Source organism: Mucilaginibacter myungsuensis, from assembly GCF_015222005.1.
GTDB classification, from domain to species: Bacteria; Bacteroidota; Bacteroidia; order Sphingobacteriales; family Sphingobacteriaceae; genus Mucilaginibacter; species Mucilaginibacter myungsuensis.
The window spans coordinates 345,888-807,260 of the sequence record NZ_JADFFL010000002.1; the positions used below are offsets into that span (position 1 = coordinate 345,888).

Annotated in this window: 407 protein-coding genes, 1 tRNA gene, 1 pseudogene and 1 riboswitch (1 of these 410 cut by a window edge); of the genes and pseudogenes, 204 read left to right on the forward strand and 205 right to left on the reverse strand. The window is 47.4% G+C overall.

What is annotated here, in order from left to right; all coding sequences use genetic code 11:
* Positions 1-15 precede the first annotated feature (15 nt).
* Positions 16-435 carry a hypothetical protein gene (locus tag IRJ16_RS05355; RefSeq protein WP_194110501.1) on the forward strand — a complete coding sequence of 140 codons (420 nt, stop codon included), beginning with the start codon at positions 16-18 and terminating at the stop codon, positions 433-435.
* Positions 436-580: 145 nt separating this feature from the next.
* Here IRJ16_RS05355 and IRJ16_RS05360 read toward each other — a convergent pair whose 3' ends face one another.
* Genes IRJ16_RS05360 through tilS form a run of 3 tightly spaced genes read right to left on the reverse strand, consistent with a single transcriptional unit; the run spans position 581 to position 2,754 of the window.
* Positions 581-904, reverse strand: coding sequence for an SHOCT domain-containing protein (locus IRJ16_RS05360; protein ID WP_194110502.1), 324 nt, complete (start codon positions 902-904; stop codon positions 581-583).
* A gap of 33 nt (positions 905-937) precedes the next feature.
* Positions 938-1,423 carry a hypothetical protein gene (locus tag IRJ16_RS05365; RefSeq protein ID WP_194110503.1) on the reverse strand — a complete coding sequence of 162 codons (486 nt, stop codon included), beginning with the start codon at positions 1,421-1,423 and terminating at the stop codon, positions 938-940.
* On the reverse strand, positions 1,420-2,754 hold the full coding sequence (gene tilS, locus IRJ16_RS05370) for a tRNA lysidine(34) synthetase TilS (protein ID WP_194110504.1): 1,335 nt from the start codon (positions 2,752-2,754) through the stop codon (positions 1,420-1,422). The genes IRJ16_RS05365 and tilS overlap by 4 nt, the downstream gene beginning before the upstream one ends.
* Before the next feature lie 76 nt (positions 2,755-2,830).
* Between tilS and IRJ16_RS05375 the strand changes: the two genes are divergently transcribed.
* On the forward strand, positions 2,831-5,632 hold the full coding sequence (locus tag IRJ16_RS05375; RefSeq protein ID WP_228079874.1) for an OstA-like protein: 2,802 nt from the start codon (positions 2,831-2,833) through the stop codon (positions 5,630-5,632).
* Positions 5,633-6,030: 398 nt separating this feature from the next.
* Here the strand turns inward: IRJ16_RS05375 and IRJ16_RS05380 are convergent, their stop codons facing one another.
* Together IRJ16_RS05380 and IRJ16_RS05385 are read right to left on the reverse strand one after the other, a co-directional pair.
* On the reverse strand, positions 6,031-8,520 hold the full coding sequence (locus IRJ16_RS05380; RefSeq protein ID WP_228079876.1) for a M1 family metallopeptidase: 2,490 nt from the start codon (positions 8,518-8,520) through the stop codon (positions 6,031-6,033).
* A 306-nt stretch (positions 8,521-8,826) separates the two neighbouring features.
* Positions 8,827-9,237, reverse strand: coding sequence for a BrxA/BrxB family bacilliredoxin (locus IRJ16_RS05385; protein WP_194110911.1), 411 nt, complete (start codon positions 9,235-9,237; stop codon positions 8,827-8,829).
* Positions 9,238-9,415: 178 nt separating this feature from the next.
* Here IRJ16_RS05385 and IRJ16_RS23110 point away from each other — a divergent pair, with 178 nt between their 5' ends.
* The 3 genes from IRJ16_RS23110 (at position 9,416) to IRJ16_RS05400 (ending at position 11,648) form a co-directional block, all read left to right on the forward strand.
* Positions 9,416-10,294, forward strand: coding sequence for a M23 family metallopeptidase (locus IRJ16_RS23110; RefSeq protein WP_290246067.1), 879 nt, complete (start codon positions 9,416-9,418; stop codon positions 10,292-10,294).
* A gap of 128 nt (positions 10,295-10,422) precedes the next feature.
* Positions 10,423-11,292, forward strand: coding sequence for a M23 family metallopeptidase (locus IRJ16_RS05395; protein ID WP_194110505.1), 870 nt, complete (start codon positions 10,423-10,425; stop codon positions 11,290-11,292).
* Entirely contained in the window at positions 11,292-11,648 is a 357-nt protein-coding gene (locus tag IRJ16_RS05400) for a bactofilin family protein (RefSeq protein WP_194110506.1), read from the forward strand. The genes IRJ16_RS05395 and IRJ16_RS05400 overlap by 1 nt, the downstream gene beginning before the upstream one ends.
* A 168-nt stretch (positions 11,649-11,816) precedes the next feature.
* On the opposite strand, the gene IRJ16_RS05405 is transcribed toward IRJ16_RS05400, so the two are convergent.
* From IRJ16_RS05405 to IRJ16_RS05475, 15 genes are all read right to left on the reverse strand, one after another.
* Entirely contained in the window at positions 11,817-12,392 is a 576-nt protein-coding gene (locus tag IRJ16_RS05405) for an AAA family ATPase (RefSeq protein WP_194110507.1), read from the reverse strand.
* Positions 12,393-12,561: 169 nt separating this feature from the next.
* Positions 12,562-13,695 (reverse strand): NAD(P)/FAD-dependent oxidoreductase, encoded by a 1,134-nt coding sequence (locus IRJ16_RS05410; protein WP_194110508.1) that lies wholly within the window; start codon positions 13,693-13,695, stop codon positions 12,562-12,564.
* A 33-nt stretch (positions 13,696-13,728) separates the two neighbouring features.
* A complete protein-coding gene (locus IRJ16_RS05415) occupies positions 13,729-15,129 on the reverse strand; it encodes a hypothetical protein (protein ID WP_194110509.1) in 1,401 nt (466 codons plus the stop codon).
* Between the two features lie 11 nt (positions 15,130-15,140).
* Entirely contained in the window at positions 15,141-15,950 is an 810-nt protein-coding gene (locus IRJ16_RS05420) for a hypothetical protein (protein WP_194110510.1), read from the reverse strand.
* An 11-nt stretch (positions 15,951-15,961) separates the two neighbouring features.
* Positions 15,962-16,456 (reverse strand): heavy-metal-associated domain-containing protein, encoded by a 495-nt coding sequence (locus IRJ16_RS05425; RefSeq protein ID WP_194110511.1) that lies wholly within the window; start codon positions 16,454-16,456, stop codon positions 15,962-15,964.
* A gap of 86 nt (positions 16,457-16,542) precedes the next feature.
* Positions 16,543-16,920 carry an HYC_CC_PP family protein gene (locus tag IRJ16_RS05430; protein WP_194110512.1) on the reverse strand — a complete coding sequence of 126 codons (378 nt, stop codon included), beginning with the start codon at positions 16,918-16,920 and terminating at the stop codon, positions 16,543-16,545.
* A 73-nt stretch (positions 16,921-16,993) separates the two neighbouring features.
* Positions 16,994-17,623 (reverse strand): nicotinamide riboside transporter PnuC, encoded by a 630-nt coding sequence (pnuC, locus tag IRJ16_RS05435; RefSeq protein WP_194110513.1) that lies wholly within the window; start codon positions 17,621-17,623, stop codon positions 16,994-16,996.
* Between the two features lie 207 nt (positions 17,624-17,830).
* A complete protein-coding gene (locus tag IRJ16_RS05440; protein WP_194110514.1) occupies positions 17,831-18,658 on the reverse strand; it encodes an anti-sigma factor in 828 nt (275 codons plus the stop codon).
* A gap of 1 nt (position 18,659) precedes the next feature.
* Positions 18,660-19,211, reverse strand: a complete 552-nt coding sequence (locus IRJ16_RS05445; RefSeq protein WP_194110515.1) for an RNA polymerase sigma factor — start codon at positions 19,209-19,211, stop codon at positions 18,660-18,662.
* A 42-nt stretch (positions 19,212-19,253) separates the two neighbouring features.
* Positions 19,254-20,132 (reverse strand): lipoyl synthase, encoded by an 879-nt coding sequence (gene lipA / locus IRJ16_RS05450; protein WP_194110516.1) that lies wholly within the window; start codon positions 20,130-20,132, stop codon positions 19,254-19,256.
* A gap of 188 nt (positions 20,133-20,320) precedes the next feature.
* Positions 20,321-21,436 (reverse strand): GAF domain-containing protein, encoded by a 1,116-nt coding sequence (locus IRJ16_RS05455; protein WP_194110517.1) that lies wholly within the window; start codon positions 21,434-21,436, stop codon positions 20,321-20,323.
* Positions 21,437-21,557: 121 nt separating this feature from the next.
* Positions 21,558-22,220 (reverse strand): hypothetical protein, encoded by a 663-nt coding sequence (locus tag IRJ16_RS05460; RefSeq protein ID WP_194110518.1) that lies wholly within the window; start codon positions 22,218-22,220, stop codon positions 21,558-21,560.
* Positions 22,221-22,262: 42 nt separating this feature from the next.
* Complete coding sequence (locus tag IRJ16_RS05465) at positions 22,263-23,834, reverse strand: ATP-binding protein (protein WP_194110519.1); 1,572 nt, start codon at positions 23,832-23,834, stop codon at positions 22,263-22,265.
* Positions 23,835-24,027: 193 nt separating this feature from the next.
* Positions 24,028-26,388 (reverse strand): ABC transporter permease, encoded by a 2,361-nt coding sequence (locus tag IRJ16_RS05470; protein ID WP_194110520.1) that lies wholly within the window; start codon positions 26,386-26,388, stop codon positions 24,028-24,030.
* A 169-nt stretch (positions 26,389-26,557) separates the two neighbouring features.
* Complete coding sequence (locus IRJ16_RS05475; RefSeq protein ID WP_194110521.1) at positions 26,558-26,920, reverse strand: DUF3127 domain-containing protein; 363 nt, start codon at positions 26,918-26,920, stop codon at positions 26,558-26,560.
* 82 nt (positions 26,921-27,002) lie between these two features.
* Here IRJ16_RS05475 and IRJ16_RS05480 point away from each other — a divergent pair, with 82 nt between their 5' ends.
* The 4 genes from IRJ16_RS05480 (at position 27,003) to IRJ16_RS05495 (ending at position 29,945) form a co-directional block, all read left to right on the forward strand.
* The gene (locus tag IRJ16_RS05480; protein WP_194110522.1) at positions 27,003-28,178 is read left to right on the forward strand and encodes a THUMP domain-containing class I SAM-dependent RNA methyltransferase; all 1,176 of its coding nucleotides are present in this window, start codon (positions 27,003-27,005) and stop codon (positions 28,176-28,178) included.
* Positions 28,179-28,182: 4 nt separating this feature from the next.
* The gene (locus IRJ16_RS05485; protein ID WP_194110523.1) at positions 28,183-28,818 is read left to right on the forward strand and encodes a hypothetical protein; all 636 of its coding nucleotides are present in this window, start codon (positions 28,183-28,185) and stop codon (positions 28,816-28,818) included.
* 175 nt (positions 28,819-28,993) lie between these two features.
* Positions 28,994-29,251: a helix-turn-helix domain-containing protein gene (locus tag IRJ16_RS05490; protein WP_194110524.1), complete on the forward strand. Its 258-nt coding sequence runs from the start codon at positions 28,994-28,996 to the stop codon at positions 29,249-29,251.
* Positions 29,252-29,297: 46 nt separating this feature from the next.
* The gene (locus IRJ16_RS05495) at positions 29,298-29,945 is read left to right on the forward strand and encodes an HD domain-containing protein (protein ID WP_394355213.1); all 648 of its coding nucleotides are present in this window, start codon (positions 29,298-29,300) and stop codon (positions 29,943-29,945) included.
* Positions 29,946-29,975: 30 nt separating this feature from the next.
* Here IRJ16_RS05495 and IRJ16_RS05500 read toward each other — a convergent pair whose 3' ends face one another.
* Positions 29,976-31,139, reverse strand: coding sequence for an aspartyl protease family protein (locus tag IRJ16_RS05500; protein WP_194110526.1), 1,164 nt, complete (start codon positions 31,137-31,139; stop codon positions 29,976-29,978).
* Between the two features lie 60 nt (positions 31,140-31,199).
* Entirely contained in the window at positions 31,200-33,083 is a 1,884-nt protein-coding gene (locus tag IRJ16_RS05505; RefSeq protein ID WP_194110527.1) for a GxGYxYP domain-containing protein, read from the reverse strand.
* A 177-nt stretch (positions 33,084-33,260) separates the two neighbouring features.
* Between IRJ16_RS05505 and IRJ16_RS05510 the strand changes: the two genes are divergently transcribed.
* The 5 genes from IRJ16_RS05510 (at position 33,261) to IRJ16_RS05530 (ending at position 38,946) form a co-directional block, all read left to right on the forward strand.
* Entirely contained in the window at positions 33,261-34,805 is a 1,545-nt protein-coding gene (locus IRJ16_RS05510) for an HAL/PAL/TAL family ammonia-lyase (RefSeq protein WP_194110528.1), read from the forward strand.
* A 12-nt stretch (positions 34,806-34,817) separates the two neighbouring features.
* A complete protein-coding gene (locus IRJ16_RS05515; protein WP_228079878.1) occupies positions 34,818-35,966 on the forward strand; it encodes a beta-ketoacyl-[acyl-carrier-protein] synthase family protein in 1,149 nt (382 codons plus the stop codon).
* Between the two features lies 1 nt (position 35,967).
* Positions 35,968-36,567 carry a beta-ketoacyl-[acyl-carrier-protein] synthase family protein gene (locus IRJ16_RS05520; RefSeq protein WP_194110529.1) on the forward strand — a complete coding sequence of 200 codons (600 nt, stop codon included), beginning with the start codon at positions 35,968-35,970 and terminating at the stop codon, positions 36,565-36,567.
* 118 nt (positions 36,568-36,685) lie between these two features.
* Positions 36,686-37,885: a beta-ketoacyl-[acyl-carrier-protein] synthase family protein gene (locus IRJ16_RS05525; RefSeq protein ID WP_194110530.1), complete on the forward strand. Its 1,200-nt coding sequence runs from the start codon at positions 36,686-36,688 to the stop codon at positions 37,883-37,885.
* Positions 37,885-38,946 carry a beta-ketoacyl synthase chain length factor gene (locus IRJ16_RS05530; RefSeq protein ID WP_194110531.1) on the forward strand — a complete coding sequence of 354 codons (1,062 nt, stop codon included), beginning with the start codon at positions 37,885-37,887 and terminating at the stop codon, positions 38,944-38,946. The genes IRJ16_RS05525 and IRJ16_RS05530 overlap by 1 nt, the downstream gene beginning before the upstream one ends.
* 22 nt (positions 38,947-38,968) lie before the next feature.
* On the opposite strand, the gene purD is transcribed toward IRJ16_RS05530, so the two are convergent.
* Both purD and pepT read right to left on the reverse strand, forming a co-directional pair.
* Complete coding sequence (gene purD, locus IRJ16_RS05535) at positions 38,969-40,243, reverse strand: phosphoribosylamine--glycine ligase (RefSeq protein ID WP_194110532.1); 1,275 nt, start codon at positions 40,241-40,243, stop codon at positions 38,969-38,971.
* 128 nt (positions 40,244-40,371) lie between these two features.
* A complete protein-coding gene (pepT, locus tag IRJ16_RS05540) occupies positions 40,372-41,619 on the reverse strand; it encodes a peptidase T (protein WP_194110533.1) in 1,248 nt (415 codons plus the stop codon).
* Positions 41,620-41,711: 92 nt separating this feature from the next.
* Here pepT and IRJ16_RS05545 point away from each other — a divergent pair, with 92 nt between their 5' ends.
* The 4 genes from IRJ16_RS05545 to IRJ16_RS05560 are packed head-to-tail and all read left to right on the forward strand — an operon-like array spanning position 41,712 to position 45,149.
* Positions 41,712-42,419, forward strand: coding sequence for a porin family protein (locus tag IRJ16_RS05545; protein ID WP_194110534.1), 708 nt, complete (start codon positions 41,712-41,714; stop codon positions 42,417-42,419).
* A 5-nt stretch (positions 42,420-42,424) separates the two neighbouring features.
* Complete coding sequence (locus IRJ16_RS05550) at positions 42,425-42,781, forward strand: MmcQ/YjbR family DNA-binding protein (RefSeq protein WP_194110535.1); 357 nt, start codon at positions 42,425-42,427, stop codon at positions 42,779-42,781.
* Between the two features lie 14 nt (positions 42,782-42,795).
* On the forward strand, positions 42,796-44,538 hold the full coding sequence (locus tag IRJ16_RS05555; RefSeq protein ID WP_194110536.1) for a M14 family zinc carboxypeptidase: 1,743 nt from the start codon (positions 42,796-42,798) through the stop codon (positions 44,536-44,538).
* On the forward strand, positions 44,535-45,149 hold the full coding sequence (locus IRJ16_RS05560; protein WP_194110537.1) for a rhomboid family intramembrane serine protease: 615 nt from the start codon (positions 44,535-44,537) through the stop codon (positions 45,147-45,149). The genes IRJ16_RS05555 and IRJ16_RS05560 overlap by 4 nt, the downstream gene beginning before the upstream one ends.
* A 54-nt stretch (positions 45,150-45,203) precedes the next feature.
* Here the strand turns inward: IRJ16_RS05560 and IRJ16_RS05565 are convergent, their stop codons facing one another.
* Positions 45,204-47,159, reverse strand: coding sequence for an SGNH/GDSL hydrolase family protein (locus tag IRJ16_RS05565; protein WP_194110538.1), 1,956 nt, complete (start codon positions 47,157-47,159; stop codon positions 45,204-45,206).
* Between the two features lie 183 nt (positions 47,160-47,342).
* Here IRJ16_RS05565 and IRJ16_RS05570 point away from each other — a divergent pair, with 183 nt between their 5' ends.
* Both IRJ16_RS05570 and IRJ16_RS05575 read left to right on the forward strand, forming a co-directional pair.
* Positions 47,343-47,762 carry a hypothetical protein gene (locus IRJ16_RS05570; protein ID WP_194110539.1) on the forward strand — a complete coding sequence of 140 codons (420 nt, stop codon included), beginning with the start codon at positions 47,343-47,345 and terminating at the stop codon, positions 47,760-47,762.
* Between the two features lie 80 nt (positions 47,763-47,842).
* Positions 47,843-49,468, forward strand: coding sequence for a gliding motility protein RemB (locus IRJ16_RS05575; RefSeq protein WP_194110540.1), 1,626 nt, complete (start codon positions 47,843-47,845; stop codon positions 49,466-49,468).
* A 78-nt stretch (positions 49,469-49,546) separates the two neighbouring features.
* Here the strand turns inward: IRJ16_RS05575 and hflX are convergent, their stop codons facing one another.
* Complete coding sequence (hflX, locus tag IRJ16_RS05580; protein ID WP_194110541.1) at positions 49,547-50,731, reverse strand: GTPase HflX; 1,185 nt, start codon at positions 50,729-50,731, stop codon at positions 49,547-49,549.
* Between the two features lie 193 nt (positions 50,732-50,924).
* On the opposite strand from hflX, the gene IRJ16_RS05585 reads away from it, so the two are divergent.
* The 3 genes from IRJ16_RS05585 to feoB all read left to right on the forward strand — a co-directional run bounded on the left by IRJ16_RS05585 (position 50,925) and on the right by feoB (position 54,771).
* On the forward strand, positions 50,925-52,280 hold the full coding sequence (locus IRJ16_RS05585) for a glycosyl hydrolase (RefSeq protein ID WP_194110542.1): 1,356 nt from the start codon (positions 50,925-50,927) through the stop codon (positions 52,278-52,280).
* A gap of 158 nt (positions 52,281-52,438) precedes the next feature.
* Complete coding sequence (locus IRJ16_RS05590) at positions 52,439-52,657, forward strand: FeoA family protein (protein ID WP_194110543.1); 219 nt, start codon at positions 52,439-52,441, stop codon at positions 52,655-52,657.
* Between the two features lie 2 nt (positions 52,658-52,659).
* The gene (feoB, locus tag IRJ16_RS05595; RefSeq protein WP_194110544.1) at positions 52,660-54,771 is read left to right on the forward strand and encodes a ferrous iron transport protein B; all 2,112 of its coding nucleotides are present in this window, start codon (positions 52,660-52,662) and stop codon (positions 54,769-54,771) included.
* Positions 54,772-54,950: 179 nt separating this feature from the next.
* Here feoB and IRJ16_RS05600 read toward each other — a convergent pair whose 3' ends face one another.
* Positions 54,951-57,461 carry a prolyl oligopeptidase family serine peptidase gene (locus tag IRJ16_RS05600; protein WP_228079880.1) on the reverse strand — a complete coding sequence of 837 codons (2,511 nt, stop codon included), beginning with the start codon at positions 57,459-57,461 and terminating at the stop codon, positions 54,951-54,953.
* A 229-nt stretch (positions 57,462-57,690) separates the two neighbouring features.
* Between IRJ16_RS05600 and IRJ16_RS05605 the strand changes: the two genes are divergently transcribed.
* Complete coding sequence (locus tag IRJ16_RS05605) at positions 57,691-58,206, forward strand: GNAT family N-acetyltransferase (protein ID WP_194110545.1); 516 nt, start codon at positions 57,691-57,693, stop codon at positions 58,204-58,206.
* A gap of 13 nt (positions 58,207-58,219) precedes the next feature.
* Here the strand turns inward: IRJ16_RS05605 and IRJ16_RS05610 are convergent, their stop codons facing one another.
* A complete protein-coding gene (locus IRJ16_RS05610; protein WP_194110546.1) occupies positions 58,220-59,170 on the reverse strand; it encodes an SPFH domain-containing protein in 951 nt (316 codons plus the stop codon).
* Positions 59,171-59,262: 92 nt separating this feature from the next.
* Here IRJ16_RS05610 and IRJ16_RS05615 point away from each other — a divergent pair, with 92 nt between their 5' ends.
* Positions 59,263-60,321, forward strand: a complete 1,059-nt coding sequence (locus IRJ16_RS05615; protein ID WP_228079882.1) for a glycoside hydrolase family 43 protein — start codon at positions 59,263-59,265, stop codon at positions 60,319-60,321.
* 6 nt (positions 60,322-60,327) lie between these two features.
* Here IRJ16_RS05615 and IRJ16_RS05620 read toward each other — a convergent pair whose 3' ends face one another.
* Entirely contained in the window at positions 60,328-64,254 is a 3,927-nt protein-coding gene (locus IRJ16_RS05620) for a PAS domain S-box protein (protein ID WP_290246069.1), read from the reverse strand.
* Between the two features lie 230 nt (positions 64,255-64,484).
* Between IRJ16_RS05620 and IRJ16_RS05625 the strand changes: the two genes are divergently transcribed.
* Positions 64,485-64,943: a VOC family protein gene (locus IRJ16_RS05625; RefSeq protein WP_194110547.1), complete on the forward strand. Its 459-nt coding sequence runs from the start codon at positions 64,485-64,487 to the stop codon at positions 64,941-64,943.
* 9 nt (positions 64,944-64,952) lie between these two features.
* Entirely contained in the window at positions 64,953-65,522 is a 570-nt protein-coding gene (locus IRJ16_RS05630) for a Crp/Fnr family transcriptional regulator (protein WP_194110548.1), read from the forward strand.
* A gap of 7 nt (positions 65,523-65,529) precedes the next feature.
* Here the strand turns inward: IRJ16_RS05630 and IRJ16_RS05635 are convergent, their stop codons facing one another.
* A complete protein-coding gene (locus tag IRJ16_RS05635) occupies positions 65,530-66,270 on the reverse strand; it encodes a hypothetical protein (protein WP_194110549.1) in 741 nt (246 codons plus the stop codon).
* 137 nt (positions 66,271-66,407) lie between these two features.
* On the opposite strand from IRJ16_RS05635, the gene IRJ16_RS05640 reads away from it, so the two are divergent.
* Positions 66,408-67,127 (forward strand): sterol desaturase family protein, encoded by a 720-nt coding sequence (locus tag IRJ16_RS05640; protein ID WP_194110550.1) that lies wholly within the window; start codon positions 66,408-66,410, stop codon positions 67,125-67,127.
* A gap of 93 nt (positions 67,128-67,220) precedes the next feature.
* Here IRJ16_RS05640 and IRJ16_RS05645 read toward each other — a convergent pair whose 3' ends face one another.
* Entirely contained in the window at positions 67,221-68,048 is an 828-nt protein-coding gene (locus IRJ16_RS05645; RefSeq protein ID WP_194110551.1) for a pre-peptidase C-terminal domain-containing protein, read from the reverse strand.
* Positions 68,049-68,367: 319 nt separating this feature from the next.
* On the opposite strand from IRJ16_RS05645, the gene carB reads away from it, so the two are divergent.
* Positions 68,368-71,187 carry a carbamoyl-phosphate synthase large subunit gene (gene carB / locus IRJ16_RS05650; protein WP_194110552.1) on the forward strand — a complete coding sequence of 940 codons (2,820 nt, stop codon included), beginning with the start codon at positions 68,368-68,370 and terminating at the stop codon, positions 71,185-71,187.
* A 459-nt stretch (positions 71,188-71,646) separates the two neighbouring features.
* On the opposite strand, the gene IRJ16_RS05655 is transcribed toward carB, so the two are convergent.
* The 3 genes from IRJ16_RS05655 to IRJ16_RS05665 form a co-directional block, all read right to left on the reverse strand.
* The gene (locus IRJ16_RS05655; RefSeq protein ID WP_194110553.1) at positions 71,647-72,990 is read right to left on the reverse strand and encodes a deoxyguanosinetriphosphate triphosphohydrolase; all 1,344 of its coding nucleotides are present in this window, start codon (positions 72,988-72,990) and stop codon (positions 71,647-71,649) included.
* 122 nt (positions 72,991-73,112) lie between these two features.
* Positions 73,113-73,724, reverse strand: a complete 612-nt coding sequence (locus IRJ16_RS05660; RefSeq protein WP_194110554.1) for an HAD family hydrolase — start codon at positions 73,722-73,724, stop codon at positions 73,113-73,115.
* Between the two features lie 12 nt (positions 73,725-73,736).
* Positions 73,737-74,099 (reverse strand): cupin domain-containing protein, encoded by a 363-nt coding sequence (locus IRJ16_RS05665; protein WP_194110555.1) that lies wholly within the window; start codon positions 74,097-74,099, stop codon positions 73,737-73,739.
* Between the two features lie 185 nt (positions 74,100-74,284).
* Between IRJ16_RS05665 and IRJ16_RS05670 the strand changes: the two genes are divergently transcribed.
* The 4 genes from IRJ16_RS05670 (at position 74,285) to IRJ16_RS05685 (ending at position 79,723) form a co-directional block, all read left to right on the forward strand.
* Positions 74,285-75,442, forward strand: a complete 1,158-nt coding sequence (locus tag IRJ16_RS05670) for a TlpA family protein disulfide reductase (protein WP_194110556.1) — start codon at positions 74,285-74,287, stop codon at positions 75,440-75,442.
* A 97-nt stretch (positions 75,443-75,539) separates the two neighbouring features.
* Positions 75,540-77,294 (forward strand): sensor histidine kinase, encoded by a 1,755-nt coding sequence (locus IRJ16_RS05675; RefSeq protein ID WP_194110557.1) that lies wholly within the window; start codon positions 75,540-75,542, stop codon positions 77,292-77,294.
* Positions 77,291-78,034 (forward strand): LytR/AlgR family response regulator transcription factor, encoded by a 744-nt coding sequence (locus tag IRJ16_RS05680; RefSeq protein ID WP_228079884.1) that lies wholly within the window; start codon positions 77,291-77,293, stop codon positions 78,032-78,034. The genes IRJ16_RS05675 and IRJ16_RS05680 overlap by 4 nt, the downstream gene beginning before the upstream one ends.
* Positions 78,035-78,181: 147 nt before the next feature.
* Positions 78,182-79,723 carry an IPT/TIG domain-containing protein gene (locus tag IRJ16_RS05685; protein WP_228079886.1) on the forward strand — a complete coding sequence of 514 codons (1,542 nt, stop codon included), beginning with the start codon at positions 78,182-78,184 and terminating at the stop codon, positions 79,721-79,723.
* Between the two features lie 71 nt (positions 79,724-79,794).
* On the opposite strand, the gene IRJ16_RS05690 is transcribed toward IRJ16_RS05685, so the two are convergent.
* A complete protein-coding gene (locus IRJ16_RS05690; RefSeq protein WP_194110560.1) occupies positions 79,795-80,259 on the reverse strand; it encodes a hypothetical protein in 465 nt (154 codons plus the stop codon).
* A 237-nt stretch (positions 80,260-80,496) separates the two neighbouring features.
* Between IRJ16_RS05690 and IRJ16_RS05695 the strand changes: the two genes are divergently transcribed.
* A complete protein-coding gene (locus tag IRJ16_RS05695) occupies positions 80,497-82,113 on the forward strand; it encodes a PAS domain-containing protein (protein WP_194110561.1) in 1,617 nt (538 codons plus the stop codon).
* A 61-nt stretch (positions 82,114-82,174) separates the two neighbouring features.
* Here IRJ16_RS05695 and IRJ16_RS05700 read toward each other — a convergent pair whose 3' ends face one another.
* Entirely contained in the window at positions 82,175-82,639 is a 465-nt protein-coding gene (locus tag IRJ16_RS05700; protein ID WP_228079888.1) for a DUF892 family protein, read from the reverse strand.
* Positions 82,640-82,982: 343 nt separating this feature from the next.
* Here IRJ16_RS05700 and IRJ16_RS05705 point away from each other — a divergent pair, with 343 nt between their 5' ends.
* The 5 genes from IRJ16_RS05705 to IRJ16_RS05725 all read left to right on the forward strand — a co-directional run bounded on the left by IRJ16_RS05705 (position 82,983) and on the right by IRJ16_RS05725 (position 89,755).
* Positions 82,983-83,456, forward strand: coding sequence for a ferritin-like domain-containing protein (locus tag IRJ16_RS05705; RefSeq protein ID WP_228079890.1), 474 nt, complete (start codon positions 82,983-82,985; stop codon positions 83,454-83,456).
* Between the two features lie 166 nt (positions 83,457-83,622).
* A riboswitch (cobalamin riboswitch) is annotated at positions 83,623-83,821 on the forward strand.
* Positions 83,822-83,982: 161 nt separating this feature from the next.
* Positions 83,983-86,025: a TonB-dependent receptor gene (locus IRJ16_RS05710; protein WP_194110563.1), complete on the forward strand. Its 2,043-nt coding sequence runs from the start codon at positions 83,983-83,985 to the stop codon at positions 86,023-86,025.
* A gap of 4 nt (positions 86,026-86,029) precedes the next feature.
* Positions 86,030-87,157, forward strand: coding sequence for a YncE family protein (locus tag IRJ16_RS05715; protein WP_194110564.1), 1,128 nt, complete (start codon positions 86,030-86,032; stop codon positions 87,155-87,157).
* Between the two features lie 35 nt (positions 87,158-87,192).
* A complete protein-coding gene (locus IRJ16_RS05720; RefSeq protein WP_194110565.1) occupies positions 87,193-88,182 on the forward strand; it encodes a PKD domain-containing protein in 990 nt (329 codons plus the stop codon).
* Positions 88,183-88,195: 13 nt separating this feature from the next.
* Positions 88,196-89,755 carry a PL29 family lyase N-terminal domain-containing protein gene (locus tag IRJ16_RS05725; RefSeq protein WP_194110566.1) on the forward strand — a complete coding sequence of 520 codons (1,560 nt, stop codon included), beginning with the start codon at positions 88,196-88,198 and terminating at the stop codon, positions 89,753-89,755.
* 58 nt (positions 89,756-89,813) lie between these two features.
* Here the strand turns inward: IRJ16_RS05725 and IRJ16_RS05730 are convergent, their stop codons facing one another.
* Complete coding sequence (locus IRJ16_RS05730) at positions 89,814-90,149, reverse strand: DUF4180 domain-containing protein (RefSeq protein ID WP_194110567.1); 336 nt, start codon at positions 90,147-90,149, stop codon at positions 89,814-89,816.
* 200 nt (positions 90,150-90,349) lie between these two features.
* Here IRJ16_RS05730 and IRJ16_RS05735 point away from each other — a divergent pair, with 200 nt between their 5' ends.
* The 5 genes from IRJ16_RS05735 to IRJ16_RS05755 all read left to right on the forward strand — a co-directional run bounded on the left by IRJ16_RS05735 (position 90,350) and on the right by IRJ16_RS05755 (position 94,341).
* Positions 90,350-90,730, forward strand: coding sequence for a PH domain-containing protein (locus IRJ16_RS05735; protein ID WP_194110568.1), 381 nt, complete (start codon positions 90,350-90,352; stop codon positions 90,728-90,730).
* 200 nt (positions 90,731-90,930) lie between these two features.
* Entirely contained in the window at positions 90,931-91,305 is a 375-nt protein-coding gene (locus IRJ16_RS05740) for a hypothetical protein (RefSeq protein WP_194110569.1), read from the forward strand.
* 213 nt (positions 91,306-91,518) lie between these two features.
* Positions 91,519-92,355: an MbnP family protein gene (locus tag IRJ16_RS05745; RefSeq protein ID WP_194110570.1), complete on the forward strand. Its 837-nt coding sequence runs from the start codon at positions 91,519-91,521 to the stop codon at positions 92,353-92,355.
* Positions 92,356-92,361: 6 nt separating this feature from the next.
* The gene (locus tag IRJ16_RS05750) at positions 92,362-93,411 is read left to right on the forward strand and encodes a cytochrome-c peroxidase (RefSeq protein WP_194110571.1); all 1,050 of its coding nucleotides are present in this window, start codon (positions 92,362-92,364) and stop codon (positions 93,409-93,411) included.
* Between the two features lie 9 nt (positions 93,412-93,420).
* Complete coding sequence (locus IRJ16_RS05755; RefSeq protein WP_194110572.1) at positions 93,421-94,341, forward strand: transporter family protein; 921 nt, start codon at positions 93,421-93,423, stop codon at positions 94,339-94,341.
* Positions 94,342-94,415: 74 nt separating this feature from the next.
* Here IRJ16_RS05755 and IRJ16_RS05760 read toward each other — a convergent pair whose 3' ends face one another.
* A complete protein-coding gene (locus IRJ16_RS05760; RefSeq protein ID WP_194110573.1) occupies positions 94,416-95,081 on the reverse strand; it encodes an HAD family hydrolase in 666 nt (221 codons plus the stop codon).
* Positions 95,082-95,275: 194 nt separating this feature from the next.
* Here IRJ16_RS05760 and IRJ16_RS05765 point away from each other — a divergent pair, with 194 nt between their 5' ends.
* Entirely contained in the window at positions 95,276-95,860 is a 585-nt protein-coding gene (locus IRJ16_RS05765; RefSeq protein ID WP_194110574.1) for a Crp/Fnr family transcriptional regulator, read from the forward strand.
* Positions 95,861-95,877: 17 nt separating this feature from the next.
* On the opposite strand, the gene IRJ16_RS05770 is transcribed toward IRJ16_RS05765, so the two are convergent.
* Positions 95,878-96,666, reverse strand: a complete 789-nt coding sequence (locus IRJ16_RS05770; protein WP_194110575.1) for a M15 family metallopeptidase — start codon at positions 96,664-96,666, stop codon at positions 95,878-95,880.
* 220 nt (positions 96,667-96,886) lie between these two features.
* On the opposite strand from IRJ16_RS05770, the gene IRJ16_RS05775 reads away from it, so the two are divergent.
* Together IRJ16_RS05775 and IRJ16_RS05780 are read left to right on the forward strand one after the other, a co-directional pair.
* A complete protein-coding gene (locus IRJ16_RS05775; protein WP_228079892.1) occupies positions 96,887-97,255 on the forward strand; it encodes a DUF6249 domain-containing protein in 369 nt (122 codons plus the stop codon).
* A gap of 137 nt (positions 97,256-97,392) precedes the next feature.
* Complete coding sequence (locus IRJ16_RS05780; RefSeq protein ID WP_194110576.1) at positions 97,393-98,088, forward strand: hypothetical protein; 696 nt, start codon at positions 97,393-97,395, stop codon at positions 98,086-98,088.
* A 55-nt stretch (positions 98,089-98,143) separates the two neighbouring features.
* On the opposite strand, the gene IRJ16_RS05785 is transcribed toward IRJ16_RS05780, so the two are convergent.
* Both IRJ16_RS05785 and IRJ16_RS05790 read right to left on the reverse strand, forming a co-directional pair.
* Entirely contained in the window at positions 98,144-98,659 is a 516-nt protein-coding gene (locus tag IRJ16_RS05785) for a DinB family protein (RefSeq protein WP_194110577.1), read from the reverse strand.
* Positions 98,649-99,869: a sensor histidine kinase gene (locus IRJ16_RS05790; RefSeq protein ID WP_194110578.1), complete on the reverse strand. Its 1,221-nt coding sequence runs from the start codon at positions 99,867-99,869 to the stop codon at positions 98,649-98,651. The genes IRJ16_RS05785 and IRJ16_RS05790 overlap by 11 nt, the downstream gene beginning before the upstream one ends.
* Positions 99,870-100,054: 185 nt before the next feature.
* On the opposite strand from IRJ16_RS05790, the gene IRJ16_RS05795 reads away from it, so the two are divergent.
* Together IRJ16_RS05795 and gltX are read left to right on the forward strand one after the other, a co-directional pair.
* On the forward strand, positions 100,055-100,888 hold the full coding sequence (locus tag IRJ16_RS05795; protein ID WP_194110579.1) for a hypothetical protein: 834 nt from the start codon (positions 100,055-100,057) through the stop codon (positions 100,886-100,888).
* Between the two features lie 105 nt (positions 100,889-100,993).
* On the forward strand, positions 100,994-102,514 hold the full coding sequence (gltX, locus tag IRJ16_RS05800) for a glutamate--tRNA ligase (RefSeq protein WP_194110580.1): 1,521 nt from the start codon (positions 100,994-100,996) through the stop codon (positions 102,512-102,514).
* A gap of 159 nt (positions 102,515-102,673) precedes the next feature.
* Here the strand turns inward: gltX and ytxJ are convergent, their stop codons facing one another.
* The 3 genes from ytxJ to IRJ16_RS05815 all read right to left on the reverse strand — a co-directional run bounded on the left by ytxJ (position 102,674) and on the right by IRJ16_RS05815 (position 104,665).
* On the reverse strand, positions 102,674-103,003 hold the full coding sequence (ytxJ, locus tag IRJ16_RS05805; RefSeq protein ID WP_194110581.1) for a bacillithiol system redox-active protein YtxJ: 330 nt from the start codon (positions 103,001-103,003) through the stop codon (positions 102,674-102,676).
* A 224-nt stretch (positions 103,004-103,227) separates the two neighbouring features.
* The gene (gene ribH, locus IRJ16_RS05810; RefSeq protein WP_194110582.1) at positions 103,228-103,725 is read right to left on the reverse strand and encodes a 6,7-dimethyl-8-ribityllumazine synthase; all 498 of its coding nucleotides are present in this window, start codon (positions 103,723-103,725) and stop codon (positions 103,228-103,230) included.
* A 262-nt stretch (positions 103,726-103,987) separates the two neighbouring features.
* A complete protein-coding gene (locus IRJ16_RS05815; RefSeq protein ID WP_194110583.1) occupies positions 103,988-104,665 on the reverse strand; it encodes a tetratricopeptide repeat protein in 678 nt (225 codons plus the stop codon).
* A gap of 114 nt (positions 104,666-104,779) precedes the next feature.
* Between IRJ16_RS05815 and recF the strand changes: the two genes are divergently transcribed.
* Together recF and IRJ16_RS05825 are read left to right on the forward strand one after the other, a co-directional pair.
* On the forward strand, positions 104,780-105,880 hold the full coding sequence (recF, locus tag IRJ16_RS05820) for a DNA replication/repair protein RecF (RefSeq protein ID WP_194110584.1): 1,101 nt from the start codon (positions 104,780-104,782) through the stop codon (positions 105,878-105,880).
* The gene (locus IRJ16_RS05825) at positions 105,873-106,163 is read left to right on the forward strand and encodes a DUF721 domain-containing protein (RefSeq protein WP_194110585.1); all 291 of its coding nucleotides are present in this window, start codon (positions 105,873-105,875) and stop codon (positions 106,161-106,163) included. The genes recF and IRJ16_RS05825 overlap by 8 nt, the downstream gene beginning before the upstream one ends.
* On the opposite strand, the gene IRJ16_RS05830 is transcribed toward IRJ16_RS05825, so the two are convergent.
* Positions 106,150-106,377: a hypothetical protein gene (locus IRJ16_RS05830; RefSeq protein WP_194110586.1), complete on the reverse strand. Its 228-nt coding sequence runs from the start codon at positions 106,375-106,377 to the stop codon at positions 106,150-106,152. The two genes, IRJ16_RS05825 and IRJ16_RS05830, sit on opposite strands and share 14 nt — an antisense overlap.
* 172 nt (positions 106,378-106,549) lie before the next feature.
* Entirely contained in the window at positions 106,550-106,969 is a 420-nt protein-coding gene (locus tag IRJ16_RS05835; RefSeq protein ID WP_194110587.1) for a nucleoside-diphosphate kinase, read from the reverse strand.
* Positions 106,970-107,083: 114 nt separating this feature from the next.
* Here IRJ16_RS05835 and IRJ16_RS05840 point away from each other — a divergent pair, with 114 nt between their 5' ends.
* Genes IRJ16_RS05840 through IRJ16_RS05850 form a run of 3 tightly spaced genes read left to right on the forward strand, consistent with a single transcriptional unit; the run spans position 107,084 to position 110,154 of the window.
* Positions 107,084-108,094 (forward strand): DHH family phosphoesterase, encoded by a 1,011-nt coding sequence (locus IRJ16_RS05840; protein ID WP_194110588.1) that lies wholly within the window; start codon positions 107,084-107,086, stop codon positions 108,092-108,094.
* Between the two features lie 8 nt (positions 108,095-108,102).
* Positions 108,103-109,065, forward strand: a complete 963-nt coding sequence (locus IRJ16_RS05845; RefSeq protein ID WP_194110589.1) for an FKBP-type peptidyl-prolyl cis-trans isomerase — start codon at positions 108,103-108,105, stop codon at positions 109,063-109,065.
* Positions 109,066-109,122: 57 nt separating this feature from the next.
* On the forward strand, positions 109,123-110,154 hold the full coding sequence (locus IRJ16_RS05850) for an FKBP-type peptidyl-prolyl cis-trans isomerase (protein ID WP_194110590.1): 1,032 nt from the start codon (positions 109,123-109,125) through the stop codon (positions 110,152-110,154).
* Positions 110,155-110,336: 182 nt separating this feature from the next.
* On the opposite strand, the gene IRJ16_RS05855 is transcribed toward IRJ16_RS05850, so the two are convergent.
* Positions 110,337-111,101, reverse strand: a complete 765-nt coding sequence (locus IRJ16_RS05855) for a response regulator transcription factor (RefSeq protein WP_194110591.1) — start codon at positions 111,099-111,101, stop codon at positions 110,337-110,339.
* Between the two features lie 108 nt (positions 111,102-111,209).
* Here IRJ16_RS05855 and IRJ16_RS05860 point away from each other — a divergent pair, with 108 nt between their 5' ends.
* On the forward strand, positions 111,210-111,857 hold the full coding sequence (locus IRJ16_RS05860; protein ID WP_194110592.1) for a DUF1349 domain-containing protein: 648 nt from the start codon (positions 111,210-111,212) through the stop codon (positions 111,855-111,857).
* A 104-nt stretch (positions 111,858-111,961) separates the two neighbouring features.
* On the opposite strand, the gene IRJ16_RS05865 is transcribed toward IRJ16_RS05860, so the two are convergent.
* Together IRJ16_RS05865 and IRJ16_RS05870 are read right to left on the reverse strand one after the other, a co-directional pair.
* Positions 111,962-113,560 (reverse strand): GxGYxYP domain-containing protein, encoded by a 1,599-nt coding sequence (locus tag IRJ16_RS05865; protein ID WP_228079894.1) that lies wholly within the window; start codon positions 113,558-113,560, stop codon positions 111,962-111,964.
* A gap of 160 nt (positions 113,561-113,720) precedes the next feature.
* Positions 113,721-114,161: a hypothetical protein gene (locus IRJ16_RS05870; protein ID WP_194110593.1), complete on the reverse strand. Its 441-nt coding sequence runs from the start codon at positions 114,159-114,161 to the stop codon at positions 113,721-113,723.
* Between the two features lie 835 nt (positions 114,162-114,996).
* Between IRJ16_RS05870 and IRJ16_RS05875 the strand changes: the two genes are divergently transcribed.
* Both IRJ16_RS05875 and IRJ16_RS05880 read left to right on the forward strand, forming a co-directional pair.
* On the forward strand, positions 114,997-115,212 hold the full coding sequence (locus tag IRJ16_RS05875) for a hypothetical protein (RefSeq protein ID WP_194110594.1): 216 nt from the start codon (positions 114,997-114,999) through the stop codon (positions 115,210-115,212).
* Between the two features lie 844 nt (positions 115,213-116,056).
* Positions 116,057-116,509, forward strand: a complete 453-nt coding sequence (locus IRJ16_RS05880; protein WP_194110595.1) for a pyridoxamine 5'-phosphate oxidase family protein — start codon at positions 116,057-116,059, stop codon at positions 116,507-116,509.
* 83 nt (positions 116,510-116,592) lie between these two features.
* Here IRJ16_RS05880 and IRJ16_RS05885 read toward each other — a convergent pair whose 3' ends face one another.
* Both IRJ16_RS05885 and IRJ16_RS05890 read right to left on the reverse strand, forming a co-directional pair.
* Complete coding sequence (locus tag IRJ16_RS05885) at positions 116,593-117,486, reverse strand: universal stress protein (protein ID WP_194110596.1); 894 nt, start codon at positions 117,484-117,486, stop codon at positions 116,593-116,595.
* 20 nt (positions 117,487-117,506) lie between these two features.
* A complete protein-coding gene (locus IRJ16_RS05890; RefSeq protein WP_194110597.1) occupies positions 117,507-118,829 on the reverse strand; it encodes a L,D-transpeptidase scaffold domain-containing protein in 1,323 nt (440 codons plus the stop codon).
* A 244-nt stretch (positions 118,830-119,073) separates the two neighbouring features.
* Here IRJ16_RS05890 and IRJ16_RS05895 point away from each other — a divergent pair, with 244 nt between their 5' ends.
* Positions 119,074-122,007 (forward strand): PAS domain S-box protein, encoded by a 2,934-nt coding sequence (locus tag IRJ16_RS05895; protein ID WP_194110598.1) that lies wholly within the window; start codon positions 119,074-119,076, stop codon positions 122,005-122,007.
* Positions 122,008-122,088: 81 nt separating this feature from the next.
* Positions 122,089-123,114 carry an alcohol dehydrogenase AdhP gene (adhP, locus tag IRJ16_RS05900; RefSeq protein WP_194110599.1) on the forward strand — a complete coding sequence of 342 codons (1,026 nt, stop codon included), beginning with the start codon at positions 122,089-122,091 and terminating at the stop codon, positions 123,112-123,114.
* 285 nt (positions 123,115-123,399) lie between these two features.
* Here adhP and IRJ16_RS05905 read toward each other — a convergent pair whose 3' ends face one another.
* From IRJ16_RS05905 to IRJ16_RS05940, 8 genes are all read right to left on the reverse strand, one after another.
* The gene (locus IRJ16_RS05905; protein WP_194110600.1) at positions 123,400-125,670 is read right to left on the reverse strand and encodes a peptidase domain-containing ABC transporter; all 2,271 of its coding nucleotides are present in this window, start codon (positions 125,668-125,670) and stop codon (positions 123,400-123,402) included.
* Positions 125,671-125,679: 9 nt separating this feature from the next.
* A complete protein-coding gene (locus tag IRJ16_RS05910) occupies positions 125,680-126,876 on the reverse strand; it encodes an HlyD family secretion protein (protein WP_194110601.1) in 1,197 nt (398 codons plus the stop codon).
* A 102-nt stretch (positions 126,877-126,978) separates the two neighbouring features.
* Positions 126,979-127,200: a hypothetical protein gene (locus IRJ16_RS05915; RefSeq protein ID WP_194110602.1), complete on the reverse strand. Its 222-nt coding sequence runs from the start codon at positions 127,198-127,200 to the stop codon at positions 126,979-126,981.
* Positions 127,201-127,255: 55 nt separating this feature from the next.
* Positions 127,256-127,483 (reverse strand): hypothetical protein, encoded by a 228-nt coding sequence (locus IRJ16_RS05920; protein WP_194110603.1) that lies wholly within the window; start codon positions 127,481-127,483, stop codon positions 127,256-127,258.
* A gap of 109 nt (positions 127,484-127,592) precedes the next feature.
* Complete coding sequence (locus tag IRJ16_RS05925; protein ID WP_194110604.1) at positions 127,593-127,820, reverse strand: hypothetical protein; 228 nt, start codon at positions 127,818-127,820, stop codon at positions 127,593-127,595.
* Between the two features lie 108 nt (positions 127,821-127,928).
* Complete coding sequence (locus tag IRJ16_RS05930) at positions 127,929-128,156, reverse strand: hypothetical protein (RefSeq protein WP_194110605.1); 228 nt, start codon at positions 128,154-128,156, stop codon at positions 127,929-127,931.
* 548 nt (positions 128,157-128,704) lie between these two features.
* Positions 128,705-130,123, reverse strand: a complete 1,419-nt coding sequence (locus IRJ16_RS05935) for a TolC family protein (RefSeq protein ID WP_194110606.1) — start codon at positions 130,121-130,123, stop codon at positions 128,705-128,707.
* A gap of 435 nt (positions 130,124-130,558) precedes the next feature.
* Positions 130,559-130,630 (reverse strand) — tRNA-Glu (locus IRJ16_RS05940).
* Between the two features lie 248 nt (positions 130,631-130,878).
* On the opposite strand from IRJ16_RS05940, the gene IRJ16_RS05945 reads away from it, so the two are divergent.
* The 5 genes from IRJ16_RS05945 (at position 130,879) to IRJ16_RS05965 (ending at position 137,055) form a co-directional block, all read left to right on the forward strand.
* A complete protein-coding gene (locus tag IRJ16_RS05945) occupies positions 130,879-132,273 on the forward strand; it encodes a mercuric reductase (RefSeq protein ID WP_194110607.1) in 1,395 nt (464 codons plus the stop codon).
* Positions 132,273-133,172 (forward strand): ABC transporter ATP-binding protein, encoded by a 900-nt coding sequence (locus IRJ16_RS05950; protein WP_194110608.1) that lies wholly within the window; start codon positions 132,273-132,275, stop codon positions 133,170-133,172. Before IRJ16_RS05945 ends, IRJ16_RS05950 begins: the two co-directional genes overlap by 1 nt.
* On the forward strand, positions 133,169-134,737 hold the full coding sequence (locus IRJ16_RS05955; RefSeq protein ID WP_194110609.1) for an ABC transporter permease/substrate-binding protein: 1,569 nt from the start codon (positions 133,169-133,171) through the stop codon (positions 134,735-134,737). Before IRJ16_RS05950 ends, IRJ16_RS05955 begins: the two co-directional genes overlap by 4 nt.
* Before the next feature lie 157 nt (positions 134,738-134,894).
* A complete protein-coding gene (gene egtB / locus IRJ16_RS05960; protein WP_194110610.1) occupies positions 134,895-136,052 on the forward strand; it encodes an ergothioneine biosynthesis protein EgtB in 1,158 nt (385 codons plus the stop codon).
* A 16-nt stretch (positions 136,053-136,068) separates the two neighbouring features.
* Complete coding sequence (locus IRJ16_RS05965) at positions 136,069-137,055, forward strand: L-histidine N(alpha)-methyltransferase (RefSeq protein ID WP_194110611.1); 987 nt, start codon at positions 136,069-136,071, stop codon at positions 137,053-137,055.
* Between the two features lie 369 nt (positions 137,056-137,424).
* On the opposite strand, the gene mltG is transcribed toward IRJ16_RS05965, so the two are convergent.
* The 4 genes from mltG to IRJ16_RS05985 all read right to left on the reverse strand — a co-directional run bounded on the left by mltG (position 137,425) and on the right by IRJ16_RS05985 (position 142,981).
* Positions 137,425-138,462 carry an endolytic transglycosylase MltG gene (gene mltG / locus IRJ16_RS05970; RefSeq protein ID WP_194110612.1) on the reverse strand — a complete coding sequence of 346 codons (1,038 nt, stop codon included), beginning with the start codon at positions 138,460-138,462 and terminating at the stop codon, positions 137,425-137,427.
* A 115-nt stretch (positions 138,463-138,577) separates the two neighbouring features.
* Positions 138,578-139,378, reverse strand: coding sequence for a hypothetical protein (locus IRJ16_RS05975; protein WP_194110613.1), 801 nt, complete (start codon positions 139,376-139,378; stop codon positions 138,578-138,580).
* A gap of 219 nt (positions 139,379-139,597) precedes the next feature.
* Positions 139,598-140,404, reverse strand: coding sequence for a hypothetical protein (locus IRJ16_RS05980; RefSeq protein ID WP_194110614.1), 807 nt, complete (start codon positions 140,402-140,404; stop codon positions 139,598-139,600).
* A 192-nt stretch (positions 140,405-140,596) separates the two neighbouring features.
* Positions 140,597-142,981, reverse strand: a complete 2,385-nt coding sequence (locus IRJ16_RS05985; protein ID WP_194110615.1) for an ABC transporter permease — start codon at positions 142,979-142,981, stop codon at positions 140,597-140,599.
* Positions 142,982-143,187: 206 nt separating this feature from the next.
* Here IRJ16_RS05985 and IRJ16_RS05990 point away from each other — a divergent pair, with 206 nt between their 5' ends.
* A complete protein-coding gene (locus IRJ16_RS05990; RefSeq protein ID WP_194110616.1) occupies positions 143,188-144,528 on the forward strand; it encodes a glycoside hydrolase family 140 protein in 1,341 nt (446 codons plus the stop codon).
* Positions 144,529-144,548: 20 nt separating this feature from the next.
* Here IRJ16_RS05990 and IRJ16_RS05995 read toward each other — a convergent pair whose 3' ends face one another.
* From IRJ16_RS05995 to IRJ16_RS06005, 3 genes are all read right to left on the reverse strand, one after another.
* Positions 144,549-145,421 (reverse strand): PfkB family carbohydrate kinase, encoded by an 873-nt coding sequence (locus tag IRJ16_RS05995; RefSeq protein ID WP_194110617.1) that lies wholly within the window; start codon positions 145,419-145,421, stop codon positions 144,549-144,551.
* Positions 145,422-145,525: 104 nt separating this feature from the next.
* A complete protein-coding gene (gene porN, locus IRJ16_RS06000; protein ID WP_228079897.1) occupies positions 145,526-146,878 on the reverse strand; it encodes a type IX secretion system ring subunit PorN/GldN in 1,353 nt (450 codons plus the stop codon).
* An 81-nt stretch (positions 146,879-146,959) separates the two neighbouring features.
* On the reverse strand, positions 146,960-147,496 hold the full coding sequence (locus tag IRJ16_RS06005; RefSeq protein WP_194110618.1) for a lipocalin family protein: 537 nt from the start codon (positions 147,494-147,496) through the stop codon (positions 146,960-146,962).
* A 118-nt stretch (positions 147,497-147,614) separates the two neighbouring features.
* On the opposite strand from IRJ16_RS06005, the gene IRJ16_RS06010 reads away from it, so the two are divergent.
* The gene (locus IRJ16_RS06010) at positions 147,615-147,842 is read left to right on the forward strand and encodes a hypothetical protein (RefSeq protein WP_194110619.1); all 228 of its coding nucleotides are present in this window, start codon (positions 147,615-147,617) and stop codon (positions 147,840-147,842) included.
* A 155-nt stretch (positions 147,843-147,997) separates the two neighbouring features.
* Here IRJ16_RS06010 and IRJ16_RS06015 read toward each other — a convergent pair whose 3' ends face one another.
* Complete coding sequence (locus IRJ16_RS06015; protein ID WP_194110620.1) at positions 147,998-149,401, reverse strand: MBL fold metallo-hydrolase RNA specificity domain-containing protein; 1,404 nt, start codon at positions 149,399-149,401, stop codon at positions 147,998-148,000.
* 136 nt (positions 149,402-149,537) lie between these two features.
* Between IRJ16_RS06015 and IRJ16_RS06020 the strand changes: the two genes are divergently transcribed.
* Together IRJ16_RS06020 and IRJ16_RS06025 are read left to right on the forward strand one after the other, a co-directional pair.
* Positions 149,538-149,906, forward strand: a complete 369-nt coding sequence (locus IRJ16_RS06020) for a BlaI/MecI/CopY family transcriptional regulator (protein ID WP_194110621.1) — start codon at positions 149,538-149,540, stop codon at positions 149,904-149,906.
* Positions 149,907-149,912: 6 nt separating this feature from the next.
* The gene (locus IRJ16_RS06025; RefSeq protein WP_194110622.1) at positions 149,913-151,535 is read left to right on the forward strand and encodes a TonB family protein; all 1,623 of its coding nucleotides are present in this window, start codon (positions 149,913-149,915) and stop codon (positions 151,533-151,535) included.
* Positions 151,536-151,672: 137 nt separating this feature from the next.
* On the opposite strand, the gene IRJ16_RS06030 is transcribed toward IRJ16_RS06025, so the two are convergent.
* From IRJ16_RS06030 to pdhA, 3 genes are all read right to left on the reverse strand, one after another.
* The gene (locus tag IRJ16_RS06030; RefSeq protein WP_194110623.1) at positions 151,673-152,635 is read right to left on the reverse strand and encodes an isopenicillin N synthase family dioxygenase; all 963 of its coding nucleotides are present in this window, start codon (positions 152,633-152,635) and stop codon (positions 151,673-151,675) included.
* 196 nt (positions 152,636-152,831) lie between these two features.
* Positions 152,832-154,490, reverse strand: a complete 1,659-nt coding sequence (locus IRJ16_RS06035) for a dihydrolipoamide acetyltransferase family protein (RefSeq protein WP_194110624.1) — start codon at positions 154,488-154,490, stop codon at positions 152,832-152,834.
* Positions 154,491-154,534: 44 nt separating this feature from the next.
* Positions 154,535-155,530, reverse strand: a complete 996-nt coding sequence (pdhA, locus tag IRJ16_RS06040; RefSeq protein WP_194110625.1) for a pyruvate dehydrogenase (acetyl-transferring) E1 component subunit alpha — start codon at positions 155,528-155,530, stop codon at positions 154,535-154,537.
* A gap of 622 nt (positions 155,531-156,152) precedes the next feature.
* On the opposite strand from pdhA, the gene IRJ16_RS06045 reads away from it, so the two are divergent.
* Both IRJ16_RS06045 and IRJ16_RS06050 read left to right on the forward strand, forming a co-directional pair.
* On the forward strand, positions 156,153-156,731 hold the full coding sequence (locus tag IRJ16_RS06045) for a C40 family peptidase (RefSeq protein ID WP_194110626.1): 579 nt from the start codon (positions 156,153-156,155) through the stop codon (positions 156,729-156,731).
* A 62-nt stretch (positions 156,732-156,793) separates the two neighbouring features.
* Positions 156,794-157,936 (forward strand): CapA family protein, encoded by a 1,143-nt coding sequence (locus IRJ16_RS06050; RefSeq protein ID WP_194110627.1) that lies wholly within the window; start codon positions 156,794-156,796, stop codon positions 157,934-157,936.
* On the opposite strand, the gene IRJ16_RS06055 is transcribed toward IRJ16_RS06050, so the two are convergent.
* The 12 genes from IRJ16_RS06055 to IRJ16_RS06110 all read right to left on the reverse strand — a co-directional run bounded on the left by IRJ16_RS06055 (position 157,937) and on the right by IRJ16_RS06110 (position 171,024).
* Positions 157,937-158,125, reverse strand: a complete 189-nt coding sequence (locus IRJ16_RS06055; protein WP_194110628.1) for a hypothetical protein — start codon at positions 158,123-158,125, stop codon at positions 157,937-157,939.
* Positions 158,126-158,378: 253 nt separating this feature from the next.
* Entirely contained in the window at positions 158,379-159,533 is a 1,155-nt protein-coding gene (locus IRJ16_RS06060) for a PepSY-associated TM helix domain-containing protein (RefSeq protein WP_194110629.1), read from the reverse strand.
* Positions 159,534-159,541: 8 nt separating this feature from the next.
* Positions 159,542-162,094, reverse strand: a complete 2,553-nt coding sequence (locus tag IRJ16_RS06065; RefSeq protein ID WP_194110630.1) for a TonB-dependent receptor — start codon at positions 162,092-162,094, stop codon at positions 159,542-159,544.
* 347 nt (positions 162,095-162,441) lie between these two features.
* A complete protein-coding gene (locus tag IRJ16_RS06070) occupies positions 162,442-163,005 on the reverse strand; it encodes a DUF3109 family protein (protein ID WP_194110631.1) in 564 nt (187 codons plus the stop codon).
* On the reverse strand, positions 163,005-163,781 hold the full coding sequence (locus IRJ16_RS06075; RefSeq protein WP_194110632.1) for a DUF3108 domain-containing protein: 777 nt from the start codon (positions 163,779-163,781) through the stop codon (positions 163,005-163,007). The genes IRJ16_RS06070 and IRJ16_RS06075 overlap by 1 nt, the downstream gene beginning before the upstream one ends.
* A gap of 11 nt (positions 163,782-163,792) precedes the next feature.
* Positions 163,793-164,308 carry a DUF2480 family protein gene (locus IRJ16_RS06080; RefSeq protein ID WP_194110633.1) on the reverse strand — a complete coding sequence of 172 codons (516 nt, stop codon included), beginning with the start codon at positions 164,306-164,308 and terminating at the stop codon, positions 163,793-163,795.
* Between the two features lie 124 nt (positions 164,309-164,432).
* Positions 164,433-166,541: a peptidylprolyl isomerase gene (locus IRJ16_RS06085; protein ID WP_194110634.1), complete on the reverse strand. Its 2,109-nt coding sequence runs from the start codon at positions 166,539-166,541 to the stop codon at positions 164,433-164,435.
* 96 nt (positions 166,542-166,637) lie between these two features.
* Positions 166,638-167,228 (reverse strand): LPS export ABC transporter periplasmic protein LptC, encoded by a 591-nt coding sequence (lptC, locus tag IRJ16_RS06090; RefSeq protein ID WP_194110635.1) that lies wholly within the window; start codon positions 167,226-167,228, stop codon positions 166,638-166,640.
* 8 nt (positions 167,229-167,236) lie between these two features.
* On the reverse strand, positions 167,237-168,562 hold the full coding sequence (locus IRJ16_RS06095) for a hypothetical protein (protein WP_194110636.1): 1,326 nt from the start codon (positions 168,560-168,562) through the stop codon (positions 167,237-167,239).
* A complete protein-coding gene (locus tag IRJ16_RS06100; RefSeq protein ID WP_194110637.1) occupies positions 168,562-169,299 on the reverse strand; it encodes a type III pantothenate kinase in 738 nt (245 codons plus the stop codon). The genes IRJ16_RS06095 and IRJ16_RS06100 overlap by 1 nt, the downstream gene beginning before the upstream one ends.
* Positions 169,300-169,992, reverse strand: coding sequence for a phosphoribosylformylglycinamidine synthase subunit PurQ (gene purQ, locus IRJ16_RS06105; protein WP_194110638.1), 693 nt, complete (start codon positions 169,990-169,992; stop codon positions 169,300-169,302). It lies immediately after the preceding gene.
* 45 nt (positions 169,993-170,037) lie between these two features.
* Positions 170,038-171,024: a DUF6427 family protein gene (locus tag IRJ16_RS06110; RefSeq protein ID WP_194110639.1), complete on the reverse strand. Its 987-nt coding sequence runs from the start codon at positions 171,022-171,024 to the stop codon at positions 170,038-170,040.
* Positions 171,025-171,326: 302 nt separating this feature from the next.
* On the opposite strand from IRJ16_RS06110, the gene IRJ16_RS06115 reads away from it, so the two are divergent.
* Positions 171,327-172,133, forward strand: coding sequence for a hypothetical protein (locus IRJ16_RS06115; protein ID WP_194110640.1), 807 nt, complete (start codon positions 171,327-171,329; stop codon positions 172,131-172,133).
* Positions 172,134-172,215: 82 nt separating this feature from the next.
* Here IRJ16_RS06115 and IRJ16_RS06120 read toward each other — a convergent pair whose 3' ends face one another.
* The 8 genes from IRJ16_RS06120 to IRJ16_RS06155 all read right to left on the reverse strand — a co-directional run bounded on the left by IRJ16_RS06120 (position 172,216) and on the right by IRJ16_RS06155 (position 178,517).
* Positions 172,216-173,034 carry a hypothetical protein gene (locus tag IRJ16_RS06120; protein ID WP_194110641.1) on the reverse strand — a complete coding sequence of 273 codons (819 nt, stop codon included), beginning with the start codon at positions 173,032-173,034 and terminating at the stop codon, positions 172,216-172,218.
* Positions 173,035-173,065: 31 nt separating this feature from the next.
* Positions 173,066-173,875, reverse strand: a complete 810-nt coding sequence (locus IRJ16_RS06125; RefSeq protein WP_194110642.1) for a hypothetical protein — start codon at positions 173,873-173,875, stop codon at positions 173,066-173,068.
* A 146-nt stretch (positions 173,876-174,021) separates the two neighbouring features.
* A complete protein-coding gene (locus tag IRJ16_RS06130) occupies positions 174,022-174,510 on the reverse strand; it encodes a hypothetical protein (protein ID WP_194110643.1) in 489 nt (162 codons plus the stop codon).
* Positions 174,511-174,587: 77 nt separating this feature from the next.
* Positions 174,588-175,571: a glycosyltransferase family protein gene (locus tag IRJ16_RS06135; protein ID WP_194110644.1), complete on the reverse strand. Its 984-nt coding sequence runs from the start codon at positions 175,569-175,571 to the stop codon at positions 174,588-174,590.
* A 59-nt stretch (positions 175,572-175,630) separates the two neighbouring features.
* Complete coding sequence (locus IRJ16_RS06140) at positions 175,631-176,266, reverse strand: porin family protein (protein ID WP_194110645.1); 636 nt, start codon at positions 176,264-176,266, stop codon at positions 175,631-175,633.
* Positions 176,267-176,392: 126 nt separating this feature from the next.
* Complete coding sequence (locus tag IRJ16_RS06145; protein WP_194110646.1) at positions 176,393-176,815, reverse strand: DUF5990 family protein; 423 nt, start codon at positions 176,813-176,815, stop codon at positions 176,393-176,395.
* Between the two features lie 62 nt (positions 176,816-176,877).
* A complete protein-coding gene (locus tag IRJ16_RS06150) occupies positions 176,878-177,732 on the reverse strand; it encodes a UDP-2,3-diacylglucosamine diphosphatase (protein WP_194110647.1) in 855 nt (284 codons plus the stop codon).
* A 260-nt stretch (positions 177,733-177,992) separates the two neighbouring features.
* Entirely contained in the window at positions 177,993-178,517 is a 525-nt protein-coding gene (locus tag IRJ16_RS06155; protein WP_194110648.1) for a DinB family protein, read from the reverse strand.
* 97 nt (positions 178,518-178,614) lie between these two features.
* Between IRJ16_RS06155 and IRJ16_RS06160 the strand changes: the two genes are divergently transcribed.
* Together IRJ16_RS06160 and IRJ16_RS06165 are read left to right on the forward strand one after the other, a co-directional pair.
* Positions 178,615-179,862 carry an NHL domain-containing protein gene (locus IRJ16_RS06160; protein WP_194110649.1) on the forward strand — a complete coding sequence of 416 codons (1,248 nt, stop codon included), beginning with the start codon at positions 178,615-178,617 and terminating at the stop codon, positions 179,860-179,862.
* A gap of 77 nt (positions 179,863-179,939) precedes the next feature.
* The gene (locus IRJ16_RS06165; RefSeq protein WP_194110650.1) at positions 179,940-181,226 is read left to right on the forward strand and encodes an IPT/TIG domain-containing protein; all 1,287 of its coding nucleotides are present in this window, start codon (positions 179,940-179,942) and stop codon (positions 181,224-181,226) included.
* Here IRJ16_RS06165 and IRJ16_RS06170 read toward each other — a convergent pair whose 3' ends face one another.
* Positions 181,227-181,946: a YjjG family noncanonical pyrimidine nucleotidase gene (locus IRJ16_RS06170; RefSeq protein WP_194110651.1), complete on the reverse strand. Its 720-nt coding sequence runs from the start codon at positions 181,944-181,946 to the stop codon at positions 181,227-181,229.
* 143 nt (positions 181,947-182,089) lie between these two features.
* Between IRJ16_RS06170 and IRJ16_RS06175 the strand changes: the two genes are divergently transcribed.
* From IRJ16_RS06175 to IRJ16_RS06205, 7 genes are all read left to right on the forward strand, one after another.
* Positions 182,090-183,760: an ArnT family glycosyltransferase gene (locus tag IRJ16_RS06175; RefSeq protein ID WP_194110652.1), complete on the forward strand. Its 1,671-nt coding sequence runs from the start codon at positions 182,090-182,092 to the stop codon at positions 183,758-183,760.
* A 25-nt stretch (positions 183,761-183,785) separates the two neighbouring features.
* The gene (locus tag IRJ16_RS06180; RefSeq protein WP_194110653.1) at positions 183,786-184,286 is read left to right on the forward strand and encodes a GNAT family N-acetyltransferase; all 501 of its coding nucleotides are present in this window, start codon (positions 183,786-183,788) and stop codon (positions 184,284-184,286) included.
* A 51-nt stretch (positions 184,287-184,337) separates the two neighbouring features.
* The gene (locus IRJ16_RS06185) at positions 184,338-187,934 is read left to right on the forward strand and encodes a T9SS type B sorting domain-containing protein (protein ID WP_194110654.1); all 3,597 of its coding nucleotides are present in this window, start codon (positions 184,338-184,340) and stop codon (positions 187,932-187,934) included.
* A 69-nt stretch (positions 187,935-188,003) separates the two neighbouring features.
* A complete protein-coding gene (locus IRJ16_RS06190; protein WP_194110655.1) occupies positions 188,004-188,687 on the forward strand; it encodes an HAD family hydrolase in 684 nt (227 codons plus the stop codon).
* Positions 188,688-188,785: 98 nt separating this feature from the next.
* Positions 188,786-190,756, forward strand: coding sequence for a beta-N-acetylhexosaminidase (locus IRJ16_RS06195; protein ID WP_194110656.1), 1,971 nt, complete (start codon positions 188,786-188,788; stop codon positions 190,754-190,756).
* 319 nt (positions 190,757-191,075) lie between these two features.
* Entirely contained in the window at positions 191,076-191,720 is a 645-nt protein-coding gene (locus tag IRJ16_RS06200; protein ID WP_194110657.1) for a class I SAM-dependent methyltransferase, read from the forward strand.
* Positions 191,721-191,757: 37 nt separating this feature from the next.
* Positions 191,758-192,807, forward strand: coding sequence for a phosphotriesterase family protein (locus IRJ16_RS06205; protein WP_194110658.1), 1,050 nt, complete (start codon positions 191,758-191,760; stop codon positions 192,805-192,807).
* Positions 192,808-192,810: 3 nt separating this feature from the next.
* Here IRJ16_RS06205 and IRJ16_RS06210 read toward each other — a convergent pair whose 3' ends face one another.
* From IRJ16_RS06210 to rsgA, 4 genes are all read right to left on the reverse strand, one after another.
* Positions 192,811-193,716, reverse strand: a complete 906-nt coding sequence (locus tag IRJ16_RS06210) for a DUF4349 domain-containing protein (protein WP_194110659.1) — start codon at positions 193,714-193,716, stop codon at positions 192,811-192,813.
* Positions 193,713-194,051, reverse strand: a complete 339-nt coding sequence (locus IRJ16_RS06215) for a nucleotide pyrophosphohydrolase (RefSeq protein WP_194110660.1) — start codon at positions 194,049-194,051, stop codon at positions 193,713-193,715. The genes IRJ16_RS06210 and IRJ16_RS06215 overlap by 4 nt, the downstream gene beginning before the upstream one ends.
* 189 nt (positions 194,052-194,240) lie before the next feature.
* Positions 194,241-194,699, reverse strand: a complete 459-nt coding sequence (gene dtd, locus IRJ16_RS06220) for a D-aminoacyl-tRNA deacylase (protein WP_194110661.1) — start codon at positions 194,697-194,699, stop codon at positions 194,241-194,243.
* Positions 194,700-194,834: 135 nt separating this feature from the next.
* Positions 194,835-195,755: a ribosome small subunit-dependent GTPase A gene (gene rsgA, locus IRJ16_RS06225; protein WP_194110662.1), complete on the reverse strand. Its 921-nt coding sequence runs from the start codon at positions 195,753-195,755 to the stop codon at positions 194,835-194,837.
* 391 nt (positions 195,756-196,146) lie between these two features.
* Between rsgA and thrA the strand changes: the two genes are divergently transcribed.
* The 3 genes from thrA (at position 196,147) to thrC (ending at position 201,331) form a co-directional block, all read left to right on the forward strand.
* Positions 196,147-198,597: a bifunctional aspartate kinase/homoserine dehydrogenase I gene (gene thrA / locus IRJ16_RS06230; protein ID WP_194110663.1), complete on the forward strand. Its 2,451-nt coding sequence runs from the start codon at positions 196,147-196,149 to the stop codon at positions 198,595-198,597.
* A gap of 194 nt (positions 198,598-198,791) precedes the next feature.
* The gene (locus IRJ16_RS06235; RefSeq protein WP_194110664.1) at positions 198,792-199,787 is read left to right on the forward strand and encodes a homoserine kinase; all 996 of its coding nucleotides are present in this window, start codon (positions 198,792-198,794) and stop codon (positions 199,785-199,787) included.
* Positions 199,788-200,023: 236 nt separating this feature from the next.
* On the forward strand, positions 200,024-201,331 hold the full coding sequence (thrC, locus tag IRJ16_RS06240; protein WP_194110665.1) for a threonine synthase: 1,308 nt from the start codon (positions 200,024-200,026) through the stop codon (positions 201,329-201,331).
* Between the two features lie 60 nt (positions 201,332-201,391).
* Here the strand turns inward: thrC and IRJ16_RS06245 are convergent, their stop codons facing one another.
* Positions 201,392-202,558, reverse strand: coding sequence for an amidohydrolase family protein (locus IRJ16_RS06245; protein ID WP_194110666.1), 1,167 nt, complete (start codon positions 202,556-202,558; stop codon positions 201,392-201,394).
* Positions 202,559-202,724: 166 nt separating this feature from the next.
* On the opposite strand from IRJ16_RS06245, the gene rlmN reads away from it, so the two are divergent.
* A complete protein-coding gene (gene rlmN, locus IRJ16_RS06250) occupies positions 202,725-203,774 on the forward strand; it encodes a 23S rRNA (adenine(2503)-C(2))-methyltransferase RlmN (protein WP_194110667.1) in 1,050 nt (349 codons plus the stop codon).
* Between the two features lie 176 nt (positions 203,775-203,950).
* Positions 203,951-204,643 (forward strand): hypothetical protein, encoded by a 693-nt coding sequence (locus tag IRJ16_RS06255; protein ID WP_194110668.1) that lies wholly within the window; start codon positions 203,951-203,953, stop codon positions 204,641-204,643.
* Positions 204,644-204,837: 194 nt separating this feature from the next.
* Here the strand turns inward: IRJ16_RS06255 and IRJ16_RS06260 are convergent, their stop codons facing one another.
* The 9 genes from IRJ16_RS06260 to IRJ16_RS06300 all read right to left on the reverse strand — a co-directional run bounded on the left by IRJ16_RS06260 (position 204,838) and on the right by IRJ16_RS06300 (position 212,951).
* On the reverse strand, positions 204,838-206,412 hold the full coding sequence (locus IRJ16_RS06260; RefSeq protein ID WP_194110669.1) for a M28 family peptidase: 1,575 nt from the start codon (positions 206,410-206,412) through the stop codon (positions 204,838-204,840).
* A 122-nt stretch (positions 206,413-206,534) separates the two neighbouring features.
* Complete coding sequence (gene rpiB, locus IRJ16_RS06265; RefSeq protein ID WP_194110670.1) at positions 206,535-206,969, reverse strand: ribose 5-phosphate isomerase B; 435 nt, start codon at positions 206,967-206,969, stop codon at positions 206,535-206,537.
* 148 nt (positions 206,970-207,117) lie between these two features.
* Complete coding sequence (gene tatC / locus IRJ16_RS06270; RefSeq protein WP_194110671.1) at positions 207,118-207,987, reverse strand: twin-arginine translocase subunit TatC; 870 nt, start codon at positions 207,985-207,987, stop codon at positions 207,118-207,120.
* A gap of 75 nt (positions 207,988-208,062) precedes the next feature.
* Positions 208,063-209,397, reverse strand: a complete 1,335-nt coding sequence (gene accC, locus IRJ16_RS06275) for an acetyl-CoA carboxylase biotin carboxylase subunit (RefSeq protein ID WP_194110672.1) — start codon at positions 209,395-209,397, stop codon at positions 208,063-208,065.
* 161 nt (positions 209,398-209,558) lie between these two features.
* Positions 209,559-210,032: an acetyl-CoA carboxylase biotin carboxyl carrier protein gene (accB, locus tag IRJ16_RS06280; protein ID WP_194110673.1), complete on the reverse strand. Its 474-nt coding sequence runs from the start codon at positions 210,030-210,032 to the stop codon at positions 209,559-209,561.
* A gap of 228 nt (positions 210,033-210,260) precedes the next feature.
* Positions 210,261-211,250 (reverse strand): beta-ketoacyl-ACP synthase III, encoded by a 990-nt coding sequence (locus IRJ16_RS06285; RefSeq protein ID WP_194110674.1) that lies wholly within the window; start codon positions 211,248-211,250, stop codon positions 210,261-210,263.
* A gap of 11 nt (positions 211,251-211,261) precedes the next feature.
* Complete coding sequence (gene plsX / locus IRJ16_RS06290) at positions 211,262-212,200, reverse strand: phosphate acyltransferase PlsX (protein WP_194110675.1); 939 nt, start codon at positions 212,198-212,200, stop codon at positions 211,262-211,264.
* A 14-nt stretch (positions 212,201-212,214) separates the two neighbouring features.
* A complete protein-coding gene (gene rpmF / locus IRJ16_RS06295; protein ID WP_194110676.1) occupies positions 212,215-212,406 on the reverse strand; it encodes a 50S ribosomal protein L32 in 192 nt (63 codons plus the stop codon).
* Between the two features lie 20 nt (positions 212,407-212,426).
* Positions 212,427-212,951 carry a YceD family protein gene (locus IRJ16_RS06300; RefSeq protein WP_194110677.1) on the reverse strand — a complete coding sequence of 175 codons (525 nt, stop codon included), beginning with the start codon at positions 212,949-212,951 and terminating at the stop codon, positions 212,427-212,429.
* A gap of 402 nt (positions 212,952-213,353) precedes the next feature.
* On the opposite strand from IRJ16_RS06300, the gene IRJ16_RS06305 reads away from it, so the two are divergent.
* The 3 genes from IRJ16_RS06305 (at position 213,354) to IRJ16_RS06315 (ending at position 215,147) form a co-directional block, all read left to right on the forward strand.
* A complete protein-coding gene (locus IRJ16_RS06305) occupies positions 213,354-213,941 on the forward strand; it encodes a hypothetical protein (RefSeq protein ID WP_194110678.1) in 588 nt (195 codons plus the stop codon).
* Positions 213,942-214,145: 204 nt separating this feature from the next.
* Positions 214,146-214,697: a hypothetical protein gene (locus IRJ16_RS06310; RefSeq protein WP_194110679.1), complete on the forward strand. Its 552-nt coding sequence runs from the start codon at positions 214,146-214,148 to the stop codon at positions 214,695-214,697.
* 3 nt (positions 214,698-214,700) lie between these two features.
* A complete protein-coding gene (locus IRJ16_RS06315) occupies positions 214,701-215,147 on the forward strand; it encodes a hypothetical protein (protein ID WP_194110680.1) in 447 nt (148 codons plus the stop codon).
* A gap of 58 nt (positions 215,148-215,205) precedes the next feature.
* Here the strand turns inward: IRJ16_RS06315 and uvrA are convergent, their stop codons facing one another.
* Both uvrA and IRJ16_RS06325 read right to left on the reverse strand, forming a co-directional pair.
* Positions 215,206-218,052, reverse strand: a complete 2,847-nt coding sequence (uvrA, locus tag IRJ16_RS06320; RefSeq protein ID WP_194110681.1) for an excinuclease ABC subunit UvrA — start codon at positions 218,050-218,052, stop codon at positions 215,206-215,208.
* 249 nt (positions 218,053-218,301) lie between these two features.
* The gene (locus IRJ16_RS06325; RefSeq protein ID WP_194110682.1) at positions 218,302-220,035 is read right to left on the reverse strand and encodes a phospho-sugar mutase; all 1,734 of its coding nucleotides are present in this window, start codon (positions 220,033-220,035) and stop codon (positions 218,302-218,304) included.
* 188 nt (positions 220,036-220,223) lie between these two features.
* Here IRJ16_RS06325 and IRJ16_RS06330 point away from each other — a divergent pair, with 188 nt between their 5' ends.
* Positions 220,224-220,991: a TatD family hydrolase gene (locus IRJ16_RS06330; RefSeq protein ID WP_194110683.1), complete on the forward strand. Its 768-nt coding sequence runs from the start codon at positions 220,224-220,226 to the stop codon at positions 220,989-220,991.
* 50 nt (positions 220,992-221,041) lie between these two features.
* Entirely contained in the window at positions 221,042-222,061 is a 1,020-nt protein-coding gene (locus IRJ16_RS06335; protein ID WP_194110921.1) for an asparaginase, read from the forward strand.
* 88 nt (positions 222,062-222,149) lie between these two features.
* Here the strand turns inward: IRJ16_RS06335 and IRJ16_RS06340 are convergent, their stop codons facing one another.
* The 7 genes from IRJ16_RS06340 to gcvP all read right to left on the reverse strand — a co-directional run bounded on the left by IRJ16_RS06340 (position 222,150) and on the right by gcvP (position 230,572).
* The gene (locus IRJ16_RS06340; protein WP_194110684.1) at positions 222,150-222,548 is read right to left on the reverse strand and encodes a T9SS type A sorting domain-containing protein; all 399 of its coding nucleotides are present in this window, start codon (positions 222,546-222,548) and stop codon (positions 222,150-222,152) included.
* A 443-nt stretch (positions 222,549-222,991) separates the two neighbouring features.
* On the reverse strand, positions 222,992-224,002 hold the full coding sequence (locus IRJ16_RS06345) for a ferredoxin--NADP reductase (protein WP_194110685.1): 1,011 nt from the start codon (positions 224,000-224,002) through the stop codon (positions 222,992-222,994).
* Positions 224,002-224,997: a zinc-binding dehydrogenase gene (locus IRJ16_RS06350; RefSeq protein ID WP_194110686.1), complete on the reverse strand. Its 996-nt coding sequence runs from the start codon at positions 224,995-224,997 to the stop codon at positions 224,002-224,004. Before IRJ16_RS06350 ends, IRJ16_RS06345 begins: the two co-directional genes overlap by 1 nt.
* A gap of 383 nt (positions 224,998-225,380) precedes the next feature.
* Complete coding sequence (locus tag IRJ16_RS06355; RefSeq protein WP_194110687.1) at positions 225,381-225,992, reverse strand: superoxide dismutase; 612 nt, start codon at positions 225,990-225,992, stop codon at positions 225,381-225,383.
* A gap of 577 nt (positions 225,993-226,569) precedes the next feature.
* The gene (locus IRJ16_RS06360) at positions 226,570-226,992 is read right to left on the reverse strand and encodes a hypothetical protein (protein ID WP_194110688.1); all 423 of its coding nucleotides are present in this window, start codon (positions 226,990-226,992) and stop codon (positions 226,570-226,572) included.
* A 130-nt stretch (positions 226,993-227,122) separates the two neighbouring features.
* Entirely contained in the window at positions 227,123-227,569 is a 447-nt protein-coding gene (locus IRJ16_RS06365) for a DUF4304 domain-containing protein (protein WP_194110689.1), read from the reverse strand.
* A 93-nt stretch (positions 227,570-227,662) separates the two neighbouring features.
* Complete coding sequence (gcvP, locus tag IRJ16_RS06370) at positions 227,663-230,572, reverse strand: aminomethyl-transferring glycine dehydrogenase (RefSeq protein ID WP_194110690.1); 2,910 nt, start codon at positions 230,570-230,572, stop codon at positions 227,663-227,665.
* A gap of 132 nt (positions 230,573-230,704) precedes the next feature.
* Here gcvP and IRJ16_RS06375 point away from each other — a divergent pair, with 132 nt between their 5' ends.
* Positions 230,705-232,639, forward strand: coding sequence for a gliding motility-associated C-terminal domain-containing protein (locus IRJ16_RS06375; protein WP_194110691.1), 1,935 nt, complete (start codon positions 230,705-230,707; stop codon positions 232,637-232,639).
* Here the strand turns inward: IRJ16_RS06375 and IRJ16_RS06380 are convergent.
* Positions 232,636-233,352, reverse strand: coding sequence for a pyridoxine 5'-phosphate synthase (locus IRJ16_RS06380; RefSeq protein ID WP_194110692.1), 717 nt, complete (start codon positions 233,350-233,352; stop codon positions 232,636-232,638). The two genes, IRJ16_RS06375 and IRJ16_RS06380, sit on opposite strands and share 4 nt — an antisense overlap.
* Before the next feature lie 345 nt (positions 233,353-233,697).
* On the opposite strand from IRJ16_RS06380, the gene hisS reads away from it, so the two are divergent.
* The gene (hisS, locus tag IRJ16_RS06385; protein ID WP_194110693.1) at positions 233,698-235,206 is read left to right on the forward strand and encodes a histidine--tRNA ligase; all 1,509 of its coding nucleotides are present in this window, start codon (positions 233,698-233,700) and stop codon (positions 235,204-235,206) included.
* Between the two features lie 701 nt (positions 235,207-235,907).
* Entirely contained in the window at positions 235,908-237,206 is a 1,299-nt protein-coding gene (gene eno, locus IRJ16_RS06390; protein WP_194110694.1) for a phosphopyruvate hydratase, read from the forward strand.
* A gap of 120 nt (positions 237,207-237,326) precedes the next feature.
* On the opposite strand, the gene xth is transcribed toward eno, so the two are convergent.
* The gene (gene xth / locus IRJ16_RS06395; RefSeq protein WP_194110695.1) at positions 237,327-238,097 is read right to left on the reverse strand and encodes an exodeoxyribonuclease III; all 771 of its coding nucleotides are present in this window, start codon (positions 238,095-238,097) and stop codon (positions 237,327-237,329) included.
* Positions 238,098-238,219: 122 nt separating this feature from the next.
* Here xth and IRJ16_RS06400 point away from each other — a divergent pair, with 122 nt between their 5' ends.
* A complete protein-coding gene (locus IRJ16_RS06400; RefSeq protein WP_194110696.1) occupies positions 238,220-238,480 on the forward strand; it encodes a hypothetical protein in 261 nt (86 codons plus the stop codon).
* Positions 238,481-238,529: 49 nt separating this feature from the next.
* Here the strand turns inward: IRJ16_RS06400 and IRJ16_RS06405 are convergent, their stop codons facing one another.
* Entirely contained in the window at positions 238,530-239,225 is a 696-nt protein-coding gene (locus tag IRJ16_RS06405) for a lytic transglycosylase domain-containing protein (RefSeq protein WP_194110697.1), read from the reverse strand.
* Between the two features lie 327 nt (positions 239,226-239,552).
* Between IRJ16_RS06405 and IRJ16_RS06410 the strand changes: the two genes are divergently transcribed.
* The gene (locus tag IRJ16_RS06410; RefSeq protein ID WP_194110698.1) at positions 239,553-240,923 is read left to right on the forward strand and encodes a pseudouridine synthase; all 1,371 of its coding nucleotides are present in this window, start codon (positions 239,553-239,555) and stop codon (positions 240,921-240,923) included.
* A 297-nt stretch (positions 240,924-241,220) separates the two neighbouring features.
* Here the strand turns inward: IRJ16_RS06410 and IRJ16_RS06415 are convergent, their stop codons facing one another.
* From IRJ16_RS06415 to IRJ16_RS06425, 3 genes are all read right to left on the reverse strand, one after another.
* Positions 241,221-242,993: an ABC transporter ATP-binding protein gene (locus tag IRJ16_RS06415; RefSeq protein ID WP_194110699.1), complete on the reverse strand. Its 1,773-nt coding sequence runs from the start codon at positions 242,991-242,993 to the stop codon at positions 241,221-241,223.
* An 84-nt stretch (positions 242,994-243,077) separates the two neighbouring features.
* Positions 243,078-243,641: a ribosome recycling factor gene (gene frr, locus IRJ16_RS06420; protein ID WP_194110700.1), complete on the reverse strand. Its 564-nt coding sequence runs from the start codon at positions 243,639-243,641 to the stop codon at positions 243,078-243,080.
* A gap of 240 nt (positions 243,642-243,881) precedes the next feature.
* Positions 243,882-244,391, reverse strand: a complete 510-nt coding sequence (locus tag IRJ16_RS06425; protein WP_228079901.1) for a lipocalin family protein — start codon at positions 244,389-244,391, stop codon at positions 243,882-243,884.
* A 218-nt stretch (positions 244,392-244,609) separates the two neighbouring features.
* Here IRJ16_RS06425 and apaG point away from each other — a divergent pair, with 218 nt between their 5' ends.
* Positions 244,610-244,996: a Co2+/Mg2+ efflux protein ApaG gene (gene apaG, locus IRJ16_RS06430; protein WP_194110701.1), complete on the forward strand. Its 387-nt coding sequence runs from the start codon at positions 244,610-244,612 to the stop codon at positions 244,994-244,996.
* Positions 244,997-245,128: 132 nt separating this feature from the next.
* On the opposite strand, the gene IRJ16_RS06435 is transcribed toward apaG, so the two are convergent.
* From IRJ16_RS06435 to IRJ16_RS06455, 5 genes are read right to left on the reverse strand one after another with little or no spacing between them, the layout of a single operon-like run.
* Complete coding sequence (locus IRJ16_RS06435) at positions 245,129-246,421, reverse strand: FGGY-family carbohydrate kinase (protein ID WP_194110702.1); 1,293 nt, start codon at positions 246,419-246,421, stop codon at positions 245,129-245,131.
* An 8-nt stretch (positions 246,422-246,429) separates the two neighbouring features.
* Positions 246,430-247,704 (reverse strand): TIM barrel protein, encoded by a 1,275-nt coding sequence (locus IRJ16_RS06440; protein ID WP_194110923.1) that lies wholly within the window; start codon positions 247,702-247,704, stop codon positions 246,430-246,432.
* Positions 247,705-247,712: 8 nt separating this feature from the next.
* Positions 247,713-249,833, reverse strand: coding sequence for a bifunctional aldolase/short-chain dehydrogenase (locus IRJ16_RS06445; protein ID WP_194110703.1), 2,121 nt, complete (start codon positions 249,831-249,833; stop codon positions 247,713-247,715).
* Between the two features lie 29 nt (positions 249,834-249,862).
* Positions 249,863-250,996: an L-rhamnose/proton symporter RhaT gene (gene rhaT, locus IRJ16_RS06450; protein ID WP_194110704.1), complete on the reverse strand. Its 1,134-nt coding sequence runs from the start codon at positions 250,994-250,996 to the stop codon at positions 249,863-249,865.
* A gap of 11 nt (positions 250,997-251,007) precedes the next feature.
* Positions 251,008-253,707, reverse strand: coding sequence for a glycoside hydrolase family 78 protein (locus tag IRJ16_RS06455; protein WP_194110705.1), 2,700 nt, complete (start codon positions 253,705-253,707; stop codon positions 251,008-251,010).
* A gap of 88 nt (positions 253,708-253,795) precedes the next feature.
* Between IRJ16_RS06455 and IRJ16_RS06460 the strand changes: the two genes are divergently transcribed.
* The gene (locus tag IRJ16_RS06460) at positions 253,796-254,821 is read left to right on the forward strand and encodes a GntR family transcriptional regulator (RefSeq protein WP_194110706.1); all 1,026 of its coding nucleotides are present in this window, start codon (positions 253,796-253,798) and stop codon (positions 254,819-254,821) included.
* Here the strand turns inward: IRJ16_RS06460 and IRJ16_RS06465 are convergent.
* The 5 genes from IRJ16_RS06465 to IRJ16_RS06485 form a co-directional block, all read right to left on the reverse strand.
* A complete protein-coding gene (locus IRJ16_RS06465) occupies positions 254,793-255,464 on the reverse strand; it encodes a hypothetical protein (protein WP_194110707.1) in 672 nt (223 codons plus the stop codon). The genes IRJ16_RS06460 and IRJ16_RS06465 overlap by 29 nt on opposite strands.
* Positions 255,448-256,413 (reverse strand): MvdC/MvdD family ATP grasp protein, encoded by a 966-nt coding sequence (locus IRJ16_RS06470; protein WP_194110708.1) that lies wholly within the window; start codon positions 256,411-256,413, stop codon positions 255,448-255,450. The genes IRJ16_RS06465 and IRJ16_RS06470 overlap by 17 nt, the downstream gene beginning before the upstream one ends.
* Positions 256,406-256,717, reverse strand: coding sequence for a hypothetical protein (locus IRJ16_RS06475; protein ID WP_194110709.1), 312 nt, complete (start codon positions 256,715-256,717; stop codon positions 256,406-256,408). The genes IRJ16_RS06470 and IRJ16_RS06475 overlap by 8 nt, the downstream gene beginning before the upstream one ends.
* A 125-nt stretch (positions 256,718-256,842) precedes the next feature.
* Positions 256,843-257,877: a formylglycine-generating enzyme family protein gene (locus IRJ16_RS06480; RefSeq protein WP_228079905.1), complete on the reverse strand. Its 1,035-nt coding sequence runs from the start codon at positions 257,875-257,877 to the stop codon at positions 256,843-256,845.
* 2 nt (positions 257,878-257,879) lie between these two features.
* The gene (locus IRJ16_RS06485) at positions 257,880-259,592 is read right to left on the reverse strand and encodes an arylsulfatase (protein WP_194110710.1); all 1,713 of its coding nucleotides are present in this window, start codon (positions 259,590-259,592) and stop codon (positions 257,880-257,882) included.
* A 264-nt stretch (positions 259,593-259,856) separates the two neighbouring features.
* On the opposite strand from IRJ16_RS06485, the gene IRJ16_RS06490 reads away from it, so the two are divergent.
* The 3 genes from IRJ16_RS06490 to IRJ16_RS06500 all read left to right on the forward strand — a co-directional run bounded on the left by IRJ16_RS06490 (position 259,857) and on the right by IRJ16_RS06500 (position 264,936).
* A complete protein-coding gene (locus IRJ16_RS06490; protein ID WP_194110711.1) occupies positions 259,857-261,620 on the forward strand; it encodes a glycoside hydrolase family 71/99 protein in 1,764 nt (587 codons plus the stop codon).
* A 376-nt stretch (positions 261,621-261,996) separates the two neighbouring features.
* The gene (locus IRJ16_RS06495; RefSeq protein ID WP_194110712.1) at positions 261,997-262,398 is read left to right on the forward strand and encodes a hypothetical protein; all 402 of its coding nucleotides are present in this window, start codon (positions 261,997-261,999) and stop codon (positions 262,396-262,398) included.
* A 9-nt stretch (positions 262,399-262,407) separates the two neighbouring features.
* Entirely contained in the window at positions 262,408-264,936 is a 2,529-nt protein-coding gene (locus IRJ16_RS06500) for a DUF4132 domain-containing protein (protein ID WP_194110713.1), read from the forward strand.
* 738 nt (positions 264,937-265,674) lie between these two features.
* Here IRJ16_RS06500 and IRJ16_RS06505 read toward each other — a convergent pair.
* From IRJ16_RS06505 to IRJ16_RS06515, 3 genes are all read right to left on the reverse strand, one after another.
* Positions 265,675-266,088 carry a hypothetical protein gene (locus IRJ16_RS06505; RefSeq protein ID WP_194110714.1) on the reverse strand — a complete coding sequence of 138 codons (414 nt, stop codon included), beginning with the start codon at positions 266,086-266,088 and terminating at the stop codon, positions 265,675-265,677.
* On the reverse strand, positions 266,085-266,480 hold the full coding sequence (locus tag IRJ16_RS06510) for a hypothetical protein (protein WP_194110715.1): 396 nt from the start codon (positions 266,478-266,480) through the stop codon (positions 266,085-266,087). Before IRJ16_RS06510 ends, IRJ16_RS06505 begins: the two co-directional genes overlap by 4 nt.
* A 343-nt stretch (positions 266,481-266,823) precedes the next feature.
* The gene (locus tag IRJ16_RS06515) at positions 266,824-267,834 is read right to left on the reverse strand and encodes a glycoside hydrolase family 43 protein (RefSeq protein WP_194110716.1); all 1,011 of its coding nucleotides are present in this window, start codon (positions 267,832-267,834) and stop codon (positions 266,824-266,826) included.
* Between the two features lie 165 nt (positions 267,835-267,999).
* On the opposite strand from IRJ16_RS06515, the gene IRJ16_RS06520 reads away from it, so the two are divergent.
* The 18 genes from IRJ16_RS06520 (at position 268,000) to IRJ16_RS06605 (ending at position 290,015) form a co-directional block, all read left to right on the forward strand.
* Positions 268,000-268,794: an SDR family NAD(P)-dependent oxidoreductase gene (locus tag IRJ16_RS06520; protein ID WP_194110717.1), complete on the forward strand. Its 795-nt coding sequence runs from the start codon at positions 268,000-268,002 to the stop codon at positions 268,792-268,794.
* 497 nt (positions 268,795-269,291) lie between these two features.
* Entirely contained in the window at positions 269,292-270,902 is a 1,611-nt protein-coding gene (locus tag IRJ16_RS06525) for a glycerol-3-phosphate dehydrogenase/oxidase (protein WP_194110718.1), read from the forward strand.
* A gap of 134 nt (positions 270,903-271,036) precedes the next feature.
* On the forward strand, positions 271,037-274,282 hold the full coding sequence (locus IRJ16_RS06530) for a SusC/RagA family TonB-linked outer membrane protein (RefSeq protein ID WP_194110719.1): 3,246 nt from the start codon (positions 271,037-271,039) through the stop codon (positions 274,280-274,282).
* Between the two features lie 12 nt (positions 274,283-274,294).
* Positions 274,295-275,779 (forward strand): SusD/RagB family nutrient-binding outer membrane lipoprotein, encoded by a 1,485-nt coding sequence (locus IRJ16_RS06535; protein WP_194110720.1) that lies wholly within the window; start codon positions 274,295-274,297, stop codon positions 275,777-275,779.
* Positions 275,780-275,793: 14 nt separating this feature from the next.
* Complete coding sequence (locus IRJ16_RS06540; protein ID WP_194110721.1) at positions 275,794-277,086, forward strand: DUF5689 domain-containing protein; 1,293 nt, start codon at positions 275,794-275,796, stop codon at positions 277,084-277,086.
* Between the two features lie 87 nt (positions 277,087-277,173).
* Complete coding sequence (locus tag IRJ16_RS06545) at positions 277,174-278,589, forward strand: calcineurin-like phosphoesterase C-terminal domain-containing protein (protein WP_194110722.1); 1,416 nt, start codon at positions 277,174-277,176, stop codon at positions 278,587-278,589.
* A gap of 29 nt (positions 278,590-278,618) precedes the next feature.
* Positions 278,619-279,521 carry a glycerophosphodiester phosphodiesterase family protein gene (locus IRJ16_RS06550; RefSeq protein WP_194110723.1) on the forward strand — a complete coding sequence of 301 codons (903 nt, stop codon included), beginning with the start codon at positions 278,619-278,621 and terminating at the stop codon, positions 279,519-279,521.
* A gap of 35 nt (positions 279,522-279,556) precedes the next feature.
* Complete coding sequence (glpT, locus tag IRJ16_RS06555) at positions 279,557-280,900, forward strand: glycerol-3-phosphate transporter (RefSeq protein ID WP_194110724.1); 1,344 nt, start codon at positions 279,557-279,559, stop codon at positions 280,898-280,900.
* Between the two features lie 4 nt (positions 280,901-280,904).
* Positions 280,905-281,618, forward strand: coding sequence for a GDSL-type esterase/lipase family protein (locus IRJ16_RS06560; protein ID WP_194110725.1), 714 nt, complete (start codon positions 280,905-280,907; stop codon positions 281,616-281,618).
* A 288-nt stretch (positions 281,619-281,906) separates the two neighbouring features.
* On the forward strand, positions 281,907-283,313 hold the full coding sequence (gene rlmD / locus IRJ16_RS06565) for a 23S rRNA (uracil(1939)-C(5))-methyltransferase RlmD (protein WP_194110726.1): 1,407 nt from the start codon (positions 281,907-281,909) through the stop codon (positions 283,311-283,313).
* A 173-nt stretch (positions 283,314-283,486) separates the two neighbouring features.
* Positions 283,487-283,876: a hypothetical protein gene (locus IRJ16_RS06570; protein WP_194110727.1), complete on the forward strand. Its 390-nt coding sequence runs from the start codon at positions 283,487-283,489 to the stop codon at positions 283,874-283,876.
* 10 nt (positions 283,877-283,886) lie between these two features.
* A complete protein-coding gene (locus IRJ16_RS06575) occupies positions 283,887-284,423 on the forward strand; it encodes a hypothetical protein (RefSeq protein WP_194110728.1) in 537 nt (178 codons plus the stop codon).
* Between the two features lie 75 nt (positions 284,424-284,498).
* A complete protein-coding gene (locus IRJ16_RS06580) occupies positions 284,499-285,011 on the forward strand; it encodes a phosphoribosyltransferase family protein (RefSeq protein ID WP_194110729.1) in 513 nt (170 codons plus the stop codon).
* 168 nt (positions 285,012-285,179) lie between these two features.
* On the forward strand, positions 285,180-286,343 hold the full coding sequence (locus IRJ16_RS06585) for an MFS transporter (protein ID WP_194110730.1): 1,164 nt from the start codon (positions 285,180-285,182) through the stop codon (positions 286,341-286,343).
* Positions 286,344-286,372: 29 nt separating this feature from the next.
* Complete coding sequence (locus IRJ16_RS06590) at positions 286,373-287,203, forward strand: maleylpyruvate isomerase N-terminal domain-containing protein (RefSeq protein WP_194110731.1); 831 nt, start codon at positions 286,373-286,375, stop codon at positions 287,201-287,203.
* A 136-nt stretch (positions 287,204-287,339) separates the two neighbouring features.
* Positions 287,340-287,816 (forward strand): cyclic pyranopterin monophosphate synthase MoaC, encoded by a 477-nt coding sequence (moaC, locus tag IRJ16_RS06595; protein WP_194110732.1) that lies wholly within the window; start codon positions 287,340-287,342, stop codon positions 287,814-287,816.
* Complete coding sequence (locus IRJ16_RS23115) at positions 287,797-288,960, forward strand: NTP transferase domain-containing protein (protein WP_194110733.1); 1,164 nt, start codon at positions 287,797-287,799, stop codon at positions 288,958-288,960. The genes moaC and IRJ16_RS23115 overlap by 20 nt, the downstream gene beginning before the upstream one ends.
* On the forward strand, positions 288,960-290,015 hold the full coding sequence (locus tag IRJ16_RS06605) for a HesA/MoeB/ThiF family protein (RefSeq protein ID WP_194110734.1): 1,056 nt from the start codon (positions 288,960-288,962) through the stop codon (positions 290,013-290,015). Before IRJ16_RS23115 ends, IRJ16_RS06605 begins: the two co-directional genes overlap by 1 nt.
* Before the next feature lie 9 nt (positions 290,016-290,024).
* Here IRJ16_RS06605 and IRJ16_RS06610 read toward each other — a convergent pair whose 3' ends face one another.
* Entirely contained in the window at positions 290,025-290,414 is a 390-nt protein-coding gene (locus IRJ16_RS06610; protein WP_194110735.1) for a hypothetical protein, read from the reverse strand.
* 183 nt (positions 290,415-290,597) lie between these two features.
* On the opposite strand from IRJ16_RS06610, the gene IRJ16_RS06615 reads away from it, so the two are divergent.
* A complete protein-coding gene (locus IRJ16_RS06615; RefSeq protein WP_194110736.1) occupies positions 290,598-291,905 on the forward strand; it encodes a carbohydrate porin in 1,308 nt (435 codons plus the stop codon).
* 41 nt (positions 291,906-291,946) lie between these two features.
* Here the strand turns inward: IRJ16_RS06615 and IRJ16_RS06620 are convergent, their stop codons facing one another.
* Positions 291,947-292,390 carry a hypothetical protein gene (locus IRJ16_RS06620; protein WP_194110737.1) on the reverse strand — a complete coding sequence of 148 codons (444 nt, stop codon included), beginning with the start codon at positions 292,388-292,390 and terminating at the stop codon, positions 291,947-291,949.
* A 24-nt stretch (positions 292,391-292,414) separates the two neighbouring features.
* Complete coding sequence (locus IRJ16_RS06625) at positions 292,415-293,299, reverse strand: UbiA family prenyltransferase (RefSeq protein ID WP_194110738.1); 885 nt, start codon at positions 293,297-293,299, stop codon at positions 292,415-292,417.
* A gap of 63 nt (positions 293,300-293,362) precedes the next feature.
* Here IRJ16_RS06625 and IRJ16_RS06630 point away from each other — a divergent pair, with 63 nt between their 5' ends.
* The 7 genes from IRJ16_RS06630 (at position 293,363) to IRJ16_RS06660 (ending at position 299,877) form a co-directional block, all read left to right on the forward strand.
* Positions 293,363-293,899 carry a YceI family protein gene (locus IRJ16_RS06630; protein WP_194110739.1) on the forward strand — a complete coding sequence of 179 codons (537 nt, stop codon included), beginning with the start codon at positions 293,363-293,365 and terminating at the stop codon, positions 293,897-293,899.
* Between the two features lie 9 nt (positions 293,900-293,908).
* Positions 293,909-295,030, forward strand: coding sequence for a type III polyketide synthase (locus IRJ16_RS06635; protein WP_194110740.1), 1,122 nt, complete (start codon positions 293,909-293,911; stop codon positions 295,028-295,030).
* On the forward strand, positions 295,027-296,154 hold the full coding sequence (locus tag IRJ16_RS06640) for an NAD(P)/FAD-dependent oxidoreductase (protein WP_194110741.1): 1,128 nt from the start codon (positions 295,027-295,029) through the stop codon (positions 296,152-296,154). The genes IRJ16_RS06635 and IRJ16_RS06640 overlap by 4 nt, the downstream gene beginning before the upstream one ends.
* A gap of 200 nt (positions 296,155-296,354) precedes the next feature.
* Entirely contained in the window at positions 296,355-297,047 is a 693-nt protein-coding gene (locus tag IRJ16_RS06645) for a methyltransferase domain-containing protein (RefSeq protein ID WP_194110742.1), read from the forward strand.
* 12 nt (positions 297,048-297,059) lie between these two features.
* Complete coding sequence (locus IRJ16_RS06650) at positions 297,060-298,136, forward strand: sensor histidine kinase (RefSeq protein WP_194110743.1); 1,077 nt, start codon at positions 297,060-297,062, stop codon at positions 298,134-298,136.
* Between the two features lie 48 nt (positions 298,137-298,184).
* Complete coding sequence (locus IRJ16_RS06655) at positions 298,185-298,835, forward strand: DUF47 domain-containing protein (protein ID WP_194110744.1); 651 nt, start codon at positions 298,185-298,187, stop codon at positions 298,833-298,835.
* 22 nt (positions 298,836-298,857) lie between these two features.
* Complete coding sequence (locus IRJ16_RS06660) at positions 298,858-299,877, forward strand: inorganic phosphate transporter (RefSeq protein ID WP_194110745.1); 1,020 nt, start codon at positions 298,858-298,860, stop codon at positions 299,875-299,877.
* A 501-nt stretch (positions 299,878-300,378) separates the two neighbouring features.
* Here the strand turns inward: IRJ16_RS06660 and serS are convergent.
* On the reverse strand, positions 300,379-301,650 hold the full coding sequence (serS, locus tag IRJ16_RS06665) for a serine--tRNA ligase (RefSeq protein ID WP_194110746.1): 1,272 nt from the start codon (positions 301,648-301,650) through the stop codon (positions 300,379-300,381).
* Between the two features lie 125 nt (positions 301,651-301,775).
* Here serS and rsmI point away from each other — a divergent pair, with 125 nt between their 5' ends.
* From rsmI to IRJ16_RS06685, 4 genes are all read left to right on the forward strand, one after another.
* Positions 301,776-302,504, forward strand: coding sequence for a 16S rRNA (cytidine(1402)-2'-O)-methyltransferase (gene rsmI / locus IRJ16_RS06670; protein ID WP_194110747.1), 729 nt, complete (start codon positions 301,776-301,778; stop codon positions 302,502-302,504).
* 15 nt (positions 302,505-302,519) lie between these two features.
* On the forward strand, positions 302,520-304,148 hold the full coding sequence (gene lnt / locus IRJ16_RS06675) for an apolipoprotein N-acyltransferase (RefSeq protein ID WP_194110749.1): 1,629 nt from the start codon (positions 302,520-302,522) through the stop codon (positions 304,146-304,148).
* Between the two features lie 387 nt (positions 304,149-304,535).
* The gene (locus IRJ16_RS06680) at positions 304,536-305,564 is read left to right on the forward strand and encodes a patatin-like phospholipase family protein (RefSeq protein ID WP_194110750.1); all 1,029 of its coding nucleotides are present in this window, start codon (positions 304,536-304,538) and stop codon (positions 305,562-305,564) included.
* A gap of 84 nt (positions 305,565-305,648) precedes the next feature.
* Positions 305,649-306,668, forward strand: coding sequence for an LLM class flavin-dependent oxidoreductase (locus tag IRJ16_RS06685; RefSeq protein ID WP_194110751.1), 1,020 nt, complete (start codon positions 305,649-305,651; stop codon positions 306,666-306,668).
* Positions 306,669-306,727: 59 nt separating this feature from the next.
* On the opposite strand, the gene IRJ16_RS06690 is transcribed toward IRJ16_RS06685, so the two are convergent.
* The 5 genes from IRJ16_RS06690 to IRJ16_RS06710 form a co-directional block, all read right to left on the reverse strand.
* Positions 306,728-307,018 (reverse strand): hypothetical protein, encoded by a 291-nt coding sequence (locus tag IRJ16_RS06690; RefSeq protein WP_194110752.1) that lies wholly within the window; start codon positions 307,016-307,018, stop codon positions 306,728-306,730.
* Between the two features lie 19 nt (positions 307,019-307,037).
* Complete coding sequence (locus IRJ16_RS06695; RefSeq protein ID WP_194110753.1) at positions 307,038-308,474, reverse strand: N-acetylmuramoyl-L-alanine amidase; 1,437 nt, start codon at positions 308,472-308,474, stop codon at positions 307,038-307,040.
* Positions 308,471-308,845 (reverse strand): BlaI/MecI/CopY family transcriptional regulator, encoded by a 375-nt coding sequence (locus IRJ16_RS06700; RefSeq protein ID WP_194110754.1) that lies wholly within the window; start codon positions 308,843-308,845, stop codon positions 308,471-308,473. Before IRJ16_RS06700 ends, IRJ16_RS06695 begins: the two co-directional genes overlap by 4 nt.
* A 132-nt stretch (positions 308,846-308,977) precedes the next feature.
* A complete protein-coding gene (locus tag IRJ16_RS06705) occupies positions 308,978-309,316 on the reverse strand; it encodes a DUF5615 family PIN-like protein (RefSeq protein WP_194110755.1) in 339 nt (112 codons plus the stop codon).
* Positions 309,313-309,534 (reverse strand): DUF433 domain-containing protein, encoded by a 222-nt coding sequence (locus IRJ16_RS06710; RefSeq protein WP_194110756.1) that lies wholly within the window; start codon positions 309,532-309,534, stop codon positions 309,313-309,315. Before IRJ16_RS06710 ends, IRJ16_RS06705 begins: the two co-directional genes overlap by 4 nt.
* 153 nt (positions 309,535-309,687) lie before the next feature.
* Here IRJ16_RS06710 and IRJ16_RS06715 point away from each other — a divergent pair, with 153 nt between their 5' ends.
* Positions 309,688-311,556: a M1 family metallopeptidase gene (locus IRJ16_RS06715; protein WP_228079908.1), complete on the forward strand. Its 1,869-nt coding sequence runs from the start codon at positions 309,688-309,690 to the stop codon at positions 311,554-311,556.
* A gap of 136 nt (positions 311,557-311,692) precedes the next feature.
* Here IRJ16_RS06715 and IRJ16_RS06720 read toward each other — a convergent pair whose 3' ends face one another.
* On the reverse strand, positions 311,693-312,883 hold the full coding sequence (locus IRJ16_RS06720; RefSeq protein ID WP_194110757.1) for an aspartate aminotransferase family protein: 1,191 nt from the start codon (positions 312,881-312,883) through the stop codon (positions 311,693-311,695).
* A gap of 139 nt (positions 312,884-313,022) precedes the next feature.
* Here IRJ16_RS06720 and fucP point away from each other — a divergent pair, with 139 nt between their 5' ends.
* Complete coding sequence (fucP, locus tag IRJ16_RS06725; protein ID WP_194110758.1) at positions 313,023-314,300, forward strand: L-fucose:H+ symporter permease; 1,278 nt, start codon at positions 313,023-313,025, stop codon at positions 314,298-314,300.
* Position 314,301: 1 nt separating this feature from the next.
* Positions 314,302-314,631 (forward strand): L-rhamnose mutarotase, encoded by a 330-nt coding sequence (locus tag IRJ16_RS06730; RefSeq protein ID WP_194110759.1) that lies wholly within the window; start codon positions 314,302-314,304, stop codon positions 314,629-314,631.
* A 72-nt stretch (positions 314,632-314,703) separates the two neighbouring features.
* Here the strand turns inward: IRJ16_RS06730 and IRJ16_RS06735 are convergent, their stop codons facing one another.
* From IRJ16_RS06735 to glpK, 3 genes are all read right to left on the reverse strand, one after another.
* Positions 314,704-315,228 (reverse strand): hypothetical protein, encoded by a 525-nt coding sequence (locus tag IRJ16_RS06735; protein WP_194110760.1) that lies wholly within the window; start codon positions 315,226-315,228, stop codon positions 314,704-314,706.
* Between the two features lie 74 nt (positions 315,229-315,302).
* Entirely contained in the window at positions 315,303-316,034 is a 732-nt protein-coding gene (locus IRJ16_RS06740) for an MIP/aquaporin family protein (RefSeq protein ID WP_194110761.1), read from the reverse strand.
* 23 nt (positions 316,035-316,057) lie between these two features.
* Positions 316,058-317,548, reverse strand: a complete 1,491-nt coding sequence (gene glpK / locus IRJ16_RS06745; protein WP_194110762.1) for a glycerol kinase GlpK — start codon at positions 317,546-317,548, stop codon at positions 316,058-316,060.
* Positions 317,549-317,731: 183 nt separating this feature from the next.
* On the opposite strand from glpK, the gene IRJ16_RS06750 reads away from it, so the two are divergent.
* The 5 genes from IRJ16_RS06750 to IRJ16_RS06770 all read left to right on the forward strand — a co-directional run bounded on the left by IRJ16_RS06750 (position 317,732) and on the right by IRJ16_RS06770 (position 323,684).
* Positions 317,732-318,496 carry a DeoR/GlpR family DNA-binding transcription regulator gene (locus IRJ16_RS06750; RefSeq protein WP_194110763.1) on the forward strand — a complete coding sequence of 255 codons (765 nt, stop codon included), beginning with the start codon at positions 317,732-317,734 and terminating at the stop codon, positions 318,494-318,496.
* 17 nt (positions 318,497-318,513) lie between these two features.
* Positions 318,514-319,428, forward strand: coding sequence for a hypothetical protein (locus IRJ16_RS06755; RefSeq protein ID WP_194110764.1), 915 nt, complete (start codon positions 318,514-318,516; stop codon positions 319,426-319,428).
* 126 nt (positions 319,429-319,554) lie between these two features.
* The gene (locus IRJ16_RS06760; protein ID WP_194110765.1) at positions 319,555-321,201 is read left to right on the forward strand and encodes a DUF6377 domain-containing protein; all 1,647 of its coding nucleotides are present in this window, start codon (positions 319,555-319,557) and stop codon (positions 321,199-321,201) included.
* A gap of 41 nt (positions 321,202-321,242) precedes the next feature.
* Positions 321,243-321,413 (forward strand): hypothetical protein, encoded by a 171-nt coding sequence (locus IRJ16_RS06765; protein WP_194110766.1) that lies wholly within the window; start codon positions 321,243-321,245, stop codon positions 321,411-321,413.
* Between the two features lie 6 nt (positions 321,414-321,419).
* Positions 321,420-323,684 carry a GH92 family glycosyl hydrolase gene (locus IRJ16_RS06770; protein ID WP_194110767.1) on the forward strand — a complete coding sequence of 755 codons (2,265 nt, stop codon included), beginning with the start codon at positions 321,420-321,422 and terminating at the stop codon, positions 323,682-323,684.
* A 99-nt stretch (positions 323,685-323,783) separates the two neighbouring features.
* On the opposite strand, the gene IRJ16_RS22840 is transcribed toward IRJ16_RS06770, so the two are convergent.
* The 5 genes from IRJ16_RS22840 to IRJ16_RS06790 all read right to left on the reverse strand — a co-directional run bounded on the left by IRJ16_RS22840 (position 323,784) and on the right by IRJ16_RS06790 (position 329,399).
* The gene (locus IRJ16_RS22840) at positions 323,784-324,638 is read right to left on the reverse strand and encodes a hypothetical protein (RefSeq protein WP_228079910.1); all 855 of its coding nucleotides are present in this window, start codon (positions 324,636-324,638) and stop codon (positions 323,784-323,786) included.
* Complete coding sequence (locus IRJ16_RS22845; RefSeq protein ID WP_228079912.1) at positions 324,607-326,058, reverse strand: hypothetical protein; 1,452 nt, start codon at positions 326,056-326,058, stop codon at positions 324,607-324,609. Before IRJ16_RS22845 ends, IRJ16_RS22840 begins: the two co-directional genes overlap by 32 nt.
* A gap of 178 nt (positions 326,059-326,236) precedes the next feature.
* Positions 326,237-327,370 (reverse strand): glycoside hydrolase family 76 protein, encoded by a 1,134-nt coding sequence (locus tag IRJ16_RS06780; RefSeq protein WP_194110768.1) that lies wholly within the window; start codon positions 327,368-327,370, stop codon positions 326,237-326,239.
* A gap of 115 nt (positions 327,371-327,485) precedes the next feature.
* Positions 327,486-328,217 (reverse strand): hypothetical protein, encoded by a 732-nt coding sequence (locus IRJ16_RS06785; protein ID WP_194110769.1) that lies wholly within the window; start codon positions 328,215-328,217, stop codon positions 327,486-327,488.
* A gap of 45 nt (positions 328,218-328,262) precedes the next feature.
* The gene (locus IRJ16_RS06790; protein WP_194110770.1) at positions 328,263-329,399 is read right to left on the reverse strand and encodes an aldose epimerase family protein; all 1,137 of its coding nucleotides are present in this window, start codon (positions 329,397-329,399) and stop codon (positions 328,263-328,265) included.
* A gap of 302 nt (positions 329,400-329,701) precedes the next feature.
* On the opposite strand from IRJ16_RS06790, the gene IRJ16_RS06795 reads away from it, so the two are divergent.
* From IRJ16_RS06795 to IRJ16_RS06805, 3 genes are all read left to right on the forward strand, one after another.
* Positions 329,702-331,786: a CehA/McbA family metallohydrolase domain-containing protein gene (locus IRJ16_RS06795; protein ID WP_194110771.1), complete on the forward strand. Its 2,085-nt coding sequence runs from the start codon at positions 329,702-329,704 to the stop codon at positions 331,784-331,786.
* A gap of 226 nt (positions 331,787-332,012) precedes the next feature.
* Complete coding sequence (locus IRJ16_RS06800; protein ID WP_194110772.1) at positions 332,013-332,777, forward strand: hypothetical protein; 765 nt, start codon at positions 332,013-332,015, stop codon at positions 332,775-332,777.
* A 20-nt stretch (positions 332,778-332,797) separates the two neighbouring features.
* Entirely contained in the window at positions 332,798-333,553 is a 756-nt protein-coding gene (locus IRJ16_RS06805) for a hypothetical protein (RefSeq protein WP_194110773.1), read from the forward strand.
* A gap of 59 nt (positions 333,554-333,612) precedes the next feature.
* Here IRJ16_RS06805 and IRJ16_RS06810 read toward each other — a convergent pair whose 3' ends face one another.
* The 5 genes and pseudogenes from IRJ16_RS06810 to IRJ16_RS06830 form a co-directional block, all read right to left on the reverse strand.
* Positions 333,613-333,816, reverse strand: coding sequence for a hypothetical protein (locus IRJ16_RS06810; RefSeq protein WP_194110774.1), 204 nt, complete (start codon positions 333,814-333,816; stop codon positions 333,613-333,615).
* Between the two features lie 212 nt (positions 333,817-334,028).
* Positions 334,029-334,682, reverse strand: a pseudogene (locus IRJ16_RS06815) (phosphatidylserine decarboxylase family protein); the annotation flags it as partial.
* A gap of 34 nt (positions 334,683-334,716) precedes the next feature.
* Complete coding sequence (locus tag IRJ16_RS06820; protein ID WP_194110775.1) at positions 334,717-335,520, reverse strand: phosphatidate cytidylyltransferase; 804 nt, start codon at positions 335,518-335,520, stop codon at positions 334,717-334,719.
* A 93-nt stretch (positions 335,521-335,613) separates the two neighbouring features.
* Entirely contained in the window at positions 335,614-335,826 is a 213-nt protein-coding gene (locus IRJ16_RS06825) for a putative signal transducing protein (protein ID WP_194110776.1), read from the reverse strand.
* Positions 335,789-336,760, reverse strand: a complete 972-nt coding sequence (locus IRJ16_RS06830) for a CPBP family intramembrane glutamic endopeptidase (RefSeq protein ID WP_194110777.1) — start codon at positions 336,758-336,760, stop codon at positions 335,789-335,791. Before IRJ16_RS06830 ends, IRJ16_RS06825 begins: the two co-directional genes overlap by 38 nt.
* A 44-nt stretch (positions 336,761-336,804) precedes the next feature.
* Between IRJ16_RS06830 and dusB the strand changes: the two genes are divergently transcribed.
* Together dusB and trxA are read left to right on the forward strand one after the other, a co-directional pair.
* Positions 336,805-337,800 carry a tRNA dihydrouridine synthase DusB gene (gene dusB, locus IRJ16_RS06835; RefSeq protein ID WP_194110778.1) on the forward strand — a complete coding sequence of 332 codons (996 nt, stop codon included), beginning with the start codon at positions 336,805-336,807 and terminating at the stop codon, positions 337,798-337,800.
* A 170-nt stretch (positions 337,801-337,970) separates the two neighbouring features.
* The gene (trxA, locus tag IRJ16_RS06840; RefSeq protein ID WP_194110779.1) at positions 337,971-338,291 is read left to right on the forward strand and encodes a thioredoxin; all 321 of its coding nucleotides are present in this window, start codon (positions 337,971-337,973) and stop codon (positions 338,289-338,291) included.
* A gap of 184 nt (positions 338,292-338,475) precedes the next feature.
* Here the strand turns inward: trxA and IRJ16_RS06845 are convergent, their stop codons facing one another.
* Positions 338,476-339,117: a DUF47 domain-containing protein gene (locus tag IRJ16_RS06845; protein ID WP_194110780.1), complete on the reverse strand. Its 642-nt coding sequence runs from the start codon at positions 339,115-339,117 to the stop codon at positions 338,476-338,478.
* Positions 339,118-339,262: 145 nt separating this feature from the next.
* On the opposite strand from IRJ16_RS06845, the gene IRJ16_RS06850 reads away from it, so the two are divergent.
* The gene (locus tag IRJ16_RS06850) at positions 339,263-340,153 is read left to right on the forward strand and encodes a flavin reductase family protein (RefSeq protein WP_194110781.1); all 891 of its coding nucleotides are present in this window, start codon (positions 339,263-339,265) and stop codon (positions 340,151-340,153) included.
* Between the two features lie 12 nt (positions 340,154-340,165).
* Here IRJ16_RS06850 and IRJ16_RS06855 read toward each other — a convergent pair whose 3' ends face one another.
* From IRJ16_RS06855 to IRJ16_RS06875, 5 genes are all read right to left on the reverse strand, one after another.
* Complete coding sequence (locus IRJ16_RS06855; RefSeq protein WP_194110782.1) at positions 340,166-343,429, reverse strand: glycosyl hydrolase; 3,264 nt, start codon at positions 343,427-343,429, stop codon at positions 340,166-340,168.
* A 386-nt stretch (positions 343,430-343,815) separates the two neighbouring features.
* The gene (locus IRJ16_RS06860) at positions 343,816-344,706 is read right to left on the reverse strand and encodes a DUF808 domain-containing protein (RefSeq protein WP_194110783.1); all 891 of its coding nucleotides are present in this window, start codon (positions 344,704-344,706) and stop codon (positions 343,816-343,818) included.
* Positions 344,707-344,845: 139 nt separating this feature from the next.
* Complete coding sequence (locus IRJ16_RS06865; RefSeq protein ID WP_194110784.1) at positions 344,846-346,045, reverse strand: molybdopterin molybdotransferase MoeA; 1,200 nt, start codon at positions 346,043-346,045, stop codon at positions 344,846-344,848.
* A gap of 6 nt (positions 346,046-346,051) precedes the next feature.
* The gene (moaA, locus tag IRJ16_RS06870) at positions 346,052-347,041 is read right to left on the reverse strand and encodes a GTP 3',8-cyclase MoaA (protein WP_194110785.1); all 990 of its coding nucleotides are present in this window, start codon (positions 347,039-347,041) and stop codon (positions 346,052-346,054) included.
* Positions 347,042-347,145: 104 nt separating this feature from the next.
* Positions 347,146-348,744 carry a S41 family peptidase gene (locus IRJ16_RS06875; RefSeq protein ID WP_194110786.1) on the reverse strand — a complete coding sequence of 533 codons (1,599 nt, stop codon included), beginning with the start codon at positions 348,742-348,744 and terminating at the stop codon, positions 347,146-347,148.
* A gap of 113 nt (positions 348,745-348,857) precedes the next feature.
* Here IRJ16_RS06875 and murQ point away from each other — a divergent pair, with 113 nt between their 5' ends.
* The 4 genes from murQ (at position 348,858) to IRJ16_RS06895 (ending at position 352,080) form a co-directional block, all read left to right on the forward strand.
* On the forward strand, positions 348,858-349,670 hold the full coding sequence (murQ, locus tag IRJ16_RS06880) for an N-acetylmuramic acid 6-phosphate etherase (RefSeq protein WP_194110787.1): 813 nt from the start codon (positions 348,858-348,860) through the stop codon (positions 349,668-349,670).
* 165 nt (positions 349,671-349,835) lie between these two features.
* A complete protein-coding gene (locus IRJ16_RS06885) occupies positions 349,836-350,402 on the forward strand; it encodes a hypothetical protein (RefSeq protein WP_194110788.1) in 567 nt (188 codons plus the stop codon).
* A 57-nt stretch (positions 350,403-350,459) separates the two neighbouring features.
* Positions 350,460-351,194 carry a Bax inhibitor-1/YccA family protein gene (locus IRJ16_RS06890; protein ID WP_194110789.1) on the forward strand — a complete coding sequence of 245 codons (735 nt, stop codon included), beginning with the start codon at positions 350,460-350,462 and terminating at the stop codon, positions 351,192-351,194.
* Between the two features lie 319 nt (positions 351,195-351,513).
* Complete coding sequence (locus tag IRJ16_RS06895; RefSeq protein WP_194110790.1) at positions 351,514-352,080, forward strand: thiamine pyrophosphokinase; 567 nt, start codon at positions 351,514-351,516, stop codon at positions 352,078-352,080.
* Between the two features lie 254 nt (positions 352,081-352,334).
* Here IRJ16_RS06895 and IRJ16_RS06900 read toward each other — a convergent pair whose 3' ends face one another.
* Together IRJ16_RS06900 and IRJ16_RS06905 are read right to left on the reverse strand one after the other, a co-directional pair.
* Positions 352,335-352,853 (reverse strand): anti-sigma factor family protein, encoded by a 519-nt coding sequence (locus IRJ16_RS06900; RefSeq protein WP_194110791.1) that lies wholly within the window; start codon positions 352,851-352,853, stop codon positions 352,335-352,337.
* A complete protein-coding gene (locus IRJ16_RS06905) occupies positions 352,850-353,431 on the reverse strand; it encodes an RNA polymerase sigma factor (RefSeq protein ID WP_194110792.1) in 582 nt (193 codons plus the stop codon). Before IRJ16_RS06905 ends, IRJ16_RS06900 begins: the two co-directional genes overlap by 4 nt.
* 271 nt (positions 353,432-353,702) lie before the next feature.
* Here IRJ16_RS06905 and IRJ16_RS06910 point away from each other — a divergent pair, with 271 nt between their 5' ends.
* Positions 353,703-354,758 carry an endo-1,4-beta-xylanase gene (locus IRJ16_RS06910; RefSeq protein WP_194110793.1) on the forward strand — a complete coding sequence of 352 codons (1,056 nt, stop codon included), beginning with the start codon at positions 353,703-353,705 and terminating at the stop codon, positions 354,756-354,758.
* A gap of 116 nt (positions 354,759-354,874) precedes the next feature.
* On the opposite strand, the gene IRJ16_RS06915 is transcribed toward IRJ16_RS06910, so the two are convergent.
* On the reverse strand, positions 354,875-357,169 hold the full coding sequence (locus tag IRJ16_RS06915) for a GH92 family glycosyl hydrolase (RefSeq protein WP_194110794.1): 2,295 nt from the start codon (positions 357,167-357,169) through the stop codon (positions 354,875-354,877).
* 159 nt (positions 357,170-357,328) lie between these two features.
* Complete coding sequence (locus IRJ16_RS06920) at positions 357,329-359,545, reverse strand: putative Ig domain-containing protein (RefSeq protein WP_194110795.1); 2,217 nt, start codon at positions 359,543-359,545, stop codon at positions 357,329-357,331.
* Positions 359,546-359,703: 158 nt separating this feature from the next.
* Between IRJ16_RS06920 and IRJ16_RS06925 the strand changes: the two genes are divergently transcribed.
* Positions 359,704-359,946, forward strand: a complete 243-nt coding sequence (locus IRJ16_RS06925) for a hypothetical protein (RefSeq protein WP_194110796.1) — start codon at positions 359,704-359,706, stop codon at positions 359,944-359,946.
* Between the two features lie 90 nt (positions 359,947-360,036).
* The gene (locus tag IRJ16_RS06930) at positions 360,037-362,394 is read left to right on the forward strand and encodes a TlpA family protein disulfide reductase (RefSeq protein ID WP_194110797.1); all 2,358 of its coding nucleotides are present in this window, start codon (positions 360,037-360,039) and stop codon (positions 362,392-362,394) included.
* A 71-nt stretch (positions 362,395-362,465) separates the two neighbouring features.
* Here IRJ16_RS06930 and IRJ16_RS06935 read toward each other — a convergent pair whose 3' ends face one another.
* From IRJ16_RS06935 to IRJ16_RS06945, 3 genes are read right to left on the reverse strand one after another with little or no spacing between them, the layout of a single operon-like run.
* On the reverse strand, positions 362,466-364,502 hold the full coding sequence (locus IRJ16_RS06935) for an OmpA family protein (RefSeq protein ID WP_194110798.1): 2,037 nt from the start codon (positions 364,500-364,502) through the stop codon (positions 362,466-362,468).
* Between the two features lie 9 nt (positions 364,503-364,511).
* Positions 364,512-365,489: a PorP/SprF family type IX secretion system membrane protein gene (locus IRJ16_RS06940; protein WP_194110926.1), complete on the reverse strand. Its 978-nt coding sequence runs from the start codon at positions 365,487-365,489 to the stop codon at positions 364,512-364,514.
* 9 nt (positions 365,490-365,498) lie between these two features.
* On the reverse strand, positions 365,499-367,976 hold the full coding sequence (locus IRJ16_RS06945) for a T9SS type B sorting domain-containing protein (RefSeq protein WP_194110799.1): 2,478 nt from the start codon (positions 367,974-367,976) through the stop codon (positions 365,499-365,501).
* Between the two features lie 82 nt (positions 367,977-368,058).
* On the opposite strand from IRJ16_RS06945, the gene IRJ16_RS06950 reads away from it, so the two are divergent.
* Complete coding sequence (locus IRJ16_RS06950) at positions 368,059-368,562, forward strand: GNAT family N-acetyltransferase (protein ID WP_194110800.1); 504 nt, start codon at positions 368,059-368,061, stop codon at positions 368,560-368,562.
* Between the two features lie 75 nt (positions 368,563-368,637).
* On the forward strand, positions 368,638-369,612 hold the full coding sequence (locus tag IRJ16_RS06955; RefSeq protein ID WP_194110801.1) for a DUF6607 family protein: 975 nt from the start codon (positions 368,638-368,640) through the stop codon (positions 369,610-369,612).
* Positions 369,613-369,683: 71 nt separating this feature from the next.
* Here IRJ16_RS06955 and IRJ16_RS06960 read toward each other — a convergent pair whose 3' ends face one another.
* The 3 genes from IRJ16_RS06960 to rsfS all read right to left on the reverse strand — a co-directional run bounded on the left by IRJ16_RS06960 (position 369,684) and on the right by rsfS (position 373,074).
* Positions 369,684-370,340, reverse strand: coding sequence for a LutC/YkgG family protein (locus IRJ16_RS06960; protein WP_194110802.1), 657 nt, complete (start codon positions 370,338-370,340; stop codon positions 369,684-369,686).
* 196 nt (positions 370,341-370,536) lie between these two features.
* Entirely contained in the window at positions 370,537-372,633 is a 2,097-nt protein-coding gene (gene ftsH, locus IRJ16_RS06965) for an ATP-dependent zinc metalloprotease FtsH (protein ID WP_194110803.1), read from the reverse strand.
* 66 nt (positions 372,634-372,699) lie between these two features.
* Complete coding sequence (gene rsfS, locus IRJ16_RS06970; protein ID WP_194110804.1) at positions 372,700-373,074, reverse strand: ribosome silencing factor; 375 nt, start codon at positions 373,072-373,074, stop codon at positions 372,700-372,702.
* A gap of 90 nt (positions 373,075-373,164) precedes the next feature.
* Here rsfS and IRJ16_RS06975 point away from each other — a divergent pair, with 90 nt between their 5' ends.
* The 5 genes from IRJ16_RS06975 (at position 373,165) to pfkA (ending at position 377,730) form a co-directional block, all read left to right on the forward strand.
* On the forward strand, positions 373,165-373,890 hold the full coding sequence (locus tag IRJ16_RS06975) for a biotin--[acetyl-CoA-carboxylase] ligase (RefSeq protein WP_290246078.1): 726 nt from the start codon (positions 373,165-373,167) through the stop codon (positions 373,888-373,890).
* Between the two features lie 6 nt (positions 373,891-373,896).
* Positions 373,897-374,346: a protein-disulfide reductase DsbD N-terminal domain-containing protein gene (locus tag IRJ16_RS06980; protein WP_194110806.1), complete on the forward strand. Its 450-nt coding sequence runs from the start codon at positions 373,897-373,899 to the stop codon at positions 374,344-374,346.
* An 18-nt stretch (positions 374,347-374,364) separates the two neighbouring features.
* On the forward strand, positions 374,365-374,814 hold the full coding sequence (locus IRJ16_RS06985) for a protein-disulfide reductase DsbD domain-containing protein (RefSeq protein ID WP_194110807.1): 450 nt from the start codon (positions 374,365-374,367) through the stop codon (positions 374,812-374,814).
* A gap of 8 nt (positions 374,815-374,822) precedes the next feature.
* Positions 374,823-376,526, forward strand: a complete 1,704-nt coding sequence (locus IRJ16_RS06990; RefSeq protein WP_228079914.1) for a protein-disulfide reductase DsbD family protein — start codon at positions 374,823-374,825, stop codon at positions 376,524-376,526.
* 226 nt (positions 376,527-376,752) lie between these two features.
* Positions 376,753-377,730, forward strand: coding sequence for a 6-phosphofructokinase (gene pfkA / locus IRJ16_RS06995; RefSeq protein ID WP_194110808.1), 978 nt, complete (start codon positions 376,753-376,755; stop codon positions 377,728-377,730).
* Positions 377,731-377,842: 112 nt separating this feature from the next.
* Here pfkA and IRJ16_RS07000 read toward each other — a convergent pair whose 3' ends face one another.
* From IRJ16_RS07000 to IRJ16_RS07025, 6 genes are all read right to left on the reverse strand, one after another.
* Positions 377,843-378,370: a 5' nucleotidase, NT5C type gene (locus tag IRJ16_RS07000; RefSeq protein ID WP_228079917.1), complete on the reverse strand. Its 528-nt coding sequence runs from the start codon at positions 378,368-378,370 to the stop codon at positions 377,843-377,845.
* A gap of 222 nt (positions 378,371-378,592) precedes the next feature.
* On the reverse strand, positions 378,593-379,120 hold the full coding sequence (locus tag IRJ16_RS07005) for a hypothetical protein (protein WP_194110809.1): 528 nt from the start codon (positions 379,118-379,120) through the stop codon (positions 378,593-378,595).
* Positions 379,117-379,356, reverse strand: a complete 240-nt coding sequence (locus IRJ16_RS07010; protein WP_194110810.1) for a hypothetical protein — start codon at positions 379,354-379,356, stop codon at positions 379,117-379,119. The genes IRJ16_RS07005 and IRJ16_RS07010 overlap by 4 nt, the downstream gene beginning before the upstream one ends.
* 103 nt (positions 379,357-379,459) lie before the next feature.
* A complete protein-coding gene (locus tag IRJ16_RS07015) occupies positions 379,460-380,218 on the reverse strand; it encodes a peptidoglycan recognition protein family protein (protein WP_194110811.1) in 759 nt (252 codons plus the stop codon).
* Positions 380,218-380,382, reverse strand: a complete 165-nt coding sequence (locus IRJ16_RS07020) for a hypothetical protein (protein ID WP_194110812.1) — start codon at positions 380,380-380,382, stop codon at positions 380,218-380,220. The genes IRJ16_RS07015 and IRJ16_RS07020 overlap by 1 nt, the downstream gene beginning before the upstream one ends.
* Before the next feature lie 274 nt (positions 380,383-380,656).
* Positions 380,657-381,118 carry a MaoC family dehydratase gene (locus IRJ16_RS07025; protein ID WP_194110813.1) on the reverse strand — a complete coding sequence of 154 codons (462 nt, stop codon included), beginning with the start codon at positions 381,116-381,118 and terminating at the stop codon, positions 380,657-380,659.
* Positions 381,119-381,274: 156 nt separating this feature from the next.
* Between IRJ16_RS07025 and IRJ16_RS07030 the strand changes: the two genes are divergently transcribed.
* A complete protein-coding gene (locus tag IRJ16_RS07030) occupies positions 381,275-381,907 on the forward strand; it encodes a DUF4142 domain-containing protein (protein WP_194110814.1) in 633 nt (210 codons plus the stop codon).
* A 110-nt stretch (positions 381,908-382,017) separates the two neighbouring features.
* On the opposite strand, the gene IRJ16_RS07035 is transcribed toward IRJ16_RS07030, so the two are convergent.
* From IRJ16_RS07035 to IRJ16_RS07045, 3 genes are all read right to left on the reverse strand, one after another.
* Positions 382,018-382,731, reverse strand: coding sequence for a DUF2490 domain-containing protein (locus IRJ16_RS07035; protein ID WP_194110815.1), 714 nt, complete (start codon positions 382,729-382,731; stop codon positions 382,018-382,020).
* Between the two features lie 110 nt (positions 382,732-382,841).
* A complete protein-coding gene (locus tag IRJ16_RS07040) occupies positions 382,842-383,870 on the reverse strand; it encodes a hypothetical protein (RefSeq protein ID WP_194110816.1) in 1,029 nt (342 codons plus the stop codon).
* Positions 383,871-383,882: 12 nt separating this feature from the next.
* Positions 383,883-385,601 (reverse strand): ArnT family glycosyltransferase, encoded by a 1,719-nt coding sequence (locus IRJ16_RS07045; protein ID WP_194110817.1) that lies wholly within the window; start codon positions 385,599-385,601, stop codon positions 383,883-383,885.
* Positions 385,602-385,677: 76 nt separating this feature from the next.
* On the opposite strand from IRJ16_RS07045, the gene IRJ16_RS07050 reads away from it, so the two are divergent.
* Together IRJ16_RS07050 and IRJ16_RS07055 are read left to right on the forward strand one after the other, a co-directional pair.
* Positions 385,678-386,136, forward strand: a complete 459-nt coding sequence (locus IRJ16_RS07050; protein WP_194110818.1) for a DinB family protein — start codon at positions 385,678-385,680, stop codon at positions 386,134-386,136.
* Positions 386,137-386,176: 40 nt separating this feature from the next.
* Positions 386,177-386,992, forward strand: a complete 816-nt coding sequence (locus IRJ16_RS07055) for a hypothetical protein (protein WP_194110819.1) — start codon at positions 386,177-386,179, stop codon at positions 386,990-386,992.
* Positions 386,993-387,037: 45 nt separating this feature from the next.
* Here IRJ16_RS07055 and IRJ16_RS07060 read toward each other — a convergent pair whose 3' ends face one another.
* The 6 genes from IRJ16_RS07060 to IRJ16_RS07085 form a co-directional block, all read right to left on the reverse strand.
* Positions 387,038-387,889: an alpha/beta fold hydrolase gene (locus IRJ16_RS07060; protein WP_194110820.1), complete on the reverse strand. Its 852-nt coding sequence runs from the start codon at positions 387,887-387,889 to the stop codon at positions 387,038-387,040.
* Between the two features lie 12 nt (positions 387,890-387,901).
* The gene (locus IRJ16_RS07065) at positions 387,902-388,771 is read right to left on the reverse strand and encodes a beta-1,6-N-acetylglucosaminyltransferase (RefSeq protein WP_194110821.1); all 870 of its coding nucleotides are present in this window, start codon (positions 388,769-388,771) and stop codon (positions 387,902-387,904) included.
* Between the two features lie 22 nt (positions 388,772-388,793).
* Positions 388,794-391,382, reverse strand: coding sequence for a non-ribosomal peptide synthetase (locus tag IRJ16_RS07070; protein WP_194110822.1), 2,589 nt, complete (start codon positions 391,380-391,382; stop codon positions 388,794-388,796).
* A gap of 147 nt (positions 391,383-391,529) precedes the next feature.
* Positions 391,530-393,119, reverse strand: coding sequence for a ribosomal protection-like ABC-F family protein (gene abc-f, locus IRJ16_RS07075; protein WP_194110823.1), 1,590 nt, complete (start codon positions 393,117-393,119; stop codon positions 391,530-391,532).
* 192 nt (positions 393,120-393,311) lie between these two features.
* A complete protein-coding gene (locus IRJ16_RS07080; protein WP_194110824.1) occupies positions 393,312-395,384 on the reverse strand; it encodes a M56 family metallopeptidase in 2,073 nt (690 codons plus the stop codon).
* The gene (locus tag IRJ16_RS07085) at positions 395,381-395,743 is read right to left on the reverse strand and encodes a BlaI/MecI/CopY family transcriptional regulator (protein ID WP_194110825.1); all 363 of its coding nucleotides are present in this window, start codon (positions 395,741-395,743) and stop codon (positions 395,381-395,383) included. Before IRJ16_RS07085 ends, IRJ16_RS07080 begins: the two co-directional genes overlap by 4 nt.
* A gap of 546 nt (positions 395,744-396,289) precedes the next feature.
* Between IRJ16_RS07085 and IRJ16_RS07090 the strand changes: the two genes are divergently transcribed.
* Positions 396,290-397,111 (forward strand): reverse transcriptase family protein, encoded by an 822-nt coding sequence (locus tag IRJ16_RS07090; RefSeq protein WP_194110826.1) that lies wholly within the window; start codon positions 396,290-396,292, stop codon positions 397,109-397,111.
* A 3-nt stretch (positions 397,112-397,114) separates the two neighbouring features.
* On the opposite strand, the gene IRJ16_RS07095 is transcribed toward IRJ16_RS07090, so the two are convergent.
* Together IRJ16_RS07095 and IRJ16_RS07100 are read right to left on the reverse strand one after the other, a co-directional pair.
* Complete coding sequence (locus IRJ16_RS07095) at positions 397,115-398,650, reverse strand: glycoside hydrolase (RefSeq protein ID WP_228079919.1); 1,536 nt, start codon at positions 398,648-398,650, stop codon at positions 397,115-397,117.
* A gap of 425 nt (positions 398,651-399,075) precedes the next feature.
* The gene (locus IRJ16_RS07100) at positions 399,076-400,704 is read right to left on the reverse strand and encodes an alpha-L-fucosidase (RefSeq protein WP_194110827.1); all 1,629 of its coding nucleotides are present in this window, start codon (positions 400,702-400,704) and stop codon (positions 399,076-399,078) included.
* 121 nt (positions 400,705-400,825) lie between these two features.
* Between IRJ16_RS07100 and IRJ16_RS07105 the strand changes: the two genes are divergently transcribed.
* The gene (locus IRJ16_RS07105; RefSeq protein ID WP_194110828.1) at positions 400,826-401,689 is read left to right on the forward strand and encodes a helix-turn-helix domain-containing protein; all 864 of its coding nucleotides are present in this window, start codon (positions 400,826-400,828) and stop codon (positions 401,687-401,689) included.
* Here IRJ16_RS07105 and IRJ16_RS07110 read toward each other — a convergent pair whose 3' ends face one another.
* Positions 401,690-402,703 carry a zinc-binding alcohol dehydrogenase family protein gene (locus tag IRJ16_RS07110; RefSeq protein ID WP_194110829.1) on the reverse strand — a complete coding sequence of 338 codons (1,014 nt, stop codon included), beginning with the start codon at positions 402,701-402,703 and terminating at the stop codon, positions 401,690-401,692.
* Between the two features lie 191 nt (positions 402,704-402,894).
* On the opposite strand from IRJ16_RS07110, the gene IRJ16_RS07115 reads away from it, so the two are divergent.
* Complete coding sequence (locus IRJ16_RS07115) at positions 402,895-404,919, forward strand: CHASE3 domain-containing protein (RefSeq protein WP_194110830.1); 2,025 nt, start codon at positions 402,895-402,897, stop codon at positions 404,917-404,919.
* Here IRJ16_RS07115 and IRJ16_RS07120 read toward each other — a convergent pair.
* The gene (locus IRJ16_RS07120) at positions 404,916-405,281 is read right to left on the reverse strand and encodes a response regulator (protein WP_194110831.1); all 366 of its coding nucleotides are present in this window, start codon (positions 405,279-405,281) and stop codon (positions 404,916-404,918) included. The two genes, IRJ16_RS07115 and IRJ16_RS07120, sit on opposite strands and share 4 nt — an antisense overlap.
* 325 nt (positions 405,282-405,606) lie before the next feature.
* On the opposite strand from IRJ16_RS07120, the gene IRJ16_RS07125 reads away from it, so the two are divergent.
* From IRJ16_RS07125 to IRJ16_RS07135, 3 genes are all read left to right on the forward strand, one after another.
* Positions 405,607-406,386 (forward strand): succinate dehydrogenase cytochrome b subunit, encoded by a 780-nt coding sequence (locus IRJ16_RS07125; protein WP_194110832.1) that lies wholly within the window; start codon positions 405,607-405,609, stop codon positions 406,384-406,386.
* A gap of 35 nt (positions 406,387-406,421) precedes the next feature.
* Positions 406,422-408,356 (forward strand): fumarate reductase/succinate dehydrogenase flavoprotein subunit, encoded by a 1,935-nt coding sequence (locus IRJ16_RS07130; protein ID WP_194110833.1) that lies wholly within the window; start codon positions 406,422-406,424, stop codon positions 408,354-408,356.
* Between the two features lie 139 nt (positions 408,357-408,495).
* On the forward strand, positions 408,496-409,278 hold the full coding sequence (locus tag IRJ16_RS07135; RefSeq protein ID WP_194110834.1) for a succinate dehydrogenase/fumarate reductase iron-sulfur subunit: 783 nt from the start codon (positions 408,496-408,498) through the stop codon (positions 409,276-409,278).
* Positions 409,279-409,403: 125 nt separating this feature from the next.
* Here the strand turns inward: IRJ16_RS07135 and IRJ16_RS07140 are convergent, their stop codons facing one another.
* Both IRJ16_RS07140 and mqnB read right to left on the reverse strand, forming a co-directional pair.
* Positions 409,404-410,246, reverse strand: a complete 843-nt coding sequence (locus tag IRJ16_RS07140) for a menaquinone biosynthesis family protein (protein WP_194110835.1) — start codon at positions 410,244-410,246, stop codon at positions 409,404-409,406.
* Between the two features lie 55 nt (positions 410,247-410,301).
* The gene (gene mqnB, locus IRJ16_RS07145) at positions 410,302-410,979 is read right to left on the reverse strand and encodes a futalosine hydrolase (RefSeq protein WP_194110836.1); all 678 of its coding nucleotides are present in this window, start codon (positions 410,977-410,979) and stop codon (positions 410,302-410,304) included.
* 80 nt (positions 410,980-411,059) lie between these two features.
* Between mqnB and IRJ16_RS07150 the strand changes: the two genes are divergently transcribed.
* The 8 genes from IRJ16_RS07150 to IRJ16_RS07185 all read left to right on the forward strand — a co-directional run bounded on the left by IRJ16_RS07150 (position 411,060) and on the right by IRJ16_RS07185 (position 420,955).
* Positions 411,060-411,476 (forward strand): 6-pyruvoyl trahydropterin synthase family protein, encoded by a 417-nt coding sequence (locus IRJ16_RS07150; RefSeq protein WP_194110930.1) that lies wholly within the window; start codon positions 411,060-411,062, stop codon positions 411,474-411,476.
* A gap of 6 nt (positions 411,477-411,482) precedes the next feature.
* Positions 411,483-412,124, forward strand: a complete 642-nt coding sequence (folE, locus tag IRJ16_RS07155; RefSeq protein ID WP_194110837.1) for a GTP cyclohydrolase I FolE — start codon at positions 411,483-411,485, stop codon at positions 412,122-412,124.
* A gap of 137 nt (positions 412,125-412,261) precedes the next feature.
* Positions 412,262-413,149, forward strand: a complete 888-nt coding sequence (gene fabD, locus IRJ16_RS07160) for an ACP S-malonyltransferase (RefSeq protein ID WP_194110838.1) — start codon at positions 412,262-412,264, stop codon at positions 413,147-413,149.
* Positions 413,150-413,244: 95 nt separating this feature from the next.
* The gene (locus IRJ16_RS07165) at positions 413,245-416,973 is read left to right on the forward strand and encodes a sensor histidine kinase (RefSeq protein ID WP_194110839.1); all 3,729 of its coding nucleotides are present in this window, start codon (positions 413,245-413,247) and stop codon (positions 416,971-416,973) included.
* A gap of 111 nt (positions 416,974-417,084) precedes the next feature.
* Positions 417,085-417,906 (forward strand): alpha/beta fold hydrolase, encoded by an 822-nt coding sequence (locus tag IRJ16_RS07170; RefSeq protein ID WP_194110840.1) that lies wholly within the window; start codon positions 417,085-417,087, stop codon positions 417,904-417,906.
* A 552-nt stretch (positions 417,907-418,458) separates the two neighbouring features.
* A complete protein-coding gene (gene dinB / locus IRJ16_RS07175) occupies positions 418,459-419,565 on the forward strand; it encodes a DNA polymerase IV (protein WP_194110841.1) in 1,107 nt (368 codons plus the stop codon).
* A 38-nt stretch (positions 419,566-419,603) separates the two neighbouring features.
* Complete coding sequence (locus IRJ16_RS07180; protein ID WP_194110842.1) at positions 419,604-419,822, forward strand: DUF2442 domain-containing protein; 219 nt, start codon at positions 419,604-419,606, stop codon at positions 419,820-419,822.
* Between the two features lie 17 nt (positions 419,823-419,839).
* The gene (locus IRJ16_RS07185) at positions 419,840-420,955 is read left to right on the forward strand and encodes a hypothetical protein (protein WP_194110843.1); all 1,116 of its coding nucleotides are present in this window, start codon (positions 419,840-419,842) and stop codon (positions 420,953-420,955) included.
* A 2-nt stretch (positions 420,956-420,957) separates the two neighbouring features.
* Here the strand turns inward: IRJ16_RS07185 and IRJ16_RS07190 are convergent, their stop codons facing one another.
* From IRJ16_RS07190 to IRJ16_RS07200, 3 genes are all read right to left on the reverse strand, one after another.
* On the reverse strand, positions 420,958-421,518 hold the full coding sequence (locus IRJ16_RS07190; RefSeq protein WP_194110844.1) for an RNA polymerase sigma factor: 561 nt from the start codon (positions 421,516-421,518) through the stop codon (positions 420,958-420,960).
* Between the two features lie 171 nt (positions 421,519-421,689).
* Positions 421,690-421,884 (reverse strand): hypothetical protein, encoded by a 195-nt coding sequence (locus IRJ16_RS07195; RefSeq protein WP_194110845.1) that lies wholly within the window; start codon positions 421,882-421,884, stop codon positions 421,690-421,692.
* A gap of 2 nt (positions 421,885-421,886) precedes the next feature.
* The gene (locus IRJ16_RS07200) at positions 421,887-423,323 is read right to left on the reverse strand and encodes a sigma-54-dependent transcriptional regulator (protein WP_194110846.1); all 1,437 of its coding nucleotides are present in this window, start codon (positions 423,321-423,323) and stop codon (positions 421,887-421,889) included.
* A 285-nt stretch (positions 423,324-423,608) separates the two neighbouring features.
* Here IRJ16_RS07200 and IRJ16_RS07205 point away from each other — a divergent pair, with 285 nt between their 5' ends.
* The 16 genes from IRJ16_RS07205 (at position 423,609) to IRJ16_RS07280 (ending at position 440,796) form a co-directional block, all read left to right on the forward strand.
* Positions 423,609-424,115: a GNAT family N-acetyltransferase gene (locus tag IRJ16_RS07205; RefSeq protein ID WP_194110847.1), complete on the forward strand. Its 507-nt coding sequence runs from the start codon at positions 423,609-423,611 to the stop codon at positions 424,113-424,115.
* A gap of 357 nt (positions 424,116-424,472) precedes the next feature.
* A complete protein-coding gene (locus IRJ16_RS07210) occupies positions 424,473-426,866 on the forward strand; it encodes a TonB-dependent receptor (protein ID WP_317174002.1) in 2,394 nt (797 codons plus the stop codon).
* A 240-nt stretch (positions 426,867-427,106) separates the two neighbouring features.
* A complete protein-coding gene (gene pnuC / locus IRJ16_RS07215) occupies positions 427,107-427,760 on the forward strand; it encodes a nicotinamide riboside transporter PnuC (RefSeq protein WP_194110848.1) in 654 nt (217 codons plus the stop codon).
* Positions 427,757-428,854: an acyl-CoA dehydrogenase family protein gene (locus tag IRJ16_RS07220; protein ID WP_194110849.1), complete on the forward strand. Its 1,098-nt coding sequence runs from the start codon at positions 427,757-427,759 to the stop codon at positions 428,852-428,854. The genes pnuC (IRJ16_RS07215) and IRJ16_RS07220 overlap by 4 nt, the downstream gene beginning before the upstream one ends.
* A 288-nt stretch (positions 428,855-429,142) precedes the next feature.
* Positions 429,143-429,964 (forward strand): FAD:protein FMN transferase, encoded by an 822-nt coding sequence (locus IRJ16_RS07225; protein ID WP_194110850.1) that lies wholly within the window; start codon positions 429,143-429,145, stop codon positions 429,962-429,964.
* 202 nt (positions 429,965-430,166) lie between these two features.
* The gene (locus IRJ16_RS07230; protein WP_194110851.1) at positions 430,167-430,496 is read left to right on the forward strand and encodes a hypothetical protein; all 330 of its coding nucleotides are present in this window, start codon (positions 430,167-430,169) and stop codon (positions 430,494-430,496) included.
* 25 nt (positions 430,497-430,521) lie between these two features.
* The gene (locus IRJ16_RS07235) at positions 430,522-431,409 is read left to right on the forward strand and encodes a hypothetical protein (protein ID WP_194110852.1); all 888 of its coding nucleotides are present in this window, start codon (positions 430,522-430,524) and stop codon (positions 431,407-431,409) included.
* A 3-nt stretch (positions 431,410-431,412) separates the two neighbouring features.
* Positions 431,413-432,090, forward strand: coding sequence for a response regulator transcription factor (locus IRJ16_RS07240; protein ID WP_194110853.1), 678 nt, complete (start codon positions 431,413-431,415; stop codon positions 432,088-432,090).
* A 6-nt stretch (positions 432,091-432,096) separates the two neighbouring features.
* Complete coding sequence (locus IRJ16_RS07245; RefSeq protein WP_194110854.1) at positions 432,097-433,422, forward strand: sensor histidine kinase; 1,326 nt, start codon at positions 432,097-432,099, stop codon at positions 433,420-433,422.
* Positions 433,423-433,525: 103 nt separating this feature from the next.
* Positions 433,526-433,906, forward strand: a complete 381-nt coding sequence (gene gcvH / locus IRJ16_RS07250; RefSeq protein ID WP_194110855.1) for a glycine cleavage system protein GcvH — start codon at positions 433,526-433,528, stop codon at positions 433,904-433,906.
* Positions 433,907-433,912: 6 nt separating this feature from the next.
* The gene (locus tag IRJ16_RS07255) at positions 433,913-434,311 is read left to right on the forward strand and encodes a VanZ family protein (RefSeq protein ID WP_194110856.1); all 399 of its coding nucleotides are present in this window, start codon (positions 433,913-433,915) and stop codon (positions 434,309-434,311) included.
* A gap of 193 nt (positions 434,312-434,504) precedes the next feature.
* Entirely contained in the window at positions 434,505-437,327 is a 2,823-nt protein-coding gene (locus IRJ16_RS07260) for a TonB-dependent receptor (RefSeq protein ID WP_194110857.1), read from the forward strand.
* Positions 437,328-437,472: 145 nt separating this feature from the next.
* On the forward strand, positions 437,473-438,936 hold the full coding sequence (gene radA / locus IRJ16_RS07265; protein WP_194110858.1) for a DNA repair protein RadA: 1,464 nt from the start codon (positions 437,473-437,475) through the stop codon (positions 438,934-438,936).
* 135 nt (positions 438,937-439,071) lie between these two features.
* Positions 439,072-439,305: a hypothetical protein gene (locus IRJ16_RS07270; protein WP_194110859.1), complete on the forward strand. Its 234-nt coding sequence runs from the start codon at positions 439,072-439,074 to the stop codon at positions 439,303-439,305.
* 268 nt (positions 439,306-439,573) lie between these two features.
* Entirely contained in the window at positions 439,574-440,425 is an 852-nt protein-coding gene (locus IRJ16_RS07275) for a hypothetical protein (protein ID WP_194110860.1), read from the forward strand.
* A complete protein-coding gene (locus IRJ16_RS07280) occupies positions 440,425-440,796 on the forward strand; it encodes a hypothetical protein (protein ID WP_194110861.1) in 372 nt (123 codons plus the stop codon). Before IRJ16_RS07275 ends, IRJ16_RS07280 begins: the two co-directional genes overlap by 1 nt.
* 112 nt (positions 440,797-440,908) lie before the next feature.
* Here IRJ16_RS07280 and IRJ16_RS07285 read toward each other — a convergent pair whose 3' ends face one another.
* Entirely contained in the window at positions 440,909-443,194 is a 2,286-nt protein-coding gene (locus IRJ16_RS07285) for a GH92 family glycosyl hydrolase (RefSeq protein WP_194110862.1), read from the reverse strand.
* A 166-nt stretch (positions 443,195-443,360) separates the two neighbouring features.
* On the opposite strand from IRJ16_RS07285, the gene IRJ16_RS07290 reads away from it, so the two are divergent.
* From IRJ16_RS07290 to IRJ16_RS07310, 5 genes are all read left to right on the forward strand, one after another.
* Positions 443,361-443,939 carry a LemA family protein gene (locus IRJ16_RS07290; protein ID WP_194110863.1) on the forward strand — a complete coding sequence of 193 codons (579 nt, stop codon included), beginning with the start codon at positions 443,361-443,363 and terminating at the stop codon, positions 443,937-443,939.
* Positions 443,940-444,031: 92 nt separating this feature from the next.
* The gene (locus IRJ16_RS07295; RefSeq protein ID WP_194110864.1) at positions 444,032-444,466 is read left to right on the forward strand and encodes a TPM domain-containing protein; all 435 of its coding nucleotides are present in this window, start codon (positions 444,032-444,034) and stop codon (positions 444,464-444,466) included.
* A gap of 9 nt (positions 444,467-444,475) precedes the next feature.
* A complete protein-coding gene (locus IRJ16_RS07300) occupies positions 444,476-445,282 on the forward strand; it encodes a TPM domain-containing protein (RefSeq protein WP_194110865.1) in 807 nt (268 codons plus the stop codon).
* A 100-nt stretch (positions 445,283-445,382) separates the two neighbouring features.
* Entirely contained in the window at positions 445,383-445,787 is a 405-nt protein-coding gene (locus IRJ16_RS07305; protein ID WP_194110866.1) for a hypothetical protein, read from the forward strand.
* Positions 445,784-446,332: an NUDIX hydrolase gene (locus IRJ16_RS07310; protein ID WP_194110867.1), complete on the forward strand. Its 549-nt coding sequence runs from the start codon at positions 445,784-445,786 to the stop codon at positions 446,330-446,332. The genes IRJ16_RS07305 and IRJ16_RS07310 overlap by 4 nt, the downstream gene beginning before the upstream one ends.
* 51 nt (positions 446,333-446,383) lie before the next feature.
* On the opposite strand, the gene IRJ16_RS07315 is transcribed toward IRJ16_RS07310, so the two are convergent.
* A complete protein-coding gene (locus IRJ16_RS07315) occupies positions 446,384-447,439 on the reverse strand; it encodes a DUF4932 domain-containing protein (RefSeq protein ID WP_194110868.1) in 1,056 nt (351 codons plus the stop codon).
* Positions 447,440-447,900: 461 nt separating this feature from the next.
* Between IRJ16_RS07315 and IRJ16_RS07320 the strand changes: the two genes are divergently transcribed.
* From IRJ16_RS07320 to IRJ16_RS07330, 3 genes are all read left to right on the forward strand, one after another.
* Positions 447,901-448,959 carry a sensor histidine kinase gene (locus IRJ16_RS07320; protein ID WP_194110869.1) on the forward strand — a complete coding sequence of 353 codons (1,059 nt, stop codon included), beginning with the start codon at positions 447,901-447,903 and terminating at the stop codon, positions 448,957-448,959.
* A complete protein-coding gene (locus IRJ16_RS07325) occupies positions 448,956-449,669 on the forward strand; it encodes a LytR/AlgR family response regulator transcription factor (protein ID WP_194110870.1) in 714 nt (237 codons plus the stop codon). Before IRJ16_RS07320 ends, IRJ16_RS07325 begins: the two co-directional genes overlap by 4 nt.
* A 245-nt stretch (positions 449,670-449,914) precedes the next feature.
* Entirely contained in the window at positions 449,915-450,265 is a 351-nt protein-coding gene (locus tag IRJ16_RS07330; protein ID WP_194110871.1) for a Uma2 family endonuclease, read from the forward strand.
* Positions 450,266-450,269: 4 nt separating this feature from the next.
* On the opposite strand, the gene IRJ16_RS07335 is transcribed toward IRJ16_RS07330, so the two are convergent.
* On the reverse strand, positions 450,270-450,725 hold the full coding sequence (locus tag IRJ16_RS07335; protein WP_194110872.1) for a nuclear transport factor 2 family protein: 456 nt from the start codon (positions 450,723-450,725) through the stop codon (positions 450,270-450,272).
* Positions 450,726-450,868: 143 nt separating this feature from the next.
* On the opposite strand from IRJ16_RS07335, the gene IRJ16_RS07340 reads away from it, so the two are divergent.
* Positions 450,869-451,498, forward strand: coding sequence for an NAD(P)H-dependent oxidoreductase (locus tag IRJ16_RS07340; protein ID WP_194110873.1), 630 nt, complete (start codon positions 450,869-450,871; stop codon positions 451,496-451,498).
* Between the two features lie 123 nt (positions 451,499-451,621).
* Here IRJ16_RS07340 and lysS read toward each other — a convergent pair whose 3' ends face one another.
* Positions 451,622-453,343, reverse strand: coding sequence for a lysine--tRNA ligase (gene lysS, locus IRJ16_RS07345; protein WP_194110874.1), 1,722 nt, complete (start codon positions 453,341-453,343; stop codon positions 451,622-451,624).
* A gap of 174 nt (positions 453,344-453,517) precedes the next feature.
* Complete coding sequence (locus IRJ16_RS07350; RefSeq protein ID WP_194110875.1) at positions 453,518-454,975, reverse strand: ligand-binding sensor domain-containing protein; 1,458 nt, start codon at positions 454,973-454,975, stop codon at positions 453,518-453,520.
* 297 nt (positions 454,976-455,272) lie between these two features.
* On the opposite strand from IRJ16_RS07350, the gene IRJ16_RS23185 reads away from it, so the two are divergent.
* Positions 455,273-455,452 carry a winged helix-turn-helix domain-containing protein gene (locus tag IRJ16_RS23185; RefSeq protein ID WP_194110932.1) on the forward strand — a complete coding sequence of 60 codons (180 nt, stop codon included), beginning with the start codon at positions 455,273-455,275 and terminating at the stop codon, positions 455,450-455,452.
* A 43-nt stretch (positions 455,453-455,495) separates the two neighbouring features.
* Here IRJ16_RS23185 and IRJ16_RS07360 read toward each other — a convergent pair whose 3' ends face one another.
* Positions 455,496-455,858 (reverse strand): methionine-R-sulfoxide reductase, encoded by a 363-nt coding sequence (locus IRJ16_RS07360; RefSeq protein ID WP_194110876.1) that lies wholly within the window; start codon positions 455,856-455,858, stop codon positions 455,496-455,498.
* Between the two features lie 267 nt (positions 455,859-456,125).
* Here IRJ16_RS07360 and IRJ16_RS07365 point away from each other — a divergent pair, with 267 nt between their 5' ends.
* The 3 genes from IRJ16_RS07365 (at position 456,126) to IRJ16_RS07375 (ending at position 458,893) form a co-directional block, all read left to right on the forward strand.
* A complete protein-coding gene (locus IRJ16_RS07365) occupies positions 456,126-456,890 on the forward strand; it encodes an ABC transporter ATP-binding protein (protein WP_194110877.1) in 765 nt (254 codons plus the stop codon).
* Positions 456,891-456,978: 88 nt separating this feature from the next.
* Entirely contained in the window at positions 456,979-458,097 is a 1,119-nt protein-coding gene (locus tag IRJ16_RS07370; protein WP_194110878.1) for an ABC transporter permease, read from the forward strand.
* A gap of 73 nt (positions 458,098-458,170) precedes the next feature.
* A complete protein-coding gene (locus IRJ16_RS07375; protein ID WP_194110879.1) occupies positions 458,171-458,893 on the forward strand; it encodes a DUF2490 domain-containing protein in 723 nt (240 codons plus the stop codon).
* Between the two features lie 19 nt (positions 458,894-458,912).
* Here IRJ16_RS07375 and IRJ16_RS07380 read toward each other — a convergent pair whose 3' ends face one another.
* From IRJ16_RS07380 to IRJ16_RS07390, 3 genes are all read right to left on the reverse strand, one after another.
* The gene (locus tag IRJ16_RS07380) at positions 458,913-459,833 is read right to left on the reverse strand and encodes a DUF58 domain-containing protein (protein ID WP_194110880.1); all 921 of its coding nucleotides are present in this window, start codon (positions 459,831-459,833) and stop codon (positions 458,913-458,915) included.
* Between the two features lie 73 nt (positions 459,834-459,906).
* Entirely contained in the window at positions 459,907-460,503 is a 597-nt protein-coding gene (locus tag IRJ16_RS07385; RefSeq protein WP_194110881.1) for a hypothetical protein, read from the reverse strand.
* Positions 460,504-460,582: 79 nt separating this feature from the next.
* Positions 460,583-461,373 carry the 3' portion of an acyltransferase family protein gene (locus tag IRJ16_RS07390; RefSeq protein ID WP_194110882.1) on the reverse strand. Its footprint extends 259 nt past the window's final position, so the window shows 791 of its 1,050 coding nt (coding positions 260-1,050); its start codon lies off the right edge, out of view; its stop codon occupies positions 460,583-460,585.

Consider the following 461,373-nt stretch of genomic DNA (forward strand, 5'->3'; position numbering starts at 1 on the left):
ATCAACCTATCTGTCATGAAAACCATTCTTAAAACTTTTATCCTGTTTTCTTTCCTGTATATCTCTAACATCGCATCTGCACAGGTCAGCAAAAAAGACTTTGTAGGCATTTGGGAATTTGTACAATTTGGGGCCGATCCCAATAACCTTGGTCCATCTGCCCGAGGCGTACTTACTATCCGTACCGACACTTCGTTTACCATTGTAAGGCAGTCAGGCCAAGGGGCTGTGATCACCCAAAGCGGAACATATAAAGTAGCCGACGATAAATTCTTCGTCCAAAAGAAAACCTACCAAATGCCGGCCCTTGGTAACGAAGGCGTTGGTCAGGAAGATAAATTAACTTACTGGTTCAGCGAGGATAAAAAGGCTTTAAGGTATTCGTACGCCCTGGCATCGGGCGAGGTTTATTACGAGGTTTGGCGGAGGTTGTAGAAGAGATCAAGAGATCAACAGCAAGTCCCGTATCTGGTCGAAGTTGAAAACTTCAACCTAAAATTAAGCAAGCATTCTGCTTGTGGAAGCTGAAAGCTTCCAACAATTCCGGACGAAGCTGGATGCTTTGTACAGGAGGCAGATCTTAATATTGCCCCAATATCCTCGCCTTCTGACGCTTAAACTCCTCTTCGGATATCGTGCCGTTATCCAGCAGGGTTTTATACTTGGTCAACTCATCGGCCGATGATGTTGGTGTGTTGAAATTGTAGAAAACCGGTTGTTGTTTGCGGCTGCTCAATAAAACAATGATCACGCCCAGGTAACTTAAGAAAAAGCCCAGGATGAGTCCAACGCCGCCGCCAATGGTCCTGTCTTTACCTAAGGAGTAGCCTAAAAATATCGGTGCGATCCAAATGCCGACGCCGACGATCAAGATCAAAATGATCTCGCTCATGCCAATGCCCATTTTGTGTGTTGTTTAAGGTTTATAAATTGTGGTTTATTTAAGTTTCATTTCATCCTTTATCGCCCGCAAAAACTCGTTGGCATGTTGCGATCCAATGATGTATAAAAGGCCGTCGCGATCGGTAAGGTGGATGGCATCGTTACCGGCTGTATAAAAACGGATGGTGCCGCTTTTGTGCAAATTATAAACAGGGTTGTTGAACAGGTAGCGGCTGTAGCTGCCCTTCTCTACCTTAACAATGCTGTTCAGGTCTATCTTGACCAGTTTACTGCTCCACAGGCCGTCTACCATAATGCTTTTGTTGATGACACGGGTACGGAAATGCAACAAGAAACCCAGGATGATGGATATAGTGATAATGCCAAAACCGACCACTAATAGCAGGTCGCCGTTACGCTCGCGCTCGTCGGTAAAAAAGTAAGCGGCAAAGCAAAACATAGCCAAAACCAGGCGTATAGTTATCGGGATCCACTCGCGCCCCAGGTATTGCTTCTCGGTAAAAGCCGTATTATCTGTCATAGGGTATTATTCAGTTCGAATATAGTAACTTTTTTAGTCTTTGCACTCACTTTGTACCGGTCATCCAACCGGTATCCGCCCAGCCAAATAATGTCGCCGTTGCCATTGATCAGCACGGGCACTTGTTCTTTTTGATGCAGCGGTAATTTTTGCTGTATAAAAAAGTCGCTCAGCAATTGCCGCCCTTTCATCCCCAGTGGCTGAAACGTATCGCCTTGTTGCCAGGGGCGCATTAGCAAGGGGTAGATCAGCCGGTCCGTATCAACCGATGTCGCCATCGGGTTATCGCGGATCACCAACGGACTATCATCGTGCAAAACAGACAAACGGAACGCGCCATAGTTTAACAAGTGCGCATCGGCAGCAATCGTTAAAGAGGCATGTTCTTTTATACGGTTTTCCGTCAGGATGAGTTTATCCCTGTCCAGCAATAAATTGTGCGTAGCCGAATTAAACGTGCGGCCCGAATGTTTATCTAATGATGTGATGATGCGGTCGACGTTCTCGCGGTTGAACCCGTAAGGCTGCAACAAGCTGAACAGCAACAGGTGTTGCGGCGAAAGCTGACGGATCACAGCCAAAGGCAAATGCAATTCATCGCCATGGATGATCAATTGTTGACGGTATTTGTCCGTCTCTTGCTCCAGCAGTTGCTCCAACTGGCGAAAGTGTTGCAGGTTATGCTCAAAAGTGCGTTCTAATGATGGATTGAGTGTTTTGAGTTTAGGGATCACCTCGTGCCGGATGAGGTTGCGGGCATATTTGGTGGATGAATTGCTGCTATCCTCGCGGTAGGGGATGTTGTTTTTGGACACGATCGACTCGATCTCGTCGCGGCCTAAAAATAGTAATGGCCTGGTTAGGTGGCCGTTTTGGGGTAAAATACCGTGCAGGCCGGTAATACCGGTGCCGCGGGTAAGGTTCAACAATATTGTTTCGATGGCATCGTTTTGGTGGTGTGCTAAAGCGATGGTGCAGTAATGGTTTTGCAGGCGCAATTCATCGAACCATTGGTAACGCAATTGCCGGGCGGCCATTTGTATAGATAGCTTGTGGCGGGCGGCAAAAGCGGTAGTATCAAAGTTGATGGTATGGAAGGGGGCGTTCATTTCGGTTGCAAGGTCCCGGCAAAATGCCTGATCAGCATCGGCCTCGGCACCCCTAAGCTGAAAGTTACAATGGGCAATGGCGAAAGCCTGACCACTGGCGGCCAGCAAACGCGCCATCAATACCGAATCCATACCGCCGCTAACGGCAGCCAAAACAACGCTGCCGCTATTGAACAAGCGGTTTTGGGTAACAAACTCGGAGAACTGGCTAACAGGCAGCATCCATCAAAATTATTAATTTAATAAGCGCAACCAAAAAACTAATTTTGCCAACGTGATAAAAAGGCTCTTAACGTTTTTGCTATTAACCCTATCTGTGCAGGCTATAGCGCAGAAGAACACCCTGAATATAACCAGGTCCAGCAGTTCGGTAATGGCATCGCCGGATCTGTTGAAGGTTTATAATGGCACATTCACGCAAAAATATTCGGTGCTTACCTGCGATAGCGCCTACGTGTACACCAAGCTGAACACCTTTGATGCTTTTGGCCACGTGGTGATCACCCAGGGCGATACCCTGCACGTGTACTCGGACAAGCTGAATTATAACGACAACACCAAAATAGCGCTGCTGACCGAGAACGTGAAAATGGTGGAGAAGGACGCGGTGCTGACCACAAACTGGCTCAACTATAATACGGCTACCAAGGTGGGTACTTATATTGACGGCGGGAAGATCGTTAATAAAGAGAACACCCTCACCAGTCGCAATGGGTATTATTATGCCAACACCCGCGATGTTTATTTCCGTTACGATGTAGTGACCAACGGCCCCGACGCGTTGATCCGAACCGATACTATGCGTTATAACTCGGGTACCAAGATCACTTACTTTTACGGCCCTACCCGCATTTTTGGTAAAAAAGACAAGGATACCCTGTACACCGAGAACGGCACCTATAACACCAAGACCGAGCAGGCCTTTTTTGGCAAGCGCAACCGCTACTCGCAAGGCACTAAATCGCTTAAAGGGGACAGTCTTTTTTACGATAAGCTGAAAGGCTACGGTAAGGCCATCCGCAATATCACTTTTGAGGATACCGAACAGCGTATGGTTTTGAAGGGGCATTTGGGCGAATATTTCCGCAAGGAGGAAAAGGCCGTAGTGACTCAAAACCCTTATGTGGTATTGATATCCGAAGAGAAAGATACTACTAAGAAAGTTGCTACGGTAGACCCGGCAAAAACGCCTAAGATAACCGATGGGGTATCGTCGGCCATCAGCACCGCTACTACCTTATTGCCGGGAGGTAAATTATTAGATAACCCCGCGAGTATTGCCGGGGTGCTGCCATTGAACAAGGTAGACTCGTTAACTAAGGCCATGGGCGCGCAACCCGGACTAAAAAACGCGCTCACTCCGGCTAACATCAAAACGGCCGACTCTTTAGCAAAATTAAAGTCGACACAAGCGGCTATAAAAGCGGCTATGCCATTGGCGAGCAGCAAAATGGCCGACTCGATAAAACGGGCAGCGACCAAAGCTTTGGTTACCGGGAAAGCCCCGACGGTTACGTCCGCGCAAAAGAAAGCGGTAACGCAAGTGGTGGGTAATTTTGGCGTGGCCGTTCCAGCACCTAAGCCGGCAACTGTTAAACCTGCGCCGGCTAAAGCCCCTGCGATAGTAAAATACGTAACGCCCAAAGCCCCGCCAAGGATCCCGGACCCGGTATACACCGGGCCCGACCTGCATTTGAACGATCCCAAACCAAAAAATACGCCCGGCATTAAGCGCGATACCATGTTTATTGGGGCAGACACTTTAGAGACCCGCATGGTCACTTTTAAAACGTTGAAAGAATTACAGGAGAAACGCAGGCTGGCAGGTATAGTGGACCCTAATCGTAAGATCGTTCCGCCGGTAGTTCCGTACACGTTAAAGAACTTGCCTAAGGTGCTGGAAACTATCCCGCCAAAATTTCCTTATTTAGCTTATCCGCCGTTCAAGGAAAGGCCGCTGCCTTACCTGCCTAAAAAGGATACGGTGGCTAAAGTTGAACCGGCCAAAAAACCGGACCTTAAACCGAAGCCTAAACCAGATCCTAAAAAGATAGCGGCCGATTCGGTTTTAAAAGCGAAGCGCCTGGCCGATTCTATAAAGCTGGCCAAAATGCAGCTGCCCGATACCGCCCGTGTACGGATCTTGAGCGCACACCACAACGTGCGGATCTTTAGGGCCGACCTGCAGGGACGTGCCGATTCGTTGTTCTACAGCTCGAGCGATTCGATCATCCGCAACTATGTTAAACCGATGTATTGGACGCAGGGCGCGCAATTATCGGGCGATACCATCAACTTGCAGCTGAAGAACAAGAAGGCCGATTATATGGATGTGTTCCCTAAAAGCTTTGTGGTCTACATAGAGAAAAAGGATTCGACACATTTTAACCAGATCGGCGGTAAGCGCATTCAGTTCTGGTTTAAAGAGAATAAGATATCGCGCGTGTTCGTGACCGGCAATGCCGAGACCATTTACAATAAACGATCTGATAAGACCGATGCCGTGACCGATCTGTACCGCTCCATCAGCAGTACGCTCAATTTTAATTTCAAAAATAACGAGATGGCCAATATGATGGCCAGCACCAAGGTTGACGAAAAGATCACCCCGATAAAGGAGGTGACCGAGGAGGATAAAACGTTGAAGAACTTTATCTGGAAGCCCAAGGACCGCCCGGCATCAAAAGAAGAGATCATCAACCCGCCAAAAAAACCTGTCGAACCTAAAAAAGTAGCCCCTAAAAAAGGCACCGACCCGGCAGCAAAGCCCGGAGCAAAACCAACCACGGATGGTAAGCCAACAGGCAAAGCAGCATCGGCAACTGATAAGGCAGGTTCGGCCACCACGGCAGGAAAGGATTCGATCAAAACAATATCCGAAAAGTTGGTACCTCCTAAAGCGTTAGTTGATTCATTGAATAAGGCCAAGGGTAAGCCGATTACCGCTCCCGCCCGCAAAGACTCGTCTAAGAATATTTTGGGCGATAAGACAGCTACGCCGAAAGCGTACGTAGATTCTTTAAATAAAGAGAAAGCCAAAGAAGAAGCTGCAAAGAAAGCTGCCCCGCCGGTTAAGGACACTACGGTTAGGAAGCCGTAACATTGAGCGAAGCAAAGCGGTCTTGCCTATTTGTTTAGGCCGTCATGGTGAGCGCGTCGAACCATGGTGCGTTGGGCTGGACAGGCTCAGGGTGACAGCCCTTGTCATTTACTTCAAAATCAAACAGATCTAATAACTCAGGCCGTCATGGTGAGCTTGTCGAACCATGGTGCGGTGGACTTGACACTATGCAAAGGCGACCATGCATATCGGCCATGCCCCGCGCACGTTGCCCTTCGACAAGCTCAGGGTGACTGCCCCGCTCCCCGTCGTTTGTGTCCTCGCAAACGACCAAAGGAAAAAACGTTAAGCTCACGTTGATGCCCGGCACAATGCCATAAAAGCGAAAAGCCACCCTTTTGGGATGGCTTTTCGCTTCATCAATTATCGATCAGACCTTAATTCCCGATCTCTTTAATAGCTGCATCAATGGCGGCTACCGAAGCATTATCATTCTTTGTAGCACGGGCAGCCTTCAACGTGGTCAGTAAGTTGATCACAAGTGGACCAGCTCCTTGCGACTTGAATTGCACACCAATATTTTTTAGTATCGCGACGCCTTCTTGCACGTAAGTTGCATTATCGATACGGCCAAGGTAGCCCGGCAACTGACGGAAAAATGGAAGCGCATTTTGCACATCGCCACTGATCTTGCTTTTGATCATCGGCCACTCGGCTGATGTGCCCGTCTCTAAGTAAAGACCGATCAGCGGGGTTTGTAAAGCTTCCTGACTTTCTTTGTCCATGGTTTTTAATGCGGCGGTAGCCTCATCTTTAGCGATAGGCAACATGGCCACAAACGCAGCACCCTGCACCGACAATGATTGGCTGCCCAATGCCGTTTTAAATAACGGCAGGTTGGTCTGGTCTTTCAATTTACCCAAAGCAGCAATAGCTGCAGCCTTAACCAAATTGTTAGCATCGCTTTGCGCCAATTGTTTAAGGACAGGCAGCGCAGTTGCACGGATATCGGCATTGGTAGGGTCTAAGGCCGAGATGGCACGTTGCTGCAAACCAAAGTATTTATCCTTTAAAGCCGCGATCAGCACGCGCTGCGCGCCTTTGTCGTTCTTGTTGGCAATAGCAGCGGTCAATGCCTCGTTACGGTCCAAAAACAACGGCGCGTTGAAATATTGAAATACGTATTCTTCCAGCGACTTGTTGTCGGTTTTAGCCCATAGGATCTTTTTGTCGCCGTCCACATTAACCAACTCCGGTTTAGCATCCAGTTTGTAGCTGATGGTATCCGACGCGTCTTTCATCCAGTAAGCATGGCGTGTTTTTTTTCCGCCTGAGTAGATATCCACGAACATTGGCAAGGTAAAGATCTGTCCGGTCTGCGTTTGTTTCAGGTAGATGCTTTGGGTTTTGGTTGCGGCATCCCATTTGTAGTCGATAGTAACTACCGGGTGACCCGCGCCAAAGTACCATTGGTTAAAGAACCAGTTCAGGTCCTTACCGCTGGCTTCTTCTAATGCCAAACGTAATTGGTGAGCTTCGCCGTTCTTAAAGGCATTGGTCTTCAAGTAGATGTTCAAACCTTTGTAGAAAGTCTCGCGGCCTAAATAGGTGCGCAGCATATTTAGGATGGTACCACCTTTTTGGTAGGTAACACCATCGAAAACATCCTCTTTATCGTTGTAATAGAAACGCACCAGGTCCTTTTTATCATTACCTCTGCCGCCCATGTAGTTACGCATGTCCTGGTAAGAATGCGCGTCGCCGGCATCCTGACCGTATTTGTGTTCGGCCCAAAGGGTCTCACTCAAGTCGGCGAAAGATTCGTTAACGGTAAGGTTGCTCCAGCTCTCGGCCGTAACATAATCACCGAACCACTGGTGGAATAACTCGTGCGCGATGGTGCTTTGGCCCTGGCTAAAGTAAGCGTCCAGCAATTCGCGTTTGGTGGCTTGTACATACTCGCCGTGCAGCGTAGCGCTCGTATTCTCCATAGCACCGCTCACGTAATCACGGCAAACGATCTGGGCATATTTGTCCCAAGGGTAATCAACACCCAAGATCTTTGAGTAAAAGTCGATTATCTCCGGGGTGTCGCCAAAGATCTCTTTAGCATATGGGGCATATTTTGCTTCCAGATAGTAATCAACCGGAACGGTTTTCCATTTATCGCGATAGATCTTAAAATCGCCCACGGCCATCATAAATAAGTATGGCGAGTGCGGTTTTAGCTGCTGCCAGGTATCGGTACGGGTACCGTCGGCATTTTTCTTTTGCGATATCAGTTTACCGTTAGATAGCGTAACGTACTTAGACTGTACGGTCATGCTGATCTCTTCGGTAGTTTTCTGATTAGGCTTGTCAATGGTCGGGAACCAGCAAGATGAACTTTCGGTCTCGCCCTGTGTCCAGATCTGGGTCGGCTTGTCCTTTTCGGTACCGTCAGGGTTAATAAAGTACAACCCTTTGGCATCGCTGATGGCCGCGCTGCCTTTAGCCTTTAACTCGTTAGGTTTAGAGGTGTAATCGATGTAAACGATATAGCTTTCGTTATTACGGTAAACCTTATCCAGCTTAATGTTCAGTTGCAGGCTATCCTCGTAAACGTATTTAAGCGGCGTAGCTCTCCCGGCTTTGATCACCGAGATGCTCTTAATGTCCATCCCTTTAGCGTCCAGACGCAAGGTATCGGTAGGATACTGGTGCGGTTTTAGGGTGATCCAGGCCTTACCATACAGGTAACGCTTTTTGTAATCGAATTTAACATCCAGTTTGGTATGCACCAGATCGTTGATCTTATCTACCGTGGCGCGGTACACCTTACTGGTAGTAGGCACCGCCGGAGGGGCTTGTGCAAAAGCCGGCGCGCCGATAGTAGCAACGCCCGCCACCGCCATAAAAGCGGCGGCTATCGTGTTCAGTTTTGTCATCTGTGTTTTGTAAAACGCTAAAGTAGGGCTTTTGCGCTAAAAGGCTGAATATTCACATCGATATGTGATGTGCGGGAATCACCCGGGGGGATTCAATCCCTCCTTGGGGAGGGGTGTGCAGGGAATGAGCGGGAGCAGGGAGGGGTTTTGCCACAATGCATAGCTGATCTCCCCTCCCTGCCATTTCAACACGAGCCAACCGCACCCCTCCCCAGGGAGGGACTTAACAAAAAAACGCCCCGCAAATGCGGAGCGTTCAATATCATAACCGGTCACTGATCAACCAGTCACCGATCACCGACCTGATTAGCAATACTGCTCAAACGCATCGATCAAATTATCAGCGATCATTTGGGCAGGGCGGCCTTCAATTTGGTAACGCTCGATGATGTGTACCAATTTACCATCTTTGAACAGCGCCATTGACGGAGATGATGGCGGGTAAGGGGCCATATAACCACGGGCTTTATCAACCGCTTCTTTTTCCATACCGGCAAAAACGGTCACCAATCTATCCGGGTGTTTACCGTGTGCCGATGCCATTTTAGCGGCAGGGCGGGCGTTAGCGGCGGCGCAACCGCAAACCGAGTTCACCATTACAAAAACGGTACCTTCGCTTTCAATAGCGGCAGTTACAGCTTCGGCATCTTTTAATTCGGTGAAACCAACTTTGGTCAGGTCCTCGCGCATTGGGGCAACTAAATATTCTGGATACATCATAGTGTTTGTTCTTTTTAAATTTACAAGTGCAAAAATATCAAAACATTAACACATTTTATTTTCGGCGATAAATAATAACAATGGGTTGACTTTCGTTAAAATTATCTTTTACAGTAACTTGTTAACCAACACTTACGTAGAAAGCGTACTACCCTAATTTTTATTAAACTAAAGGATGAACTTGAAGCAAACGCTATTGAGCAAAAATTTATTTATAAAAAAATCACGCTCCACTTCTGAAACCGTCGCCATTAAGGCAAAGAATTTTAGGAGGTTCAAAACTTTCGCTATTACGTCGTCGTTAGCGCTGGCTGTAATGGTATGGATCATTGCCGACCTGTCGCAAAAGAACAAGGTACAAGAGGCCGAAAAGGCGCAGCTGATGGCCCAGATCAGTGTGTTAAATCAGCAAATGAATAAAACCAGCTCGGCGCTTGACTCTGTCACCAACAAACAACTCAGCAGCGACGAAAAGGCTATGACCTACATTGGCGCGATCGAGAAAAAGCTGACCACCATTAATAATTACTTATCTAAACGCGGCTTGCGCGGTTTCTCTTTCAAAAAAGTGAAGACCGGCGGAGACAGCAAAGTAGCGGCCGAGAAGATATTTTCTAAGTACGATAGCTACCTCTCTCGCCTGGTGAGTAATGTGAGTTTGATGCCGATGGGTTACCCAAGGATCAGCGCTTTCACCTCGCTGTTCGGTCACCGTGGCAACCCGTTCGGGTTCGGTAATAAGGAATTCCATCCGGGGATAGATTTTAAGGGCAAGACAGGTGACCCGGTAAAATGCACCGCTGCCGGTACGGTAGAGTTTGCCGGAAAGGCAGGTGGTTACGGTAACTGTGTCCGCATTAAACATATCAACGGCATCATGACCTTGTATGGTCACCTCTCTAAGATAAATGTTCGCGAGGGTCAACAGGTAAGTGTTGGGCAACTGATCGGTAAGGTCGGTTCAACCGGGCGCTCTACCGCGGCACACTTGCATTATGAGGTGCGCCGGAACGGAAAAGCCGTAAACCCTAAGGAATATCTAAGCCTGAATTAACCAATAGGTTAAGTGCTTTAACCTCAGCAATAAACGGCATGTGTAAGGCTATTTTTACGCAGATTAATTAGGAATATTGGCTCGGCAAGCCCTATATTGCACGTCCTAAACGTTGCAATTTTGAAATAATGAAGTCGAAAAAGAAAGATATTAGTACCATCATGATCTTGAATAAAGATCGGGTTGGCGCTAAAACCATACAGGTAAACACCAAGCATATCAGCCGTTTTTGGCATTACGTTACAGGCATCCTGTTATTGGTGGTCTCTCTTACGTTGAGCATTTTTTATCTGCACGGACAAAACCAACAAAAGGACGCGGAAAAGCAACAGCTGATCGCCCAGATCACCAAACTGAAAGGCCACATGGCCACCGTTGAAAGCAACGCCAAAGAGACCCAGAGTGCCCAAACCTACATCCAGGCGATCGAAAATAAACTGCAGACCATCAACTCTTATTTACGTAAACGCGGCCTGCCGGGCTTCAGCAACAAAAAAGTTGGCGGCAGCGGCGGCAAACACGAAGAAGAGGACCTGACCGATAAAGAAAAATACACCTTATATGACGAATACTTAGGCCGCCTGGCAAAAACCATTGCCTACACCCCAATGGGTTACCCGCGTTTAAGTTCTTTCAACTCCATTTTTGGTTACCGTAGCGATCCGTTTAACGGGGCGCGTGCCGAGTATCATCCCGGTATCGATTTTAAAGGCAACCATGGCGATCCGGTTAAGGCAACAGCTACAGGTACTATTGTACACGCGGGCTGGTTCGGTGGTTATGGTAACTGTGTGCGTATCCGTCATGCTAACAACCTCGAGACGCTGTATGGACATTTGTCAAAGATCACCGTACGCGAGGGTCAAAAAGTGACCGTAGGCGATGTGGTAGGTAAAGTAGGTTCGACAGGTCATAGCACCGGCAGCCACTTGCATTACGAGGTACGCCGCGATGGTAAGCCCATCAACCCGGTAAAATTCCTTTCTATCAGCAACTAATGGCCCTGTTTAAAAATCAACAGCATAAGGGCATAGATGAGCAGCCCATATCCAGCATCATCAGCGAGGGTTCGGTCATCGACGGTACATTTAAAGCCCCCGGCTTTGTACGTGTAGACGGCCAGATAAACGGTAACGTAACCATAGAAGGCGGCATGATCCTGGGTGAAAAGGGCAGCGTTAAAGGCAACGTGAATACCAAACAAATAGTAGTTTACGGCATCGTGGACGGCGACGTGACCGCCGAAGCCTTAGAGATACGCAGCACCGGCAAGATCAAAGGCAATATCAAAACCAACAGCATCCAAATGGACTCAGGCGCGGTGTACAACGGTACGCTGAGTATGAGTGTTTAGAAGTCACACAAACATTTTCGGATATTTTCACATCCCTCCTTGGAGAGGGGTGCAATGGCTTGTGATGAAAAAGGCAGGGAGGGGTTTCGCCGCTTTGCATTGTGTTTAACCCCTCCCTACTCACGCTCTTACCTCCCACGCCCCTCCCCAAGGAGGGATTAAAAAAACTTACTGTCCCTTCTGCTCCAAAAACTCATCTATCGCCGCTACCGCGCTATCGTACCGTTCCTGCCCCGTTCCGGATATCACTACGTAGTTTGCGTTAAGCGCCTGCAATTCCTTGTGCCAAACATTCATAAAATGCTCGCGCTGGTCGGGGAAATCGCGTAGCGGGTCGTCCTGCCAGGGCAGGTCGATATCTAAAAGCAAGTAAAGATCATAATGATGTTTGGGCAACTCGTCCAATACCTCTTGCGGGGTATAGCCAAAAAAAGCGTCGCTCCAGATCTTTACGGTGATGAATGTGGTATCGCATATCAGTATCCCGTTGGTCTTCGGCGCCATTTCTTTTTCCAGTGCGATCTGTCCACGGAACATGGCAACCTCATCCTCAATGGTCGGCGGGGCGGTTAGCGCGGCACAGTAATCGCGTGCGAATTCCGGCACCCAAATGGTGTGGTAATGCTCAGCCAAATAAGCCGACATAGTAGATTTACCGGTAGATTCCGGACCTACGATGGCGATCTTTGCCCGCTCGCCCCCTGAAGGAGGAGTAGAATTTTTTATATTGTTGAGTTGACTCATTGTTCTTTTTTTAGATCTCTCCTTGGGGAATATAGCCGTCGACTAAAGCTCTATTTACCACCTTGTCATCCTGAGGAACGAAGGACCTTCACCACTTGGTTTAACGGATATGCATGGTCCGTTTAGCATGGTAGCGAAGGTCCTTCGTTCCTCAGGATGACATTTTCGTTTAAGGTTGCATCGCCAACATTGCCACCTCTTCCCCCACCAAACTACCCATTGCAACACCCATACCATTGCACCGGACCGCGCAATACACATTCGGCCTAACCTCTTTAATGAGCGGCGACAGCTGCTCGCCAAAACCCATGATCCCGCTCCACCAAATGTCCGGTTCGGTCGGCTGCCCGGGCGCGATCACTTCGCGAAGATAAGTAAGCAATTGTTGCTGTACAGCTTCGGTATGACCGAAGTCCGTCGTTTCTTCTGCCGCAAAGTCGATATTACGGCCGCCACCGAAAAGAATGCGATCGTCGATGTTCCTAAAATAGTAATAGCCCTCGTTAAAGTGATAGGTGCCTTTCAGTTTCAACCCTGGGATCGGTTTGGTGACCAGCACTTGCCCGCGACCGGGGATGACATCCAGTTCTGGATAAAGATCTTTGGCGAAAGCGTTGGTGGCTAAGATCACTTTCCCGGCCTGGAATACGCCCTGATCTGTTTCGATCTGCACGCCTTTGTCTTCAGTTTTGATATCTGTCACCGTACAATTATTCAGTACGATGGTGCCGGTCTGATAAACCTTATGCAACAGCGTCCGCATCATGTAACCGGTGTGTATCTGTCCCTCGAAAAGGTTGTATATCATACGCTTAACACTTTTGAAGCCAAAGTGGCCGACTGTTTGGTCGGCTGCTTGATAAACGTCGGTTTTGAATAGCGGCCTGAGCAGGTCATTCAGATAAGGCAGTTGTTCGATGATTGAGTCGGCTTCGGCCTGTTCATGATCAAGGAATAATTCGTAACCCCCGTGCTGATGATAGCGGATATTATCATCGCCTAAATTTTGGCGCAGGCGTTGCAGCCCGCGCCATTTATAGTCGACCAATTTAAGGGCTTCTTCGGGTGATGAGCGTTGGATGTTATCTAATAATTCGGATGCCGTACCAAAACAGGCGAAGCCGGCATTTTTGGTACTTGCTCCGCTGGGCAGGAAACCGCGCTCTAACACCAAAACGAGCTTATCAGGATGCTGTTGCTTGATGGAAAGCGCGGCACTTAAGCCCACCAACCCGCTGCCAACGATGATCACATCGGCCCGACCGGTAAAAGCTGTCCGTTCCCAATACGAGAAGTTATCCATAAGGCCAAGTTAAGCAATTTTGCTTTCGGAGACCTACATCACCATCTTACCGGTATCCTTCATGGGCATTTTATGCTTACCGCCCATCTTCATCATCGCCGGGCTAATCCTCAGGTAAACCTGTACGGCCATTGGGGCTGTCCCGTAAAGTGAGCGCACTTCATTTGGCGAAAAATTGGCCGTGGCTTGCAGGCCGGCCCGCAGGTCGGTCTTTTTAAAACTGCCGAGTATGCGGCTTGCACCCAGCGTGAGCGCGTTGATGTTGAGCGTGGGGTTGGTCGGTAAGGTGGTCAGCAGATCTAATTCGTTCGCATCTTTGCTTACCAGTTCATAACGGCCGTAAATGGCGGTCTTTGATAACTGTAGCGTGCTCTCTAATAAGGCCGAAGGACGGGTCTTCCCATGGGCGTTATTCTGCCCGTACACAAAGGTGCTGGCGATGAAACTGTCGTCGCTTAACATTTTAGTGTAGATGGCCGATGCTGTTGTTCTGGTGACGTTATCATGCGGGTCCAATTCTTCCGGACTGTGCAGCCAGCCGTTAGACACCTGTAAGGCCCACTCTTTTGATGGATTGTAAGACAAGCGCACCGAGTAAGAATCGAACTTAGGTTCATCAAAGTCGTATCGTTTTTCATTTGGCTCGCGGCCGGTAAATACCGAACCTTCTATCTTCACATCCTTATACCGGAAACCCAAAGTGGTTGTCCCGAAAGTAATATGTGTAGCATCGGCATAATGGTGCGATAGCGGTGCATCAGGGTTGCTCAAGGCTGATAAACGGTGCATGAACACCGGCGGACCAAGCGCAGGTTCTCCGGGATATCCGAAGGAAATATAAGCATCTGCATCTTTAGCGATGTGTTGCGCGTAACTAACAGTCAGGGCAGAGAACAGATCGTGCGGGTGTTGCTTATCCACCAGTTTGCTGCCTTTGTAAGCCTCGCCGCTTTGATATAGTAATGGATAACCGCCATTGCCAACGGTGAACGGATCTAAGGATAACATGGCATGCACGGCGAACAGCCCGTTCTTGCCGATGTTGCGCTGGGTCATCCCCATTAACATATTTGGCGCATCAAAACGATAAGCCCCGCGGCTGCCGGAGTTAAATACATCCTGACGGTTATAGCGGGCATAAACGCTGCCGTGCAACATGCTCATCCACTTTTTACCGTGGAACATGTAAGCATACATCGGGCTTGCGTCGGGCTGCCATGATGTACCGGAACCGTCGCGGTTCATGGGCAGATCTTTGGAGTAGCTGCTGCTCATAGGTGCGCCATGTGCCGAATGATCCATGGTTTTTGGCGTGGTGTCTTTCTTCATTTCCATGCCGCCCATATTGTGCATGGAGTGGTCCATCGGTTTGTTTTGGGCGAATACGCCCGTGGCCGATAGCAGGATGATATATATGATGATCTGTTTTTTCATAGTGTGGTAGTTTAAAACACGTTGAATAAATTGTATTCCAACCGCACCAAAAACATGTTTTGGGTATTGCGGGTCATGTTGCCATAGATCGGTGTTCGGTACGACGCATCTGCACGGAATACACTGTTAAATATGAATTGCACGGCGGGAGCTGCATCAAGATAGCTTTGCCCATAGCCGGGATTGGTTTTGCCTAAAAGTTCCAGATACAAGTTGACATTTACCTGGTCGTAATCGGTATAAGTTTTCGGCAGCAGCAGGTATCCGGCAGAAAGCGAATATGCTAAAGCATCCCGGGAGTTTGCTACAGGCATTACGTAGCTACCACGATTATCGAACCCCCGGATATAACTTGCCGACCCGGATATTGCCAACTTATGTATCAATTGAGTAATGATCACGCCGCCTTGCATCCCCGAGTTATCACCCTCTAAGCTGATCTCCTGATTAATAAAAGGGTTGCTGATGCTCGCCGCCTTGGCGAACACCGCTCCACGCAGATGACGCTGCACGGTATCTACAGAAAAGAAGCGGTACTTGGCATAAACGCTCCCACCCTCAAAGTGGCGGCCGGGAGTGTTAAAGTTGGATGCATAACCGGCCAAATGCAGCATCAGATCTTTGTTAGCGCCATACATCATCTCGATGGTGCCACGGTCGCGCAGTTTGCCGTTGGCGCTGAAGGCCTGCCCTTCTGCACGGAGCGCTAATGAACGGGCGGGCATATTGCTGGCCGGTTCGGTGTTCACGTACAACTCCTGTGCCCACAGGGACTGGGCCGATGCTATCAGCATCAGCGCCATTAATGATCGCTTTATCATCAAAATAAAGCTTAAATAGTTACGCGGTAAACTTTGCCGCTTTTAACATCGGCGGTTTGCGCGGCGTATTTTTTGTAGACCGATACGGGCGCGAAACCTTTATCAACCACAGTGACCGGCATCGGGCCGTTCGGAGCTTTTTCGGCACCGTCCACTATCAAAAAAGTATCGCCGGCATAGCTGAAGCTATTGCCGTTCAGTTTTTGGTTAGCGAAGTTAAAAGTAGCTTTAAGGTTGTTTACAAAGAAACCCGCGCCCTGCACTTTTTTGCTGATCATCTCCAGGTTAACGGGAGCGCCGCCCTTAAATGTGAGGGTGAAAACGTTGCGGTTAAGGTCGGGCTTAATGTCGCCGATAAAGTCTAATGTACGCAAGGCTTTCTCGGTCGCTTTGCTGCACATGGAGCAGGTTAGGCCGCTTACTTGTACTTCGGCTTTGGTAAATTGGGCTTTGGCTGTAGCCGAGGTAAGGGCTAACAGCAGTATGGTTGCTTTAAGAAATTTCATAATGTCGTCGGGATAATTAAAATTGTACAGATGGGCATACGGCAAAACCATAGCCAACAGTTTGGACAGGAATAATTAGCGACGGATCAAATACGGTAAGTGCAGTTCTTGATATAAACGGGGACGGCGCAGAGGGCATCGGGCGGGCCGCGTTTAGGTTGGGCAGGCTGGTCGAATGTTTTTAACGGCGCAATGAAGTTCTGGTATAAGAACTTAGGCAAGTCAAAAACTACGGGGTCAGCATTTTTGGAGCTTTCTGCCGAGGCTTTATGCGCGTCCTTTACTTTTACTTCCACGCTCTTATCGTGGCAGCATTTCATTTTTACAGGACCGCATTTTTTAGACGGGGCATTGATCTTGACCGATGCCAGCATTTTGCCGCAATAGTGCAAATTAAGCGCAAAGCCGGTCGATGTACCAAAGTACAGCAACAAAATGGCCAATACACTTATTCTCTTGATCATATTACAGGCAAAGTTAGGGTGATAACGATCCCCCTCCAAATAAATTATAGCTAACTGTATAAATAATTGATGGTTAGGCCCTTTTGGCTTGTTTTAAATAGATCCGGTGCCAATCTACATACCCCCAGGCGGCCACGATGGTATAAATAAAGAACATGAACGCGAAGGCAAGCACGCCCTTAGTCCCATAAATGCCAACATAAACAATGTCGACAAAAACCCAGATCAGCCAGTTCTCCAAAACCTTACGAGCCATTAATACCTGGGCTGCCAGGCTCACTACCGTGCAAAAACTATCCAGATAAGGATATGCCGGCGGGTTATACTTTAATGCTGCGGAGAATTTGATAAGCGTGAAACCCAATATTGGGCTGATCATAACAACGGCTACTATCGACCAAATGATCTGTTTTCGGCTGATCCTGACAATCGGGCGTTTATCGTCACCCTTCCGCTTTGTCCAGATCACCCAGCCGTAAACGTTAATGACCGTTAAATAGCAATATTGCAGCATATCGGCATAGAAGCCTGTTTTGGCCATTACATAAACAGAGATGACCGTGCTGATGATGGCGATGGGCCAGTTCCAGATATTGTTAATGGCTGCCAGATAAACGCACGCCGAGCCCGTGATCACCGCTACGATCTCGGGCCAGGTGAGGGCCAGCCACCATTGTTGTAAGGCTTCTGTCAGTTGATGCATTATTATCCCGAAGATAACACATCCGTATGGCTTATCAGCCTAATTTATCTTGATACGGAGCCCGAACTTTACAGGCATAAAAAAACCGCCTGCAGGTATCATGCAGGCGGTTTCACTAACTATTAACTGATCTTATAAAGAACGAAATACGCTTCTATTCCATAAGACGCAGAACTAATCAAATAGTTACAGTTTTTTAAAAGTTTTTTATATCGCCCTGATAACCGTGAGGTTAGCCATGGTCGGTTGTGGCACTCCGCCACGTTTTTCTAACGTTACGGCGAAGGCCTGTGGCTTATCTACCGACTTCATTACCTTCATAAATTCTTTCGGGTCCGCTTCTGCATCAAACACACCCAGATCTACCGGTTTGCCATCAACAATAGCCCAAAGTTGGTATTGGTGTTCGGCATCGTTTGCAGGAAGATTCAATCCATCCAGATCAATGATCACCTTTTTGTGGTTCGGGCTCCAGGCTACAGACATTGCAGCATCAGGCGTTTTGCCCTGCCCTTGCAGATTGAATACGCGGTAAGACGTATCGCGGAACACTTTTAACTGCTCCTCTTTCATGCTCACCGTGTTGCTGTATTGCTGGCTTTGCGCACTAAGGGCCAGCATGCGGGTATTGGTTTCCTCTAATCTGTTATACAAATTATACAGTACTACCGTGCTTGCTATCAGTAAAGCCAAGCAGGCCGCGAAGGCGTATTTGTAAAAATTATTTTGAGGCGGGGTCATCGTTACCACTTTCGCTTCCTCTGCAACCGATCGGTGAGAAGGGGCAAAAGTATTGTCATCGGCAAAGTTGGTCAATAAGCCGTTCAGTATGCGGTCGCGCAGGTCCTCGTTAGGTTCCATGGCGTGCTCGGCAGCGAATAATTCTATAGAGCGCTCTATCTCTCTCAGCTCGGCTTTCACAGTTGGGTGCTGTTCGGCCATTGCCTCCACCTCTAACTTTTCGTCATGGCTGATGTCTCCCAGAACGTAAAGTTCAAGTATCCCCGTCTCTATATATGCCTTTGCGTCTTTCACTTTAGTTAAAATGCTTTCTCAGTTCTTGTATAGCCATTCGTAAACGAGTTTTTACCGTACCCAGAGGGATGCCAAGCTCTTCGGCAACCTCTACGTGCGTATAACCTTTAAAATAAACTAATTCAAGGATCGATCGCTGCTCGGGTCGTAGCGTTTTGACCAGATCTTTAACACCCAATAACTCGGGCTTATAAACCGTACTATTTTGCTCGTCGATTAAATTTACGGTGTTTTCGATGTCTTGGTTTTTATTTTGATTACGAAAATCTTTAGACCTTACTTTATCGATAGAGAGATTGCGGGCGATGTTGACCATCCAGGTGAACAGACGGCCTTTTTCGGGACTGTAGCCTGAAAAAGACTGCCATATTTTTACAAAAGTTTCCTGCAGGATGTCTTCGGCAAGAGAGGTTTCATTAACTATACGGAAAATTACGCCGTATAGCGATGCGGAATACATATCGTACAAAGCTTCGGCCGCGATCTTTTCACGGTTGCGCAAAGCCTGCACCAATTCTTCTTCCGATAAGGATATTTTCCGCTTCTTGCTCAAGTGGGTTTAACTATAGTTAGTGGTGTAATTTAGCAAGAAATATCAAAAATCAAACAAATGTTTTTCGGCGTGGTAAGATGATCGCACCAGCGGACCACTTTCTACATATTTAAAGCCCATCTTCAGGCCTGCTTCTTTGTAGAACGCGAACTGATCCGGGTGTATCCAATCTATCACCGGGTGGTGCATTTTGGTGGGTTGCAGGTACTGGCCCAAGGTAAGGATATGAACGCCAGCATTAAGCAGATCTTGCATCGCCTCTAAAACGTCCTCTTCTTTTTCGCCCAGACCAAGCATAATGCCCGATTTGGTACGCAAGCCGGCAGCCGATATACGGCTCAATGCCTCTAAGCTGCGATCGTATTTTGCCTGGATACGTACCTCGCGGGTAAGGCGGCGTACGGTCTCCAGGTTGTGAGATACAACCTCAGGGCGTACGGCGATGACACGGTCCAGGTTAGCCCAAATGCCACGGAAATCGGGCAGTAGGGTCTCTAAAGTAGTTTCTGGGCTTTCGCGACGAATAGCGTTGATGGTCTCGGCCCAAATAATGGAGCCGCCATCTTTAAGATCGTCACGATCTACCGAGGTAATTACGCAGTGTTTTACCTGCATTAGTTTTACCGATAATGCTACACGCTCCGGTTCTTCCATATCTACAGCCAGCGGGCGCCCGGTAGCCACCGCACAGAACGAGCATGAACGGGTACAAATGTTACCCAAGATCATGAAAGTAGCTGTACCTGCGCCCCAGCACTCGCCCATGTTGGGGCAATTGCCGCTCTCGCAAATGGTGTGTAGTTTATGGGTATCAACCAAACTGCGTACATGCGCATATTCTTTCCCGATGGGAAGTTTTACCCGAAGCCAATCAGGCTTGCGTTGGGTTTGGCTTACTGGTATTACCGGAAGTTCGATCATTGTCTGCAAATTTAGCTAAAATACTTTACAAGCGTATGCAGCAGCAAAAGCTGACTTTGGGATGAGGTTGGCGGGAAAGTTCATAGTTAACGGATCATGGTTCATAGTGAAAGTAGGTTTAGCTTGGATGTATCCAACATATTGTGTCCCGGCTATGATCTATCAGCCATAAACTATGAACCATTAGACTACTTGGTCACCCCTTCTTCGATATTGCTAAGTACATTCCTTATCTTATCGTCGAGCATATCTATAGCCTGCTCCATAAATTGAAGATAGGATAAAGGTGCAACGTAGTTCTCTTCTTTGATGAGATTCATTAAACCCATAATTGTAGTTAGGGGGCCGCGGTATTCATGAGCCTGGATATGCGCGATCTTTAGTAGCGACCGGTTCTGCTCTAATATTTTTTGTTCTTTAATTTTCCGTTCGGTGGCATCACGTACCAGGTACGATACGCCAATGATCTCGCCATCGTCGTTATAAGCCGGATCAAAATAAGCTTCCCACCAAACTATCCCGGCATCGCCGTAATCGGTAGATCCCTCTTCTATCACTTTTGCCCCATCCAGCGCCTGGTGGAAACGGTCCAAAAAGGTACTTACGAAAGATGGTGCGATGTATTGCAGCAACAGATCGCCGCGTTTCATTTTAGCCTTATGTATCTTCTTTACAAATCTGTAGGCCGTTTTATTATAATCTATCACCTCGCCACCCCGGCCTAACAGCACATGCAAATTTGCCGAACTTTCAAAGAATGAACGTAAGCGGATAGAGGCTTCTTTAATGATCTCTTTTTGTTTTTCAACCTCCTGCTCGCTGCGGGCCAGTTCGGCCAGCCGTACCGATAGCTCCATGGCTTTGGTCACCTGGTTGGCCAGCGTTTTCAACAAAAGCTCTTGCGTGGCATCTAAAGCATGCGGTTCTACATCCAGTATGCAAAGGCTGCCCAATGCCAAACCATTACTGGTAATAAGTGGTGCCCCTGCATAAAAGCGGATCACCTGCCCGTTCACCACTAAGGGCGAATCTTTAAAGCGGTCGTCGGTAAGGGTATCGGGAACGATCATCAGCCCGGCCTGGCGGATGGTGTAGCTGCAAAAGTATTGGTCGCAGGTTAGGGTATCCATATCTAAGCCTTTGCGGGCTTTAAAATGTAGGGTTTCGGCATCAAGCAATGTCACCAATACTACCGGCACTTTACAAAAAACCGAGGCTAATTCAAGCACCTGTTGCAGTTCGGCATCGTTCTGCAGGTCAATATCAATATAGCGCGAAACTTCCTTTAGCCGGGGGTCCGTCATGGCGTGTCAACGTGTTTAAGCAAACACATATACGTTGTATATACGTGTTGCGGTTTGCTTATAGTATGTTTTTCTTAAAAATGCTGTTTGTAAGATAGCGTTTATCTTTTGCGATAACAACTTAATTTTCAACAGGCATCTCGCGCAATTGTTGCGGGGTAAGCTTAATGAAACCGGCAGGGGCTGTAAATATACCCGCAGGGACGGTTTCTAATTTAACCTCTTTTAGTTTGGTGGTGGTGATCATACCGTTCTGGTTCAGGCTAAATTCCACCGGGGTGCCCAACTCGGGGTTGAACACCATGCTGATAAAATTGGCAGGCACTTTAAGGTCATGCGTGAACCAGGCGCTGGTGGTATCGCCCGTGACTTTATCTTTTACAATGTATTGATCGGCTTTGTAACCCGCAACGGTTTTAGTAGCAGTGCCTTTAGTGAATTCGAAGCCCGAAAGATCAGGCAGTTCCATCTTTTGCTCCTCTTTACCAAATTGCACCTGAAAACGCTTTAATGGACCCGACTTGAACAGGCCGACCAAATAGTCGGTCGGATGATAGGTGATCATCGTTGTCGATTCTTCCTCGCTGCCTTGTATGGTAACGGCCGAGTCGCCTTTAAAATGCAGGATAGCGCTTTTTGGTAGAAAGGCTGCAAAGCTTTTCAGGCTGTCGGGTAATTGATAGTCAAGTTCGTAAGTAAGTGTTCCTTCGGTTTGCTTGTTACCGCAAGCGGTAGTTAAAGCTAAAGTAGCGGCAAGTAAGGTAATGATCAAACTGTTTTTCATGGTGGTGCAAAAGTAAGGTTTTTATACTGATGCCGGATAGTACTATCCGTTGATAGGTATAGTGAACCAAAATTTGCTGCCTTCGCCCCACTCGCTCTCAACGCCGATCTTGCCGCCGTGGCGGGTAATGATCTCCGAGCAGATGTACAACCCCAATCCTAAACCGGAGAACTGGTGACCCAGCGCATCTACCCGGTAATACCTATCAAACAAGTGCGGTAATTTTTCCGGATTGATACCTATACCGTAATCTTTCACCGATACGGTGGCAAATTCGTCATCGTGACTAATATGCAGATCTATCTGCTTAGAGCGCGGCGCGTATTTCACGGCGTTGTTCACCAGATTGACCAAAACCTGATCTATGCGACGGTAATCGGCATAGATCATCAGTTCTTTATCACCGGTAATATTTATCTCCAGGTTGCCATCCATGCGGACGTGTTCGCTACAATCGCTCACCAACTCGGGCAGGTTGAACATAGTCTTGTTTAAAGCCAACTGGCCTTGTTGTATGCGGGTAACGTTCAAAAGATCATCCAACAAGCTCACCAATTTTTGCAGACTGCCGTTGGCCTTATCTACAAAGAATGGGATTTTAACAGATGCCGGGTCGGTCTTCACCAATTTCTGCAATAACTGCATCGACGCGTTCAGCGTAGTGATCGGCGTCTTCAACTCGTGGCTAGCCACGCTTATGAATTCGTCTTTACGTTGCTGCATTTGGTAATCGTCGGTGACGTCCTGCAAAATGCCGCTCAGGCGGTAGGCTTCGCCATCTTCACCGAAGACCGCCTTGCCACTTGCTTTAACCACCCGCTGCTCGCCATCTTTTTTGCTGATGATAGTATAGACCGCCGAATAATTGCCGTCCGATCCCTTTTTCATGGCATCAGCTATTGCTTTGGCAACCTGTTCCCGGTCGGGTTCTATAATAGCTTCTAAGGCATCGGTCAGCGCGATCTCATCTGCCGGATCCAACCCGAACCAGATTTTTAGCCTGTCGTTACCAACAAATTTTTGGGTTTTGGGGTCAAGATCCCAGGTGGCCAGTTCGGCGGCCTCAATGGCTAATTCCAGATCGCGTTTAGCTGATTTAAGGGTGTTATATGATGATATCTTATCGGTGGTCTCGCTGCAGGTCACTAAAACACCTGCGGTCTCGCCGTCGTCTCCCCGTGCTTTGCTGTAGCTAAAGGTCCAGTAAACATCCTCTAATTTATTATTGCGATAGATGGGCAATAGCTGATCCTCGTTCCAACTGGCTTCGCCGCCAATCATCACATTGTCAATTATCGGTTTAATGAAAGGCCATATCTCGGGCCAGCAATCTACTGCGCGCTGACCTAAGGCCGTAGGGTGTTTGCCGTTATTGCCTAAGCTTGGCCGATAGGCATCGTTGTAGAACTGGATAAGATCCGGCCCCCAAAATAAGAACATGGGGAATTTAGAATTCAGTATCAAACTGACCGTAGTAAGCAAACTGCGCGGCCACTCTTCGGGCGGGCCTAATGATGTTGCCTGCCAGTTATATTCGCGGGTCAGCCGGCCCATTTCTCCACCACCTTCTAAATATCTAAGGGCAACGGAACGCGGGTTATCAGATAGCGACATAATAAAGTGGCAGATGTTTGTTTAACGGGACTAAGCTATACAATTTACAGATCTATTTTAACGCATAGCAACCGAAAATAGTTTTACGGCGGTGCGAACAAATATCGGGCTTTAGCAGATGTGTAAAACAAAAACGAGGGTATCATACAGAAGCTTAGCCCTGCAGATACCCCCGTTGAATATAAAGTTGAGGTTATTCGCTGCGTAAACTATCCGCCGGTCGGGATAAAGCCACTTTAATGGTTTGTAAAATGATGATGCCACCCGTAAGCAAGCTAAGGCCGGCAACAGCCAGTAAGAACGGACCGGGCGATAGTGTTATTTTTTTAGCATAGTCGGCAAGCCAATTGTGCATTAGCGCCCAGGCGATGGGGCAAGCTAACACTCCGGCAATGGCAACCACCGTTAAAATATCTTTTAAGAACAAGCTACTTATGCCCATGGCCGATGAGCCTAATACTTTACGGATACCGATCTCTTTTGTACGTTTCTGTACACTTTGCGATACCAGGCCGATGACACCCAACAGCACAATGATCACCGCTAACACAGTTGCGGTGTAGGCCGCTTTTTGCAGGCGCAATTCCTCGCGGTACATTTTGGCCAGGGCATCATCAATAAATTGATATTCGAACGGGGTGCCAGGCATTTCCCAATCCCACAGCTTTTGTACCGAGGCTATGCGTTGCTGCAGGTTGCCCGTGCGCAGTTTGATGGTGAAGTAACGGTAGAGGTTAACATAGCGCTGGTTTACAAATATGATAGATGGGGTAACGGCCTGCATCGATCCAAATTGATGGTCGGCCGTTACTCCGCATATGGTCAGTACCGATTGATATTCGGTAACGCGGATCTGTTGGCCTACGGCTTTTTTAGGGTCGGACCAGCCCAGTGCTTTGGCTTGGCTTTGGTTGATCACTACCCTTAATTCGTCGCCTTGTTTGTAAGTCGCATTTAAGAAAGTGCCAGCTACAAGCTTGATGCCATAAGTTGACGCGTAATGGCCGTCGCAAACAATAGGGTCTACTGCTATAGCTTTGGTAGAATCTGCGCCGTGTTTAAATACGTTGACAGAGCCATACACGCGCCCGTCGGATATGGAATAAGACAAGGTAAGGTCGCTGATATCAGGACTCTGTATCAACCTGTCACGAATAGCTTCCATTTTCATAACACCTTCGCCAGACCAATAACGGGGGGGCTTGGCATAGATCAGCAGGTCTTTATTATATCCCAGATCTTTACCAAAGAATAGGCTTATCTGCTGCGAGATGACCAAAGCGCTGCTTAACACCACCAGCGCTGTGCCGAATTGGAATGCCACTAACGACTTACGGACAAATACCTTTTCGTTAACGGTAGCTAATTTGCCTTTAAGCGCATCTACCGATCGCAGCGCGGTAAGCACAAGCGCAGGGTAGATACCGGCCAGTAGGCCCACCAGTATGGCAAAGGAAAAAGGTATCAGATAAATGTACCAAGGATACGAAAAAAAGCCTACCATCTCGCTGTTGAGCATATTGCTGAAGAACGGGCGCGCAATAAGATAAAATATCAGGGCCACCACCGTCGAAATTAAAACCAGCACGACAGACTCGGCTAAAAATTGCCTGATCAGCTGACCGCGCATGCCGCCCAAGACTTTGCGGATGCCCATTTCTTTTAACCGGTTGGATGAACGGCTTACACACATGTTTACATAATTGATCACCGCCATCAGTAAAATAAACAGGCCAACGTAGGATAGTGTGTAAAGCATGCGCTTAGTGCCATTCAAGTAATAACTTTTTAAGGGGATAAGATATGGCCGCGCGGTGGCTGCAATTTGCGGATCAGAATTCTTTTTGATCAGCTTTTGCATAGGTATATCAAAAAACTTAGGGTCAACGCCGGGTTTGAGTTCTATATAACTGGCTATGTTGGGGTTATTCCAACCGTTGGTGGTACGCTCCATAAATTGGGTTGCACCGGTAGACATGAAAATATCGCCCCTGCCATCGACGAACATATCGGTCACCGAGTTTTTAGGTAGGTTATCTAACACCCCTCCCACAGTGAACGGATGGGTCTGACCGTTGAAGTTAGCAATAGTCAGGGTTTGGCCGACAACATCGGTAGTGCCAAAGTATTTTAGCGCAACCTTTGGCGTTATCACAACATTGAAGGGATCTTTAAACGCGGCACTCGCGTTACCGTGCATTAGCTTAAACCCGAACATGCTTAGTAATGTAGTATCGCCGATCTGCAAATTTTCGGTAAAGTGTTTATCGCCCCTGCTTACGATCGTGCCAATACCATCCCAGCGATAATAGTTGACCACTTGTTCCGGAAAGTTCTCTTTCAGCGCACGTGGTAACTCGCCTATAGTAATATCTAAAGTATATTGGTTATCGGCATTACGCAGGTTGCGGTTCACTTGTACTTCGGCCCATATGTAGCCTGCTACCAACAACGTAAAAGCAATGCCCACAGATAAGCCGAGGATATTAACTATAGAATAGAACCTGTTCTTTAAGATATTGCGCCAGGCCAGTTTTAGGTAGTTTTTTAACATAGTGATGGTTTTGTTAGGCGATATTAGTCAACATTAAGCTGATGGGCAACGGGATTAACATAGTTTAACAAATACGGGCGCCCTAAAAACACAAAAGCACGCCTGTCATCAAGCGTGCTTTGTGTTTTATCTTAGCCCATCACTTTAGGGGAGGGCAGGGTGGGGCTTTTTAGAACGGCAGATCGTCGTCGTCAGGTGCCGAGCTGATATCAACCGGTGGAGCGTACTCCGGAGTGCTGGCCGCGCCTGCACCGCTTAATACGTTCAGTTTCCATAATTGTAAAGTGTTAAAGTAAACCACTTTACCCATTTTGTCGGTCCATTTACGGCCTTTCAGGTTAAAGAAAACCTCAACGTCGTCGCCAACTTTCACAGTATCCATTAAGGCAGTGCGATCTTGGATAGCCTCGAACTTCAAGTATTCAGGATACTGTGGGTTCTCTATGTATTCAATGATCAATTCTCTTTTCTTTAACGAGTCGGTAACTTGTTGAGTAGCCGATACTTCATATACTTTGCCTTTTATCTCCATTGTGCTTATAATTAAAAATGTAAAGTTAGCAGATGTATCGTAAAAAACACCAGTTTAATATGCGTAATTTTGCCAGCTGATTATGCAAGTTTTCCACACCGAAAGTAAAATAGTAATAACCTGTAACAAAAGGCTTTCGCCATATCTCGAAAAAGAAGTGGTGGAGTTAGGTTATAAACCCACCCGCGTTTTCCAGACCGGCGTTGAGTTACAAGGCACTATTAATGATACCATCCCGCTTAACCTGAATTTGCGCACGGCGAGCCAGGTGTTGTACCTTTTAAAGAGCTTCCACGCGGCCAACCCTAAAGAACTCTACGAACAGTTGGTAGAGATACCCTGGGAAGATCTGATCGATTTTACCGGCTACTTTTCGGTAACCAGTAATGTGAATAACGAGCACATCCTGACCCCGCTTTTTGCTAACGTGAAAGTGAAGGATGCGATAGTTGACCGTATTAAAGATAAAAAAGGTATCCGCCCAAATTCCGGTCCGGAACTGAACAAGACCGTTGTGCACTTATACTGGCAAGAAGATAAGGCCGACATTTTTATTGATACCAGCGGCGAAACTTTAGCTAAACACAGCTACCGTAAGATCCCGGGCAAAGCGCCTATGTTAGAGGCTTTAGCAGCATCAACCATTATGGCTACCAAATGGGATATGGCAAGTCCGTTCATTAACCCGATGTGTGGATCCGGCACGTTGGCTATCGAGGCCGCTTTATTGGCGACCGATAAACGCCCGGGCCTGTTCCGTATGAATTATGGTTTTATGCACGTGATGGGTTATGACGAGCAGGTGTTTTTTGTGGAGCGCCGTAAACTGAAGGACCGCGCTAAAAAAGAGACCGGTTTTAAGATCATCGCTACCGATATTTCTGAAGACGCCGTAAGCATCGCCCGCAAAAATGCCAATACCGCCGGTGTAGAACATTTGATAGATTTTGCCGTTTGTGATTTTGCCGAAACCGAAGTGCCTGAGCAACCGGGAGTGGTAATGTTCAACCCCGAATATGGCGAGCGTTTAGGTGTGCATACCAAGCTGGAGATCACCTACAAACGCATTGGTGATTACATGAAGCAGCAATGCAAAGGTTATAGTGGTTATATATTTACGGGCAATGCCGACCTGGCAAAAAAGATCGGTCTGCGCCCTGCACGAAGGATAGAGTTTTACAACGGTAAGCTGGATTGCCGCCTTTTTGAGTACGACCTGTACGATGGCAGCAAACGCGAGCCTAAGCAAGAAGAATAAAAAAATGAAAAGGTTAGTATTATTATTGGTGGCCATAATGGCCATCAGCAGTGCCAAAGCCCAACAAGAAATGGATTTCCCTTTTCAGGGAGGTCAGCGCGTTATGGCCGACTATTTTACCAATACCGTTAACGCTACCGAACTAATGAAGCAACGCGGGGCTTATGGTTTGGTGATCATGAAGTTTACCGCCGATAATAAAGGCAGCATCATTAAAATGGTAGTTTATTACGCCGACGATGCCAGCTTGCCCGAACCGGTGATTGCCGCCATGAAAGGTACTAACGGTAAATGGATCATCCCGGCTAAAGAGAAGTCTTACGATTTTATCATCCCGTTCTCGATCAATTTAGACGGACCTATAGAGGCTTCGGCCAAGCCGATGTTCGACTTTTATAACAGCCGTCAACCTATCACAACCAAGGATCAGGTGCCGCTGAATACGGTGTCCTTATTGCCTACCGTGCAGATCAAATATATCTATCATCCGCCGCTAAAGCGTAAGACCGAAAAAGTAACGCCGTTTGTTGATACCGTAGTGGCAAAACCCCTGGCTAAAAAGCCTGCCGCAACAACCGATAAAAAGCCGACAAGCACCAAGCCAGCCGCCACCAAACCGGTTAAAAAAGATGGCGTATAGCTAAAAAGAATAAAAATGTGACGTTGGTCACATTTTTATTTTCTGCGATAATCGATTGATTTTTAATGCCTTGTAATCTCTCATCTTTGATGTACTATCGTTTCAAGAAAAAAAATAAATTTTTCAAGATCCGATCACTCTGTTTTTGCGTAAGTGTTTTTCGTTAAACTTTGTTATGAACGATATGCTCGCAAATAAGATCCGGTCTGTGGCGGTAAACATCCGCAAGGTGCGTGAATCTAAAGATTACACACAAGATTATTTAGCTGTTAAATTGAACATCTCGCAAAACGCCTATAGCAAGATCGAATTAGGTTACACCAAGATCACTGTTGAGCGTTTGTTCCAGATCGCACAGATCTTAGAAGTGAACCCGGTAGACCTGCTGATGTTTGGCGAAGACAAAGCCGTGCATTTAGTAAGTGCAACGTAAAGCTTATTGATCATTAGTATATATTTGCCGCAAAGCGGTGAATATGATGGACGACACGAACTTTATTGAACAAACCTGTGCGTTTGTACAGCAAAAACTAAAGGATGCCGAAGGCGGCCACGACTGGTGGCATATACACCGCGTTTGGACAAATGCCAAAAAGATAGCTGCTAATGAAAATGCCGACCTGCTTGTTGTAGAGTTGGCTGCTCTGTTGCACGATATTGCCGACAGCAAGTTCCATAACGGCGACGAAGAGATAGGCCCCAAGACAGCGGCCGTTTATTTAGAAAGTATTGGTGTAGATGATGCTACGGTTAACCATGTGGAGCAGATCATCAAGCATATGTCCTTCAAATCCGGTTTCGACGGGCATAAATTTTACTCTATCGAGATGGGCATCGTTCAGGATGCCGACCGCCTGGATGCCATTGGAGCCATCGGTATAGCCCGCTGTTTCACTTACGGGGGCTTTAAAAACCGCGAGATCTACAACCCCGAGATCCCGGTGAACCTGAACATGACCAAGGAGGAATACAAGAACTCTACCGCACCCACCATCAATCATTTTTACGAGAAACTTCTATTGCTGAAGGATAAAATGAATACCAACGCCGGCAAGCAATTGGCCCAGCAACGGCACGATTTTATGCTGACCTATTTGGGGCAATTTTATTTTGAGTGCGGAGGGTAATGAGAGCGGATCGGCGCTCCAAAATTACTCTTAGGAGTTCTCCTTGAACCGCTCCTCCATCAGCCTGTTCGGCTTCAGGTACAGATAGTCGTTCTTAAAGTCGAAGATGAGGTGAAAGCGTTTTAACAGATCGTTACCCAGGTAGTTCATTTCGATATCTAATGGGTTTTTAGTACCCATCACTAATGTAGGCACATTGGCGAACGTCGAGCCGGCCAATACAAACGAATGGGCAGACACCATTTTGCTTTCATATTTAACACCCCGAGGGTCGCTCACGCTGGTGGTGCGGATCAGCTTTAAACTATCGGTCGGGAAGCCTGTGCGTTTGGCCCAGCCGCCATCTAAAAATACGGCCTGGTCCGATCCGGTATCCATCAAAAAGTTGCCTTTATATTTTTTTCCATTGATCACAAACTCACCGGAGATGTAGGGGTACGACCGCGCGAAACCCATTTTTACTTTGGTGTATCCTTTTACATTCTTTGGCGGCCGTGCACTGATGATCATTAGGCCGGTATCGTAATTCAAATTCAGGGTTTTGCCTTCAAATAAATTCCAGCCCAGGCGGCCGTCCATGCCATGCGCGGTCAATCCTGTCGCAAGCAGGGGCGGGTTATTCCTGGTGATGGTGCCGGTTGTTAAAGTGACAGCCTTGTTTAACCGGTTGTAGTTAGGCGTAGTTTTATCAGCCAGCAGATGGGTCTTATTCAGGATGGCATCCTTGGTGAGGTGAAAATCGAAAGAGCTGGCATCAAAATGCAGGTTGATGGTGTCCTTGCCGTCGATGATACCCTTAACGGCAATGGCATTATTGGCCATCAGTGTAAAGGGGATGGTATCCGCCTTGGTCAAGCTTACCTGCTCCCGCTCCGGGATAGCACTAATTACTCGCGTAAAGCAGGAATCTTTTCCGTTCAACAGGATTACAAAATCGGTTTTGCTACCGGGCTTTACTTTAATGCGGATGGAATCTATATTGGTATAAAAAGTTACCCATTTAGTTTGACGGGTTCGTTCGGCGGTGTAAACATCCGATCGTGCTCCCGGCGATAAGGTCCAGGCTTCTTTATCCAAATATCCGCCATCGTTAATAGCTACCGACTTTGACGTAGCGCGGATCACTGACAGTTTGGTTTGGGCAAAAGCAGTTGCGCCAATGAGCGTTGATATCGATAGTAAAAAGTACTTCATGTCGATGGAAAAAGTAATTCGTGAAATTGGATAAATTCGGGAATGTCCGTGCTTATAAATTTAATTGATCTTCCCTGCCGCCGCGTCCGGGTTCTCTTTCAGATAAGTGCGGTACAGTTCAAAAAAGGTAGGCGCATCCAACAGCTCGATACTTGGATCGAGTTTCTTTACCTCCTCTACCACTTTCACATACCAACCCGGACTTTTCAAGATGTTACGGAACCAGTGGAAAGGCACCTTACGATGTTTCACCCGGTCCACAACATTGCGGGCCGCCTCGGCAGGGTCGCCCTGGTTAATATCGGCATCGGCACGGATCACCGGCATGTTACCATGCAGCAAGGTCAATGGTGTTTTTTGCGGGACGATGCCGTTGGGACTAAATTGCGCGTAAGTGTCCAAGCCCTTTTGGTTCAGTCCCGGTCCGGCACCGTCAATAATAAACCCGGTGATGGATAAACCCCATTGTTTGTAATAAGGTTTGTTGTGTTCAGCCCAGGCGTCCAAACCATCGGGCAGGCCCGATATCGGTCGCGGGGCTTGCAGCATGCCCGGCATCAAGTAACCGGCACCGTTATCCGCAGCGGCAAAATAGTCTTTAGGCGATGCACTTAAGCGGCGGTACTCAATGGCCATAGGTACACGCTCAGCCAATACGGGGCTAATGCACCACATCATAGGTACTTTGCCACGTTCGGGATCATCCCAAAGGGTTGGCGTGGTTTGCATTACCCATGATGCGGCGTCGTAATCGCCTACGTAAAAAATCATAAAGTTGCGCCCTTTAAAATCAACCTTGCCGTCGGCGGCCAGGTAGCCGCGCTTTTGCAGGTCGGTTTTGGTCACCCAATCTTGCTTGTATTCTTTTTTAAGCGGATAATGCTGCCAAAAAGATGAGTTGGCCTGCGCGCCATAGCCAATAGCGTCGGCATCTTTAAATGCATTGTAGGCACTAATGATCTTGGCGTATTGCCATTCGGTCTCCACATCCTCGTGCTTGCCTTTAGCGTGTTTGGTGTACTTATAAGCCCATGGCGGGAAGCCGCCCAGGTAGGCATAGTCCTTTCCTTTGTTTTGGTTGTAGGCGGTCAATAATAATTCTTTTAGCGTATTCAGATCCGTGCCCGGCTTTTGGGTCGGATCATCAGTAGCGGCCTCGTCACTCCACGGACTCAAGTCGAAAAAGAACCCTTTGCGGCTCACAAAAAAATCGTGATTGGTGAGGGTATGGTGGTTGCGGTTGGTGATGGTAGGCCCCTGCATCCATTGCTGATCGATGTAGTAAGCGCCGTATTTGGTATTACATCTACCGGGCTTCATGTACTTCTCTAAAAACCACAGATAAGCGTCATTCTTGGCCGATCCGCTGGATCGGCGTTCTGTCCCCGGAATATTGCCCGTTCCGGTGAACATGGATGAACCATCATTTTTGATCAGATTTACAATTACAGGCACTTTCGGCCCGCCGGTAATAATGCGCGAGTATAAACTATTGGGCGAGGTATCATAACGCACGGCGATCAGTTCATCTATCCCGGCAATGGACGAGGCTACGTTACTGGTGGCCGGCACCTGCGGATCATAAATCACCGCGCCTTTTATTTTGCCGTGATAGGCTTTGATAACGTCTACCACATCTTTGTAAACGACCGTATCGTACTTGTTTAACCAGCCGCCCTTAACGCGGTACTTGTTCCACCAGTAGCGGTCCAAGTCAGCATAGCCATTCTTTACCAAAAACACATATAGGTTGGGCGATTTGCGGTTAACGATGCCCTGTAGAGTGGCCATGGTATGCACATCATCCCAGGCGGTTTTTACACCGTCGGTAGTTTTGGGGTCGGTCTTTAGGGTATATTCCAGATCGATCACACCTATCTTTCCGCGCTGGGCGTAGGTAGTGCAGGCGATCAGTAAGCATAGCGTGGTAAGATATTTTCTCATATAACAGGTGAATGCGGAGATATCTAAGGTAGGGAAAATTGTAGAGCAGGCATGGCGAAGCGTCAAAACAATTAAAACCTGCTGATGTTAACACAGATCTGCGAATGGCTTAACACCCGCAAATTTTTTCTATTTTTAACCCCCGATATTATCTATCATAAAAACTGAACACCGCCCGTGATACAAATAGGACAAAGCGCGCTTTCTCTCGACGATCTATCCGCTATTATATTTAACAAACAACAGGTTGCCATTGATCCGGCGGCTTTGGATAAGGTAAATGCCAATTTCGATTTCCTTAAACAGTTCTCGTCCAACAAGCTGATATACGGTATCAATACCGGTTTTGGGCCGATGGCGCAATATAAGGTAAGCGAAGAGAACCTGTTGCAACTGCAGTATAACCTCATTCGCAGCCACTCATCGGGCAGCGGTAATATGATGGACGCGCTATTGGTGAAAGCCTTGATGATCGCCCGTTTGAACAGCTTTATGCAAGCGCACTCTGGTGTGCATAGCGATGTAATAGAACTATTGCGGCAGCTGATCAATAATGATATAGCGCCTTGCATATTTGAGCACGGCGGCGTAGGCGCCAGCGGCGACTTGGTGCAATTGGCCCACTTAGGCCTGGTACTGATCGGCGAGGGTGAGGTGATCTACAAGGGTGAACTGCACCCAACGATGGATATCTTCAATAAGTTCGGTATTAAGCCGCTGAGCATCCATATCCGCGAGGGTTTAGCTATTATCAACGGTACTTCGGCTATGACGGGTATCGGCATGGTGAACATCATCCGTGCACGTAAACTGTTGAGCTGGTCTGTCATGTTATCGGCCATGATCAACGAGGTAGTGCAGGCTTTTGATGATCATTACTCTTACGAGCTGAACATCGTTAAACACCACAAAGGGCAGAACAAGATAGCCGAAATGATGCGCGGCGTACTAAAGGACAGCAAAATGATCCGCGACCGTTCGGAGCACCTTTACAATCCCGACAATCTGGATCAGGAAGTGTTTGAGGATAAGGTGCAAGAATATTACTCGTTACGTTGTGTAACGCAGGTTTTGGGCCCGATCATGGATACCATCAACTACGCGCAGGAAGTGGTGGTGAACGAGATAAACTCGGTTAATGATAACCCGGTAATCGACCATGTGAACGAGAATATCTTCCATGGTGGTAACTTCCATGGCGATTACGTGTCGCTGGAAATGGATAAGTTGAAGATAGCGATCACTAAATTATCGATGCTATCTGAGCGTCAACTGAATTACATGCTGAACAGTAAGCTGAACGGTAAGTTCCCGCCATTTGTGAATTTGGGTGTGCTTGGCTTCAATTTCGGCGTACAGGGGATGCAGTTCACCGCGGTATCTACTGTGGCCGAGAACCAAACCTTGTCGTTCCCGATGTATGTGCATAGCATCCCTAACAATAACGATAACCAAGATATTGTGAGCATGGGTACCAACGCGGCGCTGATCGCTAAAAAAGTGATCGATAATTCGTTCGAGGTGTTGGCTATCCAAATGGTGACCATCCTGCAAGCCATCGATTATTTAGGTTGCCAGGAGAAACTGTCATCAGCATCGCACAAGGTTTACGAGACCTTTAGGGCCATCTTCCCTAAATTTGTGGAGGACGCGCCAAGATATAAGCAAACAAAAGCCGTAAAAGACCATTTAGAGAACGCGGACCTTGTGATCCCTTTCTAAATTGATAGCTTAATGATGGCAAATGCTCCGGATATCATCCCCGATGTTTATGTGGTGGCCGACAATATCCTGTCGCCCATTGGGAGCACTACGGTCGAGAATTTAGCATCATTACAAACCGGCGTTTCGGGAGTTAAGGCTCAAAGTCGACCCGCTATTTCGAACGAAAGTTTTGTTGCCTCGCTGTTCGATGACGAGCAGATTAAGGTCATCGACAAAAGTTATACAAGATTTGAAAGTCTATTAGTTTCATCTATAACAGATGCGTTAAGTGGTTTAGGCGAAAATTTCCTAAACGAAAAGACGGGTCTAATTATATCATCCACCAAAGGCAATATCGATCTGCTGGAGACCGAGGCGCATAACGACGAACTGAATCAACGCATTGCTCTGCATACTTCAGCACAGATCGTTGCCGATTGTTTTAGAATCAAAGCTAAACCGGTGGTACTATCCAATGCCTGCATTTCGGGCGTGATGGCTATCCTTACAGGTTTAAGAATGATCAGATCGGGACAATATGATCAGGTGATCGTTACCGGGGCGGATGTCATTTCTAAATTTGTGTACTCGGGCTTCAAGTCATTCCAGGCATTAAGTGCCGAGGTTTGCAAACCATTCGATAAAGACCGCGCCGGCCTGAATTTGGGTGAAGGCGCCGCTACCGTCATCCTGTCAAAAAATAAACTGAGTGATAGCGATGTGAAAGTGAGCAGCGGAGCGATCAGTAACGATGCTAATCACATCTCTGGTCCGTCACGTACAGGGCATGAGTTGGGTTTTGCTATTAAGAAAGCATTGCTGGATGCGGGTATTGCATCTAACGATATCGGCTACATTTCCGCCCATGGCACGGCTACTAATTATAATGACGAGATGGAAGCCAACGCGATCAACTTCGCGGGTTTGCAACGCGTACCGCTGAATAGTTTAAAACCTTATTATGGTCACACACTTGGTGCGGCGGGATTGATCGAGTCGATCATTGCCATACACGCCATTAAGACCGGACAAATATTCTCAAGCCTTGGTTATACAGAAAGTGGCGTGACCCAAACAGTAAATGTGGTGACTGAATTGACGAATACAAATATTACGCATGCGCTCAAAACCGCATCGGGTTTTGGGGGTTGTAATGCAGCAATGGTTTTTAGCAAGTAATATGTCGGCACCTAAATATATTACCAGCGCTTGCATCATCAGCAATGATACCGTCACCCTAAATGGGGAACAGTCTTTTGCGGGCGATAACAGTGGGGTGGATAGTTTTTTGCTGTCGGTCTATCAGCATTTTCAGCTCAGCTACCCAAAGTTTCATAAGATGGACAGGTTAAGCAAACTGGGCTGGTTGGCTGCCGAATTGCTGTTACAAAATTTTGACAGCGCCTATTATCAACCCGAGCAGGTGGGCACGGTGCTGGCCAATGCCAACTCCAGTCTGGATATGGATCTGAAGTATTACGATAGCATCAGCGATGTGCCAAGTCCCTCGCTGTTCGTTTACACGCTGCCCAATATCGTAGCCGGCGAGATCTGTATCCGTCATCATTTTAAAGGAGAAAATGCTTTTTTTGTACAACCAAAGTTTGATGCGGAATTTATCCAGGGGCAGGTTGACCAATTATTGGATCAGAACATCCTGCAAGCCTGTATTTGCGGCTGGGTAGATGTTTTGGGACAGGCCTACGAGGCTAAGTTGTATTTAGTAGAGAAAATTAAAAAGGATAATGCCGTGGAGTTTGCGGCAGATCAAATGAAATAAATAAAAGTTTGTCATCCTGAGGAACGAAGGACCTTCTTCAATATGCTTTTCGAATAAGCAGGTTCGCTAAGCGGTGTGGTGAAGGTCCTTCGTTCCTCAGGATAACAATTGGTTTAATATGAGCGCACCGGTTTACATAGCAGGTTTAGGAGTAATATCAGCAATTGGTAACAATGTGGCCGACCACCTCGTCGCGTTCAAAAATGAACAGGCAGGTATGGGCGATATCACCCTTTTTGATAGCATCCATAAAGGTAATTTGCCCGTTGCTGAGGTGAAGTTGAGTAACACTGAACTTCGCGACCTTACCGGCATGCCGCCTGAGACCAGCAGGACAACCTTGTTGAGTTTAGTAGCTGCAAAAGAGGCCATTGCCGATGCGGCGATCCCCGACCTGAAGAACTTGCGAACCGGTTTTGTATCGGCCAACACCGTTGGTGGCATGGACCGCAGCGAAGATTTTTTTATAGACTTTTTAGCTGATAACAATAAGGGTAAACTAAAGAACGTGTACGACCACGAGTGTGGTAGCATTACCGAAGCCGTTGCCGTTGAGCTTGGTCTCACAGACCTGATGACCACCATCAGCACAGCCTGTTCATCATCGGCTAATGCTATATTTTACGGTGCGAGGCTGATCCGGAATGGACTGGCTGACGTGATCGTTGCCGGCGGCGCCGATTCGCTGACCAAGTTTACGCTCAATGGGTTTAATACGCTGATGATCCTGGACAAGGAATTTTGCAAACCCTTTGACCAGAACCGTGAAGGATTGAATTTAGGGGAGGGTGCGGGTTACGTTGTGCTGGTTTCAGACGCAGTAGTGGCGACTTTGAATAAAGAACCATACTGCCTGCTTAGCGGCTATCAAAACAGTAACGACGCTTACCATCAAACGGCATCATCGCCGGACGGTACAGGATCTTACATGGCGATGCAGGGCGCGTTGAAAAGAGCCGGTCTTCAAACATCGGACATAGACTACATCAACGTACACGGTACTGGTACGCCTAATAATGATGGCGCTGAGGGGACAGCCATCAAACGCTTGTTCGGGCCGGAGTATCCGCCGTTGAGTTCTACCAAATCCTTTACCGGGCATACGCTTGGTGGTAGCGGTGGCGTAGAAGCGGTGTTTAGCGCGCTGGCTATCAAAAATAAGATCATTTGTCCTAATCTCCGTTTCCAAACACAGATGGAAGACCTGCCTTTTGCGCCGGTCACCAAATATCTGGAGGGGCAGCAAGTGAACCACGTCATGTCCAATTCGTTCGGTTTTGGCGGTAATTGTACATCATTAATTTTCTCTAAGATATAATGAAGGCTTACATTCGTTCCGCTTCTGCCATATCGGCCCAACATACTTTTGGTGACCAGCCTTTCCTGACCAACATCGTTGAGTACACAGGCAATTGGTTAAAACCTATCGAGCCTGACTATAAAGCCTACATCGATCCTAAACTGATCCGCCGGATGAGCCACGTCATCAAGATGGGATTGGCTACCGCTTTGGATTGTTTACAACAAGCTAAACTGGATCAACCAGACGCGATCATCACCGGAACCGCGATGGGCATTATGGAGGATACGGTCTCTTTCCTGACCCGCATTGTGGAGATGCAGGAAGAGATGCTGTCGCCAACGGCATTTATCCAGTCTACGCACAATACCGTGGCGGCACAGATCGCTCTATCGCTTAAATGCCATAACTATAACAATACGTTTGTGCATAAAGGCGTGTCTTTCGAAAACGCTGTGTTGGACGCTTTGATGCTTATTAACGAGGGTGAGGCGAGAGATGTTTTAGTTGGCGGTATTGATGAAATGGTGGATGTCAGCTATAAAGTACTTACCCGTTTGGGGCTGTACAAGCGTAAGGAAATATCGAATCTGTATCTGTTCAAAGAAAAGTCTAAAGGGACCATCGGCAGCGAAGGCGCAAGCTTTTTTGTATTGAGCGATAAGCCTGGCGATGTACTTGCCGAACTGACCGCATTAAAAACATTCTTTGATCAGGATACAACTTTAGACCCGGCACCTGCTATCACTAAGTTTTTAGCAGAGAATGGTCTTACCATTGACGATATTGATCTGGTGATCACCGGCAAAAATGGCGACATTAACAATGATGCGCCTTATGATAAACTAAAAGTTGGTCTATTCCAAAATACCGAATGTGTCAACTATAAACACCTGAGTGGTGAGTATCCCACCTCATCGGGTTTTGCCCTTTGGGTGGCGGCAAATATCATCGGCAAACAAATAGTGCCTACTGTTTTATTAGAGGACCAACGCAAAATACCCGCACCTAAAAAAGTGCTGATCTATAACCGATACCAAAACAGGTATCATTCCCTGATGCTGGTATCGGCCTGCTGATCAAATAGCGACCTGCTGTGAATTACAGTAGATCGAACCCGATATCTTTTCGGAAAACCTTACCATCGTAATAGATACGGCTGGCATCGGCGGTAGCTTGTTGCAATGCATCGAACATGTTATCCTGCAAGGTGGTCACCATTAATACACGGCCACCGGCGGTAATTACGTCCTCGCCCTGTAAAGCGGTCCCCGCCTGGAAAACCTGAGATCCGCGCACGTTATCCATACCGGTGATCACGTCGCCTTTCATATAATCGCCGGGATAACCGCCAGCTACGCATACTACGGTAACGGCAGTTTTTGGCGATATCACTAATTCTTTCTCGTGCAGGTTGCCTTCGGCTACGCCTTGTAATAGATCCACAAAATCGCTTTCGATGCGCATCATTACGCTCTCGGTCTCGGGGTCACCCATACGGGCGTTGTACTCGATGGTGTATGGATCACCGCCATCATTCATCAGGCCGATAAAGATGAAACCTTTGTATGGGATGCCCTCTTTTTTTAGACCTTCCACAGTAGGGATAACGATGCGGTCCTCAACCTTTTTCAGGAAATCGGCATCAGCAAATGGCACCGGAGAGACCGAGCCCATACCGCCGGTATTCAAACCTGTATCGCCTTCGCCTATGCGTTTGTAATCCTTGGCTTCGGGTAATATTTTATAGTGTTCGCCGTCGGTCATCACAAACACCGAAAGCTCAATACCCTTTAAAAATTGCTCTATCACTACCTTGCTGCTGGCATCGCCAAATTTGGCTTCGGCAAGCATCTCGTTCAGTTCGTATTTGGCTTCGTTTAAGGTGGTGCAGATCAGTACACCTTTACCGGCGGCAAGGCCGTCGGCTTTTAATACGATCGGCAGACCCGCTGTTTCCAGGTAGGTCAAGCCATCCTGCAAAGTATCTTTAGTGAATGTAGCCGAAGCAGCAGTAGGGATATTATGGCGTTGCATAAACTGTTTGCTGTAATCCTTGCTACCTTCTAACTGCGCACCCTCGGCCTGCGGACCGATAACAGGAACGTGCTTAATAGCGTCATCGGCCAAAAAGAAATCATGAACACCTTTTACCAACGGTTCCTCAGGACCTACCAATACCAGATCGATAGCATGGTCGATAACCAATTGTTTGATAGCCGCAAAGTCGGTAACCTTAATGTTTACGGTCGTTCCATATTGGTGTGTACCGGCATTGCCCGGGGCAATAAAAAGCTTATCACATTTTGGGCTTTGGGCTATCTTCCAGGCGAAGGCGCTTTCCCTTCCGCCCGAACCGAGGATCAGGATATTCATAGTGAGGGCAAAGATAGGTTTTTTGGGGGAGACGGGAAGTCGGAAAGACGGGAAGTCCGAAAGACGAATAATAGCAGCTTTTCCTATTTCAACGAATATCTTTCGGACTTTCCGACTTCCGGTCTAATTTAGCTCCGCTCTTCCCACACCATACACAAATGCAAAATGGTCTGCACCGCTTTGTTCATATCCTGGATAGATACCCACTCCTGCCTGCCATGGAAGGCATGCTCGCCGGCGAAGATATTAGGGCAGGGCAATCCCATAAAAGATAGGCGCGAACCATCTGTACCGCCGCGGATGCTGCGGAGATGCGGTTCCATTCCTGCACGTTTGATGGCTTCGATCCCATATTCGGTTATGTGCGGGTGTTTATCAAGCACCTGCTTCATATTGCGGTACTGGGGTTTGGTGCTCAGCTGGCAGCTGGATCCGGGGAAATTCCGAAGAATCTGGTCGGCGATCTGGCGAATGGTGTTGGCGTGCTCAGCCAATTTATCATCCTCAAAATCGCGGATGATGAATTCTATTTCCGCTTGCTCTACATGCCCGCTGATCCCGACCGGGTGCACAAAGCCCTGCTTGTCTTCGGTCCCTTCGGGCGACAGCTCAAATGGTAGGGCCGATACGATCTGTCCGGCTATTTTAATGGCACTTTCCATATTGCCTTTGGCAAAGCCGGGGTGGGCGCTGACGCCGTTAATGGTCAGTTTTGCTCCGTCGGCACTGAAGGTCTCGTTCTCGATATGGCCTGTGCTTTCACCATCCATGGTATAGCCTGCATGAGCCCCCAATTTTTCAATGTCGACCTTATCTACACCACGGCCTATCTCTTCATCGGGTGTGAACAGGATACGGATCTTGCCGTGTTTGATATCCGGGTTATTGATCAATTGATAGCAGGCATCCATGATCTCGGCTACGCCGGCCTTGTTATCGGCGCCAAGTAAGGTAGTGCCGCTGGCAGTGATGATATCGTTACCTATCTGGTTCTTCAGGTCGGGGTGTTCGGTCATTTTTAGAATGACGATATTATCATCAGGCAGCACAAGCTCTTGCCCCTGATAGTTTTGATGGACGATCGGTTTAACCCCCGTCCCACTGCAATCGGGCGCGGTATCCATGTGCGAGCAAAAGCAGATCACAGGCACTTCCTTATCGGTATTTGAAGGGATGGTGGCATATACGTAGCCATGTTCATCAAGATGGGCATCGGTTACGCCCATGTCCAATAGCTCGTCCACCAATACCCGCCCCAGGTCTTTTTGTTTCTCTGTAGAAGGGCAGGTAGATGATGCCGGATCTGACTGTGTGTCTATCTGTACGTAACGTAAGAACCGCTCGGCGGCGGTGAAAGTTAAATTGATTAAATTCATCCCGATATATTTTTCCACAGCAAATGTTATCTTATTTTTGGCCATATTTAAATAATGCCCTAATTATTTAACCCTGTTAATTCAAATAACAATTGAAAAACATATTTATTACCCTTGTTCTTTTTTCCGCCGTTTCTTTTTCGGCTCAGGCCCAGTACGAATTCCCTGAGTGGGGCATCGGCGGCTCGGTTGGCATGGTAAGGCCTTATTCTGATACCCGCATAAATGATACCCAAAGGGCTTTCGCATTGGATCTTTTTTGGAATTATAGCCCGTATCTGCCATTTTCTTTCGAGGCGCAGACGGGTAGACTTGCAGGCGGTGGTGCAACAGCCGACCCTTACGGACGCTTTTTTGTGAACGACTATCTGGCGCTGGATCTGCATGGCGACCTGCAATTAGGCGAGGTGGTAGATTTTCAGGGGAATTTTTTGTTAGAACGGTTAAAAGGCTTTTACTCGGGCATTGGTGTTGGAGCTATGTTTAACAATTTAACGTCGATACAGCGGGTAGACCCTACTAACTCTACCTATATTTTCCCAGGGAAAGAAAAGTCGGTCTCAATACTTGTTCCGCTTCGCTGGGGATACGAGTTCAAGGTCTTTAATTACTACGATGTACCGATCATATCCATAAATCTTAACTACACTCATTACCTTACCTTTGCAGAAAGTTTGGATGGGTACGATGACCCAAGCAGCAAATTCAAGAATAATGCCCAAGATATGTACCGATATATTAGTGTTGGCGTTAAACTTAACTTCGGTAATACCAGACAGTATTTTAAGCCTATCCGATAATTAGTATGGATATAGAGACCCTGCGCGACTATTGTTTAAGCAAACCCGTTGTAACTGAAGGTCTCCCTTTTGGTGAGGATACGCTGGTGTTTAAAGTGGGCGAGAAGATCTTTTTATTGATCGGCATTGCCGAGGCTAAAAGTTTCAACGTTAAATGCGATCCTGAGTTGGCCATAGAATTACGCGAACGCCACAGTGAGGTAGTCCCCGGTTACCACATGAACAAGAAACACTGGAATACCGTACACATGGACGGCGTCCTGAGCCATAAGCAACTATGCGATATGATAGACCACTCGTATGATCTGGTGCTGAAAAGTTTACCTAAGAAGTTGCAGGCCGAGATAGCCGAACTTGAATAATTTTCCCCTTTGCCATGAAAAGAACTTTACTAATTACAATTATTACCATGCTTGCCATTTCGGCTAAAGCCCAGCTTACCCCTTTTGAGTTAGCTAAGGATAAAAACTATACCGCCACTTATACCCAAGTGGTTAATTATTACCAGGCCCTGAGCAAACAGCACCCGCAGATGAAGCTGTTCAATTACGGGGTCACCGACATTGGTAAGCCACTAACGTTGGTTGTGCTATCGAAAGATAAAGTGTTTGATCCGGCGTTGATCAAAAAGCAGAATAAACGCGTTATCCTGATCAATAACGGCATCCACCCGGGGGAACCTGAAGGTATAGATGCTACCATGATGCTTACGCGCGATCTGCTGAAAGGTAATAAACTGCCTAAGGATGTGGTACTGTGTTTCATCGCCGTTTATAATATCGATGGGATGCTGAACAGAGGGTTGTCCCGCATCAGCCAGAACGGGCCGGAGTCGTACGGTTTTCGTGGTAACTCGCGCAATCTGGACCTTAACCGCGATTTTATCAAGGCCGATAGCCGCAACGCCCTGGCTTTTATGAAGATACTGAACACCTGGAACCCCGAAGTTTTTTTGGATAACCATACCAGCAACGGCGCCGATTACACCTACGTGATGACGCTGATCGAGACCCAAAAGGATAAGCAGAACCCGATACTATCCGAGTACACCTCTAAAACCTTATCGCCGGAGTTGTATAAGCGTATGAAAAAGACCTATGAGATGACCCCGTATGTGGAAAGCATAAAAGGCACGCCGGATTCGGGCATTGTAAGCTTTTTAGATCTGCCGCGGTTTGCAACGGGCTATGGTGCCCAACACAGCATCATTAGCTATATTACCGAAACCCACATGCTTAAACCGTATGACAAAAGGGTTTATGCCACGTATGATTTTATGACGCACCTATTCGACATCGTTCAGCGTGACCATCAGCTGATCGGCGAGTTAAAGCATAAAGCTGACGAGGCTGTAAAAAAACAGACCAAGTTTGATATGAGTTGGGAGCTTGATACCGAGCATGTAGATACCATCACCTTTAAAGGCTACGCTGCGTTGCGCAAACCGAGCGAAATAAGCGGCCTGCCACGCTTGTATTACGACCGCAGCAAACCTTGGGTAAAAACCATCAAGTATTACGATAATTACAAGGTGTCGCTTCAGGTAGAGAAACCTAAAGCCTACATCATCCCGCAGGCTTGGGGTAAGATCATTGATCTGTACAAGCTGAACAATGTAGCCATGCGCCAACTGGCCCATGATACTACTGTTGATGTACAGATGTATTACATTGGCGACTTTAAGAACCCCGCCCGCCCCTATGAAGGCCACTATCTGCACAGCGGTGTAAAGGTGAACCCGGTTGAGCAAAAAGTTAAATTTTACGCCGGCGACTATGTGGTATATACAGATCAGGCTTTGAACCGTTATATTGTGGAAACGCTGGAACCGCAAGGTGTTGATTCATTCTTCGCCTGGAACTTTTTTGATTCGATATTGGGCCAAAAAGAAGGTTACTCGGATTACGTTTTTGAGGATATAGCGGCCGATTGGTTAAAGAAGAACCCGGACGTGCGTAAAAAACTGGACGAGGAGAAGGCAAAGAACCCAACACTTGCTAACAGCGGCCGTGCACAGCTGATCTGGGTTTATCAAAACTCGCCGTTTTACGAGAAGACATACCAGCGTTACCCGGTAGCACGCGTGCATGCCGACATTAAATTCGACTTTGCCAAATGATAGAGATGTACCTTACCGCTGCGCCGGTAGCCTGTTTTATTTTTGTGGTTACGCTGGGCTTAAGCCTGCTGGCTTTCAGTAACGAGTCGGTCTATGGCCGCTTTTTGTTGCACCCTTACAGCGTATCGCGCAACGAGCGTGTTTACACCCTCATCAGCAGTGGCTTCATCCACCGGGATTGGGGGCACCTATTCTTTAACATGTGGTCGTACTTTATATTCGCCTTTAAGCTGGAAGTTTACCTTGGGCACTGGCAATTTGGCTTTTTGTATATGGTAAGCATGATCCTGAGCGATCTGCCAACTGTGTTTAAAGAGAAAGATAATTACGGCTACCACAGCCTTGGCGCATCCGGCGCTATAAGTGCGGTGGTGTTCAGTTTCATTTTGTTCGAGCCAACATCTAAACTTGGCATTTTCCCATTTCCGTTCGGTATATCGTCGTGGATATTCGGCATCCTGTACCTGGCCTATTGCTGGTATGCATCCAAAAACGCGCGCGACAGCATTAACCACGATGCCCACTTTTTTGGAGCGATCGCCGGGGTGATCCTGACCATTGTGCTTAACCACAATGTCATCCCACACTTTGTGCGCGAATTGACGATGTAAGGATGTTCGGCGGATTACCTGTATTTCTGAGGCCATCGCAGGTCCCGCCTTATTTTACTTCACCAAGTAACCCGCCACTAATTGCGCGTACCAGCGCGACAGATAATCGTTGGGGTGATTAATGTTATTGCCTGTCATATCCTGATAGGTTTTGTGTTTAAGCAATTCGGCATGTACGGCGGTCATATCGGCTACGATAGTGCCCTTGCCCGCCAGTTTATCTAATTCGACTTTGTAGGATCGCTGTAGACCATCAAAGCCCGAATCGGGATTGGCCAGCATGGGCGCTACCAAAATGAACTCGGCGTTGGGGTTGGTGGCTTTAACGGCATCGATAATGCCTTTGATCTGAGTGCGATATACATCGGGTGCGACGCGTTGGGTACCATCATTCATCCCGAAGCCGATCACTACCAGATTTGGCTGTTGAGAGGTTATCCTGCTGACCGAATCCATACCCCATTTAGCCATCATACCGCTTACCGATCGGTTCACAAAGCTGACGTTCTTGCCATAATTTTTGCGTAAATTATGGATCAGCAATTCAGGCCAGTTAGGCATAAATGGCGGCAGTTTTTCCAGGTTACTGGCATTCAAGCCAACTTCTATACTATTACCCAGGAAAGCCACTTTGATAGCTTTACTCTTTTTCAACAAAGCGATGGTATTAGGCAAACCTCCTGATGCCAACTTAGGCACCGGCCCCTGCCACTTGGTGCCCGCGGCCGGTATATAGGTAACTAATATCTGCTTGCTCATAAAATATGAGCCGCTGTTATATAACACGTATTTACCTGCGGTTTTAGCGCCAAAGCTGTTGCCTGGTTTGGGTTTGTCAAAGATCAGATCGGCTGGGGTAAGGAAAGGAACTGTCGACGCGGCCGGTATGACGAGTTTACCATCAGCTTGCTCCCAATCCTTACCCTGAACAAACACTTTGCTGTAATCGGCAGCTCTGACAGATACGATAGTTTTAGCCGGTAACAAAAGCTTTGAGGTAGTTTGGCTGCCATCGCGGATCACTTGTACACTCTCATCAACCACCACATCGGTATTCCAAAAGGGTTTATTGTAGGTATCCAGGTCAATGTACTTGGTCCAGCGAGTGGGCAGCGTATCCGAAGCCAATTTTTGCGTATTTATCGCCGACTTAAAGTCCAACTTTTTAAACACTTTCAGCAACGCATCGGTAATAATAGCGTAGCCCGCATCGGACGGATGCAGGCCGTCATAGGTCAAAGCTACCGACTCTATCGGATACGGGTAATCATCCTTAGATGGGTCGAAAGGTATATCTATAGATGCAGGATATTTATAGTTTTTATACTGTCCGGTCAGGGTATCCTTTAGTCGTTTAAATTTTACCAGCTTTTTGATGTCCAGTTTACGGTTATGATAAAGATCCACCACCGGGATGTTATCGGCCTGACCAATGGAATCTATCGCGTTGGCAAACGCTTCTAATGTTTGCCCTTTTTTAGCTCTGTAAGATCCGTAGGCTTTGTTTTTATGGTCGGCAATGTAAACAAAGTCATTACGCTGCATTGGCGTGATGAGTATGATCTTAGCCCCGGGGTTCAATGATCGCAATTTATTCACAATAATGCGGAACGAGCCGTACACCGTGGAGTTACCTTTGTTAGTGGTATAATCGGTCAAAACCCCCAAAGGCCGCTCTGACCACCAATCGTTTGTGCCTAAAAATACCGTGTAAATATCGGCCGGGACCAAACCTAATTTATCAATGTTTTGCGCTATACCACCAGAGGTCCAACCGTTGTAGCCTTTATTAATGTAACGCAAGCCGGGATACTCGTCGGTAACGGCGGTAAGGTATCCCTTGGTAACACGGTCTCCGGTCTCGTTAGGATGGTCATTTAGATAAGTGATAGAGTCGCCAATGGCTACCCAGGTCTTTTCGGCAGGGCGGTAAGAAGCAAAAAATATCGCCATCGTAGCTAGGGTGCAGACTGATGCTACGGTCCTGTATTTAAAAAAAAGTGTTTTCATTTCGGTTCGATCGGTGCTTCTAAGGTATGAATTTATCGATCAACCGGCGCTTTTGACGCTTTATCCAGCAACATATGCCCGGCAATGCAGGTGGCGGACGACAGGATCATCCGTAAGGTGGTCAGGTTTTTATTTTATAACTTTACCCTTATCTTGCCCCGATCAAATTTAACTGAACATATATTGCTACCCCATCGATCCATCATCACATCTGTTGTTAAAGTAGCTTTAGGCCTGCAGCCCATCGTTCAGGTTACGGACCTTTCCATGCCTGTCAACATTGGTCAAGAGCAAACCGAATTGCGCGACTTTATCCGTTTGGCATTTGTGGCGTTGGGTATCGACATTGAATTTAGTGGCAAAGGTTTGCACGAAAAAGGCGTGGTCGTTGATATGGACGAGGATACCGTCCTGTCCTTAGGTCTTGATGCAGATCAGCTGCGTTTCGGGCAGACCGTAGTACGTTGCAGCGCGGATATAGACGCGGCGGGAACCTATCAAAGCATCGATATCGATCTTTCTGCAAACAAAACTACCGAACAAATTGTTACCGACCTTGTGCTGTTGATCCTAACAACGCTTAAGGGAAATACAGCCGGTTAATGCCTGCACCCCAGGGCTGCTATTACTAATTTTTAAAGCAAAATGCCTACCTTGGCGGCAATATCCTCAAGATCAACTCTATGAAAAAAACATTTATCCTGCTTACGGCCATGCTGTGTTCGGCCGTCATCGTTAAAGCACAGTCAGAGTACATGCCTTATGGCTATCAGTTTTATCAAAAATTCAACAAAGATCTTTACTCTACCAAAAGCCGCATCCATTCTACCATCAAGCCTTTTATTGTAGATAGCTTACTGCAGCCAACTTATGATTCGTTGATGAATATCAACGTAAAGGACGACGGCGTAAAACGTAGCTGGGCTTACCGCAAAGTGTTTCAGGAGCACCTGATAGACGTTAAAGATCCGGAATATACTTTCTTTTTCGATGTGATGTCTGACCTGACCATTGGCCGCGACTTTTCCAGGAAAGAAAAAACTTCATATAACACCCGCGGCTATCAATTAGGCGGTACGATAGGTAAAAAATTCTATTTCTACAGTACTGGTTACGAGAACCAGGCTACCCAACCATATTATCTGAATGAGTACACCAAACAAACAGGTATAGTTAGCGGCCAGGCTTACGACCGTAGTTTCGGCCAACGTAAGGTAGATTGGTCTTATGTTACTGCTACTATATCTTATACGCCGGCAAAATTCTTAAATATCTCGCTTGGTCAGGATAAAACTTTTATCGGTGACGGCTACCGTTCGGTGTTGCTATCTGATTTTTCATCGCCCTACACTAATTTAAAGCTGACCGGTACACTGGGTAACGTGCGCTATATGGCCATGTACGGCTTAATGCAGGACGCCCGCATACCAAAATTTACTTATGCCGATGGCAATCGCCGTAAATGGGCCACGTTCCATTATTTGGACTGGAACGTTAGCAACCGTTTGAGTGTTGGTTTCTTTGATTCGATAGTTTGGGGCGATAAGGACGAGAGTGGCAACAAACGCGGTTTTGATTTTACTTATGCCAGTCCGATCATTTTCCTTCGCCCGGTAGAGGCCTCTAACGGCTCGCCTGACAATGCAGCGATAGGCCTTACCGGCAAATATAAACTGACCAATGGAATTACATTGTATGGGCAATTTATGTTGGATGAATTTGAAGCTAAAAACTTCTTCTCCTCATCAGGCAGTTCACGCAATAAATATGGTTGGCAAATTGGCGCCCGTGGCGCCGATCTGTTCAAAGTAAGAGGCTTGAACTATCTGTTTGAATATAATGGCGCTAAACCTTATACGTATTCATCTGTGAGGCCACTAATAAGCTACAGCAACCAGACAGAACCGCTTGCGCATCCGTTTGGAGCAAACTTTAAAGAGTTAGTAGGTATATTGAATTACAGCTATAAACGCTTTGACCTGATGGGGCAAGTTAACTATGGCCACTATGGTTTAGACCCTAAAGGATCCGCATTAAATTATGGCAAAGATTTTTTATTGCCATACACCGCACCGGTAAGCCTGACCGGTAATTACATCGGTCAGGGTGTAACAACCGATATGTATTACGCTGAGGGCCGAGTGGCATACGTATTAAACCCTAAATATAACTTGCGTTTTGAAGTTGGCGGCATTTACCGTAAAGAGACCAACAGTGTGTTCACCAATAATACTTCTATGATCACCATTGGCTTGCGCACCGCGTTCCACAGCGTTTACACCGACCTTGCATCTTATAGGATACAATAAATACTTTTAAACAAGAAAGGCCCTTCATGCAAAATATGACGGGCCTTTCTGTTTGTGCTCTGCCGATGTCCGGCGCTGTTAATACAGCAACTTATCGTACGGGTAGCGCTCGGTATGTATGGCGATCACCTTGTCGTACAATAACTGGCGGAACTCGTCCACGTTCTCTTTCTTCAACGCCGAGATAAAAATAGCCGGGCTGTTATTCTTGCCCATCCAGCTTTGCCTAAAATCCTCGAGCGTTAACGGCTCGGCAGGGTCTTCCTGATGATGTTGAACAGGTTGGTAAGCGTCTATCTTGTTAAATACCGTAATGGTGGGCTTATCTATCGTGCCCAGGTCTTTCAAGGTCTCGTTAACGGTGCGTATCTGGTCTTCAAAGTTAGGGTGCGATACATCTACCACATGCACTAAAATATCCGCCTCGCGCACCTCATCTAAGGTCGATTTAAAGCACTCTACCAAATGGTGAGGTAATTTGCGGATAAAACCGACCGTATCCGAAAGTAAGAATGGCAAATTCTCTATCACCACCTTGCGCACCGTTGTATCCAACGTAGCGAACAGCTTATTCTCGGCAAACACGTCAGATTTGGATATCATATTCATGATGGTAGATTTGCCCACGTTGGTGTAACCGACCAAAGCTACACGCACAAGGGCCACACGGTTCTTGCGCTGGGTCTCGTTCTGCCGGTCGATATCCTTAAGCCTGTCTTTTAATAGCGATATTTTGTTCAGGATCAAACGCCTGTCGGTCTCTATCTGGCTTTCACCCGGGCCACGCATACCTATACCACCCTTTTGGCGCTCTAAGTGGGTCCAAAGGCGGGTCAATCGGGGTAACAGGTATTGCAGTTGGGCCAGCTCGACCTGGGTTTTGGCTTGGGCGGTCTGCGCACGGTTGGCAAAAATATCCAGGATCAGGTTGCTGCGGTCTAATATCTTCACCTGCAATTCGCGCTCTATGTTACGCAATTGCGATGGCGACAGTTCATCATCAAACACAACGATATCTATCTCTTCCGACTTCACATAGTCACGTATCTCTTCCAGCTTACCCGAGTGTACAAAGGTAGCCCTGTCAGGCTTTTGCATCCTTTGGGTAAAGTTCTTAACGGTAAGTCCGCCTGCCGTCATTACTAAAAATTCCAGTTCTTCCAGGTATTCTTTGGTCTGCTCGTCAGACTGGCCGGGGGTAATGATACCCACCAGCACTACTTTTTCCTGCTTCACAGCAGTATCATAAAATTTTTGCTTCATTCAGTTGATATTCTGGGTGCAAAGTTAAGCTTTAATTGATAAAGGTTTAACATTGAGACTGGCGACTGGTTTGTATCGAAGATGCAGTTATTAATTTGATCGGTAAAGGTGACCCGGCAAAGCTACTCGTGTCAATAATTATTTCCCTATCTTAGGCACTACATGATCAAACCAGCTCCTCACAATTTGTAATATGATACTTGCCGAACTGCCCATGGGCATTATTAAGATCAGCTTGCTGGCTATTGGCGGCCTTGCGGGCTTATCCATTATCGATGACCCAAAGGCTAAGATCCAGCCGCCTACAGTGGCCGCTATCCCAACACATGCGTTTCTGAACAGCATCGGTGTGAACACCGCCATATCCGTACGTGGTGAAGATGTTGATAAAACTATCGCGGCGATCGGGTACACAGGCATCCGCTGGGTGCGATCAGGCTACGAGGGTAACGCCCCGCTGCAGGACTATATAAAGCTGCACATGCAAACCGGCGCTAAATTCAGTTACGGTTTAATGAGCGGCGGCACAGATATCCCAAGGTTACTGACCGGCGCTCAATCTCTTGCTAAAGCCAACGCGCTGCTGGCATTAGAAGGACCTAACGAACCTAACAACTGGGGCATGACCTATCAGGGAGTTAAGGGCGGCAGTAATGCATCTTGGATGGCAGTTGCCAAATTACAAGCCGACCTGTATAAAGCGGTTAAAGCCGATGGCGTGTTAAAGAAATACCCGGTTTGGAGTTTAAGTGAGAATGGCGCGCAGACCGACAATGTAGGCTTGCAATATCTACAAATACCTAAAGGCGCCGATGCTAAAATGCCCGCGGGCACTAAGTACGCCGACTACGCAAATGCGCACAATTACTTTTCGCATCCATCACACAAAGGCTGGTACGATAACCAGGTCTGGAACGCCGCCGACCCAGGCGCGGCTTGTAAGGTCGACGGATTGTTTGGTAACTACGGCACCACCTGGCGGTACAAATTTAAAGGCAACACCGAAGAGCAATTAAGAAACCTGCCCCGGGTAACTACCGAGACCGGCGTTACCATTGATAACGAGTTTACGGAGGATGCACAGGCGCGCTTATACATAAACTTGTACCTCGCCCAATTTAAACGTGGCTGGGCTTACACTTCGGTATATTTGTTGCGCGATCGTAGCGACGAAGCAGGCAACCAGTCTTTCGGTTTTTACAAAGCCGACTATACCCCGCGTTTAGCAGCCATGTATCTGCATAACCTCACTACCATTTTAGAGGATAATGGCGCTTTGAGAAATGCGTCGGGCTTGTCGTACAGGATCATTAACCAACCCGCTGTTGTACACGATCTGCTTCTGCAAAACAGCAACGGCAAATTTCAACTGGTGATCTGGGGCGAGAAAGTCCACGGAATGGAATCGATCAATATCGAATTCGGCAAAAAGATCCCCGCACTGAAAACGTATGACCCCACCTTAGGCGTAACCCCAACTATGACCATGCAAAATGTAGATAAACTGAACTTGGTAGTGATGGATCATCCGGTGATCATTGAGTTATAATTGGTTGTTATCTGTGCCATTTGCATCGCCTAAACTCTAGTTAACTAACCTCTAATTAACTCCAATAATCGTTTAAACACTTATTCCTCAGCCTGAAGTCAAGCTATTTGGATTTATTATAAATAAGGGATACCTTTGAACCTACCAAACTAACGTAAATGAAGCTATCGCAACTGAAGCCGGGAAGTAGAGGAATAGTGAAAGAGTTCACCGATCTGGAGATGTCGGTAAAGCTGATGGAGATGGGGTGCCTGCCAGGCGAAGAGATCATTGTGGAGCGAATTGCCCCCCTTGGTGACCCGATAGCAATTAGCGTAGCCGGCTACCAGTTAAGTTTGCGTAAACAAGAGGCATCAACCATTATACTGCACAGTTAATTTTGAAGGCCGATCTTAGAGTAGCGCTTGTAGGGAACCCCAATACCGGAAAATCTACCCTGTTCAATGCCCTGACCGGACTTGACCAAAAGGTCGGGAACTTTCCGGGGATAACCGTTGATAAAAAGATAGGTTACAGCGACCTGCCCGATAGCCGCAAGGCCGAGATCATTGACCTTCCCGGCACCTACAGCCTATATCCCAAAAGCCAGGATGAAGCGATAGTTTTCTCTGTACTGGCCGACCGCAACAGCGACGTTAACCCCGACCTGATCGTAGTGGTGCTGGATGCCACCAATCTGAAAAGAAATTTTCTGCTCTACACCCAGGTAGCCGATCTGAAGATACCGGTGATCATTGCGTTGAACATGATGGATCAGGCCGATAAGGCCGGTATCAAGATCAATGTTGATGCCTTGTCAGAAAAATTAGGCGTACCCATCATCCCAATATCAGCCAGAAAGAATACTGGTATAGATGATCTGAAACAAGCGATATCGTTTGCCAACAAAGTAGCCCTTCAGCAGGATTCAATAGATGTAAGTGTTTTTGCTTCTGAACTGATCGCCCGCATTGGCGACGAGATCAAGGTAGATAACCCTTACTTTGCCCTGCAACTGGCGCACCAGCACGAAAACCTGAAGTTTTTGACCACCGCTCAAAGCGAGCGCATAGAAGAGCTGGAAGTGATGTATTCTTTCCACTCGCAAAAGGCGCAAGCTGCGGAGACCATTGCCCGTTACAACTACATAAACGACCTGCTTTTTGACACGGTAGAAAAGCCCCAAGCCGCCCAAAGCGAAAGTACGAGCAACCGCATAGACCGCGTGCTAACGCACCGTGTATTCGGCTTTGTGATCTTTATCGGGATATTAATGTTTATCTTCCAGTCGATATTTGCCTGGTCATCTTACCCGATGGATCTGATATCGGACGGATTTGCGTGGTTACAAGCTTACACACACCAAGTATTACCTGCCGGGCCAGCTACCGATCTGCTGGCCGATGGTATTATTGCAGGCTTGGCAGGGGTGTTGGTATTTATCCCGCAGATCGCTATCCTTTTTGCATTTATATCCATCCTTGAAGATACCGGCTACATGGCCCGCGTTACTTTTATGATGGACAAGATCATGCGCAAAGTTGGCCTGAACGGCCGCTCGGTAGTACCGCTGATCGGCGGCTTTGCCTGCGCGGTGCCATCTATCATGAGTACCCGCACGATCGAGAACTGGAAGGACCGCATGATCACCATTATGGTGACGCCGCTGGTGGCCTGCTCCGCCCGTTTACCGGTATATACTCTACTAATCGCCTTGGTGGTGCCCGACCGTACCATTTGGGGTATTTTTAACCTGCAAGGTTTAGCCTTGACCGCCATGTACGTGATGAGTTTAGTGTCGGCGGTCATTGTAGCTTTCGTATTCAAATTCATCCTCAAGGCTAAAGAACGCGGCTACTTTATTATGGAATTACCGGTGTACCGCTCACCAAGGTGGAATAACGTGTTGCTGTCAATGTACGAGCGCTCCAAGGCCTTTGTGCTGCAGGCTGGTAAAGTGATCATTGCCGTATCTATTATCCTTTGGGTAATGTCCAGCTATGGCCCCGGCGATAGGTTCGAGAAGATCGACCAAAAATACGAGCAGGCACAATACAAAAAGATCCCCGAAGATGAATTACAACGCTTGATCGCTACAGATAAGTTAGAAAATAGTTATGCCGGCACTTTAGGCCATGCCATAGAACCTGCCATACGCCCCTTGGGCTTTGATTGGAAGATCGGCATCGCCCTCATTACCTCTTTTGCCGCGCGCGAAGTTTTTGTAGGCACCATGGCCACCATTTACAGCGTCGATGGTGATGCCGACCGTTTAGATACCGTGCAGGACAAAATGGCGAAAGCCATCAACCCCAATACAGGGCAACCTGTATTTACGGTGGCGGTGGCTTTCTCGCTGATGATGTTTTACGCCTTTGCCATGCAATGCGCAAGCACCGTAGCCGCCGTTTACCGCGAGACCAAAGCCTGGAAATGGCCTGTGATACAACTTACCTACATGACCGCCTTGGCCTATGTTGCCAGCTTGATCACGTATCAATTGCTGAAATAAACGCATAGGCGGTGCAAGCGTTGTATGTTGCATTTTAAAGGCACTCTTAGTAATTAGCCACGAAGTTCACAAAGACGGGAAAATACAAAGGGCACAAAACTTTGCAAATGATGAAACTTGCAGCGCTTTGTGCCCTTTTATGAAAACCTTTTGGCCTTAAGGTTAAATAACTAACAAACCTATTTTTTCAAGCTTGCCTCGAACAACGCGTGGATACGCTTGTACTCGTCGGTCCAGCTGCTTGGCTCGATGAAGCCGTGGCTTTCCAGCGGGTATGATGCCAGACTCCAGTTGTCTTTTTTCAGTTCGATCAGTTTTTGATTTAAGCGGATGATATCCTGATAGTTCACGTTATCATCTATCATACCGTGGCACATCAGCAGGTCGCCTTTTAAGCCGTTGGCAAAGTTGATGGGCGAACTGCGTTTGTAGGCGATCTCATCGTTAAATGGCTCGTTCAGGATATTGGCGGTATAGCCGTGGTTATAATGCGCCCAGTCTGTCACCGAACGTAGAGCTGCACCTGCCGAAAAGGTTTCCGGCGCTGTGAACAGCGCCATCAGCGTCATAAAGCCACCGTAAGATCCGCCGTACATGCCTACATTTTTAGGGTTAACGCCGTATTTGTCTACCAAGATCTTCACCGCATCTATGTGGTCGGTCAAGTCCTTGCCGCCCATGTGGCGGTAAATGCCGGTGCGGATATCACGACCGTAGCCCGCGCTGGCGGTATAGTCTATCTCTAACACGGTATAACCCTCATCGGCCAGCATATTGTTGAACATGAACTCGCGGAAGTACGAAGTACTCCATTTGTACATCACATCCTGCAAGTAACCGGCACCATGCACAAATACTACTGCGGGGTGCGATGGCAGCGGGTTCTTAGGCGTGTAAACACGACCGTAAATATCGGCGCCACCACGGTTCTTAAAGCTGAATATCTCGGGCGCACGCCAATCGTACGACTTAAATTCGTCGCTGGCTGCTTTATCGGTCACTTGTACCGCTTTAGCGCCCGCTTTGTTAGCCTGAATAAATAACTCGTATGGCTTGTTGGTGTAAGAGTAGCGGATAGCCAGCCATTTTTCATCGGGTGATAGTTCCACCTCGTTGCCGCCTTTCAGGCTGGTCAGCTTAACAGGTGTACCACCGGTAACCGGCAGGCGGAAATAATCTGACACGCCCGGATGGTCCATATTGCCGGAGAAGTAGAACGACTTTTTATCGTTAGATAATTTCAGACCAGATACTTCCCATTTACCGTTGGTGAGTTGTTTTTTAACGCCGGTATTTACATCTACTACGTAAATATGCGAGTAACCCGTAGCCTCGCTCTGGAAGTAATAATGGGTGTTATCCAACCACCCTACTGATCCACCAAAGCTGCTGATGCCGGGGCCGCCGATCCAGGCCTCGTCGCGCTGGCGATCCAGCAAACTTAGCTTACCTGTAGCCGCGTTCAGCTTCATGATCCATCGGTCCTTATTATCCTGTGCCGATACGATCACTACGCCGTTCTTGCCGTCCTCGCTCCAGAACGGTCCTTGCATGCTCACCGCACGGTCGGCGTTGGCTTTGGTGCGCTCCTCTAATTGCTTAGGGTATTCCTTTACGTAATCGGGCAGGTCTTTGATGCCCGGTATCTCTTTTACCGATACCTTATACATGGTATCGCGCTTAACATCATAAACGAACATCTCTGACGTTGACAACGGCGCACCAACTTTAGTACGGCTAATAATGTCCTCGGTAAAACCACTTGTAGTTACGTAACTCGGTACAATGGTAGCTTTACCGCCGTCGGCAAATTTGGTTAGACGGTAGGTTACGTATTGCCCATCCGGACTAACTACAATGCTCCCCAAATTTTTATCTTCAACCTGTAATTCGGTCATCTTTTTAGCCTGACCACCACCTGCACTGGCTCTGCCAAAGCGCCCGCCTGCATTAGCACCGTCGTTACCTCGTTGGGCACGATCTTTCAACACATCAAAAAGATCCATCTGTTGCGCACGTAACCAACGCTCCTGCTCATTGCCTGACTGTGCCGCTCCACCACGGCCTGCCACTGCTTGACCTGCTGCTCCACCGCCCTGGCCTTGTCTGCCACCACGTGCGCCGCCTGCTGCTCCTGCGCCCATTGGCGTTGGGGCTAACGGAAGTGTAGCGCCTGCACCGCCGCGGATAAAGTTGGTCAACTGTTGGGTCAGGCCGCCATTCAGGGTAACGGCGTAATAATTATCGCCACGGGCGTAAAAAACCTTGGTCTCGTCCACGTTCCACATCGGTGCGCTTTCACGGTCGACAGTGGCGGTGAGTTGGGTTTCCTTTTTTGTTTTGGGATCAAGGATGTAGATATCGCCCTGTTTCTCTATCAGTTGCAGAGTATGCTTTTTGTTCCAAACACCCTGAACGGCGGCCGGCATATTGCGGCGCTCTTCGGGCGTGATCAGTTTGGGTTTGGTATCCTCGGGGGTGATGTAATACTGGCCGTCTCGGGCCTTGGCCTCGGGGTTCCAGGTGAAGAACACCTTTTTGCTGTCATCGCTCCAACTAACGGCAGTGGGTTGGCTGCCCATCCACTTAGGGTCGCGCATTATCTTATCGACAGTAAGCTTTTCAAGCTTTTGGGCCGATGCCGTGTACCAGCATCCCCCTATAAAGATCAGGGTAAAAATTTTTTTCATGAAAAAGGGCTTGATCAAGTCTGCAATTTAGCATTTTGCAGGGAATTGGATACCGGAGCACTTTTTTGTTACAAAAGAGTTTTTTTATCCCTCCTTGGGGAGGGGTGCGGTTGCCATGAACGGTAGCAGGGAGGGGTTTCGCGTAAATAAAATACTCACTAACCCCTCCCTGCCGCCGCACGATCTGACACACCCCTCCCCAAGGAGGGACTTGCTTAATACACAACCAATGCAACTACAAGGGCCCAACTTCATCCTCCGCAACTGGCAATTGACAGATGCCCCATCCCTGCAACGTAATGCGGATAACAAAAAGATATCTGATAACTTGCTCGACCGCTTCCCCTCGCCCTATACCTTAGCAGCCGCCGAAGGTTGGGTGCAAATGTGGCTGGGGCAGGAGCCGATGGTTAACTTTGCTATTGTGCAGGGTGACGAGGTGATCGGCGGTATTGGGCTGGAGCTTCGGCAGGATGTGTACAGAAAAACGCCTTTATTAGGCTACTGGCTGGCCGAACAGTATTGGGGCAAAGGCATTATGCCGCAGGCGGTAAAACTGATCGTGCAACATGCGTTCGATAATTTAGGCGCTATGGCCGTGGTGGCTTACGCGCTAAGTAAAAACCCGGCCTCGATGCGGGTGCTCGAAAAGGCCGGGTTTAAAGCTTGTGGTATCATCCCTAAATCGGTAGTTAAGAACAACGAGGTTTGGGATGAACATATCTTCGCGGTCCATAAAGACTGACCGCCGTATAGTCTTATTTACCTCTCTTTTCTAAAGTGTCCAAATTCAATTGATTGAGGCTCATCATTTCTTTCATGGTGCGTTGCATGCCATCGGCAGAGCCGTCAAGGAAGATCACGTTTCCTTTAGAATTTTCAGAGAAATGCTTGATCGCTTCGGTCCACATGGTGAACAGGATCACTGATGTATCCATATCGGCTTGCTGCATTTCTTTGGCGGCAACCGTCATACCCTTTGCCACTTCCTGGCGGAACAACGCGATACCCTGACCACGTAATTGAGCAGCCTGGCGTTCAGCTTCGGCAGCGATCTTAATGGCGTTACCCTCGGCCTCAGCGCCTTTAGTTTTGGTGATCAGTAGGGCTTGGCCTTCGTTCTCGGCAGCAGCCTTTAGGTTGTTAGATGCCACTACCTGGCTCATGGATCGCATGATCACTTCATCAAAAGTGATATCATTCAGTTGAAGATCTTGCAGGTGGTAACCCCAGCTCTCCAGGATGTTATCTAACTGCTCTTTTACGTGTTCCACAATATCGCGGCGCAGGATCAATACATCGGCCTGCTTTTTTGTGGCGACGAATGCCCGGATAGAACCCTCTACCGTGCGGATAAGTGCCTGCATCAGGTTACGGTCATCCACAAATTTAAAGGCTACATTCTTAATGGTCTCTTCTTGCTGGTCCAATACCGAGTACAATAGCATCGCCTTAAAATAAACATTGGCCTGATCCACGGTCACCGCCTGGAATTCCAGCTCTACAGAACGGTTCTGGATGGATATGCGGTTGTAGATCTGTTCGATAAGCGGTATCTTAAAATTAAGACCCGGGGCAAGTACTCGGCGGTATTTTCCAAATATCGTAACTACGCCAACGGTGCCCTGTTGTATGGTAACGAACGAGGAGACAAGGATAACAACGGCGAAAAAAATTAAAATGAAAAGGATGATCTGTGTAGGTCCCATATTTAAGGTTTGTTTAGTGAGATAAAGATAGGCTATTATTTCGGATAGCAATTTGCAAAAAAATCGCATATTAGTGCATCCCAATAAAGCCCATGAGAAAACTTTTACTGATCATTACGCTGCTATCAAGCGCCATTATATCACCGGCACAAAACAAGAAAACTTCTGCCACCAAAAGCAAGAACGGCGACGTTTGGTTGCTGACCTATTTCCGTCAGCGTTATCCTACCCGGATAGAGATAGATAAGGACGGTAAGATCATTGAAGTGCCTTTACCTAACCCATTCGCTACCGAACAATTGCACATTGCCTTATCTACCGATGGCCTGCATTGGACCGCCCTGAGCGATAACAAACCCGTTTGGCAGCAGCGCATGCGCGATCCATACATCCACCGCGGGGCGGATGGTATTTGGCGTTTAGTGGCCACCGGTGGAGGCCGTGATGCCGGCGACCGCCGCCAGACTGGACCGGTATTTATGTACGCCACATCGCCCGACCTGATCAACTGGAAATTTGAAAAGTCGCTGCCGCTGATGAAAGACTTTCGCGACTCATCAGTCGCGATGGTACGTAATATTTGGGCACCTGAGTTTTATTATGACGAGGCTGCCAAAGAGTACACGCTATTCTGGTCCTCATCTTTTAAAGACGCGGGCTGGAAGGAAAGCCGCCTATATTACAGCAAGACCAAAGACTGGCAAACCTTTACCCCGGCCAAAGTTTTATTCGCCCCGCCATATTCGGTGATAGACGGAACGATGATCAAAGATAAGGACACCTATTACCTGTTCCATAAAGAAGAAGAATTTAGTCCGCGTACCGGCGAACGCCGTGGTATCCGCGTAGCTACATCAAAAAATTTAGAAGGACCATTCACCATATTTGAAGGTCCGTTGAATAAAGGCCAGATCGCACCTACGATCACCGAAGGCCCAAGCGTAATGGCCGACCCGAAAGGCAAAGGCTGGCTGTTGTTCTACGATTATCCGATGGCTGATCATTACGGTATCTCATCATCACCAGATCTGTTCAATTGGAAAATAGAGACCGATATTGATATCCCTGCCGATGCCCGTCACGGTAGCTTATCTAAGATCACCGCCGCTGAGGCAGAAGCATTAAGGAAGGCTTTTGCGGGAGGGAAGTAGGCTATATTACACCTTCATCAAGGATAGCACAACAGCGATCTCCCGCCCCGTATCGTCAAGTAGCTCGGCTAAGCGGGTTCCGTCGAAGGTTTCTAATTTCTCCAGATCGGCGGATAGTTGGGCCAATACCGGCAGACCGGCAGACGTGGCCGTGCCGTATAGTTTATGACCCGTCTGCCGGATGGCCTGCAGGTCATTAGCTGCAACCTGTGTGGTAAGCCTGTCCATCGACTGTTGTAACTCTACCCTTGTGAGGCGAATAACCTCATTAATGATATCGGGGTCGTCGCCTACGTAGTTTTTGATGGTCTCGATATCAAAATGTACCGGTTGCGGCGTTGCCACAACAGTGCTTGCCACGATCACCTGATCTACCGGGTCCACAGCGTTACCCAGCCATTTATGGAATACCTGTGCAAAGGTTTCTTCCACGATGGGTTTCACGGCAAAGTCGTCCATGCCGGCTAACAGGCATTTTTCTTTTTCGCCCTTTACGTTACCGGCAGTAAGGGCAATAATGGGCAGGATGCGGTCGCCCTGTATTTCGCGGATCTTGCGAGTAGCATCATAGCCGTTCATTTCGGGCATCTGCACATCCATAAAAATGATGGACGGCCAGTGGTTGCTGCAATACTCAACTGCCTCTAAACCATTTTGGGCTTCGGTAACGATGGCATTAGGCGCTATCTTTTTCAGGATGGTTTTAGCCAACAGCATGTTCACCGGGTTGTCCTCGGTAACCAGCACGTTCAATGCCCGGTCGGTAGTGGCAACCTCGTTAGCATCGCCTTGCTTTTGGCCATCAGCTTCCTTAATATGTAATCGCGACAGCGTGTTGTAGATATCCTGCATCTTTACAGGCTTCACCAAGCGGTGGCGCACGCCTAACTCATCACAAGCTTTGATAATGGCGCTATCATCGGCCGAACTGTACAGCAGGATCACCGGCAGATCTTTTCCCTCAGCCTGGAACATTTCGCGGATCTTGCGGATGGTTTCCAAACCGTTAAAGTGCGGCATATGATAATCCATGATCACCACATCAAATTTCTTACCCTTGGATAGCAATTGCAAAGCCTCGAAACCGTTGCTTACCGCTACGGTCTTTATCTTTTTAAGCAGCAACATTTGGGTCAGGATAAGGCGGTTGTTCTCGTTATCATCAACGATCAGCACGTTCTTTATCAGGTCTATGTGTTCCCAATCTATCGGGTCGCCTTCTTCGGTCTTTAGGTCTATGTCAAAATAGAAAGTACTACCCTTGCCCGGCTCGCTCACCAGATCCAGTTTGCTGCCCATCAACTCTAACAAGCGATTAGAGATAGTCAATCCCAAACCTGTGCCTCCATATTTTTTAGTGGTCGACGGATCCTCTTGCGAGAACGCCTGAAAGATCTTGCTCTGCTGCTCGGGCTTAATGCCAATGCCCGTATCACGCACCGAGAAACGTATTTTGGTGCGGTCCTTTTTGTGCGATAGTACGGTGATCTTCAGTTCTATTTCGCCCTGATGGGTAAATTTGGTAGCGTTGCCCAACAGGTTGATCAGCACCTGCTTTAACCGCAATGCATCAGCCCAGATAAAACGCGGCAGATCGCCGGATATATCCATCAGCATTTCCAAACCTTTAGTCTGCACCTGGTAGGCGGTAATATCTATAGCCTGGCTGCCCAATTCATACAGATCGGTTTTTTCGATATCCAACTCCAGCTTGCCCGACTCGATCTTGGAGAAATCGAGGATATCGTTAATGATACTCAACAACGCGTTACCCGATTGGTGTACGATGTTGAGGTATTGGTACTGCGTCTCGTTCAGGTTGGTCTTCAGCACCAGATCAGTAAAGCCGATCACGCCATTCAACGGGGTGCGTATCTCGTGGCTCATGCTGGCCAAAAACTCCGATTTGGCCATACTGGCCTGCTCGGCCAGTAGTTTAGCGGCGCGCAGTTCCTCACGTTGCTTTACATCTTTGGTCACATTTCGGGTAGATATCATAATGCCGCCGATACTACCATCGAACTGGCTCCAAGGGCGCATCTCCCAGGATACGTACATGGGTTCTTGTGTTGCATCGGGCTGAAATACATCTTCCTCTACCTTGATCACTGCACCCTTCAATACTCCTTGATGGCGTTCTCTACGTTCTTTGCTCAGGTTTTTAAAAGTGCTATAGTACGATACCCCTTCAATATTTTTTTCTTTGATGTGGAACTCATCCAGCCACATATTGCTGGCGGCTATGTAGTTCATATCATTGTCCAACATGGCTACCGCCGCCGGGGCATGCTCCACAAAAGCGGCCAATTGCGCGCGCGACCTCTCTATTTCCAGTTCAGCTTTTTTCTTTTCGTCGATATCCTGAAAGGTGCCGTACAATCGCTTACAAACGCCATCTACGCACTCTGAGTTACCTAAAGCACGCACCCAAAGTTCCTGTCCGTCGGGCTTAATTATCCTTAACTCTTCATCAAAAGACCTGCCCTCGGCGATCGCTTTATCCACCGCGTGTTTTATTCGGTCACGATCCTCGCCTTCTTTATAAAAATCAACAGCGGTAGCCAAATCGGGTTTAAAATCAACATCAACTCCGTGGATGGTCTTGGTCTCATCGGTCCAATTAAGAATGCCTTTGGTAATGTCCACCTCCCAGCCACCAACGCGGGCCACCTTGTTGGTTTGCTCTAACATAGCTTTGGTACGCTCCAAAGCCATTTGCAGTTGATGACGTTCCGTCACATCAATGGCGTTACCGATCACATAATCAGGCCCATCTATGCCCGGCTCCAGAATGTTGTTATACATCCATACCAGGTAAGAACCATTCTTATGCTGCGTAAGCATTTGGCCGCTCGACCGCCCTTTCGCTTTAACCTCTTTTAGATAGGCGTCAACAAACTCATGGCGTTGCTTAGGGACGATATCATACAAACTCATCTGAACGATCTCTTCGGGCGTGTAGCCTAAGATCCCCGTTCCGGCCATGTTCACCGATATGAAATTGCCCCTAAGATCATGCGTACACATAAAACCCTGCGAGTTCTCAAAAAAGGCCCGCAGTTTTTGCTCACTTACAGATAGTTGCTGTTCCCTGGCTTTTTCTTCAGTGATATCCCGGCCAACGGCAAAAACATTTCCTGTATCGCCTTCGGGTATGCCCGCCCACTGTATGGTACGGTAGTCGCCGTCTTTTGTGCGCAAACGCTGGTCCACACTTACTTCTACGATACCTCTGCTCAGCTTTTCCAACTCGATACGAGTATGTTCCCGGTCGTCGGGGTGGACGAACTCCAGCGAGTTGGTATTAAGGATATATTCTTCGCTCCAACCTAATACACGGGTAAAAGCATGGTTGATCTTCTTAAAATAACCGTCGGACCCGGCAATGCAGATCAGGTCGTTAGAGGTTTGGAACAGTTTATCAAAATACTGCATTTCCTCCTTCTGCCTCCGCTCCACAATGAGCGCTATAGCTTCCTTAGCTAATAACTCCAATGCACGGTTCTGCTTGTCGGTCAATACACGGGGTTTGCGATCGATCACGCACAGTGTTCCTAAGGCATATCCATTCGGATCTATCAACGGCTGACCCGAATAAAAGCGGATATCGGGCGCGCCTGTCACTAATGGGTTATTTTTGAAACGATCGTCTTTAGTGGCATCCTCCACAACAAAACGCTCATTTCCCATGATGGCATGCTGACAAAATGCGATATCGCGCGGGGTTTCGCTAACGTCAAGCCCAACTTTACTTTTGAACCATTGGCGTTTTTCGTCTATCAGCGATATCAGCGTGATGGGTACATCGCAAATAATAGAAGCCAACTCTGTAATGCGGTCATATTCGGCCTCAGTAAGCGAGTCCATTATCCCGTAGTTCTCCAGGGCTTTCAGGCGTGCTATTTCGTTATCAGGAGTCGGGTACTTACTCACGGTCGGCTCAAAATTGGTTATCGCAGCTGAATAAAAGCATCAGCAAAGGCTAATATATCTATTCGGGGGATCTTGCGGGTGTTGTTATGAACAAATTTATATTATTTAAATTAAAGCCACGGCATCCTGTATTCTAAATAGTTGTAAAATAAACGATGAAAAACAGCATATGGTTTTATACCACAACATAAAACATTACCTTGCTTTAAAAACCATTGGCTTCCCCCAACATGAAACTACTTTACACGCTACTGTTAACTTTTATAATGACCGCATCTGCCCAAACCACAATGGCGCAAAACAATACCCCACGCCCCAAACTTAACCACCTGGCCATCCTGACTACCGACCTTAAAAAGTCGACCGATTTTTATCAAAATATCATTGGCCTGGAGATAGCTGAAGAGCCATTTAAAGACGGTCGCCATACCTGGTTCAGCCTGGGTGGCGGCGCGCACCTGCACATTATTCAAGAGTTGGATTCAAAAGACAATCACCGCAAAAATAACCACCTGTGCTTTGCTGTACCATCGGTAGAGGCTTTTGCCAAAAAACTGAACGAGGCCAAGATCAAATTTGAGAATGTGCCCGGCGTTGTCGGCGCGATCACTACGCGTACCGATGGCGTTAAACAGATCTATTTTCAGGACCCGGACGGGTATTGGATAGAGATAAATGACGCGAAGTAAGCTGTCCTGATGGAAACTACCGCCCTTTTTCAAACGCTTAATAGCATCGGCATCCTGTCGCCTGCGTTAAAAGATAGGATCAGTGGGATGATGGTTGAAGAGGTGGTGAAAAAGAGGACCCTGATCCTGAAACAAGGACAAGTTGCACGCCGGATCAGTTTTATTAACCAGGGAACGGTAAGAGCCTTTTATGACAAAGGCGACGAAACCTTCACCAACTGGTTTATGAGCGCGGGCGATTTTATCATCTCCGTCTACAGTTTCTTTTCGCAAAAACCATCTTTCGAAACCATAGTGGCCTTAGAGGATTGCACTCTATTGTCCATCAGCTGGGACCAACTACAAGATCTGTATAAAGAGTTCCCGGAGTTTAACCTGATCGGCCGCATCATTACCGAGCAATACTACATCCGCAGCGAAGAACGCGCCATAGATCTGCAGACGTTGACAGCCACACAACGATACGAGAAACTCATTGCCACATATCCCAATATCCTGCAAAAAGCCACTCTTGGTCAGATAGCAAGCTATTTGAGTATTAAGCAGGAGACCTTGAGCCGGATAAGGGGGAAGAGGTAAAGATGACCTAACGAAATTCCTGAAATTCGCTACCGGGTGCTATTTGATACCATTTTTGGTTTAATAGGTAATACGCTTCTTTCCCCAATAATATTGATGGAAAGGTTCCACCGACCTTTTGTTTCCCCGCTTTGGTTTTAATAGAGTAGTTGAACTTAGCCGTTTTGATGCTGTAAAATGAATGCGTTTTCGTGTCGAAGTTCAGTATGGTCCGGTCGTCATAAGTATAGTTTTCATCGGGGCGGGTCTTTGAATAAACCTCGTCATGAACGTCTATTATCAACTTATAGTCCCGTTCGCTATTGCCTTGCAAAACCCATTTGACGGTATAATTAGCCTTCCTATCGCCAGTGTCCCAGTCAACGTATCTTAAGGCGTGCATCGCTTCATATAGCTTGCCCTCTTTCATACAAATGATCAAAACATTTCCTAAACCCAAGTTCGACCCACCTCTTACTACGTAACTGATCCCGATAAAGCTTTTACCTAACAACTTGACATCTGGTAGTACTCCCCAAAAATCGCCTATCACGACCGAGTCTTTTAGGGATTTTATTTTTAGTGTATGATCAACGTAATTAGGAACGACCTTAACCCTTTCGGGCTTGTGATCCAAAGAAAGAAGGTCAAATATTTTGGTATCCCGTTTAGTGGTCTTAGCCGCTCCGTCCTTCAATTCGTCTTGAGCATTAACATTTCCAAAAAAAAACAGTAACAGGCAGATGATCAAGGCAAGGTTTGTTTTCATGGATTGCTTCAACAGCTCTGGTTGATGTCACTAAGATAGCGAAGATAATATCACCCTCAACCCTCTTTTTTTGACTAAAGTCAAAACTTTACACCGCTATCCATCCAGATATTTGACCTTATCAAACACCTTACATTATGTTAGTTACGATCTTAATTTGTTTTGCTTTTTGCTTCGCGATAGAGCGCATGTTCCCAGGATGGAAATTACCCGAAGTGCCTACCTGGATCATCAGGGTATTGGCTATCAATTTTTTTCAGTTGGCGATAGTGGTCCTGGCGGGATATAGCTGGGAAAAGTGGCTTTCAACCTATTCCTTGTTTCATCTGTCTGCCCATGTCCCGGCATGGGCGGGCGGTGTTATCGCCTACTTCGGTGCCACCTTTATTTTTTACTGGTGGCACCGCTGGAGGCATGAGAGCGATTTCCTTTGGACGCGCTTTCATCAGATCCATCACAGTGCGCAACGTATCGAGGTGATCACCTCCTTTTACAAACATCCGCTGGAGATGACCGTCAACTCTATCATTGGCAGTTTATTGGTCTACACATTATTGGGGTTGAATGCCGAGGCGGGAGCTATCTACACACTGTGCACCGCATTAGGAGAGTTCTTTTACCACACCAATATCAAAACACCTAAATGGATCGGCTATATTTTTCAACGGCCCGAAATGCACCGCATACATCACGAGTATGAGAAGCATACCAGCAACTACGGCGATATTGTTTGGTGGGATATGTTATTTGGTACTTACAGCAACCCAAAAGAGTTCAAGACCAGTTGCGGTTTCGACACCGAAAAGGAGTTGCGACTGGCTGATATGCTGCGATTTAAAGACGTTCATAAAACTTGATCAACATCGGTGCAATAATAAACCCTATGCTTGAGGAGAGCATAGGGTTAAATTGAGGGATAATGATGGGTTTTCGGCTACAAAATTTCGGGATCAATACTGTGCTGTTACGATAACCCACGACCAGTAGTAGCTATTATATCCGTACAATAACACTTTCCAATCGCCGGCTTGTGCATTGGTGATCGTGATCGTTTTAGTGCCCCTGTTACCGGCGATATCTTTATATTGGGCGTTATATACGTAAGGGGCCGCTGAGGTCACCGTCGGTGTAGTACCGCGGCTAACAAAAACGTCGGCCATATTAAGATCGGCATTAGAAAGTTCAGTAGTTGTGACGGTCAGTGTTTTTGCATTTTTAGGTAGCGTGAACGATACTACTGACTTTCCCCCTTTTTGACCTTCCACCCTTAGGCGTCCTATTTCTACAGCTGCATTTGTATTTCCACCAGTGCCTGTTCCGGTTCCTGTTCCAGTTCCGGTCCCGGTCCCGGTCCCGGTGCCTGTATCACCGCCCGCCTTAACGTTATTGACGTATATGGCCGGGACCCCGTTCTTTGCCACAACATCAACAATATTGGTTTCGGTCTTTCTTGTGAACATTGATCTGGGCAAGTTACCTGTAAAAGTGGTTTTTACTTCGGTATAATTTGGAGGCGAGTAAGTAGAAACAATGACGGAATAAGGGATACTTTCGGGCAGTTCCATCATTTCTGTCCCGAACATTGATTTTCCATTAATGATAACTTCCTTGACCAGCCCTACGGTATTAGCAAAGTTCTCAAAGTTGGTAACTACTTTAACCCCGAGCATATTGCTCACTGCTTCGCTGATCTCTTCGTTGATCTTTTTACATGAATTTAATGTTGTGAAACATAACAACACAGATAATAAGGAGATGATGATAGGTTTTATTTTCATTTTTTTTTATTGCAAAGTTATTATCAGCGTGTGCTAAGGTCAATACCCATAAGTTGGTATTTAGCAAATAGATATCTTCTTAAAAAAGCGTTACGACCGGCTGATATGGTGCGATCTAAGGCCGTCGGCAAAACTTAACATACTAATTACAAAAACACACCACACGATACACATAAAATCCTATCTTTGCACCCCGACGCTGAGGTCGGTTTATCTCGCCCCGGCGCATAGATTTTGAATTCCGAAGTAAAAGTAAAAAGCGGTATGAAACTGGCTTAAACTCAAGACTTAGGACTTAAGACTCAAGACTTAAAAAGCTATGCCAAAAAACAATTCCATCAAGTCAGTATTGATCATCGGTTCGGGTCCTATTATCATAGGCCAGGCTTGTGAGTTTGATTATGCCGGTTCTCAAGCCGCGCTGTCGTTAAAAGATGAGGGTATCACCGTATCCATCATTAACAGCAACCCGGCAACCATCATGACCGATAAGGTTATTGCCGACAATGTTTACCTGCTGCCGCTTACCTGCGATAGCTTAGAGCAGATCCTTCAGGAACAACAGATCGATGCCGTTTTGCCAACCATGGGTGGCCAGACCGCGTTGAACCTTTGTATCGAAGCCGACGAGCGTGGTATCTGGGAGAAATATGGTGTTAAGATAGTTGGTGTTGATATTGCCGCTATCGAAAAGACCGAGAACCGCGAGGCCTTCCGCCAGTTGATGGTAGAGATAGGCGTAGGTGTAGCTACCTCAAAAATTGCCAACTCTTTCCTTGAAGGTAAAGAGGCCGCGCAAGAGATAGGCTTCCCGCTGGTCATCCGCCCAAGTTATACCCTGGGTGGTAAAGGTGCGGGCTTTGTACACAAAAAAGAAGACTTTGACCAGGCCCTGAGCCGCGGTTTACAAGCATCGCCAACTCACGAGGTTTTGGTGGAGCAAGCCGTGTTAGGCTGGAAAGAATATGAGTTAGAGTTGCTGCGCGACAACAACGATAACGTGATCATCATCTGTTCTATCGAGAACTTTGACCCGATGGGTATCCACACCGGCGACTCGATCACCGTGGCCCCGGCCATGACCCTGAGCGACCGTTGCTATCAGGAGATGCGTAACCAGGCCATTAAAATGATGCGTGCCATTGGTAACTTTGCAGGTGGCTGTAACGTACAGTTCTCGGTCAACCCGGCTGATGAAAGCATCATAGCTATCGAGATCAACCCGCGTGTATCACGTTCATCAGCATTGGCATCAAAAGCTACAGGTTACCCCATCGCTAAGATCGCTGCTAAATTGGCTATCGGTTACAACCTTGACGAGATAGAGAACCAGATCACCAAAACCACTTCGGCCTACTTTGAGCCTACGCTTGATTATGTGATCGTAAAGATCCCTCGCTGGAACTTTGACAAATTTAAAGGTGCTAACCGCGAGTTAGGCCTGCAAATGAAATCGGTAGGTGAGGTTATGGGCATTGGCCGTAGCTTTATCGAAGCGTTGCAAAAAGCTTGTCAGTCTTTAGAGATAGGTCGCGCCGGTTTAGGTGCCGACGGTCGCCAAAGCCGCAATCTGGACGAGATCATGCACAGCCTGGAGCATCCAAGCTGGGATCGCTTGTTCCACATTTACGATGCCATGAGTTTGGGTGTACCGATGGAGTCTATCCGTAAGGTGACCAAGATCGATCGCTGGTTCCTGAACCAGATCCAGGAGATCGTGAATATGGAAAACGAACTGCGCCGCTATTCACTAAATAACGTTCCGGTCGAGTTCTTATATACATTGAAACAAAAAGGTTTCTCTGACGTGCAGATCGCTTACATATTGGGCAACTCTACTACCGAAGAGGAAGTTTACCAACGCCGCAATACCTTAGGCATGCACCGCGTTTATAAAATGGTTGATACCTGCGCTGCCGAGTTCCAGGCTAAAACGCCGTACTTCTACTCTACCTACGAGGGCGAGAACGAGTCGGTGGTATCAGACAAACCAAAGATCATCGTATTAGGATCAGGCCCTAACCGTATCGGTCAGGGTATCGAGTTCGACTATAGCTGCGTACACGGCTTATTGGCCGCTAAAGAGACCGGCTTCGAGGCGATCATGATCAACTGTAACCCCGAGACCGTATCTACCGACTTTAACATGGCTGATAAGCTGTACTTTGAGCCGGTATTCTGGGAGCACGTTCGCGAGATCATCGAACTGGAAAAACCGGTAGGTGTGATCGTTCAGTTGGGTGGCCAGACCGCTTTAAAAATGGCTGAGAAACTGCATGAGCATGGCATCAAGATCATCGGTACCAGCTACGATAACATGGACATTGCCGAGGATCGTGGCCGTTTCAGCGACTTGTTGAAAGAGCTTGATATCCCTTACCCTAAATACGGTGTGGCCGAAAGCGCTGAAGAAGCACTGGTAGTAGCACATGAAGTTGGTTACCCTGTGTTAGTTCGCCCAAGCTACGTATTAGGCGGACAAGGTATGAGCATTGTGATCAACGATGAGGACCTGGAGAAAGCGGTAGTGAACTTATTAAAGAACCTGCCGGGCAACCGTGTATTGATCGACCACTTCCTGGATCGTGCTGCCGAGGCCGAGTCGGACTCGATCAATGATGGTGAAGATGTACACATCATTGGTTTGATGGAGCACATTGAGCCTGCCGGTATCCACTCAGGCGACTCGTACGCGGTATTGCCGCCGTTCGACCTGTCTGATAGTGTGATCAAACAAATGGAAGACCATACGGTGAAGATCGCTCACGCGCTTAACGTACGTGGTCTGTTGAATATCCAGTTCGCTATTAAGGATGATAAGGTTTACGTGATCGAGGCTAACCCGCGCGCGTCACGTACGGTGCCGTTCATCGCCAAAGCATACGATGTACCATACATCAACATCGCCGCTAAAGTGATGCTGGGTACCCACAAACTGAAAGACTTTAAGATAGAGCGCAAACTGAAAGGTTACGCCATTAAAGAACCGGTATTCTCTTTCGATAAGTTCCCTGAGGTTGAAAAACAATTAGGCCCTGAAATGAAATCGACAGGTGAGGCTATCCGCTTTATCCCGGATCTGCAGGACCCATACTTTAGACACTTGTACAAAGAGAAATCGATGTATTTGTCTAAATAAGGTGAAAGCTTAAAGGTAAAAGGCGAAAGGTTCGAGAGGGTCTTTCGCTTTTTTTGTTTTGGGGCGAGCTGGGGCGTTTTTAGGAGACACCTACGGAGCCGTAGTTGGGCACCTGCGACGCGCATTGATCCACGTACATTTAATTATTTTACGAGCAAAATGATCCGTAAATTAGATCGCCGTATGTAAATATTGCACATTTTTTCAAACGCCTGATTATCAAGAACTTGCAAAATAGGATTTTAAAAAATGTAAACCTTTGTAAACTTTCGCCCTGTCGTTTGTGTCCCCACAAATGACCGATCGCGAGGGTAGCTATGGTCGCCTGTGAGGACACAGGCGACGGGACGGATAGCTTTTATTTCTAAACTTAATGACATTGCCCGAAGGGGTGCCGTGTTAATAGAAATTATGTATGATAACAAAGACTCCGGAAGAGTCGCCTAACACCCCCGTTCATCAACTCATCGAAGGGAATGATATTCCCTTGATCTTCCGGAACAACTCCACTGCATACAGATCCGTCATCCCCGAAACAAAATCCAAGATGGTTTGGATACGGGTGTAGGTATCGGTAGAATCTGTCAGGAATTGTTTGGGTATCAACTCCACCAGTTTTTTGTGGTATTTGGAGTTGTTTGACAGATAGGCTGGAATAAACTCTTCTAACAAACCACCCATCACTTTATAACCTGCCACCTCTATCTGCACGACAGAACTGTAGTTATAGATCTTCTTGACCGATAGTTTAGCAATGGTCTCCATCGTTGAGCGGAAAGGCTCGTCTATGCGGTCTATCAATGATGCATTAAAGTCGCCGTTAAGGATGGTTTGTTCTTCGTTATACAACAATGCCGAACATTGCTGAATGAGTGTACTGATGGATCTGGCCCGCAGGTAGCCTACTTTGGCATCAACATCCTCTATCCGCGCTAAGCGCTCTTCCATTTTAGGGTCGTTGCAGAGCGGGATCAATAAGGTCTCCAATTCGTGGTAGCTTAATATCTTTAAACGGTGGGCATCCTCCAGGTCGATGATGCTGTAGCAAATATCGTCGGCAGCTTCTACCATGTACACCAGCGGGTGGCGTTTGTAGATCAGTTGTTCGTTAGGTACACGGATCAGGTCCAGCTCGTTCGCTATCCTTTCAAAACCTTGCTGTTCGGAATCGAAGAAGCCGTATTTTTTTAAATGGATCTGGCTTTTATCACCACCAACTACCGAACTGCACGGGTATTTGGCAATAGCAGCAATGGTTGAATAGGTCAAAGCAAAACTTCCGTAACCTTTGCCCGCGTAAGGATGTGTGAGGATACGCAGGGCGTTGGCATTCCCTTCAAAATTGGTCAGGTCCTGCCATTGCTGCTCGCTTACTTCGTTTTGGTATTTTTTGCCGTCGCCGTCAATAAAATAATGCGATATGGCCGACTCGCCCGAGTGGCCGAAGGCGGGGTTACCCAGATCGTGTGCCAGGCAGGCGGCAGCTACAATGTTACCTATCTCGCTCAGGAGCGGAAATTCATCGTCGATGTTAGGGTTGTCTTTCCTAAGCTTGTTGTAATGCTCACGGCCGAGAGATCTGCCCACGCTGGCCACCTCTAAACTATGCGTTAAGCGGTTGTGGACAAAGATGCTGCCCGGCAGCGGGAACACCTGCGTTTTATTTTGCAAACGGCGGAACGGCGACGAAAAGATGATACGATCATAATCGCGCTGAAACTCAGAGCGGGCATCCTGCGGGCTGGCGTAGCTTTTATTTTCGTGTCCCCAGCGCTTGGCTGATAAAAGTTTGTCCCAATTCATTGGCTGATCAAATAAAACGTGCAGGGGCGAAGATAGTTATTGATCACACAGGATAGCAGTCGAATAAGTAAAATAAGGTACGACCTTTATCCTGAAAATTCTATAATTCAGAAAATTCTGATTCAGACCTTATCGATCCTGATCCATGGCATACCGGCCGCTTTAGCTGATGCTACACCAGCATTGCCATCCTCAAAAACAAGGCACTCGGCCGGTTTTACGCCCAGCTTTTCGGCCGCTGCTAAAAACGGATCGGGAAAAGGCTTGCCACGCGGGGTCTCGCCGGCGCATACCAATACTTCAACCAGGTCAAGGATGCCTAATACCTGCAAAGTTTTGGTCACCGCAGCACGGTCGCCGCCCGATACTACTCCGATCCTTAATTTGCCGGCATGGGCTATCAGGTGATCGGTCACGTACTCTATCGGCTTAACTTTATCTATGTACTCATCATAAAACAACTGCGCTCGTGTTTCCGCAAAACCTTCAGGATCAAAGGTAGAGTTATAGCGCTTATTGATCTCAGCCACCACGGCAGGGACCGGCAAGCCGGCAAACTCGTCGATAATGGCAGGGTCGAGGGTCACACCCGCGTCGCCCGTTAAGCGGATATAGGTCTCCACGTGAGCGGGCATGGTATCGGCCAGGGTGCCGTCGCAATCGTACAGGAAAGCTTTGTAATCGCCCTGGGTAAGTTCTAACAGTTTTTTAAATTTCGCGTTATCGGCAGCCATAGGTATAGCTTGTTAAATATTGTCGGGGGTAAAATTGATAGTGGTCGACGGATCAAAAAGCACGTAGGCCCGTTTCCACGGGTCGTCGCCCAGCATTTGCCAGGTGTGGCCGCTGCCGGTGGTATCCATAGCAATGAGCACCTCGCCGGGGCGCAGCACAAATTCAGCACCGCTATGCATCTTAAAGTGCAACGTCCCTGTCATGCTGATCACGTATTGTGTGGTCGGCGCCGCGTGCCAGTCGTAGTAGCTATGTGGGGCGGTCTCTTTAAAGCGGATGGTAGAGCCGTCGGTAAAAACATCCTCGGCCAAATGGCCGACCTGCACATGCGAATGGCCGTCGGTGCCGGTGGTCAACAGGTAGGCTTTGATCATGTCGCAAAGTAAGCAATTATGTCCTTGGGTTTACTTACCGATATGTAAGTGGAAAGTAATACGTTGCGCTTTACAGTCGATAAAAGCAGGCTCACCTGCCATATTCATAGGCATTTCTACCAAATTCAGTTATCGGTAATAAAGCTTGCCCCGCGCGGTACATTTTTGTTGAAAAGAACACAAAAATGAAAAAGACCACTATCACCATTTTACACATCCTGATCGCCTGCTGCTTCTTTGCCCAAAACATTGATACCGCAGCATTACACATCCTGCAAAGGTCGTACGATAAACTTGCCACCATAGGGGATATCAGCTATCGCCTTGATCGTACTGATACCATGATCCGAGCAGGCGAACCGCTCACGATAAAAAAGCAGAGCATGCAGGGGACCTTAAATAAGAATGCTTACCTGTATCTCCGTTTTGATGATAGCGCCGAATGGCTGGTGCGGAACGATACATTGTACCTTAACATGTCGCCCTCTGTGGCATCTACCAGGGTGATACCCAAACCGGACATGCACGAGCTGATAGCATATGGTATCCATGCCGGCTTCGGGCTCGACCGGCCATCCTTAAAACCTAATATTGTGGAGTTGAAATTTATTGATGACAAAAATGATCCCGCGCATTATGTGATCAATGTGCTTTATAAGATGGATCACCGAAGTACAGAAACACAAAGCAAACTTTACTACAGCCGGTTTTGGATCGATAAGAATAGCTTGTTCCCAACACGCAGGATATTATACTCTCGACGAACCGAGAATGGTGCCAACGCTGTAGATGTTTACGATTTTTCAGTATCGTTGAACGACAGTTCTCAAGTCGGGTTTGATCCGATGAAGTTCTTTCGTGGTAAACTTGCGATCCAAAAAGAACCGGAGTCTTTGAAGGTTGGCAACGCTGCCCCGGCATTTATATTGACCGATATCAGGATAGGTAAACGGCTATCATCAAATACACTGAAGGGAAAGATCGTATTACTCGATTTTTGGTACATGTCCTGCGCCCCCTGCCGCGAGTTGATGCCCGCGATACAAGAACTGCATCAAAAATTTAAAGGCGATGGCGTTGTGGTGGCCGGGGTAAATATACATGACACGTCCGCAAAAGAGATAGCCGCTTTTTTAAAGGGCCGGCAGAGCAATTATCCGCAATACTACCGGGCGTCGAAGATCAAGACCGACTATAAGGTTTACGCCGCGCCCACCACTATAATTATTGGTAAGGACGGCAAAATTAAACTGGTAGAAGTAGGCTTGGGTGAAGACACTCCCCAAAAGCTTGAACGCGCAGTAAAGGCCGAACTGAAAACCGCAACTTTGGTTAAGCGATAGCGGCGGTCGAACTTTTATTGCCAACGATCACCATACATTTTATAATTTGTGCCATTGCCGGGCATATCAAACAACAGGGCGAGAACTTATCCAGAAAATGAGAACGAACATTATCCTGACCATATTGATATGCGCCATTTGCCTAAGTGCATCCGGAAAGCAAGGGCCGGTCGCCAACGCGCCATTTACGGAGGTTATCGTAAAGAAGAAGGTAGCCGGCAAGGTTTGCGATACCTGCAGCATTGCGTACGCCCTTGATGCTGAGCCGGCCTTCAGCTATGTGATCACCGGAGCCGGGCACACCCCGCAACGATTTAGCCGCCAGTTTAGAGACATCAAGGCTGTTTACAGCGGCAAGTCTTTCAATTCAACCACACATATCGTCTCGGGAAAAAACATCGGGATAACTTTTCTGCCGACCTTTATTCGACAGGGCGGCAAAAAGATCCAGCTTTACCGGAATTTAGGACAAGAGGATCTTGAAGATATGGAGTTTTCTGCCGAGCAAAATGGCAAGGTAATTAAACAGTGGACATCACTGAGCTCTTTAGATGAACCCAGGGATCATATCATTTTTGGGACGCGGGAGCGTACCGGTGAAAGCGGCCGAGTGCCGTGGCAGCGGACCTATTATGCAGGGGTATTTGACTTAGATATTAAGGACCAGCTCACGATCACCATCAGGAATATCAAAACCCAAAAGGAGGTGCACATCATATCGGTGCTCCGTGCAGAGGATAAAGCCACCAACTTTGTTTATTACCAACTGTCGTTATCGGGCGATCAGCTTAGCGCTAATATTCAGGATGTGCTTAATACAAGGTCCGGCAAAACTATGCATGAGTTTGAACGCGGCGATTCGTCTGTACTATTCAGCAAACATCACAATGCGATCGGCATCATCAGGTACATTGGCTTGGATAAGGGCGATGACGTTGAGTATGCTACGCAAAAGACACCTTACAACTGGCGGTCAGTAAACGCCCTCGACCCGGGGAACGGTGCATACGTTGTACTGGGTAATGACCTTAAAGCCGGGAAAGATCACCCTGTTTATCTACGCTACAAAAGCCAGCCCGAAACGATACATGCCATCACCATCAGGGTGAAAGCGATACCTTTCCGGATGCCCTGGGGGAAGATAGCGGGTGTTTGTATCTTTTTACTTGTCGTGGTGGGTATAGTATCCTACTTGCTGCATATCCGTAATAAAAGACGGCTCGCTACACTGAAATTAAAGAACGCCGATACGGAGACCCGCCTATCGCTGTTAAGTGGTCAGCTAAATCCGCATTTTCTTTACAACTCGCTTACGGCCATACAGGGCACTATCTACAGTCATGACCCCGGCCATGCCAATGCCTATATTGGCGATCTGGCGGCGTTTATGCGTAACGTGATTGACAATGGCAAAAAGGAATTTGTATCCTTACCGGAAGAACTCAAAATAGAGGAGGACTATTTAAAACTGGAACAGCAACGGGCCACTTTCGCATACAACATTACGCTCGCGCCCGGTCTGGACGCATCACAAATAGATATGCCCCCTTTATTATTGCAACCCGTGTTAGAGAATAGCTTGCGGCATGCTTTCCCCGTCGGTCATCCGGATCCTGAGCTCGCCATCGATATATCGCGGACGGGCGCGGATCTGCATATCGAGATCACTGACAACGGCGGCACGCCCTGGGATACGGACAACATTAAGGAAGGGCATGGCCGATCGCTCACGCGGAAACGAATGGCGGTCTATAACGAAAAGCTGGAAGATATGCCTGTTACGATGCGCACCTGTTACAATGCAGATAAAGGCACAGTTACTACCTTTACCTTTACAAATTGGCTTGCATGAATAACCTTACTTGCTATATCGTTGATGATGAACAAAGCGCTACTGAAGCCCTATCGGTATTGATGCAACGTTATTGCCCGCACGTAACCATTGCCGGTAACGCAAGCAATGTAAAGGGTGCCTTAAGTTTCCTAACGGATCATCCGGTCGATATTTTATTCTTAGATATTAAGATGAAGCAAGAGACCGGCTTCGATCTGTTAAAGCAGCTCCCGCCGGCTGCTGCCCATGTGATCTTTGTTACCGCGCACGACGAGTACGGGATACAGGCCATCAAATTTTCGGCGACGGATTACCTCTTAAAACCGGTAATGCCCGAAGAGTTGATAGCCGCGGTGCACAAAGTCGGTCAGCGTAAGCAAGCAGATGCCGGGCAGGTAGCCATGTTGCTACAGTCGTATCAGCATCAAAAACTGAATACGCAAAAGCGTATAGCCTTGCCTGATCAGCACCAGATAAGGTATGTGCTGATAGATGATATTATTTGCTGTAGTGCCGACAATACCTACACCAGCTTTTACTTGCTGAACGAGGGCAAGCCCGTTGTGGTATCAAAACCGATATCCGAGTATGAGCAGATCCTATCCGTATATGGATTTGTGCGCATCCATCAATCCTGGCTGATCAATAAGAACCATATCGACTCATTCAAAAAGGCAGATGGCGGTTATCTGTTGATGGACAATAAAATGAGCGTACCTGTGAGCAGGCAACGTAAGCATTTGTTAAAGGATCTGTAAGAGCCTCGGGACCTCCCTTTCCCCATGCATATACGCCGAAATACGTATTGAACGCCTTTGCCGTGCCCGTTAATTTTGGGCACACACCAAAAAACGTTCGATATGATATCATTATCTAAAAATTTAAATCGTGCCGCATATCTTTTGTTGGCAAGCTTATTTCTCACCAACACAAGCTGTAGAAAAAGTGATACCGAAGTCATCATCCCCGAGGTGGTCAAGACCATTCCCGGCCCAACGGTCCTTTTAGCGACGCCAAATAGCGGCCTTGCAGGTACGGAAGTGACCATAACCGGGACCAACTTTAGTACCGTGTTAAAAGAGAACATCGTCAAATTTAACGGCACCGAAGCTGTAATAAAGTCGGCCACAACTACTCAGCTGGTTGTAACGGCCCCAACCGGCGGAACAAGTGGCACCATAGCTGTAAAGGTAAATGGAAAGGATGCGATAAGCATTGTTAACTTTACCTATGGCGTATATCCAACATTAACATCGCTTAGCCCGGCCACGGCCAAACCCGGCGATCGAATTACTATTACGGGCACAAATTTTAGTACTGTACTTACCGAAAATAAAGTAAGCTTTAACACAGGCGGTGCAGCAGGTGCCGAAGGTATTGTTGTCTCGGCTACGGCTACTCAATTAGTGGTAGAAGTGCCCGCCGCCGCTGTTACAGGTAATGTTAGCGTGGTGTCTAAACTATCGGCCACTAACTTATTGCAGATCACTATCACGCCGGTAAGTCAAGGTAGCAACATCAGCCTATTCGCTCCGCAAAGCAGTAACGGTATCGAACGTTTTGTGGTAGATGCGCGGTCTAACTTTTACGCGGTATATAACATTGGCACTTTCTCGGTAGCGGGGCCTGACGGTGTGGTAAAAAAGACCTTTACTAAAGCCGATTTTGCCAATCACGCCGGCAACATTGTTGGCATAGGTAAAGATCTTAACGGTAATGCCTGTGTGGCTTGGAACCGCTATGTAGGCTCTAAAAGTTTCACTACATTCTTTAGGATCAAGGCCGACTTTACGTCAGAAATGATCGGGACAGAAGTTGCACCAAGCCAAAGCAGCATCACCATGACCCGTCCCTTCGTTGTTGATAGCAAAGGCGATGTGTTCTATACAGATACTTTCTCGGTATTTAAGGTAGAGAACAGCGGCATCGACCTTACCAAACGTTACTTGGATGGGCGCACTTATCCGGCAGCCCCATACATTTCGGATATTCAAATAGACGCCGCGGGAAATTTGTACGTACTTACTAAAGGCCAGGTATCCGCTACAGAGAATAGCCAGTCTATTGTTAAATACGATGGTAATAAGAATGCCACCACGCTATTTACTGTGCAAACTACTACCATACCCACCAGCAGCGTGGCCCCGGTTCCGTCAACCACGATAGGCGAGTTCAAATCTTTCGTACGAACACCAGAAGGGGATATTTATGTGGGTGACTACAGCGGTAACCGTATTCGCAAGATCACCGGAAACAATACGACCGAAATTATTGCTGGCAGTGGAGAATACGGACGACTGTTCGGGGGATACGAACTGACCGGACCGAAATTATCTACCCCGGTCCCTCGTCCTTTGTTTATCGCGTATGATGCAGTAAAGAAAGTGATCTATACATCGCCATACACATATGATAAAGGCAGTTTCGTACAGGTTTTTGCTTTGTAACTGATATGCTTGTCGCGGCCGTATTTTTAAATGCGGCCGCGACATTTTTTTATAAGTCTTTGGGATATACTTTAGGCCACCTGCCCTGCTTGCAATAATGCGCGCGTGAGCGATCTTAATGTGGATGCTTCATAAAGTTGAACGTCAGGCAGAGCAACTTCATCAGGATCTGTAACCACTCCGGCTTGCTCGGCGCTTTCGGCCATTAGGGCATTGGCTATTGATAGGTAATCGAGCAGGTAATTGTATTGGGTCCCGTCGTCTTTGTATGGCAGCTTAGAGAACATGTCTTCCATAAAAGCGATCAGCGGGCCGTGATCTTTGAACGAAGCTACCACGCCATGTGCTTTGTATAACAGATCAAGGTTTTGCAAATGCGTCTCTAATGACCGGATCGTTGCTGATATCTCTTCCTGCAGTTGTTCAAAATCCAGCGCGTCCTTTAGTTCGTCCAGGCGCTCTGCCAGATGTGCTGCAATGCAATATATGCGGTCGAGTAGCCGGATGTAAATTTCCTTCTGTGCCGATATTCTCATAATTTGTATCAACCAAAGCGGCGATCATTTTAACGTATGAATATGTCCATTAAAATTAACGAAAAAACATTGTACTATGAAGCTATTTTTTTCGAAAACATTAACCGACCGGTTGTTAAACTGCTATATAACTTATTTGTTTGCATTACGTTGCGTTTTTAAAACATATTGCGCTAATTGTGTATTATATCCCTGACGGCCCCCTCGTTAGCAACTTTACCTTTAACTCACGTAAAAATGTTTCCGATAGATCCGCGTCACCTCGAAACGCTTAAGTCACTGACATTGTTGGTGGCTGGGTTAGCCATGGCGACAGCACGAAATTGCTCAGCGATATCCCGCGCAATATCCGAAAAGACCGGAATGGCGATCAGTGAAGCTACCGTTAAAAAAGTTTTTGGTTTTGCGATGAGCCGTTTTAGTCCATCGGGTTATACCTTAGATGCTTTGGCTATATATTGCGGATATAAAAGTTGGGTTGCCTTTACGAGAGACCAAAATACACATGATCTTGCAAATCCGTCTGCAGCAGATACCAGGCTGTTTGAAGACCCTTTATTGATGGCGCTTTTAGACACCGCTATACCAATGGTTTTACTAAATGCAGATACCGTAGAATTAACGATAATTACTTACAACAACGCTTATACCATTGCGACACATTTGCAGGATAGACCAGTAAAAGGCATTGCATTTTGGGAAGCTTTTGATCCGGCACAAGCCGGCGGATCCGGCCCGACACTTTTGTTAGAGGCTTTTCACGAGGCTATAGTTACGCAAAAGCAGGTGCAGATGCCTCCCCTGCAATATAATATACTCTCGGGGAAATTGAAAATAAGAGAATTGAGTTGGTGGGATGTTAAGATCGTTCCGGTTATCTATGCAGAAGGTGTGAAGTACCTGCTTTTGCAGGTGCGCAATGTCACAGACCAGATCGTTCATAAAGACGCCATCGAGCAGGCCATTATGCGCGAACTGACCCTGGCCGAAGACCTCGCTACCAGCAACGTAAAATTGGCCGCGGCAAATGATCAGTTAGCCGAGTTGAACAACACTCTTGAACAACGGGTTTTTGAGCGTACCCAAAAGCTATTTGAAAGCGAAGCCAAACAGCGCAAACTGATCGATAACACCCCCATCGCTATTGCGGTATTGAAAGGCCCTGAGCATGTGGTGGAGACCGCCAACCAAAAGATCATCAACTATTGGGGAAAGACCGCCCGGGTAATAGGACTGCCGTTAGCGGAGGCTTTGCCCGAGCTTGAAGGTCAGCCCTTTATAAAAATCCTTGATGAGGTTAGAGAAACGGGCATACCCTACGTTAACGCGGAGTTAGAAGCATTTTTAAACTTTGAAGGACAACTGGTACCCAGGTATTATGACATGATCTACCAACCCATCCAGCATGTGGCTGGGGTAACCGATAGTATTTTTATTGTGGCGGTAGATATTACCGACCATGTGACCGCCCGAAAACAATTAGAAGGATCCAAGACCATGCTTCAGCTTGCGGTTAATGCCGCAAACATCGGTATCTGGTCTGTGGTGGAGCATAGTGGGGAATTTAGCTATAACGATAGCTTTGCTACGATCATGGGCTGGGAACGGGATGAGCTGATGACCTGTGAACAAGCGATACAACAAGTGGCCGAGCCCTGCCGTACACACATCGCGGCTATTCTTACCGGCAAGACCGGGTTTAGGGAAGAATATGACCTTACCTGCAATGCGCAACGTTTTAACGACGGAGAGGTTGTAAAGCTGCGTATAATGAGCAAAGTGAATCTTAGCGGCCCTGAAGCTTACCGAATATTTTCGGGGGTATTGCACCAATTAATGCCACCCTTTGAGTGATTTTTGATAAAACTAATTCCGTGCGGCAAATGATCCGACAAATGGAGAGCGCAAACTTCAGTTAACCCAAATATTTTGCCGTTAGCAAAATAAACAGAGCCATGTCGGCCCTTGCTTCATCAGAATTTTCTCTTAAAAGCTGAATGATCTGTTTGTTCTTGTATCGTTTGGCAGCGATAAGTAGCACATTGAACGATGCCATCTCTATACTCTCGATGTTTTGCAAATAGAACAGGATAGAAAGGTCCCTCATTCCGTAATCCTCACTTTGGGAGTGGATAGCACTAAAAGCAGTTTCTACCATTTGATAATTTTCGATGCATTTATCGGTAGCGTGCTTAGTTCCTAACACCTCAAATATCTCGTCCATTCGTATTATTTGCCTTTGAACGTCCTCCATGGTCTCGATAATGGCATGGCGGAGGTCGGCGAAATGCGCATGTTCGGCTATCTCGGGCAGCCGTTCAACAAGGTGCGATTTTACGCAGTAAACCACGTTGAGATGCTCAATAAGAAATGTTCGCAATTTTTCATAGGAAAAATTGGCTCTGGGTAATTGCCTGATCATTGTCATTTAATACGGTTCAATAAAGGAGTGGGGTAGTTGGCTGAGCCGAAGATCAGGAGCAATGTAACAGCGTTATTGTGCTGCTTACTTGGAAGGGGCAAGGTACACTTTAATGTTATCATCTCGCCGCTTTATTATCAGCTATTTTCGCAATGTGAAATAAAATTCACTTTAATTAATTTGCTCTACATTTTTGAAGCGTAGTAAATAAAAAAAAGTCTTTTTCGAGTTGGAGGTCCACTTTTGAAAGCTTAGTTTTTGATCATGGCTGACTTATTGCTAATGCTTTAATAAATCTCACATGGAAAGCATCAGATCATCATCATTGAAAACTAAAGAAGAGGTTATCAGCGACCTGCAAGAATTGCTGGTACTGGTTAACGACGGTAAAGAGGGTTACTTATCTGCATCGGAGGCAACAGAAACCCAGGAGTTAAAAGCCTTCCTGTCCCAAATTTCGGGAGAGCGTATTGTTTATGCTTCAGAATTGAAGGAACACATTGCCCTACACGGCGGCGATCCGGAAAATAATAATGACGGTGTACTTGGGGGGCTGCATCGTGCCTGGTTGAATGTTAAGCAAGTGTTTTCCGGTAACGATGATAAAGCAATTCTTAATGCTGTTACTACCGGTGAACGCGCCGCTATAGAAAAGTATGATGAGTTGATCGCGGATCACGCTGACCATGCTGATCACATGAAACTTCTAACTGAACAGCGTGATGGTGTGGTTAATGCCTTACGTCATGTAGAGCAAAAGATCGTTCAAGCTTAAATTTAATAAAGGGGCGTTACGCTCCCTTTAACATCCAAATATTCCAAAGAGCTGTTGGGGTCAAGTCCAACGGCTCTTTCTTGTTATGAGTCATCGCAGTCCTTGAAACTCTCCCCACATTTCAAAACCATCATCCAATTACTTACCTTTGCCGCACGTCCTTGAAAAAGGACCGAGCGATAACGGTTTTACTTAGCTGTAAATTAATAGGGAATCGTGTGTAAACCACGAGCTGTCGCGCAACTGTACACCCCGCCTGCATTAAGGCAACAGATCATCAACAACGTCACTGTCCGTTAACCAACGGGTGGGAAGGCGATGGTCTGAGGGATAGCCAGGAGACCTGCCGTTATGGTATTGACTATGCTTTCGCGTAATAGAGCAGTACGTCAGGTCGTCTTATAGCAGTGGGCACGCATGCCTGTTGGCTTTGGCTATGGTCGTTTTGGCCCCGGCCGGGTATATAATTCAGTCTGTCTTACCTCTCCGGTACGCTTAAGCCTTAACAACAGGCTGGCTAAAAGACATGACAACGGAGCGGACCACATCATCCCCCATTTCTACTTCATCACTACGCAAGTACACTTGTGTGGCTTTAGCCATTGCCCTGCGCTTGCTTTTTGCAGATGCCACCTACGCGCAAGATAAAAAGTCCAGAGATACCGCAAAGACCAACCACCTAAACGAAGTACAGATACGCCAACTGAAAGTAAAACGCGAGCAGACCTCGCCCACGCCTTTGCAGCTGCTATCCGGCGAGCGCCTGCAAAGAATGAACAGCCTTTCGGTAGCCGATGCCGTTCGGTTCTTTTCGGGCGTGCAATTGAAAGACTACGGCGGCGTAGGCGGCTTAAAGACCATTAACGTGCGCAGCATGGGAACTAACCATACGGCTGTGTTTTATGACGGCGCGCAAATAGGGAACGCGCAGAACGGGCAAGTAGATCTGGGTAAATTCTCGCTGGATAACATTGAGGAGATCGAGCTATACAACGGACAAAAAAGCACCATCCTGCAACCGGCCAAAAGCTTCGCGGCAGGGAGTTCGTTGTACCTTAAGTCTAAAACGCCGGTGTTCGAGGATGGGCAGGCCGACCATTTCAGGGCGGCGGTGCGGGGTGGCTCCTTCAACCTCATTAACCCATCCGGGTTGTGGCAGCATAAGATCAGCGATAATATTTACAGCAACCTGAGCGCCGAATACAAAGACTCCGACGGCAGGTATAAGTTCCGTTATGATGACAGCACTTTCGTGCGCGAGAACGGAGATATCGAAGCCATGCGCTTAGAGGGCGGCCTGTTCGGCAAGCTGAAGGACAGCAGCGCCTGGAATGCCAAGGTTTACTACTATCGCGACAACCAGGGCTTACCGGGGGCTATTGTGGCTAACCGCTACGCTTTTCCACAACGGCTATGGGATAGGCGGATGTTCGTCCAGTCCAACTACACCAAAGAAGTTGGGCGGTACAACCTGATCGCCACCGCCAAATACAGCAACGACTATTCACGCTATCTGGATCCTGAATTGGTGCGCGTGGATGGCCTGACCAACAACATTTACAAACAGCACGAACTATACTTCAGCATAGCCACCCGTTACCATATCACCCGGGTTTGGGATGTTGCCCTATCTGCCGACTATCTGAGGAACACGCTTGATGCCAACCTGTACCGTTTCCCTTATCCAACCCGGAATACTTCACTCGTCGCATTAGCTACCAGTTTAAAGCTCCGCCGCTTTGATATCCAGGCTAACCTGTTAGCTACGCTGGTGAACGACCGTGTAAAGGAATATTCATCGGCCGGGGATAAACGGGAGTACACGCCAACCTTCATGGCATCGTGGCAGCCGCTACAAACCAGCGACCTGCATATCCGGGGGTTCTACAAGCGCATTTTCCGGATGCCGACCTTTAACGATCTGTATTACACACTCATCGGCAATACATTCCTCAGACCCGAATACACCAACCAATACGATCTGGGTTTTACTTATATCAAGCTCATCAATGGCAACTGGTTGGATCAGATCAGTTTACAGGCCGATGCTTATAACAATACCGTTAAGGACAAGATCGTAGCCGTGCCCAATGCAAGCCTGTTCCGCTGGAGCATGCAAAATTTGGGTCGGGTGGAGATACGTGGCATGGACGTTAACCTGCAAATGGGCTGGCACATCGGTAGCGTATCGCTCAATACCGGGGCTACCTACACTTACCAAAAAGCCATCAACGTCACCAGCGTCGACCTGAATTATGGCGACCAGATCCCGTATATCCCTCTACATAGCGGCACGCTGATCCTGGGTGCCGACCGTGGCAATTGGGGTATGAACTACAGCTACATCTACACCGGCGAGCGCTACGATCAAAGTGCCAATATCCCCGCCAATTATAAACAGCCCTGGTACACCAGCGATCTGGCCCTGCATTATAACCATAAACAGCACGGGGGTAATTACCGCGTAAGTGCCGAGGTGAATAACCTGTTCGATCAGCAGTACGAGGTCGTCACCAGTTTTCCCATGCCGGGACGCTCCTATCGTTTAACATTATCCTACACTTATTAAAGCTATGACGACAAGACTTTACCTGATACTTTTCCTTGGCCTGTTGCTGTCATCATCCTGCCGTAAGGAAACCAAACCAATACCATCTGAGACCTTTCAGCTCACACCTGACCCCAACAGCGTGGTCAAAGGTTTTTACTTGGTGAACGAGGGCAACATGAACATGAACAAGGCATCGCTGGACTATCTCGACTTCCGCAAGGGCACTTATCGCAAAAACATCTACGGCGAGATCAATCCCGATGTGGTGCGCGGCCTGGGCGATGTGGGTAACGACATTGCCGTGTACGGATCTAAGCTGTACGTGGTAGTGAATGTGTCTAACAAAGTGGAGGTGCTGGATGTAAAGACCTGCAAGCGCATAGCCCAGATCAATATTATCAATTGCCGTTACATCACGTTCAACAATAGTAAGGCTTATGTGAGCGCCTACTTAGGCCAGGTCGGCGACCCGGGCGCGCCCAACGGTATCGTTGCACGGATAGACACTGCTACGCTGAAAGAGGAAACCCGTGTAGATGTTGGGCGCCAGCCCGAGGAAATGGCTATTGTGAATAACAAATTGTATGTGGCCAATTCGGGCGGCTATAGTCCGCCCAATTACGAGCGGACGGTATCGGTGATCGATCTGGCGAGTTTTAAGGTGACCGGCAATATTGACGTGGCCATTAATCTGCACCGCTTAAAGGCCGATAAATATGGCGACCTGTATGTCACCTCGCGCGGGGATTACTATGATATCCCGTCCAAACTATTCGTTATAGACACCAAGACCGAAAAGGTAAAAAAGACCTTCAACATCGGCGTGAGTAACCTGACCATCGACGACGATATCGCCTACTACTACAGCACCGAGTTCAGCTATCATAGCGGCGGCAACACCATAACCTACGGCACGCTGAACGTGAAGGCCGAGGTGTTGCTGAACAAACCCTTTATTACCGACGGCACTGATAAAAAGATCATGATACCCTACGGCATAGCCGTTAACCCCTACACCAAAGATGTTTTTGTGACCGACGCCAAGGATTACGTGTCGCCCGGTACGCTGCATTGCTTCGATCCATCGGGCAAGCGCAAATACTCGGTCACCACGGGCGATATCCCGGCGCACTTTGCCTTTGTTTATTAACTCTGCATCATTTTAAAACGCATATAACTAACACTATGAAAAATAAATTCCAAGTCCTTGCTCTCTCGGCGGTCGCCCTGGGCAGCTTACTGCTCGATTCCTGTAAGAAAGATAGCGTGGCAGACGAACCAACGCCTACCCTGCCTGTGGTGGTTTATAAGCCACGTTTAGCTACCGATACCAGCAAGGCTTACATCAGCAAGATCCACGATTATTTGCCCGCCCCGGGCCAGTTCATTAACGAGCCGACCGGCAGTATGGAGAACGCCCTAAAATTGATTGGTACGGCCCGCGCGGCCTTGCTATCATTAGGTGGCTATGGCGGCAGCGTTACCTTCAGCTTCGACCACTCGATAGAGAATATAGAAGGTGCCGATCTGGCCATTTACGGCAACCCGTTAACTGGCAACAACAGCGAATTATCGGAGCCAGCTATTGTGACCGTGATGCAGGACCTGAATAACAACGGCATCCCCGATGATGGCCCCTGGCTGGAACTGGCCGGCAGCGAATACAACAAGCCCGAGACCATCAAGAACTACAAGGTCACCTATTACAACCCCAAAAACCTGACCGACGACATCCGCTGGAAGGATAATCAGGGCAAAACAGGCGCGGTGTTAAGGAACAACTTCCACCGTAAAGACTACTATCCGCTTTGGATAGCCAACCAGGATTCCCTTACGCTGACCGGGACCTTGCTGAATAATACCCTGACCGACGGCTCCATCATCACCAACAAGCCTTTTGAATGGGGTTACGCTGACAACGGCTCCGAAGACTACAAACTATTAATGACCAGCGCGACGGGCGCTTACAACTCATTCGACCTATCGTGGGCGGTGAATGCAGCGGACGTGCCTGTTAAACTGCAATACATCGACTTTGTAAAGGTTTACACCGGGCAAAACAGCAACGGCAACCCTTACGAGCCGGTGACCAATAACCCGCGCTCCCGTTTCCAGGGCGAAATATCGACCGAGATAGGCGGTGCGGCCGACATCAGGATCTTAAAAGCTAAATAACACACACAGATATATGAAAAGATCACATTTACTCTCTCTATTATTTGCCGCCTCTGTAGCGGTCACATCGTGCCAAAAAGGCGACATTAACCAGCTGAAAGATCAATATGCCGACCTGGATTCGCGCATGAAACAACAGCAGGAGGACCTGAAGAATTACAAGGCCCTGCTGGACGCGCTGAACGCCAAGGTATCGGTAAACGCGGTGACCAACACCACCGATGGCTACATCATCAAACTATCCGACGGTCGCGAGCTGACCGTTAAGAACGGCACTAATGGTACTAACGGGAATAACGGCACAACCCCGCAGATCACCGTCGGCGCTAACGGTAACTGGTTTGTTAACGGTACCGATACCGGTAACAAAGCCCAGGGTACAAGTCCGCAGATCACGATCGGTACTAACGGTAACTGGTTCATCAACGGTGTGGACACGGGCAATAAAGCCAAAGGCGACAATGGCAGCGCGGCACCAAAGATCACCAGTATTTTGCACGTTGGCGACGAGATCATCTTCCTGTTCGATTCGGGCGAATCGATGAAGATGCCTTTCGCGGGTGCCCCGAACGCCCTGCAGCCAAAAGAGACCGTTGGCGTGTACATGCTTTGCGAGGGCACCATGGATGCCGATAACAGCGCTATCAGTTATTATGATATAAAGACCGGCCAAACCATTAAGGATTGCTTCCGCCAGGTAAACGGACACGGTTTGGGCGAAACCGCCAGCGATCTGAAACGTTACGGCAGCAAAATGTATTGCGTGGTATCGGGCATACAAGGTAAAAGCAAGTCGTTTTTAGAGGTGATAGATGTAACTACGGGAAAGTCGCTGAAACGTATCCCTTTCTTTGATGCCAACGGCCCTTACATGCCGCGTTATGTTGGTTTCTACAAAAACAAAGCTTATGTATCAAGCTACGATGGTAAAGTGACCCGTATAGACACTACATCGCTTAAAATTGAAGCCAGGCTTAACGTGGGCGGCGCGCTTGAAGGTTTGGCTGTTGTGGGCAGCAAACTTTACGTGGCAAACTCAAGCCACCCTTTGCACCCCAGCACCAACAACAATACCGTATCGGTGGTAGATCTGAACTTGTTCAGCAAAATGTATGATATCCCGGTAACCTTTAACCCGGTCAAGATCGCTGCTACCAGTAACGGCTCCCTGTTAGTAAGTTCGGCTGGGGATTACGCGACCATCCAGCCGGCGCTGACCAAGATCAACAGCCTTTCAGATGATGTAGTAAAAACCTATCCGTACAACGTAGGCCCAATGGCATTATCAGGCAACACGGCCTACCTTTCGTTAGATTGGGGCGGATCATTTAAAACTCTTAACCTGAAAACCGATGCCCTTGGCAGCGAATTTATTGCCGACGGCACTTCGGTACTGACCAACAACGGCATCACCGTGAACCCGCAGAACGGCGACGTTTACGTAGCCGATGGCAACTGGTACGATGGCAATAATGGCTTTGCCTACTGCTTCGGCACCGACGGCAAAAAGAAATTCCAGTTCAATACGGCGGGCATGCCACAGCATGCTGTGTTCGTTTATAGTTACAAATAGTAGCTACGCTATTGTTTTGTTAGGCGGCAGGCCCCTGATGGGTCTGTCGCTTTTTTGCTTAAAGGTCATCAACCTGCCGCTCTATCCACTGCTCCGCATCGGCCAATGTGGTGCAAAAGCGGATGCCGTTATGCCGGCTATGCTCGCGGGCCAGTTCGGTAATACGGTCGCCAAAACCGTGATCGGCGGGTAGCACCACGACTATGGGGAAGCGATAGTTGATCAGCTTTTGGAATACCTCGCCCAGGATGCCGTTCTTCAGGTTAAAGAACTCGTCGGCAATATCGGCACGGGTAAATATTACACCGGGCAGACCGCTTTCCAATATTTTGTAGGCGTCATCTGTTGATGCCAACTGTAAGCCGTGAGTGCTTGCTAATAGGTCTTGTTTCATCTTTAGGTGGACGTTGATGTGGTGCCGATCGCTACATTTATTGACAATAAATGTCCGGCAGTTAAATATAGACTATCAAAATCAGATCCGATCTTATAAATTTGAGTGTGCCAAAACCTGTAACAATTTAAAACACCCACCGTCTGATCATCGGGCTAAAGCCCGACACAATAAGCAACAAACTAAAACACACATACAACATGGGACTTTTCTCTGGATTAATGGGTAACGCGGGAGCGGTTAGCCAGGACGAATTATTGAAAAAATATGGTCAGCTATTGATCGATGGCGAGCAGATAGAGCTGGGCTTTAAACTGATCCGCGATACTTTTATTTTCACAAACAGGCGCATGATCCTGGTAGATGTGCAAGGCCTGACCGGCAGCAAGACCGAGTACAAAACCATCACTTACAAAAGCATCACCAGGTTTAGCGTGGAGACCGCCGGAACATTTGACCTGGATGCCGAACTGAAGATCTGGGTATCGAGCGAGCCTACGCCAAGTATCACCAAGCAATTTAATAAATCGGTTAACGTGTACGATGTGCAGAAAGTACTGGCGCATCATGTGTTGAAATAGCCTTCGATACTTCTTTGGGAGCTTAAAAAGCCTTCAGCGTTGACGTTGAAGGCTTTTGTTCGTTAATAGAGAGACAGAGAAGATATTATCGCTAAAATATCCGGTGCGTGTCACGGATGGGCTAAAAATGTAAGGATCCCTTAGTGTCTTTAAACAAAAAAACATCGGTTTTTACATTGGTAGTCCCTACCTTTGCGCCAATGTTCAACCGTTTCATCTCGATAATGCTACTGGTGGCGCTGCTCAGTTCAAACTGTTCGCGTTTCTTTACCTATGCGGGTTTCGAGCTCAATCGCGATTACATAGCCAAAGAGCTTTGTATCAACAAAGACCGCTCCTGGATGAACTGTAATGGCCGCTGTTACTTTATGAACAAGCTAAAACAGGCCGACGAAAAGGAGAAGAAACAGGAGCGCGAAGACCGCAAGAACCAGTACCAGGAAGGCCTGCCCGTGATCACCTTATGGGCTACCGCCTTTAAAGCGCCTATCCTGCGTAAAACTTACCCAACGCTTGCCGCGCCTACTTTGCTGCAACGTGCCGGTACCATCTTTCAGCCGCCTAAAATAGCCTAAGGCTTCCTGCTTTTTATTCCAGGGCGACTATCGCCCCTGGAATACTATATCCATTAACCAACATTTTTATTTGGTCGTGACCCGGATGCACTTTGATGTGGTCTTTGGGAATGACGCGTTTTAATTTTTTTACCGGTCGCGCGGCTGTGCGGAGCTATGGGCTTTTTGTCCTGACGGCTCCGACATTGCTCTTGGCGACCTATTTAAACAACCATGAAAAAGACTTTGAATTTCATCATCATATCGGCGATCACTATCGCTATCACCGCCTGCACTAAAAAGAACGACCCAACGCCCGTGTATAACCCGGCTAACCTGGCATCGCTATCGGTAGAGTTCGACAATATTGTTGGCGACCGCACCTTAACGTTCAATAACACCGGCAGTCTGTACACCAACACGGCGGGCGAGAAATTCTCGATATCTAAACTGCAATACTTTATCAGCAATATTAAAGTAACCAGCACATCGGGCAATGTCTACACCGTTAACCAGGATAGCAGCTATTTCCTCATCAAAGGGCAGGATAAAGCTACCCGCTTTGCCAAAGTAAAAGTACCTGAGGGAGACTATGCTAAAGTCACTTTTACGATCGGTGTCGATAGCTTGCGCAGCACCATGGATATCAGTAAACGTACCGGCGCTTTAGACCCATCAGGAACCATGGACGACGGTATGTACTGGGGCTGGAACTCGGGCTATATCTTCTTTAAGTTAGAGGGTAACTCGGATGTCATCAGCAATGACGTTAACGGCGACCCAACGGGCAAAAAGCAATTCAAATACCACATAGGCGGTTTTGGCGGCTACAGCGCACCAACTATCAATAACATCCACACCGTTACGATAGACCTGACCGCGGGCGGCATTGCCAAGGTACGCAAGGACCGCCAGGCCAATGTGCATTTGCTGGTAGATCTGATGAAGGTATTCAACGGCAGTAACTCGTTCAGCATCGCGGCGCACCCCAACGTGATGTTCAGCGAGTTCAGTACCAAGATATCGGCCAATCTAAAAGAGTTGTTCAAACACGACCATACCGAAAACTAAAGGCCGATGAAGAAGAACATATTTTGGATGGTGCTGGCCACATTTACTTTGTTTCTGTTAGCCTGTAAAAAGGAAACGCAGATCAAGGAGGCGGTCAGCGGCTTCCTCGGCTTTCAAAAGCCGGCCCATTTCCCGGAGCCGGTCTATAAGTTCGCGAACAACAAGGTCACCGAGGGAGGCTTTAAGCTGGGGCGGGCCTTGTTTTATGAGGCCCGGCTTTCGCGCAATAATACGGTATCCTGCGGGTCCTGTCATATCCAGTCATCGGCGTTTACCCAGCACGGGCACGAGGTGAGTCATGGTATTGACGACAGGCTGGGTACGCGTAATTCTCCCCCGATCATGAACCTGGCCTGGAACAAGGCTTTTATGTGGGGCGGCGGCGTATTCGATCTGGATCTGCAACCCATCGTCCCCATCACCGCGCACGAGGAGATGGACGAAACGTTAGAGAACGTAATGGCCAAGCTGCGTACCGTGCCTAAATACCCGACCATGTTCAAGACAGCCTTCGGGACCGAAGAGATCACGACCGCACGCTTTATGAAAGCGTTATCGCAATTCATGTTGATGTGCGTGAGCGCCAATGCCAAATACGATAAGGTGATGCGTAAAGAGGCCGGTGCAACTTTCACAGCCGACGAAGCTGCGGGTTATGCGCTATTTAAAACCAAATGTGCAAGCTGCCACAGCGAGCCTTTGTTTACCGACAACGGCTTCCATAACAACGGGCTTGCACCAAGCAACATCGATGATCAGGGACTGTACACGGCCACGCTGATCGCGACCGACAAGTATAAATTTAAAGCACCAAGCTTGCGTAACCTAAGTTACACCGCGCCCTATATGCATGATGGCCGATTTTTGACGCTGAATGGTGTATTCGAGCACTACAACTCAGAGGTGCAGGCAACACCAAACCTCGACCCGTTGCTACAGCAGAATGGAAAGCGGGGCATCAGTTTAAGTACCGACGACCGCGCCAAACTGACCGCATTTTTGAAAACACTGGACGACACTGAATTGATCACCCGTCAGGATCTGTCCGAACAATAATTAGTTATGATGAAAAAATATTTTCTACTGATTTTAATAACTCTTAGCTGCCTCCCGGCAATCGCTTGCGATATCTGCGGCTGCGGCGTGGGTAGCTATTACCTCGGTATCCTGCCCGAGTATAATAAGCGCTTCGTCGGCCTGCGCTATCAGCATAAAACACTGATGACGCACCTTGGTCCGCTGGGCGAGCGAACACCTAATACAGCCGACGAAACCTACCAAAGCATTGAGCTTTGGGGCGGCTGGAATATCGGCAATAAATTCCGCGTGCTGGCTTTCATTCCCTATAACTTTAACGATCGCAAAGCGCAAACCGGCAACGGTTATAAAGATGGCCTCGGCGATATCGCCCTAATGGGATATTACAACGCCTTTAACCACCGTAGCACCGTTGGCGAAAAGTTGCTGGTACAGTCGCTTTGGGTAGGTGCAGGCGTTAAAGCGCCAACAGGCAAGTACGAACCAAACGAAAGGTTACAAGTAAGCGAGTCGCCCAATAACTTTCAGTTGGGCACATCCAGTACCGACTTTACACTTAATGCCGCCTACGACATCCGCCTGATGGATCTTGGCCTTAACCTGAATGCCAACTACAAGATTAACACCGAGAATAAGTACGCTTACCGCTACGGCAACAAGCTTACACTTAACGGTCTGCTCTACTACAAGTGGCGATTCTTCAACAAGCTATCCATCGGCCCAAACGCGGGCTTGTTGTATGAGACCTCGCAAAATGACGTTGAGAGCGGCAAGTACACGGTAGATGTTTCGGGTGGTTATGCGCTTTCGTTGGTAGGTGGGATAGAAGCTAACTTCGGGCGGTTTTCGGCCGGGGCCAACTATCAAAACATCGCCTCGCAACATTTAGCCAATAACCGGGCAATTGCAGGGGATAGGCTAATGGTGCATTTTTCGGTAGCGTTTTAACGGTCACTTATATAGATCTTGTTGTCCTTGAGTTGATAGATCCATCGGTTCTAAAACTCAAAGGCCAGCAAGATCTACTTGATCAGCTCATCAAAAAACTCTCCGGTAAGATCGGGCGATAGGTGGATCACATTATCCATACCTGCAAATTCTTCGGGGTGATGGGTGGTGGTTAGGATCACGCAGGGCATCCCGGCGTTCTTTGCGGTCTCGGCACCTTTGGGGACATCTTCAAATACCAGGCAGTCGGCCGGGCTCACCATCATTTGCTCGGCCGCTTTTAAAAAGGTTTCGGGGTGAGGCTTGCTTACCTCTACCTCGTTAGCACTGACGATAGCTTTGAAGTATTTGCGGATATTAAGGTTATCCAGCACAAAATTGATATTGAAAGGGATAGCGGCCGAGCCGATAGCCATAGGGATATTGGCAGCGTAGGCTTTATCTAAAAATTCCTGTAAGCCAGGCACCAATCTAAGATGCGGCAGATAAACATCCTGGTAGGCCTTCTCCTTTTTCATCGACAAGGCCTCCATCTCCTCATCGGTAAATTTGCCTTTGCCGAACATCCTTACCAGCACTTCGGGATTTTTACCGTACATGTTCTGTTTGATCTCGGCGTCACTAAAATTTCCGCCAAGTTCGTTGTTCAGGATATCAGTCCACGCGCGTTGGTGAAATTCCATATCGTTCACCATAGTGCCATTCAGGTCGAATATAAATGCTTTATAGGGATGTTGCATGGCGGCAAGTATAATGATCTTTTGCACGAATGCTTTGCGCTGCACCAACAATTAATACGAATTTCACGATTTGGGTAATGGAAATTCGTGGAATTCGCTGGAATTGGAAAAATTAGTGCAGGCCCTATTCGTAAAACTCGTCCTAATTCGATAAAATTGGTGCTATCTAAAATTAGTGCCCTCAACATCGCCCTATGTTTTTCGAACTGATCCTGAATAACGTCTGCAAACTTATCCAACTGACCGAGCCTGAAAAGGAGCAGTTTGTTTCCTACCTACATCCCAAGACCATGCGCAAGAAAGAATTTCTGCTGCGCCAGGGCGAGGTGTGCAAGTACTCGGCCTTTGTTCTGTCGGGTTGTTTACGTGGATACAGCATTGATAAGAACGGCACCGAACACGTGCTGAGCTTTGCCCCGGCCGATTGGTGGATGGCGGACATGTACAGTCTGATCAGTCAGCAACCCGGCGTGCTCAATATCGAGGCTTTGGAAGAGACCGAGATGCTGCTGCTATCTAAAATTAACCAGGATAAGCTATATGCCGATATCCCCAAGTTCGAGCGGTTCTTCCGCATCCTGGCCGAAAAGTCTTTAGTAGCCAACCAACAACGCCTGATCGACCGCCTAAGCCTTACCGGCGAAGAACGTTATAAGATCTTTTGCGACCGCTACCCAACACTCATCAACCATCTGCCGCAAAAGCAGATCGCAGCCTACATTGGTGTGAGTCCCGAGTTTTTGAGCCGGGCACGGGCCGAGATGGCGCGCAGCAGGTAGCGGTAATCAGCAAAGGATCATCTGCAAGCACCATTCACGGCCAACACGCGGTTATTGATCACATCCAGCTTTTGGGCGGCCTCGCATCCGCTGAAGCCGTTAATGTCGCGGTAGCTGATCTGCTTAACGTATTCGGCAAGGTAGATTTTGGCCAATGGTACGTAGCTCCAATGCCATTTCTCTTCCTGGTAACCGGTTGTACGTCCGGCGTTGAATGGTTGCTGGAAACCAAAGTTAGGCGCATTGGTCACCAACCAATTGTAAACCCTTTTACCTTCAGCGGTCTTGAAAAAGGCCAGTTTCAGGTTCACCAGATCCATCTCTGAGCCCCAATGATGCCGCGATGTCCCGGGCATAGACCACCATCTTAGCAATTGCTCAGACCGTGCCGCTTTATCCGTCAGGTGGGCAAATTGGTCGGCTGTCCATTTGCTGCCCCATTTATAGCACTGATCGTTGAAGGTACGGGTCCCTGATATGATGTTTAGTTTAATGCCATCTTTCAGCGCGGCGGCGTACATTCTTTTGTAGGCCGTGTAAACCTTTTTTTTGAGATAAACGGCACGTTCGGTATAAATGTGGTCCACTTTGCAGAATGAGGTATCTCGTGCGGGGTCATAACGTCCTAATAAAAAATTCTTGGGCATGGTCGGCTGTGCATTTGTTAGGCCGATCGATAGCAACATCGCGACGAAATACACCAGGCAGATGCGTAGTCGATGATCCGCAGCTACAGATACTAAAAATTTGGGTTGGGCGGACACATAGCCCGGTGGTCGCTTGGCGACAGTTGAGGTCTTTTTCATGACAGGAAATGGTTGAGTTTGTTAAATTTTATACCTCTACATTTGTAGAATTTCTACAAATGTAGAGGTATAAAACACATAAACAACTATTCCTTTAGTTTTATCGGGTAGGCCGTGTGAATAAATTTTTTAGATATGGTGTAACCTGATCAAAAAGCATGTGGTCATAGCTTACAGAAAACGACCAAATAACATTGACGAATTTTAAACTATAGAAAAAATGGAAACCGAAAACTTAGGCGTATTAGCCGGCATCATTATCTCACTTGGATTTTTTGCCTTGATCTTTGCAATAGTTTACCTGCACAAACGCGAAAAAATGGCCATGATAGAACGCGGCATGGATCCCCGCGCATACAAAGCAGCACCACAGCCTTATCAAAACTTAAAATGGGGTTTGCTGATGGTAGGTGCCGGCTTGGGATTGTTCATTGCCTACTTTATAGATATTGCCCTGCCGAACAATTTTGACAGCGATCCGGCAGCTATCTACTTTGCTTTGATAGCCATATTTGGTGGCTCGGGTTTGATCATATCTTACCGTATCGAAAAGAAAGAAGTTCTGGATAAACCTTCCTTACAGGAATAAGCCCTCTGCCCAATGATATTTTCAGCCCCCCTGACTCAGGTTTTGGGGGCTTTGCTTTTTAAATAAATTTTTACAACTATTCTTTTAGTATCAGATAATTAGTAATTTTAAACTATTAAAGATCAATTAGTGGGGTTATGAAAAAACAAATACTTGCAATTGCTATGCTGGCGACGGGTCTGTCGGCATCTGCACAAGAGCTGGAAAAAACAGCCGAGATCACTAAGACCGTTCAACTATCATATAATGTAGCACCGGACGGGAAAACTAAAGAGGGTTTGTATTCTTTAAAGAACTTGAGCAATAAAGGATTATGGCTGCGGGGTAGTTATGCTAATAATGCCCGTAGCGGTACATGGTATTTTTTTGACAGCAAAGAGAACCTGGCTATGCGTTATAGCTACGATCAAAAGAAAGTACTATTTTTAGACCCTAAGTCGTTATCCAATGTTGCTGTAAAAGTGTTAAGCGATGACGAAGAGGTGGCAAAAACCGCTTCAGCCCCGATCCCTCTTTGCCCCGTAGAACTTTATGTGTCGTTAATTGGAAATAAGGTGGCTACCGAGTATTATGATAAAGCTAATGAAGGGTTAGTAGCCGAGATCACCGCCCATATCGATGTAAACGGCAAGGCTACCTATTCTGTAGCTTATCAGATAAAGGACAAAAAGACACGCCCCATAGAAGTAGCATTTACCCCGAGTTTCCCTATCGAGTGGCTTCCAAGCAAACTTGGCGACAAGAAGCTACCTTCGGAGTTTACAGTTTTTGCGAAAGTGGACGAGGCTAAGGACGAGTATAACTTTAACCGGTTCCGTTGGGATCAGGAATAAGGCTTGAATATTAACGAACGAAAGCGCCCGGGATCAACCTCGGGCGTTTTCCTTTTTAAAGATAGCGCTCTTTCAAAATATTCAAGTGATGCAGCTCGTGCCCGGCGATCATATATGCCAAAGCCCTGGCCGATGTCGGGTGGCCGTTGCTGCTACCTATATTCTCAGCTTGAATGGTTGTTAAAGATCGTAGCAAATACAAGCTCGATGAACGTACTGTGCTAAATTCTGCGATCAGATCTTCCACTGCGCGATCGTTGGCATTAACATGTGCCATGTAATCATCTTGCTCAAATCCGGGTAAATTTTGTTTTTCGCCGCGGGCAATGCATAGGGCGCGGTAGGTAAATATACGCTCGGTATCTATCAGGTGGCAGATCACCTCTTTAATGGTCCATTTATCGGGGGCGTATTTGTAGTCGGCTTTTTTGGGAGGAAGACCATAGAAAAGGTCAGCAGTGCTTTGCATCAGATCGGCCAGTAACTTCAATACATCATCATGATCGGCAGCCAAAGCTACGTAGCCAGCCGCGAAGGGCGAATACTCGTTAGGGGATGGTTTACTTATCATTAAGGATACTTTTTAATACAATGCGGAACGTGGTGCCTTTACCCGGCTCTGAACTTTTTACCGAGATATGCCCGTCGTGATAGTTTTCTACCATACGCTTGGTTAGCGATAGGCCCAAACCCCAGCCCCGTTTACGGGTAGTGTAACCTGGTTGAAACACCGTTGTAAATTTAGATTTAGGGATACCTTTACCGGTATCTATCACATCAATATAGATCAGTTTTTTAGCCTTACTGCCCGATATCTCTACCGTAATGCTTCCCGGGCCTTCAATGGCATTCACGGCATTCTTCAACAAGTTCTCTATCACCCAGTCGAATAGCGGGATATTTAAACCGGCCATCAATTCTTTGTTGCCAAGCACGCTGAAAGTGATCTTGTTGCTAACGCGTACTTTAAAATAATCAACAAAGTCGCTCACCACATCAAATACCTTGTGCGGCTCTAATTGGGGTTTGGATCCTATCTTAGAGAACCTGTCGGCTACTATCTCTAACCGCTTAACGTCGTTACCCATTTCGGCCAGTAACTGGTCATCCTCGGCGTTGTACTTGTCCTTGATCAGCTCTATCCAGGCCATCAGGGATGATATCGGCGTGCCCAGCTGGTGCGCGGTCTCCTTAGCCAGACCTACCCAAACCTGGTTCTGCTCCGACCGTCGGGAAGAACTGAACACTGTATAAGCCAGCATCAGGAATATGGCAATGACCGATAGCTGCACATATGGGAAATACTTTAACTGCGTAAGTAGGAACGAGTCTTTATAATAAATTATTGAATATCCGTAGCCTAAACCCTTAGCCCTTGGGATCACCATTCTAATGGGTTCGTGCTGGGCTTTCATGATCTCCAGTTCGTTCTTAAAATAATCAGGGTCGTACTTTGGAGCATCTTTATCAACAAGGTCACTGGCTATGTAGGTCCGGCCCGAGTCGAGGCCTTTAGTGGCCGTTATCTCACCTTTCTCGTTAGTTACAATGGCCGGGACGGTCACACTGTCGCGTACGGCTATAGGGTAAGAGATATCGTTATCCCCCGCGCCGACTATCTGCTCCATACTCATGGCCCAAACCTGCGCGCGGGTACGTTCTGACTTGGCAATATTCTTCACCAAATAATTGGTATAAAGCAGCGAGCCGCTCACGATCACGATCGCGAAGGCTATCAGCGTATATTTCCAGAGGTTTTTTTGTTGGGACGGGTTAAACATCAATGTTTCAAATATAGTTTTTTAGTTAGGAAGTCAGAATGTCGCTGATAGATAGCAACGCATCGATTGGCTTAAATGTTGGTGATGGATATAGATCTAACCACACCGGGCCATAATTATCATTTCATATTTGATACTGTAAAAAATATAACTAATTTTATAGTTGTAACTAATTGGACCTTAACATGAGAAAGATCATCACTACCATTGCGGCATATCTAATTGCCGCACATCAAGCTTATCCGCAAAAACTGCCTAACAAACAACCGGGTGCGGTGCGGGCACCGGACAGTGTAAAAATTGATGGCAAAGCATCCGAATGGGGTGGCTTTAAGGCATATAATACCGGGCTACTCGCTTATTATACTTTGGCTAACGACGATCAGAACCTTTATCTTGTGGTACATATCAATAAACCGCACGTGATCAACAAAGCAATATCGGGCGCGATCACATTAACGGTAAACAATACCGGCAAACAAAAAGACGAGGGTTATCCGGCCGTTACATTCCCGCTATTCCGCTTTCAGCCGGGCACTAAGCTTCGGGCCAATTTAAACAGCCCGATCAAAGCTACGGACTCGTTACTATTTGCATCGAATGCTATTTTAAGCGATAGCACCAAAGTGATCCGGTTTTCGGACATAACTGCGATAACCGATACCATTAAAGGAACCTATACCGATAAACGAGCCCAATTTAGGGGATACCCGTTATACGAGGTGCCGGGCGGCCGTTATATCGTAAAAAATTCCTCGCAGATAAAAACCGCCGCAAGTTTTGAAGGCCGGTGGAAATATACTTATGAGTTAGCCATACCATTAAAGTATTTAAGGGTGACCCCCGGCAAGATCTTCAGCTACAATATCAGGTTTAATGGACCGATGTATAAAACCAAACGGCCAACGGCCGGCTTTGTAGTGACGTATGCGTTGAACGGCGGAACAGCAACCCAATTAGATCTGGACCTGACCGAACCTACCGACGTTTGGGGAGAATATATATTGGCCGAGAAATAGCAGTAGAGATCTGAAGGAACATATGATTCCCTCGCTGCTTTCTTTACATCTTTCGGACTTCCGGACTTCCCGTCTTTCGGACTTAAGACTTATCTTTGCCACATCATGACAGACAAAAAAGTGAGGGTGCGTTTTGCGCCAAGTCCTACCGGTGGTTTGCACCTGGGCGGCGTACGTACCGTTCTATTCAATTACTTATTTGCTAAGAAAAATAACGGCGACTTTGTTTTGCGTATCGAAGATACCGACCAGACCCGCTACGTTGAGGGAGCCGAGCAATACATTATGGATTGCCTGGCCTGGTGCGGCTTAACGCCCGACGAAGGCCCTTTGGTGGGCGGCAAATATGCCCCTTACCGCCAAAGCGAGCGCAAACCCATCTACCGCGAATATGCCGAAAAGCTGGTGATGGATGGCCACGCCTACTACGCTTTTGATACTGCTGAGGAATTGGATAAATGCCGCAAGGAAATACCGAACTTTCAATACGGGCAAGCATACCGCCATACTTTACGCAACTCGTTAAGCTTGTCTCAGCACGAGGTTGACGCTTTGTTAGATGCGGGCGCGCCACACGTTATCCGCATAAAAATGCCGACCGACGAAAACATCAGTTTTACCGATATGATCCGTGGGCACGTGTCTTTTGATACCAATTTGGTTGATGATAAAGTACTGCTCAAAGCGGATGGTATGCCAACCTATCACTTAGCGGTGGTGGTTGACGACAGGCTAATGAACATCACACATGCCTTCCGTGGCGAGGAGTGGTTGCCAAGCGCGCCTGTTCATCTGCTGCTTTGGAAATACTTAGGCTGGGAAGCCGATATGCCGCAATGGGCACATTTACCACTGATCCTAAAGCCTGACGGCCACGGCAAACTAAGCAAGCGCGACGGCGCACGCCTGGGTTTCCCGGTATTTGCGATGAACTGGTTCGACGCTAAGACGGATGAGTTGACCCCGGGTTTCCGCGAGATAGGCTTTTTGCCTGAAGCTTTTGTGAACCTGTTGGCCGTGCTGGGTTGGAACGACGGTACCGACCAGGAGTTATTTAGCATGGACGAACTGGTAGAAAAGTTCTCTATCGACCGTGTAAGCAAAGCCGGTGCTAAGTTCGATTTCGAGAAAGCCAAATGGTTCAATGCCGAGTGGATCAAGAAGTCGGAAGCCGTAAGTCTGAAGTCTAACGTAGCGGAAGTGCTGGCCGATAAAGGCATCGTTGTTGAAGACGAGCAATACCTGTTAACGGTTATCGACCTGATCAAAGACCGGGTTACCTTACTGCCCGATTTTTATACCCAATCGATTTACTTTTTCGAGTCGCCAAAAGAGTATGATCTGGCCGCCGTTAAACCAAAATGGACCGATGCCAAAACAACTTTCTTTAAAGCCTGGGCCGATAAGATCAGCGCGATGGAGACCTATGAGGCTACCGGCTTAGAAGCCGACTTTAAAGCCTTTATGGAAGAGCAAGGATTTAAAATGGGCGATGTGATGCTGCCCTTCCGCATTATGCTGGTGGGTGGCAAATTTGGCCCGCATGTTTTTGATATTGCTGCTCTGTTGGGTAAGGATGAGACGGTGAGCAGGATAGAGAAGGCGTTAGGGGCGTTTACTGCTTAAAACATACCAATATAATTAAACGAACGTCATTGCTGTAAAAGCAATGACGTTCTTGTTTTGTAGAGACACGATATATCGTGTCTTAAGCTATGCAGGTCAAGAATGCTGATAACTTTGCAAACGGAAGACGCGAGGTATCGCGTCTCTGCAAAATATCTCCTACTCCACCATCAACAACGTATCATCTACAGATATCTCGCCGTGCGATTGATCCAGGATACACTCACCATCCTTTATCAGCAACAACTGCGGCGACTCGTGATGTACGCTAAAATCTTGGGATATTTTATTGGATATGTCGCGGTATTTGATCAGATCTAAAAAATACAGCGGTATCTCGGTAGGGATCTTATCCCAATCCAGTTCAAAACGGCGTTTAGCCATCATGCTGATAGAGCAGCGGGTGCTGTGCTTAAAAATAAGGCTGTAGCCGGGTTGCTGCTTAATGTCAGTCAATTGCCCGGGCGTATCTAAAGACGTCCAGTTCATAAAAAAAATATTGCTAACAAAAATACAGCTGAATAGCCGTATTAGTTTCAGGAGAGGGTAAAATTAGCGCCTGTGCGCTATCAATATGACAATTAGCGGCGTTTGCTGTTACCGTAAGCAGGGCAAAGTTTATCGCTGCAAGATGATAGCGCGGTGCCCAGGGCAAAAACCACTAATGCTAAGTAAACTAATTTTCTCATGTCTGTATTAACGTAAGATCGCTACTAAAAGTTTAACTGTTTGGCCAAGTCGGCCATTTTTATCGCGGTAATGGCAGCTTCGTCGCCTTTGTTGCCGTGTTTACCGCCTGCCCTATCCTCGGCCTGTTGCTGGTTATCGGTGGTCAGTACGCCAAATATAACAGGTTTACTGTATTTTATAGCAACATTGCTTACACCATTTGCAACAGCATCGCAAATAAAATCAAAGTGGCGGGTCTCGCCCTGTATCACACAACCTAATGTAATAACCCCATCTAACTTAGGGATGTTTTTCAACAACAGGTCCGCGCCCGATGTCAACTCAAAACTACCCGGCACGGCGTAAGTAAAAATATCGTCTTCGGCTACCCCATGGGTAAGCAAGCTTTGATAAGCACCCTGGTAAAGGGCGTTAGTAATACCCGCGTTCCACTCGGCCACTACGATGCCAAATTTAAAGCCGGCGCCTGATGGTACGGTGGTATTAGAAAAGTCGGATAGATTTTTTAATTGAGTTGCCATGATCGTAAATGCGAAAGTCGAAATGGGTCTTACATCGTCTAATAGTAAGTCGAAGTGCGAAATGCCAATTGCGAAATTAATGAAGCGAAGTTAGCATAGTCCGCCGACTTTCTAAATATTAAAATGTCATAAAAGCAAAATGCCGGTCACGATCATTTCGCAATCGGCATTCCGCACTTCGCATTCCTTAAAACAAAATGTCATAAAACAAAAAATGCCAATTACGATCATTTCGCAATTGGCATTCCGCATTTCGCAATATTTACAATTTAGCTTCAGCGCGGGCAATGTAACCATCAATGGTTTGTGCCTCGGTGCTTGCAGGGTATTCGTCTTTAATTTGTTTGTAAGCTTCGGCAGCGCCTTTAAAGTCGTTCTTAGCCTCATTAACTATACCCAATTTTTTCAAGTAGAACGGGGTTAAGAATTTGTTTTTAGCCTTGTCAGCCGCTTTCTGGAAATATGATGCAGCCTGATCGTTGTCTTTCAACTCCACATAAGCATCACCAATGCCACCTAAAGCTTGTGCAGATACCATCGCGTCATCGCCATGGAAACCGTTAAAGCTATCGATCGCTTTTTTGAACTCACCTTTGTTAAGGTAAGCTACACCCAGATAGTATGATGCCAGGTTAGCTGCTTTGGTATTGCTATACTCGCTTACGATCTTCTCGAAACCAGGGTAGCTGCCATCGCCTTTTATAGCTTTGTCCCAATCTTTATTAGCCCAAGCATCCTGCGCTACGTGCATCTGATCAACCGCTTTTTGCTCGCGCGGACCGATGTAAACTTTTTGGTATATAAAATAGATAGCTACGATAGCCAGTATCGCGGCGGCTATAAATAATAGGCTCTTTTGGTTATCCCTTACAAAACTTCCTGTGCTCGCTTTGCCCTTATCGCTGGCTTGTGCCGGTGTAGTGGCCTGTGTGTTTGACATTTCTATTTCTAAATTAAGTTTGCAAAAATACGTTTTTCAAGTTTTTTACCAAACTTAATTTTTAGCTTTATATGACAGGCTAAACAAAGCGTATCGCTACCTTTACAGCCTGCTATGTACCTGCAACAACTATCGGTCATTAATTTTAAGAACTACACCGAAGCCGAACTGAGTTTCAGCGAAGGTGTCAACCTGTTTGCAGGCAACAATGGCGCCGGCAAGACCAATATTTTGGATGCCGTGCATTACCTGTCGCTTTGCAAAAGCTATTTTAACCCGATAGATACCCAGCAGATCAAACAAGGTACCGACTTTTTTATGGTGAGCGGCGCTTTTAATAAAGACGACCGCAGCGACACTGTGGCTTGTGCCGTTAAGCGCAACCAAAAAAAACAGTTCAAATGCAATAAAAAAGAGTACGACCGATTGGCCGACCATATTGGCAAGTACCCACTGGTGATGATATCACCCTACGATATCAGTATCATTATAGAAGGCAGCGAGGAGCGGCGTAAGTTTATCGATAATGTAATATCGCAGACCGATAACCGATACCTTGACGAACTGATCAACTATAATAAAGTACTCGCAGGCCGCAATGCCATGCTTAAACGCATTGCCGAGACCAATCGCTACGATCCGGCGCTGATGGAGGTGATGGACGAACAGCTGATCGCATCGGGCAAGCGTATCTTCGAAAAGCGAAAGGCTTTTATGGAGACCTTTACACAGATATTCAACACGCATTATCAATTTATAAGTGAGGGTGCGGAGGCTGTAGAATTAGTTTACGATTCGCAATTGCTGACCACACCATTTGAGCAATTGCTCGGCAAGTCACTGGAGAAGGACCGTGTGTTGGAGCGTACCACTACGGGCATTCATAAAGATGATCTGCTGTTCACAATCCATGGTATGGCCATGAAAAAATTTGGTTCGCAAGGTCAGCAAAAGTCGTTTTTGATCGCCCTAAAACTGGCCCAATACAGCTTCCTGCAAAACAAGACTGGCTTTAAGCCTTTGTTATTGTTAGATGATATTTTTGACAAACTGGATGACCTGCGCATTACCAAACTGATGCAAATGGTATCGGACCATAATTTTGGGCAGGTATTTATTACCGATACCAGCGCCGACAGGGCTACGGCAGTGTTCGATAAGATCGACGTCGGGATAAAATTATTTAACGTAAGCGGAGGACAGATAGATGCGTAAGACCAACGACAAGACGATAAAAGAAGCTATTGAGCAGATGTTGCAGGTCTACAAGATCAAACGTAAATACGAGGAGACCGGTGTTGCCGCTTATTGGAGCGAGTTGGTGGGTAAGTCGGTCGCTAACCGCACCAAGGAGTTATTTATTAAGGACAAAAAGCTATTCTTGAGGATAGAGTCATCTGTGATCAAGAACGAACTGGTCATGATGCGCGAACAGATCATCCGTAAGATAAATGAACGGGCCGGTGCCTGGATAGTAGAGGATATTATTTTTCTTTAGGCGGCGTCCCGCGGCCATCGTTACCGCGCACCAAGTGCAGCGAACTATAACGGCGGTACATATCATCCCTGATAATAGAATACATCAAAATAAATAATCCGGGCATCAGGAACGCGAACTGCACCTCGGGGTGGGCGCGAAAAATATTGAGGCACCCAACAGCCAACCCCACCAGGGTGACCGAAAAAATAAGGTATCTAATTAATACTTTCATAGCGCTTTAATGCAATTCAAAAACCAGGCCATTTGGCAACAGCCTTGGGTAGCATGGTAAAGTTAGCCGTATTTGTTGTAAAAAACAATATCAAAAATAAGAACGCCCGGCCATTACGGATAATTTATCCATAGGCCGGGCATTGCCATAATATTATTCCTTACGGGTTTTATTAGAACCTCTCGTAAGCGCTGAAGAAGAAGCTGCCTTCAATGTCGGCATTCTCGTCAGAATCTGATCCGTGCACCGCGTTCGCGTCGATAGACTTAGCGAACAACTGGCGGATAGTACCAGCCTCAGCTTTGCTTGGGTCGGTAGCGCCGATCAGCTTGCGGAAATCAGCCACCGCGTTATCTTTCTCAAGGATAGCAGCCACGATAGGGCCTGATGACATAAATTTAACCAGGTCGGCGTAAAAAGGACGCTCTTTGTGTACCTCGTAAAATTTGCCGGCCAACTCCGGGGTAAGGTAAGTGTATTTAAAAGCTACCGGTTTAAAGCCGCTTTTAAAGATCTGATCCAAGATCGCGCCGATGTGGCCATTAGCTACCGCGTCAGGCTTGATCATGGTAAAAGTTCTGTCTGTTCTCATTGTATTTTATTTGCCGCAAAAATAGCTTTTTTGGCGCTAATAATAAAGCGGTTCGTTTAAAATACATAGCTTGTATTTGATGTAATTTATTAGCTTTGCAACTCTTTTGCAAAAATGTTAGATATAGCCGGGATAAAGGAATTATTAGCGCAGACCCAAACGATCGTCATCACCACCCATCATAAACCTGATGGTGATGCCTTGGGTTCGTCATTAGGGCTATATCATTATTTGGTGCAGCAGGGCCACCACGTTACCGTGGTATCGCCTACAGATTACCCCGATTTTATAGCTTGGATGCCCGGCAACGGCGATGTAGTGATCTACACCGAAAAGCCCGAACTGAGCGCACAATTGGTTGCCGAAGCATCTTTAATATTTTGTCTGGACTTTAATACGCTGAGCCGCATTAACGAATTGGGCGAACTTGTACGCGCCGCCAAAGCCGTAAAAGTGATGATAGACCATCACCTGGAGCCCGAGGATTTTGATGATTACCGTTACTGGAACATCAATGCCTGCGCTACGGCCCAATTGGTTTACGAGTGGATCACCAAAGAACTTGACGGTAAACAATACATTAATGCCGACGTGGCCAGTTGCCTTTACACAGGCATCATGACCGATTCGGGATCGTTCCGTTATCCGGGCACAACATCAGATGTGCACCGTGTGGTGGCCGATCTGATAGATGCCGGCGCGGTGAACTGGCGCATACACGAGTTGGTTTACAGCAACTCATCCGAAGAGCGTTTGCGCTTTTTAGGCCATTGCCTAAGCCAAAAACTGGAGGTGATCCCCGAGTTGAATACGGCCATTATTACCGTAAGCAAACAAGAAATAGAACAATATCACGTTAATACCGGCGATACCGAAGGCATTGTTAACTTTGCTTTATCGATAGCGGGCATCCGTTTGGCGGCCTTTATTGTAGAGCGTGGCGACAAGGTTAAACTTTCTTTACGATCTAAGGGCGAATTTCCGGCTAATGAGATATGTAAAAAGTATTTTAGCGGTGGCGGTCACCGCAACGCAGCCGGTGGCTCGTCTGACCTGCCGCTTGATGAAGTAACCATACAATTTAAAACTATATTACCAGAGTACAGAACTTTATTAATTCAGTAAAAACAAAAATGAAAAGAAACTTAATTCTGTTAGCTATTGCAGCAATTGGCCTGAGCAGCTGTGGCGGTGGCTTTAAACAAGGCCCGGGTGGCATGTTATATAACATTCACGAGGATAAGTCTGGTCCGGTAGCTAAAGACGGCGACTTTGTAGCCATCAACCTGATCGCTACTACCGAAGGCGACTCATCGCTGAACAACACTTACGATCATGGTATGCCTATCGCTACCATCCTGCAAAAACCACAATACAAAGGCGACATTGTAGCAGGTTTGAACATGCTGAGCGAAGGCGACAGCGCTACTTTTAAGATCAACATCGACTCTACCTCGCAAAAAGGCGCTCAAAAGCCACCTTTTAAAGGTAAATACATCATCTTTAAAGTTAAGTTAGAGAAAGTGATCGCTAAGGGTAACCTTACAGATCAGGTTTTCCAGGATCGTTGCAAAGCTTACTACGATGGTTTGATCACTAAAGTAAAAGCATCTGAGCCTGCTAAGATCGAAAAATACATAGCCGACAACAAAATTACCGCTACTAAAACAGCTTCGGGCTTAAGGTATTTTGTTACCAAAGCATCGCAAGGCGCTATGCCGGTAGCAGGTGATACTGTATTGGTTAACTACACCGGCCGTATAATGGGCCAGAAAGATCACTTCGAAACTACTGTTAAGGAAGTGGCTATGACCGTTAAAAAATCATTTAATCCTAACAACCCTTACAAACCGGTTCCTTTCGCTATCGGCGTTAAACGTGTGATCCCGGGTTGGGACGAGGGTGTATTGTTAATGCACAAAGGCGAAAAAACCACCTTCATCATCCCGTCGGCATTAGCTTACGGCGAGCAAGGTATGATGCCTGTTATCCCGCCGTTCAGCACCCTGGTGTTCGATCTGGAACTGGTTGATATCATTAAACCAAACCCTAATGCTAAACCAGCAGCTCCGTCATTAGAGCCGCCGGTTAGATAGTATCAGTAAAAACTTATCGGCCCCCTGTACCACACAGGGGGCTTTTTAATTTAAGATATGAAGAAGTTTATTTTTTTAGCCCTGGCCGTGGCGGCATTTGCCGGTAAAGCCCGCGCTCAAAGCGAATTTACCCGCACACCACAAGGTGCGCAATACCGCATTGTATCGCCTAAAACAGGCGACAGGATAAAGTTGGAAGACGTGATCAGCTTTAATATGATCCAGAAGACCGAAAAGGATTCGGTATTGTTCAGTACTTATACCCAAGGCCGGCCTATTCAGATCCAGGTAAAACCAAGCCAGAATATTGGCGACCTGATGTACGTATTCCCATTGCTGACCGTTAAGGACAGCGTGATCGTGCGTGTACCTGCCGATTCGGTTTTTAAAGGTCACGAAGAAGCCCGTCCACCATTTTTACCAAGCGGCAGCCTGCTGATATTTGTGATGAAGATGGAACGTGTACAATCTATGAACGAGGCTATCGCCGAACGTAATGCTGCTTTAGCCGCTCAAAAATCGGCCATGGATAGAATGAAGACCGACGAGCTGGCTAACCTGGATAAATATGTTGCCGACCACAAGCTGAACGTGAAAACTACCGCTTCGGGTTTACGCTACGAGATAACCCAAACTACCACTAAGCCTAAAATTACCCGTGGCGATACCTTGCTGGTTAACTATGCCGGCCGTACCACTAACGATAAGTTATTTGACAGCAGCGTAGAAAGCATTGCTAAAGAAGGCGGATTGGTACAACCGGGCCGTAACTACGAGCCTATCAAATTCCCGGTGGGTGAGGGCAACGTGATCAAAGGTTGGGACGAAGGCCTGCAACTACTGAGCGAAGGTGCTAAGGCTATTTTTGTGATCCCGTCAAACTTAGGTTACGGTGAGCAAGGTGGCGGTGCTGCCATCCCTCCATACAGCACCCTTGTGTTCGATGTAGAGGTAGTAAAGGTGATCAAAGGCAAAGCTAAAACCGCGGCTAAAAAACCGGCCGCAGGTACTCCGGCTGCTAAACCTGCAACAACCCCGGCTAAAAAGCCTGCTACTGCTCCGGCCAAAAAACCGGTTGTAAAGAAATAAGCTGACCCTTTCAAGGATAACAGAAGGCTGCATCTAAAAGTGCGGCCTTTTTGCTTGTATGTAGGTGTATATAGCGTGGGTGTATACACCACCTACACTTTTAATTAATTGAACAGCAATTAATTAAAAATTCAGATGTCGTGCAACGATGTTGATATGATCGTCGTATTGGCCGATGTTAGCTATGCCAAAATACCCATCGCTTCTGCTATCCGGCAGGCCTCTAAGGCGTTATCGGCATTTAATTTTTCAAATATGTTTTGCCGGTGCCTGTTAATGGTGTTAATGCTGAGTGATAAGCGCGCGGCTATCTCCTTGCTTTTATAACCATGTTTGATCAGCTGCAAAACCTGCTTTTCACGTACCGACAGTATATCTGCCGCAATATCTTCATCGGCGGCAATGGTTGTCCCGGTCAGCTTATTAATGATCACCCCATCGGGGATGCTGAAGCCCGAATGGTCGGGCATGGCGCTGTATAAACAAAGGGCCAGCCAGGCGCTGCCATCGGGCAGGCTGCTGATGTACAATAAACGGTGTTTAAATACCATGTAAGTACCCACCTTATTGCGTACCCTAAGCTTTGTGATCACTTCGTGGTCGCCCCGGGCAGCCGTGTCCAGCGTGGTCAGATATTGAAAGAATTGCAGCTCGAGTTTAAATTTGCGTTGCAGGTCATCAGGGTGGATACGGCTAAAAAGCTGATCCTCCCATATCGAATCTATCTCGGCCTCCTGCTGTCTCATCCCCAGCTGATCAGCTACTGCACCGTAATAAACAAAACTACGCCGGGTCTTCATGTCGCTCAATACGCTGATGCAATTATCCAGTCGTGCATATAGTTCGGCTAATGCACGGGCTTCGTCCAGGCCAAGCTCGTGTTCAATGCTTGCTCCAAAGGGTTGCGATAGCAGCTTTCGGTCTAATAGTTCGCGCAGATTCTTCATGTCGGCATGAGTGGTTAATTATAACCATTGTGTATGGTGCAACAGTAGATATTTTTGCGGATATAAAAAAGCGGATAATGATCCTGTTATCCGCTAAGATCCAACACAATGAAAAACATACTTGCGGCGCTAAGCCTATTCTTTATTGTACAGACCTGCGGGGCACAGACCCTCGAGAAAATGCAATGGTTCAACGAGCCTGCCGGCTGGGAGGTGAAAAACAAAAGCCTGATCATGCAGGTAACGCCTAAAAGCGATTACTGGCGCATATCCCACTATGGTTTTACCGTTGATGACGCTCCCTTTTATTACACTACCTACGGCGGCGAATTTGAAGCCAAAGTAAAATTAACAGGCGCCTATAAAGCCCGCTTTGACCAAATGGGGTTGATGCTGCGCACCGACCATAAAAACTACATTAAAACAGGCGTAGAGTTTGTTGACGGCAAGTTTAACGTAAGCACCGTAGTTACGCACGAAAAAAGCGACTGGAGCGTGACCACCTTAGACAAGGTGCCGCCATTTATCTGGATAAAGATCGTACGCAGGCTTGACGCTGTAGAGATATTTTACTCGCTGGATGATAAGACCTATATCATGACCCGCAACTCGCCCTTACAGGATAATACGCCCGTTATGGTGGGCCTAATGGCAGCATCACCGGACGGCGAAGGTTTTGAAGCAAAGTTCGAGAACTTTTCGGTGAAACATTTGGCGGATCAGCGGAGGACGGAGTGGTTAAAGAATCATCAATAAGGGTCAGTCATCTCTCCATAAAGGCACCAAAGGACTTACGTTAGGGTCCTTTGGCGTCTTTACGTTTGCAGGAAATATATCAGTTGAATAGGATGATGCTAAGTTTATTTAGGATCAACGGTAATGCCATTCTTCTCACGGATCAACTGAAAAAGATGATCCGGACGGACTACCATATAGTCTCCGTTCAACGAATTGGCCACATTTTTAAAACTGGTCGGCGTTACGCCTTTCCAGGGCTGCGCCTGGATGATCACAAAGCGCGGCGAGTTCTTATCCCATCCGGCAGATGCCCGGTCAATGTGGTCTTTCATGGCTTGCTCGTTGGTGCAATAGTTACAGCCAAGCGCCATACCGGGTAGCTTGCCATCATATATCGTAAGTCCGCCTCCGGTATTTTGGGCCGTTACGCCCAATAAGGTTTTAGACTGACCGGCGTAGATCTTCCCGACGTTCTTGTTGATTCCGCCGGTAATGGTATTCCAGATGGTGATCACTCGCAGGCCGGCACGAGTGTTATAGTCCTCTGTCTTGGCGACGAATTGCTTAAGCAAATTTTCATCAGACCAGGTATTGGGATAGGTATAGCCATAGCCGGATGGCCCCGATATCAGGTTATCATTATCGGTAGCCGTTCTGTAGTAAAAGTTGAGCGCGCCGGGCATGGCATCCAGCATGGCGGGAGATACCGTCCAACCCATGGGTACAGCGCCGCGATCCGGGTTATCCCACAGTTTACGCATCAGGTGTTCTAAAAACTGCAGGTTATCGCCATCGCTTAAAATAAAGGCTACATAGATCTTGTTCTGCAACGCTGGTTTTGGGGGCATTGGTTTAATATTGATCTTGCGGGACATACCGCTATGCACGGTCAGGTTAAAGCACCAATCGCTGGCAATGGTAGCAATGCCGTATTTTGAGGCCCGTTCTATCCCGGGCGCTTCTTCCGGCCACCAGCCCATAAAACTCGCACCGGGCGACATAGCCGACAGGAATTTATCCAGCATCTCACTTTCTCCCGCTACTTTAGGATCCAGCCACACGGTCGCTGCGCCCAGGGCAACTGCGTATTCGCGCAGGGCGGCTTTGTGCGTGTTAGGGTTCAGCCCCATCAGCAAACGATGATCAAGCTTAGGCCAGTAAGTATCATACATTTCCTGATAAACCTCCAGCTTGCTGCTGAATTTTCTTTGCAGGTCGGCCAATACCGGCAAATTATACGGAGCGGCCGTTAACTTAGCTAATAGGGACGGCGAGGCTATCAACGCGTTTTTGCTTTTAGCCATAACCGTAGCCAGGTTTACGGTATGTATCTGGGCGGTATCATAAACGATCAGTCCCGATATTTCCGACCGGTATTTAGTGATCAGGTCCCATTTATCAGCAGGTTCTGCCCATTGCAGGTCCAGCGACTTTAACCAGGTGTAAGGCCCCTCACCCGAAGCATTTCCCTCGTAAGAGAAAATGCGCGGTTTGGTTTTATTCACAATACCTTTAAGCGAAGCGAACAGGTATGATTCAGCCGAGGCGTTGCGCCCGTTCGGGCGAAGAATGATCAGATCCTGTACGGGAGCTGGTGAAGGGAAAGACGGTAGTAACTGTCCCTTAGGCCATTTGATCTGGCCTATAGATGGTGTAACATGTAGCAGGAATAAAATAAAGCATATCGCTTTGAACTTAAGTATTTTGGCTGACCACATCATCTGTAAAATATGGTATTAAGGTACAGCAATTTTGCGTGGCTTAAGGGTGTTCAAGTCCTTAAGCGTTATGATCATCAAAAATTTTACTTATGGGGGGGCCATATGGCGATCTGCTTTATTACTCAACCCTGAGCTGGTCTGCTGCTACCGTCGTTCTACATTAATTCTCTGAATTAAGCAGCCGGATGATCTTATCAATGTCCGGATTTTTAATTTTGACTTTCTTTAATTCATCAAAGTTCTCCAGAAATTCTTCTTTATAAGTTGGGTGTGTTTTGTCAAAAGGCACGTCCTTATATTTTAAATAAAATTTTTTCGCTTTTGAATAGTCACCTTGCAATAACAGCAAGAGCGGTAGGTTTGCCTGCGGGTACACAAAACCAGGTTCAAACTTTAAGCTTTGATCCAGGTAGTATTTTACGTTGCCGAATTTTTGAGTGATAATACTGTACCAGGCGAGGCTATTATAATGATGCGCCATTTGAGACCGGATGAGGCTATCCGGTGCTATCCTGTAGTAAGCTGAGTCGAGTGCGACCAATTTGAGGTAGTATGCCCTTATCTCTTCGTCAGACCTCAGGCTCGACGTTCCTTGTTTCAAGAGGGTTTCTCGTTGTTTTTTTATTAGTTCAGGATCTGTTTTAATAGACGAAGAACTAACCGGTCGGTTGGCTTCTGGTCGCAGGTTATTGTGACCTTTATTTTGCCCAAAGGCGATCGAACAAGACAATAGCAACAAACAGGTTAATGAATGTAATTTAAAATGACGCATTGGTTTATAACACATAAAAGCACATATAGTATAAAACGGCTGACTGCACAGTAGAAAATCACGCAATACCTTTCCTTTATGTGTCTAAACAAAATAGCCGGTCCCATGTAAGAAACCGGCTTTAGCAGCAATCAATAGGGGATTGTTATTTAGTGTTTGAGTATTATTCTGCTTCAGAACGATCAGAGTTGGCGTGATCTAACGCGATATCAAACAAAAGCTGCCCGAGAACCCGAACGGCTTTAATTCAATTTATTTTAGCTGTGTTAAGCTTTCGGCATCAGCACCGTGTTCACAACATGTATCACTCCATTGCTTTGGAACACATCACCGATCGTGATCTACGATCTGCCACCTTTTTCATCGACCAGATACAGTTTTTTGCCTTGCTGCATTACCCATATAGAACCAAACCAAAGCCCTGAAAAACGTATGCAGGCCAATAGGAGATCGACGTAAATAAGACTGGAATTCCAAGCCTGCACTGCGATATTCCACATCTTAACGCAGTCACCATTTTCCTGAGCCGCCCTAACGATCGTCACTTGTCCAAACAAGCCAACATCTATAAGATGCCAAGCGTTAGCCTTACTCTATTTCAGTCTACGCATACCATATTTATGGTATCATAGCAGTTTGTGATCGGTAATAGCTTTGCAACATTATGGATAAAGTACAACTAAATCACAACGGTGAGATACTTAAGGCAGTGTTCGTTACAGAAAACATCAACATTGCGAAGCTAGCAAAGATCCTTAACGTTAACAGAGGAACAATATATTTCTGGTTCACTAAACCGGATCTTCCAAAAGAGAAGCTGAACGAAATTGGGTACGTTATTAATTACGACTTTAAACCACTTTTTAAGCGAGCAGCATAGGGTGTTGAGATCGATCTAACGATCAATAGCAAAAAAGTCAGCATTTGTTGCTACTTGCCCGACAGCCAAATACAGTTTACATTAGAAGTAAACTGTATTTGGAGAAAAAGGATGCTTTACTCAAACGATTTCTGAGAATCCCCAAAAGCTCAATTTTATCGCTTCTGTGATGAAATTTTACCCTTTTGATGATGGGTAAACGCAATCGTAAAGCACTTTGAACAATTCAAAATAGATCCTTTTTTAAGTGTTCGGCTGTTCGGTAGGGTGACTTGATGATCAAGGCTTTCAAGACGAGCGTCATCTGAATTTTACCTATTGCGTTACACCCATAACAATAAAAAAGCCGGTTCCTTGTAAAAAACCGGCTTTTTTATTGTAGTCCATAGGGGAATAGGCTTGAACGTGGTTTTATAACGTTTCAGCGTCATTCATTTTTGTATAGATTCGATTCATCGTTATTGGCCGTCATTTAAATTTCACCTAACTGGCGCCCCCAAATTTGTTGAAACCTTTCAAAAAATTAATTACGCTCTTAGTCAGGAAGACAGGTAATAAAGCAGGCGAATATTGAAGCAAACAGAATATTCATCTACTCTATCAAACAATGCTAGTTCGGCATCAGGTTTTATAAGCCTGTATAGAAACGACATTTCTATTAGCAGATCTTTAACAACCGATCTTTTTGTCACTAAAGACCTCGCCGCACGCTATGCACTTAGTGCCCAGTTAAAATTACTTTTAAGTCATAGCTTAAAAGGTGATAGCGATCACTTTTTTAACCTCTCATTATCACACCGGCAACGGTAGGTTTGACGGAAATTTGGTCTATAAAACCGATCCTATGCTTGGACAACTTAACGACACACAAATTGAATTACTGCTTACCGCGCAAGTTACCGGACACCTGGCATGTCAGCAGGATGGCATACCCTACATTGTGCCCATTAATTATGTTTACCGTAAAGGTGCGATCTACGCACATTCAGGCCCGGGAAAAAAGATTGATATAATGCGACGCAACCCCGCGGTCTGTTTTGAGGTAGATGACATTACCAGCGTATTCAGGTGGAGATCCGTGATCGTGCAAGGCATTTTTGAAGAGTTGACCGATATTGCGGAAAAGGAGAATGCCATGCAGGCCATCATACACCGTATTATGCCCATGGCCGATTCGCCGGCGGCGCATCCATCACACGGCATCACCGAGAACGAATACGCGATCGGCACCGATATAGACCTGATCGTTTACAAGATCAACATTATTAGCAAGACAGGCAAATTTGAACAAGCCTGAAGAGTAGTATCTCGTCAATAAATTTTGAGGTATTATAGAGCAAGAAAAGCGTCTCCTAAAGAAGGACGCTTTTCTTACTTTTATCAGAAAGCCACCAGCGATGCCGAACGCACATCTTTAGGATAGACTAACAAGGGTATATTGATATGTTTAGCCAACTTTTTAGTGAAGCTGCCGCTGCCCAAAACCTCGTCTAAAAAAGAGTGGTGACCGTGGCTTATAGCAAGCATGTCTACCATGCTGTGCTCGTATATCCAATCCAGCCCGTGCGGCACATCTATCGCTTTTACATGGCGATAGTAAATGCGCCCATAATTTACTTTATCGCTTATTTGCGATAGAAAAGTATCTATAAACATACCACGCTCGCCGGTCTCGTATTTTTCATCACTGATATGGCAAAGTAAGATGTCAGCATTAAAATGTTTGGCGAAACTTGCCAGTGAGCAAATGGTCTGGATATCCTGGGACCTGAGGTCGGTAGCAAAAGCGATGCGGTGGATGCCATGGAAAAAAAAATGGGCCGGCACTACCAACAATGGGCCTTCGGTAGCATCGATCATTTTGGCGGTGGTGCTTCCAAATAAGAAACGCTCCACCACACCGGCGCCCGACATACCCATCACCACCAGGGGATGATCTGCATCGGCAGCAAGGGTACGTATCACATCGGTAGTGTCGCCAATGGCACTGGTACCGGTAACCTTAGGTTGATAGCGATGAACATCGGTATGTTTTTGATGATAGTCGGCAAGGTCAGCGGCCACGGTGGTCAATTCCTGATCTATACCTGTTTTAATATCATCATGGTTTTGCAAAGGCCAAACTACCGTATCGGCTATAAAAGCCTCGGTAGGGATGGTGAATGCATGGCATAATTTAACATCGGCTTTGATCATGCCGGCAATAAACATGGCATAAGTTGCAGCGTTGGCGGCCGGGGCCGAAAAGTCGGTTGGTACTACAATGGTTTTCATGGATCTATTAGGTTATGTTTTTAATGCACAGAGGATCTGTCGGCGCGTTGGTAAAACGCGGTTTGCAACGGTCGGTCTAACTGATACGGATCATCATAAACCACCAACTCACCATCTTTTAAAGCGCAGGTTATATAGGTTACAGATAGCGACACGGGCCTGGTCAACATAAAAAGCTGGTACTTTAGCTTAGTTAGGTTTTTGACCAATTGCTTTGCCGAACCTGGTTGGCCATCAACATTTAGCAGGGCTTGAGCAAGATCAGAGGCGCCATCTAAAGCCACACAAGGAGTACCGATAGCACGTTTAACGTGTTTAAATATCTGCTTATCTGGTGTGTCTTGTAAGTAAAAGTCATATTGATCAGCGGTCCTGAACAATACCGAACCATAACTATTGTCGCAACCCAGACGTTTTTCGGGCGCGATCACAATATGCGTAACGCGGGTTTGCACCTGAGGTGTCGGGGTGCCTTGTTTGCCAACGATCACCTTAAAGTACCTATCGCTATCTACGGTATGGTAAGTTAATTGATATGTGGGTATATTAACTTGTAAGTAGGCCTGCGTATCATCTATCGCGGCCCAGCGTAAACGTTCCATGTTTATAGCCACCCGCCGCACGTCGGCCTCGGGCACTTCGTAACAATCGCCGGTATATTGCCCTTTCCATTTGCTCATCCAGCCCTGCAGATCTGCATAAGCTTTAGACTTTGGTTGCACATTAAAAATGGCAGCATAAATATCAGGGCCTTTAAGCATATCGCGCAAAGCATCCTCAGCAACCAACGGGATACCCAAACCAACGTCCAATCGCTTAGACCCGTAGATGGGGTTAAGTTTACCATAATGCAGATCATTGATCAGGCTGATCATGGCATCGGTAAGCATCACATCAAATTTTGCTTTTGCGGCGTCGCTTACTTTAGCCGGGTTTTCCTGCAGATCCTGCAGTAAACTATATTTTAATTGATCCGGATGATAATCTGCATGGGATAATCCAAATTGCAAAACGCAATCCAATATCAACATCGCTTTCCAGGTGGGGCTTTCGCTCTTTAAGTTACCTGTCCAGACCGGCTTTAAATTATTTTGCCGGTAATACCTGCCTACCGCTTTGGGATATTTTAATTGCTTGTCGCTTATCGAACTTAATTGTTTGATCTGCAGATCAAACCCTCGGTCGGTTTGTACCTGCGCTACAGCAGGTATTGTCAGCAGACACAGGAGCGCGATATATAATTGTCTTGTCCTTACCATATCCATCGGTGTTACACCCAAAGTTGGATATAACCCATACGCTACGGGCTGACTGCTATCAGTTAAAAAACTGACATTCAGCATATTTTAGAAAGACCAACGTGAAGGCCCTATCGTCTATATCACGATCACCATAACAAGAGTTAAAGCGTGACCAGGCCGGACGTTACTTGCGCCGTACAATTTTAACCGTTGTGTAATTATTGATCATTAAATACTTATTAGGATTTATCAAAACCACACGCTATATTTATTTTTATCATCGCCCCTTTTCGAAGTGTCGAGTTTGAACTGCAATTATTGATACGGTGCGCGATATTTTTAGGGCATGACCGAACCTGAATTACACAAAAAGTTACTTTACGCGCTATCCGAGCGTTTGACAGATCAGGCGATCTGCCTTTTAGATAATAACGGAATTATCTCCGATTGGAATATCGGTGCCGAAAAATTTTACAAATTGAGTCCCGCCGATGCATTAGGAGCACCGGCATCCGCCTTATTTGTCGACCCTCCATTTGACGACGCCTTGACGCAAGTGCGTAAGCATGGTCAATACAATGGTCAATGGCAATTGAACATCCTAAGTCCCGGTCCTTTGTTTACAGCGGTATCCCTCGGTAACTTCGACATGGATGATCCATCTAAAGGCATTATCCTTCATGTCGTCGATAGCAAAACGGTTAACCGGCGGCCGGCAGGAGGCGATCCGGATGATCGTGAAGAAACTGCCGCTTATCAATATGCCCTTGATGAAGCAGCTATAGTGGCCATTACCGACCAGACCGGCCGCATTACCCATGTTAACGATTATTTTTGCCGGATATCGGGCTATAGCCGCGAGGAATTACTTGGGCAAGATCACAGGTTGGTCAATTCGGGGCACCATCCTAAAGCCTTTATCCGAAACCTGTGGCGAACCATAGCAGCAGGCAACATATGGCGCGGCGAGATCTGCAACCAAGCTAAAGATGGCTCTTACTATTGGGTCGCTACCACCATAGTGCCATTCCTTAACCGTTCCGGAAAACCATACCAATACATGGCTATCCGCTTTGACCTGACCGAAGCGAAAGCGACATCGGGAAGATTGAGTGACCTGCTCGAACGTATCAGTGATGGCTTTATCGCGCTTGACCGTGAATTGAGATACACCTATGTAAACCCACGCGTTTGCGAAATGGTGAACATGCGCCCCGAGGATATGTTGGGCAAATACATTTGGGACCTTTTCCCGAACGCGGTAGGCTCGGCGACCTATTTTGCCATTGAAAAAGCCCACGTGCAGCAAAAACCGATCGTTCACGAAGACCATTATTTGCCCAATGGGCTTTGGCAGGAAAACAGGATATATCCTACCGAGAATGGTCTATCAATATTCATCTCCGATATTACGGCCCGCAAATATGATGAATTGCGACAAGTGTTGCTGAACCAGATCAGTACAGCTTTTAATCAGCAGGAAACGATGGGCGCTTCGTTAAAGCAAACAATGGATCTGATAAGGTCTTTTTCAGGCGCAGCCCTTGCTGAATGTTGGCTTTCGCGTACCGGCGACAATGACCTTTATTTGATCGCCAACGCGGCTATTGATGAACGGACAGAACAAATATTTAATATCAATGCCAATGACCGCCTGTTCACTATCCAACAAGGCTTACAAGGAAATACATGGCGCAAAGGTGATGTGGTGTTTTGGAATAACCTATCGGCAACCCCCGATTTTGTGAGGCAAGAGAGCGCGAAGAAAGCAGGAATAACTTCGGCTATTGGGATACCTTTATTGAATGATAAACAAATACCAGGTGTGGTGTTACTTGGTCTGACAGGAGACCGGGCACCGATCTTAACGGACGTCTTTTTAAGACAGCTATCCGCCCACCTTGGTGCCGAGGTCCGTCGCAAGCAATTAAAGCGCGAATTACAGCATGTTTTTGAAAGCGTCCCTGACATTATTTGCATAATTGGTACGGATCGTAAATTCAAACGCATTAACCGCGCTATGTGCGACATTTTGGGATATCCAGAACAGGATCTGTTGCAAAAACGAATCGACGACTTGATCTATCCTGGTGATCTGGAGGAAAGTAAGCTAAGGATGCAAAGGTTTAAGAACGAAGGGTTAGAAGAGCTTTATTTCGAGAACAGATATTTAACCAAAAACCGCGAAGTAGTACACTTGGCCTGGACAGTGCGCAAGGCCGCGGAGAAAGGTATCCTGTTTTGTGTAGCTAAAGACATCACAGAAAAAAACAAGTTGGAAACGCTTTTAAAAAAAACCAACGAATTAGCCCGAATAGGTAGTTGGGAAATAGATATGGCCGGAGACACCGTATTTTGGTCGGCCATAGCGTCGGATATATTAGAAGCACGGGCCGACCACAAACCCCATCGTGACGATGCGAACCATTTTTATGGGCCTGAAGAATTAGAAATTGTGAATAGTGCAATGGCCCGCCTTATAGAACAAGGTGAATCATTCGACATTGAAGTATTATTAAACACGCTCAAAAATAACCGGATATGGGTGCGAGTGTTGGCCGAAGGCGAGTTTGAACATGGCAAGTGCACCCGAATATATGGTAGTATACAGGATATAAACGAAAGAAAACGGTCACAACTACAACTACTGGAGCAGGCCGAAGCATTAGCCGATTCGGGCAGGCGCTACAGTGAGCTCTTTCACATGAGTCCCTTACCGATGTTCGTTTTCGATGTGGAAACTTTGGCCTATCTAAATGTGAATGATGCTGCTGTTAGCCACTATGGCTATAGCAGAGCCGAGTTTTTGCAAATGACCATCCGTGATATACGCCCAAGATCAGAAATGCCCAAACTGGAGGCAGTTATCAAAGACCTGCACCGTGCAGAGTTTCAATTTAAGCCGGGAGTGTTTACTCATATAAAAAAGAATGGTGTGCAGGTCCAGGTAGAAGTTGTTAGCAGCGCCATTATCTATCAGGGCAGGTCCGCCCGCTTAGCCTTGGTTACTGATGTGACAGAACGAGTGCGCCACCTTGCTGAGATAGAAGAAAAAAATAAAAAATTACAGGATATTTCGTGGATGCAATCGCACGTGATACGCGCGCCATTATCTCGCATTATGGGCCTGATCAACCTGCTTCAGGATACTGATCCGGACAAGGAGTCTGTCTCCGAGATCATCGAATACATAAAACTTTCGGCAGGCGAGTTAGACCAGGTAATACATGATATCACGATGAACGCCGCAAACAATAACTCATCAACCCGCGATAGTTAGTGATCAGCATCAAACATTAAACTGACTACCATCAGATAGCGGGCAGCATCATGGCAATATCTTTGAGTAAACACTAAAGCCATGATACCCAATAAAATGAAAGCCGCCGTAGTGCGAGCGTTCGGCGCGCCGCTACAGATAGAAGAAATGCCGGTACGCCGTCCCGGTGCAAACGAGATCTTAGTAAAAGTGGTCGCATGCGGCGTTTGCCATACCGATCTGCACGCCGTCCGCGGCGATTGGCCGGTAAAACCAAAACTCCCTCTTATACCCGGTCACGAGGGCATTGGCTATGTAGCGGCTTTGGGCAGCAATGTTAGCGGGGTTAAAGAAGGCGATATTGTTGGCGTGCCATGGTTATATAGCGCCTGCGGATGCTGCGAACATTGCATAACTGGCTGGGAAACACTTTGCAGCGATCAAAAGAACGGAGGCTACAGTGTGGATGGCAGCTATGCCGAATACGTAATAGCCGATGCGCGCTACGTAGCACATTTACCTGCCGGTACGGATATGATAAGCATGTCGCCAATACTGTGTGCCGGTGTTACAGTTTACAAAGGCATTAAAGAGACCGAAACCAAAGCTGGTGAATGGATAGCCATATCCGGCGCCGGGGGACTCGGACATTTAGCCATACAATACGCTAAAGCTATGGGGATGCACGTGGCGGCAATAGATGTCAGCGAGAAACAATTAGACCTTGCAAGATCTTTAGGTGCCGACATTGTAGTGAATGCCAAAGAACAAGATCCCGGCCAATCATTGCAAAAACAGACCGGCGGGATGCATGGCATATTAGTTACCGCGGTATCTCCCACCGCTTTTGAGCAAGGACTTGCCGCTCTGCGCAAGAAAGGCACAATGGCACTGGTTGGTCTGCCGCCGGGTAGCTTTCAATTGCCGATCTTTAACACGGTACTTAACCGCCAGACCGTTCGTGGGTCTATTGTAGGTACCCGAAAAGACATGCAGGAAGCAGTTGGCTTTGCCTTAGAAGGTAAAGTTAAAAGTATTGTGCATACTGCTAAATTAGAGGATATCAATAATGTGTTAGATCAAATGGAAAGCGGTAAAGTTGAAGGAAGAACGGTTTTGACGCTGTAAGATGAATATATAGAAAGATCCGGTCAAATTAGAGGATTTTCCTTGGGAGAGAGGCCGACTTTAAGAACCCTGAGGCGATTGAACACTGGCTATTAATAGATCTATTTCAATACCCAAACAACAAAAAAGCCGGTTCCTTGTAAGAAACCAGCTTAGCGTAGTCCGTAGGGGAATAAGCCCAAAGTTGTTTTTGCAGCATTTCAGCGTTATTGGACATCGTAAACATCATTTCCGACTTATTCAGCATTATTTGAATTTTACCTATTTCTACCCTAACCTTATATTTCACGCAGCTTTGGCTTTCTTACTTATACTGGCTAACTCTTTCGCCACCGGAAATTGTTGCTGCCACAAGTTATGATAGTGATCTTTCTTTTTAAGCAGTTCGGTATGGTTGCCTTCTTCTACAAGTTGTCCACGCTGTAATACCACGATCTTATCAGCATACATTATGGTGCTTAAGCGGTGCGCTATAATGATGATGGTCTTTTGTCTTTCCCTTAATAGATTGATTGCATTCTGTACGTGTTGTTCTGAACCTGTGTCTAATGATGACGTGGCTTCGTCCAATATCAATATCTCGGGGTCTCGGTATAGTGCACGGGCGATCGCTAAACGCTGACGCTGACCGCCGGACAGATTGGTGCCGTTCTCGCCCAAAAAGGTGTTAAAACCATTCGGTAAACGCTCAATAAAATCTGTTATCTCCAGGTCTTTGCAGATCTGCATCACCCGTTTCATATCGGGTTGCATATCGCCTACGGCGATGTTCTCGATCACGTTACCACCGAACAGATGCACTTCCTGTGGTACGACCGCCACCATGCGGCGCAAGCTTTCGTTGGTGATATATTTGATATCGTAGTCGCCGATGAATATCGAACCTGACTGTAAGGGGTAGATGTTCTGCATCAGGGATAGCAGCGTTGTTTTACCTGAGCCACTTTCACCAACAATGGCGGTGATCTGTCCTTTTTTGATCTCTAAATTCAGCCCTTCAAAAACGCTTGCACGTGTGCCGTAGCGGAAGTGCATATCCTTAAAATGGATATCACCGATCATATCAGACTCCAATTCGGCACGGTTCTCTACTGGTTCTTGTTCCAGATCCATGATCTCGAACAAGCGGTCGGCGGCAATACGGGCATCCTGGAAGGTTTTGTTCATACCTACCAGTCCGGCTACCGGCCCCATGAAATAGCCTACGATAGCATAAAAGGACAGCAACTCGCCGGGAGTTATTACTTTATTCAACACAAATGCCGAACCAGCCCAAAGCAGAATAATAGTAAAAGCGCTGGACACAAAGGAGCTCGCGTTGCCGATCCATAAGGCGTTCCGTCCCGCATCAAAAATGGTTTGCAACATGGTGATGAAGCGGGTCTCCGTCTTGAAGTTGGCAAAGTTCTCTAAGCCGAAACGTTTGATTGTGGCTACTGAATTGACTGATTCAACCAATTGCGTTTGCAGGTCGGCGGCATTCTCCATCAGTTTACGCTGTGTCTGCTTGTTCAGTTTGTTGCTGAAATAATAGATCACGCTGAACAAAGGAACTACGGTCAGCATGATGACCGCCAACTTCCAGTAATAAGTGAACATCAGCGCGAAGGAAAATATCAGGATGAAAACGTTGACGGCAAACATTACCAGCACTTCGTTAATGAACGACCGGATCTTTACCGCATCGTTGATACGGGAGATGATCTCACCCACGCGCATGCTGTCAAAAAATTGCTGCGGCAATTTAAGCAGGTGTTTGTAATAACCTAATATCAACCGGGCATCTATTTGCTGTCCTGTCTTTATAGTGATCAGTGTACGGGCATGATTAATGAACACCTGCACCAAAATGATCACGATCATGATAACGCCCATCAGATTAAGCAGGTTGCGGTTATCTTCGGGGAGCACATTATCCACGATCTTTTGAAGAAAAATAGATGTTGACAAACCAAGTATGGTATAAACAACAGCGCCTAATAGCACCTGCAACAACATAGCTTTATGGGGACGAAGCAAATACCAGAAACGCTGCTCTACCGATGTTTTCTGGTCACCGGCCACAAACTCTTCATTTGGGGCGATGAGCAATAATACGCCGCTCCACATTTTCTTAAAGTTATCATGTGATAGCTGGTGCATAAGCCCGTCTCCGGGATCCATTATCTCAACGTGTTTGTCGTTAATGCCGTAGATCACCACGTAATGTTCTAACCTGCCGTTAACGATTACATGCGCTATTGCTGGTACAGGCAAGTCGCCCATGTCATCAAATTCCGCGCGGACACCTTTAGCCGAGAAGCCCATTTTATTGGCGGCTTCTATCAAGCCTAATAAGTTCGTGCCTTTTTTATCTGTAGATGCATATTGTCGGATCAGCGCTATCGGCACATCCAGATCATAGTGCGCGCCAATGGAAGCGAGACAAGCTGCCCCGCAATCCATAATATCATGCTGTTTGACCTGGATGCGCTCTTGCTTGCGCTTGTTGGCCAACGCCTTACTGATACGCTGATACCAGGCCGAAGTTTTTGTAAATAGATCGCCGAACTTCATAAGCCTGTATTAAGAATTTTTAGTTTGATCCTCGGTCATGATCTTGCCGGGGTTAAGCCAATTATCGGCTTTATCATATAACAATTGGAACAATGTGCGACGGGTTATGCGGAAGTTAGCCTGCAAGGTCATCCCTTTTTTAAGTCTGCCAACATAGCCATTACGAAGTTTTAATTGATCAGCGTCCAGTTTGCACCGCACTTTAAAATAAGGCTGCTGCCCAGTATTGCCGAACACATCACTGGATACGGATATGATATTGCCGGTCAGTTTACCCCACTCGCGATAGTTAAAAGCATCTATCAAAAAGTTGACCTTTACGTTCGGTTTCAAATAGCCAATATCTTTGGGTTGCACATACGCCTCCGCGATCAAGCCATTATCGGGGGATATTTCGGCCAATATTTCACCTGCTGTCACCGTGCTGCCGGGTTGGATGCCTTTTACATTTTGCACTACACCGGCTATCGGTGCGCGTAAGGTATAGTAATCTTTTTGCTCTTTTAATCCTTCACCTGTCGAGCTTAGGCTACGCATGCGTATCTGCAGGTTAGCGAGGTCGGCTTGCCAACGGCTGCCTTGTTCCTCATAAACAGACTGCAAGGTGCTCGACGCATTCTTATTAGCGAGATCCACTGCATCGAATTCGGCCGAAGATATCGCGTGATTTTTATATAAATAGGCGTAGCGGTTATAGTTTCGTCTTGCCGACTCGGCAGTAGCTGCCGCGCCCCTCACCCTTTGCAAAAAAGCCACATACTGTTGGCTGTATAATTGAGAGGTCAGTGGTGGTTTAGAGGTCCATTTATTGTTGATAGATAACTGTGCTAATTTTTGCAGATCGGCTAATTGTGCGGAATATTCGGCTTGTTGGGTTTGGGCCATGATATCTTCCTGACTAAGGGCAGCAGCTTTCAGCACCACCAGCACCTGCCCTTTTTTAACCGGCATGTTCTCTTTGATCAACACCGAATCTACCCGGGCGGATACCAGCGTCTTGATATCGTCATGCCCCGTTGTCGACGTTACCATGCCCGCGCTTTTGACATTAACATCTACCTTGATAAAGAACATCGCCAAAACCGCCAACACAATAATGGCCAAAACCATCCGATAGATCAGATTGGTCTTAGGGTTATATTTATGGAAATGATACTCGGTGGTCATCGCCATAAACTCGGCCGGGAAAATGTCTTGCTTTTCCATAAGTTCTGGTTAATTAAATAGCAAAAGGCTGCAAAGTGTTTGCACAAAAACGGGCTGACTTACGCCAACCCGATCTTGATCTATAAAAAACAGGGGATATGATCACCCTTGTTGGCTATTTGCGTTGGTGCCTGCACCAATGCGAACGTCTTTCAGTACCTCTAATTTAGACTCATAGCTACGGCCCTGACCATCGTTATAGCTATAGCTAAGCGACAATAAGCTGCCTGTGCCTAACGCGATACCAGTGCTGGAACTTGCCGCGCCATCCGAACCACCGTTAACCAACTGTAGTTCGGCTTTATTTAATTCCTGTGCTTTCATAATAGTAGAAATAAGGAAAGCCCCTTGCGGGGCCTTCCATGCATAAATGTTATAATTACTGTGTCAGCTGGCTGAACATGCTGCCCAGGTCTAACCCGATGCCGTTACCTAACGATAATGAAGAAGCTTGTTTTTCATCACCATCCTGACTGGCCTGGCTGAACGATAATAAATTACCGATACCTAATGAGCCCATTAAACCACTGTTGCTTGACGAATCATCAAATAATCCACCACCGTTAATTGCTTTTAACTCTTGGCTATTCAATTCTTGCGTTTTCATAACTATATTATTTAGATGTATTGCGCCTACTCTGTTACAGGTTTTCGGCGATCCCCTGTTGGTTTTGTAAAAGCGGGCTTTTTACACCCGCTTCCGGTTATAGAGGTTATTATTTGGTAATTTTGCTGAACACACTGCCCAGATCCAAACCGATACCATTACCGGCTGAGAAATTTGAGGCTTGTGCTTCGTCGCCATCTTGTGATGCCTGGCTAAATGACAATAGGTTACCAATGCCTAAAGACCCGGCTACACCACTGTTGCTTGCTGAATCATCAAATAATCCACCACCATTCACTTCTTTCAATTCTGCGTTTTTCAATTCTTGCGTTTTCATAATAGATATTGTTAGATGTTTTGCTTACTCTGTTTCAGGTTTTCGGCAGCCCCTGTAAGTTTTTTAAAAGCGGGCTATAACGCCCGCTTAATTATTTTAGGCTACCAATTACTTGGTGATGCTGTTAAAGACACTGCCCAGATCTAAGCCGATACCATTACCTAATGATAATGATGAAGCTTGATACTCGTCGCCATCTTGTGATGCCTGGCTAAATGATAATAAATTACCGATACCTAATGAACCTGCGATACCGCTGTTGCTTGATGAATCGTCAAATAATCCACCGCCGTTAATTGCTGTTAATTCTTTTGCATTCAATTCTTGCGTTTTCATAATAGTAGTATTTAAATGTCGCTTACTCTGTTCCAGGTTTTCAGCAGCCCCTGTTTTGATTAACCTTTCTGAAAATAAATTTCGTTATCGTTATTGAACTATTAACCGAAACTGTGCCAAACGTGCCGATCGGCTATTTCAAAGCCACGTCATAAAAGAGTGCTCAAACAACCAATAGGCGTAAAAAGCAGGAAACCGGGTGTAAATTTATCTCGTTAGTACCTGCGCCTTTGGTATACAGCGATCCGTCCATTCTGCGCACTTCAGGTTCTAATACCGTCTTAATATGGGCGTTCAGCTTTACTACCAAAAAGAGGGAAAGTAGTGATCATAGGCAATGAGGGTGACCGGCATTTTAGTATTGATCTGTAAGACAGTGTTGTGCCAATGGCACTGATTGGCCCAATGAAAGGGCGATCAGGAAATCAGTTTTGCGAGCCAAACATCATTAGTTAGTGCCTGAGGTTGTTCAAAAGTGCCTTTAGCGCTAAATAAAAAGCCATCCGTATTGGAGACAGATGGCTTTTTTTATATTTTGGCGGGATGCCTTAATCGAACTTGATCTTGTTGCCTAAGTAGTAATCGATCACTTTGCTTTTAAGGATAAGCTCATATTTGGTCTGTATCAAGGCGAACTCGGCGCTGTTACGCTCTGTAGCCGCGATGTTAATGTCCAGACTATTCACCAATCCAACCGTATAACGGTCACGCATCACTTTAAAAGCATCCTGTGCAGACTTAAAGGTGACCAATGCTGCCTGGTAACGCTTTTGTGTAGCATGAACATCCCAAACGGCCTCGGCTACGGTCTTGTCGATATTGCTTTTGGTCAACTCTTCGGTAGCCAAGGCATTTTGATGCGCCAACTTGGCTTTACGGATATTGATATTAGATCGGAAGCCATTGGCGATGGGAATACTTAACGACAATCCCGCTACCTGCGTAAAGTTGTTTCGTAACTGGTCGCCGAAAGGTATAGGGCGGTTACCATATATAGGCGCAAGCACGGTCGCGTCAGTATTAGCTACCACACCGATGGGTACTGTACCCGTGATCTGCGTAGCTAATAATGTAGTGGCGCTGCTGGAGTAGCTTGACGTTAACCCACCAGCAAGAGATAAGATGGGGTATTGCCTGCCTTTGGCGGCATCCACCGCTTTTTCGGCTGCTAACCTGTTATTGGTAGCTAATAAAATGTCAGGGTAGTTTTGCAGGGCTGCCTGGTAAACATCAGGTGCGGTGTAGGCAAGATTAAGCTTTTCTACCTGATCCTTTGCCGGGTCGACCACCAAGAATGGCTTGTTGCGATCTCGCTCCATAGCGTGGGCCAACGTCAGGTAGGCGCGTTCCATCTCGTTCTGCGCATTGGTTTGATTAGACTCCGCATTGGCCACCTGCGACTTGGCCTGCGAAAGATCTGCCAAGGTTTTCTGCCCAACTTTAAAGAACTTTTGCTGGCGCTCTACTTCTTCTTTAGCAAATATCAATTGTTGTTTGGCAGCGGCGAGCAGGTCACGGTTACTCAGCACCCTTAGGTAGGTATACAGTACCAATAATGTCAGATCATTTTTGATCTTTGCTACCTGGTTCTTGTTGGCTTCTAACAAATATTTACTTTGCTTGATATCGTTCATCTTAGCGAAGCCCTGGAAAAGGGTCACATCCGCAAAAAGATTGCCTTGAGCTATGGTGGATGCCGCTCCTGTGAACTGACTCGTCGTTGGATCAACGGTCCTGCCGAACAGTCTGTAGGTAGCCAAGCTGCCGTTGAGCGTTGGCAAGGTCGAGCCTTTGGCCAATTTAACGTTCTCGTACGATATCGCTTCATCAAACCGGGCTTGCCGCACCTGTATATTGCGCGTGACGGCACTGTCTATGGCTTGTTCAAGCGTGATCTTCTCTTGAGCAAAAACATTTGTGCTTACCAAGACCGATCCGATAAGCAGGGTACGTAAAGTTGTTGACATTTGGGCAGATATTTGTCATTTAAACAGAGCGAGAAGGGTTGTTTGTTTTGCAAGAGTTACAGTTGATCAGAGCAAAAAGGTTTGATGAGCAATACTAATTTAAGCGTGACCAAAAGATATTATGCCCGCTCTTGAGATAGGGCTCCAAAGAGATCTGCGATGGAAGAAAAACAAAAAACAAGCATCCCTTTGATGATGGTTTTTTACCCTTTTTGCTGATGGGTAAATTGAATTTTCTCAAATCATCCGGCTGGGTAAAAATGTCCTTTTTAATTGTTCGGTTGTTCGGTCGGGCTGTTTTAATGAAGGTCGCTGATCTTAAACTTTACCTTATTTCAGCTTCATTCCGCGTCATTCGTGATCATTGGAATTTTACCCCTCTCAATACCCAAGCAATAAAAAAGCCGGTTCCTTGTAAGAAACCGGCTTTTTCCGTAGTCCATAGGGGAATCGAACCCCTGTTACCAGAATGAAAATCTGGCGTCCTAACCCCTAGACGAATGGACCATCTGTTGGGCCAAAATTTTGAGGGATTATCTCTTGTTTTGGGACTGCAAAGGTAAGCAACAGATGATATTTTCCAAATTATTTTGAAAAAAATTTAAAAAAAGTTTTTACCTGTTTGTGTAAGTTGCTCATTTGCAAATAAAAAAAGTTTATGGCTATTGTTCGCTTTGGCATTATCGACAACGATGTTAAACATATACCGCAACCAACGGTTACCTATTTTCTACATCAGACCTTAAAATATCCTTATGGAAAATACATATTATGATGCTATTGTGATCGGCGCCGGGCAGGCGGGTGTCCCGCTGGCAAAAAAGCTGGCCAAGGCAGGGAAAAAGACCGCGCTTATTGAGAAACGGTACATCGGCGGTACTTGCGTTAACGATGGCTGCACACCTACCAAAGCCATGATCGCGTCGGCAAGGTTAGCATACCTGGCCGGGCGTGAGGACGATATGGGCGTACACATCGATGGTTTTAAAATTGATCTGCCGGCTATCATCAAGCGTAAGGATGGCATCGTTAAGAATGCGCGCGATGGTAGCCTGCAAGTTTTAGAAAGCACAAAGGGTTTAGATGTCCTTTTCGGCGAGGCATCCTTCATCAGCGAGAAGACCTTGTCGGTTATCTTAAATAATGGGGGCACAGCCGAGATATCAGCCGGGTGGATATTCATAGATACGGGAACAGTAGCATTGATCCCCGAGATAGATGGGTTGGAAGATATCGAATACCTGACCAACACCAGCATCCTGGAGTTGACCGAGATCCCAGAGCATTTGCTGATCATTGGCGGTAATTATATCGGGTTAGAATTTGGCCAGATGTTCAAACGTTTTGGTAGCAAGGTGACGATACTGGAAAAGTCAGAAAGATTGCTAAAAAAAGAAGACAAAGATATTTCGGAGTGCCTGACCAATATCCTGACCGAAGAAAAGATAACCATACACAATAGCGCACACGTTCAGAAATTTAAGAAGAATGCTGACGGTAAGATTGTGGCCGCGATCAGGATGGAAGATGGCAAAGACCACCAGCTTACCTGCTCGCACGTGTTGGTCGCTGCCGGGCGTGTACCGCAAACTAAAGCGCTTAACTTGCACAACGCCGGGGTAGAGTTAGACGACAAAGGTTTTATTAAGGTTGATGGCTACCTGGAAACCAACGTTAAAGGCATCTACGCGCTGGGTGATGTAAAGGGCGGCCCGCAATTCACGCATATTGCCTACAACGACTATACCATCGTCTATCGTAACCTGATCGAAGGTACTAACTACAACACCGCGGATCGACCTGTGCCTTACTGCATGTTCACCGATCCGCAGTTGGGCCGGGTGGGCATTACCGAGCAGGAAGCCAAAAACCAGAAACTGAACTATAAAATAGCTACCTTGAGCATGGAACGCGTGGCACGTGCCGCAGAGGTTAGTGAGACCCGTGGTATGATGAAAGCGGTGGTGGATGCCGACAGCAAGCAGATATTGGGCGCGGCCATCATAGGCGAGCAAGGCGGCGAGATCATGAGTGTATTGCAAATGGCGATGGAAGGCGGGATCACTTACGATCGTATCCGATACTGCGTATTTGCACACCCCACGTATTCCGAATCGTTGAATAATCTTTTTATGTCGATAGAGGACTAATGATCAAAGTCGAGAACCTGAGTAAATATTTTGGAGAAATAAGAGCTGTTGATGAGGTTTCATTCGAGGTAGCCGAAGGGGAGAATCTGGTGCTACTGGGCACCAGTGGCTGTGGCAAGACCACCACGCTTAAAATGATCAACCGCCTGATAGAGCCGACATCGGGATCCGTCTTTATCAATGATCAGAACATCATGGATCAGCAGCCCGAATCCTTGCGACTTGGCATCGGCTATGTGCTGCAAAACACTGGACTGTTCCCTCACTACACCATCGAAGAAAATATTGCTGTTGTGCCCCAGCTATTGGGTTGGGATCACGCCCGAATAAAAGAACGCACGCAACAACTGATCGGCAAACTACATCTGGATGCGTCATTACTAAAAGTATATCCTGCGCAGTTAAGCGGAGGGCAGCAGCAACGTGTGGGGCTTGCCCGCGCCTTAATGGCCGATCCGCCTACATTGCTGATGGATGAACCCTTTGGTGCGCTTGATAACGTGACCCGTGCCGGTATCCGCAAAGAATTCCTTCAATTAGATGAACTGACCCGAAAGACCATCATCATGGTCACTCATGATGTGCAGGAGGCCTTTGAATTGGGCGATCGCATCTGCCTGATGGATAAGGGTCGCGTGGTACAGATCGGTACGCCGAAAGAGTTGTTGTTCCAACCCGCCGATCAATTTGTGAGCACGTTCTTGCAAAGCGACAGATTGCAACTGGAATTTCGTTCGGTCACTCTTAATGATATTCGCGAGCATCTTCCCAAAACAGATACGGTCAATAAAGATCAGAGTCTTTGGTCGGCTATGGAAAGTGCCGATAAAGACGGAGTTGCGGATCTGAGTCAATTGATGAATGCGTTCAACCAATACCAAACCAAAATAAAGGCATGAAGGATCAGCAAAATTTATGGGCCTTTATGTACCAGGAGTCGGATAAACTGCTGACCCAAACGTTGCAGCATATCGGGTTGACTTTCATCTCGCTCATCATAGCGGTGTTGGTCGGTTTGCCGTTGGGGATATTTATCGCACGTAAAAAGCGATATTCGGGCGCGGTGTTGGGCATCGCCGGAGTTATGCAGACCATTCCAAGCATCGCCTTGCTTGGTTTTATGATACCGTTATTAGGCATTGGTGCTAAGCCTGCTATAGTGGCCCTATTCATCTACGCGCTATTACCTATCATCCGTAATACTTACACCGGCATTTTAGGTGTCGACGCTTTTGTTACCGAGGCTGCCACCGCTATGGGAATGAGCAAAAAGCAGATCCTATTCAAAGTAGAATTGCCCTTGGCCATGCCCGTTATCCTTGCAGGGATACGTACCGCTACGGTAATCAACGTAGGCGTAGCCACGCTCGCTTCCTTTATTGCCGCCGGTGGCTTGGGAGAGTTCATCTTTGGAGGGATATCGCTCAATAATACCAACATGATCCTCGCCGGGGCCATACCTGCGGCCTTACTGGCTATTATCTTCGACTTTTTATTGTCACGACTACAGAACATCAGGCTTAAGAAGCTAAAACCTGCTACTGCCACTATACCCGTGCTACTGCTAATTTTAGCGTCGCTCTACTTCATTCCATCTGCCTACGGCAGTAAGCTATTAGCCGGCTTTACGCCCGAGTTTATGGGAAGGCAGGACGGTGACCTTGGCCTGAAACAAAAGTATGGCTTAAAGATCCGCACCATTGTGATCAGCGATGCGGTGATGTATAAAGCCGCTTTCGAAAAAGAACTGGATGTGATCAGTGGTTACTCTACTGATGGTCGTCTGAAAGCTTTTGGCCTGATGGTGCTTCAGGATGACAAGGGCATCTTCCCGCCTTACTATGCTGCGCCCATCGTTCGGCAGTCGTCGTTAAAAAAGTTCCCGGATCTGGAAAAGACCTTGGATCTATTAGCCGGCCACATCAACGATTCTATCATGACAGAGTTGAATTATCGCACCGACTATCTGCACCAAAGCCCGGAACGCGTGGCAAAGGATTTTTTAGTGGAGCAACGATTATTTAAACCATCGTGCAATGGGACGGACGGCGTTGTCCGCATCGGTTCAAAGATTTTTGGCGAGCAGTATATTTTGGCGCAGATGTACAGCATGCTGATACAGGGTTACACCAACCACTCAGTATCCACAAAAACAGGTTTGGGCGGCACCAAGATATGTTTCGACGCGCTGACCAATGATCAGATAGATCTGTATCCCGAATACACCGGCACCGGTCTGCTGGTGCTTTTGCAACCTGACAGTAAAATTGTTGATAGTCTAACTGTAGATAAAAATAAGACCTACAACTTTGTGCGAACCGAGTTCGTAAAAAAGTATAACATCGCCTGGCTAAAACCGATAGGGTTTAATAATTCATACGCATTGATGATGCGACAAAAACAGTCGGATCAATTAGGTGTTAAAACAATATCCGATCTGAAGAAATATCTGGACAAGAAGTAATTCAGACCGGCAACCAAAGTCCGCTTAGGCGGCAGCAAAAACCAAATGAAAATGCTTTAGGTACGATCTATTCCGGTCGGCGCAGAGCATATTAATTAACCAAATATCTTGCGCTTTTTTTAAGAGGGCGGGAGATAAATATGCATCGCCCTACAAAATGGCTTCATCGGAACTGATAGCTCGTTATCACCAAATTCGTAAACATACCGAGGATATCTGCTCGCACCTGCAAACTGAGGATTACGTGGTGCAGCCCGTGGCCGATGTGAGTCCGCCTAAATGGCATTTGGGCCATACCACCTGGTTTTTTGAGACCTTTATCCTGAAGCCTTATTTTATGGGCTATCAGGAATTCAACCCTAATTACAATTTCGTTTTCAATAGCTATTACGAGACCGTCGGCACTCGCGTCATACGAACAGATAGAGGGAATTTGAGCCGACCGTCCGTCATCGATATTTACAGTTACCGCGGTTATGTAGATAAGGCTATGGACGACTTTCTTTGCGCCGAACCATCTATCGAGGTAAAAGAACTGCTGATCCTTGGTTTTAATCATGAGCAGCAACATCAAGAGTTACTCTATTACGATATCAAATACATCCTGGGCAATAATCCGCTGTTCCCGGCTTACAACAAAGCCTACCACATGCCTAAATTGGAGAAGACCGGCAGAGACTTTATCCGCATCAGCGAAGGTGTTTACGAGGTCGGTTATCAGGGCGATGATTTCTGTTTCGATAACGAATTGAACCGGCACAAGGTGTACCTAAATGATTTTGAAATAAGTCCCGACCTGGTTACCAACGGCGAATATCTGGAATTTATCAATGCTAACGGCTATCACGATTTCCGCTATTGGCATATGGAAGGCTGGGGCTGGGTAAATGATAACAAAGTGGAGTGCCCCATGTATTGGCACAACATTGATGGGGAGTGGCATACCTACACCTTCCGTGGGTTAGAAAAACTGAACCTTGATGAGCCGGTAGGCCATATCAGTTATTACGAGGCTTACGCCTATGCATCGTGGCGGGGTATGCGCTTGCCTACCGAGTTTGAGTGGGAGGTAGCCGCGCCGCAACTTAACTGGGGCCACGCCTGGGAGTGGACCGAGAGCGCCTACCTGCCTTACCCGGGTTTCAGCAAGGCACCGGGAGCTATTGGCGAATACAATGGCAAATTTATGGTGAACCAAAAAGTGTTGCGGGGCGCATCAGTAGCTACGCCGCCGGGGCACGGGCGGGTCACCTATCGTAATTTTTTCCATCCCAATTTGCGGTGGCTGTTCAACGGCATCCGGTTGGCTAAATAAACCTATGAAGAACACTATGGAAGCATTATTAAAACTAAGGGCCATCTTCCCTGAGAACTTTAACGCTCAATTTTATATTGATGTGATCAACGGTCTGCAGTCGGAGCCGAAGCATTTGGATGCCAAATATTTTTACGATGCTGAGGGTGATAAGCTTTTTCAGCAGATCATGAATTGTGAGGAGTATTATCTCACCGATTGCGAAATGGAGATATTCCGTCAGCAAACGGCAGAGCTTTCAGAAGTGATCATGCAAGGCGGCCAACCATTCGACCTGATCGAACTCGGTGCCGGCGATGCCACCAAATCTACTCACCTGCTGCGCGATCTGATCAAACAAGAAGCAGATTTTACCTACCTGCCGATAGATATCTCAAGTCATGTGATATCTACCTTGAACGCAACACTGCCGCTATCCGTACCCGGCCTAAAGATCAAAGGCCTGCAAGGCGAATATTTTGAGATGCTGAAAAAAGCGGCCGACATATCAACCAACCGTAAGGTGGTACTTTTTATGGGTGCTAACATCGGTAATATGCCGGTGGCTGATGCCGAAGACTTTTGTGAGGAGTTACGCCGCAACTTAAACCCGGGAGATATGGTGCTGATCGGCTTCGACCTGAAGAAAAACCCGGAGACCATCCTGGCCGCTTATAACGATAGCGAAGGCATCACCAAGGAATTTAACCTGAATCTGCTCCGCCGGATCAACCGCGAGTTAGGTGCTAATTTTAATGTCGATACCTTCCACCACTATGCTATGTATGACCCAGAGACCGGGTCATGCAAAAGCTACCTGGTGAGTTTAAAAGAACAGGTGGTGACCTTCCCCGATGGCGAAGAGATCCACTTTAAACGCGACGAATACATTTGGATGGAGATATCTCAAAAATATAGTCTGGACCAAACGAAAGAGTTCGCTTTAAGATCAGGCTTTAAGCCGGTGGCTAACTTTTTTGATAGTAAGGGGTGGTTTGTTGATGCGGTTTGGGTGGCAGAGTAGGCTGCTGCGCGTCATTGGGTCATTTGCCTTCGGCTGTCATTGGGTCATTGCTTCGTCGAGAAAGTTGACAAAGGTTAACATTTTCAAACATTCATAAAATATTAATTATCAAGTAGTTATATAAAAATCATAGTAAATGTTGTAAACCCTGTTTTGGCTGCGGCCGGGACTTTTACACTACCTTATCCCGGCGCGAGTTTAAGGGCAGATATGCGCGTAGGGTTTAGGGTTAACTTGTGCCTTGTCCCGAATAAACTAAGGTCATCCTGAACTTGTTTCAGGACCTCATTACGGAGGTCTTTGTCACGAGGTGAATTTGCACGTGGGGTACTGAAATAAATTTAGTATGACTTGGCCCCGATCGTTTGATCACCTACGCTGCTTCGCCAACCAAGCCTGATAAGCCGCTTTCCCACGCTCAAATTCCGCTTCGGTCGCATAAAACTTGTGCGACTTATCGTTCTTATCTACATTCAGAACGTAATAGATATAATTAGTGGTGGCCGGATAAAGAGCGGCTTTGATGGAACTTTCAGACACTGACGATATTGGTCCGGGAGGTAAACCGACAACCTTGCGGGTATTATAAGGCGAGTTCGACTCCAGGTCGCTTCTGTTGATCACCCCGTCCCAGCGGCCTTCCATCTTGGCTATGTAAACGGCGGTCTGGTCTATCCCCAGTGGCATCCCCTTTTTAAGGCGGTTATAGATCACAGAGGCTACGATGGACCGCTCATCGTCAAACCGCGATTCTGTTTCGATAAGGGATGCTATGGTGATCACCTGATGCGGGGTCAGGTTTAATTTAGCCGCCTGATCTGCGAACTCCGGTTTCCAATGTTTCTTAAACTCCACCACCATTTTCTCGATGATGGCCGGGGTTGTAACAGAGCGCGAAAGATCATACGTGTTCGGGTACATATAGCCTTCAAGGTTCTTGGCCTGCGGGGCTATGTCTTTGATGACGGATACATCCTTCATCAATTCAAGTACCGCATCTTCGCTTCCTGTTTGGTCTTGCGGAAATTGCTTCGCGATCCTTTTAGCGATATCAAAGCGGGTAAAACCTTCGGGGACGGTTAATCTCACTGTGCGTAGTTTGCCATTTTTTAGTTCTGCCAATACTTCAAGCGGTGTGATCGGCGACTTGAATTGGTACTCGCCGGCTTGTATCTCTGTCGCGCCACCGTTAACTTTCAAATAAACCTTCAGCGGAATTTCCGATGACAGGACACCTTCTGACGTAAGCTTCGCGATCACCTGGTTGGGCGAAGATCCGGGCGGGATCGTTATGAACTGGTCGCTCTTATTGTGTGCTTGTGGTCCGTTCAATGACCGATAGGTCCAAAATGTAATGCCGATAACAGCTAATATCACTAAGACGATGAGAACCTTTATAATTTTCATAGTATGGCTTCAATTTAATTCGGGTACGAATATAGACACTAAGGTATAACAAGTTTTTATCTTCTGTCGGCGCGATCTTAAGGACGCGCCGCTGCGTTAGCAGCATATTTTATCATTATTTCCCTACCAACTGATACTCGCCCCACAGATCGGTCGGTGTCCACGATTCGGTGTAGCCCAGAGCTAATCGTGGGTTGGTTACTACAAAGGCAGTTGTCTCGCCATCCGGGCCTGTAGCGACAGACATTCCGGGTGTCTCGTTCTGCGGGATCCCGTTCAGTTTGATATTGTAGTAGAACTTTTGACCTTTTACCGGGCTTAGCCCCAAATTTTTCAGATCGATAGCCAACTCGTAAGTATAAACCATTTTACTATCTATCAGTGATACCGCTTTAATACCATCCTCGTTATAAATAGACACCGTATCTAAGCCCGATATCCCATTTACTTTTATCCATTTCATCTTAGCTACCATACGGTCATTGTTCAGCGCGGCTATCGAGTCTACTTTTCGCGACAATTCTTGGGGGTTTGCAGCCGTTGATGTCTCGCCATCAAGATCAAGTTGAGGCCGGTTCTTTTTGTCAAACATAGGGTAACAGATGGTCATCGCATCCGCATCTAACTTTTTAGAACTTTTATTGACAGAGAACGCCAGTCCCCCGTTCACGATCTTGGTAATGATCTTTCGGTCGGATGCCTGCACGGTAAGGTATAGTCGTTGTTGGTCGTTAGCGACGGTATAAAATATGTTGGTGGCTTTATTGTAAGCGCGGAGAGGCCCCCATTCCGTCGCCTTACCATCTGTTTTAACCTGAGCAGGCGCGTGAATGTTAGCTTTTTGCACCGTCGGTAATTTCTGTGCAGAAACATGCAATACTGTACAGCAAAATATGGATAATAATAAGGTCTTCATTTTGGTTTAAAAAGGTATAAGTTATAGCGAATATAAGGACTTACACGCGAGCATGTAGGTATTACTATCCTTAAAAGACCTACAATTATAAGATCTTAACAAATAAGTGCGAAAATTTAACTATCAATACCGATGGCCTGGCGCAAGTTTAGGTGCTGCAACGTGCGTTGGTTAACTTTTGCCTTATCAGCGTTGGGAGGCTCAAACTTCCGGCAGCATTTAATTGCTCTTGCCCTTTAACTGATACTCCCCCCAAAAGTCTGTAGCGACCGTTGCCGCACTGTATGGTTTGGCAATGTTAGAGTTGATATTGATGCTCAAGATGGTACCATCAGCAGCCTTAGCTACGTTTATGCCCGGTATATCAGCAAATTCCATTGGGTTCAGTTTCACATTGTAAAAAAACTTTGTACCCTTATTGGCATCCATACCCAGGTGTTTTAAAGCGACAGCCATTTCGTAAGTGTAAACCATTTTGTCATCTATCAGCGCGGCCGCTTTAACGCCTTCATCATTGTAGATAGAGACCAGTGTATCCATCCCGCTAACGCCATGCACTTTAATATACTTGGCACTTTTTACCATTTTACCGTTATTGATATTGGTTAAGGAGTCGGCCAATTTTCGTTGCGCATCGGGACTTAATCCATCGGTTACCTGCGCACTTAAGTTTAAAGTTGGGCGCTGGCCCTTTTCAAATGTCGGGTAGGTGATCCTGACCATATCCGGCGTTATTTTTTTCCCCGTCGGGTTAATGGCTAACTGCACACCTCCGTTCATGATCTTGTTGATGATCCTGCGCTCCTTTGCCTGGATGGTCAGGTAAAGGTTCTTGTCATCGTTAGCGATAGTGTAAGATACCTCTGTAGCATTGTTGTAAGCTTGCATGGCGCCCCATTCGGCAGGCTTGCCATCGATCTTAATATTCGATGGCGCGCGCAGGTTCACCTTTTGTACTGATGGTAATTTTTGAGCATTAGCGGTTAAAGCAATACAGGATATCAAAGTGAGAAAAAGAGCTTTCATATGCAGAGAAGGTATCAATATCTCCAAATATAGAGCTTTGAAGGTAAGGGGCTTTCCTTATGTTTCAAACCTGACGGCAACGTTAGCGGAGACCGTCATCCCGAACTTGCTTCGGGAACCCATCATGTAGGTCAAGCCATGTGGCCATACTTTGCATGTGGGGTGCTGAAATAAATTCAACATGACTTGTGTTTACACCTTCAACTTCATCGCAGGGTTAAACCTTACCGCCCTAACGATCTGCAAACAGACAGTAAGCACCACAATACTTACCGAAACTACAAAAGCCACCACAAAAGGCATCGCCGATAAACTCACCCGGTAAGCAAAGGTCTCCAACCATTTTTGCGCAATGAGATACGCCACCGGCCAGGCCACCAAATTAGCCAATAGCACGGTATAAAAGAACGGCTTGCTTAAGGTCACCAGCAACTGATCGGCCCCTGCGCCGAATACTTTGCGGATGGCGATCTCTTTCATCCTAACGCGGATAGCATGCGCCGCCGAGGCAAAGAATCCTAAGGATGCGATGAATACCGCCAATCCCGAGAACCAGATCAGCACGGCCTGTAATTGCTCTTGTTTGATAAAATGCTGACCGTACAGTTCATCTAAAAAGTGGTAGTTGAAATTATCGCCGTCGAGTTTATTAATGTCGCGCCATTGTTTGTCTAAAGTTTTAAGCATGCCCGGGATAGCTTTTTGTTCGGCGCTGATGATGATCTGCGTACGGTTGATGCCGCGTTTATCATATGTGAGGTAGAGGGTCGGTTGGGTCGCCCTTTCAAAACCCTCAGAGCGAACATCTTTCACCACACCGATCACCTTGTAATTACCCCCTGCACCGTTGATGCTCGCCCCGATCACCTGCTTTATGCCCATCGCGCGAGCTGCGGCCTCGTTAATAACCGCCCCGGCCGTATCTACCACAGGGTTGGTAGCAAACAAGCGCCCTTCTTTAACGGCGATATTGAGCGTCGCGAAATACTCCCGATCCACCCCGATGGTATGCATGGCAAAGGCTTTATCCCGAACGGTAAACTCGTGCGTGGCGGGCATGATGCCGCCCGGCACATTAGATGCCACGCTCACATGCTTTACACCATCTATCGCTTTGATACGGTTACGCAGGGCATCGAACTTTTGCGCATCGTTAAATATCATTTGGTTATCTACATAGATCACCTGTTTTGCGCTAAAGCCGGGGTCCTCGGTCTTCATGTAAGTCACCTGTTGGTTAATGACCACCACCATGATGATAAAAATGACCGCGAAGGTAAATTGCAGCATGGTAGCTGAGCCCTTTACCCAGGCAAATTTGCCGGCATTAGTGAACTGATCTCCCCGCAATACAAGCGCAGGTTTAAAGCCAGCCATCACCATAGCCGGGTAGATGCCCGCCAATAAAGTAAGGATAACGAGCGAAGCCAATAATTGCGCCACGATGCTCAGGTTTATGCCCGATATCAACAGGTTGACCCGCAGTAATTGATTGAAATATGGCAAGCCGATAAGCACCACCACAAAAGCGATCAGCAAGGCGATCACGCATTGGATAAATATCTCTAACAAAAATTGGGTCGCGATCTGTCGCTTACCAATGCCGTTCACCTTTTTAATGCCTACCTCTTTAGCGCGTTTGTTGGCTTGCGCTATGTAAAGGATAGTAAAGTTCACGGCCGTCACCACCAAAATAATGATGGCCAAGGCGGTCAACCCTTGCACGATCTGATTGGCCACGTGTGATCCATCATGCGGCCGCAGGTGCAGATCGTCCAGTCGGTCCAGATAGATAGCGGGCGCGTCTGAGCGGTTCAAAACCTGTTTGGCGGCCATGCTGCTATCGGCCAGTACAGCTTCTTTGTAGATCTTGTCTATCTTTTTGAATAGTTGGGCAATGTCGGCATTTGGCTTGACCAGCAAATAGGTACGGTAGATCTGATTAGCATAACTTTGGTCTTTGCCTAAGGTAAGGTCGGGCGAGAAGCCGATACAATCGAACTGAAAATTGGTATTGCCCGGCGCATCGGCAGCGACCCCCGCGACCGGCAACAGCATGCCGGACGTTTTGGACGACATACTCACCGTTTGGTTATGGATCTCGCTTTTCCCCGGGAAAAGGGCCTGCGCTGTAGCCTTAGACAGCAGCACGGTTGGCTGGGCTGCCTTGGGATCCAATGTCGCTCCCTTAGGTTTTATGCCTAATATTTTGGCGATGGAATAGTCGGCACCTACCCAGTTCCGGATCAGGAATTTGCCATTACCGGTAAAGAAGGGTAACTGGAACAAGGCGGTATTGGTACGGCCAACTTCCTCCACCTCGGGGCATTGGCTTTTAATGGCTTCAGCTAATCCACCGGGGGTATAGGGCGACGGTCCATTTGATAATTCTCGACCGACCAGGAATATCCTGTCTACGTTCTTGTTCCAGCGGTCGTAGCTCTTTTCATTATCTACATAAAGCGCCACAAAAATGAATGCCGCCAGTCCCAGTGCCAATCCGGTGATATTGAGCAGGCTATACCATTTACCTTTTAAAAAGGTGCGGAAAGCTATTTTAAGATCGATGTTATTCATTTGCAGACAGATAAATTAGTTGTTCAAGGATCGGCAACGGCTGCATTGCCACACATTTCATGCCAACTAACTAATGTGTTAGTTTTAAGTGTGTTGGTGTTTGCAGGAACGTCCGCATGCGTACGTAAAGCGTACGCTATCAACCATTAGCAAATTAAAAATATATGCATTAGCTTTAATCCTAACCAAGATAAACCATCAGGCCCATGAAAAAGCTATTACTGTGCGCTATTTTGCTAATACTGCATTTTAATTCATCTGCGCAATTTATAGTTAGCGCAGATAAGCACCATGTTTTAAAGGACGGCAAACCCTTTTTTTGGTTGGGCGATACCGCCTGGGAGCTTTTCCACCGATTGGACCGTAACGATGCCGACAGATATCTGAAACGCCGGGCCGAAGAAGGTTTTACCATGATACAAGCCGTAGTATTGGCGGAATTTGACGGATTGAATCAAGCCAACCCCTATGGCGAAAAACCCTTAGATAATAACGACCCGACCAAGCCCAATCCTAAATACTTTGAACATGTGGACTACGTGATCGATAAAGCCGCATCGTTAGGTCTCAATATTGCTTTGCTGCCCACCTGGGGCGATAAGTTGAACAAAGAATGGGGTATTGGACCGGAGATATTTAACGAGCAGAACGCGGCCACTTATGCCACCTGGCTGGTAAAGCGTTATAAAAGCAAAAAGAACCTGGTATGGGTTTTAGGCGGCGACCGCAACCCGAAAAACGCCAAAGAAGTAGCCGTGTGGAACGCCATGGGTAAAGCCATTAAGCAAGCCGATCCAAAAGCCTTCGTCACCTATCATTGTCAGCCTAATCAGTTGGGTTCGGCGCAATGGTTCAATAACGAGAGCTGGTTCGATTTTAATATGTTCCAGAACGGGCATTGCCGCGACTCTCCCATTTACGATAAGATCTTAGCATCGTACAATAGCCAGCCTACGCGCCCGGTGCTGGATGGCGAACCGCTGTACGAGGATCACCCGATATGCTTTAACGCCAAAGATCTGGGTACTTCAAGTCCGTATGATGTACGTAAATATGCCTATCTGGACCTGTTCTCGGGCGCATTCGGGCATACCTATGGCTGCCACGATGTTTGGCAGATGTATAGCCCTAAACATGACCCGATCAACGGTCCGCATAATTATTGGTATGATGCCTTAGACCTGCCCGGTGCTAACCAAATGACGTACTTGAAAAAGCTAATGACATCGCACCCGATATTAGACCGTGTGCCCGACCAGTCCATCATCGAAGAAAATAATAACTCCGCCGCCGAACGTATCCAGGCCACCCGTGGTAAGGATTTCATCTTTATCTACTCGGCATGGGGTAAGCCCTTCACCGTGCTTCCCGGCAAGATCAGCGGCGAACAACTGAACGCCTATTGGTTCAACCCGAGGGATGGCAAAGTGCGTAATATCGGCACGCAACCCAATGTAAAAAAGAAATACACCCCGCCGGATAATGGCTACGGGCATGATTGGGTGCTGGTGCTGGATGCACAGGGGACGAGTTATAAGATAGAATGATCAGCTTAAAAAAGGCGTCATTAGTCCTTTGCTCTCATGAAAGTCAACACGTCATCCTCGGTTCCCGTAAACGCCCCGGGCTTGGCAGTTTTTAACCCTGCCATGGCAGCGGCAAAATTGCCGGCATCGGGGATAGATGCACCTTTTTGGCGTTGGTATAAGTAGCCTGCCATGTAGGTATCACCGCAGCCGGTGGCATCTACTACCTCATTGGGTGCGTAGGCCGGGATATCGAACCAAATGCCGTCAGCATAAATTTGCGAACCCTGGCTGCCATTGGTGATCACTATCTCTTTTACACCCCATTTGGCAAGCAGTTCGGCTCCTTCGGCTACGGTGTCTTTGCCGGATAGGGTGCGCAGTTCGGCAATGTCGGCTTTAACAATGTCCACATATTGCAGGGCTTGTTGCTTTTCGTCCCATTGGGCGGGATAGACTTTATGGTCTATCACCTGCCTTAAGTAACCTTGCACATCCAAACTTACCTTGCCTTTAGTGGCCAGGGTTTGGATCAGTTCGGTAGAGATATCGCCTGCCAGCAACGGTCCTAAGTGAAAATATTGCGCGTCTACAGCATCAAACTGAGGTATCGCGAATTGGTCGGCTGTTTCCAAAACGTTCTGTGTACGGTCGTCTTGGTTCTCGCCGTAAATATTCTCGAAGAATACGGTGTGTTGGCTTTCCTGCACCTTTACCGTGGTGCCCATATCCTCCAGTTGCTTTACATAATGCATCTCGGCAGGGGCAATGGCGGTCGCCAGCAAGTATTGCAACGGCAGTTTACTTACCGCGCACGAAAAATAATACGCCGTCCCACCGGGCATGTAAAGCTCGGAGCGGGTGGTTACTACCTTGTCTGACGTGATGTGGCCTATGCAGCAGATATCGTACATTTTATTGATCCATGGGCGATGGTGCGTTACCCATTTAGAGGGTTGTAATTTATATAAATTATCAACGATGCCGTATTTTCAATTTACAAAAAATTCATGGCGGCTTAATATTGCCACAGGTCCAGCTCCCAGTCCATCAATTGTTTTTTGATGCGCTGGGCCTCGTACAAGCGGTCGATGCCCAGGGTGTAGTCTTTGATGCGTTCATCGGCAGCGTTGGTCTGCTTAATGATATAACCTGCGAATAGTCTTTTTATAAAAGCATCGTCATAACTCAAACCGGTAGCATCGTTACTGGCGTTGGCAATGGGTTTGTTCGCCAATACTTTACGGGCCTCGGGGAAATAGATCCAAAAGGCAGGCGTATAATCCATCCCCGGGGCGTTGCCTTTGGGTTTTATTAATGGAGCGATACCGATAATACGCGGCTCAAAAACCGAGCGCTGCTTATCGAACATCCAATCCTCTTTTATACGGAAACGGACGATGCTATCCGGATCGAACGGGTTGGCCTGCAATTTACTGTCGATGATATTGTTCTCGGCATCGCGTTTGGTCACCAACGCACTGTCGGACAAGCGCACCATTGCCTGCTCCGGTTTAAGGGGTTTATAAAAGGCATCTCCACCCGGATCATCCGGAGTTGGTGTTGGATCGTAGGCGATCAGTCGGCCCTGCATTACGCCTTCCATCAGCGCGTCTATCAGGCGCGACTTTGGCGCGGCCATGTAATTATTGAATTTCTCGCGCAGATCTATCTCCAGCCAAATGCGTTTTTGAAATATCACATCGGCCTCGCGCAGCGGAGCATAAGGCGTAACCTTGGCCGAGTCGACATGGTGCTGTAAGTAATAGCCATCGAGCGGGCGGTCGATCTTTTCTTTACGCAGATACAAGGGCACAGGTCGCTTGTATGCCCGTACTACGTTAAAATTTTTACCCAGTGGGTTGCCGGCCGATATCGGGGCTGCTAACGGCGCTTGGGGTATTGCTACCACCGGCGTGGGTGGTGGTGGCGGCACTGCCTTGGTGATAAAAAACTTACCCGGTGCGCAGTTCGCTTTTACATACTTTTGCCCGTCGTAATAGGTATCGCTGGTCCAGGTGCCTTCAATTTTAAATTCGGCTTTACCCAGATCGGTGCTGATGGTGCCTTTCATTTTTTTAAGGCAGAATTTCACCCCGTTAATGCAGTTACAGCCATTAACGCTGTATTCTTCCAACAGCACGTCACTGCCTTTAATGGTCCCCTTAAATTTCTGCAACACCCAATAATCCCCTGCCTGATAGCGGGCACTGCCCGTAAGACTGTCGCCGGTGTGTTTGATCTCCATGGTTACTTTGTAGGCCAATTCCTTGGTCACGGGCGGCAATTCGCCCTCCCAATGGCCGGACAGGTTTTGCCCGCGACAAAGCGACGTTATGAACACTAATGCGATAAGGACGGCATATCTCATGCTTTCATCTAAGGTTTATCTGATGAAAGTAGTGGTTTATAACCACATATAAAAATGCCGCCCCTTGTTGTAATACTTATTTTACCAGGCCATCCACTCTAACTTGGATATATCAAAACCTATCTCTAAAGCTTTGCTCAAGAAACGGCGGTTGATATCATACGGCACACTTTTCTCTCGCGACAGGATCCACAGGTAGTCTAAATTACTGGTGGATACCAGCGCGTATTTGTAATCCTGATCCACATCCAACACGTTGTAAGCAAAATACACCGGTTTAAAGTACGATACGCGGAGCATGCCCTCGTCCTCAGGACCGGCAAATTTGATGTGGCCGGTGGCCGATATCATGCGTTCCTTTTGGGTATGGTAGGCGCGGGTAACAACTTCTATGGTGCCGTCATCATTAAGGGAATAATCCTCGGTTACGTGGGTCAGGTTCTCTTCTATCCAGCTGGGCATGCGGGCTATCTCGTGCCAAAGGCCCAAATAGCGCATTTTATGAAAAGGCTCTACAACCGTTGCTCCCTTAGGGATATCCCTCGACATTAATTTATAGGTGACCGCGGCAGCGCCTGCGGCGGCTGCCAAAGCATAAAATAATCGCTCTCTTCTCATGTTATAAAAAGGAACAAGGGTGGGATTTTGTTTTGAGGGATGTTCTATGTGATCAGCGGACAACGGTTTATCGGGTATATATTTTGTAGATTTGACTTATAAATAACCAAACCCTACCATGGCCCGCTCTAAACGTAAAACACCGATATTTGGACAGACCACGGCAAGTTCAGAGAAACTGGATAAACGACGTTGGAACCGCGTATTCAGGCGGATCACCAAAACGAAACTTGGTCTCGAAGACGAGACACCTGTAAGAATGGAAGAGGTCTCTAACGTGTGGGATGGCGCTAAGGACGGCAAACATTACTACTCCGGTCATACTTTAAAAGATCTGCGTAAATAGGTGCTGACGTTTAGTCAAACACACCATCTATTTATTTGCTATCCCGGGCGCGTTATTTCCTTTATACCTCAAAAAAGTCCTTTAACAGAGCTGTTTATTTCCATATCAGCCAAAAATTTCTTATCTTTATATCAATACCAAAGGCCTCTAAGTCACTACCTCAATTTCACTTTCTGATGCTGCGATGGTATTTCCACGTTGCTAAATCCTTGTTCTTTTAACCGTTCTGCAAAGCGTTGTTGTATATCGTATTCGCCGTGCACCAAAAATACTTTGCTGACCTTGCTCGCGTCCTGACTGGATAGGAAACGGAGCAGGTCCTCATAGTCGCCGTGTGCGCTCATCGAGCTGATCGACTTTACGTTAGAAACAACATCGTACTTGTCTCCAAAAATGTAAACCTGTTTATCGCCGGCAAGCAGGTGGCCGCCAAGCGAGTTGGGTTCGCAATAGCCAACGATCAGTATAGTGCAGTTAGGGTCGTGAATGTTGTTTTTGATGTGGTGCTTAACACGGCCCGCCTCGGCCATACCCGATGAGGAGATGATCACACATGCTTCCGTTGACGTATTCAGTGCTACCGACTCGGCCGTATCCTCTATAAAACGCAGGCCTTTAAAGCCGAATGGGTCGGCATCCTTCTTCATCACCTCGTGTACATCGCGGTTAAATACCTCGGGATGATCTTTCAAAACTTCGGTAGCCTTGGTGGATAGCGGACTATCTACGTAAACCGGAACATCGGGCAGTTGGCCCTTCAACTCTAACGAGTTAAGCGCGTAAAGTAACTCCTGGGTGCGGCCAACGCTAAAGGCAGGAATGATCACCTTGCCTTTATTTTTAATGCAGGTCTCCTGGATGATATCGCGCAGCGCATCCTCTATCGGCCCAATATCGGCATGCAAGCTATCGCCATAGGTCGATTCCATCAGGATATAGTCCGACTGGCGAAAGTTCTGCGGGCTTTTCAGGATCAGGTCACCGTAACGGCCAACGTCTCCGCTGAAGGTGATGTGGGTATCTTTGCCGTCCTCGGTAACGGTAAGGTGTGTTACCGCGCTGCCTACCACGTGGCCGGCATCGCTAAAGTAAAGTCTTACATCGGGCGTTATCTGGTACTCCTCGTGATATTCGATGGTCTTAAATTGTTTAAGCGCCTGCTCGGCGTCCTGCTCGGTGTATAGCACTTCTATCTCGGGCTGGCCTTTTTTACGGCGGCGTTTATTGGTATAGGCGCTATCCTGCTCCTGTATCTTGGCCGAATCCAGCAGCAGGATACGGGCCAGATCCAACGTTGGCGGTGTGCAATAGATCGGTCCGCTAAAGCCTTCGGCCACCAAACGGGGTATCAACCCGCAATGATCGATATGCGCGTGCGACAGTACCAGGTGTTGGACCTTTTTTGGGTTGAAGCCAAAGTGCTCGTTAAAGTCGGCAGTATGCTCGCCTAAGCCCTGGAACATGCCGCAATCCAGCAAAATGTTGGTGCCGTTATTTAATTGCAATAAGTGTTTGCTGCCGGTAACGTTGCGGGCAGCGCCGTGAAAAGTGATATACATGATCGGTTTATAAGCGGCGGTTGAAATAATTGTTTTAAAACGCAAAATAAATTTGGAAAACTAATCCATTAGTTTTAGCTTTATCATTATTGCGCAAATAGGCCTCATGCAAGATGAGGAAATAAAAACAGATATTATGGAAATTAAAGAGTTGACCCGTGCCGAAGAACAGATAATGCAGGTGCTTTGGCAGTTAAAAGAAGGGTTTGTTAAAGAAGTTATTGACATTTTGCCGGAGCCAAAACCTGCCTACAATACCGTATCTACCATTATCCGCATCCTGGAGACCAAGGGTTTTGTGGACCATAAGGCCTATGGTAAAAGCCACCAGTACTTCCCGATAATTGCCCGCGAGCAATACCAAAACTTTGCGACCGATAAATTATTGAACGGTTATTTTGATAACTCGGTTAAACGCATGTTCTCGTTCTTTGTTCAAAAAGAAAAGATAGACCTTAAAGAGGCCGACGAGATCATGAAACTGATCGAAAAACTTAAAGAATAGTAAATTATGACCTGGTGGCATTATTTGTTGTTGGCTAATGTGTACCTGACACTGTTTTTTGTGTTCTACGCAATGTTTTTGCGTAAGGAAACATTTTTCAATCTTAACCGGGTTTACCTGGTTAGCTCGGCTATATTGTCTTTTTTGATCCCGCTGATACAATCGAGCTGGATCAAAAGCCTTTTTATTACCCACCAGGTACAACAAACCATATTTGAGGTAGGCCCGGCCATGATCAGCACCATCCAGGCCCACGCTACACCGGCCAACCAGATCACCATGGGCCAGGTACTTACCGGCGTTTATTTTGCCGGTATCATTTTCCTTGGCCTGCGCTTTTTTTACCAATTGGCGGTCATTAACTACGCTATAAGCAAGCCACAGGCGGACAGGTCTTTTTCTTTCTTTAACCAGATCAGGATAGAAGAGCAGGATAGCGATAACCTGGCGATCAATGCGCACGAGGAAGTGCACGCCCGCCAATGGCATTCGGTAGATATTTTATTGTTAGAGGCTATTATGATACTCAACTGGTTCAATCCGGTGGTGTATCTGTATCGCAACGCTGTAAAATACATCCACGAGTTTATTGCAGACCGCGATGCCATAGCATCAGGCACTAACAAAGGCGAATATGCCATGCTGTTAGTGAGCCAAACCTTTGTTACGCCGCCGCACAGGCTGATCAATCCTTTCTTTAACAGCAGCTTGTTAAAGCAGCGTTTGCAAATGATGCACAAGAACCGCTCGCACTGGATGATGCTGGTGAAGTACGGTCTGTCGGCCCCGTTGTTCGCGTTGATGCTGGTATTATCATCGGCTACGGTAGATCAAAGCAGAACCATCCAGGCTATAGATAAAACTGCTAACAAAATGTTCGCTACCCCTGCGGTAGAAGGTTTTACCGGCATGTCCGAAGATGACCAGAACGATCTGCGCGCCGTGATCAGGCGCCACGCGGCGGCTGTAAAGCAAGTGGCCGTTAAGTTGCCTGCACCACAGGTTGATGTAAAAGTGGGCGGCCTGATGCAGCAGAATGCCTCGTTCCCGGGTGGAGAGAATGCTTTTTACGAATACCTGTCGGATCATATTAAATACCCTACCCTGGCCCGTCAAAAGAATGTACAAGGCAAAGTGTTCTGCACTTTTATTGTAGAGACAGATGGCAGCATTACCGGCATTAAAGTACTGCGCGGTATCGGCAGCGGCGCCGACGAAGAGGCCGTGCGCGTGTTAGCCACTATGCCTAAATGGGAGCCGGGTGTGCAGAACGGCCACGTGACCAGGCAACGCTACACTGTTCCGTTGAGTTTTAATTTGCTGGAGCGCTCAACCGAGATCAAAGAGAACTTTGCCCACTTTAAAACCCCGGTGGTAAAAGATACCGCCACCCGTATAATAGCCCGTGTGCGCGATACATCGAAAATGGAAGGCAGCTATGCTAAACCGACCGGCGGCGAGAATTATGGCTATGTTGACGGTGTTGTAAAACCCGTTACCGTTAAACGTTTAGATGCTGCTAAAGACAAGCTGATCAAAAACTTCTACAGCGAAAAGCTGACCAGCGGCGTAGTGCTGATGGTGACCAAACACAAACCGTTCTTTGCGACGGAAGAGTTAGGGTTTTAGGAGAGAAGTGCATCCGACTTTACGCTTCCTTATAAAAATGGGTGTCATCCTGAGCCTGTCGAAGGATGGTGCAGAGGGCTTGCCCACCATGGTTCGACGGGCTCACCATGACACCCGTTAAGTGCATTTGTGTTAAATTACTTCTTCAACCCTATCTCTCTCAAACGCTCGTCCAGGTATTCGCCGGCCGTCATATCGCTGAATTGTTTTGGATGTTCAGCATCGATGCAAGACTCCAGGCTGGTCAAGTCCATGTCCGACCTTGGATGCAGGAAGAACGGCACCGAAAAGCGTGAATTTTTCATCAACTCAAGCGGCGGGTTCACCACACGGTGCGTGGTAGATTTTAGCTTGCCGTTAGTCAGGCGTTGCAGCATATCGCCAACGTTCACTACCACATCCTCGCCATGGGCGCTCACCGGGAACCAGGTATTTTCGCGGGTCAGCAGTTCCAGGCCATCTGCGCTGGCACCGATCAATAGGGTGATCAGGTTGATATCTTCGTGAGCGCCGGCACGTACCGCGTCGGCAGGTAACGAGTCAGGGTCTTCGATACCGAAGTAGTGCAGCGTACGCAGGATAGAGTTACCGTTATTAACGTGCTTATCAAAATAGTGCTCATCCAAACCTAAGTAAACTGATATGGCCTGCAACAGGGATTTGCCGGCAGCTTCCAATTTGCTGTAAACCTCAAAGGTCACGTCGTTAAATTCAGGCAATTCGTCAACCAATACATTATCCGGGTACTGATCTTTTACAGCATCGCCGTCTGTAACGGTTTGGCCTATTTGCCAAAACTCTTTCAGGTCGGGTACTTTAAATCCTTTGGCGGTCTCTTTGCCTTTACCGGTATAACCACGCTGGCCGGCCAGTTCGGGTATTTCGTATTTTTGTTTTACAGCATCTGGTAAAGCGAATAACTTTTGTACCTGGGTGTAAAGGTTATCTATCAGTTCCTTACTCAGACCGTGATTGGTGATGGTGACAAAGCCAGTGGTATTAAAGGCATCGCCAATGGCATCAGAGAAAGCTTTGCGCTGCTCGGGCGTGCCATGTATGTAAGTATCAAGATCTAAACGGGGGATGTGTACTGTACTCATACTTTTTAAGTTTAAAAAGTAAATTTATCTATTTAATGTTTTAGTGCGGCATGGGTGTGGAAAACTATTAACATTCCGGCGAGGCGCTTGGCGCAAGGGTATTTCGTTATAAGGGCATTATAAACAAAAAGAGCCCCAATAAAATTGGAGCTCTTCAATATTCTGACTTGAGACTTTCGAATCAAGACTTAAAAAATTACACTAACAACCTAACCGGCTCTTCTAACAACGATTTTAAGGTCTGTAAGAAGCCTGCGGCTAATGCACCGTCAACTACACGGTGGTCGGCGCTTAGGGTAACCTTCATTACATTACCGGCTACAACAGCACCGTTTTTAACAACAGGTACTTGTTGGATACCGCTAACCGCTAAGATACAAGCGTTAGGGGTGTTGATGATGGCAGTGAACTCATCGACACCGAACATACCTAAGTTAGAGATAGTGAAAGTTGAACCTTCCATTTCGGCAGGTTGCAATTTCTTGTTCTTCGCTTTACCTGCAAAATCTTTAACCTCGGCAGAGATGTGGCTTAATGTTTTGCCGTCAGCAAATTTGATCACCGGTACTAACAGACCTTCGTCAACCGCAACGGCTACACCAATGTGTACGTGCTCGTTGGTACGGATCTTATCACCTAAGAAAGATGAGTTGATAGCCGGGTGAGATTTAAGGGCTACAGCGCAAGCTTTAACCACTAAGTCGTTAAATGATATCTTAACCGGAGCATACTCGTTCATTTTGCCACGTGCCGCGATCGCTGAGTCCATATCGATAGACATGGTCACATAGAAATGCGGAGCGGTGAACAAGCTTTCTGATAAACGACGGCTGATCGCTTTACGCATTTGCGTAACGTTGCGCTCGGTGAATTTCTCTTCGCCGGTGTAAGTAGGCAATGTCGGAGCAGCTTTAGCCGGAGCGGCATCAGCAGCCTTAGCTTCCTGCACCTCTTTAGTTGAAGGGGTAAAGCCTTCGATATCTTTTTTTATGATACGGCCGCCTTCTGCGCTGCCTTTAACATCATTAAGGTTAATGCCTTTATCTTTAGCGATCTTACGTGCCAACGGAGACGCTTTTACACGGCTGTCATCAGCAGGGGCTGCAGTAGCACCCGGAGCAGCAGATGCCTGTGCGGCAGGTGCGCTTTCTTTTTTATCTTCAGCCGGAGCAGCTTCAGCAGCAGGAGCATCAGCACCACCATCATCTTGCAATAAAGGAGTAACATCTGTACCCTCTTTACCTACAATGGCAATGATCTGGTTAACCTGGGCAGCTTCGCCCTCTTTAATACCGATGTATAATAAAGTACCGGCCTCGTAACCTACCACTTCCATGGTAGCTTTGTCGGTAGCTACGTCAGCTAACGAATCGTCAGCCTTAACTTTATCACCAACTTTAAAGTTCCATTTTTCAATGGTACCCTCGGTCATGGTATCGCTTAGCAATGGCATACGGATAACCGTAGCCGGGATGCTGCTGGTATCAACTTTCTTTGCAGCCGGGGCAGGAGTTGCAGCAGGTGCTTTATCGGCAGCAGGTGCAGCTTCTTTCTTTTCTTCAGCAGGTGCAGCGGCCGGTGAGCCAGCGCCGTCTAAAGCAGCTTTATAATCTTCGCCGGCTTTGCCTAATACCGCAATTACAGTATCAACAGGTGCGGCAGCGCCTTCTTCTATACCGATGTACAGCAAAACGCCGTCCTGGTACGATTCAAAATCCATAGTGGCTTTATCCGTTTCTATCTCGGCAATAACATCGCCCGACTTTACCGTGTCACCCACTTTTTTATGCCATTTAGCAAGTACACCCTCGGTCATGGTGTCGCTCATCTTAGGCATTTTAACTACATCAGCCATATCTCAGTTTTGATGAATTTTGGTTATTTTAAATATCTAAATGATTAGTCGCGGATGTAAGGATAATCCTGCTGAACGTATACATCAGTATATAATTCAGAAGCCTCAGGCCATGGCGACTCTTCGGCAAATTGTACCGCTTCGTCAACAATAGCTTTTATTTTAGCATCCATTTCTTCAAACCATTTCTCATCAGCATAAGCTTCTTTCTCGATAGTTTGTTTCACCGCCTCGATAGGGTCTTTTGCTTTGTAGCTTTCCAACTCCTCTTTAGTACGGTATTTTTGCGGATCCGACATCGAGTGACCTTTGTAACGATAAGTACGCATCTCCAGGAAAGTTGGGCCTTCGCCGGCACGTGCACGGGCAAAAGCTTCGTCCATGGCGTTGTGTACCGCTACCGGGTCCATACCATCAACTGCTGATGAAGGGATACCGTAAGGTAAGCCTAATTTATAGATATCGGTTTGTGCTGTAGTACGCTCTACTGAAGTACCCATGGCGTAACCATTATTCTCGCAAATAAATATAGCAGGCAATTTCCAAAGAGCCGCCATGTTAAAGGTCTCGGTCAGCGCACCCTGACGTACAGCGCCATCGCCCATGTACGATACGTTCACAAAGTCGGTACCTTTAAATTTCTCAGCAAATGCTACACCAGCACCCAGTGGTACCTGACCACCTACGATACCGTGACCACCGTAAAAGTGGTTCTCTTTATCGAACATGTGCATAGATCCGCCTTTACCTTTAGAGCAACCGGTAGCTTTGCCATACATTTCGGCCATAACGGCTTTAGGGGCAGTACCCATTGCAATAGCGTGAGCGTGATCGCGGTAAGCAGTGATCATACTGTCACCTTTTTTCATGGTAGACATGGCTCCGGCTAATACGGCTTCCTGACCGATGTACAGGTGGCAAAAGCCCCTGATCTTCTGTTGTCCGTAAAGTTGTCCTGTCTTTTCTTCGAACCTGCGCATCAGCAACATTTGCTCATACCACATCAGGTAAGTCTCTTTAGTAATAGCTATTGAACCCATTTGGTTAATTTGATCAATTCTGGAGTTAAAGCGCAAATCTAATTATATCCCGCAATATTCCGAAACTGCAATAGCATTGTTATAAAGAATTATTTATGGCGAGACGGCCTATATTATCGACCAAAAGCCTTATTAACATTGTTTTGCAATACAATATTTGGCAAAGTTATGTTTTGGCTTTTAAAAGCCGTTGCGGGTAGTTTTGTTTCCGCAATAACATTTTAAATACTATTCATGCATAATTTTTTTGTGCGCTAGGTTAAGCAGGTGTTAAATGATGATAATTGGTAGAGCGGCAGGTGGTTTTAGGCTATTACCCCTTATGAAAGTCGCTACAATTTGTACTGCCTTTGCTTTCCCCTAATTTAGGGGAATACCACTGCCATTGCTTTAGCAGTACGTTGATAAGAGGTAAAACACCAATGGTGTGGGCTATCTGTTTCTTAGTTATAAAGAAACTTTATTAACGATCGTTTAAAACTCCACTACTTAAAGTTTATGTTAAACTTTCCAAATTTGTTTGGTATTTAGGAATATTTGTATAGTTTTGTCATCACGAAAGGCAAAAGTGTTTGATTTACTGAACGCTTTTGGATAATTAACCCGAACAAACTAAGGATTAATGAAGAAACTGTCCCTTTTTATTGCGCTATTTATCAGTGTTTTAGCGGCGCAAGCGCAAACAAAAACTGTTCCAGTAACTGCTGCTCCGGAAAAAGTTGAAGAGCAGGAAAGCTTAGCTAAAGATTATTTATCGCAAGTGATGGGTGTGGCATTAAATGCTACTTCTAACGTAAAATTGTTTCAAGCCGTTTATGATTGGATAGGTACCCCGTACCGTTTTGCACGTGCAACCAAGAGCGGTATAGATTGCTCCGGTTTTGCTAAAGAGATCTACGGTAAAGTATTTAATCTGGATATCAAACGTAACTCACGTGATATCTTCAGTATGGTTACCCCGGTAGCTAAGGATGATCTGAAAGAAGGCGATCTGGTGTTCTTTAAGATACATAGCCGCAGCATATCGCACGTTGGTGTTTACTTAGGCAATGGCCGTTTTGCTCATGCTGCAAGCAAAGGTGTTGCGATCAGTAATATTGACGACTCTTACTACCACCGCTATTTTTACAAAGGCGGCCGCATGTTAGAGGCATTTAAGTCGGATGCCGCAACGATGGCTTTGACGGAAGACAAACAATAATTTTAACCCTAAACGATGATACCGATCCCCCGACAAACCAGTTGGGGGATTTTTTTTGAGCCGTGAAGACCTTATCCGCCATAACCTTATTGTCCGCCACGCTTGTCTTTAGCGCGTGTATTTACCAGCCCATCAGGCAAGTAGCTAAGCCTGCTTTTACGATCGCGCCGACTAACACAAAACCTAAAGCAAAACCCGACTCGACCTTAACTATTGCTGCCGTCGGCGACATCATGTTAGGCACAGCATACCCTAACGAAAGCACTTTACCGCCCGATAGCGGCAAGCATAGTTTTGATGCAGCGCTATCCGAACTACGATCGGCCGTTGTGACCATGGGTAACCTGGAGGGTACTTTGCTGGATACAGGCTCGCCTGCCCCTTATAAGTTGCGCTTTATCCACAAAGGCTACCAGTTCCGCATGCCGACCTATTACGGCAAGATCATTAAAGATGCCGGCTTTGATGTGTTGAGCTTGGCCAATAATCACAATAACGATTTTAACTATCAGGGACGCAAGAGTACTATTGAGGTACTCGATTCCTTAGGCATTAATCATGGTGGCCAGCTGACACGGCCGACCTCGGTATTTACCGTAAAGGGTGTGAAGTATGGATTTGTGGCTTTCTCGCCTAACGCACATGTGTTACCGCTGCTTGATCTGAAGAACGCGACGAGAGTGATCAGCGAATTACGTACCCGTTGCGATATCCTGATCGTCTCTTTCCACGGCGGCGGCGAGGGTACTGAGTATGAACACGTGATACGTGACATGGAGCTTTACATGGGCGAGAAACGCGGCGACGTTTACCTGTTTGCCCACAACGCTATCGATGCAGGGGCCGATATGGTTTTAGGTAACGGCCCGCACGTACAACGGGCTATGGAGTTATACAAAGACCGCATTATCGCCTACAGCCTGGGTAATTTTTGTACTTATCGATGTGTGAGTGTGGAAGGTATCTGCGGATTGTCGTCGGTATTAAAAGTGAAGATCAACCGCAAAGGTGAGTTCCTGAGCGCGAAGATACATTCCTTTAGACAAGTACGCCCTTATGGCTTAATGCGCGATACCGCCAACAGGGCAGCAGCGCGCATCAAATATTTGACCGAGTTAGACTTCCCGGAGTCGGGTTTAAGCATCTCTCCGGATGGTGCGGTTACCGCTTTGCCTAAAGTGGTTTTGGCAGCGGTTAAGCAGTAATTACTTAGCCGTATCGGCCGTATTGCGGATCAGACTGATGCCTGTAAAGAAAAATATCGCGCCGATGACACCTACAACTATCGCTGTGGTGGTCTGTACTGATTGCTGTACGATACCGACACCTGTATAGATCAGTCCGATGATCCCCAATACGCTAAGTATAGCTCCAAAAGTTCGTTTTAAGTTCATGTGTTTAGTTTTAGTGTTAATGCATGATGGTAATGCAAATCGCTATCCAATTTGGATGAGGTGGTTATTTAGGTAACTCCTGTGGGGTCTTATATCTTAGTTGTATCGACTATTAACACCTCGTACCTCCGGGGTTGTCATTGCACAAATACAAGGTCCGGCAGATCCTTCTTCGTTTGGCGGGATGTGGTAAAACCAAAAAACGCCCCCTAACTTATCGTCCGGAGGCGTTAACCATATCATCAAGCTCAGATCAGGCGGCGGCGACGGCACGTCTCCTTGGTCCGCCTTTGCCCGGCTTGGATTTTTTATTGCGTTTACCTAACCAAATAATAAATCCGGTAATAGGTAAACTGGCGGCTATTAAACTGGCCAAAAAAGCAATGATCTTGCCTGGCAGACCTAAGATCTGCCCTACGTGAATATCGTAGTTCATTTCCTGTAATTTAAGTCCGGCGCTTTTCTTGTCCATCATGTAAGTCTGTAAAAGCTTGCCACTGTATTTGTCAAACTCCCAACCATCCCGGCGGTAATAATGGTAGGACTTGGCATAAGCACCAACCCCGATAGCGCCCGATAAGGTCGGATCGTTATGGATCAGGAACATCTCGGCCATCGGCGATACTTTTTGGGCGTGTGCCAAGGCGATATCGATCACAGGCTGCTTGGCGGTCAAAGTAGTATGCAAAGAATCCGAGTGTACCTCTTTTTTCTCCCAGGCATAGGTAGTACCGCCGTTGGCTGCCTTGTAAAAGAATTCGCTCACAGCTTCAAAAGCAATTGCCAGTCCGGATATGGACAGGATCAGCGCAACAGCTGTGGCGTAAAAGCCCAGCACATTATGCAGATCGTAATTAACCCTGCGCCATTTGGCGCCCCACTTAATGGTGAAGCTGCGCTTGCGGTCGCTTTTGCGCTTAGGCCACCAGAGGATAAGCCCGGTTACCATGATCAACATGAAGATGATCACAGCTATGCTTACCACCCATTTACCGATAGGCGGCGGGATAAGCAGGTACATGTGGATGTATTCCACGATCACAAAAAAGTTAGTCTGCGGCTTTTCGTGGTAAGTGATCTGGGCCGTGTAGGGGTTCAGGAACACGTACTCGAAGCCATCTTTCCCCATATTGGCAAACACGCCTGCCGGGCGGTCCTTGCCATAGTAAACAATGTAATCGGTAGAGATAGCCTTGGGAAAGTCCCTTTTGACCGATGCCAGCAGTTCTGACGGTTTTTTGTAGGGTTTATCCTGCGCTACTACATGGCGATGATCGTACAGGGCATCTTGTATCTCATCCTGAAAGCAAAAGATGCATCCGGTGATACTCACTATAAACACCACAAGCCCGGATATAAATCCGAGCCAGCGGTGACAAAAAAGCAATGCTTTTTTAAATGGGGTCATATTTTAAATTAAAACTTGTACGATGCGCTTAACACAAATTGACGTAAGCGTTGCGGGTTGATGGTGGTGTAACCTGTGTAGTATTGCTTATCTAACAAGTTGTTAACGGCCAGGCCTACGCGGTATTTTGCTTTGTCGTAAAAGGCATTCGCGTTAAATACCATATATTCAGGTAACTCAAAAGTACCGCCACTATACGTGTTAAGGATCTTGTTGTTGCTGGCGTAGTTGCCACCAAAGCCAACACCTAAACCTTTAACAGCTGTTGCAGGCAAACGGTAGCTTAAGTAAAAGTTGGCAAGGTATGGCGAACCTGCAGTGTTAGGGCGCAGGCCTTTAGAGTCGGCCGGGCCTTCGATCAAAACAGACTCGTTGTAAGCAAAGCCTGCAACAACGTTAAACCCGGTAAAAGGGTTGGCAATAAAGTCGGCCTCGAAACCTTTGTTGCGTTGCGCACCATCCTGTATTTGCGGAGTAGCACCAGCCGGAATTACTGCGCCCGGTTCTGCAGTAGTGCCTATCAGGGTATTGGTAACTTTGATGTTGTAATAACTTACAGTACCGTTCAACTTACCATTAAATAAGGCCACTTTAACACCAGCCTCTAATTGGTTAGCGTTCTGTAATTTAGCTATTGTAGCTTCGCCGCGCGAATTTGTAAAGATGCCCGGATTATTAAATCCGTTTTGGTAATTGGCAAATAAAGACAGCTCATCTTTGATAGGCTGGTAAATCAAGCCAAATTTTGGCGAGAAACCGGTCTGATTAAAAGCTTTACCGCCGTCACCTTCAACCCTCAGACCCGAAACATTGAATGTACCATTAGTGCGGAAGTGGTCGATACGCACGCCGGCCGAAACAAGCAGCTGATCGGTCAGGTTAACCACATCAGACAGATAAGCGCTGTACGTGTTCTTTTTGTAAATATACGGGAACGAGTTAAAGTCGTTCGGAACAAAGTTGCCGTTAGCCGCATCTACTAAAGCCTTGTTGTATGATCCGTAATTAAAAGTGGAGCTGCTGATCGGGGCAAAATCTGCTGGACCACCGTAATAGATCTGGCGGCTGTTTTGGAACAGGTAGTCTAAACCGAATACGAAACGATTGCGTACGTTGCCTATTTTAAAGTCGCCGTTGATGTTTTCCTGAATCTCGATACCTCTTAAGCGGCTATTGAAGGTTGCCTGATTGTTACGCATAATGTAATTGTTGTCACCAGGAAGATCTGCTAACGGTGATGGTCCGATAGGGGCACCGGTAGAGTCTTTTGGCGTGGTAACATCGATGGCAGTAGCATCATTCATCAGGTAAAAATACGGGCCATTACCGTTAGAGAAACTGTTGGTAGAGGTAACCAATGTTTGCGATGTGAACTTATCAGATAACTTAAAGTTGGCTTGAGCCATGTAGTTAGTGCTACGCGATGATTGGGTAACATCATCATTCACGTAAGCCTGGTTGTAGTCAAAGCGAAGGTCGCTTGGTTTGTATGCTCCCAAAGCATTTGGCTGGTTGTAAAAAAAGAAGAAGGGAGTTAAAGATGATGTTTTATTATAGTACAGTTCAGCCTCGGCGGTAATGGTTAACCTATCATTAGCTTTGATTGTCAAGGTTGGCGCGAATGTCCAGGCATTAGCTTTACCATAGTTTTGAAAAGTACCGGTATTGTTCATAGCCGCATTTAAGCGGAACAGAACGTTCTTATCTTTAGTTACGGGAGTGTTCAGATCGATGCTGGTACGGTTAAGGTTGTAGCTACCTACTGTTTGGCCTACTTCTAAACCAAAGCTCTCGTAGGGTTTTTTAGTAACGCGGTTGATCAAACCACCAAATGAAGTTAATGTGCTGCCGAATAATGTAGCTGAAGGGCCTTTGATCACTTCCAGTTTCTCGGTATTCACCGCGTCAGACGCTGCTGTAACCAAACCCGCAACTCCGTTACGTAAGTTGGTCTGTACCACAAAACCACGCATGGTAAAGTAGGCACCACCATCGCCTGCACGACCGGTAGCATCCCACATCTTTTGGATGCCCGGCGCATTACGCAAAGCGTCATCGTTGCTAAATACTTGTTGCTCGCGCAATAACTCACCGGTAACCGTGGTATAAACTTGCGCGTTTTCCAACGGCTTCAATGGGATCTTGGCAGCATCAACGCTCACCCGTGCGGTAAAACGGTTGTTGCGGCTGGCGATGATGTTCACATCGCTCAGTTGCGATAGTTTAGCCTGGATAGCGATCTGCGGCACGGCGGTTGTTCGGCCTGCGGTCACCGTTACGGGAACGCGTACCGGGCTTACACCGACATAAGATATCACTATACTGTATGAACCGGCCGGGGCGCGGAAACTGAATTCGCCCGCTTTATTAGTGATAGTACCGTAAGTAGTACCTTCTAAACCGATGGAAACGCCGTCGGCTTCCTCGTTATTGGCGGCTACAACTTTACCGGTGATGGTACCACGGGAGTTTTGCGCCAAAATATTGCCTGGAGCCAAAATCGCCAGCAGCGTAAGCACCGCGGCTATCGTTTTAATAAATTTGAGTTGAGTGTTTTTCATTCTTATTAAGACCAATTATAAATAATGGCGCAAATGTATCACTAATGTTGATTTAATCCCAAATTATTTAGAATAATTATAAATAAGTGAATGGTAAGATGTAACGACGATCTTGAAGGGTAGTATCGTCAGCTATAGTATCTAAAAAGGTATAGATGGATCTGTTAAAGGCGACAAGGTCCGTTCCATTCGATCATCTTTCCATTTATGCGGGATTTGGTACGCGAGATAAACACAGCCCGATCGAGCATGAGCAACTCTTGGGCATTGGCTGTCAACCGGTGCTTAGGCTAATAAATGCCGTCGATAAAAAAACGGTTTTTTTGAATATGAGAGCGATCTTAGGGTTACATATCAGCCACTTGCTCTTCCAGCTCTTGATACCATTCAGCGCCGTACTTGCGGATAAGCGGTTCTTTTAAGAATTCGTGCACATGCACTTTTAGTTCGTCGCCGAAACTACAGGCAGGGCTGCAGATACTCCAGCGGTCGTAGTTCAGCACGTCAAACTCTGGATAAGCGGTAATGCGGATGGGGTATAAGTGGCAGGAGATGGGTTTTTTCCAGCTGATATCTCCCTGCTCGTATGCTTTTTCGATAGCGCATTTGGTAATGCCATTCTCCCAGGTCACATAGGCGCATTCTTTATTGGTGTCTACACATGGGGTGGTATAGTCGCCTTCAAAATCGGTTACGTGGGTGCCTTCACGCTCTATGGTCTCGATGCCCTTTTGGGTCATGTAGGGTTTCACCTTTGGATAGATATCGGCCAGTATGCCTAACTCATCGTGGTTAAGCGGCGCGCCCGAATCCCCCTCAAGGCAACAGATACCTTTGCACTTGGTGAGGTTGCACACAAAATTCTCTTTCACTACGTCCTCGTGCACCAAGGTACTGCCAACTTCTATCATTATTTTTTTATGGGTGTAAGCGGATATTTTAAACCTTTAGCCTCGGTAATTTCCATAGTGAGGCTACCTACCACAACCTCTACCTGCGCTTTTACAGGTATGCGGTTCTCGTCGTCGGTGATCCAAAGATACAACTTACTATTCTTACGAAAAATACGACCGGGGATAATGGTTGGGTTAAACTTTAAACAGCTGAATTTACCCAGGTCGGTTTTGATCACTTCTTTACCCACGTAAGTAATACCGAGGGTCTGTGTGCTGTCCTCTAAAAAGTAATGCAGGTCAAATTTATCGCCCACCTTCATCTTGCTCACGTCCAAACAACGGGCAAAGTAATAGGCCGACGGGAAATCGAACACACGCCCTTTTAGCGGATAGGTCCCTTTATTTGCGGTGATCTTATTTTCCTTTCGGTCAAACACCACTTTGTCGGTGTGTTTCCAGCTGCCCTCGTGGCGGTTCTCAGTATACAGGAAAGGCTGCAGCGTAGTTTTGTCGATAAAACTCTCGTAGCGGTTACGTACCTTGTAGAATACGTCAAAAGAGCCGGCGGTCTTACCATCGGCTATAATGTGGTAAGCAGGCTTGCCATCAAACTTAATGTCCGACTCGGCCACACGCAAGTGCGCTTCGGCGGCGGTGAAAAAGCCGTATTTCATCCGGTAATTAAGTTCCTCGCCAACTTTAAAAACCTCTTCCTTGTTTTGCTGCGGCTCTTGTGCAAAAGCGGCCGGGCCGAACAGGAATAAAAAGAACACGGTGATCCTAAATTTCATCAGGGGGATAATTAGTCTTTACGTTTGTATATGGGCACGGTAGAACACGGCTCGCCATACATCATGCTTTTTACAATCGGTGTCAGCCTTTTAGCTAACTCCACATAAGCCGACACAGGCACCTCGGTATCACCGCACCCCTTAATAACTACTCTTTGCCCGGCATATTGTTCAAGGTCTGCCTTGGCCATCGCTTTCTCGAACAGAACGGTCTCCAGCACGGCAGCATCACCAAAAACAACTTCGCGGGCATAGGGGGCCATACGGTTAGCTATAAGCATGTAGGCCCAGGTAGGCACAATAGCATCGGCGCTACAGGTAATGGCCACGTTCTTGTCCTGATATTGGGTCCAATCGTGTTCCTTTACAAAATCGCGCAGATCTTTTTCGCGCAGCATCAATCCATGGAAAAGATTATTCACCACATCATACACCACACGTTCTCCCTGCGGATAGAACGATGCCGGGTCTATAGTGACCAAACCGCTTAATGCTACTTTATTTACAATGTTCTCCTGTATTTCCATAACCGTATCACAGTCCCTATTATAGGTAAGACTTAATTCCTTTTAAAAAGTTGAATTTCAAGACAAAAAAAATCCGGGATAGGCTTAACGCTTATCCCGGATGCAAAATTACTTTTAATTGCTGTTATAAGAACTTGCCTCTGTTATCTTTTACATTAGCCTTATCTTTCAACGCCTCGAACAAGCTATTATCCGCACGTTGCAGTAACGTTTGGCTGATAGATTGTTTTTGGTTGACCGTGTTGGTCAATGCAGGCGGGTTAGTAAAGCTTTCGGCATATACAACGAACACACCATGCTGGCCGGCAATAGGCTTAGACAATTTGTGCACCGGCAGGCCGAATAAAGTACCAACCACTTCGTACTCGGCAGATAAGCCAGGCAATACGGGGTTAGCAAATACGATATTCTCTACAGGGACAGCATTAGTGCCTATTTTCTGAGCAACGGCGTCGATAGATGAAGCACCGCTTAACGCGCCTTCAAATTTAGTGGTCAGGGTTTTGGCTTTAACCGCGTTACGTACTTGTACTTCTATCTGTTTTTTAACAGCATCTACCGGCAAGTAACCTTCAGGCCTGATCTCGGCCAATCTTGGCACAACGTACAGGCTGCCGATGGTATAAACCTGATCTGGCACATCGCCAATATCAGCTTTGTAAGCCCAACGTACGATATCGCGTGCGTTGTCTAAACCTGTAACCGCGTTAGCAGTAGGGGTAACATCGGTAGCACGCTCCACTCTTAAGCCTTGTTTTTGGCTCTCTAAGGTATAGTTATCGCCTTTGATAGATGCCAGGAAGCCTTGCGCTTTAGAGTAAGCAGCAGACTGTGTTTTTGAGCTTGCCTGTAATGGCTTGTCAACAACGGCTACCTTAACAACTTTAGACGAACCTTTTTGGCTCTCTATCTTTATAATGTGTACACCAAATTGAGTGTTAACAGTGGTCAGGTCACCCGGCTTGCCGTTAAAAACAGCCTCGTCAAACGGACCAACCATTGCACCACGACCGAATGTGCCCAGATCGCCGCCTTTTGCGCCTGATTGGGTATCGGTTGAATATTTGTTAGCTAATTCGGCAAAAGATGCGCCGCCTGATATCAATTTCTTAATAGAGTCTGCTTTAGCTTGTGCTTTATCCAAACCGCCTTCGGTAGCCGGGTTGATCAGGATGTGGCTTGCTTTAACAGAATCAGGACCTACGCGGCTGTCTACCAGTTTAGCAACTTTGTACGAACCGTTAGACAGGTACGGACCGTAAACGATGCCTTTAGCAGCCGAGAACATTACCGAATCGATAGCCGGATCTAACTGGCCTTTGCGCTGATAAGTTAAAGGAGCCTTAGTATCGGCATTGATCTGTACAAATAACGAATCGTTAGCGGCAGTTTTAAAGTCGGCGGCTAATTTAGCAACCTGCTCTTTTACAGCAACGCTATCTTCTGCAGATGGCGACGCGTTGAAAGTAACATAATCAAAGCTGCGGGTCTCTACCGAGTTTTTGAACATGCTTTTGTGCTTGTTGTAGTAATCGCTGTAGTCGCCGTCGGTCAGGGTAACTTTAGCATCAGGCAAGCTGGCGTAGCTCAGCTCGGCATATTTAAAGTTAACCAGTTTGTTTTTAGCCTCGTAATCGTCCTTAGCGTCAAGCGAGTTAACGTAAAGGCCGTTGCGTACAAGGGCCAAGTATTTTTCGGTACGTTTTTGCTGAACCATTTGGGTAACAAAATCCTTCCACTGCACTTTCATAGGATCGTCGGCCTTAGCGCTTTTCAAGCTGGTCAGGAACGAGTTCAACCTCGAGCGGTCAAGCTCGCGGGTTTGCGGGTTACCAAAAGCCTGTACGATCTGTGGGTTAGGGTTAGATCCCTGGATCATGTCCTTAGTTTCGGCTTCGCCCACGGCAATGCCTAATTTCTCGATCTCTTTTTTCAAAATGATCTGGCTTACCAATTCATTCCAGGTAGTTTCCTGTATGTAACCGGTGATCTGTGGCGTAGCCGCCTGGCCAGATTGCTGTAAAAAGTTATTAGTATTTGTCTCTACCTTTTTGTTGTATTGCTCAAAGCCGATGGCTTCGCCACCAACTTCACCAATTTCATTACGCGAACCTTGTGTCAGCGAACTGCCTGTACGGGCAACCTCGCCAATAATAAAGGCCGCTAATGCCAACCCGATCACAATTGCAAGGATCTTTCCCATCCGATCCCGCAAATAACTCATTATATCCATATCAACTTTTAAATGTACTTATTGTAAAAAGAGCGCGCAAGATACAAATTTACCTCACAATTGTTGCCACAAATTTTTGGTTATTAAAACTATAGCTTATTGGCCAAACTCGCGGTCTATTATCCAATTGCCGGTGCCCTGTTGCACTGTAAAGGGATAAAAAGTTTGGTTGGTCTCCATAGATGTGCCGTGCCCTTTAGACCCATCGGCCTTTACTACATCAACCTCTTTGCGGGAATAGATCTTATTCAAGGCCTGATCCCAGATCAGTTCTTCTGACTTGAAAACGTCGCCGGTAATGGTGGTGATCACGACATTCTTGTAAAATTCAACTTTCTTTTTTACAGTGTAGTAGTAGCAGGTATCGGCAATAATGGTACCCTGTTCATTACGGTTCTTATCGTACATAATGATCTTGATACCTTTAGGGCAATACTGATAAGGGTCGGGCGTTTTGGCGCTAAGGACATACTCCAGCATCAATGGCGTGATCAGGCGTGCCTTAACCTTGCCCGAATCACTGTAAAGCATATTGACACCTTTGGTAGAATCTTGCTCGGTCTTTTTTTGTAGGGCAGATATCTCCTCGATCTTTTTCAGGTCGTTCTTGCACGAGCCAAGCAACAGCGGCATGGCCAACGCTACCGTCAAACCAAAGAACAGGTATTTTGCTCCGCCGTTGCGCATGTCAACCCTTAGTCGAACTTATATTTGGTGAACCACCTGTCGTTAAGCGTAAAGCTTAAGTGCAGGTTAAGATAGGTCTCGCGCACCAATGCGTTAGCCAGTGTACCACGGCGACCAAGATCGGCAGCTATGTTCACTTTGTAATAAGCCGATCCGTTACGCGGGATAGGCAAACCAAAACCAAGGGTAGCACCATATTGGTTAATGGTCTGTCCGTTAACAGTGGCGTAAGTTTTCTCTGAGTGGAAACCAAAACGGTAATCTACCAATGCCCAGTAATTACGGATAGAGTTACTGTTAGGGGTGATCTGGCCGCCAACGTTAAAGCCGGTAGTGTTATTCAACCCTTGGCTTACACCGTCAACGGTGAATTTAGACCAGTTGGCCATGTGGTAATCAGCACCTAATAGAAACTTACCATCGGCCTGGTACGATAGGCCAAAACGGTTGATGCTTGGCAGTTGGATCTTACCGTTCATCATCTGGTTATTCACCGTAGTATCCAATGCGCTGTTCTCGGCATCGTTAGTGTAGTCTTTAACGTAGTGGCTTACTACGTAGCTGCTATTGTTATTCAACTTGGTAGCTGCCGAACCCGAGTAACCCAGGATCAGTCGCCTGTCGTCGGCAAGATCTATGGTGTATTGCAAGCCGTAACCGTAGTTAACGCCGCCAATGCTCTTGCTGTTCTCCTGACGGGTGTTAAACGCGCCGAACAACTCAGGCAACTCGGTAGAGCTGTATTGCTTAAGATCGCCAAATATGTATGACACGTTGGCACCGATAGCTAAATGCTTGAACATTTTTAAGCCGTAACCGATGTGTGCTTTAGAAAGACCGCCCTGCCCGCTGTAAATATTGTCTATACGGTTGGTATCGGCAGGCGAACCTGAACCGTAACCACGAGGAAGTGTTTGTGTATAACGGTAACCCAGCTCGCTGTAAGGCATCAGGCCAAAACTTAAGGCCGATGTTTTAGTTACCGGCACACCCAGCACTACGTGGTTAAGCCTGAAATTAGAGTTTTTTTGATCGGCAGATCCGGTTTTGCTTAGCGTAGTAAGGTTAGCATATAAACCTGCATCAATAACCGTTAAGCGGATAGCCGAGTATGAGGCCGGGTTAAGCGGGTTAACCGTATTATAACCGTTGATGTTATTGGTACCCACACCAATACCGCCCATGGCTATATTTTGCGGGAGCACCAGTGGCGACAAAGAACCTAAACCGTATCTTGAATAAGGCGAACTGGTAGTTGCTGTAGATTGCGCCACGGCCGATAAAGAGGCCAGCGACAATAAAGAAACAGTTAAAGCCTTGAAGTGTCTGATCATTATGCTTGTATAGCTACGTTTAATCCTTTAAGAACCAAATACGGTTCGTTTTTAATTTGGGGGGCAAAGATGCTATTTTTTAAGAGGTTATCAAAAAAAACGGCATCACCGCCGGTCAATAGTATATTCAGGTCGGGCCTGCCTTCGCGGTAACTTTCTATAAAGCCCGTTAGTTCGTATTTAAGTCCGTTCTGTGCGCCCGAGCGGATGGCCGTTTCGGTGTTGTTGCCAAATAGGCTGTCAAAGCCGGCATCAGGCTCTATTAACGGCAAGGCCGATGTATAATTGTGCATGGCCTTAAAACGCATTTTCAGCCCCGGTGATATGCTGCCGCCGTGGTAATTTCCATCCGCATCTACCATATCGTAAGTGATGCAGCTGCCGCCGTCTATCACCAAATTATCCTTACCCGGATACAGGTTGTGCGCGGCGGTAACGGCTACCAATCTGTCTATCCCTAAAGTTTGCGGGGTGCCATAGTGGTTTTTTATGCCGATAGCTATATCCCGGCTAAAATATTTGACGGGAAGTTTCTCGCTTAGTAATACTTCCCAATCGGCCTTTTCTTTTTTTACTGTTGATATGATGGCTTTAGTGACGCTGTAACCGGTGATCAACCTGTCAATTTCTGTCGGGTCGATGGTTTGATATTGATCCACTTTCAACAAATAGTCGTAACCGTTAAATACGGCTACTTTGATCAGTGTGTTGCCAATATCAATAACCAGGTTGGCCATTTACGCCCTTACCAGCGACAGTACCGATTCAAAGATCGCCAAACCATCCTGATTACCTACCAGGCTGTCCGAAGCACGCTCGGGGTGTGGCATCAAGCCAAATACGTTGCGGTTAGCGTTGGTAACACCGGCAATATTCTCTAAAGATCCGTTAGGGTTAGCATCGGTAGTGATGTTACCGAACTCGTCGCAATAGCGGAACATCACCTGGTCGTTATCGTTGATCGCTTTCAACACGTCGGCATCGGCAAAGTAGTTACCCTCGCCATGCGCGATAGGGATCTTCAGTGCCTGCTCAGGGTTCAGTTGTGCGGTCGGTAACGAGTTGGCAGTTTGCGGCTTCAGATAAATATTGCGGCAAATAAATTTACGGTTATTGTTATGTAACAAAGCGCCCGGTAACAGGCCGGCCTCGGTCAAGATCTGGAAACCATTGCAGATACCCATTACATAACCGCCTTTATCGGCAAACTTGATAACTTCTTGCATGATAGGCGAGAAACGGGCGATAGCGCCTGAGCGCAGGTAGTCGCCAAAAGAGAAACCGCCGGGTAATACTACAAAGTCCACACCTTGCAGATCATGGCTTTTGTGCCACAGTGGGACCACTTGCTGACCCATTATTTTTTCTAAAACATAAATAATGTCCGCGTCGCAATTGGACCCCGGGAAAGTAATTACGCCAAATTTCATGGTACAAAGCTAATATAACACTCGGTACCTCAACGAATATAAAAGTTAAAAAGTGTTAAACTGAAAGAAAATGATACCTGCTAACAGCAAAATAAACAGCGACTCGTAGAACCAGCGTTTAGCCGCGTACAGGAAATAATAGGCAAAAAAGATGGCCACAGGCACGGCACACAATAAAAAGTGATCCAGGTTGAATTTTACCTTGACGTAGAACGACAGACCGCCGATCAAAAACATGATGAGGAACAGTTGGAACGATTTGCGTATCAGCACGTAGCTTTTAAAGAAATTGCCCCGTAACTGGACCAGACAAAGCAGCAGGATAACGGCTACCGGGACCAGCAGGGCGTATTGCAGGTAATGGATGCTTATCTTCTCGGGGAAAGGCGTGCCCAGCGGCAGCCAGATCTTGTAAAAGGTATGTATACGGTCGGTCAGGTAATAGATCACCGCCAAAAAGAAGAATACGGTGAGGTAACCCAGAATAGATGCCGCCCAATCGCGCCAATCGAACGGGCGGAAGATGAGCAGTGCTGCCCAGATGACCACAAAGAAGTAAATGCAGGGCAAGTAGAACAAACTACTGAGCGCCACCAGCATGCCAAGATCGTAGGATATGGAGCGCACCTCGGTCCCTTTGTAAAAGGCCAGCAGTTTATACACGATCCAGATCACCAAGAAATTACAGATGAGCGGAGCGCTTAGCGTAAGGAACGGTGTGAACAATCCCGACACCACCACATACATCAACGCGGGTAAAAAGGACGGTTTACTTAACAGATTATAAAAATTGACCACGTAGTTAAGCAGGATGGCCTGAATGAGTACCAGGATCCCGGCCACGGCCATATTTACCGGTAAAGATACCGCATGCTCGTACTTTAAAGGCACCAGTGAACGGGCAAAAGGCTCCAGCATTTTAAACTCCACATCGTCCGGGGTGTTGAACAGGTAGCAAATACGCAACACCACCAGCAACACGGCAAGCCAAATAATATTGACGGGGTTATAATTACGGAAAGCCTTGATCATTACGCCACAATATTACGCATCATTTTTGGAATGGTTGGGAGGGATGAAGGTTTTAAAGATATAGATGCAACAAGTGAGCTGGCACAGTGTTGAATTGGTTTAACGTCTCGCTTCCCCGCTGGAGCGGGGTCAGGGGTGTGTCCTCCGTTTGCAAAGTTGGCGAAAGGACACACCGCTTTGAATGGTTCTGCTACGATGTTCGCTCGGTGCTTCCCCGCTCAAGCGGGGAGACTTAGGTTTATCATTTCCATCCGCCAAATATTTTTCACACCTTAGGCTTTACCAAAACCAAAATATCCCACATGAACCTAAAAAGCCTACTGATCCCCGCGATAGCCTTGACCACCCAAATTGCCACAGCCCAAAAACTACCCTCGGTACAAAAAGAAAGCGTTTACGCTCCTGCCAATGTTAAGATCGATGGAAAACCCAACGAGTGGAACGGCAAATTCCAGGCTAAGAATGATGCGACCTTGCTCACCTACGTGATGAGTAACGATGAAGAAAACCTTTACCTCACCCTGCAAGCCGATCATAAGATCCCGCTATACAAGATATTTTTTGATGGAATATCTTTGACTATCAAAAGCAACAAGAACACAAAATTGACTCCGCTTAAGCTCACGTACCCCTTGATCGTTAGGGCGGACCGAAAAAACATAGTGACCCCACTTTTGAATAAGCTGGCCAGTAATGATAGCGTAGCGACTGTGGTCAATACTGCATTGGGACAGTCGGCCAAAACAATTGCGTTGCGCGGTTTTAAAGATATAGCGGATCCCGACGTGTCTGTATATAACGACTTGGGGGTGAAAGCGGCTGCACAGGTTGACAATATCCGTCTGCTGACCATCGAATATTGTTTACCACTTAAATATATCAGGCATCTGTCAGACGAAAATTCCGGATTCGATTACGAGATCACGGTTATTGGTAATGAGTCACTGGTTGCAGCCCGCGCCGCTGAGGCTGCTAACGGCAACTCTGCTCCTGTGACTATTAGTAACAACGGAGGCATACGCGAGGTTGTTACCACGGGCGGACCAGGGCCTGAGTATGTTAACCCCACGTATCTTAGGACCACCTATAAACTGGCGAAGAAACCTTGATACACTAAAAAGCCGCTGCCGGGATAACCCGAACAACGGCCGGTCGATGTGAACTGGTTTAAGCTTAAAATTAACTGATCTATTATTTTTTGGCTAAGGTATAGGTGGCTTTCAGATCTGTAGGGCTAAATATATCGCCGCCGACCGGCGAGATGGTGACAGACATTGGTGCGCCACCACCGCCGCCGCCCGAAAACGAAGCACCGCCACCGCCTATTGCAGAGCCGGCTACCACGACAGAGTTCTTCTCTAACTTAACGCCATTGACGATGATACTATAGTCGAATGTTGATGTGGCATCCATCAGGTGCTTAATGTATTTCAGTGGCACCTTATATTCAAAGGTCATGGTACGGGTAGCGTCCACCTCTACGGCAGCCTTCAGGCCAAGATCATTGTAAACAGATACATCAGGGTCGGTGATCTCGTCGATACCTTCAATGGCTATCTTTTTGGCCGATTTGCCGATCGCCTGGTTAACAGCGATCATTACGCTATCTATGTTATTGTCCTTATCGCGCAGCGGGATCACAATGTCGCTGCGCTCGGTCACGGTTACCAGCGGGTAGGTGATACGCACGGGTTTCGCATTTTTGTCGACCTTGTTTTTTACCAACAGACTGATGCCGCCATGAAAGATCTTGCCTAAAGCCGCCGTCCCCTCGGCCTGGATGGTAAGATAAAGGTTCTCGTCATCGTTACTCATTACGTAGGTGAGTAGCGTGGCGCTGTTTTTTGCCTGATACTTGCCGGTCCACTCGGTCCCTCGTCCATCGATCTTGATCCCTACGGGCGCGTAGACAGATGCTTTTTGTACAGCAGGTAGTTTTTGTGCCGATGCATATAAATTACCTAATAAAAATATACTTACCAGGGCAATTGGGGTTGTTCTCATTTTCATGTTGATGAGGTTTAAATGGTGTATGGATATTTTACTTGCTTGCTAATTTGTAGGATGCCTTCAGGTCCGTCGGGCTGAACATATCGCCGACCGGCGCACCGGCCAAAATGACCATGCCACCACCACCGCCACCTGTTGGCGAACCGGAACCGGTGATCGGCGCGCCGACAGACACTCCAGCTCTCTTCAACTCCCCACCGTTCACAATGATGCTGTAATCGAAGGCAGAACTTTCATCCATCAGGTGCTTGATAAACTTAAGCGGTAGTTTGTACTCGAAGGTCATAGTGCGGGTATTATCTGCCTGTGCCGCAGCTTTGATGCCCAGATCGTTGTACACAGAGATGTCCGGGTCAGCGACCTCAATAAGGCCGGCTATGTTGATGGTTTTGGCCGCTTTGCCCAACAGGTCATTTGTGGCTGTTGCGGCCGCGTCGGCATTTTGGTCTTTATCTTTCAGGGGTGATATAATGCCAAGGCGCTCGTCCGTGGTTACCAGTGGATAGGTGATCTTAACAGGCGCGATCGCTTTATCTTTCTTGCTTTTCACCACCAGCGATATCCCGCCAAAAAAGATCTTGCCTATGGCCGGGGTTTGATCGGCCTGAATAGCCAGGTAAAGGTTCTCTTCATCATTGCTCATTACGTAGGTAAGCAGTGTGGCGCTGTTCTTTGCCTGGTACTTGCCGGTCCATTCGGTGGGTTTGCCGTCTATTTTAATATCGGCAGGCGCGTAAAAGGACACCTTTTGCTCTGACGGTAATTTTTGCGCAGATGCAGTAAGCGCTACTGCTAAAGTTGCCGCCGCTATCAACAATGTGGTTAATGTTTTAGGTTTCATTATCGTGGTGTTTCGTTATTTGATGTAAGGATAACGAACGCAATCTACGATTATTTCGTAGAAATTACGAAATAATCGTAGATTGATATGTAACGATATTGTGGTGAGGCTTAGAAGTTTATTATTGAGGTCGTAGCACTAACTAACTAACTAATTGAAATGAAGTAAACTTTCCTGACTATCCATTTCCTTTTCTTCTTTTCTAATAAAATAATGTTTTCCCCATGGCCGGCACCTCTTCGGAATGTGTACACGCCACATACGGCCATTCTACTATTTTCTGAATAAATTACGGGTGAGAAGAGCACATCGCGAACATACCCGCCGGTCACATTAGAATGCTTTTTTACAAACTCAGTATTGATCGGACCGGTCATTACCTTCGAAGTGTCAATACTTTTCAAGAATGCTGTCCAATCATCGTTCAAAGTATCCCGAACATGTAATTCCATTCTAAGGGGATCTTGAAAATATGCTTGATTCAAAGTTCTTTTAGAAGAAAACTTAATAACGTTAAACTTCTTTCCATAGTAAGCCATTACTGTTTCATAAACGCTAATGTTCTCATCTTGTGCCATTGAGGAGGCTGCGCATATTAGTAATATGACCATGAAAAGAAATTGTTTGATCGGCATGTTGCTTTTTTATGTAGCCTGTGATTTCCAGGTTATAAATAATTTATTCCTTTGAACATTACCGACCTGTCAACTGATCAACGCGCATACTTCTTCACCATCGCGTCAACGATCTGGGCCGTCTCATCGGGAAAGTTAACTTTGATATTGTTGGGGGCGGAGAGCCACTTATCCAACTCGGTACTAAAATGCTGGTCGATGGAATGTACCACGGGCACGCCTAAGCGGGATGCAGAGAGCGCATTGCATTGTTGCTCGTACTGGCCACGCATAGGTATCATCATCACCTTTTTACCAAGGAACAGCGCCTCGGCCGGGCCTTCAAAGCCGCCACCGGTAAGCAGTCCCTGCCCTGTAGCCAGGCTTTTATTAAAGCCCTCGTTATTAACAGGAATGATGTTGACGTTACCATCGCGATAGGCAGACTTTGCCCGCTTACTAAACACGTTCCACTCTACGGCGGTCTTTTTTAGGTGCGATGCCAACAGCTTATCATCGTAAGCCGGCAGATAGACCGTGTAGTGATCCTTATTGTCGGTCTCCATGGCGCGGATCTCACTACGGATGACGGGGGTATGGATAAAATCATCGTACCGCTCAAAATGGAAGCCGATATGATGCGTGGTAGGCGAGTAATGCTTAAAAATGAGTTCGGCAAAGCGGGAATGCCCTACCCTTGGGGTTTTAGGCGATACGAATGAGCATTGGTGGCTCAGCGATACGCAGGGGATCTTCTTCAGCTTGCAGGCCCAGGCACTTACGGGTTCAAAATCGTTCACGATCAGGTCGTATTGCTCCAACGGGAGGCTTTTCATGTCCCTGATCAGCCGTGGCAAGTTCATTAACTTGACCGTAGCCCAGTTGTCGACCCCGCCTTTGTTGCCAAAAACAAAGCTAAAACCATGAAAACGATATTTGAGTGGTTGCGATAGGCCCACCTCGGCCTCGGTGCCGCTGATGAGCAGGTCCAGATCGCCATACTGTTGCAGCAGAGGTACAACCTCGCGCGCACGGCTAATGTGGCCGTTGCCTGTTCCTTGTATGGCGAATAATATCTTCATCAGGTGGTAGTACCCGACAAAGATATTATTTGCGATACAAATTTGTCAGCATCAAAAAATTAAAACAGATAGCCTACTGTAAGAGCAAAGCCGCTATTCTTTTCGCCGGTATTATAGGCTTCTTCGCTGGTGTGCTGGAAATCGGTGATGTAATGCAGTTTTATGCCCAGATCTTGGTTAAACTTATAACCTGCCCCTAAGTTGGCACCTACTATTACTTTACGGGCACCTTCGCTGCTGGTGCTGGTGTTAGTGGCCGTTTGGCTGCCCATAGACAATGTCGCCGTTGACTTTTGGGACATAAAAAATGCCGCCTGCGGTCCTACGAATAATGAGATGGCCGGATTTACCTTAAAATCGACCAGTAATGGTACATCGATGTAGTTTACACGGGTATCGCCCTTAATGGTCACACCGTTAATAACTGTGTTGATGTTACCGCCTTTTTGCGAATACAATACCGCTGGCACAAAGGCGATCTTATTAGCTACGGGAATTTCGGCAAAGATACCGCCCTGAAAACCCGGACGGTAGTCGTAGTTAATAGTTAGTCCGCCAGCGGTAGCTGACCCCATTGTGGTTAAATTTAACCCGGCTGTAAGACCAACGCGTGCTTTTGAGGCTTGTGCAAAGGTTTGGTTGCCCGCTACAGTAGCTACACAAGCTACCACGAGCGAAAAGAAAAGTTTTTTCATGAGTGTGGTTTATAAGTCTAAGGGGCGCAATATAGGCGATCAAAATTGAAATGATCAGGCCTGCTGGTATTTACTCAAAATTAAATTTAAGTACCTAAGCGCTAATTTTTTATCAAATAAGATGATCTACACTTTTGCTTGCCAACCGGCAAAAGGCTTGGGTGTTGCGTAGGCCGGGCCGCCATTTTTGGCTGTGCCTTGTATGGTCGTTAATAAAACTGCTCCCGTTTGTTGTGCTTCGGTCACCTGGGCGCGGGTGATGCCTGTTAACGGTACTTTAACGCGGCCGCCGCTTTGGCTATGATCACCGGCATATTGACCTAACCCAAGGTAAAAGAAACGGCCACCCTTAGGGCCTTGCACGTAAGGGCCTTTAAAGTCGGGCAGATCATCGTCGCCTTTAACCTCGATGGTCAGGTCGAAATAAAGATCCTTGCCTGCCGAATGTTGCACTTGATCGACGGTGTAATTACTGCCGCTACCTTTTTGCAGTGCATAAGTGAAATTTGCGGGAGGGGTTTGCAGGATGACGTGAAGATCGATGTGCATGATGATAAAAAACGGTGTCGGATGACATGGTTGAGTTTATAGTCTGCAATATACCAAAAAACTCAATGTGTCTCCTGCCTGAATTTTTCCAGCAGGGCGTTCACGTTCAGCTTATCGTCCAGATTCTCAGCGTCGGTCTTGTCGTCGTCCTCTACCTCGGTCTCAAAGTCTTCGGGGCGGTACTGAAAGATCTTCCATTGGCCGTCGTGATATTCTAAAGCTGTAAGGCTTTCTACCCAGTCGCCGCTGTTGAGGTATAGTACCGAGCCGTTATTTTCGGTCGAGTTGATGTTGCGGATCTCGGCGTGGTGGATGTGCCCGCAGATCACATAGTCGTAACCCTTGTCCACAGCCAGGTCGGCGGCGGTCTGCTCAAAAGCGTTAATGAATTTTACGGCGTCTTTAAACTTAGCCTTTACCTTTTGCGAGAAGCTCATTTTTTGCCGCCCCATTTTGGTGAGGAACCAGTTAGCCACGCTGTTGATCAGTATGAGCGTATCATACCCCACCGCGCCCAGTTTGGCCAGCCATTTAGAGTGCTGCATAGTCACGTCGAACACGTCGCCATGAAAGATCCAGGCCTTTTTGCCGTCAACATCCAGCACCAGCTTATTCATTAGTTTAAATGCGCCCAGATCAAAGTCGGCAAATTTGCGCAGCATCTCGTCGTGGTTGCCGGTGAGGTAGTAAACGGGTGTACCCTCGGTCACAAATTTCATAATGCGGCGCACCACTTTCATGTGGGTATCGGGCCAGTAAGACTTGCTGAATTGCCAAATGTCTATAATGTCGCCATTGAGGATAAGCGCCTTGGGTTTAATGCTCTTCAAATACTTGAGCAACTCCTTAGCGTGGCAGCCGTAGGTGCCCAGGTGCACGTCGGATATGATGGCTATATCAACTTCGCGTTTGGCCATTATACAAAGGTGGATAAAATGCCGGCGGGGAAGGATCTCCGGCGGGTTACATGTTCTGGAAAAGGGCGGCGATCACTCGTCGTCATCTATCTCATCGGTCTTAACATCGTACGGACTTATATAAAAAATACCTACAAAAAGCAGCAGCCCTACAACAAGCAAATAATCAAAATGCATCAGCTATCAAGTTTTAACAAAGTTCACGGTCTCAAATTATTATAACGTTAAGACTGAGTTAAATATCAAAAGTTGCAGTTGTATCAAAATTTTTTTTCGATGCGCTTTAATTGCTTCAGGTGATGGTTCAAATGTATGCGGATGAACTTAAGCCATTGCCCGGCACTAAGCATCCCCAAACGCGGGTGAGCTACCCGGCCATCGTTCTCGAGGTTAAGCATCAGCGCTACCATAGCATCCAGCCGCTGGCGGCATTTGATGATGTAGTTACGGGCCTCTTCTTTACTGATCTTGATCGCCGGCATCCGCTCGGCAACCTTAGCAGGTTGCTTGGTTCGTATCCCCGGCGGGAACATGCCAAAGAACAGGATGGCTTTCCCCAACCAGTTGGCGCCTTTATTGGTGGGCTTGCAGGTCTTTTGCGTACACCGCTCCAGCGCAATGGTAGACCCCAACGTAGCCTGCATAATGTGCGAGTATACCTCGGCGTATGACCAGCCGCCGCCGGGTGGGGTTTCGGCGAAGCGCTCATCGCTCACCTTGTCTATCCAGGCACGGTAGGTATCTAAAACAGCTTCGGTCTTTTTGCGTTCGGCGATGATATTCATGCTGGTAAAGTTAACAGGATCGGCGAAAAAATGTGTTCGGTAATTTGCAGATGCTAAAAATATTTGCTATCTTTACATTAGCTATACTTTAACACAAATGAAGATACCTAAACTTATTATCCCTGCTTTATTTGCGACCGCTACAATTTTCGGTGCCTGTAAAAAAAGCAACATCCAACCGATATCAGGAGAGCAAAGTCCCGCTGTTAAACTTTTGGCTGGCGTTACCCCATCTAAAGGTTTGCCCCGTAGCGTAGTCACCATTACCGGGTCAAATTTCAGCACAGACAAAACCAAACTCGATGTACGTTTTAATGGTATGGCCGCCACCGTCTACACGGCCACTGCTACTCAACTGGTCGTTGGTGTGCCACAAACTGCATCTACAGGAAAAATAACAGTTACGTCGGATGGGGTTACGTCAACATCAGTCGCCAACTTTACCGTCACCGGTGCTACGCAAAGCACCTGGCAAAAAACAGGCAGTCTATATGCCGCCGTAGATCCACAGGGGAATATATACACTACTTATGGCGGAGATGTGTATAAAGGAAATATAGCTACCCCCGGCAGTTTAACAATATTTTCAAATTCCACTACACCACTTAAATACCTAAGAACGATAGCGACAGGTGCGTCAGGCGTAGTTTATGTGGTCGAGTGGCAACGTAATTCGATCATAAAGTTAAGCAGTACGGGCGCTGTTTCTGTATTAGCAGGGGGCGGCTTGGCCGGCCATCGCGACGGACAGGGCACGGCGGCTGGATTCGCGGGGCCGAACGGCATCGCGGTAGATGCGGCAGGCAACATTTTTGTCGCAGACTATTCTACGATACGCAAGATCGACCTTTCAGGCAATGTAACTACATTTGCCGGTTCTATGCAGCAAGGTAACGTGGATGGCGCGGGCACCACAGCTCGCTTTAGCGAACTGACCGGGCTAGCTATAGATGCTGCCGGAAACCTTTTTGTAGCTGATAACAAAAACAAAAATATCCGTAAGATCACCCCTAACGGAGTGGTATCTACAATTGCGGGCAGCGGCAGAACTGGATATGATGATGGCCCGGCAGCGACAGCAGCTTTTGGATACCCTCAAGGATTGGCTGTTGACGCAGCAGGCAACATCTTTGTGGCTGATTACGATTATCCGCTTACATCAACCATTAGGATGATCAATACAGCCGGCTATGTAAGCACCTTTTTGCAGGGCAATACCCAAGCTGTCGCCAACGGACCGATCAACGCTTCGTCCACCTATTTTTCGGATAGTGTTGTGTTTGATGTGGCGGGTAATATGTATATCTCTAACCTGGGTGTGGTAAGCAAAGTGGCTTTTAATTAGTGCCATTGTTGTAAAAGACCTATTTACTTTTTCGGAAAATTTATCTTTGGGACAGGGGAACTTAAACCTTTATTAAAATGAAACTACTTAAAACGATCCTATCAACGTGCGTGCTGTTAGCCGCCATGGCCGGCTGTAAAAAAAGCGACTCTGTGATCAGCGATATTAAGATCCCTCCTGTCGTCATCACCCCGGCTAAACCATCAATAACTTCAACTTCGCCAACTAAGGTCTTGCCAAATAGTACTTTAACCATCACCGGGAAAAATTTCCCTACTGCTACCGGTAAAGTGGCCGTAAATTTTGGATCTGTTGCAGCAACCGTCGCCTCGGTCAGCTCTACCCAGATCGTAGTACATGTTCCGGCAGCCGCAAAGTCCGGCCCTGTGATCACCATCTTAGATGGCTCGGCCATGGTAGCTGCCCTTGATGTTACCGTGCTAAGCGGTACCCAAAGCGCATGCGACTATACCCGTTATGTGGAGTATTTTGCATCAGATGCTTTAGGCAATGTGTATAATGATAGCAATAACAGTATCTACGTTAATAACCCGTCGGGTGTCAGCTCGCTGTTTATCCGCTCTGTTGCCGGCACGCCGGGCGAGTTTGCAGTTATATCGGGATTGGCATTTGATGCATCGGGAAATGTGTACTTTGCAGATCGTGCGAAAAACAAGATATTTAAAGTAACCGTGGCCGGCGTAATATCAACTTTTGCAGGCACCGGCGTGTCGGGTTTTGCCGACGGACCAAGTACCACCGCGCAGTTGGCAGCCCCTTCCGGCTTAGCTATTGATGCCTCGGGGAACCTATATACAGCAACTAACGCACGGATACGTAAGATCAGCAATACGGGTGAGATAAGCACCCTTGCAGGCCAGGCGCTCAGTGGCTATGTGGACGGACCAGCGTCGGTTGCCAAATTTGGAGCGGTCTATTCCATCGTAGTGGATAAAGAAAATAACATACTGCTAAGCGATGCCACTAATCATGTCATCCGTAAAATAACACCTGCGGGTGTTACATCTACATTTGCAGGAACCGGCGCAGATGGCTGGGATGACGGCACCGTTAAAACCGCGACCTTTAGGTGGCCGCAAGGTATGGCATTTAACGCCAATGGCGACCTTTTTGTAAGCGATAACTACTTTAACCCGGGCCGTGCCAGCAAAATAAGGATGATCAATAAAGCAGGGTTAGTGACCACATTCATGAACGGCGATTTTAGTACGCCTCAAGTGCTGCCCGGCCCGCTGAATGTTGCGTCGGTCATGTTCCCTAATGGATTAGCATTTAATGCGGCGGGAGATATGTACATAGCCCAAACAGGCAACGGTTGCCGTACCATAGTTACTTTTAACTAACTATAGTAAAATAGTTAGTTCCTTTAAGCCTGTTATCTGCATCGGCACGCTATCAGGCTTTTCGGCATTGTAAGGGTTAAAAAAGATAGCATCCATCCCAAAGTCGAGGGCTCCCAGCACGTCGGCTTCCAGGCTGTCGCCTATCATCAGGCTCTCGGCTTTGGTAGTGCCGGCCAGATTAATGGCGTGCTGAAAAATGCCCGGGTCGGGCTTGTTAACGCCCACCAGTTCGGATATGATGACGTGGGTAAAATACTTGCCAATATCACTGTTACAGATCTTTACATCCTGCGATTCTTTAAAACCATTGCTGATGAGGTGCAGGGTGTACTTGCCGCTTAGATATTCCAGCGTCTCGTGCGCATGCGGGAACAGGTTAGTTTTGGTTGGGCAAAGCCTAACGTAGGCATCCTCAAAACCATGCGGTATCACATCGGGGTGAACGCCCAGATCTAAAAACGTTTGCTTAAAGCGGGCCTCGCGCAAGGCTTGTTTAGTGATGTTGCCCAAATGGTAATCGCGCCAAAGTTTGTGGTTATTGGCGGTGTAGGTCTCAATAAATGTATCGGCCGAACTTAAACCGATATCGTTCAAGCGGTGCAGCACAAATAACTCATGCAGGGTCTCCTCGGCGTTCTTGTCAAAATCCCAGATGGTATGATCAAGGTCAAAAAAAATGTGTTTGTATTTTGAGGAGATGTCGAATTTCGGATGTTCCATTTCGGATGTGTGCTTATTGCGGACGTATCTTATTCGGATAGATCCTGTCGGCAAAGCTAAGGATAGTGGCTGAAAACCATCGTCCTAAAAATCTCATTTCATCAACTCAACAAAACTGTGATCGCCCTATCTTTACCGCCACTATGGACCGACCACAGAACGATACTTATTACAAATGGCTCTACATCCTTATTGGCATGGCTGTGCTGGTGAATTTTAGCGGCCTGTTCGTTACCATTATTGGTCCCGATGGTACGTTCTACGCCACCATCGCCAAAACTATGGTGCAAAAGCACGATTATGTAAACCTGTACGTAAAAGGCGCCGACTTTCTGGATAAGCCCCACTTCCCATTCTGGGTAACGGCGGCATTTTTTGAGGTGTTCGGGTTCGTGACCTGGGCTTATAAACTGCCGGGTATCCTGTTCCTGATGATGGGCGCGGTTTATACTTACCGCTTCGCCAAGGATCTTTACAACAAAGAGATCGCCCTATGGTCGGTACTGATCCTGCTGACGGCCGAGCATATCATCATTTCTAATAACGATGTGCGTGCGGAACCTTACCTTACCGGGTTGATCATCGCGGCTATTTATCACCTTTACTTGGCCCACACCCGCAATAATTATTGGCATATCCTGTGGGGCAGCATCTTTGCCGCGCTGGCCATCATGACTAAGGGCATGTTCGCTATTATCCCCATCGGTGGCGCTATCGTGGCGCAATTCATCTTCACCAAACAATGGCGGGCGCCATTTCACTTACGCTGGTTATTGGCGATAGTGTTAACGCTGATCTTTATCCTGCCCGAGGTGTATTGCGTGTATGCGCAATTTGACCTTCATCCCGAGAAATTGGTGTTCGATAAGCACAATGTATCGGGTGTGAAATTCTTTTTTTGGGATAGCCAGTTCGGGCGGTTCTTCAATACCGGCCCTATCAAAGGCAGCGGCGACCCGTTCTTTTTTGTGCATACTTTGGCCTGGGCATTTTTGCCATGGTCGTTACTGTTGTTCGCGGCTATCTATCAGTCTATTAAGCAACAAGTAAAAAATACAGCTAACGCGCAGTGGTATTGTTTGGGTGGAGCACTGCTGACGTTCCTGGTGTTCTCGGCTTCCAAATTCCAGTTGCCGTATTATTTAAATATCATTTTTCCGCTTTTCGCTATTCAGTTGGCGGCTTACCTATATACCCTACAAAATTCAAAAAGTAAATATTGGGTGCAAAATGTGCAGTCGGTAGTGATGTTGCTGATGCTAATAGTTGTCGCCGCGCTGCAATATTATTTCAGGCCGGAGGCTTTAGCCTGGCCGGTAGTGGTAATCATGGGCTTGCTGATGGTGCTGGCCATGTCTATCCCGAAACACACCCGCGTGGGCGAGATCCGCAAAGTGGCCATCCGCACCACCATTGTTGCCTTTGTGGTCAACCTGTATTTTAACCTGGCTTTCTATCCGACGCTGTTAAAATATCAGGGCGGCAGCGAGGCGGCTGATTACATCAATAGCATCAATACCAACAATTACCCAGTTGCGCAAACCGGCGATGTATATAGTTTCCCGCTTGACTTTTACATCCGTGGGACGCTGAAAACTATCGACCCCGTAGGCAACGGCCCCCTGCCGCAAAAGCCTTTCTACCTGGTAAGTAACGCCCGTGTTTTAGGTGATCTTGTCAAACTGAAAGGCTGGCAAATGGAGGAAGTTAAGTCGTTCGATACTTATTGGATATCTATGCTTAAGACCGCTTTCCTTAACCGGACTACCCGCCAAGCTGAATTGGAGACCATTGTTGTTGTACTGGTGAAATAAGGTCGCCCCTAACATTATTAAGATCATGCAAATTCGTAAAGCTACCATAGCCGATATCCCTGCCATTATGCAGGTTGTTAAAGAAGTTATCCCCGTGATGCGCGCCTCGGGTAATTTTCAGTGGGATGATAAATACCCTAACCCGCAAGTTTTTGAAAGCGACATAGCCGCCGATCAACTTTGGGTGGCCAATGTGGATGGCGACCTTGCAGGTCTTGTTGCCATTACTACCGAGCAATACCCCGAGTACGCCCAGGCGGGTTTGGATATATCGCAAACCGCTATTGTGATCCATAGGTTGGCTGTTAGTCCGCGGTTTAAGGGTAAGGGGGTAGCCATTAACCTGGTGCTACAGGCCGATGCGGTGGCTAAGGAACGTGGTATCGATATCCTCCGCATTGATACCAATGCCGAAAATAAGATCGCGCGGAATCTGTTCACAAAAGCGGGTTACGAGTTCAGGGGCGAGATCACACTACAGTTCCGCCCGGGGCTGAAGTTTGTTTGTTTTGAGAAGTTGTTGTAGGAAATTTGGCGGGAATTTGGTATATTTACTGTACTGAACTTTGTCATAGTGTTGCGTTACTTTACCCTTTTCTTCTTCCTTATCGCCTGGTTTTCTGCCCGTGCGCAACGGGATATGGATCTGCATTTAGATGGCGTTGTATTAAGCGGAAAAAATGTGCTTAAAGTTAGGCGCTATCTTAATGAGCCTTATTTGTGGGTACTTGCCGATAATAACGAGGTTTTTCGCGTGAACACTTTAACACGGGCTGTGGAAGACCTTACCGGCGCCTTTAGTACCTATGCGGCCGGGCAAGAGTTTATTGATATTGCAATAGTAAATGCTAATGTGGCGGTTGTAGCTACAAGTACGCGGCTGCTGCATTACACTGCCGGATCTGTAAAGGTTGTCGGTGCCGCCGAAGGCTTGTCGGGCGTGATCAATTCTATCGCCTTTGATCTTTTCGATTATTGGAACGCCAAAGTTGTATTAGTTGCTACCGACAAAGGTATGGACCGCTATGAAACTGAGCTGAGCAAGGTAACCCGAACTGATGTTTATAACAACGCCCGCATTTTTGAAACGAGTTACCGAAACCTGATGTACGTTAATAACAGGATCTGTGGTTGCGACTACAACGATGTTACTACCCGGAGCGTGGATATGAGAGAACACGGTGGTGGTTGGGCAGGCGAGTTATGGAAAGGCGGGGCCTTTGGCAACGAAATAAAGTCGGCATATTTTTCAAGAGCAAGTACTGGTTACTTCCATGGGACATCCGGTTATAATGTTAATGAGTTTTGGGCTACAGAAAAAGGGCTTTTTCAATTGTATTTTGATCAGTCGAGCAGATTGTATTCGCCTTACAAACATTTTTTTCAAGGCCAGTCGGTCACAAAGATCACATCGATATATGGTTTGTTGCCGTTCTATATAAACTCCTCAATAGAGGGGGCACAGGAAAATATACTTGTTGGCACCAAGAATGGTCTGTACTTTAGTGATTCCCGATTTTTGAGAAGGGAGAATGATTTTTCTTTTTTCTATTGCCAGGAATTAGGCGATAAGTCTGTTAACGATATCAGTGTTAATATTGCTGAGTTAAGCAGGTCGGCATCGTCTTACGTCCCGGCTGTACGTTGCGAAGATGGTATATGGGTTGCGGCCACCGACGGGCTTTACTTGCTTCGCCCCGACTATGCGCCATACAAAAAAAACGAGAGGTTAAATATGCTTGGTTTTAATATACAAAGCGGAGTAGCAGAAATGCAAATATGCGGCGATACCAAGATCTCCTTAGCGATGGGTTCCGATCCGGATCTGTTCATAAAATGGTATAAGGATGGCGTATCGATAACAAACGAAAGCGACATTACATACACCATAACCCAAGCCGGTGAATACTATGCAATACTGACAGACCCATGCTCGGGTATTAGCAAGGAGACTAATCACCTTAAAGCTACACTGGGTACAGCACCAACTTTTACCTTCAATTATCCGGATAAGCTGAATTATTGCGAAGGGTCGGTAGCCACGTTAACCGTCGACGATAAACCGGGCTATAGGTATCGCTGGTATAACCAGGGAATGCTGGCCTCTAATAACACACCTATCCTAAGCACCACGATGCCGGGTAAATACCGGGTAGAATTGACCGCTTGTACAGATGGTTGGGTATCATCTAAAGAAGTTGAAGTGAATTTTGTAAAAGTGCCCGTACCGGTCATCTCTGCCGATAAGCCGGCCTATTGCACGGGCGAGCAAGCTACGTTAACAGCAACCGCTCCCGTTGTTTCGGGTGGTATCGTTAACTCGCAGCCTTACCAATATCAATGGTATAGGGATGGCGTGCAAATATCGGGTTCTTCGGCAACGATAAGCACCTTACTGCCCGGTAAATACAAAGTCGACGTTACCGCCTGTGCCGGTAATACCAGCACCTCTGCCGAGTTTCAGGTCTCGTTCATTAATATCACTACACCGGTGGTTACTGCAAATAAGCCCTCTTATTGCATTGGCGATCAGGCCACGCTCTCTATCAACTTTATTAATGATGGTACATATACTGTTAATTGGATGCTGGACGGCCAGGTTATTGTTGCGGACAGGAACAAAACCAACATTAGCACTATCCGATCTGGTAGCTATACCGTAAGCATTACCAGTAACCTAAGTAACTGTGGTGTAACCTCGGTGCCGCAGGTGGTGTTTTTTGATGGCACGGTACCTACGTTCACATTTAACTATCCGGATAAGCTGAACTATTGCGCGGGTTCTACCGCAACCTTAACTGTGGATGATAAGCCAGGCTACAGGTACCGATGGTATAAAGACGGTGTGTTGAATAGGAATAGTACTGCCACGATGAATACCTCTATTCCCGGTAAATATAAAGTAGAACTGACCACCTGCTCAGACGGCTGGGTACCGACAAAGGAAGTTGAGGTCAGTTTTATAAAAGTGCCGGTACCGACCATCGCTGCAAATAAGACCGCCTACTGCGCAGGCGAACAAGCTATACTTACAGCGATCGTGCCTAATGTACCGGCGGGCATTGTTAACTGGCAGGCTTATCAGTACAAATGGTTTAAAGATGGGGTGGCCCTCAGCAGCACTTCCGCAAATATCAGTGTGACCCAACCTGGCAGGTATCAGGTGGAGGTTACAGCATGCTCCGGCAATACCACCTCATCAGCCGAGTTCCAGCTAAATTTTATCAATATCGCCACTCCGGTTATCGCGGCGGGGAAGCCTGCTTACTGTATTGGTGATCAGGCTACGCTATCGACAACGTTTGTCAACGATGGTACTTATACGGTCGAATGGCTGCGCAATGGCGTGGCGATCCCTGCCGAGCGCAATAAGCAAAGCATCAGCACTACAATTGCAGGTAATTACATGGTAAACATCACCAGCAACCTCACCAACTGCAGCCAGGGGTCAGCAGTTTATGCGCTGAGTTTTGAGACACCGCCAACGATCAGGATAGACCGTGTGATCAACACTACCTTATGTAGCGGACAGACCGTTGATCTGAAAGCCACCTACAATGGCGGCTCGGTTTTATGGAGTACCGGCGAAACGGCAAGCCAGATCAGCGTTAAAAATTCGGGCACTTATACGGCTGCCGTAAGTACGCCTGGCGGCTGCAGCGTTAACGACAATATCAATGTCCAGTTTTTAGCTAACCCGGTGCTGAATGTTCCCAATGCCACATTATGCCGTTTCACCAACGAGAAGATCACGTTAACCGCGCCGCCCGGATTTGCCAAATACGAATGGAATGGGCAGACGGGCACGGTCGAGTACACTACAGGTACGCTTGGTTCGGTCACCTTAAAAGTTACTGACATTAACGGTTGCACGGCATCGCAAACGATCACCGTTACGGGCAAGTGCAAAGACATTTACATCCCCAACGCCTTTACACCCAACGGCGACGGCATTAATGACAAATGGCTGATAGCCGGCCTTGAAGGCGACCCGACCGTGAATGTGAAGATCCATAGTCGTACCGGCACCCTGCTGTTCCAAAGTCAGGGTTATGCTACACCGTGGGATGGTACCCACCGCGGGGCGACTTTGCCGGCCGGGGTTTACTATTATGTTATATCGGCCAAAGGTTCAGACCAATTATTGAGCGGCGCGATCACCATTATCAGATAGACCGAAGATAAAACACCCCACCTTTGCGCCCGTTTTAGTATCATTGCATCTGAAAAACCAGCTACTGTAATGGATATTAAAGTTATAGCCTTTGATGCCGATGATACCCTTTGGGTGAACGAACCTTACTTCCGCCGTACCGAAGAAGCTTTTTGCGAGCTGATGAGCGGTTATCTTTCCCTTCGAGATCTGGAGCGCGAGTTGCTGAAGATAGAGATAGCCAATTTGCCGCTGTACGGTTATGGCGTTAAAGGTTTCGTGCTTTCGATGATAGAGACCGCCATGCGTGTATCGCAAAAGACCATTAGCATTGATGTGATCGAGCGGATATTGGAATTGGGTAAAGCCGTGTTGGACGAGCCGATAGAACTACTGGACGGTGTAGAAGAAGTACTCCGCACCCTCAAACAACAATACCGGCTGGTAGTAGCCACCAAAGGCGACCTGCTGGATCAGGAGCGCAAGCTAAAAAAATCGGGCCTGGGGCATTACTTTCACCATATCGAGATCATGTCTGAAAAGGACGAAGCCAATTATCAAAAACTGCTTCGCCACCTGGATATCCAACCACAGGAGTTGTTGATGGTGGGTAATTCCCTAAAATCAGATATATTGCCGGTGCTGAGTATTGGCGGTTATGCCGTACACGTGCCGTACCACATTACTTGGGCGCACGAGCAGATAGAGCATACCATAGAGAACGAACGCTTTAAAAGCGCCGAGAATATTTTGCAAGTACTGCAAATGTTGTAACATAAATAAATAATGTCATCCTGAACGCACTGAAGGAACTTCTCCATTAGGACGAGCGGCCTCACAGATAACGGTCAGGTGTCATCAAACAAAATATCATGAAAAAATTAACCCTTTTCATTGCAACCGCGTTCATCGCCCTTAATTCGGTTGCGCAAAGCGACAATAGCGAACTGGCGATCATTCCCCGTCCGGTTAAAATGGGCCGTACAGTTGGTAGCTATCTGCTTAAAAAAACGGTTACCATCTCCCTGACCGGCAACGGCATCAAAGCCGTAAGTGATCACCTGACCGACCGCTTTAGCAAGGTTGGTATCTACGCTATCGTAAGCAAAGCTACTGCCTTGCCTGCCTCTATTAAATTAGTGGTCGACGCGCAACCCGACCGCACCCTCGGCGACGAAGGTTATACCCTATCGGTAACCTCATCGGGCGTAAGCATTCATGCCAATAAGCCACAGGGCTTGTTCTATGGCGTGCAGACACTCTTTCAACTGATGCCTAAGCAGATCGAAAGCGTGGACAAGGTTGGCGATATCCGCTGGACCATCCCTCACGTGCAGATCACCGACTATCCGCGTTTTGCCTGGCGCGGGTTGATGTTTGATGTTACCCGCCATTTCTTTACAAAAAACGAAGTGAAGCGATTTATTGATGACATGGTGCGCTACAAATATAACCTGCTGCACCTGCACCTGACCGACGACGAAGGCTGGCGCATCGAAATAAAAAGCCTGCCACGACTGACCGAGGTTGGTGCCTGGAACGTGAAAAAGGTAGGCGATTTTGGCACTTTTAGTCCTCCGCTGCCTGATGAGCCGCGTAATTATGGAGGTTTTTATACGCAGGATGATATCCGCGAGATAGTAGCTTATGCTAAAGATCGTTTTGTGGACATTATGCCCGAGGTTGATGTGCCGGGCCATAGTCTGGCGGCGATCGCGGCCTACCCCGAACTTTCGGCTACGCCGGGTGCCGACCAATACCGTGTACGATCTGGAGAGAAGATCATGAACTGGGGCAGCGATGGTATGACCGCGCTGATCGATAATACCCTTAACCCGGCCAGCGAGAAGACCTACGAATTTTTAGAGAAAGTGGTAAGCGAAATAGCGCCGCTATTCCCTTTTAAATACATACACATGGGCGGCGACGAGTGCGCCAAGAACTTTTGGGAAAAGAGCGATGCCATTAAAGAACTGATGGTACGCGAAAACCTGAAAGACATGGAACAAGTACAAGGCTACTTTGAAAAACGCCTGGCCAAGATTGTTGAAAGCAAGGGCAAAAAGTTTTTAGGCTGGGACGAGATAGTAGAAGGTGGCGTAGGTACTAATGCCGCCGTAATGAGCTGGCGAAGTGTGAAAAAAGGCATTGAGGCCGCTAAATTGGGTCACGAGGTGGTGATGAGTCCGACCGAATTCGCTTACCTCGACTATATGCAATCAGACAGGGTGATGGAGCCAAGAGTTTATGCCAGCCTGCGTTTAAATAAGACCTACATGTTCGAGCCGCTGCCGGACGGGGTGGATGCCAAGTTGGTTAAAGGTGGCCAGGCCAACCTGTGGACCGAACAGATCTACAACATGCGCCAGGTGCAATACATGATCTGGCCGCGCGCCATGGCCGTGTCCGAATCGGTATGGTCGCCAAAGGCTAAAAAGAATTGGCCTGAGTTTTTTGGCCGTGTTGAGAAACATTTCCCGCGATTGGATGAAGCGGAGATCAAATACGCCCCAAGCGTTTACGACCCGGCATTTACGCCATCCATCGCGCCTAATAATGAGTTGCGGATAGAATTATCTACGGAAATTACCGGGCTGGATATTTATTACACTTTTGATAATTCGTTCCCGGACAGGTTCTATCCTAAATATACCGGGCCATTGATCGCGCCAAAAGATGCACGCCAGTTAAGGGTGATCACTTATCGTGGTAAAGAGCCGATAGGCCGTTTGGTAAGCATGCCGATAGAGGAATTGAACACACGCATAAAACGCACGCCAACACCAGTGCCACTGAACGTAACGCCGGTAAATCAGCCGCCGGTTACGCCGCCAAAAAAATAGTAAGAATACCAGTTAGAAAATAATGACCGGGTTGTAGCTGTTTTTGTTAATGACCTTAACATTGTGCGCATCGATAAGCCGATCGGTGAAAATGGTTCCGCCTTTCATGGTAAACTAATGTAGGGATACCGTTAAGATTGATAAAAGGCAGAACCATCGGCTTAAAATAATGTTATTTGTACTGATCGGCTAAAAATTAAAGTTGTGTGAATGTTACACTTATGTTTGCTTGATCTTGGTGTTTTAAATATATTTGGGTGTTCCTTAACCCTAAAGGCTACACCGGCTACAATAAAGAAAAACATAGTCCCATTTACCAATGGATGATAAAAAACTTTACGTACACTATGGTTGCGGCCAATGCGCCCCGCCCGAATGGAAGAACTTTGATGTTTCGCCTACCCTTCGCATTCAAAAAACACCGGTGTTAGGTTTCTTGTTAAAGAACGTATTAGGTCAAAAATTTGACAAAAATGTAAAATACGGCGATGTGACCGAAGGCTTGCCCGGCATTGCCGATAATTCGGTAGACGGTGCCTATTGCTCTCACGTGCTTGAACACATGTCGTTAGAGGATTTTAGGCTGGCTATTGCCAATACCTACAAAATGCTGAAACCGGGTGGTGTGTTCAGGCTGATCATGCCGGATCTGAAGGTTTTGGTCGACGATTACATTGCCGATAAAGCCAAAGGCGACAAGGATGCATCTATCCGTTTTATAAAGCGTACCATTATGGGTATGGATAAACGCCCGTCGACGGTTTTAGGTCGAGCCAAACAGGCCTACGGCTATCTGGGGCATCTTTGGTTATGGGACGATGAGGCAACCATAAACGAGTTAGAAAAAGCCGGCTTTAAGAACATCCGCAAGATAGAATTTAACGACTCGCCAGATCCGATGTTTAAACTGGTAGAGAACGAAAAACGCTTTGAACTTTGCGTGAAGTTAGAAGCTGTGAAATAACAAACACAAGTCATTTTACAACTTAAAAGAGCCGGATATGTACAAAAAGCTTTTTCCGACTCTTTATTTTTTAGGACTGATCATCCTGACGCTATCGGCTTGCGTATTGGCCCGCAGCCGAACCAACCATCGTGTGATGACGGTGACAGGTTATCCCGATGCAGCCACGCTCGGTCTGATGTTGCCGCACGAGCATATCTTCACTGATTTTAGCGGAGCCGAAACAGTAACCCCACGATACGATCGCGAAGAAGCTTTTCAATTCGCGCTGCCATATCTAAAAAAGCTAAAGGCATCGGGCGTGAACACTATTGTCGAGTGTACGCCCAATTATATCGACAGGGACGTTGCTCTACTAAAACGGCTTTCGGAAGCATCTGGGCTTAACATTATCACCAATACGGGATACTACGCCGCCGTCAACTTTAAATACCTTCCTAAACATGCCTATACCGAAACCGCCCAACAATTGGCCGGCCGCTGGATAACAGAATGGCGAGATGGCATAGCCGGCACGAATGTTCGACCGGGCTTTATCAAATTAGGTGTTGGGAATGCCCCGCTCGCTCCCATCGAGCGTAAACTGATCGAAGCAGCAGCCATCACACACCTCCGTACCGGACTAAAGATATACATCCACACCGGCGATGGCAAAGCTGCCGTAGAAGAAGCCGATCTGTTGCAAAGCAAAGGCGTATCGCCTTCAGCGTTGATCTGGGTGCATGCCCAAAATGATGCTACCGGAGTTTATCAACAGCAATTGGCACAGCGCGGGGTCACCATCAGTTTAGATGGTTACAGCCCGCAGCAAAAGGCCAAGTATATCGGGCATCTGAACCAATTAAAAAAGGCCTCGTTGTTACACAAGGTGATCTTATCGCACGATAATGGTTTCGCGGTCGAACTGGAGGATGGCAAGATCACGTTCAAAGCATTTGGCGGACAAGCGGGCGACATCTACACATCCATCCAAACCGACCTGATCCCCGCATTACTAAAAGCAGGCTTTGATCAGCAAGAGATCGACCTGATGACCAAAACCAACCCGGCTAAAGCGCTTACTATCGAGGTGCTGATGGCTAACTAAAATTTACGCCGATGCCGAGGAACGCCTTTTACGCCTCCATCTTTTGAACAGCAAGATCAAAATAGCAATGATGATCATGACAGGCCAAAGCCCGATAATGCCAAAGAACAGACCTTGTAGTAATTCCCAGCCATCAGATAGCGCGCGCTTGAATTTATATCCAGCGCCATAGCCTTTATCTGTCGGGTCGGTGCTTTTGGTATAGAAGGTAATGTCCAGGGTACTGTAGGCAACTTGTTTGCTCAAGTAATTTAACTGTCCTTGTTGCGATTCTATATCGCTCCTTATCTCGGTCAGCTTGTTCTCTACCTCCAAAACATCACTCATTTTGTTGGCTTGTTTAAGTAAGGCCAGGTAACGTTGCTCTAAAGCCTTTTTATTTTGCAGGCGGGTGCTCAGGTCGATGTATTGCGCGGTCACGTCCTCTGTGCTGATGTTCTTACTATCGATATGCGCGGCAGCGTTAGACACATCGCTTAAAAACGTTTCAAAGGCTTTGCCCGGAATACGGGCGTTGAGTGTATATTCCTTACGACCTTCTTCGCCGTCGCTGGTCTCACTTTCCTGCGCTACGTAGCCTCCTGCTTTTTTTAAGGATGCGATGATGACCGCACGGCTCTCTTTTACATTAGCCGACTCAAAGCGGATGTCACCTGTCTTGATCACCTTTTTGGTAGTGTCTCGCACTTGTTGCATCGGAGGCGGAAAGCGGACCTGATCCACGATCGGTTTATTGGCTATAGCCGAGTTATCGACCACCTTATTGGCCTCATCGGCCGCATAGTCCTTAGCAAGGGCGTCTGGAGAGGCAGAAATCTTCATGGTCTGGATCTCTTTATCAGTAGAGCCACTACAGCTCACGCAAATAGTAAAGGCAAATATGCCGACAAACAAAGCGATGTTTCTCATACTGTTCGGGGTTTTAGTTTATCATTATTGCGGTGCCTGTCGGCATCGCGGATACTCTTTTTCTCCAGGTTCTTTTCCAATGCCTCGGTGAGATTTATGCCGGTCTGATTAGCCAGGCAGATCAACACAAAAAGTACATCGGCCATTTCATCTGCCAGGTTAACTTCCGTATCCGACTTTTTAAATGATTGCTCGCCGTATCGCCTTGCCATAATGCGGGCTACCTCGCCAACCTCCTCCATCAGGATGGCGGTGTTGGTCAGTTCGTTAAAATAACGGATGCCGGTGGTCTTTATCCAATTGTCTACTGTTTGCTGGGCTTGTTCAATGGTCATTATATGTGGGTTCTCTAAATAGCACTAATTTTTTCGAATGGGAGCGAATTACACGAATTTCAAAAAACTCTTATTCCGAATTAAGGCCCGATCTGTGAATTACTACCAGCAAATATCGGTAACGAATATATAACTAAATGCTTAGTTGTATATTGTGTAAATGATCTTAAAAAATTGATAAGGGTAAAACTAATGGTTTTCACGGTCCTTTGTATCCATCACAATGGTCACCGGCCCATCGTTTACCAAAGCTATCTTCATGTCCGCACCAAATATTCCTGTGGCGACAGGCTTGCCGATCAACTCGCTAAGGGTCTGTATCATCTCTTCATAAAGTGGGATGGCTTTATCAGGTCTGGCCGCCCGGAGGAACGATGGTCTATTACCTTTCTTAGTATTCGCAAAAAGTGTGAACTGAGAGATCAGTAAAATATCGCCTTTAACTTCAGCCAATGCTTTATTCATCAGCCCATTCTCGTCCCCAAACACCCGCATGCCAACTATCTTTTGGGCCAGCCATTGCAGGTCTTCGGTAGTGTCGGCATCCTCGATACCTAAAAGGACCAAAAAACCAATACTGATCTGGCCGGTAATATTATTATTAACAGTGCAGGAGGCCTGCGAAACTCGTTGTAGGATAGCGCGCATGGGAAAGACAAGATTATTAAAAAGAGTGAAGAATATAGAGTCAAGATGCAAGAGTAAAGTAAATGCTCAAAAAATGCAAGATCAGAACGTAATGCTTCTGTCTTGTTTCTTGACTCTATATTCTTGATTCTCTTCTCAAGCGCGTGTGTCGTTCCCGTGATAGATGCTCAGGTAGCTTTCGTAACGGGAAATATCGATCTCGCCTTCCTCTACGGCTTCCAACACGGCGCAGCCGGGTTCGTTCACGTGGCGGCAGTTGTTAAAGCGGCATTGGTTAAGGCGGTCCCGCATTTCGGGGAAGAAGTGGCTTAGCTCGGCTTGCTCTATGTCGATCACACCTAACTCGCGGATGCCGGGGGTGTCTACAATAAAACCTCCGCCCGGTAGTTGGTGCATCTCGGCAAAGGTGGTGGTGTGCATCCCTTTGTCGCTCCAGTCGGATACCTCGCCTGTGCGGATGTCCAGATCTGGTAGCAGGGCGTTGATCAGGCTGGACTTACCCACGCCGGAATGTCCGGAGAATAGGGTTGTTTTACCGGTGATGAGTTCAGTGATCTGATCGATATTAGTTCCTTTTAAAGCTGAAACCTCGTAGCAAGGATAACCGATCTTTCTGTAGATGTCCTGGTATTCTGCCAATATCTCTAAGCCCTCTTTACTGAAAAGGTCCAGTTTATTAAATACCAGCGCGGCGGGAATGCTGTAGGCCTCGGCAGTGACCAAAAAGCGGTCGATAAACCCTAAAGAGGTACGTGGCGAGGCCAAGGTCACCACCAAAAATGCCTGATCCAGATTAGCTGCAATGATCTGTGCCTGTTTGGATAGATTGATGGATTTGCGGATGATATAGTTGCGACGCGGGTGAAGGTTATTGATCACGGCGTTATCGCTGCCGGGTTCAAACTCGATGTCCACCACATCGCCAACGGCAACGGGGTTAGTAGTACTAAGCCCTTTTATGCGAAACTTACCTTTAATACGCGCTTCCACACGGCGGCCGTCGGGTAGTTGTACTTGGTACCAGCTTCCGGTAGATCTGATGATGAGTCCCTGCATGGGTGGCAAAATTACGGAATTGGGTTGATAGTTGTGATGGCTATCGCGTGGCGCTTACCCCTTATAAACAGGTTCTGCTAAAGCAGAGCCCGCTGTATTCCCCTAAATTAGGGGAAAGTAACAGCCATGCAGTTTGTAATGCCTTTCATAAGGGGTACTCCCCCAAAAACTATTTTCAAATAAATTTGGACGCTAAATAATTATCTACCTATCTTGTCGTCATTAAATAACATGATCAATAACACCACCATTACATCAATTATTATTACCACCGGGATATACCTCGGAGGGAAATGATGTTTTGGTACCATTCAAATAAAGAAACCGCAAAACGCCTTCCCTCCTAAAGAGGGAAGGCGTTTTTGTTTATGCACAATTGAACACGCTAAAAATGAAAGTCTTAAAATTCGGCGGAACATCCGTAGGCAGCGCCCAAAGTATCAGCACGGTTATAGATATCCTCAAAAAGGAGGACCTGTCTAAAGGCGCGCCCGTAGTGGTATTATCCGCCATGAGCGGGGTGACCAACCTGCTTACCCACATGGCCAACGCCGCCGCCACCGGTCAGGATTTTACGGCGCACCTGGCCGAGCTGGAAACCCGCCACTTTGGCGTGGTAAAAGAATTGCTGGATGTCCAAGCACAAAATCCGGTCTTCACACGATTGAAATTGTACTTTAACCAGTTGGAGGACCTGCTGCAAGGTGTGTTGACCTTACGCGAGTTAACCCCGAAAACTTTGGACCTGATCGTCAGCTTCGGCGAGCGTTGTGCTACTTTGTTGGTAAGCCGTATCGCCATGCAATACTTCCCGGCTTGCTTATTTGTAGATGCCACCGAGGTGGTTAAGACCGACAGCGCGCACGGACAAGCCAAAGTTAATATGGAACTGACCGGTCTGTTGATCAACGACCTGTACCGCGCCAACAGCGATAAGATCCTATTCGTGACCGGCTACATCGCAAGTAACGATGCCGGTAACGTAAGCACTCTCGGTCGCGGTGGCAGCGATTACACCGCGGCGATATTCGGCTCGGTGCTGAATGCATCGGCTATTGAGATATGGACCGACGTGAACGGCATGATGACCGCCGACCCAAGGATGGTAAAGAAAGCGTTCTCGCTGCCTGAATTAAGCTATACCGAGGCGATGGAACTATCTTATTTCGGCGCAAAGGTGATCTACCCGCCTACCATGATACCGGCTTTTTTAAAGCGTATCCCCATCGTGATCAAAAACACTTTCAATGTAGATTTTGAAGGCACAGTGATCCGTCATGATCCGGGTAAGTCTAAGTTGGCTATTAAAGGTATCTCATCGGTAAATAAGATCAGCATTATTAATTTAGTAGGTAGTGGCATGGTGGGCAAGGCCGGCTTCAGCGGCAGGTTGTTCTCGCTGTTGGCGAGGGAGCAGATCAACGTGATCCTGATCACCCAATCATCATCAGAGCATAGTATCACTTTCGCGGTTCAGCCTGAGGATGCAGAGAAAGCCAAGCTACTCATCGAGCAGGAGTTTGAACTGGAACTGTTAGCTAAAAAATTAGAGTACCCTGTGATAGAGGCCGAGCTTTCGGTATTGGCTATCGTTGGCGAGAATATGAAACAGACCCCCGGTATGTCGGGCAAGTTGTTCCATGCCTTGGGCAGGAATGGTGTGAATGTGCGGGCGATAGCGCAGGGTTCGTCGGAGTATAATATCTCGGTGATCATATCTGTTGTTGACCTGGCTAAGGCGCTTAATGCGGTGCACGATGCTTTCTTTAGTCAGCTGAACAAGACCTTGCATGCATTCTGTTTAGGTACGGGCAACATCGGCAAAACCTTATTTAAACAATTGGATCAGCATAAAGACTATCTTGAAAAGAACAACGGCATACAGGTAAAAGTGGCCGGCATCAGCAACACACGTAAAATGATGTTCGATGTGGATGGTGTAGACCTGAAGGATTGGGAAGATAAACTGCAAGCATCAGATGAACCGGCCGATTTAGCCGCTTTTGTAGCTAAAATGAAAAGTCTGAATTTGCCTAACTGTGTATTTATAGATAATACGGCAAGCCCTAAGCCGATCGAGTTTTATGAGGAGATATTTAAGTCTAACATATCGGTTGTTACCTGCAACAAGATCGGTAACTCGGGCAGCTATCAGCGTTACAAAACCTTCAGAGATACCGCCCGCGCGCATGGTGTCGACTTTTTCTATGAGACCAACGTGGGTGCCGGCTTGCCGATCATCCACACACTAAAAAACCTAATGGGCAGCGGCGACCGTCTGCAAAAGATAGAGGCCATACTGTCGGGTACTATCTCATACATCTTTAACAATTTTAAAGGCGATGCCAACTTCCACAATGTGGTAAAGACCGCGCAAGACTTAGGCTATACCGAACCCGACCCACGCGACGACCTGCGCGGCACCGACTTTATGCGTAAAGTATTGATCCTTGCCCGCGATGCCGGTTTTGAAATGGAAGCCGAAGATGTGCAGATCGACAACATCCTGCCACAAGCTTGTTTGGATGCTGCATCGGTAGATGATTTTTACGCTGCCCTACAGTCGGAGAACGTCTACTTTGAAGATCTGAAGAACCGTGCCGAAAGCGAAGGCAAGGTACTCCGCTATATCGGTAAGCTGGACAATGGTAAAGCAAGCATCAGCCTACAAATGGTAGATAGCGAGCACCCCTTCTACACCATGAGCGGCAGTGATAATATCATCGCCTTTAACACCGACCGTTACAGCGCCCGCCCAATGGTGGTAAAAGGTCCCGGCGCAGGTGCTGAAGTTACGGCAGCTGGTGTGTTCGCGGATCTGATCAATGTGGGAGCGAACTAAAAGCCCCCTAACCCCCTAAAGGGGGAATTGATGTGCAAATCAGAGCATGTGCAGATATGCAAATGGAAAAAATAAAATAAAAAATAACGTCATCGCGAGGAGCTTCTATCAGCGACGTGACGATCCCCGATGAGCAGAGCCGTTCTGCTTATCCGCGATTGCTTCGTTCCTCGCAATGACAAAACTTTATAACAATGAACGATCAATTAGAACAAATAAAAGCCCAATCAAAAATAGCTCCCCCTACAGGGGGCCGGGGGGATTCGTCCGTGTCGGTCTTCGCCCCCGCCACTGTAGCCAATGTGGTATGTGGCTTCGACGTATTAGGCTTTGCCGTAGACGCCCCCGGCGATGAAGTAGTAATGCGTGTGACCGGCAAACCCGGCATCACCATCAGCAAGATCACCGGCGATAATGGTCGCCTACCGATGGATCCTGCTAAGAACACGGTGAGCGTAAGTGTAAAACATTACTTGGAGAGTATTGGTCGCACCGATTTAGGTTTAGATATCGAACTGCATAAAAAAATGCCGATCGGTAGCGGACTGGGTTCAAGCTCGGCAAGCACAGTGGCGGGACTGTTCGCCGCAAAGACCTTGCTGAATGACCAGCGCGATGTGGCCCAACTGCTTCCTTTTGCTATGAAAGGCGAGGAAATGGCCTGCGGTCACGGTCATGCTGACAACGTGGCCCCGGCGCTGATGGGAGGCTTTGTGCTGATCCGCAGCTACGAGCCTTTGGACGTAGTGCGTTTACCGCATCCAAAAGACCTGTGGTGTGCTATCGTATTCCCCGATGTGGATGTGCCTACCCGCGAGGCCAGACAGATCATCCGCAATAAGATCAATATGAAGGATGCCGTTACCCAATGGGGCAACGTAGCCGGATTGGTAAGTGGTCTGTTCATGAACGATATCGACCTGATCGGCCGCAGTATGAAGGACGTACTGGTAGAACCTGTACGCAGCATGCTGATCCCCGGCTTTTACCAAATGCGCCAAATGGCGATGGAGTTAGGCGCGGTAAGTTTCGGTATATCGGGATCCGGCCCATCGGTGTTCGCCTTTACAAAAGATGAACAGACAGCGCATGCCGTCATTCAAAAACTACAAGCGTTTTTGAGCGGGATGAAGATCCATTCAGAGAGTTATGTATCAACTGTAAATGATACGGGGCCGAGAGTTTTGTAGCCCCTAACCCCCTAAAGGGGAACAAATGTGCAGATGAAGAACAGTTGTTTCCCCTCTCGAGAGGGGACGCGCTGAACTAACATAAACATAAACTTTCATAGGGGTGCGTCCTTTCGCAGACTATGCAAACGCAGAACACACCCCTGACCCCTCTCAAGAGGGGAAGCGCGACGGCGACCATAAATAGTAAAGAAAGAAATCGGTGAAATCCTCCGAAAATCTGTGAGATCAAGAAAATGAAATTATATAGTACCAATAACCCATCATCACGCGTATCATTCAAAGATGCCGTTTTTAATAGCATGCCGCAGGATAAAGGCCTTTATATGCCTGTCGAGATACCGCGTTTACAGCAGGAATTTTTAGACAACTTGGATAAATACACATTACCTGAGATCGCTTTTACAGTAGCGCAACATTTATTAGCGGGTGCGATTCCCGATGGCGACCTAAAAACCTTAATAGATGACGCGATCAACTTTGATGCCCCGATAGTGGAATTAGAAGAAAATGTTTACGTGTTGGAGTTATTCCACGGGCCATCCTTGGCATTTAAAGATTTTGGTGCAAGGTTTATGAGCCGGGTGATGGCCTATTTTTTAGAGGAGGGCGAGAAACAATTAGACGTGTTGGTAGCTACATCCGGCGATACCGGTAGTGCTGTTGCCCTGGGTTTTTTAGGTGTGCCGAATACCCGTGTTACCATCCTTTATCCTAAAGGAAAAGTAAGTGGCATACAAGAGCAACAACTCACCACTAACGGACAGAACATCCGCGCGCTGGAAGTTGAAGGCACTTTCGACGATTGCCAGGCTTTGGTTAAACAAGCCTTTACTGATGCGGAACTGAACGAGAAATTCAGGCTAACATCGGCCAATTCGATCAATATCGCCCGTTTGGTCCCGCAGACTTTTTATTACTTTAATGCTTACGCGCAATTACTGCGTCAAGGTAAAAAGAAAGTTGTGTTCGCTGTGCCGAGTGGTAATTTTGGAAACATTGGCGCAGGTTTGTTAGCCTGGAAGATGGGTTTGCCTGTTGAACAATTCCTCGCGGCTACCAATGCCAATGATACCGTGCCCGAATTTTTGAAAACAGGTGTGTATCAACCCAAAGCAACCGTGGCAACCTTGAGTAACGCCATGGATGTAAGCTCGCCAAGTAACTGGGTGCGTATCGCGGATCTTTTTAAAAGCGATACCGAGGCTTTAAAAGAATTGATCACCGGTTACAGTTATGATGATGAGGTTACTTTAAAAGGTGTAGTTAAAATATTTAGCGACTACAAGTACGTGGCTTGTCCGCATACTGCGATAGCCTGGACGGCGTTGAAAGACTGGTTAGCGAAACAGAATGATGCTGAATTGGCTGGTGTATTCCTGTCGACTGCTCATCCCTGCAAGTTCCCGGATGTATTTCCGGAGCAGATCGGCAAGGCGGTGGTCATTCCGGAGCAGGTGAAAGCATTGGGTGATAAACCCAAACAGGCTACTGGATTAAAAGCAGACTTTGATGCGTTTAAGCAATATTTGTTAACGCATTAATGCGCTCTATCATACTGCTAAACAAAATGGGCCCTCGTTTTTTGCGAGGGGCCATTTTGTTTATATCAACCTGGTTACTTTACTATCCGCAGTAAGTTTCAGGTCATTTAATCCGCTTATCAAATTAAGGCCGGGGGTTTTGCCAATTTGCAGGCTGCCTTTATCCGCCTCTATTCCTAAAAATTTAGCGCCGTTAATGGTTGCCCATTCCAATAAACGGGCAGTATCTAAAGCCGGGAAATTCTGTTGCAGGGTGATCATCTCGCTCAGGATGCACAATTTTGTGTTCGAGGCCAGGCTGTCGGTCCCTAACGTCAGGCTATCACCTTGTCCAAGAAACAACTCAACCTTCGGCAGGCGTTTTTCGATGAACAGATTAGCGTTAGGGCAAAAGCACCAGGTTATCTTCTTGTCGAAACGTTTGGTGAAATAGATGTCCTTTAAATTAGTACAAGTATTATGCACCATCAAAATGCGCTGTTTACTGCTTAGCAATGGCAGGATAGATTGTAGTGAGTTACGGGCCTGCGGTTTAAAAAAATCGATATTCAAACCAAAAGAATCGTACAGGTCTAAAAAACCACCCAGTTTGTAGCGGTAGAACTTATTCTCATCTTCGCACTCCTGGTTGTGGATACTCAGCAAGTTGGTGTTCTTGTCCGCGTAATTCTTGATCAGCTTAAATAACTCTTTCGATACCGAGTATGGCGCGTGAGGTGTTAGCGAAGCATTGGGTTTAAACTCTTCAACCAGCGCCAGGCCGTTGTCAAATATCTCTTGCGCGCGGGCGGGTAAAAAGCTAAAGGTCTCTACAAAAGTGTGATAGTACAGCTTACTTTTTGCTTTAACGGGCGCTGTTATGGCGCTGTTGGATATATCGCCCACGGCAACTATACCGCGCTCGTACATGTCACTGTCCGATCGTTCGGCAGCGGCAAACACTTCGGCATCGTCGGCTTTGCGGGTGGACTGCACATTTTTAATGAACTGAACTAAACCGCTGCCTATAGTGAGTTTGTCTTTTAAGTGGGATAGTTCGAGATGGCAATGTGTATTAATAAACCCGGGGCAAATAATGCCGTTCAACTTTTCGGTATTGGGGTTGTGATGATCGGAAGGGTTGTCTGACAGGGCTACTATCTTACCGTCGTCATCAACGGTGATAAGTCCATTTTTAACAGGATCGGCATGTACAGGAAAAACGTAATCGGCTATAAAAGTTTTCATTGGTATCTGGCTAAGCTCATCCCGTCATTAATACAATATTAAGTTATTTTATATAACTATTGGTTAAAATACGATCAATTTCGGTTATTGTTTTATTTTTACAATTAAACAACACCATCAAATTACGGTCGTCAAAAAAATAAGTACCTTTGCCGCGTAACTTACAATGGCAAAAGTAGATATCCGTAGTTTGAGCCTTCCGGCTTTGCAAGATCAATTTACCCAAATGGGCGAAAAGGCTTTCCGTGCAAAGCAGGTTTTTGAGTGGCTTTGGAAAAGATCATGTACTTCGTTCGACGACATGAGCAATATATCTAAAGAACTGCGTACTAAACTAAATGATGGTTTTACTATCAATAACGTTAAAATTCATAACTCACAGTTTAGTGCTGATAAAACTATAAAAAATTCTTTTATTTTACACGATAACCATCTAATTGAGGGCGTTTTAATTCCTGCCCCCGAAAGGATGACCGCCTGTGTATCATCACAAGTTGGATGCAGCCTTACCTGTAAATTTTGCGCTACAGGCTATATGGACCGTAAGCGCAACCTCAACCCCGACGAGATCTACGATCAGGTGGTACTTATTCACAACCAAGCAGTTGTGAACTATGGCATCCCCCTGACAAACATAGTTTATATGGGCATGGGCGAACCATTGCTCAACTATGCCAACATGATGAGATCGATCGAGATGATCACTTCAGAGGAAGGCCTGAATATGTCGCCAAAAAGGATCACCGTATCTACTGCAGGTATTGCCAAAATGATCCGTAAACTTGGCGATGACGGCGTAAAGTTCAACCTGGCACTATCGCTACACGCTGCAAATGACAAAAAGCGTAACGAGATCATGCCCATTAACGAGCAAAACTCTTTAAAAGCCCTTGCCGACGCACTTAAGTATTTTTACGCAAAAACGAAGAATCCGGTTACGTATGAGTACATAGTTTTTGACGGTTTTAATGACAATATTGAAGATGCTGCCGAACTGGCCAAGTTTTGCAAGCACCTGCCATGCAAGGTGAACATCATTGAATATAACCCCATCTCATTCGCCAGTTTCCTTAATGCTGATGTAGATAAGATAGAGGCTTTTGCCGACCATTTGCGCAAACAAGGCATTATCACCAATGTGCGCCGTAGCCGTGGTAAGGATATTGATGCGGCTTGCGGGCAGTTGGCTATAAAGGATAAAGAAGCTGCTGTTTAGTTAGCGACCGCTGAATAATTTGACCTTTTATGATATCGCTGATGTTTTGTGTTTCGCAGGTTGATAATGACATCCCTCTGGCTTCAGGTTAAGACTAAAGTTTAACAAATGCAGAAAAGTCTGACTTTTCTGAACCCGACTGCAACATCCGCAATACTTTCATCGTCTATCCGGACATGAAAACAATTTATTCCATCTTATCAACAATTTGTTTGGTAGTGGCACTTAGCTCATGCTCGCACGATGTATATAACAACAAGGCTTTTTTAAAGGATAATGACCTGCAAGGCAAAAAACTTGCAGTGCTCCCTGTGGAGGTGACCTTGACCGGCAGTCAACCCAAAAATTCGGACTGGTATGCCGAGGAGCAAAGCACCAGCCTGTCTATCCAAAATGAGTTGGAGCACGCTTACCTGCAATACACCTCCTCTCACAGTCCTAAAAAACACCAACAGCAAGTACAAATGGTAGATGCCAATACGGTGAACCAGCGCCTTAAAACACGCGTGGCCGACCTGCGTACTACTTGGGGCATGGCTCCGGATAGCCTTGGTCGCATTGCCGGTGCCGACTTGGTATTACGTGTACGCATGAGCCGGATGCGTTTTATGAGTGATGCAGCCGCCAAAGGCATCAACGCCGGTGCTTTTATTATTGATGCGCTGATCAATACCAAAACCAACCAAATATCTACCCTGCCGCGCGTAAAAGCATCAGAGGTGAATTACGAGATCAGCCTGATCGATGTAAAGACCGGCACTGTGGTGTCAAGTTTTGTTAACCGGCCCGATAAAGACAATAATGGCAACAGCATCCGCAAAGGGAACGAGAAAATGGCTGAACAGTCTGCTGTGTTTGCGGTCAGGTAAGTTGTTATTTAAAAGCACCACAACGTCATGGCGAGGAGCTTCTATCAGCGACGTGGCCATCCCCGGCAAGCAGAGCGGCTCTCTATTCCTAACCTTTATATTGGGGATCGCTACGCTGCGCTCGCGATTGTGATAGCGTTTAAATGCAGAATGCCCCGAGGATCCTCGGGGCATTCTGCATTTAATATCAAATATTAGTTCTTTGGAGCATCTTTAGCATCAACTACCGGGCGTTTGTCGCGGTTGGCTAATTCCCAGCCTACAAAAAATGCATGCTGAGCGCGTTTGGCCAATAACGGGAAGTTGATCTTGCTTACCTCGTCGCCTAAGCCATGGTAGTCAGGGTGTGTACCGTTGAACCAGAAGATGATCGGTACGCCATGCTTAGCAAAGTTATAGTGGTCAGAACGGTAGTAGAAACGGTTAGGATCGTTCAGGTCGTCATAACGATAATCTAACTTCAGTTTGGTGTAAGTGTCGTTAGCTTTGTCCGATATCGCTTTCAACTCGGTACTTAACATGGCCGAACCGATAGGGAACACATAGTTAGCTGAATCTGCGTTGTTTTTGTAATCATCACCAACACGACCGATCATATCTATGTTCAGATCGGCAACGGTGTTAGCCATTGGGTAGATCGGGTGTTCACCGTAGTACTCAGAACCTAACAGACCTTTTTCCTCGCCAACGTTACCCAGGAACAATACCGTACGGCGCGGGCCTTTACCATCTTTTTGAGCTTGCGCAAAAGCACGGGCAATAGCCAGGATACCTACAGTACCAGAACCATCGTCGTCGGCACCGTTAAATACTTTGTCTTTTGCACCAGGGGCAGTGTTCAAACCTTCGTGATCATAGTGGGCAGAAAATACTACCACTTCTTCTTTCAGTTTTTTATCGTTACCCGGGATCACAGCAACAATGTCCTGAGCCATGATATCCTTTGTCTCTGAACCGTAAGCAGCGCTCACACTTGCTTTGATCGTTTGAGATTGTGGTGTACCACCATCAATAGCGGTCTTGATCTGCGCGTAAGTTTTACCGGTAGATTTTAAGATCTGGTCGGCAACATCAGTAGTGATGCTGAAAGCGATAGTGGCAGCAGTTGGAGCAGCCGGAGCGCCTTCTTTTTTAAGCGCGATACGTGGTTTTTGGCTCGCAAAACGCGGGGCCATTTGCGCAACGGCAGGGCTTGCAGCCAAGATCAGCGCAGGGCCTTTAGCCATTACGGCACGTGTGTTAGGGTTACCCATCATACGGCGGCCACCAGCAGCAGGAGCGGCAGTAGCGCCATCTTTAGCAGGAGGGGCTTCGTTCAATAATAATACGATCTTACCTTTAATATCAGCGGTCAATTCAGCCTCACTGCCGTAGCCAATAAAGATGATATCATCAGCGCTTACAGTAGCTGCAGCAGCCGAGCCGCTGCCGTAAAAGTCTTTACCGAAGGTAAGTTTGGTGCCATTAATGGCAAAGTTGTTCACTTTGAACATGCTTTGGGTTAATGGTACATCTAAAAAGTACGAACCTTTATTGGCTGGTAACAAACCTAATTTTTTGTACTGATCGGCTAAGTATTTAGCGGCCTTTTCTGCACCCGGCTGACCGGTCTCGCGGCCTTCCATCTCGTCAGATGCTACAATGGTCAGCTGTTCTTTAGTGTACTCGGCCGATACCAGCTTCGAGTACTTTACAGCGGTGGGGTTCTGTTGGGCTGTCGCTACTGCCGATATGGCCATCGCTACCGCCCAGATCGCGGTTTTCTTCATTTTTTCTCGTTTTGTTAGTTTACCCGCCGGTTAGGGACCAGCGGGATAGTTATTGTTTTTTTTGTTCAGTTTTTCATTTGCAGGGTGTAAGGCGGTTGGCGCTTAATAATTAGTGCCTTTATTTAGCAAGACATCTTAGCCACCCTATTGGCATGTCGACCACCTTCAAATTCCGACGATAAAAAGGTCTCGACGATCTCCTTAGCCTCATCCAGGCTGATAAACCTCGCCGGGATGCAGACCACGTTAGCGTTATTATGCTGACGGGCCAATGCTGCCAGCTCAGTATTCCAGCAGATGGCTGCACGGATGCCCTGGTGTTTATTGGCTGTTATTGCTACACCGTTGGCACTGCCACATACCAATATGCCTAAGTCGGCCTCGCCGTTTTCTACAGCGTTGGCTACTGGGTGGGCAAAGTCGGGATAATCTACAGATGCGTTGCTGTATGTGCCAAAGTCGGCCACTTCGTTATTGCTTAAACTTGCGGCTATGGCTTGTTTGTAATCAAACCCGGCGTGATCAGAACCTATAGCGATCTTAAGACCTGCTTTCATCAATTTCAAAAGTATTCAGAATAATTTGGGAACTAAAGTAACTATTTTGCGATAATGATACGGCCTGTTTTATGATAAAGATGATGACGGCATATCACAACACTGCAAATAAAAAAGGCGGCCTTTACAGACCGCCTCAAATTCTTTATCAGATATTGGCAAGCTCCTCAGGTTTCTTCAGCTTGCGTTTCTCTACCATGGCCGCTACCACTATACTTACCTCGTACAAAATAAATAGCGGGATACTTACTACGGTCATGGTCATCATATCCGGTGTTGGGGTGACGATAGCAGCAATGATCAGGATGATCACGATAGCGTAACGACGGGATGAACGCATCAATTTTGGCGTCATAACACCAAGTGTAGCCAATACGTAAATGATGATCGGCAACTCAAATACAATGCCAGTAGCCAGAGTTAATGTGGCTACTGATGACAAATATGAATCTATAGTTGGCCTGTTCTCTATCAGCGAACTCACCTCATACGTAGATAAAAAGTGTACCGACATAGGTGTGATCACGTAGTAACCGAACATGATACCTAAAAAGAACAGGAACGTGGCGTAAAACACAAAGCCTGTAGCTGCTTTACGTTCGGCACTATGCAGGGCAGGACGGATAAAGCGCCATATCTCCCATAACAAATAGGGGATACCCAGCGTGATACCGATCAGTAGCGACGAGTTGATCTGCAAGGTGAACTGACCAGCCATCTCGTTATTTTGCAACTTGATGTTCATCTCGCTAAAGCAAAAATCGCGGTGCAGCATTTTGCCAATGTCGCACATGGTGCGGTAAGTCCAAAAATCGTTACGGGCCGGGCCCATAATAACGGTGTGGAAAAGCCACTCATAATAACCGAATGCAAATCCGGTAAAGATCAGTATGGCTATAGATGCCCGGATGAGGTGCCACCTTAAAGCTTCAAGGTGATCAAAAAAAGACATTTCGGCTTCCAGCGTTTTGCCTTTATCCTTTATCGCTCCAATTAACTTATTTCCGGTGTCGCTCATTGCATACAAATATAGCCCTTGGGGGTTACCCTCGGGCTAATTACGTTATTATTTTGTCAGAAGTTTTAGTAGTAATTACATTACAAAACTATCCATGAATTTAGTAGTGAAATTACCAGCGCGGAAGTTAGGGTCCTGCAATAATTTCAGGTGGAACGGAATGGTAGTTTTGATACCCTCGATCACAAATTCGCTCAGCGCGCGGGTCATGGTGTTTAACGCTTCCTCGCGGGTTTGCGCTACGCAGATCACCTTTGCTATCATCGAATCGTAATTTGGCGGGATCACATAACCACTGTACACGTGCGTATCGATACGGACACCATGGCCACCCGGTGAGTGGAAGTTGGTGATCTTACCCGGCGACGGACGGAAGTTGTTATGCGGATCTTCGGCATTGATACGGCACTCGATGGCGTGCATCTGCGGCTCGTAGCTTTTGCCCGAGATAGGGATACCGGCAGCAACCTTGATCTGTTCTTTGATCAGGTCGAAGTTGATCACCTCTTCGGTAACCGGGTGCTCTACCTGGATACGGGTGTTCATCTCCATAAAGTAGAAGTTGCGGTCCTTATCCACCAAAAACTCAATGGTACCGGCACCTTCGTACTTAACAGCTTTGGCGCCTTTGATAGCGGCATCGCCCATTTTTTTACGCAGTTTCTCGGTCATGAAAGGCGATGGGGCCTCCTCAACCAATTTTTGGTGACGACGCTGGATAGAGCAGTCACGCTCGCTCAGGTGGCAAACTTTGCCGTATTGATCGCCCACAACTTGTATCTCGATGTGGCGCGGATCCTGTACGTATTTCTCCAGGTACATACCATCGTTACCAAAAGCTGCACCAGACTCAGCACGGGCCGAATCCCACGCAGCTTCAAAATCCTCGTCGCGCCATACAATGCGCATACCACGGCCACCACCACCGGCAGTAGCTTTTAGGATAACAGGGTAGCCGATCTTTTTGGCGATATCCTGACCTTGTTTAAAGGAGTCTAACAAACCTTCAGATCCCGGGATACATGGTACACCCGCTTTTTTCATGGTCTCTTTAGCCGAAGCTTTATCGCCCATGGAGTTGATCTGATCGGCAGTAGCGCCAATAAATTTGATATTGTATTCGGCACAGATAGCCGAGAATTTAGCGTTTTCTGAAAGGAAACCGTAACCCGGGTGTATCGCGTCGGCATTGGTCAGTTCGGCCGCCGAAATGATGTTAGGGATATTCAGGTAAGAATCGCGGCTTGCCGGCGGACCGATACAAACAGCCTCGTCGGCAAAGCGCACGTGCAGACTATCGCGGTCGGCAGTTGAATATACAGCCACCGTTTTAATACCCATCTCCTTACAAGTACGGATGATGCGCAAGGCGATCTCGCCACGGTTAGCTATTAGGATCTTTTTAAACATTGTTTCTTTTGGATTTCACCGATGTTTTTTAGATTTCACCGATGCTTTTCAAAATCAATTAGCAACACACAGTTATCCGAGAGATCAACAATGATCGGGAGATATCAAGAAAAAATCTGTGAAATCTATCCGAAAATCGGTGAAATCAGCGTCGCGAAGCGTTACGCCGGTTCTACCAGGAATAACGGCTGATCGTACTCTACCGGCGAAGAATTGTCTACCAATATCTTCACGATACGGCCTGATACTTCAGACTCGATCTCGTTAAACAACTTCATTGCCTCGATGATACACAATACCGAACCAGAAGTGATCTCGTCGCCAACGTTTACGAACATTGGTTTTTCAGGACTTGCCGAGCGGTAGAAAGTACCGATCATTGGCGATTTTACAGTGATGTATTTAGAAGTGTCCGCAACCGGGGCAGCGGCAGGTAATGAAGGAGCATCAGCAGCAACGCTAACAGCTTGCGGAGCAGCAGGAGCCGGAGCAGCTACAGGCAACGAAGCTGTAACGTAAGTAGGTTCCTGATTTGTTTTAATGGTGATCTTGAAGTTCTCTTGCTCAATGGCAACTTCGTTAACGCCTGATTTTGAAACAAAACGTATGAGGTCCTGTATTTGCTTAATATCCATAGTTTAATGCAAAATTGGTTTTTAGGATAGTAGTATAAGTTTTATCAATATGCAAAATATCCCGATCGTTCGGGTTACAAATATGCAGATGTTTAATTAATTATAGTACACATGTGCAAAATGCACGTGGCTTTCCTGGTAATTGGTTTAACACCAGACAATAAATAATGTTCACATTCAGTGCATTAAGTTATTAAACCCTAATGTACCGAATGTGATAATATTCCATTAGTAAGCCCACTTAAGGTATAAAGAACCCCAGGTAAAGCCGCCGCCAAAAGCAGCTAATATAATGTTATCGCCTTTTTTAAATTTATCTTCCCACTCCCATAAGCATAATGGCAGGGTACCGTTTGTAGTATTACCGTAACGCTGAATGTTGACGGCAACCTTGTCCATGCTGATACCGGTACGTTCGGCCGTAGCGTCAATAATGCGCTTATTTGCCTGGTGTGGTACCAGCCATGCAATGTCATCGGCAGTAAGGCTGTTGCGATCCATTATTTCGGCAGCAACGTTTGCCATGTTGGTAACCGCGAATTTGAACACGGTCTTACCTTCCTGGAAAGCATAATGCTCTTTCGCATCAACGGTCTCGTGCGAGGCAGGTTTTAAAGAACCACCCGCTTTTTGGTTAAGGAAGTTACGGCCGGCACCATCGCTTTTCAGGATAGAATCCTGAACGCCATAACCTTCAAAGTTAGGCTCGAGCAAGGCAGCACCGCAACCATCACCAAAAATGATGCAGGTAGCACGGTCCTCGTAGTTAATGATCGACGACATTTTGTCGCCGCCCACTACCAGTACCTTAGTATGTCTACCACTCTCGATAAAAGAAGCGCCGGTAGCCAGGCCGAACAAAAAGCCCGAACAAGCCGCCTGCAGGTCATAACCCCAGGCATTTTTAGCGCCGATCTTATCAGCCAAAATATTGGCCGTTGCCGGGAAAGGCATATCGGGTGTAGTGGTACAAAAAATGATCAGTTCTATTTCTTCGGCAGTAATGCCACGCTTTTTAAGCAGCGTTTGTACGGCCGGGACGGCCATATCAGAAGTGGCAAGGCCTTCGCCTTTTAACAAACGGCGCTCTTTAATGCCCGTACGGCTGGTGATCCACTCATCGTTGGTCTCCACCATTGTTTCCAGCTCCTGATTGGTAAGCACATATTCAGGGACGTAGCCGTGTACCGCAGTTATAGCGGCATGAATTTTACTCATTTATATCTTTTTTACTGAAAAGCTTGTTTAACTTTTTCAACCAGCTTGCTCTCTACCATATTACGGCAAAGCAATACCATGTTTTTGATCGCCTCGGGTGGTGATATACCATGGCCCACAACAACCGGCGCGTTAACACCTAAAATAGGGCTGCCACCGTAGGCTTCGTAATTAAAACGGTCAAAGAATTCGTCCTTCATGCCCTTTTTCAAGGTAACTACATAGAATGATTCGGCCAGTTTCAGGATCACGTTACCGGTAAAGCCATCGCAAACAAAAACGTCGGCGCTATCGCCAAAAAGATCCCGCCCTTCTACGTTACCCACAAAGTTGAATTTGTCGGTAGCCTTCATCAACGGATAAGTAGCTAAGCTTGTAATGTTACCTTTTTCTTCTTCTTCGCCAATGTTCATCAGGCCAACCTTAGGGTTATCGATATTGTATATCGATTCGGCCATTAAACTGCCCAGCACGCCGAACTGTAATAATACTTCGGGTTTGCAATCGGCATTGGCACCTACATCTAACAAAATACCCAAACCGCCTTTCAGTTTGGGTACAATTGCGGTCATGCAGGGGCGCATAACACCCGGAATGGTCTTAACGCTGAACATCGACCCGACAAGCATAGCACCGGTATTACCTGCCGACGAAAAAGCATCGATATTACCTTCTTTTAAAAGGTTAAAACCAACACTGATGCTCGAATCAGGTTTTTGTACGATAGCTTTGGTAGGGTGTTCACCCATACCGATCACCTCGGTCGTGTGTATGAAATCGAAATTATCGGCACTAAAGTCGTTCTCTTGAAGAATACTTAAAGCAGCAGGCTTATCTCCTATCAGGACAAGTTTGTGCTCGGGGGCCAGGATCTTAAAGGCTGCAATAGCCCCTAAAACGGTCGCCTTGGGAGCATAGTCGCCGCCCATAATATCTAAGCCTATCCTCATACAAGAAATTAAACTTAGGCTACTGCTGCTTTCTCGATCAATAATTTGCCGTTGTAGTAAACGTTACCATCAACAGTATAAGCGCGGTGTGGCAAATGGATAGCGCCTGTTGTTTGGCAAGTAGTTAATGATGGGGCCTCAGCTTTGTAGTGTGTACGACGCTTCGCGGTCCTTGATTTGGAAAATTTCCTTTTTGGATGTGGCATAATTTCTCGGTATTATTATTCTATTTAATGTTTTTGAGCGCATCCCAACGCGGGTCGGCCTGCGGCTCATCTTTTTCTTCACCTGCCGATAGTTTGTTTAATCTATCCAGCATTTCCTGATCACACTTGGAGTCTTCACCCCCGTCTTCGCAGTAGGCCACAAAAGGCACTGCCACGTTAACATATTCGTATATCAACCCGGCCAGATCAACCTCGTGGTCGGCCTTGCCAAGGTGCATTACTTCATCATCTTCGTCAACAGGCTCTTCGCTAAATTTGAAGATCTGTTGCTCCTGTATATCCACCGGGTAAGCAAACTCGGACAGGCACCTGTCGCAAGCTACATCAATTTTGCCGCTAATGTCAAAGTCAATGATCAGCATAGTTTCCTGCTTATCCAAAACAACTTTACACACCAGGTCGGCTCTTTTGACCAATGAATATTCGAACTCATTAAAAAAATCATCCTTTATCACATAGTCAAACTCGTGCTTACCCAGTTTTAAACCGGTAAAAGGAATGGCGTATGTTCGTAAAGCTTTCAATGAGCAACAATTAGCCCGCAAATGTAAGGAAAATAAATATATCCCAAAAGTGTTTTTTAGGATCAAAATGTGAATAAGGTTTGGAAGTGTGGAAAACGTGGGGCGAATAATCAAGAAAAAGCGAAACCTATCAATATCAGTTACGTACAAAACATCATTAAGCAATTTAAACTTTATCACATGAAAAAATCCTAGCGGTCTTCTTGATCACAATTATCATTTTTGGCGGTTGCCGCAAAAATGAGTCCCTAAAGTCTGATATCAGCACATCGGTCGTTAAGCCAACACCCATTATTTCGTTGGGGAAAACTGTAATAGCGGATGCGCAAATATCAAACTGGCTAACTAGAAACCCATTCGGCAAGGAATTTAAACTTGATTGGGATAAAGCTAAACAAAGTTATGAATGGGGTCGGGATCGTAAAAGTTCCTGTATTATCTATAGCAGGTTATCAAGAAAAATTACAAGTCCAAAGTTTGAGAACCAATACCACAAGCGCTACACCAGGCATCGATCCCAAACACCCTCCCGTATTATATTTTTTTAAGCTGTTGAATAAACCCGACAGTACAAGAGCTTTGTTGTTGAACTTTTTACCGGATGACCCGTTAAAGGAAAATAGTGATACGGTTTGGACCGGACGACTGATCGATTGGAGTATGCAGTCCGACACGGCAACTTGCCAGTTTTTGACGAAAAGCCGTGTTACCTTGATCGATCGTTTTATCATTGGAAAAGGTGATCAGCATAGTAATGTATCGGGGTTAAAGACCACCAGTGTTTGGACGTGGTTAGAAAATGCTTTTGTAAGTGTTGCTAACGCTATAATAACAGTTATTAATGCAGTAGGTTATTTCTTAAATGTGCCTGGTGATTATAGCGGAACAATCGATGCTCCTCCGATCCCTAATTGGTGTCAATTTTTGGAATTAATTGGTGTGCTGAAGGAGGGTCTGGCAGTGGTGGCGGCGGCGGTTTTTCAAATTTAAATTTTGTTGCGTCTTTATACGCCAGTTATGTACCAGGTTATAATGGTTACAATGGAGGCAGCTGGGATCCGTATCCCCTCGAAAACCCTTGTGGAGGGCAACAAAATGTTGCGTCAAATAAGTTAAGGACACAACAAGTGCCGGGCGGCAACGCTCCTTGCGATCCAAATGTGAACGTACCACAGCCACCTGTAATGGATCTTAATGATCCAATATTTGATCCACCGTTGCCGGCACTGTTGGATACTGCCAGCTTATCAAAAATATCCGAGGTTTAAAAATATAGTTATCGAACTGCCAAATTTTCTTCGTCAATATCCCAATGTTGTCGACGCATCGGTAGAGTACACCGGATTTTCCAAACAAAAGATCTTAAGATTAATGCAGCCCGGCGTCGGTCCTAAAATAAAATTGGTCCCTCATTTGGAAAATCAGTATCAGACAAGTCTTTTTGGTCAATACGATAGTAAGACCAAAATGCTCGAAATAAATGAAGATTATATAAAGGCTTTAGAAGCAGCATCATTACCTCGTAAAATACAAGCGGTATCGCTACTTTTGGCGATCACGACCTTGCACGAGTTTGTGCATTATGGGCGTGATGCAAATGGAAAGCCAAGATTATATTTCGACCCCAAAGATGGCGGTGTTGAAGCCGGATTTTCATTCGAATTAAATATTGACACAACTGGGTCAGGAGGAATAGACTCTAATACAGCCTATCGATGGATCAAGATCTACCCTTACAATTTTTGAGAAATGCAAAAAGCGTCATATCTTTTACTGATCCCTGTTATGCTGATAGCTATTATCGGATGCGGATCAAGTGAGCATCGCAATGCCAATGACACGATCGCGGTCATTAACCGAATATTTGAGCATCAAAATCTGGGGAAAGAGTTACTTGGCGACCCCGACACCATATTAATACTTAAACCAGAAAAGAAATTAAGAAATAGTTGGCCGGAGCGTATTCATAAGTGGCCTGTAAGGTATGTTGACCCAACACCGGCAATGTACATATCCAACCCCTCGGCAAAAGGATATCAGAAACTGTATCGTTTTGGATTCAGAAAATTTATTATACAGGGAGACAGCGCGACGGTGGAGGTTGATTTTTTTAATGCCGGATCTGTAGATATATTTCATTTGAAAAAATCGGAGCGCACTTGGAATGTGTATGCCCATACATTTAAGATACATTGATATTAACATTACATCGTATAGGACAAGCTCCCGATAAGTTAGGGAGCTTGTCTTAATTTTACTTCACCCCCATCTCCTTCTTCAAAAACATCCCCGTAAAGCTTTCTTTCACTTTGCAAAGTCCTTCAGGTGTTCCTTGGAATAAGATCTTACCACCACCTGAACCACCTTCGGGGCCAAGGTCTATTACGTGGTCTACTACTTTGATCACGTCCAGGTTATGCTCGATCACTAATACAGTGTTGCCTTTATCTACCAGTTGGTTCAGTACGCCTAATAGTACGTTGATATCCTCAAAATGCAGACCTGTGGTCGGCTCATCAAGGATATAGAAGGTGTTGCCGGTGTCTTTCTTAGATAACTCGGTAGCTAATTTTACACGTTGCGCCTCACCGCCTGAAAGCGTTGTAGAGGCCTGCCCTAAACGGATATAACCCAAACCAACATCCAGCAAGGTTTTCACTTTGCGATAGATAGACGGGATATGCTCAAAGAAAGCGGTCGCGTCCTCAATGCTCAGATCCAGCACATCGCTGATAGACTTGCCGCGATAACGCACCTCTAAGGTTTCGCGGTTGTAGCGGCGACCACCGCATTCCTCGCACGGCACTGATACGTCGGGCAAAAAGTTCATTTCGATGACCTTCATACCTGCACCCTGGCAGGTTTCGCAACGGCCACCTTTTACGTTGAAACTAAAACGGCCGGGTTTGTAACCGCGTATCTTAGACTCGGGCAGGGCGACGAACAGGTTACGGATATCCGAGAACACGCTGGTATAAGTAGCCGGATTTGACCTTGGCGTACGACCGATCGGCGTTTGATCGATCTCGATCACTTTATCAATATGTTCAAGCCCTTCAACCTTTTCAAAAGGCAAAGGCACTTTTTTAGCGCGGAAGAAGTGGGTATTCAATACCGGGTATAAGGTCTCGGTGATCAGGCTTGATTTACCACTGCCTGATACGCCGGTCACACCGATCAGTTTCCCCAATGGAAAGTCTACACTTACCTTCTTTAAATTATGCCCGGTAGCTTTTTTTAGCGACAATCTTTTACCGTTACCCTCACGACGGACTTTCGGTATCGCTATCTCGCGCTCGCCATTCAGGTATTGCGTGGTCAGCGTGTGCATTTTCATCAGCTCATCAGGTGTGCCTTCGGCTACCACCTGCCCGCCATGAACGCCAGCTGCCGGCCCCATATCTATTACGTGGTCGGCCATCAGGATCATGTCCTTATCATGTTCTACCACCAATACCGTATTGCCTAGATCGCGCAGGTTTTTTAGCGCATTGATCAGACGGTCGTTGTCGCGTTGGTGCAGGCCGATGCTCGGCTCATCCAAAATGTACATCACATTCATCAGCTGCGAACCGATCTGCGTGGCCAACCGGATACGCTGCGCCTCGCCGCCGGATAGCGTACGGGTGGTACGATCGAGGGTTAAATAACTCAACCCAACATCCAGCAAGAAAACGATACGGGCGCGGATCTCTTTCAGTATCTCTTTGGCGATGGTGTTTTGGCGTTCACTCAACCTATCCTCTATCCCATCGAACCAGGCATGCAGGTTATTGATATCCATGCTCGCCAACTCAAAGATGTTCTTGTTATCGATCTTAAAGTTCAGCGATTCTTTTTTCAGGCGGGCACCCTCGCAGGTAGGGCAGGTTTTTAAGACACGGTAGTTCTCCATGTCGTCCATTCCTTCCTCGCCGCGGCGCTCCTGCTGCTCTTCCAGCATGCGGATGATACCGTCGAAGGTGATCTGGTAATTCTGAACGTTCCACTTATTATACTCTACCGATACCGTGATCATTTCCTGTGTCCCGTTCAGGATCATCTCCAAAATATCTTCCGGCAGTTTATTGATCGGCGTACTTAGCGAGAACTCATACTTTTTACCCAGCGCTTTCAACACTTGAAAGATCCAGGTATCGCGGTACTCACCTATCGGGGCAAGGCCGCCGTTCATAATGCTCAGCTTAGGATCAGGGATAACCGAATTACGGTCCACCTCAAAGATATATCCCAAGCCGCCGCATTTCTCGCAAGCACCATAAGGCGAGTTGAACGAAAATGTATTCGGCTGAGGTTCATCATAAGATATGCCCGACACCGGATCCATCAAATATTTACTAAAGTAGGATACGTTGTTCTCCTTATCAGCGATACGGATGATGCCCTTAGCGATCTTCAAAGCCGCCTGTACCGATGTATACAAACGTTTGGTATCATCAGCGCTGATCACCAAACGATCGATCACGATATCGATATCGTGGATCTTATAACGGTCGGCTTGCATTTTTGGCGTGATATCTATGATCTCGCCATCCATCCAAACTTTCAGATAACCTTGCTTACGGATCGATTCAAATAACTCGCGGTAGTGACCTTTACGGCCTTTTACCACGGGGGCAAGGATATTTACAGGCTGACCGTCAAATTTCTCTAACAGCGCACGCATGATCTGGTCCTCGCTCATGCGTTCCATCTTCTCGCCGGTCACGTAGCTGTAAGCATCGCCTGCACGGGCAAAAAGCAGACGCATAAAATCGTATATCTCGGTAATAGTACCCACGGTTGAGCGCGGATTTTTACTGGTGGTCTTTTGCTCGATAGCGATCACAGGACTCAGGCCCGAAACCTTATCCACATCCGGGCGCTCCATCCCGCCCATAAATTGGCGCGAGTAAGCCGAGAATGTCTCCATATAACGGCGTTGCCCCTCGGCATAAATGGTGTCAAAAGCCAATGACGACTTCCCGCTGCCACTCAGCCCGGTGATCACCACCAGCTGGTTACGCGGAAAAGAGACATCGATATTTTTTAAATTATGCACCCGTGCGCCAAAAACTTCTACACTGCTTTGCTCGCCAAGGTCGACCTTAATTTCACTCATGTTAATTATTGAATTATGGAGGGACCGAATTGTTCAATATTCGTTTTAAAATAATGCAACAATTCAGCCATCTTACGGTCGCTTTGCCCCTCGCTCAAAATTTTAGCAAAGATAATCAAAAAACGTTTTTGTTTTTTGCTAAGTGTGTCAGTTAAAGGTTAGTATTTTAGATCAACCTTTACCCATACATCCTGAACAAAAAAAGGAGCCGACAAAGTCAACTCCTTTCAAGTATATCCGGACCGGGTGTTAAACGCCCAGATCCTTAATAATAGCGTCTATCTTGGCTTCCAGTTCAGCGTCAGTCTCTTTGTAAGCGTCTTTACTGCTTAGTTTGCCGTTAACGCTGCAATAGAATTTGATCTTAGGTTCGGTACCCGACGGACGTGCTGAAATAATGCTGCCGTCTTCGGTAATGAATTGCAATACATCCGATTTTGGTAACTCGATCGGCTTTTTGGTATTGCTCGCCAGGTCGGTCTCTTCGCGCAGTTCGTAATCTTTCAGGGTAACCACTTTAGATCCGCCTAAAGTTGCAGGTGGGTCATTGCGGAATTTCTCCATCAGCGCCTTGATCTCTTCGGCACCTGACTTACCTTTCTTGGTGATCGATATCAACTTCTCTTTGTAGAATCCGTATTTGATGTAAGTCTCTAACAAAGCCTCGAACAAGCTGCTGCCCTGGTCTTTGTAGTAAGCTGTCATCTCAGAGATGAACGCTGCCGAAACTACCGCGTCCTTATCGCGCACTAACTCACCGATCAAGTAGCCGTAGCTTTCTTCGCCACCGCCAATGAAGGTTTCTTTACCTTCAAGTTTGGTCATCAGCTCGCCAATGTATTTAAAGCCGGTAAGGGTGTTAAAGCACTTAACATTTTTGGCCGCAGCAATGGTATCTATCAGGTTAGATGTTACGATCGTTTTAACAATATACTCCTTACCCGTCAGTTTACCAGCCTCTTCCCATGCGCTTAGCAGGTAATTGATCAGCATACTGCCGGTCTGGTTACCGTTTAGCAAAATGAATTCGTTATCGGTATTTTTAACGGCGATGCCTACACGGTCAGCGTCCGGGTCGGTAGCCAACACCAGGTCGGCATCGGTTTCCTGTGCTTTTTTAAGGGCTAAGGTCAAAGCCTCTTTCTCTTCAGGATTAGGGTAAACTACCGTCGGGAAATTACCATCCGGAGTGGTTTGCTCATCAACCAAGATCACGTTCTCAAAACCAAACAGCTCCAATGCCTTAGGCACCAAAGTGATACCGGTACCGTGGATAGGTGAGTAAACGATCTTCAGATCTTTCTGACGTTTAATAGCTTCTTTAGATACCGACAATTCGGTGATCTTGCTCAGGTATAAGTTATCGATCTCTTCACCGATCGATTCGATATTCTCAGCAACGCGCTCAAATTTAACTTCGTCGATGCTTTTGATGGCAGCAACCTCATCCATTACAGCGGTATCCTCAGGAGATACAAACTGACCACCGTCGGCGCCGTAGGCTTTGTAACCATTGTATTCTTTAGGATTGTGTGATGCGGTCAGCATCACGCCGCTTTTGCAGCCTAAATGACGTACAGCAAAAGACAACTCGGGCGTTGGGCGCAACGCGTTGAAGAAATAAACGTGGATACCATTGGCCGAAAATACATCGGCCGTAACAGCCGAGAACAGTTCGGCATTATTTCGGCTATCGTGCGCTATGGCTACACTTACTTTTTCGCCGGGGTATTTTTTTAATAGATAATTGGCTAAGCCTTGTGTAGCTGTGCCGATAGTATATTTATTGATACGGTTGCTTCCCGGGCCCATAATGCCGCGCAGGCCACCTGTACCAAATTCAAGGTCGCGATAAAAAGAGTCCGTTAACTCAGTGACAGCGTTGTCATCAAGCATTTTTTGAATCTGTTGTTTAACTTCCGCATCGTAGCTTCCCTGAAGCCAGGCGTTCACTTTTTCGAGGATGGTAGGATCTAATGACATTATTTTAGCGTAGGATATATATCTGGGGAAAATTACAAAGTATTGGTGGAATTGTTGCGATAAAAATAAATAAGTAATAACGACGCGACACTCTTATTTTATAAAAAAGACCAAACCCGACAGCGGACATATGTTCAGTGGTACGCGGCTGTCCCGCTCGCCAAAAAGCTTTTTGCTACCTTTGCCCTATGGTTTTAACAGACACTCATACGCACCAATACTACGAGACCGACCCGGCAAAACGCGCCGAACTAATGCAGCGTTGTTTTGATAATGATGTTACCCGCTTGTTCTTACCCAATGTGGATGTAGCCTCGATGCCGCTGGTGTTTGATCTTGTTAAGACCCATCCTGATAATTGCTTCGCTATGCTGGGCCTGCACCCTTGCGATGTGAAGGAAGGTTACCAGGTGCAACTGCAAACCATCCTCGAAGCAATCCCGCAGCATAAGATCTACGCCATTGGCGAGATAGGTATAGACCTATATTGGGATAAGACCACGCTGGATATCCAGATAGATGCCTTTAAACAGCAGATCGCCTGGGCTAAGCAAAATAAGCTACCGATAGTGATACACTGCCGCGACGCTTTCGATGAGGTGTACAAAGTGCTACAGGAAGAGGCCGATGAAGACCTGCGCGGCATTTTTCATTGCTTCAGCGGAACGTTAGAGCAAGCCAACAAGGTTACCGATCTGGGTTTTTATCTGGGCATTGGCGGTGTGGTCACTTACAAAAATGGCGGACTGGATAAAGTGGTAGCCGAAGTGGACCTGAAACATATTGTATTAGAGACCGACTCGCCTTACCTTACGCCGGTGCCGTATCGCGGTAAAAAGAATGAAAGTTCTTATCTGGTGTACGTTGCACAAAAAGTAGCCGAGCTGCACAACACGGATATTGCGACGATCGCCGATATTACTACGGCCAATTCTAAATTGGCATTTGGCATTTAACGCTAATTTATTTTATAGTATAATTGCACCGTATGCCGAGCCAAAATTCCATGAACCAGATACTGATCATTTATACCGGAGGGACAATTGGTATGATGAGGGACCCTAAAACAAAGGCCCTCAAACCGATCAATTTTGAACAGATCATGGATAACGTTCCGGAGTTGGAACGTTTGGATTGTCGCGTGATGGTCCACTCTTTTGATGAGATCATCGACTCATCTAACATGAGCCCTGCGGTATGGAGGCAACTGGCCGAACTGATCGAAAGCAATTATGATAAGGTAGACGGTTTTGTGATCCTGCATGGATCGGATACCATGTCTTTTACGGCTTCGGCGTTAAGCTTTATGCTGGAGAATCTGGCCAAACCGGTCATCTTCACAGGCTCGCAATTACCTATCGGATCTATCCGCACGGATGCCAAGGATAATTTGATGACCGCTATAGAGATAGCCCGGGCAACAAAGAACGGCAAAGCGCGCGTGCCCGAGGTTTGCGTTTATTTTGATTACAAACTCTTCCGCGGTAATAGGTCGTTCAAATATAATTCGGTCAAATTTGAGGCGTTCCGCTCGCCCAACTATCCTATCCTGGCCGAATCCGGCGTGCACATGATCTACAGCGTGAACGATATCCGTCATCCTAAAGATGATCAGCTGATCGTGCATAAGGAACTAATGGGTGATGTAGCCGTGCTGAAACTTTACCCGGGCATTAGCCCTAAGGTAGTCGAGGCCATTGTTACTGCCGATGTACGCGGTATTTTGATGGAGACCTTCGGCGCGGGTAATACCACCACCGAAGCGTGGTTCCTTGACCTGCTGAGAGGGGCCATAGCTAATGGTAAAGTGATCCTGGATATATCTCAATGTAAAGTAGGCACGGTTGAACTGGGCCGTTACGAGACCAGCAAGGAGCTGAAGGAAATGGGCGTAGCCAACGGTTACGACATGACCTACGAGGCCGCCGTCACCAAAATGATGTACCTGCTTGGGCAAACCACCGACCCTATACAAGTAAAAGAATGGCTGGAAGCCGACCTGCGCGGTGAGTTGACGGTATCTTAAGCCATACAAACATAACGAGCTAACACAAAAAAGTCCGGGCCTTGCGCCCGGACTTTTCCCATTTTAATTAACTAAACTTATTACACTATTACTGTTTGAAGAAGAAGGCACGTTGATTATTATCGGTGCTGTAAACCTGAACCAATTTGTTGGTCACCTCGCCGTTAACGGTCACCTGGAAGGTGTAGTCGCCGTCCTCTAACTGAGTAAGGTCATAACCTTTTTGTGATACCGCGTCTTTTTTTGAAAGCACATCGCTCAGCATTACTTTGCCGTTAGCATCGTAGATCTTTACGCCGGTGTTGGCAGCTTCGGCTTTGTGGACGATCACTTGTACACCACGGTCCTGGGTAAGTGAGTTGAACACTACTACATTTTGTTTTTCTTTAACTTCTTTGGTCTTGTCGGCTTTATCTGCTGCGAAAGCGCCGGTTGATAATAAAGCGATACCGAAAAATAATGCTGAGGTTTTGATGATGGTTTTCATAATATTTTGAGTTTTGGTGGAGTAAATATTTTTTGTTTGTGTGTTTCTATGATCCAAAGGAACGCACTATTTCCCGACCTCAAAATTGATTTAGACAAGCATGGCATTAATCTCGACCAACGGGCAAAAAGCTGATATTTCGCCAAAAACAGGCGTTCGTCGGTAGTTTTGGGGGTTGATATACAGGGATGGGGCGTTCGTCTATACGAAGAGGGTGTTGGTAGATGAAAAGCGAGGGATCTGACGGGATAAAGATCGTTTTCTTATGGTGGCGGGCGTTATGTTATTAACTAAATTTGTCATCCTGAATGCAGTGAAGGACCTTCACCATTAAGCATATCGGATCTGCGTATCTGCTTTGCATTGTAGCGAAGGGCCTTCACTGCATTCAGGATGACAACTGGTTAATTTGCCGATGGGTGTGTGATGTAGAAGCTTGCCCCTCAAAACTCCACCACCACATCATCTCCCAGCGCATACCCGGTACAGGTAAGCACCAAACCTTCAGTGATATCTCGGTCGGTCAGCACCTCGTTAGCGGTCATCACTACCTTGCCCAATGTACACTTACCCACACAAGTCGAACACATGCCGGTGCGGCAACTATAGGGTAGTTGGATATTGTTTTGAAGCGCGGCTTGTAAGATAGACTGGTTCTCGCCCGCAATAATATCATGCACTTCATCGTCAAAGATCAGGCGCACTTTATGTGGCGGAAAATTGATCGGTGGCTCACTTACATTAATGATATCCAGCACAAAATTCTCCTTGCGGATATGGTCTTTACTGATGCCCATGTAGAGCAAGGTCAGGCGAACCATGCGCATGTACTCAAACGGTCCGCACAAATAAAATTGCGCTTGTTTCATGTGGTGGCGTAACTGTTGTTGAACCAGCATTTCAATGCCCACGTTGTTCAACCGCTGGCCATCGCCACTAAACAAATAGATGATCTGTAGCCTATCGGGATGTCCGGCTTGCAGTGCATCCAGTTCCGCTTTGAATAAAGTATTGGCGAGGTTGCGGTTACTATAAATGAGATGCAATTCGCTTGCACCATCAATAGCCAGCGCGAATTTGATCTGGGATAAGATCGGCGTAATCCCACTCCCGGCGGCAAAAAAGAAGATGTCTTTAGCTGACGCGGTATCGTCCAAAACGAAACGCCCCGCAGGTTCAACAGCCTGCCACACATTACCGACCTTAGCGTGCATCAGCAAAAAGCGGGACAGCTCGCCGTTAGGGACACGCTTTACGGTGATGGCCAATAGTTCATCGACGGGTGCGGAACTGATAGAATACGAGCGGCGCAATTCCTCGCCATGATGTTGGAACACCAGCGTGATGAATTGCCCCGCTTTATAAGTGATGGCTTTGCCCAATACCTCACGCAAAAAATACGTGGCCGTATCGCCTGTCTCCCATCTGATCGCTTCTACCCGTAGCTCCAGCATCACACGCGCAATACCAGCTTACCAAATTGCGATGAGCTGCCCATTTTATCAAATGCCTGTTTAGCATCAGTCAGCGGGAATACCTCATCAACCACGGGAATGATCTGGTGTTCGTCTACAAAGTCGCTCATGGCGTTAAAGTCATCGATGGTTCCCATGGTAGTGCCTAATAACTGCAGTTGTTTCCAGAATATCATACGGCCATTCAGCGCATGGATATCACCCATGGTCGCCCCGAAGGTCACGATGCGGGCGCCGGGGTTACATAGGGCTGGTATTTTGCTAAAGCTTTCGCCCAGTACGCTGTCTATCACCACATCAAAGCCGCCTGCCAGTTGACGCAATTGCTCGGCCCAGTCTTGCGCTTTGTAGTTTACGCCTGCGCTGGCGCCTAACAGGCGGGCCTGTTCTATCTTTTCGCCGGTGCCCGAGGTGACAAATACCTGGCAACCTGCCGCGACGGCGTATTGCAACACAAAAGTGCCTGTGCCACTGCCTACACCAACGATCAGCACCTTATCGCCCTTTTTTGCCTTGCCTTTAACAAATAAAGCGCGGAAGGCCGTTAGGCCGGCCAGGGGCAGCGCGGCAGCTTGTTCCCAGTTAAGGTGGGCGGGTTTGGTGTGCAGGTATTGCGTTTCGGTCTTTACGTATTCTGCAAAAGTGCCGTCCTCGGGCAAGCCCAAGATCTTAAAATCATTACCCTGAAAATCGGGCGAATCGCCCCAGTTATGGGATGGATTGATGATGACCTCTTTACCGATCCAGTCCTGATCGGCATCACTGCCCACTTCGGTCACAATGCCCGAACCGTCGGCACCCAAAGTAGTAGGGTATTTAAGGCCGGCATATTTGCCGGTGCTTATCCAATAGTCGCGGCGGTTAAGGGCGGCGGCTTTTATTTGTACCAATACCTCAACGGGTTGCAGAGTGGGTTTGGGTACGTCTTTATATACAACGGGGTTTTCCCGGGATTCTAATACGATGGCTTTCATTTTAAAGATTGTATATCAGTTATCCCGATAGTTATCGGGAAGAGGTTAGTGACCTGCACTGACCTTTGTAAATAAACCCGATAATAACGGAAAGGTTGCGTCGGGCTAATGAGGTGGGCAAACCTTGCAGTGGATAGCGGGGCTACCGGCCGCTATGGAATACTGCCCGATCATTTTCAGATCCATTCATTTTTTTTTACCACAAAGGTCACAAAGGACTTGCTTTTCCCAATAGACACAAAGAACACAAAGTTTTGAATTATTGAAGCTTTGTGTGCTCTGTGCTTTCTTTCTTTGTGCCCTTTGCGGTCATCTTCACCCCAACTTCCCTAAACAAAAAACGGCCCCGAATTACCGGGACCGTTCTTAAATTATCTTTCAGCTTATTTGGTAGCTGCCGCGTATAATTCGGCAACGTGTGCCCAGTTGATCACGTTCCAGATAGCGGCCAGGTAATCCGGGCGACGGTTCTGATATTTCAGGTAGTAAGCGTGCTCCCAAACGTCGATACCTAAGATCGGGGTGCCTTTTACCTCAGCGATATCCATCAACGGAGAATCCTGGTTAGGGGTTGATGTAACGGCTAATTTTTTATCAGCAGTAACAATTAACCAAGCCCAGCCCGAACCAAAACGGGTAGCGCCGGCTTCAGAAACTTTGGTCTTGAACTCAGAGAATGAACCAAAAGTGCTCTTGATCGCGTCGGCCAAAGCGCCTGTAGGCTCGCCACCGCCGTTAGGCGACAGGATGGTCCAGAACAAGCTGTGGTTGTAGTGACCACCGCCGTTGTTACGCACTGCGGCAGGGTATTTAGATATGTTTTTAACGATGTCCTCGATGTTGCCGGTCGCCTCTGGTTTGCCCTCTAAAGCCTTGTTAAGGTTAGTAACATAAGCCTGGTGGTGCTTTCCGTGGTGAATTTCCATGGTAGCTTTGTCAATGTGTGGTTCCAGAGCGTCGGTAGCGTAAGGTAACGCCGGTAGTGTAAATGCCATAACGGATTATTATTTAAGGTTAAATATCAATGTATTGATGCAAATATAAGCGACCAGCTTTGGATTTGTTCTAAATTAATGTCAGTTTTTGAACGGTGACCGGAATGCTGCTAACGCGACCTACTGACGGCCAGAATTCGCACGCCGCCACATAGGCTGGTGATGCTTAAATAGAAATGCATCCAAGTCATGAACCTGGACGGGCAGCGGACCCGATCAACCCCAGCTTGTCGAATTTTACGCTATGCTAAATTTTGATCAGGTGGGGTTGTTAAGCATGTTCACGCGTGAACACGAAGCACCCCGAAAGTGTAACTGATTCATTGTCAGCACTGTTTTTCATGGCCGTGAACAAGCCGAATGAACGAGGGCTGTGCGTTCGTGTGCAATTATCTCATTATTAACGGCTTATGGTCAGGTAGTCTGTCATCTGGCGGGATGCGCCCGTGAACAACCTTTTGCGACAATATGGTGCTCAATTGCGGTGCTGTTGCTTACATTTGATACTATCCGGTTAGCATTACAAAATATTAAAAACTTAGTAACTTTAATAATCTTGTATTTTAGGTTCGTTACCTTATCTTGATAAAAAGATATAATAAGTGTCTTTACGGTCGGTCGGGTCGCCGTATAATAGGGTGAGTTTATTACTGGTGAGTACTAATGTTTTGGGCATATTCTCTTCGGCTTCTCTATCTTTTTGTTTTGGGTACTTCATGTGCAGTTTATCTCCGGTGAGTGTATAGGTAAAAATCAATGTACCGTCTATGCCCGTACCGTCCGCATTAAACTGCATGATCTCGCCTTTGGTATATTTACCTACCTGGCTATGCACCAACACGCCATTCCTAAAATAATTGACGCTATCACGTAAGTAGTTCCATTTGCCCACAATAGCACTTGTTTTAATGTTTGTTGGCGTAGCATCTGTATCACCTTTTTTGCAGCTGAATAATTGGATCGTAAGCACCATGATGATGGTGAGCCGGAATAATTTCATGCGATAAAGTTTGTTTCGATAGCGAATTTACGTTTTTAGAGATGAATGTACAAGCTAAAGTGGTTTGATGAGGAGCAGAATTAACTGTACGGCAGTACAAGACTGTGGCTTGTACGGGCAAGGTAAAAGATCACTTATCTCCTTCAGGCTTCATCAGCCGTTGTTCCCATTTATCCCTTTCCCACCAATCTTCCGCTTCAGTCCAAAAGTCGATGACATCTTTAGCAAGTTTCTGATAAACATTGCTAAAGAACGAAGTTTTACCGAAATCGAACCATGAGTCACCTGTTGCTTTTGAACCAAGCCGATGCCTATTGAACATATCATGAGCAGTACATTTATTAGGGAGCACGATACTACCCCATCCGCGGTAAATGCCCTCGCTAGAACAATTTGCGATCTCGACCACGAACTTAGGCTCATACATGTTAAATTGAAAGGTCAGCAAATTGATCCTGTCAGTCTTCACTCTTCTGAAGTGTGGGAATGAGCCCTTAAAGCCTTGCTTTCTCAAAAAAGGAATAGTTATAGCCTTGATGGCCTCATCCATTAAAGCTCTTTTTTCTTTGTGGGTCATGGTTATGCGAATATAAAAAAAGCCCCCCAAGTTGGAGGGCTTCATATTATCAAAAGACCTTTCGCCTTTTTCCTTTAACCTTTCACCTCATTCTCACGTCCCAAACTCAGGCGTAGTAACCTCGCTCTCCTCAAACTCATAATCGGTCAAAGGAGGGCAAGAGCAGATCAGCGTACGATCACCGTAGGTATCGTTAACGCGACCTACCGACGGCCAAAATTTGTAAGCCGCTACGTAAGGCAGCGGGAACGCAGCTTTTTGACGGGTGTATGGGTGCTCCCAATCGTTACCGGTAACTACCGATACCGTGTGCGGGGCGTTCTTTAACGGGTTGTCAATTTTATCCGACAGGCCTTTTTCTACATCGTCAATTTCGTGACGGATGCTGATCATGGCATCGCAGAAACGGTCCAGCTCGTGCTTAGGTTCGCTTTCGGTAGGCTCTACCATCACCGTACCCGCAACCGGGAAAGATACCGTAGGCGCATGGAAACCGTAGTCCATTAAACGCTTGGCAATATCAACCACCTCGATACCGAAGTTTTTGAAGGCGCGGCAATCCAATATCATCTCGTGCGCGCAACGATCATTAGCACCGGTGTATAATACCGGGTAATGGTGCTGCAAACGGGTCTTGATATAGTTGGCGTTCAGGATTGCGTATTGGGTAGCGTTCTTCAACCCGTCACCACCCATCATTGCGATGTAAGCGTGAGAGATGATCAAAATAGAGGCAGAACCCCAAGGTGCTGCCGAAACAGCCGGGATAGATTTACCCTGATCGATATCAACTACCGCGTGGCCCGGCAGGTAAGGCACCAGGTGCTTAGCCACACCGATCGGACCCATACCAGGGCCACCACCACCGTGAGGGATACAGAAAGTTTTGTGCAGGTTCAAGTGGCAAACGTCGGCACCGATATTGGCCGGACTGGTCAGGCCTACCTGCGCGTTCATGTTAGCACCGTCCATGTAAACCTGTCCGCCGTGCTGGTGAATGATCTCGCATATCTCGATGATCGACTCCTCGAACACCCCGTGGGTAGACGGATAGGTCACCATCAGGCACGATAGGTTATCTTTATATTGCTCGGCACGGGCTTTCATATCAGCCACGTCTATGTTACCGTTCTCGTCACATTTCACAACTACGATCTTCATACCCGCCATCGCTGCCGAAGCCGGGTTGGTACCGTGTGCCGATGAAGGGATCAGCGCGATATTACGGTGATGATCACCACGATCGTTATGGTAAGCGCGGATAACCATTAAACCGGCGTACTCGCCTTGTGCGCCTGCGTTAGGCTGTAAGCTCATGGCGGCAAAGCCGGTGATCTCGCTCAGCCAGTTGTTCAGTTCGTCAAATAATTGCATGTAACCGCCGGTCTGGTCGGCAGGAGCAAAAGGGTGCATCTTGCTAAATTGCGGCCAGGTAACAGGCACCATCTCGGTAGTGGCGTTCAGCTTCATGGTGCAAGATCCTAAAGCGATCATGCTATGGCAAAGCGAAAGATCCTTGGTCTCTAACGATTTGATATAGCGCAGCATCTCGTGCTCGCTGTGGTGGCTGGTAAATACCGGGTGGGTCAGGTAAGCCGATGTACGCTGCAATTCAGCCGGGATAACGGTCTCTACCTTAGCTTGCAGGCCGTCAAAATCAACATCAGTTAAGGACTTGCCTTTAACACGGGCAAAGAATTTAACGATTGTCTTGATATCCTCAGGCGAAGTGGTTTCGTCGATAGAGATGGTTACGTCCTGACCAACGTGGTTCAGGTTCATCTCGTTATTAATAGACTCAGCTTTGATCGGTCCGGCCAGGTCGCCCAAGCTGAATTTTACCGTATCAAAATAAGCGCTGTTCAATTGCTCGTAACCTAACTCGGCTAAGCTTTGGCTTAACAATACGGTCAGACCGTGGATACGTTCGGCGATCAGCTTTAAACCTTTAGGGCCGTGGTAAGCGGCGTACATACCGGCCATGATAGCCAATAGCGCCTGAGCGGTACAAATGTTAGAAGTAGCTTTATCGCGACGGATGTGCTGCTCGCGGGTTTGCAGGGCCATACGCAGGGCATAGTTACCCGCGCTATCGATAGTTACACCGATGATGCGGCCCGGCATAGAGCGCTTGTATTCTTCTTTAGTTGCAAAGAAAGCAGCGTGCGGACCACCAAAGCCCATTGGCACGCCAAAACGTTGCGATGTACCTACCACGATGTCGGCACCCCACTCACCCGGAGGGGTAAGCAGTACCAAACTCATCAGGTCGGCAACTACGGTAAGCTTGATACCGTGGGTGTGACCTGCAGTTGCAAAATCAGCATAATTATAAACCTCCCCATGGCCGGCAGGGTATTGTACGATAGCGCCGAACATCGAGTCGTTCAACTCAACGGTGCGGTGATCACCAATAACCAACTTAATGCCGTAAGGCTCAGAGCGGGTCTTTAGTATATCGATAGTTTGCGGGAACAATTCTTCGGATACAAAGAAAGTATCCGCTTTAGTGTTCTTGCGTAAGCTGTATTGCATGAACATGGCCTCGGCAGCGGCAGTACCTTCGTCAAGCAAAGATGCGTTGGCGATCTCCATACCGGTCAGGTCCAGTACCATGGTCTGGAAGTTCAACAAAGCCTGTAAACGGCCTTGGGCTATCTCGGCCTGGTAAGGGGTGTATTGGGTATACCATCCCGGATTTTCTAAAATGTTACGCTGGATAACACCCGGAACGATCACGTCATAATAGCCCTGACCGATGTAGCTTTTAAAAACTTTGTTTTTTGAGGCGGTTTGCTTCAGGTTGTTCAGGTAATCAAATTCGCTAAGTGCGGCAGGTAAATTAAGCGGCTGCTTTAAACGGATCTTGGCCGGAACGGTCTGATCGATCAGTTCATCTATCGAACCAACGCCGATCGTTTTAAGCATTTGGGCCGTATCTGTCTCATTAGGAGCGATGTGCCTGTTTTGAAACTTTTCCTGGTATTCAGTGTTTAATGTCATGAAAGAGGGTCCCCTGTTTTGTTGGCGCAAAGATAGCTTTTTTAGTAATTCGCTAACGATCAGTAAACAAATAGTGACATTAGATCAACCACTAAGTTCGGCACCTGGGTTTCTGAAAAGTGAACGGTGCAAATGAAAAATATCTTCTACCTCGTAATCTTAATATTTCTTTATTCGGGTATCATCCCGCAGAGCTCAATAGCATCGGCCATACTTGAAAACCCAACATCATATCTTACCAGCCCCGCAACGTTGGTAAAACTGACAGCTGATCAACCCAACATCGACACATCTAAATTAGTGGTGACCCAACCAACCTGCAATAAAAGCGGCATTATTAAAGGCCTAACTGCATCCACAACAGCTCCAGAACAATTGCAATATTCCTGGAAAGATGAAAATGGAAAGGAGTTCGGTACAAACCCGGATATATGGGATCTGCTACCCGGTAAATACATATTAACGGTTACCGGCTCTGCAAGTGGCCGTACGGCTACCTATGGCCCTGTAACCATCCTTAACTTTACCGGCACTTATATTGATCAGTCAGAAGCCATCGTCACTCCAACCGATTGCGGCAAAACCGTGGGTTCTATAACCGGCATTACGGCATCAGGCAAAGGCACATTTAGATACAGTTGGAAAAACGCTGCCGACATTGAAGTAGCCACAACTGTAGATCTTACTAACCAACCCGCCGGTCTTTACACCCTGCAAGTGACCGACGATACAGACTGCGGCCCGGTCTATACATCTGCCATTCAAATTGGCGAGTTGAACGGCATCACTATTAGTGATAGCGAACGGCTGATCACCAAGGCCACTTGTCAGTATAATGATGGCAGCATTACGGGCATCAAAACTACCGGCGCGTCTTCATATAAATGGTACAATAGCAATAGTGCCACTACCGTTGTATCTACCCAAGTCGACCTTAAAAACGCCGCTACAGGGAGTTACTATTTGGTGGCAAGCAATGCCAACGGCTGTACAGTACAAAGTGCTACATACATTATCGATCGCGAAGCACCTGCCGATCTGGGTGGGATCGCTAAGATAGTTAAAAACGCAAGCTGCGATCTGAATAATGGCAGCATCGAGATCACTTTGCAAAACCCGCCGGCGGTGTTACCTAAAAGTTATCGCTGGGTAACTAAAGCCGATCAGCAAACCGTCGCTACCACTCCCGGCAATACTATCTCATCTAAACTGACCGACCTGGATGCCGGCGCCTATGATGTTTATACTGCCGATCAAAGCGGTTGCGAAAGTTTTTTGGCTGAATACTTCATTTCACGGATACCGGCGTTGTCGGTTAATAGTAATTCGGTTGCGGTCACTGACGATGCTTGCATGAACAGTACCGGCAGCATTAAAGGTATACAAGCTACCGGATCTGCCCCACTAACTTATACCTGGACAGACGAGGACGGAACGATAATTGGCAATACCTTGGACCTGACCAATGTAAAGGCAGGCACCTACAAGATCATTGTTACCGATGCTGTAGGATGCACCCAAACGCTAACTTATACAGTAAAAAATACCAGCATCATTATTAACGCACCAACAACCCGAACCATACAATTATGCGCACCGGGAGATGCATTTGTTTCCGTGCCGGCCGAACTTGGTTTTAAATACCGGCTTTATGAAACCGCCAATGACCTATCGCCGTTGATGGACAACGCGACGGGCAAGTTCCAGGTGAGGGCGCTCCAAAGCCGCAGTTACTACGTCAGCAAATATTCGGGGAATTGTGAAAGCCCGAAAGTTGAGGTAAAGATCGAAGTAGGCGTCGGCGCGCTTAGCCTCGCCAACGCGTTCTCACCTAACGGCGACGGAATAAATGACACATGGCAGATCCCCAATATCCAAAATTATCCCAAAAGCTTGGTTCGGATCTTTGGCCGGGCGGGCAATATGGTATTCAACTCTACAGGCTATGGCGTTCCGTTCGATGGAACTTACAATGGGAACCCATTACCCGCAGGGATCTATTATTATGTCATTAACCTAAATTCGGGGTGCAGTGCGTTATCAGGCAGTTTAACTATCATGCGTTAAGCCAACTGGCGCAAATACATCTGCACAGTATTTTCTAAACCATAATACAGGGCGTCGCTAACCAAGGCATGGCCTATACTAACCTCTAACAATCCGGGAACGTTTTGGGCAAAGTATTTCAGGTTCTTCAGGTCCAGGTCGTGGCCTGCGTTCAAACCCAAGCCCAGTTCCTGCGCTTTTTTGGCAGCGATGATGTAAGGAGCGGCCGCCAGTTCTATACCCTGGTGATAATGATTGGCGTAGCCTTCAGTGTAAAGCTCGATACGGTCGGTGCCGGTCTCAGCGGCGCCGGCTATCATGTCTTCCAGTGGATCAACAAATATGGATACGCGGATGCCTTCTTTTTTAAATGCACCGATCATGTCCGTCAGGTAACGTTTATGGGTAATGGTATCCCAGCCATGGTTGGATGTCAGCTGACCTAATGCATCGGGCACCAGGGTCACCTGCTCGGGTTTAACAGCCAATACCAGATCAATAAACTTTTGCTCCTCGCAGTTACCCTCAATGTTAAATTCGGTAGTGACGATCTCTTTCAGCTGATAAACGTCATCATAGCGAATATGGCGCTCATCCGGGCGGGGGTGAACGGTGATGCCTTGCGCGCCAAAGCTTTCAATGTCTTTAGCAACTTGTATCAGATCAGGATTGTTACCACCGCGCGAGTTACGCAGGGTAGCTATTTTATTGATGTTGACGGATAAGCGGGTCATATCGTATCTTAGGTATCGGGTTAAACTTTGTTGTGCTATTATGGCAACAAGGTAAATGCCTAATTGCTTTGTTATTTTTGCAATGTTAATATGAAAGCACCGATAAAACATATTTTACTTGCTTTTTTACTTTGCGTGGGTAGCGCCTAATATTTCCTTAATGTCTTTTTTCGGTCAGTTTCACTCAAGGGTATTTTTTAAACAAGATCGATACTTTTTTAACTAAACCTACTTTTACCGGACAACAGTGTTGCAAATATAGGATGACATAGCGTTGTCTGTCGCGTGGCCGTCGGCTCGATAATGCTCCCATAAAAAATGCCGCCGTTTTGTACCTTTGCCGCCATGGCAGCTATCAAACCATCTGTACCTAAAGGCACCCGCGATTTTTCACCGGCCGAAATGGCTAAGCGTAACTTTATTTTCGATACCATTAAAGGAGTTTTCCGCAAGTATGGCTATCAGCAGATAGAGACACCATCTATGGAGAACTCGCAAACCTTGATGGGCAAGTATGGCGATGAAGGTGATAAGCTGATCTTTAAGATATTGAATAGTGGCGATTACCTATCCAGCATAGCTACTTTAAAACAGCTATTTGCCATAGAGGGAGATTATCTACAGTCTAAGAATCGCGAAGCGGAAGAAAGGTCAGACTATGCAGAGGGCATAGTAGACGTAGTTGCTGAGAGAAAGTCTGAATTTGAGTCTTTAGCTCTACAGCTTGTCGATGAATTAGCTGACCTAAACAAAATTACCCCCAAAATCTCCGAAAAAGCCCTCCGTTACGACCTTACCGTACCCTTTGCCCGTTACGTGGTGATGCACCAAAATGATATTACCTTCCCGTTCAAGCGTTTCCAGGTGCAGCCGGTTTGGCGTGCCGATCGTCCGCAGAAAGGCCGTTACCGCGAGTTCTTTCAGTGCGATGCGGATGTAGTGGGCTCTAAGTCGTTGTTGAACGAGGCCGAATTTGTACTGATCTATGACGAGGCACTGAGCAAACTGGGCTTGAAGGACTTCAGCATCAAGATCAATAACCGTAAGATCCTATCCGGCATTGCAGAGGTAGTGAACAAGGCCGACCAGATCATTGATATGACCGTGGCCATTGACAAGCTGGACAAGATCGGTCTGGATGGCGTTACCAAGGAACTATTGGAGCGCGGATTTACCGAAGAGAACATCGAACAGATAAAACCGATCATCCTTTTAGAAGGCACTACCGAAGAGAAGCTGACCAGCCTGCGTTCGGTATTGGCAACCTCGGAAATTGGCCTTAAAGGCTGCGAGGAGCTGGAGACCGTTTTTAACTACCTGAAAAGCTTTACCATGCAAAATGGCAAGGTAGAACTGGACATTACCCTGGCCCGTGGCCTGAACTACTACACCGGTGCTATTTACGAAGTGAAGACCAACGAGGTGCAAATGGGCAGCATTGGCGGCGGCGGCCGTTATGATGACCTGACCGGCATGTTCGGGTTGAAAGACCTGACCGGCGTGGGTATATCCTTCGGTGCCGACCGTATTTACGATGTGCTGGAGGAACTGAACCTGTTCCCGGCCGCTACCGATGAGAGCACCCAGGTATTGATCTGTCCTTTTGACGGCGATGGCGAGGCTTATGCCTTACCGATGCTGCAACAATTACGCAATAAAGGCGTCAACACCGAGCTTTACCCGGCAGGCGCCAAGATCAAAAAGCAACTGGATTACGCTAACGGCAAAAATATCCCTTACGCAGTTATGGTCGGCAGCGATGAAATGGCAACCGGCTTACTGACCGTTAAGAATATGCAGAGCGGCACACAAGAGAAGCTGACCGTAGCGCAAATCGTGGAGCGATTGGGGTAGTTGATGACCCTTTAGACTGGTTATTTACGTAGGCGATATGCTACCGTCGTTCTTTTTCTTGACAAAAAGAACCAAAAGTCAAGACAGCGCTAATGCTTCTTTTGCCGCACAGGCCCTGCCCGCATCAGGCAAAACCACGGACGCAAGAATTTGCCCTGCTGTCGCTCCCGCATACCCGCCCTTCTGCAAATTCGCTTCCCCTTGCAGCTGCACATGGCCCGCATTGTTTTGCCTGATCTTTCCAGAAGCCGTACCGCTATCGGGAGAAGGTATTTCCATCTGCGACAGGGAGCTTAGTTAGTACAAGCAAATAGATCGATAGCACAGCCCTTCAACCTAAACCCGATCGTAATGGAAACCCAGCAGCGGGCGTTGGCAAAAGAGCGTCGGCTGAGCGCGGAGTTGTAATGGAGAGCGGGAGGAACATTGATAGCAGCAACGGCACTGCTTTTCAAGGAATGTTTCTGCTGCAATTTCTTTGTAACCTTTGTCCATTCTTCTTTGTGTACTTTCTGATAAAATTGGCCGCCATAGCATAAAGAGCACAAAATTAGCTATTTCGGCACCCGTCCACTTCTTGTTCCGCATATTAAGCTAACGTTAATTCTAAAAAATCCGTTGCTATTTCCTTAATAAGGGTGTATATTAGTCGCCGTTTCTTATTGTACATAATACACTATTAAAAAACCTCAAAGAAGATTATGAGTTTGATCATTGATGTCCACGCACGCCAAATATTGGATTCGCGCGGTAACCCGACCGTAGAAGTTGAAGTATTGACCGAAAATGGTGCCCTTGGCCGTGCCGCTGTTCCATCTGGTGCATCTACAGGTGTACACGAGGCTGTTGAGCTGCGTGACAACGACAAATCTAAATATATGGGCAAAGGCGTATTGAAAGCCGTTGCTAACGTGAACGATGTTATTGCTCCTGCACTGAAAGGTGTTGACGTATTTGAGCAAAATGCTATCGATAAATTAATGATCGCGCTTGATGGTAGCGAGAACAAAGGTACTTTGGGTGCTAACGCTATCTTAGGTGTGTCTTTAGCGGTTGCTAAAGCTGCTGCACAAGAAAGCCGTCAGCCACTATATCGCTACGTAGGTGGTGTTAACGCTAATACTTTGCCTATCCCAATGATGAACATCGTTAACGGTGGTTCACACTCTGATGCGCCTATCGCGTTCCAGGAGTTTATGATCATGCCGGTTGGCGCGCCTTCATTTTCTGAGGCTTTGCGTTGGGGTACTGAGGTATTCCACAACCTGAAAAAGATCTTGCACGATCGTGGTTTATCTACTGCTGTAGGTGACGAAGGTGGTTTTGCTCCAACTTTCGCAGGTACCGAGGACGGTGTTGAAACCATCCTGCAAGCGATCGAGAAAGCCGGTTACAAACCAGGTGTGGACATCTGCATCGCATTCGATTGCGCTGCTTCTGAATTCTACAAAGACGGTAAATACGACTATACTAAATTTGAAGGTCCTAACGGTGCTATCCGCACCAGCGCCGAGCAAGCACAGTACTTAGCGTCGTTAACCGAGAAATACCCTGTTATCTCTATTGAGGATGGTATGGGCGAGGATGATTGGGAAGGTTGGAAAATATTGACCGACCTTATCGGTGATAAAGTTCAGTTGGTAGGTGACGACCTTTTTGTAACTAACGTTAAACGTTTACAACAAGGTATCGATCAGGCTACAGCTAACTCTATCCTGGTAAAAGTTAACCAGATAGGTTCGTTAACTGAAACTATCGACGCGGTATCTTTAGCGCAAACTAACGGTTACACATCAGTAATGAGCCACCGTAGCGGCGAGACCGAAGATGCTACCATCGCCGACTTGGCTGTTGCATTGAATTGCGGTCAGATCAAGACCGGTTCGGCATCACGTTCGGACAGGATCGCTAAATACAACCAATTGTTACGTATCGAAGAAGAATTAGGCGAGAACGCTAAATTCATCGGTAAGAACTTTAAGTATTTTAAGAATAGATAATATTAGCCCCAAACCCCTGAAGGGGCTTAAGGAATAGGGAAAGCCGGTCAGTGATGATCGGCTTTTTTTGTGGGTGACCAGATACTATGATAGTTCTTGATCAATATCTGGTAGCTATTCTCACTCCTCCAATTCCACCCAAACCGGGCAATGATCGCTTGTTTTTTCCCATCCACGCACATGCCTGTCCACCACGGCGGCTTTTAATTTAGGCGCTATCTGCGGACTTAATAAAAAGTGGTCGATGCGCAGACCGGCATCCCTGCCGTAGGCGTTGCGGAAGTAATCGTAAAAGGTATAGATCGTCTCATTTGGGTGCAGGTGGCGTATAGCGTCGGTCCAGCCCTGATCTACAAGGGTTTTAAATGCCGCGCGAGTCTCAGGGCGGAAAAGGGCATCCTCTACCCAACGCTCAGGTTTGTAGACGTCTATCTCGGTTGGCATTACATTGTAATCGCCGCATAAAACTACCGGCAAGCCACGGGCATACAGGCTGGCAGCATGTTCGGTCAGGCGTTCGAACCAGCGTAATTTATAATCGAATTTCGGTCCGGGTGCAGGGTTGCCATTGGGCAGGTAAAGGCAGCCGATCACAATGCCATTTACAAAAGCTTCAATATAGCGGCTGTGGATATCGTCCGGGTCGCCGGGCAGGCCGCGGCGTAGTTCTTGTATCTCGCCTTTAGCTAAGATCGCCACACCGTTCCAGCTTTTTTGACCATGCCAAATGGCGTTATAACCCAGATCTTGGATAGCCTGTAAAGGGAATTTCTCGTCGGGTGCTTTCAACTCCTGCAGGCAGGCCACATCCGGCGATGTTTCCTCCAGCCAGCGCAGTAATACCGGCAAGCGTCCGTTAACTCCGTTCACGTTGTAGGTGGCTATTTTCATGGTGGTGCGAATTTTTGAATATCGAAGGTATGGATTTTTTTGTATGCGAGGTGATAAGACGAACACCCTAAACGAGAATTCGTCATTGCAAGTTTTTAGATCCGTTGGAACTTAAAAGTGATATGTCGTGGATACAAATTGGCAACTATGTAACCGCCGTTCTTTCTCTTGATAGAAAGAACCAAAGATCAAGACAGTGCCAATGCTTCTTCGCACAGGCCTTCACCCTGCAGGCGGTCAAAGCCCAGGCGCGCACACGCCCAACGCATTTGACCACCTCACCCGAAGCCGTGCCACTGTCGGAGAAGGAAAAAATAGATACTCAACACGTTCCTTGCAATGACGTGCTGGATAATAAAAACCAAAACAGCCCGGCCGCTTAGCGACCGGGCTGTTAAAATTGCTCCGTAATTGTTTTTCTGTCAGCTTATCTTAATTGATACACGCTAACAGAACCTCGTTTGGCTTTAGCCAGGCATAACTGTTCTTTTCATACCCGTTCTGTTCGGGTTTACTGATGACCTGTTTCATGGCCAGCAGCTTGTACACATAATTGCCGGTCTCGGCATTTAAATGCATCAGGTAATAATTGCGCCTGTCGCTTTTGTTGATGGCGCGCTGCAATTTCACCGAGCCTAAATTGTAGGCAGCGGCGGTCAGCGTCCAGCTGTCAAATTCGCTGTAAAGTTCGCGCAGGTAAACGCAGGCGGCTATGGTAGACTTGCGCAGGTTAAGGCGCTCATCAACCTTACCGTGTACCCTCAGGCCATAAGAGCGCGCTGTACCGGGCATAAATTGCCACAGTCCGCGTGCCCCACGGGGCGATGTGCCGGCTTTTAAACCCGATTCCACTAATGGGATGTACTTAAAATCCTCGGGGATGCCGTAAGCCTTTAAAATAGGCTCGATAATAGGGAACAGTGTCGCGGCTTTGCGGTGTAACAGGCTTGAACCTATCCTGTTGTAGCTATGCTGCTTAACTGAATGTTGAAATTTAGTTTTTACCCTTTTAATTTTTACCGGAAGGTTCTCATCGGCAAAATTGATCTCGGTATTGGCATTGTTATTGTAACTTACCAAGGGAGAGAACTTCGGCGCCACGGCGGTACCGGAAGTTGTAACAGACACTGCTTTTCTCTTAATAGTTGTACTGTAAATAAACAGTTGAGAAACGATAAACAGCACCACAATTACGGAGCACGTAATGAAGTGTTTTTTGATCATTCGTTGTTTTTTAGTGAACAAATATGCTTTGAAAGCGCTGCAAAGATACACATATATTTCACAATATCAAGTACTTGCAAAAACGGGCCATTTTAGCCCCTGTTCCTGACCTTGTAAAATGCGACTTAACAGCACGAAAAACTGAACATTTACAACGCGAAAATTGTTTTACAGAACCACTAAAAAACCGTACCTTTACACCCCCGCTGCGAAGCGATAAACTCAATACATATGGTATTTAAGAAACCAGGGAACGGTCGCGAAGACAAGTCCAACACATCCGGAAGGCCATCACGCGGCGACGCGTCAAAAAGCACAGGCCGCTCATCAACCTCATCGTCACGCGGCAGATCTGCTGCCGGAGCGTCCGGATCGGACCGACCAAAGAGGAGCTATAACAATAGCGACTCTGACGAAAAACGTTCATTTTCCCGCAAACCAGCAGGCACAGGCTACGGCCCGGGCGATAAACCTGCAGGCAAATTTGGCGGCAGCGCAGGTGGTGATAAAAAACCTTTTGGCGACAGAAAGCCTTATGGCAGCCGCGATAGCAAACCTGGTTTCGGAGATAAAAAACCTTACGGTAGCCGCAGTGCCGAAGGTGGCGACAAGAAGCCATACGGCAGCCGCGATAGCAAGCCCGGTTTTGGCGATCGCCCTAAACGCAGCTTCGGCAGCGGTGCTACCGGCGATAAAAAACCTTTCGGAAGACCATCGACCGGCGGTTTCAAAAAGCGAGAGGATGGCGCTAACGAAACACCTTTCCGCAAACGCGAAGAAAGCAGCTACGCAGGTGCTCCAAGCCGTGAACGCCGTAATGACGACGCTCAACCAAAGCGCACTATGCGCGGTCGTAATAAAAAAGAAGTTAAACCTGTTGATGACGGTCTGATCCGTTTGAACCGCTATATCTCTAATGCCGGTATCTGCTCGCGCCGTAAGGCCGATGAGTTGATCACCGCAGGTGTGGTATCGGTAAATGGCGAGGTTGTTAACGAGCTTGGTTTTAAGGTTGATCCATTTAAAGACACCGTACGTTACAATGGCGAGACCTTGAAACGCGAAAAGATGACCTACGTGCTACTGAACAAGCCTAAGGATTATATCACTACTACCGAGGATCCGCAAGAGCGCCGTACGATCATGCATCTGGTCGAAAAAGCCAGTCGCGAACGTATCTACCCTGTAGGGCGTCTTGACCGTAACACTACCGGCTTGATCCTAATGACCAACGATGGCGACCTGGCCGATAAGCTTTCGCACCCACGCAATAACATTACTAAATTATACCAGGTAGAGCTGAACAAGAGCCTTACCCAGGGCGATATGAATAAGATCGGCTTTGGTTTGGAATTGGAAGACGGCTTTATTAAGCCAGACCACGTAGCTTACGTTGCCGGTGGCAGCAAGCGCGAGGTGGGTATCCAGATCCACAGCGGCAAGAACCGTATCGTTCGCCGTATATTCGAATCATTAGGTTACGAGGTGGTTAAACTTGACCGTACGATCTACGCCAACCTGACCAAAAAAGATCTGCCACGCGGCCGCTGGAGATTCCTGGAAGAGGAAGAGATCATTCAGCTAAAGCATTTGATGAAGTAAGAACCCTCCCGGCCTCCCTAAAGGGAGGAGGTAGAAGATATAAACGCGAAAAGCCTCCCATTAGGAGGTTTTTCGCGTTTATGAGCGTTTGAGCTACCTGCTCCATAGGAGCATAAGATCGGTAGCAAAACACGTTTCAGCGTTTTATAGCATGCCGTAGGTATGCAACCAAAGTTATGCACCTACGGAGCGTTTCCATTGTTTGGCGGGACTACCGATATTTGATCCCGATGGGACCGGTTGGCGTAGTGCTTTGATCTGTAACTGCCGATTGCAAACTCAAAACTGCCAAAGACCTTACGGCAGATCCGCCCCCTCGGGCGCGAATTTCTCACCGATCTGCTGACGCCACATGGCGTAGTATAAACCTTTTTGTTGCAAGAGATCCATGTGCCTGCCCGATTCGATGATGCGGCCTTTTTCCAGCACGTAGATGGTGTCCGAATGCATAATGGTGGACAAACGGTGCGCGATCAGGATGGTGATGTGATCTTGTTTGTCTGATACATCTTTGATGGTCTCGGTGATCTCTTCTTCGGTGATCGAATCCAGCGACGAGGTAGCCTCATCGAACACCAAAATATCCGGGCGGCGCAACAAAGCACGGGCGATAGACAAACGCTGTTTTTCGCCGCCTGATACCTTTACGCCACCTTCACCAATAACGGTATCCAAGCCGTTAGATGCGCGGGCCAGTAAACTTTGACAGGCGGCACGGTGCATCGCGTTAAGGCACTCTTCATCCGTAGCATTCGGGCGAACGAATAATAAGTTCTCCCGTATCGTACCAGAGAATAGTTGGGTATCCTGCGTAACAAAGCCTACGCGTTCGCGCAGTTGGTCCAAATCTATCTCTTTACTCGCAACTCCGTTGTAGGCAATATCGCCCTCTATGGGTTGATACAAGCCAACTAATAATTTAACTAACGTTGTTTTCCCTGAACCCGAAGGGCCAACAAAAGCGATGGTCTCGCCGCTGCTCACTTCAAAACCGATATGGTTTAGCGCGTTGCGATTAGCGGTCAGGTGCTTAAAGCTCACATCGTTAAACGCCAGTTTTTGTATACGTTCGATCAATACCGGTTTGGCAGGTTTTGGGTCGATAGGAGTATTAATGATCCGCTCGAAATTACCCAGCGATACCTGCGCTTCGCGCCATGATTGGATCACGTTACCCAACTCCTGCAAGGGATTGAATAGGAAGAATGAATAGAACAGGAACTGAAAGTAACTACCCGGCGTTAAAGTATCTTTAAAGATCAGCATCAGCAAGATCACCACCATAATAGAGCGTACCAGGTTAACCGTAGTGCCCTGTATAAAACTCATACTGCGCACGTATTTTACTTTTTTTAACTCCAGTTCCAGTATTTTGTATGTGGTCTTGTTCAGGCGCTCTATCTCCTGATCGGCCAAGCCAAGGCTCTTTACTAACTCGATATTTCTTAACGATTCGGTAGTCGACCCGGCCAGCGCTGTGGTCTCGCCAACGATACTTTTTTGGATCTTTTTGATCCGCTTGCTCAGTGCTGAACTCACGATAGCAATTACCGGTATCGCTGCAAAATAAACCAGCGTTACCTTATAACTAACCGCCAGCGAGTACACGATCACGAACACCATCCCCACCAACGACACAAATAACACGCTGATGAACGAGGTGATGAACTTCTCGCTATCGGTACGCACTTTTTGTAGCACACCTAAGGTTTCGCCACTGCGTTGGTCCTCAAAAACCTGGTAAGGTAATTTTAAAGAGTGCTTTAAGCCATCGCTATACATCTGTGCGCCGGTCTTAAGCACAATGATATTGGTAAAGTAATCCTGAAAGTTCTTAGCTATCCTGGATACCATGGCAGCGCCAACGGCCAGGCCCACCAGTTTTAACGAACCGTAAAAACGGTAATCGAAACTATGCGGCAAGCCATCCTGCGGGACGATGTACTTGTCCATAATATCCTTGGTGATCCAAGGGTCAAGCAGCGAGAAGCCTATGTTGATAGCGGCAAGCAGCAAGGCCAGGGCCACCGTCCACTTGTGCTTTTTTAAATATTCTAATAAAATTTTCATATATCCACGTGTGAGAGGGCGCAAAAATAAAAAAAGGGAATGGCACAAAATGCGCATTCCCTTTAATTTGACATTGTATGTATCTTATACGGTCATGATATCTTTTTCTTTGGCTTCCATCAGCTTGTCAACCTTAACAATGTAGCCGTCAACCAGTTTCTGCACTTCAGCTTCGCCGGTCTTCATTTCGTCTTCAGATACGCCTTCTGTTTTCAGCTTACGGATCTTGTCGTTAATATCCTTACGGATGTTACGTACAGCGATCTTGCCATTTTCGGCTTCGCCTTTAGCTTTCTTCACCAGATCGCGGCGGCGCTCCTCTGTCAATGGCGGCACGTTGATGCGGATAATGATACCATCATTTTGTGGGTTAACACCAAGATTAGCTTCCATAATGGCTTTCTCGATCGCGCCAAGCAAGTTTTTTTCCCAAGGCTGGATAACGATGGTCTTAGCATCGGGGGTATTGATAGCACCTACCTGACTTATTGGTGTAGGCGTACCGTAATAATCAACCACAACACCATCAAACATAGCAGGATTGGCCTTACCGGCACGTATCTTACCTAATTCGTTATCGCAGTGTTCTACCGCTTTTTCCATCGAGGCCTTCGCGTCGGCCAGCTGTTTTTTTACGAGTTCGCTCATTGGGAGTTAATTTGTGCAAAAATAGTAAAAAAGGGGAAAGAGCGAAAAGGTAAAAGGTTAAAGGTGAAAGGTTGTTTGTGAAGGAAAAAAGTTGAAGGTTTGAGTTACGGGCTCATCTGTCAAAACAAAACCTTTTACCTTTCTCCTTTAACCTTTCACCTCCCAGCTCACATCTGCATAAATTGATAAACCACCTGATGCTGATGGCGTAGATAAGCGTTGACCGCTTTTCGGAATAGTTTACTCGCCATGGTGTTGCGATGTTAATTTATCAACCTCATAACCTTTGGCTTTACAGCGTCCAACGATCTCGTCATGCAGCTTTTTATCTATCGCTGGCTTGCGCGACATGATGAAAAGGAACTTATGCTCGGGGTGGCCCACCACTACGTACGAATAATCGTCGGCCAGTTCGATCACCCAGTAGTCCACTTTAAATGGCCAAAGGAATTGGGCGTGCATTTCGCCGTCGGTGTCGCCATCGGTAAACAGTTTGCTGTTGTAGGTACTCGACTTTTGCTCCTCGCCCTTTTTGCAGGCGGTGAACACTTTGTAATAGCCATCTCTGGTAAGCGTGTATGCGGTGGTAGTTTCGCGGCTACCCTTATCGTACATGGTGGGGATAGAATAAAGCGAATACCACTTGCCGGCAAAACGGTCAAGGTCCACCTTGTCTACAGGTTTGTTGACCGGCGCGGTCAAGATCATGTAGGCCATAATTAGCGTTAAACCAATTGCTTTCATGCTCATACTAACGAGTTTTATTTACCGCTGGATGTGCTTGCGCTATCGGGAATACTCCATTCATGCGTAAATTACTCGTTTAAGTGATCGGTGGTTACCAATTGCCGCCTTGCGCCACGCGCCAAACTGTTTTGCCCAATTGTTAAAATATTGACACATAATTACTAATGGCTTGATTTTTGACACGCTATTAATATATTTGACCCAAACAGGCCCTTTTTATCATGGTGACCACAATAACAGAAGGTGTAAAGATCACAGTAGAGACCCAGTATCAGCCTGAGTACTCTAACCCTGCTAATGAGCATTTTATGTTCGCGTACCGTATCAGCATCGAGAACGTAGGCAACTATGCGGTGCAATTGATGCGCCGCCATTGGCATATTTTTGACAGCAACAGCACCCACCGCGAGGTAGAGGGCGAGGGCGTGGTAGGCGTTCAGCCGATCATCGAACCCGGCCAAAGTCACGAATATATATCGGGCTGTAACCTTAAAACCGACATGGGTAGCATGAAGGGCGAATATCAAATGGTACGCCTGATGGATAATTCTGTGTTCGACGTAGCCATACCGGAGTTTTATCTGGTAGCGTCGTATAAGTTGAACTGAGGCCGCTGGCTCTTTTCGGTTGCTATGATCTAGTTGATGCCGCTGACCTTTGAGCGGTGAACCTTCTTGCTCATTGTAATATCCACGAGTGAGATTATTTTGCTCACTAAGTGGGAATGTTCCTTACTCTATTTACACCTTCTGCCCCGCCGCCGAATAATATTTTAAACTGATCAGATCATTAGGTATCGGTCGGCTATTCCATTTGTGATGGATGGCTAAAGCCGTACCCATGGCGGTGGCTTGTGCCATCGAGGCTGCGTAGACCTCAATATCCGGGAAAGCCGCTGCCAGCAGGTGCATAAACACCGAGTTCTTCCCGAAGCCACCGTCTACAAATATCCGTTTTACCGGGGCATTCTTTAACACGTAACCGGTCGATATCTTTTGCTTAGCGATCAGGTTTTTCACCAGATCGTAGTAGGCTTTAACGTCATCCTCCTGCGGGTTATCATCATAGGCCAGGTTACGGTACTTTATGGTATTCTGCCCGTACTTTTCGGCGATTTGCTTAATGCCCTGATCATATTCGTGCCCGCTAAATAAGCGCGACGCTTTTACCGGTTTGCCTTTGTATTGAATATAGTTGAGGCAATCGGCGGCTAATTCCTCGGCTGTCAAGGGCGACTGATCGAAAGGGTTCAAGCTGATCGACCAGGTACCTGTCGATAATAAAATAAATGGCTCGTTAAAGCTTGCCAGATACGGGATCAGCGCGGCCGAACTATCGTGCAGGCCAATGCCAACCTTATAATGCTTATTGCTGATCACCGGCGACGACACATGATCTGCCGGGACCACCGGGGCGAAGATATCCGCAATACCTTCTTTCTTCACCCAATCGTGGTAATCATTCTTCTCAAAGTCCCAAAGCGCAGTATGGCAGCCGATGCTGGTCATGTCCGAAACTTCCTCGCCACTTACCAGATAACTTAGGTATTGTGGCAGATGCAGCGCGTGTTTTATCTTTTTAAAAAGCTCAGGCTTTTGATGTTTGATGCGATACAATTGCAGGCCCGAATTCAAACTCTCCAAAGCAGGCGATGCTGTTTCAAAAGCCACTTGAGCTTCATCACCGTAGGTATCATAAAATTGCTTCTTGATATCTTCCGGATAAGGCTTTAGATAATTATACAGCGGGGCGATCGCTTTACCGTTCTCATCCAAGTATACAAAACTCGCCCCATAGGCCGAAAAATTGACCGCCTTAATATCAAACTCCTTTAAGCGCCCCACCTCTGCCAGCGAGTCGTAAACCGAAAGCCGCAAGGCCTCCAGGTTCTCACAGGCAAAACCGTCCTCGTCTACGGTCTCGTTAAAACGGGCGCTACGCTCAAAAACAATGTGATAGCTTTCGTCAAACAGGAAAAGCTTTTTATTGGTTTTGCCAACGTCAAAAACGGCTATAACTGGTATAGGTGCCATGCAGAAAATTATAGTCCTGTAGCCACGGTCTTCTCCCCGCGCTGCTTAATTAAACCTGCACGCACTTCCTGCTCCCTGAACGCCTTGATCGGATCCAGCGCGCCACCCTCACGTAAACGCGCCTCTGCGATCAGTGGGCGAACATCTGTGCGGTAAGCAGCTTGTAATACCTCCTGTGCTTTAGCTACGTCGTTGCCCTGTTGAGCAGCCGCCAAGGCAGCAGTATCTACTAACAATGCTTGCGCGTAAGCGATCTTAATGGCTTCTACAGATTGCAACAGATCCTCTATCGGGTCTTTTACGTTGTGCGATGCATCTATCATCCAGCCAATTCCGGTAGCGTGGTTCAGTCCACGGGCATCCATACCTTCAACCAGTTCATTAAAGATCAGGAACAATTGGTAGGGATTGATGCTGCCGACGGTAAGGTCGTCATCACCGTATTTAGAATCGTTGAAATGGAAACCGGCCAGTTTCTCTTCCATCAGCAGTAGGGAAACGATCTGCTCGATATTGGTATTAGGCAGGTGATGACCAAGATCTACCAGCGTTAACGCTTTCTTGCCTAATTTGGATGCCAGCAAATGCGATTGCCCCCAATCACCAATGGTGGTGGAGTAAAAATTAGGTTCGAATGGTTTGTACTCGATCCATACTTTCCAATCATCCGGCAGGGCCTCGTATATCTCCTGCAAACTCTCCAAAGTATTTTGGAATGCCTTACGGAAATTCAGCTGTCCCGGGAAGTTAGAACCATCCGACAACCAAACCGATAGGGCGTTAGAACCTAATTCCACTCCGTATTTAATTACCTCAATGTTATGCTCGACCGCCTGCTTGCGCACGGCTTTATCTGAATGGTGCAGCGAACCGTACTTGTAACTCAAAGACGCATCCTTTTGGTCTTGGAATGTATTAGAGTTCACGGCGTCAAAACGCAAACCATAGTGTTTAGCCTCAGCTTTTATAGCGTCTGCATCCTTTGGGATATCCCAAGGGATGTGCAGCGATATCGAATTGCTCGACCTGTTCAGCGCATGGATCATGCCCACATCGGCTATCTTCTCTTCCAGGCTGCGAGGCTCGCCGCCGCCGCTGAAACGGCCAAAGCGCGTACCCCCGGTACCCAAAGCCCAGCTCGGTATAGCGATGTTGAAAGCCTGCAGTTTTTGCATCACCCCATCCAGATCCTTTACATCCTCGGCTACAAAATCGAACCGGCGCTGGTGCGCTTTAATATGCTGATGATTGTGCTCGTCAATTTTATGCTGTTCCATAGTTATAGCTCTTTTTAGCGTACAAAGGCCGCCGCAACGCCGCCGTCAACATTTAACACATTCCCTGTCGATTTACTTAACAAGCCACCCGCAAAAGCGAAGCAGGCGTTAGCGATATCCACAGGCAGGATAACCTCGTTCAGCAAGGTACGTTTGGCGTAGTAAGCAGGCAATTCCTCAACGGTAACACCATACGCTTTAGCACGGCCCTCGGCCCAGCCACCGGCCCATATGTTGCTGTCACTGATCACCGCGTCGGGGTTAACCACATTTACTCGGATCTTATCCGGGCCTAATTCTGCCGCGTTCAATCGGCTCAGGTGTAACTGTGCCGCTTTGGCGCTCCCGTAACCGGCATTGTTAGGGCCGCTTACTAAAGCATTTTTGCTTACGATGTTGATGATATCGCCACCGATATCTTGTTTCTTCATCACGGCTGTAGCCGCTTGGGTCACCAAAAATTGGCCTTTTACCAATACATCATATAACAGGTCCCAATCTTTTTCGGCATGGTCGGCTATGGTTTTAGAGATAGACAGACCTGCGTTATTCACGATCAGATCCACACCGCCAAAGGCTAAAGTAGCTGTAGCAACAGCATCGGCGATCTGGTCGGCCTTGGTCACATCTAATACGACCGTGGTATAGGCATCTTTACCAAATAATTTCTTGAACTCTTCGCCGGCACCTTCCAGGCGTTCCGCATTCATATCGTTCAGCACCACTACGGCACCTTCTTCGGCAAATTTTTTGGCGATAGCTTTACCAATGCCGCCGGCGCTGCCGGTAACTAAAGCAACGCGACCTGTTAAGGCTTTAGGCTTAGGCATACGTTGTAGCTTAGCCTCTTCCAGCAACCAGTATTCGATATTGAATGCTTCCTGATGCGGCAGCGAGGTGTAATCAGAGATCGCCTCGGCGCCCTTCATTACATTGATCGCATTGGTATAAAATTCGGCTGCCACACGGGCGGTCTGTTTATCTTTAGCAAAGGTGAACATACCCACACCCGGATACAAGATCACCACCGGGTTAGCATCGCGAATGGCCGGGCTATTCGGGTGTTTACAGGTTTCGTAATATTCGGTATACATGGCGCGGTAAGCCTCAAAAGCCGGGGTTAAGCGGGCTTTTAATGCTTCTACGTCACTCAGGTCCTCATCTTTGCCTAAGTCCAACACCAGCGGACTGATCTTGGTCCTTAAAAAGTGATCCGGGCAGCTGGTACCCATTGGTGCCAGGCGGGTCAGGTCATTTGAGTTGATGAACTCCAATACACGAGTGTCATCGGTAAAGTGGCCGATCATATTTTGTTTGGATGAACAGAAACCACGCAGGATAGGCGCTAAGGCTACCGCTTGTTTTTTGCGACCCTCCGCATCCAGACTTTCAATTTTAGCACCGCCGAAGACAGGGCCTTTTTTGCCGTAGTTCTGCTCCAGGTATTCGGCGCATTGCTCGATCACCTCTAAGGTGTTCACATAACTTTCGTAAGCCGTATCGCCCCAGGTGAACAATCCGTGCGAACCTAACATGATGCCACGGATGCCCGGGTTAGCATCTAAACAAGCTTTTAATTGCAAGCCCAATTCAAAGCCCGGTTTTTGCCAATCAACCCAACCAATAGTGCCTTTAAATAGGTCGGCAGTGATCTGCTTGCCATCTTTTGCTGCCGCTATGGCGATAGCCGCGTCCGGGTGCAGGTGATCGATATGTTTAAAAGGTAAAAATCCGTGCAAAGGTGTATCTATCGATGGCGCTTTTGAGGCCAGATCATAAATGGTATGGTTAAATAATTCCACCATCTCATCTTCGTGCTCTAAGCCGCGGTACACGTTCTTCAGGCTGCGTAAACGGTCTACATAAAGGGCGGCCAATCCGCTCTTCTTTAAGGTACCAATATCACCGCCGGATCCTTTGATCCACATCACTTCAAGTTCCTGACCGGTGAGCGGGTCTTTAGCCTGGGCTTTGCACGATGTATTGCCGCCACCGTAATTGGTGAGGCGCAGGTCGGCACCCAATAAGTTAGAGCGATATATCAACAGGGCTATCTCGTCGCCGGCCAGTTTAGCGGCTTCGGCGTCGTCCCATAAATAGCTTACGTGTTTAAAATTTGTTTCCTTGATAGACATTGTATTACTGCTTTTGTATAGATCTGATGTTATTGTTTAACTGCTTCCGTTCGTTTGGCCTTAGCTGCGGCCTCTTTGTCTTTTAAATTATTACCGTAACCCACCAATAGCACCGATAAGGTGATGGTAGCGATACCCAGTATCAGGGTAGAAAATGCTTTTTTGCTCACCGTTTTCCATTCCTTTAATATCAGCCCCCATACGTTGGCGATGAGGATGATAAAGGCCATGTGCAATATCCAAGAGCTTGCGCCGTTACCCAGCTTGCTCTCGCCCATGCCGTAAAAAAAGAATTGCAAGAACCAGGTAGTACCGGCCAATGCCGAGAAGATATAGTTCTTTAATAGCGGTGTCTTACTATCGGTATAATTGCTGAAGGTTTTATTGCGGGCGTTCAGGATCATACACCACACAAAATTGGTGGTGAGGCCTCCCCAAAGGATGATGATGTAGGTGACGTTATTTTTATACAGGAAATTGCTACCATCGGTAATGTTGTTGGCCGCTCTCCAGGTCTCGTTAGCTGCGTCGGCCATAGCTGCTCCTGCGTCAATACCGAAGGCAAAACAAGCGCTCAGGATACCTGAAACGATAGCCACGGTGATACCCAGACCGAAGTTGTAGTCTTTATTCTCGTTCTCGGCTGCACCTTCTTTATTCAGGTCGCGCTCTTTTAACGTACCCGCGCGACCGCAGATAACAATACCCAATACACATACTACGATACCGATCAGTACGATCTGTCCCCATGTATTAGATGCCAGTATACCGATGCTATCTTTTCCCTCGGTGGGTGAAAACTGATAGTAGACCGCCGGCACCAAAGCCCCGAATACCGAACACAAACCCAAGATAATGGTACTACCTAAAGAAACCCCCAAGTATCGGACACCAAGCCCATAAGTCAAGCCGCCGATTCCCCAAAGCAGACCGAAGAAATAGGTCAATGCCAGGATACCTCCGTTGGTTGCTTTGATGATGTCGATAAAGTTAGGAACGGTCAGGAATGCCGCGATTGGCGGAACGATCAGCCATGAGAACAGGCCGCCTACTATCCAAAAACTCTCCCAGGCCCAGCCTTTTACTTTTTTGTAAGGGATGTAAAAACTACCGGAGGCAAAGCCGCCGATGAAGTGAAATATAACGCCTAATATTACTTGCATGTTGATAAGGTTTAGTTTGCTGTGCTAAAATGATATGTACCCGAGCCTACATTGATCGCCGTATAGCCTGCCACCGCAGCGCTCGCGTCAACTTTGGTCACCGGCTTACCGCCCTCGGTAACCGCGCTGCCATTTTTGGTTGGTACGTAAACGGTAGCAGTGGTATTTGCCGGGATCACTACATCCAGATCAAATTTGCCATCGGCAACTTTCCAGCCCGAACTTACCTTGCCATACATGGTGTTATAGTCTGCCGATGCCGATGTCAACTTGCCGCCAACGGTCGGTTTGATGGTGATGCCTTTGTAACCCGGCGCGTCGGCTTTGGTGTCGATACCGGCTACGTGGCGATACATCCAATCACCAATAGCACCGTAAGCGTAGTGATTATAAGAGTTCATCGACGGAACTTCTAATTGTCCATCCGGGTGGATACCGTTCCAGCGCTCCCAAATAGTGGTAGCGCCGCGCTTTACCGGGTATAACCACGATGGGTAATTTTCCTGCATCAGCAAGCGGAAGGCGGTCTCATCATGCCCGAAACGGCTCAGCGCGTGGCATAGGTACGGCGTACCCAAAAAGCCGGTGGTCAGGTGGTTTCCATAACGGCGAACGTTAGATGCCAAACGGTCGGCGGCTTGCTGCCTTAAATTTTCGGGCAGCATGTCAAATTGCAGCGCTAAGGTATAAGCTGTTTGTGTGTCAGATGATATCAGTCCGTTAGGAGTGACGTATTCTCTTAAGAAAGCGTTCTTCACATCGGCCAGTAATTTGGTGTAAGTATCAACATCATTGGTGTTGCCCAACACCTTGGCGGTGTTGATGAGCAATTGTGTAGAGTAAGCATAAAAGCACTGCGCGATCAGGTATTTGCTGGTAATGGCGGCAGTACCGTCATTATCATCGTTACGGGTAAAGAACAGCCAGTCGCCAAAGTGGCCGCCGGTGTTCCACAAGTTATTCTTGCTGCGGGCGGTCATACAATTAACCCAAGCCTTCATACTTGAGTATTGGTTGGCCAGGATCTGTTTATCGCCGTAAGCCTGGTACATCGTCCATGGGATGATGGTCGTAGCATCAGACCAGCCCGCGCTGCCGCCGCCACCTACAGGTTTGCCCTCGTCAAAAGCATCAGGGATAACGTGTGGCAAGCTGCCGTCTTTATATTGATCAGCGGCAACATCCTTTAACCATTTGGTAAAAAAGCTGTGCACATCCATATTGAAAGTAGCCGTGCGGGCAAACACCTGCGCATCGCCGGTCCAGCCTAAACGCTCGTCCCGTTGCGGGCAATCGGTAGGGATATCGATAAAGTTACCGCGTTGGCCCCATTCGATATTATGTTGTAATTGGTTGATCAGCGGGTTGCTGCTGGTGAAATGGCCAGTTACCGGCATATCCGAGTAAACCGATATCGCGACAAAATCCTCAGGTTTGATATCGCCCGGGTAGCCTTCTATCTTGATATACTGGAAACCCTGCCAGGTAAACTGCGGTTCGAAGGTCTCTTGAGCGCCGCCTTTCAGGATGAACGTATTTTCTGATTTAGCGGCGCGCAAGTTCTCGGTATAAAAGTTACCGGCCGGATCCAGCACTTCAGCGTGCGATATTTTGATCTTGTCGCCTGCTTTACCTGTCACTTTAAATTGTACCCAACCAACTAAGTTCTGACCAAAGTCGATCACTTTTTCGCCCTTAGGCGTAGTGAAGATCTTTTTTACGTTAAAGGTCTCGTGCTTGCGCACAGGCTCGTTCTGGGTGGCGATCAATATGTTTTTAGGGTAGTTACCTACGGTAACCGCCGTCCATTTGCTATCGTCGAAACCAGCAACTGACCAGCCTTTTTGTTCCATCCTTGCATCAATGGTGCAACCCATGTAGATCTCGGCGTAGCGTACTTCGCCTGTCGCACTTTTCCAGGTGTTATCGGTGCCGATCACCTCGGTAGTGCCATCGGTGTAGGTAATGTTGATCTGCATCAGCAGGGCAATGTCCTTACCGTAGATCTCTTTCCTGTCGCCAATGCCGTAGATGCCGCGGTACCAGCCGCTTGCTAAACTTGCACCTGCCACGTTAGCGCCGGTCTTTAAAATAGTAGTAACATCATAAGCCTGGTATTGCAGGCGTTTGTGGTAGCTGGTGTAACCCGGGGTAAGGTATTCATTACCCAATTTTTGTCCGTTGATCTTAGCCTCGTAAAAACCGTGAGCGGTTACATAAGCTGTAGCCGACTTGATCTTTTTGCCGATCGAAAATCCTTTACGCAAAATAGGACTTGGGCGCGATGCCTCTTCCGTTGCCGGGCCTATCCATTGTGCTTTCCAATCACCTTCGCTTAACAAACCCATTTGAAAAGTGCCGGTACTTACTGCCGATGCTTTGCCTTTGTTATCCCAGATCTTCACTGTCCAGGTATATTTTTCGCCCGACTTAAGCGGACTGCCTTTGTAGGTAATATAGTTGGCCTCGTCGGATGATACTTTGCCCGGTGCCCATACGGTGGTTTTGCCGTCGCTCACTTTGATCTCGTAGGCGGTCTGCATCACATCGCGGGTGGTACCGGCGTCCATCTGCCAGCTAAAGCGTGGGGCAGCGGCGTCGATACTATTAGGGTTGACCAGGTTCTCGGTCTTTAGTTGTACGGCCTTCACCTGCGCCATAGAAACATGGGCGGTAAGCAAGGCGACAAACAAAAAGAAAGCTTTTCTCATGGGTTTTGTTAAAAAGGATGTATAATTGGTTTACGCAAGTTAACAAAAACCATTTTGGTTAACCGTCCCTTACTGTCCGATAGTCCGAATGAAAAATTACCTTAAGATCATCCAGATCGACGAATATTCTATCACGCCCAAGTACCTGCAGATCTGTAATTCTATCCTGCGGGGCATCGAGGAGCGCAAGATCGAGAAGGATGATATCCTGCCCTCCATCAACGACCTGAGCATTGCTCTGGAGGTTGCCCGCAACACCATCGAGCGCGCTTACAAGGAACTTAAAAAGTACAACGTCATCAGCTCGGTAGCAGGTAAGGGTTATTTTATTACCGATACGCAATTTACCCAACCGTTAAAGGTGCTGTTGTTGTTCAACAAGTTAAGCAGCCACAAAAAGATCATTTACGATGCCTTTGCAGAGCGCCTGGGCAGTAACGCCGCTATCGACTTTTATATCTATAACAGTAACTTCAATTTCTTTAAAAAGCTGCTGTCGGGTAATACCGACCATTACTCCAAGCTGATCATCTTCCCCTTTTTTGTGGAGGATGGCGGCCACGCGGCATCGGTAATCAACGAGTTACCTAAAGATAAACTGATCCTGATGGACCACCTGCTGGATGGCGTGGACGGCGATTTTGGTGCCGTATACGAAAAATTTGAAGAGGACATTTACAATGCCCTGAGTCAGCTACTGGATAAGCTGAGCAAGTACCACACGCTCAAGATCATCTTCCCCGAGAATAGTTATTACTCTAAAGATATCCTGACGGGATTCATCACCTTCTGCCGGCAATATGCATTCGATTACGAAGTGATCCATGACCTACAAAGCGGCGACCTGACACCCGGAGCAGCATACATCAACCTGAAAGAGGATGACCTAGTAGAATTGGTCGAGCTGATCATCAGCAGTAAGCTGAAAGTAGGGGAGGACATCGGCGTGATATCCTACAACGAGACCCCGCTCAAAAAAGTGATCCTGAACGGCATCACCACGATATCCACAGATTTTAAACTGATGGGCGAAAAGGCGGCAGAGTTAGCTTTGAATAATGTGAAAGAGCATGTAGCGATACCATTTAAGGTGACGTTGCGGGAGTCGTTGTAGAAGATGTTATTACATATTTGGGTTTAAACTCCTTCTCAACTTTAGGTTTAATTTTTCCGAATAGGCAGAAAATCAACACTGAAAGCGCATAAATGCAAATAATTACAATTGCTCTTTTGTAATATTCTTGCGCAAGAACTAAATTATCGACTTTTTCGTTAATAATTGGTTCATTGTTTTGAGTATACTTAGATAAGCGAAGAATCATAGACCTGTAGTAATCATCCTCACCTCCACTAATATTAATATCGTTGATATCAATAACATGGTAACCCTTTCTCGCTAATGCCTTTACCGAAAACCAAACAGTTCTCACTGTGTAAAGAGTTAAGATAAATGATAGGGTAACAAAGCATTGAATTGCAATTTGATATTCGCTATTGCCGATTGTGAATGTGTTAGATGCAACTACAAGAGAAGTCGTGATGCTTATAGTACTTATAAAAGATGAAGCTTTTGACTCAATGCTGTTACGTCTTTCGTTTTCACTTTGAGATATCTTGAATTCTAAATCTAATGCTTTGCTAAGATTAACACTATTAATTCTTAGTTCTATTGATTTAATATTTTCAGTTTTATCATCGTTGACTCTGTCCAAAAGCGGCCAAAAAAATTCCCGGATAACTTTAAGATATTTTTTCAACCAATAGACTAGCAATTTCATCTGATATTTTGAAGTTAAGTTGTTTTTCAATCCATGCCCATTGTCCATTAGGATTGATCTCTAAAAAAATATAATTGCCTAATTGGTCTAAAACAAAGTCAATCGCTGCAAAATTTAAATTTAATTTCTTTGTAAGAGCTTGACATCTTTTTACCAAATCCAGAGGCAGTGATATCTGTGAATACTCTAATATTTCATCCGTTTTCCTCCAATCAACCCGGGCCTCTTCGTTGGCTTGAGAGTGGATAAACGCTGGAAACAGCTTGGTACCAACTATTGTAACACGGATATCTGCCTGCTTTTCTATCAGATTCTGAAGATAGATAGGGCACTCTCTCGTACGTTCTAAATTTTGCTTATTGATTTCGACCTTGCTGGTAAAAATTACCCCTTCCTCATTATTAGTTCCAACTAACCCAGATTTTATAGGTTTAATAATACACAAACTATTATTTTCAGAGTAAAACGCCTCTACTTGTTTCGGATGGTTAGAAATTATGCTATTAGGGATTTCAAATCCCAGTTCTTTAGCGAGTATTAACTGGAATAACTTGTTTTCAGCATTTCTGATGTCATAAACATTGCTTATCCAAAAGGCATTCCCAAGAATTCGATATATGCCCTCTAAGGTGTACAACAATTCCGCCTTAATGAATTCCTTTTGTCCAGATGTTAATGTATTGTTTGTGACGTGTATTTCTGGTCTACGAAAGTAAACGGACTTCACCTCACACAAATTAATTGCTATCCCTTTAGAAATATCATATAAATAGAAATGTCCATTATTGACAGTTAATGAAACCTGAACAGATTTTCCTATCTCTTCCGTGTTTAACCTATAAAATGCAACCCTAAGCGATGTTAACTTACTGACAACAAAGTCCGTCGTAATATCACCCTTGTTAGTTATTAACAATATTTCAATCATCTTTTTCTGCGGTCGAAAAAGTTTTTGTTTTTAATTCCAAAAGCATATCATGCAAGTCTTCTTTCTCGCCACCAATCTTAGTTTTAGTACCAAGTTCTGATAATTCAAAACTTGCATCTGAATTTTCACCGATAACCCTTGTTTGGGTTGCAAGGTTTAAGTCATCAGCACATAAATCGATGAAGGGTTTTGTTGTTCCGTTCGCTTGGTAGACATTAAGCGATTGCTGCTCATCATAGATATAAGAAACAACTGAGTTGTGCTCAGTTCTTTCGATTTCAAAATCAAATATCAAAGGTTTCATGTTTGCTAAATTTTAAAATAATTTATATCGAATTTAATAATTTTATCAACCTTACGCAGGCATGAATCACAAATGGTAATTATCAAGATAGCAACTAAAATAGAGCCGATTTAAATCGGTCTACATCAATCCTTCACACACCTGAACCCCAAATTATCCGACGCGCTCTTGACCTCTCCCTTACCCCGGCTACCAGCTTTATAACGAATGCAATATTGCTCGCTGCAAATAAACGAACCGCCGCGCTGCACGTGTGAGATCGTACCCGGTTCATCGGGGTCAAAACTGTCTGAAGGGCCTTGGGGGTTATCTGTCGGGCTTTTAGCATAGTAGTCGGGGCGGTAAAAGTCGCTGCACCACTCCCAAACGTTGCCTTCCATATCGTACAGGCCATTGGCATTAGGCGGGAATGACATCACCGGGGATAAACCTTTAAAGCCGTCCTCGGCGGTGTCTTTATCGGGGAAGTGCCCTTGATAATTGTTAGACATCATTTTACCACCGGGATGTAATTCGTTGCCCCAATAATAAGTGGTGTTGGGTTTATTGGCACGGGCGGCATATTCCCACTCAGCCTCGGTAGGCAGGCGTTTGCCAGCCCAGTGGGCATAAGACTTGGCATCATCATAACTGATATTTACCACCGGGTAATTCTCCCTCCCTTTATTGTTGCTCTGCGGACCGTATGGGTGCTGCCAGCTTGCGCCTGCCACATAACGCCACCATTGTAGTGGATTATCTAAAGAAACAGGTTGAGCTGGAGCGGTGAACACACCCGAACCCGGCACTACACTCGCCGGGTCAACACCCGGGAAATCTTTCGGGTCCAATTGCTGCTCGGCTACGGTCTTGTAACCGGTCGCGTCCACAAATTTTTTGAACTCGGCGTTAGTCACCTCGTGGGTGTCCATCCAAAAATCCTTTAGGTTGACGGCGTGGACCGGGCGGGTATCGTTAAAACTCGGATCATCAGACCCCATTTGGAAACTGCCACCTTTAATGTGGACCATGCCCGCGTAAGCTGCGCTATCGGTAGAGCTGGTCGTAGCCGAAGCGGGATCCGTCGCTGTAGTATCGCCCTGCGTTTCTTTGGTAGCTGAGCCGCCGCAACCCGCTATCGCGATAGCAAAAGCTAATAAGCCGATGTTATAATTCCTCAAGATCAATGTCCTCCGGTTTTAGCCTTGCCGCCCGGTTTGGGCAGTACATTGTGTGTGGTAGCCCAGGCACGGTAAGCCGCAGCCAATTCTTTTACCTTAGCCGGGTTTTCAGTACGCAGGTCGGTGGTCTCGGTCAGGTCGTTAGCAATGTTGTACAGGTGCCAGGTGGTGTCGCCCATGGATGTGATCTTCCAGTCGCCGACACGTGCGTAACGCGCACCAAAGTGCTCGTTAAAGAGTTCTTTATGGCCTGCATCCTGCTTGCCTGTAAAGCTGGCAACCATGCTCACGCCCGGAGTTGGGGTAATGTTGCGGCCTTGGTAAGTGGTTGGATATTTGCCTCCAGCTATCTCTACAAAGGTGCTCATAAAGTCCATCACATGACCTACGCTATTGTTAAAGCTGCCTTTTTTAGCTTTTATACCCTTTGGCCAAAAAGCGATCAAAGGGGTTTTTACACCACCCTCGTACGATTCCTGTTTCCAAAACGCATAAGGCGTGTTAGCCACATTAGCCCAACGCTGACCTATCGACGCGTAAGTGGTTTCATCGCCGGGGTGATTGTCTTTTTTAAGCGTGTAGCTTACCGGGCGACCGTCACGCGTCTCGTTAGGGCGGTCGAAGCCGGGACCGTAAGCGGCGGCGTTCTCAGAGCTTGCGCCATTGTCCGACAGGACCAAGATCAGCGTGTTATCCAACTGCTTGGTATCTTTCAACGTTTGGATGATGCGGCCAATACCCTGATCCATACAATCGATCATGGCAGCGTGCACCGCCATGGCCTCGGCATCGTAAGCGGCATCGGGGTTGTTCTCCCATTTCAGGTTATCCTTAAAACGCTTGGTCAGTTTGGTAGTTTTCGGGTCGATAAGGCCCATTTTTACCATACGGTTATAACGCGCTTCGCGGATGGCATCCCAGCCGCCTTTGTAGGTGTCTTTGTATTTGGCAATATCCGCAGGCTTGGCGTGTAATGGCCAGTGAGGGGCATTCTCTGCCACGTAAAGAAAGAATGGCTTATCCGACTTTGCGTAACCCTTAATGTAGGTCACCGCAGTGTCGTTAATAGCATCGGTATGGTAATAATCTTTAGGTACTTTGGTGATGGGCTTAGTGCCGCTCACCAAACTGAACGGATCAAAGAAATCGACCACCCCCCATATCGTCCCAAAGAATTTATCAAAACCACGACTGGTAGGGTACTGACTGATCGGCGAGAATTCCGGGAACTCGGTATGGTGGTTCAGCCAGTCCAGTTGCTCTTTAGACGTAGGGCGGCCGCTGGTGTTAGACACATGCCACTTGCCCGACATGGCGGTGTTGTAGCCGGCCGTCTTTAGTACCTCGGCAATGGTCACAGTGTTGGCTCCCAAATGCCCCTGGTAACCGGGAGCATCCTCGGCATCGGTCATTTTACCGATGCCTGCCTGGTGGTTATATAGACCCGTCAGTAACGACGCGCGGGTAGGGCAGCAACGCGATGTATTGTAAAAATTGGTATAACGTACACCGTTATTGGCCAGATAGTTAATATTAGGCGTGTTGATCTCGCCACCGAAACAGCCCAGGTCGCTGTAACCCATGTCATCGGCCATGATCACAATGATGTTGGGGCGTTGGGTTGGTGCGACTTCTTTAGGTTTACCCTGCCAGGCAATAAGGCCGGCCAGGATGCCAAGTCCGGTAAGACCGGCGGCGAGTTTTAATTTTTTCATTTTTAGGTGATATAGAGCGTTTTTTGAGGTCAGCTGATGTTTTAACCACAAAGGGCACAAAGGTTTTCACAAAGGACACAAAGATAAATTGACCATCTGCATGGCTTTGTTCTTTGTGCTTCTTTCTTTGTGTCCTTTGTGGTTAAATTCCGCACCAGGCACACGTTCTACAATAATAAAGATGTTGATCGACAATATCTATATGCTATGTGATTTTGTTACTTTAGCAGCAGCTTGTTTATACAAGTTGCCTATCCTGCCAATATGAAACGACTTGTATTCTTCCTGTTGCTATCCCTGCCATCTCTCACCTATGCGCAATTCCCCGTGCCTAACTATCCTGTAACGGATGCGCTTGGTCGCAAGTTATTGGAGCATAAAGATGTTGGCGGACCGAAAAAGGGCAAATACATAGCCCTATTCTATTGGGTATGGCATAGTCATTTTGCAGCACAGGCCCCTTTGGATGCATCGAAGGTGATGGCCGTTAAGCCCGAAGCCATTCATGATTTTAACGATCCGATCTGGCGACTGCAGGATGGCAATACCTTTTTTTGGGGCGAACCGCTGTTCGGTTATTATCGCAATACCGACCCTTGGGTGTTACGCAAACATGCCGTGATGCTGGCCGACGCTGGGGTGGATGTCATCATCCTTGATTCGACCAACGGGTTGACCTTCCCCGATGCTTACGAGGCGCTTTTTAAAGCTTTTGACGAGGCCCGTAAGGACGGTATCAACGCCCCGGCGATAGCGCACATCTTACCCTTCGGACCAACACCACAAGCCCGTGACGAGCTGACCCAACTCTATCGCAATGTGTACAAACCAGGCCGATATAAGGACCTATGGTTTATGTGGGAAGGCAAACCGCTGGTTATGGCCTACCCTGAGATAGCAGGCGGACAGGATAGTTTGCAGCGCGAGATGAAAGCTTTCTTCACCTTTAGGCCAGGGCAGCCAGTTTATGACAAAGGCCCACAACGAAAAGATCATTGGGGCTGGTTGGAGATCTATCCGCAGCATGGTTTCGGTAAAAAAGCCGATGGTGGTTTTGAGGAGGCTGTGGTGGGTGTGGCGCAAAACTGGTCTAAGAAAGATGGTTTGACCGCCATGAACGCCCCGGGAGCTTTTGGGCGGAGTTATACCAGTGCTAAGGACAGGCATACTGAAATTGGTTCCGTAAATTATGGTCATAATTTTCAGGAGCAGTGGGATCAAGCCTTAAAGATCAACCCCGACCTGATCTTTATCACCGGGTGGAACGAGTGGATAGCCGGACGCGCTAAGGAATGGCAAAAGCAACCCAACGCCTTCCCTGATGAATTTGATCAGGAGTTCAGCCGGGATATCGAGCCGATGAAGGGTGGCCATGGCGATAATTATTACTACCAGATGGTAGCCAATATCCGCAGGTTTAAAGGAGTGACCGCGCCCGAAGAAGCTAACGGTTTGGCCAGTCCAGGCACTGGTAAGTCATTTGTAAATTGGTCTAAAGTGACACCTGAGTTCATCGCCAGCAAGGGGACCACCATCCACCGCGACGAGGATGGCTGGAAAGGTACGCACTATGTGAACAAGACCGGTCGCAACGATATCGTATCCGCCAAAGTAGCGGTTGATGCGCAGTACATCTACTTTCAAGTATCGACCAAAGCTAAACTGAGTCCGGCTACCGATCCCGCCTGGATGCGGTTATTCATCAACATTGATAATAACTACAACACAGGTTGGCAAGGTTATGATCTGGTGATCAACCGTTCATCGCCGGGAAAGAAGGCTTTGGTAGAGCGCTCGGCCAAAGGCTGGAACTGGACAAAGGTTGCCGATGTAAACTACCGTATCGATGGCAACACTTTAGAGCTGAAGATCCCGCGCTCCGTCATCAAACAAAAAGGCCTTGTCGATATCCAATTTAAGTGGAGCGACAATATGCAGGTGGATGGCGACATCAATGAATTTATCATCAGTGGCGATGTAGCGCCGTCGGGCAGGTTTAATTACCGGTACTTGAATAAGGGGAAATGAATAAACGCTCGTTTACTAAAAGCGCGCTAAACACACATTTTTGATGAAAAATGTATGCGTTTTTTGCGTTTTGTAATTTTTTGCAGAACGCGCAACTGTTGGGTTGCGCGTTCCGGCTTTTAGCGATGATGACCCCACCAAAACGACCGCCGCCCTGATAAATAAAATACTAAAAAAGTTAGAGTTTTTTTGGTTGCTAAATTCTTTTTCGGTATATTTGTATGTGCGGCAATTCATAGTCGTCACGTGGCTTGCACTCGATCCCGGGGCGGGCGGTTTGTAGAGAGTTTTCTTGAGTTGTAAATTGACCGGCGGTCTTGCGCAATTATTTTTTATGCTACAGATCTGTTAGCTTTATCCTAATTATCACATTAAAATGAACACCATCCAAATAAAGGTTACCGATGCTACCTTCGGCGGCAAGATCCTGAACCAGATCACCGTGGCGCTGGCATCCGAACGCGTCACCGTTAAAGATATTATAGAGGCCCGGGTGATCAAAGAAGTACAGGATTATAACAGCACCCTGCCCGAAGTATATCGCGGCTTTATTCAGCCTACCAATGCCGAAGTTGCCCTTAACGGTTACAAATTGCCAAGGCGCGATACCCGTATCGATGCCGAACAGCAAGTTTACACCGCTCTGGATGCTTTTCAGCAGAATGGCTTTTTTGTGCTGATCGATAATAAACAAGCCGAAGACCTGGACCAGGAGGTGCTGCTGACCACCGAAACGACCGTTAGTTTTTTAAAGTTGACACCTTTAGTTGGAGGTTGAAACATGGGTATGTTCGATTTTTTTAACGGCCTGTTCCAAAAGGAGGTACAGTCTGTAGTTGCAGACCATCCCATTGTTACGCGTGCGCTCAAGGAGACCGGTAAACAAGACTATTGGTACGATCTGAAAACGAGCGATATCCCTGAGGCTGTCGCGATGTTACAGGCTTTAACAGATAAGGAAAAAGCAGATCTTGCATTGCATCTTGTATTATTCTCGCAAGAACATCGCACGGCATCGCGGGCTGCCAGCCTCGGCGATGTTGACGGCAAAGCATACATTTGTGAGTTGTTGGTGGCCCAGGCGGTACGTGCCAACTCCCGGTTCGATGATGCCGATATCGCTGCCATAGCCAACGCATTCGCCGATCATCACCGTTATTTTTATAACGGGTTGCTTGGCTGGCCGCTTAGGTCGCTCATCGCGATGGTGAAGAAAAAATATCCTAAAGGCAACATAACACCCCAGATCACCGGGGCGTTTGACAATATTAAATACCATCTGAAGGCCGCAAGCAAAGATCATTTTGAAAAGGAACGCTTAAAAGTTATCGAACAGATAGATAACGTGCTTTTTGGCGCCCAACCTGATGCGGCCGTAAAACCGGTATATTTTTTGGGCGAAGACCAATTTGCCACCTACGCCAACCCGATGATCAAAGGATTCGCGGAGGAGGAGCGGCCGCATTGGTTTCGGCTATTGGCGCATTGCCAAAATGCAAGCGGCAGCAAACCGTCCAAAAAATTCCTTACGGACGGTTCGGCACTCATCCAACAACTGGGCCGCGATCGCTTTGTGGAGGTGATCAGCGATTGGTTCCATTTTATCGCCCGCATGCGCGAGCAGATGATCCCCGGGCGATACATTAACACCTATCTCTTTTTAGCCTCGGTAAATACTGAGTGTGTACGGGGCTTTGTTTGGTTAAGCACTACTGTTTTGGATAAGCCCCTGATAGACGCGGTGGCCGCTATGGCCGGGAGGGCCTATAACAAGATACCGGGCGTTGGCCATACTTGTGCAGCTTTAGGTAACGCCACGCTTTACGCCCTTGCTACCGACAAAGGCTTTGATGGCGTTAACCATCTCTCGCGCCTTAACCTGAAAGTGAAGCAGGCCGCCACCCAAAAAATGATAGAGACCTATCTTAATGCCATTGCCCAGGAAAAAGGTATTGGTACGGATATGATAGAGGACCTGGCTGTGGATGGTTTTGATCTGGCGGATGGCTGCAAGCTGTTGCCGTTTATCGACTACACTGCGCAGATAGTGCTGGAGCATAACGGCAAAGTGACCCTAAGCTGGTTGAAAAAAGACGGATCGGTACAAAAGAGCGACCCAGCTGCGGTAAAAGAGCAGCAAGCTAAAGAGTTAAAGGAACTGAAAGCCGACATTAAGGCCATTGAAACTGCTTACGCTACCCAACGCGAGCGGCTGGACCGCAGTTTCAGGGCCGAGCGGCAGATGAGTTGGGAGCACTTTAATAACTGTTTCCATCAGCACGGCCTGTTATCGCAGATCAGCCGGCGAATGATCTGGCGTTTTGAAAAAGATGATCTGCATACCGATGCCGTTTTTGTGAACGGCGCCTGGCAGGATGGCGATGGTGCGGCTTTTGTTCCCGGCGATACTTTTATGATATCCCTTTGGCACCCCGCTACGGATACCGTGGCCAATGTAAAACGCTGGCGCGACCATTTTACCAATGCGCAGATACAGCAACCCGTAAAGCAGGCGTATCGCGAGGTTTATTTACTTACCGATGCCGAGGTGCGCACCAACACTTACAGCAACCGTATGGCCGGCCATATCTTAAAGCAGCACCAGTTCAATTCGTTGACCAAGGCACGGGGCTGGCGTTATGACCTGCAAGGTGGTTTTGATGGTGGCAGCGACGGCACCGCAAGACTGACCCTGCCGCAGCAAAAGCTGGTTGCCGAATTTTGGACCAACGGTATAGACGACCTGAACGAGATGGGTATCATGAATTATGTATCTACCGATCAGGTACGGTTCAGAAAGACGAATAATTGGGACGCCATCCCGATACAGGATATCCCTGTGGTTGCACTGTCTGAAGTGATGCGCGACGTGGACCTTTTTGTTGGCGTGGCCAGCGTAGGTAACGACCCTAACTGGCGCGATAACGGAGGCTTGCGTGCTTATCATGACTATTGGCAACAATATGCCTTTGGCGATCTGAGCGAAAACGCCAAAAGTCGCCGCGAGATATTGGAACGTTTAGTGCCGGCACTAAAGTTTGGCAAGGTGAGTACGCTTACCGATAAGTTTTTGATCGTAAAAGGCAAAATGCGTACTTACAAGATACACCTGGGCAGCACTAACATCCTGATGGAACCTAATGATCAATACTTATGCATTGTGCCCGACCGCTCGATGAAGAGCTTGACGACCAATGTGTTCCTTCCCTTTGAGGGCGATGCCGGTCTGTCGATCATTATCAGCAAAGCCACGCTGCTTGCCGATGATGATAAGATAACCGACGAAAGCATCACCCGGCAGATCAAACGGAATTAGCGTGGCCGGTGGTCATGGAGCCTGTCGAACGATGACGGCCTTTTATTCGTTGAACACCCCACTTGGCCGTCAAGGAGCTTGTCGAACCATGGTGCGGAGGGGAATCGTCGGCTTTGCATGGCGTGCAGCATTGTGGCAAAAGCCTGTGCTCCATCCTTCGACGAGCTCAGGATGACGGCCTTTTTTTTTATTCGTTCAACACACCACCTGGCCGTTATGGAGCTTGTCGAACCATGGTGCGGAAGGGCTTGACGCTATACAATGGTGACCATGCACATCGGCCACGCCCCGCGCACGTCGCCCTTCGACAGGTTCAGGGTGACAGGCCCTTTTAATTCGATTTAACACTCCACCCGGCCGTCATGGTGAGCCCGTCGAACCATGGTGCGGAAGGGCTTGACGCTATGCAAGTGGCGACCGTGCATATCGGCCATGTCCCGCGCACGTCGCCCTTCGACAGGCTCAGGGTGACAGGCCCTATTAATTTGATTGAACACTCCACATGGCCGTCATGGAGCACGTTAAACCATGGTGCGGAGGGGAATCGTCGGCTTTGCATGGCGTGCAGCATTGTGGCAAAAGCCTGCGCTCCATCCTTCGACGGGCTCAGGATGACGGCCTTTTCTTTTAGGTCGAAGTTTAAAACATCGACCAGTTTAAGGCTATGCTATTGACCGATGATGACAAAATGACCGCTCCTACCATCACCAGGCAGATCGATCGGGATAGTTAGGTCGGTTAGTTGATCAACCACTTTTTTTGCGCGGTGTTGTAACTTATCCTATAATATTTGGTTGGGAAAGCTTTCTTTTCAGAATAGATCTCTTTGGTTGTATACACTCTAATGTATATTGAATCGGTCAAAAACAGATCGTTAGCACTGTGTCCTGCTAACTTTTCGTCTTTCCAATTGGTCTGATCTTTAGACATCGCCAGAAAAACATCGGCAGCACTGGTATTTTGTACAAAAAAATGGGTTTTGGCGTAAGACGGGGGAACTTGCATCAAAACCTTATCCAGTTGTTGACCGCTTTTGATGATATTTTTATCGATAGTTAAATGTTTGTCTTTACCTAATGTAGGTTTCTGAAATTGTGCGAAGGCCATGCTGCTTATCATCGCTAAGGCAGAAGCTAAGATCATCTTTCTCATTTTTCAACCCTTTCTTCTTTTTCGCCCTTACCTAATAAATAACCTGCTATAGTGCCAAGCAAGCCGAGCACGGGAGTAAGCTGAGCATCGTAACCGGCTGTGATCAAAAATAGCGTACCGGTAATTATGAGGGTGAGGATAATGAACTTGATGCTGTTATTGGCATCTATCTTATTGGTTTTGATCAGGTACACCTCTAAAAATATGGTGATTATGCCAAATCCCAATACCAGCATAGATAAGCTGGATTCTATCGCTGTAGTAAAATGCCGGCCTGCCCCTTCATCTGCGGGAGCCGGGGTTACAGTTTGTGCAAAAGAGGGATCAGAGAAAAATAGGCTAAGCAATAGTAACCCTGCGGTGTACTTTGCGGTTGAGTGAGGATGGTTCATGTCGGTTGGTTTGCTATAAAGCTAAATAACTTTTATTTAACAAACAATAGATCAGGTATATAAGCTGATCTATTAGGCTCTCATTCGGTCGTCTACTCCCTTCTGAATACAAGTGTCCTCATCCCCTTGTGGCAAAATCCCCCGCGCACCATCCTTCGACATGCTCAGGATGACGGCCTTTTTATTCGTTAAACACGCCAACGGTCGTCATGGTGAGCCCGTCGAACCATGGTGCGGAGGGAATCGCCGACTATATATCGGCGTTAAGACATCTTGGCATAAGCCCCGCACACCACCCTTCGACAGGTTCAGGATGACTGACCTTTTTTAAAATAAGTTTTCTCTACCTCGTCCCCGACGGCTTCTTCAACTCCACCCCGTCCTTCAACGGAACACCAAAATCAGGCGTGCCGTCTTTGCGCCAGGTGAACTTTTGGGCGCGGGGGGCGCGTTTGTTGCCGCAGCCGTCGTTAGGGTTGATGTTGGCATGGTATAGGATCCAGTCTTCGGTACCATCCGGAGATTTAAAAAAGGAGTTATGGCCGGGGGCGTAAATGCTGTTGGCCGGGTTCTGCTGAAACACAGGCTCCGGCGATTTTACCCAGGTGGCGCTGTCCAGCAGGTTGCCTTTAACCGGGGCGGTGAGCATGCCTAAGGCGTAATACTGCGTCCAGCAGCCGCTGGCCGAGTAGATGATATGCAGGTTGTTGCCATGTTTCAACATTTGCGGGCCCTCGTTCACCACTACGCCGATCCCGCTGTTGTTCTCCCACGCGTATTGTGGGCTGGATATGCGGGTGCGCTTGCTGCTGATGGTCCAGGGGTTGCTCATCTCGGCAATGTAAATGCTCTGCATGCCGTTCTTGTCGCCCTCCCAGCCGCTCCACAGCATATACATTTTGCCGCGGTTCTCAAAAATGGTCGCGTCAATGGCCCACTTGTTGGTCTCGTCGGCCACCATACCCTTATAGATCCACTCGCCCTGCATCGGGTCGGCCGATGGGTTCTCTACCACATACATGCGGTGGTCCTCGTTCTTGCCGGCATCGGCAGCAAAGTACATGTACCATTTCCCTTTCAGGAAATGCAGTTCGGGCGCCCATATCTCTTTAGAATAGGTTTGGCCGGGCGGCGGTGTCCAGATCACCTTTTTTTCGGCGTTGCGCAGGTCGGTCAGGTCTTTTGTACGCCAAATAGCCAGGTTGCGCCCGGTGGTTTGGGTGTAGTAATAGTAGCCATCCTTGTACGTATTCCATGGGTCGGCACCCGACACCGTAAGCGGGTTAGTAAATGTTTGGGCCGATACGATGGTCGACGTGACAACGAACAGGAGAAGCGTAAGGATCTTTTTCATACGGACGGTTTGTGCGTGTTAAAGATAAGGATAGGCGGGTGCTTTTTCATCGGCCGGTCATCATGTAACGGTTTTGTCACCATTATTTCATGTTAAGCCGCCGGGCAAACCATTGGATCGGAGTACGCCTTACATTAGCACCCGTCAACAAAAACGCCATTTATTATGGACTTACAATTAAAGAACAAAACAGCCCTTGTATCGGGATCGACCGCCGGCATTGGTTATGCCATTGCCAAACAGCTGGCCGCCGAGGGCGCAAAAGTAATAGTTAACGGCCGTACCGCCGAACGTGTCGACGCAGCCGTAACCCAGATCAAGGCCGATACCGGCAATAACGAGGTTTCCGGCGCCGTAGCCGACTTTGCTAAGCCTGAAGATGTCGCGCGCTTGATCGCACAGGTGCCCAATGTGGATATCCTGATCAACAACGTGGCCATATTTGAGCCAAAAGCTTTTGCCGACATTACCGACGAGGATTGGCTGCGCTTTTACGATATTAACGTGCTGAGCGGGGTGCGCTTGTCGCGCGCTTATTTTAACGGGATGCTGCAACGCAACTGGGGCAGGATCATTTTTATCTCGAGCGAATCGGCCATACAGATACCCGAAGAGATGATCCATTACGGTATGACCAAGACCGCCCAACTGGCCGTTGCCCGCGGCTTGGCCGAATTGACCAAGGGCACTAACGTCACCGTCAACTCGGTACTGCCCGGCCCGACATTGTCTGAAGGTGTCGGCGGCTTTGTAGAGCAGTTAGCTACCGACCAAAGCAAAACGGTAGACGAGGTGAAGAAAGATTTCTTTACGCATATGCGCCCAACATCGCTTATCCAACGTTTCCTCAGTGTCGACGAGGTGGCCAACATGGTGGTCTACCTGTCAAGTCCGCTGGCATCAGCAACCAACGGCGCCGCTATCCGCGCGGAGGGCGGCCTGCTGAAGTCGGCCATTTAATAAAGCCTCTACATCTACTACCATAAAGGCGTTGCTTTAAAAAAGGCAGCGCTTTTTTTATTGACCGTAGACTTGCGACCCTGCTTCTATTTCCCGACAGCGGCACGGCTTCGGATGAGGTGGCGAATGCATTGGTATGTCGGTACGGGCAATTGGACGTCTGCAGGGAGAAGGCCCGTGCGTAGAAGCATTGGCGCTGTCTTGACTTTTGATGCTTTTTGTCAAGAAAAAGAACGGCGTGTGAAGAGCCACCTCAAAGATCTGGTCGTATCCTCCCCTCCATAACCACCTGAAAACCTGAAATATCCCAGCCTCCGTATCCTTTTGATTTGCTTTTGATCTTGGCAATAACCGTCGACATTTATTAACAATAATAAAATGAAGTTTCGTATCTGATGGGATTTCTTCAAAAAGCTTCGTTTTGGATAAAATAGTTTCGTTTTGTTGCTTTTGTTTTCAAAAATAGTTTCGATACTTGTATTTGAAACTAAATGCCAATGAAATTTGAACGCGATGCCGGTATGGCAACTTTGGTTGATGATGTTACGTGGGATGTGGTCGTGATCGGTGGTGGGGCTACCGGTCTGGGTACCGCTGTAGATGCTGCCCTGCGTGGCTACAAGACGCTGCTGGTAGAACAAGCCGACTTTGCCAAAGGGACATCAAGTCGCAGCACCAAGTTGGTACACGGTGGTGTGCGCTACCTGGCCCAAGGCGACATAGCCCTGGTTTACGAAGCCCTGAAAGAGCGTGGACTGCTTTTTAAAAATGCCCCTCATCTGGTTAAAGAGCAGGAATTTATTATCCCTTGCTATAGCTGGTTCTCCAAGCTGCAATACCTGGCCGGACTGAAATTCTACGATCTGCTGGCCGGTAAGGGCGGCTTTAAACATTCTGCTTTTCTGTCTGCCGATGAAGTTATCGCGGCTATACCTACGCTTGATGGCAAAGGATTGGTCGGCGGGGTCCGTTACAGTGATGGACAGTTTGACGATGCCCGTTTGGCGATCAACCTGGCGCAAACCTGCGCCGAACACGGCGGTACGCTGATCAATTATATGAAAGTTACCGGCCTGCTGCGCACAGGTAAAAAAGTTAATGGCATTAAAGCTACGGATCTGGAGACCGGCCGGGAGTTTAGCATTAAAGGCCGCGCGATCATTAACGCGACCGGTGTATTTGTCGACGAGATTTTGCGGATGGATATCCCTGGTGGTAGACCTTTGGTAAGGCCAAGCCAGGGTGTGCATTTGGTGTTGGATAAGTCGTTCCTGAATGGCGAAAGTGCCTTAATGATACCAAAAACATCGGATGGGAGGGTGTTATTTGCGGTACCATGGCATGGCAGCCTGCTTTTAGGGACTACCGATACCCCGCTTAATGAGCACAGCCTGGAGCCGGTGGCGCTGGAAAAAGAGATCGATTTTATCCTGACCACGGCCAACCAATACCTGGCCAAAAAACCTAAGCGCAGCGATGTGCTTTCGGTTTTTGCAGGCTTGCGACCTTTGGCAGCATCCAATAATGGGTCGGGTGCTACCAAGGAGATATCGCGTAGCCATAAACTGATCGTGAGTGCCTCGGGGTTGATCACCATTACCGGCGGCAAATGGACCACCTACCGCAAAATGGCCGAAGATGTAGTGGACAAAGCCATAGAGATAGCCGGATTACAAGCACAAAGCTGCCGCTCAAAAACGGTGAACATCCACGGCTATGCGATCAATATTGCCGAAGGGCCGCTGGCTGTGTATGGCAGTGACGCGGACGGGATCCAAAATATTATCACCGATGATCCATCGATGGGCGATGTATTATTAAAGGGGCATGCTGTCACAAAGGCCGAGGTATTATGGTCTACCCGTAACGAAATGGCGCGGAGTGTAGAGGATATTTTGGCCCGACGGCTGAGGGTGCTTTTTCTGGATGCTAAGGCCGCCATATTAATGGCGCCTGTTGTCGCCGGGGTAATGGCAGCCGAATTGGGATACAGCAAAGAGTGGGAAATTGAGCAGGTGGCCGACTTTAAAACATTGGCTAACCGCTACCTTTTGACCCCGTTCTATCCCGAAATAGACAAGAATGTTACAAACAGGATAGCTGTGTAGGTAAATGTTAAGCCTACGTTAACATGGGCTTAAAATTAACTTTACATTCATTCTGCACTTTTGTGCTTTGAAAAGCACAAGGAAATGAAATCGAAAATCAAAACCAAACAAAACCGATCGTAAAACCAAGAATTATGAAGAGAACATCTACTTTATTTTATTGCCGGTGGTTGCACAGGCACCAGTTCTTGAAAATAGTACCGCTGGCGCTGGCAGCCATCATCGTTTCGCCGGGACAAACGCAGGCGGCAACCAGCAGCTTTTTTCAGCAGCAGCAAAATGTTACTGTAAAGGGTACAGTGCTTGACGAGACCGACAACAGCCCGCTGCCAAGTGTAACCATTGTCGACGCGCAACGCAAGCCGGTAGGCACCACCGATATTAACGGTAACTTTAACATCAGCGTGCCGCGCGGTACCGAGCTTACTTTTAGTTTTGTTGGTTACGCACCTAAAAAACACGTAGTGACAGGTGCACAGGAAAAACTGATCATCAAGATCGCGTCATCTACCAGCGACCTTAACGAGGTGGTGGTTACAGCCCTGGGTATCAAACGCGAGGAGAAAGCCCTGGGTTACGCGGTAACTAATATCAAGAACAAAGAACTTACCGACGCGATGCCGAATAACTGGACCGACGCGTTACAAGGTAAGGTCGCCGGTTTAAATCTGATCAAGTCAGGTGGGGGCCCTGCCGGTACCAGCAAGATCATTTTACGTGGCGAGACCAACCTTACCGGTGACAATGCCGCGCTGATCGTAGTGGATGGTGTAGTGACCAGCGGTGCTTCGGCCCGCCAAACTAACCCAGGTTTGGGTGGCAGTGCTTATTTGGCGGCCGATTCGCCAAGTGACTTTGGTAACAGTTTATCAGATATAAACCCTAACGATATTGAGAGCGTATCGGTGCTGAAAGGCCCGGCTGCCGCGGCCCTTTACGGTTTGCGTGGCTCTAACGGTGCAATTATCATCACCACTAAATCAGGTTCAGCACGTAAAGGTATCGGTGTAACGTTTAACTCTAACACCGCTATTGATCAGGTTTATCACTTTCCTGATTACCAGATGGAATACGGACAAGGTGCAGACGGCCAGGATCTGTACTACTCGTACCTGGCTACTGCCGATGGTGCAAGTACCCGCAGTACCAGCTCGGCGTGGGGACCAAAATTTAATGGTCAGTCATATTTTCAGTATGATCCGGTTACCAATACCACCAGCGCTACGCGTTTACCTTGGGTGCCTTATAAAAATAACCGCCAAAACTTTTTCGAAACCGGCAGAACGTTCACCAACTCTATATCTTTAGAAGGCGGTACCGAAAAGACCACTGCACGATTATCGGCTACCAATTTAAAAAACACCTGGATAGTGCCTAATACCGGTTACACCCGTAATACCATCGCGCTTTCGGCAAGCAGTAAGCTGACCGATAAGTTACAGATAAACGGTAAGGTGAACTATACCAACAAGTATTCGGACAACTTGCCGTCGACCGGTTATAACAACCAAACCATCATGTACTTTTTACGCGGTATGACACCGAACATGAATTTGGATTGGTTTAAAAATTATTACCTGACAGGCCAGGAAGATATTGCCCAAAGCAGGCCTTTTAGTAGCTTGCTGGATAACCCGTACCTGATCGCTAACGAAATGCTTAACAAAAGCAACCGCCATCAAATGACCGGTACAGTTAGCGCGACCTACAACTTCCTGAAAAATTTAAGCTTGACGGTACGTACCGCGACTGATCTTTCTTATGAAGAACGTTCGCAACAACGTCCTAAGAGTACCAACAAATTCCCTGACGGATCTTACCGTACACAAAACCTGTACAGTCAGGAGATCAACAGCGATTTCCTTGCCCGTTTCAACAGCACGTTCTTGCGTAAGTTCGATTACTCGGTAACCGTAGGTGGCAGCCGTTTGACCAATCACTACAATAAGACCGAGCTACAGGCCGATAAATTATTATATCCGGGCGTTTACACATTGGCTAATAGCCGCGTAACTTTAGTGAGTTTGCCAACCATGGCCGACTATGCCTTCAACAGCCTTTACGCATTAGGATCTTTAAGCTACGATAACTTTGTTTATTTAGATGTGACCGCCCGTAACGACTGGGCAAGTACCCTGGCTACGCCAACATCATCAGATAACTCATCGTTCTTTTACCCATCGGCAAGTTTGAGCGTTATCCTGTCAGAGAAATTGAACTTGCCTAAGCAGATCAATTACTTTAAACTGCGTGCATCATTAGCAAGCACCGGTAGCAGCGGTGTGGCACCATATTACACATCAACCGTGTATTTGCCAACTCAGTTTGCCGGCGGATTGACCAACTCCACACTGTTACCTAACCTTGGATTGAAACCACAGCGTACCCGTTCGTTAGAGTTCGGTACCGAGATGCGCTTATTCAAAAGCCGTTTAGGTTTTGATGTGGCTGTTTATCAAAACAACACCTTCGATCAGATCCTGCAAGGCCGTATAGATCCATCAGCCGGATCGCAGGCTGCGATAGTGAACTCGGGCGAAGTGCGTAACCGCGGTATCGAGATCAGCGCTAACGGAACACCTGTACAAACCACCGGCGGCCTTAAATGGACACTGAATGGTACGTTCACCGCTAACCGCAGCAAGATCATTTCATTGGTAGATACCGTATCCAACCTTGTATTGTCTAACGGTCCGCGTGGTACTTTAGAGGCTCGTGTAGGTCAGTCGTTCGGTGATATTTATGGACTAGGCTATGTTTACTCGCCTGATGGTAAGATCGTTTACAATAATGGTTTGCCATTATTGAGTACTACTACCAAATACATCGGTAACGCTAACCCGCAATTTAAAGGTAGCTTAGGTAGTACGTTCGCTTACAAAAAAGTGAGTTTGACAGTATTGTTCGACGGACAGTGGGGGGGTACAGCTTACTCGCTTACATCAGCCGTATTGTCTGAAGAAGGTAAGCTTACCAAAACTATCCCAGGCCGTTACAACGGTATCATTGGCGATGGTGTAATGCTTGACGGTAGCGGTAACTACGTGCCTAATACGGTGGTTGCCCCAAGTGCGCAAGGTTATTACAATGCCCACTTTAACCGCGATAACGTAGAGTCTAACTCTTTCGGCACCGACTTTATCAAGTTTCGTGAGGCGAGGATAGATTACAGCTTTGCGCCTAAATTGGTGCAAAAACTGGGTATGCAAAAAGCAACCATTGGATTATATGGCCGTAACTTATTTATGTGGACCAACTGGCCGGTATTTGATCCGGAGTTTGGTACACTGGATGGCAGCGGACAGATCACCGCCGGTTTCGAGTCGGGCCAGTTCCCGTCTACCCGTACCATGGGCTTTAACTTAACCATTGGTTTTTAATCTTAGACAGCAATGATAAAGATAAACACAAAGAAATTCGCCCTGGCGTTTGCCGTGGCGATCACTATAACAACATCTTGTAAAAAAGATTTTCAACAGATCAACACCAATCCTAACGGTGTTGTGGCCGCTCTGCCCGAGAATTTGTTGCAGCCGGCCTTATACGAAGTGGTGACCCGCGGTAATAACCGTGCACACCGTTTAACGCACGAGCTGATGCAGGTACACGTTACCCTATCAGACGGGGACGACCTGCAACGCTACCTGATCCGCCCAAGCGAGTCGGATTATATCTGGACCAACTGGTACCTGCAGTTAAAGAACTTTCGCGATATGTACAGTCGTGCGGTATCTGTTAACCAGACCCAGTATCAGGGTATCGCCTTAATATGTGATGTTTGGGTAAGTTCTATGATCACCGATGCATTCGGTGATGTGCCTTATTTTGATGCGTCTAAAGGCCAGGAGGGTGTTTTGCAGCCTAAGTTTGATAAACAACAAGATATTTACCTGGACATGTTCAAGAAGCTGGAGCAAGCTAATACCTTGCTTGCTGCTACTACATCTGCAACTGTAACCGTGGATCAATTGCCTTTAGATCCTTTATTCGGTACTAACTCGGGCGCTACCGTAGCCAATTCTACAGGCTTATGGCGCAAATTTGGTAACTCGCTTTACCTGCGTTTACTGATGCGCGCATCGGCTAAGGCCGAGGCTAACGCGGCTGTTAAAATGCAGGAGATCGTAAGCGACGCTACCAAGTACCCGATCATGACCAGCAATGCCGAGTCGGCCATCGTTAAGTACACCGGCTCTACCGTTCCGTTGATCAACCCGTTCTATAACGTGCGCGATTTTGACTTTACCACCGGTAACTCTCTGACCGAGTTCTTCATCAACACGCTGAATAACTGGAACGATCCGCGCCGTGCCAAATGGGCTACGCAGGTAGCAGGTGGTACTTACGTAGGTGTACCAAGCGGTTTCCCGCGCGGGCAGGTGCCTGAAAAGCAATCGGCTTATCCTACCACCTTAAAAGTTGAACCCTTGGTAGGTAATATCATGAACTATGCTGAGTTGCAGTTCATCCTTGCCGAAGCAGCTTTGAAAGGTTACATCACCGGAGATCCGGCTACGTATTATAACAACGGTGTGAACAATGCGGTGACCATGTGGGGCTATACCGTGCCTACAGGATATTTAACTAACCCGGCACTGGCCTGGAACCCTGCCGGTACCGCCGACGCCAAATTGGAGCAGATCATGATCCAGAAGTATTACACCTTCTTCTTTACCGATCTGCAAAGCTGGTTCGAGTTCCGCCGTACCGGTCACCCGGTATTGCCAAAAGGTAGTGGCTTGCAAAACGGTGGGTTGATGCCGTCGCGCTTATACTATCCGGTTTACGTGCAGTCGCTTAACCCGGCTAACTACACCGCGGCTGTTGCCCAGCAAGGTGCCGACAACCTGAATACTAAAGTTTGGTGGAATAAATAATCGAGCAAAATAAAATGAAAAAGATATTAGCAGCGTTCTTTATAGCCATTACCGGTATATCGGCGCTAAACTCCTGTAAAAAGGATACCAACCGGGCTTTGGGTACCATCAACCCTTATGCATCGCTATATGTAGTTAAGATGGTTTATCAGGGCAGCGATGTTACAATTGATGCCGACGCGCTTAATGGCGCGGTAAAGACCGGCGGTGTGGTCATCTCTAACAACGCAGGAACTAACTTCCCAACCGGTGGCATTGTGATGCAGAACACCACCCGTGGTTTTACCCGCGGAATTATTATTGATGTTGCCGATGCAGCTACTTATGCGGTAGGCGACTCGATCAACGTTGATGTTGCAGGTGCTACCATAAAGAAAGTAGGTTCGTCATTACACTTGAGCGGTGTTGGTGCCATAACTAAGATCAGCACCGGTAAGGTGATCACTCCACGTACCGTAGCCCTTGGCGACCTGGTAACTAACTTTGCTAACTACGAGAGCACTTTGGTAAAGGTAACTGCCGACACCAAACCGCTACCGGCCTTGAACGAAAAGTATGTAGGTGCCAAAACCCTGAATGATGGCGGCACTAACGATCTGGTAATGTACACGCAAACTACCGCGGCATTTGCCAACACCAATTTGCCGGCCAGTGCCAGCTACACCGCTATCCCTACCTACGGTAGTACCACTGATGCTTACGGCAATGCGCCGCAGATCCGTATCCGTACCATTGCCGACGTAGAGAATGCAAGTGGACCGATCTATGCCGGTTTCCCGGAGAGCTTTGAGACACCAGATGCAGCTACCAAAGCATCGTACAATATGAATACCGCCACCGTGCCGGATAATACCATCACGCTTAAAACAGGCAGCTGGAAACTGGAGCAGGCCATATTAGGTAATCTTAACGCCAATCGCGACCGCTACAACGCGCCGGGTGTGCAGTGTATCCGTATCCAGCAGAGCTTAAGCGTGCCGGGTTATGTAGAGATGAAGTTCGACCTGCCTAACGGTGCATCTAAACTTACCTTATGGCAAGGCGCTTACTCTACCGACGTATCCAGCACCTTTAAATTACAATACTCTATCAATGGCGGTACTGCCTGGGTGGATGCTATTGCGGTAGGCCGTACCACTGCCAACATCGCTACCCAAACGGGCGGCTCAAGGCAGGAGACCTACTTGTTCAACCTTACCGGTAACGTACGTTTCCGCGTAATGAAACTGGGCTTAGGTACTACCAGTGTACCGAACGTGCTGAACGGCCGTTTGTGTATCGAGGATATCGCTATCTTCTCTAACTAATACCGATATTTTAATTCCCTGCAATGCTATATTGCAGGGAATTATTTTTTTTAAAATATTTCCTTTCCCCCTCTCTATCTCAAAAAAATGGAACGCAGATCCTTTATTAAAAAAGTGATGATCGCTACGGGCGGTATCGCCTTGTCTTTCAAAAGCAATGTGCTGTATGCGCTATCATCGGTAGGTACCGTAAGCGGTAAAGTGACCGCAACCGGCAAAGGCCTGGCTGGTGTGTATGTGACCGATGGTTACAGCGTAGTGAAAACCGATAACAAAGGTGCTTACAACATTAAGACCGATGACCGTGCCGAGTTTGTTTACATCAGCGTGCCCGCCGGTTACGATTTCCCGCATGAGGATAAGGTGGCTAAGTTCTACCATCCGTTAAAAGAAGCTTCGAAATTTGATTTTGAATTGAAGGCATTAGGTAAGAATGACGACAAGCACAATTTCATCCTTTGGGCCGATCCGCAAGTGAAGAACGCTAAGGATGTGGAGCAGATGATGACCACATCGGTCCCCGATGTACAGGACGTACTGAAGACCATGAAAGGCGAGCATGTACACGGCATTTGCGTAGGCGATCTGGTTTGGGATGGTTTGGAGATGTTCAAGGATTATAAAAAGGCGGTGACCACTATGGATATCCCCTTCTTTCAGGCTTTAGGCAACCACGACGAGGACTACCGCCAGGGCGGCGACGAAACATCTGACAAGACCTTTAAAGCTAATTTTGGGCCAACTTATTACTCTTTCAACCGGGGTAAGGCACATTACATTGTTTTAGATGATGTGCGCTACCTGGGCAAAGAGCGCGAGTACGATGGCTACATTGTGGACCAGCAGATGGAATGGCTTAAAAAGGATCTGGCGACGGTAGCTAAAGACACGCTGATCTTGCTTTGCCTGCACATACCGGTGCATAACGCGGTGAAGAACAATACCGATCTGTATAAATTGCTTGAACCGTTTAAGCAAGTACATATCCTGTCGGGCCATACGCATTATCACCGCAATGTGCAGATAGCGCCAAATATTTACGAGCATAACCACGGTACCGTTTGCGGCGCCTGGTGGACCGGTCCGGTTTGCGAAGATGGTACGCCACGCGGTTATGGTGTTTACAATGTAGATGGAACAGATCTGAAATGGCACTACAAATCTACCGGGCAAGACCGCAATTACCAAATGGCTTTGTATGCCGATGACCTGACCAACCAAAAACGCGTAATAGCCAACGTTTGGGATTGGGACGAGCAATGGAAAGTTGAGTATTGGGTTGACGGCGCAGCTAAAGGCGTAATGGAGAACCAAAAAGGCATGGACCCCTTAGCCGTTAAGCTTTACATGGGCGATAAAATGCCGGAGAAGGGCCGCTACTTTGTAGAGCCCCGAAAGACCGACCACCTTTTTATTGCGCATTTGGATGCCAATGCTAAAAAAATAGAAGTAGTTGCTACCGACCGGTTTGGCCGCAAGTACGAGAGTGAGTTAGCCGTTTAATTGTTTTAATAATGATGATGATGAACACCATGAGAAATTCGGTTTATATGGTTGCCCTGGCCTTGTCTGTATCGGCAAGTTGCAGCGCCCAAAAAGCATTGGTGAAAGAGAACGCGCCTTACCCTAAATTCGATAGGGAAGCCCATCGTGGCGGTCGCGGTTTGATGCCTGAAAATACCATAGCCGCGATGAAACATGCTATTGATCTGGGTATGGAGACCATTGAGATGGACCTGCATATTACCGGCGACGGCAAGGTCATCGTATCGCACGATGAGTATGTGAACCCGCTGTTCTCGTTAACGCCGGATGGTGCCGAGATCCCGAAAGAGGATGCTAAAAAGTATGTGCTTTATAAGATGACCTATGCCGAGATCGCTAAGTTCGATGTCGGCAGCAAGCCTTATAGCAAGTTTCCCGAGCAGAAGAAGATGAAGGTAAGCATGCCGCTGTTAGGCGATCTGATAGACGAGGTACAGGCATATTTGAAAAGCACCGGCAAAAAGCAGGTGTTCTACAATATCGAGACAAAAAGCAGCGCGGCCGGTGATGGTACAGTAAACCCCGATGCGGAGACCTTTGTAAAACTAACCATGGATATCTTGACGGCTAAAGGTATTTTGCCTTATACGGTGATCCAATCGTTTGATAAACGTACCATCCAGATCATCAACAAAAAATTCCCTAACGTGCGGACATCATGGCTGGTAGATAACAAGAAAACCACGGCCGAGAACCTGACCGAGTTGGGTTACAAACCCTACATCTACAGTCCGAATTATAAAATGGTGACGGCCGAGGTAATAAAAGAATGCCACGACCGGGGCATTAAAATTTTGCCATGGACGGTGAACACCAAGGCGGATATCGATAACCTGAAAGCGATGGGCGTTGACGGGATCATTACCGACTATCCTAACCTGCTGCAGTAAACAAAGAAGAGAGACCAATTATATAACCGAATTTAATGAAAAAAAAAATATTCGCGCCCGCGGCGCACAGGGAATTGCTGCCCCCAACCGAAGTTGATGCCAAGTATAAAGCCATGCGCTGGCAGGTTTTCGCCGGTATATTTTTAGGCTATGCAGGCTATTATTTAGTGCGCAAGAATTTCTCGCTCGTAATGCCCGACCTGATCAAAGAGGGCTATACTAAGGCCGAGCTGGGCTTGGCACTATCGGCAGGTGGCATAGCCTACGGTTTGAGTAAGTTTTTGATGGGTAATGTATCCGACAGGAGCAACGCGCGGTATTTTCTGAGCATCGGCCTGGTGTTGTCGGCCCTTTGTATGATCGTGATGGGTACCATGAGCTGGGCTACGTCATCGGTGTTTATCATGTTCGCTATCCTGTTGATCAACGGCTGGTTCCAGGGGATGGGTTGGGCGCCTTGCGGTAGGGTGGTTGTTCACTGGTTCTCCACCCGCGAGCGTGGCCGTACCATGTCTATCTGGAATTGCGCGCACAACGTAGGCGGCGCGCTGATGGGCGCGGTGGCTTATGTAGCGCTCATCATTTTTGCCACTTGGCAAAGCAAACTTTACCTGCCCGGCTTTGTAGCCTTAGGTTTCGCGCTGATCGCTTTTCTGCTGATCAGGGATACGCCGCAATCGGTAGGCTTGCCACCTGTGGAGGAGTACCGTAACGACTACCCTAAGAACTACTCTGCCGAGCACGAGAAGGAACTGACCTCGAGGCAGATCTTTTTCAACTTTGTATTTAATAACCGTTTGCTGTGGTATATCGCCTTTGCTAATGCGTTTGTTTACCTCATCCGCCAGGGCATCCAGGATTGGGCGCCAACGTACATGACCGAGGTAAAACACTTCGACCCGAAACAGATCAGCTGGTCGTATTCTTATTTTGAGATAGCAGGCATCCCAGGCACGCTCATCTGCGGCTGGCTGAGCGATAAAGTTTTTCGCGGGCGACGCGCACCCACCATTATCATCTATATGCTGCTGATCATTGTGGCCGTGGTAACGTACTGGCAATGCCCCGAAGGTAACTTGGCTATTGCCAACACCGCGCTGATCGCCATTGGTTTTTTGATCTACGGCCCGGTAATGCTTATCGGTGTGCAAGCCCTGGATCTGGTCCCTAAAAAAGCGGCAGGAACAGCAGCCGGTTTAACAGGCTTCTTTGGCTACATGGGCAGCGCTTTGCTGGCCAACATCGCCATTGGTCAAGTGCTGGACCACTACGGTTGGGATGCTTCGTTCTATGTGATCATCGGTGCCTGTGTGTTGTCGATATTTTTCACCGCCCTAACCTGGAACAGGGAGAAGGCCAATTTGCTGACCAATGCTTAAGATCATGAAAAATACATTCCTGACGCTAACCTGTTTACTGGCTTTATCGGCCAATAGCTTTGCGCAAACTACACCAGCGGCCAAACCACCAGCTATTTATCCTAAAGGCGTTTGGGATAGTACCTATCGCCCAAAGATCACTGCCGACAGCTTGGCATCATTCAAGGCGCATCCTGTTACATCAACAGATGTGGTATTCTTGGGTAACAGCATCACCGCCCGTGGCAAATGGGCGACCTTGCTTAACGAACCACATGCCCGTAACCGTGGCATATCCGCTGATATAACTTTTGGTATTCTGGATAGATTGGACGATGTGATCGCCGGTAAGCCAAAAAAGGTCTTTATCCTCATCGGCATTAACGATATATCGCGCAATATCCCTGACAGCCTGATCATCCGTAACCATAAACGCATGGTGGATCGCATCCGCAAAGGTTCGCCTAACACACAGATCTATTTTAATACCATATTGCCTGTTAATGCATCGTTCGGTAAGTTCCCTAACCATTACGGCAAGGACGAGCACATACTTGCGATCAACGAGGCGATCAAGAAACTGAAAGGCAAAAACGTAACCATCATAGACCTGTATCCGCATTTTTTGGATGGCGAGGGCCACCTAAAAGCGGAGTGGACGGATGATGGCTTGCACCCTAATGCCGCTGGTTATCAGCCATGGGTGAAAATATTTGCAGATGGTGGTTATTTGAAATAGTTCGGCGATCATTTAACCACAAAGGACACAGAGGTTTTCACAAAGGACACAAAGCTATCCATAATCAAATGTACATGGCTTTGTGTACTTTATGCTTCTTTCTTTATGCCTTACTCTGGATGTTTTACCCCTTATCAAAGCTACTGCAAATTGCATTGCCATTTCATTCCCCTAAAATTAGGGGAAAACCACTGGCCGTGCTAAAGCACTGTCTTTGATAAGGGGTAAGCGTCTCTGTCGGCACGCTCCCCGTTTGCGCATAAGCAAATTACCCGTACCTTTGCGGTAATGAGAAGTAAGTCCCCTAACCGTGTGTATGAGAACGTAAGCATTATTGATATTGCCGAGGAAGGCAAAGGCGTTGGCAAGACCGACGACCTGGTGCTTTTTGTAGAGAAAGCTGTTCCCGGTGATGTGGTTGATGTGGAGGTATACCGTAAAAAGAAGAAATTTGGCGAGGGCAAGATCAAGGAATTAAAAACACCGTCCCAGCACCGCACGTTACCTTTCTGCGAGCATTTTGGTACTTGCGGCGGCTGCAAATGGCAACATATGACGTATGATGCCCAACTGCAATTTAAACAAAAAGCCGTTCACGACGCGCTTACCCGTTTAGCTAAGCTGGAGGTTGACCATATGCTGCCGATCGTACCATCGCCCCAGGATAGGTATTATCGCAATAAGCTGGAGTTCACCTTTTCGGATAAACGTTGGTTATACGACGGCGAGAACCGTGAAGATGAGCAATTGAATATGAACGCTCTTGGTTTCCACATCCCCGGCCGTTTTGATAAGATATTGGATGTGAACCACTGCTACTTGCAGGCAGATCCGTCTAACCAATTGCGTAATAGTATTAATAATTTTGCCAAGCAAAACGGCATTAGCTATTATGGCATCAAGGCGCATACGGGTTCTTTACGTAACCTGATCATCCGTACATCGACCACGGGCGAGTTGATGGTGATCGTTGTGTTCGCTTTCGCGTCGCAAGAAGAGATTGACCTGCTGATGAATTTCATTAATAAAGATTTCCCGCAGATCACATCGTTATTATACATCCTTAACCACAAAAAGAACGATACCATTTTTGATCAGGACGTATTGGTTTGGCGCGGACCGGAATACATTCACGAAGAAATGAACGGCATCAAGTTCCGTATCGGGCCAAAATCTTTCTATCAAACCAATTCGATACAGGCCTTAAAACTATACGAGATCACCCGCGATTTTGCCGGCTTTAAAGGCGATGAGCTTGTGTATGACCTTTACACCGGCGCCGGTACCATTGCCAACTTTGTGGCAGGCAGCGTGCGCGAAGTGGTGGGTGTAGAATACGTACCATCTGCGATAGAGGATGCTAAGATCAATTCGGGCATTAACAATATCACCAACACTAAATTTTATGCCGGCGATATGAAGGACGTGCTGAACGCCGAATTTATAGCCGAGCACGGCAAGCCCGACGTAGTGATCACCGATCCGCCACGTGCCGGTATGCATGCCGATGTAGTGGCCCGCCTAATGGAAATGGAAGCGCCCAAAGTTGTCTATGTGAGTTGCAACGCCGCCACACAGGCACGCGATCTGTTAGTATTAAAAGAGAAATATAATGTAACTAAGATACAACCGGTAGACATGTTCCCCCATACACAGCATGTGGAGAATGTGGTGTTGCTGGAGTTGAGAGGGTAGTGATCGGTTAACTGGTGATCAATAACCGGTGGACAGTTAAATTAGAAGAAATAAGGATGTCACCCTGAGCCTGTCGAAGGGCGTGTGTTGGGCTTACCACCATGCATCGTTGATATGCATATACACAATGGTTCGACAAGCTCACCATGACACATCTTTCAATATATTGAGGTATGGATCCCGAAGAATTATTATTTGACCAGAATGGTCCAAAAAAGGAAAGTCCGCTACGGAGTTTAGAGGTAGACCTGCGTTTATACAGCGAATCGCTGCGCGAGATAGCGGTCGAGATCATGGTGGAGGGCTTATCCCGTTACCCCATATTTGTGGCGCACCAGCACGAGGTTGCTTTGGGCGAACCGGTGATGCAAAAAGAAGACCTGAACACTGACTGGAATATTAATGTAAGCATGCTGGAAGAATTTATCGATCGCGGCATCATCAAAAAAGAACTGCGGGAGCGTTTTCTGGATACCTACAAAGATCCGCATGACCACATGTGCGTGTTTGTGATCGTACCGGAGGGGGCGAATTTTGTATTTTTCCCTTACGGAAAAGAATAGTAGCTGACCGATGTACGGCCTGTTCATGTTCCCGTTCTTTTTGTTGCTGTTAGTGATCACGGCGGTGTCGGGGATCCTTGCCCTTTTGGGTCATGGCAGAACAGCCGGGAAACTCCTGATGGGAATTTGGGGCGGTTTCTTTTCCATCTGTATTCTGGGTGGGTTAGCTATTGCCTGGGATGTTTACCGGGACGTGGGCAAAAGCGATGTGTATGGTCAATACGTGATCGACCGTTTTAAATTCCCGGGTGGACAAGCCAATTGGCAGTATAATCATTATCGCTTTGAGCTGACCAAAGACAATAAGATATTATTTCATATCACAGATAAAACGCGCATTATTAGGACCGATACCGGCAGTTTTTCCTTTGCAGAGAGCTATCATCACCCCCGCTTAAAGATCGTTATGCCGCAGCCGGCCCATCACATTTTATACAGCAACCCTACATTATACGTAAATAAACCATCGTTCCACTATGTTTTTGGGTCCAGGTATTATGGCAATATGTTTTTTGTAAAGGACGATTGGGAGCCAAGGGAAGAATAGATCGGAATGTTTTAAAGTTCTGCTTTTTTAACTTTTCAACTTTGTAACTTTACAACATTTCAACTTCAATACCACATGCCCGATACTAAACGCATACCGATATTATCCGCCCAACAGATCCAGCAAAAGCTCGACCGTATCGCTTACCAGATATTAGAAGATAATTTTGAGGAGACAGAGCTGATCATTGCCGGTATCCAGCCACGTGGTAACTTTATCGCGTCGCGATTAAAGGCAATATTAGAGAGCATCTCGCACCTGCAGATCACCCAGATCAATATCGAACTGCAAAAAGAAAGCACCCACTTAGAGGCTAAGACCGATACCCCGCTACAGATCTGCGCCAACAAAGTAGTGATCTTGGTAGATGATGTATTGAACAGCGGTAAGACACTGGCCTACGGCTTCGGCGTATTTTTGGACCTCCCATTAAAAAAACTGCGTACCGTGGTATTGGTCGACCGTAACCACAAAAGCTTCCCTATCACTACCGACTATGCAGGTGTAGCCCTATCTACTGTTCTTAAAGAACACATTGAAGTGGTGTTGACCGAGTATGGTGATGCTGATGAGGTGTATATGAGGTAGATATTGGCCCGAAAGCCGGGTGGACCGCGAAGACAAAGCCGGTTTGTCACTATGTGGAACGAAAGACCTTTGCTACAATGCAAGGTAATTAGCTGGTCCGAAATATTTATCGTAAAGTTCCTTGATAGCATTCAGGACACGCGTTGATATATCTTTGCCAGATCCAACATGAAACGCATACTGCCTACCATCGTCATTTCCCAATTCTTTTGCACCTCCTTATGGTTTGCGGGTAATGCTGTAATGGGCGATATTGTTGGCAGCTTGAACGTTTCGCCGGCGTTATTGGCCAACCTTACCAGTATGGTACAGTTCGGGTTCATTAGCGGTACGCTGGTGTTTGCCTTGTTGAGTATTGCCGATCGGTTTTCGCCTGTTAAGGTTTTCTTTACCTGTGCGATCATTGCGGCGGCGGCCAATTTGGGCATGGTGATACCGGGCGCAGGCATCACCGTTTTAATGATCGTGCGTTTTTTGGTAGGCTTTTTCCTGGCGGGGATCTATCCGGTGGGGATGAAGATCGCTGCCGATCACTATCAGCAAGGCTTGGGCAAGTCGTTGGGTTTTTTGGTGGGGGCTTTGGTTGTTGGCTCGGCCTTTCCGCATTTGCTTAGGTCGGGTTTATTTAAATTGCCCTGGCAATACGCCATCTGCACCACATCCTTACTGACCGTGACCGGTGGTTTGGCCATGCTGCTATTAGTGCCCGACGGTCCTTATCGCAAACCTGGTCAAAAATTGGTGCTGAACGGGTTTATGCAGGGTTTCCGTAACCCGCAATTCCGTGCTGCGGCTTTTGGTTACTTTGGGCACATGTGGGAGTTGTACACGTTCTGGCTGTTCGTCCCGGTGATCATTGGTAATTATGCAAAGGCTTTCGCGGATTTCAATGTTCCGCTGTTGTCGTTTGTGGTGATGGCTATTGGTGGTGTATCCTGCGCGGTGGGCGGTTTACTATCAGGAAAGTTCGGTACTAAACGTATTGCTACCTGGGCATTGGCCATTTCTGGACTGTGCTGTTTGTTATCACCCTTGATGATCACTTGCCAAACGGTGTGGGTGTTCATCGCCTTAATGCTGATCTGGGGCGCGGCGGGCACGGCCGATTCGCCCTTGTTCTCAACACTGGTGGCCCAACATGCGCCGCCCGAGTTTAGGGGGACATCGCTTACCATTGTCAACTGCGTAGGTTTTGCCATCACCATCGTCAGCATACAATTGATCAGCATGGTGGCCCAAAGCAGCGATAGTATTTTTGTATTCATGCTGTTGGCTATTGGTCCGGCTTTGGGCTTGTTGGCGTTACTAAAACCATCCGCGCAAGCAAAATGATCCTTATCTTTACGGAACATCTTCACCCTATGGAACGCATAGAAGTACGACATCTTTTTAAACCGCTGGACGACCTGCTGATCCAGTTATTAGAGCAGCTTAGTCCAGAAGATTGGCACAAACCTACCGTAGCCAAACTTTGGACCGTGAAGGACGTAGTAGCGCATTTACTGGACGGCAATATCCGCACGCTATCCATCCAGCGCGACAAATATTTTGGCGAACCCCCACCTCAAATAAACGGCTACACCGACCTGGTGGCCTGGCTGAACGGCCTTAATGCCGATTGGGTGAAGGCTAATAAGCGCATTAGTCCGGACGTGTTGATCTTGTTGCACAAAGCTACCAATGACGCTACGACCCGATATTATGAGTCGCTGGATCCGGATGCAGAGGCGATCTTTGCCGTAAGTTGGGCGGGAGAAGAGCAAAGCCTGAACTGGATGCATTTGGCGCGTGAGTACACCGAAAAATGGCACCATCAGCAGCAGATCCGCGAGGCTACGGGCCGCGACAGTATTCTTACCCGCGAGTTCTTTTACCCTATGATAGATACCTTTTTCCGCGCCTTACCTTTTACTTTTAAGGATGTGGATGCGGTGGACGGCACAACGATCAAGGTCAGTATCCCCGGCGATGCAGGTGGCGATTGGTATTTGCAAAAGCAGGGTCAAAACTGGGCTTTGGTTGATGGTGTTAATGAAGCGTCGATATCCGCATCGGTCAGCATACCGGCTTACATCACCTGGAAGTTGTTCAGTAAGAGCGTGCGGCCTGCTGATGTAAGTGCTGAAGTTGTTTTAACTGGTGACCAGCGGTTAGCGATGAAGGTATTGGATATGGTATCGGTAATGGCCTGATCTTTTATAAATACTATAGCGAATTTGCGACTGCCAAAGAGTTTGAGCGGCGTCAATATATTCAATGCCGACTAAACGGAGGATCTGAAGACGCGATGACGGAATTTGCCCGGACTGCAATAAATAGAACAACAACATGGGATCATTAACTCATTTAGATAATAAAGGCAACCCCAGCATGGTCAACGTGGGCGAAAAAACCATTACTAAACGAACGGCCACCGCACGAAGTATTGTGGTATTACCGCCCGAGGTATTAGCACAGCTGACCGACGGCCACCTGCAAACAAAAAAAGGATCGGTGTTCCAGATCGCGATCATTGCCGGGATCATGGCTGCTAAAAGAACTGGGGAGTTGATCCCGCTGTGCCACCCGCTTGGGCTGGATAATTGCGATGTTGATATCAGCCTGAACGACGATCAGGAAGTGGTAATAGATTGCACGGCAAGCATCACCGCTAAAACAGGTGTTGAGATGGAGGCTCTGGTAGGGGCAAGCCTGGCCGCCCTCACCATCTACGACATGTGCAAAGCCATGAGCCACGATATTGTGATCAAAGAGACCAAACTAATGGCCAAAACAGGAGGCAAACGTGACTTTAAAAAAGCATAGTAAACATACCGCATTGATCCGCCCGGCTTATGGCAACTTTGGCCGTAAAGAGTGGGCTTTTGTCGGCGCACCTTGCGGTGATATTAAAAGACTGGCAGAGGGCATTATTGCCGAACTATACAAGGTAGCTAAAGTGGCTTATGTGGACGCTGTCCATGCCGATGAACCTGCGCCCGCATCGGCACGTTTAGCGGCCGGGGCTTATTTGGAATATACCGAATTGGAAGGTCAGCAGCAGTTTAATTACAACGGGGAATTGAATGCTTTCCAAAACCGGGCGCTTTTCAATTCGACGGATCTTATCCTTATCAACGGCAACCATCACCGTGGGCAAAAGCAGGTGGTGATCATCGATAGCAAGAAGAAAGCATCGCTGCAAAAACGTCTGGATCAACTGACCGATGTGCGCCTATTCTTATTAGCAGACGGCGAGAATGATGTTTTTGACTTTGTAAAAGGTGCGATCGCCGATCATGCGGATATCCCGGTATTGAAGCTAAATGATATCGGTCTGATCACTTCATTTTTTAAAGCCGAATGGCAAAGGAGTCGCCCCGAACTTTACGGCTTAGTATTATCCGGGGGCAAAAGTACCCGCATGGGCGAGGATAAAGGCAGCATCAATTGGCATGGTAAAGAGCAACGCTACCACATGGCCGACCTGTTGAAGAACTATACCGATAAAGTTTTTATCTCTTGTCGCCCGGATCAGCAGCAGGATATCGACCCGCAATATCACACCCTTACAGATACCTTTACCGGCCTCGGTCCGTTCGGCGCGATACTATCAGCCTTTCGCGAACAGCCTGAGAAAGCCTGGCTGGTAGTCGCTTGCGATCTGCCACTGTTGGACAGAACCACGCTCGACTTCCTGACAGCTAACCGCGATACATCGGCCGTGGCCACTGCTTTCCAAAGCAGTTATCAAAATTTCCCCGAGCCGTTGATCACCATTTGGGAACCTAAGAGTTACGCCGTGTTGCTGTCGTTTTTGGCGCAGGGTTATTCCTGCCCGCGCAAGGTGCTTATCAATAGCGATACCCGTGTATTACAAGCGCCAAACCAGCAGGCCCTTACTAATGTTAACACCCCGGAGGAGCGCGAACAGATACAAGCCATCCTTAAAAACAAAACTACCGCATAATGGATACCTCCCGTTATAGTTGCCAGATAGCATTACCCGGTTTTGGCGAGCAAGCCCAGGAGCGATTGGCGCAAGCCAAAGTGGTTGTTGTGGGCATGGGTGGTTTGGGTTGCCCGGTTGCACAATATTTGGCAGCATCGGGCATAGGCACGTTGGGCATAGTTGACGAGGATATCGTTAGCTTGAGCAATCTGCACCGACAGATCCTTTACACACCAAATGATGTTGGCCTTAAAAAAGTGATCGTGGCGGCTGCCAAATTGCAGGCACAAAACCCGGGCATCGCGGTCGTCGCCCATCCGATGCATGTGAGCGCGGAAAACGTGATGGAACTATACACGGGTTACGATATCATAGTGGACTGTACCGATAATTTCGATACCCGTTACCTGCTTAACGATGCCGCTGTATTATCGGGTAAACCGATAGTTTACGGGGCGATCTATCAATTTGAAGGTCAGGTAGCCCTTTGGAATGCCCTAAATACCGACGGCACCCGAAGCCCCAACTATCGCGACCTGTTCCCCGCCGTAGATGCTACGCAAGTGCCTAATTGCACCGATGGTGGGGTAATACCTACCCTTGCCGGAATGATCGGCTGTATGCAGGCTAATGAAGTAATTAAGCTGATCACCAACACAGGCGAACCTTTAGCCGGAAAGGTATTGACGCTGGATGCCCAAACCATGCAGAGCCGTGTGATCAAGATCGGTCGTGTCACTAACGCCAACATCACCGCATTGCCAAAAACTGATGTGCCGGAAGTATTGACAGTTGAGCAGGTCCGCACGGGGCTGTCATCCGGCGATATGGAACTGATCGATATCCGCAGCAGTGCCGAGCATGATGACCATAACATTGGCGGCAAACATATCCCGGCCTACAAATTGGAGCGAGAGTTGGCTAATGCCGATCCGGCTAAAACTTTGGTATTATATTGCACCATCGGCAAGCGCAGTGCCAATGCGGTGAAGCAGTTAAAGCTGGTGTATCCTAACTTAAATATTGCATCGTTAGCGGGCGGCGTGAAAGCCTGGGGATACAATGTTCAATAGCGATCCGGTTTATCGTTGTCTCACATAGATCACACCCGGGGCTGTTGGGTATATATGGCCAATAAACAAGGTGTCATGCTGCACCGCTATCCTTTGCGAAAAGCCACCCAAACCGTACATAATGATCTTCTCGTTGTTCCTGTTATCCTGGCCTGGTCCTATCCAATACTTCCCTTTAGCAAGCAGGCGACCATTGTAGATGCTCCGGTAAGTGTTATCCGCATTTAGTTGGAACAATATCACAGTATCTTTTGGTACCGGTTGCCGACTGCCGATCACACCACCTACGCCATAGGCCGCACGCCAGGTGCCTACAAACTCTTTATTATCGGTGGGTAATTCTTCCTTTTTGCAGGATACTGATATGGTTGCTAACAGAATGATGACAAGGTATCTCATAATTGCCGATTTTATCAGGATACGGCATAAGGCGACGGTTCGCTACATGAAAGTAATAGTTTCAGATCGATAGTCGATATGGTGCAGATAAGTCTCTCGAAATATCTTATTAGAAATTAATTAGAAAATTTCTGCTTACGTTTGCAATGCTTAAAAACTTTAACCCCTAATTGATCTTAAGCGATGAAAAAATTATTGATCTTATCGATGGCCCTTTGCGGTGCATTGAATTTTGCCGCAGCGCAGGATACCGTTAAACAACAACGCTTTAACCTGCATTTTCAACAGACCATTATCACGCAGACCAAGCCCGGCTTTGCAGCCAAATACTCGGGCCAGAACAGTCTGTCGGATCTGTCCGAAACAGCTACGTCTCTTACAACCACGTTCTATGGCGGTGCACGGTTGTGGAAAGGCGCGCAGGTATATTTTAACCCCGAAATGTCTGGTGGTGCCGGCTTTAGTAAAACATTGGGTGTAGCAGGATTTCCGAACGGTGAAACTTTTCGAGTAGGTGGCGATGCACCTAAGATATACATCGCCCGTTTATATTACACCCAAAACTTTGAATGGGGCGCAGAAAAAGACACCCTTGCCGACGAAGCCAACCAATTGGCCGGTACGCTAAGCAAACGCCACTTCAGCTTCACCATTGGCAAATTTGGCATGGCCGACTATTTTGACCAGAACAGTTACAGCCACGATCCGCGTACCCAATTTATGAACTGGAGCTTGATGAGTAACGGCGCCTGGGATTATCCCGCCAATACCCGTGGTTACGTAATGGGTCTATATACCGAATATGCCCAACCCACATGGACCTTACGCTTTGCCTTCACCATGAGTACCACCGAAGCCAACGGCGCTATTTGGGATCAAAAGATCGGCAGGGCCAATACGCAAACTTTAGAATTTGAGAAACGCTACAACATCAACGGCAAGCCGGGCGCTTTCAGGGTGCTGGGTTTTAGGAATATCGGCAAAATGGGCAGCTACCGCGCAGCGATCAACCGCAACCCTACGGCGCCGGTGGTTGATACCTTGCTGCATTACGGCAAACGCAAATTCGGTTTCGGGCTAAATGCCGAGCAAAGTATCACTAACGATCTTGGCGTATTTGCCAAGCTAAGCTGGAACGACGGCAAGACCGAGACCTTTTACTTTACCGAGATAGACCGCTCGCTAAGTTTTGGCGGCGTGTTAAAAGGGACATCATGGGAACGCACCGACGATGAGCTGGGCTTAGCCTTTGTAGCCAATGGCCTCTCTGCACCACACCGAGATTATTTGGCTGCAGGCGGCTACGGCTTTATTATTGGTGATGGGCAACTGAATTACAGCCACGAGCTGATCGGCGAATTGTATTATAAGGTAAGAGCATCAAAAGCGATCTGGATCAGTCCTGGTTACCAGTTTATTGCCAACCCTGCTTATAACAAAGACCGCGGCCCGGTGAATGTGTTTTCGGCAAGGGTGCACGTGGAGTTTTAATTTAGGGCGATGGCAAGCCCGGGCGCTGCATGCTTTCCGGCTTATTTAGTGCGGACATTAAATTTGCTATCGTCTTTCAGATACAGCCACGTAAGCAATAACGGTATCACAATGATCAGTAAGCATCCTCTGATGATCCAGTTGGTCTCACCCATGGGGCTTAACAGGATGTTATTATGCGCGCTCATGTTAGATGTGCGGTCGGGAAAGCTGCAGGTATAAAAATAAAGGATCACCCACATGGCGGCTGTGACCTTGGTTATTTCTTTGTAGGTCCGCCAAAATGCCCCGAGGTATTCTTTGGTCTTGATCTTGCGTTTTTGCCCTTTGTAACTATCGGTAATGGTTGTCCCTACAGATGAGGGGAGATCATTGCAGTTCGTCGCCTCGGCAACTACGATCACTTTATCGCTGACACTTGTACCGCAGTATCCGCATATTGGGTTATTCAGTTCGATAGTGGCCCCGCAGTTCTTACAATTCATAGGGTAAATATATTCAGCCGGCGGTTAAGCAGCAAGTACCAACCAGCCAAAATATCCGATCATACAGGTCGCGCTTAAAAAATTCATCCGCATGGCATTTTTAAAATTAGCGTGACGGGTATCCTGCCCAACTTTGTAAAACCACCAGTTAAAGTAAAGGAATATCGGTAAGGTCAAGATCAGGAACTGATAGAAATAGTAGAGGTCGCCGGTCGGTCGCCAAAAAAGATACATTAGCACAAGGCCGCCCGCGAACAGCGCACCCGAGAAAATGAACGAACCTTTATATCCCAGCAGTAAACTCAGCGTGCGGTCGCCGCGGCTACTGTCTTCCTCGTGCTGGTAAACTTGTGTTAAGGGATACGACGCGCCGATGAGGCAGGAACATATCGCGCCTGCTATCACAAAGCGGCTATCCCAGCCTTGAAAAAGATCGCCGGTATTTAAGGCCGACCAGGTACTCCAATAAATAAATGCCCCCTGAAAAAAGAAAACCGTCAGGAAGCTGATGATCGGATACTTCTTTAACCTTGTGGCCGGGTGGCTGTATAGTTTGGACATGATGCCATAGATCAAAACCGCCAGGGCGAATTGCCAGCTAATCAGGAAACCCAGACCGAAAGCTAAAGCTTCGATCAATAAGGAAAAATAATACAGGCTGATGTCTACCTTCGGCGGCCGCTCTAACAGGCCGATGCTTTGTTCGTCGCGGTCGAAGTAGCTGTTATAACCATTACTTGCGGGGAAGGCCAGGAAATGCCAGATAAAAAACACCAGCCAAACTTTACTTTGATCGGCATGCGGTGTCTGACTTAACGCGAACAGGAATACCGGGAACAGGAACAACGAGAACACGAAACGCAGGTGCGCTATGGCCGAGCGCGTCGGGATCAGTTGTTTTATTTGCATCGTATAAATGTAAAATACTTAACACAGTAAACATACGTTCAGTTCTTTTATTAAAATAGTACCATGAAACAAATTTTTGCGCTGATCGCGTTAACATTCGCCGTTGGCTTGGCCGACGCGCAAACCAAACATACATTGACCAAGGCCACGGTCGAGTTCAAGTTGAAGAACATGGGCTTCAATACCGGCGGCGTGATCGAAAAGGTAGAAGCCGATATCAACTTCAGTAAAGACAAACCAGAGGCGAGTGCCATTACTGCTACCGCCGATGCCAATAGCATCAACACCGAAAACGATATGCGCGATGGTCACCTTAAAAAACCTGAATATTTTGATGTGACCAAATACCCAAAGATCACCATGAAGTCGGTATCTTTCAAAAGTAAAGGCGCGAACAACTTTATCGGGGTGTTCAACGTAACTATAAAAGACAAAACAAAAGCCATCGAAGTGCCTTTTACATACGTCGCTACGGATAACAAAGCCGATTTTAAGGGCAAATTTAAACTGAACCGCCTTGATTTTGGCGTCGGAGGCAAAAGCGCCATGATGGGCAATGATATCACGGTCGAGTTAGACATACAAACTACCACGAGTTAAACAATATATATGACGAGTTGCATCAGCGCCATAGGAACGGCAAATCCGGCAAACAGATTTTCGCAAAGCAGGATTTACCAGTTCATGGCAGATGCATCCGGACTGGATGTAAATAACCGCGCCCGGCTAAAAAGTATCTACGATCATTCCGGCATAGAGACACGTTACTCCGTCATCCCCGATTTTGGGACAGACGAGATGGATGAGTATGAATTTTTCTCCCCATCCGCCACACTCGAGCCCTTTATTGATACAGCAGGGCGAATGGCGATCTATCAAAAAGAGGCGGCCAACATAGCGGCTGATGCCGTTAAGGATTGCTTGAAGAACTACCCTGAAGGGACACTGCAACAGATCACCCACCTGGTCACGGTGAGTTGTACTGGCATGTATGCGCCGGGTCTGGATATCGATCTGGTAGAAAAACTCGGACTGAAGACCACTATCGAGCGTACCTGCATTAACTTTATGGGCTGCTACGGCGCCGTCAACGGCTTGAAAACCGCTGATTATATCTGTCGCGCTGATGCTAATGCCAAAGTTTTAGTAGTAAGTGTTGAGCTTTGCACCCTGCATTTTCAAAAAGAGAACACGCTGGATAATTGGGTGGCTAATTCGCTTTTTAGTGATGGCGCGGCCGCCGTACTCGTAGAGAACACAAAAATCGCCATTGCGCCCAGCGCCCCACGCCTTGCCCTCTCCCATTTCTATTCCGAATTTTTACCGCAGGCCCGCAGTGAGATGGGCTGGTACGTTGGCAATACCGGTTTTGAAATGAAGCTTACCAGCAAAGTTTCCAAGCAGATAAAAGCGCATATCCCGGCTATTACCCAGCGCTTATTGCAAAGCGCGGGCATTGCTAACTTATCGCACATACAAGCCTATGCCATCCATCCGGGAGGTCGGAAAATATTAGAGGCGGTAGAAGAAGCTTTGGAGTTACCCGAAGAAAGCAACGCTTTTGCCTACGGTATACTGCAACGTTATGGCAATATGTCATCAGCCACGATACTTTTTGTGCTGAAGGATCTTTTGCAAAACACCGTTAAGAACGATCAGCAGATACTGGGTTTTGCCTTTGGTCCGGGATTGACCGTTGAGGGCATGATCCTGAAAACTCAATTAGCATGACGGCAGATGTGCTGATCATTGGCGGCGGCTTAGCGGGTTTGCTTAATGCTATCCAACTTAACAAAGTTGGTTTACAGGTGGTGGTCATCGAGAAGAAAACTTATCCATTCCATCGCGTTTGCGGGGAGTATATCAGTAACGAGGTATTGCCTTTTTTTGATAAGTTGGGATTGGACGTGGATTGCCTGAACCCCTCGCGTATTACCCGTTTAGAGATAACTAACGCGGGCGGCAAACGCTTTAATACCCAATTGGATCTGGGTGGGTTTGGCGTTAGCCGATATACACTGGATAACTATCTCTATAAAACCGCCCATGCCGCAGGCGTAAAATTTATGCAAAACATGCGTGTAGAGGATGTCCGCTTTGTTCAAGATCGTTTTGAGGTCACCATCCCCGGGCAAACGCTAACAGCACCGCTGGTGATAGGATCTTACGGCAAGCGCTCTAATCTGGATCAAACACTAAAGCGCGATTTCTTTTATAAACGCAGCCCGTTCTTAGCGGTCAAATTTCATATTAAGGCGGATCTGCCCGAAGACCTGATCCAATTAAACAATTACAAAGATGGCTATTGTGGCGTTAGCAAAGTTGATGGCGACCGCTGGTGTATGTGTTACCTGGCCCATCGGGACGATCTTCGGAAATATGGATCATTACAAGCGTTGGAGGAAAATGTCATCTGCAAAAATCCGCACCTAAAAAAGATCTTTGATACAGCAGAGTTCTTGTTAGATAAACCCGAAGTGATCAACGAGATATCCTTTGAAAAGAAAGCACCTGTAGAGCATCATATATTAATGAGCGGCGATACTGCCGGTATGATCGCCCCGCTTTGCGGCAACGGCATGGCCATGGCCATACACTCGAGCAAGCTATTGTCTGAGGCTGTCGTTCGTAATTACCTTCCCGGAAAATTTAACGCGCAACATCGCGATAAAATGGAACAGGAATACACCCAAGCCTGGAACAAAGAGTTCGCTAACCGCCTCTGGGCGGGTAGGCAAATGCACCGACTGTTTGGTCGGGATGCCGTGACAGGACTTACCATTAGCATGCTAAACCATGTCCCGCTTTTAGCTAACTTTTTGATCCGGACATCACATGGTCAGCCTTTTGCATGATGGGTAAGCTCCTAGATCCCTCCTCGGGGAGGGGTGAATTGGGGATAGCGGTCGCAGGGATGGGTTAGCCGTGAGGCAGAGCCGCCTAACCCCTCCCTGCCTTTTCAGCACTATCTTGCCCGCTCCCTCCCCGAGGAGGGATCAAGAAAACAGCTTGGTCTTCAAGGACTAAAACATCACTTTAATATTTTTAAACAGATATGCCCAACCTCAAATACCGCTCTTTCGAACCCGAGGTTATGGATGACCTCGGCTTGCCATCAACAGAGATAGATCCGGTTTTGGATGGCTTAGCCAAAATGAACCGCTGGTTCGGTGCGCATCAAAGTGTAATCAGATCGATCAAAAATTTTCCTGTCAATAAAGGCGATCATATCAGCGATTGGGGCAGTGGTGGGGGCGATACTTTGGCGGCGATAAGAACCTGGTCTGATCAGGATGGTCTTAATTTAAAATTGACCGGCGTAGATGCGGCTCCCGCTGCGATCCGTTTTGCGGAACAACACACCCATGGACAACAGATCAACTATATCCAAGCCCATGTATTGGGCGATGAATTGCAAAGGGACCAATTCGATATCGTGTGTTCCGGATTATTTAGTCATCATTTTGATGATGAGGAATGGGTGCGGCTGATCCGTAAGATGTACGATAGCGCAAAACGCGGAGTGATCCTCACCGATCTGCATCGGCATTGGGTTTTGTATTATGCGGTAATGCTGATCACTCATACTATTACCGGCAATAAAATGGTTCGGGTAGATGGGCCGCTCTCGGTAAAGCGCGCCTTTAAAAAACACGAAATTATCTCTCTTCTCCAAAAAGCACAAATTGATAACTATAAATTAACATGGGTTTGGCCCTTCCGTTGGCTGTTAGTTATCCATAAATAGTACATTAGCGATATGAAGTTGCGTGTACTTATCTTCCTTACCTCTGCCGCCGTGGCGATCACGGTGTCGTCGGTCAACTTTTATTTTCAGCATAAGTGGTACGATCTGGCCATCACCTTTGTGGTGTCGTTCGCCATCAGCTTTATCGTTTTTTACTATCTGATCGAAAAGTACGTTTACTCTAAGATCAAGCTGATCTATAAACTCATCCACAACCTTAAACTGGGCCGCGATCTGCGCGACGCCTTGGGCGAGACCACCAGCAGCGCCGATCCGATAAACGATGTAGAAAAAGAGGTAAAAGAATGGGCCCGGGCCAAAAAGACCGAAGTTGACGACCTGCGCAAACAAGAGAAATTCCGCCGTGAATTTTTGTCCAACATCTCGCACGAGTTCAAGACCCCATTGTTCGCTATCCAAGGTTATATCGAGGCTATCCAGGATGACGAGTTTGAAGATATCGACATGGCCCGCCAGTTCTTAGAGAAGGCATCTAAGAACGTAGACCGTTTAAGTTATCTGATCAGTGATCTGGATGCGATATCCAAATTAGAATCAGGCGAGGTGCCTATCCAATACACCAAATTCAAGATCAATGATCTGATCAAAGAAGTGCTTGATTCGTTAGAAATGAAAGCCCAGCAGCACCAGATAAAGCTGGTTTTTAAGCAAAAATACGACGAGAACGTAATGGTTACCGCCGACCGCGGCAAGATAAACCAAGTACTGGTGAACCTGATCGATAATTCGCTTAAATACGGCAACAAAGGCGGCCAAACGGCTGTAAGCCTGTTCAACCTGCATGATCAGGTACTGATAGAGATCACCGACGACGGTATCGGTATCGAAGAAAAATATCTGCCCCGCCTTTTCGAACGTTTTTTCCGTACCGAGCAAAGCCGGTCGAGGCAGATCGGTGGTTCGGGCCTGGGTTTAGCTATTGTAAAGCACATCATCGAGGCGCACGAGCAAACCATTAACGTGCGCAGTACAGCCGGTATGGGATCTACCTTTGGGTTCACTTTGCAAAAGGCTAAACAAAATCCGCTGCCTTTGCCATTTCCTGTTATGCCAGCATTAAAGAGTTAACACTAATTTAACATTGCTTACTTACCTTTGCACCAATAAAATAATAAAATGTCATTAAACAGTATCTTTCAATACTTTGTCCCTAAGGATAAAAAAGTATTCTTCCCCTTGTTTGAACAGGCCGCCCAAAACGTTGTTGCCATGGCGACCATTTTAGTGGAAGCTGTTAATACGAACGACAACGCTGCCCGCGAAGATATGTTCAAGCAGATAGATAAGCTGGAGAATAAAGGCGATGACCTGACCCACCAGATATACCTGGAGCTGGGCAAGAACTTCATCACCCCGTTCGACAGGGAAGATATCCACTCTTTAGCTACCGCTATTGATGACGTAGCCGATTACATCCAAGGTTCGGCTAACCGGATGATGCTGTACAATATTGACGAGTACACCGAATCGATCCAAAAACTTTCCGAATTGATCTTACAAGGTGGCGTGGAGATGGAAAAAGCGATCCGCGAATTAAAAGACCTTAAAAATGTGCGCAACATTGCAGATAGCTGCATCCGCATTAATAGCATAGAGAACCAGGCCGATTACGTATTCGATCGCGCGGTGGCCGACCTATTCCTATATGAGAAAGATGCCTTGCGCCTGATCAAATACAAAGAGATCCTTGCCGCCTTAGAAACAGCTACGGACATGTGCGAGGACGCTGCTAACGTAATGGAATCTATCTTAGTTAAGAACGCCTAATTAAACCTGATATACAAACCACATGGTAACTACACTACTTGTTGTTGTTGTAATACTCGCCATCGTTTTTGATTTCATTAACGGTTTTCACGATGCGGCCAACTCTATTGCCACTATCGTATCTACAAAGGTGTTAACACCTTTCCAGGCGGTAATATGGGCAGCAGCTTTCAACTTTCTTGCTTACTTTCTGATCACTGAACATAACGTTGCTGGTACGGTAGCAAAAACCGTTCACGAGGGCTTTATTACCATGCACGTAATACTTGCAGGCCTTGTTGCCGCCATCACCTGGAATTTGGTTACCTGGTGGTTCGGCATCCCGTCAAGCTCGTCGCATACGCTGATCGGCGGCTTTGCCGGAGCGGGTATGACCAACGCGCTTTTTATGCATGCCCACGTCCTTGATGCCATCAACGTACAGCCTATCTTAAGGATCATAGCTTATATATTCATCGCGCCTTTCATCGGTTTGATATTTGCTTACTTTATTACCATCGTTATATTACACCTTTGTAAAAATGCGCGGCCGGCCGCGGCAGAGCGATGGTTCAAAGCTTTACAATTGATATCATCAGCCGCATTGAGCTTTACCCACGGTGGTAACGATGCGCAAAAGGTAATGGGTATTATTTATGTATCGTTGGTGGCATCCGGCTTTTTAAAAATGGACCCACATGCAGCTAACATGCCCGAGTGGATCCCGCTTACCTGCTACACCGCCATTGCGGCCGGTACCATGAGCGGCGGCTGGAAGATCGTAAAGACCATGGGCACCAAGATCACCAAAGTTACCCCATTAGAAGGTGTAAGTGCAGAGTCGGCAGGTGCGATCACCTTGTTCATTACCGAGCGTTTGGGTATCCCGGTATCTACCACTCACACTATCACCGGTTCTATTATTGGTGTAGGTTTAACTAAGCGCGTCTCTGCTGTACGCTGGGGTGTTACCATCAACCTGATCTGGGCCTGGATCATCACCATCCCTATCTCGGCCTTATTAGCCGCTGCGGTATTTAGCATTATGCACTTTATCGGTTAATACCCACAAACATATTAAAAACGAAAGGGCTGGTTTTGACGAGAAACCAGCCCTTCTTGTTTTTATCACTACGTGCAGACCGAATTTTTAAATGCTCACTTACAATAAGATGAAAAATATTTGGAATAATTCTTTATTTATAAATATTTTTCTTTATATTTGTAGTGCTTCATTAGGGTGATAATTACAATTACGTCCTAACATGCTAAATTCATCTTGCCTTTCTTGCGGTACTATTCTGTTATACTTATAAGCTTTGGCTCCCCTTTAAACATGATTTCTCTGAGGCAACGCGGTGAACGCGGTTGCTGCTCGTTCTTTGACGTATTTATATTTTTTTGCTGCCTGAACAAACCTTTGTCCATCCTGATCGCGGATGACACACAGATCTGTGGGTCATCCGCCGGCATTCAGTAAAGGACTGGAGTCGGAAATGAAGAGTAAAACAAAAGAGCCGATCTTGATATCAAGGTCGGCTCTTTTGGTCTAATGTATCCAAAATTAGCTGATCCACTCAAACTTGGTATAAGGTACTAATACCTCAGGTATCCTGATGCCGTCAGCGGTTTGATTGTTCTCTAACAATGTAGCAACAATACGTGGCAATGCCAAGGCGCTGCCGTTCAGCGTATGTGCCAATTGCGTTTTACCTTCAGCGTTACGGAAACGTAGCTTTAAACGATTGCTCTGGAAGGTCTCGAAGTTCGATACTGATGATACCTCTAACCAGCGTTGCTGTGCGGCGCTCCAGGTTTCCATATCATAAGTTAAGGCCGATCCAAAACCCATATCACCACCGCATAAACGCAGTACGCGATAAGCCAGTCCTAAGTTTTGCAACAGGCTTTGTACATGGGTACTCATGGTCTCCAATACATCGTACGACTTATCGGGATGCACCACCTGTACGATCTCCACTTTATCAAATTGGTGCAAACGGTTCAAACCACGTACGTGGGCGCCGTAAGAACCGGCCTCGCGACGGAAACATGGGGTATAACCACAATTCATTACCGGCAATTCTTCACCTTTCAGGATCACATCGCGGTATAAGTTGGTGATAGGCACTTCAGCAGTAGGGATCAGGAACAGGTTGTCCATACCAACGTAATACATCTGCCCTTCCTTATCCGGCAACTGACCGGTGCCAAAACCTGATGCCTCGTTGATCAGCAAGGGCAACATCACTTCGGCGTAGCCTGCCTTTTCGGCCTCGTCTAAAAAGTAGGCGATCAACGCGCGTTGCAGCTTAGCACCTTTGCCTTTATATACCGGGAATCCTGCCCCGGTGATCTTAACACCTAATTCAAAATCGATAAGGTCATATTTGGCAGCCAGTTCCCAGTGCGGTAAAGCATTTTCGGGCAATGTTGGTTTGTTGCCATGCTCTAAAACAACCTCGTTCTCTTCAGGGGTGATACCCTTAGGTACAGATGCGTGCGGAAGATTTGGCAGCAATACCAATTTCTGCTGTAACTCTTCATCAACAGCAGCCAGGTCTTCGGTCAGTTTTTTGATATCCTCTTTCCAGGCACCGGTCTGGCCTTTTAGGGCATCGGCTTCGTCTTTTTTGCCGGTACGCATCAACTCGCCGATCTGTTTAGCAGATGCGTTGGCTTTAGACTGCAGTTCTTCGCTGGATATTTGCAGGGCACGGCGTTGCGAGTCTAATACGATGATATCATCGACCAAACCCACTTGTTTGAAATTTTTTACAGCCAATCGCTCTAAAACCTGTTCCCTGTTATCACGGATATAACTAACTTGCAGCATTATTTTTTTTCGACAAAGATATAATTTGTTCATGGTTTATAGTTCATAGTTCGTGGCCGATTTGCATTTCTGATGCAACCAAGTCAACTGTGCGACCATCAACTATGAGCCATGAACCATAGCCCATGAACCCAACAGGCAAACTATACTTAGTACCCACCCCTATAGGCAATCTGGAGGATATGACTTACCGGGCTATCCGCATATTAAAAGAGGTTGACCTGATCCTGGCCGAGGATACCCGCACGTCTGCCCCAATGCTCAAGCACTTTGGCATTACCAACCGGGTATTGGCCCATCATCAGCATAACGAGCATCAGAGTAGTACCGAGATCGTTAGATTCTTAAAAGAGGGCAAGAACATCGCCCTGATATCCGACGCAGGTACACCGGCCATCTCCGATCCCGGCTTTTTCCTGGTGCGCGAGGCATTAAAGCATGAGCTACCTGTAGAGTGCCTGCCCGGCGCTACGGCTTTTGTACCGGCTCTGGTCAACTCTGGTTTCCCTACGGATAAATTTTGCTTTGAGGGCTTCCTGCCACTAAAAAAAGGCAGGCAGACCCGCTACAAATTTTTAGCCGAAGAAGAGCGCACCATCATACTGTATGAGTCGCCGCACCGTTTATTAAAGACTTTGGACGAAATGGCCACCTACTTTGGTGCCGACCGCCAACTATCCGTATCGCGCGAACTGACCAAGATGTTCGAGGAGACGGTACGCGGAACGGTGACCGAGATCAAGACCTATTACGAGACCCATCCCGCCAAAGGTGAGTTTGTGATCTGTGTGGCAGGCAAAGAAGGCAAGGTGAAGAAGGGCAAGTATGATAAGGGGGATAAGGAGGAGGAATAGAATATTAAACAACAAATGAAAAAAAACATATACCTCGCCATCCTTTCCGGACTATTACTTTGGATAGCCTGGCCACCTACCCCTTATACCTCGTTCCTGCTATTTGTTGGACTGGTACCGATGTTGGTGGCGATGGAGAATATCATCACCATCGATGGAACCAAAAAAGGCCGACGCATATTCCGCCTGACGTTTTGGGGCTTTGTGGTGTGGAATTTCCTGAGCATTTATTGGGTGTATAATGCCCTCAAGATGATCGGCGAGATCGTGGCGATCCCCGTATCTTTGATACCCTACTTTTTAGGTCCGGCGCTAATGGCGGGTGCATGCTGGTTCTATTACCGTTTGCGTTTGCATATCCCGCGTGGCTGGGCTTTAGCGGCATTGGTGTGCCTTTGGATAGGGTACGAATACCTGCATCAATCATGGGAACTGAACTTCCCGTGGATGACCTTAGGCAATGGATTTGCGACCACCCACCAATGGATACAATGGTACGAGTACACCGGTGTTTACGGCGGAACCATTTGGGTATGGGCGGTAAATATTTTCATCTTTTTGATCTACATTGGTCTGCGCGAACAGCAAAAGAAAACCACCCGTCTGGCCCTGATAGCAGGTGCGGTGTTGATCTTGGGCCTACCTTTAGGCTTATCACTCAATAGATACTACAGTTACGAGGAAGAGGTTAACCCATCTAACGTTGTAGTGGCCCAACCCAATATCGACCCGTACGGTAAGATCAATACGTATCCGGCCTGGGAGCAATTGGCCATACTGACGCATGTTTCTGACTCCTTAGCGCAACCCAATACCGAGTTCTTCATTTGGCCGGAAACGGCCATTGCCGAGAGCACCGATGTTGCCAGGCTTCGCGATAGCCGCTATTACAAACAGACTCAACAGTTTTTGAGCCGATACAAGAATGGCAACGTGATCACCGGGATAGAGGGTTACAAGATCTATCAAGACCGTGCCACTAAAACGGCCAGCCGGTCGGGTGATGGTTCTTACTATTACGACAGGTATAACTCGGCTGTGCTGATAGAGAACTCGGCCAGTGTGCAATGGTATCATAAATCACGATTGGTGCCGGGGGCAGAGTCTTTACCGTTCGGTGAGGCCTTATCTTTCCTGAAGCCCATCTTTGACCATTTAGGCGGTGCTACAGGCAGCTATGCCGGGCAGGATAGCAGTGCTGTGTTCTACACCCAAAGCGGCATCGGTGCCGATCCTGTGATCTGTTTCGAGTCTATTTGGGGCGAGTATGTGTCCTCCTCCGTACGTAAGGGCGCCCAATTCATAGCCATTATTACTAACGATGGCTGGTGGGAGAATACATCGGGCAAAGATCAGCACCTGGACTACGCCAAACTACGTGCTATCGAGAACCGCCGCTGGGTGGCCCGCTCGGCCAATACGGGTATCTCGGCATTCATCAACCAACGCGGCGATATCGTACAGCAAACCAAATGGTGGGTACGGACGGCCTTGCGGCAAAATATCAACCTCAGCAGCGAGCGGACCTTCTACACTATGCATGGCGACTACCTGCCTAAAACAGGCAGCGTGCTGGCATTGGTGATGATAGGCTTGGTACTGATCAGGATCAAACGACCTGCAATACCTAAAGTGAGCAAGTAGGCATTTCGTAAGTGCGATCACGCTCTTGTTCGCGCGTGAATACGAAGCACCCGACAAGTGTAACGCGCTCATTGTCAGTGTTTTTTTCTTGGCCGTGAACAAGCGTTGCAGATAGGTCTCGCTTTTTTTATTTTAACAAATTGCATATCAGTCGCTTATGTTATCTTGTTAGAGCAATTGGCGAGATTCGCCCGTGAACAACCTTTTGAGATATATTTCTTTTTAATGCAGTTGCCAAACCCTCGACAGCATAAGAAATTATAGAGCCATGGGCGGAAACGCTTACCGCCCCGCGCCTTGCCAACCCGCAAATACCGTATTAACACCCTTGTCAACCTCGGTCGATCAACCTAAATTTATAAACCAATAACACCTATCCTCCATTTCATGAAAAAGATCCTATCTATTGATGGCGGCGGTATCCGCGGCATTATCCCCGGCCAAATTTTAGTGGCCTTAGAAGAAAAATTACAGAAACGCAGCGGCCGCCCCGACGCCCGCATTGCCGAATACTTCGACTTTTTTGCAGGCACAAGTACGGGCGGTATCCTCTGCTGCATACTGATGTGCCCAAGTGCCGACGATCCTAACAAACCCCGGTTCTCGGCCAAGCAAGCGGTTGACCTTTATATCAAGAACGGCGGCGAGATATTCGACCGCACTGTTTGGCAAAAGGTAAAAGCCCTGGGCGGCAACCTCGACGAAAAGTTCGATGCCGCAGCTATCGAGCGCATCCTAAAGGAATACTTCGGCGACCTGAAGTTGAGCCAATTGGTGAAACCCTGCATCATTACAGCTTATGATGTAGAGAACCGTAATGCCCATTTTTTTGCCCAGCAGGATAATGTGCTGAAAGGCGATGGCGGCGACTTTTTGGTGCGCGATGTTTGCCGCGCTACATCAGCCGCGCCTACGTATTTTGAGGCGGCGTCTGTCAAGTCGGTAAGCGGGGTCACTTATGCGCTGGTTGATGGCGGCGTGTTCGCCAATAACCCTTCGCTTTGCGCCTACTCCGAGGTGCGAAATGCCAAAGGCGAACCAACAGCTAAGGATATGCTCATCGTATCCTTAGGGACAGGCAGCGAAAATAGGTCGTACCCTTATGATGATGTGAAGGATTTTGGCGCGATAGGCTGGGTGCGCCCCGTGATTGACATTATGATGGCCGGCGCGGCCGAAACCACCGATTATCATCTTAAAAAAATGTTCGGCGCGCAGCATCACGATAAAAACTATATCCGCATACAACCAACCAATATGCGCCGCGCCAGTTACGAATTGGACAACGCATCGAAAGAGAACATCGAAGCCCTGGTAGAGGTTGGTATAGACACCGCGCAAAACTGCCCCGAACTGGACGAGATCGTAGAGCTATTGATCGCCGACTTGGGACAGGATCCGGTGGAGTTTGAATAAGGGGTTTATCACTCCAAAGCCATAAAAAACCTCCTGACAAAGCACCGACAACGCCGGCGGACATTTTTTGTTGATTTGCTTGATATGAGCAGCAAAAAATTACGCCTGAGCGTGTTGGATCAATCGCCGATACGCAAAGGGGCGACCGCTATACAGGCCGTGCAGGAGACCATCCAACTGGCCAAATTTACCGAGCAATTGGGCTACACCCGTTTTTGGGTGGCCGAACACCATAACACAGGGATACTGGCAGGCTCGTCGCCGGATGTGCTGTTGGCGCATTTGGCGGCGCATACCAGTACCATCCGTTTGGGATCGGGTGGGGTGATGCTACCTAATCATAGCGCCTTAAAAGTGGCCGAAAGTTTCCGCATGCTGGAGGCGCTGGCGCCGGGTCGCATTGATCTGGGTATGGGCCGCGCACCGGGTACGGACAGGGTCACCGCATCTATACTGAACCCATCAAACCAGTTCCGCGAACAAGATTTTGTAGAGCAACTGGCCGATCTGCAAAATTATTTCCATGATACCGCAGATCCAGGTACGATACACCGCAGCATACGTGCTATCCCGCAGGTTGATACCGTCCCTGCCATGTGGCTGTTAAGCAGCAGCGGGCAAAGCGGCCTATTCGCCGCTCATTTTGGGATGGGCTTTTCATTCGCGCATTTCATTAATCCGGTAGGCGGACCGCAAGCGGTGAAACTGTACCGTGACAGGTTCCAACCATCAGATGACCTGACCGAGCCGGAAGCCAATATGGCCATCTTCCTTTTTTGCAGCGAGGATCCGGAAAAGGTAGTTCAATTTAAGGCCGTAATGGATGCCCGTTTCCTCCAATTTGAGAAAGGGGTGATCACACCACTATCCTATAATGATGTTAAAGACGTGGTTTACACTGAAGCCGAGCAGGACCGCATCCGCTACAACCGCCAGCGCGTGGTAGCCGGATCGCCAACCATGGTTAAAGAGCGCCTGAACGTGCTGGCGGAGAATTATGATATAGACGAGATCATGGTAGTGACCATTTGCGAGGATTTTGATGACAGGTTGCGTAGTTACGGGTTACTGGCAGAGTTGTTTGAATTGGAAAAATTGAGTTGAGCAGACAAATTGATCTTATTTGCTAAAAAAATGCTGTTCTCTATTAAAAATTATGGTGTTTAGGCTGTCATGGCGAGCCTGCCGAACAATGGTGCGGATAGACGTCGTCGGCTTTGCAACTGCGTTAACAATTGTGGCAAAAAGGCCCACACACCATCCTTCGACAGGCTCAGGATGACAGCCTTTTTATTATTTGAACAGGCTATTTGGCCGTCATGGTGAGCTTGTCGAACCATGGTGCGGAGGGGAGTCGTCGGCTTTGCATCGGCGTTAAACATCGTGGCAAGATCCCGCGCACCATCCAGATGAGCCGCTAAAAATAAAAGCGCCCGCAAACTACGGGCGCTCATCAAACAACTAACTGATCATCTATTTCATTTTAGCCTGATACTGCTTTATTCCGTTCACAATAGCGGTAGCCATTTGTGCTTGTTTATCGGGAGCGGTTATAAACTTAAGATCGCTCGCGTTGGTCATGTAGCCTAACTCTAACAAAGCGGCCGGCACGGTCGACTTTTCCAGCACCACCAAACGTTGTTTCTTAACGTCCTGCATAGTAGCTATGCCGTTCAGTTTACCCAATTCGGCCAGGCAACTGCTTGCTAATTGCAATGATGCATCGCTGGTTTTTAAAGCTGTGATGGCCAGGATCCCGTTCTGCTTGGCATTATATGGTCCGGAGTTCACATGCAGGGAGATGAACAGGTCGGCTTTTTTGTTCAGGCGCTCATCGAATGAAAGGTACTCATCGGTAGTGCGGGTAAGTACAATATCCATCCCGGCGGCATCACCGGCGGTCTTAACCGCTTTGGCAATGGATAGCGCCAGATCTTTTTCGGTGAAGCCTTCAGCCTGGCCACCTGTATTTTTGCCGCCATGGCCGGGGTCTATCACTACCGTAAAATTGCTTTTGGTTACCGGTATTACGTTTTGCGCATACACATGGTCCACGCAAATAAACCAGACCAATGTGGCCACTACCGGGGCAGTAAGTAGGTATGCTACCTTACTGATCTGCTTACTGCCCTTGGCAAACAGCATATTCACGCGCTTATTCAACTGACTGCCACTAAAATTGTTCACCAGCGCCCGGGCGTTAAATCCGGATAGTTTTAACAGCATTGCCGCGTAATCTTTACGATCGTAACGGTTGGTCACTGCTGCATCTACCTGATATTCGTGTACCTGCTCCATGGCGGTTTTATACAGATAAGGTATCGGGTTGAACCATAATACCACCTTGGCGATCTCTATCAGGAGGGTATCTATAGAATGCAGCCGTTTGATGTGTTCCTGCTCGTGGTTGATGACGACAGCTTCTTCGGCGGCATCCAGATCGTTCTTTAAAAAGACGATGTTAAAGAACGAGCTGTTGTGCAAAGCGCCGGCTTGTTTAACCACGAACAGTTGTCCTTCGCTAACCCCTTGACGGTATCCTTTAACAAGCAGTTTTGTGATGCCCGCGATCAGTTTGATACCTAACAATACCGCGACAGTTAGGTAAACATACAACAAGATGTCAGGCATCGACCAGGCTGTATCCACGGTTGCTGCGTTGTTAATTACTTTGCCGATGGCCGCGCCGGTAGCGGCAACGTGTTCATCAGCCATCAGGTCAGTATCCGCAGCAACTTCCCGTGTCAGGCTGAAATGCAGGGCGGGGATAATGAAACTCAAAGCCAGTGTACCCAGTAAATACCATCGGTTGAGACCGAAAAAGGTAAGGCGGTTTAAAAACATACGATAGAAAGCGTAAAAAGCCAGCGTGCATGCCGATGCTTTTAACAGGTAAAGTAGGATGCTCATAATTTTGGATCTTGGTTTTTGTTAATGATATCGTTTATTTTGGCCAGCTCTTCCTGGCTTAGCGAGTGCTCTTTTACTACGAAGGATAGCAGGCTTTCTACCGAGCCGTCAAAGTAATTGGTGAACATTTTTTTGAACGATGCCTTGCGATATTGCGCCTTACTGATAGCAGGCGAATACTCGTAGGTTTTTCCGTAGGCTTTAAATTTGATGTAACCCTTTTTCTCCAGCACCCGCACCATAGACGATATGGTGTTGTAGGGCGGCTTAGGGTCGTCGGGCATTGCCTCGATAATGTCTTTTACAAAGGCCTTTTTAAGGTCCCATAAAACTTGCATCACGCGTTCTTCGGTTTTGGTCAGCTCTTCCATATCACAAACATATAACTTGTTTTGCAATTATACAACTGTAATTGCAGTTTATTAATTGCAAATGCAGTTATTAGGGGCATTTGCTAGATAAGTATCTTATTTTTAGCGATATAAAATTATTGAAAGTGTTGATTAGCCGCTGATCTCGACGACCTTTTCGCCATTTTTTAGCAAAGAAGCGACCTGGGTCAGTGTCTCTTTCAGTATCGAGCACATTTTGCTATTGGAGGTGTTGCCGCAAGTGATCCAAATAAGTTGCGGAGGGATATCATAAAGTTCGATAAGTTTTACAAAGTCGGCATCTTTGCTCATGATCACCACTTTTTCGGCCCGGGCGGCTTTAAAGATCTCGTGGTCGGTTGAAAACTGCATGTTGAGGGACCTCATAGATGAAGCCTGTATCTCATCAAAATTTTGGTTGATGAATAACGCAATGAAAGGAGAAAGTTGAGCGTCGACCCAGATCCTCATGCGGCTATCACCGGGTGGTCAAGTTTGCTACCGGCATATTTTAAAGCCGCCTCAATATCTTCTTTTTCAAGATCGGGCATTTCATCTAAGATCTGTTCCTGAGTAAGCCCTGTCGCCAGTAGGTCTAAAATATCGACCACACGGATACGCATCCCACGAATGCAGGGGCGCCCGCCACACACATTAAGGTTCACAGTAATGCGTTCTTTCCAAGTCATATACAAATATAAATATATTCTAACTTGTAAAGAATACGTTTATCCGGCACTATGTAAGTTCTCCCGTCAGCCAAAGTCACCATCTTTTGGCTACCCCGTCCCATACGTCAACCATCTTTCCTATATTAGCGGTTTCCATATCAAACACGTTGTATGATGATCAAAAACATATTATTAGCGGCCTTTTTAGGTTGCGCCATATCGGCAGTTGATGCCCAAACATTGACCCAACCGCCCGAAGTGCAGGCGGCATTCACTAAAGGTACCCGCCAGGCCAGCGGTAAACCCGGCGACAAATACTGGCAAAATAAAGGCATTTACAATATTTCGGTAACGGTCAACCCGCCTGATAAGACCATTAAAGGAACGGAGCAGATCACCTACACCAATAACAGCCCCGACGAGCTGAAAAGCCTGAATATGAAACTGATCATGAATATGCACCGCGGCGGCCGTACCCCTAAGCCCGAAGCCGGCATACAGGTTGACAAGATCACCGCCGACGGCAAGGCCATTGCCTGGGATAACGCTACAGCAAGCAAGACCAACCAAATGATCGACCTGCCGAAGGCGTTAAAGTCTAAAGGAACAGTGAAATTGAATATCGATTGGCACTTCCAACTGTCCGACGGTACACAAGGCGGTCGCGAAGGCTGGATAGACCAAACCTCATATTTCCTGGCTTACTTTTACCCGCGCTTGTCGGTTTATGACGATTACCTGGGTTGGGACACGCAGGAGCATACCGGCGGGTTGGAGTTTTATAACGACTTTAACGATTACACCCTGAATGTTACCGTACCTAAAAACTTTGTTGTTTGGGCTACCGGCGACCTGCAAAATCCGGCCAAGGTATTGCACCCGGAGACAGCTAAAAAACTGGCCGCATCACTTACCAGCGACTCAACCATTCACATTGCCAACGTGCAGGATGTTGCCGCCAAAACCGTCACCGCACAAAACCCGACCAACACCTGGACCTTCACCTCAAAAAACATCAGTGATGTTACTTTAGGTTTAAGCGATACTTATGTTTGGGATGGCGCGAGCGTGGTGGTTGATAAAAATACCGGTCGCCGTGCAAGTGTGCAGGCGGCATTCCCGGATAAGTCGGCCGATTTTCATCACTCGGTACAATTTAGCCGTAACGCTTTGGGTTGGTTCTCTAACAACTGGCCGGGCGTGCCTTACCCATTCTCGAAAAGCACGGCTTTCCAGGGTACGGCCGATATGGAATACCCTATGATGGTGAACGATAGCCCGGCAGATGATCTGGCCTTTGCCCAATTGGTGCAGGACCACGAGCAGGCGCATACCTATTTCCCTTTTTACATGGGTATTAACGAGAGCCGTTATCCATTTATGGACGAAGGCTGGGCTACCACGCTGGAATACCTGATCGGTATCAGCGAACGGGGCCAGCAAAAAGCCGATGCATTCTACAAACAATTTAGGATAGTAGGTTGGGCTACCCGCTTTAACCACGCTAACGAGGTGCCGGTGATCACGCCGGCCGATCAGGTGCGGAGTGGCCAGGGAAATAACTATTACAACAAACCATCATTAAGCTACCTGGCATTGAAAGATATGTTGGGCGATGAATTGTTCAAGAAAGCTTTGCACACCTACATGGACAATTGGAACGGTAAGCACCCTATCCCATGGGATTACTTTAACTCCATGAATACCGGCAGCGGTAAAGATCTGACCTGGTTCTTCCATAACTGGTTCTACACGCCGTTCTATACCGACCTGGCTTTAGAGTCGGCTGCCAAAGGTGGCGATGGCTACACTATTAACATCAAAAATATTGGTGGTTTCGCCCATCCATTCGATGTTGTACTGACCTATGCTGATGGTTCGACCGATAAATTCCACCAAACACCTATCGTTTGGGAGAAAGATCAAAAGCAAGTAACAGTAGCTGTAAAAGCGGCTAAAGAAGTTACGTCTATCACGTTAGACAACGGCATTTTTATGGATGCTGATGTGAAAAACAATAGCTGGACAGCGACGAAATAGTTTAGCCCTCCCAAACCCTCCCTGAAGGGAGGGTTTTAAAATATAAGGCCCGGTCGAGCGTATACGCTTGACTGGGCCTTTTTTGGAGGGTTTTCGCTCCCGTAATTGCCAAACAAGTTCTTGGCGTTGCGACAAGTTACGATAACTCCGCTTCTATCGCCTGCAAGATCACCCTGCAAGCCTCGCGTATCTGTTCCTCAGTAATGATCAGTGGCGGAGCGATACGCATGGAATTACTGCAATGCAGGAACCAATCGGTGATCACGCCGTTAGTTATGCAGCGGTCTATAATGCGTTTGTTCACTTCAAAGCTCTCAAACTCTGCAGCCAGCATCAGCCCTTTGCCGCGTACTTCTTTAATAGCGGGATGCACCAGCAACTCGCGAAATAGTGCCTCCTTAGCAGCAACGCTATCGATCAGGCCCTCGTCTAAGATCACTTCCAATGCCGCCAAACCCGCCGCGCAACACACCGGGTGACCACCAAAGGTGGTGATGTGGCCAAGTATAGGGTTCTCTTTCAGCGCGCCCATTACTTCGGTACTTGCTATAAAAGCGCCTAAGGGCATACCACCACCAAGTGCTTTGGCCAGCAATAAAATATCCGGGACGATACCGTAATGCTCAAAAGCGAATAACCGCCCCGTGCGGCCCATCGCGGCCTGTATCTCATCAAGCACCAGCAATGTACCTGTGGCTTTGCAACGCTGGCTTAAGGCTTGCATGTATTCCACATCTGCCACGCGGATGCCGGCCTCACCTTGTACGGTCTCTATAAAAATCGCGGCGGTCTCTTCAGTTATCTTATCAAGATCGGAAGGGTCGTTAAAGCGGATAAAGCCGGTGTTAGGTAACAGCGGACGGTAAGCTTGCTTGAACTCCTCGCTACCCATTAAGCTTAAAGCACCCTGGGTGCTGCCGTGATAAGAATTATGGCAGGCTAATATTTTTGAGCGGCCGGTGTAACGCTTAGCCAGTTTCATAGCTCCCTCAACCGCTTCGGCACCGGAGTTGACGAAGTAGACCGAACTAAGCGGATCAGGCAATAAACCCACCAGTTTCTCGGCCAGTTTAACTTGTGGGGTTTGCACGTATTCGCCATATACCATCAGGTGCATGTATTTATCGACCTGATCTTTTACCGCTTGGGTCACACGCGGATGGCTATGCCCGGTATTGCTCACACCGATGCCCGATATCAGGTCGATATGGGCTTTGCCGGCGGTATCATAAAGGTAAACACCTTCGGCCCGTTCAAATTCCAGCAGTAGCGGAAAATTGGTGGTTTGCGCGTTATTGGCTAAGAAAAGTTGTCGGTGCGTAAGCATGGTGTAAAGGTAGGGGTTTTAAATAAGGCTTAGCGATGCCAAAACAAGATCATAAATAGCCAATTTGAGCGATACGCTTTTGCCCGCCGTTGATACCTTTGTTATTTGCGTTACAGCACAACCAATTTTAAACACATTCATGGCATCCTTAACTAACAAGCAGTACCGCTTTGCGTTCATCCTGATCACGTCCTTATTCTTTTTATGGGGATTTGCCCATAACTTGGACCCGATACTGATCCCGCATCTTAAGCGCTCGTTCACATTGACGACAACCCAATCTACCTTAATAGATACCGCGGTTTACATGGCCTATTTTATCATGGCTATTCCGGCAGGTTTTGTGATGAAGAAGTATGGTTATAAAACCGGGATCATTATGGGGCTGCTAACTTTTGCAGTAGGTTCGTTTTTATTTATCCCGGCGGCCAATACACAGCAATACACCTTCTTTTTGATCGCTTTGTTTATCATCGCGTGCGGTTTAGCCACCTTAGAAACAGCGGCAAACCCTTATGCCTCGGCGCTTGGCGATGCTGAAACAGCTACACAGCGCCTAAATCTGTCTCAGTCCTTTAATGGCCTTGCTACCGCTTTAGCTCCAACTATTGGAGCGATGATCATCCTTACTGAAGGCTATTCTGACGATGAATTAAATGCGATGACGGCTACCGCGAAAAAACTTGCCCTCGCATCTGAGGCATCTACAGTAAAAATGCCTTATTTTATTTTAGGCAGTGTTCTGGTAGTGGTAGCTATCGCCTTTGCTTTTACTAAACTACCTGATATCAGGACAAAAGAAAATTCAGCGTCAAAAGGAAATATCCTACGCGCTTTCAGACACAGCAATTTATCGTGGGGCGTAGCGGCGCAATTTTTTTACGTAGGTGCGCAAACTTGTGTATTGAGCTTGTTTATACTATACGCCACCGAAGCTGCGGGTATAGCCGAATTAAGTGCCGCTTACTATTTAAGCGCATGCGGTTTTGCTTTTTTGGCAGGTCGCTTTTTAAGTACACTTGTGTTTATGAGATTTATGAAACCCCATCACTTGCTAACTTTGTATTCGGCAATGTGCGTGTTGTTGTGTATAGTGGCTTTAATATGCCAGGGGATGGTCACGATCTATGCTATCATCGGGATATCTTTCTTTATGTCAATCATGTTCCCGACAATATTTTCACTCGGCATCGCTAACCTTGGGGCCGATCGCGAATTTGGCAGCAGCCTCATTATCATGTCTATCGTTGGTGGTGCGATCATTCCACGGTTATTCGGATATGTCGCTGATGCTACCGGAAATATCCAATACGGCTACATTGTAACGTTGATCTGCTTTTTGGTGGTGATGCTATTTGGCATTAAGGGATACAAGACAACAAATAATAAAATAATCAAAAGTCCGACAGTTAATTAACATGACAAGATATACCTTAGCCCTTGACCTGGTAGGCGACCTTACACTGATCGCCGAATACGAAGCATACCACAAAAAAATATGGCCCGAGATACACGATAGCATAGCCTCTGCCGGGGTGACCGATATGGAGATCTACCGTTTCGGCAACCGCCTGTTCATGATCATGGAGGTGTATGATACTTTCAGCTTTGATGCCAAAGGCGCGTCGGACGCGGCCAACCCTAAAGTGCAGGAATGGGAGCAACTGATGTGGAAGTACCAGCAGGCCATCCCCGGCGCAAAACCGGGCGAAAAATGGGTACTGATGGACAGGATATTTAAGTTGTAGCGGGAAGTCCGAAAGTCGGGAAGACCGGAAGTCAGAAAGATAATAGTTGAGAGTCTTACGAGGCCTGAGGAACTAACATCCGCAAGAGCCAATAAAGTTTTTTTGCAACATAGTCTGCCCTTTAATTATTGTAAAGATCCCTTTCATTAATGAAGTTTCTTCACCATCATCTATCTTCTCTGTGATTTCAATTTTTATTTCATATTCGTCATTGGAATACAAGTATTTGCTGCTACCCTCCTTATGTTCTTTAAGAAAAATTTTTTCAACCTTATTGTTGATCGACACAAAAGCAGTATTGCCAAAATCATTGACCATAAGATATCTTCGCCGCTTCTCATCTTTTTTAGACAGATAGAAATCACAACTGCATCCATCTATTTCATCAGGGATAACTACAAAAGCTGTCAAATTGATGCCTGGATCAGGCTCACTTCTCTTGTTGTTAACTGTAGGGCCTTTCTCGTTCGAAGAATTACTTTTTACCATGTAACTATCCCGGGAAGCTGAACTAAGCACTTTATTCTTGTTAGATGCATTTCTATTGCAGGATAATAGGGGAATGAACAAAAATGATAATGCTATTAGTTTGTTCATGTCTTAGAATAGAGGTCTATATTTCTTGAGAGCTTGAAACTAAATTACGAAACTTCGTACGTTTAAAAGCCGACCTAAATCTTCAACCACAAAAACAGCAATGCTGCCAGGGTCGCCCCTATAATTGGACCAACAATTGGTATCCATGCATAACCCCAGTCGCTATCCCCTTTGCGGGGAATAGGTAGGATAGCATGCATGATGCGCGGACCAAGATCACGCACAGGATTGATAGCATATCCCGTAGTACCACCCAAGCCCAAACCAATGACCCAAACCAAAAACGCCACCCTTATAGCGCCTAAAGACCCCAGTCCGATCACGATCTTACCCTGAGTAAACTCTGCATCGGTAAAATAAAATATCACAAAGATGAGCACGAAAGTGCCGATGATCTCGCTGATGAGATTAGAACTGGTTTTCCTGATGGCGGGTTCGGTACAAAACGTAGCTCGTTTTGCGCCCGCATCTTCGGTGATAGTGTAATGGTCCTTATAAAACAGCCACACCAAACCTGATCCCACCATTGCGCCAGCCAATTGGGCTGCGGCAAACAATGGCACTTTTGCCCATTCAAATTTTTTGGCAATGGCCAGCGCCAGCGTTACCGCCGGGTTGAGGTGCGCGCCGCTGTAGGGGGCAGCGATCACTACACCCACAAATACCGCCAGTGCCCAGGCAGTGGTTATCACCATCCAACCGCTATCGTGCCCTTTGGTGCCTTTTAGCACTACGTTGGCAACAACACCGTTACCCAATAATATAACAATAGCGGTGCCTATAAATTCGGCTACAAGTTCGTTCATATTCGTATGATCTGATCTTAAATTTAGTCTTGGGTTGCTGCTTTGGCAGCTTTTACGGCGCGGTTCCAGCCCTTGATGCGCTGTTTGATATCCTGGGTATTCCCCGGCTCAAAGCTACGTTCAACCTGCCATTGTTTGCTTATTTCGTCCATGCTGCTCCAAAACCCGGTAGCCAGGCCGGCAAGATAGGCCGCGCCAATGGCGGTCACCTCGGTCACTTGCGGGCGGATCACTTCGGTTTCCAATAGGTCGGCCTGAAATTGCATCAGCAGGTTATTGGCCGTTGCGCCGCCATCAACACGGAGTTGTTTGATAGATAGACCCGAGTCAGCTTCCATGGCTTTCAAAACGTCCATGGTCTGGTAAGCGATGCTCTCTAAAGCTGCCCGGGCAAAGTGAGCTTGATTAGTGCCGCGTGTGATACCCGTGATAGTCCCCCTCGCATCCTGATCCCAATGCGGCGCACCCAGTCCTGCAAAAGCAGGGACAATGTACACACCACCGGTGTCATCTACTTTTAAAGCCAGCGTCTCGACATCGGCCGATGAGCTGATGATCTTCAACTCATCGCGGAGCCATTGTACAACCGCTCCGGCTATAAAAATGCTGCCTTCTAAAGCGTATTGCACCTTGCCGCGTACTTTCCAGGCAATGGTGGTCACCAGGTTATTTTTAGATAAGATGGGCGTGTCACCAATGTTCATCAGCATAAAACAGCCTGTGCCGTAAGTATTCTTCACCATACCATTAGCGGTACACATTTGCCCAAACAAGGCCGCCTGCTGATCCCCGGCTATCCCCGCAATCGGTATCTGGCCCGAGAAGATGTTCCCCGCCGTTTTGCCGTAGACCTCGCTCGATGACTTCACCTGGGGCAGTATCTCCCGTGGGATATCAAATAGTGATAGCAACTCTTCATCCCACTCCAACGTGTGGATGTTATAGATCATGGTCCGCGATGCGTTGCTCACATCGGTAATATGTGTTTGCCCGCCCGTTAAGCGCCAAACCAGCCAACTATCAACCGTACCGAAAGCGATATGCCCGGCGGCGGCCTTTTCGCGTGCACCGTCTACATTATCCAGTATCCATTTGATCTTGGTGGCCGAGAAGTAGGCATCAAGGATAAGCCCGGTCTTTTGCTGGATAAGATCCCGGTGGCCTTGGGCTTTCAGTTCGTCGCAATAGGCTGATGTACGGCGATCCTGCCAAACTATGGCGTTGTATAAGGGCTCGCCGGTGCGTTTATCCCAAAGGATGGTGGTCTCGCGCTGGTTGGTGATACCGATAGCGGCTACATCGTGCGCACTGATATTGGCATGGATAATGGCTTCGGCAGCGACGGATATTTGAGATGACCATATCTCGATCGCATTATGCTCAACCCAGCCTGGTTTGGGATATATCTGCTTAAATTCTTTTTGGGCGACGGATACTATGCCCCCCGCTTTATTAAAAACGATGGCACGTGAGCTGGTCGTACCCTGATCTAACGACAAGATGTATTTTTCCATTGGTGGATCAAATATAACGGTTTACCAAACCCGCTTAGGAACGGGCTGATGGTTAAAATTGGTTTCGATTTTTAAGAAAGTGTAAGTATATAAAACAAAACGGAATTATTAAAATATAACACTGAATTTATACTTGATAGTTTAAAAATGCCTAATTTGCGTGTTTAAAGCCAATAAAAACCAATGATCAACTTAGCCGAGCGACACCAGTTCATCCTGAATAAGTTAAAAAAGGAAGGCAACTTAAACGTTGTGGAACTTTGCCAGGAACTGAAGGTGTCGTCTGTCACCATACGTAAAGATCTGAAGGTGCTTGAAGACAAGAACCTGCTTTTCCGCACCCATGGCGGCGCTACGCTCACCAACCCTTACATTGTTGACCGCCCGGTGAATGAAAAGGAAAAAGTGCAATCGACAGAAAAGTTGAAGATCGCAGCCGCAGCCGCAGGTTTGGTAGAGGATAACGATTCGGTCATTATCGCATCGGGCACTACCATGCAGTATCTGGCCAAAAGTTTACCGCCACGCATGGGGCTTACCGTGATCACATCTGCGCTGAACGTAGCTTTGGAGTTGTTGAAATACCCTACCGTTGAGGTGATGCAATTGGGTGGCTTGCTGCGCAAAAGTTCATCATCGGTAACGGGCACTTATGCCGAGCAAATATTGGCCGATTTTTTCTGCAGTAAATTATTCCTTGGTGTCGACGGTATCGATCTGGATTTTGGCTTGACCACCACCAACGCCATGGAGGCCCAGCTTAACCGCCAAATGATCAAAGTGTCGCAAAAGACCATCGTTTTGTGCGACTCGACCAAATTCGGTCGCCGTGGATTTGGCAAAATATGTGGATTGGAAGATATCGACCACATTATTACCGATAGCGGAGTATCCGAACACGTAGTGAAGACCTTAGAGGGTTTGGGGATCACGGTGACGATAGTGTAGATCAAGTCGACATCCCGATGGGCATATTCAATAAAATATTTAAACAGGATAATGCCGGGGTTAAGGTGCAATACTTTGCCGAAGCGGAGGTGGCTTTAGATGGTAGTGAAGAGTGTAATGCCAGCTTACGAACATTGTGTGTAGAGCAAGCAGTGGCCAAAACTACCGAACTATATCTTGAACTTACGTTTAAAGATAACTTACTACATAGTGGCCGGGTGATTAACGAAGAGGAAGAAATTACAGAAGGCGATCTATGGGAGTACATTAATATACCCGGAGCGATAGGCAAACTGAGTTACTTGCCGCTGGAGCCAAACCTTGTTTACGGTTTTAGTACTGATAGAAATGGTTTGCACCAATTTGGGGGCAAGGCACCTGATGATCTGGTAGTACCCAACGGACAAAGCGCAGTATCATTTCAATACCTGGGATTCCTTTCCAATTCAGATAAAGCATTTTCTTGGTTGCCATTCACAATACATTTGGTCTGCCCGCTTTACTTAAATTTTGAGTTGCTATACCTGGATCATAGCGACCCTTTCCATCCGGTCGTTATTAACACAGAAGAACTTGCGAGATGGGACACATCCTACAACGAACTCGATGCTGATAGTTATATAGAATATGATGTTTTAAGATTTAGCACTAAACGAAAAGGGCTGACCGAAGGAGGGATAGGGCATACCGGCATCCCCGTTTGGATACAGAACAGGGTGATCCCCCGCTGCCCCAAAACCAACAGGACAATGCGGTTCCTGTGTCAGATCGGTAATGAAATTGACTTACCTGTAGTTAAAAGCAATGTGATCATTAATAGTGATATTAACAGGATCTTGTTTGAAAAAATGAATTTTTGGGGCGACGGCGATCTGTACATATTTTTTGAGCCAGAAGCTAAAACCGTGTGCTATTACATTCAGCATACTTAGATCGGCTTTGCAACAAATAATTAGCGCGGAACCTATGCCTGTTACAACATTTTGCTACTTTTGGCCGTATTAAGTATAACCAATTCACACGTTTTCCCGGCAGGTTTAAATTTGATAAAGCATAAGGTGGCAATAAAGGCTGTTCCCCAATTTTTCGTCGTTAAGTTATTTGCCCTGGCTTGTTTGCTGTGCTTATCGGCAGGTAGTTTTGCCAACTCTGAAACCGACGACCTGTTTGATGAACTGAAAGCCGAGTTCGCTAAAAAAGCATCGTACGATAGCCAAAAAGAGGGCCGGATAAAAGAGTTGAAGACCGCGCTCGGCCGCACCTCGCCGGTTAATGCCAAAAGCCGTTTCGATATCTGCAACAAGATCTACGAGGAGTACCGCTCCTATCAATACGATTCGGCCTATACGTATGTGAACAAGCTGTTGTCCATTAGTCGCGAGTTGAATGACAAAAGCAAAGAGGACCTTAGCCGTATGAAGATGGGCTTTATCCTGCTGTCGTCGGGCATGTTCAAAGAGACGTTCGATAGTATGCGCGGCATTGATGTGCGCGATCTGGATCAGAACGCCAAGGTAGAGTACTACTCCATGATGATGCGGGCCTATTACGATCTGGCCAATTACAATAATGATCACCATTACGCTCCGGCTTACACGGCCAAAGCCAACGAGTATATCGACTCGGCCATTGCTTTGAGTCAGAATGGATCTTACGATAACGTTTATCTTACCGGATACAAAAAGTATAAGAACGGGTCGGTCGACTCGGCCATTAGCATTTTTACCGGTCTGCTGGATCCTAAAAAGCTTAGCGAACACCAATACGCCATCGTAGCATCAACCCTGAGCAACGTTTACCAAAATACGCCCCAAAAGGACAAAAGCATCGAGCTGCTTACCAGGGCGACCATCAGCGATATCCGCTCATCAACCAAAGAGACCATCGCCCTGTTTTGGCTGGCCGAGATCCTGTACAAAAAAGGAGATATCAAAAACGCCTACGTAGCCCTGGAGCACGCCCTTGACGATGCCGAGTTTTACGGTGCCCGCCAGCGCAAGATCCAGATCGGTACTTTACTGCCGGTAGTAGCATCCGAAAAGCTGAATTACATTGAGCGTGAAGAACGTTTCTTCGTGATCTTTTTGAGCGCCGTAACCGTACTGGCATCGCTGATCGTTGTGGTGACGATCATGCTCTTCCGCCAAAACAAAAAACTGAAGATCAAAGAAAAGATCATCGACGATAAGAACCACCAGTTAGAGAAAGCCAACATGCGCCTGCTGGAAGGCACCAAGATCAAAGAGGATTATATCGGTTACTTTTTTAATGTCATCTCGGGTTATATTGTTCAGTTAGAGCGTATCAAGCGCTCGTTGGATACCAAACTGTCCATCAAAAAGTATGATGATATACAGATACTGGCCAACGGTATCAATATCAAGAAAGAACGCGAGACCTTGTTTTACACCTTTGATCATGTGTTCATTAAGATATTCCCCAATTTTATAGAGGAGTTTAACTCCCTGTTTAAAAAAGAGGACCAGATCTGGCCTAAAGAGACCGAAGTACTTACCACCGACCTGCGCATCTTTGCCCTGATGCGTATGGGCATCACCGATACCGAAGCCATTGCCAAGATCTTGGAATACTCAGAAAAGACCATCTACGTGTACAAAATGCGCATCAAAGCCAAAGCCCTCATCCACGGCGATGAATTTGATAACCGAATTATGGCCATTAAGGCGGTGGATCTGGAGAAGTAGCGGAACCACCTACTTAAACTATTTGTCCTTCGTGCCTACCCATGACATGTAATAACACAGGATGGCGTGGTAGCAACGAGCAGGGTGAGGCCGATCGTATCAAGATCGTCACCTTAAAAACTCGGTCACTTTGCAGTAAAATACCTATCATTGGTACACTGAACTCTTTAACCACCATTAAAGGCCGTTGCCCCGATCAGCAAAGGCATTAGTACATTATGAAATTAAGATCTACTTTACTGGCGCTGTCCTTAGTGGGCAGCAGCGCGTTCGCGCAGCAAAAGGACCTTGTAAATTATGTGAACACCCTGCAAGGTACCAACTCCAAACACGAGCTGACCCGCGGTAATACGTACCCGACAACGGCATTACCTTTCGGCATGCACACCTGGACCCCGCAGACCGGCAAGAACGGCGACGGTTGGAAATACCAGTACTTTTTGGATGCTATCCGTGGTTTTCAGCAAGCGCACCAGTGCAGCTCGTGGACGAGGGATTATGCCGTTTTCTCGCTAATGCCGATGTTCGAATTGGAGGTTGACGAGACCAAACGCGCGGCCAAATTCAGTCACGCTAACGAGGTGGCTAAGCCTAATTATTACAAAGTACAATTTGATAATAAGATCACTACCGAAATTTCGCCTACCGAGCGTGGCGCACATTTGCGTTTCAGCTATCCGGCAGGGCAAAAAAGCACGCTGGTGTTGGATGGCTATACCGGCCTGAGCGGCGTGAAGATCTACCCTAAAGAACAAAAGATAACCGGCTACGTAAATAACGGCGAAGGCTTTAAGCGCGGCTGGAAAAGCCATTTTGTACTTTACTTCGATCAGCCATTTAAAACCTGGGGTACCTGGGAGAACCGAAACAAAACCACACAAGCCGATTCAACATCTGCCGAAGGCCGTGGCCGCGGCGCTTACATCACCTTTGCCGATGGCGCTAAGGTGCAGGTAAAAACAGCATCGTCATACATCAGTTTGGATCAGGCCGAACTGAACCTGAAACGCGAATTAGGTGCCGACAAAACTTTAGAAGCTACCAAGGCTACCGCCGCGGCAGTGTGGAACAAAAGCTTAGGCAGGGTAACTATGGAAGGCGGCTCACAAGCCGATCTGGAAACGTTTTATTCTTGCTTCTTCCGTGCCAGCTTGTTTTCGCGCAAGTTTTATGAGTTAGATAAAGATAACAAGCCGGTGTATTTTAGTCCGTATGATGGTACGGTACACTCGGGCTACATGTACACCGATACCGGTTTTTGGGATACCTTCCGCGCGCAGTTCCCGCTAAACTCGCTGGTGCAGCCAGAGATGCATGGCCGCTATATGCAAGCCATGATAGATGCTTACAAACAATGCGGCTGGCTGCCATCGTGGTCGTTCCCTTCAGAGGCGGGCAGTATGATCGGTAACCATGCGATATCACTTTTTGCAGATGCCTGGGCTAAAGGTTTGAAAACCTTTGACCCGAAAGAAGCCCTGGCCGCTTACGAGCACGAGGCCATGAACAAAGGCCCTTGGGGACCGGCCAATGGTCGCGATGGTGTTAAAGAATATAATGAACTGGGTTATGTACCGTACCCTAAATACCGCGAATCGACCGCAAAAACTTTAGAGTACGCTTATGATGACTGGGCGGGTTACCAATTGGCCAAAATGACCGGTAACCAAAAGTATGTGGACATGTTCCAAAAGCCAATGTACAACTACCGCAACGTTTACGATGCATCTACCCGTTTTATGCGCGGTAAAGGTTTGGATGGCACCTGGACCACTAACTTTGACCCGATCGAGTGGGGCGGACCGTTCACTGAAGGCAACTCGTGGCATTACACCTGGTCGGTTTTCCAGGATACTAAGGGCTTGATCGGACTGATCGGCGGTGATAAAAACTTCAACGCTAAACTCGACTCCGTTTTTAGCGAACCTAATAAAGTTAAAGTAGGCACCTATCGCGGCATGATCCACGAGATGACCGAAATGGTGATGGCCAATATGGGACAATACGCGCATGGTAACCAGCCTATCCAGCACATGGTTTACCTGTACAACTATTCGGGTGAGCCGTGGAAAGCGCAATACCACTCGCGTAATGTGATGAACAAGTTGTACAGCGCTACCGAGAACGGTTACCCCGGCGACGAGGACCAGGGCCAAACATCATCATGGTACGTACTAAGCGCTATGGGCTTCTACAGCGTAACCCCGGGCACCGGCGAGTACGTATTCGGTAGCCCGATGTTCAAAAAGACCACCTTGAATTTAGAGAACGGCAAAAAATTCGTGGTGGATGCACCGAATAATAGCGCGGAGAATGTCTACATCAAATCGGCTACCCTGAATGGCAAGCCATATACCAAAACATACATCACCCATGCCGATATGCTGAAAGGTGGTGTGTTAAAACTGGTGATGAGCAATGTGCCTAACAAGACCAAAGGTATAAAAGAAGCGGACAGACCTTACTCTTTAAGTAAGATCTAAGAGGCATTTTTGTATGCACAAGAACACCCAGGCGGCTATCCGTTTGGGTGTTCTTGTTTAAGATCTGTCAAGGATACAGATCTGTTTAATTTATTCACCCTACCACTCCAACTTAACCCTCACACCCTCGGGGCTATTCTCAAACCCAAGGAAACTTGTCTTACTACTCACGTCCCATGTCTTTTTATACTCTATAGCTTTCCCTGTAACATCTGTCACGGTCACTTTTTTAGGTTCAACAGGCAATAGTACACGCATAGCATTGGTGGTATTCAAAGGGCTTTTGCAGATGAACTCGTAACTTTTTGCATCGGCCTTTTCTTCATACACCCTTGCCGCTGTGGCAAGCACTTGCGGCTTTTGCTTGTCGGATACTTTATCAATATTGTACAGGTAACCTTGCTCGCCAACGTTCACTTTTTTCTCGGATAATATAGGTAGCGTCGGGTCGTACAGATCAATAAGCTTGCCTTTGATCGTGTAGCTATCGTTGTTCACGCTTTCGTCCATTACAGAGATGATCTCGTACGGGCCGCGGCTCAGGTAAAAACTATTCTTGTATTGTACTTCTTTGCCTGTGGCTTGCTGATATAGCGTTTCTACCTTGCTGCGCAGGATGCCATCGCGGTCGCTTTCCAGCACATACTCTTTAGGATCCATCCGGATGATGCAGACCTTGCCCTTGCCGACCGTGTAAGTACCCGCCTTTGGGCTTGCACCTACACCCATTTTGGTGAACAGGTCATCAGCCGGGCATTTGTATTTCTTGCCGTCCTTGTTCCACCAATCCTGCACGGTTTGGAAAGGGTCGTCATCGCGGCCCGAGTAAACGATCGTGCCGCCATTCTTTACCCATCGTGCCAAATGGTCGTGCGCTTTTTCTTCCAAAGGTTTCCTGTTCGAGTACGACATCAGCAGCACCTTAGTATCGGCCAAACCTTTTGGATAACCCACATTCTCGATATGGACGATATCCCGGGACACCACGCTTCAGGAATGGCAACGCCTCGCCAAAGAAGTTAGAGAGCTGAGGATCCATCAACTTATTATTCGTCGGCACACGGTTGAACATGCCCGACGATTCGTAAAAACTGCTATAATATGGGTCCGCCCATGCTTTGCCGTCATCGTGCGTAGGCAGGCGTTGGAACATCATCGAATTGGCCATCAGCACGCTGATCCCCTGTGTGCCCGAAGTTTTGTTAGGCGACGTTTTGATATCGTTCAGCGAGTTGATCATCACCATCATTTGGGTGGAGTAACTCCGCGGCATGCCAGCGCGTTCGTTACTGGTACGACTGGTGAAATATTTCCCGTCGAAAATACGATCGGGCCAGGGCATAACCTCGTAATTGTCAATATCCGGGAAGAACAGCTCGGCTGTGAATGTGGTCTGATAGTTCTTGCGGTAATCGGCCCAATCGCGGCGGGTATCCTCTACGGGGTCATTCTCAAAAAACAATTTGCGACCGGTAGGCGCGGTCATCGATCGCATGCAGCCGTACTCTAAGAACGCCGTCTCAAAAGAACGTTCTTTGGCAATGCCGTTATAGTAATTCGGCTCGCGGGCAGTGCCTGTCCACGATTGAACGATGTAGCCATCCACACAATCCAGCGATGCCAAACTCGCTTCCGGACTAACGATCTGCCACATGGCATAATTGATGAGCGAATGCGTGGGTACGTAACACCGGACGTTCATGCCCTTGGTTTTGCCGTATTCCTTAGCGTACGTGAACGACTCCTTTAAAGCACGATAGAACAGATGATATTTGAGTTTATTGGACAGATAAGTATTCTCTGCCGACTCGTGCTGCGGCCGCCAGTCAAAACCATAGTAGTCTTTCCACTCCCGTTTAAAAGCTTCACTATAGCCCGATTTGTTCCAAAATTCAGGTTCTTCCAAATAGATGGCATCAATGCCGGCGTCGATAGCTTTCTTAACTACCTGCTCTTTAAAATACTTTAAAAAGTTCATGGTCGGCACCACATAGGGGGTGTTCTTGCCATGCCAAACGGTATCGCCGTTCATCATCTTCTGGCCTTCGTCCATGTGGGGTTTACCATCCCATTTACCGGTAAAATAATCCTGGTAACCACCCCAGGCCATACCTGTCATAAAGGCTACCTTGTACCCTCTGTCCTTCCACGATGCTATGCGTTGTTCAAACTGCCCCGGACGGCCGCCAGCGCCGTAAATGATAGCCACATCCGCCCGCGAGTCGGTAGTTGGTCGCCATGCCGCGCCGGTCTGAAAAGTGGTTTTCTCTTTGCCGCTATCTTTTACGGGTTGGGTTTGGGCAAAGCCGTAGGTGATGGATAAACAGGTGACGGCGGTAAGGGCGGTCAGTGTTTTGTGGAGGTGGTTATGCATATTGACCGGTGGTTTATAACGTGTTCTACAGTGGTTATGCTAAAATCCCTTCCTTAGGGAGGGGTGTGTTGGTTTGTGTTCAAATGGCAGGGAGGGGTTTGCCACCTTACATCGTCGCTAAACCCCTCCCTGCAACCGCACTATCTTACGCGCCCCTCCCCAAAAGGGATGTGTATAATTACTTCAACAACCCCTGCTGCTCCATCTGTGCATAGCGGGCCAGTATCTCTAACATACCGCCTTGCTCTACCAGGTTCTGGGTGCCGCCTTTGTCGGTTTTGAAAACGCCAAGCTCGTGTTTCTCGTTAGCCAGAGCATAGTCAAGGCATTTTTTAAAACCCATAATGTACTTAGTGTCTTTATTGAATTTCAACAAATGCTGGTATCCGCGCAGCAACACCGCGTTGAACCAATAACCATCCCTAAATTTATCCTTACCATAAAAGAACGGCAGCGAGGCATCTGCAATAATGTTGGCCTGCTCCAGGTACTTCTTGTCTTTGGTCAACTCGTACAAATACACGTACGATTCCAGCATAGTGCCGGTGTTGTAAGAGAAGGTAGCCTTGCCTATGCGGTTGCCGGCTTTGGTGCTGATGTTATCCCAATACAAATTCTCGGGGGTGCGTAACTTGGAGTCGGTCCAGGCGACGATCTTGATGGCGGTATCTAAATAAGCTTTCTGTTTAGTGATCTGATACAGCTGCAAAGCCACCAAAGCACCCGGTCCGTTAGAGCAGGTGTTCTTAGAGCCTTTGTCGCCCTCTACCCAGTAAATGCCGCCACCCAACACCTGGTCGTATCCGCTCAGAATAAAGTCGTACATGTCCTTACCCAATTTCAGGTCGCTTTTCTTTTTGGTGCGTACGTACGAGTCCAATGCGCTGATGCCGATCCACTCGTTATCGTCATAATAACGCTGACCTGGTTTCAGTTTCATAATATAGTCCGAGTAGCCGGCAACGGGCGGGGCGGGGTCCCAATATTCTTCCATTTGCTTCTTTATCGGCTCCATCAGGTTGGCTTTGGGGTTAAGCTTTTCCATCTCGTTAGCGGCCTGGTATAGGGCGCAGTAAGACCATAGATAGGTGTATTCCCTCAGGTAGCCGTTCTTGGTCTCGCGCTCTTTCGGGTCCAACACTACAAAGTAGCGGTTGCTGGCTTTATCGTAAAAATTCTTTTGGATGGCGGCATCAAAAGCGTAAAGCGCTGCCGTGTAAACGCCACCCTTGGTGTTTTGCGCCGACGCGATACCCGTCATTGCCGAAAGGAACAGTACAAGGCCCAGGCCTTTGATCTTATTGGTCATCATAAAGGAGACAGAGAAATTATCTGAGGTTAAAATGGTTATTTAGGTTAAAGTTATTTTTTTGCTTTTAAAGTTCTAAGATACGTCTGTAACAATACCATATACAGCTGCAGTCTTATTACAACGTCACATAAACGAACGTGTATCTGTCCTGCCCGCTGATCAGCGCTATCGGATAACCATTCACATCATAAGTGTAGGTATTGATAGTGGTCGACCCGACAGATTGCACCGCTTTGGTTACGTTATTGCCCGAGTAGCGGTCTGCAATATCGCCGGGATAAGGGTAGGGCGTTAGCGCGTTGGTGTAAATGCTTTTTTGGTTGTCGTAAGTGTAAGTGGTAGTGATATTGCCATTGTTCCAGCTGATGATGTTGCCGCCGTTGAAAGTGTACTGCAATTTGGTAGTGGTACTTTCTATGGCGGTCTCCATAGCTACGCCGCGGGTGTGGGTATGGTTAAACGTAAACTCGCGGACAAAAACATCGTTATTATACACCTTACGGCTGGTGGATGACAGCACACCATCTGTATAACTGAACTGATAAAGGTTGCGGATGGTGTTTGCCCCGTCCGGTACTTTGATGTCTATAGTGAACAGGTTGCTGCCATTGTAAGTATAGGCTACATTCAGTTTATCACCGTTCTTAACGGCGGACAGACGTTTTTGCGCATTGTAGGTGTAATCGGTAAAATCGGTAGCGGTGCCAACGGTATGCACCGTGCGGATGAGGTATTTCTCCACCGCCTTAGGCGGATCGTAACTAGTATATTCCGTATTATCTTTTTTACAGGCCGATAAAGCGATCAGCGCAAAGGCGGCGAGTTGGAGGTAATGTTTGGTTCTCATAGGTTCATTGGTTTTTATCAGGAATTAGGTTGACTATTGCGTCGGTCACTTACGTACCGAGAATTTATACACTGTTTGCGAGCTAAATGTTTCGCCCGGCCGCACAATGGAATTCGGGAATTGTGGGATGTTTGGCGAATCAGGGTAGTGCTGGGTCTCCAAACAAAAAGCGGCGTTCTTGGTAGATGCTTTGCCGCCCCTGCCGATCACGCCGGGGTTGAGGTGATTGCCGGTGTAAAACACCAACCCGGGTTCGGTGGTATAAACCTGCATCTCGCGGCCGCTCAATGGCTCGTAAGCCGTAGCTATCTTGGCCAATTTGCCGCTTTGATTACGCAGGGCAAAGGTAAGGTCGTACCCATTCACCTGGGTGAGTTGTTTGGCGGTATCTAAAATGCGCTCGCCAATTTTGCGGGGTGATGTAAAATCGAACGGGGTGCCTTTCACGTCCAGCAACTTACCCGTTGGCATGGGGCCGGGTTTAGCCTCTAAAAACTTATCCGATGCGATGCTTAACTCGGTATCTAATACCTTATCATCCTTGCTGCCTGACAGGTTGAAATAGGTGTGATTGGTCAGGATCAGCGGGGTGGCTTTATCGGTTGTAGCTTTGTAGTCGAGCTTCAGCTCGTTATTGTTAGTAAGGGTATAAGTGATGGTCACCTTTAAATTGCCGGGATAGCCTTCCTCGCCGTCCGGACTAAAATAGGTCACTTTCAATGCCACCTCTTTATTGCCCGGCACTTCTTCGATATCCCATATCCGTTTATTGAAACCTTTAGCGCCACCGTGGATATTGCCTGATAGCACATATTCCTGCCCGTCGATGGTAAAACGTTTGTTGGTGATACGATTGGCCACCCGGCCCACCACGGCACCCATCAGGGCATTCATGCGCCCGGTATAAACTTTCAGCGAATCGAAACCTAAGACTACACTTGCCAACTTGCCGTCTTTATCGGGAGTAATGATATCGGTAATGGTCGCCCCATAGTTGATCACCTTTACCTGCATGCCATTGGCATTGGTGAGGGTGTACTCGTAAATCTTTTTGCCTTCCAGTTCGCCGTAAGGTGTTTTGGTGATGGTCGGTTTAGCCGAACGCGGTCTACCATCCGCCCGAACAACAGGAACGGATACGACAAAGCAAACCCAGGTATATAAAATGATCAGACGGTTCATCAGGGAGAGATGCAGAATTGGTTATGGTAAATGTACGAAATTTTTCTTTCATATCAAAACTAAAGCGCCGGTTTTGCAAAAAAAATTAGCCAAGAGATATTGGCCGATACAAGTTCAAACATGTTTAATTTTCAGCATATTTTCGTTCATGGATTAGGTGGTCACGCATAAAATCGTTAAAATTGGTGGATAAACAAGCCGTATCCCCTGTACGGAAATTAAACAACCAATATTCACCAAAAAAATGATCATTGAGTTTATCGCGCCCACCATCGCGATAGCTTAAGATGAAAAACCTGCTTATGAAAAAAGTTTTCCTTGCGTTAAGCTGTCTGTTAGCGAGCGGACTGGCCATTGGCCAGGTCAAAGTCGATTACACACATTTTAACAAGAACGGCGCGGCCAAGGTAGCCGTCAGCAAAGATCTGATCACCCTTAGCTGGCCCGGCAATACCGGTACCACCGCACAACTGGTACTGGATATGAACAAGGATAAGGCCCTGTTCAATGCCATTAAGTTAAGCGGCAAAACAGGGGTAAAAACCATTGCCGGCAATTTGGACCCGGCTTTTATCCTCACCATCGGTAAGCGCACGCTCGACCCTAAAAGCGGCGGCTGGGATGTTTTCTTTGACCGTGTGCCGACCAAGCCCTACAAAGCCCACAACGTAAGCTTCGACAAAACCAGCGCCAGCGTAAGCAGCAATGGCTCTAAAACAACCATCCGCATAGGCGAAATGGCATCGTCGACCTTTAAGGGCGCGTTAGAGATCATTGTTTATGATGGCAGCCCGATGTTCAATGTGGCAGCGGTGCTGGCAACTCAGAAGGATTCGACCGCTATTATTTACGATGCCGGATTGGTGAGCAAGCAACAGCCCTGGGATAATATTAGTTGGGAGGACGTGCGCGAACGCATGCAGGTACGTAAAGCCGTGCAGACCGAGACCAGCAAGAACCTGGAAGTAAAATACCGCACCGTGATCGGGCAGACCAAGCAGGGTTCCCTGGCTTTGTTCCCTGCGCCGCACCAATATTTTTACCCGCTGGATGAGGCCTTTAACCTGCGCTTTACCTGGTATGGCAGCAACTACAGGGATATGATACCGGAATTTGGTATCGGTATCCGCCAGGAGTTAGAGGGCGATAAACGTTACGTACCGTGGTTCAACGCGCCGCCTAATACGCAACAGCGTTTAAATTTCTTCTGTCTGATCGATCAGGGTACGCCGACAGCCGCTTTATCGCAAGTAAAGAAATTTACCCACAACGATACCTTTAAACCGCTGCCGGGTTACAAGACCATGGAGAGCCATTTCCATAATGAGTTTATCTCGAGCGTGGCGCTGACCAATAAGCCAGCTCCCGAAGAGCCTAACTTTGTGAAAATATTTAAGGACATGGGTGTTAACATCGTCCACTTGGGCGAGTTCCACGGCCCGGGTCACCCTAAAGGACCGGATGATGCCCGCTTGCGCGAGCTGGATGCGTTGTTCAAGGAGTGCGAGCGCTTGTCTACCGATAACTTTTTACTATTACCCGGCGAGGAAGCCAATAACTTTTACGGCGGCCACTGGATGTCGTTCTTCCCTAAGCCGGTGTATTGGGTAATGTCGCGTAAGGATGAGCAGCCTTACGTGAGCCAGCACCCTAAATACGGCAAGGTGTACCACATTGGCAACAAAGAAGAAATGCTGAAACTGATGGAAGAGGAAAAAGGCCTGGCCTGGGTAGCGCATGCCCGCACCAAAGGATCTACCGGCTACCCTGACGCTTACAAAGACGAAGCTTTCTTCCGTTCGGATACCTACATGGGTGCCGCGTGGAAAGCGATCCCTGCCGACCTATCTACACCTACTCAGGCCCGCCGTGTACTTAACCTGCTGGACGATATGAATAACTGGGGCTTGAAGAAACATGTAATATCCGAGTGCGATATATTTACCATCGAACCCGAGAACGAGATGTATGCCCACTTGAACATCAACTACCTGAAGATGGACAAAATGCCTACCCATAAAACAGGTTGGCAGCCCGTACTGGATGTGATGAGCCAGGGTAAATTCTTCTCGAGTACGGGCGAAGTGCTCATTCCATCTTTCACGGTAAGTGGCCGCAACAGTGGCGAGACCTTAGCTTTACCTGCTGATGGAAACGTGAACGTTGTATTTAGCCTGGATTGGACCTACCCGATGAATTTTGCCGAGATCATTAGCGGCGATGGCAGTAAGGTATATCACGATCGTATAGATCTGAATGATACCCGCGCTTTCGGCACCCGCACCATCACCAAAAAGCTGAATCTGAAAGGCCGCACCTGGGTGAGGCTAGAGGCTTGGGATACCGCCACTAACGGCGCGTTCACGCAGACGGTCTATTTGAAATAGAAATTTAAGATCAAACCATAAAGGGCACGGAGTTTTGCAAAAAGGACACAAGATCTTTGGTCCGATAGCAAAGCTTTGTGCCCTGGGTGTTTATACACGATCCTGAAAAAAGAACAGGTCAAAAAATTATCGATATCAATATCGCCAATAAAAAATAAACAATTACTTTGTAGCCGATGCCGACCTTAAAGCATGGCAGCAAATTTACCATAACCACACAATAAAAATGAGATCCCTTCTGTTACTATCTGCCCTTTCGCTTTACAGCGCCGGCTTGTTCGCGCAATCTGATACCGGCAGAACAGCCACTGCTACCCGTAGCGCTATACTGAGCGGCAACACCGTAAAGGAAATGGTGGGCAAGATAGACGATGAGAATGTTTACGATGCCGAAGGTAATATCCTTGACCACGCGGCCGGCGAAAAATTGCTCCGCACCTACGAGTATCGCCGGGGAATTACACGCGTTAAAGGGCAGAACGGCTTAAGAAAGTCGATCACCAGGATAGATCCCGCCCGCGAGGAGATGATCCTGAAGATGGTACTGTCCGGCAATAGTAAACCGATCAGCCCGAAGCTGCAATTGGGTGAAGTATTGGATGCAACACCTTTCGAGAAAAAGCTCAACGGGTTATCCTTAAATGGTAAAGCCCTGGTACTGCTCTTTTGGTGTGGCGGATGCTACCCCAATCCCGATAAGACAGGTTACGACGATATCAATTATATCACCGGCAAATTTGCTAACCCTGATAAATTTGAGGTATTAGCTATAACCCATCAGTCGCTGCCCGACGCTGAGGCAGCAATGAAGAAGCTCCCGATCTTAAATGCCCGCCATATATTTAACGGATGGGGATTGACCGACCTGTACGAGACCAACAATAAAGCACTTATTGTGATCACCGATAAGGACCATAAGATCACCTATGCTGCAAAGAATTGGCTGGTCACTACCGACAGGTTCTTGTACAGATCGTTAGAAGCATTATAACATCCCTGCATTTTATAGTTATGAAATATACCTTATTACCAATTTTACTTTTTTGCGCTACAGCTGCATGGGCACAAACGATATTACCGCCGAATGGTACCGGCGTGATGGTCGGTCCGCGGATGAGTATGAGTGCCGCCGAATCGAACAAAATGTTCGCTAACATGAAGTTTGCGCCGGGTATTTATGACAGGAACCTGAAACCTATAGATTCTGCCGAGGCAATTAAAATGACCAGAGATTACGAATACGGCATTGCCAGTCGCAGACTGGCCGAAGAAGGCGGCCTTTGGTACCGGGTACTGATGCCGACAGATACCAGTAGGGATGCAGCATTAAAGCGCGACTTTACACCCCGGAACGCGGCCTTGCAACAAGGCATGTTGTTAGATCTTAAACCATTTAAAGGCGAGATACCCGAAAGCAAGATAGCCGGTAAAGCGGTGGTGCTTATTTTTTGGTATCCGGGCTTTAGGGGCTATCCAAATGGATTTGCCGAACATAACGACGTGATCAGCAGATATGTTGGCAAAGAGAAGTTTGAGGTTTACGCGGTGACGAAATACTCGCGCCAACGCGCCTTTGATGCGTTAAGAACAACGCCGATACTGAACGCCCACCACATTTTTGATGCCACCGATCTGCTGGCCATATACGCCCCTGACGACCGGCCACTGATCATTGTGACCGATAAGAACCACAAGATCACCTATTCGGTAACCAATAACCTGGGCATTACACCCCGCATACTAAATGGCTTGCTAAAAGCGCTGTAAAACAAGAAGTCCCTCTTGAACATTGTTCAGGAGGGACTTTGTATATTTTTAAAATAGCCTTAGGCCTTTTTAGCGGCTGTTTTGGCAGCTGGTTTTGCTGCTTTCATCATGGCTGCTTTGCTGGTGCCTTTTTTGCAGCAATCGCCACCTTTAACGCATTTCTCGTTCGATAACTTTTTCTTGGTCTTATGGTCGTCGTGCGCAAAGGTGTTCGGGATGTTTACGGCTACGGCAAGCAGGGTAAGTAAGGTTAACTTTTTCATGCTTATTCAGGCTTTTCTTCAGTGTTGTTATCGCTTGGTTTGGCCGCTTTCAGCTTTGGCTTGCGGGCAGGTAATTCCTGTACTTCGTCCGGCTCAACGGCAGATGCCGGTGCCGTTTCTTCAGTTTTAGGGGCTACCACTTTTTTGGCCTCAACTTTGGGTTCTTCAATAGCCTCTGTCGCTATTGCTAGGGGCTGGGTGTCTGATGTTGGCAGCTCGGCCAATACGGTACGGCCGCCCTTTACCACCTGATTAATGTCCACCAAAATTTTGGTACCCAACGGCAGGAAAAGATCCACACGTGAACCGAACTTGATAAAGCCGAACTGTGAGCCTTGTTCAACCACGTCGCCTTCTTGCACGTACCATACAATACGGCGGGCTAAAGCGCCTGCTATCTGGCGGAACAATACCTGTACGCCGTTGCCGTTTTCAGTAACTACGGTAGTACGCTCGTTCTCGGTAGATGATTTTGGGTGCCAGGCCACCAGGTATTTGCCCGGGTGATATTTAAAGTATTTTACAAAGCCCGATATCGGGTTACGGTTAACGTGTACGTTTATCGGCGACATAAACACCGATAGTTGTATCCTGCGGTCCTTTAAAAACTCCGGCTCGTCGGCTTCTTCAATAACTACCACTTTGCCGTCAGCGGGGCAAAGCACGGTATTCTCGTCTGTAGTGATGGCGAACTTAGGGCTGCGGAAGAACTGCACGATGATCACGAACAGCAGGAACGACAGGATGTAGATGAACCACTTTAAAGCCACTTGCTCGGGCAGGTAAAATTGCACCAAAGCGTTCAGAATAAAGATGAATAACACGCATATAGCGAGCGAGGTATAGCCTTCTTTATGAAAAGTCATAATTGGAGAAAATATTGATCTATATGCAAAGGTACTAATTTGTAACGAAGTACAGGTAACTGTAAACGATTGGGGCTGCAATTAATAGCCCGTCGAACCGGTCCAGCACCCCACCGTGGCCCGGCAATATGCCGCCCGAGTCCTTCACGTTAATGCTACGTTTGAACATTGACTCCACCAGATCGCCCAATGTACCGAAGCAAGATATCAATACTGCCATCGTGATCCATTGGCTCCAATGTAGTTCGGGATAGTAGATGCTCAGGATGTAGCCTGCCAATCCGCTGATCAGCACACCACCAACAAAACCCTCCACAGTCTTTTTAGGCGAGTGGCGCTCGAATAATTTCATTCGACCGAAAGCGCGTCCTGTCAGGTAAGCTCCGGTATCGTTAGACCATAGCATCACAAAAAAGCCCAGCGGGATGTGGAAGTTGAACTCCGTGCCCATATAAGCCATAGCATGGAAGAACGTAAAAGGCATAATGGTGAACACCAGCCCCAGAAAAGTAAATGCGATGTTTTGGAATGGGGTGCTCGTTTTCTTATAAAGTTCCAATATGAAAATGAAACTCAAAGGCACCGGTATCAAAAACATAGCCGCCGGTGATGTACGGTGAAAAGCCAGCAATGCGAAAACCGTATATATGAACGCCCCATTGAACATCCCGGTATAAATATTAGGGAAGTACCCCGCCTTTTTGATAAGCCCGTAAAACTCGTACTGGCAAAAAAGCGCCAGCAGTAAATAAAAAGCGCCAAAAGGGTAATGTCCCGTCAGTAACGACGCCAGCATTACGATCAGAAAAAATAAACCGGTTATAGCCCGTGTTTTCATGTTAGTTCAGTTAAATGTCTTTTAACCACAAAGGGCACAAAGATCTTCACAAAGGACACAAAGGTATTTTTTAATATTTAAACTAAAGCGACGCTAAGAATTCATCTCATTCAAAACCATGATCTCTATCGCCTGACTAAAATCATCCTGATGAATGTATACATCCACATGGCCAAAAGTTTGGTGCGATGAGTCGCGCTTGTTCATCACCACACTATCGATCTGGTGCTCGCTCAGCATTTGCTTCACGATCTCGGCGCGGTAAAAATTAGTCGACGTGAATATCTTCACCCAGTTCTTCTCCATCGGCGATCAATAATTGTTTTTTTATGGTTACCTGGCGGTACAGGTACATCAGCCCTATCGATAGTAAAAACGTAAGCACATAAACCCACCAATGGCCAAACATAGGTTGCCCGCTGTCGGGATCGGCAGCGATCATTTTATGCTGATGCAGGTAAACTGCCACTACCGAAAATGCATTATTGACGAAGTGCATCACTACCGATGGCCATATACTGCCGCTCCAGGCGTACAGATAACCCATGGCTGCTCCCAGCAATAACCGCGGAATAAAGCCAAAGAATTCCATATGTATAAAGCTGAAAATAAAAGCCGCTATCCAAACCCCGCCATGCACACTCCCGGTCGAGCGCATTAATACGGATTGTAAACATCCGCGGAAAAAGAATTCCTCGGCTATGGCAGGTAATACAGCAATGATCCCGATTGATATGATCAGATCGGCAGGTGTCCGCATGTTCAGCAGTACCTTAAATTGCGCCATTGCGGATGATTCCATCTCGCGTATCCACTTGTAAAGGCCGCTCCACGATGCCGGCAGTGTCATTTTTTGGTTAAAATACGCGGTGATATCAATGGTGGGGATGAACGATATCATGATCAGTGCCGCGATCGGCAATAAGATCCATGGCGTATAATTTTTAAGGCCAATATATTCTACCGGGTCGCGCATCAGCAGGTAAGCGAATACCAGCGCGGGGGCCAAAAAACCCACCACTGTGCCGCCTATAGCTAAGAAAAGCCGGAAAGCACCCAGGAATCCAGGGGCGTTGGTGTTGGTCATGTTCATGATGTTGTAGAACATGGGCATGCCGTAAATGGCAGCTACCAAACCAATGGCTATCAGCACCCCAACAAAGCTAAAGCCTAACCATAAGCCTACTAAAGAAAAGAGCTGGCCGATGGTGTTTAAAGGTTGATGGCGGACTGTGGACATATAGATGTTATAAATTTAGTATTTTTGCAGCGTTAAATATACGCATGTCCGTTCAAATAGGAAATATAGATCTTGGGGAGTTCCCGCTGCTGCTGGCACCGATGGAAGATGTGAGCGATCCGCCTTTCCGTTATGTGTGCAAACAGAACGGGGCCGATATGATGTACACCGAGTTCATCTCGTCGGAAGGATTGATCCGCGACGCGGCCAAAAGCCTTAAAAAGCTGGACATATTTGAGTACGAGCGCCCTATCGGTATCCAGATCTTTGGTTCGGATATTGACCACATGCGCGAAGCTACCGAGATTGCCACCCAAGCAGGTCCCGACCTGATGGATATTAACTACGGCTGCCCGGTAAAACAGGTAGCCTGCCGTGGTGCCGGTGCAAGTTTATTGCAGGATATTGACAAAATGGTGGCCATGACCAGTGCCGTGGTGAAAGCTACGCACCTACCCGTTACTGTGAAAACCCGCTTAGGCTGGGACGATAATACCAAGAACGTTTATGAAGTGGCTGAACGTTTGCAGGATGTGGGCATTAAAGCCCTCACCATCCACGGCCGTACCCGCGCCCAAATGTATAAAGGGGAAGCCGATTGGAAGCTGATCCGTGATATCCGTAAGAATCCGCGCATAAAGATACCGATCTTTGGTAACGGCGATATCGATAGCCCGCAAAAGGCTGCCCAGTGGCGCATGGAGTACGAGGTTGACGGGATGATGATTGGTCGTGCCGCTATTGGTTACCCATGGATCTTCCGCGAGGTGAAGCATTACTTTAAGACCGGCGAGTTTTTAGCGCCACCGACCATTGTCGAACGTGTGGAAGTTTGCCGTACGCACTTGCAGAAGTCCGTTGAGTGGAAAGGTCCTAAGACGGGGATCTTTGAGATGCGACGCCACTATAGTAACTACTTTAAAGGAGTAGATCATTTTAAAGAGTTCCGTATGAAATTGGTATCGGCCCAAACTATTGACGATGTTAATGCGTTGCTTGACGAGGTGACCTATCATTACAGTAATTTGGAATTGGCGTAAAGCACCCACGGCGGTGTTGATCGCGACAAATAGGCATTTATTTTAATGCCTGATCGTCATAAAATTATAAACCCGGCCTGCCGGGGTAATTTATTTGTCAGTTTGTCATTCAGGCACTTGTGGCAAGTAATTTGAATATAGATATTTGTTGAACTTAAAAATAATTTATCATGGCTTTAGAAATAACAGACGCAAACTTTGAGGAGCTTGTGTTAAGATCAGATAAACCGGTATTGGTTGACTTTTGGGCAGAATGGTGTGGCCCATGTAGAATGGTTGGCCCGGTAGTAGAAGAGATAGCGAAAGAGTACGACGGCAAAGCTGTTGTTGGCAAAGTTAACGTTGACAATAACCCGGGCATCTCTATGAAATTCGGTATCCGTAACATCCCTGCTTTACTGTACTTTAACGGTGGCGAGGTTGTTGACAAACAAATTGGCGCTGTGCCAAAATCGGTATTATCGCAAAAATTAGATAAGCAATTAGCGTAAGCTGAGTTTAAGCCGGATGATCTCCGGCTCTGCAATATAAAAGCCGCTCCGGATAGTCCGGAGCGGCTTTTTATGTTTGGTATTTTGTATACGAAAGCCCTACATTCGGGAGATACGAGGTATCGTGTCTGTACAAAAGAACCGGTCCACTGGTTAACCGATCACCGGTTAACTGAACACCGACCTACGTATTCTTCACCACAATGCTCTCGGCTACATCGCCTACAAGCTTGGCTTTATCTGTGGCGGTCTCTAAGGCCAAAAGTATCTCGTTGTATTTGATCAGCTCTATGGCGTTGGTCTCTGTAACCAAAAGGGCGGCAACGGCTTTGTTATACACATTATCGGCATAGTGCTCTAACTTTTTGATAGCGTTGACGGATTCGGTGATCACATCTACCTTTTTTATCTGAGCTAAAGCCAATATGCAACGTTCCTGCTCGGCGCAAATGTCTACGATCAGTCCGGCAAGTTCTTTAATTGGCGGGGTGATCTCTTTTGGCTGATACAGGTTGATACGGCGTGCGGAGATATTGATGTAGCCGGCAACGGTATCTATCGCTTTAACCAGGTCGGTCATATCACTGCGCTCGAAAGGCGAGACAAGGGCGCGGCCCGATTCGGCAAATAACTCGCGGGTAATTTCCTGGCTTTTAGTGCGTAAGCGGTTGATGGCAGCGTATTGCGGCTTTTGCTCATCGTTGGTGCTGATAGCTTCTAAAAGAAGTTTGGCCATTTCAGTAGCATTTTCTGCCGATTGGTTGAAGTGGTCGAAGAAAATGTCGCTCTTGTTACGGAACATTGAACTAAAAACACCTTGTTGCATAGCGTTGATGTAAGTACGCAGCAAAGCTAAACAAGCTATTGTTAAGTTAATGTTAACAATTGGTCATAATTATTTAACATCAATTGAGGTCTACCCTTAAATTCGGTAACAATGTTGTGCGCCACCTAATTTATACCTTTACCTTATGCTTAGCTTAAATGTTGCCCAACTTACCCCGATAGAACTGCAGAACTACCTGCAACACGCCATCGCGCCTCGCCCGATCGCCCTGGCCAGCACCATAGATACCGCTGGGAAAGTAAACTTAAGTCCCTTCAGTTTCTTCAATATGTTCAGCACTAACCCGCCGGTCTGCATTATCTCTCCATCACGACGGGTGCGGGATAATACTACCAAGCACACCTTGGAGAATTTAAAAGAGGTGCGCGAACTGGTGATCAACATTGTTAACTACAGCATGGTGCAGCAAACATCGCTCAGCAGTGTGGAGTATGCACAAGGTGTAAATGAATTTGCAAAAGCCGGGTTTACCGAGCTACCGTCGCAATTGGTCAGGCCGCCGCGTGTGGCCGAGTCACCGGTGCAGCTGGAGTGCGTAGTAAATGATATCGTAAGCCTGGGCGATGGCCCGGGCGCAGGCAATCTTATCATTGCCGAAATTAAGCTGATCCACGTTGCCGATGAGGTATTAAGCACAGACGGCAAGATAGACCCCTTTAAAATGGATCAGGTGGCCCGCCTTGGCGGCGACTGGTATTGCCGGGTCACTAAAGATAACTTATTTACGGTAGCTAAACCTAACCGCGATATCGGCATCGGGGTAGATGCGCTGCCTTACAACGTCCGCAACTCGACCGTACTGACAGGTAACGACCTTGGCCAATTAGGTAACCTGGCCGCCTTGCCGGATGATGACGTGGTAGAAGCTTTTGCCAACATCGACGAAGTTAAAGAGATACTGGATGCCACCATTGGCGATAGCCATACCCGCGAGTTACAGTTGCATTTGAAAGCGAAAGCTTTGCTTGCTGAGGGTAGGGTTGAGGATGCGCTGACGGTGTTATTTATAGACTAAAGTAAACCTCATCTACCGCTGCCTTACTATACTCACCGGCCCTAACAACCCGCTGTTCCGTAAAGCCGCGTTCTTTGGCGGACCACTAATGGTCCAGGTCTTACGTTGACTTTCGGGTTGGGCGGCATCGTAGGCAAGACGGTTGAACCAGGTGCTGGTCACCTCCACTTTTAGCACATTATTGCCGAGGGTTATCGCCTTGCTGATATCCACCCGATAAGGCGGAGACCATACCGTCCCTACTTCTTTACCGTTAAGGGTCACCTTGGCGATCATAGCCACGTTGCCCAGGTCCAGTAACAGTTTCTCCGGACCGTAGTTAACGTCGTTAAAAAAGGTGTTGGTATATGTTGCCGTTCCCGAAAATGCTTTGCCTTCGGCAGATAGGTCCAGGTCCTTCCATGGTCTCAATTCATTTACTGTTAACAACTTTGACGCACCCCATCCATCAGGGAAGCTGAGCTCCCAATTGTTTGATAATTTACGGCCGTTCTGCTCTTGCACTACCCGTGCTACTGTAGTAGGCTTTTGATCATGCCGGAAAACTAAAAAACAAGAGCCTGCCTGCGGCAGATCCAGTTCGATGCCGCTGCGACCGTCTTTCGTGATCGATGCAAAAGCTTGGGTCGTGCCTGTGATCGGGTCCCATAATTCTACAGCGCCGGTATTTTTGATATCCAGCGTCCCTTTAAAACCCTCGCCTTTGGGAGCAGTGATCAGGTACCAATCAGCCCCGGCAGTTTTTCGGTGCGACCATAGCGCGTTGCCGCCCGTAACATCTGGTGCTATTTTTAGCGTTGTTAACGCGTTGCCTAAGTTAATGCCCGAGAGCAGCGTACCCTTACCGATGATGCGCATACCAGGCTTGCCGTCGCCCCAGATCTTTTTAACCGCTGCGTTAAAGCGTTGTTGTGATGTTTTGCCGCCGGTCAACGTCACTAAAGTTTTAGGCGCGTTTCCTACTACGGTCGCTCCGGCGCGGATCAGTTGATCCAGTTTCTCTAAGGTTTGAGGGAGCATGTGGGTGGTCTCGGGTAGCCATAGTACGCGGTATTGTATGCCTTCGGGCGTGGTCAGCATACCGTTGACCACTTTCAGGCGGTTCAGCAGCACGTCGGGGTTACAATAGTCGTATTTAAAACCTTGCGGGAAAGGCGCTTCCTGGTCGGGTTTGTGGCCGATCTCATCACCCAGATACCAAAGCACATCGGACACAGGTTTGCCACGCTCCAGCATATAACTCAGCCTTGCAAAGTAGCCGTTAAACTCAGGCATATGTTTCCACCAGGTCTGCCCGCGTAAGAACGGCGTACCGATGTTAGATCCGAACGATGTACCGGGCTTCAGCGAATCGGCCATGGGGTTGTGCGTATAGGTGTGATAGATCAAGTGGGTTACGCCTTCTATCGTGTTAACATTGGCTACCTCTTTCAGCATTGGCCATTGTTCATCCCAAGTCAGTTCAAAGGAAGTAAACGCTTCCGAACCCAGGCGCGGCTTGCCATACAAACGTGCGGCGGAGGCCGCCGGTTTAACAGGTTTAAAATTCAACGTACCCACATAGCCTTTATTAAAAGGTTGCCAAAACTCGCACATTGGCACATCGGCAAATTTGTAATACTCCAAAATATCGGCAGGGAAAACGTCCCCGGCAGCCGTCTCGTATGACACAGCCAGACCATGTTGTTTAGCCAGTTTCACCATCCTGCCGTAGAATTTGTTGGTGTACAGATCGTTAATAGTGGCCCGCCAATCGTGCAGGAAGCGGAAGGTGGTCTCCTGATCGCTCATGACATAGCCAAATATCGCCGGCAACCATTTGCGTAGCTGATAGCCTGAAACCCGGGCAAACTCGGCTTCCATATCGGCCGTCCAGGTCTGGGTTTCGCACTCCCAACTGTCCATCAGCATGCCGGTCAGTAAGCCGCCAGCCAGTGCCCCATTGGGGCTGGATAAACGGCCGATATATCCGGCAAAATGCGCATCGGCCCCTGCTTCAGATAGTTTGTTGCACTCCCAACCAGTACCTTCTTTAGGGGCGGGACCATTTTTCATACCGCTATTTACGTGGCCTATACGCAGTACGGTCCAGTTGCCTGCCGGGGCTGTCCAGTTCAGGTCGCCCTTGGCATCCATCATTTTGGTAATGTCGATGATCTTGGCCAGATCCAAATAGGTTTGTCGTGATTGGGCATAGTCTGTACCACTCCTATCAATATTGCGCAAGGTCCAACCCGCTTCTGATTCCCAATTATTTTTCCGCGCGGCTGTGTAAAAATGGATATAGCGCAACTGCATATCGTGCTTGTTCTCTATCCAGATCTTTAAGCCTTTGGCTTTAACCTCCGGACAGGCCAACGTTACCGGCCTGTTGTCCTGAAAGTTAGCTGCCGGCACGGCGGTGTTCAATATCTCGCGGGTAGTGCCGTCGGCCAGGGTTGCCTGTACTTTTACATTTACACCCGGCTGGTAATCCCAGGCGTGGCTCATACTGTTCACGCTGGGCAGCTCTATGGTACGGATGGTTGCCGGCCCGGCAAAATTCACCTCGGCCCAGTAAGGTTCGCCTTGTGGGGCAGGCTTTAGCGTTACAGGCTTTTCTTTTTCGCTCATTAGCAGGTCAGCCCATTTTAGGTCGCCGCTACCGTTGGCAGATGTTGGTATCAAGGGCTTGCCCGTATCGTCTAATGGAGTAGGGAACGCCAGCACGGTAATGTCTTTATAATTGCGCCAATCCTCCTTACTCGGTTGCGGCTGATCAAGATGGATATTTACCTTCCCACCCTTTACATCGGTACGGCTCCAAGCCAGGTGGCGCATAGCATTTTCAGGCGTGATCCAAGGGCCACCGGCCATAGCCCAGCCCGGGCAATTTTGCATGGTAAATTTTAGTCCAAGGCGTTTACATTCTAACGCGGTATGCTTTACAGCATCTTCCCAAAGTGGACTCAGGCAGGTGATCTGTGGCTGCACTCCCGGCCACGGTCCGCCAAACTGACCGTGAAATAATTGGATGCCCGAAATACCCGACTTAGCTATCGCCTCCAGATCTTTAGTGATGCCGGGTTTGGATACATTGCCGCCAATAAAATGGAACCAGGTCTCGGGATAATAAACCTTACCCGGTGACTTGAAAGCTACTTTATCATGCTCACCAAAGTTCCGGTCCAGTTCCACCTTAGATGGAACAATCGGCGCAACTTGCGCCATTGGCGATAAAGCAGATAAAGACAAAAGGCAGGTCAGCGCGTAAAAGCAGACGTTTTTCAGGTTCATAGGATGGCGGTTAAGAATTGGCGTGGTCGGTTTACTACACACAGCGTGTGCAGCTTAAGCTAAAGTACGTCAATAAAAACAATAACCGTCCCTTACTGTCCTGTTTACCGTGTACCCACATTTTTTTTATGTGCCGGAGGTACTACCTGTTTATAGAAAAACGGCCCACTACGATAATGCCTCAGAGAGGCTACCCTTGGTGGATATGCTTAGCTTAAGGGTACTTCCTTCGGAAGAATTTCATTTTTCACGATCATTGCTATAAAGAGTTAGCCCCGTCCCGGGGCAGATAAACCAATTTCAAAGATGTAGTTACACGGTAATTTGCCGATCCACCTACGTCATTTCATCTAAACGACCTAACGGATCCATAAACTCAGCTACAACTACACCGCGTCAGCAGGTTTACCCTTAAACAGCCCGACTATCTTTATACCGATGGCAAACACCGCGAAAGCCAGCAGGCCGGCAGCAAAGCCGATCAGCATCTCGGTGATCACCGCAGGGATGCTGGGCAGGAAGTGATGGAAATAATCAATGTTGTGTACAAATATCCCGCCCGATACCATCAGCAGGGCTATGGTACCGATGACCGCCAACGCTTTAATGATCAGCGGTAACAGGTCTACTAATAATTTCCCCAGCTTGCTCAGGAAGCCTACATTTTTACTCCGTTTAATGAGGTTGAGCCCCGCATCATCCATACGGACGATCAACGCTACCAATCCGTAAACACCTACTGTTGCCAATATAGCCACGATGGAAACTGTCAGGATCTGATTTAACAGCGGCTTATCAAGTACCGAACTCAGGGCAATGATCACGATCTCTACCGACAGTATAAAATCGGTAGTGATGGCTTGTCTTATCTTGATCTTTTCCTGGTCCGCGCCTTGCTCTTCTACCGCTTCGGCGGCAGGTTTTTCAGGCGGATGTTCTTTCTTGTGAAAGAAATAGTGAATGATCTTTTCGACTCCCTCAAAGGCCAGGTAAAAGCCACCCAGAATAAGGACGTATTTGATTGCCTCAGGCAGGTAATAGTTGAGCAGGAACACGATCGGCAGGATGATCAGCTTATTAATGAACGAGCCTTTGGTGATAGACCATAACACGGGCAACTCGCGGTTGGAAAGGAAGCCGGTGGCTTTTTCGGCGTTAACGGCCAGGTCATCGCCAAGGATGCCGGCGGTTTTGCGGGTGGCGATCTTGCTCGTTACGGCAATATCATCCATTAAAGCCGCTATATCATCCAAAACCGCGAAAAAACCTGAAGCCATATTGTAGAAGTGTTTTATTAGGTAAGCGTAAAAGTAGACAGATCGTTTGAAAGCGGTGCGGGTTATTTTGAATTTAGGGGATATAGCAGCAGCGCAACAAGCATGTAGGCTTTGTTATGATCTTCGGGAACCGGATGTGCTAATTACGGTTGAACTGAAATAGCTCAAATACTTCGCCCGCCTCAAAGTCCGTCCTATCGGCCGGCAATTGTAAAAATGCATCTGTGTCGGCTAAGTTGGCAAAGTCGCCGGATCCGTTGCCGGCTAATGGGGTGGCCATGGTTCGGCCATCGGGCGCCATAGTGGTTTGCACTTGTAAAAAGTATTCCAGGTCGGGTTCAAAGGTAAAGTCCGCTGCTAATACAGCATATCGTTTTTGCGTGAGCAAGCCCAAGGTGTCCTGCAACCACGGCAAAAAATAGCGGTGCACACACATAAAAGTAGCCACCGGGTTACCCGGGAACGCGAATACCAGCACGCCCTTATCATTCGCCCCGAACCAGAACGGTTTGCCCGGCCGTTGCCGCACTTTGTGGAACAGCTTGGTTACGCCCACCTCCTCCAAAGCCTGCGGGATATAGTCGAATTTACCCATAGATATACCACCTGACAACAGGATCACATCGTAGTTATCCAAACACCGGCTTATCTCGTCCCTGGTCACATTAGGTTCGTCGGGGATGTGTACCATATCGATTTGCAGGCCTTGTTGCTGAAGGATGGCTTTGATAGTATAATTATTAGACCGGCGGATCTGGTAAATGGCCGGTGTCTCATCAACTTCCACTAATTCATCGCCCGATGATATGATTACTACCTTCGGGAATTTTTTTACCAATACGTTGGTCTTACCAACCGATGCAATAATGCTGATCAGCGCCGGGCTGATCACCCTGCCTTTTGCAGCCACTACATCGCCCTGTTGTTTATCTTTCCCTTTGTTATGGATATTTTGCCCCCGGCGGATGTTCTCTACGATCACCTCGGCGTGGTTGCCGGTGATCAGTACGTCTTCGTAACGGATGATGGTATCAAAACCTTCGGGCAAAACCGCCCCGGTCATGATCTCGACGCAATGGTCCGGCTTGCTCCCCCGCAAGGGCTCGTCACCTGCCGCTTGTGTGCCTGCGATGGTGAATGAACGGTTGCCGCCTGCAAAGTCTGTATAATTGATGGCAATACCATCCATGGTCACACGGTCGAATGGTGGCATGTCCCTGTCGGCCAATATATCTTCGGCCAATATGCGGCCTAACGATCGTTCAAAAGCCACCGCTTCCGTGCCATAGTCGCGGGTTTGGTTTTGGATAATGTGCCAGGCTTGCTCTACAGTTATCATGCGTTATTATCCTCCTATTGATGCCATCGACTCGTGCGCGGGCGAGTTAGCCGCGCGTAAAGCCTCGGCCTCCCAACCGTCTTTTGCCCGGTGGCCGATGGCATGGGTCAGTATCTCTTTTAGTTCAATGTCGTTTTTGCCGCTCCTTAACAGGTCGCGCAGGTTAAGCCCTTCGCCTTCGTACAGGCAGGTCTTTAACTCGCCTTGCGGTGTCAGGCGGATGCGGTTACAAGTGCCGCAAAATGTGCGCGAGTAAGCCGCAATAACGCCAACCTTACCCAGATGCCCGGGGATGCGGTAGTTATATGATGTCGAAAAAAGACCGTCAGGCACTTTAGCAATAGCCGGGTAAGTTTGTTTAATATGTTCCATTATCCGCACATGGTCCCAGGCCAGGCCGGTGTAAACGTGGCTATCACCGTTAAAAGGCATCTCTTCGATAAAGCGCACATCTACCGGAATATCTTTGGTCAAACCCACCAACGGCAGGATATCCTGCGTGTTGCGGCCGTCCATCACCACGGCGTTTATCTTTACCTGCATATCGTGGCTTAGCAGCTCATCCAGCGTTTGCATCACGGCCGCAAATTCATCACGACGGGTGATAGCGAAGAACCGCCCGGCATCCAAGGTATCCAAACTTAAATTGACGGATGTGATACCCAAACTTTTCAGCTCAGGAATGTAAGGTGCAGTTAAAACCCCATTGGTGGTCAGGCTGATCTGATCCAGACCATCTATGCCCGAAATCGCCCTCAGCAACTGCATGATATCCTTACGCACAAAAGGCTCGCCGCCGGTAATACGGATCTTGTTGATGCCCATGCTCACTAACAGTTTGCACAGGTGCAGCATCTCCTCGTAATTCAGCAACTCGCTGCGGTTAAGCCAGTGCAAACCATCCTCGGGCATGCAGTAAAAGCAGCGCAAGTTGCATTTGTCGGTCACCGCCAAACGCAGGTATGTTATTTCACGGCCATGCTGGTCTTTGAGCATTCGGGGATACTTGTGGTGTATATACAAATAAAGGGCTTATTTGTGAGAAATGCCTAACCGCTCCCTCCGGGCAATGTCATTAAATTTAGAGGATATCAAGCGGTTTACTTCACCACCTCAACAGCCTTCACCATTACGGGGTCGCCATCATTGATGGCGTGGTAGTAAACATTATCGCCCCATTGAAAACGACCCAGATAGGCTTTCAACAAACGTTTTAAGCTGGGTTTAGATGCAGCCAACTCCTGCTGATCGATATTCTTTACCGATGCCGAAGCGTAGGTCACAAATTTGTTCAGCTCCTCGTCCGTTACCGAATAGCGCTTTACAAAGTCGTTATCGGTTTGATATTGTTTGATCACCGGTTGCAGCTTATCTATCACATAAGCGGTGAATAGCTGGCGGTTATTGATGCGCTGGATCGTTAGGTTGTTCAGCGTAGTATCGGCCGGGACAAAAACATCGGGCATAATACCGCCGCCACTGAAAACTTTTTTGCCTTTAGCCGTATGGTACGTTGCCGAGGTGCGGAACGAAGTATCCTTTAAATTACTCTCGGCCGAAAAGAACTCGCCTTTTTGCATACGCTCGGCTATCTCGTTGTGGTAGCTGTCCACACCGTTCTTGTACGATTTTTGGATAGACCTGCCCGATGGCGTATAATACCTGGCCACGGTCAGGTTCACAGCCGAACCATCGCCGAACGGGAACTGCTCCTGAACCAAACCTTTACCAAAAGAGCGCCTGCCAATGATCGTACCCCTGTCCTGATCTTGCAGGCATCCCGCCAATATCTCGCTTGCCGATGCCGATGACTCATCGATCAGCACGGCTAAATTACCCTGCTCAAATAAGCCCGAATCCGTCGCGAAATAGTCGGTGCGTGGTTCGTGCACGCCTTTGGTGTAAACGATCAGTTTACCTTTGGGCAAAAAGTGATCGGCTAAAGAGGTAGCCGCGCTCAGGTAGCCGCCGCCATTGCCCCTCAGGTCAACGATCAGCTTTTTCAACCCTTCTATCTTCAAGCGCGACAAGGCCGAACGGAAATCGGACTCGGATGTAGCCGCGAATTTGCTCAGTTTGATATAACCCACATCGTCGGTGGCCATATAAGCCGCGTCGAGGCTGCTCAGGCTAACCGGGCCGCGGGTAACAATGCAGCGTTTAAAGTCGGTGCTGCCATCTGCCGGGGCAATACCCAGGTCTATAGGCGTATTCTTTTCGCCGCGTAAAGTGTTGTTGATCTTTTCGAAAGTAAGTTTAGTGCCCGAGAATGGTCTGTTGGCAATGGTCAGTACACGGTCGCCGGTCTTAATGCCTGCCTTATCGGCGGGCCCTTGCGGGTAAACCAGGGTGATCACCATCGTATCGCGCAGCAATTGAAATTCGATACCGATGCCGGTAAAACCGCCTTCCAGTTTCTCGTTAATGCTTTGTGCTTGTTGCGGAGGCAGGTAAAGCGAGTGCGGGTCAAGGTTCTGCAACAGGTTGTTTATGGCGTCGCCTTCGTACTTTTCCATGTTGATGGTGTCAACATATTTTTCCTTCACCAAACGGATGGTGCGCTCCAGCTTATCGCCTTTGGCAAAAGGGTTGGCCAGCGTGCCGCCCTGCAGGTCATCGCCGGACAGGTAAACGCCGATAACGATGCCAAAAAATATTAATAGGATAGATCTGAAGATGATCGCCGCCGCTCTTTTCATTTGTGTAACTACAAAGGTAAGCCATTGTAACTAAAGCGTATAATTTTTTAACACACGGGTAGTGTAACTTTACTGAAATTTTGCTGACTTTTGCCTTAAACACATCTGCCGCCATGCAATTATCTACCGAAAAGGAATCGAATTATAACAACCTGGAGCAAATGCCCACCGGCGAATTGCTCCGTCATATTAACGACGAGGACAAGACCGTTGCCCTTGCCGTAGAGCGCGAACTACCCGCTATAGAGAAGCTGGTAGACATAGTGACCGAACGTATGAAAGCAGGCGGCCGCTTATTCTACATCGGCGCCGGTACCAGCGGCAGGCTGGGTGTGGTTGATGCATCCGAATGTCCGCCGACCTTTGGTGTGCCTTTTGAGCAGGTGATCGGCATTATTGCCGGCGGCGACGGCGCCATCCGCAAGGCAGTAGAATTTGCCGAGGATGATGCCGAACAAGCCTGGATAGATATGCAGGCTTACGATATTAACAGCAAAGATGTAGTGGTCGGAATAGCCGCATCGGGCACTACGCCTTATGTGATCGGCGGATTACGCAAGGCTAACGAGCAAGGCCTGGCAACGGGCTGCGTAGTTTGCAACAGCGATACACCCGTAGCTGCCGAGGCGCAATATCCGGTAGCTGTAGTTACCGGTCCTGAGTTTTTAACGGGATCTACCCGCATGAAGGCCGGTACTGCACAAAAATTGGTGCTGAACATGCTGACCACATCGGTAATGATAAAATTGGGTAAGGTTAAGGGTAATAAAATGGTGGATATGCAGTTAACCAATCATAAACTGGTTGACCGCGGCACCCGCATGGTGATGCAGGAGACCGGCCTTGAAGAAGCCGTTGCCGAGCAGTTGCTGAAAGAGCAAGGCAGCGTGCGTAAGGCGGTGGATTATTTTAAGAGTACGAGGTAGGTTGATTTTTTTTATCCCTCCCTTGGGAGGGGCGCGGAGGGCAAGAGCGGTCGCTGGGAGGGGTTCACCACCACGCAAAGCTGACCAAACCCCTCCCTGCCATTTCAACAAAAGCTACCGCACCCCTCCCCAAGGAGGGAATTTTAGAAACGATAAAGGACATCAATGCACGAGATAGAACCATATTACAGATGGCGGGATGATTATGTGGCGGCGGAGGATATGCGTTCGCCGTTCTACTCTACGGAGTATAGCGAGTTTAACTTTGATAAGCAGCTTTACAATTACCTGCTGCACCCGCAATGGGATAGCTTTGGTTCGAACACGCTATACCTGAAGATATTATTTGTGGACTACGACCATGGGTACACCATAATTGAGCTGATAGGTGAATGGAACGATGCCATCAACAACGATATTATGCTGATGAAGCGCGAACTGTTTGACCTGATGGTGGACGAGGGCGTGACCAAATTCATCCTGGTGGGCGAGAACGTATTAAACTTTCACTCGTCAGACGACTCTTACTATGAGGAATGGTTCCAGGAGGTAGAGGATGGCTGGATAACGGGCATCAACTTTCAGGATCATGTGATCAGTGAGTTTAAACACAACAATATCGATTACTATATTAACTTTGGCGGCGAGCTGGACGATATGGCCTGGCGCAGCCTGAAGCCCCTGCAATTCTTCAGAAAAGTTGAAGAATTGATGACTAAGCGATTGAACTAAAGCGTACGTTTATACGTATATTTATATCAACATTTTAAAAAGAGGAATATTAATAACATGGAAATAAAAGAGAAGAATTACAATTATCAAAGTGTCTTTCAAATGGACGACGAGGTTACGTCGTCGCGCAAGTTTTTGGCAAAGGTATTCTCGTGGATGTTCGTCGCATTGGCTATAACATCTGTGTTGGCATACGTGTTTGCGCACAACCCCGAGCTGCAAGCTTATTTACGCGATCCGTACACGTTAAAACCGACCGGCTTGGGTACTATCGCTATGTTCTCGCCGTTGGCATTCGTGCTGATCATCAGCTTTGGTTTTAACCGTCTGTCGTTCCCGGTACTTGCTACCATATTCATCGTTTACGCGGCGGTGTTCGGTATCAGTATGTCCAGCATTTTCCTGGTTTACACCGGTGGTTCGATCTTTAACGTGTTCCTGACCGCTACCATATTGTTCGGCGTAATGGCTGTAGCTGGTTACACCACTAAAACAGACCTGACCAACTTCGGTTCGATCCTGTTCGTTGCGTTGATAGCTTTGGTGATCGCATCGCTGATCAATATGTTCATTAAGAGTGAAACATTCGACTACATCCTGAGTCTGATCGGTGTTGCCGTATTCACCGGCCTGACCGCTTACGACGTGCAAAAATTAAAACGCATTGGCGCCGGTATCGAGCAAGGCAACGCACCTGCCAACAAATTAGCGGTAATGGGCGCATTGACCTTATACCTTGATTTTGTGAACCTGTTCTTATTCTTGTTGCGTTTATTTGGTAACAGGAAATAAGTCTTGAGTCGGAAGTCTTAAGTCGAAAAATTTAAAAGCTATCCTGTATTGGGGTAGCTTTTTTTTTGTGGGTGATAAGACTACCTGCTTCAAAATCTCTCCTTGGGGAGGGGTGCGGTAGCTTGAGCTGAAAAGGCAGGGAGGGGTTAGCCACGATGCAAAGCTGACAAACCCCTCCCGCCACCGCTCTTGTCCATAATACCCCTGCCCAAGGAGGGATTTGGAAAGCTTTGTGCCCTTTGTGAAAAAACTTTGTGTCCTTTGCGGTAAGATCATCATCCACCAATACCTTTATACCAAATAACTGATCACCGAGAAAATGTCCTCCCACCACATCGTCCGCGAAAAACAAGAACCTGCCCTGCTGATAGCCGGACTGGATACCTTTGATGATGAACTATTAGGTCAGCTCTTAGAATGGAGCCCTACGGTGATCTGCACGGCTGACACGATGGACAAGATGCTATCCTTAGGCATTAAGGTTGATTGGTATGTGGGATATAAGGACGAGTTACCGGAATTGCTGGATATCAAGGTCATCGCGCCGGGCGAGGATGCCGTGACGACGGCTTTAACAAACTTATCATCCGAAGGCTACCCATCGGTCAATATTATTACCGATGAATTGGAATTGGATAAATATGCCAAATTCACCGGCCGTATGGATGTGATCATTTTTTGTGGCGATATCAAGGTGATCGCTATAAGATCGGGCTTCAGCAAATGGAAGCCGGCGGGCGATCGTCTAAAATTTTTGACACTTCCGCACAATTTTCTGTACACCGGACTGACACCTGTCAAGGAAAATGTGTACCGAACCACGCACGACGGCTTTTACAGCCTGCAATTTTCAGACAAATTTATTTTTGTGGCGGAGTACCTGTAAAAGAATTTTAGGGGCAACTGACCTGAAGATAGTGTATAATATACGCTTGCGCTGAATTTATACACACTTTAAGCATATCAAAGCAAGAGCATTGCTACGATAGGGTACAAATAAAAAGCCCCCCAGACTTGCTCCGGGGGACTTTCAACCTAAACCTTATCACAATTAAATTAGCTAGATCGCTAATTCGTATAGAGTAATACAATTACTGTACCAAAAACAGTTAATGCCAAAAAAAACTGTATTTCGGACAATTATTTTTCAAAAGCGGTAGTTTTTGGCTTCCGCCTTAGGTAAGCGTCAGCTAAAAACAGAAGCAACACCATATCAAAGAACAGGAAATAGCGCATCCAAACACCATTGAACAGGTTACCCATATCTGGAATTGTCAGTTTGACAGGTAATTTAATGCCAGTCTGTACCGATGGTGACGCATTGTCCGACCATCCTAAGTTACTCAGTGTCAATAGTAACAACGCGCTAATGGCCAGCAAGAAGAAACCTGCCACCGCGTAAACTATCCGTTTATCAACTTTTGCCTTCAGAGGTGCCAAAGCTTCCTGCTTACGGATCTGTTCCATCACGTTGTAGCTGAAAGCCATGGGCGGTTCGTCCAATTCCAGCGTAGTAAATTCTGCATTAATAAGCACTAATTCCTCATACTGTTGCTTAAACGCTACATCAGTGATCAACCGTTCCTCAATTTGGGCGCGGTCGGCAGGGGTACAGGTACCGTCTATGTAGTTCCAAAGTTTTTCTTCTGTGTCGTTCATATCAACTCCTTCACTTCATGCTTTAACAGGCGCTCCAGTTTCTCTTTCAAACGCTGGCGCGCCCTAAATAGTTTAGTCTTCACATTGTTCGGCTCCAGGCCCATGGCCTCGCCTATTTCATCTAACGACTGTTCGCCGTTATAGAACATCGTAATAATAGCGGCATCATCGGGCAGCAACTGCTCAATAGCCATGTTCAGATAATAACTCCGCGACCGCCGCTCGGCCAGGTTAGCATCCATGCTGCCATGCGTATCCGCTATTTGGATGAACAAAGCTTCGTCATCTATCGATGTTGTATCCACCCGTTTCTTGCGCAGGTGCGTCATGGCCGTAGTGTAAACAATGCTGTACAGCCAGGTACTAAATTTACTTTGCTGCTGGTAGTTGGCCAGCGAGCGGTAGGCCTTCACAAAGCAATCCTGGGCGACTTCCTCGGCATCCTCGCGGTTTTTAGTGAATCGCAAAGCCAGGGTGAACACAAAGCGCTGGTGCCGTTTGATCAGCAACGCATAAGCCGCCTGGTTACCCGCCAGTACCTGTGTTATCAGTTGTATATCCGTAAACTTGCTTTGCATTACTGGTAACTATGACGCGGCTTGCCCGCGGCAGGTTACATTAAATTTAGAAGATCTTTTTTGACGGGAAAAATGCATATGATGGATGAGCTATTATTAATTAAATATTTGTCATCCTGGAGCGCAGCGAAGGGTCCGTTAACGAGCAGGTCGGTCATGCATATCCACAATGCGTTTCTATAAGATCCTTCGCTGCGCTCCATGATGACAATTGGGAAAAGTACTTGACAATCGATTGCCAAAGCCTTATCTTGCCTCAAATCTCTATCCAATGCTTAAGATCATCATCTCGTCAATAGCTGTTGTTGCCGCAACATTCGCACCCATTAAAGTCAGCGATGACAGCAAGGGGCTGAAGGATCATTACCAAAATTATTTCCCGATCGGCGTAGCGATCACCCCGCAACAGCTACGTGACCCGGCCCAGCGTGATCTGATCCTGAAGCACTTTAACAGCCTGACCGCAGAGAACGCCATGAAAATGGGCCCACTGCACCCCGAAGAAGGCCGCTACTTTTGGCGCGACGCGGATTCGATAGTGGCATTTACTCAACGGCACGGTCTTAAACTGCGCGGTCATAACTTGTGCTGGCATACTCAGGCACCCAAATGGATGTTCACCGATGCGCAAGGTATCGAGGTAAGCAAGGAGGTTCTGCTGAAACGTTTGAAGGACCACATCCAAACGGTGGTAAGCCGCTACAAAGGTAAGATCTACGCCTGGGACGTGGTGAATGAAGCTATTGCCGATGAGCGCGACCGAGAGCTGCGGGAGTCGCCATGGTCTAAAATATGCGGTGAGGATTTCATTTTCGAAGCTTTCAAATACGCACACGAGGCCGACCCGGATGCCGTGCTGTTTTACAACGATTACAATACCGAGCAGCCGGGCAAACGCCAAAAGATCTACAACCTGCTTAAACGCATGAAGGATGCCGGGATACCTGTACATGGTGTAGGCTTGCAGGCGCATTGGTCATTACGCGGACCATCGCAAGCTGAGATAGAAAAGTCGATAGAATTATTCGCCTCGCTTGGACTAAAGGTTCAGATCACAGAGTTAGATGTTTCTATCTTCGACGATAATAAACCGGATACTTTAGGCTTCACTCCGGAGCGTGAGCAACAGTTGGCCGACCGCTACAAAATGATGTTCGAAGTATTCAGGAAGCACAAGCAAGATATCACGGGTGTAACTTTCTGGAATTTGTCCGACAAATCTACCTGGCTGGACAACTTCCCGGTAAGGGGGCGCAAAAATTACCCGTTGCTTTTTGACACCCAATTGCAGCCTAAAAAAGCGTATCGATCGGTAGTCGATTTCTGATCCGCAACCGATCCGTTGCGCAAATTACAAAACGCAAAAAAAGCAGTGTTTTTTCATCTTTTTTGACAAAAAACACTGCTTTTTCGTGCATTTTTCAAACACGTTCTAAGCACATTTTACTTAGCAGCCGACATGGATGGCGGCGCTAATTCAGGCGCGCTACCCCAGGTTTTGTTCGGTCGTGGACCCATTTGAAAAACCAGTCTGCCGCCATTCATCAGGTCGGTGTTGGTGAACCAGGTTTTGGCCAGCGGAGCGCCATTCAACGTGGCTGATTGGATGTATTTATTTTGTGTCGATACGTTTTTGGCCTCTACTACAAAGGTTTTGCCGTTGCCAATGTTTATGGTGGTCTCGTCAAATATAGGGCTGCCGATATCAAAAACAGGCTTAGCAGGGTTTTGCGGATAAAAACCCATCGCGTTGAACACATACCAGCTTGAGGTAGCGCCACCGTCCTCATCACCGGATATACCTTGCGGGGTGATATCGAACCACAGATCCATCAGCATGCGTACGCGGCTCTGGGTTTTCCAAGGCTGGCCAGAGTAATTGTACAAGTAGGGGATGTGGTAGGCCGGTTCGTTACCCTGGGTGTACATACCCACAAGGCCAGTCATATCCGGGAATTGCCCTAAAAAGGCCAGTTTATCCATCGTATGCCCAATAGTGAACAGCGAATCCAGCTTGGTATTGAACTTATCGCGGCCACCCATTAGGTTGATCAGGCCCTGCACATCGTGCTGAACATGCCAGGTATAGGTCCACGAGTTGCCCTCAGCAAAGTAGCCTTCACCTGCAAATCCACCCGAAAAACGTGGGTCGAACGGCTCCACCCACTTCCCATCAGCCGACTTTGGCGCCATCATCCCGATGGATGGTTTATACAGGTTCTGGTAGTTATGCGCCCGTTTCATAAACAACTCATAGTCGGCGGTTTTGCCTAATTCTTTGGCTAATTGAGCCAGGCACCAATCATCGTAACAATGCTCTAACGTCACCGATACCGATTGGCGACGGTGCCAGCCATCCACCTCTTTAACGGTCTCGGGCACGCCCACTTCTGGCAGCCAGCGCACCTGGTAGGGTAGTTTGTTGTACTTGTCTACGTTCTCTTTCTCCATAGCATCGGCACGGGCCGGCAGGGCGGGGTAGAAGCCCTTGTCAAAATAGTTCTGTTCCAGTTCGGTGATAGGGGCTTGGCCGCCGTCCTTCCAGGGGATCATGGTAGCTTCCATGTGATTCTTACGCATACCGGCGTAGGCTTTTTCGATGTCGAAACCGCGCAAACCTTTCAAATATGCCTCCACAATTACCGAGGTAGAGTGGTGACCGATCATCGCCCCCGAGCTTGGCAACCAGCCGGTACGCTCGTAAGTCTGGATAAAGTTGTTGATCATCTTGACCGTCTCATGCGGGCGGATGATGTCCTGCAAGGCATAAGCGCTACGGTAAGTATCCCATACGTTACCCATCCGCAAAGCGATGGTGCGGTACAGCGTACTGTAGAACGTGCCTCGCTGGCGTTCGGTGCCACCTTTTATCTTGATCAGACTTAGCTCTTTATCCCAGCGGTCTTTAGCCTGCAGTTTTACCTGCTCGAAGGTTTTTGTGCCTAATTGGTTGGTGGAGTAGGTCTTAGCCTCGGCCACGCTGTTAGGCGACACGCCTACACGCATCTCTACCGTCTGGGTCTTGGCGGTGCCCGGATAGCTTACATATAAGCCAAGGCCATTGCCTGTACGGGATACATTACCGATAGTGATATCATTACCCAGCCAACTGCCTGATGATGAGCCGGGCTTGCTTAGTTCGGCATAGAAGTAATTCTTATTCTCAATATTATTCCGTCCGCGCCCGGTCACAAAACCCGAGATGGTCTTATTATCCTTCACCTCAAAAGTAGAGTTGCCCTGCAAGGTCAACAGCAGGTTTGAGGTTTCCTTGACAGGTAGCGTGAACCTGAACAGCAATGCGTTATCCGTCACGGTGTACTCTACGTTAATGTCCGGATCCTCTAAAATGGCTTGATAGTAATACGGCGTGGCGGTCTCTAAAGTATGGTCGAATTTAGAGGCGTTGGCTTTGGCGCCGGTCTTAACCTCGCCGGTGGTCGCCATTAACGTTCCAAAACCTACCGGGAAGCCGAAGATCTTATCCGACAGGTAAAAGTCCTCTATCTCGGGGTTAAAATTGGGGAAACATTGCACCGACCCGCCCGGGGCTTTGATCACCGGCGCGGTGCTGCGTGTTTTGGGATTGATCGAGCCGATGTAAAGATCCACATAGTCGCTTGGCGATCTGCCGGCCACCATCGGCATGGCTTTTTTAGGCTTGCTTTGCCCCAAAGCCGAGGCCGCAAAAGTACAGGCTAATGCAGCCAGCAGAACTGGTTTGTAGAGGTTTGTCATATTGGTTTATATTTTGGTTAGGAGTTATATTCGGGATCTTTTTTTGAACGGGCTTCCAAAGGGGATGTCACCCTGAGCGCCGTCGAAGGGTGGTGCGGAGAGGCCTGCCCACCATGCTTCGACACGCTCAGCATGACACCCTATTTTAATACTTTTTACCTACTTCTCCACCCGCAACAACAACACCCCATGCGGTGCTACCTTCGCGCTCAGCGTTTTACCGCTAACTACCATATATTGCTGGCGCCATACATCACGAAATTTGGTGAAGCCGCTCAACTCGGGACTTGTTTTATCCAAACTGATGGTTTGATAGCTATCCGACATATTGAACAGGCCGATGGCTTTAGCGCCGCCTTTCAGTTCTTTTACCCATATCTGATAATTGGCATTTTTGACCGTTGGTAAGGCGCCTTTGCCTAAGGCGTCCTGATCAATGGCTATTACCTCGTCGTTGGTGAGCAGATTCAGCGTGAATTTATCCAGCTGGCCCATGTCGCAACCGATCAGTAATGGCGATGCCAGCAAACTCCAAAGGCTGATATGGGTGTATTGCTCATCAAAAGTTAATCGGGAATTATGCAGGCGTGGTCCCCAGCCTACTTTGCCAACTACCAGCATATCCGGATCATTAAAGTGGCCGGGCTGCGAGAACGGCGCGGCCGCATCCTGACGGAAACCAATGCCCGACATGCTTTGCCAGGTGTCCTCTATATCGCCGGTGGTACGCCAGCTGTTGCCGCCTACCTGCGCACCCCATTCCCAAACTTTGCCCATGCCGTACTGGCAAAAGCTATGCAGGATATCGCGGTTCAGTTTGGCCAGTGCCTCGGTCATTACGTAGTAGGGTTTTTTAAGGGCCGTCAGATCTGGGCGCGGGGCAACTTTGCTGTAGGCGCACCAATCATATTTCAGGTAATCCATCCCCCATTCGGCATAGGTTTGGGCATCCTGCAATTCATGGTCGAGGCTACCCAGGTAACCACCGCAAGTGGCATCCCCCGGAGATGAATAGATACCCATGCGCAGACCCAGGCCGTGTACATAGTCGGTCAGCGCTTTCATGTCAGGGAACTTGCTATTGGTGGTAATGCGGCCGTCGGGCAGGCGTGCTGCCGACTCCCAGCCGTCATCAATATTTACGTAAGCCCAGCCATGCGCGGCCAGCTTATCGGTCATGGTTTTGGCGGCGGTGCGCACTTTGGCATCGTCTACGCTTAAACCCCAGGCGTTCCAACTGTTCCAGCCTAATGCAGGTGTAAGGCCGATGGTATTGCCAATAACGATATTGAAAGCCTTGGTTTTACTGCCCCTTAAGTTACTCACGGTAAAGGTTACGGGATAAGTACCCGCAGCAGGAACCGAACCGGTGATCACGCCCGTAGCCGGGTTTAATTTCAATCCATCAGGCAGGCCGTCTACCTTATACTTTAAAGGTTTGGCACCCGTAGCCGGGATGAGGTATAAAAAAGGGTTGCCCGGTCGTGCGGCAAAAACATCGGCCCCGTTTATTCTTGGTTTGGATGATACGGGCGGAGTGAGGATGTAAGGCGTGCTCTCTGTATAAGATACCGTTGTCCCGGTTTTAGCATCCTCAAAATTGTAATCTAACCGGTACGACTTGGCCTGCGGTGCAACCACTCTGAACGGAAAATTGAACGGCCGTCCCTTGGCAAAATTAGCATCGGCCGACTGCTGCGATATTATGCCACCGGTCTCCGGGTCGGTCAATAATACGCTCAATCTGCCGCTAAAGGTGTCAGTATTGCTTGCCGTCAGTTTGATGGTTTTACCCACAAGGCCTTTATCGCCAAACCAAAAGTCCGACCCTGCATCATAGGCAATGCCGTCGGTAATATCAACCATGCCTATTTTGTAATTGGTGCCGTACATACCGCCATCGCCGTCCCGGTCAAAAATGCGCACAGCTATCAGGTTCTCTTTACCCCATAATATGGCCGGATCGTTGGCGGATATCTTATACTCGCGTGGCCCCCAGTTGCCCGAGGTCCGGATATCGCCTTTAGCGCCACCTAACCTGCCGATCAGTTTACCATTCAAAAAAACTTCGTCGCGGTCGTCAACATTGGCCAGGCTAATGCGCAGGCTGTCCTTTAAAAAGGCTTTCTCTTTTAACCAGGTCGGTATCACTACATGGTTGCGGTACCAACCAAAACCATCGTGACCAGGATAACCATTGGCCTCCCATGGGACAGATACATTGGCAGCCTTCCAGTCGGCATCATTAAATGTGGGAGAAGACCATTCGGGCGAGTCGCCGATATTGATCTTCCAGCCTTTAGCTATCGATATCTGTGCATCGGCATTAAAAGCCAAACAGACAATGGCAGCTACGGTAAGCAGCGTTCTTTTCATAAAAGCAGTAAAGTGTAGTTTATCAGGTTTTTTATGTCGATAAAAGCGTGGTCAGATAACTGTAACCAGTCGGAATGTTAACGTATGTTAATTTATACTAAGCAACCTTAAAAACCCCGACCTTAACGCCATCATCCCGCTTCTTTTGTATCGACACTGTGATCAGGCACTTCCGTTCAGTTGATGTGCCGTCATTCAATACTACAACAAAAAAAGCAGAACAGAAAGAAAAACAAACCAATAACCTAAACAATGGAACAGTCTTTAAACCAATCAACTACCTTAAAAGCCAATTAATGGCGGGTGCCATCGTTTGCGTATTTTTTGATGTTTATTTTAAGCGGAAGCGTCGTCGATCACCGATCGAAATTGGCGCGCCATTATTACAGCTATCTCTATAAATATGCACCCAAACAAAAGGTACGAATTTTTTTGTACCTTTAAGATGCTTACCTTATCTTTGTCTTATCACCCCACAAAACCTTGACCATATGAAACAGCTATTAAACCTTAAAACCCAAACGCGCAGCTTATTAACACGCTGTGTTATCACTCTTGCCTGCACTGTAGTGCTTGGTACGCCTGCGGCCATTGCACAAACACTTAAACTAAAGCCCGGCCAACAGTTTAGCTACGAAACAATGGAGCGTTATGTTATTCGTACGCAGGAGCATTCAAGTAAAAACTTTTATTACAGCAGATACAATTATCTGGTCAGCGGTATAGAAGGCGATAACTATGTGATCAAAGTATCGCCCCAACAATACCTTGCCGACGGCATCAACGGTATCGTGTTCGATTCGTCGGCACCGTCTGCCGAGCAGGAAAATGAGCTGCTCGCGGTAGTGCAAAACGCGGTCAGCAAATTAAATTTTACCATAGTGGTTAATAAGACAGGAAAATTGATGGATATAAGAGACACCGCCGGCGCACAAGCTTTTATTACCGCCAAACTTACCGAGCGTAACACATTTAAGGTGAAAAATCATGATATTATAGCGAGTGAGGGGCCACAAGTAAACTATTTGGACAATTTTATTTACGGTAGTGCACAGGTATTTAAAGCATCGGTGAAGCAGCCGGCTGGCAATAATGTAACAAAGGCAGGCGCCGGAGTTAGGTCGGTACGAAAAAAGGATGCGGAAACCGGGCTTATCGTGATATCAGAGAGAGATTCCACTGCAAATAAGATCTTTGCCGATACCAATAAATACGAATCGATAAAGTATAGCCACAGGTTGCAAATGGTTAAAGGTAATGTGTACCCGGTTTACGCCGAAGCCAGTCGCACTATCGGATATGACAACTATTATACCCCGCTCAACAAAGCTAAACGCAAACTGGCCGTTCTCCTTGATGAAGTATTGAACAACAAGGGCGCTTTAGGTATGCACGAACGTGCACAACGTAGTATTGACTCGTTAGATAAACTTTTTAAACCCGACGACTGGGCTTATCAGGGTGCGAAAGTTTATGTTTTAGGATTTATTGGAAGCAATGAATACATACAACTGTTAGAGAAGGTGCCTTACGCCTATCTGGAAAAGGATGGCCTGGTCAACGTTAAACTTGGGCGCCAGTTAGCTAATGGTAACACCACCCAACTGAGAACGGCGTTACAAATATTGTTCACCAAAATGCTTTGGGATAAAAAGTACCCTTCTAACGTAGATAATCTCTGTAACGATATCCATGATAACCTGGGCAAGCAGGTAAAGAATGCCAAAGACCCGAGGGCTATTAAAAAGATATTGGATGCGTTGATGGAAACAGAGCAACTACGCATACACGCGGTGAACGAAATACTGGCCGGACTAAAGACCTATTGCCGTGTAAAACTGGCGACCGACGCTAAACAATTGACACCCTATATCAACTTTAACTATAACAGCTTATACGATAAGGCCAGCCGGTACAGGATGCTGATCTTTGATGAACTGATAAAAAAACAAGTACCTGATTCCATCCTGACCGCTTATAACGACTATACGATAGAGATGGTAAAAGGTAATATCGCTGCCATTAATTCGGGCGATGTGCCGGGTATGAGCAAGTATCGGGTAGAACCGTTTTTGGGCCCGCGGAGGGTGCTTTATAAGAAATACCTGGCCGAGGCCTATTATCGTAAAAGCTTGCTGCAAAAAGATCGTTCGGTAGCTTACCTGCAAATGGCGGTGGACTATTTGCCCAACCAGCAAGATCTGATGAATAACCGGGGCGGCTTTGAACGGGAGAACGCCTACGTGGCATCCAAGCCCTATAAAGAACTTTACATGAAAGCCGCTGAAAGCGGCGCGCTCAGCCCCGAGCAATTGCTTAAACAGTACGTAGATCTGGTAGTCATTGAGCCGGAGCGCTACCCATCGTTGAAAGAAAAGTACATCAAATCATTCCCTGCGGGCGACTTTAAAAAGTTCTTTAACGATGCGTTGAAAGAGAAGTTACCTTCAACTCCTGATTTTACTTTGAACGATCGTTCAGGTAAACAGTTAGCTATGAAAGATCAAAAAGACAAATTTACCTTTGTTGATTTTTGGGGCACCTGGTGCGGCGCTTGCGTAGATGAGATACACAGGGTTGAAGCATTATACAAAAAAGGCATCGCCCCGGGTAAACTGACGGTAACCACTATTGCCTGCTTTGATAAAAAGAAGAACGTCGACGATTTTATGGAAGCCCGCAAGTACACTTACCCGGTGCTAATGTCCGACGGTAAGGTTGAGAAAGATTTTAAAGTGATCGGTTACCCTACCAAATTGTTGTTGTTGCCCAATGGCACTTATCTGGATATCCCTTACCAGGCTGATTACAAACCTATAGTGGAGAAGTATCTGGCTTGGGAGATGTAGATCCCCGAAAAGGCATTATGGTTTTTCCGTCGGGAGAGGGCCTGTAGGTGAAACACCTAAGTCTTCCCCGCTTACTTCACGCCCTCAATGATCTTGATCTCGGTCCGGCGGTTAAATTGATGGTCTTCTTCGCTGCAACGGACGCGGTTGGCGCACTCGTTAAGCAGGCGGGTCTCGCCGTAGCCTTTGGCCACCATACGGCTGCCTGCTATGCCATGTCTGCGCAGGTAGGCCACGGCCGCCTTGGCCCGGGCGTCGGATAGGAGCATGTTATAGTAGTCAGATCCGCGCGCGTCGGTATGGGCCGATAGTTCTATCTTGATGGTGGGGTTCTCTTTCATGATCCGCACCAGGTTGTCCATTTCGGTCTGGGCATCGGGGCGGATATCGTACATGTTCAGATCGTAGTAAATATTACGGATGATAAAGGTTTTATCTGTAGTGAGTGGCTCCATAGCCAGCTGGATAATCGCCGAAAAGCCCGGCACGATGCTGCGCCCCGGCAGGTGGTTGCTAACGGGATAAAAGCCTTTTCGTCGGGTCTCCACCGTATAATCGCGACCGGGCACTACCTTGAACTGGAACTTACCATCCGGCCCTACCATTTTACCCTCTAACGGGATTCCCTCGCTGTTGCGCAAGGTAACTGATACCGAATCTATCTGCTTGCCGCTGGCATTATTCATCACCGTGCCTTCAAGTATCACCATCGCGGGACTACCAAGGGCGGCATTTGTGGTCGGTGGTGCTGGCTTGGCCGCTATTGGTTGGGACGTTTTAAGCTGATCATCTGTACCGGTGTAGGTAAAGGCGTAAATATCATCGTTACCAGATCCGCCTTGCCTGTCGGACGAGAAGAAGCCTGTCTTACCGTCCAGCGTGGCCAGCGCAAAATCATCACTGGTAGAGTTAAGCGGGTGTTTCAGGTTTTTCGGTTCGCTCCAGTTAGTGCCCGACCCTGTCGATGAAAAGATATCATAACCACCCATTCCCGGCAACCCTTTTGATGCAAAGTAAAGCTTGCTATCGCCACCAATGGACGGGAAAGCTTCGTCGGCAACGGTATTGATCGTCTTACCGCAATTAATGGGCTTGCTCCACTTGCCGTCGGACAGGCGCTGGCAGTACCAGATGTCGGTCTTACCCAAACCGCCGGGCATATCTGATGTAAAGTAGAGCATCTTGCCGTCGGGCGTTAAAGCCACATGGCCGACCGAATACTTAGAAACATCATTATACTGGAAGGGAACAAATTTGCTCCATTTGCCTTTCTCTTTGATCACCATCACTAATTCAAGTCGGCGGATGTAAACGCGCTCGTCATACGGCGTTTTAACATTGCTCAGGCTGCCCCGGCCGGCGCGCGTGGTTACCGTAACATAAGCGGTATCGCCGGTCTGGTTCACCACCATTGGCCCGGTATGGTAATCTTTCTTGAGGTTGATCCTGCCCGACCGTTGAAAGTCTACATCGTTAATGCGTTGTTTTTTGATGTCGTAGGTGAACATCTTCAGCCACTCGTTACCTGTTCGGGCGTAAATGCCTTTATCGTTGTTGCGGTACTCGCCAGTGGCAAGATCTGATGTAAATAGCAGGGTGTCTTTATTAAGATACGATGGCCCCCAATCAGAAAATATGGTGTTCAGTCTCTTCTCTACCGTTATGGCGTAATTGCCATCGCGTTTCATCCAGGCCTCGGCCGAGTCGCAAACCGCCAGGCGAAAATTGACCAGGCCTTTATCGGTCTCGTTAGCGTAGTAACGTTTGTACATGTCCTTGGCTAAGGCAAACTTTTTATTGCGCAAGAGGGCCTCGGCGTAAAAGAAAACGTCCACAATGCGGATGCCTTTAATGTTGATCAGCTTGGCATACCATTCTTCGGCCCGCTCGTAGTTGTTCATCAGTCGGTAGCAATCGGCAATACGCTCCCAAACTTCTACCGGGGCATTTTCAGATTCGGCCAGTTTCAGGTATATCTCTAAACTATTATAATATTCGGCGCGCTCGAACAGACGGTCGGCCTGGGTGCGCCGGCTGGTCAGTTCCTGAGCGTTGGCCCCGGCAGTAAGCAGTAGTACGGATATGAAAAGTAGTAGATACCTGATCATGTAAATATCCTAAAAATAACGCGGACTAAGCACTTTTTCGCGGCGCTTGGTAAATGTAATGCCTATACCCAACTCGTGCGTGCCGTTTTGCACGGTGGCCAATTTATTCATATTATAATCAAATGAATAGCCTATCCTAAAGCGCTCGTTCACATAGAACTGCACAATGGCCGCAGCCGCGTCATAGTCGCTCAAATTATCGGTCAATGCTGTTTTGCTGAAAGACTTTACCCCCGTGCGGTAGGTAGCCCCAAGCCATAATGTTTTTCCTAACAAAATGTTTGCGCTCAGGTCCAGATTGGTCGGTCCTTTGAAATCCTCCTTTATCAGGAAGTTGGGCTTAAAGTCGATATTCTCGTTCAACGGCATCATGTAACCGGCGGTAAGGTAAAAACTGCGTGACTGGCGCACTACGTTCTGCCTGTCCTTATTAAAAGCGGCATCCGCCAATAGGTTTACGCCCGATATACCGATGTAGAATTTGCTGGAATGATAAAAAGCCCCCAAGCGCGCAGTGGGTGATATTTTGCTGGCGTTGCCGATGTTGACATTGGGATCATTAGCGTCGGTGGGGTTAAATTTACTGCCATCCACGATATATTGCCCTGCGCCTACACCAACACCCAGGCTCAGGCGTTTGCTATCCTCGCTGTTCAGTTGCAGTCGGTAGGCATAATTGGCCAAAAAGGTAGTGGTAGTTTGCGGCCCAAGCTGATCGCCAAGTACTACAAACCCAAGCCCTACATTTTTGTGGGCATCTATTACTCCATCATAAGTTATAGCGCCTGTACGCGGGGATCCGGGGATACCGGTCCACTGCAAACGGCTTACAATATTCAGCGACCAATCTTCTTTATAACCAGCGTAGGCCGGGTTTACCGTCAATCCTGTAAAGGCATATTGGCTGAATTGGATGCCCTGTTGCGCATAGCCTTTATAAGCTACGCCAAGCACCATCAGCAACATATATATCCTCACAAGTTTCATCAGCACAAATTATCTCTTTAAAAACACCCAACCCTTAAAGGTTGCCAAAGCCCCCGATATCGGATCCTTTTTGGTCAGTACATAATAATAGGTCCCCTCGGGCAGGCCATCGCCGCTCCAGGTATTCAGGTAATTAGCATTGCGGTACACCTCGTTACCTAAACGGTTAACAATGATGAGTAACGAGCCAGGGAATAACTGAATATCAGGCACTATAAAGGTGTCGTTCAGCCCGTCGCCGTTAGGCGTAATGATATTGGGGATGTTAAGTGTTTGCGGGATGACCGTGATTGCGATATCGGCCGAACAACCCGCCACGTTTGTGCGCAGGACGTGGTAAACGCCCGGCGTTTTAAACCCGCTCACGGTAGTGCTCAAACCCGCCGAGTTGGCGATGCTCAACACGGCCGGCGTACTGCCCGACTGCGACCAGGTGCCCGGGTTGGTATCTGTTAAGGTGACCACCTCATCTATCACAACTGTCCTTGTCCCGGTAATATCGGGCGTGCCTATAAAGCTGAGCGAATTGGTTTTGATATTATTACACCCCGCGCCCGACGGTTCCGAATTACACTCCACCAACGGATCGGTCGGTGTGGTGTTATCAGGGTTGGTAGCGTCGGGGTCGGTCACATCTGCTGGGCGTAAGATCGATGCCGTCACGTTAACCACCGCCCCGGCTGTGGATGCCGCAACCTTGCCCGTTACTGTGAAGGTGCGGATGGCCCCGTTAGCCAGATCCAGCATGGCCGAATAATTATTATTGGTAGTTACTCCATTGTTAACGCTTGATGTACCCGTTGTACCGGCATGAGTGACCCTAACCTCCGTCAACGCGGCCGGGAACGAGAAGCTGAACTTACTGCCCGTAACATTGCTCGGTCCGTTATTTTTTACGGGGATAGTATAAGTGATGGTCTGCCCCGAGCAACTGCCCGAAACACCGGTACTGGTAATGCCGGTCACTTCCAGATCGGCCTGCAATAGCTGGAACGAACTGGTGGCTACCAATGGTGTGGCCGCTATATATGCCCAGGTATCCAATCCGCGCTGATCTCCAAAATCAACCGGGCTGCCGCCGGGGGTACCCCATTTATGGCCATTGGTACGGCTGTCGCCACCTGTGGTATTTACCCGTGGCGACGATGCTGTGCCCGATTGCACGATCTGCGAATCGTCCCAATAAACCGTATAGTCGGGCGACTGGAAGCCGTTGGCGCGGGTAAGTTTCAAGCCGTTAATGTTACGCTCCACATCAAAAAAGGGGAAATGAACTTCGCCGCCAAAAAGTACTACGTTAAGGTTGGTATTATAGCTGCCTGCAGTAGCCGGGTTACCCTGGCCGTCCAAACCGTCCCAGATAATATTGTTAGGGCCGGCGACTACGCTGCCTGTCAGTTTGCGATCTATGGCATCGGTGAAAATACCGTTGCGGTTAATATCTATCGATATTTGAAAATTGCCGTTCTTGTTGGCATTGAAAGTCATGGTAGCCCCGATGGGGAAAGTACCGGCACGGCCTGATGCACCTTCTTTACCGGCAATGCCGTAGTTGGTGAGTGTGGGTTCTACCACAGCGTTCAAGAGCCAGGTAGTGCCGCTTGGCGAATTAGCGCTGGCAGGCAGATCGGCAGCAGGCTGATTAAAAAATATCTTATAAGTAATATCCGACTGCGTATCCGGCAGGCGCGGGTCGTGCACATCCGGGTTGGCCAGCGAGTTAATACTTTTGTAAGATGCCGTACCATCGGCCAAACGGAAACCTTTATTATTAACAAAGAACGAGAAGCCGTTACCCGCCTGCCCGTTATTATCTAAAGTATATTGATAACCATCGCGCGTCAGCACCTGAAAGATGCCGTTAAAGCCCACATCAAAACTGCCTAATATGCCCGAAAAAATATTTGTAAATACCCTCCCGGTCAAAAAAGCGGTGTTGCCGGCATTACGTACGGATATATCGAATGCGGCTATCACTTGACCGTTAGGCTGGGTCCAATCGGCATTAGCGGCTATCGGGGTAGGGTTTGCGCTTTGCGCACCTCCATTTTGCGATATAAAGTCTATCTCCCATACCCCGGCTTCAGCAGCGGTTACGGTGTGTTTATAAGGAGTATAGCCATTTGTATTGGGCAGCGCACCGGCCAATTCCTGACCGCGATCAGCGATAAGGCCCACGGTAGTAGATGTTCCGCTGCTGAAAGTGGCGCCATTCGGCGACCGTAAGTTGATCGTCCCTAAGCCGTTACCTTGCACGCTCGAGCCTACATTGATCACCTCGCCGGCCTTTACAAATACCTTCATGGTGCCGTTGGTAGGGAACGTAAACGACTCTGATACACGGGTCCCTGATACCAAGAACGCACGGTTCCCCCCATTAGCGTTCACCTCTTTGCTGCCCTCGGCCAGCGCGGCGGCCGGGATAAGCAACAAGCAGATAAATGCCCGCAAGCAGGTGATAGTGCCGTTTTTAATTAGGGTTCTCAAGAGCCAATTGTTGTAAAGTATAGGAAAGTATTAAAACTGTTCGAATATACGGTAAATTGTTAAAACCCATATATTTGATAATATGCCCTTGTTGATAGAAACAAAGAGATCGGTCATTCGTGAATTTTACCCGAACGAGGAAGATGCCTTTGTGGCCCTGTTTGCCGACCCGCGTGTAAACCAGCACCTGCGTGAACGCACCGAGGACGAGATCCGTACGATGTTCCGCGATACCCTGGCCGAATATGCTGCCGGATCGCTGTTCAGTAACTGGGCGGTGATAGATAAAGGCAATGACAGCTTTGTTGGGATGGGCCTGCTACGCCCTTACGAGGACAAGCCCGGCAAACTGGAAGTAGGCTACGCGCTCAACGTACCTTATTGGGGCCGTGGCTTAGCGTCGGAAATTACGGCTGCACTTATTAATTACGCTAAGCAGTTCCCCAATATAGATGAGATCGTAGCCGTTACCACTACCAATAATTATCCATCACAAAAAGTGCTGACAAGATCGGGACTAACGCTACAGGGCAACATCGTGCGTAACAATACCGAACTCTGCCTATTTAAGCTATCCATTAAATAACGAATAATTTTATGACGTACACTTGATATTTCAATTCCCGTTATCGACCTTTGCATTTAGAATTAGTCTAAATAAATGAAAACAAAAGCTCTTATCTTATTATTGGCTGCAGCTGTAGCCTGTAATGTTCAAGCCCAAACAAATAAAGACCGCGCTGCTGTAAAGACCGTCGCTAAAAAGGCTACCGGCGATAGCAAATTTGAGCAGGACCGCGCTGCTATTATGGCCCTTGCCGGCCACTACAAAGTTACTTTTAACTACGCCGAGACCTTTGCCCCGGATACGGCTTACAAGTTCCATCCGCGTTATAACTCGTGGGGTTACGAGTGGGCGGTGATCGCCGAGGATTCGCCGAAAAAGATCGTGATCCAACACTTACTGGCTATTGATGATAGCACGGTGATCAAACACTGGCGCGAGGATTGGGTATACGAAGAGACCAACCTTTTGGCATTTGATCAGGGCAATACCTGGAAAATGAAACACCTGAAACCTGCCGAAGCTAAAGGCCGCTGGGTACAAAAAGTTTACCAGGTTGATGACAGCCCGCGTTACGAAGGTATTGGTACCTGGGTACATGTTGACGGCAACCACCAATGGCAAAGCGAGACCGATTCGCCGCTGCCACGTCGCGAATACACCAAACGTAACGACTACAACGTACTGCGCCGCGGTAACCGCGTATTTTTCACTAAAGACGGTGTAATGTTTGAGCAGGACAACAAAAAGATCGTTCGTAAGCCTGAAGGCGATAAATTATTGGCGCAAGAAAAGGGTTACGAAGAATTCACTAAAGTTGACCCGGCAAAATTTGCCTATGCCGAAAAATGGTGGGGCGAGCAAAAAGCCTATTGGGCCGATGTACGCACCGTTTGGGACGGCGTTTTTGCTAAGCGCGAAACCTTGCAATTAGAGACCAAAAAGAACGGTAAGAACCTTTACCAAAAATTATTCGATCTGGGCGACCAGTCGGTAAAAGAGAAATGGTCTTCAACTAAAAATAAAGAAGAAGCGGCTAAGATCATCAACAATTATTTAGCTGTTATTTAAGCCGATACTGATATATAAGAAAAGGGGTATTATCGTTCAGATAAATACCCCTTTATCATTTCGGTAAGATGTTACGTAGATACCGGAGGCCCCCCATCCAGCAGAAAAACAAATAGCTCTTTAGGGCCATGCGCCCCTAATACCAGCGTTTTCTCAATGTCAGCCGTACGGCTTGGGCCGGTAATGTTGCTGATCATGCTGGGGATGTTTTGGCCGTATTTTTCTTTGATGATCTTAAAGCCGTCCTTCAGGTCCATCACCAATTGCGATGTATAAGCTACCACCAAATGCGCCGGGGGATAAATGCTTAACCTGCGCCCGGCGGCGTTGCCGTTAGATATCATGATGCTGCCGTTACGGGCTATCAGCGCCTCGCACAGCGTAATGCTTGCATCGGCCTGGTCAAAGTCCTTATCGGTCTCGTAAAAAGGAAATTCGTAGGTTTTTAGCAGGTTTTGCAGTTGGGGTTCCCAGCAATACATTTTGTGCCAGCCGCGTTCTTGGGCAATGGTAAGCAGTTGCTCTATCAGGTGTATCTCGTCCTCGCAAAAAACAAAATTGCCTTTAACGGCCATCAATTCTTCGGCAAAGGTTACCTCTAACAATTCATCACTATCGTGATAAAGCGGCAGGTTCTCTAACTGAGGGTAGGGGTTGTCGCGCTTCTCTAACAAAGCGCTCCGCACTTTCTTCAGCAGTTTTTCTTTAGCGGTAGTGATGTTTTTCATTTGCCTGTATCCGGGCTATTTAACCACAAAGGTCATAAAGTTTTTCACAAAGGACACAAAGAAATATTTGTTTAAGGGTAAGCAAAGCCTTTGTGCCCTTTGTGCTTTCCCTTCTTTGCGGCCTTTGTGGTTAAAATGACCTTTGCAAAAAAGCCACCATGTAAACACGGTGGCTTGCAATATTTATTTAAAAGTATTATTCAGCTTTTGGCGCTTCTTCGCCCGGCTCTTTGTCCAGGCTGATGCTTTCAGGTGCCAGGGCGCCTGAAAGCGGCTCGAGCGAATTATCCGGACCGTTCACAAATTTATCGTAAGCGGTGCGGTGCTCAAAAGGGCGCTTGCCTAACAGATCTTCCAGATCCGACTGAAACAATACTTCTTTCTCTAACAATTTCTTAGCTACGGCTTCTAAACCGTCGCGGTGTTTGTTGATCAGGTCTTTAGTTTTTTGATAAACTTCGTCAACCAAACCGCGCACTTCGTGGTCGATCAACTCTGCAGTTTGATCAGAATAAGGCTTGCTGAACTGGTTCTCGCCCTGCGGATCGTAGAACGATACATTACCTACCTTATCATTCATACCGTAGATCTTCACCATGCCGTAAGCAACACGGGTAATGCGCTCTAAGTCGCTCAATGCACCGGTAGTGATCTTACCGAACACGATATCCTCGGCAGCGCGGCCACCCATGGATAGGATCATATCGTCGATCAATTCTTCTTTAGCTACCAGGAAACGCTCGTTCGGCAGGTATTGGGCATAACCCAAAGCAGCCACACCACGCGGAACGATAGATACTTTCACCAAAGGATCAGTATGCTCTAAGAACCAGCCTGCAATAGCGTGACCGGCCTCGTGATAAGCAACCACACGTTTTTCTTCAGGTGATATCAAGGTATTCTTTTTCTCCAGACCACCGATCACACGGTCTATGGCATCCTGGAAATCGATCATATCAACCGACTCTTTATTTTTACGGGCAGCGATCAGGGCAGCCTCGTTACAAACGTTAGCTATCTCGGCACCCGCAAAACCAGGGGTCTGTGCCGATAATTTCTTAGCGTCCACATCTTCTGACACTTTTACCGGTTTCAGGTGAACTTTAAAGATCTGCTCGCGGCCGTTCAGATCCGGTTTATCGATAGATACTTGGCGGTCAAAACGACCTGGGCGCAATAAAGCAGAGTCTAACACATCCGGACGGTTGGTAGCAGCCAAAATGATGATACCGGAATCGGTACCGAAACCATCCATCTCTACCAGTAACTGATTAAGCGTGTTCTCGCGCTCGTCGTTACCACCTACAATATTGTTCTTCCCACGGGCACGTCCGATAGCGTCTATCTCGTCAATAAAGATGATACAAGGTGCTTTATCCTTAGCCTGGCGGAACAGGTCACGTACACGCGACGCACCCACACCAACGAACATCTCTACGAAATCGGAACCCGACAGCGAGAAGAATGGTACGTGGGCCTCACCTGCAACAGCTTTAGCTAATAAAGTTTTACCAGTACCCGGCGAGCCTACCAACAGCGCACCCTTAGGGATCTTACCACCCAGGTTGGTGTATTTTTTAGGGTTACGCAGAAAATCTACGATCTCCATCACCTCTTGTTTGGCTTCTTCTAAACCGGCAACATCATTAAAGGTAACGTTAACCTGCGATTCTTTATCGAACAACGTAGCCTTTGATTTACCGATGTTAAAGATCTGGCCACCCGGGCCACCGCCTGCACCACCACCCATACGGCGCATAATGAATAACCATACCGCTGCGAACAATAACACCATGATCACACCCTGGAAGAACCAGTTTGACAGCAGGCTGTTACCATTCTCTAAAAGTACAGGGATCTTTTGCACGTTAGGGTTGTCTTTACGTACGGCGTTGATGGCCTCGTTAACGTCCTTGAACGATGAGTAGTTAAAATTGTATTGCGGACCGTTCGCCCCGTTACCCATCATGCCACGCTGGTCGCGTACAGCTGCGTATTGGGTTTTCTTTTTAAGGCTATCCTTCTTGATGTAGACGTTAACGATCGCACTTTCTCCCTCTTTAAAAACGGTCAGTTTTTCAACATCATTATTCTTGAGCATGTTGCTCTCAAAATCCTGATAGCTGATCTGTTTGGTACTGCCGGTATTGAGTATCTGCGCCACCACAAAAAATGCAATGATGATGACAGCATAAAACCACATAAAATTAAACTTAGGTGGTTTGGATGGGCTTAGTTTTTTATTAGTGATCTTACGTACTGGCTTTGGTTTTTCCAATTGATTATCTTTCATTTTTTGTTGTCAAGGCTTAAACGCGCTCGCGCGCTTCAAATTATATCAGGGACGCAAAACCGTTGTTTAAGCGCTTTTGTAATTTTTAATTTCCGCATCCCCCCACAGATCCTCCATTCCGTAAAACTCACGTTTATCCGTACGGAAAACATGTACTACAATGTCAATGTAATCCAGCAGTATCCATTCGGCGTATTCCAAACCCTCTTTGCGCCAAGGCTCCTGCCCGGTGGCTTTAAAGATCTCGTCTTCCACGCTATCGGCAATGGCCTTTACCTGGGTGCCCGAATCGGCATTGCATACCACAAAATAATCAGTTACAGATCCGTTGATGCTCTTCAGGTCCAACCGCACAATATCGTTGCCCTTCTTTTCCTGTATCCCATGGATGGCCAATTCCGAAAGATAGGCCGACTCTTTTAATGCTTTACTTTTTACCATTAAAAAGTTTTAAATTTGTTCTAATTGATCTATCGCTAATATACATTGCAAAATAACACATTTACAAGATTATTTGTTGGACAAAATTTAGTGGTCCTTAAAGAGGCCGACTCGACCAACAATTATCTTAAGGAACTATTGTCAAATACTAAGCCAGTTGCCGACGGAACGGTCATTATGGCAGAAAGCCAGTATGCCGGGCGCGGGCAGCAGCAAAACAAGTGGCATAGCGCCCCGGGCATGAACCTGACATTCAGCCTGCTACTGCGCCCCTCGTTCTTACCACTCGGGCAACAGTTTTACCTTACACAAGCGGTCAGCATTGGCGTAGTGTCCGCTTTAAGACAGGCAACGTCCGAAAACGTACAGGTAAAATGGCCCAATGATATTTACTTTGGCGACAAAAAGCTGGGCGGCATCCTGATAGAGAATATCGTGCAGGGCAGCAATATCAAGCATTCTATAGTTGGCATCGGCCTTAATGTTAACCAGACCGATTTCCCGCCCGAGGTGCCCAATCCCACATCGGTAAAGCAGATATTACACAGCGATCACGATCTGCATCAATTATTATCCCAAATTTGTGCTCATATAGAGGCCTGGTACTTAAAGTTAAAGGCCGGCAAATGGGACGAGATCCGTCAGGCTTATCTCAATAATTTATATTGGTTAAACCAGGAGCGGGAATTTTCGTCGGATGGTGTAGACTTTACCGGGACGATCACCGGCATTACCGAACACGGTTTTTTAGTTGTGCGTACGGAAAGCGAAGAAAAAGAGTTTAATTTGAAACAAATACAGTTTTTAAACAAATAAGCATAAATGAAAAAGTTACTTTTTGTATTAGTGTTGATGCTGGCCGGCCGCGGTGCTTTTGCCCAGATAGAAAGCCACGTTACCTGGGCCTATGCTGCCAAAAAGGTAAGCGCTACCGAAGCCGTAGTATTGATCAAAGCTACTATCGATGACGAATGGCATGTTTACTCGCAAACCGTAAAAGACGGTGGCCCGATCAAAACATCGTTCAAATTCACACCATCAAAAGAATTTACCCCGGTAGGTAAAACCACCGAGCCAAAGCCGATCACTAAATATGAAAAGAACTTTGGCATGGATGTAAGCTATTTTGAGAACTCGGTAGTTTTTCAGCAAAAAGTAAAACTGAAAGGCAAAAAAGCCACTGTTAAAGGTAGCCTGGAGTACATGACCTGTAACGATCAGAAATGCTTACCGCCGGAGACCGTTGAATTTTCGGTTAACGTAGCCTTGTAATTTAAAAGATAGCCTAACATGAGAAGGTTGTTGTTGATATTGATCCTCGCGCTTGGCGCGAGGGCATCGTATGCCCAGATAGCGCAACACGTTACCTGGGCTTCGGGCTTTAAAAAAGTGTCGGCTGCCCTGGGCGTGGTAATGCTGAAAGCGACGCTTGACGAGGGTTGGCACATTTACTCGGCCACCACCGGCAAACCCGACCCGACTAAAACGACCATCGCGTTCGGTGCATCAAAAACGTATGCCCCCGTGGGCAATATCATCCAGCCTAAACCGATCAGCAAATACTTTAGCGGCGCTAAAATGACGCTGAGTTACTTTGAAGGCCAGGTGGTGTTTCAGCAAAAAGTTAAGCTGAACGCTAAAACAAGTAAGATAAAAGGCACGGTAGACTACATCGTTTGTAACGACCACACCTGCCTGCCGCCCGAGACCTTTGAATTTACCGTACCGGTAGCCATATAATTACTGTAATGAGATCCTTTATTTATCGCGGCGTGAGGCCGCTTATTTTTTTGTTAGTACTGATGGCTTTTGCCTTCAGCGGTACCGCCTATGCACAAACAGACTCTGTGAGTACTGATGATGTAGAATTCACTACCATTCCTACCCGTGCCGATAGCATTAAAGCTTATCAAAAAAAGCAGGACAGCATCAAAAAGGCCGAGGCGGCTAAAGCAACCACAGCTCCGGCTGCCGAAAAAAAGGCTGACAGCAAACAAAGCTTATGGCAGATCTTCATTGCCGGGTTTTTAGGCGGCTTTGCCGCATTCCTGATGCCTTGCGTTTACCCGATGCTGCCGCTGACGGTAAGTTTCTTTACTAAAAAAGGCGGAACGCGTAGCAAGGCGATAGGGCAATCGGCATTGTATGGTTTGTCTATCATTGTCATTTATGTGGCCTTAGGGTTTATAATTACGTTGGTATTCGGCCCATCGGCACTTAACGGACTGGCCACGAACGGCATATTTAACTTCGTGTTCTTTTTATTGCTGGTGATTTTCGGGGTGTCGTTCTTAGGCGCGTTCGAGATACAACTGCCAAGTTCGCTGGCCAATAAAATGGACGAGAATTCGGATCGTGGCGGTTTGATCGGTATCTTCTTTATGGCAGCTACGCTGGTGGTAGTGTCGTTCTCTTGTACCGGTCCGATCATCGGTTCGGTATTGGTTGATGCAGCTACCAAAGGCGAACGCTTGGCACCAGCCATAGTGATGTTGGGCTTTTCGTTAGCGCTGGCATTACCGTTCACCATTTTTGCCATGTTCCCATCGGCGCTGAAGAGCATGCCAAAATCAGGCGGATGGCTGAATAGCGTTAAAGTGATCCTGGGTTTCCTGGAAATAGCCTTCGCCCTGAAATTTTTATCGAATGTAGACCTTGCTTACCACTGGGACCTGATCGATCGCGAGGTATTCCTGTCGCTTTGGATAGCCATTGGTATACTGATGTGCTTGTACCTGATCGGCAAGATCAAATTCGCACATGACAGCGACCTGCCGCACATGTCTGTACCGCGTACTTTTATCACCATCGCGTTGTTCGCCTTTACGGTTTATATGATCCCGGGCTTATGGGGTGCGCCGCTAAAGTCGATCAGCGCGTTCCTGCCGCCAATGAGTACGCAGGATTTTGACATATCATCCGGCACAGGTTCGGCTCCGGCAGCCGCCCCTGCAACAACCATCATCAAAGAGAAAAAGTACGAAGAGATATTTAAACGGCTGCCAAGAGTTAAAGGGGTAGATGATTGGTACGACTATGACCAAGCCATCGAAGTTGCCAAGCAATTGAAACGCCCGGTGCTGATAGATTTTACTGGTTGGAACTGTGTTAACTGCCGCCAAATGGAGGCTAATGTGCTCCCTAAACCCGAAGTGCTTAAGCGCTTGCAAAATGATTTTGTAGTGGTTCAATTAGTTATCGACGATAAAACCGAATTACCGGAGAGCGAGCATTTCATCTCTAACGTTGACGGGAAAAAGGTAACTCAATTGGGTGGCAAATGGTTGGATCTTGAGATGAGCAAATATGACAATAATGCCCAGCCTTATTACGTGATCATTAACGAGAAAGGCGAACCGTTGGTAAAACCACACGGTGTATTACCTGTCGAGGAGTTTGTAAAATACCTTGATAGCGGCATAGCGGCCTATAAAGCCCAAGCCCAACAATAACCGTAAAGTCATAATATCGATATACAAGGCGGCGCTTAAAATAGGTGCCGCCTTTTTGCGTTTTATGGACAGATCTTTTACTATTATGATAAGCTACCGTTAAAAGCCCTTAATAGTGAATTTTATAGCCGATACACAAAAATTAAGTGTAAATTTGCAGCGCTTTAAGCGTACCTGATACACTAAGCAGGTCTGCGCATCGGTAAACAAGCATTTCAAAACTTAAATGAGTCAAGTAAAAAAGATAGGCGTATTTACATCAGGTGGCGACGCCCCGGGTATGAATGCTGCTATTAGGGCAGTTGTTCGCAGCGGCCTGTATTATAATTTAGAAGTGGCGGGTATCCGCCGTGGTTACGAAGGAATGATCAGCGGTGATATCTTTGATATGGACCGCAAATCGGTAGGTAACATCATCCAACGTGGTGGTACTATTTTAAAGACCGCCCGCAGTGATCAGTTCCGCACCCCTGAAGGCCGCAAAACGGCATATGATAACTTAAAGGCCCACAACATTGATGCTCTGGTAGCGATTGGTGGCGACGGTACTTTTACCGGCGCAAATATCTTTAGTCAAGAGTATGACATCCCTGTACTGGGCTTACCCGGTACAATTGATAACGACCTTGCCGGTACTGATTTTACTATCGGTTATGATACGGCTATCAACACCGTGATAGACGCTGTAGATAAGATCCGCGACACGGCAGAGTCTCACGATCGTTTATTTATTGTGGAGGTAATGGGCCGCGATTGCGGTTTGATCGCTTTACGTACAGGTATTGCAGCCGGGGCCGAAGCGATATTGATCCCTGAGACCAAAACGGATGTTGATGCGCTGTTCGCTCATTTAGAGCATGCCCGTAAAGACAAATCATCAAAAATAATTATGGTTGCCGAAAGCGGCGAGGCAGGTAATGCTTTCGATATCGGCCGTCAGGTTAAAGAGCGTTTCCCGCAGTATGATACCCGTATCTCTATCCTGGGTCACATACAGCGTGGCGGACGCCCAAGCTGTATGGACCGCGTATTGGCCAGCCGCGTAGGCGTAGCCGCCGTAGAGGGCTTAATAGGAGGCCGTAAGAACGAGATGGTTGGCATCGTTAATAACGAGATCGCTTATACACCGTTCGAAAAAGCGATAAAGCATAATGTAGAGATCAACGAGAAGTTCTTGAAGATCGTTGAGATATTGGCGATATAAGCCTTGAGTCGGAAGTCTCAAGTCAAAAGTCTTAAGTCAGGATAACGTCCTTACTTGAGACTTTTTTATTTCGGAACATTTGACCTAAGACTTTCGACTACGGACTTAAGAGTTACAACAGCTTCTCTGCCACTTCTGCCCAATTGTTAACCCGTTCATATTCGGTCAGGCCAACATTATGCGGTGAGGTGAATAGCAAGTGCCGACCGATCTTTGGGTTGAAATTTCGGGCGCGGTCATCTATCATAATGTCCACATCAACTATCTTGTACCCGCAGAATATGATGTTGGTCCACGAGATGAATGGAAAATGGTCTGCCAGCCAGGCTTGTTTATCCTCTAACGATAGCGGGAACTCTGTAGCTGCCGATACAATGAACACCTCATATTTCTCGCACAACTTCTCTACAGTTTCAATTGCCCCCGGGATCACCTTCAGGTCGCGGAAGAAACCTTTTTGATTCAGGTAAACGCGGAGACTTGGCAACAATTCCTCGGGCAGTAATTCGCCAAATTCTTTGCCGTGCATTTGCTCAAGGGTGTAATTGAAACCGTGGTCGCGCTGGTAAAGGGAAATGAATTTATCTATGGGGTCGGCCAGCACCTCGTCCATATCAATAGCGATGCGTAGTTTGTTCATGTCGGGGCAAAGGTCGGGAAAAATGTTCGGAGTTTGTGGTTAGTGGTTGACAGGAGTGCGTTATTCTTTTAGCAAAGCTGACGAGTTGACTCACCCAACATCGCTTCGCTCGCCACCCCCTTCGCCTTCGGCGGGAAGAGGGGTTAAAAACCCTGTAGAAAACTTAAGTTGACGGCTGTTCCCGACACGGATGGATCGAGAATGCACACAACTTCTCGCCCCTCACGGCTTCACCGCCAAACCATACTCCCCCGAAAAGTACGTTACGGAATTGATCTCGTCCAATATGTTAAACATCAACGGCGCCCTGCCTGCGGGCACGCCCATTGGCGGCGGCGGGGCACCGCTGGAGGCCGGCGGTGGTTTTACACCCGTCAGTTTGATCTGATAGGCGAATTTGGTTGCCGCATCATCAAGCCCGAGGAGCGCGCGGGGGATCAGCATCTCGCAGACCAGGGCATTCCCCTCATATTTAAGCTTGGCCTTTATCCCGTACTCGTTATAAATGGACAGCACACTGTCGGTGATGCCCGCGAAATTCAGCACCTTCATCTCTTTTAATTGAGGGATAGCACCAACAATGGTCACTGAGTCTTTTAATATCGGGAACCTCGGCCTGACCCGGCCCTCCGGAGAAACGGCGTAACCCGAATCCGGGAATGGGAAAGTAATAGCTGGTCCCACTAACTTTTTATCCCCCTTACCTACTATAATAAACGAGACACCGCCCGCCAGTATCTTGGCTGTCACCGGGATATCTGAGACTTAAAGGCCAGGTAAAGCTGATCTTTGTTGTTTGCGATGACGTACTCCAATCGTGTGGCCTTGTTGTAAGCTTTCAGTTGGCCACCACCCCATTCGGACAGCGATCCGTCTATTTTGGTTTGCTCGGGTAGCCATTGGGCCGTGGTTTGGGTGCTGGATAGTTTTTGAGCTTGGGTGGTGAGGGTTGTGAATATTGCTATGAGGGTGATGAGAATTTTCATGGGGTGCTTTATCTACTATAAAGATAGTTGATGACTTGACGACTTCAACAACGTTACACAACTTTATTTTTTTGTAACTTTCTTGTAGGGCGCCTGAGCGTTATTATTTCTTCTCCTCCAGCATCTCCCAAGTCTGCACCCCCACAACCCCATCTGCCACGATCCCCTTCAACGCCTGAAACGCCCTTACGGCAGTTTCCGTCTTCGGCCCAAAGTCGGCATCTGCTTTAAGGCCGAGTTTGTTTTGCAGGATCTTCACCAGGGCGGGGTCATTCTTTGCGCCTCGGCGTAGGGTAGCGTATGGAATAGGCTTAGGCGGGTTTATGATCATATTCACCTTCTTCCTGAACTCGTCCATATCAAAACCTGGGTCGGTTTTGCGGCCTTTGGGGAGGGCGTATTCTTTGTGGCCGATGCAGCATTCGGCGCCTTTGCCAATGTGTTTCAAAATGGCTGCCACGCCTCGTTGGTAAGCATCTAACTGGACTTCGGGCCAGGGCTGATCGTCGGGACCTCCGGTGTTCTCGGCTTCGATGCCGATGAAGTGCGTATTACCTGCCGTGATGCCTTGCCATGCGCCTTTACCTGCATGGTAACATTTGCCGGCAGCGATCAGGTGATAAGTCCCGTCGCGGCCAAGGCCTAATTGGGATAAGGGGCCTTTAAGTGTGCCGTGGCCATTGATAAGCACTTTTAACGCGGGCATATTGCCTTTTTTGCTCGGAGTGGCGGTGTGGTGGCATAGTACACCTTTGATGATGCCCATGGGGCCGTGACCTCTGTCCTTCCAGCCGTCGGTCTCGGATACTTTTAGTCCGGCGTTCTTCAGTACGTCGGCTAACCAGGTGAGTGAATAGGCCATTATTGGATACCTCCTTTCTGACCGTCAGTTGTGGTCTTGATAAAATGGGGATGAACGGCAAATATTTGTTCGATGGTTTGATATGCCGACAAGGAAATTGCGCCCATCAGCAAAAAGGTGGAGCCGGCGCAAAAGACCGGTCCAAGGATGTTTGATCCTGACATGATGTGAAATTTAAAATGTGATAAAAAGAATGTTTAGGTTGATCCGTTCAACATAAATGAACAGATCGCAGAGAGGGTAAAAGCGGAAACAAGACCGACCCTAACCCGAAGGATAAAATATGAGCAGCATGGTTAAAATGATAAATATTGAAGGAGGAATGAGAGACATAAAGATACGAACTAAACCTCAAGTAACCAAATATTTATCAAAATAAACCATGCCGCGCTATGTGCCAAAGGCTGGCATAAATTATTAAAAGTAAAGCTTTAAATGCTACGAGTTAAAGTGGTACAGGAATACCACATCACCGGTGTAAGCAGGCTTTTTCTGGTCTTCAATTTCAAGCGTAACGCCGATGGTAGCCTTGGTCACCCCGCGTAAATTGGCAATGGCGTTCAGCTTGGCTACAAGCCTTACGCGGCTATCCACAGTAACGGCCTGGGCAAAGCGCAGGTTCTCTATCCCGTAATTGATCTGCATCTTAAAATTCTGCACGTTAGCAACCTGCGCCCACAGGTACGGCAATAACGACAGCGTAAGGTACCCATGCGCAATAGTAGCCTTGAACGGGCTTTCGGTAGCGGCGCGTTCGGGGTCGGTATGTATCCACTGGTGATCCAGCGTGGCGGTAGCAAATTGATCTATCTGCTGCTGGGTAATGGTATGCCAGTCAGACGTGCCCAGTTCGGCGCCCAAGTGGCTTTCAAATTCGGCGTGGTTGTTAATGGTGATCATAGCAATAGTTTTGTTTGGAGGGCAAAGATAGTAAACCCGCACTATTTGCTTGTATATACATTGGCTAAATGCGATAAGCACGGATGCGGCTAAATGTTTCACAAACATTGTCGTTCACAGCTGGTTATATCTTCATAATTAAATACCCATACTACCATGAAAACCATTTTAAAGACACTTACATTCGCTACCGCTGTAGCTGCCTTAGCATCATGCGGAAATGCCGACTCTAATAACGCCAGCCATGCGGCAGATTCGGCCAACGCGTCAACCATCGCCGCTACCGACTCGGCCAATCGCCAGCAGATCGCCATGATCGATTCGGCCAAGGATAAATTAGACTCGACCCACAAAGCCGATGTGGAAACCAAAGAGGACGCCGCCAAATTTTTGGTAAAGGCATATGAATCGGGCATGTACGAGGTTGAGTTAGCTCAGTTAGCAGTTAAACAGTCTGCCAACGTAGAGGTGAAAAAACTGGCCACGCACCTGGTAACCGCCCACAAGGATATCAATACCAAAATGCAAAAGATAGCGCTTGACGGCAATTACAAACTGCCTGGTGGCATCGACAGCGACCACGCCAAAGCCGAAGGCGATCTGTCCAAACTGACCGGTGCGGAATTCGATAAGAAATTTATGGAGATCATCAAGTCCGGTCATGAAAAGTCTGTTGAGACTTACGAGGACGCGGCAAAAGGTTTGGGCGCAGGCGCAACTAAAAGCTTTGCCACAGCAACGCTGCCGATGATCAAGTCGCATTTGGATATGATACAGAAGATGAAATAGTCTGGGCCGTTGATCGACCGCTGAGGAGAAGATCACGCTGATTCCGCTGATGGAATAAATTACAAAAGGACTTCCCGAGGGAGGTCCTTTTCTTTTGATGTCTGATATCTTTACAAACCTATCCTGGTGTAAAAAGCCACCTGTATTACATGGTTAAGAGTATGTGACTGTCTTTGGTTGACGTATTGATTCAGATACCCGGCCTCCAGGTCCATTTGCTTATTGAAGCGGTAACCGAAAGCGGCGTAAGCGCGGTTTTGATCAAAGATGCGGCCATTGAAATTACGCTTGTTCTGTACGTTAAGGAAGAACTCATTTTGCAAAGCCACAAAAGTGCCATTGGTGAATGGGGCTTGTTGGCTGGTCGGGATCACCGCCCTGATAAAGTAACGGAAGCGTTGACCAAAAACATCAGGCGAACCGCCCTGACCACCTAAAAACCGTTGCTCTAAACGGAAGCGGTGTGTAAAGCCGGTATTGGTGCCCGCCTTATGTGTTAAAATGAACTGTTCGAACGTGCGATGTTCCAGACGGTAGGTGTGCTCGTCATTAACTGTCCGTCCGTTAGTGCCTACGTAAGCATATCCCACATCCAAATGCTGGTTTTTATTGAACCAGTAATTGACAGATGGTCGCAGCAAGATAGTCCTCAAGTAATCGGCACGATCGGCCGAGCGTAACTGCCCGTCGAACGAGATACCCCACTTGTCGTTAAACTTTTGCGTGTGGAACCAGGCCGCCCAGCCCGTTAGTTCGTTAGTTTGGGCCGATGCTGTGCGGGCAAAGGCGATGAGGATGGTTAAAGTGAATAATAGCTTCTTCATAGTGGTAGCCCCTAACCCCCTGAAGGGGGAATAGAATTAGATCTTGGTTAGATATAAGTGCAAGTTACAACTTTAATGGAATTTCTGCTGCCCCTCTAGAGGGTTGGGGGCTACTCCTTAAACCTCGCGATCACCTTCCTGCCCAGATCAAACGTCACCCTAAAGGCTTGCTGGCTACTGCTCGTCCCCTCCGGTGTTTGGTGGAAGCTGAAAATGAATTGCCCTTTGATGTTCTTGAACAACAAGGGTGTGTACATAATATCCACCCGGTTATAGGTCTTTTTAGAAAAGTACGAGTCGCCGTAAACAATGTTGTGGCCCTCGCCTTTGTAAAACTCGTCGTAAAGTGCAAAGCGGTGATAATTCAGGTAAACGCTTGCAACGATGCCTTTCGGCGTACGGAAACCGTCGAACCCGCGCGAACGCTCTAAGGACATCATACCACCGGCCTCGACCGTCAGCGAGTCGAAGATGGTCTGCTTGCGGCTAAAGTCCATACCCAAGCGTATCTGTGCGCCACCGTTGTCGTTAATATGGTCCGTTGGTAACAGAACCTCGGCACCGGCATCGTGCAGTAAAAAGAAGTAATGCTTAACGTAAAAACTGCCCTCCAGCTTTGGTGTGTACTTACCCGACGCGCCAAAAATGAACTGCTCGCGGTCGGTCATGGTCTGGCGGCTCAGCCAGTCGATAAAGAAGGTCTCGGTAAAATGCTCGTTCTTGTATCGCGCCAGCAAACCTTCTACATTCGGGCGAAAGTAGCGCAGCGTATCGTTCATCAGCGCACGCGGGAAATCGCTTACTAAATTTTCGCGCGGGAACGCACCGGCATTAAATTGCCAGTTGGTGCTATGGTGCTCGTAGTAAAACACGGGGTCTATCTTGCCGAAGAATGGCTTAGCGCCAAACTCGCGCAGGCCGTTAACACCTACCACAAAGCGGTTCACGCTGTCCAGGTTCAGGCCAAAGTCTAAAGCGACACGCGTACCTGAATAGGTGCGAGAGCGGGGAACAAATTCTTTGTACTCGCGGTTATCCAAATAGCCGAGGCCATTAAAATGCACGTCGACCGATTGGGCTGATGCCGTAGCGGCGGTGATGCAGAAAAGGATAAAAAGCAGGTAATGTTTATTGATCATATGAGGGGTAAATTATTCAACGGTAAAACTAATAGCCCGACTATTACGCCCGCCGGGGAAGGGGTTGGTACGGATAGAAAAGATCAGCTCGTATTTGCCCTTTACCGGCGGAGCGATCAGTTTAAAGTTATAATGCCCGGTCTGATGCGGGACGATGGTCAGCCCGCCAATATCGTCACCGGCGCGTACTGGGTAAAGCTCTTTATCACCCTGGAAAAAGCAGGCAGCTACCACCAACTCGTGCGGGTAAGGGGCATTTTTAAAATTGATGGGGTAGGCGTAAGGGTTACTGATCGTCAGGTCCAGATCTAATTGCTGGCCGGGTGCAGCCGTCAGTTTATTTTCCGCGATGCGGATATCTACTTTTTGAAAAGTACGAACGCTATCTACCCATTGGCCGTACCATTTGCCGCGGGCGGTGGCAAAGCTATCCTGTTGCAGGCGTTCTTCTTTATAATCGGTAATGTAGAAGGCCCGCTTGTGCTGCATGCTATCCTCTATCGGCCAAAGGTCGAATTGGGTGCGGCGGTAGGCACGGCTATCATAAGCAAAACCTTTTAAAGAGTTGGTATAATAGCAATATTTAGATGCTTCCTGAAAACCGCTGGTCAGGATCACGTAGTTATCACCCGCGCGTTCTTTGATCTGTTGTGCCCAGGTCTTGTAGCCGTAGTAGCTTTGAAAACGGGAACTGTTTTTGATAAATGCAGGCGGCCAGATGAGCGATAAGCGTAGGGCGATAATAAGAATAATGTTAATGATCGCCAACTTTCCGAACCACTTAGGGAACTCGCCACGCTGTTTAAAACGGATGAGCACCAGCATAGCTAGCGGTGCGAATGCGATGAGCGTCCAGTGCGATTGTACTTCGCCTTTTACCGTGTTCAATAAAAAGAAGATCACCGTACCGATGAAGTTCACCAACAGGCAGCGGATGAAGGTGTCCTTCACTTTAATGGTCAGCGCCAGGTAGAACAGGAACCAGCCGATCAGCGGACCACCCATCAGGATCTGTCCGGGGAAATAAAGCAGGGTAGTTATGGGGTCATACGTACTTGCCGAACGTTCGTACAAGTGGTAGTTCAGCGATGGATAACCATGGCCGATCTGCCATAAAATATGCGGCAGGTACAACACGGCGGCTACCACAACGATCAGGTAAAAACTGCCACGCTTAAGCAGTTTGATATTGGACAGTACAGTAAAACCTATGAGCAATACCCCGTGGTATTTGCTGTACAGCAAGCCGGCAATGATCAGGCCTAAAAGTAGCGCCCATTTCACCTTATCATCGTCGATATACTTTTGGTAGATATAATAGAACAGCGTGGTGAAAAAGAACAGCGGCACATCGGGCGTGGTAGTAAAGCCATAGATATGCAAGATCAGCATGCCCGACATCACCAAAATGAACCAGCGTGCCTCCACCGCGTAATGCTTCAATATTAACCATAGCAGGTAAATGGACGCGCTGCTGGCTAATACCGTTGTTAACCGCAAGCCTAATTCGTTATGCACCAAAGCATCGCCCAGCCAAATAAAAATGGCCACTGCAGGCGGGTGATCGTAATAGCCCCAGTCCAGAAATTTAGCGTAGATCCAATAGTAAGCCTCGTCGGGGTGTACCTCCATGGTGTAGGATTGGAGGATGTTCAGCGCCGTCCAAAACAACAGGAAATACCAAATGGGCTTATCAGATCGGCTGTTGGTATTTAGAGTAGCGTGGGGCATCAAGGCGTGCAGAATTTTTGCAAAGGTATAACATCTTAATAATTATGTTTGCAGATATCGACCAATGACAAATATCATGACCCAGGAGATACTTATTATCCGAAAAACACGCGAGTGGCTTCTGGCCTCGCTCGAGAACTTTACTATCGAACAATTGAACACTATCCCGCCCGGATACAACAACAATATCATGTGGAACCTTGGGCACATGGCCGCTACCCAGTTAGGCGTGTGCTACCTGCGAGGGGGCGTAGATCTTCCGGCAGGCACTAATGAGTTTTTTGAGACCTACCGCTCAGGTACCAAACCCGAACGCCTATACACTACCGAAGACCTGGAACAGATCAAGACCTATTTCTTCTCCTATTTTGATCAACTGCAAGCCGATGTTCAGACAAGCAGGTTTGATAACTACACGCCATGGACTACCAGATACGACATTGCCGTTAAAAACATTAATGATGCAGTAGGCTTTCTGCCTTTCCACGACGGGCTGCATATTGGGGTGATATTTGGGTTGAGGAAGTTGGTTTAGGGTTAGTAGATCAAAGATAAGTTAATTAGAGGTTAGGGATATGAGACTTGGATACCTTGGTTTTCTGGTGATGTTTATTTGGGGATGTGGCGACACCGGTAAGCAAAAGCCGACAGTGAAAAATAGCGCTATCCAAACAGTTGAAGCAGCAAAGCCTGACACATCAATAACTGACATTAGCGTTGATGTAACGGAATTTCCCAATGACACTGTCTATCCTGCCCGCATCTTGACTGAAGGTGACTTTCATAATGATGAGGTAAGCCCCAAAGATAGTAAACTCTTGTGGATGGGCGTCTTCCGCACCGATACCGGATATTGCGTAGCGCCTTGCAAAATCATGGTATCGAAAACGCGGGATGTTGTTTTAGATTATGAGGCAGGCCCCGAAACTGGCTGGGCGGTCAAGACCGACCAAAAAGACACATCGATCTTATTGATCGGTGGCCTTAAAGATCTGGCGCGACGTACCGTTATACCCTTGCTAAAAGATACGGTCATCTTTATCAATAAACAGACCCGCTTCAATTACAAAAATACCAGCTACACCATTTACGCCAGGGCTCAAAAGGGCAAACCAAATGGCAACGATGGCCCGACCCGGAACTATCAGATCTGGATAGAAGCCGTGATCGATCAGAAACTGTATAAACAGCTCTTGGCATCGTCAGCCCAGACCGACTATGAAATGTTGCTGATCTTTGCTGGTGATATTGACGGTGATGGTATCCCCGACCTTATCATTAACACAAGCGGTCACGAAAATACCGTGCAACCCACTTTATATTTGTCTAAGCCGGCAGCGCAGGGACAACTGCTGAAGGTGATGGGCTTGCATACGATAGTGGGTTGTTAATTGCAAAAAGAGATGGCCAAAGCTGGCATTAAAACAGGCGAATAACTACTCCCAAAACTTGGACATGAACGAGCCGAACGTGTTGGTTGCATCGTAAGGTTTATCAAAAAAAGCCGCTACATTATGGTTGAACCAGCGTTTGTTCTCGTACAACGTGCCATGGCCCGCACCTTTCATGATCCAAAGATTAGCTTTGGGGATATGCTTGTAGATCAATTCGGTATGTTGCTGACGGATCACGTCGTGTTCGCCGGCCATGATCAGGGCGGGGCATTTGATCTTACTTAGTTCTTTAGGGTCGATGTGCGGTTGCTGATAATCCAGCAGGAACATTTTTTTATCCCGTTGCTCGGCATAGGTGTAGGCGGGTTTCTTTTGTATCTCGGGATATTCGCTAACCATATCCAACCAGGTTTGCTTCTCAAACGCTGTCGGACCCGGCCAAAGGTTAGCCCCTGTAGATACCAGCTTTTTAACTTTATCGGGGTGGCGTATAGCCAGTTCAAGCGCGTTAATGCCGCCATCGCTCCAGCCTATTACGTAGGCCGGGCCGGTGTGCATGCTATCTAAGAGCGCGGCAAAGTCGTCGGCCATCATCTCAAAACTGATCGAATCCAGATCGTTTATGGAATGTCCTTGCGAGCGGCTATCCGGAACGATCACCTTATACTTTTTAGTAAAGTAGGGGATATTGCCTGTGAAACTACTGCCGTTGCCGTTGTTGCCATGAATGAGTAACAATGGTTCGCCCTCACCGTAGGTCTCCACATACATATCAAATCCGCGCACGTTGTAATAACGCCCGGCGGACTTGTTGTTGCCATAAGGGGTATGGTCGCGGCAACCGGTCGCCACTACGATCAAAAAAAGCAGTGTTAGGGTAATAGCGTTCTTCATGGCTTGGATGGGTTACTGTTCTACTTGCTTCTTATCGGCCAGCTGATCAAAATAGTCCATGATCTTTTCGTCGACATTAGTATCGAACTTGCGGGCATAGAACTTGCCGGATCCTACCAGGATCTTGACATCGTCCATGGTCAGGATGTCCGGGTTGGCATTGCCACGTTTAAAGCGGATATAGCGCAGATGGTCATCAATCACAGTATCCTTTAAATGGGAGTTTATGAGGATGGTTTGGAAAACGATCTCGTCGCAACCCCAGGTCTGCTTAAAAAAGCGGAAAACGTTGGGGTTGTTGCGCATATAATCAATAGCGTAACGGGCGCCCTCAATATTCATGGTGAACCACTGCGAGCGGCCATAGGCCGTTAGGTTATTAGGCAGTTTCTTTTTAGGGAACAGCCAGGGCAGCTTAGTAACTACCCATTGCAACTTCCATTTCAGCGGGAAATCGTAAACGCCAAAGTGGTATTTCTCTAAACGCGATATGGTAGCCGGCCAGTTCTTGTAGATATCGCGGTAACGCATAAAGGTCTTATCCGGATGTTGGAAAAGGAACTCTTGTATCTCCGCAGCGCTTTTCAGCGGATAATCCTGACCGCTTAACAAGTTGATATGGCTGTAGGGTTTGCCCGTTTTTATGATATCGTCAAAGGCATCCAAACAAACGGGTATGCAGGTAAAATCGGCCCAGCCTACAGGTTTACGCGGCTCTGTAAAAGTAACGTTGGGTAGGTCGGCAATGTAGCGGAACGGTTCTATGTCGGTCTTACCGTCAAGATGAATGTAAATATCCGCATCGGGGTGTACCAGGCGTTTTACCAAACGCTCTAACTGATGCGGGTTTTTATGGGCAAGTATAAAATGCGCTAATCTCATAGGGTAGGTTCAGGCAAACAAATTACGAATTTATTTCGTCCAATCGTTTCTGAAAAATATCGGCTAAAACTTTGGCGTTACTCTCGTCAAACATCTCTTTATGGTCGCCCGGCACTACGTGTACCTGCACCCCGTCCAACGCGTAGGGTTTCCAGCCCAGGGTCTTGCGGTCATCCACATAGTAAAAACGGCGCTTGGCACGGTAGATATCTACCTTAACATGATATGGCTTTAATACGTAATTGTAATATGCCGTGTTCAATTTTACGGCTATAGCGTGCATAAAATCGGGCATGTGCTCGCGATCGTAATGTTTAATAATACCGATCTTGTTCAGCCATATCTTAAAGCGCGCGGTATTGTTCACCCGTAAAAACTTGATCAGCTCTACCGGCTCATCAAAAATGGTACGGATACGGTGGAAGAACTTGCCGAACTGACGGCCTATCTTCACACCCAGTTTTTTACTCATGGGATAGCGATGAGTGGGCAACTGCACATTGGTATCGAACATGGCCAGCAGGCGCACATCCTTACCCATCTCCTTCAGCTGTTTCACCATCTCGAAACCGATGTATCCACCGAACGAATATCCCGCAAAGGCATATGGACCAACAGGATCGTTACGTAGCACTTCAGAAATATAAAAGGCAGCGATTTCCTCCATCGTCGCGGGCACTTCCATAGTGCCATCCAAACCGATAGATTGTATGCCGAACACCGGCTGATCTGCCGATAATTGCGACACCATATGGTTAACATTGAACAGGTTCAGCCCGATACCGTGGATGATGTAGACCGGGATCTTTTTGCCGCCGGGTTTCAGCGGCACTAAGGTTTTATACTGCGCATGCAGACCAGGCTCGTCTATCAGCGATGCCAGATCCTTAATGGTAGGGTGGCTTAACAGGGTAGATATGGGCAAACGTTTGCCGAACAACTTCTCTATCCGCACCATAATGCTTACGCCAAGCAGGGAGTTGATCCCGAGCTCGCAAAGCTTATCGTTAACGCCGATCTTGTCCACATCAATGTGTTGAGCGGCTATTTCGGTCAGTTTTTGCTCGGTTTTTGTGCTGGCTTCCTGGTATTCGTCGGATACGTACTTGTTCATCACCGGCTCGGGTAACGAACCTCGGTCCGTTTTACCGTTCGGCATCAGCGGGATAGCGCCAATGATCATGTAGGCATGCGGCACCATGTATTCGGGCAGTTGCTCTAACAAGCGGCCCTTCCAACGGTTAATAGCAGCTGCCTCGTCGGTAATGCTATCCATATCCTCGGGCACAACATACGCCACCAGGTGCAATTGATCGTGGGTATCTTTATGCAGGATGATAAGTGCCTGCTTAACGTCGTCATTCTGCTTTAGCTGATACTCTATCTCCTCGGTCTCTATACGGTAACCCCGTATCTTGATCTGATGGTCGATACGGCCCAGGCACAATATCTCGCCGTTAGGCAGCAGTTTACCCAGATCGCCCGACTTATACATCATTTTGCCCGGCGTGGTCGAAATATGATCGGTAATGAACCTTTCTTCGGTCAGCTCGGGTTTGTTAATGTAACCCACGGCTACACCATCGCCGCCAATGTATATCTCGCCAACCTCGCCGGGGATCACCGGTTTCAGTTGCTCATCTAAAATGTAAACGTCGGTATTGTCTATCGGGTGGCCAATGGTGATCACCTCATCATCCATACCAACTTTTTTAATGATGGAATAGATGGTGGTCTCGGTAGGGCCATACATATTCCAAAGCTCGTTACAGCGCACTACCAGTTTTTGGGCCAGATCTTTGGTCATGGCCTCGCCGCCGCAAAATATTTTGATCGGTAAGCGTTGCAACCAACCCACTTCCAACATGGTGCGCCACATGAACGGCGTGCCCTGCATAATGGTAATGCCTTCGGCAATGGCTATCTCTAACAAAGCACGACCATCTTTTACCAACTCGGCATCGGCTATCACCAGCTGACCGCCTGTGATCAGCGGCAGGTAAACTTCCAGCTCGGCAATGTCGAAAGAGATGGTGGTGGTATGCAGCATCACGTCGTCGGCCGTCATACCCGGCTCTTTTTGTACGCTTTGCAGCAGGTTGACCAGGCCGCTATGCTTCACCTCTACACCCTTAGGATTACCGGTAGAACCCGAAGTGTACAGGATGTAAGCGATGGTATCCTCGGTAACCAGCGTAGGGAAACTGCTTGCATCCTGTGAAGGTGCAGCTTTCAGCGCTTCTTCCAAACAGATCACTTTGTAGCTGTCCAGATAAAGCGGTTTATATTCTTTCAGCGTGATGATGGCCTTAACGGCAGCATCATCCAGCATATATTTAATGCGGCCTACCGGGAATTTGATATCTAAAGGCAAATAGGTTGCGCCGGCCTTTATTACGGCCAGCAGCAAGATCACCATCTCTGGCGAACGGCTTACAGCTACCGCAACGTTATCGCCGGGTTTGATACCCTGGGCAATAAGATAGCGGGCCAGCTGGTTAGACAGTTCGTTCACCGTCTGATAGTTAACCACCCGGCCATTATGCCTGATGGCCGGCTTTAACGGGGTGGCTACACACCGATCTTCTATCAACTTATCTACAGTGATCATTCAGGAATTACCTTTCATGTTTTGTTGAGGGTCACAACTACGCTCCAAATGCTTAAAAATAATAATTTTTGATCAAAATTATTATCCCCGGATGTTGGTAGTGCAAACTATGCAAAAATGCTTGTTTTTATATGATATACGCAAAACTTATTGCAGGGTTATCTCAATAGTAATGTTTATTTGATCTAGAAAATAAGTATCGTGCGATATTACTAACAGCGTTCCGCGGTATTCGTTTATGGCCGAGGTCAATATCCCGATGTTTTGCAGATCCAGGTTATTGGTCGGCTCGTCTAAAATAATTACATCCGGCGCCTGGCTCTGTATGGCCAACGAACACAGGATCAGCCGCATCTTTTCGCCCCCGCTTAAGGACCTGCAAGGCTTATCCAGATCATCCGTCCCGAACAGGAACCTATCCAACCGAATGCGGATATCGTGCTCCTGCAATGCCCCCAAATTAAATTTTTGCGCTTGCTGATATACGGTCAGTGTATCATCGATTAACGAATAGTCCTGATCGATGTAAATGGCATTGGCGATAACGCTGTTCAACGTGCCTGATGTCGGCACGATCTGCCCTAAGATCAATTTGATCAACGTAGTTTTCCCCGAACCATTTTGCCCTCTGATGGCTACTCTTTCTCCGCTCCTGATCTGAAAATTTAACGGTTGATGCCAGAGCTCAGCATCGTGATAGCGGAAGTTTATCCCCTCAGCATCCACCAATATCTTCCCCTTGTGCAGCGATGAATTATCAAGATCCATCTTCATTTTATCAACGGCGGGCTGCTCTTTGCGTAAAGTCGATAACTTACCGGCGATAGACCCCGTTTTTTCGGCATGCACCCCGGCCAGCTTCGAGCTGCTGTTCTCGGCCTTGTTGCGCATGGTGTTCATCATGATCTTGGGCATGCCGGCCTTTTCCTGTTTCTTTTTGCCGCGGGCATCCAGCTTTTGCTGTCGCTCGGCGCTCTCGCGGGCTACCTCTTTGGCTTTGCGCAGGGCTTTTTCTTTGCTGCGGATATCATCCTCTAGAGCGCCGGCCTCTATCAATTTTTGTTCGGCATAAAACTCGTAATTGCCACCGTAAGTGGTAATGCCACGATGGCTTAACTGACACACAGTATCCAGCATATTGAGCAAGGCACGGTCATGACTGACGACGACCAAAGTATGCCTTGTGGATGAAATATATTTGTACAGCAACTCCCGCCCGGCAACATCCAAATGGTTGCTCGGCTCGTCTAATAGTACCGCTTCGGGCTGGTGGATGTGGATGCCCGCTAAAAACACTTTGGTCTTTTGTCCGCCGCTTAGGGATGCCATGGGCGTGTTAAGGTCGATATCGCCCAAGCCCCAAAGCGCGAAGGCTTCGGCACAGCGTTGTTCTATTTCCCAATCATCGTCCAGCGTCGACATGTTATCGTCGGTAACGTTACCCGCTAAAATTTGGGCAAGGGCGGTCAGCTTGGCATCTATCTGCAAAGCTTGCGCAACGGTCACATCATTAAATTGCCCTAAGATCTGTGGAACATAATAAGGCTTCGGCTCCGCTTTTACCGAACCACTTGTCGGCTGCAACTCTCCGCCCAATAATTTCAATAATGTAGATTTGCCGGTACCATTGTTACCTACCAACGCAATTTTTTGGTGCTTGTTTACTGTAAGATTAATGCCCGCAAAAAGGACATCTTTATTTGGATGGGCATAGTGCAGCCCCTGTATCATCAACATAAAATAATTTCTTTAAAAGGTGGATACTGATGGCCGTGAGATGGTGGCCCTGGGTTATATCGTCTTTCGGAAAGAAATTAAGAATTACATAAAATGTTATTGATGTTGACGGTGCAAAGATAAGGATGTTACGTTAAAATCAAAAAAGCCGCCGCCAATAAGTGGCAGCGGCTGATCAAGGTTTATAAAAGGTTATTGTGGCTTCTTTTTTCCGTTTGTTTTAGGCTTGGTCTGTTTGCCTGTAAGATCATCAGGCGTTACATCTTTGCCTGTGCCCTGAACGCTTTTTACATAGCTTGCTGTAACATCGCTCGACTGTAAAGATAGTACTGCATCCGGCGACAGGTATGGATATTTGATATCCATAAAGCTTTTGATATAACTTGCGGTAACATCGGCTACGTTAAAGGATATCATCGTTTCGGGCGATGTGTATTTGTAACCGATGTCTATAAAGCTTTTTACAAAACTCGCTGTTATATCGGCCGTGTTGAAAGATATCATGGTCTCCGGCGACAGGTAAGGGTAGTTGATATCCTTAAAGCTCCTCACAAAGCTTGCGCTGATGTCGGCCGTGTTAAATGATATCATGGTCTCCGGCGATAGGTAAGCGTAGTTGATATCCTTGAAACTTCTTATAAAACTGGCGCTGATATCGGCTGTATTAAAAGATATCATGGTCTCCGGCGACAGGTAAGCATAGTTGATATCTTTAAAGCTCCTTACAAAACTCGCGCTGATGTCGACCGTGTTGAAAGATATCATGGTCTCGGGCGAGATGTACTGATAGCCGATATCCTTAAAACTCCTTACAAAACTTGCGCTGATGTCGACCGTGTTAAAAGATATCATGGTTTCGGGCGAGATGTACTGGTAGCCGATATCTATAAAGCTTTTCACATAAACGGCCGAAATATCAACGCTGTTAAAAGACAGCATGGTTTCGGGCGATAGATACTTATAACCGATATCCATAAAGCTTTTCACATAAACCGCCGAGATGTCAGCAGCGTAGAACGAACGCATGGTCTCTAACGAGGTGTAACTGTAGCCGATATCTTTAAAGCTTTTAATATAGACAGCGGTAATGCCCTCGCTGTTCATGGCCGCAAGCACTTGCGGGGTCGGGGCCTCGTTGGCAGTTTTCTGTTCCTCGGTCTCGGTGCTTGGCTTGCCAAATTTTACCGAATAGTTTTTGCCCTTAAGCTTAATGGTGGTGTCTTTAGTAGCTGTGTAAGTTTTTCCGTTAACCTCAAAGCTGAACTTGTTTTTAGCGGTCGGCTGTTGTGGCTTGGCTAATGCGGCCTGGATAGGCTTGTTAAAAATGCAAAGCAATAGTACAAGGAAAGGCACCAGCATCAGGTATTTCCAAATGTTATGCACGTTAGATCGTTTGCTGTTCATCATCATGATACGTCGTTTTAAAAGTGATTGGTTATAGTTTGTTGTAATACGCATGGATAGGTTAGGTACGGCCACTTTTACCAAACTCATTTGATAAGCCTCGGGCTCTACCTGATGGTTATGGATCACCGAGTCGTCGGTCAGGAATTCCAGGTTGCTTTCTATCTCCTTACGGTACAGCCAGGCAAATGGGTTGAACCATTGTACCACCAGCATCAGTTCGGCCAGGATCAGGTCTACACTGTGGCCTTGCTTAATGTGCACCTTCTCGTGCATTAAGATCTGGTTGTAGGTGTCCCAATCGTACTTGGCCGGGTTGATAAAAATGGTATTGCCGAAAGAGCAAGGGGCTTTATCACCATCCAGCTCCACAATGCGGTAGATGCCGTCCTGAATAAATGGCCTTTTATAGGCTTGATACAACAGCGCGATCAGCTGGATCAAAAAGTTAAGCCCGAACGCCGCCACACCGAACCAATAGATCCACACCACCCATTTAATGATCTGCTCGCGGTTAAGGGCATCAGCCTTTGTAGCTACCGGTGTTGCGCCCGACAACTTAGCCTGGTCGGGTTTGGTTGGCACATAATAAACAGTTTCGGTAGTTTGTACCGGTGCTTTTGCAGATGTTTTAACATCAGGCTTTGGCGCAACTTTCGGTACATAAGCCTCAATCGTTGGGGTAGCCCTTAGCGAAAAACGCTCGGCCACCGGGATGAACGGCAGCACAAAGGCCAGCGCCAAACAGCTTAACAAAATGCCGCGGTTGAGTTTATAATAGGTCTCGTTCTGCAGCAGTAGTTTGTAAAACGACCAGCAGGCTGCAAGTAACAAGGCAAGGTGTAGGCTATAAGGTATCATTGTTTTTTATTTTTAATGATGTCCATGATCTGGTTCAGGTCTTGCTCGCTCAGGTTCTCTTCTTTGGCAAAAAAGGCCAGCATGCTAGGGTACGAGTTATCAAAATACTGGCTCACAATGTCCTTCATGGCGTGTTTTTGATAATCGGCTTTGCTAATGAGCGGGTAGTATTGGTAGATATTGCCAACGGTATCATGACCTAAAAATCCTTTCTCTTCCAGGATCTTGATCATAGTGGCAACCGAATTATAATGAGGTTTAGGATCGGGCAGTTCGGGGATGATCTCCTTAATAAAGGCCCGTTCGAGCGTCCAGAATGCCTGCATGATCTGCTCTTCGCGCTTGGCTAATTTTTGCATAGGTCTTGATTTGATAAGACCAAGCTACTACTAATCAATTAGGATTGCAACTAATCGATTAGTATTTTTATTAAAATGCTAATATACAGTGTTTTATTTTATTATTTAGGAAAGCCTCGTTAACGTTAAGAAAACATTTATAGCAAATTATTGATAATGATAATTCCGGTATTTATCTTAGCCTTAGTTCTTTGACAAATCTTACGTTGACAACGATAATATTTAATGTACCGCAGGGTGCTTCTGTAATGCCCGCCTTGCGGCAAGGCGGGCAAAGTAATGATTGTATCAACCGGGCTGAAGTTGATCGAAAATGCTCATGGTAGTTGTGGTGATGGTTGCGGCCCCAGAATGGTCTGGGCAAAACGCAATTGATCATGAAAAAACGTAAGAGAATGCTCAAAAAGCTTAGAAAGCTTTTTGCAAAGAACAGCAAACAACTTTCGAGAACAGAACGATGGATGTTGAAATTACTTATTGTGAAGCTGATAACAAATTATTGGCTAGCAATTTTTTTAAAGTTGCTAACTCGATCATTAATTATTGATGGATACCAAAAGTTCTAAGCCCGGTTCATTATTGTCTTATCTTAATTTAAAAGTTTCTTTTCTTTCTGCACTGTCTCTGTATCCCAACAGATATTACAGAAAAGTAGATCGCCTTAAACAAAAATTTGGTAAAGATCAACTAAATACTGACGGGACTAAGCGTGAACGTAATACTGTTGAACCTTGTATTTACGTAAAGGATGTTCAAAAGAAGCTTAATAGGATTTTACAGCTATACTCGCTTCCCAATTGCATGTTGGGCGGAGTAAAAGGCAGGAACAATATTCAAAATGCTTTCATTCACAAAGATAACCGACACTTTCTAACTGTTGACCTTGAACAATTCTTTAATAATATTTCAAATCGGCAAGTTTTCCGTGCGTTAACGGACAATGGTTTTTCGTGGGAAGACGCAAGGGCGATCACCAAACTTACAACATACGAAAAACGTCTTCCACAAGGTGCACCTACATCAACGGTTTTAGCAAACATGGTACTTTCTAAAACAGCGATCATCCTCGAAAGGTTCTGTGCCGAACACAATATCACATTTACATGTTTTGTTGATGATCTGACATTCTCATCCAAAACTAACTTCAAATATTTATCACGTCAGATAATACGCATAATAAAAGATGGTGGCTTTAAGATCAATGACCGGAAAGTAAAATATTCACATGATCGTTGCGAGATAACCGGGTTGTTTATTTATAAAGGTAAACTCGGGTTAGAAAAAGGAATGTTGAACGATCTAGACAATCCGGGCCGGCAAGCATATGCTAATAAAGTCAAAGCGTACAACGAATTAATAGCGCCATGACATCTAATTTGTTAATTTGCCGGTAAGGGTCACTACGGCTCTTTTAGGGATATTAACTTTTGCGCTATTTACGTTATTTAATTTAAGTTCATCAATTTGAGATGTTACATAGGATGATAGTTGCCCAGCTTTAAATGGTACATCGGCAAGATCGATATTCACCTCTTCTGTGTTTTGGTTGACCACAACTATCACCAATTCCCGGCCTTTTTTATAGGCCGATACCATTAACGGTTTGGCTAAGCCATCCGCCAGTACCGAGACATCTACCCGCACCGAACCCGGTTTGATAAAGCGACTGTAGTTGCCCAACACCCACAGCATTTTACTTGTATAAAAGTTGCCGTCGGTCTTATTTTTGTCTACGTAGATCAGGCCGTCCTTATAATCATAGGCCGATATTGCCAGCCACCACTGCCAGGCCGAGGCATTGGCTACGGCCAGATCGGTATGGATCACTGAGGCCATGTACAAGGCCGCATCCATGCCCAGATCGCGTTTGTTGCCGTTGATCTCGCCCGCGTTATCGCCAAGGATACAGTATTCAGATTGCCAAAAGTCCAGCCCTTTGATCGCGGCTACGCTATCGGCCAAAGCCTTGCGCATTTTTATCGACGACGCCAATGGCGAAGTAGTAAAATAACTATGGGCTGTGACGGTATGGGCCACAGTTGGCAAGTTGCCAATGTAGTTTGCAGATCCCAGCCTGAAGAAGTCGGCTATTTGCATGCCTTTACCCGGCTTATTACTTTTGGTGTACAGGTAGTTGATCTGCCCGGCTTCGGCTATGATCAGTTTAGACTTTATCTTACGGTTAGTAAATACTTTATCCATCACCTTCACTGCGCCGGCTATTTCTGCATTGGTGTAGGGGCTGCCCTCCTGTTTATTATCGCTCCAATCCCATTGAGGCTCGTTAAACGGACTGATGTAATTGAATTTGATCTTGGCGGTCTTCTCTACGCCTTTCACCACATCGGCCAAGTAGGTAGCAAAATCGATATACTTTTCTGGGGCGATATTCACCTTGCCTTTATCGGCAAAGGCCCTGCCGTTAATGGTAAACTTTACCGGCGGACTATTAGTAAATCCCAAAAACTCCTTCACCCCGCGTTCCTTTGCCGCTTTTAAGAACCATAACTGCCCGGCCTGCTTTTGCCAGTTGTAAAATCCGTCAGCATTGTAGAACGACTCCGCACGATGCCACTCATCGCGGATACCGCCCTCGCTGCCCTGTTCGGTACTGCCCGCGCCGATATTAAAACGCCACATGTTCAGCCCGATACCTTTGGGCGAACCGTCCGCTTTATTTTGGGTACTGAAAAGCAGATCAGCAATAGCATTACGTTTGGCATCGGGCCAGTTACCCACAAACTGACAAGCCCAGGCATCCGACGCGCTAAAATTGCTGATGGCTTGATAAGTTTTACCCGGGTCGATGCTGATCTTTGCCTCTTTGGTTTGGGCGATGGCGGATGAGGTCATCGCCATGGTTAGGCCGATAATCAGTATATTTTTTAGCGTAGTGCGTAGTATCATAAATGTCTTAAATATCGGCTAAGGCCAAAGGGCTTAGTTTTATTTTTAGGGTGTTTTGGGAGCCCGTCGAACCATAGTGCGGCGGGCTTAAGCTATGCATTGTGGCAATGCCCTCCCCACGTCACCCTTCGACAGGCTACCCATGACGTGTTGTGGAGATCTGTTTTTTTTTCTCTCCCGACAGTGGCACGGCTTCAGGTGAGGTGGTCAAATGCGTTGGGCGTGTGCGCGCCTGGGCTTTGACCGCCTGCAGGGTAAAGGCCTGTGCGAAGAAGCATTGGCACTGTCTTGATCTTTGGTTCTTTCTATCAAGAGAAAGAACGGTGGTTGCATAGTTGCCAATTTGTGTCCACGTCATATCATCTTCATGGTCCGACGAATCTAATAATTCAGGGTGACGCCCCCGTTGTTTCCCGATCGTAAATTTAAGCGATCGCTCCGCTTATCTTCAATACAAAAGCGATCTTGCCCGGTGCTTGCGTTGGCAACGTCACCTTTAACCCGGCGGTGGTTTGCTCAAAGCCGATCGGTTGGTTGTGTCCTAATAACTCCACCTTATTAACTTTTCCTGCCGATGCCAAACTCTTGATGACCGCCGAACCGTCGGCCGGCCAGCCCAGCATGGTAGCGTAAAGCGTTTTACCTTTGGACACAAAGCGTATATCGGCCGCGGTGAATGGTTTGCCCTTGCCCTCGTTAAAGCCCTGGGCACTCAATGGTGCGGTGTTCTCTAAAGCAGGGCCTTCGCCGAAGGTGGTCCATGGGCGGGTGCTGTAGATGGATTCACTGTTTACAGCCATCCACTCGCCAATGCCTTCTACAATGGCGCGTTCCTTTTCATCAATGGTTCCGTTGCCACGAACGGGTACGCTTAGCATCAGGTTGCCATTTTTGCTTACCACGTCTACTAAGGTATGGATAACTGTTTTGGCCGATTTGTAGCCATTGCGGTCGTAAACACCACGATCGTAATGCCAGCTGCCTATGCAGGTATCTGTCTGCCATGGCAAAGGCTCGGTTTTGTTACTTTGCCCGCGTTCAATATCCCAAACCATGCATTTGCGCTGTTGCTCGTTCAGTATCTTGCCAAAGATCACCGCTTCTAACTTGCCGTGTTTTTTGATGCTGTTATTATACATGTGGGCGGCTATTCTTAAGCCTACGTCACTAACAGGCCATAGCGGCAGTGCGGTATCGTCAAAATAGACGGCGTCGGGGCCATATTTATCTATCAACTCAATTGTGCGTTGATAAAACTTTTCGCAATATGCTTTTGATGGGGTAGACGCGCCGTTCCCCCAATCCCATTGGCCATGTATAGCACCGCCATCGGCAGCGCGCTCACCAAGCGGATGGTTCTGGGCATATAATTCTTGCGGATCTTCACCCTCCCACCATTTGCCGACACCACCTGCTTTGGTCAGGTTACCATCGTAAGGCACACCTGCCAACGGTCCTTTTTTATCCGACCGTTGGGCAACCTCCATCCATTGCCAGGCATGGGCGGCATGTACGCTCACGCCAAACCTTAATCCATGATCCTTTGTGGCTTTGGCCCAGCCTGCAATAAGGTCTTTCTTAGGCCCCATGCGAGTGGAGTTCCATTTTTGATGCTTGCTTTTGTAAAGGTCAAAATTATCGTGATGGTTGGCCAATGCCATAAAATACTTAGCACCGGCTTTTTTGTACAAGCCTACCAACTCTTGCGGGTCCCATTGCTCAGCCTTCCATTCATTGATCACGTCTTTAAAACCAAATTTGGACGGATGCCCGTATTTTTCTATGTGTGCCTTATACTGCCAGCTACCTTCTTCATACATCCCGCGGGCATACCAATCTCCACGCTCGGGCTGGCATTGCGGCCCCCAGTGCGCCCAAATACCGAACTTAGCATCACGGAACCATTCCGGCACCTGATATTGGGCTAATGATTCCCAGGTCGGTTTAAAAGTATCGGCATAGGGGGCTTTCAATAAACCGCCGGCATAACTTTTAGATACGTACAAAGCTGCGGCACCGGCCGCCAGTTTTTTTAGAAGGGTTCTTCTGTCCATAATTGGTAATTCAACAATTAGCTGATCCATCAAAATTATTTGGATGCACGCCTAAACATTAGCTTATATCCGACTTTATTTTGCATATATCCGATCTTTATTTAACTTGCCTACACCGAACATGTCTGCACAAAACCAACATAGCTTCTCGCTCCTCAACGTAGACCAGGTACGGCTAACCCGCAAGTGGAATTATCAAAATGTGATCAGTCCGTATTGCCGTATCTATTATATTGATGAAGGCCGGGGCGAACTATCCGACCACTCGACCTCACTCGTTTTAGAACCGGGCTATCTTTACATCATCCCCAGTTTCACACTATGCAGTTTAAAGTGCGATGAACGCCTTGGCCAATACTTCGTGCAGTTTTTCGAGGAATCGGCAGATGGCGTTTCGCTGTTCGTTAACCAACGCAACATTGCTAAGGTAAAAGCTACTTCTTTAGACCAAGCCCTATTCGACCGCTTGCTCGAGGTGAACCCTAACCGCGGCATCAACAGGTCTGATGATCCCCGCATTTACGAGAAAGAGATCTTTTATAAGGAGTACCAACAATACAACGATCAGCAGACCCGTGCCCGTGGTTTAGAAACGCAAGGCATTATCACCCAACTAATATCCCGTTTCCTGATCACACCTACCAAAGATCATATCAAACCCGAGGCCATCCCCGGCAAGATCGCTGATGCGCTTAACTACATCCTCCTCAACCTGCACCAGGAATTATCGGTGGAGCTGTTAGCTTCGCGAGCTGGTCAGAACGTCGATTATTTCTCCCGGATATTTCAACAGCATACTGGTATGCGGCCGTCAACGTTCATCAACCAAAAACGTATCGAAAGGGCCAAATACTTGATGGATAACGGCAGCCTGACCTTGCCCGATATCAGCAGGAAGACCGGATTTGAGAGCGTAGCCTACTTCTCGCGGGTCTTTAAGCAGATCACCGGGCTATCACCCCGCTATCACCGCAAACAGAGTTGATCAGTCTAACTCGATCATCGCTTTGATCACGCCTGTTTCCGGTTTCAGCCAGCTTGCAAAGTTATCAGCCACCTTGTCAAATTTCACCGTATGGGTGATGTAGTTGGCCGGATCCACCAGTTTGTTTTTCATGGATGTGATCACTTGGTCAAAATCCTGTTGGGTGGCGTTACGGCTGCTCATCAAAGTGGCCTCGCGCTTATGGAACTCGGGGTGGTTAAAGCTGATATCGCCTTTTTGCAGACCGATCAGCACAAACCTTGCCCCATGCGCCATGTATTGGAAGGCGTTGTTGATGGCTTTCAGGCTACCCGTCGCATCTATTACTACCGTTGGCATGTCGCCGTTGGTGATGTCTTTTAACCGTTCGGTCACGTCGTCGGTCAGGGCGTTGATGGTATATTCTACCTTTAGTTTATCCTTGCAAAAATCCAACCGTTGCTGATTAATATCCAGGGCGATCACTTGTCCGCCGGCAATTCGGGCAAATTCCATGGTGCCTAAGCCTATCGGGCCGGCACCGATCACTAACACGAACTCACCCTGCTCAACACCTGCCCGGCGGATGCCGTGGGCACCAATGGCTAAAGGTTCCACTAAAGCCAGTTCATCTACACTTAAACCATTAGCAGGCAGCAGTAAACGGGTAGGAACGGACAGCAGTTCGGCCATGCCGCCATCAACGTGTACGCCTATCACCTGCATATTGGTGCAGCAGTTGCCTTTGCCGGATCGGCAGGCTATGCAAGTGCCGCAATTGATGTAAGGCATCAGGGTAACCAGATCGCCCGGTTGATGAGTGTCGCTATCCGTGCTCACCACTTCGGCGGCTAACTCGTGACCTAAGATCCGCGGGTAACTAAAATAGGGTTGCGTCCCTTCAAAAGCGTGCAGGTCTGTCCCGCAGATGCCGATGCGTTTGATGCGAATGATGGTATGACCGGCCTTTAATTTGGGCGCGGCTATATCGTTGTAGGTCAGTTGGCCGGGATGGGTGCAAACTAATGCTTTCATGCTTGTGGAGTGAATATGCAATTATAGGCTGATGAAGGTTTAAAATAAGTTCGTGTATTGGCGATCTGTTCAACAAAATTAACAGATATACTTATGCCCTTAGGGCCGTTGTTGCTATAATTCATACTTCGATGTTCTTTATTATTTTAAAAAGAAAATAATACATTAGCAGTTAAATTTTCTACCCGCTTATGACTAACAGATTTGACCGTAACCTGCGGATGGGCTACGGCTTTTCCTTATTGATGCTGCTGGTGGTCGGCCTGGTATCATATCTTACGCTCAATAGTTTGCTCAGCAGCAATCGCGCCGTGGCGCATAGCGGCGAGGTGATGCAGCAACTGGAAAAACTGCTGTCGGTAATGAAAGATGCCGAGACCGGTCAGCGTGGTTATCTGTTGACGGGGCGTAGCAATTATTTAGAACCTTATAACGGCGCCTATCGCGCAGCGGAAACCACTGTTCAGCAGCTTCAGGATCTTACCTCAGATAACAAAGAACAGCAAACCAACATTGCAGCCATACGCGGTGTTTTACGCCAGCGATTAGATATTTTGCAGGAGATGGTGACCAAAAAGCAACGTGGCGAAGCTATTGGTCCATCGGATCTGGATGCCGGCAAAGCGGCCATGGATGCCCTGCGCGATGCCGTGGCGAAAGCTGAAGACCACGAGCAACAGTTGTTGAAAGAACGTAATGCCACGCTGGACACCTATTCTACGATCACACCTATCTTCATCATCGCTGCTATATTATTAGCTTTAGGCATCACCGCATACTCATACCGCCAGGTGGTTGGCGATGTACGAGAGAAGGACCGCCTGCGCAACGAATTGGAGGCCAGCGAGGAAGAGACACAGGCCCTGAACGAGGAACTGACCGCCGCTAACGAAGAGATAACCGCCGCCAACGAGGAGCTGCAAGCCATCAACGAAGAATTGTGGAGCGCCCGCGAGGAACTGGCTACCACCAACGTATCGTTAGAGGGCAAGGTGAACGAGCGGACCAAATCGCTGCAGGATACCGAAGAGGAGACACAATCCCTGAACGAGGAACTGACCGCCATTAACGAAGAATTGGCCGCTACCAACGAGGAGCTAATGGCTACTAATGAAGAACTGGCCGAAAGCAAAGGCCAGATGCAGCTAATGCTCGACGAGTTACGCCTGGCCGAGGAGCGTAGCGCCAAGCTGGTAGCTATTGTGGAGTCATCCGACGATGGCATCATTGGTAAAGACCTTGAGGGCAACATCACCAGCTGGAACCGTGGTGCCGAGCATATTTTTGGTTATTCGGAAGCCGAGATCATAGGCAAGTCGGTACTAACGCTGATCCCTGAGGACCGGCAGGACGAGGAGCCTGGGATACTGGCCCGCCTGCGTAACGGCGAAAAGATAGACCATTACGAGACCATCCGCAAGACCCAGGACGGACGGCTGATCGATGTATCGCTCACCATATCGCCCATTAAGGATAAAGATGGCAAGGTGACCGGCGTATCTAAAATAGCCCGCGATATATCTGAGCAAAAACGCGACGAGCAACGTAAGAACGATTTTATTGCCATGGCCAGTCACGAGTTGAAGACCCCGCTTACTTCGCTCACCGCCCTGATACAGGTGCTGCAACTAAAACTCCGCGACAGCGAAGAAAGTTTTGTACCCAATGCCTTAGACAAAGCTGTGTTGCAGACCCGCCGAATGAGCAGTTTGATCAGCGGTTTCCTGAACGTGTCTCGCCTTGAATCGGGCAAGCTGGTGATCGAGAAACAACGCGTGGACCTGAGTACCCTGATCCGCGAGATGATATCCGAAGTAAGGTTATCCGTTACCGGGCACACCTTTGTTTTTGACAGTCCTAAAGAGATAGCGCTTAGCGCCGATAAAGAAAAGGTAGGCTCGGTGATATCCAACCTGCTATCTAACGCGGTAAAGTATTCGCCTAAAGGCGAGTTGGTGACCATCGACTGCAAAGTGGTCAACGGCGAAGCCGTAGTGAGCGTCAAGGACGAGGGCATGGGCGTTAAACCTACAGATGTCCCGCGTTTGTTCGATAGATATTACCGGGTGGCCAGTGAGCACACTAAACATATTTCGGGATTTGGCGTGGGGCTTTACCTCAGCGCCGAGATCATTCGCCAGCATGGCGGGCGGATATGGGTAGAGAGCGAAAAAGGCGTAGGTTCTACTTTTTATTTCACGTTGCCGATAGCTTAATTAGCCACCATTAATCGCTCAACCGTCTGTACCAATTCAGTAAGATCGAAAGGTTTATTGATCACTGCGTCGCAACCATAGATAGTTCGCAGATCTTGCCCGGGGTTTTGATAAGCGGTAAAAATGATCACCGGTATCTGTCCAAGTGTTGGGTGAGCTTTTAATTTGTTACAAAGTTCTCCACCATTCCCGTCGGCCAATCTCAGATCCATTAAAAAAAGCTCAGGTTTAAAATCAACAGCTTCGGTAAGTAGGTCTGCTGCTTTACCAATACCGCGCACATCAAATTGCTCATACGATAAAACTTCGGTGACCATTTCCAGTATATCCTGGTTATCGTCCAGTACTAAAATTTTCTTCATAGGTAGCTATAGTATTGGCGGTTAGCATGAAAAGCTGAAAGCGATGTAGTCTTGCAGGAAGAACCGATAGTAAGGCTCCGTCTTATTCTTAGACCGGGAACAGAAATGATCATCAATACCTATCAAATATCGTGAATAACATTCGAATATGCAAGCAAGTTGGAATGTTTATTAATTTGAACGATAAATTTAATGCGATATTTAGTGCTTTATCGAATTTTCTTAGAACGTTTCTAAATAGACAATAATCTGACAATTGACTTCATCGGTGTATATCTTTCGCTATAGATCAGATAACTTTGCGCGAAATTAATTTTTGATATACATGAGTCAATTTAAACAAACCTTCAACTCGTCGATCGGTAAAAAGCTGATCATGGCTTTAACGGGCTTGTTTTTGTGTACGTTCTTAATTGTACACCTTGCGGGTAACCTGCAGCTATTCCAAAACGATGAGGGTTACGCGTTCAATGTTTACGCGAACTTCCTTACGCACTTCCCGCCGATAGAGGTTATCGCGTATATTTTGTATGCGTTCATCGTTATCCACGCGCTTTACGCGTTGATCTTAACGATCAATAACCGCAAGGCCCGTCCGGTGCAGTATGCTCATCAGCCTAAATCGCCAACATCATGGGGTTCAAAAAATATGGGCTTGTTGGGTTCTATCTTGTTGTTGTTCATTGTGATACACATGAGCGACTTTTGGTACAAGTATAAATATACCGATACGGTAGGTTTTAAAGAATACCGCACCAACGTATTGAGCAATGAACGCACCGTTACCGATTTTGTACCGGAGTCCAAAGAGTTCGAGCATTCTTACACAACCGAGAATGATGTAGAGGTAGTTCGTGTGAAGGACCTGCACAAAAAGGTTTCTGAAAGCTTTAGCCAATGGTGGTATGTGCTGATCTATGTGATCGCGCAGGGTGCTTTGTCATTCCACTTGCTGCACGGGTTCCAGAGCGCATTCCGTACTTTGGGTTGGACGCACCGCAAGTACACCCCGATAGTTGAGCAGATCGGTATCTGGCTTTTCGCGGTGATCATACCGTTGGGTTTTGCCGCTATGCCGGTAGTTTATTTTTTTATGGGTAAATAAGTAAGCGCTAAGCTTTCTGATAAATTATATACAACATGGAGTTAGATGGTAAAGTGCCTGCGGGCCCGTTAGCTAACAAATGGAGCAAGTACAAATTCGACCTTAAACTGGTTAACCCTGCCAATAAACGTAAGTACGATATTATTGTGGTAGGTACCGGTCTGGCTGGTGCATCTGCTGCGGCATCGCTTGCCGAGTTGGGTTACAACGTTAAAGCGTTCTGCTTTCAGGATAGCCCCCGCCGTGCGCACTCGATCGCGGCACAGGGTGGTATCAACGCTGCTAAGAACTATCAAAATGATGGTGACAGCGTGTTCCGCTTATTTTACGATACGATTAAAGGTGGTGACTACCGTGCCCGTGAAGGTAACGTGTACCGCCTTGCCGAGGTTTCGGTAAATATTATTGACCAGTGTGTGGCACAAGGTGTCCCTTTTGCCCGCGAGTACGGCGGTCTGTTGGATAACCGTTCATTCGGTGGTTCGCAGGTATCACGTACGTTCTACGCCCGTGGCCAAACAGGACAGCAATTGTTATTAGGTGCTTATTCTGCACTTAACCGTCAGATCAATGCCGGTAAGGTAAAAATGTACACCCGTACCGAAATGTTGGACGTGGTAGTTGTTGATGGACATGCCAAAGGTATCGTTACCCGTAACATGATCAACGGTCAGATAGATACGCATTCAGGTCACGCTGTATTGTTGTGTACCGGTGGTTACGGTAACGTGTTCTACCTGTCAACCAACGCTATCGGATCTAACGTAACAGCTGCATGGCGTGCGCACAAACGTGGTGCGTTCTTCGCTAACCCATGCTATACACAGATCCACCCTACCTGTATCCCGGTAACCGGTGATCACCAGTCTAAGCTGACCCTGATGTCGGAATCGTTACGTAACGACGGACGTGTTTGGGCACCTAAGACCGTGGAGATCGCACAAAAATTGCAAAAGAAAGAGATCACTGCCGACCAGGTTAAAGAGGACGACCGCGATTACTTCCTGGAGCGTAAATACCCTGCCTTCGGTAACCTTGTACCGCGCGATGTAGCTTCACGTAACGCTAAGGAGATGGCTGATGAGGGTAAAGGTGTAGGTGCATCGGGCTTAGCTGTTTACCTTGATTTTGCCGATGCGATCAAACGTTTGGGCGAGGACACAGTAAGGGCTAAATACGGTAACCTGTTCGATATGTACATCCAGATCACCGACGAGAACCCATATAAACAACCAATGCGTATCTATCCTGCGGTTCACTATACTATGGGTGGCCTTTGGGTTGATTATAACCTGCAAACATCTGTTCCGGGCTTATTTGCTTTGGGCGAGTGTAATTTTAGCGATCACGGCGCTAACCGCTTAGGTGCGTCTGCTTTGATGCAAGGCTTGTCTGACGGTTACTTTGTGATCCCATTCACTTTAGGTGATTACCTGGCTAAACAAGGCCCTAAAAAGGTTGACGAGAACCATCCCGCTTTTGCGCAAACCAAACAGGATGTGATCGACCATGTAAATAAACTGATCAGCTTAAAAGGTACAAAGACCACCAACGAATACCACCGCGACCTTGGTCACATTATGTGGGAATACTGCGGCATGGCCCGTACCGAAGAAGGTTTGATCAAAGCCAAAAAGATGATCCAGGAATTGAAAGTGGACTTCTGGAAGAACGCGATCATCGTAGGTAAGAACGAAGAAGTGAACGCCTCATTAGAGCGTGGCGGTCGTGTGGCCGACTTTATCGAGCTTGGCGAACTGATGGTAGACGACGCTTTAATGCGCCGCGAATCATGTGGTGGCCACTTCCGCTTAGAATCGCAAACAGACGACGGCGAAGCATTACGCGACGACGAGAACTTTGCCTTCGTAGCTGCCTGGGAATTCATGGGTGAAAACCAGCCTGAAAGATTGAACAAAGAAAAGTTAGAATTTGAGGCTGTACACTTGTCTCAACGTAATTACGCGTAAGGGAGAGAATCAAGAGACAAGAATCAAGATTCAAGACCAAATAGTAAGGAATATTAAATTAAAGGAAAGAATAAGCGGTTTGTAGTCAGTCTTGACTCTTGCATCTTGATTCTTGACTCTAAATCAAAACTCAAACAAGATGAGTGGAAATATGAAACTGACGCTTAAAGTATGGCGTCAAAAAGATGCGAATAGCGCAGGTAAAATGGAAACCTATCCGGCCGATAATATCTCGCCTGATATGTCTTTCCTGGAGATGCTTGACGTGGTGAACGAAAGCCTGATCCACAAAAACATCGAGCCGATCCATTTTGATCACGATTGCCGCGAAGGTATCTGTGGCATGTGTTCGTTATACATTAACGGTCAGCCACACGGTCCAAAGCGTGCTATCACCACCTGTCAGCTGCACATGCGTAGCTTTAAGGATGGCGACACCATCACCATTGAGCCTTGGCGCGCTGCCGCTTTCCCCGTGATCAAAGACTTAGCGGTAGACCGCTCGGCATTTGATCGTATCCAACAAGCGGGTGGCTATATCTCGGTGAATACCGGTGCGGCGCAAGATGCTAATAACATCCTGATCCCTAAAGTGATCGCTGACGAAGCCTTTAACTCGGCTACCTGTATCGGTTGCGGCGCTTGCGTTGCTGCATGTAAAAATGCTTCGGCCATGTTGTTCGTATCGGCTAAGATCACTCAATTAGGTCTGTTACCACAAGGCCAGCCTGAGCGCTACCGCCGTGCACAAAGCATGGTAGCACAAATGGACGAAGAAGGTTTTGGTAACTGTACCAACACCGGCGCTTGCGAGGCAGAGTGCCCTAAAGAGATCAGCCTGACCAACATCTCCCGCATGAACAACGATTTCCTAAGCGCGAAACTATTCCGCGAAGAAGAGATCGCGCATAGCGGAGAGTAATTTCAGAGATGATCTTCGGTAGAGACACAATACCTCGTGTCTTCCGTATGATATTCAAACAAGTAAGGCGACCCCAAATGGATCGCCTTACTTGTTTATAAGCATGCCCGTACAAACAAAGTCTACTACGCCGTCAAAAAAATGTCCGCTTTTATCTCCGGAATGATCCCCTTCTCCAGCGCCGTATCGAACATCAGCTTGATCGCTTTACGCCCTTCTGCGCCCAGTTCTACCGAGTATTGGTTCACATAAAGGTCGATGTGTTTATACATTACTTCTTCGCTCATTTCCTGTGCGTGGCTGCGGATAAATTCCAGTCCCGATTTAGGGTTAGCGAACGCGAATTCTACCGACCGGCGTAACACGCGGTTAAGTTTATGGAGCACATCCTCGGGCAGGTTACGATTGGCTACGATACCCCCTAACGGGATAGCGCAACCGGTCTGCTTTTCCCAGTAGTCGCCAAGGTCGATCACTTTTTTTAGGCCCTTATCTAAGTATGTAAAACGGTTCTCGTGAATGATAAGGCCGATATCAACACGTCCGTCTAATACAGCGTTCTCGATATCCGAGAAGACCAGTATCTCTTTATTAACTGCTTCAGGAAAGGCTAATCCTAACAGAAAATTAGCGGTGGTGTATTTACCGGGGATACCGATCTTAAAGTTAGGGTTAGCTTTCAGGTCATCTACGGAGATATCTTGTTTAGATATCAGCATCGGCCCAACACCAAACCCTAACGCGCTGCCGCTATCTAATAATACATAACGTTCGGTCATGTAGGCATAAGCGTGATAGCTTAGTTTGGTCACATCCAGATCACCGCGAAAGGCTTTTTGGTTAAGCGTTTCTACGTCCTCATAAAACACCTCAAAGTCCAGCCCTTCGGTATCTATCTTATGATGGATCAGCGCGTCGAAAATAAAGGTATCGTTAGGGCAGGGAGAAAATCCGAGGGTAAGTTTCATAGGATGCGGGATCATATCTTATACGCTTCGCATCAACGGTAATGAAATTGAGCTGTTAACTCAGTTTTTGCAAAAGCGCGTCGGCAAATGTATTGAGATTTTTTACGGCTAAGCCTATCTGCCAGGCATCGCGGTTACGTTTTTCAACATAATTTGACACAGACCTGATCTGTATGCAAGGCAGCCCAGCCAATTTACAAGCGTAAAAGAAAGCCGCTCCTTCCATGCTCTCTACCTGCGGGCGCAGGCGGTCTTTGATCTTGGATATGCTGATGTCATTACCATGGACACAGTTGACCGTGATACCTGCAACCTGTTTAACCAGTAGCTTATTCTCTTCGGGCGGTATCGGACTAAGCAGGTTAGATACGGTGGTAGACGCAGAATAAATATGGTCGCCCAGGCAAAGGTCTTTTATCGTCAAAAACTTTTCGCCATCCTCGGCACCTAATTCAGAGAAGGTATCACTTGTGATCTCAACTACCTCGCCCAGATCCAGGCTGCGGTCAAAGCTGCCCGCTATGCCTAAGTTGATGGCAAGGTCATATTGATTTGTCGCTAAATGCCGCCCCAAAGAAAATGCCGTGGCCACCATGCCTACGCCGGTAATCAATAGATCCGTAGTCTGAAGGTCTAAGTTAGAAGAATTGCTTTCGACTTGAGACTTAAGACTTTCGACTGAAAAAAGCGGCTCTATCTCCTGCTGGGTGGCCGCAACTATTAGGATCTTCATGATGGTGAAATGTGAATGCTAAATATAAAAACAAAAGGCACATTTTTGTTTTAGTATATTTGCACCCAATTATTGCTATGATGATATACGTAACGCGCCGGGAACATTTTAACGCCGCTCATCGCATGTACCGCGAGGAGTGGAGCGCCGAAAAAAATGCCGAAGTGTTTGGCAAATGTGCCAATCCTAACTGGCATGGGCATAACTATAACCTGTTCGTCACTATAAAAGGCGAAGTAACACATGCTACCGGCTACCTGCTGGATCTTAAGGACCTTAAGGTGATCATTAACGAGCATGTGATCGAAAAACTCGACCATAAGAACATCAATATGGACGTGGACTTTATGCAAGGCAAAATGGCATCTACCGAGTTGCTTTGCATCGAGATATTTAACCAACTGAAAGGACCTATCGAGGCGCATGAGGGCGTGTTCCTGCACTCGGTACGTTTGCACGAAACCGAAAATAATTCTGCCGAGTACTTTGGCGAATAATTAAATATGAGCAACCACTACATCACCGACGACGATGAGGCGGATGACCTGCCCGGCTACCAAAAGATAGACCGCTACGACCCGCAACTGATCGACAACCTGTCGGCACACTACAAAGACATTTTAACCCAACTGGGCGAGGACCCCGAACGCGAAGGTTTGCTAAAAACCCCCGAGCGTGTGGCCAAAGCCATGCTGTACCTTACCCATGGCTACAAGCTTGATGCGAAGGCGATCTTGACATCGGCCTTGTTTAAAGAGGACTACAGCCAAATGGTGATCGTGAAAGACATTGAGGTTTATTCGATGTGCGAACACCATATGTTGCCGTTCTTCGGTAAAGCGCACATCGCCTATATCCCTAACGGACATGTGGTCGGCCTGAGCAAGATCCCGCGCGTGGTAGATATTTACTCGCGTCGCTTACAAGTGCAGGAGCGTTTAACTAACGAGATTCGCGATTGCATCCAGGAAACCCTTAAGCCAATTGGCGTAGGCGTGGTAATGGAATGCCGTCACTTGTGCATGTGCATGCGCGGCGTACAAAAGCAAAACTCGGTAACCACTACATCAGCCTTCACCGGCGGATTTTTACAGGAAAAAACAAGGGCGGAGTTCTTGAACTTAATTTCTTCAAAATTAAGTTAAGTGACCGGTGATCGGTTAAACAGTGATCAGTTCTTAATGAAATGGTCTCGGGTCAACTGGTCACGTATTAACAGCACATCGACAATTAAACATACGACCGGTCACTGATCACCGGTTAACTAATCAACCGACACAAAATGAAATCATACATTTTCCCGGGCCAGGGCGCACAGTTTGTGGGCATGGGCAAGGACCTTTACGAGAAAAGCGAAACCGCTAAACAATTATTTGAGCAGGCTAACGAGATATTAGGTTTCCGCATTACGGATATCATGTTCGATGGTACCGACGAGGAACTGAAACAGACTAACGTTACCCAGCCTGCCATCTTTTTACATTCGGTAATATTGGCTAAAGCTTTGGGCGATGATTTTCAGCCCGAAATGGCTGCCGGTCACTCCTTAGGCGAATTCTCTGCCTTGGTATCATGCGGTGCGATGAGTTTTGAGGACGGCCTGCGTTTAGTAGCGGCCCGTGCCAACGCCATGCAAAAAGCCTGCGAATTGCAACCATCAACCATGGCCGCGATCTTAGGTCTGGACGATTTTACGGTAGAGGATGTTTGCCAACGCGTGAGTGAGGTAGTTGTTCCGGCTAACTATAACTGCCCGGGCCAGTTGGTGATATCAGGCAGCATTGCCGGTGTTGATAAAGCTTGCGAGTTATTATTAGCTGCAGGTGCTAAACGCGCGTTGAAACTGAATGTCGGTGGTGCATTCCACTCGCCGTTGATGGAGTCGGCACGTGTGGAGTTAGAAGCAGCTATCGTAGCTACCGATACCAAAGCACCTGTTTGCCCGGTTTACCAAAACATCGATGCTAAACCATATACCGATCCGGCGCAGATCAAACACAATCTGATCGCCCAATTGACCGGTGCCGTACGCTGGACACAAACCGTGCTGCACATGTTAGAGGATGGCGCAACATCTTTCACCGAGGTTGGCCCGGGTAATGTGTTACAAGGTTTGGTTAAAAAAGCCAACCGCAGTATACCGACCGAATCAGCTGCATTTGTCGAATAAACACACAGATATTAAATAAAAATTAAAAAAGCCGCAAACTAAAGCGGCTTTTGTTTTTTATGATATTTTTATAGCTGCATTTATCTGATAATAGTTTGACTACCCTTGCCAAGATCCGTTTACTGCTGGCCATTGTTTGCGCCACGTTTTTGCTAACGGCTATTATCGTTAAAGAAACTTTTACCCCTAAGGTAAATCTGGAGCAGAGCGGTGGTATCATCGAGCGCAACCTCAATAAAAAAGAGGCTATCGTAAAAAAGCTCATCGCCGATACGGCTGAGTTCAACAAGTTAAAAACCATATCGGCAAACCCTAAAACGGCTTACAGGTTCATCCAGCATTATACCAGCGATAACCGCATCTGGATATCCACCTTTGTAAACAATAGGGCCAAATTTTGGACCGGCGTAAAATTCTTCCCCGAAGATCCCGCACGGATAACCGACGGTGTGCATTTTTACCAACGACCCAACGGCGCTTACGAGCTGATCAAGAAAAGCGACGGCGCTTTCTCGGTGATCTTTATCATCCCGGTAAAAAACATCTATCACTTTAACAATCGTTATCTTAAAAACGGCTTCGATCAGCCGATCATGGATGACGACCATGTGGATATTGCCGATATTACCGACCGCACGGTTTACCACGTCCACTCGATAGACGACCGCTACCTCTTCTCTATCAAACTAAAACCCGGCCACACCAACCACCGCTTCTACGAATTTGAGTTTATACTATGGCTGATGGGTATTTTGGCGCTTTGTACGCTTATCCATAGTATCTGCAATTATATCGTAGGCAAGGGTTATCCATTGTTATCGTTCATGTTCATGGCGGCGTTCATCGCGGCGTCAAGGTACCTGAATATCATGTATGATATTCCTGCTTTCTCAGAGATAGATCTGTTTAACCCGCGGTATTACTCGGCCAATTTTTGGTTCCCCTCGCTGGGGCATTTCTGTTTAAATATACTGTTCTCGTGCTGGCTGGCCGGCTTCATTTATCGTCACCGGCAACGCGTCATCAAAAAACAGGTCGAAGGTGCGGCGGCTTATGTGTTGGTCGGCTTCTTATCGGTGGTGCTTATTGGCCTGGCGGCACTATTGTTAAGTTTTTATTATGGGTTGATCGTACGGTCTATCATCAATTTTGATGTTACCAACGTATTCAATCTATCAGGCTATAGTTATATTGGGGTGCTAATGCTATGCTTCAGTTTCTTGCTATTCTTCCTGATATCCGACACCTTCCTCACCATCTCTAAAAAGATCATGATACCGGATAGGCACAAGGCCGGCATATTTGCGGCGGTGGTGTTGCTGGCTACTTCGGCAACGCTTGCCTATAAAGATCTTAGCGCTTTCTTTGTGCTGGCGGGCTTGTTCACGCTCATCAGGGCATACTCGGTCTGGTATGATGACGGTAAGTTGAGCGCCACCAGTTTCCTGTGCCTTATTACTGTTTGCGCGCTGATATCGTCAACCAAACTGAATCACTTTTTAGATATCAAACATGCCGAGACCCGCATTAAGCTGATCAAAAAACTGGAGGTTGCTAAAGACGAAAAGGCCGATACCGCCTTCTTTAAAATAGAACGGCAAATGGCCACCGATCCCGAACTGATCAAATACTTTGGTGATAAGGACCATAACGACGATTTCCTGCGCACCCACTTTCAAAAGAATTATTTTGACGGTTACCTGAACAAGTACGATGTAAAACTGCACATCTTTGATCCTGCCGGGGTATCCATCACCAACGATAAGACCTACCAACTAAGCTACTATAAAGACATGGTGGTGTTTGGTGCACTGACCAAAGTATCCGAAAATTTCTATCACGAGAATGACGGCTTCGGCTATCAAAAATACTTTGCCATTTTACCGATCAACACGCGCGATAGCAGTTTAGGTACGCTGGTAGTGACGCTGGTATCAAAACCATTAATGACAGGTAAGACCTTCCCCGAATTGTTAGTGGATGGCGAATCACGACCCGATGAGGCTTATCAGGATTACTCTTATGCTTTTTATTTTGATAATAAGTTGATGATCCAGGCCGGCAAGCTTACCTATAAACTTAACAATGCAGATTTTAAAGGAAAGGTAAAAGAATATGTAACGCAAATGTCGCCGGCCGTCAAGCCCAATATATTGGCACCGCTGGCCCGTACCCGCCACCTTATCTATCAGCCCGAAAAGCGGAAGATGATCGTTGTGAGTATTGAAGAAGACCCGATAGCCCGTTCGGTAACTTCGCTTACCTTCTTCTTTGTCTTTTTGCTGGCCTTTAGCTGGCTGGTGATCTTTTTTAGCTGGATCTGGTCGCGCATCAGGATATTCAACATCAAGAACAAGCGCATTAAATGGGGCTTTAAGCTAACGGTAGAGCGCGTGCTGTACCGCAGCCGCATCCAGTTCTCGGTGATATTTACAGTGGTGTTTACCCTGTTGATGGTGGGCGGTATCACCTTCCAATATATTACCACCCAATACCGCGAACAACAGGACGAAATGATCCGCGAAAAGATCAACCGCATTGGGGCTGTTTTTGAGGCCGGACTAAGTAAAGGGCAATTCTCGGCCAGCCACATGGGCGAGGTGAATTTTAATGAGTTTGCCGACACTTATCTGTCCGATCTGACGCTGTACAGCAAAGAGGGTATAGAGATACTGACCACCCAGCCTAAGCTATACACTTACGGTTTGTTAGCCGAGCGGATGAACGGCAAGGCTTACATAGCCATGAATAGTGAGCAGCGATCGGAATTTGTGAACGACGAACGCCTTGGCGAACTTAAATACAAAGCCGCCTATGTGCCTATTGTTGACGAGCGCGACAATAAAGTTTATTACCTGCAACTGCCCTACTTTAGTAACGAGACGGATATTATTACCCGGATAGGATCATTGCTGAACACCATGATCAACATTTACGCGCTGGTGTTTATTGCGATAGGTTTGGTAGCGGTGGTGATCGCTCGGCAGATCACCTCGCCGTTGAATTTCATCCAGCAGAACTTTAGCCGTACCATTTACGGCGAAAAGAACGAACCGATAGTTTGGGACCGCGACGACGAGATAGGCTCCCTGGTGAAGGAATATAACAAGATGATAGCCGCGTTAGAGGATAGCGCCCAGCGGTTAGCCCGATCTGAACGTGAGAGCGCATGGCGAGAAATGGCCAAACAGGTAGCGCACGAGATCAAGAACCCGCTCACCCCGCTTAAACTGGGCTTGCAGCTGCTGGATAAGGCCTGGAAAGATAAGGACCCAAAATTTGATCAGAAATTTGAACGTTTCAGTAAGTCTTTTGTGGAGCAGATAGAAAGCTTGTCGCAGATCGCGTCAGAGTTCTCCTCGTTTGCCAAAATGCCTGATACGAAGCTGCAAAAAGTGAGTTTGTTTGAGGTAATAGGCCAGGCAGTGATCATTTTTAAACAGATGGACAACGTGACCATTAACTACGAGCCGGGCGAGCAATTCATCATCAATGCCGACCGCGACCAGTTGTTACGATGCTATAATAACTTACTGAAGAACGCCATTGAGGCCATCCCAGAAGAAAGGCACGGCGTGATCAGCATTGAGTATAAGATAGGTGCAGGCAACATCCTGATGACCGTGACCGACAACGGCAACGGCATCCCCGAAGAAATGCGCGAGAAGATCTTTGCCCCTAATTTCACTACCAAAAGCTCGGGCACTGGCTTGGGCCTGGCCTTCGTAAAAAACTCTATCGAGAACGCCGGTGGCAAGGTTTGGTTCGAGACCGAGATCGGTGTGGGTACAACTTTTTTCCTGAGTTTCCCGGAGACGGATTAAGTTCATTTAACGCTGTTAGCTAATTTCATGATCTACATCAAGTGTTGCAGGGTAAATACGGCCCATATTTGTGTCATCAACAAATAGATACATCCACTAAAAATTAAGACCATGAGCACGATCACCACAAAAGACGGAACTGAAATTTATTACAAAGACTGGGGAACAGGACAACCATTGGTATTCCACCATGGATGGCCACTATCAGGCGACGATTGGGACGCCCAGATGATGTTCTTTTTATCACAAGGTTACCGGGTGATAGCGCATGACCGTCGCGGGCATGGCAGATCGAGCCAGGTTTCGGGCGGTCACGATATGGACACTTATGCGGCTGATGTTGCGGCACTGACAGAAGCACTTGATCTGAAGGATGCCATCCATATAGGTCACTCTACAGGCGGCGGCGAAGCTATCCACTATGCAGCTAACCTTGGCAAAGGCCGTGTTTCTAAAGTAGTACTTATTAGCGCGGTCACCCCACTAATGGCGCAGACCGATAACAATCCCGACGGTGTTCCAATGGCGATATTTGATGAGATACGCCAGGGTACGGCTTTTAACAGGCCACAATATTTTCAGGACTTTACCATCCCTTTTTACGGTTACAACCGCGAGGGCGCAAAAATATCACAGGGCATAAGGGATAATTGGTGGCGCCAGGGCATGATGGGCAGCGTAAAAGCCCAGCACGATGGTATCAAAGCTTTTTCGGAAACTGACTTTACCGAAGACCTGAAAAGCGTAAACATCCCCGTGCTGGTACTACATGGCGAGGACGACCAGATCGTACCATTCGCGCTATCGGGAGCCAAGGCTATCAAACTATTACAGCACGGCAAAATGATATCCTATCCGGGCTTCCCCCATGGCATGCCAACTACCGAGGCTGCTACCATCAATAAAGATCTGTTAGCATTTATCCGCTCTTAAGCATCCTTAACGACGGGTTTTCGTCGCCGCAGGGTTCTCTCTCCCGAGAGTACCCTGCGGCGGTATTAGATGATGGAGATCTCATCTCCCGGCGGGACTACCTGTTTATAGAGAACCAAACCGCTATGAAAATGCCTCGTAGAGGCTACCCTTATTCCAATAGTATATCAGCTCTGCATAATCTACAAGGGTAATGCCTGCGGCGCAATACTTTTGATCCGTTTCTTTCTACGGTCAGGTAGCCCTTACAGGGCAAGGAAGGACGCGTGCGTCGACATGGCCCTCCCGTCATGATAGATCCCTATAACATGTTCACGATCGTTCACGGGCTTGTTCTCGGCCTATTTTTGCCCTAAATTTTAGTGCTGATATTCAGTGGGTTATATTTTTGTTCATCCTGACTTTGTTCACGGGTTTGATCTTTGGTGATGATGGTCAGTAAGTTACATTTTCGGGTGCCTTATGTTCACGCGTGAACACGAACGGTGACGTGAGCGATCTTTACGCTGATATTGCTAAACTAATTAGCCGTTTTGTTACCTTAGCCATTGCATGGCAGACGAACAGCGACCCATCCACCGCAAGATCATCCATATTGATATGGATGCCTTTTACGCGTCGGTAGAGCAACGCGACAACCCCGACCTGCGCGGTAAAGCACTGGTGGTCGGCGGCTCGCCCGAAGGGCGTGGCGGTGTAGTGGCTACCGCCAGTTACGAGGCCCGCAAATTCGGCGTGCGTTCGGCCATGCCATCTAAAACCGCGCAGCGGCTGTGCCCGCATGTGATCTTTGTCCGCCCACGGTTCGATGTTTATAAAGACGTTTCCCGCCACATCCGCGAAATATTCAGCCGTTACACCGATATCATCGAACCACTATCTTTAGATGAAGCCTATCTCGACGTTACCGAAGACAAACTTGGCATCGGTTCGGCCATCGAGATAGCCCAGCAGATCAAGCAAGCCATTAAAGACGAGTTGCAACTGACGGCATCGGCAGGGGTATCGATCAACAAGTTCGTGGCCAAGATCGCGTCGGATATCAATAAGCCCGATGGGTTGAAGTTCATCGGGCCTTCGTCTATCGAGCCGTTTATGGAGGCGCTGCCGGTAGAGAAGTTCTACGGCGTAGGCAAAGTTACCGCTGCTAAAATGATGGCCATGGGGCTACACTCCGGTGCCGACCTCAAGAAGCTGACCGAGGATGAAATGAGCCGGCATTTTGGTAAGGCCGGTAAATTCTACTATCAGATCGTACGTGGGATAGATAACCGTGCCGTACAGCCACATCGCGAGACTAAATCTATGGGTGCTGAGGATACTTTTCCGTATGACCTGACCGAGATAGATGAGATGTACACGGAATTGGATAAGATAGCGGAGACGGTGGTGAAACGTTTAGAGCGATATAACTTGCAAGGCCGCACCATCACACTTAAAGTGAAGTACAGCGATTTCAGACAGATCACCCGCAACCAGTCGTTCGCTAAGCCGGTAGGCGATCTGAAGACCATAGCGGCTACAGCTAAAAGCCTGTTGCTAAATAGCGGTGTGGATGATGTGAAGATCCGCCTGCTGGGCATATCCCTATCCAACTTTGGCGAGCTGCCCCAAAAGACCGGCAAACCCGGCGACGCGGGGCAGTTAATGTTATTTTAAATTTTTATGCCACCGCCAAATTAAGCACCTTTGCTTTTATGGCATTGTTCACATCGCGCAAGCAGAAGAAAGACGTAAAGGTCACCTTTCAGGGTGATATGCTTTTTGTGGAGATAGATGGCGGCAAACCACAGGCCTACCCGCTCACCTGGATGCCGCAACTAAAGAACGCCACCGCCGACGAGCAAGCCGATTGGAAACTGACCGACAAAGGCCTGCGTTGGGATAACCTGAATGTTGACATTAACCTTGCCTGATATTCTGTAGCCATACTATGACGTTCGAAGAGTTTTTCACCAAAAAGAAGATCAGCCTGCCGCAACTACAAAGCGGCGAGCCAAGCCTTTTTACGGAGTTTAAGAATCACTACGAACAAATGGGAGAAAAGAGCTTCGACCATACCAAAAAATATTGGTTCAATCAGTTACGCCGGCGCTTCCCGGTATCGGCTGATATTAAGGTAGAAAAAGTAGATATAGCCAACCCGATAGCCGAGCAAACGGTCATGGATGTGCTAACCGCTCCTGCTACAGAACCGACAGCACCAGCTACCGGCTTTAGACCACGCTTCCGCGCAGCGGCAACTCCGCCCAAAACGGAAGAACAAACGCCCGCCAGCCAGGAAGCCAAGACTGATCCTGCCGATGCAACTCCGGCCACCGGTTTTAAACCGCGTTTTAGAGCCGGTGCAACGAAGCAAGCCGAAGAGCCATCAGAAGAAGTAAAATCGGACATCACCGAAGGACCCAAAGCAGAAACACCTGCTGAGACCGAAATTGCCAAGCCGACCACCAGTTTCAAGCCACGTTTTAAAGCAGGGGTGACCAAGCCTGTTGAAGAAACATTGCCTGAAACGATAGCCGAAGCATCATCAGAAAAATCCGTAGAAGCAGAAGCACCGAAACCTGCTGTTGGTTTCAATCCACAGTTTAAAGCAGGCGTTACGAAGCCTGCTGAAGAAGCTACATCTGAACCGATAGCCGAGACGCCAGCAGGAGAGAAACCTGTGGAAGTGGGAGCACCAAAACCAGCCGTTGGATTCAAACCACGCTTTAAAGCAGGGGTTACTAAAGCTGTGGAAGAAGCTGCATCTGAACCGATAGCCGAAGCGCCAACAGAAGAGAAACCAGTAGAAGCGGAAGCGCCAAAATCCGCTGTTGGCTTTAAGCCTCGTTTCAAAGCAGGGGTTACCAACAAACTTGTCGAAGCAACACCGATAGCGGAAGATAAAGTAGAGGAAGTAAAACCGGCCGACCCTATTGCAGAGACAACTCCTGCACAAGCCGCCGAGTCTGACGCAGAACCGTCTGGCGAAGAAAAGCCCAAACCTGTTGGCTTCAAGCCGCGCTTCAACGCGGCTAAAATGAAACCGAAAGATCCCGGGGCTTAATATCAGCCTGCCATTTCGTAGGCTGTGCATTTGCTGATCTTAGCTATCTTGTTACGCAGGATGGTGCGGGCGCGGCAAAGCGTAGTGCGCGACAGCAACTCGGTCATGCCCAAGACGGAGCCTATTTCCTGGTGCGAATAACCTTCGATGGCATACATATTAAATACATTGCGATAACTATCCGGCAGCTGACGGATCATGCGCATCAGGTCTTTGGCCTCTAATTCGTCGTTGCAATAAGCATCGCTGAACATCTCTTCGGCACCCATATCTTCGCAAAGTACGATAGGGCGTTGTTTACGATAGCGTGATATGGACGCATGCACCATGATCCGGCGCAGCCAACCTTCCAGGCTACCCTCGCCCCGGTAATTGTGACGGTTCTTGAATGCTTTGATGAACCCTTCCTGCAGGATGTCCTGCGCTTCGTCGCGGTCTTTAGCGTAACGCAGGCAAACACTTAGCATACGCGATGCAAAGGTCTTGTAAAAAAGCTCTTCCTGTTTGCGGTCGTGGGCAATAACGCCTACCCATATATTTTTTTGTTGTAAATCGGTGATCATGGCAATTAGCTGATATGCCATACTATGCCAAATTTATTGCCTGTTTTGTACAGATCTGTAAATCAATCAGATAGAATCATGTCGAATCAACGAAAGTGTTCGTAAACGGACGGTGAGCGTACGGTTTGGATATGCGGGATCCACCGGATAGTGGTGAGGAGATAGCAGTCCCTACTTCAACAACTTATTGATGTTCTTACAGCCGTTGCTGATGGAATCCATGTAGTATTCCCAATCGGGCTGAGGGTCGGTTATCTCATAGCGGAGTTGCTCCAAACACAGGATCATTCCGGCCAGCTCGTTCTTAATGTCGTGCTTAAGCTGGCGCAATGCTTCAAATTCGGGGGGGTTCTCGGCTGGTTCCATCGCTATTTGCCCAAGTTAATGGCCTTCATTTTATTGTAGAGCGTTTTGCGGTCTATCTTTAATATCTCGGCAGCTTTGGTTTTATTAAAGTTAACCTCGCGCAGCACTTTTAATATCGTATCGTATTCGGCCTCTAAAGCGGCGTTCTTAAGATCGTGCTTTGGTTCTTTCGGGGTGGCTTGCTCAGCAGACTGCAAACTTACAGGGGCGGCAGTTTCTTGCGGGGCCGACATGTATTTGCTGTTGATAGATATCTCCAGCGGCAGGGCTTTCATTTGCACCTCTTCGCCTTCGGTAAGTAAAGCGGCACGGCGCACCACGTTCTTCATCTCGCGGATATTGCCCGGCCAGCGATAGTTCATAAAGCACTCCTCAACTTCGGGCGAGAAAGCTGTTACACCACGGCCCAACTCGTCGTTAGCCATTTTAAGGAAGTGGTTGGCCAGCACCATAATATCGGTACCGCGTTCGCGCAGGGCCGGCATGTAGATACCGAACTCGTTAAAGCGGTGGAAAAGATCTTCGCGGAATCGGCCTTTTTGGATAGCGTCCTGCAAATTCTCGTTAGTAGCTACAATAATGCGCACATCCAGATCTATCTCTTTGGTGCTGCCAATGCGTTTTACCTTACGCTCCTGCACGGTACGTAGTAGTGATGCCTGGATATCGTACGACAGGTTGCCCACCTCATCAAGGAAAAGCGTACCGCCGTTGGCCATCTCAAAATGGCCGATCTTGGTATATAAAGCGCCCGTGAACGAGCCTTTCTCGTGACCGAAAAATTCACTTTGGGCCAGCTCCTTGGTTAGCGAGCCGCAATCCATGGCAATAAATGGCTGGTCGCGGCGCGGACTGTTCAGGTGGATGCTCTTGGCGGCCGACTCTTTACCCGTACCACTTTCGCCCATAATAATTACACTGTAATTGGTTGGGGCTACAAGTTCTATTTGGCGGATCAACTCGCGCGAAGCACGTGATTGACCGGGAACGAATTCGGGCGCGAAATTGGCTTTTTTTGCCGCAGCCGAAGTTGGTTTTGGCGTGATGGCTGCAACCGGCTCGTCGTTATTAAGTGCGTTGCGGGTCTCTATCGCTTTGGTAATAGTGTTCAGGATCTCATCAGGATACAGTGGCTTGGTGATGTAATCATAAGCCCCCATTTTGATCAGCTCGACAGCCATTTTGATATCCGAATAGCCGGTGATGATGATCACGCCTGTTTTCGGGTAATTCCCCTTGATATGTACCAGCATTTCGCGGCCGTCGGTATCCTCCAACCTAAAATCGCAAAGCACAAGGTCATATTCATCGCTCTTAAGCAATTCCATGGCCCTGGCGCCATTGTTGGCAGTGGCCACTTCAAAGTTGTTGCGTGTTAAAAATTTAGAAAGCAACAACCCAACATTTACTTCGTCATCAACGATGAGAATTTTCTTCATAGTTCCGAACTGGATTTCAAAGGGTACTGTATCACGGGTCAAGGTACACACAAATTTGGTAAAAAATAAATTCCTAATAAGAGGAATAAAGAATATTAACGGTTGAAAAAGTCTGTTTGCGACATTTCAGGCCAATATTTACCTCTAGTGTACTCTGATACGGCCTTTATACGGTGCCCGTTCATAAAAGGATCCGTAAAGTTATTAGTTTTTCGCAGATGGTAAAATTTTAACCATTGATCAATATTTAGCGATATTCGCCCGCTTTAGTACCTTTGGCGTGATATGAATCATACCTTCAGACAGGCTACCGTAAACGATACAGAAACCATTCGCCAACTGGCCGAGCAAACCTGGTGGCCAACTTATTCGTCCATCATATCCGACGAGCAGATACGCTTTATGCTGGCCGAGATCTACGCGACTGACAAGATCAGTCAACAGATCGCAACCAACGAGCAGACCTTTTTGATACTGGAAGAGGTAGACGAACCTGTAGCCTTTGCAGGCTTCTCGCCCCGTGCCGAGGATCCCGAGATATATAAACTACATAAACTCTACTGTCTACCCAAAACGCAGGGTAAGGGATACGGCAAGATCCTGATCAACGCTGTTGTGGATGAAGTTAAAAAAGCCGGCAAGCACATCCTCGACTTGAACGTTAATCGACATAACAAAGCCCTCAGCTTTTATCAAAAGATGGGTTTTGAAGTGGCTTATGAAGAGGACATTGCAATTGGCCCTTACTGGATGAATGACTATGTGATGAGGTTAACGGTTGGCAGTTTATAGTTAGCAGTGGACAGTTAAAAAAAAGACCTATCCAAGGCTAACTTTTACAAATCCGACGTCGAACTTCCGATATCCGAAATAAACTATACCTTTGCCTTCAGAAATTCTCATAGGGGTGCCTTGCTTTGAGCGATCAAACTGAAAGACAGGCTGAGATCATACCCATTGTTGAGTCTTAAGTCCAAAGTATTTAGTCCCAAGTCAGCGCGTTCGACTTAAGACTTTAAACTTACGACTACCGACTTGAACATACACCTGATCCGGATAATGCCGGCGTAGGGATAGGTAATTAGTTATTGTGCTGCATGCTGTACCCTGGCATGCGGGTATTTTAACAGGTTTATTTTTTACATCACATTGAAAAAATTATTCGCGGCCCTTTCGGCCTTGCTGTTGCCTGTCCTGGCAATGGCCCAACTGAGCTTATCGGGCAAAGTTATCGACACGCAGACCGGCACCACCTTGCCCGGCGCAACCATTAGTCTTAATAACGAGGTGTTTATCACCACTAATGCTCAGGGCGCTTATCAGTTCCGCAACATCCGCCCGGGCAATTACACACTTAAGGTCAGCTACATTGGCTACAAGCAATTATTGCAGACCGTTGCTGTTAACGGCAACACCTCCCAAGATCTTAAATTAACATCGGGCAACACCATGACCGAGGAGGTTACCGTAAGTTCCACCCGTGCATCGGATAAGTCGCCGACCGCCTTTACAAATCTTAACAAAAAAGATATCGAGAAGAATAACTCGGGCCGTGGTTTTGAGTTCTTGTTAGAGCAAACGCCTTCAACGGTGGTCAGTTCTAACGCCGGGGCAGGTGTAGGTTACACCAGTGTCCGCATCCGCGGTTCCGACGGTACGCGAACCAACGTGACCATCAACGGCATCCCAATGAATGATGCCGAATCGCAGGGCTCGTTCATGGTCAACCTGCCCGATTTTGCTTCGTCTATCGATAATATCCAGGTGCAGCGCGGTGTAGGTACTTCAACCAATGGCGCGGGCGCTTTTGGTGCAAGCATCAACATCCAAACCACTACCCGCCGCGATTCGGCCTATGCGGAGTTGAATAACTCGGCAGGTTCTTACGGTACGATCAAGAACACGGTAAGCATTGGTACCGGTCTATTGGGCGGGCATTTTACGGTAGATGGCCGTTTGTCGCGCATCAATTCTGATGGTTATATCGACAGGGCTTTCTCCAAAATGAAGTCGTACTTTTTGAGTGGTGCTTACTATGGCCAAAAGGATGTATTGCGCGTGAACGTATTCTCGGGGGATCAGCAAACTTACCAGGCCTGGAACGGTGTACCGGAAGAAGAGGTTCGCAAGGGCAACTATCGTTATAACGAGTTAGGCTACATGGAAAAAGCCAAGGACTATTACGATAACCAGACCGACAACTACATCCAAAACTATTATCAGTTGCTGTACAATCGCCAACTGACCGATAAGTTATCTTTCAGCGGAGCGTTGCACTACACCAAAGGTGCCGGTTACTACGAGGAGTTCAAGAATAACGAACCATTCACTAAATACGGGATCACGCCGGTGGTGATCGGAGGCGTTACAGTAGCGAACACCGACCTTGTGCGCAGGCTTTGGTTAGATAATCATTTTTATGGCCTGACCTATAACCTTGATTACAACCCATCGACCAAGCTGAACCTGAAATTGGGCGGTGGCTACAACGAGTACAAAGGTGACCACTTCAGCAATATCCGCTGGACACAGCAAAGCACCACTATTTTCCCTAACCATGAATACTCTCGCGATCACGCTAAAAAAACCGATTTCAATACCTTCTTACGTGCCGAATTTCACCCGGCCGAAAATATATTGATCTATGGTGATGCACAATATCGCCGCATTAACTATTCGTTCCTCGGTTTCGACCGTAACCTGAATAACATTCAGCAAGCTGTGAATCTGAACTTTTTTAATCCTAAAGCAGGTATCACCGTATCGCTGAACAGTAACAGCGATGTGTACGCATCAGTAGCGGTGGCCAATCGCGAGCCTAACCGTAACGATTTTACCAACTCATCGCCGGATAGCAGGCCAAAGTCGGAGCGATTGACCGACTTTGAATTGGGTTACCGTTACAACCAGACCAACTTCAGCGCCAGCATTAATGGTTATTACATGAAGTATAAGAACCAACTGGTACTCACTGGGGCGCTGAATGATGTAGGCTCATCTATCCGTACCAACATTGATGACAGCTACCGCGCCGGTCTGGAAGGGAATGCCCGCATCCGCGTTGCCAAACCGTTGACCTGGCTGATCAATGCTACCGTTAGTGCCAACAAGGTTAAAGGTTTCCGCCAGTTCCTGTATAATTACGATACCGATGCGCTGGAAATGACCCAATACGGGACAACCAACATTGCCTATTCACCAAGTCTGATCGCGGGTAGTACCTTAAGTTGGGCTGCTATCAAGAATGGCGAGATAGCCCTGATCGGTAAATATGTTGGTCGCCAATATTTGGATAACACATCGACCAAGAGCCGCTCGCTGGATGATTACCTGATAACCGATGTGCGCCTGAACTACAACTTTGCCTTTAAAGGAGTGAAGAATGTAGGCGTAGGCCTACTGGTGAACAACGTATTCAGCAAGCGCTATTGGAGTGACGGTGCAACCTATCCGGGCATTTCGGGCGGCGTGGTAGAGAATTATAACTATTTCTTCCCACAAGCACCGATCAACTTTTTGGCGAGTTTGAATGTGAAGTTTTAACCCCACCCAACCCTCCCCTAAAGGAAGAGGGCTTTTAGCAGAAACAACGTTTCCCCTCTTGAGAGGGGACGCACGAAACGCACATAAAGCCGAAACAATCATAGGGGTATGTTCCTTTGCCAGCCTTGCCAACAGAGGACACACCCCTGACCCCGCTCAAGCGGGGAAGCGCGGCTTTAAAACATCTTTTGGAACAATGAATGAGCAAAGTAATGAAGGCGCATCAAATGACTAAATAATATGAACATCCATCCCTGGATACAACTCTTCATCGATCAAATAAAGCTCACCACCCCGTGGGAGTGGGCGGCTGTGATCTTAGGCGTTACCGAAGTGGTTTTAGCTAAGATGAATAAGATCTGGCTTTACCCGGTGGGGATAGCCGGTATCCTGATCAGCATGTCGGTCCTGATCGGCGCGCATTTATATGCCGAGACCGCGCTTAATGTTTATTACCTGGTGATGAGCATTTACGGTTGGTACTACTGGATAAAGAAAAAGCACGAGCCCCCGGTAAAGATCAGTTGGAGCACCCGCAAAGAATGGGTAACCACCATCCTGATCGTTTTGGTTGGCTGGGCGGCCTTGTACGGTTTTAACTTTTTACCACAACTCATCCATGTAAAATACACCCCATCCAACGTACCGCTTTGGGATGCCTGGGTGGCGGCTACGGCTTGGGCGGGGATGTGGCTGCTGGCCAAGCGCAAGATAGAGAACTGGGTTTTGCTGAATATCTCTAACCTGTTCGCTATCCCGCTGCTGTTTTACAAAGGGTTGGCCATGTTCGCGGTGTTGACGCTGATCTTATTCATTGTGGCTATATTCGGATTTTTGCAATGGATACGCATTTGGAGGGCTGACCAGTTAAAGCCAGCGGAGCAACAAGTATGATACCACACCCTTCAACATTGATCAGCGATGCTGACATCACCATCATCCGTGATAACGCTGCAGCGGCTGAAGAATTAGGCCAACTGCATCCCGCGCAATTGGAACTGATAGAGCGCTTGCAATGGTTCAAACTATTAGTACCCAAAGTTTACGGTGGACTGGAAACACCACTGCCTGGTCTAATCCGCCTGCAAGAAGCCATCAGCTGGGCCGACGGCAGCCTGGGCTGGACCATGACCTTGTGCTGCGGCGCAGGCTGGTTCGGTGGATTTATAGATCCTGTTTTGGCCTATCAGATATTCAATACCCCTTATTTATGCCTGGCCGGCAGCGGGGCACAGACCGGTGTGGCCGAGATAGTCGACGACGGCTACAAGATCAGCGGGACATGGAAGTACGCCACAGGCGCACATCATGCCACGCACTTTACCGCCAACTGCATCATCCAAAAAGATGGCGAAATACAGCAGGACGAGTTTGGTAATGCGCTGATCCGCTCGTTCGTCATCCCGGCGAAGGATGTGGAATTACTGCCTGCTTGGAAATACATCGGTATGATCGCCACGGGCAGTCATTCGTTTAATATCGATGGTGCGGTGGTCAGTGCGGATCATTCTTTTCTAATAGACCCGGCGCACACTAACGTAGATGGTAAACTGTACAAATATCCTTTCCTTCAACTTGCCGAGGCTACGTTAGCAGTGAATCTATCGGGCATGGCTTTGCACTTTATAGAATTGTGTGCCGGGATATTTGAGCAAAAATATCAACTGCCTAAAATGACCGATGCACATAAAGATCTGATGCGCCGATTGTTGCAGGATGTTACAAGTAAGATGGATATCGCCCGTACGGAGTTGCTTAAAGCCGTAGATGCATCGTGGGCCGCGCCTTTGGATGCCAATGCCGACGAACTGAAGGCGGTCAGCCTGACAAGTAGGATACTCGCTACCGCATCCCGCGAAGCGGTGGATAAACTTTATCCTTATTGCGGCCTCATAGCAGCCGCGGCCGATAGCGAGATCAATCGTGTTTGGCGGGATATCCATACGGCGGGGCAACATTCGCTGCTTACGTTTTTGGATGAGCGATAGAAGATGGTAGGCAGGCGCAAAACCTGCCTACCATTTTAACTGATCTTTTTCGACAGATGGTTGTTTTGATGTCTCTTGCTTAACAATTTACTAATGGCAACCGATGCCATTGCGTCAAAATTGCCGATCTATCAAAAAGCTTTTGTTAAAAAGCGTTAATTGTTGGCAGTCAGTAACTTTTATCTAATTGTTTTCATGTTAATTTCATCATACCCTTCTACTTTCGAGTTGTAGCCCGCTTAGTTATGCGGGCCTTAATAACAGAGTTGTAGGATCAAAAGTGATGATATGCAGGTTGTTAAAAGTTTAAATAATAGCTTCGTTCACAAGCAAAAAGTGAACGCGATGGGTGCCTGGTTCGAGATAAGTGTGCTGACCGGCGATACCGAAATTGCCGAGCAACGCGTTAAAAGCGCCGTGGCCGAAATAAAACGGGTAGACAAATTGCTTACCTCGTTAGGTACCGATAGCATTGCTAATCAGATCAATTACAACGCCGGCATCGCCCCGGTAAAAATTAACGGAGAATTATATCGCCTGATAGAGCGCTCGTTGTTAATCGCCGAATTGACCCAGGGCATTTTTGATATTACTTACGGCACCACTGCCAGCTACGTGAATGTGGAGCTTAACGCGGCACATAATACCGTATTTCTTAAAGAAAAAGGTATGGGTATTTACTTTGGTGGCATTGCCAAAGGTTACGCGGCCGATCGCGCCAAATACATTTTGCAATTGAACGGCATAGATAGCGGTGTTATCCGTACCGAAGGCAGCGTAGTGGCCTGGGGGTTACAGACCGACGGCAGCCAGTGGACCATTGGCGAAGCTGACGCCCTGCAAGAGCAAATGCCTTACGCCGGTCACAACATCAGCAATATGGCTGTCGCGTCATCTGTCAAAGCCGAGATGTTGGCGGGTAGCGATATCAGCAATATCTGCATCATGAGCACCAGCGCCGAATTATCAAGCGCCATGATAGCGCCTTTAGCCAAACTGGGCATACAAAAAGGCAGGCAAATGGTTGATGCATTGCAGCAACTGGCTTGTGTGTTTGTAGATCAGCAAGGCAAAATGCACCCGTCAAAATATATGGCGGCATTAAATTAAAATACCCGTCTGCCCTAAATTAAACCTACAGGCAGATCGTTAAAGAGCCAGTCCCAATTACTTTATACTTCAAATAAACAGTGCACAGCAATGTGCGCTGTTTTGTTTTTAACCCGTGTCCGCGCGGCTTTGCCGGCAGATCAATAAAAATTGTGTGTAGGTATCACTTAAAAGCCTAATTTTAACAACGCCCTGTTCAAGCATGATAAAGTGGTTCGTGTATATTGTTTTTCTGCTGGTATTCACACCATGTTTATTGTCGGCCAATGCACCATCCGGCCGCAACAGGCGTACTATTACTGAGCGCGAAGTCGCTACCATCATCCCAGCCGACCATCTTTTAGACACTAACAAGCATGGCAAACCCGTGGCCAAGGCCGACCCCAAAGTTAAAGAGGTGCCCAAAACCAAGGTACAACCCAAGCCCGAGAAATTAGAAGACCCCGACGCGGCCAAAAAGAAACCGGCCCGCGAACGGCGCCCTGATGGTATGCAACGACCGCCCGAGTTACCAAGACGAAGTGATAACTAAACCCTGATCTTAGCCGACACACAACATGAAACTAACACTTGCCTTAATACTCTCCATCATTGGCCTTGATGCCGCAGCGGCATCCAAGTGGCTGATGGCATATACCCATCGCAGCTTAATAGCGGCTATGGACACTACCGATACGGCATCCAACAAAAAGCAGTCGCTATCCTTAGGGATCACCGGCGGTACCGATGCCAGCTATTTTGGCCGTACCAGCCCCAAGCGTTACCCTTTTTACACCGCCGATGCGGTGTATAACTCTAAGTCGGGCGTATTCGTTTACGGTACGGTTTGGAAAATGGCCGGATCCTATCCTTCGTTGGACGAGATAGATGTGGGTATTGGTTACGTTTACCGTATAACGCCAAAGTTGACGGGCACTACTAGCTATAGCCATTTCTTTTTTAACCGGAGCACACAATTGATCCGCATGATCTCGAATAATAACTTCGACATAAAAAACACCTACAACTGGGGGCCTGTTAAAACCAGCGTGGCGTTCGATTACATGTGGGGTCGTGCTAACGATATCTTTCTTACACCTTCGATATCGAAGTATTACGAAACACCGTTCAATATCTTTAGCGAAACCGATTATCTGTCCTTCACTCCAAGTTTTAGCATGATATTGGGTACGCAGAACTTTGTAGAACGTTACTCGGCTGACCAGCGGGCAGATCCGGACCCGACCATTAACTACGGGCACGATATCGATAACCCAAATTCGGCACGCGGCAACCGTCAGTTCAAACCATTGAACTACAGTTTGCGCATCCCGATCGCTTATAACCGGGCGCATTATACCATCGAGGCTAACACCCGTTTTTCCGTACCGGTTAACGCGCCGGGGCAGATCCGCAACCATCAGGAGGTGTTCTTTAACTTAACTTTTTACTACCTATTCTTTTAATATATGAACGTCTTAATTGTTGAGGATGAAAAGGCATTGGCCGGCGAGTTGGAAAAATTCCTTACAGGTAACAATTTCCTGTGTGAGATATGCTACAACGGCCGCACCGCATCCGAAAAGATCGGGACGAACAAGTACGATTTCATCCTGATCGATCTGGGCCTGCCTGATTACGACGGGCTTGACCTGCTGAAAGAAGCCAAACAGAACGATCCCGAGGCGGCCTGCATTATCCTAACAGCCCGTGCCGAGGTTTACGACCGCATTAAAGGCCTGGATATGGGCGCGGATGACTATCTGCCCAAGCCATTTTCGCTGCTGGAGCTGCAAAGCCGCATGCAGGCCATCACCCGCCGTAAATTTGGGATACAGCATAACCTGGTAAACCTTGGGGGCTTTGCGGTTGACCTCACCGACAGGACCATTGCTTTTGGCGATACATCAGTAAGCGCCATCACCAAAAAGGAATTCGACCTGATCGCTTATCTCATTTTGCATAAGAACCGCACGCTTACCCGCCCGCAACTGAGCGAACATATTTGGGGCAGCGTGGTTAATGATGATTACGATAGCAATTACATTGATGCGCATATCAAAAATATCCGCAAAAAATTAAATGTGTTTGAAGCGCCTGATTGGCTGGAGACCGTGCGCGGCCTTGGCTACAGGATAACCTTGTAAGCCGATTTGAAGTTACAGACCAAACTTACGCTATTTAACACCGTATCTAAACTGGTGATCGTGCTGCTTTTTGTGGCCCTGTTGCCTACGCTTATCAAAACCATCAACCTCAGCTTTACCGATAGCCGACTTAAACGCGAGCGGGAAAAGGTATTGGAGGATATCCAAAAAAAAGGGATAGAGGAATACATGCCCAACGGCCAGGCCTACGGCAGCTACACTCCTCTTAAAGAGGATTATGTAAGTTTGGACACCGCATCCGATAGCTACTTTTTAGACACCATCCGTCGCGAACGTCGCCTGGTCGAGGGCGACACCATCAGCTATCGCATCCTGAGCTATACTTTTTCGGTTGGCAAAAAAGATTACCTGTTAGAGATAGGCAAAAGCGTAAAGACCATAGACGAAACCACCGGTCCGCTGCAAAACATTGCTTTAGAGGTATTGTTGGGTATGATGCTCTTGACCATCCTGTCGGATCTTTTTTATTCTAACTACATATTGCGGCCACTTGGGTTGATCATTAAAACCAAACTGGTAGAACGCAAATTCCCCCAATTTGGCGAGTATAAAAAGGTTGAGACCTCCACCAGCGATTTTGAACGGCTTGACGTGAGTATCCACGAGATGATCGGCGATATCGAGCGGGCCTTCCTCAAGGAGCGGGAGTTCATCTCTAACGCATCGCACGAGTTGATGACCCCGGTATCTATCCTGCAATCTAAGATAGAGAACATGTTTGACGAGGACGTGACAGACGAGGTGAAGATCCGCCTGCTGGAAATGCAGCGCATACTCAACCGCTTAAAGACCATCACTAAAACCCTGTTGCTGATATCGCAGATAGAGAATGAGCAATTTTTAAAAGAGGACTCGATCGGTGTGAGCGAATTGCTGCAGGACGTTTACGAGGAGATATCTATCCGCCTGCAGGAGAAAAATATCAGCTTCGAGGCTGTTGTTTCGGATCAGGTGAGGTTTACAGCGGTCAATAAATTCCTACTGTTCAACCTGTTCTTTAACCTGGTGAATAACGCCATTAAGTACAACAAAGAGGATGGCAACATATCTATCACCGGCCGCGAGGTGAAAGATGGTTACATGATCAGCGTGGCCGACAGCGGCATTGGCATTGGTGCCGAGCAATTACCGCATATTTTTAACCGCTTTAAAAAATTCCGCCAGTCTATGGAGCAGGATAGCTTTGGTTTAGGCCTGCCGATCGTGCGCTCTATTGCCGAATTCCATAAGATCAGGATCGATATCCGGTCTGAAGAGAACGTTGGGACGACCTTTGATCTGACCTTTCCCGCAGAAATGATAACCGTCTGAGGCATGGCTAAACGGTATCGTTATAAGGTGATCATCGTCATTAAAAATTAAAATAGGATGTTCGCAACTTTTATTATTTTTGGGCGAACAAAACACAAACACTATGACTTTTCCAGCTGAACTGAAATACACTAAAGACCACGAGTGGGTACGCCTTGAAGGTGACACTGCTTACATCGGCATTACCGAATTTGCACAGCGCGAGTTAGGCGATATCGTTTATGTTGATATCTCGTCAGTTGGTCAGGAAGTGGCTGCTGAGGACGTATTTGGTACCGTAGAGGCGGTTAAGACCGTGTCTGACCTATTTATGCCGGTTGCCGGTACCGTTAACGAGGTTAACTCGTTACTGGATAGCCAGCCCGAGTTGGTGAACAGTGACCCTTATGGCGATGGCTGGATGGTGAAAATCACCGTGAGCAACGCTGCCGACGTTGAAGCCCTTTTATCTGCCGATGCTTACGGCGAGATAGTAGGTGCCTAATTTGTAATGATGCAAGTGTTAAAATATCAAAGGCCCGCCATTTGGTGGGCCTTATTTGTTTTGCTTATCTGCAATATTAAGATGGGCGACTCGGTGAACGATTCGCCTATGTTTTTTGCCGGGTTCGATAAGCTGGTGCATTGCGGGCTGTTCTTCGTTTTCGCGGTTTTTGTAGCTTACGGCTGGATCAGACAGGTTGGTGCCGAAAATTTTAAATGGACCGCCGCACTAAAAGTATTTATGATAGCGTTATGCTTTGGCGCTTTGATAGAGGTGTTGCAGTTGTACATATTCACCTGGCGCAATGGCGACTTTGAAGATCTTTTTGCCGATGCCGTAGGTGTTGGTATGGGTGTTTTTAGTATCTTGGTAACATTAAATGCATCAGCAAATGCAAAAAGTTAAATATTTATTGGTTGTCGGGATAGTTTGCTTAGGCTTAAGCTCTTGTGGCATTTTAAAAAAGGGTTGCGGCTGCCCCACTTTTGGTAAAGTGAAAAACATTTCGGCACCGCGTGCAACTTCTCCTTCGGCTTAGCATCATTTAGACAGTTTTCGGTTCGATACTATTTTGAACCTTTTCACAACTGTCTGATATATGATCAAAAAGCTTTACCCCTCTTTTTTATTTCTTGCTATCTTATTTTCGGCCACCGGAGCCTTTGGCCAGTCCAAACAGCGCGTCATCCGGGCTAAGGTCGTCGATACCAAAGGCATCCCTGTAGAATTTGTTACCGCCGCCGTATTCTTGAATGGCCCCGATTCATCGGTAGTAAAAAGCATGGTGACCGGCAAAGATGGCCTGATCGATATCGGGGGATTATCCAACGGTAGCTATCGTTTGCTCGTGGCGCAATTGGGTCTTAAAGCGCGTAAAGAGCTATTCACGCTAAGCGACGCTAAACCTACTGCCGACCTTGGCACTTTGACCATGGAGAACGAAGTACGTAATCTGAAAGAGGTGAACGTAGCGGGCGAGAAGATCCCGGTAGTGATCAAGAAAGATACGATCGAATTGAACGCCGGATCTTACAAGACCCAAAAGAACGACAACGTAGAGCAACTATTTAAAAAACTGCCCGGTGTGGATGTGGACAAGGATGGCAAGATCACCGCGCAAGGTAAAGAAGTGACCAAGGTGTTGGTAGATGGCAAAGAATTCTTTGGTAACGACCCTAAAGCGGTCACCAAAAACCTGCCCGCCGACGCGATAGACAAAGTACAGATCATTGATGATAAGACCGAAAAAGCCAAAAGCACCGGCATTGACGACGGCCAGCGCGAAAAGGTAATGAACGTTACCCTTAAAGCTGATAAAAAGAAAGGCTGGTTCGGTAATATGGCGGCGGCGGGCGGCAACAACAGCCGTTACTTGGGCCAGTTCAATATGAACAGGTTCGATAATAAAAAGCAATTTGCTATCCTGTCTCTGAGCAACAATGTGAACGAGGCTGGCTTCGCTTTCGAGGATATTAACGCCTTTGTAGGAACCAACGGATTTGGCGGATTAAGTGATAACCAGGGCACCAGTATCAACATCAGTGCTAATGGCAGGGCCAATGTCAACGGTGCCTTCTCGGGTGTAGAGGGTGGCCTGATCACCAACCATACGGCGGGTGTTAACTACTCGGATGAGTTGGGTAAGAAAGGCCAATTTAAGTTCAATACCAACTTTGTAGCTGTCCTGTCGGATAACGTGCTGAACCAACGCTCTAACCTGCAGGATATCCCTAACGGGTTACTGACCAACCAATTCACCAACGGCAACAACACAATTAATAGCTATCGTTTTGCCGTCAGTGCGGAATATAAACCCGATACGCTGAACACCATCCGCTTTAAGCCGAGCATGGGTTTAGGCATCCGCAAAAACTATAACAGCACGGCATCGGGTACTACCCGCCTTACTGCGGATAGCGTGAACAGCATCTCACAACTGCTTGATCAGACCATGCGTAACCCGTTTATCGGTGGGTCATTGTCGCTTAATCACCTGTTCCAAAAGGGTAAAGGCTCTGTAAATCTGTTCACTACCGGTAACTATTCTGAAAGTAATGTTAATTATATCAACCGTTCTACCACACGGTTCTTCGTCAGTTCGATGCCCGGCACCGACCTTAACCAGCAAGCGTCTGTAGATAACGATGGCAGCTTTATCACCAGTACCGCATCATTCGTAAGGCAGATCAGCAAAGCCAAAAAGATCAACTTTAATGTGAGCCAATCGGCCGACTTCCGTAGACAGAACGTTGATCAATATACCGTTGACTACGACGCGGTTACCGGGAATTATGAAATATTTGACCCGCTGTACTCGGGCAACTCAGCTAACCGCAGCCACCGCTTAACAAGCACCGCAGGACTGAATAAAACAGCTGATAGCTACACAGTCAACTTCAACCTGGCTATGGCCCACTTAGCTTTGGATGGTAGCTCGTTCAGCAACAACTTGCTCAATAATGTCCATCGCGATACCTGGGCATTTGTACCTAATGCCTCGTTCACCTATCGCCAAAAAAATGGCCGCAGCGTTAGCTTTGGTGTTAATACCGATGTGGCATTACCAACCGCTACCAATTTGCAAACCGTATTTAATAATACCAATCCGCTGTATATCAGGCAAGGTAACCCGGATCTGGTGCCATCACGGAGTTATGGCGCCAATGCAAGCTACAACTATTTTGATGCGAAAACCAATGCCTACATCAACTTTTTTGGCAGCTACACCGTTATGACTAACGGGTTCTCTACCGAAAGTTCGGTAAGCAGCGGCATCACTACTTCAAGGCCGTTGAACGTGGACGGTAACTATAGCACCAACCTCGGCATCAACTTTAGTCAGCCTACCAAGATCAAAGGCTTGAAATACAGCATCAACACGTATTTCAACGCATCAAAAAATGTCAACTTTATCAACGGAAACCGTAACGAGGTGGTCACCTTGAGGCCATCATTGGGTACGGGCGGCAGTATTGACAGGGAGAAATATCAGTTCAACCTGAGGGTTTACGGTACGCTCAGTTCTACCAAAAACTCGTTCCAAAGCCTGGCCGACAGGAAGTTCTACACGTTTTACAACACTGTTGGCGGCAGCGTGTCGCCCAACAAGACCTGGCGGATATTTACTGATATGACCCAGAACCTGTTCCGCGGGCAGCCGGCGGGGGCTAATAACTCGGTTTACCTGTGGAACGCGGGTATAGAGCGTTACTTTTTGGATAGCAAGAACCTGACCCTGTCGGTCAACGCATTCGACTTGCTGAACCAGAATTCGGGCATATCGCGCACGGTGAATAGTACGGGTGTGCTTAATAACAATCAGACCAATACCATCGGTCAATATTTTTATTTAAAGCTGATCTACAAGATCACCCGAGTGGGTGCCCAAACCAACAATAATGGTGTAATTATTATGAAATAATGTTTGCCATTTAGCTTAGCGGAGCGAAATTTCGTGTCGAAAAAAGCATCGAATTTGCTAATTTTATTAGGATATTCGATGCTTTTTTCTTATATTTGTAATGGTTTGACAATTGCGCAACCATCGCGTTGCAGATCATTATCTCATGGCCAAAACAAAAGTTTCCTATTTCTGTCAGAGTTGCGGTTTCGAGGCGCCGAAGTGGTTGGGCAAGTGCCCGTCATGTAACCAGTGGAACACCTTTGTGGAAGAGGTGATCGAAAAAGGCAACCCGGCCGTGCCGGATTGGAAGCCAAAGTCGACCAGTTTGCAACGGTCTAACAAAGCGGTACCCATCGGTCAGATCCAGTTCGACGAGGAGCACCGCGTACTTACCCCTGATAAAGAATTTAACCGCGTGCTGGGTGGCGGCATCGTTGCGGGATCATTGGTGCTGATCGGCGGCGAACCGGGCATTGGCAAATCTACCCTGATGCTGCAACTGGCGCTAAATCTGCCGGGACAAAAAGTGCTTTACGTATCTGGCGAGGAGAGCGACCGCCAGATCAAAATGCGAGCGGAACGGCTAACAGCCCCCCTGCCCCCTGAAGGGGGAGCGAGCTTTATCAGCACATCTGCTTCTATTTCCCCTTCAAGGGGCGAGGAGGCCGCTGGTTGCTACATCCTTACCGAAACATCAACCCAAAATATTTTTAAGCAGATAGAGCAGCTGCAGCCGGATATGGTGGTAATAGATTCGATACAGACCTTGCATTCGGCGCATATCGAGTCGACCCCGGGAAGTGTGTCGCAGGTGCGGGAGTGTACGGCCGAGTTGCTGCGCTTTGCCAAAGAGAGCGGCACGCCCGTGTTCCTTATCGGTCATATTACTAAGGACGGCATGATCGCGGGGCCAAAGATATTGGAGCACATGGTAGATACCGTGCTGCAATTTGAGGGCGACCGGCACCACGTGTACCGGATCCTACGCGCGGTGAAGAACAGGTTCGGTTCTGCATCCGAGTTGGGGATATATGAGATGCTGGGTGCAGGCCTGCGCGAGGTATCCAACCCGTCGGAGATATTGTTGTCCCAACGTGACGAAGCACTAAGCGGCATCACCATATCGGCCACATTAGAGGGCATGCGACCGATGATGATAGAGACCCAGGCGCTGGTGAGCACATCGGCCTATGGTACACCGCAACGTTCGGCCACCGGATTTGATACCCGTAGGATGAATATGCTGCTGGCGGTATTAGAGAAACGCTGCGGCTTTAAATTGGGCGCTAAGGACGTATTCCTGAATATTACCGGGGGAATACGGGTAGAAGACCCGGCGATAGACCTGGGACTGGCTGCCGCTATCATATCATCGCACGAGGATATCCCTATCCCATTTAAGACCTGTTTTGCCGGGGAACTGGGCCTATCAGGCGAGATACGTGCCGTTAACCGCATAGAACAACGTATAGCCGAGGCCGAAAAACTGGGTTTTGAGCAGATCTTTATCTCTAAATACAACCTCCCCACCGGCGGCGACAAAAAACGCATCGACCTGACGCGTTATCAAATAGCCGTTAAAACGGTGGCGAATATTGAGGAGGTGTTCGGGTTGTTGTTTGGGTAAGGTTTCTGCATAATGGACCAACCCGGTCGGAAATACCGAGTATCGCGACTCTACAGAAAATAAAATAATTTATAATTAAAGCAGGGTTTTGCTAACAAGCCCTATCTTTAGCGGCTTAAGAGAGAAATAGGGAGCATGGGATTAAACCTCAGAATTACATTTGACGATCAGGATTACGTTTACCAGATCGTGAACAGCAAACTGATAGATCAATATACCACCGAACTGGAGATACTCCTGAACGGCGAAAAGATAGAACTGATCAAAGACGCCCGCAAAGTTTGGATACAAAAGAACGGCGACAAAACACTGAACCCGGATCTGGTACAGGCTTTGGGTAGGTCGGTGTCTTTAAGGTTGAGGATGTGAGAGTCCGTAGGTGTATACGGTCGAGTGTATACACCAACATACACTTGTCATTAATCTGAATATCAGGAAATTGCATAATTTACCAAAGTGCTCCACGCGAGTTTAAGCCGGTGGCTTTCTGTCCTCACCGGGTTTCTTGAAAAGAACCCTACGCCACTTTGCAGGTCGAAAGTGCAAAGCCACTTTTCACACTTGCGAAGGGTTCTCTGCGATAACAAGAAATCCATAAGTAGTGAATTTTTATTAGTTTAGAGATACAATCTGAATTATGAAATTTCTCCAAATAGATAGCTTATCTCAACTCAAGACCGACACGGGCTTTTGGGATAATTTTATTTGGCAAATAGCCGCAGCCTTTGTTATAGGGGTCGGTGCTGTGAGTTATCGAAAAATAGTTTCTTTTATCAAAAATTACCTCGATATAAAACGCGCTAAACGCAATTTAGAAATAAATAATTATTACGAATTATGTCAAATATTGTTACCGATACTGAATGACAACAAATACATATTCCAAACATACGGTCCCAACTCTTCTGCTGCTCATCAAGAACCTTTAAGAACAAATATGACCTTATGGCATGCTTCACGAGTAGAATACATTGTTCCTAACAACGAGAAAATCAAAAACTTGGTCGAAGCTAATAAGCACTTCATCAATCGACTACATTTACCTCTTTATGAAAAGTTACTTTCTCACATTTTTGCTTTTAAAACACACGTAGCCAATCCCAATTTTGACTATTCTAATTATCAGTTTCCAAACGAAATAGAGGACGTAATTAAAGAAGAGTGCTTCAACAAGAATTTACAGGGGTCTACTTTCACTTCAATTGTCAATTGGCTAAAAGAAAAAAAAGAAGTCAATGAAATTGCCGGTATGGCACTATTCGGCTCAGCCGTTTTTTCAACGAAACACAGTGACGATGTGGACATAGTGTTGTGGTTAACTATTAGCGCCCCGGATGATGTGATTAACTTTGATAGAGTTTTAACACAGTTCAAGAAAGACTTTAATTTTTGCTTTAAAAAACCTTTACACGTACAGGTTTTTACAAGCGAAGAGCATAATCGTTACGAGTTATTTTTAGCAGCAAATAATTATAATTATATAATCTGATGGGAAAAGATTTGCACTACAGTATTATCCCCTTTGTGCGCAGAGTTGTTGAAAATCATCAAGCTGTTGTTTCGATGACTCTCGTTAATGATGAGGAGTTTTTTGTATTTCAAATTGAACGGCGCTTCGGATACCGTAGTGTCACGGTGATTGTAAGTGACAGTTATTCGTTTGGAGACTACGAACAAATTATTTTTCACCCAAAGTTATCAAACGGCGGATTTATATTGATAGCAAGACCAGAAGCCACTGATTATAGTGATAATTCCACCCATAACGAAGTATCTACAGGAAAAATTGGCAAGTTGTTAGGAGCACTAAATCAAGACGATTTTTGGAATTATGTCCAACCAACAAATAATAGAACATAAGAAGTTGAGACCTGTAACAAAACATATAACTGTCTTGTTACAGGTTTACTAAAAACAAATAGCGGCTGCCCTTATCAGGAGCAGCCGCTTTCGTATTCAGTAGCCTCAAATCCTACTTATGCTTAGCCCCCATCTCGAAAGTAAGCGTACCGCCATTCACAATATCCTCGTGATTTAGGAATGGTTTGGTGAGCACCTTTCCGTTCAGGATGGTCTTTTGAACAAATACGTTCTTTTCGCTTTGGTTCTTGGCTTCGATCACAAATTTTTTGCCGTTAGGCAGGTTGATCGTGGCGTTATAGACCGCCGGGGTGCCGATAGCGTATTCTGTTGAACCAGGCGCAACCGGGTAAAAACCTAAAGAGCTGAAGATGTACCAGGCGCTCATTTGGCCGGTGTCGTCGTTACCGCCTAAACCGTCGGATGTTGGTTTGTACATGCGTTTCAGGATCATGCGGATCTTCTCTTGCGCTTTCCATGGTTTGTCGGTCCAATTGTATAAGTAAACCACGTGGTGCGATGGCTCGTTACCATGCACATAGTTACCAATGATACCGTCTTTGGTGATATCCTCGGTCTCGGCAAAATATTTCTCAGGCAGGTCGTAACTGAAAAGGCTATCCATGTAAGTGACGAACTTTTTATTGCCACCCATCATACCGATCAGCGCTTTCGGATCTTGCGGAACGAATAAAGAATAGTTCCACGAGTTACCTTCAATAAAGCCCATGTTGTGGGTAGTGAACGGGTCGAAACCTGTTTTAAAGCTGCCATCCGCCAACCTTGGTTGCATAAAGTGCGATTTGGCGTTAAACACGTTCTTGTAGTTCAGCGAGCGTTTAGTGAACTCCTCGTAAATATCGTTCTTGCCCAGCTTCTTAGCTAATTGTGCAATGGCCCAATCGTCATAAGCATACTCCAGGGTTGATGATACCGAAGTGCCGCTTTTCTCGGCAGCGATGTAACCACGGTCAATGTAGTCGCCAATGGCGGCGTAATCGCGGCGGCGGGCGGTGGTTACACAGGCTTCTAAAGCATGGTTAACGTCAATGCCTTCAACGTTACCTTTAACGATCGCGTCGGCAATAACGGCAACCGAGTGGTACCCGCTCATACACCAATTCTCGTTAGCCGAGTTTGACCAGATCGGCAGCATATGCTCCGGGCTTTGATCGTAGTGGGCCAACATCGATTTGATCATGTCCGCGTTGCGCTTAGGCTCCATAATGTTAAAGAGCGGGTGCAGCGCGCGGTAAGTATCCCAAAGCGAGAAGGTGGTATAGTTGGCAAAACCATCGGCCTTGTGGTTATTCTGATCAAGACCGCGGTAGCTGCCGTCGGTATCCATGTAAATGGTCGGGTTGATCATGGTGTGGTACATGGCCGTGTAGAAGTTGTTCATCTCGTCCTTGTTAAGGGCTTTCACTTCTATCTTATGCAATTCCTTTTCCCATGCATCCTGACCGGCTTTTTTTACCTGATCAAAATCCCAGCCCGGTGCTTCGGCTTTCATGTTAGCCAAAGCGCCATCCATACTCACCGGCGATAAAGCCATTTTTACTTTGATCTTTTCGCCCTCGGTGGTTTTAAAGTTAAAGTAGGTCCTTAACTGGCGACCGGCGATCTCGGGAAAGTTAGGTGTATTACGGAACTGTCCCCAAAAACCATTGTAAGATTGTTTACCGCTAAAATTTCGGTATCCCCATGATGTGAATTTTTTGCTGAACGTGATCGCGAAGTACAGGTTACGGGTACGCGCCCAGCCGCTGGTGCTGCGGTAACCAACAAGTGTGCTATCGTTCACCATGCGCACGTATGTCCACAGGTTCTTTTCAGGATAGTTGTAGATACCCGCCATCAGATCCAGGATGATGTGCGAATCGTCTGACTTAGGGAAGGTATATTGATGAAAGCCCACTCGGGTGGTGGTGGTCATCTCGGCCAAAACATTCGGGCCATCCAGTTTTACTTTGTAATAATTGGCTTCGCTCACCTCGTTAGCATGCGAGAATGGCGAACGGAAACCGCTCCCCGGTTTATCGGCAGTGCCCGGGTTAAGCAATAGCTTACCTACGCTTGGCATCACCAAAAAGTCGCCCAGATCGGAGTGACCGGTACCGCTAAAGTGGGTATGGCTAAACCCTACGATGGTCTTATCCTCGTACTGGTAACCCGCGCAATATTTGTACACATCTCCATTGTAACCACCGCCCGGTTTCTCGTAGCTAATGGTATCGGTCTCGGGACTTAACTGTACCGAGCCGAAAGGTGATGTAGCGCCCGGGTAAACGTGGCCCATACGCGCGGTGCCGATAATAGGTTTAACATATTGCACCAGGTTTTGCGCCCCGGCGCTCAAAGCGCTTGATAGGAATATCGCCAGAAAAGCTTTTTTCATTTTTGTTTGGATACGGATGTTTTCCCAAATATAACGTAAATGACGGTAATCACGTTCTTAACAAACAAATTGTCCTATCTTGCCATTATGTCATATCAGCGTACATTATGTAACAACGGTATGCCTTTTGTATCTTATCAATAAACCAACAACAATTACAAATACGATGAAAAGATTCCTTTCAGTAATGATAGCAGTAGTGGCCGTGATGTCGCTAAGTTCTTGCAGTTATAACAGTATGGTTAAGCTGGACGAGAACGTTAAAGGCAAATGGGGTGCTGTACAAAGCCAATACCAACGCCGTGCCGACCTGATCCCTAACCTGGTAAATACCGTTAAAGGCGAAGCCAACTTTGAAAAAGGGACGCTGACCGCCGTGGTAGAGGCCCGCGCCAAAGCAACGTCTGTACAGGTTGATGCCAGCAAATTAACGCCGGAGTCGATCAAGCAGTATCAGGAAGCACAAGGCCAGTTAAGCACAGCCTTAGGCCGATTATTAAGCGTGACCGAGAACTATCCGACCCTGAGGGCCAACGATAGCTTTAAAAAGTTGCAGGACCAGTTAGAAGGTACCGAGAACCGTATTACCATGGCACGCAACGACTTTAACACTGCTGTGCAGGATTACAACAGCAAGATCCGCTCATTCCCGGCCAACCTTACGGCTAAGATGTTCGGATTTGCAGCGAAAGGCTATTTCAGTGCCGACGAAGGTTCTGACAAAGCACCGAAGGTGCAATTTTAAATTTCCAGTTATGAGTGCTGAGTTTTGAGTAAGGAAAAATACGCTTTCTCCAAAATTCATCACTCAAAACTCACTGCTCAAAACTGATCACCATGAAACTGTTTACCGAAGAAGAACAATTGCAGATACGCCGCGCAGTGGAGTCTGCCGAGACCAATACCTCGGGCGAGATACGCGTTTGCGTAGAGAAAACCTGCAGCGAGGACGTGCTGGACCGTGCCGCCAACTATTTCTATCGCCTTGAAATGGACAAAACCAAGTTGCGTAACGGCGTGCTGATCTATTTGGCTACTGTCGATCGTAAGTTCGCCATCATTGGCGATGCGGGCATTAACGCCGTTGTCCCGCCTGATTTTTGGGACTCGGCTAAGGAATGCATGCTGGAGCAATTTAAACACGGTCAATTGATCGAAGGAATTGTTGAGGGCGTGAAGATGGCCGGCAAGCAACTAAAAAAATTTTTCCCTTACGCCAAAGGTGACAAGAACGAACTACCCGACGACGTTGCCTTTATGGACGGCGAATAATTTGGACCTATGTTAAAGAAACTGATATTTTGCCTGGGACTGCTGCTGTGCAGTGTCATTGGCTTTGCGCAGGAGTTCCCGCCAAAATCTAATACCCTGGTAACCGACTTTACCAATACCCTTACTCAAGATCAAAAGCAACAGTTAGAAAATAAACTGGTTGCTTTTGACGACTCGACCACTACGCAGATCGCGGTGGTGATCATGAAGTCGACCGGAGGGTACGATATCAACGAATACGCCGCTTTGTTAGGTCGTAAATGGGGCGTAGGCTCTAAGGACAAAAATAACGGCATCATCGTTTTGGTTGCTAAGGACGACCGCAAGGTTGCCATCCAAACAGGCTATGGTGCCGAAGGTGCTGTGCCCGATGGTGTTACGCACGATATCATCTATAACGATATCCTCCCGCAATTTAAAGCGGATGATTACTACGCCGGACTTGATAAGGCTACCGACCAGCTGATCAAGTTCATGAAAGGCGAGTACAAAGCCGAGCCGAAAGCTAAAAAGTCTAAAGGCAACGGAAAAGCTGTGGGTGGCTCTGTGGGCTTGGTGATCATTATTGTGATATTTGTCCTGATACTGATATTCCGCAACCGCGGCGGTGGTGGCGGCAGCATTATCGGGAGCCGAGGCGGAGCGAGCCCATTCTGGTGGTTCTTAGCCGGATCGATGATGAATAGCGGTAACCGTGGCGGCGGTGGCTGGGGAGGATTCTCCGGTGGCGGCGGAGGTTCATCGGGCGGCGGTGGCGGCTTCGGTGGTTTCGGCGGCGGGAGCTTCGGCGGTGGCGGATCCAGCGGGAGTTGGTAGGGAAGGTTAAAGGCGAAAGGATAAAGGTTAGTTTTTAGGATCTTTTACCTCTTACCCGTTCACCTTTATTCTTTCGCCTTTGACCTTTAACCTAAAAAAGATGTTTCAGAAAGACACGATACTGAACGAGATCAACAAGATGACCCTGATGTTCGCCCGAATGATCGGGTTGAAGGCCGACGGGAGTTTTACGGAGTTCGAGCAGCAATTTAACCACGTTTTGCAGGATGAGTATGACTTGGAGGTAGAGCAGCTGCTTGCCTTAGATGAGGACAACTTTAAAGCCCAACTGCAAAAAAACACTTACAGTGCCGAAAAGCTGAATGGCCTGAGCCAATTATTGTATCTTTACGCCGAGCCTTTTGAGGCCGACGATGAGACCGCACTTCTGCTTAAAAAAGTGATGGTCATATTTGATGTGCTCGAAACGAAACATCATTATGACTCGTTCGAGAATATTGAAAAACGCAAAGCCATTTACGGCTACTTTAACACTTCCAAATGACCGATCTTAAATGGAAACTGCTCCATTCTGAATACATCCACAAAGGCCCATGGGCTACTCTCCGTACCGATAGATGCGAAATGCCAGATGGCCGCATCATGCCAGATTATTATGTACTTGAATATCCCAATTGGGTGAACGGCGTTGCCATTACCGAGGACGGCAAGATATTAATGGTGCGTCAATACCGCCACGCGGCCGGTATCGTGTCGTTAGAAATACCCGGCGGTGTGATAGATGGTGACGAAGCCCCGATAGATGCCATGCGCCGCGAACTATTGGAAGAGACCGGCTACCTTTTTGAGGATATCGAATTGACCGCTACCATTTATCCTAATCCTGCCACGGCCACTAACCAAACCTTTTGCTATCTGGCCAAAGGCGGCAAAAAAGTACAGGCTCAGGACTTGGACGAGCATGAGGAGATCATTGTAGAGCAATACACCATCGCCGAGATCAAACAACTACTTGCCGATAACAAGATCCCGCAGGCCCTGCATTGTACGGCCTTGTTTTATGGATTGAGTAAGCTGGGGGTATTGTAATAACATTTAAACTTACGAGGTTTTTGAAACCTCGTAAGTCTGCATCGTCACCTAACCCTTTTGCGGATATTTTTTCTTTAGCATTTTCAATATCTCGGGGAAGAACTCAGCAAAACTCTTATATTTTTTGCTGTTGATATAGTTCTTGCTGATGAAAGGTTGAATATCCTCTACATAAATAAAATCGCTGCCTGTCTCGCGGGCTACCTGGCGTTTATACTGACGTTCGGTACGGTACTGTTTGTACAGGGCGGCCACCACTGAGCGGACAATGTTCTCGTCCATGCAATAGGCCCAATTGCTGATGCCGTTGCGTTTCATACCATCGTCGTCCTTATTGAACAGATAGCTGAGTGCATCTATCTCTTTAGCGTATTGCTGCAGCAAGCCGTTAATGTACACATGGCTGCCCTCATGCCAAACCAGGTTCTCAAAGTTCTTGAACTCAAATACCGGGTCGGCATCTTTTTTCCCTTCGCGGTTAAAAAAGCCGGTGTTGTAAACCAGCATATCGCTAAATTGAGGGTTAAGCGTTTTGGTCATGATCGCATGCGATCCCCAGCTGTTCAGCGGATCTATGCAGATGTTCCAGGTCAGGGGCTTGCTGTACTTATAAAAGCTCTCCAGCTTAGCGATCAGCTTACCTGAATCGACATTAGCTTTCAGGTCATTGCCCCATTTAGTATAACGGGTTTGGTGCGCCTGAAAGAAATCCCAGAATTTGGTATCGTTAAAGAAATCGCGGCACAAACGAATGTATTCCAGCGTGTTCTCTTTGCCGTAATGTTTGTACCAGTTCAGGTCGGTCGGTTCGTAGATCTTGATATTAGGGAAATCGCTCATACACCAGCCCAGCTCTACGAGGTCAGTGTATGACTTTTCAAATGTAGCCACCTTTTTAACCGCCGGGTGGTCCTTAAACTTACCAAAGTAAGCCATCGCCTCGGTAGTGTATAGCGATGGGTTAGGGTCGGGATATTTCTCGGCCAGTATCTGCACAATGGTGAACAGCTCCACACCCGGGTGCACATTCACGATGAGTTTATCCTGACTAAAAGTTTTAAAAGGCAGCAAAGCCGCAAAGCAAATGATCAATAGTTTTTTCATGTCGATAAAATTTGATAATGCTAAGTTGAGCCGATAATGCCATCGCGACAATTGCGATTGATGAACAGGGTGTTTTTGTTGATGAATGGGCGGGATGAGGATGTTCTATCCTTGCAGTCTACCCCTGTCAAAGCCAGTGCAAATTGCACTGCCGTTGCTGTCCCCTAAATTAGGGGACGACCACCGGCGTTGCCATAGCACTTGAGCTCATGAGGGGTAAATAGTCGCAATACCGGGGTGCGGCTTCCTTTCGCCGTCTTTTACCCCTATCAAAGCAACTGCAAATTGCACTGCCGCTGCTGTCCCCTAATTTAGGGGACGACCAAAGGCGTTGCCATATCACTTGCGTATATGAGGGGTAATGGTCGCAATGCCAAAGTGGCTTCTCCTTTTCGTCATCAAAAAAGGCCTATCGGTGTATTTTTGCTCTGAAAGCCATCGCACCGATCTATATTTAGCCGATGAAACGGAAACACATCATATTGCTGCATGTCGCTTTTTGGCTGTTGTTGATACTGAACCATAGTGTGCCGTCGTTTTTGCGTAACACCTACTTTTCGCTCAAAGATCAGCCAAAGGATCTGCTGCTATTTATAAAATACTTTACGATCGAGCTTGGCTTTTACAGCATAACCGCCCTATGTTTCTACGCGAACTACTGGCTGGTAGCCCCGCAATTATTCGTCAAAAAGAATTATTGGAAGGCTTTGTTATACACGATCTTGATCACGATATCGCTCATCGTTTGGCGCTACATGGTCGAGTTTGGTTTCTTTAAGCCGGTGATCGGGTTCGATAACTACCGGGGTGGTGAGGTCACTTTTAAATATTACACCACCAACATTATCTTTTACTATTTCCCGGCCTATTTCATTTATGGCTTGATGTATTTTTTTGCCGAAAGCTGGTACCGCGACCGCCATCGGCAGCAAGAATTGGAAAAAGAACGGGCCGGCGCCGAGCTGGCCTTCCTCCGCTCGCAGATCAACCCGCATTTTTTGTTCAATAGTATTAACGATATCTATTCGCTCACCTACCAAAAGTCGGAGCAGGCACCCGAGGCCCTGCTGAAATTATCGGAAATATTGCGCTACATGCTCCGCGAAAGTAATGATGAGCTGATGTCGTTAAAGAGCGAGGTAACTTACCTGCAAAACGTGATCGAGTTGCAGCGCATCAGCGCCAAGGGCGATGCCCATATAAACTTCCGCGTAAATGGCCAGATAGGCGAGCAGCAGATCCCGCCGCTATTATTCATCGCTTTTGTTGAGAATGCCTTTAAGCATGGTGTGATCAATGACCCGGCGCATCCCATCATCATCGAACTGGATGTTTTTAATAATGAGTTATTATTCCGTGTAGCTAACCAAAAACTGGGCGGCGAGAAAGACAGAACAGGTGGTATCGGCTTACAGAATGTACGCCGACGTTTGGAGCTGACCTATCCCGGCGAACACCAACTGACCATTAGCGATACCGCCGGCCGCTACACCATCGACCTAAGCCTGCAACTGATATGAAAAAACTACGCTGCCTCATCATTGATGATAAACCTTTGGCGATAGATATCCTGGCCGATTACGCGAGTAAAGTTTCCTTTTTGGAATTAGTTGGCAGCGCTACCGATCCTGTGCAAGGCCTGGAGATGATCCGCCAACAAAGAACCGACCTGGTGTTCCTCGACATACAAATGCCGCAACTGACCGGCCTGCAATTGATGAAAATAGCCGGGCCGCAATGCAAGTTCATCCTCACCACGGCCTATGCCGAATACGCGCTGGATGGTTACGAGCACGACGTGGTGGATTACCTGCTAAAACCCATCAGCTTTGATAAGTTTTACCGAGCGGCAGAGAAAGCTTTAAGCCGTTTCGCAATGCCGACAGAGGTGCAAGCACCGCTGACCACTCCGCCATCGCCGGAGTACATTTTTGTTAAGACCGAACACCGTATCCAAAAAATAAACCTGGCGGATGTCCTTTACATTGAAGGTGTGCAGAATTACGTATCCATACATACCCCGGCCGCTCGCGTGATGACCTTGCAGACGCTTAAGAGAATAGAAGAGCAACTGCCATTAACGGAATTTATACGCGTGCATCGCTCGTACATTGTTAACCTACGTCATATTAACTCGGTAGAGCGTGGTAGGATATTTATTGGCGATACGATCATTCCCGTTGGGGATAATTATAGGGAGGGGTTTTATAAGGTAATAGATAAGGGGTGATCTTACGCTGTCGAGACAAAAACTTTTTGCCGCTATTTGGTTTTCTTTGTATATTAGACTATCATGAAGGAAGTATTGTTGGGCATACCCCGCACGGCGATGGAAGTATTTGAAATGCTACCCGAAGTAACTTTATGCGAAGTAATTGACAACGCTTTATATGTGTCGCCATCACCTACTACCGATCACCAAAGAATTTCAATGAAATTATCCTCCCGGATAGAGCTTTATGTTAGCGATAATGCTTGGGAGAGATATTTGCAGCCCCTTATGATGTTTACCTGAATGAAGGTGGTGAAAACGTTGTTCAGCCAGATCTTCTTTTTGTAAAAGCAGACCGAAGCGATATCATTCAAAAAAAAGGAGTTGTTGGCTCACCTGATTTCGTGATAGAGATCTTATCGACCAACGATAAACTTGACAGGCAAACCAAATTAGAACTCTACCAGCGCAACCGCATCCTTGAGTATTTCATCATAGACCCGGAAACCAAACAGGTTTGGCATTATCTGTTGGTAGATGGTGTTTATGAACTTAAAACTTCGCAAGCAGGGGAGGTGGACATCCAACAGCTATCATTGAAAGTAAAATTCTAAACCGTTACTCCACACACTTATCCTTGCGGCGGGTATCTACAATGTAAATGATCTTCCACCCTGCGGTGGTCTTCATCATCTGAAAAATATTCACTCCGCAATGGCTGAACTTTTCGCCAACGTAAAACTTGTAAGGTGTCCACGCCATGGCTAAAGGACCGTCGATCTTAATATCGTTGAAGGTGATCCGCTCGTCGTAAACTTCGGTGTGCGGTTTGCCTACGCTGGTTACAAAAGCTGATGCTTTCTCGGTCACCAATCGGGTCGACCCGTCTTTGTTGATCCCCACACTTTGCAATACCATATCCTTGTGAAAGGTAGCTGCCAGCATGGCCGTATCGCCTTTGCGCATCCCGTCAAACATGGTAGTGATCGTTTTTTTGATGTCAGCCTCGTCGGTTTGGCAAAAGGCTGATAGCGTAAATATGCTGAGGAGCAGGGCAAGGGCGGTTTTGTACATGGCGTTCAGTTTTTACTAAGATATCATTTTAATAATATGACCACAAATAACAGATTGGTGTGACAAAGCGATCACAATTTTATGACCGATAATAAATGTTTAAACATCAATTTTGCCATCGAACTTTAAAAACACATAGAACAATGGCACTATTAGAAGATTTAAAATGGCGCGCAGCCATCAAGATATTCGACGCGGATAAAAAAGTTAGCGACGAGCAATTGAACGACCTTTTAGCAGCAGCCCGTTTGGCACCATCATCGGGTGGTTTGCAACCTTATCGCATTATTGTGGTAACAGACCCGGCCGTACGTGCAAAGTTGCGCGAGGTAGGTTATAACCAGGCACAGATCACCGATGCATCGGCACTGATCATTTTTGCTGCCGAAACCAAAGTTGACGAGCAATTGGTAGCCACATTTATTGATAACGTTGCCACAACCCGCGGCGTAGACCGTGCATCATTAGCCGGATTTGAGGGTATGGTGAACGGCTCTATCAAAAGCAGGACCGAAGCAGAGAACATTGCCTGGGCGCAAAAACAAGCCTACATTTCGGTAGGCGTATTAACCGCCGCTGCTGCCGATCTAAAGATAGACGCTTGCAGCATGGAAGGCTTTAGTGTAGATGGTTTTAACGAAGTATTGGGACTGACCGAAAAAGGCCTGACCGCCAGCGTAGCTGTAGCCGTAGGTTACCGCTCTGATGCCGACGTATACAGCAAAGCTGCCAAAGTGCGTAAGCCGGAAGATCAGTTGTTTATTAGGATATAAGCGAGCCGCGCGCCATCATGAGGAGCTACTACCGGCTACTTGGTGATTTCCGATAATGAAGCTTTATAAAAAAAGAGGCGCAAATTGCACCTCTTTTTTTGTTATCTATAAGCAGAGCTCTGCTTACGCGAACCAAGCCATCACCTCTTCTTTAGCAGGCATGGTCAGATCTAACTTTAATTTCTTACGCATCCCGCCAAGGTCGTTAAATACCTTATTCGGATTGCCGGCTTTCAGTTCTTCAACGGTGTTGAAGCCCATTTTATTCAGGACAGGCACCCATTCGGCAGCTACACCGGCAGCTACAAAATCATCAACAGTAACAACCTTCGCTTTTTTCTCCGGGCGCATTTGCGGGAAGAATAATACTTCCTGGATGGTGCTTTGGTTGGTCATCAGCATCACCAAACGGTCGATACCGACACCTAAGCCCGATGTTGGCGGCATACCGTATTCTAAGGCGCGTAAAAAGTCCTCGTCGGTTGCCATGGCTTCTTCATCACCACGACCGGCCAATAACAACTGATCCTCAAAACGCTCACGCTGATCGATCGGATCGTTCAGCTCAGAATAAGCGTTAGCGATCTCTTTGCCGTTAACAAATAATTCAAAACGCTCTACCAAGCCATCTTTGCTGCGGTGTTTTTTAGCCAGCGGGGTCATCTCGATAGGGTAATCGGTAATGTAGGTCGGCTGGATCAGGTTAGCTTCAACTTTAGCGCTGAAGATCTCGTCAACCAGTTTACCTTTGCCCATGGTAGCATCAACTTCGATACCTAAGCCGCCACAGGTTTGACGTAACGCCGCCTCGTCCATTTGCGATACATCGATACCTGTATATTTTAGGATCGAATCATACATCGACAGCTTTTCGTACTCGCCGCCAAATTCGATCTCTTTATCGCCCACTTTAACTTTGGTAGTACCGTGTACGGCCATTGCGACCTTGGCCAAACATTCCTCTACCATGGCCATCATCCAGATGTAGTCTTTATAGGCTACATAGATCTCCATTGCGGTGTACTCCGGGTTGTGCGTGCGGTCCATACCTTCGTTACGGAACATCTTACCGAACTCGTACACGCCATCAAAGCCTGCAACGATCAATCTTTTCAGATATAGCTCGTTTGCGATACGCAGGTACAGTGGCATATCCAAAGTATTGTGGTGCGTATTGAACGGACGTGCCGCCGCGCCACCGTGGATAGACTGCAATATTGGCGTCTCTACCTCCATCCAACCCTGATCGTTAAAGTAATTACGCATAGTGTTAATTACTTTAGAGCGGTTAATGAAGATCAGTTTGTAATCCGGGTTAACGGTCAAGTCGACATAGCGTTGACGGTAACGTAATTCAGGATCGGTAAAAGCATCATATACATTGCCATCATCATCACGACGGACCACCGGAAGCGGTTTCAACGATTTTGATAGGATGGTCAGCTCCTGCGTATGTACTGATATCTCGCCTGTTTGTGTAATGAAACCATAGCCTTTAACACCAACGTAATCGCCAATATCTAACAGTTTTTTAAATACGGTATTATATAGGGTCTTGTCTTCGCCCGGGCAAATATCATCACGCTTAATGTACACCTGCACACGGCCGGTGCTATCTTGCAATTCAAAAAAAGCAGCGCTACCCATGATACGGCGTAACATGATACGACCGGCAACGGTCACTTCCTTAAAGGCATCAGGGTTAGCTTCAAAATTATCATTGATATCCTTAGCAAAGGCGGTAACCTTATATTCTTCGGCCGGATAAGGGTCAATACCTAAAGCACGCAATTCGGCTAACGACTTGCGACGAAATATTTCCTGTTCGGATAGGGCAATACTCATTTCTGTATCAGTAATTTATTGAGGCGCAAAAATAGGGAATTTTGGGGAGATATGAGATGATAGATTTGAGGCGTGAGAAGCAGTTGAGTGAACACCGCCGTCCGTGTCGTTCTTCAACAAGCTCAGAATGACACGCTACAATAATGTTCCGATCCCTAACTGCAAACTAACCGCCTACTGGGCACTCCCTCTTGATATCCTCACCAATCCATTAGCAGTAGTAGCATAGATCTGCCCTTTGGCATCCTGCATCAGTTGGAAAATGTTGAAGCCCGGCATTTTGCTATTACCGTTATGGTAATTTTCCCAACCGTCTTTCAGGTCGAAGCGGGCTATGCCCGACTTATCAGTGCCCAACCATAAGGCGTTCTCTACTTTGTCGTAAAGCAGGGTGGTGATGTGGTTAGCCGGCAGACCGGAATTTTTATCGTTATAAAAAGACCACTTACCATCGGCGCTCAGGATGGCCAGGCCTTCCTGATCCATGTCGTCGCCGGTATTGTTAAATGCGTGCAGGGCAAAATACATATTGCCTTTACCATCCTCAGTAATGTTGGTGATGATGGTGTTGTTAAGCGGGGTTTTGCTGCCGTTGTAGGCCGTCACCTTTTCGCTCTTACCGATCATGATCGATCCGCGGGAGGTGCCCATCCAAAGGCGTTTTTTGCTATCGAAGTAAGCATACTTCACATCGTTAGACGGCATTTGGAAAACCACGTTTTTATCGATCAACCGCACTTTACCTTCTTTAAAGATCATCAAACCTTTGCCTGTCGGGAAAAATATCTCGCCGGTAGATGTAGCCACGATCTTGTACGGTCGGGCGATCTGCAACCTGGTCGAGTCGAATACCTGCCAGCCTTTGTCGTTAAAAGTAAAGATGGCTTTGTTAGCGTAGATCCACTTGGTGTTATCCTTATCGGCGGCTATAGCCACAACTTCGGTGGTTGGAGTGAACGGCGAGTTCACCTCGTTCAGTTGCGTAAAGGCTTCGCCATTGTACAGCGTCATGCCGTGATCGCTGCCGTACCAAAGCAGGTTGGTGCTGTCTATCATAGCGGCGGTGCTCACATTCTCGGGCAATGGCGAGTTGTAGCGGTTAAATGCCGTAATGGTATAATTTTTTAGTAAAGGGTTGCTGTATTGATATTGTTTGTTGTAGACGGTTGCGTCACCGGCTGGTGCCAGCTGACTCAGATCCATACGTTGCATGCGGCCTACAATACGGCCATGTTCAATGGCAAATATCACGTTCACCGATGCGTTTACTTTTTTGCCGTTCACACGGGCCGGTCGCCAAATGGCGGTGTTAAGCAGGATGACCAGGTCATCGCTCAGCGGACTATGGCTCACATCGCTGTGGCTTAAAACTGATGCCAACCCCAACGAATCTACCAGTACCTGGAACGATACATTGCCCGATCCGCCTTGTAAGTTATAACGGTAGTTGATCTTATCTGCTATGATAGAAAGGGTAAAAGGCGCGCATACAGCCTGCGGGGTGCCGCAATCCATGCAGTAGGACATGCCCGGGCGCTCGTCAACTTTCTCCGAAAAAAGATTTTGTGCTAACAGCCCTTTAGTACCTAACAAACACAGCAAACAAGCAATAAACAGCGGGCGAATGATCATGGAATATAATTAACACAAATATGGCTATCTTTTTTCATTTTAAGCAGCCTTGTTACACAGCCTCTAAGGTATTTAACAATTATGGTAGTAAACGTTAAAAAGTGTTAATTGGGTTATTGCGATAGTAGTGTGATAAGGTTTTTACACTGATCTGCACTAATTACTATTGAGGCGGTCGCGATTAGATCGAATTGCACAAATTTTTAACAGCGGTATCGCAAGTAGAAGAATTCGGGTAATTCGTCCTTATCCGAGAAAATTAGTGTCTAAGTTCCTAATGTTAACGTTCCTTAATACCTGCACCGCAACCGCCTGCTCCCCCGCAAAGATCTGCTGACACAGGTTTGGGGCGATGATGACCTGTTCAGCTCGCGTAGTCTGGATGTGTATATATCGCGGCTACGCCGTTATCTTAACATAGACCACATGGTGCAGATCATCAATAACAGGGGTTTTGGTTATAAGCTGATCTGCTGACGTTGCTATCAGTAGATCAGCTTATAAAACAGCCCGCAGCCACTTACCCCAGCGGTACAAACTTCATCGACACCGAATTTACACAGTGGCGCGTATTCTTTGCCGTCATATACTCGCCTTCAAAAACGTGGCCCAAGTGTGCCCCGCAGTTTTCGCAAAGTATCTCTACCCGTCGGCCATCGGCATCCGCATCGCGGCGGACAGCGCCTGGTATCTCATCGTCGAAACTCGGCCAGCCGCAAAAGGATTCAAATTTATCTTCGGATCGGTACAGCGGGGCATCGCAGCGTTTGCACACGTACACGCCTTGCGCCTTATTGTTCAATAATTCGCCGGTAAAAGGGCGCTCGGTCCCTTTGTATAGTATTACCCTTTCTTCGTCGGGTGTTAATTCGTTATATGCCATTTTTTTCTTGATCTTACAGTTTATTTAAGAAGATCCCACCGATCTTGCTTTGCGCGTTTATTTATTTGTATCTGATATCAAAATTACGACAATTATGCATCGGCCTTTGTTTCACCAAGTAATGTTTACGCCTGTTTGACCATCTAAAAAAACTTTCGCCTTTTACCGTTGGCCTTTCTGCCTCAAAAAAGTACCACTCAGCATAAATAAGCTGCCATTCGGCGTTAACTTGCTTAAACATCCATTATCGCTTTGCATCTTTACATCATGGCACAACAAGCGATCATCACAGTTAAGGATCTGGTTAAACATTACGGCGATTTTAAGGCCGTTAATGGTATCAGCTTTGAGGTTTTCGAGGGCGAGATCTTTGGTTTGCTCGGACCTAACGGGGCTGGCAAGACGACCACTTTAGAGATCATTGAGACCCTCCGTCAAAAAACATCGGGCAGTATCACGGTCGACGGTTTCGATATCGAGCGAGATACCGACAGCATCAAACAACGCATCGGCGTACAGCTGCAAGCCGCCGGCTACTACCCCAACCTTAACCTGGCCGAACTTATCGACCTGTTCAGCGGCCTGTATGGCGTGCAAGTCTCACCTATGGAGATGCTGGAAAAAGTAGCGCTGACCGACAAAGCCAAGGCTAAATACAAAGACCTATCGGGCGGACAGAAGCAACGCTTCTCTATCGCCACTACGCTGATAAACAACCCACGCATTATCTTTTTAGATGAACCGACAACCGGTCTGGATCCGCAAGCCCGCCGTAACTTATGGGAGTTGATACGCCAGATACGCGACGGCGGTACCACCGTGGTGATCACCACCCACTATATGGACGAAGCAGAAGAACTGTGCGACCGCGTTGCCTTTGTAGACGGCGGCCATATCATTGGCATAGATACCCCCGACCACTTTATAGATGAGTTGGTAGCATCCGGCTTCGAACGTAAAAAGCAAGTTAAGGCCGCCAACCTGGAGGATGTTTTTATCGCTAAAACGGGCAAGGAGTGGAGGGAAGGGTAAGTCATAAGTTCTGAGTCCAAAGTTCTAAGTGACTCAGCGAACGGCTAAATAAATACAATACAGACTCAAGACTTCAAACTTAAGACTTATGACATCAAAAAATTACAGCAATTTCCGCGCAACAATGGCCATTGCCAAGGCCAGTTTAAGATCTACCATGCGCAGCCCATCAGCGGTGGTATTTACCCTTGCTTTTCCGTTGATCTTCATTGTGGTGTTCGCCAACGTTGGCGGTGCCGGGGTGAGTGTTGATGTGGCCGTAGCTAAAAATAGCGATACTACTAATGCCGTTTATCAGGCACTAAAAAAGAACCCGATGATACGGTTGGTCAAGGGACTATCCAATGAGGACATTACGAAGAACCTAGCTAAGGGCTCGCTTGATGCTTCGATAGAGTTAAAGCCACAGCAGCCGATGAAGCCTATCGGGCTAACCGTTCAATATAGCAAGGCATCCACCAAGGGCGAGATCTTAAAGTCGACTTTGAATAACATCTTTTATAAGATACAGTCGAGCGTTTACGAGAAGATCAACTCCTTTTCGGGCATGAAGATCCCCGACGTGATCGATCTGAAAGAGACCACTATTACCGGGCGCAAACATTTATATATCGACTTTATACTGCCTGGTCAGTTGGGTTTCTCGTTGCTGAGCACCGGCGTTTTTGGTACAGCCTTCGTGTTCCTCAACCTACGACAGAACCTGGTGATCAAGCGCTTTTTTGCTACCCCGGTAAAGGGTTACAGCATTATAGGTGGCGAGATGCTGGCCCGCATCATCTTTGGTTTGGCCGGTGCACTCATCATTATTTTGACAGGGCATTACCTTTTTGGCTTTACGCTGATACATGGTTTTGTGACGGTGTTAAATATGCTGGTACTCTCTATTATAGGTCTGCTGATATTTATGGGATTTGGGTTCACGGTATCAGGCATCGCCAAGAACGAAAGCAGTATACCACCATTAGCAAATATCATTACCCTGCCGCAATTCCTGCTGTCGGGTACGTTCTTCAGCACCTCGGCTTTCCCGGCCTGGTTACGTTCACTTAGCGATGTGTTGCCGCTTACCCACCTTAATAACGCCATGCGTAAAGTAGCGTTTGAGGGTGCCGGATTAGGCGATGTCACCCATCAATTACTCATCTTGTTGTTATGGGGTATCGCTGCGTATGCAGTGGCGATAAAGATCTTTAAGTGGGAGTAGTAAAAAGTCCATAGCCCATAGTCAATGGTCCATGGACTTTTTTACCTTTGCTGTACTTACATTAAATTTAACAATGTCCAAAGTTTTTAAAGCGCTGCTGATCTTAATAATATTCACCAACACTGCTTTTGGGCAAGACAATAAATTAGGCAGCTGGGGCATTTTCAACATCCAGATGCCGGGCGATAGCAGCCATAAATGGGGCGGGATGATAGAACTGCAATCGCGCAGTAACGAACTTTTTAACCAGTTCAATTACTACGAGACAAAAGGCGGGGTGAGTTACGATCTTGATAAAAATTTCACCGCGCTGTTAGGAGGTGGGCGCTACCTTACCTACGACTATAATAACCTTGGTGCCGGCCCGACTATTATAGAAGCGCGGATGTGGCAACAGATGACGCTAAGCCAATACCTGGACCGCATTAAATTAGAACATCGGTACCGGATAGAACAACGCTGGCTTAACGGCCATTACCGCAACCGTTTCAGATATCGTATAAATGCTTTTGTACCGCTGAACAAAAAGAAAGTTGGCCCCGAAACATTTTTTATCACGGTTTTCAACGAGATATTCCTGAATAACCACGAGCCGCATTTCGAGCGCAACCGTTTTTCGGCTGGCTTGGGTTATCAGTTCGATAAAAAGTGGATATTGCAGGCAGCGTGGTTAAATCAGTATAACTACGTTCCGGGTAAAGGCAGTGCTAAAAACAATATCGCATTTACGCTGATGTACCGCATCCTGCGCAAGAATGCTGTTGCCGGCGAGCGGATACCAAGTACCTCGGATTGATCTTGAGTTGGGTCTCTAATTATTTCATGGCTGCCCGTTTCACCAGATAAGCTTTCAGGATCTGGTTATAGCCATCATGTATGTTGGCATCGATCAGGTCGATATGGTATTGGGCGCATTTCAGTTCCAATTGATGGCGATAGTCATCCAAAGCAGCACGGTAAGCTTCGCGGATACGACCGGGGTGCACCTTCATTTCCTGTCCGCTTTCCATATCGATAAAATGGTGCGGGCGGTTATCAAAGTCAAAATCAAGCTCTTTCTTTTTATCGCTCACGTTAAAGATCACCACCTCGTGCTTGCGGTATTTTAAGTGTTGGATGGCGGCGAACAGGGCTTGCATTTTGTCCTGGTTCAGGCTGTTCTCCAGCATGTCGCTAAAAATAATGATCAGCGATCGTTGGTGAACATCCTCGGCAACGTGGTGCAGTACGTCGGCTATGTTGGTCAGGTTGTTCTCTTTCGGCTCGTTAAAAGCTTTTTCTAACTCGGCGAACAGGTAGAACATGTGCGAGGTGGTAGATCGGGCCGCGCTTAAACGGTCTACTTTATCCGAGAATAAGCATAAACCAAAAGCATCGCGCTGTTTTTTGAACAGGTACATTAACGAGGCGATGGCATACACCGAGAATTGCAACTTGCTCAGCCCTTTTTCGGGGAAGTTCATCGATGACGAGGTATCCAGCAGCAGGTAGCTGCGCAGGTTGGTTTCCTCTTCAAACTGCTTAACAAATAGCTTATCGGTACGGGCAAAAAGTTTCCAGTCGATATTTTTTACCGATTCGCCGCTGTTATACAGGCGGTGCTCGGCAAACTCTACCGAAAAGCCGTGGAACGGGCTTTGGTGCAAGCCGGTAATAAAACCCTCTACCACCTGCTGGGCCAGCAGCTCCAGATTGGCCAGCTGGCGTATTTGCTGATCGTTACTTAATTGTGCCATTTAGGCTAAGGTAGTTAATTGCTTTGGCAATAAATATGAAGTGCCGATGTAAAAAAGCGGCGATAATGCCGGCCTAAACCTGTTTATACATATCAGGCCATTCTTGCGGGCCTTTATCCTCCGGTTCAAAACGCGACTGCAGCCAAGCCGATACCGCCGATACACGGATGATCGCCATCACCCCTAAGATCAGCTCTAAAAAGGCAAAATAATTCACCCGTCGGCTTTGGTTGTTTATGACGTTGGTTGTAGCATGTGATATACCGTTGTCGATATTGGTTTGATTGTTGGTATTGATGTTATAGTCAAAAAATAGCGCGTCGGTAGCGCCGTTAACGATCAGTGCTATCGCTGCTACGATAACTACGATGTTGAACATCATCGCTTTATCGGCACCAAAGTTGATCACTTCTTCGCCATCTATATTAAGCATGCGGAAAATACTGTCTGTTGCCAGTAAACAGGCAAAAGCGATAGCTCCCGTTAGCCCGGTAGATAACAACATGCTTAAGCCCATACTCAGAATCATACCGCTGCCTTGCATGCCAAAGCCTACGCTGCTGAGTATGCCTAAACTCATGACCAAGCCGCTAAGCGAGAACAAAAATTTCCAAAGGGCGACGATGCCGGCCGCTTTAAGGCCTATGGTAAATAAGGTTTTTACTTTCATGGGTGGTATTGGTTGGTGTTGAAGATACGGTTTAATTGCCAATTAGAGCACCCCGTCGGTATTTTGTTACAGACTTACCTCAGGCATGTGCGGGCTGGTTCGCCTTTTTTGTACGCTTACCTAATATGATAGGGCAATAAGCATTGATGAATAATATGAGCGGCACCATGCAGATCATTTCGGCCACGCTCAACGCAAAGCTATAAACCACAGACCCGGCAAAAACCGTAGCCGGGACCTTAAAGGCGAATACAAGCACACCCTTGACCACCTCGCCCAACATTTTATGAAAACCTAATATGGCCAACGTATTCACCGATATAAATTGGATATAGCTGATATTCCGGATGCTCAGCTCGATAAACTTCGACAGGGAAAGTAACGCGAACGTCCCGCAGAAAGCGCCGATGATAAATAGGGTATAGTTGTTATAAACGCGGGCATTCATATCAGGCACGCCATTGCGGAGGGCGATCACGCCCATTACTCCGAATAATATCGCAGCGAAAACGATCAGCATCAGTTTATTGGATGCCAATACCTTATTCAATAGATCTTTAGCGATATGCCCTGCGCTGTAAAATACGATAGCGGTAAGCGCGATATTGGTACCCCAGGGCAACCTCACAATGCCGAAGTAATGGTCGGCGTAAGCCAGCAAGGCAAATACAATTAGTAGCAATACCTTTTGCTTTAGGTTTTTAAACAACAAGTAAAACAACACCTCTACAACAAACAGGCAGGTGAGGAACCATAGCGGCACGCAATGGTGCAGATAATCGTCCATACCATTGCCGTAGATCATGCCAATGAGGGGTTTGTATACAGGCACATCGGCCGCGTTATCTATCCCAAAGTTGCGACTGATCA

Bases quoted from the DNA above. Each gene is read 5' to 3' on its own strand.
- rsgA (WP_194110662.1), bottom strand. From the start codon at position 195,755: ATGCAGGGACTCATCATCAGATCTACCGGAAGCTGGTACCAAGTACAA.
- IRJ16_RS06135 (WP_194110644.1), bottom strand. From the start codon at position 175,571: ATGAAGATATTATTCGCCATACAAGGAACAGGCAACGGCCACATTAGC.
- IRJ16_RS05885 (WP_194110596.1), bottom strand. From the start codon at position 117,486: ATGAAAACCATTGTAGTACCAACCGACTTTTCGGCCCCGGCCGCCAAC.
- IRJ16_RS05860 (WP_194110592.1), top strand. From the start codon at position 111,210: ATGAAAAACATACTTGCGGCGCTAAGCCTATTCTTTATTGTACAGACC.
- IRJ16_RS05415 (WP_194110509.1), bottom strand. From the start codon at position 15,129: ATGAAAAAACAGATCATCATATATATCATCCTGCTATCGGCCACGGGC.
- IRJ16_RS07205 (WP_194110847.1), top strand. From the start codon at position 423,609: ATGAATCATACCTTCAGACAGGCTACCGTAAACGATACAGAAACCATT.
- IRJ16_RS07315 (WP_194110868.1), bottom strand. From the start codon at position 447,439: ATGAAAAAACTATTGATCATTTGCTTTGCGGCTTTGCTGCCTTTTAAA.
- IRJ16_RS06380 (WP_194110692.1), bottom strand. From the start codon at position 233,352: ATGACCCGCTTATCCGTCAACATCAATAAAATAGCTACCCTGCGTAAC.
- IRJ16_RS06325 (WP_194110682.1), bottom strand. From the start codon at position 220,035: ATGTCATTAGATCCTACCATCCTCGAAAAAGTGAACGCCTGGCTTCAG.
- IRJ16_RS06615 (WP_194110736.1), top strand. From the start codon at position 290,598: ATGAAAAAATTATTGATCTTATCGATGGCCCTTTGCGGTGCATTGAAT.
- abc-f (WP_194110823.1), bottom strand. From the start codon at position 393,119: ATGTTGATGATACAGGGGCTGCACTATGCCCATCCAAATAAAGATGTC.
- IRJ16_RS07010 (WP_194110810.1), bottom strand. From the start codon at position 379,356: ATGAAAATTCTCATCACCCTCATAGCAATATTCACAACCCTCACCACC.
- folE (WP_194110837.1), top strand. From the start codon at position 411,483: ATGAGCAACCACTACATCACCGACGACGATGAGGCGGATGACCTGCCC.
- IRJ16_RS07035 (WP_194110815.1), bottom strand. From the start codon at position 382,731: ATGAAGAAGCTATTATTCACTTTAACCATCCTCATCGCCTTTGCCCGC.
- IRJ16_RS05705 (WP_228079890.1), top strand. From the start codon at position 82,983: ATGGAAAGCATCAGATCATCATCATTGAAAACTAAAGAAGAGGTTATC.
- IRJ16_RS05640 (WP_194110550.1), top strand. From the start codon at position 66,408: ATGTTAGTTACGATCTTAATTTGTTTTGCTTTTTGCTTCGCGATAGAG.
- IRJ16_RS06860 (WP_194110783.1), bottom strand. From the start codon at position 344,706: ATGGCTTCAGGTTTTTTCGCGGTTTTGGATGATATAGCGGCTTTAATG.
- mltG (WP_194110612.1), bottom strand. From the start codon at position 138,462: ATGAAAATTATAAAGGTTCTCATCGTCTTAGTGATATTAGCTGTTATC.
- IRJ16_RS05990 (WP_194110616.1), top strand. From the start codon at position 143,188: ATGAAAAAGCTATTACTGTGCGCTATTTTGCTAATACTGCATTTTAAT.
- IRJ16_RS06145 (WP_194110646.1), bottom strand. From the start codon at position 176,815: ATGCACATCGATCTTCACGTCATCCTGCAAACCCCTCCCGCAAATTTC.
- plsX (WP_194110675.1), bottom strand. From the start codon at position 212,200: ATGAGGATAGGCTTAGATATTATGGGCGGCGACTATGCTCCCAAGGCG.
- IRJ16_RS06960 (WP_194110802.1), bottom strand. From the start codon at position 370,340: ATGAAAAACATCACTACCGCTAAAGAAAAACTGCTGAAGAAAGTGCGG.
- IRJ16_RS07195 (WP_194110845.1), bottom strand. From the start codon at position 421,884: ATGGAACCAGCCGAGAACCCCCCCGAATTTGAAGCATTGCGCCAGCTT.
- IRJ16_RS06550 (WP_194110723.1), top strand. From the start codon at position 278,619: ATGAGAAATTCGGTTTATATGGTTGCCCTGGCCTTGTCTGTATCGGCA.
- IRJ16_RS07030 (WP_194110814.1), top strand. From the start codon at position 381,275: ATGAAAACCATTTTAAAGACACTTACATTCGCTACCGCTGTAGCTGCC.
- IRJ16_RS07150 (WP_194110930.1), top strand. From the start codon at position 411,060: ATGATATACGTAACGCGCCGGGAACATTTTAACGCCGCTCATCGCATG.
- ftsH (WP_194110803.1), bottom strand. From the start codon at position 372,633: ATGAAAGATAATCAATTGGAAAAACCAAAGCCAGTACGTAAGATCACT.
- IRJ16_RS06590 (WP_194110731.1), top strand. From the start codon at position 286,373: ATGGAACGCATAGAAGTACGACATCTTTTTAAACCGCTGGACGACCTG.
- IRJ16_RS07280 (WP_194110861.1), top strand. From the start codon at position 440,425: ATGGGAAAAGATTTGCACTACAGTATTATCCCCTTTGTGCGCAGAGTT.
- IRJ16_RS06305 (WP_194110678.1), top strand. From the start codon at position 213,354: ATGAATGGGGTCGGGATCGTAAAAGTTCCTGTATTATCTATAGCAGGT.
- IRJ16_RS05625 (WP_194110547.1), top strand. From the start codon at position 64,485: ATGAAACTACTTTACACGCTACTGTTAACTTTTATAATGACCGCATCT.
- thrC (WP_194110665.1), top strand. From the start codon at position 200,024: ATGAAATTATATAGTACCAATAACCCATCATCACGCGTATCATTCAAA.
- radA (WP_194110858.1), top strand. From the start codon at position 437,473: ATGGCCAAAACAAAAGTTTCCTATTTCTGTCAGAGTTGCGGTTTCGAG.
- IRJ16_RS05395 (WP_194110505.1), top strand. From the start codon at position 10,423: ATGAAGTCGAAAAAGAAAGATATTAGTACCATCATGATCTTGAATAAA.
- IRJ16_RS05575 (WP_194110540.1), top strand. From the start codon at position 47,843: ATGAAAAAAACATTTATCCTGCTTACGGCCATGCTGTGTTCGGCCGTC.
- moaC (WP_194110732.1), top strand. From the start codon at position 287,340: ATGGGATCATTAACTCATTTAGATAATAAAGGCAACCCCAGCATGGTC.
- serS (WP_194110746.1), bottom strand. From the start codon at position 301,650: ATGCTGCAAGTTAGTTATATCCGTGATAACAGGGAACAGGTTTTAGAG.
- IRJ16_RS06260 (WP_194110669.1), bottom strand. From the start codon at position 206,412: ATGAAGAAAACCGCGATCTGGGCGGTAGCGATGGCCATATCGGCAGTA.
- IRJ16_RS06865 (WP_194110784.1), bottom strand. From the start codon at position 346,045: ATGATAACTGTAGAGCAAGCCTGGCACATTATCCAAAACCAAACCCGC.
- IRJ16_RS06895 (WP_194110790.1), top strand. From the start codon at position 351,514: ATGTCCTCCCACCACATCGTCCGCGAAAAACAAGAACCTGCCCTGCTG.
- IRJ16_RS05830 (WP_194110586.1), bottom strand. From the start codon at position 106,377: ATGAAAGTATTAATTAGATACCTTATTTTTTCGGTCACCCTGGTGGGG.
- IRJ16_RS06720 (WP_194110757.1), bottom strand. From the start codon at position 312,883: ATGCTTACGCACCGACAACTTTTCTTAGCCAATAACGCGCAAACCACC.
- IRJ16_RS06375 (WP_194110691.1), top strand. From the start codon at position 230,705: ATGAAAAATATCTTCTACCTCGTAATCTTAATATTTCTTTATTCGGGT.
- IRJ16_RS06355 (WP_194110687.1), bottom strand. From the start codon at position 225,992: ATGGCATTTACACTACCGGCGTTACCTTACGCTACCGACGCTCTGGAA.
- IRJ16_RS06025 (WP_194110622.1), top strand. From the start codon at position 149,913: ATGACCTGGTGGCATTATTTGTTGTTGGCTAATGTGTACCTGACACTG.
- rhaT (WP_194110704.1), bottom strand. From the start codon at position 250,996: ATGCAAGTAATATTAGGCGTTATATTTCACTTCATCGGCGGCTTTGCC.
- IRJ16_RS07105 (WP_194110828.1), top strand. From the start codon at position 400,826: ATGTCTGCACAAAACCAACATAGCTTCTCGCTCCTCAACGTAGACCAG.
- ribH (WP_194110582.1), bottom strand. From the start codon at position 103,725: ATGGCAACTCAATTAAAAAATCTATCCGACTTTTCTAATACCACCGTA.
- rpmF (WP_194110676.1), bottom strand. From the start codon at position 212,406: ATGCCACATCCAAAAAGGAAATTTTCCAAATCAAGGACCGCGAAGCGT.
- recF (WP_194110584.1), top strand. From the start codon at position 104,780: ATGTACCTGCAACAACTATCGGTCATTAATTTTAAGAACTACACCGAA.
- IRJ16_RS23110 (WP_290246067.1), top strand. From the start codon at position 9,416: ATGAACTTGAAGCAAACGCTATTGAGCAAAAATTTATTTATAAAAAAA.
- IRJ16_RS06005 (WP_194110618.1), bottom strand. From the start codon at position 147,496: ATGAGAAGAGAGCGATTATTTTATGCTTTGGCAGCCGCCGCAGGCGCT.
- tilS (WP_194110504.1), bottom strand. From the start codon at position 2,754: ATGCTGCCTGTTAGCCAGTTCTCCGAGTTTGTTACCCAAAACCGCTTG.
- IRJ16_RS07130 (WP_194110833.1), top strand. From the start codon at position 406,422: ATGGAGTTAGATGGTAAAGTGCCTGCGGGCCCGTTAGCTAACAAATGG.
- IRJ16_RS06580 (WP_194110729.1), top strand. From the start codon at position 284,499: ATGCCCGATACTAAACGCATACCGATATTATCCGCCCAACAGATCCAG.
- IRJ16_RS07000 (WP_228079917.1), bottom strand. From the start codon at position 378,370: ATGAACAAACTACGCATCGCTATTGATATGGACGAGGTGCTGGCCGAC.
- IRJ16_RS06625 (WP_194110738.1), bottom strand. From the start codon at position 293,299: ATGCAAATAAAACAACTGATCCCGACGCGCTCGGCCATAGCGCACCTG.
- IRJ16_RS06695 (WP_194110753.1), bottom strand. From the start codon at position 308,474: ATGAGCATCCTACTTTACCTGTTAAAAGCATCGGCATGCACGCTGGCT.
- IRJ16_RS06605 (WP_194110734.1), top strand. From the start codon at position 288,960: ATGGATACCTCCCGTTATAGTTGCCAGATAGCATTACCCGGTTTTGGC.
- IRJ16_RS06735 (WP_194110760.1), bottom strand. From the start codon at position 315,228: ATGAACAAACTAATAGCATTATCATTTTTGTTCATTCCCCTATTATCC.
- IRJ16_RS05825 (WP_194110585.1), top strand. From the start codon at position 105,873: ATGCGTAAGACCAACGACAAGACGATAAAAGAAGCTATTGAGCAGATG.
- ytxJ (WP_194110581.1), bottom strand. From the start codon at position 103,003: ATGAACTGGACGTCTTTAGATACGCCCGGGCAATTGACTGACATTAAG.
- IRJ16_RS05460 (WP_194110518.1), bottom strand. From the start codon at position 22,220: ATGAAAAACAGTTTGATCATTACCTTACTTGCCGCTACTTTAGCTTTA.
- IRJ16_RS07065 (WP_194110821.1), bottom strand. From the start codon at position 388,771: ATGAGATTAGCGCATTTTATACTTGCCCATAAAAACCCGCATCAGTTA.
- pdhA (WP_194110625.1), bottom strand. From the start codon at position 155,530: ATGGGTTCAATAGCTATTACTAAAGAGACTTACCTGATGTGGTATGAG.
- IRJ16_RS05795 (WP_194110579.1), top strand. From the start codon at position 100,055: ATGAGAAAGATCATCACTACCATTGCGGCATATCTAATTGCCGCACAT.
- IRJ16_RS06730 (WP_194110759.1), top strand. From the start codon at position 314,302: ATGACAAGATATACCTTAGCCCTTGACCTGGTAGGCGACCTTACACTG.
- IRJ16_RS07275 (WP_194110860.1), top strand. From the start codon at position 439,574: ATGAAATTTCTCCAAATAGATAGCTTATCTCAACTCAAGACCGACACG.
- IRJ16_RS06525 (WP_194110718.1), top strand. From the start codon at position 269,292: ATGAAATTTGAACGCGATGCCGGTATGGCAACTTTGGTTGATGATGTT.
- IRJ16_RS05500 (WP_194110526.1), bottom strand. From the start codon at position 31,139: ATGAAGTACTTTTTACTATCGATATCAACGCTCATTGGCGCAACTGCT.
- IRJ16_RS06910 (WP_194110793.1), top strand. From the start codon at position 353,703: ATGCTTAAGATCATCATCTCGTCAATAGCTGTTGTTGCCGCAACATTC.
- IRJ16_RS06795 (WP_194110771.1), top strand. From the start codon at position 329,702: ATGAAAAAAGTTTTCCTTGCGTTAAGCTGTCTGTTAGCGAGCGGACTG.
- IRJ16_RS07100 (WP_194110827.1), bottom strand. From the start codon at position 400,704: ATGGACAGAAGAACCCTTCTAAAAAAACTGGCGGCCGGTGCCGCAGCT.
- IRJ16_RS05480 (WP_194110522.1), top strand. From the start codon at position 27,003: ATGCAAGTTTTCCACACCGAAAGTAAAATAGTAATAACCTGTAACAAA.
- IRJ16_RS05360 (WP_194110502.1), bottom strand. From the start codon at position 904: ATGGGCATTGGCATGAGCGAGATCATTTTGATCTTGATCGTCGGCGTC.
- IRJ16_RS05465 (WP_194110519.1), bottom strand. From the start codon at position 23,834: ATGTCGCTATCTGATAACCCGCGTTCCGTTGCCCTTAGATATTTAGAA.
- egtB (WP_194110610.1), top strand. From the start codon at position 134,895: ATGGCTTCATCGGAACTGATAGCTCGTTATCACCAAATTCGTAAACAT.
- IRJ16_RS06950 (WP_194110800.1), top strand. From the start codon at position 368,059: ATGCCCTTGTTGATAGAAACAAAGAGATCGGTCATTCGTGAATTTTAC.
- thrA (WP_194110663.1), top strand. From the start codon at position 196,147: ATGAAAGTCTTAAAATTCGGCGGAACATCCGTAGGCAGCGCCCAAAGT.
- IRJ16_RS07120 (WP_194110831.1), bottom strand. From the start codon at position 405,281: ATGAAGAAAATTTTAGTACTGGACGATAACCAGGATATACTGGAAATG.
- glpK (WP_194110762.1), bottom strand. From the start codon at position 317,548: ATGGAAAAATACATCTTGTCGTTAGATCAGGGTACGACCAGCTCACGT.
- IRJ16_RS06070 (WP_194110631.1), bottom strand. From the start codon at position 163,005: ATGATAGAAGTTGGCAGTACCTTGGTGCACGAGGACGTAGTGAAAGAG.
- IRJ16_RS05920 (WP_194110603.1), bottom strand. From the start codon at position 127,483: ATGAAAACGCAAGAATTGAATAGCCAAGAGTTAAAAGCAATTAACGGT.
- IRJ16_RS06500 (WP_194110713.1), top strand. From the start codon at position 262,408: ATGTTCGATTTTTTTAACGGCCTGTTCCAAAAGGAGGTACAGTCTGTA.
- IRJ16_RS06160 (WP_194110649.1), top strand. From the start codon at position 178,615: ATGAAGATACCTAAACTTATTATCCCTGCTTTATTTGCGACCGCTACA.
- IRJ16_RS07260 (WP_194110857.1), top strand. From the start codon at position 434,505: ATGATCAAAAAGCTTTACCCCTCTTTTTTATTTCTTGCTATCTTATTT.
- IRJ16_RS06750 (WP_194110763.1), top strand. From the start codon at position 317,732: ATGATCAACTTAGCCGAGCGACACCAGTTCATCCTGAATAAGTTAAAA.
- IRJ16_RS05610 (WP_194110546.1), bottom strand. From the start codon at position 59,170: ATGGGACCTACACAGATCATCCTTTTCATTTTAATTTTTTTCGCCGTT.
- IRJ16_RS06740 (WP_194110761.1), bottom strand. From the start codon at position 316,034: ATGAACGAACTTGTAGCCGAATTTATAGGCACCGCTATTGTTATATTA.
- lysS (WP_194110874.1), bottom strand. From the start codon at position 453,343: ATGAGTATTGCCCTATCCGAACAGGAAATATTTCGTCGCAAGTCGTTA.
- rsfS (WP_194110804.1), bottom strand. From the start codon at position 373,074: ATGGTAAAAAGTAAAGCATTAAAAGAGTCGGCCTATCTTTCGGAATTG.
- IRJ16_RS05815 (WP_194110583.1), bottom strand. From the start codon at position 104,665: ATGTCAAACACACAGGCCACTACACCGGCACAAGCCAGCGATAAGGGC.
- IRJ16_RS05680 (WP_228079884.1), top strand. From the start codon at position 77,291: ATGAATAACCTTACTTGCTATATCGTTGATGATGAACAAAGCGCTACT.
- IRJ16_RS06360 (WP_194110688.1), bottom strand. From the start codon at position 226,992: ATGAAATTATTCCGGCTCACCATCATCATGGTGCTTACGATCCAATTA.
- porN (WP_228079897.1), bottom strand. From the start codon at position 146,878: ATGAGATATGCCGTCCTTATCGCATTAGTGTTCATAACGTCGCTTTGT.
- IRJ16_RS06805 (WP_194110773.1), top strand. From the start codon at position 332,798: ATGAAATATACCTTATTACCAATTTTACTTTTTTGCGCTACAGCTGCA.
- IRJ16_RS05895 (WP_194110598.1), top strand. From the start codon at position 119,074: ATGACCGAACCTGAATTACACAAAAAGTTACTTTACGCGCTATCCGAG.
- IRJ16_RS05550 (WP_194110535.1), top strand. From the start codon at position 42,425: ATGGATATAGAGACCCTGCGCGACTATTGTTTAAGCAAACCCGTTGTA.
- adhP (WP_194110599.1), top strand. From the start codon at position 122,089: ATGATACCCAATAAAATGAAAGCCGCCGTAGTGCGAGCGTTCGGCGCG.
- IRJ16_RS05485 (WP_194110523.1), top strand. From the start codon at position 28,183: ATGAAAAGGTTAGTATTATTATTGGTGGCCATAATGGCCATCAGCAGT.
- IRJ16_RS07115 (WP_194110830.1), top strand. From the start codon at position 402,895: ATGACTAACAGATTTGACCGTAACCTGCGGATGGGCTACGGCTTTTCC.
- IRJ16_RS06350 (WP_194110686.1), bottom strand. From the start codon at position 224,997: ATGAAAGCCATCGTATTAGAATCCCGGGAAAACCCCGTTGTATATAAA.
- IRJ16_RS07070 (WP_194110822.1), bottom strand. From the start codon at position 391,382: ATGATCACTGTAGATAAGTTGATAGAAGATCGGTGTGTAGCCACCCCG.
- IRJ16_RS05365 (WP_194110503.1), bottom strand. From the start codon at position 1,423: ATGACAGATAATACGGCTTTTACCGAGAAGCAATACCTGGGGCGCGAG.
- xth (WP_194110695.1), bottom strand. From the start codon at position 238,097: ATGAAAATAGCCACCTACAACGTGAACGGAGTTAACGGACGCTTGCCG.
- frr (WP_194110700.1), bottom strand. From the start codon at position 243,641: ATGAGCGAACTCGTAAAAAAACAGCTGGCCGACGCGAAGGCCTCGATG.
- IRJ16_RS05750 (WP_194110571.1), top strand. From the start codon at position 92,362: ATGAAGAAGAACATATTTTGGATGGTGCTGGCCACATTTACTTTGTTT.
- IRJ16_RS06060 (WP_194110629.1), bottom strand. From the start codon at position 159,533: ATGACCCCATTTAAAAAAGCATTGCTTTTTTGTCACCGCTGGCTCGGA.
- IRJ16_RS05785 (WP_194110577.1), bottom strand. From the start codon at position 98,659: ATGATAAGTAAACCATCCCCTAACGAGTATTCGCCCTTCGCGGCTGGC.
- IRJ16_RS07220 (WP_194110849.1), top strand. From the start codon at position 427,757: ATGATACCACACCCTTCAACATTGATCAGCGATGCTGACATCACCATC.
- uvrA (WP_194110681.1), bottom strand. From the start codon at position 218,052: ATGAGTGAAATTAAGGTCGACCTTGGCGAGCAAAGCAGTGTAGAAGTT.
- IRJ16_RS05420 (WP_194110510.1), bottom strand. From the start codon at position 15,950: ATGATAAAGCGATCATTAATGGCGCTGATGCTGATAGCATCGGCCCAG.
- IRJ16_RS06855 (WP_194110782.1), bottom strand. From the start codon at position 343,429: ATGAACCTGAAAAACGTCTGCTTTTACGCGCTGACCTGCCTTTTGTCT.
- IRJ16_RS07125 (WP_194110832.1), top strand. From the start codon at position 405,607: ATGAGTCAATTTAAACAAACCTTCAACTCGTCGATCGGTAAAAAGCTG.
- IRJ16_RS05955 (WP_194110609.1), top strand. From the start codon at position 133,169: ATGAAGGATCAGCAAAATTTATGGGCCTTTATGTACCAGGAGTCGGAT.
- IRJ16_RS05755 (WP_194110572.1), top strand. From the start codon at position 93,421: ATGAAAAAATATTTTCTACTGATTTTAATAACTCTTAGCTGCCTCCCG.
- IRJ16_RS05600 (WP_228079880.1), bottom strand. From the start codon at position 57,461: ATGAAAAAAATTTTTACCCTGATCTTTATAGGGGGATGCTGGTACACG.
- IRJ16_RS06610 (WP_194110735.1), bottom strand. From the start codon at position 290,414: ATGAGATACCTTGTCATCATTCTGTTAGCAACCATATCAGTATCCTGC.
- IRJ16_RS06680 (WP_194110750.1), top strand. From the start codon at position 304,536: ATGAAAAAGATCCTATCTATTGATGGCGGCGGTATCCGCGGCATTATC.
- IRJ16_RS05605 (WP_194110545.1), top strand. From the start codon at position 57,691: ATGCAACTACAAGGGCCCAACTTCATCCTCCGCAACTGGCAATTGACA.
- IRJ16_RS06205 (WP_194110658.1), top strand. From the start codon at position 191,758: ATGTACAAAAAGCTTTTTCCGACTCTTTATTTTTTAGGACTGATCATC.
- IRJ16_RS07190 (WP_194110844.1), bottom strand. From the start codon at position 421,518: ATGATCACCGATTTACAACAAAAAAATATATGGGTAGGCGTTATTGCC.
- IRJ16_RS05400 (WP_194110506.1), top strand. From the start codon at position 11,292: ATGGCCCTGTTTAAAAATCAACAGCATAAGGGCATAGATGAGCAGCCC.
- IRJ16_RS05790 (WP_194110578.1), bottom strand. From the start codon at position 99,869: ATGTTTAACCCGTCCCAACAAAAAAACCTCTGGAAATATACGCTGATA.
- IRJ16_RS05745 (WP_194110570.1), top strand. From the start codon at position 91,519: ATGAAAAAGACTTTGAATTTCATCATCATATCGGCGATCACTATCGCT.
- IRJ16_RS05660 (WP_194110554.1), bottom strand. From the start codon at position 73,724: ATGGCTGCCGATAACGCGAAATTTAAAAAACTGTTAGAACTTACCCAG.
- IRJ16_RS05760 (WP_194110573.1), bottom strand. From the start codon at position 95,081: ATGCAACATCCCTATAAAGCATTTATATTCGACCTGAATGGCACTATG.
- IRJ16_RS05670 (WP_194110556.1), top strand. From the start codon at position 74,285: ATGAAAAAGACCACTATCACCATTTTACACATCCTGATCGCCTGCTGC.
- IRJ16_RS05490 (WP_194110524.1), top strand. From the start codon at position 28,994: ATGAACGATATGCTCGCAAATAAGATCCGGTCTGTGGCGGTAAACATC.
- IRJ16_RS06640 (WP_194110741.1), top strand. From the start codon at position 295,027: ATGACGGCAGATGTGCTGATCATTGGCGGCGGCTTAGCGGGTTTGCTT.
- IRJ16_RS06170 (WP_194110651.1), bottom strand. From the start codon at position 181,946: ATGGAACATCCGAAATTCGACATCTCCTCAAAATACAAACACATTTTT.
- IRJ16_RS06825 (WP_194110776.1), bottom strand. From the start codon at position 335,826: ATGGAGAAGAACTGGGTGAAGATATTCACGTCGACTAATTTTTACCGC.
- IRJ16_RS05770 (WP_194110575.1), bottom strand. From the start codon at position 96,666: ATGAAAAAGACCTCAACTGTCGCCAAGCGACCACCGGGCTATGTGTCC.
- IRJ16_RS06575 (WP_194110728.1), top strand. From the start codon at position 283,887: ATGTACGGCCTGTTCATGTTCCCGTTCTTTTTGTTGCTGTTAGTGATC.
- IRJ16_RS06100 (WP_194110637.1), bottom strand. From the start codon at position 169,299: ATGGCCAACCTGGTTATTGATATTGGCAACACACTGATCAAAGTAGCC.
- IRJ16_RS07335 (WP_194110872.1), bottom strand. From the start codon at position 450,725: ATGTACAAAACCGCCCTTGCCCTGCTCCTCAGCATATTTACGCTATCA.
- IRJ16_RS05655 (WP_194110553.1), bottom strand. From the start codon at position 72,990: ATGAATTGGGACAAACTTTTATCAGCCAAGCGCTGGGGACACGAAAAT.
- IRJ16_RS07255 (WP_194110856.1), top strand. From the start codon at position 433,913: ATGATGCAAGTGTTAAAATATCAAAGGCCCGCCATTTGGTGGGCCTTA.
- IRJ16_RS05645 (WP_194110551.1), bottom strand. From the start codon at position 68,048: ATGAAAATAAAACCTATCATCATCTCCTTATTATCTGTGTTGTTATGT.
- IRJ16_RS06335 (WP_194110921.1), top strand. From the start codon at position 221,042: ATGAACCAGATACTGATCATTTATACCGGAGGGACAATTGGTATGATG.
- IRJ16_RS06310 (WP_194110679.1), top strand. From the start codon at position 214,146: ATGATCCAATATTTGATCCACCGTTGCCGGCACTGTTGGATACTGCCA.
- IRJ16_RS05470 (WP_194110520.1), bottom strand. From the start codon at position 26,388: ATGTTAAAAAACTACCTAAAACTGGCCTGGCGCAATATCTTAAAGAAC.
- murQ (WP_194110787.1), top strand. From the start codon at position 348,858: ATGCAATTATCTACCGAAAAGGAATCGAATTATAACAACCTGGAGCAA.
- IRJ16_RS05690 (WP_194110560.1), bottom strand. From the start codon at position 80,259: ATGAGAATATCGGCACAGAAGGAAATTTACATCCGGCTACTCGACCGC.
- mqnB (WP_194110836.1), bottom strand. From the start codon at position 410,979: ATGAAGATCCTAATAGTTGCGGCCACCCAGCAGGAGATAGAGCCGCTT.
- IRJ16_RS05890 (WP_194110597.1), bottom strand. From the start codon at position 118,829: ATGCTGAATGTCAGTTTTTTAACTGATAGCAGTCAGCCCGTAGCGTAT.
- IRJ16_RS05560 (WP_194110537.1), top strand. From the start codon at position 44,535: ATGATAGAGATGTACCTTACCGCTGCGCCGGTAGCCTGTTTTATTTTT.
- IRJ16_RS05555 (WP_194110536.1), top strand. From the start codon at position 42,796: ATGAAAAGAACTTTACTAATTACAATTATTACCATGCTTGCCATTTCG.
- IRJ16_RS05475 (WP_194110521.1), bottom strand. From the start codon at position 26,920: ATGGAGATAAAAGGCAAAGTATATGAAGTATCGGCTACTCAACAAGTT.
- IRJ16_RS07180 (WP_194110842.1), top strand. From the start codon at position 419,604: ATGGCATTGTTCACATCGCGCAAGCAGAAGAAAGACGTAAAGGTCACC.
- IRJ16_RS06540 (WP_194110721.1), top strand. From the start codon at position 275,794: ATGAAAAAGATATTAGCAGCGTTCTTTATAGCCATTACCGGTATATCG.
- IRJ16_RS05950 (WP_194110608.1), top strand. From the start codon at position 132,273: ATGATCAAAGTCGAGAACCTGAGTAAATATTTTGGAGAAATAAGAGCT.
- IRJ16_RS06045 (WP_194110626.1), top strand. From the start codon at position 156,153: ATGAAGAAACTGTCCCTTTTTATTGCGCTATTTATCAGTGTTTTAGCG.
- IRJ16_RS07295 (WP_194110864.1), top strand. From the start codon at position 444,032: ATGAAACTGTTTACCGAAGAAGAACAATTGCAGATACGCCGCGCAGTG.
- IRJ16_RS05585 (WP_194110542.1), top strand. From the start codon at position 50,925: ATGATACTTGCCGAACTGCCCATGGGCATTATTAAGATCAGCTTGCTG.
- IRJ16_RS06215 (WP_194110660.1), bottom strand. From the start codon at position 194,051: ATGACCATTGAACAAGCCCAGCAAACAGTAGACAATTGGATAAAGACC.
- IRJ16_RS06660 (WP_194110745.1), top strand. From the start codon at position 298,858: ATGGTAACTACACTACTTGTTGTTGTTGTAATACTCGCCATCGTTTTT.
- IRJ16_RS05525 (WP_194110530.1), top strand. From the start codon at position 36,686: ATGAGCGCACCGGTTTACATAGCAGGTTTAGGAGTAATATCAGCAATT.
- IRJ16_RS05740 (WP_194110569.1), top strand. From the start codon at position 90,931: ATGTTCAACCGTTTCATCTCGATAATGCTACTGGTGGCGCTGCTCAGT.
- IRJ16_RS06495 (WP_194110712.1), top strand. From the start codon at position 261,997: ATGAACACCATCCAAATAAAGGTTACCGATGCTACCTTCGGCGGCAAG.
- IRJ16_RS06650 (WP_194110743.1), top strand. From the start codon at position 297,060: ATGAAGTTGCGTGTACTTATCTTCCTTACCTCTGCCGCCGTGGCGATC.
- IRJ16_RS06455 (WP_194110705.1), bottom strand. From the start codon at position 253,707: ATGAGAAAAGCTTTCTTTTTGTTTGTCGCCTTGCTTACCGCCCATGTT.
- pfkA (WP_194110808.1), top strand. From the start codon at position 376,753: ATGAGTCAAGTAAAAAAGATAGGCGTATTTACATCAGGTGGCGACGCC.
- IRJ16_RS05735 (WP_194110568.1), top strand. From the start codon at position 90,350: ATGGGACTTTTCTCTGGATTAATGGGTAACGCGGGAGCGGTTAGCCAG.
- IRJ16_RS06130 (WP_194110643.1), bottom strand. From the start codon at position 174,510: ATGCCGATCAAACAATTTCTTTTCATGGTCATATTACTAATATGCGCA.
- IRJ16_RS06065 (WP_194110630.1), bottom strand. From the start codon at position 162,094: ATGAAAAACACTCAACTCAAATTTATTAAAACGATAGCCGCGGTGCTT.
- IRJ16_RS06630 (WP_194110739.1), top strand. From the start codon at position 293,363: ATGAAACAAATTTTTGCGCTGATCGCGTTAACATTCGCCGTTGGCTTG.
- IRJ16_RS05720 (WP_194110565.1), top strand. From the start codon at position 87,193: ATGAAAAATAAATTCCAAGTCCTTGCTCTCTCGGCGGTCGCCCTGGGC.
- IRJ16_RS06755 (WP_194110764.1), top strand. From the start codon at position 318,514: ATGGGCATATTCAATAAAATATTTAAACAGGATAATGCCGGGGTTAAG.
- IRJ16_RS06055 (WP_194110628.1), bottom strand. From the start codon at position 158,125: ATGAACTTAAAACGAACTTTTGGAGCTATACTTAGCGTATTGGGGATC.
- IRJ16_RS07340 (WP_194110873.1), top strand. From the start codon at position 450,869: ATGGCACTATTAGAAGATTTAAAATGGCGCGCAGCCATCAAGATATTC.
- IRJ16_RS07240 (WP_194110853.1), top strand. From the start codon at position 431,413: ATGAACGTCTTAATTGTTGAGGATGAAAAGGCATTGGCCGGCGAGTTG.
- IRJ16_RS06785 (WP_194110769.1), bottom strand. From the start codon at position 328,217: ATGAGAACCAAACATTACCTCCAACTCGCCGCCTTTGCGCTGATCGCT.
- rlmD (WP_194110726.1), top strand. From the start codon at position 281,907: ATGAGAAGTAAGTCCCCTAACCGTGTGTATGAGAACGTAAGCATTATT.
- fucP (WP_194110758.1), top strand. From the start codon at position 313,023: ATGGCATCCTTAACTAACAAGCAGTACCGCTTTGCGTTCATCCTGATC.
- IRJ16_RS05910 (WP_194110601.1), bottom strand. From the start codon at position 126,876: ATGGAAAAGCAAGACATTTTCCCGGCCGAGTTTATGGCGATGACCACC.
- IRJ16_RS05985 (WP_194110615.1), bottom strand. From the start codon at position 142,981: ATGAATAACATCGATCTTAAAATAGCTTTCCGCACCTTTTTAAAAGGT.
- IRJ16_RS07375 (WP_194110879.1), top strand. From the start codon at position 458,171: ATGTCCAAAGTTTTTAAAGCGCTGCTGATCTTAATAATATTCACCAAC.
- pnuC (WP_194110848.1), top strand. From the start codon at position 427,107: ATGAACATCCATCCCTGGATACAACTCTTCATCGATCAAATAAAGCTC.
- IRJ16_RS05855 (WP_194110591.1), bottom strand. From the start codon at position 111,101: ATGAAGAATCTGCGCGAACTATTAGACCGAAAGCTGCTATCGCAACCC.
- IRJ16_RS05850 (WP_194110590.1), top strand. From the start codon at position 109,123: ATGAAGAAGTTTATTTTTTTAGCCCTGGCCGTGGCGGCATTTGCCGGT.
- IRJ16_RS07135 (WP_194110834.1), top strand. From the start codon at position 408,496: ATGAGTGGAAATATGAAACTGACGCTTAAAGTATGGCGTCAAAAAGAT.
- IRJ16_RS06425 (WP_228079901.1), bottom strand. From the start codon at position 244,391: ATGAGCATGAAAGCAATTGGTTTAACGCTAATTATGGCCTACATGATC.
- IRJ16_RS06635 (WP_194110740.1), top strand. From the start codon at position 293,909: ATGACGAGTTGCATCAGCGCCATAGGAACGGCAAATCCGGCAAACAGA.
- IRJ16_RS06570 (WP_194110727.1), top strand. From the start codon at position 283,487: ATGGATCCCGAAGAATTATTATTTGACCAGAATGGTCCAAAAAAGGAA.
- IRJ16_RS06645 (WP_194110742.1), top strand. From the start codon at position 296,355: ATGCCCAACCTCAAATACCGCTCTTTCGAACCCGAGGTTATGGATGAC.
- IRJ16_RS05430 (WP_194110512.1), bottom strand. From the start codon at position 16,920: ATGATCAAGAGAATAAGTGTATTGGCCATTTTGTTGCTGTACTTTGGT.
- IRJ16_RS06075 (WP_194110632.1), bottom strand. From the start codon at position 163,781: ATGAAATTTAGGATCACCGTGTTCTTTTTATTCCTGTTCGGCCCGGCC.
- dtd (WP_194110661.1), bottom strand. From the start codon at position 194,699: ATGCGCGCTATCCTACAACGAGTTTCGCAGGCCTCCTGCACTGTTAAT.
- IRJ16_RS06490 (WP_194110711.1), top strand. From the start codon at position 259,857: ATGAAACGACTTGTATTCTTCCTGTTGCTATCCCTGCCATCTCTCACC.
- moaA (WP_194110785.1), bottom strand. From the start codon at position 347,041: ATGCTCAAAGACCAGCATGGCCGTGAAATAACATACCTGCGTTTGGCG.
- IRJ16_RS06015 (WP_194110620.1), bottom strand. From the start codon at position 149,401: ATGTATATCACTTTTCACGGCGCTGCCCGCAACGTTACCGGCAGCAAA.
- gcvP (WP_194110690.1), bottom strand. From the start codon at position 230,572: ATGACATTAAACACTGAATACCAGGAAAAGTTTCAAAACAGGCACATC.
- IRJ16_RS05975 (WP_194110613.1), bottom strand. From the start codon at position 139,378: ATGAAGACCTTATTATTATCCATATTTTGCTGTACAGTATTGCATGTT.
- IRJ16_RS07025 (WP_194110813.1), bottom strand. From the start codon at position 381,118: ATGATCACCATTAACAACCACGCCGAATTTGAAAGCCACTTGGGCGCC.
- IRJ16_RS06915 (WP_194110794.1), bottom strand. From the start codon at position 357,169: ATGACAAACCTCTACAAACCAGTTCTGCTGGCTGCATTAGCCTGTACT.
- IRJ16_RS05665 (WP_194110555.1), bottom strand. From the start codon at position 74,099: ATGATCAAAGCCTACCTGTTGACCACCGGCACCGACGGCCATTCGCAT.
- purD (WP_194110532.1), bottom strand. From the start codon at position 40,243: ATGAATATCCTGATCCTCGGTTCGGGCGGAAGGGAAAGCGCCTTCGCC.
- IRJ16_RS06365 (WP_194110689.1), bottom strand. From the start codon at position 227,569: ATGACCCACAAAGAAAAAAGAGCTTTAATGGATGAGGCCATCAAGGCT.
- IRJ16_RS05715 (WP_194110564.1), top strand. From the start codon at position 86,030: ATGACGACAAGACTTTACCTGATACTTTTCCTTGGCCTGTTGCTGTCA.
- IRJ16_RS06460 (WP_194110706.1), top strand. From the start codon at position 253,796: ATGAAAAATTACCTTAAGATCATCCAGATCGACGAATATTCTATCACG.
- gcvH (WP_194110855.1), top strand. From the start codon at position 433,526: ATGACTTTTCCAGCTGAACTGAAATACACTAAAGACCACGAGTGGGTA.
- IRJ16_RS07080 (WP_194110824.1), bottom strand. From the start codon at position 395,384: ATGATACCTTATAGCCTACACCTTGCCTTGTTACTTGCAGCCTGCTGG.
- IRJ16_RS05505 (WP_194110527.1), bottom strand. From the start codon at position 33,083: ATGAGAAAATATCTTACCACGCTATGCTTACTGATCGCCTGCACTACC.
- IRJ16_RS06330 (WP_194110683.1), top strand. From the start codon at position 220,224: ATGGTTTTAACAGACACTCATACGCACCAATACTACGAGACCGACCCG.
- IRJ16_RS05355 (WP_194110501.1), top strand. From the start codon at position 16: ATGAAAACCATTCTTAAAACTTTTATCCTGTTTTCTTTCCTGTATATC.
- IRJ16_RS05930 (WP_194110605.1), bottom strand. From the start codon at position 128,156: ATGAAAACGCAAGAATTGAATGCAAAAGAATTAACAGCAATTAACGGC.
- IRJ16_RS07325 (WP_194110870.1), top strand. From the start codon at position 448,956: ATGAAAAAACTACGCTGCCTCATCATTGATGATAAACCTTTGGCGATA.
- IRJ16_RS06935 (WP_194110798.1), bottom strand. From the start codon at position 364,502: ATGATCAGGTATCTACTACTTTTCATATCCGTACTACTGCTTACTGCC.
- IRJ16_RS06685 (WP_194110751.1), top strand. From the start codon at position 305,649: ATGAGCAGCAAAAAATTACGCCTGAGCGTGTTGGATCAATCGCCGATA.
- IRJ16_RS07320 (WP_194110869.1), top strand. From the start codon at position 447,901: ATGAAACGGAAACACATCATATTGCTGCATGTCGCTTTTTGGCTGTTG.
- IRJ16_RS06200 (WP_194110657.1), top strand. From the start codon at position 191,076: ATGGATGATAAAAAACTTTACGTACACTATGGTTGCGGCCAATGCGCC.
- IRJ16_RS05710 (WP_194110563.1), top strand. From the start codon at position 83,983: ATGACAACGGAGCGGACCACATCATCCCCCATTTCTACTTCATCACTA.
- pepT (WP_194110533.1), bottom strand. From the start codon at position 41,619: ATGAATTTAATCAATTTAACTTTCACCGCCGCCGAGCGGTTCTTACGT.
- IRJ16_RS06930 (WP_194110797.1), top strand. From the start codon at position 360,037: ATGAAACAGCTATTAAACCTTAAAACCCAAACGCGCAGCTTATTAACA.
- apaG (WP_194110701.1), top strand. From the start codon at position 244,610: ATGGTGACCACAATAACAGAAGGTGTAAAGATCACAGTAGAGACCCAG.
- IRJ16_RS05945 (WP_194110607.1), top strand. From the start codon at position 130,879: ATGGAAAATACATATTATGATGCTATTGTGATCGGCGCCGGGCAGGCG.
- IRJ16_RS07225 (WP_194110850.1), top strand. From the start codon at position 429,143: ATGCAGGTTGTTAAAAGTTTAAATAATAGCTTCGTTCACAAGCAAAAA.
- IRJ16_RS05780 (WP_194110576.1), top strand. From the start codon at position 97,393: ATGAAAAAACAAATACTTGCAATTGCTATGCTGGCGACGGGTCTGTCG.
- IRJ16_RS06155 (WP_194110648.1), bottom strand. From the start codon at position 178,517: ATGAATATCATCGCCGAACGCAAAAAGACCGAAGCTGTTTTAGATACC.
- IRJ16_RS07300 (WP_194110865.1), top strand. From the start codon at position 444,476: ATGTTAAAGAAACTGATATTTTGCCTGGGACTGCTGCTGTGCAGTGTC.
- rlmN (WP_194110667.1), top strand. From the start codon at position 202,725: ATGGCAAAAGTAGATATCCGTAGTTTGAGCCTTCCGGCTTTGCAAGAT.
- IRJ16_RS07290 (WP_194110863.1), top strand. From the start codon at position 443,361: ATGAAAAGATTCCTTTCAGTAATGATAGCAGTAGTGGCCGTGATGTCG.
- IRJ16_RS05765 (WP_194110574.1), top strand. From the start codon at position 95,276: ATGTTTTTCGAACTGATCCTGAATAACGTCTGCAAACTTATCCAACTG.
- rpiB (WP_194110670.1), bottom strand. From the start codon at position 206,969: ATGAAAGCAGGTCTTAAGATCGCTATAGGTTCTGATCACGCCGGGTTT.
- IRJ16_RS06520 (WP_194110717.1), top strand. From the start codon at position 268,000: ATGGACTTACAATTAAAGAACAAAACAGCCCTTGTATCGGGATCGACC.
- IRJ16_RS06830 (WP_194110777.1), bottom strand. From the start codon at position 336,760: ATGTCCACAGTCCGCCATCAACCTTTAAACACCATCGGCCAGCTCTTT.
- IRJ16_RS06210 (WP_194110659.1), bottom strand. From the start codon at position 193,716: ATGAGAAACATCGCTTTGTTTGTCGGCATATTTGCCTTTACTATTTGC.
- IRJ16_RS06900 (WP_194110791.1), bottom strand. From the start codon at position 352,853: ATGAACGACACAGAAGAAAAACTTTGGAACTACATAGACGGTACCTGT.
- IRJ16_RS06655 (WP_194110744.1), top strand. From the start codon at position 298,185: ATGTCATTAAACAGTATCTTTCAATACTTTGTCCCTAAGGATAAAAAA.
- IRJ16_RS07370 (WP_194110878.1), top strand. From the start codon at position 456,979: ATGACATCAAAAAATTACAGCAATTTCCGCGCAACAATGGCCATTGCC.
- IRJ16_RS06195 (WP_194110656.1), top strand. From the start codon at position 188,786: ATGAAAAAATTAACCCTTTTCATTGCAACCGCGTTCATCGCCCTTAAT.
- IRJ16_RS05565 (WP_194110538.1), bottom strand. From the start codon at position 47,159: ATGAAAACACTTTTTTTTAAATACAGGACCGTAGCATCAGTCTGCACC.
- IRJ16_RS06115 (WP_194110640.1), top strand. From the start codon at position 171,327: ATGAACCTAAAAAGCCTACTGATCCCCGCGATAGCCTTGACCACCCAA.
- IRJ16_RS06120 (WP_194110641.1), bottom strand. From the start codon at position 173,034: ATGAAAATGAGAACAACCCCAATTGCCCTGGTAAGTATATTTTTATTA.
- IRJ16_RS06845 (WP_194110780.1), bottom strand. From the start codon at position 339,117: ATGCAACAAGGTGTTTTTAGTTCAATGTTCCGTAACAAGAGCGACATT.
- IRJ16_RS07110 (WP_194110829.1), bottom strand. From the start codon at position 402,703: ATGAAAGCATTAGTTTGCACCCATCCCGGCCAACTGACCTACAACGAT.
- IRJ16_RS06030 (WP_194110623.1), bottom strand. From the start codon at position 152,635: ATGAGTACAGTACACATCCCCCGTTTAGATCTTGATACTTACATACAT.
- IRJ16_RS06620 (WP_194110737.1), bottom strand. From the start codon at position 292,390: ATGAATTGTAAGAACTGCGGGGCCACTATCGAACTGAATAACCCAATA.
- IRJ16_RS06165 (WP_194110650.1), top strand. From the start codon at position 179,940: ATGAAACTACTTAAAACGATCCTATCAACGTGCGTGCTGTTAGCCGCC.
- IRJ16_RS07360 (WP_194110876.1), bottom strand. From the start codon at position 455,858: ATGGCATATAACGAATTAACACCCGACGAAGAAAGGGTAATACTATAC.
- IRJ16_RS06715 (WP_228079908.1), top strand. From the start codon at position 309,688: ATGATGATCAAAAACATATTATTAGCGGCCTTTTTAGGTTGCGCCATA.
- IRJ16_RS06010 (WP_194110619.1), top strand. From the start codon at position 147,615: ATGGCCCGCTCTAAACGTAAAACACCGATATTTGGACAGACCACGGCA.
- IRJ16_RS06035 (WP_194110624.1), bottom strand. From the start codon at position 154,490: ATGGCTGATGTAGTTAAAATGCCTAAGATGAGCGACACCATGACCGAG.
- IRJ16_RS06470 (WP_194110708.1), bottom strand. From the start codon at position 256,413: ATGATTGAAATATTGTTAATAACTAACAAGGGTGATATTACGACGGAC.
- IRJ16_RS06435 (WP_194110702.1), bottom strand. From the start codon at position 246,421: ATGGCACCTATACCAGTTATAGCCGTTTTTGACGTTGGCAAAACCAAT.
- IRJ16_RS06235 (WP_194110664.1), top strand. From the start codon at position 198,792: ATGAACGATCAATTAGAACAAATAAAAGCCCAATCAAAAATAGCTCCC.
- IRJ16_RS07095 (WP_228079919.1), bottom strand. From the start codon at position 398,650: ATGATACTACGCACTACGCTAAAAAATATACTGATTATCGGCCTAACC.
- IRJ16_RS06020 (WP_194110621.1), top strand. From the start codon at position 149,538: ATGGAAATTAAAGAGTTGACCCGTGCCGAAGAACAGATAATGCAGGTG.
- IRJ16_RS06530 (WP_194110719.1), top strand. From the start codon at position 271,037: ATGAAGAGAACATCTACTTTATTTTATTGCCGGTGGTTGCACAGGCAC.
- IRJ16_RS06780 (WP_194110768.1), bottom strand. From the start codon at position 327,370: ATGATGACCAATAAGATCAAAGGCCTGGGCCTTGTACTGTTCCTTTCG.
- IRJ16_RS22845 (WP_228079912.1), bottom strand. From the start codon at position 326,058: ATGCATAACCACCTCCACAAAACACTGACCGCCCTTACCGCCGTCACC.
- glpT (WP_194110724.1), top strand. From the start codon at position 279,557: ATGAAAAAAAAAATATTCGCGCCCGCGGCGCACAGGGAATTGCTGCCC.
- IRJ16_RS06315 (WP_194110680.1), top strand. From the start codon at position 214,701: ATGCAAAAAGCGTCATATCTTTTACTGATCCCTGTTATGCTGATAGCT.
- IRJ16_RS06255 (WP_194110668.1), top strand. From the start codon at position 203,951: ATGAAAACAATTTATTCCATCTTATCAACAATTTGTTTGGTAGTGGCA.
- IRJ16_RS07040 (WP_194110816.1), bottom strand. From the start codon at position 383,870: ATGATCAATAAACATTACCTGCTTTTTATCCTTTTCTGCATCACCGCC.
- rsmI (WP_194110747.1), top strand. From the start codon at position 301,776: ATGAACCCAACAGGCAAACTATACTTAGTACCCACCCCTATAGGCAAT.
- IRJ16_RS07050 (WP_194110818.1), top strand. From the start codon at position 385,678: ATGACCCAGGAGATACTTATTATCCGAAAAACACGCGAGTGGCTTCTG.
- IRJ16_RS06955 (WP_194110801.1), top strand. From the start codon at position 368,638: ATGAAAACAAAAGCTCTTATCTTATTATTGGCTGCAGCTGTAGCCTGT.
- IRJ16_RS06510 (WP_194110715.1), bottom strand. From the start codon at position 266,480: ATGAACCATCCTCACTCAACCGCAAAGTACACCGCAGGGTTACTATTG.
- purQ (WP_194110638.1), bottom strand. From the start codon at position 169,992: ATGAAATTTGGCGTAATTACTTTCCCGGGGTCCAATTGCGACGCGGAC.
- lnt (WP_194110749.1), top strand. From the start codon at position 302,520: ATGAAAAAAAACATATACCTCGCCATCCTTTCCGGACTATTACTTTGG.
- IRJ16_RS07020 (WP_194110812.1), bottom strand. From the start codon at position 380,382: ATGTCAGGATCAAACATCCTTGGACCGGTCTTTTGCGCCGGCTCCACC.
- IRJ16_RS05845 (WP_194110589.1), top strand. From the start codon at position 108,103: ATGAAAAGAAACTTAATTCTGTTAGCTATTGCAGCAATTGGCCTGAGC.
- IRJ16_RS07015 (WP_194110811.1), bottom strand. From the start codon at position 380,218: ATGGCCTATTCACTCACCTGGTTAGCCGACGTACTGAAGAACGCCGGA.
- IRJ16_RS07055 (WP_194110819.1), top strand. From the start codon at position 386,177: ATGAGACTTGGATACCTTGGTTTTCTGGTGATGTTTATTTGGGGATGT.
- IRJ16_RS06080 (WP_194110633.1), bottom strand. From the start codon at position 164,308: ATGGAAATACAGGAGAACATTGTAAATAAAGTAGCATTAAGCGGTTTG.
- gltX (WP_194110580.1), top strand. From the start codon at position 100,994: ATGACAGACAAAAAAGTGAGGGTGCGTTTTGCGCCAAGTCCTACCGGT.
- IRJ16_RS05730 (WP_194110567.1), bottom strand. From the start codon at position 90,149: ATGAAACAAGACCTATTAGCAAGCACTCACGGCTTACAGTTGGCATCA.
- IRJ16_RS07185 (WP_194110843.1), top strand. From the start codon at position 419,840: ATGACGTTCGAAGAGTTTTTCACCAAAAAGAAGATCAGCCTGCCGCAA.
- IRJ16_RS06765 (WP_194110766.1), top strand. From the start codon at position 321,243: ATGACATGTAATAACACAGGATGGCGTGGTAGCAACGAGCAGGGTGAG.
- IRJ16_RS05915 (WP_194110602.1), bottom strand. From the start codon at position 127,200: ATGAAAGCACAGGAATTAAATAAAGCCGAACTACAGTTGGTTAACGGT.
- IRJ16_RS06535 (WP_194110720.1), top strand. From the start codon at position 274,295: ATGATAAAGATAAACACAAAGAAATTCGCCCTGGCGTTTGCCGTGGCG.
- IRJ16_RS05695 (WP_194110561.1), top strand. From the start codon at position 80,497: ATGTTTCCGATAGATCCGCGTCACCTCGAAACGCTTAAGTCACTGACA.
- IRJ16_RS06175 (WP_194110652.1), top strand. From the start codon at position 182,090: ATGGACCGACCACAGAACGATACTTATTACAAATGGCTCTACATCCTT.
- IRJ16_RS06980 (WP_194110806.1), top strand. From the start codon at position 373,897: ATGAAAAAGTTACTTTTTGTATTAGTGTTGATGCTGGCCGGCCGCGGT.
- IRJ16_RS06850 (WP_194110781.1), top strand. From the start codon at position 339,263: ATGCTTAGCTTAAATGTTGCCCAACTTACCCCGATAGAACTGCAGAAC.
- IRJ16_RS06345 (WP_194110685.1), bottom strand. From the start codon at position 224,002: ATGCTGGAGCTACGGGTAGAAGCGATCAGATGGGAGACAGGCGATACG.
- IRJ16_RS06875 (WP_194110786.1), bottom strand. From the start codon at position 348,744: ATGAAAAGAGCGGCGGCGATCATCTTCAGATCTATCCTATTAATATTT.
- IRJ16_RS06810 (WP_194110774.1), bottom strand. From the start codon at position 333,816: ATGAAAAAGTTAACCTTACTTACCCTGCTTGCCGTAGCCGTAAACATC.
- IRJ16_RS06705 (WP_194110755.1), bottom strand. From the start codon at position 309,316: ATGAGGATCTGGGTCGACGCTCAACTTTCTCCTTTCATTGCGTTATTC.
- IRJ16_RS06285 (WP_194110674.1), bottom strand. From the start codon at position 211,250: ATGAGTAAAATTCATGCCGCTATAACTGCGGTACACGGCTACGTCCCT.
- IRJ16_RS05530 (WP_194110531.1), top strand. From the start codon at position 37,885: ATGAAGGCTTACATTCGTTCCGCTTCTGCCATATCGGCCCAACATACT.
- dinB (WP_194110841.1), top strand. From the start codon at position 418,459: ATGGCAGACGAACAGCGACCCATCCACCGCAAGATCATCCATATTGAT.
- IRJ16_RS07285 (WP_194110862.1), bottom strand. From the start codon at position 443,194: ATGAAAAAAGCTTTTCTGGCGATATTCCTATCAAGCGCTTTGAGCGCC.
- IRJ16_RS05775 (WP_228079892.1), top strand. From the start codon at position 96,887: ATGGAAACCGAAAACTTAGGCGTATTAGCCGGCATCATTATCTCACTT.
- IRJ16_RS06110 (WP_194110639.1), bottom strand. From the start codon at position 171,024: ATGATCAAGGCTTTCCGTAATTATAACCCCGTCAATATTATTTGGCTT.
- IRJ16_RS05410 (WP_194110508.1), bottom strand. From the start codon at position 13,695: ATGGATAACTTCTCGTATTGGGAACGGACAGCTTTTACCGGTCGGGCC.
- IRJ16_RS07310 (WP_194110867.1), top strand. From the start codon at position 445,784: ATGACCGATCTTAAATGGAAACTGCTCCATTCTGAATACATCCACAAA.
- IRJ16_RS06820 (WP_194110775.1), bottom strand. From the start codon at position 335,520: ATGAAAACACGGGCTATAACCGGTTTATTTTTTCTGATCGTAATGCTG.
- IRJ16_RS05380 (WP_228079876.1), bottom strand. From the start codon at position 8,520: ATGACAAAACTGAACACGATAGCCGCCGCTTTTATGGCGGTGGCGGGC.
- IRJ16_RS06445 (WP_194110703.1), bottom strand. From the start codon at position 249,833: ATGTCTATCAAGGAAACAAATTTTAAACACGTAAGCTATTTATGGGAC.
- IRJ16_RS06125 (WP_194110642.1), bottom strand. From the start codon at position 173,875: ATGAAACCTAAAACATTAACCACATTGTTGATAGCGGCGGCAACTTTA.
- IRJ16_RS06690 (WP_194110752.1), bottom strand. From the start codon at position 307,018: ATGAGCGCCCGTAGTTTGCGGGCGCTTTTATTTTTAGCGGCTCATCTG.
- IRJ16_RS06095 (WP_194110636.1), bottom strand. From the start codon at position 168,562: ATGATCAGACACTTCAAGGCTTTAACTGTTTCTTTATTGTCGCTGGCC.
- IRJ16_RS06560 (WP_194110725.1), top strand. From the start codon at position 280,905: ATGAAAAATACATTCCTGACGCTAACCTGTTTACTGGCTTTATCGGCC.
- IRJ16_RS06700 (WP_194110754.1), bottom strand. From the start codon at position 308,845: ATGGAAGAGCTGACCAAAACCGAAGAACGCGTGATGCAAGTTTTATGG.
- IRJ16_RS06985 (WP_194110807.1), top strand. From the start codon at position 374,365: ATGAGAAGGTTGTTGTTGATATTGATCCTCGCGCTTGGCGCGAGGGCA.
- IRJ16_RS05495 (WP_394355213.1), top strand. From the start codon at position 29,298: ATGGACGACACGAACTTTATTGAACAAACCTGTGCGTTTGTACAGCAA.
- IRJ16_RS06475 (WP_194110709.1), bottom strand. From the start codon at position 256,717: ATGAAACCTTTGATATTTGATTTTGAAATCGAAAGAACTGAGCACAAC.
- IRJ16_RS06770 (WP_194110767.1), top strand. From the start codon at position 321,420: ATGAAATTAAGATCTACTTTACTGGCGCTGTCCTTAGTGGGCAGCAGC.
- IRJ16_RS07385 (WP_194110881.1), bottom strand. From the start codon at position 460,503: ATGAAAGTAAAAACCTTATTTACCATAGGCCTTAAAGCGGCCGGCATC.
- IRJ16_RS05520 (WP_194110529.1), top strand. From the start codon at position 35,968: ATGTCGGCACCTAAATATATTACCAGCGCTTGCATCATCAGCAATGAT.
- IRJ16_RS06410 (WP_194110698.1), top strand. From the start codon at position 239,553: ATGGTATTTAAGAAACCAGGGAACGGTCGCGAAGACAAGTCCAACACA.
- pnuC (WP_194110513.1), bottom strand. From the start codon at position 17,623: ATGCATCAACTGACAGAAGCCTTACAACAATGGTGGCTGGCCCTCACC.
- IRJ16_RS06485 (WP_194110710.1), bottom strand. From the start codon at position 259,592: ATGAAAAAATTAAAACTCGCCGCCGGTCTTACCGGACTTGGCATCCTG.
- IRJ16_RS06400 (WP_194110696.1), top strand. From the start codon at position 238,220: ATGTCGTGGATACAAATTGGCAACTATGTAACCGCCGTTCTTTCTCTT.
- IRJ16_RS06340 (WP_194110684.1), bottom strand. From the start codon at position 222,548: ATGAAAACCATCATCAAAACCTCAGCATTATTTTTCGGTATCGCTTTA.
- IRJ16_RS06085 (WP_194110634.1), bottom strand. From the start codon at position 166,541: ATGGATATAATGAGTTATTTGCGGGATCGGATGGGAAAGATCCTTGCA.
- IRJ16_RS06800 (WP_194110772.1), top strand. From the start codon at position 332,013: ATGAGATCCCTTCTGTTACTATCTGCCCTTTCGCTTTACAGCGCCGGC.
- IRJ16_RS07170 (WP_194110840.1), top strand. From the start codon at position 417,085: ATGAGCACGATCACCACAAAAGACGGAACTGAAATTTATTACAAAGAC.
- IRJ16_RS05590 (WP_194110543.1), top strand. From the start codon at position 52,439: ATGAAGCTATCGCAACTGAAGCCGGGAAGTAGAGGAATAGTGAAAGAG.
- IRJ16_RS07380 (WP_194110880.1), bottom strand. From the start codon at position 459,833: ATGGCACAATTAAGTAACGATCAGCAAATACGCCAGCTGGCCAATCTG.
- IRJ16_RS06545 (WP_194110722.1), top strand. From the start codon at position 277,174: ATGGAACGCAGATCCTTTATTAAAAAAGTGATGATCGCTACGGGCGGT.
- lptC (WP_194110635.1), bottom strand. From the start codon at position 167,228: ATGCGCAACGGCGGAGCAAAATACCTGTTCTTTGGTTTGACGGTAGCG.
- IRJ16_RS06920 (WP_194110795.1), bottom strand. From the start codon at position 359,545: ATGAAAAGAACGCTGCTTACCGTAGCTGCCATTGTCTGTTTGGCTTTT.
- IRJ16_RS05980 (WP_194110614.1), bottom strand. From the start codon at position 140,404: ATGAAAGCTCTTTTTCTCACTTTGATATCCTGTATTGCTTTAACCGCT.
- carB (WP_194110552.1), top strand. From the start codon at position 68,368: ATGCCAAAAAACAATTCCATCAAGTCAGTATTGATCATCGGTTCGGGT.
- accC (WP_194110672.1), bottom strand. From the start codon at position 209,397: ATGTTTAAAAAGATCCTAATAGCTAACCGTGGCGAGATCGCCTTGCGC.
- IRJ16_RS06505 (WP_194110714.1), bottom strand. From the start codon at position 266,088: ATGAGAAAGATGATCTTAGCTTCTGCCTTAGCGATGATAAGCAGCATG.
- IRJ16_RS07090 (WP_194110826.1), top strand. From the start codon at position 396,290: ATGGATACCAAAAGTTCTAAGCCCGGTTCATTATTGTCTTATCTTAAT.
- IRJ16_RS06180 (WP_194110653.1), top strand. From the start codon at position 183,786: ATGCAAATTCGTAAAGCTACCATAGCCGATATCCCTGCCATTATGCAG.
- IRJ16_RS07350 (WP_194110875.1), bottom strand. From the start codon at position 454,975: ATGATCATTCGCCCGCTGTTTATTGCTTGTTTGCTGTGTTTGTTAGGT.
- IRJ16_RS07235 (WP_194110852.1), top strand. From the start codon at position 430,522: ATGAAACTAACACTTGCCTTAATACTCTCCATCATTGGCCTTGATGCC.
- lipA (WP_194110516.1), bottom strand. From the start codon at position 20,132: ATGATCGAACTTCCGGTAATACCAGTAAGCCAAACCCAACGCAAGCCT.
- accB (WP_194110673.1), bottom strand. From the start codon at position 210,032: ATGGATATTAAGCAAATACAGGACCTCATACGTTTTGTTTCAAAATCA.
- IRJ16_RS05630 (WP_194110548.1), top strand. From the start codon at position 64,953: ATGGAAACTACCGCCCTTTTTCAAACGCTTAATAGCATCGGCATCCTG.
- IRJ16_RS06515 (WP_194110716.1), bottom strand. From the start codon at position 267,834: ATGAAAAAGATCCTTACGCTTCTCCTGTTCGTTGTCACGTCGACCATC.
- IRJ16_RS05725 (WP_194110566.1), top strand. From the start codon at position 88,196: ATGAAAAGATCACATTTACTCTCTCTATTATTTGCCGCCTCTGTAGCG.
- IRJ16_RS05675 (WP_194110557.1), top strand. From the start codon at position 75,540: ATGAGAACGAACATTATCCTGACCATATTGATATGCGCCATTTGCCTA.
- IRJ16_RS05515 (WP_228079878.1), top strand. From the start codon at position 34,818: ATGATGGCAAATGCTCCGGATATCATCCCCGATGTTTATGTGGTGGCC.
- IRJ16_RS06140 (WP_194110645.1), bottom strand. From the start codon at position 176,266: ATGAAAAAACTTTTCTTTTCGCTCGTGGTAGCTTGTGTAGCTACTGTA.
- IRJ16_RS05935 (WP_194110606.1), bottom strand. From the start codon at position 130,123: ATGTCAACAACTTTACGTACCCTGCTTATCGGATCGGTCTTGGTAAGC.
- IRJ16_RS06710 (WP_194110756.1), bottom strand. From the start codon at position 309,534: ATGACTTGGAAAGAACGCATTACTGTGAACCTTAATGTGTGTGGCGGG.
- IRJ16_RS06885 (WP_194110788.1), top strand. From the start codon at position 349,836: ATGCACGAGATAGAACCATATTACAGATGGCGGGATGATTATGTGGCG.
- IRJ16_RS05615 (WP_228079882.1), top strand. From the start codon at position 59,263: ATGAGAAAACTTTTACTGATCATTACGCTGCTATCAAGCGCCATTATA.
- IRJ16_RS06890 (WP_194110789.1), top strand. From the start codon at position 350,460: ATGGAAATAAAAGAGAAGAATTACAATTATCAAAGTGTCTTTCAAATG.
- hflX (WP_194110541.1), bottom strand. From the start codon at position 50,731: ATGAAGCAAAAATTTTATGATACTGCTGTGAAGCAGGAAAAAGTAGTG.
- hisS (WP_194110693.1), top strand. From the start codon at position 233,698: ATGGCAGCTATCAAACCATCTGTACCTAAAGGCACCCGCGATTTTTCA.
- IRJ16_RS07045 (WP_194110817.1), bottom strand. From the start codon at position 385,601: ATGCCCCACGCTACTCTAAATACCAACAGCCGATCTGATAAGCCCATT.
- tatC (WP_194110671.1), bottom strand. From the start codon at position 207,987: ATGAGCGACACCGGAAATAAGTTAATTGGAGCGATAAAGGATAAAGGC.
- IRJ16_RS05905 (WP_194110600.1), bottom strand. From the start codon at position 125,670: ATGAAGTTCGGCGATCTATTTACAAAAACTTCGGCCTGGTATCAGCGT.
- IRJ16_RS07140 (WP_194110835.1), bottom strand. From the start codon at position 410,246: ATGAAACTTACCCTCGGATTTTCTCCCTGCCCTAACGATACCTTTATT.
- IRJ16_RS07270 (WP_194110859.1), top strand. From the start codon at position 439,072: ATGGGATTAAACCTCAGAATTACATTTGACGATCAGGATTACGTTTAC.
- IRJ16_RS05880 (WP_194110595.1), top strand. From the start codon at position 116,057: ATGCTTGGACAACTTAACGACACACAAATTGAATTACTGCTTACCGCG.
- IRJ16_RS06150 (WP_194110647.1), bottom strand. From the start codon at position 177,732: ATGGCCAAACGCGAAGTTGATATAGCCATCATATCCGACGTGCACCTG.
- IRJ16_RS07305 (WP_194110866.1), top strand. From the start codon at position 445,383: ATGTTTCAGAAAGACACGATACTGAACGAGATCAACAAGATGACCCTG.
- IRJ16_RS05840 (WP_194110588.1), top strand. From the start codon at position 107,084: ATGTTAGATATAGCCGGGATAAAGGAATTATTAGCGCAGACCCAAACG.
- trxA (WP_194110779.1), top strand. From the start codon at position 337,971: ATGGCTTTAGAAATAACAGACGCAAACTTTGAGGAGCTTGTGTTAAGA.
- IRJ16_RS07365 (WP_194110877.1), top strand. From the start codon at position 456,126: ATGGCACAACAAGCGATCATCACAGTTAAGGATCTGGTTAAACATTAC.
- IRJ16_RS05835 (WP_194110587.1), bottom strand. From the start codon at position 106,969: ATGAGAACAGACAGAACTTTTACCATGATCAAGCCTGACGCGGTAGCT.
- IRJ16_RS06940 (WP_194110926.1), bottom strand. From the start codon at position 365,489: ATGAAACTTGTGAGGATATATATGTTGCTGATGGTGCTTGGCGTAGCT.
- IRJ16_RS05925 (WP_194110604.1), bottom strand. From the start codon at position 127,820: ATGAAAACGCAAGAATTGAAAAACGCAGAATTGAAAGAAGTGAATGGT.
- IRJ16_RS05875 (WP_194110594.1), top strand. From the start codon at position 114,997: ATGGATAAAGTACAACTAAATCACAACGGTGAGATACTTAAGGCAGTG.
- IRJ16_RS06790 (WP_194110770.1), bottom strand. From the start codon at position 329,399: ATGAACCGTCTGATCATTTTATATACCTGGGTTTGCTTTGTCGTATCC.
- eno (WP_194110694.1), top strand. From the start codon at position 235,908: ATGAGTTTGATCATTGATGTCCACGCACGCCAAATATTGGATTCGCGC.
- IRJ16_RS05635 (WP_194110549.1), bottom strand. From the start codon at position 66,270: ATGAAAACAAACCTTGCCTTGATCATCTGCCTGTTACTGTTTTTTTTT.
- fabD (WP_194110838.1), top strand. From the start codon at position 412,262: ATGAAATCATACATTTTCCCGGGCCAGGGCGCACAGTTTGTGGGCATG.
- IRJ16_RS07060 (WP_194110820.1), bottom strand. From the start codon at position 387,889: ATGAAGAACGCTATTACCCTAACACTGCTTTTTTTGATCGTAGTGGCG.
- IRJ16_RS05965 (WP_194110611.1), top strand. From the start codon at position 136,069: ATGGAAGCATTATTAAAACTAAGGGCCATCTTCCCTGAGAACTTTAAC.
- IRJ16_RS06585 (WP_194110730.1), top strand. From the start codon at position 285,180: ATGAAACGCATACTGCCTACCATCGTCATTTCCCAATTCTTTTGCACC.
- IRJ16_RS06190 (WP_194110655.1), top strand. From the start codon at position 188,004: ATGGATATTAAAGTTATAGCCTTTGATGCCGATGATACCCTTTGGGTG.
- IRJ16_RS06415 (WP_194110699.1), bottom strand. From the start codon at position 242,993: ATGAAAATTTTATTAGAATATTTAAAAAAGCACAAGTGGACGGTGGCC.
- dusB (WP_194110778.1), top strand. From the start codon at position 336,805: ATGTCCGTTCAAATAGGAAATATAGATCTTGGGGAGTTCCCGCTGCTG.
- IRJ16_RS07200 (WP_194110846.1), bottom strand. From the start codon at position 423,323: ATGAAGAAAATTCTCATCGTTGATGACGAAGTAAATGTTGGGTTGTTG.
- IRJ16_RS06990 (WP_228079914.1), top strand. From the start codon at position 374,823: ATGAGATCCTTTATTTATCGCGGCGTGAGGCCGCTTATTTTTTTGTTA.
- IRJ16_RS05455 (WP_194110517.1), bottom strand. From the start codon at position 21,436: ATGACGGACCCCCGGCTAAAGGAAGTTTCGCGCTATATTGATATTGAC.
- IRJ16_RS07230 (WP_194110851.1), top strand. From the start codon at position 430,167: ATGATAAAGTGGTTCGTGTATATTGTTTTTCTGCTGGTATTCACACCA.
- IRJ16_RS05865 (WP_228079894.1), bottom strand. From the start codon at position 113,560: ATGATGTGGTCAGCCAAAATACTTAAGTTCAAAGCGATATGCTTTATT.
- IRJ16_RS05995 (WP_194110617.1), bottom strand. From the start codon at position 145,421: ATGTACGATATCTGCTGCATAGGCCACATCACGTCAGACAAGGTAGTA.
- IRJ16_RS06905 (WP_194110792.1), bottom strand. From the start codon at position 353,431: ATGCAAAGCAAGTTTACGGATATACAACTGATAACACAGGTACTGGCG.
- IRJ16_RS06245 (WP_194110666.1), bottom strand. From the start codon at position 202,558: ATGAAAACTTTTATAGCCGATTACGTTTTTCCTGTACATGCCGATCCT.
- IRJ16_RS07085 (WP_194110825.1), bottom strand. From the start codon at position 395,743: ATGCAAAAATTAGCCAAGCGCGAAGAGCAGATCATGCAGGCATTCTGG.
- IRJ16_RS05385 (WP_194110911.1), bottom strand. From the start codon at position 9,237: ATGTATCCAGAATATTTAGTTGCCCCAATGCGCGAGGACCTGACCAAA.
- IRJ16_RS05425 (WP_194110511.1), bottom strand. From the start codon at position 16,456: ATGAAATTTCTTAAAGCAACCATACTGCTGTTAGCCCTTACCTCGGCT.
- IRJ16_RS05405 (WP_194110507.1), bottom strand. From the start codon at position 12,392: ATGAGTCAACTCAACAATATAAAAAATTCTACTCCTCCTTCAGGGGGC.